Source organism: Luteibacter sp. 9135, from assembly GCF_000745005.1.
Lineage (GTDB): Bacteria > Pseudomonadota > Gammaproteobacteria > Xanthomonadales > Rhodanobacteraceae > Luteibacter.
The window spans coordinates 1335001-1665000 of sequence record NZ_JQNB01000001.1 but is presented as its reverse complement, the minus strand read 5'-3'; the positions used below and the strand labels follow the sequence as shown (position 1 = coordinate 1665000).

281 protein-coding genes, 1 tRNA gene, 2 rRNA genes, 1 other RNA gene, 4 pseudogenes and 1 riboswitch (2 of these 290 cut by a window edge) are annotated in these 330000 nt (G+C 66.7%); of the genes and pseudogenes, 155 read left to right on the top strand and 134 right to left on the bottom strand.

Annotation, left to right across the window (positions count from 1 at the left end; genetic code table 11):
- On the top strand, positions 1–71 hold the 3' portion of the coding sequence (locus tag FA89_RS07110; RefSeq protein ID WP_036139588.1) for a DUF192 domain-containing protein. It extends 376 nt beyond the left edge of the window; the window shows 71 of its 447 coding nt (coding positions 377–447); its start codon lies off the left edge, out of view; the stop codon is at positions 69–71.
- A gap of 251 nt (positions 72–322) precedes the next feature.
- On the opposite strand, the gene FA89_RS07105 is transcribed toward FA89_RS07110, so the two are convergent.
- Positions 323–511 (bottom strand): rubredoxin, encoded by a 189-nt coding sequence (locus tag FA89_RS07105; RefSeq protein ID WP_036139585.1) that lies wholly within the window; start codon positions 509–511, stop codon positions 323–325.
- 95 nt (positions 512–606) lie between these two features.
- Here FA89_RS07105 and thiE point away from each other — a divergent pair, with 95 nt between their 5' ends.
- Positions 607–1254 (top strand): thiamine phosphate synthase, encoded by a 648-nt coding sequence (thiE, locus tag FA89_RS07100; protein ID WP_036139584.1) that lies wholly within the window; start codon positions 607–609, stop codon positions 1252–1254.
- Positions 1251–2528, top strand: coding sequence for a glutamate-1-semialdehyde 2,1-aminomutase (gene hemL / locus FA89_RS07095; RefSeq protein ID WP_036139582.1), 1278 nt, complete (start codon positions 1251–1253; stop codon positions 2526–2528). The genes thiE and hemL overlap by 4 nt, the downstream gene beginning before the upstream one ends.
- 22 nt (positions 2529–2550) lie before the next feature.
- On the opposite strand, the gene FA89_RS07090 is transcribed toward hemL, so the two are convergent.
- The 5 genes from FA89_RS07090 to FA89_RS07070 all read right to left on the bottom strand — a co-directional run bounded on the left by FA89_RS07090 (position 2551) and on the right by FA89_RS07070 (position 7405).
- Positions 2551–3798, bottom strand: a complete 1248-nt coding sequence (locus FA89_RS07090; protein ID WP_036139579.1) for an acetylornithine/succinylornithine family transaminase — start codon at positions 3796–3798, stop codon at positions 2551–2553.
- Positions 3799–3975: 177 nt separating this feature from the next.
- Positions 3976–4791: an SDR family oxidoreductase gene (locus FA89_RS07085; RefSeq protein ID WP_036139576.1), complete on the bottom strand. Its 816-nt coding sequence runs from the start codon at positions 4789–4791 to the stop codon at positions 3976–3978.
- A gap of 11 nt (positions 4792–4802) precedes the next feature.
- Positions 4803–5405 (bottom strand): LON peptidase substrate-binding domain-containing protein, encoded by a 603-nt coding sequence (locus FA89_RS07080; protein ID WP_036139574.1) that lies wholly within the window; start codon positions 5403–5405, stop codon positions 4803–4805.
- 10 nt (positions 5406–5415) lie between these two features.
- Positions 5416–6774: a UDP-N-acetylmuramate:L-alanyl-gamma-D-glutamyl-meso-diaminopimelate ligase gene (mpl, locus tag FA89_RS07075; RefSeq protein ID WP_036139571.1), complete on the bottom strand. Its 1359-nt coding sequence runs from the start codon at positions 6772–6774 to the stop codon at positions 5416–5418.
- Between the two features lie 46 nt (positions 6775–6820).
- Positions 6821–7405 carry an adenylate kinase gene (locus tag FA89_RS07070; protein ID WP_036139569.1) on the bottom strand — a complete coding sequence of 195 codons (585 nt, stop codon included), beginning with the start codon at positions 7403–7405 and terminating at the stop codon, positions 6821–6823.
- 203 nt (positions 7406–7608) lie between these two features.
- On the opposite strand from FA89_RS07070, the gene FA89_RS07065 reads away from it, so the two are divergent.
- Positions 7609–8865 carry a 6-phosphofructokinase gene (locus FA89_RS07065; RefSeq protein ID WP_036139566.1) on the top strand — a complete coding sequence of 419 codons (1257 nt, stop codon included), beginning with the start codon at positions 7609–7611 and terminating at the stop codon, positions 8863–8865.
- Between the two features lie 179 nt (positions 8866–9044).
- On the opposite strand, the gene FA89_RS07060 is transcribed toward FA89_RS07065, so the two are convergent.
- Together FA89_RS07060 and FA89_RS07055 are read right to left on the bottom strand one after the other, a co-directional pair.
- Positions 9045–10463, bottom strand: a complete 1419-nt coding sequence (locus FA89_RS07060) for a UdgX family uracil-DNA binding protein (RefSeq protein WP_036139564.1) — start codon at positions 10461–10463, stop codon at positions 9045–9047.
- 2 nt (positions 10464–10465) lie between these two features.
- Positions 10466–11680 carry a putative DNA modification/repair radical SAM protein gene (locus FA89_RS07055; protein WP_036139561.1) on the bottom strand — a complete coding sequence of 405 codons (1215 nt, stop codon included), beginning with the start codon at positions 11678–11680 and terminating at the stop codon, positions 10466–10468.
- Positions 11681–11766: 86 nt separating this feature from the next.
- On the opposite strand from FA89_RS07055, the gene FA89_RS07050 reads away from it, so the two are divergent.
- Positions 11767–13053, top strand: a complete 1287-nt coding sequence (locus FA89_RS07050; protein ID WP_036143836.1) for an amidohydrolase family protein — start codon at positions 11767–11769, stop codon at positions 13051–13053.
- A 149-nt stretch (positions 13054–13202) separates the two neighbouring features.
- Positions 13203–13490, top strand: coding sequence for a hypothetical protein (locus tag FA89_RS07045; protein WP_185754266.1), 288 nt, complete (start codon positions 13203–13205; stop codon positions 13488–13490).
- Positions 13491–13781: 291 nt separating this feature from the next.
- Here the strand turns inward: FA89_RS07045 and FA89_RS07040 are convergent, their stop codons facing one another.
- The gene (locus FA89_RS07040) at positions 13782–14132 is read right to left on the bottom strand and encodes a hypothetical protein (protein ID WP_185754265.1); all 351 of its coding nucleotides are present in this window, start codon (positions 14130–14132) and stop codon (positions 13782–13784) included.
- 377 nt (positions 14133–14509) lie between these two features.
- Between FA89_RS07040 and FA89_RS20460 the strand changes: the two genes are divergently transcribed.
- Positions 14510–14743 carry a hypothetical protein gene (locus FA89_RS20460; protein WP_221174284.1) on the top strand — a complete coding sequence of 78 codons (234 nt, stop codon included), beginning with the start codon at positions 14510–14512 and terminating at the stop codon, positions 14741–14743.
- Positions 14744–14779: 36 nt separating this feature from the next.
- On the opposite strand, the gene FA89_RS07030 is transcribed toward FA89_RS20460, so the two are convergent.
- The 4 genes from FA89_RS07030 to FA89_RS07020 all read right to left on the bottom strand — a co-directional run bounded on the left by FA89_RS07030 (position 14780) and on the right by FA89_RS07020 (position 21966).
- Positions 14780–15079 (bottom strand): hypothetical protein, encoded by a 300-nt coding sequence (locus FA89_RS07030; protein ID WP_185754264.1) that lies wholly within the window; start codon positions 15077–15079, stop codon positions 14780–14782.
- A gap of 181 nt (positions 15080–15260) precedes the next feature.
- Entirely contained in the window at positions 15261–15482 is a 222-nt protein-coding gene (locus FA89_RS07025) for a hypothetical protein (protein ID WP_036139551.1), read from the bottom strand.
- 2 nt (positions 15483–15484) lie between these two features.
- On the bottom strand, positions 15485–16519 hold the full coding sequence (locus FA89_RS19570; protein ID WP_185754263.1) for an RHS repeat-associated core domain-containing protein: 1035 nt from the start codon (positions 16517–16519) through the stop codon (positions 15485–15487).
- Between the two features lie 38 nt (positions 16520–16557).
- Positions 16558–21966, bottom strand: coding sequence for a hypothetical protein (locus tag FA89_RS07020; protein ID WP_036139550.1), 5409 nt, complete (start codon positions 21964–21966; stop codon positions 16558–16560).
- Positions 21967–22383: 417 nt separating this feature from the next.
- Between FA89_RS07020 and FA89_RS07015 the strand changes: the two genes are divergently transcribed.
- The 3 genes from FA89_RS07015 (at position 22384) to ppa (ending at position 27294) form a co-directional block, all read left to right on the top strand.
- Positions 22384–24432, top strand: coding sequence for a sodium-translocating pyrophosphatase (locus FA89_RS07015; protein ID WP_036139549.1), 2049 nt, complete (start codon positions 22384–22386; stop codon positions 24430–24432).
- A 106-nt stretch (positions 24433–24538) separates the two neighbouring features.
- Positions 24539–26665, top strand: coding sequence for a prolyl oligopeptidase family serine peptidase (locus FA89_RS07010; protein WP_036139546.1), 2127 nt, complete (start codon positions 24539–24541; stop codon positions 26663–26665).
- 95 nt (positions 26666–26760) lie between these two features.
- Complete coding sequence (gene ppa, locus FA89_RS07005; protein ID WP_036139543.1) at positions 26761–27294, top strand: inorganic diphosphatase; 534 nt, start codon at positions 26761–26763, stop codon at positions 27292–27294.
- Positions 27295–27491: 197 nt separating this feature from the next.
- On the opposite strand, the gene FA89_RS07000 is transcribed toward ppa, so the two are convergent.
- The 3 genes from FA89_RS07000 to FA89_RS06990 form a co-directional block, all read right to left on the bottom strand.
- Positions 27492–28511, bottom strand: a complete 1020-nt coding sequence (locus FA89_RS07000) for a DUF2333 family protein (RefSeq protein ID WP_036139541.1) — start codon at positions 28509–28511, stop codon at positions 27492–27494.
- 66 nt (positions 28512–28577) lie between these two features.
- Positions 28578–29168, bottom strand: a complete 591-nt coding sequence (locus tag FA89_RS06995) for a ferritin-like domain-containing protein (protein WP_036139540.1) — start codon at positions 29166–29168, stop codon at positions 28578–28580.
- A 130-nt stretch (positions 29169–29298) separates the two neighbouring features.
- Positions 29299–29964, bottom strand: a complete 666-nt coding sequence (locus FA89_RS06990) for a TetR/AcrR family transcriptional regulator (RefSeq protein ID WP_036139537.1) — start codon at positions 29962–29964, stop codon at positions 29299–29301.
- Between the two features lie 363 nt (positions 29965–30327).
- Between FA89_RS06990 and FA89_RS06985 the strand changes: the two genes are divergently transcribed.
- The 5 genes from FA89_RS06985 to FA89_RS06965 all read left to right on the top strand — a co-directional run bounded on the left by FA89_RS06985 (position 30328) and on the right by FA89_RS06965 (position 34216).
- Entirely contained in the window at positions 30328–30987 is a 660-nt protein-coding gene (locus FA89_RS06985) for a protein-L-isoaspartate O-methyltransferase family protein (protein ID WP_036139534.1), read from the top strand.
- Positions 30988–31021: 34 nt separating this feature from the next.
- On the top strand, positions 31022–32380 hold the full coding sequence (locus tag FA89_RS06980; RefSeq protein ID WP_036139532.1) for a TolC family outer membrane protein: 1359 nt from the start codon (positions 31022–31024) through the stop codon (positions 32378–32380).
- 126 nt (positions 32381–32506) lie between these two features.
- The gene (locus FA89_RS06975; protein ID WP_036139530.1) at positions 32507–32800 is read left to right on the top strand and encodes a hypothetical protein; all 294 of its coding nucleotides are present in this window, start codon (positions 32507–32509) and stop codon (positions 32798–32800) included.
- A 511-nt stretch (positions 32801–33311) separates the two neighbouring features.
- Positions 33312–33914: a hypothetical protein gene (locus FA89_RS06970; protein ID WP_036139528.1), complete on the top strand. Its 603-nt coding sequence runs from the start codon at positions 33312–33314 to the stop codon at positions 33912–33914.
- 26 nt (positions 33915–33940) lie between these two features.
- Positions 33941–34216, top strand: a complete 276-nt coding sequence (locus tag FA89_RS06965; RefSeq protein WP_036139526.1) for a hypothetical protein — start codon at positions 33941–33943, stop codon at positions 34214–34216.
- A gap of 73 nt (positions 34217–34289) precedes the next feature.
- Here the strand turns inward: FA89_RS06965 and waaA are convergent, their stop codons facing one another.
- Positions 34290–35555 (bottom strand): lipid IV(A) 3-deoxy-D-manno-octulosonic acid transferase, encoded by a 1266-nt coding sequence (gene waaA / locus FA89_RS06960; protein WP_036143834.1) that lies wholly within the window; start codon positions 35553–35555, stop codon positions 34290–34292.
- Positions 35556–35634: 79 nt separating this feature from the next.
- Between waaA and lpxL the strand changes: the two genes are divergently transcribed.
- Positions 35635–36552, top strand: a complete 918-nt coding sequence (gene lpxL, locus FA89_RS06955; protein ID WP_081916379.1) for an LpxL/LpxP family Kdo(2)-lipid IV(A) lauroyl/palmitoleoyl acyltransferase — start codon at positions 35635–35637, stop codon at positions 36550–36552.
- A gap of 131 nt (positions 36553–36683) precedes the next feature.
- On the top strand, positions 36684–37601 hold the full coding sequence (locus FA89_RS06950) for a VirK/YbjX family protein (RefSeq protein ID WP_036139520.1): 918 nt from the start codon (positions 36684–36686) through the stop codon (positions 37599–37601).
- Here FA89_RS06950 and FA89_RS06945 read toward each other — a convergent pair.
- The 6 genes from FA89_RS06945 to FA89_RS06920 all read right to left on the bottom strand — a co-directional run bounded on the left by FA89_RS06945 (position 37545) and on the right by FA89_RS06920 (position 42389).
- The gene (locus FA89_RS06945) at positions 37545–38342 is read right to left on the bottom strand and encodes a glycosyltransferase family 2 protein (RefSeq protein ID WP_051938594.1); all 798 of its coding nucleotides are present in this window, start codon (positions 38340–38342) and stop codon (positions 37545–37547) included. The two genes, FA89_RS06950 and FA89_RS06945, sit on opposite strands and share 57 nt — an antisense overlap.
- The gene (locus FA89_RS06940) at positions 38332–39621 is read right to left on the bottom strand and encodes an O-antigen ligase family protein (RefSeq protein WP_051938593.1); all 1290 of its coding nucleotides are present in this window, start codon (positions 39619–39621) and stop codon (positions 38332–38334) included. Before FA89_RS06940 ends, FA89_RS06945 begins: the two co-directional genes overlap by 11 nt.
- The gene (locus FA89_RS06935) at positions 39618–40757 is read right to left on the bottom strand and encodes a glycosyltransferase (RefSeq protein WP_036139518.1); all 1140 of its coding nucleotides are present in this window, start codon (positions 40755–40757) and stop codon (positions 39618–39620) included. Before FA89_RS06935 ends, FA89_RS06940 begins: the two co-directional genes overlap by 4 nt.
- A 61-nt stretch (positions 40758–40818) precedes the next feature.
- A complete protein-coding gene (locus tag FA89_RS06930) occupies positions 40819–41025 on the bottom strand; it encodes a zinc-finger domain-containing protein (RefSeq protein WP_036139517.1) in 207 nt (68 codons plus the stop codon).
- 109 nt (positions 41026–41134) lie between these two features.
- On the bottom strand, positions 41135–41725 hold the full coding sequence (locus tag FA89_RS06925; RefSeq protein ID WP_036139514.1) for a YceI family protein: 591 nt from the start codon (positions 41723–41725) through the stop codon (positions 41135–41137).
- A 70-nt stretch (positions 41726–41795) separates the two neighbouring features.
- Positions 41796–42389 carry a malonic semialdehyde reductase gene (locus tag FA89_RS06920; RefSeq protein ID WP_036139511.1) on the bottom strand — a complete coding sequence of 198 codons (594 nt, stop codon included), beginning with the start codon at positions 42387–42389 and terminating at the stop codon, positions 41796–41798.
- Positions 42390–42485: 96 nt separating this feature from the next.
- Here FA89_RS06920 and FA89_RS06915 point away from each other — a divergent pair, with 96 nt between their 5' ends.
- Positions 42486–43475: a mitochondrial fission ELM1 family protein gene (locus FA89_RS06915; protein ID WP_240003863.1), complete on the top strand. Its 990-nt coding sequence runs from the start codon at positions 42486–42488 to the stop codon at positions 43473–43475.
- Here FA89_RS06915 and FA89_RS06910 read toward each other — a convergent pair.
- The 5 genes from FA89_RS06910 to rpoZ all read right to left on the bottom strand — a co-directional run bounded on the left by FA89_RS06910 (position 43472) and on the right by rpoZ (position 51451).
- Positions 43472–46066 (bottom strand): glycoside hydrolase family 31 protein, encoded by a 2595-nt coding sequence (locus FA89_RS06910; protein ID WP_051938592.1) that lies wholly within the window; start codon positions 46064–46066, stop codon positions 43472–43474. The two genes, FA89_RS06915 and FA89_RS06910, sit on opposite strands and share 4 nt — an antisense overlap.
- A 44-nt stretch (positions 46067–46110) precedes the next feature.
- Positions 46111–48231: an ATP-dependent DNA helicase RecG gene (recG, locus tag FA89_RS06905; protein ID WP_036139509.1), complete on the bottom strand. Its 2121-nt coding sequence runs from the start codon at positions 48229–48231 to the stop codon at positions 46111–46113.
- Between the two features lie 16 nt (positions 48232–48247).
- On the bottom strand, positions 48248–48631 hold the full coding sequence (locus FA89_RS06900) for a RidA family protein (RefSeq protein WP_036139507.1): 384 nt from the start codon (positions 48629–48631) through the stop codon (positions 48248–48250).
- A gap of 231 nt (positions 48632–48862) precedes the next feature.
- Positions 48863–51049, bottom strand: coding sequence for a RelA/SpoT family protein (locus FA89_RS06895; protein WP_051938591.1), 2187 nt, complete (start codon positions 51047–51049; stop codon positions 48863–48865).
- A gap of 111 nt (positions 51050–51160) precedes the next feature.
- Positions 51161–51451: a DNA-directed RNA polymerase subunit omega gene (gene rpoZ / locus FA89_RS06890; RefSeq protein ID WP_036139505.1), complete on the bottom strand. Its 291-nt coding sequence runs from the start codon at positions 51449–51451 to the stop codon at positions 51161–51163.
- Between the two features lie 184 nt (positions 51452–51635).
- On the opposite strand from rpoZ, the gene FA89_RS06885 reads away from it, so the two are divergent.
- Complete coding sequence (locus FA89_RS06885; protein WP_036143821.1) at positions 51636–52457, top strand: MlaA family lipoprotein; 822 nt, start codon at positions 51636–51638, stop codon at positions 52455–52457.
- Positions 52458–52793: 336 nt separating this feature from the next.
- Here the strand turns inward: FA89_RS06885 and FA89_RS06880 are convergent, their stop codons facing one another.
- From FA89_RS06880 to FA89_RS06845, 8 genes are all read right to left on the bottom strand, one after another.
- On the bottom strand, positions 52794–53090 hold the full coding sequence (locus FA89_RS06880) for an STAS domain-containing protein (RefSeq protein WP_036139502.1): 297 nt from the start codon (positions 53088–53090) through the stop codon (positions 52794–52796).
- The gene (locus FA89_RS06875) at positions 53087–53764 is read right to left on the bottom strand and encodes an MlaC/ttg2D family ABC transporter substrate-binding protein (protein WP_036139500.1); all 678 of its coding nucleotides are present in this window, start codon (positions 53762–53764) and stop codon (positions 53087–53089) included. Before FA89_RS06875 ends, FA89_RS06880 begins: the two co-directional genes overlap by 4 nt.
- 20 nt (positions 53765–53784) lie before the next feature.
- The gene (gene mlaD / locus FA89_RS06870) at positions 53785–54660 is read right to left on the bottom strand and encodes an outer membrane lipid asymmetry maintenance protein MlaD (RefSeq protein ID WP_036139498.1); all 876 of its coding nucleotides are present in this window, start codon (positions 54658–54660) and stop codon (positions 53785–53787) included.
- Positions 54661–54718: 58 nt separating this feature from the next.
- Entirely contained in the window at positions 54719–55486 is a 768-nt protein-coding gene (gene mlaE, locus FA89_RS06865; protein WP_036139495.1) for a lipid asymmetry maintenance ABC transporter permease subunit MlaE, read from the bottom strand.
- Positions 55483–56295, bottom strand: a complete 813-nt coding sequence (locus FA89_RS06860; RefSeq protein WP_036139493.1) for an ABC transporter ATP-binding protein — start codon at positions 56293–56295, stop codon at positions 55483–55485. Before FA89_RS06860 ends, mlaE begins: the two co-directional genes overlap by 4 nt.
- Positions 56292–56909 (bottom strand): guanylate kinase, encoded by a 618-nt coding sequence (gene gmk / locus FA89_RS06855; RefSeq protein WP_036139490.1) that lies wholly within the window; start codon positions 56907–56909, stop codon positions 56292–56294. The genes FA89_RS06860 and gmk overlap by 4 nt, the downstream gene beginning before the upstream one ends.
- A gap of 229 nt (positions 56910–57138) precedes the next feature.
- Positions 57139–58059, bottom strand: a complete 921-nt coding sequence (locus tag FA89_RS06850; protein WP_036139488.1) for a M14 family metallopeptidase — start codon at positions 58057–58059, stop codon at positions 57139–57141.
- A 95-nt stretch (positions 58060–58154) separates the two neighbouring features.
- The gene (locus tag FA89_RS06845; protein WP_185754262.1) at positions 58155–58850 is read right to left on the bottom strand and encodes a 4'-phosphopantetheinyl transferase family protein; all 696 of its coding nucleotides are present in this window, start codon (positions 58848–58850) and stop codon (positions 58155–58157) included.
- A 47-nt stretch (positions 58851–58897) separates the two neighbouring features.
- On the opposite strand from FA89_RS06845, the gene FA89_RS06840 reads away from it, so the two are divergent.
- Entirely contained in the window at positions 58898–60724 is a 1827-nt protein-coding gene (locus FA89_RS06840) for an aminodeoxychorismate synthase component I (RefSeq protein WP_036139486.1), read from the top strand.
- 30 nt (positions 60725–60754) lie between these two features.
- Here the strand turns inward: FA89_RS06840 and FA89_RS06835 are convergent.
- Both FA89_RS06835 and FA89_RS06830 read right to left on the bottom strand, forming a co-directional pair.
- Positions 60755–61033 (bottom strand): annotated as a pseudogene (locus tag FA89_RS06835) (metalloregulator ArsR/SmtB family transcription factor); the annotation flags it as partial.
- Between the two features lie 23 nt (positions 61034–61056).
- The gene (locus tag FA89_RS06830; RefSeq protein ID WP_036139483.1) at positions 61057–61701 is read right to left on the bottom strand and encodes a peroxiredoxin; all 645 of its coding nucleotides are present in this window, start codon (positions 61699–61701) and stop codon (positions 61057–61059) included.
- Positions 61702–61826: 125 nt separating this feature from the next.
- Between FA89_RS06830 and FA89_RS06825 the strand changes: the two genes are divergently transcribed.
- From FA89_RS06825 to FA89_RS19120, 5 genes are all read left to right on the top strand, one after another.
- On the top strand, positions 61827–62768 hold the full coding sequence (locus FA89_RS06825) for an MBL fold metallo-hydrolase (protein ID WP_036139481.1): 942 nt from the start codon (positions 61827–61829) through the stop codon (positions 62766–62768).
- 20 nt (positions 62769–62788) lie between these two features.
- Entirely contained in the window at positions 62789–63211 is a 423-nt protein-coding gene (locus FA89_RS06820) for a YeeE/YedE family protein (protein ID WP_036143820.1), read from the top strand.
- Positions 63208–63624, top strand: coding sequence for a DUF6691 family protein (locus FA89_RS06815; protein ID WP_036139479.1), 417 nt, complete (start codon positions 63208–63210; stop codon positions 63622–63624). The genes FA89_RS06820 and FA89_RS06815 overlap by 4 nt, the downstream gene beginning before the upstream one ends.
- 168 nt (positions 63625–63792) lie before the next feature.
- On the top strand, positions 63793–65517 hold the full coding sequence (locus FA89_RS06810; RefSeq protein ID WP_036139476.1) for a S8 family serine peptidase: 1725 nt from the start codon (positions 63793–63795) through the stop codon (positions 65515–65517).
- 2 nt (positions 65518–65519) lie between these two features.
- Complete coding sequence (locus tag FA89_RS19120; RefSeq protein ID WP_051938588.1) at positions 65520–66149, top strand: hypothetical protein; 630 nt, start codon at positions 65520–65522, stop codon at positions 66147–66149.
- Positions 66150–66258: 109 nt separating this feature from the next.
- Here FA89_RS19120 and FA89_RS06800 read toward each other — a convergent pair whose 3' ends face one another.
- Positions 66259–67122 (bottom strand): YicC/YloC family endoribonuclease, encoded by an 864-nt coding sequence (locus FA89_RS06800; RefSeq protein WP_036139473.1) that lies wholly within the window; start codon positions 67120–67122, stop codon positions 66259–66261.
- A 75-nt stretch (positions 67123–67197) separates the two neighbouring features.
- On the opposite strand from FA89_RS06800, the gene rph reads away from it, so the two are divergent.
- From rph to pepQ, 8 genes are all read left to right on the top strand, one after another.
- On the top strand, positions 67198–67929 hold the full coding sequence (gene rph, locus FA89_RS06795; RefSeq protein ID WP_036139471.1) for a ribonuclease PH: 732 nt from the start codon (positions 67198–67200) through the stop codon (positions 67927–67929).
- Complete coding sequence (locus tag FA89_RS06790) at positions 67926–68438, top strand: GNAT family N-acetyltransferase (RefSeq protein WP_036139468.1); 513 nt, start codon at positions 67926–67928, stop codon at positions 68436–68438. The genes rph and FA89_RS06790 overlap by 4 nt, the downstream gene beginning before the upstream one ends.
- A 3-nt stretch (positions 68439–68441) precedes the next feature.
- A complete protein-coding gene (gene rdgB / locus FA89_RS06785) occupies positions 68442–69035 on the top strand; it encodes an RdgB/HAM1 family non-canonical purine NTP pyrophosphatase (protein WP_036139466.1) in 594 nt (197 codons plus the stop codon).
- The gene (gene hemW, locus FA89_RS06780; RefSeq protein ID WP_036139463.1) at positions 69032–70189 is read left to right on the top strand and encodes a radical SAM family heme chaperone HemW; all 1158 of its coding nucleotides are present in this window, start codon (positions 69032–69034) and stop codon (positions 70187–70189) included. The genes rdgB and hemW overlap by 4 nt, the downstream gene beginning before the upstream one ends.
- A 132-nt stretch (positions 70190–70321) precedes the next feature.
- Positions 70322–72547, top strand: a complete 2226-nt coding sequence (locus tag FA89_RS06775) for a DUF1631 family protein (RefSeq protein ID WP_051938587.1) — start codon at positions 70322–70324, stop codon at positions 72545–72547.
- On the top strand, positions 72544–72891 hold the full coding sequence (locus tag FA89_RS06770) for a PilZ domain-containing protein (RefSeq protein WP_036139460.1): 348 nt from the start codon (positions 72544–72546) through the stop codon (positions 72889–72891). Before FA89_RS06775 ends, FA89_RS06770 begins: the two co-directional genes overlap by 4 nt.
- A gap of 58 nt (positions 72892–72949) precedes the next feature.
- Entirely contained in the window at positions 72950–73564 is a 615-nt protein-coding gene (locus tag FA89_RS06765; RefSeq protein ID WP_185754261.1) for a hypothetical protein, read from the top strand.
- 38 nt (positions 73565–73602) lie between these two features.
- On the top strand, positions 73603–74922 hold the full coding sequence (gene pepQ / locus FA89_RS06760; RefSeq protein ID WP_036139456.1) for a Xaa-Pro dipeptidase: 1320 nt from the start codon (positions 73603–73605) through the stop codon (positions 74920–74922).
- Positions 74923–74925: 3 nt separating this feature from the next.
- Here the strand turns inward: pepQ and FA89_RS06755 are convergent, their stop codons facing one another.
- On the bottom strand, positions 74926–75996 hold the full coding sequence (locus FA89_RS06755; RefSeq protein WP_081916375.1) for an acyltransferase family protein: 1071 nt from the start codon (positions 75994–75996) through the stop codon (positions 74926–74928).
- A gap of 133 nt (positions 75997–76129) precedes the next feature.
- On the opposite strand from FA89_RS06755, the gene cydP reads away from it, so the two are divergent.
- Genes cydP through cydX form a run of 4 tightly spaced genes read left to right on the top strand, consistent with a single transcriptional unit; the run spans position 76130 to position 79210 of the window.
- Positions 76130–76348 (top strand): cytochrome oxidase putative small subunit CydP, encoded by a 219-nt coding sequence (gene cydP, locus FA89_RS06750; protein ID WP_036139451.1) that lies wholly within the window; start codon positions 76130–76132, stop codon positions 76346–76348.
- Positions 76348–77916, top strand: a complete 1569-nt coding sequence (locus tag FA89_RS06745) for a cytochrome ubiquinol oxidase subunit I (RefSeq protein WP_221174361.1) — start codon at positions 76348–76350, stop codon at positions 77914–77916. The genes cydP and FA89_RS06745 overlap by 1 nt, the downstream gene beginning before the upstream one ends.
- Positions 77917–77926: 10 nt before the next feature.
- Positions 77927–79057 carry a cytochrome d ubiquinol oxidase subunit II gene (gene cydB / locus FA89_RS06740; RefSeq protein WP_036139446.1) on the top strand — a complete coding sequence of 377 codons (1131 nt, stop codon included), beginning with the start codon at positions 77927–77929 and terminating at the stop codon, positions 79055–79057.
- A gap of 15 nt (positions 79058–79072) precedes the next feature.
- Positions 79073–79210: a cytochrome bd-I oxidase subunit CydX gene (cydX, locus tag FA89_RS19115; protein WP_051938586.1), complete on the top strand. Its 138-nt coding sequence runs from the start codon at positions 79073–79075 to the stop codon at positions 79208–79210.
- Positions 79211–79229: 19 nt separating this feature from the next.
- On the opposite strand, the gene FA89_RS06735 is transcribed toward cydX, so the two are convergent.
- Positions 79230–80522, bottom strand: coding sequence for an aminopeptidase P N-terminal domain-containing protein (locus tag FA89_RS06735; RefSeq protein WP_036139444.1), 1293 nt, complete (start codon positions 80520–80522; stop codon positions 79230–79232).
- Positions 80519–81085 (bottom strand): UPF0149 family protein, encoded by a 567-nt coding sequence (locus tag FA89_RS06730; protein WP_036139441.1) that lies wholly within the window; start codon positions 81083–81085, stop codon positions 80519–80521. The genes FA89_RS06735 and FA89_RS06730 overlap by 4 nt, the downstream gene beginning before the upstream one ends.
- Positions 81086–81201: 116 nt before the next feature.
- On the opposite strand from FA89_RS06730, the gene FA89_RS06725 reads away from it, so the two are divergent.
- The 11 genes from FA89_RS06725 to FA89_RS06680 all read left to right on the top strand — a co-directional run bounded on the left by FA89_RS06725 (position 81202) and on the right by FA89_RS06680 (position 90726).
- Positions 81202–81426: a TIGR02449 family protein gene (locus FA89_RS06725; RefSeq protein ID WP_036116258.1), complete on the top strand. Its 225-nt coding sequence runs from the start codon at positions 81202–81204 to the stop codon at positions 81424–81426.
- Positions 81427–81436: 10 nt separating this feature from the next.
- Complete coding sequence (locus FA89_RS06720; RefSeq protein ID WP_036139439.1) at positions 81437–81745, top strand: cell division protein ZapA; 309 nt, start codon at positions 81437–81439, stop codon at positions 81743–81745.
- A 7-nt stretch (positions 81746–81752) separates the two neighbouring features.
- Positions 81753–81936, top strand: a non-coding RNA gene (gene ssrS / locus FA89_RS19565) — 6S RNA.
- A 109-nt stretch (positions 81937–82045) separates the two neighbouring features.
- On the top strand, positions 82046–82657 hold the full coding sequence (locus FA89_RS06715; RefSeq protein WP_036139436.1) for a 5-formyltetrahydrofolate cyclo-ligase: 612 nt from the start codon (positions 82046–82048) through the stop codon (positions 82655–82657).
- Positions 82654–83112 carry an EVE domain-containing protein gene (locus tag FA89_RS06710; RefSeq protein ID WP_036139434.1) on the top strand — a complete coding sequence of 153 codons (459 nt, stop codon included), beginning with the start codon at positions 82654–82656 and terminating at the stop codon, positions 83110–83112. Before FA89_RS06715 ends, FA89_RS06710 begins: the two co-directional genes overlap by 4 nt.
- The gene (gene rpiA / locus FA89_RS06705) at positions 83109–83765 is read left to right on the top strand and encodes a ribose-5-phosphate isomerase RpiA (protein WP_036139431.1); all 657 of its coding nucleotides are present in this window, start codon (positions 83109–83111) and stop codon (positions 83763–83765) included. Before FA89_RS06710 ends, rpiA begins: the two co-directional genes overlap by 4 nt.
- Before the next feature lie 56 nt (positions 83766–83821).
- The gene (locus FA89_RS06700) at positions 83822–85276 is read left to right on the top strand and encodes a DNA recombination protein RmuC (protein ID WP_036139430.1); all 1455 of its coding nucleotides are present in this window, start codon (positions 83822–83824) and stop codon (positions 85274–85276) included.
- A 58-nt stretch (positions 85277–85334) separates the two neighbouring features.
- A complete protein-coding gene (gene folE, locus FA89_RS06695; protein WP_036139429.1) occupies positions 85335–85931 on the top strand; it encodes a GTP cyclohydrolase I FolE in 597 nt (198 codons plus the stop codon).
- A gap of 2 nt (positions 85932–85933) precedes the next feature.
- Positions 85934–87244: a hypothetical protein gene (locus FA89_RS06690; protein ID WP_051938585.1), complete on the top strand. Its 1311-nt coding sequence runs from the start codon at positions 85934–85936 to the stop codon at positions 87242–87244.
- Positions 87237–87941, top strand: a complete 705-nt coding sequence (locus tag FA89_RS06685) for a hypothetical protein (protein WP_036139428.1) — start codon at positions 87237–87239, stop codon at positions 87939–87941. The genes FA89_RS06690 and FA89_RS06685 overlap by 8 nt, the downstream gene beginning before the upstream one ends.
- Positions 87934–90726, top strand: coding sequence for an AAA family ATPase (locus FA89_RS06680; RefSeq protein WP_036139425.1), 2793 nt, complete (start codon positions 87934–87936; stop codon positions 90724–90726). Before FA89_RS06685 ends, FA89_RS06680 begins: the two co-directional genes overlap by 8 nt.
- Before the next feature lie 382 nt (positions 90727–91108).
- Here FA89_RS06680 and FA89_RS06675 read toward each other — a convergent pair whose 3' ends face one another.
- Together FA89_RS06675 and cysK are read right to left on the bottom strand one after the other, a co-directional pair.
- Positions 91109–91492, bottom strand: a complete 384-nt coding sequence (locus FA89_RS06675) for a hypothetical protein (RefSeq protein WP_036139421.1) — start codon at positions 91490–91492, stop codon at positions 91109–91111.
- 95 nt (positions 91493–91587) lie between these two features.
- Positions 91588–92544 carry a cysteine synthase A gene (gene cysK, locus FA89_RS06670; RefSeq protein ID WP_036139420.1) on the bottom strand — a complete coding sequence of 319 codons (957 nt, stop codon included), beginning with the start codon at positions 92542–92544 and terminating at the stop codon, positions 91588–91590.
- 91 nt (positions 92545–92635) lie between these two features.
- Between cysK and FA89_RS06665 the strand changes: the two genes are divergently transcribed.
- The 3 genes from FA89_RS06665 (at position 92636) to FA89_RS06655 (ending at position 95694) form a co-directional block, all read left to right on the top strand.
- Entirely contained in the window at positions 92636–92980 is a 345-nt protein-coding gene (locus FA89_RS06665; RefSeq protein WP_036139418.1) for a hypothetical protein, read from the top strand.
- Between the two features lie 60 nt (positions 92981–93040).
- On the top strand, positions 93041–94270 hold the full coding sequence (locus FA89_RS06660) for a cation:proton antiporter (RefSeq protein ID WP_051938584.1): 1230 nt from the start codon (positions 93041–93043) through the stop codon (positions 94268–94270).
- 65 nt (positions 94271–94335) lie between these two features.
- On the top strand, positions 94336–95694 hold the full coding sequence (locus tag FA89_RS06655) for a GGDEF domain-containing protein (RefSeq protein ID WP_036139415.1): 1359 nt from the start codon (positions 94336–94338) through the stop codon (positions 95692–95694).
- Here FA89_RS06655 and FA89_RS06650 read toward each other — a convergent pair.
- From FA89_RS06650 to FA89_RS06635, 4 genes are read right to left on the bottom strand one after another with little or no spacing between them, the layout of a single operon-like run.
- Positions 95684–96382 carry a VIT1/CCC1 transporter family protein gene (locus FA89_RS06650; RefSeq protein ID WP_185754260.1) on the bottom strand — a complete coding sequence of 233 codons (699 nt, stop codon included), beginning with the start codon at positions 96380–96382 and terminating at the stop codon, positions 95684–95686. The genes FA89_RS06655 and FA89_RS06650 overlap by 11 nt on opposite strands.
- Positions 96360–96974 carry an FUSC family protein gene (locus tag FA89_RS06645; RefSeq protein ID WP_051938583.1) on the bottom strand — a complete coding sequence of 205 codons (615 nt, stop codon included), beginning with the start codon at positions 96972–96974 and terminating at the stop codon, positions 96360–96362. Before FA89_RS06645 ends, FA89_RS06650 begins: the two co-directional genes overlap by 23 nt.
- A gap of 48 nt (positions 96975–97022) precedes the next feature.
- Complete coding sequence (locus FA89_RS06640) at positions 97023–97784, bottom strand: ABC transporter permease (RefSeq protein ID WP_036139409.1); 762 nt, start codon at positions 97782–97784, stop codon at positions 97023–97025.
- On the bottom strand, positions 97781–98728 hold the full coding sequence (locus FA89_RS06635) for an ABC transporter ATP-binding protein (RefSeq protein ID WP_036139408.1): 948 nt from the start codon (positions 98726–98728) through the stop codon (positions 97781–97783). Before FA89_RS06635 ends, FA89_RS06640 begins: the two co-directional genes overlap by 4 nt.
- Before the next feature lie 121 nt (positions 98729–98849).
- Here FA89_RS06635 and FA89_RS06630 point away from each other — a divergent pair, with 121 nt between their 5' ends.
- The 8 genes from FA89_RS06630 to FA89_RS06595 all read left to right on the top strand — a co-directional run bounded on the left by FA89_RS06630 (position 98850) and on the right by FA89_RS06595 (position 104337).
- Positions 98850–99347, top strand: coding sequence for a DUF1993 domain-containing protein (locus FA89_RS06630; RefSeq protein ID WP_036139406.1), 498 nt, complete (start codon positions 98850–98852; stop codon positions 99345–99347).
- Positions 99344–99895 (top strand): DNA-3-methyladenine glycosylase I, encoded by a 552-nt coding sequence (locus tag FA89_RS06625; RefSeq protein WP_036139402.1) that lies wholly within the window; start codon positions 99344–99346, stop codon positions 99893–99895. Before FA89_RS06630 ends, FA89_RS06625 begins: the two co-directional genes overlap by 4 nt.
- 89 nt (positions 99896–99984) lie before the next feature.
- Positions 99985–100266, top strand: coding sequence for a DUF2188 domain-containing protein (locus FA89_RS06620; protein WP_036139400.1), 282 nt, complete (start codon positions 99985–99987; stop codon positions 100264–100266).
- 67 nt (positions 100267–100333) lie between these two features.
- The gene (gene dinG / locus FA89_RS06615; RefSeq protein WP_051938582.1) at positions 100334–102430 is read left to right on the top strand and encodes an ATP-dependent DNA helicase DinG; all 2097 of its coding nucleotides are present in this window, start codon (positions 100334–100336) and stop codon (positions 102428–102430) included.
- Positions 102427–102975 carry a HutD/Ves family protein gene (locus tag FA89_RS06610; protein ID WP_240003860.1) on the top strand — a complete coding sequence of 183 codons (549 nt, stop codon included), beginning with the start codon at positions 102427–102429 and terminating at the stop codon, positions 102973–102975. The genes dinG and FA89_RS06610 overlap by 4 nt, the downstream gene beginning before the upstream one ends.
- An 89-nt stretch (positions 102976–103064) precedes the next feature.
- Positions 103065–103601: a lipocalin family protein gene (locus FA89_RS06605; RefSeq protein ID WP_036139396.1), complete on the top strand. Its 537-nt coding sequence runs from the start codon at positions 103065–103067 to the stop codon at positions 103599–103601.
- Between the two features lie 4 nt (positions 103602–103605).
- Positions 103606–104022, top strand: coding sequence for a YchJ family protein (locus FA89_RS06600; protein WP_036139394.1), 417 nt, complete (start codon positions 103606–103608; stop codon positions 104020–104022).
- A 60-nt stretch (positions 104023–104082) separates the two neighbouring features.
- Positions 104083–104337: a hypothetical protein gene (locus FA89_RS06595; protein WP_051938581.1), complete on the top strand. Its 255-nt coding sequence runs from the start codon at positions 104083–104085 to the stop codon at positions 104335–104337.
- 9 nt (positions 104338–104346) lie between these two features.
- Here the strand turns inward: FA89_RS06595 and FA89_RS06590 are convergent, their stop codons facing one another.
- The 4 genes from FA89_RS06590 to gltB form a co-directional block, all read right to left on the bottom strand.
- Positions 104347–105141, bottom strand: a complete 795-nt coding sequence (locus FA89_RS06590) for an SDR family NAD(P)-dependent oxidoreductase (RefSeq protein ID WP_036139388.1) — start codon at positions 105139–105141, stop codon at positions 104347–104349.
- A gap of 105 nt (positions 105142–105246) precedes the next feature.
- On the bottom strand, positions 105247–106017 hold the full coding sequence (locus FA89_RS06585) for an NRDE family protein (RefSeq protein ID WP_036139385.1): 771 nt from the start codon (positions 106015–106017) through the stop codon (positions 105247–105249).
- A 93-nt stretch (positions 106018–106110) separates the two neighbouring features.
- Positions 106111–107553: a glutamate synthase subunit beta gene (locus FA89_RS06580; protein ID WP_036139383.1), complete on the bottom strand. Its 1443-nt coding sequence runs from the start codon at positions 107551–107553 to the stop codon at positions 106111–106113.
- On the bottom strand, positions 107550–112001 hold the full coding sequence (gene gltB / locus FA89_RS06575; protein ID WP_036139381.1) for a glutamate synthase large subunit: 4452 nt from the start codon (positions 111999–112001) through the stop codon (positions 107550–107552). Before gltB ends, FA89_RS06580 begins: the two co-directional genes overlap by 4 nt.
- Positions 112002–112363: 362 nt before the next feature.
- Here gltB and FA89_RS06570 point away from each other — a divergent pair, with 362 nt between their 5' ends.
- Together FA89_RS06570 and FA89_RS06565 are read left to right on the top strand one after the other, a co-directional pair.
- Complete coding sequence (locus tag FA89_RS06570; RefSeq protein WP_051938580.1) at positions 112364–113536, top strand: murein hydrolase activator EnvC family protein; 1173 nt, start codon at positions 112364–112366, stop codon at positions 113534–113536.
- Between the two features lie 14 nt (positions 113537–113550).
- Positions 113551–114918 (top strand): S41 family peptidase, encoded by a 1368-nt coding sequence (locus FA89_RS06565; RefSeq protein ID WP_036139379.1) that lies wholly within the window; start codon positions 113551–113553, stop codon positions 114916–114918.
- 65 nt (positions 114919–114983) lie between these two features.
- On the opposite strand, the gene tatC is transcribed toward FA89_RS06565, so the two are convergent.
- The 4 genes from tatC to FA89_RS06545 form a co-directional block, all read right to left on the bottom strand.
- Positions 114984–115748, bottom strand: coding sequence for a twin-arginine translocase subunit TatC (gene tatC, locus FA89_RS06560; RefSeq protein ID WP_036139376.1), 765 nt, complete (start codon positions 115746–115748; stop codon positions 114984–114986).
- On the bottom strand, positions 115735–116193 hold the full coding sequence (gene tatB / locus FA89_RS06555; RefSeq protein ID WP_036139374.1) for a Sec-independent protein translocase protein TatB: 459 nt from the start codon (positions 116191–116193) through the stop codon (positions 115735–115737). Before tatB ends, tatC begins: the two co-directional genes overlap by 14 nt.
- A 13-nt stretch (positions 116194–116206) precedes the next feature.
- Positions 116207–116452, bottom strand: a complete 246-nt coding sequence (tatA, locus tag FA89_RS06550; protein ID WP_036139371.1) for a twin-arginine translocase TatA/TatE family subunit — start codon at positions 116450–116452, stop codon at positions 116207–116209.
- Between the two features lie 78 nt (positions 116453–116530).
- Positions 116531–117220, bottom strand: coding sequence for a lipid-binding SYLF domain-containing protein (locus tag FA89_RS06545; RefSeq protein ID WP_036139369.1), 690 nt, complete (start codon positions 117218–117220; stop codon positions 116531–116533).
- 110 nt (positions 117221–117330) lie between these two features.
- Here FA89_RS06545 and hemH point away from each other — a divergent pair, with 110 nt between their 5' ends.
- The 3 genes from hemH to panS are packed head-to-tail and all read left to right on the top strand — an operon-like array spanning position 117331 to position 120219.
- Positions 117331–118452 carry a ferrochelatase gene (gene hemH, locus FA89_RS06540; protein ID WP_036139367.1) on the top strand — a complete coding sequence of 374 codons (1122 nt, stop codon included), beginning with the start codon at positions 117331–117333 and terminating at the stop codon, positions 118450–118452.
- Positions 118445–119281, top strand: a complete 837-nt coding sequence (locus FA89_RS06535) for an alpha/beta fold hydrolase (protein WP_036139365.1) — start codon at positions 118445–118447, stop codon at positions 119279–119281. The genes hemH and FA89_RS06535 overlap by 8 nt, the downstream gene beginning before the upstream one ends.
- On the top strand, positions 119278–120219 hold the full coding sequence (panS, locus tag FA89_RS06530; protein WP_441295034.1) for a ketopantoate/pantoate/pantothenate transporter PanS: 942 nt from the start codon (positions 119278–119280) through the stop codon (positions 120217–120219). Before FA89_RS06535 ends, panS begins: the two co-directional genes overlap by 4 nt.
- 13 nt (positions 120220–120232) lie before the next feature.
- Here the strand turns inward: panS and cyoE are convergent, their stop codons facing one another.
- The 4 genes from cyoE to FA89_RS06510 are packed head-to-tail and all read right to left on the bottom strand — an operon-like array spanning position 120233 to position 123592.
- Positions 120233–121150 carry a heme o synthase gene (gene cyoE, locus FA89_RS06525; RefSeq protein ID WP_036139362.1) on the bottom strand — a complete coding sequence of 306 codons (918 nt, stop codon included), beginning with the start codon at positions 121148–121150 and terminating at the stop codon, positions 120233–120235.
- Positions 121147–122298, bottom strand: a complete 1152-nt coding sequence (locus FA89_RS20455; protein ID WP_036139361.1) for a COX15/CtaA family protein — start codon at positions 122296–122298, stop codon at positions 121147–121149. The genes cyoE and FA89_RS20455 overlap by 4 nt, the downstream gene beginning before the upstream one ends.
- A complete protein-coding gene (locus tag FA89_RS06515) occupies positions 122298–122864 on the bottom strand; it encodes a hypothetical protein (protein ID WP_036139359.1) in 567 nt (188 codons plus the stop codon). Before FA89_RS06515 ends, FA89_RS20455 begins: the two co-directional genes overlap by 1 nt.
- A complete protein-coding gene (locus FA89_RS06510; protein ID WP_036139357.1) occupies positions 122861–123592 on the bottom strand; it encodes an SURF1 family protein in 732 nt (243 codons plus the stop codon). Before FA89_RS06510 ends, FA89_RS06515 begins: the two co-directional genes overlap by 4 nt.
- Positions 123593–123651: 59 nt before the next feature.
- Between FA89_RS06510 and FA89_RS06505 the strand changes: the two genes are divergently transcribed.
- Positions 123652–123870, top strand: coding sequence for a twin transmembrane helix small protein (locus FA89_RS06505; RefSeq protein ID WP_036139356.1), 219 nt, complete (start codon positions 123652–123654; stop codon positions 123868–123870).
- A 54-nt stretch (positions 123871–123924) separates the two neighbouring features.
- On the opposite strand, the gene FA89_RS06500 is transcribed toward FA89_RS06505, so the two are convergent.
- Positions 123925–124209, bottom strand: coding sequence for a helix-turn-helix domain-containing protein (locus tag FA89_RS06500; protein ID WP_036139352.1), 285 nt, complete (start codon positions 124207–124209; stop codon positions 123925–123927).
- A 277-nt stretch (positions 124210–124486) separates the two neighbouring features.
- On the opposite strand from FA89_RS06500, the gene ilvA reads away from it, so the two are divergent.
- Positions 124487–126067 carry a threonine ammonia-lyase, biosynthetic gene (gene ilvA / locus FA89_RS06495; RefSeq protein ID WP_051939034.1) on the top strand — a complete coding sequence of 527 codons (1581 nt, stop codon included), beginning with the start codon at positions 124487–124489 and terminating at the stop codon, positions 126065–126067.
- Between the two features lie 9 nt (positions 126068–126076).
- On the opposite strand, the gene FA89_RS06490 is transcribed toward ilvA, so the two are convergent.
- The 6 genes from FA89_RS06490 to FA89_RS06470 all read right to left on the bottom strand — a co-directional run bounded on the left by FA89_RS06490 (position 126077) and on the right by FA89_RS06470 (position 131779).
- Positions 126077–127561 (bottom strand): trypsin-like serine peptidase, encoded by a 1485-nt coding sequence (locus FA89_RS06490; RefSeq protein WP_036139350.1) that lies wholly within the window; start codon positions 127559–127561, stop codon positions 126077–126079.
- Between the two features lie 113 nt (positions 127562–127674).
- A complete protein-coding gene (locus tag FA89_RS06485) occupies positions 127675–128568 on the bottom strand; it encodes a cytochrome c oxidase subunit 3 (protein WP_036139347.1) in 894 nt (297 codons plus the stop codon).
- A gap of 33 nt (positions 128569–128601) precedes the next feature.
- Positions 128602–128727, bottom strand: coding sequence for a hypothetical protein (locus FA89_RS20790; protein WP_255349634.1), 126 nt, complete (start codon positions 128725–128727; stop codon positions 128602–128604).
- Between the two features lie 3 nt (positions 128728–128730).
- Positions 128731–130344, bottom strand: coding sequence for a cytochrome c oxidase subunit I (ctaD, locus tag FA89_RS06480; RefSeq protein ID WP_036139344.1), 1614 nt, complete (start codon positions 130342–130344; stop codon positions 128731–128733).
- A gap of 32 nt (positions 130345–130376) precedes the next feature.
- Entirely contained in the window at positions 130377–131276 is a 900-nt protein-coding gene (gene coxB, locus FA89_RS06475) for a cytochrome c oxidase subunit II (protein ID WP_036139341.1), read from the bottom strand.
- A gap of 20 nt (positions 131277–131296) precedes the next feature.
- Entirely contained in the window at positions 131297–131779 is a 483-nt protein-coding gene (locus tag FA89_RS06470) for a DUF2244 domain-containing protein (protein ID WP_185754257.1), read from the bottom strand.
- A gap of 186 nt (positions 131780–131965) precedes the next feature.
- Between FA89_RS06470 and putA the strand changes: the two genes are divergently transcribed.
- From putA to FA89_RS06455, 3 genes and pseudogenes are all read left to right on the top strand, one after another.
- The gene (gene putA / locus FA89_RS06465; protein ID WP_036143809.1) at positions 131966–135106 is read left to right on the top strand and encodes a bifunctional proline dehydrogenase/L-glutamate gamma-semialdehyde dehydrogenase PutA; all 3141 of its coding nucleotides are present in this window, start codon (positions 131966–131968) and stop codon (positions 135104–135106) included.
- A 199-nt stretch (positions 135107–135305) separates the two neighbouring features.
- Positions 135306–135887 carry a hypothetical protein gene (locus tag FA89_RS06460; protein WP_036139338.1) on the top strand — a complete coding sequence of 194 codons (582 nt, stop codon included), beginning with the start codon at positions 135306–135308 and terminating at the stop codon, positions 135885–135887.
- A gap of 111 nt (positions 135888–135998) precedes the next feature.
- Positions 135999–136262 (top strand): annotated as a pseudogene (locus FA89_RS06455) (DUF2599 domain-containing protein); the annotation flags it as partial.
- 74 nt (positions 136263–136336) lie between these two features.
- Here the strand turns inward: FA89_RS06455 and dcp are convergent.
- The 3 genes from dcp to bioD form a co-directional block, all read right to left on the bottom strand.
- Positions 136337–138535, bottom strand: a complete 2199-nt coding sequence (dcp, locus tag FA89_RS06450) for a peptidyl-dipeptidase Dcp (protein WP_036139334.1) — start codon at positions 138533–138535, stop codon at positions 136337–136339.
- A gap of 84 nt (positions 138536–138619) precedes the next feature.
- The gene (locus FA89_RS06445) at positions 138620–138955 is read right to left on the bottom strand and encodes a hypothetical protein (protein ID WP_036139332.1); all 336 of its coding nucleotides are present in this window, start codon (positions 138953–138955) and stop codon (positions 138620–138622) included.
- Positions 138956–138990: 35 nt separating this feature from the next.
- The gene (bioD, locus tag FA89_RS06440) at positions 138991–139662 is read right to left on the bottom strand and encodes a dethiobiotin synthase (protein ID WP_036139329.1); all 672 of its coding nucleotides are present in this window, start codon (positions 139660–139662) and stop codon (positions 138991–138993) included.
- Between the two features lie 74 nt (positions 139663–139736).
- Here bioD and FA89_RS06435 point away from each other — a divergent pair, with 74 nt between their 5' ends.
- Complete coding sequence (locus FA89_RS06435) at positions 139737–140225, top strand: GAF domain-containing protein (RefSeq protein ID WP_036139327.1); 489 nt, start codon at positions 139737–139739, stop codon at positions 140223–140225.
- A gap of 19 nt (positions 140226–140244) precedes the next feature.
- Here the strand turns inward: FA89_RS06435 and yihA are convergent, their stop codons facing one another.
- Positions 140245–140892 carry a ribosome biogenesis GTP-binding protein YihA/YsxC gene (gene yihA / locus FA89_RS06430; protein WP_036139326.1) on the bottom strand — a complete coding sequence of 216 codons (648 nt, stop codon included), beginning with the start codon at positions 140890–140892 and terminating at the stop codon, positions 140245–140247.
- A gap of 169 nt (positions 140893–141061) precedes the next feature.
- On the opposite strand from yihA, the gene FA89_RS06425 reads away from it, so the two are divergent.
- The 5 genes from FA89_RS06425 (at position 141062) to FA89_RS06405 (ending at position 144806) form a co-directional block, all read left to right on the top strand.
- Positions 141062–141865: a c-type cytochrome gene (locus FA89_RS06425; protein ID WP_240003859.1), complete on the top strand. Its 804-nt coding sequence runs from the start codon at positions 141062–141064 to the stop codon at positions 141863–141865.
- Positions 141866–141946: 81 nt separating this feature from the next.
- Positions 141947–142825 (top strand): thiol:disulfide interchange protein DsbA/DsbL, encoded by an 879-nt coding sequence (locus tag FA89_RS06420; protein ID WP_240003858.1) that lies wholly within the window; start codon positions 141947–141949, stop codon positions 142823–142825.
- Positions 142826–142855: 30 nt separating this feature from the next.
- Complete coding sequence (locus FA89_RS06415; RefSeq protein WP_036139321.1) at positions 142856–143509, top strand: thiol:disulfide interchange protein DsbA/DsbL; 654 nt, start codon at positions 142856–142858, stop codon at positions 143507–143509.
- Positions 143510–143596: 87 nt separating this feature from the next.
- Complete coding sequence (locus FA89_RS06410; RefSeq protein WP_036139319.1) at positions 143597–144409, top strand: endonuclease/exonuclease/phosphatase family protein; 813 nt, start codon at positions 143597–143599, stop codon at positions 144407–144409.
- A gap of 7 nt (positions 144410–144416) precedes the next feature.
- The gene (locus FA89_RS06405) at positions 144417–144806 is read left to right on the top strand and encodes a hypothetical protein (protein WP_036139316.1); all 390 of its coding nucleotides are present in this window, start codon (positions 144417–144419) and stop codon (positions 144804–144806) included.
- Positions 144807–144879: 73 nt separating this feature from the next.
- Here FA89_RS06405 and FA89_RS06400 read toward each other — a convergent pair whose 3' ends face one another.
- The gene (locus FA89_RS06400) at positions 144880–146532 is read right to left on the bottom strand and encodes a glycoside hydrolase family 17 protein (RefSeq protein ID WP_036139313.1); all 1653 of its coding nucleotides are present in this window, start codon (positions 146530–146532) and stop codon (positions 144880–144882) included.
- 152 nt (positions 146533–146684) lie between these two features.
- On the opposite strand from FA89_RS06400, the gene FA89_RS06395 reads away from it, so the two are divergent.
- From FA89_RS06395 to FA89_RS06385, 3 genes are read left to right on the top strand one after another with little or no spacing between them, the layout of a single operon-like run.
- Entirely contained in the window at positions 146685–148790 is a 2106-nt protein-coding gene (locus FA89_RS06395) for a transglycosylase SLT domain-containing protein (protein WP_036139311.1), read from the top strand.
- A 40-nt stretch (positions 148791–148830) separates the two neighbouring features.
- Entirely contained in the window at positions 148831–149772 is a 942-nt protein-coding gene (locus tag FA89_RS06390) for a complex I NDUFA9 subunit family protein (RefSeq protein ID WP_036139309.1), read from the top strand.
- Positions 149773–149779: 7 nt separating this feature from the next.
- The gene (locus tag FA89_RS06385; RefSeq protein WP_036139307.1) at positions 149780–151009 is read left to right on the top strand and encodes a multifunctional CCA addition/repair protein; all 1230 of its coding nucleotides are present in this window, start codon (positions 149780–149782) and stop codon (positions 151007–151009) included.
- Positions 151010–151027: 18 nt separating this feature from the next.
- On the opposite strand, the gene FA89_RS06380 is transcribed toward FA89_RS06385, so the two are convergent.
- Together FA89_RS06380 and FA89_RS06375 are read right to left on the bottom strand one after the other, a co-directional pair.
- The gene (locus FA89_RS06380) at positions 151028–152221 is read right to left on the bottom strand and encodes a class I SAM-dependent methyltransferase (protein ID WP_036139304.1); all 1194 of its coding nucleotides are present in this window, start codon (positions 152219–152221) and stop codon (positions 151028–151030) included.
- 51 nt (positions 152222–152272) lie between these two features.
- Positions 152273–154381, bottom strand: coding sequence for a TonB-dependent receptor (locus FA89_RS06375; RefSeq protein ID WP_036139302.1), 2109 nt, complete (start codon positions 154379–154381; stop codon positions 152273–152275).
- A gap of 203 nt (positions 154382–154584) precedes the next feature.
- Between FA89_RS06375 and FA89_RS06370 the strand changes: the two genes are divergently transcribed.
- Both FA89_RS06370 and FA89_RS06365 read left to right on the top strand, forming a co-directional pair.
- Positions 154585–155250 (top strand): hypothetical protein, encoded by a 666-nt coding sequence (locus FA89_RS06370; RefSeq protein WP_051938579.1) that lies wholly within the window; start codon positions 154585–154587, stop codon positions 155248–155250.
- Positions 155251–155302: 52 nt separating this feature from the next.
- Complete coding sequence (locus FA89_RS06365; protein ID WP_036139299.1) at positions 155303–156040, top strand: pteridine reductase; 738 nt, start codon at positions 155303–155305, stop codon at positions 156038–156040.
- A gap of 82 nt (positions 156041–156122) precedes the next feature.
- Here FA89_RS06365 and FA89_RS06360 read toward each other — a convergent pair whose 3' ends face one another.
- From FA89_RS06360 to tsaD, 6 genes are all read right to left on the bottom strand, one after another.
- Complete coding sequence (locus FA89_RS06360; RefSeq protein WP_036139296.1) at positions 156123–156656, bottom strand: hypothetical protein; 534 nt, start codon at positions 156654–156656, stop codon at positions 156123–156125.
- Positions 156657–156842: 186 nt separating this feature from the next.
- Positions 156843–157697, bottom strand: a complete 855-nt coding sequence (locus FA89_RS06355; protein WP_036139294.1) for a DUF6159 family protein — start codon at positions 157695–157697, stop codon at positions 156843–156845.
- Positions 157698–157768: 71 nt separating this feature from the next.
- Entirely contained in the window at positions 157769–158293 is a 525-nt protein-coding gene (gene folK, locus FA89_RS06350) for a 2-amino-4-hydroxy-6-hydroxymethyldihydropteridine diphosphokinase (RefSeq protein WP_051938578.1), read from the bottom strand.
- The gene (locus tag FA89_RS06345; protein WP_185754254.1) at positions 158293–159546 is read right to left on the bottom strand and encodes a mechanosensitive ion channel family protein; all 1254 of its coding nucleotides are present in this window, start codon (positions 159544–159546) and stop codon (positions 158293–158295) included. Before FA89_RS06345 ends, folK begins: the two co-directional genes overlap by 1 nt.
- Before the next feature lie 26 nt (positions 159547–159572).
- A complete protein-coding gene (gene folB, locus FA89_RS06340) occupies positions 159573–159932 on the bottom strand; it encodes a dihydroneopterin aldolase (protein WP_036139290.1) in 360 nt (119 codons plus the stop codon).
- 75 nt (positions 159933–160007) lie between these two features.
- Positions 160008–161030: a tRNA (adenosine(37)-N6)-threonylcarbamoyltransferase complex transferase subunit TsaD gene (gene tsaD / locus FA89_RS06335; RefSeq protein ID WP_036143802.1), complete on the bottom strand. Its 1023-nt coding sequence runs from the start codon at positions 161028–161030 to the stop codon at positions 160008–160010.
- An 83-nt stretch (positions 161031–161113) separates the two neighbouring features.
- On the opposite strand from tsaD, the gene rpsU reads away from it, so the two are divergent.
- The 8 genes from rpsU to FA89_RS06295 all read left to right on the top strand — a co-directional run bounded on the left by rpsU (position 161114) and on the right by FA89_RS06295 (position 167444).
- Positions 161114–161329: a 30S ribosomal protein S21 gene (rpsU, locus tag FA89_RS06330; RefSeq protein WP_029213735.1), complete on the top strand. Its 216-nt coding sequence runs from the start codon at positions 161114–161116 to the stop codon at positions 161327–161329.
- 134 nt (positions 161330–161463) lie between these two features.
- On the top strand, positions 161464–161907 hold the full coding sequence (locus FA89_RS06325; RefSeq protein ID WP_036139289.1) for a GatB/YqeY domain-containing protein: 444 nt from the start codon (positions 161464–161466) through the stop codon (positions 161905–161907).
- A gap of 266 nt (positions 161908–162173) precedes the next feature.
- Entirely contained in the window at positions 162174–162347 is a 174-nt protein-coding gene (locus FA89_RS19560; protein ID WP_036139288.1) for a DUF1328 domain-containing protein, read from the top strand.
- Between the two features lie 61 nt (positions 162348–162408).
- On the top strand, positions 162409–164151 hold the full coding sequence (gene dnaG / locus FA89_RS06315; RefSeq protein WP_036139285.1) for a DNA primase: 1743 nt from the start codon (positions 162409–162411) through the stop codon (positions 164149–164151).
- A gap of 91 nt (positions 164152–164242) precedes the next feature.
- Positions 164243–164857 carry a DedA family protein gene (locus FA89_RS06310; RefSeq protein WP_036139282.1) on the top strand — a complete coding sequence of 205 codons (615 nt, stop codon included), beginning with the start codon at positions 164243–164245 and terminating at the stop codon, positions 164855–164857.
- 52 nt (positions 164858–164909) lie between these two features.
- A complete protein-coding gene (locus tag FA89_RS06305) occupies positions 164910–165908 on the top strand; it encodes a 2-dehydro-3-deoxygalactonokinase (RefSeq protein WP_036139280.1) in 999 nt (332 codons plus the stop codon).
- A gap of 34 nt (positions 165909–165942) precedes the next feature.
- Positions 165943–166836: an SMP-30/gluconolactonase/LRE family protein gene (locus FA89_RS06300; RefSeq protein WP_036139277.1), complete on the top strand. Its 894-nt coding sequence runs from the start codon at positions 165943–165945 to the stop codon at positions 166834–166836.
- Positions 166833–167444: a 2-dehydro-3-deoxy-6-phosphogalactonate aldolase gene (locus FA89_RS06295; protein ID WP_036139274.1), complete on the top strand. Its 612-nt coding sequence runs from the start codon at positions 166833–166835 to the stop codon at positions 167442–167444. The genes FA89_RS06300 and FA89_RS06295 overlap by 4 nt, the downstream gene beginning before the upstream one ends.
- On the opposite strand, the gene FA89_RS06290 is transcribed toward FA89_RS06295, so the two are convergent.
- Together FA89_RS06290 and FA89_RS06285 are read right to left on the bottom strand one after the other, a co-directional pair.
- Positions 167429–167983: a pseudouridine synthase gene (locus tag FA89_RS06290; protein WP_036139272.1), complete on the bottom strand. Its 555-nt coding sequence runs from the start codon at positions 167981–167983 to the stop codon at positions 167429–167431. The genes FA89_RS06295 and FA89_RS06290 overlap by 16 nt on opposite strands.
- Before the next feature lies 1 nt (position 167984).
- Complete coding sequence (locus FA89_RS06285) at positions 167985–168833, bottom strand: class I SAM-dependent methyltransferase (protein WP_081916371.1); 849 nt, start codon at positions 168831–168833, stop codon at positions 167985–167987.
- 118 nt (positions 168834–168951) lie between these two features.
- Here FA89_RS06285 and FA89_RS06280 point away from each other — a divergent pair, with 118 nt between their 5' ends.
- A complete protein-coding gene (locus FA89_RS06280; RefSeq protein ID WP_051938577.1) occupies positions 168952–171063 on the top strand; it encodes a TonB-dependent receptor family protein in 2112 nt (703 codons plus the stop codon).
- On the opposite strand, the gene FA89_RS06275 is transcribed toward FA89_RS06280, so the two are convergent.
- From FA89_RS06275 to FA89_RS20785, 6 genes are read right to left on the bottom strand one after another with little or no spacing between them, the layout of a single operon-like run.
- Positions 171060–172235 (bottom strand): ABC transporter permease, encoded by a 1176-nt coding sequence (locus FA89_RS06275; protein WP_036139271.1) that lies wholly within the window; start codon positions 172233–172235, stop codon positions 171060–171062. The genes FA89_RS06280 and FA89_RS06275 overlap by 4 nt on opposite strands.
- A complete protein-coding gene (locus FA89_RS06270; protein WP_036139268.1) occupies positions 172232–172966 on the bottom strand; it encodes an ABC transporter ATP-binding protein in 735 nt (244 codons plus the stop codon). Before FA89_RS06270 ends, FA89_RS06275 begins: the two co-directional genes overlap by 4 nt.
- Positions 172963–174546: an alpha/beta hydrolase gene (locus FA89_RS06265; protein WP_036139265.1), complete on the bottom strand. Its 1584-nt coding sequence runs from the start codon at positions 174544–174546 to the stop codon at positions 172963–172965. Before FA89_RS06265 ends, FA89_RS06270 begins: the two co-directional genes overlap by 4 nt.
- A 4-nt stretch (positions 174547–174550) precedes the next feature.
- Positions 174551–174745: a helix-turn-helix transcriptional regulator gene (locus FA89_RS06260; protein ID WP_036139264.1), complete on the bottom strand. Its 195-nt coding sequence runs from the start codon at positions 174743–174745 to the stop codon at positions 174551–174553.
- Positions 174738–175142: a hypothetical protein gene (locus FA89_RS06255; RefSeq protein ID WP_081916834.1), complete on the bottom strand. Its 405-nt coding sequence runs from the start codon at positions 175140–175142 to the stop codon at positions 174738–174740. The genes FA89_RS06260 and FA89_RS06255 overlap by 8 nt, the downstream gene beginning before the upstream one ends.
- Before the next feature lie 19 nt (positions 175143–175161).
- Positions 175162–175290, bottom strand: a complete 129-nt coding sequence (locus FA89_RS20785; protein ID WP_255349633.1) for a hypothetical protein — start codon at positions 175288–175290, stop codon at positions 175162–175164.
- A gap of 246 nt (positions 175291–175536) precedes the next feature.
- On the opposite strand from FA89_RS20785, the gene FA89_RS06245 reads away from it, so the two are divergent.
- From FA89_RS06245 to FA89_RS06230, 4 genes are read left to right on the top strand one after another with little or no spacing between them, the layout of a single operon-like run.
- Positions 175537–176043, top strand: coding sequence for a Csu type fimbrial protein (locus tag FA89_RS06245; protein ID WP_036139257.1), 507 nt, complete (start codon positions 175537–175539; stop codon positions 176041–176043).
- Between the two features lie 2 nt (positions 176044–176045).
- Positions 176046–176774: a fimbrial biogenesis chaperone gene (locus FA89_RS06240; protein WP_221174283.1), complete on the top strand. Its 729-nt coding sequence runs from the start codon at positions 176046–176048 to the stop codon at positions 176772–176774.
- A 1-nt stretch (position 176775) separates the two neighbouring features.
- On the top strand, positions 176776–179088 hold the full coding sequence (locus tag FA89_RS06235; protein ID WP_036139255.1) for a fimbria/pilus outer membrane usher protein: 2313 nt from the start codon (positions 176776–176778) through the stop codon (positions 179086–179088).
- A complete protein-coding gene (locus FA89_RS06230; RefSeq protein WP_051938576.1) occupies positions 179085–180101 on the top strand; it encodes a Csu type fimbrial protein in 1017 nt (338 codons plus the stop codon). Before FA89_RS06235 ends, FA89_RS06230 begins: the two co-directional genes overlap by 4 nt.
- 18 nt (positions 180102–180119) lie before the next feature.
- Here FA89_RS06230 and FA89_RS06225 read toward each other — a convergent pair whose 3' ends face one another.
- Together FA89_RS06225 and rsgA are read right to left on the bottom strand one after the other, a co-directional pair.
- Positions 180120–182567: an autotransporter outer membrane beta-barrel domain-containing protein gene (locus FA89_RS06225; protein WP_036139252.1), complete on the bottom strand. Its 2448-nt coding sequence runs from the start codon at positions 182565–182567 to the stop codon at positions 180120–180122.
- An 89-nt stretch (positions 182568–182656) separates the two neighbouring features.
- A complete protein-coding gene (gene rsgA / locus FA89_RS06220; protein ID WP_036139250.1) occupies positions 182657–183712 on the bottom strand; it encodes a ribosome small subunit-dependent GTPase A in 1056 nt (351 codons plus the stop codon).
- Between the two features lie 117 nt (positions 183713–183829).
- Between rsgA and FA89_RS06215 the strand changes: the two genes are divergently transcribed.
- The 6 genes from FA89_RS06215 to FA89_RS06190 all read left to right on the top strand — a co-directional run bounded on the left by FA89_RS06215 (position 183830) and on the right by FA89_RS06190 (position 190787).
- On the top strand, positions 183830–185080 hold the full coding sequence (locus FA89_RS06215; RefSeq protein ID WP_036139248.1) for an aminotransferase class I/II-fold pyridoxal phosphate-dependent enzyme: 1251 nt from the start codon (positions 183830–183832) through the stop codon (positions 185078–185080).
- Positions 185081–185083: 3 nt separating this feature from the next.
- Positions 185084–185707 carry an SGNH/GDSL hydrolase family protein gene (locus tag FA89_RS06210; protein ID WP_036139245.1) on the top strand — a complete coding sequence of 208 codons (624 nt, stop codon included), beginning with the start codon at positions 185084–185086 and terminating at the stop codon, positions 185705–185707.
- 112 nt (positions 185708–185819) lie between these two features.
- Entirely contained in the window at positions 185820–186689 is an 870-nt protein-coding gene (locus tag FA89_RS06205) for a UDP-2,3-diacylglucosamine diphosphatase (protein ID WP_036139243.1), read from the top strand.
- A gap of 72 nt (positions 186690–186761) precedes the next feature.
- Positions 186762–187685 carry a Grx4 family monothiol glutaredoxin gene (grxD, locus tag FA89_RS06200; protein ID WP_036139242.1) on the top strand — a complete coding sequence of 308 codons (924 nt, stop codon included), beginning with the start codon at positions 186762–186764 and terminating at the stop codon, positions 187683–187685.
- A 333-nt stretch (positions 187686–188018) separates the two neighbouring features.
- Positions 188019–189386 carry an FRG domain-containing protein gene (locus FA89_RS06195; protein WP_221174281.1) on the top strand — a complete coding sequence of 456 codons (1368 nt, stop codon included), beginning with the start codon at positions 188019–188021 and terminating at the stop codon, positions 189384–189386.
- Between the two features lie 375 nt (positions 189387–189761).
- Positions 189762–190787, top strand: a complete 1026-nt coding sequence (locus FA89_RS06190) for an MBL fold metallo-hydrolase (protein WP_081916370.1) — start codon at positions 189762–189764, stop codon at positions 190785–190787.
- Here FA89_RS06190 and FA89_RS06185 read toward each other — a convergent pair.
- From FA89_RS06185 to FA89_RS06170, 5 genes are all read right to left on the bottom strand, one after another.
- The gene (locus FA89_RS06185) at positions 190752–191876 is read right to left on the bottom strand and encodes an acyltransferase family protein (protein ID WP_051938575.1); all 1125 of its coding nucleotides are present in this window, start codon (positions 191874–191876) and stop codon (positions 190752–190754) included. The genes FA89_RS06190 and FA89_RS06185 overlap by 36 nt on opposite strands.
- Positions 191877–192043: 167 nt before the next feature.
- Positions 192044–192523: a hypothetical protein gene (locus FA89_RS06180; protein ID WP_036139236.1), complete on the bottom strand. Its 480-nt coding sequence runs from the start codon at positions 192521–192523 to the stop codon at positions 192044–192046.
- Positions 192524–192665: 142 nt separating this feature from the next.
- Positions 192666–195290: a magnesium-translocating P-type ATPase gene (mgtA, locus tag FA89_RS06175; protein ID WP_036139234.1), complete on the bottom strand. Its 2625-nt coding sequence runs from the start codon at positions 195288–195290 to the stop codon at positions 192666–192668.
- A 159-nt stretch (positions 195291–195449) separates the two neighbouring features.
- Positions 195450–195623 carry a hypothetical protein gene (locus FA89_RS20100; RefSeq protein ID WP_185754253.1) on the bottom strand — a complete coding sequence of 58 codons (174 nt, stop codon included), beginning with the start codon at positions 195621–195623 and terminating at the stop codon, positions 195450–195452.
- 257 nt (positions 195624–195880) lie between these two features.
- Positions 195881–196789, bottom strand: a complete 909-nt coding sequence (locus FA89_RS06170) for a LysR substrate-binding domain-containing protein (protein WP_036139231.1) — start codon at positions 196787–196789, stop codon at positions 195881–195883.
- Between the two features lie 268 nt (positions 196790–197057).
- Between FA89_RS06170 and FA89_RS06160 the strand changes: the two genes are divergently transcribed.
- Positions 197058–198005: an aldo/keto reductase gene (locus FA89_RS06160; protein ID WP_036139227.1), complete on the top strand. Its 948-nt coding sequence runs from the start codon at positions 197058–197060 to the stop codon at positions 198003–198005.
- A gap of 185 nt (positions 198006–198190) precedes the next feature.
- Positions 198191–199396 (top strand): SGNH/GDSL hydrolase family protein, encoded by a 1206-nt coding sequence (locus FA89_RS06155; protein WP_051938574.1) that lies wholly within the window; start codon positions 198191–198193, stop codon positions 199394–199396.
- A 148-nt stretch (positions 199397–199544) separates the two neighbouring features.
- On the opposite strand, the gene FA89_RS06150 is transcribed toward FA89_RS06155, so the two are convergent.
- The 4 genes from FA89_RS06150 to FA89_RS06135 form a co-directional block, all read right to left on the bottom strand.
- Positions 199545–201782 (bottom strand): NADP-dependent isocitrate dehydrogenase, encoded by a 2238-nt coding sequence (locus FA89_RS06150; RefSeq protein WP_036139224.1) that lies wholly within the window; start codon positions 201780–201782, stop codon positions 199545–199547.
- Positions 201783–202030: 248 nt separating this feature from the next.
- Positions 202031–205156 (bottom strand): efflux RND transporter permease subunit, encoded by a 3126-nt coding sequence (locus tag FA89_RS06145; protein ID WP_036139221.1) that lies wholly within the window; start codon positions 205154–205156, stop codon positions 202031–202033.
- 133 nt (positions 205157–205289) lie between these two features.
- Positions 205290–208538, bottom strand: a complete 3249-nt coding sequence (locus FA89_RS06140) for an efflux RND transporter permease subunit (protein WP_036139220.1) — start codon at positions 208536–208538, stop codon at positions 205290–205292.
- Between the two features lie 69 nt (positions 208539–208607).
- Positions 208608–209864, bottom strand: a complete 1257-nt coding sequence (locus FA89_RS06135; RefSeq protein WP_036139217.1) for an efflux RND transporter periplasmic adaptor subunit — start codon at positions 209862–209864, stop codon at positions 208608–208610.
- Positions 209865–210211: 347 nt separating this feature from the next.
- Here FA89_RS06135 and FA89_RS06130 point away from each other — a divergent pair, with 347 nt between their 5' ends.
- Positions 210212–210709 carry a c-type cytochrome gene (locus FA89_RS06130; RefSeq protein ID WP_036143787.1) on the top strand — a complete coding sequence of 166 codons (498 nt, stop codon included), beginning with the start codon at positions 210212–210214 and terminating at the stop codon, positions 210707–210709.
- Here FA89_RS06130 and FA89_RS06125 read toward each other — a convergent pair.
- Positions 210681–211319, bottom strand: a complete 639-nt coding sequence (locus tag FA89_RS06125) for an acyl carrier protein phosphodiesterase (protein WP_051938573.1) — start codon at positions 211317–211319, stop codon at positions 210681–210683. The genes FA89_RS06130 and FA89_RS06125 overlap by 29 nt on opposite strands.
- Before the next feature lie 48 nt (positions 211320–211367).
- On the opposite strand from FA89_RS06125, the gene FA89_RS06120 reads away from it, so the two are divergent.
- From FA89_RS06120 to FA89_RS06105, 4 genes are all read left to right on the top strand, one after another.
- The gene (locus FA89_RS06120) at positions 211368–212066 is read left to right on the top strand and encodes an alpha/beta hydrolase (protein WP_036139216.1); all 699 of its coding nucleotides are present in this window, start codon (positions 211368–211370) and stop codon (positions 212064–212066) included.
- Positions 212063–213178 (top strand): cell division protein ZapE, encoded by a 1116-nt coding sequence (zapE, locus tag FA89_RS06115; protein WP_036139214.1) that lies wholly within the window; start codon positions 212063–212065, stop codon positions 213176–213178. The genes FA89_RS06120 and zapE overlap by 4 nt, the downstream gene beginning before the upstream one ends.
- A gap of 90 nt (positions 213179–213268) precedes the next feature.
- On the top strand, positions 213269–213709 hold the full coding sequence (locus FA89_RS06110; protein WP_036139212.1) for a hypothetical protein: 441 nt from the start codon (positions 213269–213271) through the stop codon (positions 213707–213709).
- Positions 213706–214485, top strand: a complete 780-nt coding sequence (locus tag FA89_RS06105; RefSeq protein ID WP_036139210.1) for an N-acetylmuramoyl-L-alanine amidase — start codon at positions 213706–213708, stop codon at positions 214483–214485. Before FA89_RS06110 ends, FA89_RS06105 begins: the two co-directional genes overlap by 4 nt.
- Here the strand turns inward: FA89_RS06105 and ltaE are convergent.
- Positions 214479–215492 (bottom strand): low-specificity L-threonine aldolase, encoded by a 1014-nt coding sequence (ltaE, locus tag FA89_RS06100; protein ID WP_036139207.1) that lies wholly within the window; start codon positions 215490–215492, stop codon positions 214479–214481. The genes FA89_RS06105 and ltaE overlap by 7 nt on opposite strands.
- An 87-nt stretch (positions 215493–215579) precedes the next feature.
- Here ltaE and FA89_RS06095 point away from each other — a divergent pair, with 87 nt between their 5' ends.
- Positions 215580–216095, top strand: a complete 516-nt coding sequence (locus FA89_RS06095) for a gluconokinase (RefSeq protein ID WP_036139204.1) — start codon at positions 215580–215582, stop codon at positions 216093–216095.
- Between the two features lie 13 nt (positions 216096–216108).
- On the opposite strand, the gene FA89_RS06090 is transcribed toward FA89_RS06095, so the two are convergent.
- Positions 216109–216897, bottom strand: coding sequence for an AraC family transcriptional regulator (locus FA89_RS06090; protein ID WP_051938572.1), 789 nt, complete (start codon positions 216895–216897; stop codon positions 216109–216111).
- Between the two features lie 70 nt (positions 216898–216967).
- Between FA89_RS06090 and FA89_RS06085 the strand changes: the two genes are divergently transcribed.
- Positions 216968–218188 (top strand): MFS transporter, encoded by a 1221-nt coding sequence (locus tag FA89_RS06085; RefSeq protein ID WP_036139203.1) that lies wholly within the window; start codon positions 216968–216970, stop codon positions 218186–218188.
- 53 nt (positions 218189–218241) lie between these two features.
- Here FA89_RS06085 and FA89_RS06080 read toward each other — a convergent pair whose 3' ends face one another.
- The 3 genes from FA89_RS06080 to FA89_RS06070 form a co-directional block, all read right to left on the bottom strand.
- The gene (locus tag FA89_RS06080) at positions 218242–220701 is read right to left on the bottom strand and encodes a membrane-bound PQQ-dependent dehydrogenase, glucose/quinate/shikimate family (protein WP_036139201.1); all 2460 of its coding nucleotides are present in this window, start codon (positions 220699–220701) and stop codon (positions 218242–218244) included.
- A gap of 92 nt (positions 220702–220793) precedes the next feature.
- Complete coding sequence (locus FA89_RS06075) at positions 220794–222476, bottom strand: AMP-binding protein (RefSeq protein WP_036139198.1); 1683 nt, start codon at positions 222474–222476, stop codon at positions 220794–220796.
- A 75-nt stretch (positions 222477–222551) separates the two neighbouring features.
- Complete coding sequence (locus tag FA89_RS06070) at positions 222552–225182, bottom strand: alpha-L-rhamnosidase (RefSeq protein ID WP_081916369.1); 2631 nt, start codon at positions 225180–225182, stop codon at positions 222552–222554.
- A 53-nt stretch (positions 225183–225235) separates the two neighbouring features.
- Between FA89_RS06070 and FA89_RS06065 the strand changes: the two genes are divergently transcribed.
- Positions 225236–226141 (top strand): SDR family oxidoreductase, encoded by a 906-nt coding sequence (locus FA89_RS06065; RefSeq protein WP_036139196.1) that lies wholly within the window; start codon positions 225236–225238, stop codon positions 226139–226141.
- Positions 226142–226210: 69 nt separating this feature from the next.
- On the opposite strand, the gene FA89_RS06060 is transcribed toward FA89_RS06065, so the two are convergent.
- A complete protein-coding gene (locus tag FA89_RS06060; RefSeq protein ID WP_051938570.1) occupies positions 226211–229054 on the bottom strand; it encodes a response regulator in 2844 nt (947 codons plus the stop codon).
- A gap of 195 nt (positions 229055–229249) precedes the next feature.
- Positions 229250–229467: riboswitch (cobalamin riboswitch) on the top strand.
- A gap of 159 nt (positions 229468–229626) precedes the next feature.
- Between FA89_RS06060 and FA89_RS06055 the strand changes: the two genes are divergently transcribed.
- The 3 genes from FA89_RS06055 to FA89_RS06045 all read left to right on the top strand — a co-directional run bounded on the left by FA89_RS06055 (position 229627) and on the right by FA89_RS06045 (position 234101).
- Positions 229627–232146 carry a ribonucleoside-diphosphate reductase subunit alpha gene (locus tag FA89_RS06055; protein WP_036139194.1) on the top strand — a complete coding sequence of 840 codons (2520 nt, stop codon included), beginning with the start codon at positions 229627–229629 and terminating at the stop codon, positions 232144–232146.
- Between the two features lie 197 nt (positions 232147–232343).
- Entirely contained in the window at positions 232344–233372 is a 1029-nt protein-coding gene (locus FA89_RS06050) for a ribonucleotide-diphosphate reductase subunit beta (protein WP_036139192.1), read from the top strand.
- Positions 233373–233696: 324 nt separating this feature from the next.
- Entirely contained in the window at positions 233697–234101 is a 405-nt protein-coding gene (locus FA89_RS06045) for an acyl-CoA thioesterase (RefSeq protein WP_036139190.1), read from the top strand.
- Between the two features lie 173 nt (positions 234102–234274).
- On the opposite strand, the gene FA89_RS06040 is transcribed toward FA89_RS06045, so the two are convergent.
- Positions 234275–237250 carry a TonB-dependent receptor plug domain-containing protein gene (locus tag FA89_RS06040; RefSeq protein WP_081916367.1) on the bottom strand — a complete coding sequence of 992 codons (2976 nt, stop codon included), beginning with the start codon at positions 237248–237250 and terminating at the stop codon, positions 234275–234277.
- 229 nt (positions 237251–237479) lie between these two features.
- Between FA89_RS06040 and FA89_RS06035 the strand changes: the two genes are divergently transcribed.
- The 6 genes from FA89_RS06035 (at position 237480) to FA89_RS06010 (ending at position 241523) form a co-directional block, all read left to right on the top strand.
- Positions 237480–237905: a MerR family transcriptional regulator gene (locus tag FA89_RS06035; protein WP_036139188.1), complete on the top strand. Its 426-nt coding sequence runs from the start codon at positions 237480–237482 to the stop codon at positions 237903–237905.
- Entirely contained in the window at positions 237902–238894 is a 993-nt protein-coding gene (locus FA89_RS06030) for an aldo/keto reductase (protein ID WP_036139187.1), read from the top strand. The genes FA89_RS06035 and FA89_RS06030 overlap by 4 nt, the downstream gene beginning before the upstream one ends.
- 85 nt (positions 238895–238979) lie before the next feature.
- Positions 238980–239810, top strand: coding sequence for an NADPH-dependent 7-cyano-7-deazaguanine reductase QueF (queF, locus tag FA89_RS06025; protein ID WP_036139185.1), 831 nt, complete (start codon positions 238980–238982; stop codon positions 239808–239810).
- 131 nt (positions 239811–239941) lie between these two features.
- Positions 239942–240532, top strand: coding sequence for a hypothetical protein (locus FA89_RS06020; RefSeq protein WP_036139182.1), 591 nt, complete (start codon positions 239942–239944; stop codon positions 240530–240532).
- Between the two features lie 211 nt (positions 240533–240743).
- Positions 240744–240917, top strand: a complete 174-nt coding sequence (locus FA89_RS19555; protein ID WP_036139180.1) for a DUF1328 domain-containing protein — start codon at positions 240744–240746, stop codon at positions 240915–240917.
- A gap of 108 nt (positions 240918–241025) precedes the next feature.
- Entirely contained in the window at positions 241026–241523 is a 498-nt protein-coding gene (locus tag FA89_RS06010) for a DUF4142 domain-containing protein (RefSeq protein ID WP_036139178.1), read from the top strand.
- A gap of 7 nt (positions 241524–241530) precedes the next feature.
- Here the strand turns inward: FA89_RS06010 and FA89_RS06005 are convergent.
- Positions 241531–241607 (bottom strand) — tRNA-Arg (locus tag FA89_RS06005).
- A 43-nt stretch (positions 241608–241650) separates the two neighbouring features.
- Positions 241651–242568, bottom strand: a complete 918-nt coding sequence (locus tag FA89_RS06000; RefSeq protein WP_240003857.1) for a LytTR family DNA-binding domain-containing protein — start codon at positions 242566–242568, stop codon at positions 241651–241653.
- A 167-nt stretch (positions 242569–242735) separates the two neighbouring features.
- On the opposite strand from FA89_RS06000, the gene FA89_RS05995 reads away from it, so the two are divergent.
- A complete protein-coding gene (locus tag FA89_RS05995; RefSeq protein WP_036139172.1) occupies positions 242736–243983 on the top strand; it encodes an acyltransferase family protein in 1248 nt (415 codons plus the stop codon).
- Here FA89_RS05995 and FA89_RS20095 read toward each other — a convergent pair.
- The 4 genes from FA89_RS20095 to FA89_RS05970 all read right to left on the bottom strand — a co-directional run bounded on the left by FA89_RS20095 (position 243971) and on the right by FA89_RS05970 (position 251151).
- Entirely contained in the window at positions 243971–244864 is an 894-nt protein-coding gene (locus FA89_RS20095; RefSeq protein WP_185754251.1) for a hypothetical protein, read from the bottom strand. The two genes, FA89_RS05995 and FA89_RS20095, sit on opposite strands and share 13 nt — an antisense overlap.
- Before the next feature lie 180 nt (positions 244865–245044).
- Positions 245045–246940, bottom strand: coding sequence for a M61 family metallopeptidase (locus FA89_RS05980; protein WP_036139165.1), 1896 nt, complete (start codon positions 246938–246940; stop codon positions 245045–245047).
- 124 nt (positions 246941–247064) lie between these two features.
- Positions 247065–247772 (bottom strand): glutathione S-transferase N-terminal domain-containing protein, encoded by a 708-nt coding sequence (locus FA89_RS05975; RefSeq protein WP_036139163.1) that lies wholly within the window; start codon positions 247770–247772, stop codon positions 247065–247067.
- A gap of 82 nt (positions 247773–247854) precedes the next feature.
- Positions 247855–251151 carry a TonB-dependent receptor gene (locus tag FA89_RS05970; protein ID WP_036139162.1) on the bottom strand — a complete coding sequence of 1099 codons (3297 nt, stop codon included), beginning with the start codon at positions 251149–251151 and terminating at the stop codon, positions 247855–247857.
- 498 nt (positions 251152–251649) lie between these two features.
- Between FA89_RS05970 and FA89_RS05965 the strand changes: the two genes are divergently transcribed.
- The gene (locus FA89_RS05965) at positions 251650–254700 is read left to right on the top strand and encodes a TonB-dependent receptor (RefSeq protein WP_036139159.1); all 3051 of its coding nucleotides are present in this window, start codon (positions 251650–251652) and stop codon (positions 254698–254700) included.
- Between the two features lie 24 nt (positions 254701–254724).
- Here FA89_RS05965 and FA89_RS05960 read toward each other — a convergent pair whose 3' ends face one another.
- The 4 genes from FA89_RS05960 to FA89_RS05945 form a co-directional block, all read right to left on the bottom strand.
- Entirely contained in the window at positions 254725–255237 is a 513-nt protein-coding gene (locus FA89_RS05960) for a hypothetical protein (RefSeq protein ID WP_036139158.1), read from the bottom strand.
- Positions 255238–255500: 263 nt separating this feature from the next.
- A complete protein-coding gene (locus FA89_RS05955; RefSeq protein ID WP_036139156.1) occupies positions 255501–257006 on the bottom strand; it encodes an amino acid permease in 1506 nt (501 codons plus the stop codon).
- A gap of 74 nt (positions 257007–257080) precedes the next feature.
- Complete coding sequence (locus tag FA89_RS05950) at positions 257081–258196, bottom strand: glycerophosphodiester phosphodiesterase (protein ID WP_081916366.1); 1116 nt, start codon at positions 258194–258196, stop codon at positions 257081–257083.
- Entirely contained in the window at positions 258196–260487 is a 2292-nt protein-coding gene (locus tag FA89_RS05945) for a TonB-dependent receptor domain-containing protein (protein WP_036139153.1), read from the bottom strand. The genes FA89_RS05950 and FA89_RS05945 overlap by 1 nt, the downstream gene beginning before the upstream one ends.
- Before the next feature lie 179 nt (positions 260488–260666).
- Between FA89_RS05945 and FA89_RS05940 the strand changes: the two genes are divergently transcribed.
- From FA89_RS05940 to thrC, 5 genes are all read left to right on the top strand, one after another.
- Positions 260667–262592 (top strand): alkaline phosphatase family protein, encoded by a 1926-nt coding sequence (locus FA89_RS05940; protein WP_051938569.1) that lies wholly within the window; start codon positions 260667–260669, stop codon positions 262590–262592.
- A gap of 58 nt (positions 262593–262650) precedes the next feature.
- Positions 262651–264648, top strand: a complete 1998-nt coding sequence (locus tag FA89_RS05935; protein WP_036139150.1) for a bifunctional 2',3'-cyclic-nucleotide 2'-phosphodiesterase/3'-nucleotidase — start codon at positions 262651–262653, stop codon at positions 264646–264648.
- A gap of 342 nt (positions 264649–264990) precedes the next feature.
- Positions 264991–266139, top strand: coding sequence for a homoserine dehydrogenase (locus tag FA89_RS05930; RefSeq protein ID WP_240003856.1), 1149 nt, complete (start codon positions 264991–264993; stop codon positions 266137–266139).
- A complete protein-coding gene (locus FA89_RS05925) occupies positions 266133–267083 on the top strand; it encodes a homoserine kinase (protein WP_036143769.1) in 951 nt (316 codons plus the stop codon). Before FA89_RS05930 ends, FA89_RS05925 begins: the two co-directional genes overlap by 7 nt.
- A 2-nt stretch (positions 267084–267085) precedes the next feature.
- A complete protein-coding gene (thrC, locus tag FA89_RS05920) occupies positions 267086–268372 on the top strand; it encodes a threonine synthase (RefSeq protein ID WP_036139148.1) in 1287 nt (428 codons plus the stop codon).
- A gap of 310 nt (positions 268373–268682) precedes the next feature.
- Here thrC and FA89_RS05915 read toward each other — a convergent pair whose 3' ends face one another.
- On the bottom strand, positions 268683–269555 hold the full coding sequence (locus FA89_RS05915; RefSeq protein WP_036139147.1) for a hypothetical protein: 873 nt from the start codon (positions 269553–269555) through the stop codon (positions 268683–268685).
- 524 nt (positions 269556–270079) lie between these two features.
- On the opposite strand from FA89_RS05915, the pseudogene FA89_RS05905 reads away from it, so the two are divergent.
- From FA89_RS05905 to ilvN, 9 genes and pseudogenes are all read left to right on the top strand, one after another.
- Positions 270080–271255 (top strand): annotated as a pseudogene (locus FA89_RS05905) (2-isopropylmalate synthase); the annotation flags it as partial.
- Between the two features lie 69 nt (positions 271256–271324).
- The gene (locus FA89_RS05900) at positions 271325–272272 is read left to right on the top strand and encodes a branched-chain amino acid transaminase (RefSeq protein WP_036139141.1); all 948 of its coding nucleotides are present in this window, start codon (positions 271325–271327) and stop codon (positions 272270–272272) included.
- The gene (leuC, locus tag FA89_RS05895) at positions 272269–273684 is read left to right on the top strand and encodes a 3-isopropylmalate dehydratase large subunit (RefSeq protein ID WP_036139139.1); all 1416 of its coding nucleotides are present in this window, start codon (positions 272269–272271) and stop codon (positions 273682–273684) included. The genes FA89_RS05900 and leuC overlap by 4 nt, the downstream gene beginning before the upstream one ends.
- Positions 273681–274277, top strand: a complete 597-nt coding sequence (gene leuD / locus FA89_RS05890; protein ID WP_036139137.1) for a 3-isopropylmalate dehydratase small subunit — start codon at positions 273681–273683, stop codon at positions 274275–274277. The genes leuC and leuD overlap by 4 nt, the downstream gene beginning before the upstream one ends.
- Positions 274274–275338, top strand: coding sequence for a 3-isopropylmalate dehydrogenase (gene leuB / locus FA89_RS05885; RefSeq protein ID WP_036139134.1), 1065 nt, complete (start codon positions 274274–274276; stop codon positions 275336–275338). Before leuD ends, leuB begins: the two co-directional genes overlap by 4 nt.
- Positions 275339–275364: 26 nt before the next feature.
- A complete protein-coding gene (gene ilvD, locus FA89_RS05880) occupies positions 275365–277098 on the top strand; it encodes a dihydroxy-acid dehydratase (protein ID WP_051939027.1) in 1734 nt (577 codons plus the stop codon).
- Positions 277099–277131: 33 nt separating this feature from the next.
- Positions 277132–278154 (top strand): annotated as a pseudogene (ilvC, locus tag FA89_RS05875) (ketol-acid reductoisomerase); the annotation flags it as partial.
- A gap of 368 nt (positions 278155–278522) precedes the next feature.
- Positions 278523–280316 (top strand): biosynthetic-type acetolactate synthase large subunit, encoded by a 1794-nt coding sequence (gene ilvB, locus FA89_RS05870; protein WP_081916832.1) that lies wholly within the window; start codon positions 278523–278525, stop codon positions 280314–280316.
- 2 nt (positions 280317–280318) lie between these two features.
- Positions 280319–280798, top strand: coding sequence for an acetolactate synthase small subunit (gene ilvN / locus FA89_RS05865; RefSeq protein WP_036139132.1), 480 nt, complete (start codon positions 280319–280321; stop codon positions 280796–280798).
- A gap of 13 nt (positions 280799–280811) precedes the next feature.
- Here ilvN and FA89_RS05860 read toward each other — a convergent pair whose 3' ends face one another.
- Entirely contained in the window at positions 280812–281411 is a 600-nt protein-coding gene (locus FA89_RS05860) for a short chain dehydrogenase (protein WP_036139129.1), read from the bottom strand.
- Positions 281412–281458: 47 nt separating this feature from the next.
- Between FA89_RS05860 and FA89_RS05855 the strand changes: the two genes are divergently transcribed.
- From FA89_RS05855 to ubiA, 8 genes are all read left to right on the top strand, one after another.
- Complete coding sequence (locus FA89_RS05855) at positions 281459–282385, top strand: helix-turn-helix domain-containing protein (protein WP_051938568.1); 927 nt, start codon at positions 281459–281461, stop codon at positions 282383–282385.
- Between the two features lie 282 nt (positions 282386–282667).
- Positions 282668–284026, top strand: coding sequence for an ABC transporter substrate-binding protein (locus FA89_RS05850; RefSeq protein ID WP_036139127.1), 1359 nt, complete (start codon positions 282668–282670; stop codon positions 284024–284026).
- Positions 284026–284904 (top strand): carbohydrate ABC transporter permease, encoded by an 879-nt coding sequence (locus FA89_RS05845; RefSeq protein WP_036139125.1) that lies wholly within the window; start codon positions 284026–284028, stop codon positions 284902–284904. Before FA89_RS05850 ends, FA89_RS05845 begins: the two co-directional genes overlap by 1 nt.
- Positions 284905–284914: 10 nt before the next feature.
- Positions 284915–285745, top strand: a complete 831-nt coding sequence (locus FA89_RS05840; RefSeq protein WP_036139122.1) for a carbohydrate ABC transporter permease — start codon at positions 284915–284917, stop codon at positions 285743–285745.
- Positions 285746–285754: 9 nt separating this feature from the next.
- The gene (locus tag FA89_RS05835) at positions 285755–286831 is read left to right on the top strand and encodes an ABC transporter ATP-binding protein (RefSeq protein ID WP_036139120.1); all 1077 of its coding nucleotides are present in this window, start codon (positions 285755–285757) and stop codon (positions 286829–286831) included.
- Between the two features lie 2 nt (positions 286832–286833).
- On the top strand, positions 286834–288318 hold the full coding sequence (locus FA89_RS05830; protein WP_036139116.1) for a mannitol dehydrogenase family protein: 1485 nt from the start codon (positions 286834–286836) through the stop codon (positions 288316–288318).
- A gap of 30 nt (positions 288319–288348) precedes the next feature.
- A complete protein-coding gene (locus FA89_RS20090) occupies positions 288349–288558 on the top strand; it encodes a hypothetical protein (RefSeq protein WP_185754248.1) in 210 nt (69 codons plus the stop codon).
- Between the two features lie 281 nt (positions 288559–288839).
- Positions 288840–289808 carry a 4-hydroxybenzoate octaprenyltransferase gene (gene ubiA / locus FA89_RS05825; RefSeq protein ID WP_051938567.1) on the top strand — a complete coding sequence of 323 codons (969 nt, stop codon included), beginning with the start codon at positions 288840–288842 and terminating at the stop codon, positions 289806–289808.
- Here ubiA and FA89_RS05820 read toward each other — a convergent pair.
- Together FA89_RS05820 and FA89_RS05815 are read right to left on the bottom strand one after the other, a co-directional pair.
- Positions 289797–290510 carry a ComF family protein gene (locus FA89_RS05820; RefSeq protein WP_036139112.1) on the bottom strand — a complete coding sequence of 238 codons (714 nt, stop codon included), beginning with the start codon at positions 290508–290510 and terminating at the stop codon, positions 289797–289799. The genes ubiA and FA89_RS05820 overlap by 12 nt on opposite strands.
- A gap of 15 nt (positions 290511–290525) precedes the next feature.
- Entirely contained in the window at positions 290526–290732 is a 207-nt protein-coding gene (locus FA89_RS05815; protein WP_036139110.1) for a hypothetical protein, read from the bottom strand.
- 183 nt (positions 290733–290915) lie between these two features.
- Here FA89_RS05815 and bioB point away from each other — a divergent pair, with 183 nt between their 5' ends.
- The 5 genes from bioB to bioC are packed head-to-tail and all read left to right on the top strand — an operon-like array spanning position 290916 to position 295561.
- Complete coding sequence (bioB, locus tag FA89_RS05810; RefSeq protein ID WP_036139107.1) at positions 290916–291923, top strand: biotin synthase BioB; 1008 nt, start codon at positions 290916–290918, stop codon at positions 291921–291923.
- Positions 291920–293140, top strand: coding sequence for an aminotransferase class I/II-fold pyridoxal phosphate-dependent enzyme (locus FA89_RS05805; RefSeq protein WP_036139105.1), 1221 nt, complete (start codon positions 291920–291922; stop codon positions 293138–293140). The genes bioB and FA89_RS05805 overlap by 4 nt, the downstream gene beginning before the upstream one ends.
- 29 nt (positions 293141–293169) lie before the next feature.
- Positions 293170–293907: a sulfurtransferase gene (locus FA89_RS05800; RefSeq protein ID WP_036143761.1), complete on the top strand. Its 738-nt coding sequence runs from the start codon at positions 293170–293172 to the stop codon at positions 293905–293907.
- Entirely contained in the window at positions 293904–294677 is a 774-nt protein-coding gene (gene bioH, locus FA89_RS05795; protein ID WP_036139103.1) for a pimeloyl-ACP methyl ester esterase BioH, read from the top strand. Before FA89_RS05800 ends, bioH begins: the two co-directional genes overlap by 4 nt.
- On the top strand, positions 294674–295561 hold the full coding sequence (gene bioC, locus FA89_RS05790) for a malonyl-ACP O-methyltransferase BioC (protein ID WP_036139102.1): 888 nt from the start codon (positions 294674–294676) through the stop codon (positions 295559–295561). The genes bioH and bioC overlap by 4 nt, the downstream gene beginning before the upstream one ends.
- 11 nt (positions 295562–295572) lie before the next feature.
- Here bioC and FA89_RS05785 read toward each other — a convergent pair whose 3' ends face one another.
- From FA89_RS05785 to FA89_RS20600, 4 genes are all read right to left on the bottom strand, one after another.
- Positions 295573–296436, bottom strand: coding sequence for a DUF72 domain-containing protein (locus FA89_RS05785; RefSeq protein ID WP_036139101.1), 864 nt, complete (start codon positions 296434–296436; stop codon positions 295573–295575).
- A gap of 46 nt (positions 296437–296482) precedes the next feature.
- Complete coding sequence (locus tag FA89_RS05780) at positions 296483–297031, bottom strand: DNA-3-methyladenine glycosylase I (RefSeq protein ID WP_036139100.1); 549 nt, start codon at positions 297029–297031, stop codon at positions 296483–296485.
- Between the two features lie 178 nt (positions 297032–297209).
- Positions 297210–298154, bottom strand: a complete 945-nt coding sequence (locus FA89_RS05775; protein ID WP_036139098.1) for a threonine ammonia-lyase — start codon at positions 298152–298154, stop codon at positions 297210–297212.
- Positions 298151–299155: an aldose 1-epimerase gene (locus FA89_RS20600; protein ID WP_036139095.1), complete on the bottom strand. Its 1005-nt coding sequence runs from the start codon at positions 299153–299155 to the stop codon at positions 298151–298153. Before FA89_RS20600 ends, FA89_RS05775 begins: the two co-directional genes overlap by 4 nt.
- A gap of 73 nt (positions 299156–299228) precedes the next feature.
- Between FA89_RS20600 and pepN the strand changes: the two genes are divergently transcribed.
- The 5 genes from pepN (at position 299229) to FA89_RS05745 (ending at position 309469) form a co-directional block, all read left to right on the top strand.
- On the top strand, positions 299229–301877 hold the full coding sequence (gene pepN, locus FA89_RS05765) for an aminopeptidase N (protein WP_036139093.1): 2649 nt from the start codon (positions 299229–299231) through the stop codon (positions 301875–301877).
- A 496-nt stretch (positions 301878–302373) separates the two neighbouring features.
- The gene (gene mnmG / locus FA89_RS05760; protein WP_036139090.1) at positions 302374–304248 is read left to right on the top strand and encodes a tRNA uridine-5-carboxymethylaminomethyl(34) synthesis enzyme MnmG; all 1875 of its coding nucleotides are present in this window, start codon (positions 302374–302376) and stop codon (positions 304246–304248) included.
- Positions 304249–304307: 59 nt separating this feature from the next.
- Positions 304308–305063: an RDD family protein gene (locus FA89_RS05755; protein ID WP_051938566.1), complete on the top strand. Its 756-nt coding sequence runs from the start codon at positions 304308–304310 to the stop codon at positions 305061–305063.
- A gap of 104 nt (positions 305064–305167) precedes the next feature.
- Complete coding sequence (locus tag FA89_RS05750; RefSeq protein ID WP_036139088.1) at positions 305168–307507, top strand: Tex family protein; 2340 nt, start codon at positions 305168–305170, stop codon at positions 307505–307507.
- Between the two features lie 144 nt (positions 307508–307651).
- The gene (locus tag FA89_RS05745; RefSeq protein WP_036139086.1) at positions 307652–309469 is read left to right on the top strand and encodes an autotransporter domain-containing protein; all 1818 of its coding nucleotides are present in this window, start codon (positions 307652–307654) and stop codon (positions 309467–309469) included.
- A gap of 113 nt (positions 309470–309582) precedes the next feature.
- Here the strand turns inward: FA89_RS05745 and FA89_RS05740 are convergent, their stop codons facing one another.
- The 3 genes from FA89_RS05740 to FA89_RS05730 all read right to left on the bottom strand — a co-directional run bounded on the left by FA89_RS05740 (position 309583) and on the right by FA89_RS05730 (position 317332).
- On the bottom strand, positions 309583–310431 hold the full coding sequence (locus tag FA89_RS05740) for a DUF1481 domain-containing protein (RefSeq protein ID WP_036139083.1): 849 nt from the start codon (positions 310429–310431) through the stop codon (positions 309583–309585).
- A 323-nt stretch (positions 310432–310754) separates the two neighbouring features.
- Entirely contained in the window at positions 310755–313793 is a 3039-nt protein-coding gene (locus tag FA89_RS05735) for a TonB-dependent receptor (RefSeq protein WP_036139080.1), read from the bottom strand.
- A gap of 491 nt (positions 313794–314284) precedes the next feature.
- On the bottom strand, positions 314285–317332 hold the full coding sequence (locus FA89_RS05730; protein ID WP_036139078.1) for a TonB-dependent receptor: 3048 nt from the start codon (positions 317330–317332) through the stop codon (positions 314285–314287).
- Positions 317333–318055: 723 nt separating this feature from the next.
- On the opposite strand from FA89_RS05730, the gene FA89_RS05725 reads away from it, so the two are divergent.
- The gene (locus tag FA89_RS05725) at positions 318056–318658 is read left to right on the top strand and encodes a helix-turn-helix domain-containing protein (RefSeq protein WP_240003855.1); all 603 of its coding nucleotides are present in this window, start codon (positions 318056–318058) and stop codon (positions 318656–318658) included.
- Positions 318659–318726: 68 nt separating this feature from the next.
- Here the strand turns inward: FA89_RS05725 and glyS are convergent, their stop codons facing one another.
- Both glyS and glyQ read right to left on the bottom strand, forming a co-directional pair.
- Positions 318727–320871 (bottom strand): glycine--tRNA ligase subunit beta, encoded by a 2145-nt coding sequence (gene glyS / locus FA89_RS05720; protein ID WP_036139076.1) that lies wholly within the window; start codon positions 320869–320871, stop codon positions 318727–318729.
- Entirely contained in the window at positions 320861–321778 is a 918-nt protein-coding gene (gene glyQ / locus FA89_RS05715) for a glycine--tRNA ligase subunit alpha (RefSeq protein ID WP_036139073.1), read from the bottom strand. The genes glyS and glyQ overlap by 11 nt, the downstream gene beginning before the upstream one ends.
- 66 nt (positions 321779–321844) lie before the next feature.
- Here glyQ and FA89_RS05710 point away from each other — a divergent pair, with 66 nt between their 5' ends.
- Positions 321845–323662: a GspE/PulE family protein gene (locus FA89_RS05710; RefSeq protein ID WP_036143754.1), complete on the top strand. Its 1818-nt coding sequence runs from the start codon at positions 321845–321847 to the stop codon at positions 323660–323662.
- Positions 323659–324405 carry a glutamine amidotransferase gene (locus FA89_RS05705; protein WP_036139069.1) on the top strand — a complete coding sequence of 249 codons (747 nt, stop codon included), beginning with the start codon at positions 323659–323661 and terminating at the stop codon, positions 324403–324405. Before FA89_RS05710 ends, FA89_RS05705 begins: the two co-directional genes overlap by 4 nt.
- Here the strand turns inward: FA89_RS05705 and FA89_RS05700 are convergent.
- From FA89_RS05700 to FA89_RS05685, 4 genes are all read right to left on the bottom strand, one after another.
- Entirely contained in the window at positions 324394–325077 is a 684-nt protein-coding gene (locus FA89_RS05700; RefSeq protein WP_036139067.1) for a rhomboid family intramembrane serine protease, read from the bottom strand. The genes FA89_RS05705 and FA89_RS05700 overlap by 12 nt on opposite strands.
- A 2-nt stretch (positions 325078–325079) precedes the next feature.
- The gene (locus FA89_RS05695; RefSeq protein WP_036139064.1) at positions 325080–326672 is read right to left on the bottom strand and encodes an ExeA family protein; all 1593 of its coding nucleotides are present in this window, start codon (positions 326670–326672) and stop codon (positions 325080–325082) included.
- Between the two features lie 220 nt (positions 326673–326892).
- A 5S ribosomal RNA gene (gene rrf / locus FA89_RS05690) occupies positions 326893–327007 on the bottom strand.
- Positions 327008–327131: 124 nt separating this feature from the next.
- Positions 327132–330000 (bottom strand): 23S ribosomal RNA (locus tag FA89_RS05685); it runs 16 nt beyond the window's last position.

The following is a 330000-nucleotide window of genomic DNA, read 5'->3' as shown; positions in this document are numbered from 1 at the left end:
CCGCGGGCAAGCTGGGGCTGACGCTGGGCGATACGCTGGCCATCGACGGTGACCCGGGTACGGTGCGCTGAGCGCTGGACAGCAGGCGCTCGCAGGGCACGTCGACGCGATAGGGCATCAGGCGGGACGGATCCAGCGACGCCAGTTCGTCCCACTGGTCTTCGAAGGGTATGAAACGCTGCATGGTGTGTCCTCCACGGGGAGCACGCGTTGCGCGTGCCGTGGAGCCAATAAAGCAGGTGGTCCTGCCTTATTGCCGACGGGTTTGGGGCATAACGATGTCAGCCCCTACTCGCCCTCTGGCAAGAGTCCGCCGTACGGCTCAGACCTCGACCATCTCGAAGTCGTCCTTGGTGACGCCGCAGTCCGGGCACGTCCAGGTATCGGGGATATCATCCCAGGACGTGCCCGGCTCGATGCCCTCGTCCGGCAGGCCCACGGCCTCGTCGTAGATGAAACCGCAAACGACACACATCCATTTGCGCGTGTTGATGGGGCTGTTCTGGCTCATGGCGTGCGTCGTGTCGTCTTACGGAGAAGTCGTCCATTCTGTCATTCCCCGCGCGATGACGGTAGCGTGACCCGCCCCTCCCAAGGAAATGCCCCATGACCACCCTGATCCGACGCCGCCCTGACGGCAAAGGCGTGTACGCCATCACCGACGGCCCGCGGGACGACCTGTTCGCCGCCGTGGAAGCGGCTCTGGCCGGCGGGGTCCGCATGCTCCAGTACCGCGACAAGACCACGGACGCCGACCGGCGCCGGATCGAGGCGGACGAGATCTCGCGCCTCTGCGCGCACCACGACGTGCCTTTCATCGTCAACGACGACGTGCCGCTGGCCCTGGCCACGGGCGGTGGCGTGCACCTGGGCCGCGAGGACGTGTCGATCGCCGAGGCACGCGCCGTGCTGGGTCCCGACGCGATCATCGGCGTGTCCTGCTACGGCTCGCTCGAACGGGCGCAGCAGCTGGCGGCAGAGGGCGCGGACTACCTCGCCTTCGGCGCGATGTATCCCTCGACGACCAAACCACACGCCCCTGTGGCCTCCCACGACGTGTTGACGCAGGTGGCCCGCCTGGGCCTTCCGGTCGTGGCGGTCGGCGGCATCACCCCCGACAATGGCAGGGTGCTGCTCGAGGCCGGTGCCGATTACATCGCCGTGGTTTCCGCCATCTTCGCAGCCGACGACATCCAGACAGCCGCGCGGCAGTTCGCCGGGCTGTTCGACCCCCACCCCGGAATCCTTCGATGACCAGCAACCAGGAACTCTTCGCCCGCGCCCGCGCCCTGCTGCCCGGTGGCGTGAACTCGCCGGTGCGTGCCTTCAAGTCGGTCGGCGGCGAGCCGTTCTTCACCGCGCGGGCGGATGGCCCCTTCCTGTGGGACGTGGAGGGCAAGCGCTACATCGACTACGTCGGCTCCTGGGGCCCGATGGTGGTCGGTCATAACCACCCCGCCGTACGCGAGGCGGTCGAGCGGGCGGTGAAGAACGGGCTGTCGTTCGGCACGCCCTGCCCCGCCGAGGTCACGATGGCGGAAACCATCGTCTCGCTGGTGCCGTCGATCGACATGGTGCGGATGGTCAACTCGGGCACCGAAGCCACGATGTCGGCGATTCGCCTCGCCCGCGGCGCCACCGGCCGCTCCAAGATCGTGAAGTTCGAAGGCTGCTACCACGGCCACGGCGACAGCTTCCTGGTGAAGGCCGGCTCCGGCGCACTGACCTTCGGCGTACCCACCTCGCCCGGCGTGCCCAAGGCCGCCGCCGACCTAACGCTTACCCTGCCCTATAACGACATCGACGCCGCACGCCTGTTGTTCACCCAGGAAGGCAAGGAGATCGCCGGCCTGATCATCGAGCCCGTGGCCGGCAACATGAACTGCATCCCGCCGAAGGAGGGCTACCTGCAGGCCCTGCGCGACCTGTGCACCGAGCACGGCGTGCTGCTGATCTTCGACGAGGTGATGACCGGGTTCCGCGTGGCGCTGGGCGGCGCGCAGGCCCATTACGGGATCACCCCGGACCTGACGTGCTTCGGCAAGATCATCGGGGGTGGCATGCCCGTGGGTGCCTACGGTGGCCGCCGCGACCTGATGGAGCAGATCGCGCCCGCCGGCCCGATCTACCAGGCGGGCACGCTATCGGGCAATCCCGTGGCCATGGCCGCCGGCCTGGCGATGCTGGAACTGATCCAGGCGCCGGGGTTCCACGAGGCATTGGCCGACCGCACGGTGAAGCTCACCGACGGCATCCTCGCCGCCGCCGGACGCGCCGGCGTGCCGTTCAGCGTCAATCGCGTGGGCGGCATGTTCGGGCTGTTCTTCACCGGCGAAACGGTGGAGAGCTATACCCAGGCCACCACGGCGGATGTGGACGCCTTCAACCGGTTCTTCCACGGCATGCTGGAGCGTGGCGTGTACCTGGCGCCCTCGGCCTTCGAAGCCGGCTTCATATCGAGCGCACACGACGACGATGTGATCGCCGCCACCGTGGCCGCGGCGGGCGAGGTGTTCGCCTCGCTGTAACGCCGCCGCGGCGCTTTATGGATCAGGCCACCTGCGACATCGTCGCGAAGGCCCGCAGTGCCTCGCCGAGGCGCTGCAGGCCTTCGGCGGTTTCCTCGTCGGTAAGGGTCAGCGGCGGCACGATGCGCAGCACGTCCGGCCCGGCCTGCAGGATCAGCAGGCCATGAGCGGCCGCCAGGTCGAGGATCTCGCCGGCCCGGCCCTTGTAGGCCTCGGCCAGCACCGCACCCAGCATCAGCCCGCGCCCGCGGATCTCCGCGAACAGCTGAAGATCGTGGTTGAGCTTGTTCAGCCCCGCGCGGATGTCGTTGCCCTGGCGTTCCACGTTCAGCAGCACGGCGGGCGAGGCCAGCTTGCGCAGGGCCACGCGCGCCACGGCCGCGGCCATGGGGTTGCCGCCGAACGTAGTGCCGTGCGCACCGAACTGCATGATGTCGGCGACCTTCGGCCCGGCCAGCATGGCGCCGATCGGGAAGCCGGCACCCAGGGCCTTGGCCAGCGTGACGATGTCCGGGGTGACGTGGTCGTGCGCGTGGGCGAACAACGTGCCCGTGCGGCCCATGCCCGACTGGATTTCATCCAGCACCAGCAAGGCGTCGTGCTTGTCGCAGAGTTCGCGCACGGCCTTAAGGAAGCCCGGCTCGGCCGGCATCACACCGCCCTCGCCCTGCACCGGCTCCAGCATGACCGCCGACACGCCACCCTGGGCGAACGCTTCTTCCAGCGCGGGCACGTCGTTGAAGGCGACATAACGGAAGCCGCCGGGCAGTGGCTCGTAGCCTTCCTGGTACTTCGGCTGGGCCGTGGCCGTCACCGAGGCCAGGGTGCGCCCGTGGAACGAGCCCTTGAAGGTGACGATGACACGCTCTTCCGGCGGCCGCCCCTTGGAGGTGGCCCACTTGCGTACCAGCTTGATCGCGGCCTCGTTGGCCTCGGTGCCCGAATTGCACAGGAACACGCGCTCGGCGAAGGGTGCGTGGGCGATCAGTTCCTCGGCGAGGCGTAGCGGCGGCTCGGTCCAGAACACGTTGCTCGCATGCCACAGCTTGCCGGCCTGGGTGGTCAGCGCGGCGACGAGATCGGGGTCCTGGTGACCGAGGGCGTTGACGGCGATGCCGGCGCCGAAGTCGAGGTAATCACGGCCTTCCGTATCCCAGACGCGAGCACCCTTGCCGTGGTCGAGCACCACGTCGCGGGGACGGTAGACGGACAGCCAGTAACGCTTGCCGAGGCCGATGAGATCGGAGGAATCGACAGGATGCGACGACATGAAACGAACTCCCGGACCCGGCCGCAGCGCCGGAACCCATACTGGAACGGATGGAATCGCACGGTACGCTCTGCGGTCCGACATCGATCCGTGGAACATGCATCCTAGCGAGACTGGCAGGGCCGGTCTACGCCGCTGCGCAGGCCTGTGCTTCGCAGGAAACCGCGCGCCGGCCGCCTAGAGGAACAGGTCCGGCAACAGCGGCTGGCCCGGCGACACGGCGTAACACTCGAAATCGGTAACCCCCTGCTCGCGCAGGATGTCCTCGTCGATGGCGAAATGCCCGGTGTAGTCGCGCGCGGGGCGGGTAAGGATGGCGTGCGCGGCATCCGCGACGATGGCCGGGGTGCGGCAGTGTTCCGTGCGCACGCCCTCGATCATGGCGATGGCGGCGGTAGCGATCACCGTCCGCGGCCACAGCGCGTTCACCGCGATGCCCAGCGGCGCGAACTCCGGCGCCATGCCCAGCACGCACAGGCTCATGCCCATCTTGGCGATGGTGTAGGCGGTATGCGGCGTGTACCAGGCGGGATCGAGGGTGGGCGGCGGCGACAGCATCAGCACGTGCGGATTGGCGGCGTCCTTGAGGTACGGCAGGCAGGCCTGCGTCACCAGGAAGGTGCCGCGCGTGTTGACCTGGTGCATCAGGTCGAAGCGCTTCATCGGCGTGTCCGGCACGCCCTTCAGCCAGATGGCGCTGGCATTGTTGACTACGATGTCGATGCCGCCGAAGCGTTCGGCCGCCGTAGCCGCCGCCATGCGCACTTCCGCTTCCTCGCGGATATCCACCTTCAGCGGCAAGGCCACGCCGCCCTCGGCCTCGATCGCGGCAGCCGCCGTATGGATGGTGCCGGGCAGCTTCGGGTTGGCTACGCCGCTCTTGGCCGCGATGACGATGTTGGCGCCGTCACGCGCGGCGCGGAGGGCGATCGCCAAGCCGATGCCGCGCGAGGCACCGGTGATGAACAAGGTCTTGCCCTTGAGCGATGTCATGGCCACAGCCCTCAGGCGCGCTGGAAGCGCGGCAGGATGTCACGCAACTCGGCAAGGCGCTGTAGCGGATCGTCCAGTTCGAGCATGTGCTGACACTCGTTGGCATCCAGCGGCAGCAACTCGGACAGCCGGAAGCCGACCCAGCTGGCGTCGTCGCCCCGCGTGCCAATCTCGTGCCGCCACGGTGGCTGCATCTGTTCGGCCAGGCGTTCCAGAATGGTGCCGAGCAGGCCGAACTCCGCCGGCAGCGGCAGCAACGGTTCGTCTGCCCAGGGCGCGAGGTCGCCGCGCATCTGGCCATCCGCCCGCACGCGCGTACGGGTGACCCGGAAACGCTGCCCACCTTCCGCGACGATGCCGAGCAGGCCGTCCTCGCGGGAGTGGAAATCGGTGATGGTGGCCAGGGTGCCGACCGCGGCGGGCACGGCGGGCTGCCCCGCCTCGCGGCCGTCGAGGATCAGGCAGACGCCGAAGGCGCGGCCGGTACGCGCGCATTCGCGCACCAGGTCGACATAGCGCGGTTCGAAGATGCGCAGCTGCAGCTGGCCGCCCGGGAACAGGACGTTCGACAGGGGGAACAGCGGGAGGTCCATTGCGGGCGTGGTGGCGGCCATGCCGTCGAGTCTACCCTGCGTCCAGCGCGTTGAAGAAGCGCCGGGGCGCACCCTCGAAGCCGCCGTTGGACATGAAGATCACCTGGTCGCCGGGCCGCGCGTCCGCCACCAGGGCATCGATCAGCGCATCCACGCCCGGCACCGTGGCGCCGCGACCGTCGAGCGCATCGACCACCTTGCCCGCGTCCCACGGGAGCTCGGGCCGGTGCAGGAACACCACGCGGTCGGCATCGGCCAGTGACGGCGCCAGCGCATCGGCGTGTGCACCCAGCCGCATCGAGTTGGAACGCGGCTCCAGCGCGACCACGATGCGCGCCGTGCCGACGCTGGCCCGCAGTCCCGCCAGCGTGGTGGCGATGGCCGTGGGATGGTGGGCGAAATCGTCGTAGACGGTGATGTCGCGTGCCTGGCCGATCCGCTCCATGCGACGCCGGGCGCTGGCGAAACCGGCGAACGCCGGCAGCAGCGCCACGGGATCGGCTCCGGCCGCGCTGGCGGCCGCCAGGGCCGCCAGCGCATTCATGACGTTGTGTCGTCCCAGCGAGCCCCAGCGCACCTCGCCCAGTACGTCGTCGCCACGGCGCACGCGGAAGTGCGACCCATCCGCCGACAGCAGCTCGGCACGCCAGTGGCCCGCGTCGATGCCGAAGGTCTCCACCGGGGTCCATGCGCCCATCGCCAGCACTTCCGCCAGGTAGGCGTCCTCGGCGTTGACGATCAGGCGACCGTTGGACGGCACGGTACGGACCAGATGGTGGAACTGCCGCTGGATGGCGGCCACGTCGGGGAAGATGTCCGCGTGGTCGTATTCCAGGTTGTTGAGGATGGCGATGCGCGGCCGGTAGTGGACGAACTTGGAGCGCTTGTCGAAGAAGGCCGAATCGTATTCGTCGGCTTCGATGACGAAGGGCTTACCGGTGCCGCGGCGGGCGGACACGTCGAAATTGCCCGGCACGCCGCCGATCAGGAAGCCTGGCGACTGGCCGGCGACTTCCAGCAGGTGGGCCAGCAGGCTGGTGGTGGTGGTCTTGCCGTGCGTCCCGGCCACCGCCAGCACCTCGCGGCCGCCGAGCAGGGTCTCGCCCAGCCACTGGGGGCCCGAGATGTAACGCAGGCCCGCGTCCAGCATGTATTCCACCGCCGGATTGCCGCGGGTCATGGCGTTGCCGACCACGACCAGGTCGGGCGCGGGCTGCAGGTGCGCCGCCTGGTAACCCTGCATCAGGCCGATGCCGAGCGCTTCCAGCTGCGTGCTCATCGGCGGGTAGACATTGGCGTCGGATCCCTCGACGGTCAGGCCGAGCTCACGCGCGAGCGCGGCGACGCCGCCCATGAAGGTGCCGCAGATACCGAGGATATGGACGCGCATAGGGGGCTCGTCGGAAGGCCCGCCAGGAGGGCGGGCCTGGAGTGGATCAGGCGCTGGCGGCCTTGACGCCACCGGGCAGGACGTCCAGCACGCGCTGGGTGACTTCGTCGAGCTCGCCCACGCCGTCGACCACCTTCAGCTTGCCTCGCTGCTTGTAGAAGTCGGCCACGGGAGCCGTCTGGTCGGCGTAGATGCCCAAGCGCTTCTTCACCGTGTCCGGGTTGTCGTCCGGGCGGCCTTCCTTCTCGAAGCGGACCTCGCAGCGATCGACGATGGCGGCGTCGGGCACCTCCAGCTTGACCACCACGTCCAGCGGCTGGCCGATGCGGGCCAGCACGGTATCCAGCGCGTCGGCCTGGGCCAGGTTGCGCGGGTAGCCGTCGAGGATGAAGCCTGGCCGGGCATCCGGCTCGCCCAGGCGGTGCTCGATGATGCCGAGCATGATGTCGTCGGGCAGCAGGTGTCCGGCGTCCATCAGGCCCTTGGCTTTCAATCCGAGTTCCGTGCCGGCCTTGATCTCGCCACGCAGCAGGTCGCCGGTGGAGATGTGGGGAACGCCGAGGCGTTCCTTGAGGCGGGTGGCCTGGGTACCTTTCCCGGAACCGGGGGCGCCGAATAGCACGAGTCGCATTGATGCTCCGTTCGTCGGCGCGCGGGTAACCCCGCCACCGGACACAAGAAAATGGGTCTCAAGGTAACGGCAGGGGCGCCGCGCCGTCAAACGGACGACATGCCGCAGGTGTAGGGCAGCCCGGGCAGACCTGGCGCCTTCAAGCGGGGACGACGTCCATCGCGCTACCCTCGGCGCTCCGTTCACGCCCAAGGAACTGCAGCATGGCCGCCGGCAAAATCCTCTACGCCCAGTCGGGCGGCGTCTCCGCCGTCATCAACGCCACCGCCGCCGGCGTCATCGAGACCGCCCGGGACAAGGGCATCCCCGTCTACGCGGCGCGCAACGGCATCCTGGGCGCGCTGCGCGAGGAACTGATCGATACCACCCGCGAGGCCAAGGCCAACATCGCCGGGCTGAAGCACACCCCGGGCGGCGCGTTTGGCTCCTGTCGGTACAAGCTGAAGTCGCTGGAAGAGAATCGTGCCGAATACGAGCGCCTGATCGAGGTGTTCAAGGCGCACGACATCCGCACCTTCCTCTATAACGGCGGCAACGATTCGGCCGACACGGCGAACAAGGTCTCGAAGATCGGCCAGGCGCTGGGCTACGAGGTCAACTGCATCGGCGTGCCGAAAACCATCGACAACGACCTGGTGGTGACCGACACCTGCCCGGGCTTCGGCTCCGTGGCCAAGTACACCGCCATCGCGGTGCGCGAGGCCAGCCTGGATGTAGCCTCCATGGCCGACACGTCGACCAAGGTGTTCATCATCGAGGTGATGGGCCGGCACGCCGGCTGGATCGCCGCGGCCGCCGGCCTGGCCGGGTCCGGTCCCAACGACGCGCCGCACGTCATCCTGTTCCCGGAAAACGTGTTCGACCCGGAAACCTTCCTGGCCAAGGTGCAGGCCACCGTGGAAAAGGTGGGCTACTGCACGGTGGTGGTTTCGGAGGGGGTAAAGAACAAGGAAGGCACCTTCCTGGCCGAGTCCGGCGCGCGCGACGCCTTCGGCCACGCGCAACTGGGCGGCGCCGCGCCGGTGCTGGCGGCGCTGGTGCGCGAGAAGCTGGGCTACAAGTACCACTGGGCCCTGCCCGATTACCTGCAGCGGTCAGCCCGGCATATCGCGTCGAAGACCGACGTGGAGCAGGCCTACGCGGTAGGCAAGAAGGCCGTGGAATACGCAGCTGAAGGCCTCAACGCCGTCATGCCGGTGATCGTGCGGGTGTCCGACGAGCCGTACAAGTGGAAGATCGAGGCGGCGCCGCTGGACAAGATCGCCAACCACGAGAAGAAGATGCCGCGGAATTTCATGTCGAAGGATGGCTTCGGCATCACCGCCGCGGCGCGCCGTTATCTGGCGCCGTTGATCCAGGGCGAGGTGCCGCCGCCGTATGGCGAGGATGGCCTGCCGATGTACGTGACGCTGCGGAACACGTCGGTGCCGAAGAAGCTGCGGAAGTTCAGGATGGAATGAGGGGTTGGGAGTGCCGATGAGGGAGCGGGATCGGCGATGAGGGGCCGGGATCGCCGACATCGTCGGCTCCTACAACAGCCGGTAACCACGTGCCCGGTGTAGGAGCCGACGATGTCGGCGATCCATCCGCGACCACCCGCCCCATGTAGGAGCCGACGATGTCGGCGATCAGCCTCGCCTCACCCCAACACCTCCCTCATCAACCCCAGATCCCGCACGAAATCCGCATACCCCGCCTCCCGCGCCTCCGCATCCGGCAGGCGTAGCAGGTACGACGGATGCACGGTCGCCATGGCCTTCCGCCCGTCAGGCAGGTCGATCCACTCCCCACGTTGCGCCATCAGGCGGAACGATGCGCCAAACACCGACTGCGCAGCCATCGCGCCCAGGCACACCAGCGCATCCGGCTGGATACGGTCGATCTCCGCCGCCAGCCAGGGTCGACACGCCGCCTGTTGCTCCGCGTTGGCACGCTTGTGCAGGCGCACCTTGCCGCGCGGCTCGAACCTGAAATGCTTCACCGTGTTAGTAACGTAGAGCAGATCGCGCTCGACGCCGGCCTCGCCTAGCGCACGGTCGAACAGCTTCCCCGCCGGGCCGACGAACGGCTTGCCCGCCAGATCCTCCTGGTCGCCCGGCTGCTCGCCGATCACCACGATGCGCGCATGCGCCGGGCCTTCGCCGAACACCGTCTGCGTGGCCGGCTTCCACAGGTCGCAGGCGCGGCACTCGCGAGCCTGCGCGCGTAACGCCGTGAGGCTTCCCTCGGGCGCGGCCGCGGTCGCCTTCTGCAAGGGGGTGATCTTTTTCTTCGGGATCGTCGGCTGCTTGTCCACCATGGCCTGCATCCTCGGCAACGCGTCGCGTACCAGTTCAGGGATGAGCCGCGCTTCCGGCAGGTTTTTCCAGTACTTCACCGGCATCTCGCGACGCATCGCGTCCACTTTCAGCCGGGCGGGATTGAAGATGCTGGCGTAATACGTGCGCCAGAGGTCTTCGAGGGCATCGTCGGACGGTGCGTCCGACCGGTTGGCGCCCGGGCCGAACGAGAGCGTCTCGCCATTCCAGTGGGCGGTGCGTGACGGCGTCAGCAGCGACCAGTGCATGCCGGTGAACCGACGCACGAAGAACGGCGCCACGCGCGTCACGATGTCGAACGACGGCTCGAACCAGGCCACGTACACGGTGTCGTCGCCATGACGCACCTCGCGGAACCGCACAAAGGCCTTCATCTTGTGCATATCTCGACTGACCTGCTTCACGCAGGCATGTGCCCAGGCTACGTCCTCGTCGGTGGCGATGCGCAGCAACGCCTTCTCCCCGTGTGCCAGCCGCCAGAGCATGCGATACAGCGTGGCGTGGCGGCGCGCATCGGTATGCGCGAGCACCGCATGGGCCAGGTTGAGGAAATCGCGCGGCACCGCGGGCACGCCGGTGCGCACCGGCGGCGGCAGGCGATCGTCACCGCCGAACAGACCACCGGTCGCGCCCACCTGCCAGTCCACGGCCGAGGGATCCACGTCGGCCAGCAGCAACGCGCGCGCCTTCGCCCGCCACGCGTCGAAATCCGACGGGTCGTCCAGCGTCACGGACCACATGGTCAGCCGAACAGGTCCGGTTGCGACGGCTCGCGCAAGTCGCGTCGCAGCACGCCGCTTTCGTGATCACCGCGCGGACGGTGATCCACCGTCTCGACGAAGGGGGCCACCTTCTTCACCGGCACGCGCAGGCGGATCAGGTCGTCGTAGCGGATGCGCCGATGCCCGCGCATCGCGATCATCTTGTCCACCGTCTTGACGCCCAGGCCCGGCACGCGCAGCAGCGTCTCGCGGGGCGCGCGGTTGACGTCCACGGGGAAGGTCTCGCGATGGCGCAGCGCCCAGGCGAGCTTCGGGTCGACGTCCAGCGAGAGCATGCCGTCGTCGCCCGGCGGAGCAATCTCGTCCGCGCCGAAGCCGTAGAAACGCATCAGCCAGTCGGCCTGGTAGAGGCGATGCTCGCGCACCAGCGGCGGCGGCTTCAGCGGCAGGATCTTCGACGCATCCGGGATGGGGCTGAATGCCGAGTAGTAAACGCGGCGCAGCCGGTAATTCGTGTACAGGTTGGTGCTGGCCGAGAGCACGTCGCGATCGCTCGCGTCGTCGGCGCCCACGATCATCTGCGTGCTCTGACCCGCCGGCGCGAATCGCGGCGCCTTCTTCTCGGCCTTGGCCTCGTCGATGGACAGACGCAGGCGGCCCATCGCGCTGCGGATGTCGCCCAGGTGCTTCTCCGGCGCCAAGGCTTTAAGGCCACCCTCGGTCGGCATCTCCACGTTGATGCTGAGGCGATCGGCCCAGCGGCCAGCCGCGTCAATCAGCTCCGGCGACGCGTCGGGGATGGTCTTCAGATGGATGTAGCCGCCGAACTTGTGTTCGCTGCGCAGCGTACGCGCGACGCGCACCAGCTGCTCCATCGTGTAATCGGGCGACTGGATGATGCCCGAGGAGAGGAACAGCCCCTCGATGTAGTTGCGCCGGTAGAACTCCAGGGTGAGGTTGACCACCTCCTCCACCGTGAAACGCGCGCGTTGCACGTTGCTGCTGCGCCGGTTGACGCAGTACACGCAGTCGTACACGCAGAAGTTGGTCATCAGTATCTTCAACAACGAGATACAGCGGCCGTCCGGCGCATACGCGTGGCAGATACCCATGCCTTCCGTCGAACCGATCCCGCCGCTTTTCAGCGAGTTGCGGCCCTTGCCGCCGCTGGACGAGCACGAAGCGTCGTACTTCGCGGCGTCGGCGAGGATGGCGAGTTTGTCGGAGATCTTCATGGGGAGGGTTATCGTGCCAAAAGGCCCGTGCAGCCGTGTGAAGGCCCTCGCCCGTTATGATGACCGCCATCGCCACGGAGCCACCCATGGACCTGATCATCCGCCACGCCACGCTGCCCGACGGCCGCCGGGATGTCGATATCGGCATCGACGGCGGCCGCTTCGTGGCCATCGAGCCCGGCCTGGCCGCCAGCGGCCGTGAGGAAATCGACGCCGGCGGGCGCCTGGCCAGCCCGCCCTTCATCGACGCGCATTTCCACATGGATGCCACGCTGTCACTGGGCCTGCCGCGACTTAACGCCTCAGGCACGCTGCTCGAAGGAATCGCGCTGTGGGGCGAGCTCAAGCCCGACCTGACCCAGCAGGCGCTGGTGGACCGCGCCATGGCCTACTGCGACATGGCGGTGGCGCAGGGCCTGCTGGCCATCCGCAGCCATGTGGATATCTGCGACGACCGCCTGCTCGCCACCGATGCGTTGCTGGAAGTGAAGCGGCGCGTGGCGCCCTGGCTGCATCTGGAACTGGTGGCCTTCCCGCAGGACGGCCTGCTGCGCTCCCCGACCGCGAAGCAGAACCTGGTACGCGCGCTGGACAAGGGCGTGGAGGTGGTGGGCGGCATTCCCCATTTCGAACGGACCATGGCCGACGGCGCGGCGTCCATCCGCTGGCTGTGCGAACTGGCCGCCGAGCGCGGCCTGCGCGTGGACATGCATTGCGACGAGTCAGACGATCCGCTGTCGCGGCATATCGAGAACCTGGCGGCGGAAACGATCCGCACCGGACTGCAGGGGCGCGTCACCGGCTCGCACCTCACCTCGATGCATTCGATGGACAACTATTACGTGTCCAAGCTGCTGCCCCTGATCGCCGAGGCCGGCGTGCACGCCATCGCCAACCCGCTGATCAACATCACGCTGCAGGGCCGCCACGACACCTACCCCCGGCGGCGCGGCATGACGCGCGTGCCGGAGTTGCTGGACGCCGGCGTCAATGTCGCCTTCGGCCACGACTGCGTGATGGACCCCTGGTACGGCATGGGCTCGGGCGACATGCTGGAGGTGGCGCACATGGGACTGCACGTCGCGCAGATGACCTCGACGCGCGGCGTGGCGCAGTGCTTCGACGCGGTGACGACCAACGCGGCGAAGGTGATCGGGTGGGACGGCTACGGTATCGCCGTGGGCCATCGTGCCGACATGGTGCTGCTGCAGGCGGGCGACTCCTACGAGGCGATCCGGCTCAAGGCGGCCCGACTGCTGGTCGTCCGCGGCGGCAAGGTGCTCGCCCGCGCACCTGAACGACGTACGGGGCTGTTCCTGCCGGAACGCCCGTCAGAGCTGACGTTGGAGTTCCGGCCGGGGTCGATTTCCTGAACCGGCGGGTTCATTAGCTGTCGCGTCAATGAACGCTTTCGCCAACCTTTCCAAGCGTAGGACTTTGCGTTCAGCGTCGTTTTCCTAGCATCCCAATCGTCGATCGGCCGCGGTGACCCGCGGTGTGACGATCGTCCTGGAGACCGGCTATGAAAACGATGATCCGCAGTGCCCTTGTCGCCCTCGCTCTGTTGTCCACGTCGGCAGTGTTCGCTCGCGATCACTACGACGACCATGGTCGCGGACGCCATGGCGAGTACCGTAACAACCACGGCTGGCATGATCGCCGCTACGACGATCATCGCTATGGGTATCGCGACCATGGCTGGCGTGGGCATCGTCCGCCGCCGCCTCCGTATCGCCATCATTACTATGCGCATCCGGCGTACTACCACCGGCCGCCTCCGCCGCCGCATCGTGGGTACTGGCATCGTTGAGGGTTGGGTGTTGGGTGTTGGTGGAGACGTAGCGGTGTTTTGAGCTTCGTTGAGACGCAGCACCGACTCGTCCGCCTACCGACGCACTCCGTCCGCTGGGGCGTTCAACTCCCTCGTCAGGAGAGAGTTGAACTTGAAGCAGGAGCCGTTCAACCTTGAGGGGCGCGTCGGCCACAGGCTTCCGATTGCCTCAACTGTGCTTAAGCCCGCGCTGAGTATTGCGTGCGCTGCGATATCAATAGCAAATCCATTTGCCAAACAATACGTCAAAGCCATTGCACCAACCGGTATTCAGCCACCAGGCCACAAGCTCGCCTCTAAAAACGAGCCTAAGATAGCGCCAGTCATCACCACTAAGCCTCCCACTACGTGCCTTTTAATCGTACGCCGCCTGACCATCAGTAAGTGCTCTTTCGCATGGCATATTCCAGCTTCGTCGTCGGGCTTGATAAAGGTCCCAGGACGGAACAGAAAATCACTCTTCATGGACGACGCGGAGTAATTGAAGTCCAAGAAACTACCGTTTTCCTTAGCAAGTTTCTCAGCCTCCTCAATTCTTCGCCTAAGAGCAAGCATGTTGCGAAAGACCAGAGTCAAACCGGGAATGGCCCCAACAAGAAAACCAATTTCACCTGAACTCATGACGTCACTCTCCCGCAGGCTTATCATTTTGCCTTTGTTCTGGCGCTGGTGTTGGTGTTGGTGTTGGTGTTGGTGTTGCGACAGGAATCACTGGTCCTACCGTCACTACGGGTGCTACGGGTGCTGCTGGCTTCGTACCAATCCACGTACTCCCACTTGAAACTCCAACCGACGCATGCACTTCAAATGGAAGCGGCGATAGCTTCGCTGAGACGTAGCACTATCTCGCTCGCCTGACGACGCGCTTCGACCGCGTGGAGGTTCAACTCCCTCTCGGAGAGGGAGTTGAACCTCAAGCAGGTTGCCATTCAAGTTTTTGGCGCAAGTGGGCCTATAGGCTTCAGGACACGTTACCGGTCCATCGCTCCGACGAAAAATTGATCGATGAGATCTTCCAGGACCCCACCTTCCTCATTCAGCTCGTACTCGTCATCGAACCCGACCTCCACCAGTCTGTCGTTGAACGCTTCCCTAAATTCTTCCGCCAAATCGTCTGGGATGCTAAAAGAGAGCCCGCCGCCTCTACGGGACGTCGCTCCTTCCAGTATTGCACGCTGAGTGGAAGTCAAAAACCGGGCGTCGAGCAAATTAGCGAGCGCGTTTGGCATTGAGAACGATGTCTCGGAGAACGATGTCTCGCATGGCAATCAACCCGCATAGCCAAGCATGATGCTGGCAGAAATGAGAAGAAATAAAAGCAAGCCGACGCCTTCAGACCACCGCGCTAGCTTTAGCAACATCCGATGACGACCTGCAAAATCGGGGCCGAGATGTCGCCCCAGGAAGACGACCCCAAGGAGCTTCATCTGCGCATTTACACCATCGATGCCGATGCCCTCGATGCGCGCCTCCGTGCGCAGTAGTGAGGCGAGGCGTGCCCTGCTGACCAGATAGCAGACAACAAAAATAAAGGATGCTGCACTCAGTACCATCGTTGCTTCCTTCATCAATCTCCTTTCTAGGGCTAGCGGCGAACATTTTTTTACGACCTGCGCATTCATCTCGACTGCATTTTGGTAAATACTCGCGAATCGTTATCTATGTACGCTAAGTTGTCGAAGTGAGCCACGACAAATGTCGACTAAGCGAAATTCCAATTTACCGATTTTTTCGATAGAAAGGCCTCGCCTAGCTTACGTCGCCCAACCACTGACTTACGATTACTACCCAAATGCCATCGCGCAGCGTGACTCGACCGATGGCCGCCACTTCATCATCTGTGATATAAGCTTCCATTCCTTCACTCATCGGTACAATCGTGCCGTCAATCGCTCGGCGCTCGTTGCGCCAAGCCAGCCTCACCGCGTCATCTTCGTCGCGGGCGTTGAAATCGACTTGAAATCTCAGCATTTCTATTGCCTTGGATTGGGATTTTTTTCGATCATCATCAAAGGACTCGCCTGCGATCCAGTCAGGCCCGTGAGCGTCACGTGATTGCCAGTGCCCGGAGTCGCGATTACATCGCCTCCAGCAGACCGAATTGCTCCTACCGTTGTAACACCCATTTGTTTGTTAGGGATATATGCCCCTAAGCTGGCAAGGTTCTTACCGCCGTCGCATTGGCAAGAGAATCCCGTAACTCCGGGAGTTCTACTCGGACCTATCGCCGCGTTAATTTTTTCCGCAGCTTGATTGGCTGCAGCGCCTCCTCTAGCAACGAGTGCTTCATCCGAAAATCCGGAAGGTGCGCCATTTGCACCAGCCACTCCATCGGCGACTATTGCGCCACTTGTGACTACAGCTTCCGTATTGAGCGTCAATCCAGCAGCGAGACTTCCCGTTGCAATGGAGTCAACAGCAACAGCTGTTGCCGTCGTTGCTACATAGGCAGCCGCAGGGTAAGCCGCAACCGCGACCCCCACTGCACCCACAATGGCAAGACCTTTTTCCGATGCGCCAGTATTTGTCTGCGCCTGATGCTCGACGCTATCGCCGTAATACAAGCACTGTGCGCACTGCCTACCATCGGGATCGGTATTGGATATGGGATTATTATGCACATATAAGAAGCGGTTGAAGCTGAAGGGGTCTCCGGCTGTAATCCCCGCAGGGTCGGTCGCCAAGAACCGCCCCGTCACCGGATCGTAGTAGCGGGCCTGCATGTAGACCAAGCCCGAATCCACATCGTTCACATGCCCCGTGTACCCCGGCCCCTGCTCCGGCGTACCCAGCACCTGCGTGCCGTAAGGCCGATAATCTGCATTGCTAAGAATGTTTCCCGATGCATCGGCCTTCGCCAGCACCGTCCCCTGTGGGCTGGTGTAGTAATAGGTGATCGTCTCTGCCGCATGAGCAACGCCCATGCTCGCGCAAACCATCGCCATCAAAAGCAACAAGGCTGTCAGCCACGCCGACCCCGGCCGCAGGCATCGACGTACGATCGACATCGTGGAAGTCTCCATCATCACGTTCCTATGCCGGGCCATCACGGGCTCACACTGTTGGACGGGCTGTAGGCGGAGCAGCCCACGGCGTTACACGCGCGCACTTTGTAAGTCAGCGTGACGCCGGGTTGCTGCAGCGAGCTGTAGGACAGCCCCGAGTCGTTGTAGACCAGGGTGTTGTTCTCCATGAGCTCGTAACGCGTAGCGGATGCCTGCGCCGTCCACTTGACCAGCACCGTGGGCTTGGTCGGGCCGTGGTATGTCGTTGTGAAGGTCGGTGCCGCCGGTGCAGATGGCACCAGGGACACAGTCACCGTCGTGGTCGAGCTGTAAGGCCCGCAAGAAAGCGGATTGCAGCCCTGCACCTCATAGGTATACGTCCCAGTGCCGCGTCCCGAGGTCGACCAGCTCGTTGCCCCATTGAACTGCACCTGCTGGAAGCCACCACCGTTAACCGACTCCAGAAGACTGTATCCGATGGCATCGCCGACGGATGACCAGCTAATGGTGTAGGTGCCCGTATTGTTGTTGCCGCCACCCGTGATGGTCGGTGCATCGCTTGGCGTCCGCATCACATTGACCGGGCCGCTGTTGGCGTAGCCGCCGCAGCCGTTCGCGTTGCAGGCGTGCACACGATACGACCAGTTGCCCGAGGAACTCTCGTTTATCGTGGTGGACGTATCCGTGCCAGACCACACATTGGCCCAGTTGCCGTCAGTACTGTGTTCCACCTGGTAGGAGGTGGCGTACGTCGCAGCGGCCCAACTCAACGGCACTGATCCGGTCGAACTGCCCGGTGCATTGATGCTGGCCGGGACTGACGGAACATGCGCGATGGTAACCGTGTTGGAAACAGTGGGCGTGCTACATCCGTTCGCATTGCATGCCGAAGTGCGGAACTGGTAGCTCGCATCGCCTGGCCCATTGTAGGACGCGCTGGTTCCCGCTCCCGTGTAAAGCGTGGCCCAGGGGCTCCCATTGGTGGAGCATTCCGTCTTGTAGCTCGTCGTGTTGCTTGTCGCCGACCAGTTGACCGCGATGCTCGACAGGTCGCCAGCCGCCGTGGCGGTCGTCGACGCGGGTGAGGAAGGGGCCAGCACGGAGGGCGGCACAACGAAGTTGCCCGAGTTGGTCAGAAGATTGTTGTCTGCTCCAACAGGAGAGATTCCGTGGACGTAGATCGCCTGGCCAGCGTATTTCACGCGTTGCTCTTCCGTCAGCGTGATGGTGTAGCGATGTTTGGTGCCGCTCGAGTGGCATAGCTCCTGCACGGCGGACCCGGTGTCCTGATTGGCCTTCGCTATGGCTATGCCCGTTCCCGTGCCATACGGGCCGCCCACATACAAATGCACATCGATGGACGCCGCCAACCCACTTGCACAGGCCCAGCCCGAGACGACGGCGTCGGCGCCGCTGGTCACGCCATCGACATAGCCCATCACCGTCGACGTCGTGGCCTTCCGGCTGGCGACCAGCTTTTTACCCAGGTAAATGTAGCTGGTGCCGTTGGTCGAGCCGTTGTCGTACTCCCACATCAGCTGACCGCTACTGCTGTAGGCGTAATACGTCGTACCCGCCGACGTGACCGCCTTTACACGATGCCCCGTGGCGTCATAGAGGTAATCGCCCTTGCCGTTGACCGAGAGCAGGCGGTTGGCCAAGTCGAAGGTCATCGCCTGGCTGTCCTTGGCCGTCGTGTTGCCCTGAGCGTCATAGGTGAAGCTATGCACCGTGGCACCGTTATTGCTGATGCTCGAGAGCAGGTTGTTCGCGTCGTAGTTGTAGGTCTTCGTGCCGCTACTGTCGGTCACGCTGCGCAGGTTGTTCAGTGTGTCGTAGGTGTAGCTTTCCGTGCCCCACAGATTCTCGGCATGAGATGACAGCAAGCGGCTCAGTCCGTCATAGGTCATCGACCGCGTGCGCTGCTTCGATCCCGTCTGGTCGTCAATCGACAGGATGTTGCCCACGGCGTCATAGCTCAGCCCTTCGCTGACGGCAATCTGGGCGCCTGTCCCGAAACTGAAACTGGACAGCAACAGGCGCGTGTTCTCGGCGGCCGAATAGGCGGCGCCATTGCCCAACGCGAAGCCCTCCAGCACGCCATCGGGATAATACGTCGCACTACTGGCGAACGAGCCGGCTGCAGTCGGTTGACCCAAAGCGTTGGACGTCATCGCCACCGTCTGGCCGTCGGGATACTGCACGCTGGCCAGGCGGCCATTGGCGTCATACCCGTAGCCGAGCGTCCACGACCAGCCATCCACCGATAGCACCTCCGTGGTGAGCAGGCCGAGCTTGTTGCGACCGTAGGACCAGCCTACGGTACCGGTGCTGTTGGCATTGCTGGACGAGGTGGCCGACGTCGACGTCGCGGGCCGGCCCAGCGCGTCGTAGGTGAAGCTCGTGGCCAGCGTGCCGTTCGGATAAGCCACGGAGGTAACGCGGTTCATCGCATCGTAGGCATTGGTCGTGCGGGCCGCCGTGGCAACCTGATCGTAGCCGCACCCGGTACCGTTGAACGGCTGGCCGGCCGCGCTCCAGACCACGTTGTCGGCGCCATCGTAGGCCGCCATGGTGCTGCCCGTTTCCGGCTCCCACGAACGACACAGCCGATGCTGGTCGTCGTAGGTCATCGTGCGGGTCAAGTCACCCTGGGTCATCGAGAGCACGTTGCCGTAGAGGTCGCGGCTGATCGTCTGCGTCACGCCTTCAGGCGCTTCCACTTTGACCACGTTGTCGAACCCGGGTGTATCGAACACCTGAAAATGAGTGAACGTCGCGTTGCCCTTGGCATCCGTCACCTGACGTGCCCCGCCGGTCAGGTACAAGGTGGTGGTGACGAGGTTACCGTCCTGGTCGTACTGGGTGCTGGAGGTCGGGCGCCCCAAGGCGTCATAAGCCGTGGTCGTGCCTTGGGTGATGCTATCGCGGTCGGGCGTACCTGCGACCGGATAGGACACAAAGCTCTTGCGTCCCGCATTGTCGTAGCCGGTGCGCGTGGAGACGGCGAGTGCGCCGCTGTTGGCGTCCGACTGGGTCGAGATGACCGGGCGCAGCAGGACGTCAAAATCCGTCCGCTGATTCAGGTTGCCCTGTGTAGTGGTCCGCACCCAGTGGTTGCCACCCATGCCGCGCGCATCGGGGGAGAAGACGTAGCTATAGGTCTTGGGCGCCCACGCCGTACTGTCGCCGGTGGGGTAGTCGATGCGTGCGATGCGACCGATGGCGTCGTAGCCGTAGCTCGTGGTCGCGCCCGCCTGATCGGCGATCGCCGCGATCTGACCCAGGCCATCGACCGTCACCGCCTGGCTCGTTCCGTCCGGGTAGCCGATGCTGGTGGGAATGCCGCGGGTGTAGTTACCCAGTGTGGTGGTCTTGCCGTTACCGTCGGTGAAGCTGGCCAGTTGGCCTTGTGCGCTGAAGGTATAACCCATCACCTTCACCCCGAACCGGTCGCGCTCGGTCGGCGTGGCGGTGCCGCTGTCGTAGAGCATCTGGCTGACCGTCTCGCCCGTGCTCAGATTGATCGACTGCGCCGGTAGGCCGATCACCCACAGCCCGGCGTTATCGGTGTAGGTGGAGCGATCGCTGACGCTGTAGCCGAAGTTATTGGAGCGGGTGACGTCCTGGGGACGCGCGAACGCGTCGAACGCGGTGGCGTTCCAGGTATACACGTCCGGCGTGGTGCTGGCCGCGGGGTCCATCGTGATCTGCTGCGTGGCCTTGGGCAGCTGCTCCTGCAGCTGCGCCGTATTGATGCGTTCCTGCGGTGCATACCCCCACGGATGGGCATAGGCGCCGGAACGCGCGTCCTGAGCCGGCGTCGGATTGACGTAGGCGTAGGCGGTCGAGCGGCGTATCGCGGACGAGGTGCCACTGTCGTAGACGTCTTCCTTCAGCAGCTGGCTCTCCGTCCAGTCGTAGCGGTTGGAGAACGTGCTCCGCTCCAGGTGGCCATCCGGGTAGCTGACGTCGGTAGAGACCTGGGTGGCGCAGGCGGTCGTCGTGCAGTCCTGGGACCAGCTTTCATTCGCGGGCGAGTAGCTGTAGGTCCAGGAGAGGCCATTAGCAGGCAGACCGGTGCCCGAGAGCGTGCGCTGGGTGATCGCCATCCCGTAGGACGCGTTCGGTATCGCTGCCCAGGTGCTGACGCCATTGGGAATGGCGGGCAAGTTGGGGCCCGCCATGCACTCCTGGGGCACATAGGAGCGACCACGCTTGAGCGGCATGACGGTGTAGGACGCCATCAGTCCCGAAGGGTGGGTGACCGTCGCGGTATACGGTGTGTCCGCATTACCGGGTTCGGCGATGGCCGCACAGGTACCCCCGCGTCCACGCGAATCCGGCCACGCACCATTGAACGAATCGAGGTTGTAGCCCCAGCTGCTGCCATCCGGCTGCGTCACGGAGGTCAGCGTGTAGACCAGGTTCGTGGCGGACTTCACATAGCTGTACGTCCATGTCCGATTGCCTGCGTCGCCACCCTGCTCGGTAATCGTGCTCACCCGATGGCTGCTGGCACCCGTGCTGGCATCTGTCTCGTAGGTCAGGGTGACATGACGACCGTCGGACGCCGCAATGTCCGTGACGTCGTCGCCGCTATAGGTATAGCTCACCGAGTTGCCGAACCGGTCTTCGATGCGGGTGACCAGCATCCGGCCTTCGCGACGCTTGATGAAATCTTCTGCCGAGGCAAACACATGAAACCCCGATCGCGCGGCGAACGAACTCGATCCCAGCGGCCGGGTCAACGACGGCATGTAGCGATAAGCGATGTGATCAAGCCAGTACTTGGTGCCGTCGGGCGACACCGCGAGGAATCCCTCGATGGTGGTGTCATTGGCGGCATGCGCCAGGCAGCCCACCGCCCAGTTGCCACGGGTCACGATGGGATACGTCAGGCCCGCCACGCCCGGCGTCGTCGTGTTGGCGGTGGAACGGCCCAGCAGGTCCTGGCTTCCCTGGCCGGGGATGCGCAACTGGTAGCCCTGCCACCAGGTCGCCGGTTCCCAATCCGAGCGCTTGGAGTCACCGGTCGGCGCGGCCACGCTGGGCGGCGGACCAAAGCTCGAACAGATCGCGCCCGGGCTGCCCGCTGCAACCTGCCAGCCCGTGACGTTGTTCTGCTGGGCTGTGACGGTGGATATCTGCGGCAGGTCGATGTCCCAGTCGCCGAAGGCACGCTCCTGAAGATCGGGCCGATCCTGGACACCGTGGAAGGTAAACGTGCGGCCGAGGGTCAGCGCTGGCCCTGTGCCGCTCAGCGATACATCGGTCTGGGCGAAGGACAGGGAGCCGTCGTAGAGGCTGATCTTCTCGCCGAAGGGCGTGTCGCTCAACGGCTGGATGTCCTCGTTGACCTTGATGAGCTTCTTGTACTCATCTTCAGGCTTGGCCGAGGTCTGTGCGCCTGCCGCGAAGGGCAGCGCCAGCGCGAGAACCATCGACATCCCGAACGCCCTACGCGCCCACGAGCACGCGACAGGTGCCCTCCCCTGGTTGGACCCTGTCATCGTTCTTCCCTTGGCCTTGAGCCATTACTCAGGGTGGGGACTGTAAGCGTCCGATTTTGTAGAGGTCAACACGACCTGGAGCCGTTACTGTCGCTATATACACACCATGGCGCCACAGCGCCCCTGTGTTTGCCAACGCCTGTGAGCATAGCTGGGCATTGGTTGTAGTCCTTCCCCTACACAACGTGGCGGCATAGGCCTACACGTGGGCTGCGTTTTTCAGATCAACGCGTTCCCCGTGGCAAAGCCAAAAAAGCGCATACCCCTCCTTGCGCAGCGCACAACACCTTCCACCGCCTCCGATGCCTATACTCGGGCCGGGCCCTGCCGGGCTCCCACCATGGGGAGGCTACGATGCTGCAGCAGTACGCTTTGTGGATCGCGCTGGCATGCGCGCTCGTTGCGATTGTGTATGGCGCATTCTCGGTCAGATGGGTATTGGCCCAATCGCCCGGCAACGCTCGCATGCAGGAGATCGCCGCGGCGATCCAGGAAGGCGCCCGCGCCTACCTCAATCGCCAGTACGCCACCATCGGTGCCGTCGGCATCGTCCTCTTCCTTCTTATCGGCCTCTTCCTCGACTGGGGCACCGCGGTAGGTTTCGCACTCGGTGCCGTGCTCTCGGGAGCGACCGGCTACATCGGCATGAACGTGTCGGTTCGCGCCAACGTACGCACCGCCGAGGCCGCCCGTAGCGGTCTTTCTTCTGCCCTGGCGGTGGCCTTCCGTGGTGGCGCGGTCACCGGCATGCTGGTGGTCGGCCTGGGCCTGCTCGGCGTGGCCGGCTATTACGGCGTGCTGTTGCATATGGGTTACGAGCGTACGCATGCACTGCATGCACTGGTCGGCTTTGCCTTCGGCTCCTCGCTGATCTCCATCTTCGCGCGGCTGGGCGGCGGCATCTTCACCAAGGGTGCCGACGTGGGTGCGGACCTGGTCGGCAAGGTGGAAGCCGGCATTCCCGAGGACGACCCGCGCAACCCGGCGGTGATCGCGGATAACGTGGGCGACAACGTCGGCGACTGCGCGGGCATGGCGGCGGATCTCTTCGAGACCTATGCGGTGACGCTGATCGCCACGATGCTGCTGGGCGGTGTGATGGCCACCGAGGTCGGGCCGTCCGGCGTGCTCTATCCGCTGGTGCTGGGCGGTGCGTCGATCGTGGCGTCGGTGATCGGCACGTTCTTCGTCAAGAACCGCGGCGGCAAGATCATGAATGCGCTGTATGCCGGCGTGTTCGTCTCGGCGCTGCTCGCAGCGATCGCGTTCTGGCCGATCACGCAGTCGATGATGGCGGATTCGTCGTTCGGGCCGACCCGGCTGTTCGGCTGCACGATCATCGGGCTGGTGCTCACCGGCGCCATCGTGGTCATCACCGAGTACTACACCGCCACCGAGTACGGACCCGTGCGACATGTCGCGCAATCGTCCACCACCGGTCACGCGACCAACATCATCGCGGGGCTGGGCGTGTCGATGAAGTCCACCGCGCTGCCCGTACTGGCAGTGTGCGCGGCGATCTGGGGCGCACACACCCTGGCCGGCCTCTACGGCATCGCCATCGCGGCTACCGCCATGCTCAGCATGACCGGCATGGTGGTGGCGCTGGATGCGTACGGCCCCATCACCGACAACGCCGGCGGCATCGCCGAGATGGCCGAACTGCCGGCCGAGGTGCGCGGCGTCACCGACCCGCTGGACGCCGTGGGCAACACCACCAAGGCGGTGACCAAGGGCTATGCGATCGGTTCCGCCGGCCTGGCCGCCCTGGTGCTGTTCGCCGACTACACGCACAACCTCAACCTGCATTTCGGCGGCACGGAGGTGCGCTTCGACCTGTCCAATCACTACGTGATCATTGGCCTGCTGATCGGCGGCCTGATCCCGTATCTTTTTGCGGCCATGGCGATGGAAGCGGTGGGCCGCGCGGCCGGTGCCGTGGTGGAGGAAGTGCGCCGGCAGTTCCGCGAGATCGCCGGGATCATGGAGGGCACCACGCGCCCGGATTACTCGCGGGCCGTGGACATGCTGACCCGCTCGGCGATCCGCGAGATGCTGGTGCCCTCGCTGCTGCCGGTGCTGGTACCGGTGGTGGTGATCTTCGGCTTCAAGTGGCTGGGCGGACCGGAGGCCGGGGCCCAGGCGCTGGGTGGCGTGCTGATCGGCACCATCGTCACCGGCCTGTTCGTGGCGATCTCCATGACCACCGGCGGCGGCGCCTGGGACAACGCCAAGAAGTACATCGAGGACGGCCACTTCGGCGGCAAGGGCTCCGAGGCCCATAAGGCGGCGGTCACCGGGGACACGGTGGGCGACCCTTACAAGGACACGGCGGGCCCGGCAGTCAACCCGCTGATCAAGATCATCAATATCGTGGCCTTGCTGCTGATTCCGTTGCTGTGATCGTAGGGCGGGGGCCGCCCAGGCCCTCTAGCCCGGAAGTCATGGGTCGCGGGCCCCTCGCCGTGCGCTAAGGTCGGGGCCCGTTCTGCCTCACGGATACGATCCCATGCAACGACGCTGGATTGCGCTGGCCATCGCCCTTACCTTCATGGGCATGACCCAAGCCCATGATGCCCCCAAGACCCCTTCCGGCCAGGCCGCCACGGCCGCCGGCGACGACGAAAACCTCTGGCTCGACGACATCGACGGCGCCAAGCCGCTCGCATGGGTCAAGGAGCGCAACGCGGAGACCGTGGCGAAATACGCCAAGAGCGAGGCCTTCACCTCGCTGGACGCGCGCCTGCTCGAAGTGCTCGACTCCGAAGCCCGCATTCCCATGGTCTCCAAGATCGGCGACCACTTCTACAACTTCTGGCGCGACAAGGCCCACCCCAAGGGGCTGTGGCGGCGCACCACGCTGGCGGAATACCGCAAGGACAACCCGGCCTGGGAAACCGTGATCGACCTGGACGCGCTGTCCGCGTCCGAAAAGGAAAACTGGGTGTGGCACGGCGCGCAATGCCTGCGGCCGTCCAACCGCCGCTGCCTGGTCTCGCTCTCGCGCGCCGGCGCCGATGCCGACGTGATCCGCGAGTTCGACCTCACCACGCGCACCTTCATCAAGGATGGCTTCACCCTGCCCGAGGCCAAGACCCAGGTCGCCTGGATCGACGACGACCACCTGTTCGTCGCCACCGACTTCGGCCCGGGCTCACTGACCGAGTCCAGCTACCCGCGCATCGTGAAGGAATGGAAGCGCGGTACGCCGCTGTCGTCCGCCACCACGGTGTACGAAGGCACCGCCAAGGACATGTCGATCTCGGCCTATCGTGACCTCACGCCCGGTTTCCAGCGCGATTTCGTGCAGCGGGCGCTGGAGTTCTACAACACCGAGACCTTCCTGCGCGGCAAAGACGGCAAGCTGGTCAAGATCGACGTACCCAACGACGCCGAGACGGATGTGGAGCGCGAATGGCTGCTGGTCGAGCCACGCACGGCGTGGACCGTAGGCGGCACCACCTACCCGTCCGGTTCGCTGGTGGCCACGAAGTTCGACGACTTCATGGCCGGCAAGCGCGAGTTCACCGTGTTGTTCACGCCGGACGAGCACAGCTCGCTGTCGGGCCACTCGTGGACGCGCCATCACCTGATCCTCAACGTGATGCGCGACGTGGTCAGCCAGATCCAGATCTTGACCCCGAGTGCGAAAGGCCCCTGGACGAGCGAATCGCTGGGTGGCGCGCCGCCGCTGAGCACGATGGAAGCTGGCGGGATCGATGCCGATGACTCGGACGAGTACTTCCTCACGGTATCCGGCTTCCTCCAGCCCACCACGCTGTACTACGGCGTGCTCGGCCAGGGCGAACGCTCGGCCATCAAGCACAGCCCGGCGTTCTTCGACGCGTCGAAGTTCGCGGTCAGCCAGCATTTCGCCACCTCCAAGGACGGCACCAAGGTGCCCTACTTCGAGATCGCCCCGAAAGACCTGAAAGCCGACGGTAATAACCCGACCCTGGTCTACGGCTACGGCGGTTTCGAGATCCCGCTGCAACCGGCCTATTCCGGCGGCGTCGGCCGCGCCTGGCTGGAGAAGGGCGGCGTGTATGTCATCGCCAACATCCGTGGCGGCGGCGAGTACGGCCCGCGCTGGCACCAGGCGGCCCTCAAGGCCAACCGTCCGCGCGCCTACGAGGATTTCGCGGCGGTGTCGCAGGACCTGATCGACCGCAAGATCACCAGCCCGAAGCACATGGGCATGATGGGCGGCAGCAACGGCGGCCTGCTGGCCGGCAACATGCTGACCCGCTACCCGCAGCTCTACGGTGCGGTGGTCAGCCAGGTCGCCCTGCTCGACATGAAGCGCTACACCCATATGTCGGCAGGCGCCTCGTGGATGGCCGAATTCGGCGATCCGGACAAGCCGGAAGAGTGGAAGTACATCCAGACCTTCTCGCCGTACCACAACCTGCACAAGGGCACCCACTATCCGGCCGTGCTGTTCACCACCTCCACGCGCGACGACCGCGTGGGCCCGGTGCACGCGCGCAAGATGGCCGCCCGCATGCAGGCCATGGGCCTGGACGCCTCGCTGTATGAAAACCTCGAGGGCGGCCATGGCGCGGCGGCGGACAACAAGCAGTCGGCCTTAATGAATGCACTGGCCTATACCTATCTCTGGGACCACCTGAAGTAGCCGCCGGGGCCGCCTGGCGCCGCTTTTGCGGCGCGGGCGGCTAGGCCGTATCCTATTCGGCCGCTTCCCTCCCCTATTACTCGTCAAGGAATCCCATGGGTCTGCATCTCGTTCCCGCCGGCAAGAACGTACCGGACGAAATCAACGTCATCATCGAAATCCCCAAGGATGCCGAGCCGGTCAAGTACGAAGTGGACAAGGAAAGCGGCGCGATCTTCGTCGACCGCATCCTCTCCACGCCCATGCGCTACCCCTGCAACTACGGCTACGTGCCGGGCACGCTCGGTGGCGACGGCGATCCGCTGGACGCGCTGGTGATCCTGCCGCTGTCGCTGGTTCCCGGCTCGGTGATCCGCTGCCATCCGGTCGGCATGCTCAAGATGAGCGACGAGGCAGGCGCCGATGAGAAGCTGGTGGTGGTTCCGGTGGAAAAGGTGTTCGCCGGCTACTCGCACATCAAGGATATCGACAAGGTGTCCGGCCATTGGCTGGAGCGCATCGGCCACTTCTTCGAGCACTACAAGGACCTGGAGAAGGGCAAGTGGGTCAAGGTTGAAGGCTGGGTCGGCGCGGATGAGGCCAAGGCGGAAATCGTGGCTGGCATGGCTCGGTATAAGGCGGACCATTAAGCTCGCCTAGGCGGCTATGGCGCACAGTGCGCTTTTGCATGTACGTTTATCGCCCACATCGTGGGCTCCTACAGCGCGCGTGTAGGAGCCCACGATGTGGGCGATAAACGTTTCGTGGCCCGACGTTGTCGCTTGATCTACGTCGACGCACGTCGTTTTTCGCGCACATCGTGCGCTCCTACACGGCGTTGTTCGGGTTAGCCGCGGCCTAGCAGCGTGCGCAGGTCGATGATGGCGGCGTTGGCGCGGGAGATGTAATTGGCCATCACCAGCGAGTGGTTGGCGAAGAAGCCGAACGGCGCGCCGTTGAGCACCACGGGGCTGCCCAGGTCTTTCTGCGATTCTTCCAGCTCGCGGATCACCTGCTCCAGACTGGCGTCGGCGTTCTTGCTGCGCAGGATGGGGGCGAAATCGTGGCGGATCGCCTTGAGCTGCTCCAGTAGTGCCCAGGTATAGCCACGCGCCTCGTAGAAGTTGTCGTCGATCTTGTTCCAGGGCGTCTTGACGTACACCGCCTTGGCAGGACCGGCCGTGCCACCGACGTCGGCGTTGGGCGCCGCATCCACTTTCAGCTGGCCTGCAGCGGCGGACAACCGCTGCGACAGTGAGCCGAGACGACCCGAGACCGTCTGCAGGTAGTCGGCCAGGTTATCGGCGCGAGCATAGAAATGCGCGTTCGCATCCTCGGCGTCGCTCAGGCGGCCCAGGTAGTTTTCCAGGTCGTCCACGGCCTTACCGTACTGCGATTCCGAACTGGGCAGCAGCCAGCGATCGTTCGGGCTATTGAGCAGCGGATCGGCCTCGCCCAGGGCCTTGTCTTCCGTGGATTGCGTCTGCGAGCGGCTCAGGTCGTTGCGCAGCGCACGCGAGAGATCGCGCGACGCCGTCAGCGAGCCGAATTCCCAGTTGGGCACGTTGTCCATGAACACGCCGGGCGGCATCTTGTCGTTGCTGAGGTAGCCGCCACGCTTGGTCATCAGCGTGTCGACCGACCGGATCAGCGTGTATGTGGTGACCGCGCCGGTGGCCATGGGCCGGCCAATGTCCTTCATATGCGCGGTGGTGACCGCGACCGGATCGAACTGTTCCGGCTCCTTGTCCCACCACCACATGAAGAACAGCATGACCAGCAGCAGGATCGCCACCAGGGTGGCGACCAGCAGGCCGATCGGGTTTTGCTTTCGCCGGGACGGCGCGGGAGTGGCGGTCGCATTCATGATGTCTTTCCTTATCGTCGCGAACGTGAGCGCCTAGCTTACCTAATCGATGCCGGGAGGACCGGATCAGTGCGAGGACGACTGGGACGGCTCCCAGGCCTGCACCGGCTCTCCCTTCGCACCCAGGTTCTCCAGCAGGGTCGCCATATCCTCGGCGTGCTCTTCTTCCTGGGCCAGGATGTCTTCCATGATGCGGCGCGTGGTCGGGTCGTCGTCACCGATGTACTGGACGATCTCGCGGTAGCTGTCGATGGCGATGCGCTCGGCCACCAGGTCTTCCTTGATCATCTCCACCAGCGTGGTGCCTTCCACGTAATCCGCGTGGCTGCGTGAGAGCAAGCCTTCCGGATTAAAATTGGGCGTGCCGTCCAGCTGGGTAATGCGCTCGGCGATGCGGTCGGCGTGCTCCTGCTCCTCGCGCGCATGCTCCAGGAATTCCGACTTCACGCTCTGGGAATGGATGCCCGGCGCCATGTAGTAGTGATACTTGTAGCGCAGCACGCAGACGATCTCGGTGGCGAGCGCTTCGTTCAACAGCTTGATCACCGTTTCGCGATCGGCGCGGTAGCCCGCCGTCACGGCACCATCGTCGATGTGCTCGCGGGCGCGCTTGCGGATGTTCTCGATATCGCTGATGAACGGCTTCGTCGTGGCCATGGCCTGGTCTCCTGGGAGAGTGGGTAGGGCCACGACGGTAGGGACGTTACTGGGAAAGCCGGGTGAAGAATGAGCGGGGTGAGAATCGTCCGCATTACGCGGACTTAGCTGCGGAATGCGCCGTCCCGCGTCACACCTTCGCCGTGCGCGGCTGGTAAGCGTTGAGGAACATTTCCACGGCCGCCAATGCATTGGCATTGACCTCCTCGGCAAACTGCACCGCGCAGTCCTCGCAACCGAACAGGCGACGGATCAGCAGGTCGCCCTTAAGGAGCGCGAGGAACTGCGTGCTGGCCCGCGACACATCGGGAATCTCCAGCTGGCCGCGCGCCACGGCGCCTTCGAACAACCGCTGCACCAGCTTGTGCATGCGGGCCGGGCCTTCTTCCCAGACCAGGCGACCGAATCGCGGATTGCCGCCCGACTGGCAATCCGAGAGGATCGCCCGGAACGTGCCGACAGTCTCCGTGTTGGTTTCCATCGCCGCGTGCCGGCTGGCAATGTTGGTCAACGTGACACGGATATCGGCGCCCTGGCTGAAATCGAACAGGTCGTCCGGGAGGCGCTCCTGCACGTGTGCACGGATCACTTCACGGAACAGGTTGTCCTTGTCGCCGAAGTGGCTGTACACGGTCAACTTGGACACACCCGCTGCTGCAGCCACGGCATCCATGCTCGTGCCGGCGAAGCCACCCTGTGTGAACAGTGCCTTGGCCGCCTCGAGAATGGCCGCGCGCTTTTCCATGTCCTTGGGACGACCAGGGCCCTGCGGCTTCATTTTCGGGCTGGCGTTCATGGCTGCACCTTCACAAACTGAAAATATGACTTTATTATACGCAGCGGTTCAGTTATTTCCACTTTTCCTGCGGCGCATGCCGACAAGGGTGGAGACGACCGAAAGGCTGTCCTTCGTGGCTCGGAATGAAATGGGGTCGCCCTCGGGCGAAACCCAAGGCGTTCAGGGGCTTGCGGTCGCGGCTGTTCAGGCAGGAGCGAGCGAAAGCGCCCATGGGGGTGACTTCCGTCAGCCCCATCCGGTGACTTCCGGCACTTAGTCGGGACACCACCGTAGCCGCAGCCTTTGATCCATTGGGAAAACGGGCGCTAAGCGCTTATCCTTTCGAACCTTTTTCAGCTTTTTTGTACGGAACCCGACACCATGGCGATGAATTTCGAACAGGCACGGCAGAACATGGTCGAGAACCAGGTCCGCCCCTGGGAAGTGCTCGACGCCGACGTCCTGGAGACGCTCAAGGGCGTTCGCCGCGAGGATTTCGTCGCGCCGGCCCACCGTAACGTGGCCTTTGCCGACCTCACCCTGGCCCTGGGCCATGGCGAGGTCATGATGAAACCCGTCGTGGAAGGCCGCGTGCTGCAAGCCCTGGAACTGAAGAAGACCGACGAGGTGCTGGAAATCGGCACCGGCTCCGGCTTCCTCACCGCCTGCCTGGCCCGTCTTGCCGGCAAGGTCACCAGCATCGACATGCATGCCGACTTCGTGGACGCGGCGCGCGAGCGCCTGGCCGCTGCGGCGGTCACCAATGTCACGGTCGAAACGGCCGAAGCGGTCAACGGCTACACCCCGGCGGGCGTTTTCGATGCCGTCGTGATCACCGCCGCGGTGCATTCGGTGCCCGAGAAATTCGTGCGCTGGCTGAAGCCGGGCGGGCGCATGTTCGTCGTACGCGGCGACTCCCCCGCGCAGACGGCGGTGCTCCTTACCCATGAGGGCGAGGGCCGCTTCCGTGAAGAGTCGCTGTTCGAAACGGACCTTCCCTACCTGGCGCATGCCGCGCCGGTGAAGCGCTTCGTGCTCTGACCCCCAGATTTTCCATTACCCACGAGGCGAAACCATGCGCTTGAAGCTGCTCACCGTCGCGCTGGCACTGGCCGCGATGCCTTTCGCGAGCCACGCCGAAGACCTGCTCGACGCCTACCGCCAGGCCCGGGCCAACGATCCGGTGCTGTCGCAGGCCGATTCCAACCGGCTCGCCACGGGCGAGACCGTCGTGCAGAGCCGTGCGCTGCTGCTGCCGCAGGTCAGCGCACAGTTGCAGCTGAGCCAGTCGGAGCCGAACGGGAGAGAACCCCTCGTCCTGAACGACGGCACTGTGGTCAGTAACGACATCGGTCATACCCGCACGCGCAGCTCCAGCCTTTCGGTCTCCCAGAGCGTGGTCGATTTCAGCCGCTACGCGGACCTGAAGGCCTCGAAGTCGTCTTCCGAAGCGCAGGACGCCACCTACGAAGCTGCCCTCCAGCAGCTGTCGACACGCGTGGCCACCGCCTACTTCCAGGTGCTGACCAACGACGACGCGCTGACCTTCGCCAAGGCCAACGAGCAGGCGCTCGCCCGCCAGTTGGAGCAGGCGCAGCAGCGTTTCGATGTCGGCCTGTCCGCCATCACCGACGTGCAGGATGCCAAGGCGCAGCACGATACCGCCGTGGCCTCGGTGATCACCGCCGAGAACACGCTGGCCGATTCGCGCGAGGCCCTGACCCAGATCACCGGCAAGCCGTCGGACAACCTGAAGAAGCTGCGTGAGCAGCTGCCGATGGATCCGCCCACGCCCAACGATCCAAAGGCCTGGGTGGCCGAGGCGGTCAAGAGCAATCCGACCATCCTCGCTTCGCAGTACAACGTCGAGTCCGCGGAACACAGCATTTCCTCGGCCCGCGCCGCGCATCTACCCACACTGGATGCCACCGCCGGCTACAGCAAGAGCACCGCCTGGACCCAGAATGCGGGGACGCTTTCGTCCAGCAACACCAGCAGCAACGGCCGTGGCGGCACCACCGTCGGCCTGACCTTGAGCGTGCCTATCTTCTCCGGCGGCGCCACCCAGTCGCGCGTGCGCCAGTCGATCTACCAGCGCGATTCCGCACAGGATTCCCTGGAAAGCTCACGCCGCCAGGTGGTTCGCGACACGCTCAACTACTACCGATCCGTGGTCGCTGGCATCAGCAAGGTCGAGGCCACCAAGGCGGCCGTCGAGTCGTCGGAAAGCGCGCGTGACGCCACGCAGGCCGGCTTCGAGGTCGGTACCCGCACCATCGTCGACGTGCTGATCGCCCAGCAGAACCTGACCTCTGCGCTCAGCGACTACTCGCAGGCCCGCCACCAGTTCATCCTCGACAAGCTGCTGCTGAAGCAGACCGCCGGCACGGTGGACGTCAAGGACCTCGAAGCGATCAACGCGCTACTGCAGTAACGCATCGCAGAAGGGCCCGAAGCGACGGGACGACATACAAAGTCGCCCGGGCCCTACATCGATGCGGCGCGTGGGAAAGCCATACTTTGCATGCCCATCCGGGCATGACTCAGTAAAGGACTACCCATGAAAATGCATGCAGCAGGTCTGGCCGCCTTGATGGCCTTCGTTCCCACCATCGCGCTGGCCACCGGCACGGCCACTACGTCGCACACCGACCATGTCATCTCGGTGGAAAAAGGCAACGCCGTCGAGCGCGTGGCCCGCGACATGGCACACGCCGAACTGGAGCAGGCCTGCGCCAGCAAGGGTGGCTCCATCGTTCAGGTGACTTACAAGAGCACGCCGATCTGGGGCGGTTCCCACCCAGTCACGCGCGTGCAGGCCACGGCGGTATGCCGGGTAAGCGGCGCAGAGTGATTCGGTCATGGGCGGGCGGATTGCCCGCCCATCTTTATACGCGCGACGATGATCTGCCCCCACATCCATCCATGGACGAACATGGACCGTCTCCTCTTTAGCAAGGTCGAGGCCACCAAGGCCGCGGTCGAGTCGTCCGCCACCAGTTCATCCTCGACAAGTTGCTGCTGAAGCAGACCGCCGGCACGGTGGACGTCAAGGACCTCGAAGCGATCAACGCGCTACTGCAGTAGCAGCGCACGCACGTGCGCGACATGTGTTGAGGCCGAACCTTGGAGCTGCCGCGCCAGCTCAGGGGTCATCGAGAAACGATTCGCGCACGTGCGTGCGCTCCTACGGGTCGGTCTCAACCCAGGTCGCGTACACAGAAGAACGGGCCCTCGCGGGCCCGTTTTTTTTGTGTACCAGAGCGCCGCCTACACTCACACGCGCAATGGGCTTACAGCCGGCCGCGGGCGAGCCATAGATCATGGGCAGGCCCAACCGGGCCAAGCCACGACCAAGGACGATCATGATCCGAACCAGCCTGTTCTCCGCCGCCGCGATACTCGCGGCATCCTCCGTTTTTGCAGAGGCGACATCGCCCTCGCCAGGCCGCGAGCCGAAAATCGTCGAGCAGGAAAGTGCCGTCGCGTTCGAATACGACGTCCGCAACAAGGGCGTGCTCGGTTCGTTCAGGCCGACCTATGAAGCCCTGTGGGCGGCCACGATGAAGAACTGCGACGCGCGGGGTGGTTATCTCGCCGAGTACCACGACGGCTTCAAGCGTAAGTATGTGGATACACGGGAAGGCGGCGTGCGCAGCAATGCCTACGCCACCTGCCGCATCGACGTGCCGGAAGAGCCGGCGCTCACCGGCAGCGAACCCACGCCCTTGGCCACCATCGCCCTGGGCACGGGCCTCGACGGGACGAAGGGACTCGTCGAAGCCTCGGGCAACAAGCGCCTGGCCTATCTCGCCGTTCGCGAAAAGGTCTTCCAGACCTGTCTCGACAACGATCGCCGCGTGCGCTTCATGAGCGTGGCGACCACGCCGAAACCAAACGGCGATACGACCGTGGAAGCCCGCTTCGCCTGCAACTCCGCCATGAACGCGTCGCCGCAGCGCGATTGAATCCCCCGTCTGAAAAGGATTTCCCCATGAAAGCACTCATCATTACCGGCCTGCTGATGGCCGGCAACGCCACCGCAGCCACCGCCGCGCCGCAGCCGTCGAACGTCACCCGCGAGTCGGTCGAGATTCTCCGCGGCCAGCTCGACGGCTTCGATCGTGTGGCGACCCAGAGACAGCTGCTCGACGCGATCGAGCGCGAGTGCGCGTCGATCGGCGGCACGGTGACGGACTACCACGTGATCGCTACCCCATCGAGCCTGGGCTTCAAGTTCGATGCCGAGGTGACCTGCCGTATCCGCTGACACGTCACCGCCCCTGATCAGGATGATCTGGCTCCGCTATGCGGAGATGCCCTGAGCGGACGCGGAGCCGCGCTTACTCCTGAAGCAGCGTATCGACCAGATCCATCACCTTGCCCACCGAGCCGCGCTCGCTGTCGAAGACATAGCGCGCGCGGTCTCCCATGTGCTCGCGCCGCTCGCGGTCACGCAACAGCGCCAGCACCTGCCCGCCCAGCGCGTCGCCGTCCTTCACCCGCTGGCCGCCGCCTTCGTCGAGCAGCGCCTGGGTGATCTCCTCGAAATTGAAGGTGTACGGCCCGACCAGCACGGGCTTGTTCAACGCCGCCGGTTCCAGCACGTTGTGCCCGCCGATGGATACCAGGCTGCCGCCGACGAAGGCCACGTCGGACGCGGCGAAAAAGCGCAGCAACTCACCCATCGAGTCGATGACGAAGCACTGCGTGGCATGCCCGGGAACGCCGTCGCCGCTGCGCGTGCCGACCTGGAAACCGAGGCTGCGCACCGAGGACTCCACGGCCTTGAACCGCTCCGGATGGCGGGGCGCGATCAGCAGCAGGGCATCCGGCAGGCGGCGCATCACGGCCAGGTGAGCCTCGAGCACGCACATTTCCTCGCCCTCGTGCGTGCTGGCGGCGATCCACACCGGGCGTCCCGTGCCCCATGCTTCACGCATGGCCAGTCCGGCCTGCAGGGCAGAATCCGGCACCGGCATGTCGAACTTGAGATTGCCGCACACGGTGAGCTGGCTGGGCTCCGCGCCCAGCAGCCGGTAACGCGCGGCATCCGTGCGCGACTGCGCGGCAATGTGGCTGACGCAACGCAGCGCCCGGCGCACCAGCGAACTCATGCGCGCGTAACCGCGCAGCGAGCGCTCGGACAGCCGGGCATTGGCGATCAGCAGCGGGATGCCGTGCTTGCGGCAGGCGAAATACAGGTTGGGCCAGATCTCCGTCTCGACGATGACGGCCAGCCTCGGCCGCGTGCTGCGCAGGAAGCGCCTCACCGCGAAGGGCAGGTCGTACGGCAGGTAGACGCTGTGCACGGTGTCGCCGAACAACTGCCGTACGCGCTCGGAGCCCGTGGGGGTGACCGTGGTGACCAGCATGGGGGCGTGCGGATAGGACGCCATCAACGCCTTGACCAGGGGCTCGGCCGCGTTCACCTCGCCTACCGATACCGCGTGCACCCAGAGGCAGCCCGCCAGCCGGGGTTCGGGGAAGCGACCGAAGCGCTCGCGCCAGCGCACGTGGTAGTCGCCATAGCGCATGCCCCGCGCCATCAGGCGCAGCATCACGAGCGGGGTGAACAGGTACATCGCGAAGTTGTAGAGCACACGCAGCAGCACGCGAATCCCTGTTTGGTACGTGGCCCGTCAGTATAGCCGCGCCCATTCGTTACAATGGGCGGACATGCCTGGTATGCCCCGCCCCACCCTCACGCGTCACCTGCTCTCGCCCCGTCAATGGCCGGCGTGGGCCGGGGTGGGCTTCATCTGGCTGATCGCCCACCTGCCCTTCCGCTGGCTGATGCGGCTGGGGCGCCTGGCCGGCCGGCTCGCGCTGCACCTGAATCCGGAACGCCGGCGCATCGCCGCGACCAACATCGCCCTGTGCTTCCCCGAGCTGGACGCCGACGCGCAAAAGGCCCTGGTCCGCGCCAATCTGTGTGACGTAGGCATGATGCTGGCCGAATTCGCCCTGGGCTGGATGGGCTCGGACCGGGCCATCGCGCGCGTACCGGTGACCGTCGAGGGCCTGGAGCACCTCGAGGCCGCCCGCGCCGCCGGCCGAGGGGTACTGCTGGTGGGGGGGCACTTCTCGCACCTGGAGCTGAGCGCCCGCCTGGTTTCCTCGCGTATCCGCATCGCCGGCATGTACCGGCGCATGGACTCCGAGGTGTTCGAGTTCGCGGTGCTGCGCGCGCGCCTGCATTACGCGGAAGCCATGTTCGACAAGGACGATATCCGCGGCAGCGTGCGCTACCTCAAGGCGGGCGGCACGCTGTGGTACGCGCCCGACCAGGACATGCGCAGCAAGGACAACGTGTTCGTGCCGTTCTTCGGCGTTCCCGCCGCCACGATCACCGCGACGCATCACCTGGCCCGGCTATCCAACGCGCTGGTCATTCCGTTCTATCACCGCCGCCTGCCGGACGATGCCGGTTACGTCATGCGCCTGGGCGCGCCGCTGGACGACTTCCCCAGTCAGGACGCAGCAAGCGACACGGCGCGCGTCAACGCGCAGATCGAACAGATGGCACGCGAAGCGCCCGAGCAGTATCTCTGGGTGCACAAGCGGTTCAAGACGCGACCGCCGGGTGCCGCAAAAATCTACTGAGACTTTCGCCGGGCTTTCGTAAGGAGTAACGCCTACACGGCCCTCGGATTTCGTCGTAAAGAACGAAAGCCTCGCGAAAAAACACGCGCGTAAAACGTCCGTCGTACCCTTTGGAGACGGACCTTTTAACCATGCAGTCGATCTTTCGCTTCGCGCGCTCCTTACGTGGTCGTGGTGCCTGGCACCGCAAGCGCTCGCACGTCGTGAATGCCGTGATCAACTACCTGGGACGCAGCCTCACGCGCTGGCGCCGGCACGATGCGTGGCTGGCCTTCCTGGAGACGCCGCCCATGGCGGGCGTCTCGTCGGTCGACACAATCCTCACCGAGCGATACCAGCACCGCTACATCCACAAGGCGTGGTCGTGGCAGAAGCGCATGGACGTGTTGCGCGGGCACTACGAGTTCGCGCTGACGCATTTCCCGCGCCCGCTCTTCCACATGCTCTACCGCGAGCGCACGGTGCTGCTGGGCAAGGTCATGCTGCGCAACGGCGAGCCGCTCTCGCTGGTGCTGAAGGCGCCCTACCGCCGCGCGCGGGAAGGCGAGATGACCCTGTCGCTGGTGGACCACCAGGGCATGCAGCTGTCCTATGCCGCCTTCTCGTTCATGGACGACGGCAAGGCCATCGCGATCGGCTGCCTGCAGGGCGCGCCCAACCACGCCGGGCTGGAAGCCGTGCGCGAACTGACCCGCCAGTGCCACGGCCTGCGCCCGAAGAACCTGCTGCTCTCGCTGATCCGCGCGCTGGCCGAGGCATTCGAGGTGGAGCGCGTGCTGGGCATCTCCAACGAGTCGCATGTGTTCGCCGGCATCGCGGATAAGGTCAAGGCCGACTACAACGGCTTCTGGCGCGAGTCCGGCGGTACCGAAACCGCCGACGGCTTCTACGCCATGGCGCCGCACGAGCCGGTGCGTTGCGAGACCGAAGTGGAAAGCAAGCGGCGCAGCGAGTTCCGCCGTCGCGAGGCCCTGCGGCGCGAGGCCTGCGAACTAGTTGTCGCGGCGTTCGGTTTCGAACGCGCCGTGGCCATGCCGCTGGCCGCCTGACATGCGTCGTTCGTATAGCTTGGCGTATTTCAGGAACGCGTAGAACGCGTGCACGCGGGCCGCGACGAAGCCGGCCCAGCCGCCCCGCCAGTGCCCCCGCCAGAGGTAGTACCGCGCGAACGCGATGCTCGGGTACACCACCATGCGCAGGCGCAGGAGCCGTGGCTGACGCGTCAGCCGGTCGCGTACCTGCAACGACGAATACCGGTTGGCCTTGTCCACGCGGCCGCCGATGTCGCGCTCGCCGTAGTGGTCGATGATGGCATCCAGGCGCCGCACCGGCCCGTCGACGCGCACGCTCTCATGTACTTCGTGGCCGCTCATCGCGGCGCGCGTGCGATCGAACAGGCGCACGTAGTGATTCAGGCGTGCGCGGTCGGGTTGCCAGCGCCAGAACACCCATTCGCGGCGAAGCAGTTCGAAGCCGGCCACGTCCGGCGCGACCAAGGCCGCCTGGATGCGCTCGGCGGCCAGCGCCGGCAGGGCTTCGTCGGAGTCGAGCAGGAGCACCCAGCGATGCGCGGCCAGGTCGATGGCCGCCTGCTTCTGCGCGCTGTAGCCCGCGAACGGCTGTACGTGCACGCGCGCGCCATGCGACAGGGCGATGGCGACCGTCGCGTCGGTGGAGCCGGAATCCAGCAGCAGGACGTCGTCGGCGAAACGCACGGACGCCAGGCAGGCGCCGATCGTCTCCGCGTTGTCGAACGTGGTGACCACCACGGATAGCGGCTCACGCGCCACGGCGAGGCACCTCGTCGGTCACGTCGGGCAGGTCGGCGAACAGCGCCGCGCACCACACCGCGAACAGCCACGCGGTGAACAGCCCCCACCACGCCGAATAGAAGGCCATGTGCGTATTGAGCGGAAAGAAGATCGCAAACAGCGCGACGGTAGCGGGGAAGGCTCGTGCACGCGCCACCGGACCCGCGCGCCACCAGGTGCGTACCGCCAGCACGGTGGCGGCCAGCCAGGCCAGCAGGCCGAGGGTGCCGGTTTCCGTCGCGGCTTCCAGCATCACCTGGTGCGGATGGCAGGCGCCCTCGCCTTCCCCACATTTCTCGGTGGTCAGGAAATGGTCGCCGGGCGTGGCGACGGATGGATAGGCCACGCGGAAGCCGCGCACGCCGACGCCGTTGATCGGGTGCGCCACATAGAGGCGCAACGAGGTGGTCCAGATATCCAGGCGACCGGTCAGCGCGGTGTCCACCCCCGCCTCCGTACCGGTCAGGGCCGGCAACGTGTGCGCCATGCGGTCACGGAACCGCGGCGACACCTGCCAAGCCAGCATGCCCACCAGGGCCACGACCACGCCCATGCCGAGGCAGGCCACGGCAAACCGGCGGAAGCTGCCTGCCTCGCGCCAGAGGAAGGCCAGCGCGACCAGCGCGTAACAGACCCAGGAGGCCCGCGATCCGGACAGGAGCACCGGCCCCATCGCCAGCAGGAAGGTCGCCAGCAGGCCACGTCGGCCCCAGCGCTCACGCGCGGCCCACAACAGGAAGGGCGCCAGGGCGGACACCGCGGGGCCGAGTTTCAGGTTGTAGGCACCGAAGATGCCGGACAGCCGTTCCGGATGCGACGCCCCGGCCAGGCCGTAGCCGGTGATCGCCTGCACCCAGGCATCGACCACCCACACCGCCACGACGACCGCTGTAGCGAACCACAGGGCCCGCACCTTGCCCGGCCGGCGCATGGCGAAACAGGTATAGATGCCCAGCGGCACGAAGCGCAGGATGCCGGCCACGGTGCCCCAGGTCTTGCCGGGCGCGACGGCGTCGATCGCCGAGACCAGCGCCGCGCCCGCGTAGGCGGCGAACAGCCAGAGGAAAAGCCGTGCGCCGGGATGGTGCCGCAGGGCCTGCGGTTCGCGCACCAGCAGCAGGATCGTGCCGATCAGGGCGAGGAACACACCCAGCTCCGCGCTGCGGCCGAACGGCAGCAACGCGGGAATCAGCCACACGGGCAGCAGCGGCGACGCCAGTCCCGCTTTCAGCAGGGCGCCGGGCCGTGACGCGCTCACGCGACCGGCGCGCCTTCGACCACTTCCGCGTACAGCGCCAGCGTGGCCGACTGCATGTCGACCAGGCGATAGCTTCGCGGCGGCGGGATGGGCGGGGCGAAGCGCAGGAGTTCCGCGGCACGCTCGACCAGGCGCTCGCGGTCGCCGGGCGGCACGCGACCGGCCGGATAGAGCTCTGCCAGCAACTCGCCCACGCCACCGTGGGCATAGCCCAGGACCGGGCGGCACAGGGCCAGTGCCTCGACCACCGTGCGGCCGAACGACTCAGGGCGTACAGACAGTTGCAGCACCAGATCGGACAGCGCGTAGACGTCGCGCACGTCGGCACGCGCGGGCGAGATGACCACGCGGTCGTCGAGCCCACGCGCATGGATCAGTTGGCGCAGTTCGGCCACGTAGGCTTCGCGCCCTGGCTCGTCGGCGCCCAGCAGGAGCAGGCGCACGTCGATGGCGCGCTGCTGGAGATCGGCCACCAGCTCGATCGCGTCCGCATGGCCTTTCAGGCGCGTACCGCGACCCGGCAGGGTCAGCAGCGGCGCACCGGCCAGTTGGGGGTATTGCTCGTGGAACGCGCGCTGCCAACTGTCGTCGGGGCGGTAGCCGTAAGGGAACGCCTCGGTGTCGATGCCGCGCGGGATGACCGAGATGCGGGCGGTGTCGATATCGTTCGGGTAATGGCGCAGCACGTAGTCGCGCAGGGTCTGCGAGACCACGATGACGCGCTCGCCGCGCAGCAGCACGGCGCTGTAGCGGCTGGGGCTGTTGAGTCCGTGCACCGTGGTGACGAAGTGCGGGCGGGGTTTCACGCCGCGCATCGCCCACCAGCCGATCCAGGCCGGCAGTCGCGACCGTGCATGGACGATGTCGGGCTGGACCCGGCGCAGCACGCGGCGCAAGGCGCCGACGGTGAGCAGGGTGGCCAGGGACTTGCGGCCGATCGGGAGCGTGACGTGCTCGCTACCCTCGGCCTCCAGCTGGGCGACCAGGCGACCGCCGGCCGACACCACCACCGAGCGATGTCCCGCCGCCACCAGGGCACGGGCGATTTCGAGCGTCGAGCGCTCCGCCCCGCCCGAATGGAGCGAGGGGATCAGCTGCACGACGGTCATCGTCCGGAGCGGGGCGACGGTGGCCATGGGTGGGTCCGTTGAGAGTGGTGACGCAGGCGAAGCACGAAACGTGCCCGCAAGGGCGCGTTCAATCCTTCAGGACGTAGTTGGCGCCGCAATACATGCACTTCGAGGTGCCACCCTCGTCCTCGATCGCCAGGTAGACGCGCGGATGCGAGTTCCACAGGTACATGCCGGGCATGGGACAGGACAGCGGCAGGTCGGCGCGCGTCACTTCATAGCGGTTTTCGGCATTCGCCGGGATGAGCGGCGCGGCCGCAGGATTGGGTCGCATGAGGAAACTCCGGGCGAAACGGTGGAACCGGGATCTGCGATGGTAACAAAAAAGAAAACCCGCGCCGTCGCCGGCGCGGGTCTTTCGCGGACCGCGAGGCCCGCGCGGCTTACTTCTTCTCGGCGGAAGCGTCGTGGCCTTCGGTCGTGATGCGGATCTTGATCTCGTCCGACACGTTGGGCACATACGCGCCGACGCCGAAGTCGGAGCGCTTGATGGTGGCGGTGGCGTCGAAGCCGACCGACTGCACCTTCATCATCGGATGCGGGCCGACCTTGTTCAGCGTGACGTCGAGCGTGACCGGCTTGGTTACGCCGTGCGCGGTGAGGTCGCCGGTGACCTTCAGCTTGTCCTTGCCGGCGGACACGACCTTCGTGCTCTTGAAGGTGATGTTCGGGTACTTGGCGGCGTCGAGGAAGTCGGCCGACTTCAGGTGCTCGTCGAGCTTGGGCACGAACGTGTCCAGGCCGGAGAGCGGCAAGGTCACTTCCACGGTGGACTTGGTGGGAGCGGCCTCGTCATACACCAGCGTGCCGTCGACCTGGCCGAGGTTGGCGGTCGGGTTGGAGAAGCCGAAGTGGTTCCAGCTGAACAGGACCATGGTGTGGGTCGGGTCGAGCTTGTAGGTGACCGGGGCGGCGACGGCGGTGCCGGCGGTGGCGAGCAGGCCGGCGAGGGCGACGTAACGGAGCATGCGCATGGGTGGTTCTCCAGCAGTGTGGGTACGACTAGGACGGCGGGAACGAAAGGTCACCGCGGGAAAGGGGGTATCACGCGATCTGCGCGGCTTCCTCGAAGCTGAGCCGCGGCAGGCGGTCGAACAGGTGCTGGCTGGCATCGCCGTAGCCGATGTTCACCAGGAAATTGGACTTGACGGTGGTGCCCGCGAAGAACTCGGCATCCACGCCGGCCTGGTCGAACCCGGACATCGGCCCGCAGTCCAGGCCCAGGGCACGGGCGGCCATGATGAGGTACGCACCCTGCAGCGAGCCGTTTCGCATGCCCGAGGACTGGATCATGTCTTCCTTGCCGACGAACCAGCTGCGGGCATCCGCATGCGGGAACAGCTTGGGCAACTGATCGTAGAACGCGAAATCGGTGGCCACGATGGCGGTGACCGGGGCCTGCATCGATTTCTCGGCGTTCGACTCCGCGAGGTAGGGCTTGAGACGCGCCTTGGCGTCGGCGGACTTGATGAACATGATGCGCATGGGCGATGAGTTGGCCGCGGTGGGACCGAACTTCGCCAGCTCGTACAACCGGTGGAGCTGTTCGTCGGTCACTTCCCTAGGTAGCCACGCGTTGTAGGTGCGGGCGGTGAGGAACAACTGGTCCAGCGATGCATCGGACAGCGGAGCGCTCATGGATATCCTTGTACAGTGACGAGACGCCAAACTCTGGCATTCCGACAGTGTAAGCGCCCCGGCGCCCCGTGTGGCCCGTCGGACAAGGAACGAAGTGTGCAAAAAACGATACCAATCGCCGAGCGCGGCCCGTGCTGGGTGATCACCGACGGGGCGGCGGGCAACCGGCGACAGGCGCTGGCGCTGGCCGAAGCACTCACTCCCTCCATCCGCGAGATCGTCGTCGAACTGCGCGCGCCCTGGTCGTGGGCCGCGCCACGCCTGCTGCCACTCGGCCGGCTGGCGCTCGGTCGCCACGAGCACCACCTGCGGCCGCCGTGGCCCCCGCTCGTCATCGGCTGCGGCCGCGCCGCCGCCTGGGCGACACGGCAAGTCCGCCAGTGGTCGCAGGGGGCCACGCTGGCCGTGCAGGTGCTCGACCCGCGGCTGGACCCGCACCACTGGGACCTGGTGATCGCTCCGGCACACGATGGCCTGGCGGGCGACAACGTGCTTGCGCCGCTAGGGTCGCTGCATCCGATCGACGATGCCTGGCTGGCCGACGGCCGTGACGCCTTTCCCTGGCTGGCCGACATGCCGGGCCCGCGCCTGGGCGTGCTGCTGGGCGGACACCGGCGTGGCGCGCCCTTCGAACGCACCGCCGTGGACGCGTTCCTGGCCGCCGTGCGCGCACGCCACGCGCGGGATGGCGGCAGCGTGCTGGTGGCGGCCTCGCGACGCACGCCCGACGCGCTGCTGCCGATCCTCCGCGAGGCCTTTGCCGACCTGCCCGGGCTGGTCTGGACCGGCGACCACGACGGCGCCAACCCCTACCCCGGCATCCTGGCCTGGGCGGATCGCCTGGTGGTCACGCCGGATTCGGTGAACATGCTCTCGGAAGCCTGCGCCACGGGCGCCCCCGTGCACACGTTCACCTCGGCGCCACTGGACGCGAAGCTGGCCCGGTTCCATTCGGGGTTGCGGCAGGCCGGCCTGTTGCACGACCTGGACGCCGACACACCTGCCCGGCAGGCACCGCTGCGGGAAACCGCCCGGATCGCGGCGGACGTGCGCCTGCACCTGGGCCTGACCGCGTCGGCCGCCTAGCGACCGAGACGGCTGCGGAAGCCGGCGCGCAGGTCGGCCGCTACATGGGCGGCCTCCAGGGTGGCGTCCACTTTCGCCAGCCGCCCGCGGAAGGCCGCCACCTCCGCCGCGAACCGGTCGGGGTGGTAGTCGATCAGCAGGTCGGCCTGCGCCGCGGCGGAGAGCTCATCGGGAAGGCCGCCGAAGTCGACCCAGTGGCCTTTCAGCCAGGCGACGGCCTCGCGCACGTCGCGCATCTGGCCGACCAGCCCATCCACATCCGGCGCGTCCGCGGGCCAGGTCACCTCGACCACCTGCGGCTGTGCCGCCGCATGCTCGGGCAGCACCACGTGCAACGTGAGGTCGCGACCACGAAGCCGCCACGTGCCCGGCGCGCCATCGTCGGCGCGGGTGAGCGTCACGCCGTCGACGGTAACGCGCGAGGGCATGGCCACCGCGACGAAATCGACCGACCAGCGACGCGACGCGGGCATGCCCGGATAGCTGCCGTCACGTGCGGCGATGCGCAGGCGCACGCCGTGGGGTCGCTTCTCCGTCGCCAGCGCCGTCCGAGCGAAGGCGCTGGCGCGATAGGCCTCGTCGTCGCCGGCATCTTCATACAGCTCGGCCGTGGCCTGGCCACCGGGGTAAACGCGCAACGTGCGTGCGCCGGTGTCGTGGGACACGCTCACCGTGGGATCGGCGCTGGTGGGAACGATGGCGCCGGCGCGCGCGAACACCGGTGTTTCGTCCAGGCGGTAGCGTCCCTGCACGGTGCGCTCGCCCCGCAACGAACGGCCCCGCACGGTATCGAACCAGGCACCGCGCGGCAGCCAGGTCTCGCGAACGGCGAAGCCGTCCGCACCGGCCGCCGCCGTGACCGGATCGACCAGCAGATCATCGCCGAACAGGTACTCGCCATCGCTACGATAGGAGCGATCGTCGTCGGGCCACGCGTAGTACAGCGGCCGGACCAGCGAGACACCAGTGTCGTATGCCTTGCGGGCCATGGTGTAGGTGTAGGGCAGCAAGCGGTAGCGCGTCAGCACCGACTCGCGCAGGGCGTCGAACTCGGCCGGCGCGAACCGCCAGGGCTCCTTGCGCAGGTTCGGGTTCTTGGTGGTGTGCGTGCGCATGATCGGGCTGTAGGCACCGAACTGCATCCAGCGCACATAAAGCTCCGGGTCGATCCGACGCGTCGCCGGATCGCTTTCGTCGCGGAAGGTGTGGCCGCCGAGGTCGTGGCTCCAGTAGCCGTACAGCACGTTCGATGCCGTCGCGGTGAACCGGGGCTGGAACGCCAGCGAGGCCCACGAGATGATCGAATCGCCCGAGAAACCCACCTGGTAACGATGATTACCGAGGCCGCCCCAGCGGTGGTAGATCAAGGCGCGCTTGCTGTCGGTCTGCTGCATACGGGTGAAGAACACATGGTTGAGCCACCACGTGTTGCTCAGGCCCGGCATGGCCTTGGATTCGCGCCATTGCTGCCAGTCCAGCCACCAGAAGCTCACGCCCATGCGGTGCAGCGGATCGAGCACGGTGTCGAACAGGGCCGACATGTAGGCGGCATCGGCCGCCTCGAACGGCAGCGGATGAGCGGGGTCGGCCTTCATCCGCGCCATGAAGGCGGCGTAGGCGTCCTCGTGAGGCAACACACCCGAGGCGGGATGCAGGTTCAGGGTGACCTTCAGGCCCTGCTCGCCCAGCCAGTGCAGCAGGCGCTGCGGGTCGGGGAACAGGCTGCGGTTCCACGAGAATCCCGTCCAGCCCGGCGTCTGCCCGGCGATGTCGCGTTGCGTGCCGCTGGACGACAGGCCGGGCGTGGTGTGCCAGTCCATGTCGATGACCAGCACGTCCAGCGGGATGCCGTAGCGCGCGAAGTCGGCGGCAACCTCGCGCACCTCGCTGTCGCTGTAGTTCCAGTAGCGCGACCACCAGTAGCCGAAGGCATAGCGCGGCGGCAGCGGCTCGTGCCCGGCAACCCGCGCGAAATCGCCCAGCGCCGCCACGTAGTCGTGGCCGTAACCGAAGAAGGTCCAGTCGGTGCAGGTGGCGCACTCGCGACGATGCACCCAGGGCAACGCCTCGTTGCCGAAGACGAAGCTGCCGGTGTCGTCGACCAGGTGCCAGCCATCGCGCGACAGCAGGCCGTCGCCAAGATCCAGCGGCGTGTTGTCGGACGCATGACGGTCGCCATCCACCTGGTCCAGCGTGCGTGCCGTGCCGCCGAGGTTGTGCGCTTCCTTCAGCCCCGGATGCCATGCCACGGCAGGCTTCAGCTGCTTCGAGGCGATGCTGAGGTTGTCGGCCGTGAAGGGGCCCGAGCCTTCCTTGTAGCGCAGCGTGAGCAGGGCCGTGCGGATGACCAGCCAGCCGTTGTCGTGGGACACACTGGCGGGCACGTCGGCGCCGTTGCCGCGCGTGGCGAACACCAGCGACGGACGATCCTCGAACTGTGTCGACGGTGCGTATTCCATACGGATGACACGCGGGGTAAGGACCGTGAAGCGGGCCTCGCCACTGACGACCGGAGCAGCGTGCGCGGGGAGCGCCACCATGGCGAGCAGGAGAAGGGCCGTGGACACCACGGCGGCCCGGATCACAGTCATTCGCATGCCCCCATCGAAGGAAGCTACGACTCTAGCACGCTGTTTCAGGCATCCACATAGCGTGCCGCATCGCCCACCCAGCGCGCGATGAGACGCTCGCAGCGCGCGGGGTGCTCGGCCATCATCGCCTCGGCCACACGTTGCACCTCGGGCATGAGATGGCCGTCGCGCGTCAGGTCGGCGATGCGGAACTGCAGCTGGCCGGTCTGCCGCGTGCCCAGCACTTCGCCCGGGCCGCGCAGTTCCAGATCCTTCTCGGCGATGCGGAAGCCGTCGTTGGTCTCGCGCATCACCTGCAGGCGCTCGCGCGCCAGCCGGGACAGCGGCGTCTGGTACAGCAGCACGCAGTTCGAGGCGATCGCGCCGCGCCCGACGCGCCCGCGCAACTGGTGCAGCTGCGCCAGGCCCAGGCGCTCGCTGTTCTCGATCACCATGAGGCTGGCGTTGGGCACGTCCACACCGACTTCAATGACGGTGGTGGCGACCAGCACGGCGAGTTCGCCGGCCTTGAACGCATCCATCACCGCCTGTTTTTCCTTCGGCTTCATGCGCCCGTGGATCAGGCCCACGGCGAGGTCCGGCAGGCCCGTGGTCAGTTCCGCGTGCGCCACCTCGGCGGCCTGCGCGTTGAGCTGTTCGGATTCCTCGATCAGCGTGCACACCCAGTACACCTGCCGCCCCTGCATGCAGGCGGCGTGGATGCGCTCCATGACCTCGTAGCGGCGCTCGTTGGAGATCGCCACGGTCTGCACCGGCGTACGACCGGGGGGCAACTCGTCGATCGAGGACACATCCAGATCGGCGTACGCGCTCATGGCCAGCGTGCGCGGGATGGGCGTGGCGGTGAGCACCAGCTGGTGCGGAATGAGGGCACCATCGGCGCCCTTGTCGCGCAGGGCGAGACGCTGGTGCACACCGAAGCGGTGCTGCTCGTCGACGATGACCAGCCCCAGCTTGTGGAACGCCACGCCCTCCTGCATCAGCGCGTGGGTGCCGACGACGACGTGCGCCTGCCCGTCCGCCGCGCGGGCCAGGGCGCTCTTGCGCGCCTTGCCCTGCACCTTGCCGGCCAGCCATTCCACCTCCAGGCCGAGCGGCTCCAGCCAGGCGCGGAAGTTGCGCAGGTGCTGCTCGGCCAACAGCTCGGTCGGCGCCATCAGGGCGACCTGATAGCCGCTTTCCACGGCGGCGACGGCGGCCAGCGCGGCGACCACGGTCTTGCCGCTGCCCACGTCGCCCTGCACCAGGCGCAGCATCGGATGCGCGCGCGACAGGTCGCGTGCCACTTCCTTCGACACGCGCGTCTGCGCGCCGGTGAGCGCGAACGGCAGCGCGGCCAGCAGGCGATCCTTCAGCGTGCCGGCGCTTTTCAACGCCGGTGCCTTGCGCTCCTTCACCGCGGCGCGCATGCGACGCAGGGTGAGGTGCTGGGTCAGCAGTTCCTCGAACGCCAGGCGCTGCTGCGCAGGATGCCGGCCCGCCTCGAGCTGGCGCAGGTCGACATCCGTCGGTGGCCTGTGCACGTAGGCCAGCGCGTCGCGCAGCGAGGTGAGCCCCGCCGGGCGACCGATGTCCTCGGGGATGAGTTCGAGGCGATCGTCGGTGGGCAGGTGGGCCAGCGCGCGGCCGATGACACTGGCGAGGCGTCGCGGGCCCAGGCCTTCCGTGGTGGGATAGACCGGCGTGAGCCGCTCGTCCATCAATACGGCTTCATCCGCCTCGATGCGCTGGTATTGCGGGTGGACGATTTCCAGGCCCTGCGGGCCCTGTCGCACTTCGCCGAAGCACAGCAGTCGCGCGCCCTTGGGCAACTGGTCCACCTGCGACTTGCGGAAGTGGAAGAAGCGCAGCAGCAGAGGACGTCCGGACTCGTCGCCGATGATCACCTTCAGCTGCGGCCGGAAGCGAAAACCGCGCTCGACGTGCTCGACCACGCCCTCCACCTGTGCACGATCGCCCGGGCGCAGGTCGCCGATGGGCACGACGGTGGTGCGATCCTCGTAGCGCAACGGCAGGTGGAACCAGAGGTCCTGCACCTCGCGAAGACCCAGCTTGCGCAGGGTCTCGGCCAAGGCCGGACCCACGCCACCCAGCGAGGTCAGCGGCGCACGCCCAGGGTCCGCTGCCGGAATGGCAGCGGACGGAGGTGTCGCGCGTCGGGCCACGGGAACGGGGCGGGCCTTACGGCAGGACGAGGATCGCGTCGACCTCGACCTGGGCGGCCTTGGGCAGGCCCGAGACCTCGATGGTGGAACGCGCCGGGTACGGCTGCTGGAAGTATTCGGCCATCACCGCATTCACGGCGGCGAAGTTGCCCAGGTCGGTCACGTAGATGCCCACGCGGACGATATCCGACAGCGTGCCGCCCGCCGCCTCGGCGACCGCGACGAGGTTGTCGAACACGCGCCGCGTCTGCGCGGTGATGTCGCCATCCACAAGGTTGCCCGTGGCGGGATCGAGCGGGATCTGGCCCGAGAAATACACGGTGTTGCCGGCACGAACGGCCTGCGAATACGGGCCAATGGCGGACGGCGCCTTGTCGGTAGCGATGGTGCTGCGGGTCATGGGGAGGGTCCTTGTGGGATCGACCGCCAGTCTATCCATGCCGTGGAATCGCCGCTAGCGAGGTGTGCCCGCACCTCGCGGTAGGAGCGCACGATGTGCGCGAAAAGCCAACAAAGCGGTGAAGAGGCAAGACCCCAAGGGCAACGCAAGCCCCATTCGCGCACATCGTGCGCTCCTACCCACGGCAATGGGGGACCGTGCGGGTGGTTGGGGGTGGCGCGGGCGGGGTGGTCAGAGGGGGTGGCGGTACACGCCGCTGACGACGCCGGTGCGGCGGACGCGGCGCATGACGTCGGCGAGGTGCTTGCGGCCCTTGACCTCGATGGCGAACAGCAGCGTGGCGGCGGTGCTGTCGCGCTCGATGTATTCGACGTTCTCGATGTTGGAACCGGCATCGGCGATGGCGGCGGCCACGGTGGCGAGCACGCCGGGGCGGTTGAGCACTTCGATGCGCAGTTCGGCGCGGTAGTCGCCGGCCACGTCGCGGTCCCACTCGATGGCCACGATGCGCTCGGGCGTCTTGCGGAACTCCGGTACGTTCGGGCATTCCACCCGGTGCACCACGATGCCCTTGCCCGAGGACAGGAAGCCGATGATCTCGTCACCCGGCAACGGGTGACAACAGTTGCCGAAGCTGAGCACCCCGCGCTCGGCACCGCTGATGCGGATCTTTTCCGCGCTGTGCTGCTGCTCGGGCGACGCCTGCGGGCCACCGGCGCCCGGGCCCAGCAGGCCGAGCAGCTGCACGGCGACCTGGTCGGCGAAACGGTTGCCCAGCGCGATCTCGGAAAGCAGTTCTTCCAGACGCTTCAGCTTCGCGTCTTCGAGGAAGCGATCCAGCGTAGCGGCCGGCACGGCATCCAGGCTCATGCCACGGGCGTCGAGCGCACGGTCGAGCATGCGATGGCCGAAGTCCACGGCATCCTCGTGCTGCAGGTGCTTGAGGTACTGACGGATGGCGGTGCGCGCCTTGCCCGTCACCACCGCCTCGAGCCACGCGGGGTTCGGCACGGCCGAGGGGGCGGTGATGATCTCCACCTGCTGGCCCGAGACCAGGCGCGTGCGCAGCGGCACCAGCTTCTTGTCCACGCGGGCCGCGACAGCATGATCGCCCACGTCGGTATGCACGGCATAGGCGAAATCCAGCGCCGTGGCGTTACGCGGCAGCGAGAAGATCTCGCCGCGCGGCGTGAACAGGTAAACCTCGTCCGGGAACAGGTCGATCTTGACGTTTTCGAGGAATTCCGACGCCGACGGCGTGTTGGCCTGGCTATCGGCCAGCGCGGACAACCACTCCCGGGCACGCGCCTGCGCGCTGTTGGACGGGCCGGAGTCGGTCTTGTAGGCCCAGTGCGCGGCCACGCCGCGCTCGGCCACCGACTCCATCTCCGAGGTGCGGATCTGGATCTCGATGGGGGCGCCGAACGGACCCAGCAACACGGTGTGCAGCGACTGGTAGCCGTTGCCCTTGGGGATGGCGATGAAATCCTTGAAGCGGCCGTCCACCGGCTTGTACAAGCCGTGCACGGCGCCGAGCGCCATGTAGCAGTGCATGGCGCTGTCGGTAACGACGCGGAAGCCGTAGACATCCATCAGCTGCGCGAACGATTTATGGTCGCCGCGCATCTTCGAATAGATGCTCCACGCCGACTTGATCCGGCTGACGGCGCGGCCGGGGATCTTCTCGGCGGCCAGGCGGCCTTCGAGCGCCATCTCGATCTTGGCCATGGCCTCGCGGCGATTGCCGATGGCCGCCCGGATACGCTCGCCGATGATGCGGTGGCGGTCCGGATACAGCGCCTTGAAACCGAGATCCTGCAGTTCGGCCTTGAACTTGTTCATGCCCAGGCGCTGCGCGATGGGCGCGTAGATCTCCAGCGTTTCGCGGGCGATGCGGCGACGCGAGGGGGCGTCCTTTGCCCCCAGGGTGCGCATGTTGTGCAGGCGGTCGGAGAGCTTGATCAGGATGACGCGCAGGTCGCGCGCCATCGCCAGGAGCATCTTGCGGAAGCTTTCCGCATCGGCTTCCTGGCGGCTGGAAAACCGCATCTTGTCGAGCTTGGTGACGCCGTCGACCAGCTCGGCCACGGTCTCGCCGAACTCGCCGGCCAGTTCGTCCCGCGCCAGCCGGGTGTCTTCCAGGGTGTCGTGCAGGATGGCCGCGATGATCGTCTCGGCATCCAGGCCCAGTTCGGCCAGCACGTGGGCCACCGCCACAGGGTGCGTGATGTACGGCTCGCCGGATTTACGCGTCTGTCCCTCGTGCGCGGCGGCACCGATGAGGAAGGCGCGCCGGATGCGCAGCACCTGGTCGTGCGGCAGGTAGGTGCCTACCCGTTCCTCGAGGGCCTGGACGTAAGGCGGCACCGGGCCGTCGTCCAGCACGTCGGTCAGTTTCTTGACGGGAATGACTTCCATGGGAGGCCCTGTGCCGTCAGCCGGCACAGCCTCCCGCGCGCGGCGTCAGCGGCCGCGCGTCAGGGCGCGCAACGTTAGGATAAATGCAGGGCCGACAGCGACCCGGCATCATCAGTCATCCCCGCCCTTGGAGAGGTCGTCGTCCACTTCCGTGGCGGCCCACTCGAGGGCTTCGCGCTCGGCACGCTCGCGGGCGGCGCGGTCGATTTCGTCGATCATTTCGTCGTTGACGCGGCGGTCGGCGATTTCGCGCAGGGCGAGCACGGTCGGCTTGTCGTTGTCGGGATCGATGGTGGGCTCGGCACCCTTGGACAGCTGGCGCGCGCGTTTGGTCGCCATGAGCACGAGCTCAAAGCGGTTGTCGACTACCTCAAGGCAGTCTTCGACGGTAATTCGGGCCATTTCAAATCCTTGACAATAAAGATACTTCTGACCGGGCAGTTTAGCGGTCCGGCCCATTGGCTGGCAATGAGGGGACGGGTATCATGTGGGGTTCTGACCAGGAAGGGCGGGTGTAGTGCAAATAATAAAACCAGGCGGTACACTATCCTATCGCCCCGCCCCCGAAGCCACTCCGATGCGCCCCATGCCCTTTTTCCGGATCGTCCGTCGTGCCGTCGGCCTCGCGTCGCTGGCGTTGCTTGCCGCGTGCCATATCGCGCCGCCTCGCACCGACGACCCGAACGAAAACTTCAACCGGAAGGTCTACGCCTTCAACGACAAGCTGGACAAGGCGATCATCCGCCCTGTCGCGGTAGGTTACCGGAAGATCACCAACCCGCCCGTCCGTACGGCGGTCAGTGACTTCTACACCAATATCCGCCTGCCGATCACCATCGGCAACCAGCTGCTCCAGTTCCGTCCCGGCCAGGCGGCCGTGACCACGGGGCGCTTCGTGGTGAATCTGACCATCGGCGTCCTCGGCTTCAAGGACCCGGCCAGCATGCTCGGCATGCCGCTGTACGACAGCGACTTCGGCGTCACCCTGGCCCGCTGGGGCGTGCCCGAGGGCAGCTACCTGGTCATGCCGCTGATCGGCCCGACCACGGTGCGCGACGTCTGGCGTCTGCCGGTAGACAGCTACTTCTTCGACCCGCTGAGCTACCTGAGCCGCAACCACGACTTCCACAGCGGCCAGTACTACGCCCCGTCGGTCCTGTACCTCATCACGGTCCGCGCCCGCGCGATCGATGCCGAGAGCTTCCTCGCCTCGGCCTACGATCCGTACGTGTTCCTGCGCGACGCCTATCGCCAGCAGCGCCTCTACCAGATCTACGACGGCAACCCGCCGGCCGAAGCGATCGAGCAGATGCAGGGCCTGAGCGACAGCAACAAGGATTTCGACCCGGAGCAGCTCCTGGACGAACAACACAAGTGGGAACGGTCGAACGGGCAAAAGCCCAACTGATCAAGGAAGGGCCCTTCGGGGCCCTTTTTTTGGTCCTGGTTTGGGCCGTTTTCGGGGGTCGGTGCGTTGGGGACTCGGGGGCTTGGGGACTCGGGGGCTCGGGGGCTCGGGGGCTCGGGGGTAGGAGCGCACGCACGTGCGCGACATGTGTTGAGGCCGTGCCTTCAACCTTGCGCGTTAGCCCTGTGCGTGGACGCGATGCCTTTCGCGCACGAGCGTGCGCTCCTACACGCCTATCGGGAACCTCAGCGCTCGGAGGCGTGACCGGCGCGCCAAATCGCGCTCATGAAAAAGGCCCCGCAGGGCCTGGATCAAACCGATCATCGACGAACAAAGCTAGAGCAACGCGTCGACGCCCGACACCCGCGCCAGCGCATGCAGGCCCTGCGGCGCACGGGCAACCGAGATCGCCCTGCCCTTCGTCCTGCCATGGGCCAGCAAGGCCAGCACCGTGGCGAGGCCGGCACTGTCGGCGTGCGACACGCCACCCAGGTCAAGCACGGTCTGGTTGCCGCGATCCAGCTCGGCGCGTGCGCCGTCGAGGGCCGCGGCCGCCGTGGCGAACGTGAGATCGCCGGACACCGCAAGGGTGTCCGGCGAAGGCGTCGCCAGCGAGAACGACGCCTGGCTCACTTGCCGGCGCCGCCCGTGTCTTTCTTCATATCGTCGATGGCGCCCGCACCCTTGGTCTCGAGGTCGGTGGTCAACTTGTCGAGGCCTTCCTTCTTGATCTCGGCATCCACCTGGTTGCGGTAGTTGGTGATGTACGAGATGCCTTCGATGATCACGTCGTAGGCCTTCCAGTCACCCGACTTCGACTTGCGGAACGCGTAGTCGACCGAGACCGACTTGCCGTCGTCGAGCATGACCTGGGTGCGGACCACGGTGCGCTTGTTGTTGAGGTCGCCGGAGGACGGCAGCACCTTGACCTTGCCGCGCGTGTAGTTCAGCAGGCCTTCGGCGTAACGATGGGTGATCGAGTTGTAGAACGCCTTGGCGAAGCGCTCGCGCTGCTCGGGGGTGGCCTTCGAGGCGTTCTGGCCCAGCACCAGGATCGACGCGTAGTCGATATCGAAGTGCGGCAGGAACGTATCGTCGATCACCGCGATCAGTTTCTCGTGATCGTTCTTGAGCTCGGCCTGGTGGCCTTCGATGGCCTTGCCCAGATCGTCGGAGATGGTCTGGACGATCTGCTCCGGGCCCTGCTGCTGGCCGGCGGAGGCCGGCGCGGCGTCCTGGGCGAGCACGGGTGCTGCCATGACGCTGCCGAGGGCAAGGGCGATGGCGAGGGAAATCTGACGCAGCATGCGATGTCTCCTGGACCGGCTTACTTCTTGCCGGCGTTATCGGGGTTGGCGCCACCCTGCGGGGCACCGTTCTTGTTGTCGCTCGGCGAGCCGTTCACGAGGAACTTGCCGATCAGGTCTTCCAGCTGCAGCGCGGATTGCGTGAGCACCAGCTCGTCGCCGTCCGCGAGGTATTCCGGCGAGCCGCCCGGCTGGATCGCAACATACTGGCTACCGATCAAACCGCTTGTGAACACCGCCGCGGCCGAGTCATCCGGTATCTGGGAGTAACGCTTGTCGATCGCAAGGGTCACGGTGGCTTCCGTGGCACCCGGCTTGACCAGCACCGAAGACACGCTGCCGATCGGCACACCGGCCAGCTTGACCGCCGCGCCCGGCTGCAGGCCACCGATGTTGGTGAAGTTACCGGTGACGTGGAAGGTGCCGCCCAGGCGATCCGGGGCGCTGCCGCCACCGAAGAACTTGCCGAGCATTTCTTCCAGCTGCTGGGCCGGACGGGTGAAGGCGAGCTCGCCGCCGGCTTTCAGCGGGGTCTTCGACTGGCCGTACTGCAGGCCCACGTACTGGTCGCCCAGGAGGCCGCTGGTATAGATCGTCGCAACGGAATCGTCCGGGATGTCCTTCCGATTGTCGTCGATGGCCAGGGTGACCTTGGCTTCTTCCTTACCCGGGACCAGGTCGATCGACTCGACCGAGCCAACCCGGACACCGGCGACCTTGACTGGCGCGCGCGCCTTCAGCTGGCCGATGTTGGAAAAGCGGGTGGAGACCTCGTAGCTGGAACCGCGGTGCGAGTTGGCTACCGAGGTGGTCTGCGTGGCCAGGTAGGCCAGCGCGGCAAAACCGAGCACGATGAACAGGCCGGTGCCGACGGCATAGGAACGTCTTTGGGTCACGGCACGATCCTCGAAGGGGAAAGAAGGGAGGGGAAAGTCATGGCGGGTCTCCGGTGCCTCAGATCAGGAACGAGGTGAGGACGAAGTCCAGCGCCAGGATGGCGATGGACGAAGCGACCACCGTGCGGGTCGTCGCATAGGCGACGCCCTCGCTGGTGGGCGGGGTGGTGTAGCCCTGGAACACGGCGATCAGCGAGACCACGATGCCGAAGGCGAAGGACTTAAGCAGGACACCGTTGATGATGTCCTTGTGGACGTCGACGGAGGCGGTCATGTTCGACCAGAACGTGCCGTTGTCGATGCCCAGCCAGGTGACGCCGACCAGGTGGCCGCCGAACACGCCCATGGCGCAGAACACCACACCGAGTAGTGGCAGCGCGATCACGCCGGCGAGGAAGCGCGGCGCCACCACGTAGGCGATGGGATCGACCGCCATCATTTCCATGGCGTCGAGCTGGTCGGTGGCGCGCATCAGGCCGATTTCCGCCGTCACCGATGTGCCCGCGCGGCCGGCGAACAGCAGCGCGGTGACCACCGGGCCAAGCTCGCGATAGATGGCGATGGCGACCACGGTGCCCGTGGCCGACGTGCCGCCGAAGATCGAGAGCACGTCGTACAGCTGCAGGCCGAGCACCATGCCGACGAACAGTCCGCACGTCATCACGATGGTGAGGCTCATCGCGCCGACGAACCATATCTGGCGGAGCGTCTCGCGGAAGTAGCGGAAGCTGCGCGGGATGGCCGCCAGCACGGTGAGCAGGAACAGGCCACTCGCACCGATCTGGGCGAGGCTGCGGATGACGACGTTGTCGTCCCGGGTAGTCATGCCTTGCCTCCGGGGAAACCCAGCGCGGTGGCGTAATCGCCCGCGGGATACTGGAAGGGAACCGGACCATCGATCTGCCCGCCGAAGAACTGCGCCGTCCACGGCGAGCCGTCGGTGGCCAGGGTGGCCGGGGCGCCCTGCGCCACGACCTTGCCGTTGGCGATGAGATAGACGTGGTCGGCCACCTTCTGCACCGCGGCCAGTTCGTGCGCCACCAGCACGCTGGTGATGCCGAGGGTCTCGTTGAGCGTGCGGATCAGCAGCAGCACCTGGTTGAGCGCGATGGGATCCAGGCCGACGAAGGGTTCGTCGTACAGGATCAGGGCCGGGTCGAAGACGATGGCGCGGGCCAGCGCCACGCGCCGGGCCATACCGCCGGAGAGCTCGGTCGGCTCCAGCTTCGCCGCACCGCGCAGGCCGACTGCCTCGAGCTTGTTCAGCACGATGTTGCGGATCAGTTCCTCCGGCAGGTCGGTGTGCTGACGCAGCGGAAAAGCGACGTTCTCGAACACGTCGTAATCCGTAAGCAGGGCGGAATTCTGGAAGAGGTAGCCGATCCGCTCGCGCAGGCCGAACAACTTCTCGCGCGACAGCGCGGGGACGTTCTGGCCGTCGACCTCCACCGTGCCGGCGTCGCCGCGCATCTGCCCGGTGATGTGCTTGAGCAGGGTGGTCTTGCCGGTGCCGCTGGGCCCCATGATCGCGGTGACCTTGCCGCGCGGAATGTCCAGGTCGAGCGCGTCGAAAATGGTCTTGCCGTTGAGCACTGTGGTCAGTCCGCGGATGCGGACGATGGCGTCGTCGGTCATGGGGCCAGCAACTCCTGGATCAGCGTTTCATGGCGGCGCGCCGCCACGGGCGCGCGCTGGCGTACGGCGCGGACGATCGACTGGAGGTCCGCCAGGGCGTCCTCGAAACGGTCGTTGACGATGATGTAGTCGAACTCGTGCGCGTGGGCGATTTCCTCGCGCGAGTTGAACAGGCGGCGCTCGATCACTTCCGGCGCGTCCGAACCGCGGCCGCGCAGGCGGCGTTCCAGTTCCACCCGCGAGGGCGGCAGGATGAACACGCTGACGCAATCCGGCTTGCCCTGGCGAACCTGCCGCGCGCCCTGCCAGTCGATCTCGAGCAGGACATCGGCGCCGTCGGCGAGTTTTTCCTCCACGACGATGCGGGAGGTGCCGTACAGGTTGCCGTGGACTTCCGCGTGTTCGAGGAAGATGCCGTCGGCGATCTCGCGCTCGAAGTCCGCGCGCTCGACGAAGAAGTAGTGACGGCCGTATTGCTCACCCACGCGCGGGGGGCGCGTGGTGTGCGAGATCGACAGGGAGATGTCCGGCTCGCGCGCCAGCAGGGCGTTGACCAGCGTCGACTTGCCTGCGCCCGAGGGAGCGGCCACCACGAACAGGGTGCCTTCGATCATCCGCGGGTGTCTCGTGGGGGGTTCATGGCCTCTCCGTGAGCCGGCAACAGGCGCTGGCCGGCATGGACCGGGGCGCGTGCCGTGGGGCAAAACGCGATTGTAGCGAAATTATGGCGTGTCCCGGCTTTCGCGAGGGCTTCAGCCGGACGAGGCCGGCTTCCCGGCGCGCGTCCGGACTCTCCTACAGCCGCTGGCCAGGCCGGTCGCGGACCCGGCCAGCGGGGCGCCGTCACCCCTGGGCCAGCGCGTAATCGAAGCCGGCCCGCACCGCCGCCACCTGCGCGTCGTTGCACTGCTGCGGCGTAGCCCGCGGGCTGTCCGGGTAGACCTCGGTGGTGGTGACATAGCGGGCATCGGTGATGCCGGCACAGAGTCCGAGCGCCTTCACGTCGTATTCGATGACGCCCGGCGCGACGACGGGCGAGCCGATGATCTCGCCCCGCTCATCCGCCGGGGCGATATGGGTGACCTTCGCCACCGCGTCGATCATCGCCTTCTGGAAGGCCGGCTGCGGGTTGGTCGCGCTGTCGACCAGGTAGAACCCGTCGGGAATCTCACCGGGCTCGTAAGCGGTGCCGTCGCGCGCCGTCAGGGCGGGACGAAACTCCGATTCGTCCGAATCGGTGGTCTCATGCAGGTCGATATGGACCAATACCGTGTCCGCCAGCGGCGCCAGCAACCGGACCAGCGCCGCCGACTCCGCCGCCGGGCTGTCCAGGCGGAAGTTGCGGTTGGGGTCGATCGCGTCGGGATTCCAGCGCAGGATGCGCTCGTAGGCCCAGGGGCTGACGCAGGGAACGACCAGCAGGTTGGCCCGGCCGGTGTAGTCGGCGCCGTGGTCGCGCACGAATTGCAGGGCGCCTTCGACACCGCTGGTCTCATAGCCGTGCACGCCGCCGGTCACCAGCAGCACGGGCAAGGCGTCGTTCCAGTCACGGCTGCGGATCGCCAGCAGCGGGTAATGGCCTTCTGCATAGTCGAGCGCACCGTACTCGCCGACCTCGAAACGCTGGCGCAGCGGCTCGATCGCCCCCAGGACATCGTCGGCATAGCTGCGCTTCCTCACCTGGCGGGCGCGCCAGGTGGCGACGTCCGCCGCGGTCCAGGGCTGGCCGGGCGTACCGACGGGATAGAAGGGGGTAACGTTCATCGTGCGCGACCTTGCGGGTTCGGGTAGCCGCCGAGTGTCCCTGTCCCCGGCCGGCAGCTCAACCCCTGCCCCGCCCGTCGTCAGTGAAGGAGGCGCTACGGCCGCCACGCGCAGGTGGTCACGACCGAACGATGGTCGAGCACACTGAAGCCGAGCCGGACCGACGTGCCGCGCGGCAACGACGGTGCGAGGTCTTCGGCCACATCCGCCTCGATGATGCCCTCGTCATGCGAGGCGCGCCGCAGTGTCAGTGCCGAGAAGTCGAATATCCGTCCCACCGTCGCCGCGGTGGCCTTGAAGAAGCTCTCTTTGGCCGAAAAGGCGGCCGTCAGCGCCGTCGCCCGATCGGTATGCACGACCAGGTCGACCAGCGCGGTCACCTCGGCCTCGGTGACCACCGAGACGAGGATCGCTTCGATGGCGCTGTCGGACACCACGTCTTCCAGGTCCAGCCCCACGCCGCGAAGTGGCCCCACCGGGAGGGCCACCGCAGCCGCCATGCGGGACGCATGCGTGATGCTGCCGATGAAACCCTCCGGCCAGCATGGCGCCCGCGACGCGGACGTGCCCAGGTCGCCCACGTGGACTCCCGCCGCGGCCAGGGCGGCCAGGGCGACGCGCCGGCCGGCCAAGTATTCCGCGCGCCGCTTGGGCACACTGCGTTCGATGGTGGGCGGACAGGCGATGCCGTAGGCCGCGAACAGCGCCAGATCGGACTCGGCCGGATCGAACGGCACGACGAACGCGTCCGGCAGCCCGCCGGGGTGTCGCGACAGGGATAACCTGGCCATGTCGTGCATCGATCGGTCTTCCATGTGATGGGGCAGCGGGAAACAGTATGCTGCCCGATGTGAACGATAGCCGTGGCCAGGTGATACTCGACAACGCGCGCGACGGATGGGCGGAAGTCTTCTCGCGCCCGTCGCGCACCTTCGTGGCACGGCAGCCCGCCGACGTGCCCGGCACCCTCGCAGCCATGCAGCGAGCGCTGGCCGCGGGCCAACACCTGGCCGGTTATTTCAGCTACGAACTGGGCTACGTCCTGGAGCCGCATCTCGGCGACCGGCTGCCCGCCGAGCGGCAGGTGCCGCTGATCTGGTTTGGCCAATACGACGAGCCGCCGACGATCCTCCAGGGCGATGCCATCGAAGCGCTCTGGCCGCGGGATCGCGTCTACGCCTCGCCGTTGACGTTCGAATGGGACAGGAATGCTTACCGGAACCGTTTTGACGCGGTCATGGAGGCGATCCGCCGGGGCGACGCCTATCAGGTGAACCTGAGCATGCGCGCGCATTTTTGCGTGACCGGCGATCCACGCGCGCTCTACGGACAGCTTCGCCATACGTCCGGCGGCGCGCACGGCGCGTTCATCGACGACGGCGAGCGTCAGTTGCTGGGTTTCTCCCCGGAACTGTTCTTCGCCCTCGACGCCGAAGGCACCATGACGACACGCCCCATGAAGGGCACCGTGCCGCGAGGCGCGGACGACGTCAACGATCGCGCCCAGCGCGAGGCATTGCGGAACAGCCTGAAGAACCGCACCGAAAACCTCATGATCGTCGACCTGATCCGTAACGACCTAGGGCGACTGGCGGTGCCCGGCACGGTGACGGTGCCCGAACTATTCACTGTGGAAACCTACCCCACCGTCCACCAGATGACCTCCACCGTGCAGGCGACACTGCCGTCCGGCAGTCCTATCGCAAGCATGCTGGCCGCGCTGTTTCCGTGCGGCTCGATCACCGGTGCGCCGAAGATCCGCGCGATGCAGATCATCCGTGACCTGGAGGCGTCGGCGCGCGGCGCGTATTGCGGTGCCATCGGCCATTTTGCGCCCGATGGCGCGGCCCGCTTCAGCGTGGCGATCCGCACGCTGACCGTTACCGACGGCGTGGGCGAGCTGGGCGTGGGCGGCGCGGTGGTCAGCGATTCGGACGCCGACCAGGAATACGACGAATGCGTCTTGAAGGCACGTTTCTACGAGGCCGGACGCCGCCCGATCACGCTACTGGAAACGCTGCCCTACCAGGCCGGAAGGTGGCCGCGACTGCACGGACACCTGCGACGGATGCGCGACGGAGCGCGGGCACTGGGGCTTACCTTCGACCTGTCAGCCGCGACGACTGCACTGCGCAAGGCGACCGCCGACGCCGGTGCGACGACCCGCAAGGTGCGGCTGGTCCTGCACGACGACGGCAGCATGACCGCCGAAAGCACCGCCCTGCCACCGACGCCCGAGGTCATGCGCTTCGTCATCGCCACCCGGCGCCTGTGCAGCGACGATCCCCTGCGCATTTACAAAACGGGTTGGCGCGAAACCTACGATGAGGCGCTTGCCGAGGCGAAAGCCCATGGCGCGGACGAGGCCATCCTGCTCAACGAGCGCAACGAGGTGTGCGAGGGCTCGTATACCAACCTCTTCATCGATGACGGGCATGAGCTGCTGACGCCGCCGCTGCACACCGGTGCCCTGCCCGGCCGGCTGCGTGCGACGCTGATCGCGGCCGGGCGATGCCGGGAGGCCGTGCTCACCGTCGACGATCTGGAAAGGGCCGGCACGATCTACCTGGGCAATTCGCTCCGCGGCCTCGTAAAAGCGGCTCCGCTATCAGCGCAGCATGCGAGCGAAGCGCACACGCTCGCCGGCAGCTGGCGCGTCGGCTAGTCGGGACGGCGCCGCGGCAGCGGGAAGCCCGTCGCCGCAGAAAATGGCATGCAGTGCTTCCAACAGGGCGCGCACCCGTTCGTCGGCCACCGAGTAGTAAATGGATCTCGATTGCCTGCGGGTGACGACGAGCTGGTTCTGGCGGAGTTCGGCCAGCTGCTGTGACAACCCTGGTTGACGAATGCCCAGGTCGCGTTCGATCTGGCCCACCGCACATTCGCCCTGGGCAATGTGACACAGCAGCAGCAAGCGCGTGGGCGTACCGAGCAATCGCAGCAGGTCCGCCACCTCGGGCACGGCAGCCTTCATGGCCTCCAGGTTTGCCTCGGGCATCACGGGCAGGGCCTGAAGCGGAAGTACCACGCCTCGCCCTCGCCCGGCGCGATGGCCGCAGCGCTCACCGCATCGGTCGGGACACGCTGGAGCACCGGCGCCCCGGGCTGCCAACCCTCGGGCGTGGCGACCTGGTGATGGCTGGCCATCTGCAGCGACTCGACCAGGCGAAGCAGTTCGGCCACGGACCGCCCCACCTCCATGGGATACCAGCTCATGGCCCGGACGATCCCGTCGGGATCGATTACATAGGTCATGCGCGCCGTCGCGCTGTCGGCGGCGTCCGCGGACAACATGCCGTAACCCAGGGCGACCGCCATCGAGGGATCTTCGATGATCGGGAAGTTGATGGTCACGCCCCAGCGTTCCCGGATGTCGCGAATCCAGGCCAGGTGGGAGTAAAGGCCATCGATCGACAACGCCAGCAGCGCGCAGTCGAGGCGCTCGAAAGCCGGCTCCGCTTCGGCGAAGGCCATGAACTCGCTGGTGCAAACCGGCGTGAAGTCGGCCGGATGCGAGAACAGGACCAGCCAGCGCCCGCGATAGTCCGACAGCGTCACCTCCCCATGGGTGGTGCGGGCACGGAAATCGGGCGCTTGCGTGTGCAGGCGCACAGGGTGAGCGGTCGGCGATGCGGTATCCAAGCGAGGTCTCCCGTGGAAGGTGGCGCAACGGCTCGCAGCCGCCGGCGCGATCCAATGCGAAGTTATAATTGCATACTTTATGTATTGATGTAATTATTTATCCGCATTCTGCGAGATACTGCCTCATGACCCCCGAGATGTACGTCGATCCGAACCTGCAGGGCGCTGCGGCGATAGCCACCGCCGCAGCGGACGATCCAGCGCAGCGCCCGCAGGTCACGTCGTTTTTCGACGAGGCCACGTTCACCGTCAGCCATGTCGTCCAGGACCCGACGAGTCGCGCCTGCGCCATCATCGACAGCGTGCTGGATTTCGATGCGCCGAGCGGCCGCACGGCGACGACGCATGCCGAAGCCCTGGTGCGACACGTGGTCGAGCATGACCTGCAGGTGGCTTGGATTCTCGAAACCCACGCGCACGCCGATCACCTGACTGCCGCGCCGTGGCTCCAGCGACAGACCGGTGGGCACCTGGCGATCGGTGCGCAGATCACGGCCGTCCAGCACACCTTCGGAGAGGTGTTCAATGAAGATGAGCGGTTCGCGCGGGACGGCCGCCAGTTCGATCACCTCTTCGACGACGGCGAAACCTTCACGATCGGCGCGCTGCGCGCCATGACGCTGCATGTGCCCGGACATACGCCGGCATGCATGGCATACGTCATCGGCGACGCCGTCTTCGCGGGCGACACGTTGTTCATGCCCGACTACGGCACGGCACGCTGCGATTTTCCGGGCGGAAACGCCCGAACGCTCTACCGATCGATCCGGCGGCTGATGTCGCTCCCCGATGCCACGCGCGTATTCATGTGCCACGACTACAAGGCACCAGGCCGCGATCATTACGCGTGGGAAAGCAGCATCGGCGCCGAGCGCACCGGCAACGTGCATGCCCACGAGGGCGTGGACGAGGATGCGTTCGTGCGCACGCGAGAAGCCAGGGATGCCACACTGGCGATGCCGCGACTCCTGCTGCCGTCGATCCAGGTCAACATGCGGGCGGGCCATTTTCCCGAGCCGGATGCCAACGGCGTGCGTTATCTTCGCACGCCGTTGGATCTGCTGTGACGGCCGCCTCGCTTGCGCCACTGGCGTGGTACTGGCCGGCGCTGGGTGGCGCAGCCATCGGCATAGCCGCCGGCATCGTGCTGCTCGCCCAAGGGCGGGTCATGGGTATCTCCGGCATGCTTGCCGCCATACCGGGCTGGGCGCCAGGCAACGACCGGGTGGCGGCTGCGCTCTTCCTTACCGCCAGCGTGATCGCCGCCGGCCTGACGCATCCCCTCCTGCACCGGCCCGCCCTGGATCTGGCAAGCGGATGGCCGACGCTGATCGTCGGCGGGCTTCTGGTGGGGTATGGCACACGTCTCGGCGCCGGCTGCACGAGTGGGCATGGCGTGTGTGGACTGTCTCGCCTTTCGCCTCGCTCGCTCTGGGCAACATGCGTTTTCATGCTAACGGCGGCCGCCACGGTCTACATGATGCGCCACGGACTGGAGCGACTGCGATGAGCCGGCTCGTCAGCATCCTCGCAGGCCTGCTGTTCGGCGTTGGCCTGACCTTGTCGGATATGGTCAACCCGCAACGCGTGCTGGCCTTCCTTGACGTGGCCGGTGCATGGGACCCGTCGCTCGCCATCGTGATGGCATCCGCCCTGCTGCCCGCGGCGCTCGCCTGGCAGGTTCGGCGTCGACGCGAACGCCCATGGCTGGCCGATCGATTTCATGTGCCGGTGTCGCGAAAGGTCGATCGTTCCCTGCTCGCCGGCGCCGCGCTTTTCGGCGGGGGTTGGGGCCTGATTGGTTTGTGTCCGGGGCCAGCACTGGCCGATCTTGCCATACAGCCCCGGCCTGCGGCGATGTTCGTGGCTGCGCTGCTCGGCGGCATGGGCTTGCATCGTGTCATTCACTCTAGAGCACGTTGATCGTTACCGATGACTCACCGATCTGGACGCCTGAACGTCCAGACATCTTTCCTTCAAAAGGTAGGGTGTTTTTCCCCGCATTGCGTTAACGATTTATGGGGAAGCCGGAACCGTCGAACCATGCCCGGAACAGGGCACATCGGAGCTTGCAACGTGGCAAAAGAAACGATGTACGTATGGATGGCCGCCGCGGCGCTTATCGCCGCGCCGACCGCCACCCTGGCGGCGACCAAGAGCGACCCGCTCTATCGCTACCAGTGGCACCTCTACAATCATGGCCAGAAAGTCTTCGCCGATAGCCTGCCCGTCGCGGGCTACGACCTGGACATCGGCTCACTGCACGATCAGCAGGTACGCGGCAGCGGGATCAACGTGGCGGTAGTGGACGACGGCCTGGAGATTCGTCATCCCGACCTGCTGGCGAACGTCGCTATCGGCGGATCCAAGAATTTCGTGGACGGGTCCAACGACCCGACGCCGACCGATCCCCACAGCGAGCATGGCACCTCCGTGGCCGGCATCATCGCCGCGGTAGGCTGGAACGGCATCGGCGGGCGCGGCGTCGCGCCCGAGGCGAAGCTGCGCGGCTTCAATTTCCTGTCGCAGGACGCGGACGGAATCGAAACCTCGCAAGACCAGAACATTCGGTATGCATGGGGCAACGGCGTCGAGGCGAAGGATGCCGACGTATTCAACAACAGCTGGGGCACGACCACGTCGCAATACGGCGCCTTCACCCGCGCCGAGGCGAAGTCGTGGGAACGCCTGATGAGTTCGACCCGAGCCGGCAAGGGCGGCATCTACCTCAAGGCCGCTGGCAACAATTTCAGCTCGTTCCTGTCGTTCGGCTTCAACTTCTGCGCGGACGACAGTGTTGCGCTCAACGTCGGTTGCTCGTCGGCCAACGTCGACAACCTCAACAACCTGACGACCACGATCGTCGTGGCGGCGGTCAACGCCAAGGGCGTACGCTCGTCCTATTCGAGTGCCGGCTCCTCGGTGTGGGTATCGGGCCTGGGCGGCGAGTTCGGCTTCCAGAAGAAGTTCTATCCGGATACGTCGAACATCGGCTCGTGGGCGAAACCCACGTTCTATGATCCGGCCATCGTCACCACCGATCTCACCGGTTGCGCCGCCGGCAGCAACGCCGATCGCACCGATGGCGAGCGCGACAACGCGCTGGATACCAGCCAGTCCACCGTCGATGCCTCGTGCAACTACTGGGCCGGCATGAACGGCACCTCGGCGGCGACGCCAACGGTGGCCGGCGTCGCCAGCCTGATCCTGGGCGTGAATCCCCGCCTTACCGGGCGTGACGTCAAATACATCCTCGCCGCTACCGCACGGCAGATCGATCCGCTGCAGGCCAAGGCGGTATACCAGGGTGCTGTGCAGGACCCGGGCTGGATCGTCAATGCGGCCGGCCACCCATACAGCAACTGGTACGGCTTTGGCCTGGTCGACGCCACCGCTGCCACGCGTCTGGCGAAATCTTTCCAGACGCTGCCCGCGCAGATCGATACCGGCTGGCTCGCATCGAAGGACCCTGCGACGCCGATCGAAGGTATCGGCAGCGACGCCAGCAAGCTGACCGTCCACGTGGGCAAGCATGAAAAGGTCGAGAGCGTGCAGGTGAGCTTCGACACGACGCACGTCACGCCGCGCAACCTGCGTGCGATCCTTACCTCGCCCTCCGGCACCAGGAGCTACATCCTGCCCGCGTTCACGACACTGGATGCGACGCCAGGTGGCTTCAGCGTCGACCTCACGTCCAGCAATGCCTTCCTCGACGAGCAGGCCAACGGCACATGGACGCTGCAGGTGCTGGACATGGTCGACCCGAATACGGCGACGAAACTCTCGGCATTCAATCTTCGCGTGGTGGGCCACTAACGATGAACAAATACCTGATCGGCATTCCCTTCCTCCTCGCCCTGGCCACGGCCGCGCAGGCCGCCGACACCTACTCGCAGGCCCTGACTGCGGCAGCCACCGGCGCGACGATCGACGTGGCGTCCACGTCGTTCCGTATCGTGCCGGGCGTCGGCATCGCGCATCCCACGACGTCGGGCTCACCGGCACCGGCCATCAGCCGGTTGGCGAGTACGGCCGGCAGCACACCTGCGGAAAGCCTCGGCACCGTCGGCCCGTTCGTGATCGTGCCGAAGTCCGCCGTGTCCGCGACAACCCACGCTGCCCGGTCCTCGGTGGATGCCAGGACGACGTCGGGCACCAAAGGGCAGGAAGACCTCAGCAGCTTCGGCGTCGCGGTAAACATGCGCACCCGTCAACCCGCCGTGGTCGCACCGCGACTCAAGGTGTTCGGCAGCGACGCGAAGACGATCGCGGCCGTGGCGAAGAAGACCCAGGGAACGGTGGTCTACGCGTCCGACATGGATGGCAGCGGCCTCATCCGCTACGGCTCGATCGACCAGGCCCAGGCGGCACTCCCCGCAGTCAAGGCGACCAAGGGCGTGGACGATGCCTTCGTCGACGTGATCGAGAGCTTCAGGCAGAAGCAATGAAGCGCGAATACGAGGTTTAAAAAAAGCTCAGGGAAGCAATGACGCGCCGGCATGGCCGGCGCGTCATCCAGGTTCGCTGCCGAGGCCGCGCATCCGCGGCCCGGGCACCTCACTCGATATTCTGCACCTGCTCACGCATCTGCTCGATCAGCACCTTAAGCTCCACCGCGGCATTGGTCGTACGCGAATCCACCGACTTCGAGCCCAGCGTGTTCGCCTCGCGGTTGAACTCCTGCATCAGGAAATCGAGGCGGCGACCCACCGGCTCCTTCAGCGCCAGCACGCGGCGGGCTTCGCCGATGTGCGTGGTCAGGCGGTCCAGTTCCTCGTCCACGTCCACGCGGGTGATCTGCAGCACCAGCTCCTGCTCGAGGCGGCCCGGCTCTACCGGCTGACGAATGTCGGCCAGGCGGCCTTCCAGGCGGGCGCGCAGCGCGGCCTGGATCTCGGGTAGCCACACGCGCACGTCGGCCACGATCCGCTCGATGCCGTCCAGGCGCTCCTTCAGCATCTCGCCCAGCTTTTCTCCCTCGCGGGCACGGGTGTCGTTGAGCGCCACCAGGGCATGTTCGAGGACATCCAGCAGGGCGACCTGCAATGCGTCGGCATCGGCGTCGGGCTGTTGCAGCACGCCGGGGAAGCGAAGCAGCTCGGTGAACTCGATGGTCATGCGCGGGAAGCGCTGTTCGAAGTCCAGGGCCAGCTCGGACAGGCGCGCCAGCATGGCCCCGTTGACCCGGGGGCCTTCGGCGGCGCCGGGCTCGGCGCGCAGGCGCACGGTGATATCCACCTTGCCGCGGGACAGCCGGGCACCGATCCGCTCGCGCAGGGCGCTTTCGAAGCTGCGCATGTCCTCGGGCAGCCGCGGGCTGATCTCCAGGTAGCGGTGGTTCACGGTACGCAGCTCGCAGGTGAGCGTGCCGGACGGGCCCGCGCGCTCGGCGGAGGCGTAGGCGGTCATGCTGCGGATCATGGGGGGCTCGCTTGCGCGTGGAGGAAAGGCGCAATGGTAAACTGACCCACCGCCCGCGCCCAAATCAGGCTTTCCATGACCCTTTCCCGTCCCAGCGGCCGCGCCGCCGACCAGCTGCGCGCCGTCACCATCGAGCGCCACTACACCCGCCACGCCGAGGGCTCTGTCCTGGTGTCCTTCGGTGACACCAAGGTGCTCTGCACCGCCTCGGTCGAGGAACGCGTGCCACCGTGGCTGCGCGGCAAGGGCGAGGGCTGGGTCACCGCCGAATACGGCATGCTGCCCCGTGCCACCACCGACCGTAACCAGCGCGAAGCCGCACGCGGCGGCCAGGGTGGCCGCACCATGGAGATCCAGCGGCTGATCGGCCGCTCGCTGCGCGCCTGCGTCGATCGCGCCGCCCTCGGCGAGCGCGTCATCACGCTGGACTGCGACGTGATCCAGGCCGACGGCGGCACCCGCACCGCGGCCATCACCGGTGCCTATGTGGCCCTGGTCGATGCCGTATCCACCCTTACCCGGCGCAACGCGATCAAGCGCAACCCGATCCTCGGCGCCATCGCCGCGGTCTCCGTGGGCGTCTACAACGGCGTGCCCGTGCTCGACCTCGATTATGCCGAGGACTCCAACTGCGACACCGACATGAACGTGGTGATGAACGACGGCGGTGGCTTTATCGAGGTGCAGGGCACGGCCGAGGGCCATGCCTTCCGCCGCGACGAGATGAACCTCATGCTCGACCTGGCCGCCAAGGGCATCCAGGACCTGGTGATCGCGCAGCGCGCGGCGCTGGAGTCCACGCCATGACCGAGGTGCGCGCGGCCACCGACGCGGACCTGGATGCCATCGTCGCCATCCACACCGCGGCGTTCGGGCGCGACACGGAGGCGACCCTGGTGCGTCGGCTGGTCGGCGCCGGCCGGGCCACGGTGTCGCTGGTCGCGGTCGATGAGGACGACACGGTGCTGGGCCATGTGCTGCTGTCGCCGGTGACCATCGAGGAAGGGGACGACGGCAAGGCCCTCGGACTTGCGCCGGTGGCCGTGCATCCGGACCACCAGCGCCAGGGCATCGGCCACGCGTTGATCGAGGAAGGCATCGGCGCCTGCTTCGTCCAGGATGCGCGTGCCGTGTTCGTGCTGGGTTCGCCGGCGTATTACACGACATTCGGTTTCGGCAAGGCGTCGGCGCACGGCCTGCACGATACCTACGAGGGCGGCAACGCCTTCCAGGTGCTGCCGCTGACCGTCGACGGCCTGGCGGGCTATCGCGGACGCGTCGACTACGCGCCGGAATTCGCTGAAGGGGGGCTCTGAGCCATGCGCCTCGTGCTTGCCTCCAGCAACGCCGGCAAGGTTGTCGAACTGGAACAACTGCTCGCCGGCAGCGGCGTGGAGCTGGTGCCGCAGACCCGCCTGGGCGTCACCGACGCCGACGAGACCGGCCTGACCTTCGTCGAGAACGCCCTGCTCAAGGCACGGCATGCCGCACGCCTGACCGGCCTGCCCGCGCTGGCCGACGATTCCGGCCTCTGCGTGGATGCCCTGAACGGCGCGCCCGGCCTCTATGCCGCGCGCTATGCAGGCACCCACGGCGACAGCGCGGCCAACAACGCGAAGCTGCTGCGCGAACTGGCCGGCATGCCGGCCGCCCGGCGCACGGCGTATTTCATCGCCGTGCTGGTGGTGCTCCGGCACGCGGACGATCCGGCCCCGCTGATCGCGGAGGGCCGCTGGCACGGGCGCATCCTCGAGGCACCACGTGGCGAGGGCGGCTTTGGCTACGACCCGCTGTTCCTTCCCGACGGCCATGACGTGAGCGCGGCGGAGCTGGACTTCGCGCTGAAGAACCGCCTCAGCCACCGTGGCCAGGCACTGGACGTGCTCAAGGCGCGTTTCGCCGAGCTGGCATGACACTGACTCCCCCGCCGCTGTCGCTGTACGTCCACATGCCGTGGTGCGTGCGCAAGTGCCCATACTGCGATTTCAACTCGCATGGCGTGCGCGGAACGCCGGCCTATGGGGAGTACGTGGACGCACTACTGGCCGACCTCGATGCCGACCTGCGCGACATGGGCGAGGCCCTGCACGGACGCACCGTCGGCACGGTGTTCTTTGGCGGCGGCACGCCAAGCCTGTTCTCGCCCGAACTGGTCGGCCGCTTCCTCGACGGAGCGAAGTCGCGCCTGCCCTTCGCCGCCGAGGCGGAGGTGACGCTGGAGACCAACCCCGGCACGGTGGAGCATGGCCGTTTCGACGGTTACCTCGCCGCCGGCATCAACCGCATCTCCTTCGGTGTGCAGAGCTTCGATAACGCCAAGCTGCACCGGCTGGGCCGCATCCACTCCGCGGGCGAAGCGGTGAAGGCCGTGCGCAGCGCCCAGGACGCCGGGCTGGACAACATCAACATCGACCTGATGTACGCCCTGCCGGACCAGGACCTGGCTGGTGCACTGGACGATGTCGACCAGGCGGTGACGCTGGCACCGACGCATATCTCACATTACCAGCTCACCCTCGAACCGAACACGGCCTTTGCCGCCAACCCACCCCCACTGCCCGACGACGACGCGGCGTGGACGATCCAGGAGGCCTGCGAGGTGCGCCTGGCGGACGCGGGGTTCGGGCAATACGAGGTGTCAGCGTATGCCCGGCCGGGACGTCGCTGCGCGCACAACCTCAACTACTGGCGGTTCGGCGACTACCTGGGCATCGGTGCCGGTGCGCACGGCAAGATCAGCGACGTCGGTGGCGTGCGTCGGCGCTGGAAGACCCGCCTGCCCGCAGCGTACCTCGCTGCCGCTGGCCAGCCGGCGCGCGTCGGTGGCGACAGCTACGTCGATGCGGACGACCTTCCCTTCGAGTACATGCTCAACGCCTTGCGCCTGATCGACGGCGTACCGATGGCGGACTTTACCGAGCGCACGGGGCTCGCCCCCGACGCCATCGCGGGCGGATTGATGCGTGCCCGCGGGCGCGGCTGGCTGGTGGACGATCCGACCGTCCTGCGGACGACCGCACTCGGCCAGCGCTTCCTCAACGACGTGATCGAAGCCTTCATGAGCTGAACGGCCGTCGCGCCCGGCCACGCCAAATCTGCCTAGTTCTTACGCCCTACGCCGAATGCACGCAGCGGTTCCGCTGGCGCCACCTCCTTCGCCAACCTAAACTTGCGCTGAAGGTCGAGGAGGACCTTACCCATGAACGCAGGCACTCCCCCGTCACACGGCAGGACGGGACCGTATCCCGTCGCCCTTTCGCCACGCGCCGAATGCGAAGCGCAGCAGGGGCTTTCGCTGTGCCTGACGTGGCTGGACGTGCCGCTGCGGGAGTCGCTGCGCGAATTCGACCGGCGTCTTTTCGCCGTGGCAGAGAGCAGCCGCAATCACCTTGAGCAGCAGGCCTGCTTCGAAAGCCGCGGCATCGTGGAGCGCGAGGGCGCCGCCTTTCGCAACCGGTTCGCCGCGCACCTGACCGAGGGGTTCCGCGGCTTGGGCCAGGTGACCGACGCCGCACCGACGCGGGGCGAATCGCTGGCCACGGGACTGAGTCTGGTCGATCCGGAAGACCAGGAGATCGACGGTGCGCTGGCCAGCATGGCCTCGCGCGGTGAAGCGCGCAGCGCCAGCAGCCTGTTCGAACTGGGCTACCGGTTGGCCGTCCTGGCCGGCACGCCGCCGCTGGAGGGTGAGGCCCTGCCCGCCGGCCCGCGCGCGCTGGCAGCGGCACTGAAAGCGGCGGTCCGGCCCCTGCCGTTGACCACCGCGCATCGCCTGATCCTGTTCCAGTCGGTGGATGCGCGCGTGCTGGCGCAGAGCGAATCCTTCTACGGCGCCCTCAACGAGCATTACCGCACGCGCGGCATCCTGCCGGGGTTTCGCGTGTATCCCCACGTGCGCGTGTCCGCGCCGCCGGCCGTCGAGCGCCGTTCCCGACCGCGTGAGGCCCCGGCGTCGCTGCCCGGTGCAGGCGTCGGCGGTGAGGCCATGCCCGGGGCATCCGCGGAAGGACACATCGGTGTACTGGACGGCCTGCGCAACCTGCTGACCACCCGCCTGCAGACCGGCCACGTGGCCGGCTTCGCCGCCGGCCGTATCGCCTCGGACGACGAACTGCAGACGGCGCTGATGGCCCTGCAGGGCCACGTCAGCGATGTCACCGGTGCCGCGCAGCGCGAGATCCGCAGCGCACAGGCCCTGCGCGACGAACTGCTGGCCCAGATGGATCGCACCCGGCCGTCGGGTTCGCCGCCAGCCGAACTGTCGTCCGAGCAGGGCGACACGGTGGAACTGACCGCCCTGCTGTTCGAGAACCTGGGCCAGCAGGTGGCTGCGGCCAGCCCGGCCCGCGCCGTGCTGGGTGGCCTGCAGTGGCCCATGCTGCGCGCGGCAGTGAACGACCGCGGCTTCTTCGACCAGCCCGAGCACCCCGCGCGCCGCCTGCTGGATACCGTGGGCGAGGCCGCTCAGCAGTGGCTCGACCCCGCCGACGGCGAACCGGATGCCGCGCTGATCGACCGACTGGAACGGCTGGTCATGCAGGCCAGCCACGCCCAGGTGATCGACCCCGCGTGGCGGGCCGATATCGAGCAGCAGATCGCCCTGCTGGCGCGCAAGGCGCATGTCGCCGAGCGCCGCCAGATCGAGGCGATGGAAGGGCGGGACCGGCTGGAACGGGCACGCCAGCGCGCCACCGACATCATGGACGAGCGCATGGTGAAGGACGCCACGCCACGCGGGGTGCTGCGCATCCTGCTGGAGCGCACCTGGGCCGACGTGATCGCCCTGCATATCCTGCGGGGCGGTGAAAACGGCGAGGCGTTCCTGCACTGCCTGGGGGTCACGGACCAGTTGCTGGGCCGCCGCCCCATCGCGGACGTGCAGAAGCTGCGTGCCGACGTGGAGCGTGGCCTGGAACACCTGGGCATGCATTCGGCCGAAGCCTCGCAGGTGGCCGGCGGGCTGTTCGAACCCGCGGGGCACGACACGGCCGATACCGACCTCGCCCCCACCGATGTCGCCCTGCGCCTCAAGCAGCGCCCGCGCCTGGGCGAAGGCACCGCGCACGGCGATGTCCTCGCGCCGGTGGCGCCGACCGCCCTGGACGAGGCCGCGCAGCAGGTCTACGACGGCTTCGCCACCTTGCGCTTCGGCACCTGGTTCGCGTTCACCCAGCCCGACGGCAGCGAGTCCCGGCGCAAGCTGGCCTGGTTCTCGCCGGCCACCGGACGCTGCCTTTTCGTCACGCCGCGCGGCGGCCGCACCGAAGACATCGACCTCACCCGGCTGGCCCGTCTGATCGCCACGAACCAGGCGCGGGAATGGAAAGAGCAACGTGTGTCCCTCATCGATCGCGCCTGGCACGCCATCGCCCGCAACCTGCGCCGCGACAGCGGCGACACCCGACGCATGGCGGGCAACGCATGAACCGCGATTTCGAACAACGCCGAGCGCCGCGCAAGCATGCCAACTCGCCCATGCCGATCGTGGATGGGATGACCGACCGCGTCCTCGGCCAACTGGTCAACCTGTCGGCTACGGGGCTGATGCTGTTGGGGTCCCATGCGCCGCGCAGCGGGGCGGTGCACCAGGTGACCTTCATGCTGCCGGGCATCCGGCAGGCGGAATACCGCGCGGAGATCGGCATCCAGGAGCAATGGCACGAACCGGCCGCGGTGGCGGGCCAATTCTGGTCCGGTTACCGCATCGTGGCCGCCAGTGACGACGACGTGCGCGCCATCGATGAATGGATCGGCCCTCCGGCGGACTGAACGGAAGCCTTTGTCGATGCTTTACGACGCACCGCGTGGGGGGTCACCATCGCTGCTCATGAGCGATGCCACCACCATCCTGGTCGATACCGAACTCGAACGCGACGACGCCGCGGCGGCCGCCATGGCGCTGTATCGCCGCCTGGTCGGCGACGGCAGCATCGGCGCGCTGCCCACCCAAGGGGCCGACCCGTATTTCCCCGTGCTCGAGGGCAGTTTCCTCTCCGGCAGCGGGGTGCGCGCCATCGGCCTGCATGCCAGCGCGCACCGCTGGCGCGACGACGACACCGGCGGCGCCATGCTGGTGGATGGCGGCCGCGAGAACGGCATCTTCTGCCCCTACGACGGCAGCTTCCGCATCCGCTGCCCGGAATGCGACCAGCCGCTGGCCCCCGGCGACGAGGGCAGCGAAGCCCTCGAGGAAGCCCTGGCCATCTGGTGCGAATCGCCCGATTCGGCTTACGTGGCCTGCCCCGCCTGCGCGAACTGGACCCCACTGACCCAGTGGCGGTCGCCCACCCACGATTTCGCGGTGGGGCACTTCGCCATCACGCTCTACGGTGCCCACCTGCACGCGCTGGCTGGCGGCGGCGACGACCATGCCGCCACGCTGCTTCGCCACCGCCTGGGTGACCTGGCCAGCGACTACGCCGTGGTTTTCGCGCGCGCATGACGGCACCGATTCCCCCATTCCCTTCCCCGGAGATCACGATGAACGACGCGCTGGCCGCCCTGTATCCCCAGCACCTCGCCACCTTGCGCGAGCGCACCGACACCGCGCTGGCACGCGGCGGCTTCGAGCACCTGGTGGTGCCGGCCGGCCGGCCGATCACGAAGTTCCTCGACGACCTGGACTACCCGTTCGTGGTCAATCCGCACTTCAAGCACTGGTTGCCGTTGCTGGACGCGCCGGGCAGCTGGCTGGTGTACACCCCGGGCGAGAAACCCAGGCTGGTGTTCCTGCAGCCGCGCGACTACTGGCATGTAGTGCCCGAGGCGCCGCAGGGCTACTGGGTGGACCATTTCGACATCGTGGTGGTGCGCAAGCCCGCCGATGCGATCGCGGAACTTCCCTCGCCGGCCCGCAGCGCCATCATCGGCGACCGCGACTGCGGGTTCGACCAGGTGTGCGCCAACAATCCGCCGGCGGTCATCGACCACCTGCATTACCACCGCGCATACAAGACGCCCTACGAGCTGGAACTGATGCGCGAGGCGAGCCGCCGCGGCACCCGCGGGCATCGTGCCGCGGAGCATGCCTTCCGTGAGGGCGCCAGCGAGCTCGGCATCCACCAGGCCTACCTGGCGGCGGTGGACCAGCTCGACGCCGAGCTGCCTTATGCCAGCATCGTCGGCCTCAACGAGCACGGCGCCGTGCTGCACTACACGAACTTCGATCGCCACGCGCCGGCCGAGAGCCGCTCGTTCCTGATCGACGCCGGTGCCGGCGCCTCGGGTTACGCCAGCGACATCACGCGCACCTACGCCGGCCGCGATGCCGGTGAATTCCAGGCGCTGATCGATGCCGTGGACGCCGCGCAGCAATCGTTCGTCGCCCGCGTGCGTCCCGGCCAGAGCTACCCCGACCTGCACGTGCACGCGCACCATGCGCTGGCCGGTGTGCTGCGCGATCATGGTTTCATCCGCATGAGCCCCGAGAGCGCCGTCGAGTCCGGCGTGTCGTCCGCGTTCTTTCCGCACGGGCTGGGCCATGGCATCGGCCTGCAGGTGCACGACGTGGGCGGCTTCCAGGCAGCGGAAACCGGCGGCACCATCGCCAAGCCGGAAGGCCACCCCTACCTGCGCCTGACACGCCAACTGGAAGCGGGCATGGTGGTAACCATCGAGCCGGGCATCTACTTCATCGACATGCTGCTGGCCGAGCTGAAGGACAAGCCGTTCGCCGGCGACATCGACTGGGCCCGGGTGGACGCGTTCCGCCAGTACGGCGGCATCCGCATCGAGGACGACGTGGTCTGCCGCGAAGGCGAGCCGGAAAACATGACCCGGGACGCCTTCGCCCTGCTTTAGGCGTCACACCTTCAGGTAGATGCCGCGGCGGTCCATGCCGCGGACGATCAGCCACCACAGTGCGACGAACACGACACCCCATGCCGCCGACGGCACGTAGGGGCCGAACAGCGGCGTCATCCACCCCGTGAAGGCCACGCGGTACAGCGGTGCGGTGACGCCCAGTGCGATCAGCAGGTACACCATGAGGCCGGATCCGGTATAGGCGGCGATGGCGTTCAGGCCGAACGCCCTGCCGGGCACCCGCCAACCGCGCACGTCGACGAGGACGTGCATGAGCGCGAGGATCGCGAACGACCAGCCCGCGCCCCACAGCACGTAGCTCGGCGTCCACAGGTTCTTGTTCCACGGCCACACCCCTTGCAGGGCCCAGCCGGCCAGCGCGCACACCACGGCCGCGCCAAGCAGGTGACGCCACGCGCCCTGGCGCAGCCAGGTACCCGCGCGTACGCCGATCAGGGTGGTGACCAGCGCCGGCAAGGTGGCCAACAGGCCTTCCGGATCGTGCCCGCGGCCGGTAACGGCATCCACGACGTAGACGAACGGCCCGAACACGGCGCTGTCGAGACGGCTCACCCAGTTCGTCCACGGCGCCATGCCGCCGGCAAGCAACACGGCCCCATAAAGCACCAGCAACGCCACGCCGACAAGGTCGCGCGCGGAGCCGCGCACGTGAATGGCCAGCAGCGCGGCCAGGGCGAAACACAGGCCGATACGCTGCAGCACGCCCGGCAGGCGCAGGTGTGCTTCCGGGATGGCGAGCCAGGCGACGACGTTGAGCAACAGGCCCAGGCCGACGATGCGCAGCGCGCGGCGTATCGCCGCACGCCGGATCGGCGGCTTGGCCGCGCCAGCCTCGATCCGCGGCACGATCGCCAGCGCGATCGACACGCCAACAATGAAGAGGAACAGGGGGAAGACGAGGTCGGTCGGCGTGAATCCGTTCCACGCGGCGTGCTCCAGCGGCCACCAGACGTGGCCCCAGTCGCCGGGATCGTTGACCAGCAGCATGGCGGCCACCGTGAGCCCGCGGACGACGTCCACCGAGCCATAGCGCATGGGGGTCTGTGACATACCGGATCGGGGTTCCCGCGGGGCGTGAAGGAAGCATACGCGATCAGTCCGTTGCGACAATCGGCCATCCATCGCGGCGGCCGATGCGGGCATACGATGCCGTCAGTTATCCAAGAATCCAGGAGTCGCAACCGTGGTTGTCGACCGCCCACCCCTCCGTCGTCGCTGGCGCGACCGGCCGCTGAAGCGCCTCGTGCTCGAGCTCGCGGTCATCATCGTCGCCAAGCTGGCCCTGCTGATGCTCATCTGGTACGTGGCCATCCGGCCGCTGCCCCGTGCGGACGTGTCGCCCGCCGGCGTCGGCCGTGCCTTCTCACCCGTCTCCGCCTCCACCCAGGAACCCCACCCATGATCGTCGACCCCGATGTCGTCGGCCTGTCGCGCTTCCAGTTCGCGCTGACAGCGCTTTATCACTTCCTCTTCGTGCCCCTCACGCTCGGGCTCGCCTTCATGCTCGCGATCATGGAGAGCGTGTACGTAATGACGCGCCGCGAGGTATGGAAACGCATGACCCAGTTCTGGGGTGTGCTGTTCGGTATCAATTTCGCCATGGGCGTGGCCACCGGCGTCACCATGGAGTTCCAGTTCGGCACCAACTGGGCCTACTACTCGCATTACGTCGGCGACATCTTCGGCGCGCCGCTGGCGATCGAAGGCATGATGGCGTTCTTCCTGGAGGGCACGCTGGTCGGGCTGTTCTTCTTCGGGTGGGATCGCATCTCGCCGGTCAAGCACATGCTGGTGACCTGGTTCCTGGCCCTGGCGACCAGCCTCTCCGCGCTGTGGATCCTGATCGCCAACGCCTGGATGCAGAACCCTGTGGGCGCCGCCTTCAACGCGCAGACCATGCGCATGGAGGTGACCTCGTTCTCCGAGGTGATCTTCAACCCGGTGGCCCAGGCCAAGTTCGTGCACACGGTAAGCGCGGGCTACACCATGGGCGCGATGTTCGTCCTGTCGATCAGCGCGTGGTACCTGCTGCGCGGACGCAACATCGAGTTCGCCAAACGCTCGATCACGGTGGCGGCCAGCTTCGGCCTCGCCGCATCGCTGTCGGTGGTGGTGCTGGGCGATGAATCCGGCTACACGATCTCCGAAAACCAGAAAATGAAGATGGCCGCCATCGAAGCCATGTGGGAAACCGAACCGGCGCCCGCGTCGTTCACGCTGTTCGGCCTGCCCGACGTGAAGAACCACACCACCCATGCCGCCGTCACGGTGCCCTGGGTGATGGGCCTGATCGGCACCCGCTCCATCGACGAGCCCATCCCCGGCATCCGCAACCTCGTGGAGGATGCCAAGGTCCGCATCGGTGAGGGCATCAAGGCGTACGACGCCATGCTGGTGCTGCGCGAGAACAAGGACGATGCGCAGGCGCGGGCGATCCTGGCGGCGCACGACAAGGACATGGGCTACGCCCTGCTGTTGAAACGCTTCATGGACGATCCGCGCAAGGCCACTCCGGCTGACATCCAGCGCGCCGCCGACAGCACCATTCCGAACGTGCCGGTACTGTTCTGGTCGTTTCGCATCATGGTGGCCTGCGGCCTCTACTTCATCGGGCTGTTCGCCTACGCGTTCTGGCGCGCCAGCAAGCGGCGCCTGGATGGACGCCGGTTCCTGACCGCTGCGCTGTGGAGTCTGCCGCTGCCCTGGGTGGCCGCGGAGCTTGGTTGGGTGGTCGCGGAATACGGCCGGCAGCCCTGGGCGATCGAGGGCGTGCTGCCGACCGCGCTGGGTGCCTCGTCGCTCACCGCGGGCCAGGTGTGGATCTCGATCGGCGGCTTCGCCCTGTTCTACACCGCACTGGCCATCGTCGACGGTTACCTGATGCTGAAGTTCGCACGCAAAGGCCCGGACGGCCTGGGCATGTGGCCGCATCGCGCCGACGCCCTCCCCGCCACCGCGCAAACGGCCTGAGGTCCACACCATGTTCGATTACGACACCCTTCGCGTCATCTGGTGGGCCCTGATCGGCGTGCTGCTGATCGGCTTCGCCATCATGGACGGCTTCGACTTCGGCGTGGCCGCCCTACTCCGCGTACTCGGCCGCGACCCGCACGAACGCAGCGTGCTGCTGGAAACCATCGAGCCCACGTGGGAAGGCAACCAGGTGTGGTTCATCCTCGGCGGCGGCGCGGTGTTCGCCGCGTGGCCGCTGCTGTACGCAGCCTCGTTCTCCGGGCTGTACGTCGCGATGTTCGTGCTGCTGGTGGCCTTCATCATCCGGCCCGTGGGCTTCAACTTCCGCGAGAAGGTGGACGACGCGCGCTGGCAGCTGGTCTGGGACAGCTGCCTGATCGCCTCCGGCGTCATCGTGATGCTGGTCTGCGGCGTCGCCTTCGGCAACCTGTTCCTCGGCCTGCCCTTCCACTACGACGGCGACCTGCGGATGACGTGGGACGGCAGCTTCTTCCAGTTGTTCCGCCCGTTCGCCCTGCTGTCCGGCCTGGTCAGCCTGAGCATGCTGCTGGCCCATGGCGCGTGCTGGGCGGCGATGAAGGCCGACCATGTAATCGCGGCGCGCGCCGCGAAAGTGGCCCGCATCGCATCGCTCGCGTACGTGGTGCTGTTCGCCCTGGCGGGTGTCTGGCTGGCCTATGGCATTCCAGGTTTCGCCATATCGGGGCCCATCCCCGCCAACGGGGTGTCAAACCCGCTGGGCAAGCATGTCGTCATCGGGGGCACGTGGTTTGCCGGTTACGCGACGCACCCCGCGTTCTGGGCGGCACCCGCACTGGCGCTCATCGGCGCGCTGGGCGTACAGGCCTTCGTCGGCCGGCGCGGCTTCGCCGGGTTCTTTTCCAGCTCGCTCGCGGTCGCCGGCACCATCCTGTCGGCCGGTTTCGCGCTGTTCCCGTTCCTCATGCCCTCGGCCACCTTCCCGGTGTCCAGCCTCACCGTGTGGGACGCCTCGTCCAGCCGCGGCACGCTGTGGCTGATGCTCGGCGTCACGATGGTGTTCATCCCGCTGATCCTGCTCTACACGGGCTGGGTCTACCGCGTGATGCGCGGCCGCGTCACCCTCGAACACGTGCGCAAGTCGCACAACATGTACTGAAGGAGCAACGACACCATGTGGTATTTCGCTTGGATACTCGGCCTCGGACTGGCCTGCAGCTTCGCCGTGCTCAACGCGATGTGGTACGAGGTGCACTCGGACGACGATGCGAGCCGGAAGCGCGAGCCGATACCGAAGCACGAGGGGCATTGATCCCGACGCTGCGCTGGACTCAGCGCTCCAGCGCAGCCGGTGACTTCGGCACCATCGCGGTCATCACTTCCGGCGCACCGCGGGTCACCGCCACATCGTCCTCGATGCGGATGCCGATGCCGCGCCAGCGTTCGTCGACCCGTTTGTCGTCCGGCGGGATGTAGATGCCGGGCTCGACGGTGACGACCATGCCTTCCTCGAGGATGCGGGGCTCGCCGTCGATGCGGTAGTCGCCGACGTCGTGTACGTCGAGGCCGAGCCAGTGACCCGTCTTGCTGGGGAAGTAAGTCTTGTAGCTGCCTTCGGCGATAGCACGCGCCGGGTCGCCGGGAAGGATATCGAGGGCGCACAGGCCGTGGGCGATCACGCGTACCGCGGCGTCGTGCGATGCGGCGAACGAACGGCCGGGCCGCACGGCGTCGATGGCGGCCAGCTGCGCCTCATGCACGATGTCGTAAAGCGCCCGCTGCGCCGGCGAGAAACACCCGCCGACAGGGTATGTACGGGTGATGTCGGAGGCGTAGCAGTCCACCTCGGCGCCGGCGTCGATCAACAACAGGTCGCCGTCGCGCAACGTGGCCCGGTTCGCGTGGTAGTGCATCACGCAGGCGTTGGCGCCGCCAGCCACGGTCGGCGGGAACGCGGGAAAGGCGCCCCGTCCGCGGATGGTGCGAAGGATCTCGCCTTCGATCTCGTACTCGGCCACGCCGGGGCGCGCCATGGCCATGGCGGCGACATGCGCCGCGCCGGCCACCTCGGCGGATCGGCGCATCAGGGCCAGTTCGTCGCGCGACTTGAACAGGCGCATGTCGTGCAACAGGTGGCTGAGTGCCACGAGGTCCTTCGGCACCACGCCGCCGCCCCGCGCGGTGCGCAGGCGACGCATCCATGCCAGCAGACGGGCGTCGAAATCCGGCTCCTGGCCGAAGTGGCAGTACACGCGTGCCCGGCCCTCGATCATGCCGGGCAGGATGTCGTCGATATCGTCGATCGGGAACGCATCGTCCAGGCGCAGTTCGCGCGCGGCGCGATCGGTGCCCATGCGCTCGCCGTCCCAGCGCTCGCGCTCGGCATCGCGCTCGCGGCAGAACAGCACGGTTTCGCCGTGCGCGCGGCCCGGCAGCAGGGCCAGCACGGCATCCGGTTCGTCGAAACCGGTCAGGTAATGGAAGTCGGAATCCTGCCGGTAGGGCCAGGGCGCGTCGGCATTGCGCATGCGCTCGGGCGCGGCGGCGAGGATCAGCACGGCGTCCTCGCCGGTCATGCGCATCAGCTCCCGGCGCCGCCGGGCGTACTCGGCCGCGGCGATCAATGCAGGGTGTCGTTCGCCGTCCGGGGGGCTCGGCTGAGTTCAGCGTGCAGCAACATGGCGCCGGCACGGACGAACTCTTCCAGTTCGGTCAGGCTTTCGTCGTTGACATCCTCGTCGGCGTCGAACTCGAAGTCCGTCGTGGCGATGCCGGCCATGTCCTGCAGGACCTCCTTCGCATCGTCACTCATGCCCTTGTTGGCCTCGACCGAGCCACCCAGGCCTAACCCGCCCAGGAAGCCCTGCACCCAGTCGGTCAGGCCCTCCGCCCGCTCCGCGGTAGGCGACTCGTCATCCGGCAACCAGGGCGAGAAGGTCAGGTCCGGATCGGCCAGCCATTCCTCGGTCTGGTGACGCAGCCGGGAGAGCATCGCCTGTTCGTCGGCCGACGGGGCCGGATCGGGCTCGAGCTCGATCGCCGCCAGCACGTCATGGCGGGGAAAGCGGCCGCCGGCGCAGATGTAACCCACGAGGGAGCCATGGAATTCACTGACCGACAGGGTCAGCTTGCAGCGGACGATGAGCTCGGCGATCTTTTCCGGATCGACGGTCTGGTTGGCCGACATGGCGGCTACTCCTGGGGGCGAGAGCGGGCAGTCTAATGCAGCCATCTTCGGCCTGCTCCCGTGGAAGGCCTTCACGGATTGCCGACACGGCGAAAACGTCCTGTTATAGTCCGCGCATGACGAACCCGGATGCCTTCAAGACCGAACTGGAAGCCCTGAGCGCCACGCTCGACCGGCTCGTCGATACCGTTCGCCGTCTCACCGAGGAAAACCGCAGCCTGCGGCACAGCCAGGAGCAGCTGGCGAACGAACGTGCGGGGCTGATGGCGCGCAACGAACAGGCGCGCAGCCGCGTGGAAGCGATGATCCAGCGCCTCAAGGCGCTCGAAAACACCGGCTGAGGCCACCTTTATGAACGCCACCGCCAGCGAACCGGTCTCCCTCCGCCTGCTCGATCGCGAGTTTCACATCGCGTGCGCCCCGGAAGAACGCCCCGGCCTGATCGCCGCCGCACAGTTCCTCGACGGCAAGATGCGCGAGCTGAAAGCCCATGCCAAGGCGCCCGGCTTCGACCGGATCGCCGTGCTGGCGGCCGTCAGTATCGCCCACGAGCTGCTTTCGCTCAGAAAGGAGCACGGCTCGCAGGAACAGGTGCTGACCGACGGCCTGGCCGCACTGCGCAGAAAGCTTGATGGTCTGCTCGACGCGCCGGTAAAATAGCCACGGGCGTTCCCTGCGGTGTTCGCCAGCGCACTTTACATTTGCCTTGTTCCTACATACGACCCCGGGTCGGCTTTTGGTGGCTGTTGTGCATGTCCGCCTTCGTGCGGAAAGCCTTGATGCCGCCTAGCTCTCCCACCTGATCCTTTGGATCAAGGTCGTTTGGTGCGCAGCGGCATCGCGGAGAACGCCTCTCCATTCTCGCCGGTCGGCCCGCAGGGCCGGTCAGCGCCCTTCCCGCGGCACCGGGCGGGGCGGCTCGACGGCAACCTTCCGACCGTGCCGTCCGGCTGAACGTCCATGTCAAAGCTCCCCGAGAGACGCGAACTTCGAGCCGACCTCGTCCAGCGCCGACGCCAGCTGAAGCCGGCCGAGCGCGTGGCCGCGGCGCAGGGCCTGCGCCAGTCGCTGGAACAACTCCCCGAATTCGTCACCGACACGCACGTGGCCGGCTACTGGGCCACCGGTGGCGAGCTGCCCTTGAACCTCGCCATCGCGCCGCTTGCCGAGCGCGGGCAGACGTTCTACCTGCCCATCGTCACCAAGTCGGGCGGCAAGCGCCGGCTCACCTTCGCCCCGTGGGCCACGGGTGAAGACGTCGAATCCAACGAAATGGGCATCCCCGAGCCGAAGGCGTCCGGCAATATCGTCGAGGCGAACAAGCTCGACTTGGTGCTGGTGCCGCTGCTGGGTTTCGACCGCAAGGGCAACCGCCTGGGCTTCGGTGGCGGTTATTACGACCGCAGCTTCGAGTTCCTGCGCGGGCAGCCCCGCCCGGCCAAGCCGTTGCTGGTCGGCGTGGCTTACGACTTCCAGGAACTGGACACCATCGAGACCGCCGAGTGGGATATCCCGCTCGACTACATCGCGACGGACAAGGCCCTGATCGACTGCACGAGCGGCGCCGCATGAAGTATTGGCTCATGAAGTCCGAGCCGGATACGTTCTCCATCGACGATCTCAAGCGCAAGGGCATCGAACCCTGGGACGGCGTACGCAACTACCAGGCGCGCAACTTCATGCGCGACGGCATGAAGGTCGGCGACAAGATCTTCTTCTACCATTCCAACACCGAGGTTCCCGGCATCGTCGGCATCGCTTCGGTGGCATCGCCCGCGTACCCGGACGAGAGCCAGTTCAACGCCAAATCCAAGTACTACGACGAGAAGAGCACGCGGGAAGAACCGCGCTGGATGCTGGTGGACGTCAAGTTCGAGCGCAAACTCGCCCGTACCATCTCGCTGGACGAACTGAAGAAGATCGACGAACTCGCGGACATGCCGCTGGTGCGCAAGGGCAATCGCCTTTCGGTGATGCCGGTGGCCAAGGGCGACTGGGATTTCATCCTCACGCTGGAAAACGCATGAGCCAGGACAACGAAAAGCGTCTCGCCGCCGAAACCGCCGCCTTCCGCTACGTGGGCGAGGGCGGTTTCCGCGGCGGCATCATCGGCGTCGGCACGGGTTCCACCGTCAACTTCTTCATCGACGAACTGGCCCAGTACCGTGACCGCATCAAGGCGGCGGTGTCCAGTTCGGACGCTTCCAGCGCGCGCCTGCGCAAGCTCGGCATCGACGTGCTCGACCTCAACGCCGCCGGGCGACTCGACCTCTATGTCGACGGCGCCGACGAATGCGATCCGCACAAGCGCCTCATCAAGGGCGGTGGCGCCGCGCTCACGCGCGAGAAGATCGTCGCAGCCGCCTCCGACAAGTTCGTCTGCATCATCGACGCGAGCAAGCAGGTGGACGTGCTGGGCACCTTCCCGCTGCCCATCGAAGTGATCCCCATGGCCCGCAGCCATGTGGCGCGCGAGATCGTCGCCCGCGGCGGCCAGCCGGTGTGGCGCGATGGCGTCGTCACCGACAACGGCAACTGGATCCTCGACGTGCACCACTGGCGCATTACCGACCCGGTGGCGCTGGAAGCCGATCTCAACCAGATCGTCGGCGTCGTGGCCGTCGGCCTGTTCGCGAAGCGCCCGGCCGACGTGGTGATCGTCGGCAATCGCGAGATCTGAGAAAGCCCCGCCCTAGCCTGCGCGCGGGATGTCCGCAACACAGGTAACCTCGCGCCATGACCCTCGAAACCGTTCTCCTTGTCGTCCTGCTGGTCGCCGTACTGGCGTGCCTCGCCTTGCTCTTCGTCGTCGTCTCGCGCAGTGGCAGGCAGGACGACGGCAGTGCCGCCCGCCTGGACGGCCTCCGTGACGACACGCGCCGCCTCGAAACCGTGCTGCGCGACGAGCAACGCGCGGGGCGCGGCGAGCTGGGCGAGAGCTTCGGCCAGTTCCGCACCCACGTGCAGGAGCAACTGCAGCACGCCGCCGAGCGCCAGCACGAGCGCATCGAGGCATTCGGCAAGCGGCTGGACCAACTGACCGAGCGCACCGATCTCGGCCTGCAATCGTTGCGCCAGGGCCTGGGCGACGATGCCCGGAAAACGCGCGAGGAATCGGCCGTCACGCTCAAGCACTTCGGCGAACTGCTCGACCAGCGTTTCGGCACGCTCACCGCCGACAACGAGAAACGCCTGACCGATGTCCGCACCACGCTGGAAACCCGGCTGGGTGCCATCCAGCAGGACAACGCGGCCAAGCTGGAACAGATGCGCGCCACGGTGGACGAAAAACTGCAGTCCACGCTGGAGACCCGGCTGGGCCAGTCGTTCCAGCTGGTGTCCGAACGCCTGGAGGCCGTGCAGCGCGGCCTGGGCGAGATGCAGGCGCTGGCCACCGGCGTGGGCGACCTCAAGCGCGTCCTGACCAACGTCAAGACCCGCGGCACTTTCGGCGAGGTGCAACTGGGCGCACTACTGGAGCAGATTCTGGTCGCCGAGCAATACGCCTCCAACGTCGCCACCGTGCCCGGCTCCGCCGAGCGGGTGGAATACGCCATCCGCCTGCCCGGTGGCGACGACGACAGCGGTCCGGTCTGGCTGCCCATCGACGCGAAATACCCCGTGGAGGATTATCAGCGCCTGCTCGATGCGCAGGACGCCGCAGACCTGGAAGGTGCCATGCTGGCCGGCAAGGCCCTGGAAGTGCGCGTGCGCGAGGAAGCCCGGCGGATCCACACCAAATACGTCTCGCCGCCGCACACCACCGACTTCGCCATCCTCTTTCTGCCGACCGAAGGCCTCTACGCCGAGGTGATTCGTCGGCCGGGCCTGTCCGACCAGTTGCAACGCGACCATCGCGTCACCATCGCCGGGCCCACCACGCTCACCGCCCTGCTCAACAGCCTGCAGATGGGTTTCCGCACCCTGGCCATCCAGAAGCGCTCATCGGAGGTCTGGCAGGTACTGGCGGCGGTCAAGAACGAGTTCGGCAAGTTCGCCACCGTGCTGGAACGCACCCAGAAGCAGCTGGACTCGGCCACCAACAGCATCAAGAACGCCGGGGTGCGCACACGCGCCATCGAGCGCAAGCTGCGTGGTGTGGAATCGCTGGGCGGCGACGAATCGCAGAAACTTCTGGACCTCGGCGGCATCGACGAGGTGGACCCGCCGACGGAAGACGCCGGCGACTGAGTCCTGCGGCCCCGAACATCGCTACACTATGTGTTTGCCCCGTCAAGGAACCGCCACGATGAGCGACGACAGCAAGTCCCGCCCGGTCAGCCGTGACCAGGCCGAAGAGGCCGTGCGCACCCTGCTCCTGTGGGCGGGCGAAGACCCGCAGCGCGAAGGCCTGCTCGATACGCCAAAGCGCGTGGTCAAGGCCTATGGCGACTGGTTCAAGGGCTACGACGAAGACCCGGCGGAATACCTGCGCCGCACCTTCGAGGAAGTGGCCGGCTACGACGAGATGATCATCCTGCGTGACATCGAGTTCGAAAGCCATTGCGAGCACCACATGGCCCCGATCATCGGTCGCGCCCATGTGGGCTACGTGCCGACCGACCGCGTCGTGGGCATCAGCAAGCTGGCCCGCGTGGTGGAAGGCTTTGCGCGCCGCTTCCAGGTGCAGGAAAAACTCACCGCGCAGATCGCGCACTGCATCGACGACACGCTGCGTCCCCGTGGCGTCGGTGTGGTGATCGATGCCGCCCATGAGTGCATGACCACGCGCGGCGTCCACAAGCGCGGCGTGTCCATGGTCACCAGCCAGATGCTCGGCAGCTTCCGCGAGGATCCGCGCACCCGCGGCGAGTTCCTCAGCTTCGTCGGCATTCCCCGTCGCTGACCTTGGGCGGGCCGACCGACACACCCCTCCACGATGAGCGCCTGCAGGATCTTTTCCGCGACGGTGTAGTCGTCGAGGACATCCCCACCCTGTTTCCGCTGCTGCGCGGGCGGGGCCTGCTGCGTGCGTTTTCGGCGCTGTTCCACGGTGGCGAGGCGCAGGTGCTGTTGCGCCTGCTGGTCCTGCGCACGCTGGGCGGCCGCACGCACGCCACCGAGTGGACACCGCAGGAGATCCGCGATCACCTGGCGTTCGTCGACGCGGTCAAGCTCGATACGGTGGTGCAGCGCCTGAAGGACCACGAACTGCTGGTCTACGACGGCGAAACCCAGCGTTATCGCGTGGGCCTGCCGGGGCGCAAGGCGCTGGCCGCCCTGGCCGTGATGCTCGAGTTCGAGAACGACGACGACGACGGGCTGGGCTACCTCACCGCGCAGTTGGCCGCCGGCCAGGCCGTGGGTCGCGTCTCGGTCGATGAACTGGGGCACCTGCTCTCGCGCCTGACCGAACTCAAGGACGACTTCGACCGCGCCGTGTTATCCGGCTCCGAGCATCGCATCCGCCATGCCGCCGAACGGCTGGATTCGGTGTGGACGTGGGTGGAGAAAGGCACCGAGGTGGTTGCGGGCATCACCGTCAAGGAAGACCTGGAACCGGCCGCGCACCGGTTGGCCCAGGCCGTGGGCCGCGCACAGAGCGCCCTGCTCAGCCAGGCCGGCACATTCCAGCGCGAGCTCAACAAGATCGACCAGCACCGGGTGCACCTGGGCCGCACGGGCTTGTCCTCCTCCGACCTGGTCGGCTGGCTGCGCGCACAGGACGTCGACGCGCTGGCGTCATTCGAGGATGGCCAGCTGCTGTTGCCTTTGCCTGCGCCCTTCATCCACGACCAGATCGCGCTCGATGTCGCCGAGTTCGAGCTGCTCGAGCGCGAGCGTCTGGCCGCTGAAACCACCGCCCTGCCCGGTGCGGAACAAACGCCGGACACCGCCGATCTGGCGATGGACGAAGAAGACCTGCGTTTCCTCGGCGAATGGCACGCCGAACTGGCCGCGATCGTCACACCGCGCGAGCTGTCCGACACGCTGATCGGCGACGACTACGCCCTCTCCGCCTACCGGTTGTCGCTGCTCGGCCTGCTCGGCGATCCCGAATCGGCCGCGCTGGAAGGCGGCACCGCCGACCTCGCCCGACTGCCGTTGGCGCTGGAGATCGAGCCGCGACTGATCGACACCGACCTGCCCCAGATCGCGCGGGTCAGCGCCGGACGCCTGCGTCCGCGCGACACCGCGAAGGACACCCCCGATGCATGACGATACCGCCACCCTCGTGACCCGGCTGCTCTCCCAGCGCTGGCTGCCGCGCGACGACGTGCAGGCGCGCAAGGCGCTGCTGGACGACGGCTTCCGCGAGGAACTCGACCGTCGCCTGGAGGCCGTCGGCCTGGAACTTCGCGAACACCCCTACGCCGCCTACATCGGGCTGGCCGTGGCCCGCAAGAGCGAACGCGCCGTGTTCGGTGGCAGCGACAGCTGGATCTCCAACACCCTGCAGCTGGACCGCGACGGCGTGGCCCTGCTGGTCGTCCTCTGGGCACTGATCGTGCTGCCCAAGCGGCAGCGCCAGATCGAACGCCAGGCGGTCGATGCCGCGGCGTCACAGGGCCAGATGTTCGCGGAAGGCAAGCCGATACCGCGCGATCCGGCCGTCTCCCCCGTGATCGCCGAACGCACGCTTCTGGCGGACTTCGGCGACAAGCTGGGCGGCAAGACACGCGTCGGCTTCAACCTCGGCACGCTGAACCGGCTGGGCTTCATCATCCGTCGCAAGGGCGATGTGGCGGAAGGTCCGCTGCTGGACCTGGCCTTCGACTACGAACGTACCGCGCGGCGCATCCTCGACGGCGCGCTGGCCGACCTGCTCACCGATGCCGCGAACCGTGCGCCGGCGCCGGACGACGACGACGCCGGCACAGCGACGATCCACCCGGAGGAGCCGTCCGATGTTTGATTTCCGCAGCCTCGAGGTCGTCCACTGGGATTACTGGCAGCGTTTCAGCCTGCCGCTGGATACCAACATCGTCACGGTGGTGGGGCCGAACGGCTCGGGCAAGACCACGCTGCTGGACGCGTTGCGCACGCTGCTGACCATCGACTGCGCCGGCAACCGCGACTACAAGAGCTACCTGCGCCACAACGGCATGCCGTACGCCTGGCTGCGTGCCCGCGTGGGCAATATCCCGGGACCGAGCGGCGAGCGTCCGTTCTTTCCGCTGATGGACCGCGAGGTGACTCTCGCCTGCCGCATCCAGAAGAAAGGCGGCGAGTGGACCCGGCAATACGCCGTGCTCGGTGGCGATGTCGGCATCGAAGAGATCGACGCGCGAAACGATTTCCTCGGGCTGCGCGAATACCGCGTCCGCCTGGAGGGCGCAGGCCTGTCGCAGGCGATCCGCCGGGTGCTCACGCTCGAACAAGGCGCCACCGACAAGCTCTGCCAGCTGCCGCCCAAGGCATTGCTCGAGCTGGTGTTCGACGTGTTCGGCGACAAGGCCGTGCTCGACGACTACCAGCGCGCACGCAACGAGCAGGTGGAAGCCGACCGCGAGCAGCACGGGCTGGAGCACCAGCTGTCCCTCATCGGTGCCAGCCTGCAGGAAACGGAAGCGCGTGCCCGCTCCTACCAGGAATGGACCGCGCTGAAGAACGAGCGTGTCGACCTGGTCGCCAGTGTCCTGCCCCGGGTGGAGCTGGCGGAACTGGCCGGCGGTATCCGGGGGGCGCGTCCGCAGCTGATCGGCGGCAAACGTCGCGTCACCGACCTGGAACGCCGCGATGCGGACCTGACGCACCAGCTCGGCGATTTCGATGTCACCGGCGAGGCCTTGCGCGTGGAACAGAACGAGGCGGACACCGCACGCCAGCAGACGCGCAAGCTGCTGGATGCCGCCCGCGGCGAACTGGCGCAGAACGACCTGCTCATCAAGCAGGAAGCGCGCCTGCGCGAGATGGTCGCCAGCCAGGGCGGCGCCGACCACGAGCGCCTGGCCGACGTGGCACGCGACGCGCGCAGCACCGTCCATACGCTGCAAGCGGAAGAAGGCGTGTTGCGCCAGCGGCTGACAACGCTGACCGGCCAGCTGGCCGCGTGGCGCAGCGGGCGTCGTTACACGCCCGAGTTCGAAGCCTCGTTCCGCCGTGCGCTGGACGAAGCCGGCATACGGCACAGCATGCTCAGCGAGATCGTGGAGATACGCGAGCCACGTTGGCAGCCGGCGGTGGAAGCCGTGCTGGCGGGCTACCGCCACGTGGTGCTGCTGGACGATCCGCGCGATCGCGAAACCGCGTGGAAGCTGGGCGAGCAGCATCGCTACAAGCATTTCGTCGTGGCCGATCGCGCACCCGCCGAACGCGCCCATACGCGATCCTTGCTCGAAGTGGTGGACTTTTCGGCAGGGGCACCGGACTGGTTGCTGCGCAACCTGGACCGCATCCGCCGGGTGGAAGACATCGCCGAAGGCGCGACGTGCGGCAAGGACCAGGACTGGATCACGCCCCAGGGCTACTTCCGCGAGCGTCGCGGCGGCCGCCATCTGGGCGTGGACGACATGTACTTCGGCAGCGGGGCGCGTGAGCGCCAGCTGCGCGATGGCGAAGCGGCGCTGCGCGAGATCGAGACGCGCCTGCGCGACATCGCTGCCGAGCGCAAGGACGCCATGGCGCGCGCCGCCGATGCCGAAGCGATCCTGCGCGGCGCGAGCGCCAGCAGCCAGCTGGCCGACCGCGCCGACGAGTTTGCCGACGCGCGCACCCAGCAGCCGCGCCTGCAGGAAGACGTACAACGCACGGCGGACAGCCACGCGGCCGCGGAGACCCACTACGAGGCCATCCGCGACAAGCGCCAGAAAACATCCAACGCTCGCGACAACGCCGCGCGAGAGCAGCGCGACGTGCAGCGCCAGCTCACCGACGCGGGCAGGCAGCACCACCAGCTGCGCAACGAACAGATCGAACGCCTGCGCGTGTTCCGCGCCAAGCGCATGCATATCCCGCTGGCGCAGCGAAGCCGGGCCACCATGGCGGAACTGCGCGAACGCTACGAATCGGCCCGGGCTGTCGAGCGCGAAGTGATACGTCTCGAACAGCGCCTGGCGGAGGGCCACTGGGAAGAAGATCCCAGCGTGGTCGCGCTGCGCGAAAAACTCTGGGTGGACCACGAGGGCCTGAAGCTCGACCTGGACAAACGCCGTGCCCATCTGGAGCGCGCGTCACGCATCACGCACGAGGCCCGCGGCGCGTACATCCAGGTGCTACGCAACACCGTCCGCCGTTATGCCCGCAACCTCAAGGTGCTGGCCGATCTGGCCGGCATCGGCGTGGACGTGGACCTGCCCGAGCTGAGCAACGACGATTTGGCCCTGGCCTCGGCCGCGCTGCAGGTGCGCTTCGAGTTCGACAAGAAGGGCTGGATCGGCATGGATGACGGCGAAGCGTCGGGTGGCCAGCAGGTCATGAAGTCGCTGTTGTTGCTGGTGGCACTGATGCGCGACGAGGATCGCCCGGGCGGCTTCGTCTTCATCGACGAGCCGTTCGCGCACCTGGACATCTTCAACATCGACAAGGTGGGCGCGTTCCTCAAGTCCACCCGCGCCCAGTACATTCTGACGACGCCGGCCACGCACAACATCAACGTGTTCCAGCCGTCCGAACTGACGTTGGTGACCAGCAAGCGCCGTCCGGGTGCGACTTGGGCGCAACCGCTGGCCGTGCTGAGACGCAGGAGCGAAGTGGCGTAGTGGGGCTACATCCAAAGCCGGAGCCAGAGCCAGAGCCGCCGTTACTTGTATGGCGCGGCGATGAGGCGCTGGGTGGTCACACTCTCGCTCGGGCAGCGGCCGCAAGCGGCCGAACTCGCTCAGAGCGTAACCACCCAGCACCTCTGCGACCACAGAGGCAAGCGGGTGTGGAAAGCAGAGCGGTGGCGACATCGCGCGGCGCCACCCTAGGAATGCTGTTTCGTGCGACGCCGCGAGCGTTGCTTTCCTCGCAATGCACCTCAGTCGTCAGGGAGGCGTCGGGTGGTCATCCTCTGAGCGAGTTCGGCCGCTTGCGGCCGCTGCCCGAGCGCAGAGGGTGACCACCCGGCGCCTCCTCCCCGCAGCCGCAGCAGCTAGCGGGTCAGTAGTACCGCACCTTCCCAGCTTTCGGGCGGTCCTCGTCCGACTCATCCAGCTCGGCGTTGCCGGCGTCTACAGGTACCTGGCGCATCGGATCGTGTTCGTCTTCCTCCGGCCGCACCCGCGCGTGGTGACGGGCGATCAGCCAGGCGGCCGCGATGGCACCCAGGCCGAGGCCGGCGCCGATCACGATGCCCAGCGGGCGGCGACGCACATGGCGACCGGCTTCGGCCAGCGCCTCGGAGGTGAGCGAACCGGCGCGGCCGGCGTACTGGCGGGCGGTGCCCAGCGCCTGGTGCTTGCGGCTGCCGGTGACCGAGCCGATCGCACGCTCGGCCCTGCCGAACATCTCCTCACCGAAACTCTTGCTGCGCAGGAACGTCATGGGGTGTCTCCTTCTATCGAGGCGCACACCATGACGCCAGCGACGTGATGATTTCGCGGTGTCGCCGTGGAGGCGGCGAGCCGCCGGCCATGACATCAGCCCAGGCTTTCCAGCCAGGCGTCGTCGGACCCTTCTTCCACGCCTTCGAACAGGAACGTCGACAGGTAGCGCTCGCCGGTATCCGGCAGCATGGCCAGGATGACGCTGCCCTCCTCGGCGGATTCGGCGTGGGCGAGTGCCGCCGCCACGGTGGCACCCGCCGAGATCCCGACGAAAAGACCTTCTTCCTGCGCGAGGCGACGGGCCGTGTCGCGGGCCTGCACGTCGTCCACCGGGATATTGAGGTCGAAGACGGAACGGTTAAGCACCTCGGGGATGAAGTCCGGGGTCCAGCCCTGGATCTTGTGCGGCGACCAGGGCTTGTCGGCCAGCAGCGGCGCCGCGGCGGGCTCCGTGGTGACGATACGGACCTCCGGGCGTGCCAGCTTGAACATTTCGCCCACGCCGGTCAGCGTGCCGCCGGTGCCCCACCCGGTGACGAACGCATCGAGACGGCGGCCGGCGAAGTCCTGGAGGATTTCCGCCGCCGTGGTGCTGCGGTGATAGGCGGGATTGGCCGGGTTGCGGAACTGCCGTGGCAGGAACCAGCCGTGCTTCGCGGCCAGTTCCTCGGCGCGCCGGACCATGCCGCTGCCGCGTTCGGCGGCAGGGGTCAGGATGACGCGGGCCCCGTAGGCGCGCATCAGCTTGCGTCGCTCGACCGAGAAGCTGTCGGCCATGGTGGCGACGAAGCGGTAACCCCTGGCCGCGCAGACCATGGCCAAGGCGACGCCGGTGTTACCCGACGTGGCCTCGACCACGGTGTCGCCCGGCTTGAGCAGGCCTTTCTGCTCTGCGTCGCGGATCACGGCGATGGCGAGGCGGTCCTTGACCGATCCGCCGGGATTGAACGACTCGACCTTCGCGTAAAGCGATACATGGGACGGCCCGACGCGATGCAGGCGGACGATGGGCGTGCGGCCGATGGTATCGAGGATGCTCTCATGGATCATGGGGAAGTCCTTGGCGGCGATACGGGATCCACGACGTTACTCCCCCCGCCCCGGGGCGACAAACCCGGCCGGATCGCGCAGACTGCCCGTCATGAATCGACGTCCATACGTTTTCTCCGCTGGCCTGTTCCTGGCCCTGGCGGCCTCGGCCCAGGACCTGCCGCGGACACCCGCGGACTACCTGCGCCGCATGGACGCCAACGGTGATGGCCGCATCGACGAGGCGGAATACGTTCGATACATGAGCCAGGGCTTCCTGCGCATGGACATCAACGGCGATGGCGTACTCGACGCCAACGACGGGCCGATGCGTCCGGGTGCGCGTCCCGTCCGGCTGGACGCCTTCCAGCGCGACCTGATCCGGCAGTTCCACAGGCTCGACCGCAGCGGCGACGGTTACCTCGACGCGCGGGAACTGTCGCAACCGCCGCGCTGAGACAGGTCGACACGGCGCGCCCGCCGTGGGTTACCCTCTGGCCCACTTCGGGGAGAGCGGATGACCACCACGGAATTGTTCCTGATCGCCATGACGATCATTCTGGGCGTGCCCTACCTGATCTGGCGCATCTTCCGCACGGATTACTGGGCGCCGCTGGTGGTGGTGCAGATTCTCACCGGCATCCTGCTGGGCCCCGGCTTGCTGGGCCGGATGTTTCCGGACTACTACGCCACGGTATTCGCGCCGCCGGTGATCGCCGCGCTCAACGGCATCGCCTGGTGGGCGGTCATGGTGTTCGTGTGGATCGCCGGCATCGAGCTCGACCTGCGCGAGGTCTGGAAGCAACGCCGCGAATGCGGCACCACGGCGGCGTTCGCGCTCGGTGTACCCCTGATCACCGGCTGCCTGGCGGCGCTGGGCATGCTGGCCTGGCGCGACGGCTGGATGGGCGAGGCCGCCACCGCGTGGCAGTTCGTGCTGGGCATCGGCATGGCCTGCGCCGTGACGGCGCTGCCCATCCTCATCCTGTTGATGGAGAAGATGGGCATCCTGCGCGAACCGCTGGGGCAGCGCGTGCTGCGCTATGCCAGCCTCGATGACCTGGCCATCTGGGCGGTGCTGGCCGTCATCCTGCTGGACTGGCAGCGGGTCGGGCACCAGGCCGCGTTCCTGGGCCTCTTCGCGATCGCCGCCCTGGCCATCCGGCGCCTGATGGCCCGTGTGCCGGAGGCCGATCGCTACATCATCGGCCTGGTCTGGCTGGCCGCGTGCGGCTACGGCGCGGACGCCTGCGGCCTGCATTTCATGGTGGGTGCCTTCCTCGCCGGCGCGGTCATGGAGCGCGAGTGGTTCACCCTCGAAAAACTCGATGGCCTGCGCCATAACGTGCTGCTGGTCATCATGCCGATCTACTTCCTTTCCACCGGGCTGCGCACGAACTGGCAGATGGGCGGCACCGCCGTGTTCGTCGCGGCCGGGGTGCTGCTCGTGGCCTCGATCGCCGGCAAGCTGGCCGGCGTGGGCATCGCAGGCAAGCTGCTGGGCTGGGCCCGGGGCGATGCATGGACGATCGGCTGGCTGCTGCAGACCAAGGCACTGATCATGATCATCTTCGTCAACGTGCTGCTCGACCGGCACATCATCACCAGCGAAACCTTCACCGCCTTGCTGCTGATGGCCGTGGTGAGCACCATGCTGACCACCCCGATCGTCGCGCCCCGGCTGCACCGCCCGATGCACCGCGGCAAGCCCGAGCAGGCCCGCCGCCGCGCCACGGCGGAAACGTGAGCTAATTCGTAGCCCCCGTCGTATGATGGAACGAATTCGGCATAACACGATGGTTGGGGCGTGCGTTGGACAACCAGCTATGGGAAAGCAAATACCACGAGGCTGTCGACCGACTGACCCGTGAGGAGAACCAGTGGCGGACCGCCGAGTCTCTGCTACGTCAGCTCGTGGGTTGCCTGGGCCGTGCCGCGCATGGGGCCCACGATCAGGTCGACCCGCATATCGAACGCGTCGCCACCGCCCTGCACGGCCCGGTGGATGCGATGCTGCTCGAGCCGCTGGTCCACGGGCTGAGCGAGGCGCTGGACCACCTGGGCGACCATCCCCAGGCCACCCTCGAGGAACGCTCGGTCGCCCTGGTCCGCGCACCGCGCAGCGAACACGGTTCGTCCGTGCAGTCGGCGCTGAGCCGCCTGGTCGATCGCATCGTGGTGCTGCCCAAGCTCGCCGATCGCGCCAGCGACCTGCGCCACGACGTGGCCGATGCCGGTGACCTGGTGGCCCTGGCCGTCTGCGGCGACCGCCTGGCCGACCTGGTCAACGAGCAGCGCATCGGCCTGCAACGCGAGATAGAAGCCCTGCAAGCGGTGCTCCGCCATGTCACCGGCCGTCTGGACGAAATGAGCCAGTACATGTCGCGCGAGCTGGCCGACCAGAACACCGGTGAGGCCAACGGCCAGGCACTGGATGCCTCGGTAGCGCACGAGATGCGCCTGCTCGGCGAAGCGGCACTGGAACTGGAAGACATCCACGAGCTGCGCGAGCGGGTGGGCGACAGCCTGGAGACCATCGCCGAGTGTTTCCGCGAGTTCCGCGACCGTGAAGGCGGCCGGCTGACCGCGTACCGCGAGCGCGCGGAAAAGATGCGCCAGCGCATCGAGCAACTGGAAACCGAACGCAACGCCCTGCAGCGCTCCCTCGAGCGCGAGCACGAGCTGGCGCAGACCGACACCATGATCGGGATGCCCAACCGGCTGGCTTACGAAAAACGCATCGAGGTGGCATTCAACGCCTGGCAGACGGCCGGCCGGCCGCTTTGCGTCGCAGCGATCGACATCGACCATTTCAAGAGCATCAACGATACCTACGGCCACACCGCGGGCGACGCCGTGCTGCGCATCATCGGCCAGGCCCTGGTGAAGCACGTGCGCCCGTGCGATTTCGTCGCCCGCTACGGCGGCGAGGAATTCATCGTGCTGTTCGACGGCGCCGACGAGAACGAAGCACTCCAGGTGTGCGAGCGCCTGCGCGGCAAGATCCAGCACCTGGCCTTCCATGCCAGCCGGCAGCCGGTGCGCGTTACCGCTTCCATCGGCCTGGCCCAGTTCCAGGCCGGCGACACGCCGCAGACGGTGTTCGACCGCGCCGACCTCGCGCTCTACACCGCCAAGAACGGCGGCCGTAACCGCTGCGTCATCGGCTGACGCCGAACAGGCTGCCCACCGCCGCGGTCAGCGCCATGGCCGCCGCACCCCAGAACACGATGCGCAGGGTGCCACGGAGCACGCCGGCACCCGCCAGTCGCGCCGACGTAGCACCAAGCCCGGCCAACGCGAACAGGGACACGACCACGACCGCGGCGGTCATGGCCGACCGTGGCGCAAGCGCCGCGGCGGCGATAGGCAGCACGGCGCCCGCGGCGAAGCTTGCCGCGGACGCGGCCGCCGCCTGGAGGGGGCGCGCCGCGGTGGCTTCCGACAGGCCAAGTTCGTCGCGCAGGTGGGCACCCAATGCGTCGTGCGCCATCAGCTGGTCCGCCACGGTGCGCGCCAGCGTGCGATCGAGCCCGCGAGACACGTAGATCTCGGTGAGCTCCCGGTGCTCGCCGACCGGGTCTTCCGCCAGTTCGCGCGATTCCAGCGTGCGCTCCGCATGCTCGCTGTCGGCTTGCGAGCGCACCGAAACGTATTCGCCCGCCGCCATCGACATGGCACCGGCCGCCAGGCCGGCGATGCCCGCCAGCATCACATTGCCGACGCCCGTGGCCGCCGACGCCACGCCCACCAGCAAGCTGGCCGTGGAGAGGATGCCGTCGTTGGCGCCGAGCACGGCCGCACGCAACCAGCCGATCCGGTCCAGCCGGTGGTGTTCATGGTGCCGCTGTCGGTGCATCGTCATCCTCCTTCCGGATCGTGCCTTCGACGCGCTCCTCGATGCGCGAAACCAGCCAGCCGATGGCCAGCGCGCAGGCGCTACCGAGCAACACCTCGCCGAGGCGATAAAGGGCGGTTTCCCACAAGGGGCCCGTGTTGGGCACGAGCAGGAGGATCGCCGAGGTGATGCCGCCCACCCGTGCCGCGGCACCGGCGTTGAATATCCAGCAGGCCACGGTGACGACGGGAAGCGCCACGCAGAAGGACACCAGGTTGCCTGCGCCGCCGATCCACAGCCCGAAGAGGCCGGCCACGCCACCGAACGCGGTGCCCACGATGCGATCGCGCCCGGCCCCACGCGTGTCGCCGAAGCGTGGCTGGACGACCGCCACGGCGCTGATCGCCGCCCAGTACGCCTGGCCGGTATGCAGCGCATGCCCGATGAGATAGGCGACGCTGGCGGCGACCACGGTCTTCAGCGCCATGAATATCCCGGTGCGCACGCGGCCACCCAGCGGCATGGCACGGAACATCCGGTCCAGCATCGCCTGCGCGCGATGCAGGCGGCTGGCATGCGTGGCGGTGTCGGTACGAGCGTCGGCGGGGTTCATCGCCTTATCGTAGCGAGGAACCCTGTCGACGCGCCGCGACAGCGGCGCTTACGACTTGAGTTTCCACCCGGTACGGAAGATCCACCACACCGCCGTGAGGCAGACCAGCAGGAAGCCCACCGTTGCGCCCACGCTCACCAGCACGTTCACGTCGGCCTGGCCGTAGAAGCTCCAGCGGAAGCCGTTGACCAGATAGACCACCGGATTGAACATCGTGATCGTCTGCCACGCGGGCGGCAGCATCGATATGGAGTAGAAGCTGCCGCCGAGGAAGGTGAGCGGCGTGATCACCATCAGCGGCACCACCTGCAGCTTCTGGAAATCGTCGGCCCACAGGCCGATGATGAAACCGAACAGGCTGAAGGTCACTGCGGTCAGCAACAGGAAGGCCACCATCCACACCGGATGCTGGATCTCGTAAGGCACGAACAGCCGTGCGGTCAGAAGGATCAGCAGCCCCAGGATCACCGACTTGGTCGCCGCCGCGCCGACGTAGCCGATGACTACCTCCACGTACGACACCGGGGCCGAAAGCAGCTCATAGATGGTGCCGGCCCACTTGGGCATGTAGATGCCGAACGACGCGTTGGAGATGCTCTCGTTGAGCAGCGACAGCATGATCAGGCCGGGGATGATGAACGCCCCGTAGCTCACGCCGCCGATGGCGCCCATGCGCGAGCCGATGGCCGCGCCGAACACCACGAAATACAGCGAGGTGGACAGCACCGGCGAGGCGATGCTCTGCATCAGCGTGCGGAAGGTACGGGCCATCTCGAAGCGGTAGATGGCGCGGATCGCGTGGAAGTTCATGCGCCACCCCTTACCAGGCTTACGAAGATGTCCTCGAGGGAACTCTCGCTCGAATGCAGGTCCTTGAAGTCGATACCCAGGTCGCTCAGCTTGCGCAGCAGCACCGCGATACCGGTGTCGTCGCCCTGCGTGTCGAAGGTGTAGATCAGCGACGTGCCGTCGGCACCGAGTTCCAGCGGCCACTCACGCAGGCCATCCGGCACCGCGTCCAGCGGGGTCTGCAACGAGAGCGTCAGCTGCTTCTTGCCCATCTTGCGCATCAGCGTCTGTTTCTCCTCGACGATGACGATCTCGCCGCGGTTGATGACGCCGATGCGGTCGGCCATCTCCTGGGCTTCCTCGATGTAGTGCGTGGTGAGGATGATGGTGACGCCGGACTCGCGCAGGCGGCGGACCATCTGCCACATGTCGTGGCGCAACTCGACATCCACGCCCGCCGTGGGCTCGTCCAGGAACAGCACGCGCGGCTCGTGTGCCAGGGCCTTGGCGATGAGCACGCGCCGCTTCATGCCGCCGGACAGCGCCATGATCTTGGAATCGCGTTTGTCCCACAGCGACAGGTCGCGCAGGATGCGCTCCAGGTGCACGGGGTTGGGCGCCTTGCCGAACAGGCCGCGGCTGAACTTGACCGTGGCCCATACCGTCTCGAACGAATCCGTGGAAAGCTCCTGCGGCACCAGCCCGATCAGGCTGCGCGCGGCACGGAAATCCTTGCGGATATCGTGGCCGTCGACGAGCACGCTGCCGCCGGTGCCGTTGACGATGCCGCAGACGATGCTGATCAGGGTGGTCTTGCCGGCGCCGTTCGGGCCCAGCAACGCGAAGATCTCGCCACGCCGGATGTCGAGGTCGACACCGTTGAGCGCGCGATGGCCGCTTTTGTATTCTTTGGTCAGTCCGCGGATCGCGACGATGGCGTCGGGCGCGGCGGTGGGAGCATCCATGGGAACCCGCGATGTGAAGGGGTAAGACGGCCGATGGTAGCCCCTGGCGCCGCGGGCCGCGAGACCTTGTGGAAACGTCCGGCGGCCCCAGATCGACGCAATAACTTCGCCCGGAATGCCCATGTCCATCTCCCTGTACGACGCCACGGTGCCCGTCTTCGCACGTGGCCTTCGCGTGCTCTCCGACCTGCTGGCCAAGGCGGAAGCACATGCCACCGATGCGTCCGCGCTGCTGGAAGCCCGGCTTGCGCCGGATATGCTCACCCTCACCGGGCAGATCCAGCGCGCGAGCGACACCGCGAAGTTCGCGGTGGCCCGGCTGAGCGAGGCCCAGGCACCCTCCTTCGAGGATAACGAGGCCAGCTTCGACGACCTGCGCAAGCGCCTGGACGCCACCGCCGCGTGGATCGGGTCGGTCGATCGCGATGCCATCGAGGCGGGCTCATCGCGCACCATCGCCCGCACATTCCGCGACACCGAGTACACCTTCACCGGCCAGAGCTACGTGCTGACCTTCGCCCTGCCCAACTTCTTTTTCCACGTGACCACGGCGTACGACATTCTCCGCCACCAGGGTCTACCCATCGGCAAGCTGGATTACCTGGGCATCGCCGGATGAGCGAAGGCTTTCGCCGCTGTGCCTGGGGCGATGCCGATGAACTGCTGCGCGATTACCACGATCGCGAATGGGGCGTGCCCGAGCATGACGGGCGCCGCCTCTGGGAAAAACTGGTCCTGGACGGTTTCCAGGCCGGCCTGTCCTGGCGCACCATCCTGGCCCGCCGCGACGGCTTTCGCCGGGCGTTCGAAGGGTTCGTGCCGGAGGTCGTGGCGGCTTACGGCCCGGCCGACATCGAGCGGTTGCTCGCCGATCCCGGGATCATCCGCTCGCGGGCGAAAATCGCCGCGGCGATCGGCAATGCCAGGGCCTACCTGGCCATGCAGCAGGCCGGGGAGGACTTTTCCCGCTTCTGCTGGGATTTCGTGGGCGGCACCCCCCTCGTCTGGGAAGGCGCCGTCCCGCCCAACAGCCCGCTTTCCGCGCAGGTCTCACGGGCGCTGAAGCAGCGCGGCTTCACTTTCGTCGGCCCCACCATCGTGTTCGCCTGGATGGAAGCCACCGGCCTGATCGATAGCCACGCGGCGCACTGCTTCCGCCGCGGTTAACGGCATTTTTAGCCCTGCCGGCGTAGGTTGGCTACGTGGTCGTCACACCGGCCCATCGTCTGGTCCACCCAACCGTCAGTGAGGGTCCCATGGCTTCCAGCTCCGCACAGCTCTTCATTCCTTATTGCACGGCCCCGCAGGGTCCCTGGGTCGTCCGCCGAGCTTCCGCGCCGCTGGCGCGCTACGCCAGCCAGGCGCTGGCCATCGCCGCCGCGGAAGACCTCGCCCCCGCCATGTCCGACAGCCTGGGCCTGCCGGTGGAAATCCACGTGCAGCAAGCGGACGGCACCTGGGAAGAACACACCTTCGTCGTCGCTGGCCTGGTGGCCGGCCTGCCCACACCTCCTGCCGGCATCGTCCGTCACGCCTGAGCGTCATGGGGTGAGACGTCGATGAGGTAACCTTGTCCGGTTGCCTCACCTCTCTTTGTACCCATCGATGCTCACCGACGACACCAAAGCCGCGATCCGCGCCGCCTACACGCGGCTGAAGGACGGTCTTGCGGGCTTCCGGGGGCGCTCGGCCCAGCTGAAGATGATCGCCGAGGTGGCCAAGGCACTGGCCGAGCCCGCTGGCGCCGCCGTGATCGAAGCGCCCACGGGCACCGGCAAGTCCATGGCCTATCTCATCGCCGGCCTGGAAGTGGCGCGCGCCCAGAAGAAGAAGCTGGTGATCGCCACCGCCACCGTGGCGTTGCAGGAACAGCTGGTGCAGCGGGACATCCCGCAATACCTCAGCCTATGCGGCGTGGAAGCGAAGATCGCCCTGGCCAAGGGCCGCGGACGTTACCTGTGCCCGCGCAACCTGCGCATGGCCGGCGCCGAGCCCGCCGCGCAGACCGGCTTCGATTTCGATGCCGACCTGGCCCTGTGGTCACGTCCCCCGGCGGAGCGCGACACCAGGGCGGTCGAGAAACTGGCCGCGGCTTTCGAATCGCGCGAGTGGAGCGGCGACATCGACACCAGCCCCGAGCCGCTGTCCGACCTGGTGCGCGGCATGATCACCACGAGCGCCGGCGGTTGCACGGGGCGCAAGTGCGGCGCCTTCGCCGTGTGCCCGTTCTTCGTCGCCCGGCGAGCCATCGGCGAGGCCGACATCGTCGTGGCCAACCAGGACCTGGTGCTGGCCGACCTGACCATGCCGCGCGACGAGGACACCTTCGGCGGCGTGATCCTGCCCAAGCCCGAAGACACGCTCTACATCTTCGACGAGGCGCACCATGTGCCCGCCAAAGCCATCGATCGTGGCGCAGCGGATGTGCACCTGGCCACCACGGTGCGTCGCATGGGCCGCCTGCAGAACCAGATCCACGGCGCCTATTCGCTCACCGACAAGGAGAGCATCGGCAACCTCACGCTGGAGGCCGGGGACGAGAAGATGCTCGCCATGTCCAACGCCCTGGAGGAGATCGAGCGCGAGATCCGCATGACGTGGACACCGTCGTCGAACGAGACCGAGCCCGTGTTCCGCGCATCGCTGGGCCAGCTTCCGGAAAACTGGAAGATGCACGCGGAGCACCTGCACCTCATCACCCGCGACATCCAGCGCTGGTTGCGTGCGGTGCGTCGCACGGTCGTGGAAATGGAAGCGGGCGGCCCGACCCAGGAAGCCCTGTCGCGCGAGCTGGGCGTGGCCCTGGAGCGACTCGAGCGGCAGGTGAAGACCTGGTACGCGTGGTCCACCGACGACAGCGAAACCGGTCCGCCACTGGCACGCTGGGTCAGCATGACGCCGGAACAGCAACTGGTCTGCCACGCCTCCGCCGTATCGGCCGGCGGCCTGCTGCGCAACGTGCTGTGGGACAACGCATCCGCGGTGGTGATGACGTCCGCGACGCTCAGCGCCGGCGGTAATTTCCGCGGCTTCGCGGATGCGGTTGGCCTGCCCAACGACGCCGTGACGCTCAGCCTGCCCTCGCCGTTCGACCTCGAACGCCAGGCCACCCTGAGCGTACCCAGCATGAAGACCCTGCCCGACGATCGCGAAGGGCACGCCCGCGAGATCTCCGCGTGGCTGGCGCAACACCTCGACTGGGACGCCGGCAACCTCGTGCTGTTCACCTCGCGGGCCAAGCTCGACCGCGTGCTGCAGACACTGCCGATCGAGTTCGTCCGCAAGGTGCGCGCGCAGGGGTCGCTGTCCAAGCAGCAGTTGATCACCGAGCACCGCGAGGACATCGAGGCCGGCAAGGGCAGCACGCTGTTCGGCCTGGCCTCGTTCGGCGAAGGCCTGGACCTGCCCGGCAAGCTGTGCGAAACGGTGGTGGTGACGCAGCTACCGTTCGCGGTGCCTACCGATCCGGTCGGCGCCACCTATGCGGAGTGGCTGGAATCGCGCGGGCGCAACCCGTTCATCGAGGTGAGCGTGCCGGATGCCACCCGCATCCTCACGCAGTATTGCGGCCGGTTGATCCGCACGGAAACCGACACCGGTCGCATCGTGCTGCTGGATCGCCGCGTGGTCACCAAGCGCTACGGCACCGGCATGCTGCGGGCCCTGCCCCCGTTCGCGCGCGATATCGAGCGCGTCGCGTGAGCGTGATCGGTTTTGCCGGGCTGCGTGCCGTGCCGTGGAAGAACGGGCTGGGCGTTACGCGCGAGATCCGGGTCGAACCCGCCGGCGCGACGATGGACGATTTCCTCTGGCGCGCCAGCATCGCGGAGGTCGACACGGCCTCGCCGTTCTCGGTGTTTCCCGGCATCGACCGGACCATCGTGCTGCTGGACGGCAACGGCTTCACCATGACCCTCGACGAAAACCGCGTGCACGCGCTGACCACACCCTGCGTACCGTTCGCTTTTGCGGGCGAGTCGCGTGTCGAGGTCGCCCTGGCCGGTGGTGCCACCCGCGATTTCAACCTGATGGTCCGGCGCAGTCATGCACGGGGCCATGTCGATGTCGAACGGGGCCCAGCCATGCTCGAACATCAGGACGTGGCATTGCTGCACCTGGCACGGGGCCATGCCGAGGTGGACGGCGTGGCGTGTGTCCCGGGGGACAGCGCCATCGGGCCACGCACGGTGCGGCTCGCTGCCGACGCGGTGGCCCTCTGCGTGCGGGTGGTCCTGCTGACGCGGTGAAAGGCCAGGGTTGGGGTGTCGTCCGCAAGTTCAAACGGGGTTCAAGCCCCGGTGCGCATCGTAGGGGATCGTTCCCCCGGATCTACACCATGCGCATCGCCCTCACGGCCCTCCTCCTCTCCATGGCCACCACCGGCACCCTCGCCAGCACCCCAGTCACGGCCGTTTCCCACCTCGACCTGGATCGGTACGCTGGTACCTGGCACGAGATCGCACGGCTGCCCATGTGGTTCCAGCGCAAGTGCGAGAAGGATGTCACCGCGCATTACACGCCCCGGCCCGACGGCACGGTCTCCGTACACAACGCCTGCGTGACCGCCGAGGGTAAGACCATCGCCAGCGATGGCGTAGCACGACGGCCCGAGCCGTTCGCGCTGGGCAAGCTGCAGGTGCGGTTCGCGCCGGCGTGGCTGTCGTGGGTGCCGCTGGTCTGGGCCGATTATTGGGTGATCGCGCTGGACGACGACTACCGCTGGGCGATGATCGGCCAACCGGGCCGCAAGTACCTCTGGATACTGTCCCGCGAGCCCTCGCTGGACCGGAAGACCTTCGAGGAACTCAAGGCGCGCGCGGTGTCGATGGGCTACGACCTCGGCCCGCTGATCGTCTCGGGCAAGGTCGACTGACGCCATGGCTGCCGGCGACTCATCGGCTGGTTCGGGCAAGCCCGGCCGCTGCCCATGCGGCAGCGGCCAGGCCTACGCCACCTGCTGCGGCCGCTGGCACGCCGGTGAGGCCGCCCCGACGGCCGAAGCGCTGATGCGCTCGCGCTACAGCGCCTATGTCCTGGACCTGGAGGCCTACCTGCTGGACACATGGCATGTGTCCACGCGTCCACCGGCGCTCGGACTGGCCACGCAGTCGCCTCGACCTACCTGGCTGGGGCTGTCCGTGAAACGCCACGAAAACCCCTCGGCCGACACGGCCATCGTCGCGTTCGTGGCGCGCCTGCGCATGAGCGGCGGCCGTGCGGAGCGCATGCAGGAGACCAGCCGTTTCGTGCGTGAAGACGGGCGCTGGTTCTATGTCGACGGCGACGTGGGCTGACGCAACGTCATGCGCGCGCAGGACGATACGCTTATCTGCGAGGCAATCCGAGAGCGGCGCATGCTTGTCATCGAATACGGTGGGTCGCGCCGGCTGGTACAGCCGCACGTCTACGGCGACGACCACGCCGGCGACCGCCTGCTCAGTGCCTACCAGGTCAGCGGTGGCAGCACGTCGGGCGCGTCCCATGGCTGGAAGTCGTTCCGCATGGATAGGGTGGGCTCGGTGGCCTCGACCACCGAGCGGTTCCATGGGGCACGGCCGGACTACCAACGCGACGACGGCACCTTCGCCCGGGTGCTGTGCCAGTTGTAGCCCGCGCGGTCAGACGATCGAGCGTGTCACGCCGCCATCGACACGGATCGCGGCGCCGGTGGTGCCGGAGGCCTGTTCGGAGGCGAGGTACACCGAGGCGTTGGCGACCTCTTCCACGCTGAGCAGGCGCTTGATCAGCGACGTGGGACGATGGGTCTGGATGAAGTCCTTCTCCACCGCTTCCATCGCGATGCCCTGTTCTTTCGCGATCTTGCCGAAGAACTCGCTGACACCTTCCGACAGGGTCGGCCCGGGAAGGATCGCATTGACGGTAACGCCGGTACCGGCCAGCACCTCGGCCAGGCCGCGCGACACACCGAGCTGGGCCGTCTTCGTCACGCCGTAGTGGACCATCTCGGCCGGCACCTGCACACCCGATTCGCTCGAGATGAACTGCACGCGGCCCCAGCCACGTTCGGCCATGCCCTTGGCGTAATGACGCGACAGGCGAACGCCCGAGTTCACGTTCACTTCGAAGAAGCGCGTCCATTCCGCGTCGTCGATGGCGAAGAAATCCTTCGGCTCGAAAATGCCCAGGTTGTTCACCAGGATGTCGGTGTCCGGCACGGCGCGGGTCAGCGTCGCCGCCCCTTCGGCCGTGCCAAGGTCGGCCGCCACACCGGTGACGGTGGCGTTCGGCGCGGCTTTCTTCACGGCAGCGATGGCGTCGTCCACACGGGCCTGGGTGCGCCCGGTCACGACCACGGCAGCCCCCGCGACGGCCAGGCCGGTGGCGATGGCCAGGCCGATGCCGGCAGTGGAGCCGGTGACGATGGCATGGCGCTGGCTGAGATCGATGTGCATGGGGTAGCTCCGGACAGGAAAAGGATCACCTTATCGTCGGGGCGCAGCCGGCGGGGATCAATTGCCGGCCGGGCAAAAGAGCCTTTCCGCTGGGGAAAGGTCGAATCAGCGCGGCACGTCGGCGTGGATGAGGGTCTCGCCCTCGAACACGCCGTGGGGCCCGAAGCGACGCTCGCCGATCATCGTGCGTCCCTCGTTGTCGACGAGGATCACGGTGCTGGCGCGCGTGCCGTAGTGTTCCCCGACGATGAACGCGCTGGAGAGGAAACGCTCGCGTTCGATGCCGATACCCGTGTCCGGCAGCACATCGTCGGGCCAGACGCCGCGATCGGCCAGCAGCGCGAACAGCCTGTCAGGGTCGCCGCTGCCGTCTTGCGCCAGCCAGTCGCCAAGCCGCTGGACCAGCGCGCGCGTCTTCGGCCACGGCGCGTTGAAGTCGGCATTGCTCAGGCCATGCACGCCGGCGGCCACCGGCTGCGCACGAGCCACCGGGTGGTTGCCCAGGTAGTACGCGTCGTCATGATCGAAGGTCAGCAGGTTGAACGGTCGATAGTCCCGCGCGCTGGCCATCAGTTCGATGGCGTGGGTGCGTGCGGGCAACGTGGCGCCGAGATAGTCGGCCACCAGCAGGCCCCGTGACAGGCCACTGTGGTCGGCATGCATGTCGCGCACGTTGGTGATCACACCGACGCGTCCATCCGGGGCGACGCCGGCCCAGGTACCGCCCGCCTCGAGGTCACGACCCGCGAGGATCTGCGGCGCCTCGTCCCACGCGGCCAGCGGCGCCGTCGGCCGCGCATGGAACTCGTCGCGGTTGGCGACCAGCACCAAACGCCACTGCGGGTGGGCGCGCCAGGCAAAAGCGATCAGGCACATGGCAGCGTCGGGGCGTGCAGCGGCATGCGCCCATTGTGCGCCCCCTTGGTCACGATGACCATGACGCGCGCCCATCGCGCACATCGTGCGCTCCTACACGGCCTGGCGGAGGGGGGCCGTGTGTTTTGCGGTGGCGAGCAGGCGGACGATGGAGGCGGCGGCTTCGCGGCCGTCGTAGACGGCACGGACGACCAGATCGGCGCCGCGCACATTGTCGCCACCGGCGAACACCTGCGGATGGCTGGTCTGCAGCGGCAGGCGACCTTCGCCACCCACCGTGATGCGTCCGCTGTGATCGCGTTCGATGCCGAAGGCGTCGCACCAGTCGGGCGGACTCGGCTGGAATCCGAAGGCCTGGATGACGACGTCGGCCGGCAGGTCGGTTTCGCTGCCTTCGATGTTCTGCGGGCGCGGGCGACCGTCGAGGCCCGCCACCAGTTGGGTTTCGACGACGCGAACGGCGGTGATGCGGCCGTCCTCACCCAGCAGGGCCATGGGCTGGCGCTGGAACAGGAAGCGCACGCCCTCCTCGCGCGAATAGCCGACTTCGCGGCGCGAGCCGGGCATGCTCGGCTCGTCGCGACGGTACACGCAGGTGACCGAGGCGGCGCCGAGGCGGATGGCCGTGCGGTTGCAGTCCATGCCGGTATCGCCACCGCCGAGCACCACGACATGCTTGCCGGCGAGGTCGTACTCGGCGGACGGCTCCTCGTCGCGCAGCAGCCGCTCGGTGTTGCCGATGAGGAAGGGCAAGGCATCGTGCACGCCTGCCAGGTCACGACCTTCCAGTTGGCCGTCCACGTAGGTGTACGCACCGGTGCCGACGAACACGGCGTCGTAATCGGCGAGCAGATCCTCGAACGCGATGTCGCGACCGATCTCCACGCCGAGGTGGAAAGTGACGCCCATGCCCTCGAGCACCATGCGCCGCGTGCGCACGATCGCCTTGTCGAGCTTGAACGGCGGGATGCCGAACGTCAGCAAGCCGCCGATCTCGTGCTGCCGGTCGAACACATCGGCAGCGATGCCCGCGCGACGCAGGCGATCCGCGCAGGACAGCCCGGCCGGACCGGCACCGACGATGGCCACCCGCGCACCGGTGTCCTTCACCCGTGACAGGTCGGGGCGCCAGCCCTGGCGGATGGCTTCATCCGTGGCCCAGCGCTCGACGCTGCCGATGGTGACGGCGCCGAAATCGCCCTGCTCCAGCGTGCATGCGCCCTCGCACAGGCGATCCTGCGGGCATACGCGACCACAGATTTCCGGCAGCGGATTGGTCTCGTGCATCAGCGTGGCCGCTTCGAACAGCCGTCCGTCCTGGACCAGCTTCAGCCAGTTCGGGATGTAGTTGTGCACCGGGCAGGCGTGCTCGCAGTAGGGGTTGCCGCAGTCGATGCAGCGCTCGGACTGGGCGGCGGCTTCCGGCGGGGCAAAATCGCCGGAGATTTCGCCGTACCCCAGCACACGCACGGCGACCGGCACCGTGCGCGGTGTCTGCCGGGGGATCTCGAGGAAACGGAAATCCTTGCTGCTCATGCGGCACTCCGCAGTTCTTCCGCCAGCGCATCGAGGCTGGCGGCCTTGGGTTTGACCAGCCAGAACCGCTGCAGCAGGCCACGGAAATCGCCCAGCACCTGGCGGCCCCAGGCGGAGTCGGTGAGCTCGGCATGCCGGGCGATGAGCTGGCGCAGGTGCTGCATGTAGTGTTCCATGCCCTCGTGCGAGATACGCACGATGTCGACGAGTTCGTGGTTGTAGCAATCGACGAAGTTGCGCTCGATGTCGAGCACGTAGGCGAAGCCGCCGGTCATGCCCGCGCCGAAGTTCAGCCCGGTGCGACCCAGCACCGCCACCACGCCGCCGGTCATGTATTCACAGCAGTGATCGCCCGCACCCTCGACGACGGCCAGCGCGCCGGAATTGCGTACGGCGAAGCGTTCACCGGCCTGGCCCGCGGCGTAAAGCTCACCGCCGGTCGCGCCGTAGAGGCAGGTGTTGCCGATGATCGAGGCATCCTGGCTGGCGAAGGGTGAATCCCCCGGCGGACGGATGACCAGGCGACCGCCCGCCATGCCCTTGCCCACGCCGTCATTGGCCTCGCCGGTGAGGTCGATATGCACGCCGGCGGCATTCCATGCACCGAGGCTCTGCCCGGCGGAGCCGAACAGGTGCAGGTTGACCGGCTTGCCGCTCATGCCCATGTCGCCCCAGCGACGCGCCACGTCACCGGAAAGGCGCGCGCCGATGGCGCGGTCGGTGTTGACGATGGGATAGGTGAAGCTGCCGCCCAGCCCATCCGTGACCGCTTCACGGGTTTCCGCGGCGATGCGGCTGGCGAGGGTGGCCGGATCGCGCATGGGGTTGCGTGCGAAGGTGCAGGCGAAGTCCACCTTCGTACCCAGGCCGTCCTCGCTGATGAGCGGGGCCAGGTCCAGGCGCTCCTGCACGATGGTAACGCCCTCGCGCTGTTCCAGGCGGCCGCTCTGGCCGATCAGCTCGGCCAGCGAACGCACGCCCAGTTGCGCGAGGTGGCGACGGACATCCTCCGCAATGAAGCGGAAGTAGTTCATCACCATCTCGGGCAGGCCGATGAAGTGTTTCTGCCGCAGCACGGGATGCTGCGTGGCCACGCCCGTGGCGCAATTATTGAGATGGCAGATGCGCAGGTACTTGCAACCCAGCGCCACCATCGGGCCGGTGCCGAAGCCGAAGCTTTCCGCACCCAGCAGCGCAGCCTTGATGACGTCGAGGCCGGTCTTCAGGCCACCGTCCGTCTGCAGGCGCACGCGACCGCGCAGGTCGTTCAGGCGCAACGTCTGCTGGGTTTCCGCCAGGCCCAGTTCCCACGGCGTGCCCGCGTACTTGATCGAGGTGAGCGGGCTGGCGCCGGTGCCTCCGTCGTGGCCGGACACGGTGATCAGGTCGGCGCCGGCTTTCACCACGCCCGCGGCCACTGTGCCCACGCCGGCGTGCGAGACGAGCTTGACCGAGATCAGCGCCTTGGGATTCACTTCCTTGAGGTCGTGGATCAGCTGGGCCAGGTCTTCGATGGAATAGATGTCGTGGTGCGGCGGCGGCGAGATCAGGCCGATGCCCGGCTTGGCGTAACGCAGTCGCGCGATGGTGGCGTCGACCTTGTGTCCGGGCAACTGGCCGCCCTCGCCCGGCTTGGCGCCCTGGGCGATCTTGATCTGCAACACCTCGGCGTTGACCAGGTAGCTGGGGGTGACGCCGAAACGACCCGAGGCCACCTGCTTGATCTTCGACGCGCGCTCGGTGCCGTAGCGCGAGGGATCCTCACCGCCTTCGCCCGAGTTGCTGCGCGCACCGAGCCGGTTCATCGCGATGGCGAGCGCCTCGTGTGCTTCCGGCGACAGGGCGCCCAGCGACATGCCCGCGGAGTCGAAGCGGCGGAGGATGTCCTCTACGGGCTCGACCTGGTCCAGCGGGATCGGCGTACCGACGCTCGGCACCAGCAGGTCGCGCAGTGCCGAAGGCGGTCGCGTGTCCACATGGTGCGCGTAGGCTTCGTAGTCGGCGTAGTTGCCCGTGCGCACCGCCACCTGCAGCGTGGCGATCACATCGGGGTTGTACATGTGGAATTCGCCACCGTGCACGTACTTGAACAGGCCGCCGGCACGCAGCGCGTGCGCCTCGTCCCAGGCTTCCGCGGCCAGCAGGCGTTGCTCGCGTTCCAGGTCGTCGAAGGTGGAGCCACCGATACGCGATGGCGTACCCGGGAAACAGGCTGCCACCACTTCCGGCGACAGGCCGACGATCTCGAACAGCTGCGCACCGCGATAGCCCGCCACGGTGGAGATGCCCATCTTCGAGAGGATCTTCAACAGGCCCTTGCGGATACCGCGACGGTAGTTGCGGCCGATCTCGCGCGGCGCGCCCTCGCCGTTGCGGATGTGCCCGCTGCGGCCCATGTCGAACAGGCTCTGGTAGGCCAGCCACGGATAGATGGCCGTGGCACCGAAACCGATCAGGCAGGCGAAGTGGTGGGGATCGCGCGGCGTGGCGGTCTCGACCATGATGTTGCACTGGCAGCGCAGGCCCTTGTCGACCAGCCGCGCATGCACGGCGCCGGTGGCCAGCAGCGCGTGGATGGGCAGGAGGTCGCGACGTGGGTAGCGGTCGCTCAGGAACACGATGCGCACGCCCTTGCGCACGGCGGCTTCCGCCTCGTCGCAGAGGCGGGCCAGCGCCTGCTCGAGGGTTTCGTCGGCGCCGTACATGAGGTCGAAACGCGGCGTGTCCGCGTACTCGGGATTGGCCAGGATCTGTCGCAGCTTGCGCTGCGACAGGATCGGCGAATTGAGCAGGATCTGCCGGGCGTTCTCCGGCCCGAGGTCGAAGATGTTGCGCTCCTGGCCGATCTGCGTGACCAACGACATCACCAGCCGCTCGCGCAGCGGATCGATCGGCGGGTTGGTCACCTGGGCAAAGCCCTGGCGGAAGCGATCGAACAGCGGGCGGATCTGCCGCGACAGCACGGCCATGGGCGTGTCGTCGCCCATCGAACCGGTGGCCTCGGCTTCGGTTTCGGCCAGCACCTTCAGTACCGACTCGCACTCCTCCCGCGACAGGCCGAAGAGCTTCTGGTAGCGGCGCAGTTCGTCCGCCGGCAAGGGCTCGGCGGCCAGGCTGGGATCGATCAGGTCGGATTCGAGATAGGTGACGCCTTCGCGCAGCCAGTCGCGGAACGGGGCACGCCCACGGTTGATCGCATCGATGTCGGCATCGCGCAGCAGGCGATGCTCGCGGAAATCGACGGCGATCATCTCGCCCGGCGCCAGGCGACCCTTGGCGACGATGCGCGCCGACGGGACATCCCACAGGCCGGCTTCGGAGGCCACGATCAGGTGGTTGTCGTCCGAGAGCGCCCAGCGCGCCGGACGCAGGCCGTTGCGGTCCAGCGTGCAGGCGGCATAGCGGCCGTCGCAGATGACCAGGCCGGCCGGGCCGTCCCAGGGCTCGCTATGCAGCGCGTAATACTCGTAGAACGCGGCGAGGTCTTCGTCGATGTCCTCGCGCGCGGCGTAGGCCGGCGGCACCAGCACACGCATGGCGGTGAGCAGGTCCATGCCACCCATCAGCAGCACTTCGAGGGCGTTGTCGAGGCTTTCCGAGTCCGAGCCACTCTGGCGCACCAGCGGACCGATGTCCGACAGGTCAACGTGCTCGGAGCGCATGACGGCCGTGCGTGCCTGCATCCAGCGACGATTGGCGCGGATGGTGTTGATCTCGCCGTTGTGCGCCAGCAGGCGGAAAGGCTGGGCCAGTCGCCACTGCGGCGAGGTGTTGGTCGAGAAGCGCTGGTGGAAGACCACCGCGTCCGCCACCAGAGCCGGATGGGCGAGGTCGGGATACACCTGGCGCAGGCGGCCGGGCGCGGCCATGGCCTTGTAACCGATGACCTCACCGGACAGCGAGACCACGTAGAACTGCCTGTCGTCGGCAAGGCGCAGTTCCGTGCGACGACGCGCCCGGAACAGCGCGGCCTCGAACGCCGCGACGGGCATGTCGCCCGGGGCGTCGACGAATACCTGCCGCACGCGCGGCATGGACGACGCAGCCAGCGGGCCGCAGGCCGCGGTATCGACGGCGACATCGCGCCAGCCGGCGACAGAAAGTTTCACCGCCGCCAGCTCGTCCTCGAGCACCCGGGCCGCGGCATCGTCGCCCTGCGGATCGAGGAACACCACGCCCGCGGCGAAGTGCGTGGCCAGCGTGATGCCCGCTTCTCCAGCGAGCGCGCGCAGCCACTCCACCGGACGCCGGATGAGCACGCCGCAGCCGTCGCCGCTGATGCCGTCGGCATTGACGCCACCGCGGTGGGAAAGACGGGCGAGTGCGTCGAACGCCGTGTCGACCAGCGCGGCGCTGGCGTGACCGTCGATCTGCGCGACGAGACCGAAGCCGCAGCTGTCGTGTTCGAACGCCTCGTCATAGAGGCGCGGAATGCCTTGCTTCACCATCCGCCTCCTGGTGGCTTGGTTTTGCTGGGGTGGCGCATGCGTGGCCCCACGGCCTGGAACGGCCGACTCTTCACGCATGCGCAGAGGACGAGCGACCCACTTTAGTCACATTTGCCGCGGCGCGTCAAAGCGTTCGGACGTCCAAACACGAATGCAACGAAATTCTTACGGGCGCGCCCCGCAGACCACTGGTCGCGAATGGCGCCCGTCAACGCCTGCGCGGGCATACCAGCCTTTCGTGGCCCATGGAGGCAGACGGTACGGCCGACGACCGGCGACGGCGGCGGGATGCGACGGAAGCCGTTCGGGGTGCTCTCGGCACGGACAGGCGGCCCGCCCCCGGGATGGGTAATAATCGCCGGATGCGCCCACGTCCCCGCCTCGCCTTCATCCTTGCCCTCGCCGCTGCCTCCCTCTCGCCCACGCCACCCGCCCTGGCGGCACAGGAGGTGAAGGCGCGGACGCAGCAGGACGAAACCCGGCAGAAGCTGGAAGGTGTCCGCAAGGACATCGACAACCTGACGAAGGAACAGCGCGAGACGGCCAACGCCCGCGACAGCGCCAATGCCGCGCTGGCGAAACAGGCCGAGCAGGTCTCGGCTGCGGCGAAGGCCGTGCGCGCCACCGACGGCGACCTGCAGCAGCGCCAGCACGACCTCGAACAGCTGAACGCGCAGCGCGCCAGCATGGAAGCCGGTCTTTCGAAGCAGAAGGATGCCCTGGGCGACCTGCTGCGCGCCACCTACACGCTGGGCCGTGGTTCCGACCTGCAATTGCTGCTGGGCGACGAGGACGTCAACCGGATATCCCGCGCCCTGGCGTATTCACGTTACTTCCAGGACAACCGGGTCGAGAATATCCACGGGCTGCTGGCGGATCTTTCCCGCCTGCAGGAGGTCGAAGCTGCCATCACGGCCGAACAGCAGAAGCTCGAGGCCACCCGGGCGGAGCGCGAGGCACGCGCCGCCGAACTGGAGAAGCAGCGGACCAGCCAGGCGAAACTGGTGGCCGAGGCGGATTCGAAATACAAGGACCAGGCCCAGCGCATCGCCGCCCTCAAACAGAACGAGCAGGACATGAACGCGCTGGTCGCGCGACTGCAGAAAGTGATCGACGAGGCGGCCAAGGCGGCCGAGCCCGCACCGGCGCCCAAGGGCGCGCCCGCCGCCGCACCGGTGGGCAACCTGCGCGGCAGCCTGCCGTGGCCGACCAACGGGCCGGTGCACGCGTTCGGCAGCGGCGTGATCATCGTCGCGCCGCGCGGCAGCGAGGTAAAAGCGGTGGCACGCGGCCGGGTGGTGTTCGCCAACTTCCTGCGCGGCTACGGCATGATGATCATCGTCAACCACGGCAACGGATTCATGAGCATGTACGGCAACAACGAGACGCTGCTGCACGGCGTGGGTGACATGGTGGAGGCCGGCGAAGCCGTCGGCACGGCTGCCGCGCCCGCCGGTGACAACGGCGCGTACTTCGAGCTGCGCCAGGGCGGCAAGCCCATCGATGCGCGCGGCTGGTTGAGCAAGAAGCATTGATCCCGGAGACACGCATGCGCCAGCACCCCCTTCGTCTCGCCCTCGCACTGGCACTTGCCGGCGCGATGGCGGTTCCTGCCGCTGACGCTCAGCAGGCGAAGCCGACGCCCATCCGGCAGCCCGATGCGCCCGCCGCGTCGTCCACGTCGGCCGCCAAGGTGGCCAGCCAGGCGGACGACACGGTCGACCTGGAAGACATTCGCAATTTCACGCGGGTGTATCACATCGTCCAGCAGGCCTATGTCGAGAAGCTGGACAACAAGACGATCATGAAGGCCGCCATCGGCGGCATGCTGCAGAACCTCGATCCGCACAGCGAATACCTCGACAAGGAAGGCCTGGCCGAACTCGACGAAGACACCACGGGCCAGTACGGTGGCCTGGGCATCGAGGTACTGCAGGTGGACGGCATGCTGAAGATCGTCTCGCCGATCGACGACACGCCCGCCTCGCGCGGCGGCATCAAGGCCGGCGACACCATCCTCAAGGTGGACGGCACGGTCGTCGACAGCCAGAACATCGACGACGCCTTCAAGAAATTACGCGGCGATCCCGGCAGCAAGGTCACCCTGACGATCCTGCACGAGAAATCGGACAAGCCGATCGATGTGCCGCTGGTGCGCGAACGCATCGCGGTCACCAGCGTCAAGCTCCGTCAGCTCGATCCGGGGTATGTCTATATCCGCATCAGCCAGTTCCAGGAAGACACCTCGACCGACCTGGACACGAAGCTGGCGGCATGGATCGCGAAGAACGGCGCACCCAAGGGCGCGGTACTGGACCTGCGCTCCAACCCCGGCGGCCTGCTGACCACGGCCGTGGGCGTGGCCGATACCTTCCTCGACGCAGGCACCATCGTCACGACCAAGGGCCGCCTGCAGGACGCCAACCTGCGCTTCGACGCGCACCCGGGCGACCTGCTGAAGGGCGCACCGATGATCATCCTGGCCGACAACGGCACGGCGTCCGCGGCGGAGATCGTCTCCGGTGCGCTCAAGGACAACCATCGCGCGCTGATCATGGGCCGGCGCACGTTCGGCAAGGGCGTGGTGCAGACCGTGCTGCCGCTGGACGCGGAACACGCGGTGAAGATCACCACGGCGCGGTATTACACGCCCAATGGCACCTCCATCCAGGCCGAGGGGATCAAGCCGGATATCGCGCTGGCCGATCTCGCCGTGACCAAGAGCGAGACATCGCCTCAGCTGATCGGCTCCGAGGCCGACCTGCCCAACCACCTGGTCAACGAAAAAGCCTCGGCCGACGAGAAGAGCACCGCCGATGACGACGGCAAGCTGGCCACCCAGGATTACGCGCTGTCGCAGGCACTGAACGTACTGAAGGGCCTGGCACTGGGTCGCGCGGCCACGCACACCCCGTAGCAGGCCGGCGCGCCGCAGGCCGTGACGCGCACGGGCCGCTGCCGCGCGCGATGCGGCCCCTGGGTTCAGGCGACGGGGTCTGCCGGCGCGGGCTTGAGCAGGAACTTCACGGCAAGCAGCCCGAGTTCGTAGAGGATGCACATGGGCACCGCCAGCATCACCATGGACAGCAGGTCGGGCGGCGTGATGAACGCCGCGATGGCGAACGCGCCGACGATGGCGTAGCCCCGGCCCTTGCTGAGTTTTTCCGCATCCACGATGCCGACCGCGGCCAGGATGACCACCGCCACCGGCACTTCGAAGCACAGACCGAAGGCGAAGAACATCAGCATGACGAAATCGAGGTAATGCGTGATGTCGGTCATCATCGCCACGCCGTCGGGCGTGACCGCATTGAGGAATTTGAACGCCGCCGGCAACACGACGAAATAGGCGAACGCGCAGCCTGAGTAGAACAGCACCAGCGACGCCACCAGCAACGGCCGGGCCAGGCGCTTTTCGTGCCGGTACAGCCCGGGGCTGACGAAGGCCCACAGCTGGTAGAGGATCATCGGCATGCTGATGAACAGCGCGCAGAAGAACGCCAGTTTCAACGGGGTGACGAACGGGCTGGCAACCTCCGTGGCGATCAGGTGCGCGCCCTGCGGCATGCGCTCGACCAGCGGCTTGGCCAGTTCGGCGTAGAGGTGGTTGGCCACGGGCACGAGGGCCAGCAACACCACCAGCAGGACCACGATGGCGCGCAGCAGGCGGGAGCGCAGTTCGATCAGGTGGGAGAACAGGCCTTCTTCGACGACGTCGTCGCTGGGGCCGGAATCAACGGGGCTCATGCGATTCGTTCCGGGGCGGCGTGGATTCGCCGTAGGCCAGGGGGAGCATGTCGCGTGCCGGATCGGGCACGCGGCCCTCGGTGTGGGCTACCGGCGCATCGGCGTAAGCGTCGCGGGCCTGCTCGCCGGCCTGCTCGCCGGCCTGCCGTGCCTCGCCCGCCGCCGCGCGGAAATCCTCGCGGACACTGTTGCCGGCGGCACGGATGTCGTCGCGCACGCTGTCGTGGGTGGCACGGGCGTTCTCGGCCGTCTCGCGCAGGGTGCGCTTGATTTCCTCGGCCTGGATCTCCCGCTCGACTTCGGACTTGACGCTGTCCCAGCCGTTGCGCATACGCCGCAGCAGGGCGCCCGCCGTGCGCGCGGCATGGGGGAGGCGCTCGGGGCCGAGCACGATGAGCGCGACTACCGCGAGCAGCAGCAATTTACCGAAGCTGATCTCGATCATGGCGCCGCCGGGATCACGGAGTGCGGTCGCGCGGCTCGACGGTTTCGCTATGGGTCGGCGGCACGGGGGTGACCGGCGGCGGATCGGCGCGCAGTTTGTCTTCGCGCTCGCGGGCCGCCCGTGCTTCTTCGTCGCCGTCCAGGCCCTTCTTGAAGTCGCGCATGGCGCCGCCCAGGTCCGAGCCGATGTTGCGCAGCTTGCGCGTGCCGAAGATGAGCACGACGACGAGCAGCAGGAGGACGATGTGGGTAATGCTCATGGAAAACCTCTCAGGCCCCGCTCTGGGAGCCGGTGGGACGGCCCGCGCGCCACGCGGCGCAACGGGTTGGGACGACGATCAGCGGTTAGTGTACTCCTCCAGCTTATCCCTGAAATCGACTACTTCACTGGGGACGTTCGTCACGCCGCCTTCGAAAATGCGACGCGGCGTGATGCCGGGGCCGTAGATCTGCTCGTTGGTGTCCTCGTCGATGGCGATGCGGCTGCCATCCAGCGCGACACCGGCGAACAGGCCCTTGGCGCGCGAATAGGTGTAGATCTCGGCCTTCATCTGGCCATCGGTGGCCGCCGTCGCAGAGCGACCGACCGGGCCCGCCGCCGCGGAGGCGTTGGCACCCATCGTGAACTTGCCGTTGATGATGCCGTCGATGCCGCGATCGGTGCGGAAGACGAGGATGACATCGGTGGACTGGATACCGGCCTGGAAGCCGACGCCGGCACCACCCACCGAGATGAAGTTGGGGTTGGACCAGGTACCGTCGTGCGTCTTGATCGAGATCAGGCCTTCGCCCTTGGAACCGGAGAACACGAAGCCGCCCTTGACCATGCCCGGGATGATGGCGATGGCGCGCGCATTCCTGAGCAGGTCGGCCGGCAGCGATTTGTCCGGGGCGTCGTCCATCATTTCGGACAGCACCCGCACGGCCTCGCGCGCCTGTTTGCGCGGCGGATCGGCGGCCTGGACAGCCAGCGACGGCAGCAGGGCGAGCAGGCCCAGGGCGAGCAGGCGAAACGGACGAGATGACATCGGGTGGCTCCTTTCATGACGCGGAATGGCAGCGGGTGCGACAGGGACTACAGGCCTCGGCACCCCGGCATATGGCAGACTGCAACGATCCTCGCGAATGCCGGACACCGATGCCTGGTTCACCAAACTATACCGGCCTTGCCGGCTATTCCCACGACACCGTGCCCCAGGCCGGTGTGCTGCTGGTTAATCTCGGTACACCTGAAGCGCCCACCGCGGCCGCCGTGCGCCCCTACCTGGCCGAATTCCTCGGCGATCCGCGGGTGATCGAGTACCCGCGACTGCTGTGGAAGGCGATCCTGCACGGCGTGATCCTGCGGGTGCGTCCCAAGCGCTCCGCCCACGCCTATTCGCGTGTGTGGACCGCCGAAGGCTCGCCCCTGCGCACGGGCAGCGAGGCACTGGCCGCCGCCCTGCAGGCCGAACTGGGCCGCCGTCGCAGCGGGCCCATCCGCGTGGCGCTGGCCATGCGCTATGGTCGTCCCAGCGTGGCCGCCACCATCGCGCAGTTACAGCGCGAGGGCGTGCGTCGGCTGCTGGTTCTGCCGCTGTATCCGCAGTATTCCGCGACCTCCACGGGCAGCGTCTTCGATGCCGTGGCCGATACGGTCAAGGGCCTGCGCTGGCCGCCGGAACTGCGTCAGGTCAACGATTACCACGACGAGCCGGCCTACATCGCCGCCCTGGCTGCCAGCGTGCGCGAACACTGGCAACGCCACGGGCAGGGCGAGCGCCTGCTGATGAGTTTCCACGGCATTCCCGAACGCTACGTGCGCAATGGCGATCCCTACTTCTGTCAGGCCCATGCCACGGCGCGCCTGCTGCGCGAAGCCCTCGGGCTCACGCCCGAGCAGGCGCCGATGAGCTTCCAGTCGCGTGTGGGACGCGAGCGCTGGCTGCACCCGTACACCGACGAGATGGTGAAGTCGCTGGGCGCCCAGGGCGTGAAGCGGATCGACGCGATCAGCCCGGGCTTCGCCGTGGACTGCCTGGAAACGCTGGAGGAAATCGCCATGCAGAATGCCGATTTCTTCCGCGAGGCGGGTGGCGAGACACTCCACTACATCCCCTGCCTCAACGCGCGCCCCGACCATGTGGGTGCCATCGCGGACCTGGTGCTGCGGCACACGCAGGGCTGGCCGGAGTTCGCCGAGGACTACGACGCGGCGGCCGTGGCCGCGCGCCTGGCCGCCTCGCGCGAACGCGCCCGCAAGGCCCACGCCGATGCGTGAGCTGCGTATCGCCCTTCCCGGAATGGAACTGGGCGGCATGAGCTGGGGCGAGCCGGATGCGGCACCGCTGGTCGCCCTCCATGGCTGGCTCGACAACGCGGCCAGCTTCGCGCGGCTTGGGCCGTTACTCGCGGGTCGTTTCCACGTGATCGCCCTGGACCTTCCCGGCCACGGGCATTCGGATCACCTGCCCGAGAGCGCCACCTATACCCATCACGACTACGCACGCGCGGTGCTGCTGGCGGTCGATGCACTGGCCCTGCCCCGCTTCCACCTGCTCGGCCATTCGCTGGGCGCGGGCGTGGCCACCATGGTCGCCATCGCGGCCCCGGAGCGCGTGCGGGCACTGGCGTTGATCGAAGGCCTGGGGCCCCTGGGCGACGACGGCTCGCGCACCCTGGACCGGTTCCGTGAAGCGATGGCGCCGAGACCCGAAGGCAACCGGCCGCTGCGCGTCTTTCCCGCCATCGACGATGCGACCCGCGCCCGCGCGCTCGCGAGCGGCCTCGATGCCGAACTGGCCCGCCCGATCGTCGAGCGCGGTTTGCGCGAGGTCGATGGCGGCTACAGCTGGCGCAGCGATCCGCGCCTGTCACGGCCCACCGCCATCCGCCTCGCCGAGACGCAGGTCATGTCGCTGCTGCTGGGTCTTGCTGCGCCGACCTCGTTGCTGCTCGCGCGTCCGCATCCGCCCTACCTCGAACCCGAGGCCCTGCAGGTGCGCATCGACTGCGTCGACCAGATCGAGGTGACCCACATGGACGGCGGCCATCACCTGCACCTGGAACACCCCGACGCCGTGGCGACCTGGATGCACGGGATGCCATGACCGGCGGCCATCGCTCCCTGCTCGCGTGGGTCACCCGTCTCTTCCCGCTCTGGGCGATCGTCGTCTCACTGGTCGCCTACCTGCACCCCGGGGTGTTCCTGCCGGCGGGCGCATGGATCGTCCCGCTGCTCATGCTGGTGATGTTCGGCATGGGCGTGACCTTGAGCCTCGACGATTTCAGGCGCGTGCTGCTACGCCCGCTGCCGGTGCTCGCCGGCACCTTCCTGCATTACCTGGTGATGCCGCTGGCCGCCTGGGCACTGACCCGCGCGTTCGCCATGCCGCCGGACCTCGCCGCGGGCATGATCCTCGTGGGCAGTGTTGCCAGTGGCACCGCCTCCAACGTCATCATCTACCTTGCCAAGGGCGACGTCGCACTGTCGGTCACGCTGTCGTCGGTATCGGCACTGGTGGGCGTGGTCGCCACGCCGCTGCTCACGCGGCTGTATGTGGATACGCGGGTAGCACCGGACACATGGGCGATGCTGGTGAGCATCGTGCAGATCGTGGCGCTACCGATCGGACTGGGGCTGCTTGTCCACCACACGCTGCGCGGCGTCGTGCGCCGGATCGAACCGGGCCTGCCCCTGTTCTCGATGACTTGCGTACTGATCCTGATCGGGGCCGTGGTCGCCGCCAGCCAGCCGTCCATCGCCACGGTGGGCGCGATCACCGTCGTCGCCGTGATCCTGCACAACGCCATGGGGCTGCTGGGCGGTTACTGGGGCGGCCGGCTGTTCGGCTTCGACGAATCGACGTGCCGCACCCTGGCTATCGAAGTGGGCATGCAGAACTCCGGACTGGCCGCGACGCTCGGCAAGCTCTATTTTTCGCCCCTGGCCGCACTGCCCGGTGCGTTGTTCTCGGTATGGCACAACCTGTCGGGCTCGATGCTGGCGGGATACTGGTCGGGCAAGCCGACGCGTAAGGTCGGGTGAACCGGCCGGCCCGTCAGACGACGGGCTCGAGGCGGAAACCGGGCTGCACGATCGGATCGACCAGCCAGTGGTCGGCCAGCAGAAACGCGAACAACACCATCAGGTACACGATGGAATAGTTGAACATCTTCATGGCGAACAGTTCATCGGGCGGGTTGAACATGCGCGCGGCGTACCAGAGGAAGCCCAGGCCCAGGATCACCGCGCCGAACAGGTAGATCAGGCCGCTCATGCCGGTGAAGAACGGCAGCATGGTCACGACGAACAGCAGGATCGTGTAGAACAGGATGTGCCAGCGCGTGAACACCACGCCGTGGGTCACCGGCAGCATTGGCACCTGCGCGCGTGAGTAATCGTCGACGCGGAAGATCGCCAGCGCCCAGAAGTGCGGCGGCGTCCACACGAAGATGATCAGCAGCAATTGCAGCGCGAAGGGATGCAACGAGCCCGTGACCGCCGTCCAGCCCAGCATCGGCGGCGCGGCGCCGGCCAGCCCGCCGATCACGATGTTCTGCGGCGTCGCGCGCTTGAGGTAGGCGGTGTACACCACCGCATAGCCGATCAGCGAGAAGAACGTCAGCACTGCCGTCAGCATATTCACCAGGAACACCAGCACCAGCATCGATACGATGCCCAGTGTCATGGCGAAGACGAACACCTGCATCGGGGTGAGCTGGCCGGTCGCGAGCGGGCGGTGCGAGGTGCGCGCCATCAGCTTGTCGATGCGCTGGTCGATCAGGTGGTTGAACGCGGCCGCCGATGCGGACGCCAGCCAGATGCCCAGCGTGCCGAACAACGCCGCATGCCACGTCGGCAGCACGCGGCGGCCGTCGGCATCCACGGCCAGGAACATGCCGATGACGGCGCAGAAGACCAGCATCGCGACGACGCGCGGCTTGGTCAGCTCGAAATATTGCGCGGCTTTGCTCACGGGAACTCCGGGGTGACAGGCAGTCGCTGCGTGCTGGCCAGCGCGGTCAGCAGCGTGAACAGCAGCAGTGCGGCCACGCCATTGTGCGCCGTGGCCACCGGCAACGGCAGGCCCAGGTGCACGTTGCCGATGCCCAGCAGCACCTGGGCTACCAGCACCACCGCCACGGCGATGCCGACCTTGCGCAGGCCGCCACGCGCCAACCGGTGCGACAGCCAGCCCAGGTAGAGGAAGGTGACCAGCGCACCGATGCGGTGCGCCATCTGGATTGCACTGCGCGCGGCCATGTCGAGCACGCCACCCTCGTAGTTCACGCCGATGCCGCGCCACAGGACGAACGCCTGCGGGAAGTCGGTCTGCGGCCACCACTGCCCGAGGCACTGCGGGAAGTCCGTGCCGCAGGCCAGCGCCGCGTAGTTGGAACTGGTCCAGCCACCCAGCGCGATCTGGCAGACCAGCACCGCGATACCGACGGCGACCGGCGTGCGCAGCGCGGCGAAGCGATCGTCCGGTGTGCCGACACGCCACCAGCGCAAGGCAGCCCAGGCCAGCAGCGCGAACGTGGCAAGGCCGCCGAGCAGGTGGCCCATCACCACGATCGGCTTGAGCAGCAGGGTAACCGTCCACATGCCCAGCATGGCCTGGAAGATGATGACCGCCAGCGCCGCTACACCGATGCGCCATGCACCGGGACGCCTCAGCGTGGCCGCGGCGACCAGCGGCAACGCGATGGCCAGCGCGGACAGCAACGAGGACACCATGTAGGCCCCGCGCATGTACATGGCCACGCCGGCGGCGGCGAACACCGCCGAGGCCAGCACGGCGACCACCGCCATGCGCCGGCGCCACGCCGACATTACCGCGATGGCCAGCACCATGAAGCCGAGGCTGCCGGCGAGGAAACGATGCACCTGCTCACGCCATGCCTTGTGCGTCTCGTAGGGCCGATCCGGGAAGGCCTCGTTGGCGCGGGCGATGTCCTGGGCGTGGCCGGGCCAGGTGGCCTTGCCGTAGCACGTCGGCCAATCCGGGCAGGACAAGCCAGCGTTGGACAGGCGCACGAAGGCACCGAACATCACGATGCAGAACGCGAACAAGGCCGCCAGCAGGGCCAGCATGCGCAGGGTTTTCAAGGCGCGGGAGGACATCAGCGGATCACCTTCTGCATGTCCTTGCGCAGCCCGCTCGGGTCGAAGCCCGCGGGATACCAGGACAGGGCGGTGGCATTGGATTCGACCAGCACGGCGGCGACCGTGTCCGGCTCGGTGGGGCGGAAGCTGTCGAAGGCCTTCGCGGCATCGGTGCCGATCGCCCAGTCAGACATGACGCCCTCCGCGCCAGGCGCCATGGGTGGCGTGCCGAGGTAGAGCAGGCGCAGGCGATCGGCGTTGCGGTTCAGCACGATACGGGCGTTGCGCATCAGGGCCAGCGTCTGCAGGCATTGCGCCGCGCACCCCGGGCCGGGCAACGCGACCAGCGTGAGGCGCGGCTCGCTGTCGCGCCAGGCCCACGGTCGCCCGGCGACATCGACATGGACATCGGCGACGCTGCGCTGCGGAACGATCGGGCGTCCGTTGCCCTTGCCTTCCGGCTGCCAGCCGCTGAGCGTAAGGAGTCCGGCCGCGGCGATCGGCGCCAGGAACACCAGCATGATCAGCACGAGCTTGAACCGGCCGGTGCCGGGCGTGCGGGGGGATACGTTCGGATCGGTCATGAAGACGGGGGCCGGTTCGGGCGTCGCTTGCGATGCAGGAGGACGAAGATCACCACCGCCGCGAGGGCGAAGGTGAACCACTGGAAGGCATAGGCGCGGTGGCGGGCCGGCGGCATGAACCCCGGGGTCCAGTCGCGGGTGTAGATGCTGGCCGGATCGGCATCCAGCAGAAGGACGCGAGGATACAGCGCGCGCCCCAGGTCATGGCCGATCTCGGCGAGGTCGACATAGACCATGGTCTTTTCGGCGCCGTGCTGCTCCGGCAGGCGGTCGCCCCCGAGCCTTACCCCGACACCGGGCGTCGGCACATAGAGCCCGCGCAGCGTGGTGGGGCCGGCGGGAAGCGGCGGCAGCCGCGGGTTGCCACCCCCCTCCTTCGGCAGGAAGCCGAGATCGACCAGCAGCCACGGCACGCTGCCCTCGGGAGCGAAGGGCGCGTACACATGCACGCCCACCCGGCCCGCATGGGTCTGGTCGTCCAGCAGGTAATAGTGACCGCGCAGGAAGCTGCCGCTCACCGCATACCGGGGATAACGATCCACCGGCGGCTGTGCGGCGGCGGGACCGAAGGCTTCCACGCCCGCCGAGGCGGATGCGGCGTAGCGCCGCAGCAGTTCGTCCTTCTCGTCGGCGCGGTCCAGCTGCCATATGCCCAGCCGCACGAACGCGAGCACACCCACCAGCGTGAGTGCGACAGCGAACCACGTCGGGCGGCGCAGGAAAGTCATGCAAGACGCCCCGTGGCCACCGCTATACTCGAATTGTCGATAGGGCGCGGAGCCTTCACGTGGAAACCATCTACAAATATGCGCTGGTGATCCTGCTGCTCGTGGTGTTGTTCAACCTCGGGCAGGCCCTGTTCTTCATGATGACCGACAAGGGCCAGAGCAAGCGCACCGTATGGGCGCTCACCCGCCGGATCGGACTTTCGTTGCTGCTCATCGCCATGGTGGCGCTGGGCATCTTCATGGGGTGGCTGCACCCCCACGGGGTCGGTCAATTCTAGCGCGCGTGGCCGGGGGGCCAAGGCGCGGTGCGGCAATCGGTGCCGCAAGGACGATCAGGCCAGGGCGGCCAGGACGTTGTGGGGGTCCTTGCCGATGGCGCGCAACAGCGCCCGGGCCGGGCCGGTAGGCGCACGCCGCCCCTGCTCCCAGTTACGCAGCGTACCCACGTCGACATCCAGCAGCAGCGCGAACTTCGCCTGGGACAGACCCGTGGTTTCGCGCAGCTGCCGGATGGAGGCCGGATCGACGTGGAACACGCGCGACGCCTTCCGCTTGCCACGGAGGATGCCGTCCATTTCCTGGACGCTTTCCAGCAAGTCTTCATAGAAGGTGTTCACGGCAAAGCTCCCTGACGCGATGATCGAATCGTGCGTCAATGACGTACATGCGTCAATGACGAATACCCAAGGCTCCCGAGCGTGTTGGTTGACAGGTCGGCAACTGCGCGCGAGGATCGAGCCATGAACCGCGCCGTGGCCCTCATTACGCTGATTAGCATCGCCATCCCCTGATGGTGGGTTGAATCACGCGCGCAAGGTGACCGACAACCCGCCCTACCGAGGCGGGTTTTTCATGACCGCCTCCGGAAAAACGCATCGTCCGGAGATGTACCGCATGTCCCTACTAGCAACACGCCAGGCCAGCCAGGACGAACCGCTTCGCGATGCCTCGGATTACCTCCGCCTGGTCCTCACCGCGCGCGTCTATGACGTGGCTCGGCGGACGGAGCTGCAGCACGCCACGGTGCTGTCCGAGCAACTGGGACACGACATCCTGCTCAAGCGCGAGGACACACAACCGGTGTCGTCGTTCAAGCTGCGTGGCGCCTATAACCGGATCAGCCGGCTCTCTCCCGAGGTGCTGGCCCGCGGCATCATCACCGCGTCCGCGGGCAATCATGCCCAGGGCGTGGCCTGGTCGGCGGCGAAGCTGGGCATTCCTGCTGTCATCGTCGTGCCTGAGACGGCGCCGCAGGTGAAGGTGGCCGCCACGCGCCGCTTTGGCGGCCCCACCGTGCAGGTCATCAAGGCCGGCGACTCTTATAGCGACGCCTACGGCCATGCCGTGCGGCTTCAAAGCGAACGCGGCATGACCTTCATACCCGCGTTCGACGATGCCGATGTCATCGCCGGGCAGGGCACGGTGGCGATGGAAATCCTGAGTGAGCACCAGGGACCCATCGACGCGATCTTCGTGCCGATCGGGGGCGGCAGTCTCGCCGCCGGCATCGCCACCTATGTAAAAGCCCTGCGACCCGACATCCGCGTCGTCGGGGTACAGACGCAGGATTCCTGTGCCATGGCGCGCTCGATCGACGCCGGCCACCGGCTCGAGCTATCCGACGTCGGGCTGTTCTCGGACGGCACGGCCGTGAAACTGGTGGGTGAGGAAACCTTCCGCTTGTGCAAGGCCTACCTGGACGAGGTGATCCTGGTCGACACGGACGAGGTGTGCCGCGCCATCAAGGACATCTACCAGGACACACGGCGTTTCGTGGAACCCGCGGGTGCCCTCGCGGTCGCCGGCGCGCGTCGTTACGCGGCGCGACATGTGGCCGATGCACATCCTGCAAAGCTGACGCTGGTGGCCATCGTGTCCGGGGCCAACCTCAATATCGACCGGATACGATTCATCGCCGAGCGTGCAGCGGTGGGTGAATCGCGCGAGGCGCTGTTCGCGGTGAGCATCCCCGAGGAACGCGGCAGCTTCCTGCACTTCTGCGAACTGGTCGGCAACCGTAACGTCACCGAATTCAACTACCGGATGGACAGCCACGACCGTGCACGGATCTTCGTGGGCGTGGAGATCGATGAGCCCGCCGAAGAAGCGGCGCTGGCCGCGGTGTTCGAAGCGGCAGGATTCGCCGTGGTCGGCCTGGGTAACGATGAACTTTCCACGCAGCATATCCGCCACATGGTGGGTGGCCGATCCGCTGCAGCGCACGACGAACGCCTGTTTCGCTTCGCCTTCCCCGAACGCCCCGGCGCCTTGATGCGTTTTTTGCGCTCCATGTCGCCCAGCTGGAACATCAGCCTTTTCCACTACCGGAACCAGGGCGCCGACTACAGTTCGACCCTGGTCGGCATTCAAGCGGGCGCCGGGGACGATCGGGAACTGACGTGCTTCCTCGATCGCCTCGGCTACCCGTACCGGGAAGAGACGGACAATCCGGCCTACCGTCTCTTCCTGCGTTAGACCACCGGATCAGTCGGCCGCGGGTGGCAGCAGGTGCAGGGTACCCACCGGCGACACGTTGCCCGCTTCGTCGGAGCCCTTCACACAGACACGGAGGGGACCCTTGGACTTGGGCAGGCTGAGGAACAGCGACGGCAGTTCGCGATAGTTGCCTTCGTCGTTACAGTCCGTGGCATGGAGCCGGCCAACCTTGACGATGGGCGGCGACACGTACGGGCTGTGGATCTTGACGATCCAGGCGGCGTCGCTCTCGTTGTGAACGGAGGGCCGTGGCGTGGCGGTCGGCGCGGTGTCGTCGATCACGCGCAACATCACACTCGCGCGCTCCGGCGACTGCCAGTCGTTGTCGATATCGAGCTGGCCCAGGACACACATGGCGTAGACGCCTTCCGCCGGTCCGACCGGAAGCCGGTCCATCGGCTGCTCGCGCGCGAGCGCCGGGGCACTGTACCCGTCGAGGCTGGCGCAGTCCGTGGTGGACGCATCGCCGTGTTTATAGCGAATCCAGCGCGTGTCGTCGCTGACCACGATACCCCAGCGGGCGGGCGAGACCTCGCCTTCTTCCACGACCTCGCTGCGCGTGTACTGGCCGATGGTGCGTTGCAGGGCCACGCCGCTGCCAGTGTCCAGCCACTGCGGGTTCCAGTCGCCGCTGGCAAGCAAGGCATGGCGCAGGGGGGCCACAAGGCTCAGATAGCTGGCTCCCACACGCGAGAACGGCTGCCTGCCGGTCAATTCGCATGGACGGTCGAAACCGCAACCGTCGAAGCGCGGGTCGACCATCGTACCGAGTACACCCACGATCTGCGAGGTGCCACGGCGCAGCACCGGCGAACCGGACGAGCCGCCCGCGACGCCCGTGCAGTCGGTAGCCGATTCACGAAGGAAGAAGCGCTCACCCTCGAACAGCCGTACCGGCTCGCTGGCCTCGCAGGTGGACAGGCGCAGGAACCGTTCGTCGAGCGGTACGTCGTTGGCGGGAATCTGCGGCAGATCCACCGGGAGCGTGCCGATGATGCCGGGCGCGGACGGAACCAGTGGGGTGATGCCCGTGGCGGCCAGGTCGCCATAGGACACCGACAGGCGAAGTACCGCGATATCCATGCCCTTCGTCGTGGCGTACAGGATGCGCTCGACGCCGACGGGCCGGTGCACGGCCTGCGCGTCCTGGAAATATGCAGGGGTGAAGCGGTAACCGGACGGGGCGGCTTCGTCGACCAGCACCTGGTTGGGGACGAGCTCCCGCCCGAGCACGCAGTGACCCGCCGTGAGCAGCAAGGCTGGACGGCTGCCGTAGGGAGACTCGGACCCGGCGACGATGGCGCCGGTGCAGGTGCCGCCGTCGGGCGCATCGATCAGGCCGACGGCGCGAAAACGCGCGTCGCTGGCCGAGGACAGCAGGGGCGCTTCGGCAGCGGCTACGCCCGAAGCCAAGCCGAGCGAAAGCAGGATCAGGGACCAGCGCGACAGGCGCGCGGTGACGTTCCGTGTCATGGGTACTCTCCGTGGGCTGAGGGCGGCCTTCGTCATGAAGGCGCACGGAGAGTTTAGAGCGAGGTTTACGCCAAGGCCGTCAGGGCAGCGCCGACAAACGTGTCAGCGCTTTCTTAGAGCACGTAGACGAAGAGAAAGAGCGCCAGCCAGACCACGTCGACGAAATGCCAGTACCAGGCCACGGCTTCGAAGCCGAAGTGGTCGTCCTTGCTGAAGTGACCCTTGGCGCAGCGCAACCAGATGATCGCCAGCATGATCGTGCCCAGCGTCACGTGCATGCCGTGGAAGCCGGTGAGCATGAAGAACGTGGCGCCGTAGACACCGCTGCCCAGCGTGAGGTTGAAGTGCTCGTACGCTTCCGCGTACTCGTGCGCCTGGAACCACAGGAACAGGCAGCCCAGCAGCACGGTGGCGCCCAGCCCGATCAGCAGCGGCTTGCGATGACCGGCCTTCAGCGCGTGGTGCGCGATGGTGATGGTGACGCCCGATGACAGCAGGATCAGCGTGTTGAGCAGCGGCAGACCCCAGGCGGCGATGGTCTGGAACGAACCACCGATCTTCTGCGGACCGCCACCGCCGTTGGCGCCCCACGATGCCTCGTAACCCTGCCAGACGAACTGGTGGGTGAGCACGCCATGGCCTTCGCCGCCCAGCCAGGGCACCGAGAAGATGCGCGCGTAGAACAGGGCGCCGAAGAACGCGCCGAAGAACATCACTTCGGAGAAGATGAACCACATCATGCCCATGCGGAACGAGCGATCCACCTGGCTGTTGTAGTTGCCTGCCAGCGACTCGCGGATCACCGAGCGGAACCAGCCGAAGAACATGCCCAGGATCATCACGATGCCGATCAAGAACAGCGGCTTGCCGAACGTGCTGCCCTCACCGGGTTGCGCATTCAGCCAGTGCGCGGCACCGAACACCGTCACGAACATGGACACCGCGGCCACGATCGGCCAGTAGCTCTTGCTCGGTACGAAGTAGACGTCTTGTTGCTGGTGACCCATGGTGGTTTCCCGTGGATGTCGCGTGTTAGCCGATCAGACCCGGAGCATCTGTACGATCGAAAGGAGGAAGACCGCGATCGCGAAGCCGCCCGCGATCAGGGCCGTCCTGCGGGCGCGCCGGCGGCGCGCCTCCATGGCGATGTCCGTGACGCCCTGCATCGATCAGTGTTCCGTGTTGCCGTGGGCCAGTTCATCGTCGTGGATGACCGGCGGCACGTCGAAGGTATGGAACGGCGCCGGCGACGGCACGGTCCACTCCAGGCCCCGGGCCCCTTCCCACGAGCGGTCGGCCGCGCGCTTCTTCGAGAAGAACACGCAGTGCACCACGACGCCCAGGAAGATCAGCTGCGAGGCGCCGAACCAGAAGCCGCCGATCGAGCTGATCATGTTGAAGTTGGCGAAGGCCACGTTGTAATCGGGAATGCGGCGCGGCATGCCGGCCAGGCCGAGGAAATGCTGCGGGAAGAACAGCACGTTGACCGAGATGACGCTGGACCAGAAGTGGATCTTGCCCCAGGTCTCGCTGTACATGTTGCCCGACCACTTGGGCATCCAGTAGTACGCGGCGGCCATGATCGAGAACGCGGCGCCGGTCACCAGCACGTAGTGGAAGTGGGCCACGACGAAATAGGTGTCGTGGTACTGGAAGTCCGCCGGCGCCAGGGCCAGCATCAGGCCGGAGAAACCGCCGATGGTGAACAGGATGACGAACGCGATGGCGAACAGCATCGGCGTCTCGAAGGTCATCGAGCCGCCCCACATCGTCGACACCCAGTTGAAGACCTTCACCCCCGTGGGCACCGCGATGAGCATCGTGGCGTACATGAAGAAGATCTCCGCGCCCATCGGCAGGCCCACGGCGAACATGTGGTGCGCCCAGACGATGAACGAGAGGAAGGCGATGGAGGCGATGGCAAACACCATGGCGCGGTAGCCGAAGATCGGCTTTCGGGCGAAGGTGGGGATGATCTCGGAGATGATCCCGAACGCCGGCAGGATCATGATGTAGACCTCGGGATGCCCGAAGAACCAGAAAATGTGCTGGAACAGCACCGGGTCGCCGCCGCCGGCGGCATTGAAGAAGTTGGTATGGAAGTACTTGTCGGTCAGCAGCATGGTGACCGCGCCGGCCAGCACCGGCATCACCGCGATCAGCAGAAACGCCGTGATCAGCCAGCTCCACACGAACACCGGCATCTTCAGCAGGTCCATGCCGGGTGCGCGCATGTTGAGGATGGTGGCGATGATGTTGATCGCACCCATGATCGAGCTGATGCCCATCAGGTGGATGGCGAAGATGGTGTACGCGATGGACTCGCCCTGCAGCGACAGCGGCGGGTACATGGTCCAGCCGCCGGCAGGGCCGCCGCCCGGCATGAACAGGGTGGACAGCAGCAGGATGAACGCGAACGGCATGATCCAGAACGAGAGGTTGTTCATGCGCGGCAGGGCCATGTCCGGCGCGCCCACCATCAGCGGGATCATCCAGTTGGCCAGACCGACGAACGACGGCATGATCGCGCCGAAGATCATCACCAGCGCGTGCATGGTCGTCATTTCATTGAAGAAATACGGCTGCACCAGCTGCATGCCCGGCTTGAACAGCTCCGCGCGGATGACCATCGCGAAGGCGCCGCCGATGAAGAACATCGTCAGCGAGAAGATCAGGTACAGCGTACCGATGTCCTTGTGGTTGGTGGACATCACCCATCGCTGGAAGAACCCCTTCGGGGCCCCGTGGTGATCGTGGTGGTCGTGGGTGGCTGCGTGGGCCATAACCTTGAACCTCTACCGAATGCTTGAGCGGGTTAACCCTGGGGGACCGGGGCGGGGGCGTTCTGGGCGGTCGCGGCGGCCTTGCGGACCCGTGCCTCGTCTTCCTGTGTCGCCAGCCACTGTTCGAATTCCGCCTTGGGCACGGCCTTGACCACGATCGGCATGAAGCCGTGGTCCTGGCCGCACAGTTCGGCGCACTGGCCGCGGTACACACCCGGCTCCTTGATGTTGGTCCAGGCGGCGTTGGCGATGCCCGGAATGGCGTCCATCTTCCAGCCCAGCGCCGGCACCCACCAGGAGTGGATGACGTCGCCGCCGACGATGATGAAGCGGATCTTGGTGTGCACGGGGACCACCAGCGGCTTGTCCACGTCGAGCAGGTAGGTCTGGTAGCCGTCGACCTGGATCTTGCCCGGGTCGAGGTTGGAACGAAGCTGGCGGGTACGGTCCGAGGTTTCTTCCAGCTTGGACATGAAGCCGACCTTGTCCACCCCTTTGCCCTTGTAGTCGACGTAGTCGTAGCGCCACTTCCACTGGTAACCGGTGACCTTGATGGTCATCTCGGCGCCGGTGGTGTCGGCGAACGAGGTCAGGCCCCCCGTGGCCAGGTTGGCCAGGAAGACCAAGATGATGACGGGGATGACCGTCCAGACGATCTCCAGCCGGGTGCTGTGCGACCACTTCTCGGCCACGGCACCGCGCGACTTGCGGAAGCGGAACATCGCCACGAACATCGCGCCGAAGACGATGATGCCGATGACCACGCAGACCCACAGGGCCACCATGTGCATGGCATAGGGCGACCACTCGCTGACCCCCTTGGTCATGTTGAGCTGGTTCGGTTCCGGGTTGGCCCATGCCGCCCCGCCGAACAGGGCGAGGGCACTAGCCACGCACGCCGCCTTCCATCGTCCGATGCCGCCAGATGTCATTTCTTGCACCTTTAGTGAACCTACCTGCGCGTCTGGCCTGAGACTTCGGACAGCAGCACCATGAGTTTCCTGGACACCTCGACCCTTTCCTCTTCCCCCAGGAAGGCGCCGATTTCGAGCTCGTTCCCATGTGACGCGAGCAACAGGCGCTGCCGCCCGTTTCCCGAAGCCAACCCTACCCGTACCCAGTGTGTCTGGAAACGGACGACCCGACGACCCGGCACCGCACGCACTTCGAGCGTGTCGGCCCCCACCACGATGCGCTCGCCCTTGCCGCCGGCCCGCCAGGCTGCGCCAAGCGCGAACCCGACGACGAACGACTCCGCCAGGGCGAACACGGGGGCGAACACATTCCCTTGCCACGCGCCGAGCGACGCCGTTGCCAGCGCCAGGGCCGCCAGGCCCACCACGACCCGCCGAAGACCGCGCCGGTCCAGCGCCCGGTTGGGCCGGAGCCACAACACGCGCGGCCCGCCCACGGCATTCGGTCGAAGCACGATCATGGAAGTCGTCGCGTGCCTTGAACGTTGGGATGATAGGGCGGTAGCCAGTAAGCGGCAAGGTTGGGAAGCGGCGCGATGTCGCAGGGGTGCCACGCCGGCGGGCCCCGCAGCGCAACACACATGGCGCATCGGCCTCCCTTACAATAGGCGTTCCCCCTCGCCCCGATCCCCTCCGTGAACCCACAGATCCTCCGTCCCGAACTCCCCACCGGCGCCGAGCCGGCGCGCGCGCGTATCACGTCCGCCTGGTTGCGCGACGAAACCGAGGCCGTGAACGACCTGCTGGCCCAGGCTACCCTGCCGCCGACCGAGCGCGAGCACGTCATCGACGTGGCCGCCGGCCTGGTGACCCGGGTACGCGCCCGCGCCAAGGACCAGAGCGCCGTCGAATCCTTCATGCGCCAGTACGACCTGTCCTCCGAAGAGGGCGTGCTGCTGATGTGCGTGGCCGAGGCGCTGCTGCGCATCCCCGACAAGGCCACGGCCGACAAGCTCATTCGCGACAAGCTGGGCGACGCGAACTGGAAGAAACACCTGGGCCAGAGCGAATCCGTGTTCGTCAACGCCTCCACCTGGGGCCTGATGCTCACCGGCCACCTGGTCAATCTGGCGGAGGAAACGCGCCACGACTTCACCTCCGCGCTGCGCCGCCTGGTCGGCCGTGCCGGCGAGCCCGTGGTGCGCCTGGCCGTGCGCCAGGCCATGCGGATCATGGGGCACCAGTTCGTGATGGGGCGGACCATCAAGGAAGCCCTGGACCGTTCCGCCGAAAAGGAGCATGCGGTCTACCGTTACTCGTACGACATGCTCGGCGAGTCGGCGCTGACCCAGGCCACGGCGGAGCGCTATCAGCAGGACTACCGTGACGCGATCAACGCGCTCGGTGGCCGCGGCCCGTTCCCGAACAACCTCGAGGCCCCGTCGATCTCGGTCAAGCTGTCGGCGCTGCACCCGCGCTACGAAGTGGCCAACCGGGCACGCGCACGGGTCGAACTGGGCGCCAAACTGCTCGAACTGTCCGAACTGGCGTTCAAGAACGGCATCGCCCTGTCCGTGGACGCGGAAGAAACCGACCGCCTTGAACTGTCGCTGGACATCATCGGCGACGTCTTCGCGCATCCGTCGCTGGAAGGCTGGAACGGCCTGGGCATCGTCATCCAGGCGTACCAGAAGCGTGCCCCGTTTGTGATCGACTGGGTGACCGAGAAGGCCCGTGCCAACGGCCGTCGCTGGTTCGTGCGGCTGGTGAAGGGTGCCTACTGGGACGCCGAGATCAAGCGTTCGCAGGAAAACGGCCTGTCCGGCTACCCGGTGTACACGCGCAAGCCGAACACCGATGTCTCCTACCTGGCCTGCGCGCATCGCCTGTTCGCCGCCGGCGGCGACGCGGTGTACCCGCAGTTCGCCACGCACAACGCGCACACCATCGCCGCCATCCACCACATCGCCAAGGGCCGCCCGTACGAGAACCAGCGCCTGCACGGCATGGGTGCGGACCTGTACGCGGAGGTGATCGGCAAGGACAAGCTCAACGTGCCCTGCCGCGTGTATGCGCCGGTGGGCAGCCATGAGGACCTCCTGCCCTACCTGGTTCGCCGCCTGCTCGAGAACGGCGCCAACACCAGCTTCGTCAACCGCGTGGTGGACGAGAGCGTACCGGTGCGCGACCTGGTCGCCGACCCGTGCGAGACGGTGCGCGCCTTCAGCTCCATTCCCCACCCCCGCATTCCCCTGCCGGTCAACCTGTACGGCGAACTCCGGAAAAATTCCATGGGCATGAATTTCGCCAACGACAACGAGCTGAACGAGCTCGCCGACGCCGTCAACCGCCACAGCGGCCCCTGGGCCGCGGCCCCGCTGGTCGCCGGTGGCGCCGCCGCCGGCACGAAGACCGAGGTCACCGACCCGTCCGACCGTCGTCGCATCATCGGTACGGTGGAAAACACCGACCCGGCGCTGGTCGACAAGGCGCTGGCCGCGGGCGTGAAGGCGCAGCCGGGCTGGGATCGCCTGCCGGCCGCCAGCCGCGCCGCCATTCTCGAGCATGCCGCCGAGCAACTGGAGCACAACCGCGCCGAGTTCATCGCGCTGTGCGTGCGCGAAGCGGGAAAGAGCCTGCCGGATGCGATTGCCGAGATCCGCGAGGCCGCCGACTTCCTGCGCTACTACGCGACCATGGCCCGCCGCCTGTTCGGCCAGCCCGAGCAGTTGCCGGGCCCCACCGGCGAAAGCAACCAGCTGTTCCTCAACGGCCGCGGCGTGTTCGTCTGCATCAGCCCATGGAACTTCCCGCTGGCGATCTTCCTGGGCCAGGTGGCCGCCGCGCTGGCGGCAGGCAACGCCGTGATCGCCAAGCCGGCCGAGCAGACCTCGCTGATCGGCCACGCCGCGGTCAAGCTGCTGCACGCCGCCGGCGTGCCGACCGACATCCTGCAGTACCTGCCGGGCGATGGCGCCACGGTCGGTGCCGCGCTCACCCGCGACCCCCGCGTGGCCGGCGTGGCCTTCACCGGCTCCACCGACACCGCCTGGGCGATCAACCGCGCGCTCGCCGCACGCAATGCGCCCATCGCCGCGCTGGTCGCCGAGACCGGCGGCCAGAACGCGATGATCGCCGACTCGTCCGCCCTGCCCGAGCAGATCGTCAAGGACGTGATCGCCTCGGCGTTCCAGTCCGCCGGCCAGCGTTGCTCCGCGGCGCGCGTGCTGTTCGTGCAGGAAGACATCGCCGACAAGGTCATCGCGATGCTGGCAGGCGCCATGGCCGAACTGAAGGTCGGCGACCCCGGCCTGCTCTCGACCGACGTCGGCCCGGTCATCGACGAGGACGCTCGCACCATCCTGGTCGACCATGCCGCACGCATGGACCGTGAAGCGAAAAAGATCGGCGAAGTGGCACTGCCGGAGTCCACCGCGCACGGCACCTATTTCGCACCGCGTGCCTACGAGATCCCGTCGCTGGACATGCTGACCCGCGAGATCTTCGGGCCGGTGCTGCACGTGATCCGCTGGCACGGCGCCGACCTGGCCAAGGTGGTGGACCAGATCAACGCCACCGGCTTCGGCCTCACGCTCGGCATCCACAGCCGTATCGACGACACCATCGATTACATCTCCAGCCACGCCCGCGTGGGCAACTGCTACGTCAACCGCAACCAGATCGGTGCGGTGGTCGGCGTGCAGCCGTTCGGCGGCGAAGGCCTGTCCGGCACCGGTCCGAAGGCCGGTGGCCCGCACTACCTGCTGCGCTTCGCCGGTGAGCGTACGCTCACGGTCAACACGACGGCAGCCGGCGGCAATGCGTCGCTGCTGACTATCGGGGAGTAACCGCCCGGTCGCCTTTATCGTCACGCGATTTCGGCACGTACCACACCTAGGCCATGTCCGGAGACGGACGTGGCCTTTTTTCGTTATGCGCGCCGAGTGCACGCAGTCGTTAGCATCGGGCTATGCTGGGTGCGGAGGTTACCCCTTCAAATAGCGTCGGCCGGAACCCGACGCCCACCCACACCGGGAGGGCCGCAACATGACGTTGCAGTCAGTGGTTCCGATCATGCCTGCCCTGCAGGTATCCAAAGCCGTCGCCACGTCCGCAAGGAGCGGGCAGGGCCCCTCGATATCCCCGCGCGATCTGGTCGGACCCCGACTTGGCATCCTGGCCGACGAGCCCGTCACGGACGCGCTGGCCAGCGCACAGGAGGGTGTGATCCCGCCGCAGGGACGTCGTGATCTCATGCACCTGGTGATCCTTACCGGCGACGCTGGCGCCATGCTGGAAGCCGATAGCGATCGCATGGTGCTGACCGGCATCCGCGGCGCGCGCAACGATTGCCGGTTGCTGCTTCGCCAGGCGTACGGCACGGTGCGCTGCGAGGTGCAATCCACCGGCGCGGAGGCGCACCTGGGCTTCCTCAGCTGGCGTCACGGTGCCTTCGAGGAGGTGCAGACGATCCATATCCAGCGGCGCCCCGTGCGCGGCTACCAGGGTGGGAACGGCGGCCGGCTGATCACGATCGTGGAGTACCGGGCCGAGCCCCTGCGCGAGGTCCACGGGCTGGTCTGGCGTGGCGGATTGCTGCGCATCGAGAGCCTGTGCCTCACACCCTAGGTTTCCGCGCAAAACAGGACACGGCGACGTAGCACAAGCCGCCGTCCAACACCCTCCCATGATCCGAAGGAACGGACATGCAAATCACGACGGGCATCCCATCATACGAAGTGTGGCCGGGCAATCCAGGCGGATGAGACCCCGAACATGTTCTACGAGATCGTGAAGAAATTCGGCGATCCCGAAACGTTCGGCGGGCCGCCCGATCCGGCGAAGGATCGGTGGAAGAACGTCAAAGGAATGATCGATCAGTTGACCTGCCACCTCACGATCGCGCGGAACAAGCCGACCTGGAACCTTGAGCCCCACCGGCCATGGGTCGGATATGAAGCGACCGTCGCGGCGGAGTGCAACCCCTACATCAAGTCACGCTGACCACGTTTCAGGTCATGCCATCGCGGTGGCGCCCATGTCGTGGGTCGCCACCGCGAACGCTCACTTCAGGCGGCTCACTTCAGGCCGCGATCCTGCAACATCGGTTCGATCGACGGCTCTTTGCCGCGGAAGTCGCGGTAGAGCTTGCCAAGTTCCTCGGTGTTGCCACGCGAGAGGATCTTGTCGCGGAAGATCTGGCCGTTTTCGCGGGTCAGGCCGCCGTGCTCCTTGAACCACTCGAAGGCATCCGAGTCGAGCATCTGCGTCCACAGGTAGGCGTAGTAACCGGCCGCATATCCGTTGCCCCAGATGTGCTGGAAATAGCTGGACCGATAGCGCGGTGGGACCTGCGCCAGGGTGAAGCCGGCCTTCTTCAACGCGGCCGCCTCGAACTGGTCGACGTCCTGCTTCTTGTCGCTGGCCGGCAGCATGTGCCACTGCATGTCGAGCAAGGCGGCCGAGATCAGCTCGCTCATGGCGTAGCCCTGGTTGAAGCTCTTGGCTTTCTTGATCTTCTCGACGAGCTCCGCCGGCATGGCCGCGCCGGTCTGGTAGTGCTTGGCGTAGTTGGCGAACACCTTCGGATCGGAGGCCCACTGCTCGTTGAACTGCGAGGGGAACTCGACGAAGTCGCGCGGGGTGTTGGCGCCCGAGAGTGACGGGTACTGCGAGTTGGCGAACATGCCGTGCAGGGCGTGGCCGAACTCGTGGAACATCGTGGTCACGTCGTCGAACGAAAGCAGCGCCGGCTGGCCCGCCGCCGGCTTGGTGAAGTTGGCCACGTTGTAGACCACGGGCTTGTCGCCGAACAGCCTGGACTGGTCGACGAGGTTGCTCATCCAGGCGCCGCCATTTTTGTTGTCGCGCTTGAAGTAATCGCAGTAGAACAGCGCCATCGAGGTGCCGTCCTTGTCGAACACTTCGAACACACGCATGTCAGGCTGCCAGGTGGGAATGTCCTTGCGTTCCTTGAAGGTGATGCCGTAGAGCTGGTTCGCGGCGTAGAACACGCCGTTCTGCAGCACGTTGTCCAGCTCGAAGTACGGCTTGACCTGCGCTTCGTCCAGGTCGTACTTCGCCTTGCGAACCTTCTCGGCGTAGTGGTCCCAGTCCCACGCCTGCACCTGGAAGTCACCCTTTTCCTTGTCGATCACATCCTGGATGTCCTTCGACTCCAGCCGGGCGCGAGCGACCGCGGCCGGCGCCAGGCGCTCCATGAATTTCTCGGCCGCCGCGGGCGTCTTTGCCATCTGGTCGTCGAGGCGCCAGGCGGCGTAATTGGGGAAGCCCAGCAACCTGGCCTGCTCGGCGCGCACCTGCGCGATGCGCGTGATCGTGTCGCGCGTGTCGTTGGCGTCGCCGTGTTCGGCACGCTCCCACGATGCCTTGAACAGCTTCTCGCGCGTGGCGCGATCGTTCATGCCCTGCAGCGCCGGCTGCTGCGTGGTGTTCTGCAGCGTCACCACGTACTTGCCGTCCAGCTTGCGGTCCTTCGCGGCATCCGCCGCCGCGGCGATGTCACCGTCCGACAGGCCGTCCAGCGACTGCTTATCGTCGACCACGAGCGCACCGGCCTTGTTGGCGGCCAGCAGCATGTTGGTGAATCGCGTGCCGAGGGTGGATTCTTCCTTGTTCAGTGCCTTGAGACGGGTCTTGTCGGTTTCCGACAACTTCGCACCCGCATGCACGAAATCCTTGTAGGTCACCTCGAGCAGGCGCGCCGACTCGGGATCGAGCTTGAGCGATGCGCGCTTGTCGTACAGCAACTGCACACGCTTGAACAGGGTGTCGTTGAGGTAGATGGCATCGGTGTGCGCGGCCAGTTCGGGCGAGAGGTTTTCCTCGGCCTTCTGCAACGTGTCGTTGGTATTGGCACCGGTCAGTGCGTTGAACGCGCTCTGCGCGCGCTTCAGCAACACGCCGGATTTCTCGAACGCCACGATGGTGTTGTCGAACGTAGGCTCTTCGGTCGCATTGGCGATCGCGTTCACCTCGGCCAGTTGCTGCCTCATGCCCTCTTCGATCGCCGGCTGGAAATCGCCGTCGGCGATCTTGTCGAACGGAGGCGCATGGAACGGCAGCGTGCTGGCGACCAGCAGCGGATTCTCGTGGGGTGCGGGTGCGGCGGCTGGAGCGGTCGTCGCCGCGGCGGGGCTCGACGGCGACGTGCCTGCGGGGGCCGGCGTGGCCGCCTTGTCGGCGTCGTTGGACGAGGAACAGGAGGCGGTAAGGGCGATCGAAAGGGCGATCACGAGGCTGCGGACCTTCGGCATGACGGGATGTCCCCTGCGGTGAGCAAAACGCCGACTCTAGCGGTGCAGGGCCGGCGGGGACAACCGCCTTGCAGGGCGAACGACTCAGCGGGTGTCGCGGAGCTCCCAGCTCGAGCCGATCAGCAGGTTGAGCCGGTGCTTCACCAGGCGCATGGGCAGCGAGGTGGTCAGCTGGATATCCGTACGATCGTTCGACAGCTCGCCGGACGCGGAGGCCGCGCCGTCGGCCGCGCCGAGGCTGGGGTCGACCTCGTCGGGCTCGGGCTGCTTGGCGCGCCAGCGCTGGAACAGGTCGTCACCGCGCATGGCCGCGGCGATGTCGGCGGCGAGCTTGTCCGGGCCGATGCCCTGGAACGACAGCTCGGGGTCCGGGCCCTTGGCCCGGCTCATGTCTTTTACCGAAAGGTAGTAGGTGGTCATGCTGCCTTGTTACGTCCGCAGGCGTGAAGCCGCCGTCAGCCCAGCGGCGACAGGTCGAGCAGGTTGGCCGCATCCACCGGGGCGATGCGGTAGGGCAGCACGCCCAGGCACGGCGCTGGAAGGCAGGCGCGCAGCGTATCGATGTTTTCCTCGCGCAACGGCATCGTCGGCTCGATGATGTTGGCGATCCACCCGGCGAGCCGGCAGCCGTCCGCGGCGATGGCCCGGGCGCTGAGCCGGGCATGGTTGATGCAGCCAAGCCGGATACCGACCACCAGCACCACGGGCAGCATCCAGCGACGGGGAAAATCCTCCGCGGAGATGCCCTCGCCGAGCGGCACCAGCCAGCCGCCGACGCCTTCGACCACCACGCGCTCGTAGTCGGTGCACAGTGCCTCGAACGCGGCGTCCAGCGGCGGCCAGGTCACCGGGCGACCGCTGCGGGCCGCGGCGAGGTGCGGGGCCACGGCGTCCTCGAAGGCGAGTGGGTTGACGAGCGCGTACGGCGGCGGTGGCCAGCTGGCGGCTTGCAGGTCCAGGGCATCCTGGTTACGCAGGCCCTCCCGCGTGCGCCCGGATCCGCTGGCCACGGGCTTCATCCCGGCGACCCGTTCGCCGGCCTGGCGGAACGCGTGCACCAGGGTCTGGGCGGCGTGCGTCTTGCCGATGCCGGTATCGGTACCGGCGACGAAGAGATGTCGCGACATGCGTGGGCGGCCTTGCGGGATCGATGGCATGGCACCATACACGGCTTCCTATGACGAAATGAACGGGAACCGCCATGTTCGAAGCCAAGGCCATCGCCACCGGGGACAAGGCCGCGCTTTACGCGGAACTGCTGCAACAGGCCCAGGGCCTGATGCACGGCGAGACGAACGTGATCGCCAACGCCGCCAACTTCGCCGCGCTGGTCTACGACGCCGTGCCGGAACTCAACTGGGCGGGGTTCTACCTCTACGACGGCAGCGAACTGGTGGTCGGGCCTTTCCAGGGCAAACCGGCGTGCATCCGCATCGCGCTGGGACGCGGCGTCTGCGGCACGGCGGCACAGACCCTGCAGACCCAGGTGGTGCGCGACGTCCACGACTTCGACGGCCACATCGCCTGCGATGCCGCCTCCAATTCGGAAATCGTGGTGCCGCTGACGAAGGCCGACGGCAGCCTGTTCGGCGTGTGGGACGTGGACAGCCCCCGCGTGGCCCGTTTCGACGACGAGGACAGGAAGGGCATGGAGGCGCTGTGCCGCGCCTTCATGGCCACACTGGGCTAGCCGGCGGGCGCGGGCGCGCCTAGACCAGTTCGTGCGGGCGCGGCGTCGCCAGCAGTTCCATGACGCGGGCGCGCGCCTCCTCGATACCGGTCTTGGCCGGCGACGAGAACACCTGCGCAGTGCCACGCACGTTGTTGGTCCGGAAATCCTTCCGCAGGGCCTCCAGGGCGGCCGAGGCCTGCCCGCGGGACAGCTTGTCGGCCTTCGTCATCAGCACGTGGCAGGGCAGGTCGGTGGCCGCGCAGAACGCGAGCATGGTGCGGTCGAAATCCTTCAGTTCGTGGCGGATGTCCACGATCAGCACGATGCCGCGCAGGCTGCGGCGCATCTTCAGGTAGGCGTCGATCTCGCCACGCCAGTGCATGCGCATGGCTTCGGGCACCTTGGCGTAGCCGTAGCCGGGCAGATCGATCAGCCGTGCGTCCACCGGCGCCTCGCCCTCGATCTTCAGCGGTGCCAGGTCGAACACCACCATCAGCTGGGTGCGTCCCGGGGTCTTCGAGGTGCGGGCCAGGCCGTTGTGGCCGGTCAGCGCGTTGAGCGCGCTGGACTTGCCGGCGTTGGACCGGCCGGCGAACGCCACCTCGGCACCCTGGTCGTAGGGCAACTGGGTGATTTCGTTGGCGGCCAGCACGAAGCGGGCACTGTTGAGGGGGTTCGAGGACATGTGCGGCTGGCCGGAAGGCGGGGATCGACGGTCGGGCAGTGTATGCGATACCGCGCGCAGCCGCGCGCCGACGCGGTTTGACCGGGCTCTCCCGCGCCCCCCATAATCTTTTGATCGCGGCGCGCTGGGGAGCTCGCCCGACTCGGAAGCATCCCTCCTGGAGAGACGTATGAAGTTTCGGCACGCCGCCGCTGCCATCACCGCGATGCTCGTCATGAATTTCGCCACGGCCCAGACGGCCGCGCCCGCGAAGGCGGCGACCGCGCCGGCGCCGGCCAGCACCGCGGCCAAGCCCGGCGCCAATCCCGCCGCCGATCCGGCCACCCCGGGGATGCCCACGACCGAGACCACCACCGCTCCCGTCGGCGGCACCACCGCCGCGGTCAAGCCCGGCGATGCCGCCACCGGCCAGGGCAAGGCCGCCGCCTGCGGCGCCTGCCACGGGCTGGACGGCAACTCCAGCGATCCGCAATACCCGCGCCTCGCCGGGCAGAGCGAGCAATACATCGCCGCGCAGCTGGCCGATTTCAAATCCGGCAAGCGCATGAACCCGATCATGATGGGCTTCGCCCAGCCGCTCAGCGAGCAGGACATGCATGACATCGGTGCCTACTTCGCTACCAAGGCATCCCTGCCGGGCGTAGCAGATCAGGCCTATGTGGATCAGGGCGAGACGCTATACCGCCAGGGCGATGTCGCCCGCGGCATCCCGGCGTGCATGGCCTGCCACGGTCCGGATGGCGGCGGCAATCCCGGCGCCCGCTACCCACAGCTGACCAGCCAGCACGCGAAGTACATCGAGTCGCGGCTGAAGGCCTGGCACGACGGCAACGCGCAGAGCGACGACCCCCACGCACGCATCATGATCACCATCGCCCAGAAGCTGGACGAGAAGGATATCGCCGCCGTGGCCAGCTACATCGAGGGCCTGCATACGAACGAACCGACACAGGCCGCACCCGCGACGCCCTGATGGCGTTAAAGTTGGACGATCGAACGGGCCCCTTCGGGCCCGTTCTCGTTCTCGAAGGTAAGAAAAGGAACCCCGATGCGTATGCGCCTTCCCCTCCTCTGCGTGGCACTGCTGGGCCTTGCCGCCTGCGGCTCCGGTAACCACGACGCGGCTTCCACGCCGTCGCCCACCCCCGCGGCCACCGCGGCGCCGGCCGCCACCACGGCACCGGTGGCCACGCCGGCCGGCGCCACCTCGACCGCGGCGAGCACGCCCGCCGCCGCGGGCAGCACCGCTTCGGCAGCCCCCGCCTCCGCCGCCGAAGCGGACGACAAGCGCCCTGCGCCCAAGCCCTTCGTCGACGACGGCAAGTGGGTGGAGGGCAAGCAGTACTTCCGCATCGACCCGGCACAGCCGACCAGCACGCCCGGCAAGATCGAGGTCACCGAGGTGTTTTCGTACGGTTGCCCGGCCTGCTTCCAGTTCCACGGCATCGTCGACCAGATGGTCAAGGACCTGCCCCGCGGTACGGTCATGACGTACACGCCGGCATCGTTCCGCCCGGACGAGAACTGGCCGTTGCTGCAGCGCGCCTATCTCACCGCGCAGGCGTTCGGCGTGGACAAGCAGAGCCACGACGCGATGTTCGACGCCGTATTCAAGAGCGGCGAGCTCGGCATCATGGACCAGCAGACCAACAAGCCCAAGGCGCAGTCGGCCTGGCCGACCATCGACGACGTGGCGAAGTTTTACGCGAAGTACGGCGTGAAGCCGGAGGAATTCGTCGCCACGGCCAATTCCTTCACCATCAACACGAAGATGAAGCGCGCCGATGAACTGATCCGCGCCTATGAGGTCGATAGCACGCCGACCATCGTGGTGAACGGAAAATACCGCTTCACGGCCGCGACGGCCGGTGGCTATCCCCAGTCGATCGAGTTGGTGCAGTGGCTCATCAGCAAGGAAGCCGCGGGCAAGTAACCGCGTTCCCGACCCTTTACGGAGATCTTCATGTTCAAGCGTCTATCGCTCCTTTTCGTGGGCCTGGCCCTCACCGCGGCGTGCAGCGCCAAGCCGGCCGACCCCGCTGCCGCGGCCAGCTACACCGACGGCACGCAGTACGTCACCATCGCCAAGCCGCAACGCCTGGATCCGAAGGACGGCAAGGTGGAAGTCGTCGAGGTGTTCTCATACGGGTGCGTGCATTGCGCGCATTACGAGTCGTACGCGGAAGCCCTGCAGAAGCAGCTGCCCAAGGGCGTGGTGTTCCGTGTCATCCCGGCGGCGTTCAACGACGCCTGGTTGCCTTATGCGCAGGCCTACTATGCGGCCAAGCAGCTCGGCGTGGCCGAGAAGGCCCATGCCGCCTTGTTCAAGGCGATCCATGAGGACCATTACCCGATCCGCACCATCGATGAGCTGGCCGGCTGGTACGCACAGAACTACGGCGTGGACAAGGCGAAATTCATCCAGCTGGCCACGAACGACGAAGCCATCCGCAAGCGCATCCTCGACGACGGGAAGCTGATCCAGGCGTGGGGCATCGACGGCACACCCACCGTCGTCGTGGACGGCAAGTACCGCAGCGCACAGATCAAGGACTTCGACGAGCTCAACGGCGTCACCAAGTACCTGGTCGACAAGGAACTCAAGGGCGGCAAGTAAGCCCTGAGGCTATCCGATGCCCCCTGTTCACGCGGCGGGGGGCATCCTCTGGCGCTATCGCCGGACGAGACCCAAAAGCACCCACACATGACCCGCTTCACGTCCCCCCCCGTCATCGCTCCGGAACGCACCCTGCGCCTGTTGAGCTGCAACATCCTCGCCGGCGCCAGCGTCCAGCGTTACAGCGATTACGTCACGCGCAGCGTCAACGCGGTGCTGCCCGCGCGCTCCAAGCTCGACAACCTCGATTCGCTCGCCCAGCTCCTGCACGAATTCGACGTGGTCGGCCTGCAGGAGGCCGATGCAGGAAGCCTGCGTTCCGGCTTCCTCAACCAGACCCGTTACATCGCCGAAGCCGCCGGGATGCCTTACTGGAGTCACCAGCCCAACCGGCCGATGGCGCGCGTGGCGCATTCGGCCAATGGCCTGCTGAGTCGGATCGAGCCCAGCGAAGTCATCGACTACCCCCTGCCTGGTCGCATCAAGGGCCGCGGTGCGCTGTTCGTGCGTTTCGGCACCGGCACCGACGCGCTGGTGGTGGTCATCGCCCATCTGTCGCTGGGCGCGGCGGCGCGCATGGGCCAACTGGGCTTCATCGCCGAATTACTGGCCCCGTTTCCCCACGCGGTGCTCATGGGCGACCTCAACACCGAGCCCACTTCGCCCGAGATGCGCCGCCTGTTCGAGAAGACGGCGTTGCAGCCACCGACGGTCAGCACGCCCACCTTCCCCAGCTGGAAACCGCGCCGCGCGCTGGACCACATCCTGACCTCCGCGGACATCGCGCTGGACCGGACATGGACATTGCCCCGTGCCTTCTCCGATCATCTGCCGCTTGCCGCCGAAATCCGCCTGCCGCTCGCGCTGGCAGAAGCCGCCGGCGCCCTCCCCACGAGATAAGCCCGTCATGAAGTCCAGCCTGCGCGCCGCCCTGCCCTGGGTCGTCATCGTCCTCGTCGCGCTCGCCGCCACCGTGTTGCGTTACGGCTTCATCGAACCCGCCGACGCGGCACACGCGTGCGACGGTGCCGACGGCCCCTGGTGGTGCACCACGCGCAACCTCATCGTGCAGGGCTTCCTGACCTACACCTACGGCTACGCCGCCGTGCTGATGGCCCTGGTCGCCCTGTTCTGGCGCAGCACGGTATCCGCCGTGCTCGCCGCGTCGCTGGGCGTCATCGCCCTGCAGCTGTACTGCTACGAAGGCGGCGCCCTGGCGTTGCTGATCGGCGCCCTGCGCCTGGTCCGCGTGCAATACGACCAGACCCGCCCCGCCCTGCCGAATAGGGCCATGTAGGAGCGCACGATGTGCGCGATAGGGGGCTTGCCTCTTCGCCGCTTCGTTGGCTTTTCGCGCACATCGTGCGCTCCTACACGGCGGTATCGGGCGCCGGCAGGCGCGCGCGGCGCCAAGCGCTCAGCACCGGTAGCGCCATTGCCAGGTTGAGCACCAGCCAGCCCCACGACACGGCATTCGCGCCCTGCTCCTGGACCACGACGGCCACCGCCAGCAGCGGCAACCACACGGCCAGCAGGCGTTCCTCCACCAGGGGCATCGGCGTGTCGTTGCGCGTGCGCAGCACGCCGAGCACGAGGAACCCGATGCACGGCAGCGCGAACAGGCCGATAGGAAAGTCGCGGTAGCGTCCGTTGAACACCAGCAGGATGCCGTAGAGCGTGAGGACGAACATCCAGAAGAAACGCTGCGGCGTGAACACGTCGGACCAGGCGATGCCGAGGCGCCGCCGCTCCACGGGACGCGGCGCCACCGCGGCAGGATCGACCGGCGAGGCCAATCGCGCCGCGATGGTACGCGACAGCGACACGGTGGTGACCAGCGCCAGCAACCCGATGACGATGCCGACCGTCCATTCCACGTCGTTGCGCGCGGCGAACGACAGCAGCCGCAGGTGCGCCGCCAGTGCGGTGCCCGTGGCGAAGCCGGCGAGCGCGAGCGCCACCCAGCCCGATGCACCCCGCCAGCGGCGACGCACCGCGCCCGCGGCGAGGAAGACCAGCGCCATCAGGCCGCCCGCCGCGATCGCCCACGTCCAGCGCGGCTCTTCGATGATGGGACCCTGCATGGCGAACTTGGGTTCGGCATCCACGTCGAAAATGCCCCAGTAGCCGCCGACCGTGCCTTCCAGGTCGCGCTTCCACGGCTGGTCGAAGGCCTCGATGACGTTGTACGGCATGTCCACCGTCGCCGCGTAGTTCAGGAATTCGCGCATGTAGCGCGCTTCGTTGACCAGGCTGGCGCTGGCGTCGCGACGCGTGCGGCCCTGGCTGGGCCAGCCGGTCTCGCCGATCATGATGGCCTTGCCCGGAAACTCGCGCTTCATCTTCTGGTACACGTCCGCGACATGGCGCACCGCGTCTTCGGGCGCCACCGGCTGGTCTTCCCAGTACGGCAGGATGTGGATGGTGAGGTAATCCGTCGCCTTGGCCAGCGCGGGATGCTTCTGCCAGAACTCCCACACATCGGCGTAGGTCACCGGAACGTCCGTGGCCTTGTTCACCCGCGAGATGTAGCCAGCCAGTTCCTTCTCCGACAGTTCGCCGCGTAGCAGCACCTCGTTACCCACCACGATGCCGCGCAGGCTGTCGTGATCGCGCCGCGCCGCCGCCAGGCCCAGTTGGATCTCTCGCTCGTTGGCGGCCGGATCGCGGCCCAGCCAGATGCCCATCAGCACCTTCATGCCGTAGCGGCCGGCAAGATCGGGAACGGCCCCCAGGCCCTGGCCCATCGAATACGTACGTACGCAGTCGAAACGCGTGGACAGCGCCTTGAGGTCGGCGTCGATGCGCTCGGGGGGAATGAACGCATGGATGTCGAACGGCGTTTCGCCCTTCAGGCGAAATGGCGCGTAGGACACGCAGGCGATCTTGGCCGTCGGCGAGTCCGGCAAGGTGATCGGCCGGCCGAGGACGAACCAGTACCCCGCGCCGAAGACGGCGGCCAGGGCAAGGATGAGCCAGGCGAGGGGTCGCGCCAGGCGCGCATGGGAGAGATGGGGCGGCATGCCGTTCCAGTTGCCAGAGCGTAAAGGAGGAAACCGCCCAAGCTTAGCGGACCCGCGCGCGCGGGCGCGATGCCTCCCGCGCGGGGCGTTCATCAAGCCTGCGCACCGGCTTCGCTTACAATCACCGGGTAAGCACCCGTGAAGGAATCCCGATGGTCTTCGCCCCGAAGGCACTGCGACGCAGCGTCCGCTCGTTTCGCCTCATGGCCGGTCTCGCCCTTGCCACCTGCGGCCTCGCCGTCACGCTGGGCGCCTCGGCCGAGGGTACCGACGCCGAGCGCGCGCGTTTTCGCCAGGCCTATGCCGTCGCCCAGCAGGGCGGCGACGCGTGGCGTGCCCAGGCCGGGGGCCTCGAACACTACGCATTGTTCCCCTACCTCGAGGCAGCCGCGCTCGAGCACGACCTGCGCACCCTCGATCGCGCACGCGTCGAGGCTTACCTCAATGCCAATCGTGGGCTGATCCCCGCAAGCGACCTTCGCCGCGACTTCCTCGCCGAACTCGCCCGCCGCAAGGACTGGCCCACCTTCACCGCGATGTACCAGCCGGGACTCGGCGACGCGCTGAGTTGCTTCGCCCTCCAGGCCAAGCTGTCCCGTGGCGAGCCGCTGGTGTTCGCGACCGACCTGGCTGACCTATGGAAGAAGGCCAGCCTGCCCGACGCCTGCGACCCGGTGCTGGGCGCGGCGCACGACCAGGGCCTGCTGACGCCGGATCGCCTGTGGACACGCATCCAGACCGCAGCCGAAGCAGGCAAGGGCGGCACCATCGCCGCGCTGGCAGGCTGGCTGCCGGCCGACGATGCCGCGGCGGCACAACGCATCGCCAAGGCCCTGAACGATCCCAACGGCGCACTACGCGATGCGGCCACGTGGCCGGATACACCGCGCGGCCGTCAGGCCGTGACGCTCGCCCTGCAGCGCATGGCCCGCAAGCAGTCCACCGTGGCCGACAGCGCCTGGACCACCCTGGCACCGCGCTTCGCCCTCAGCGAACAACAGAAGGGCGCCGTCCTCAACGCCCTCGCGCTGTTCCACGCCACCGACTTCGACGAGTCCGCGCTGGATCGGCTGGCCGCGCTGCCGGCGGGTGCCCAGACCGACGCGACACGGGAATGGCGGGTGCGCGTCGCCCTGGCCAGGCAGGACTGGCCGGCGGCACTGACCGCCCTCGATGCCCTGTCGCCCACGCAGAAAGACGACGGCGAGTGGCGTTATTTCCGCGCACTGGTGCTGGGCCGGTTGAACCGGCAGACGGAAGCGCGGGCGATCTACCAGAACGTGGCACAGGAAGCCACGTACTTCGGCTTCCTCGCCGCCGACCGGCTCGACGCGTCCTATGCGATCTGCCCCGCCTCCATGGCCACCGACGAGCGCCGCGAGGCTTCGCTGCTGGCGGAGCCGGGCATGGACCGCGCGTTCGAACTCTACGCCGTGGGTCTGCAGAAGTACGCCCGGCGCGAGTGGACGGCCGCGCTGGCCGGACGCGACGCCGATACCCAGCGGCTTGCCGTGGACCTGGCCTTCCGCAAGGGCTGGTACGACCGCGCGGTGTTCGCGCTGTCGTCCGGCGATGCCCTGCGCCTTTACGAGCAGCGCTTTCCGTTGGCACGCCAGGACGGCGTGGTCGAACAGGCCAGCCAGGCGGGCATCGAGGCGCCGTGGGCTTACGCGATCATCCGCGCCGAGAGCGCATGGATGACCGACGCACGCTCGGGCGCCGACGCACGCGGGCTCATGCAGCTGCTGCCCGGCACGGCCTCGCTGGTGGCCAAGCGCAACGGACTGGCCTGGAACGGCGGTGACAGCCTCTACGAGCCCACCACCAACATCATTCTCGGCACGCGCTACCTCGCCCAGATGGCCGCGCGCTACAACGGCGCCCCGTGGCTGGCCAGCGCCGCGTACAACGCCGGACCCAACAAGGTCGACCAGTGGGTGAGCGCCCGCGGCACCCTGGACCCCGACCTGTTCGTCGCCAGCATCCCTTACAAGGAAACCCGCGAATACGTCGCTCGCGTCATGGCTTTCGCCGTGATCTACGACTGGCGCCTGACCGGCAACGCCCTGCCCATCGGCTCGCGCATGACCCGCTTCGGCAGCACGTATGCGCTTCCGTCGGCGGGCGCCGTCCGCAAGCCGGTGGCCTGTCCGGCACCCGCGGTGACACACCCGACGCCACCGACAGCCCCGGCCGTCTCACAGCCGGCACCCGCCGAGGCGACATCCGCCCCGGCCCCTCAGGAACCCCAGAGCTGATCCGCTTGGCGTCGAGCGCCAGGCGGCCTAGGCTGAACTCATGAACGCTCAACGCATCGTCATCCTCGGTGGCACCGGCTTCGTCGGCGGCACGCTGATTCCCCGGCTCGCCGCCGACGGACATTCCCTCCTGCTGCTCTCCCGCAATCGCGAGGCACGCCGTCACAGCGCGGTGGGACGCCAGGTCACCACCGTCACGGCGGATGTCTACGATCCCGCCACCCTGCGGCGGCACATCGCCGGCGCGGATGCCGTCATCAACCTCGTCGGTATCCTCAGCGAGAGTGGCCGGCACACGTTCGAACGCGCGCACGTGGGGCTGACGCGGCTCGTCATCGAGGCCTGCCAGGCCACCGGCGTCCATCGCCTGCACCAGATGAGTTCGCTCAAGGCCGGCCAGGGACTATCGAAATACCTCCGCTCCCGCGGCGAGGCCGAAGCCCTGGTCAAGGCCTCCACGCTGGACTGGACGCTTTACCAGCCAAGCACCATCTTCGGGCCGGGCGACGGCCTGGTCAGCCGGTTCGATGCGCTCCTGCGCCTGGCGCCGGTCATTCCGCTGCCGCGGCCGCAGGCGAAAATGGCGCCGGTCTACGTCGGCGATGTCGCCGAGGCGATCGCCCGCTCGGTCGCCACGCCAGCCGCCAGCCTGCTGCGCACGTTCGAGCTGTACGGGCCGGAGACCTGGACCCTGATCGACATCGTCCGCGCCATCCGCGATGCGCGAGGCCGGCATCGCGTGGTCCTTCCCATGCCCGACAGCCTGGGTCGCCTGCAGGCGCAGTTCGCGCAGTTCGTTCCCGGCAAGCCGTTCACCCCGGACAATTTCCTCTCGCTGCGCACGGATTCCGTCGGCAAGGTCGACGGCCTGGCCCAGCTCGGCATCGCACCCCAGTCGTTCGCCGCCTGGTTGCCGCGGCTGCTGGGCCAACCCGTACGCCAGCGCCGGCTCGACGAAGCGCGCACCAAGCGCCGCCCCTGACACGCCCGTGGAGATCTACCTCGTCGGCGGCGCCGTCCGCGATCAGCTGCTCGGCCGCCCCGTGGTGGATCGCGACTGGGTCGTCGTGGGAGCCACGCCCGACGACATGCTCGCCGCCGGCTTCAAGCCGGTCGGCAAGGATTTCCCCGTCTTCCTGCACGGGCAGACGAAGGAGGAATACGCGCTGGCGCGCACGGAGCGCAAAACGGGCCGCGGTTACCACGGCTTCGCGTTCCATGCCGACCCCAGCGTCACCGTCGAGCAGGACCTCGAGCGCCGCGACCTGACCATCAACGCCATCGCCCAGCGCGACGACGGCAGTCTGGTGGATCCGTTCGGCGGGGTCGACGATATCCGCACGCTTACGCTCAGGCATGTCTCGTCGGCGTTCGCGGAAGATCCGGTCCGGCTTTTGCGTGTCGCGCGCTTCGCGGCGCGATATGCCCCACTGGGTTTCACGGTCGCCGACGACACGATGGCGCTGATGCGGCGCATGGTGGACGACGGCGAGGTGGATCACCTCGTGCCCGAGCGCGTATGGACCGAAACGCGCAAGGCGCTGGCCGAATCCCGTCCGTCGGTATTCGTGCAGGTGCTGCGGGACACCGGCGCGCTGCGCCTGCTGTTTCCCGAGGTGGATGCGCTCTACGGCGTCCCCCAGCGGCCGGAGTACCACCCGGAAGTCGATACGGGCATCCACGTGCAACTGGTGCTGGACGCCGCGGCGGCGCTGGCCCCGGGCGATGCGCTGGTCGGCTGGTGTGCCCTGACGCACGATCTGGGCAAGGCCCTGACGCCGGCGGATGTTCTGCCCCGGCACATCATGCACGAGCAGCGCGGCATCGCGCCCGTTCGCGAACTGTCTGCCCGGCTCAAGGTACCTGCGGAATACGCCTTCATGGCCGAGATGGTCTGCAAGCACCACCTCAACGCGCACATGGCGTTCGAACTGAAGCCGACCACCGTACTCCGCCTGCTGGATGCCCTGGGCGCGCTGCGCCGACCGGAGCGCCTGGAGACCTTCCTGCTCGCCTGCATGGCCGACAAACGTGGACGCGCCGGCAGTGCCGATGCGCCCTATCCGCAGGCCGACTTCCTGCGCAGCTGCCGCACCGCGGCCGCGGCCGTCACCTCACAGCCCTTCGTCGAACGGGGCTTGCAGGGCCCCGCCATCGGCGAGGCGATGAAGAAAGCCCAGGCCGCGGCCATCGCCGCCGTGCCCCGCCCTACCGCCTGACGCTCGGTCCGGCGAGACCTACAGACGGGAGCCCTGGTCCGCCGCCATCACCTCGGCCGGCAGCACGCCCGGGTCGATGTCCCTGGCGAACATCATCACCTGGAAGCGCTCGCCCATCTGGTCGGGCAAGGTCAGCTTCTTCACTTCCTGCGACAACCGGAAGCGCGCCGCTTCATCGGTCAGGCCCAGGTAGTCGTCCTCGAAAACGTCCTGCAAGCCGGCGGCGATCAGGAACCGCGCCTGTGACAGGTAGGCGGCCACGCCGAAACCCGCGTTGTTGCCCGCCTCCGCCAGCGCCGTGAAGTCCACCGATGCGGTCAGGTCCTGCAGGCCCGGCAGGTGGAAGACGTCGTTGTGGGCTCGGTGGCGGTAGAACGCGCGCAGCGTGCCGTCGGTGCGCTCGGGCAGGTAGAACTCCCCGCGGGTGTAGCCGTAATCGACGAAGACCATCGCGCCGCGACGCAGTGTGCCGGCCACCGCCTGCATCCAGTACGGCAGCTGCGGCAGGATCTCGGTGCGATAGCCATCGGCGAAGTCGCGACCCAGGTCGCGTTCCACATGGCGCACGGCCCCGCGGACGAGGGCATCGGCCGGACGGTCGCTGCGCGTGAACCGACCTTCGCCATCGAGCACCACGTGCTCTTCGTAGATTTCGCCCTCGCGGGCCGTGATCCGTGTGGTCGGCAGGGCATCGATCACTTCGTTGGCGAAGATCACGCCCTCCCACTCCGTTTCCAGCGGGCCGTCGAGCCAGCTCACGCGCGCGGCCAGGCCGGCAGGAAGGTTGGCGTGCAGGCGTTCGCGCTGGCGCTCGCGCAGATCCGCGCTGGGCTCCAGGATCATGAAACGACGCGGTGCGTGGCCGGCGGCATCCAGCGCGCGCAGTGCCGCTTCGGCGAAGGCACCGCTGCCGCCGCCGATCTCGAGGACATCGGCATCGGGCCCCAGGGAAGCCAGCACCGGTTGGACGGCACGGACGACACAGCGGGCGAACAGCGTACCCAGTTCCGGTGCCGTGACGAAATCGCCATCCGCGCCGAACTTGGTCTTGCCTGCGCTGTAGTAGCCCAGCCCCGGCGCATAGAGGCACCGCTCCATGAACCGTGAGAAGGGCATGGGGCCATGGCTCGCGATCTCCTCGCGGAGCAGGGCGGACAGATGGTCGGAATGGGCGCGCTCGTCGGCGCCGGGATCGGGAAGCTTGGCGGTCATGCCTTCAGGATAATGGAAGGCACGACCGCATGGTCACCTCGATGCGAGGACTCAGAAGTCCTGCTGCAGCGAGAGGAACACACCACGGCGCGGCCCGAACTGCGGTGCACCCACGCCGATGCCCGAGCCGTCACGCAGCTGGTAGGTGCGATCCAGCGCGTTGACCAGGGCGAACTGCGCGTGTGTCGCGCCCACGCTGGTCAGGTTGAAGTCGTGCGCCACGCTCAGGTTGAGCTGGAAGTACGCCGGCATGGTGTCGCCGTTGGGGACGATGCCGTCGCGACGCAGGCCCGAGCCGAACAGGTAGTTCGCACCGATGCGCGTGCTGTCCGGGAACGCGTAGCTGATGCCGCCCGACGAGGTGTACTTCTGGTCGTGGTCGAGGTGGATGAAGTGGTCCTGGATGTAGGCCAGGTCGTCCGGAGCGAAGTTGTACTGGCCGGTGATGATGCGCTTGCCGACAGAGCGGTTGTACGAGAAATTGAAGTAGGCGGTCAGCGCGCCACCGTCGTAGTTGACGGTCAGCTCGTCGCCCTTGACCTTGCCCTGGTCGTAGTTGAAGGTCGAATAGACGACAGCGGCACCGAACTGGCCTTCATCCTGGATGCGCGACACGTTGCGCCGGTAGCTGTCCAGGCCCACGGTCCACTGCGTGCCCAGCTTCTGCGAGATACCCACGTCGTAGTAGCTGCTGCGCTCGGCCAGCGGCGTGTCGTTGCCGTTGTCCGGCAGCGCGTTGGTCGTGCCGACGAACTTGGCGATCGACGTGGGACTGATCGATTCGCTGGCCGGCGGCGTGAAGTAACGCGAGTAGCCGGCGTGGATCGTGGTGCCGTCCACCGGCTGGTAGACCACGCCCAGGCGCGGGCTGAGCTGGCTTTCCGGCTTGAACGCGTTGTACTTGTCGGCGCGCACGCCGTAGTTCACCGTCCACTTGTCGCCGATGCTCCACTCGTCCTGCAGGTAGAGCGCGTACGTACGGGCGAGGATGCGGCTGCTGTCGAGGATGTTCAGCGGCGTGGTGGAGGTCTGGTTGCCGTCACCGTCGGCCGGGAACACGAGGGCGTTGTTGGTCGACGTGGCGCGCTCGAACTCGCCGTAAACACCGTAGCGGAGGGTATGGCTGTCACCCAGCGGCGTGGCGAAATCCGCCTGTAGCGTGGTGGCGCGGTTCGCGCGGCGCACGTCGGAAGCGACGCCGTTGAACATCAGGTCACCGATGTCGTCGGGCGTGAAGTCCAGGCTGCTGTAACGCTCACCGGCCGAGACCTGATAAGCGGTGTCGCCCATCTTGCCCTGCAGGCTGAGCACGCCGAACCGGGTCTTTTCCTGCTGGCGCTCATCGAGCTGCGCGGAGTCGAAGTTGGTGACATCCAGGTAACCGAACTGCGCCGTCTGCCCCGGGTTGTTGGGGATCTCGAAGCGGTTGTTGGTCGCACCGAACATGAAGCTGATGCGCGTGTCGTTGTTGATCAGGTACGACACGTCGCCGAACGCCTTCACTTGGTTGGTGTGGTCGTGGATGGCGGTGCGGCTGGCGGTCGGGTTCTCGATGCCCACGTCGTTCTTGAGGTAGTTGGCCGTCAGGAAGAAGCTCCAGTCGTCCTTCTTGCCGAACAGCGTGGCATTGGGGTTCACCGTACCGAACTGGCCACCGGTGATGCCGACGCTGCCGCCAACCCCATCCTTCGGCGTGCGCGTGGTGATGTCCACGACCGCCGCGGTGCGATCACCGTACTGCGCGGGCAGCGCGCCGGTGAGCAGCTTGATGTTGTCGATCATGCGGGTGTCCAGCGTCTGGCCGAAACCACCGATGCTCTCGGGGATCAGCACGCCGTCGATCCGGTACTGCAGGTTGGCGTGATCGCCGCGCACGTGCAGCTGGCCGTAGGAGTCCTGCACCACGCCCGGCGCCTGGAGCACGACCTGGTTCAGCGGAGTGGAATCGCCCAGCGGCAACGCCTGGATCGTCTGGCGGGTCATCACGTACTGGCTGCTGCCCGTGTCCGGCGACAGGCTGTTACGGGCCTCGTCCAGGCGCGCATTGACATCGACCTCGCCCAGGTTCGTGGCTTTTTGCGGGGGCGCTTCGTCGGTGGCGAAGGCCGGCGCGGCGGAAAGGGCAAGCGCGATGCAGAAGGCGAGGCGAACAGGGGTCATCGGGGACTCTTCTTACGAATGTTATAACGTTACTGACGACAGGCGCAGCAAGGGGGAATTTCGGTGCGGCGACTATGGCGTTTCGACCTTTCAGACCGCTTTCGGCCCTGAGATTTGTCTCAAAGCATACCGCGAACCCGCTTCATGGACGACTCACGCCCCCAAGGCGACCATGGTCCCCTCGATTCCATGGAACCGCCCCGATGGCGAAGCACGACGCCACTTCCACCTCGAAAGAAATCATCGCCGTGGTCGCCGACCGCACCGAAAGCCCGGTTACCCGGGCCATCCTGAGCTTCGTCAGCCATATTCCGGAAAGCGATGTGGCGGCTGCCTCGCCCGCCACGGTTGAAGAGAAGTGCCAGCAGCTCGCCGCCGCCGCGGCCCGCAAGGCCGGCCTGACGGCCGGGTCGCTCGCCCTGCCCCCCGGCCCGGTCGGCTGGCTGACCGTCCTGCCGGAACTGGTCGCCATCTGGCGCATCCAGGGGCAGCTGGTCAGCGATATCGCCGCGGCCTATGGCAAGACGGCCAGCCTGGGCCGGGAACAGATGCTCTGGTGCCTGTTCCGGCATACCGCCGCGCAGGCTTTCCGCGACATCGCCATGCGCGTCGGCGACCGCCTGGTGTTCCGCCGGGCCGCCGGGGGCGTGCTCCAGCGCGTGGCCGGCCGTATCGGCGTCAGCGTGTCCAAACGCGCCGTGGGCAAGGGCATCTCTCGCTGGCTGCCCATCGTCGGCGCCATGGGCGTGGGCGCGTATGCCTACTACGACACCAACCATGTCGCCAAAAGCGCCATGGAGCTGTTCAGCGGCGAGGTGCATGTCGAGGACGCCGAGCCGCCGATGGCACCGGACACCGACGGGAAGTGACGCCGCGCGGCGTTTGCGTCAAGCTCGCCACCGGCCGTACAGGGAGTGTCGTGTGAACCAGCAAAGCGTTGTTCTCGTGACCGGCGGCGCGCGTCGTGTCGGCGCAGCGATCGCGCGGCACCTGCATGCCGCCGGCTGCACCCTGGCGATCCACTACCACCGGTCCGCCGACGATGCCGAGGCGCTGTCCGCGGAATTCAACGGCGTGCGCGCGGACAGCGCCGCGACCTTCGCCGGCGCACTGGAAGACGATGCCACGCCCGAGGCGCTTATCGGCGCCGTGCTTTCCCGCTTCGGCCGGCTCGACGGCCTGGTCAACAATGCCTCGGCGTTCTACCCCACGCCGATCGGCCAGACCACGCCGGCGCATTGGGACGACCTGTTCGCCGCGAACGCGCGCGGACCGTTCTTCCTGGCCCAGGCTGCCACGCCGGCGTTGCGCGAGGCACGCGGGGCGATCGTCAATATCGTCGACATCTACGCGGAGCGCCCCCTGGGAGGACACGCCGTCTACTCGATGGCCAAGGCCGCGCTGGTCATGCTGACGCAGGCGCTGGCGAAGGACCTGGCGCCGGACGTCCGCGTGAACGCCGTGGCGCCGGGTGCCATCCTCTGGCCGATGTCCGGCAAGCCGGATGAGGCGGTCGATGCCTTGCTCGCCAAGACACCGATGGCCCGCAAGGGCGACCCGCGGGATGTCGCGGAAGCCGTGCGCTGGCTGCTGAAAGATGCGCACTACACCACCGGCCAGGTGATCCGGGTCGATGGCGGCAGGGTGTTGACCATCTGAGTGCGGCTACCACCGGCAGGACCGCGACCGTGGCACAGCCAGGGAAACAGCCCCAGGCCGCGCGCCGTGGATGGCATCCGCCCTATAACGTGGCCTCGAAAGTAGCCCAGCACGTCGGATCGCCACTGGCCATGTCGAACGTGAAGCGTACGCCCACGCGTGCGCGCTTCACGTCGAAACCGGGAGCGCTGCTGACCGACTGGTTCAACGTGTGCCACTGCCCGTCCTGGCGCATCGCATCCGCCGAATGGACCAGGTCCGCCGCCTTGCCCTCGCCCGTGCCCGCCGCGTTGTTCCAGACTCGCATGTCGTTATCGACATTGGCCTTGTTGCGGCTGGAGCTCGCACCGGCGATGCGGTATTCGGTCACCGTGGCAGTGACCCGCTGCCCGGATGTGACGACGCGAAGTCGCGCATAGCCCGTGATGGTGTATCCATTGAACACATGGCTGCACGAGGTTTCGCCCGTGGCGTCACCAGCGGGGGCAGCCGCCGACACCGTCGCGGTATCGCGACCCTGCGCCGGTACGTCACCGGCCGATGCTTCATGTCCCATCGTCGACATCAGGATGACGGCACACAGGCCGATCGATGCAGACAGTCCTTTCCTTTCCATGGCGATGCTCCTTTTCACCGAGCGGATCCCCCCGCGCGCAGGGCGGGTTTTTGCCGCCTGCGTCACCGACTATAGGGTGCCGTCGCAGCCTGTCAAATCCGTCCGCACCTACGGCAACGGGTCCTCATGCGCTTCGGCATCCTGCCGAATCGGCGTCGTCCACCCTGAGGTGAATGGCGGGACGACTCACTTCTTGGGGCGGAACGCCGATTCAAGCAGCGCCCGATCGAAGCCCTGCCCCGGATCGCCTTCGGTAGCGAACCGATACAGCGCTGCGGAGTACACCCCGTGCATCGCCGACTGGAACAGCGTGAGCGCGACCAGGGCGATCACGGCGGCGACGCCGACGGCGACCATCAATGCCACCGAGTGCGTGGCGAACGCGCCGAAGAACAGCAGGCCGCTGGCGAACAGCAGGCAGAGGGTGAGCACGCCGCCGGCCACGCCGATGCCGGCGTTGCCGATGAGGTTTTCGCCCCAGGTCAGCTTCAATAGCGAGGTGCTGCGCTTAACCGCATCCACCGGGCCGATGTCCTGTGCGGCCAGCACCGGCACGACGAGGAAGGTGGCGACCGTCCAGCCGAAGCCGAGGATGCCGGCGACGATGCGGCCGACAAAGCCCAGGCGCTCCTGCAAGGCGCGCAGGATCATGCCCACCGTGGCGGCGACGAGTGCGTAACCGATGATGTTGGGCAGCTTGCCGCGCGCCGCGCGAAGGCCATCGCCGAGCGTCGGGTTGCCGCCATCCAGGCGGATCATGGCGGCGGAGGCCAGCGCCACGTTGAAGAAGATGACCACGCTGTACTGCACGAAATAGAACGCGAAGCTGACCAGCATGAACAGCGGCGAGACATGCCGGCGCTGCCCTTCGAAGTCGGCATGGTGGGTGCCGATCATGGCGATGACCGGCCAGGCGAAGGTGGCGATCACCAGCAGCGAGGCGATGCCCGCGAACAGCGGAAACAGCATCAGTTCCTTGTCCTGGCGGAGGATGCGGGCGCTCGCCTTCATCAGCGCCCAACTGCGTGCGAACTTACCCATTGCCGTTCCTTATAGCCCCATAGGTGGAACGCGTTGTATCACCTTGCCCGGCCTGCTGCCACCGCGGGTGGTCAGGGCCCAGCGGATCGGGCACCCGCCTGGACCGCCGCCGTGCAGGCCTCGTCCCGCGCCAGCGGCTCGCGATCGGCCGGGAAGGCTGCCCATAACTCGCCCAGGGTGCGCCCCTCCAGCGGATGACGCACGGCCGGCGCGATATCGGCCAGCGGCTTGAGGACGAAGGCGTGGCGCAATTCGCCCCGCGGCAACTCGAGGTGCCCTTCTCCACGCATCACCCGGTCGTCGTAGAGCACGATGTCGACATCGAGCGTGCGGTCCGCGTAGCGCTTGCCGCCGCGGACGCGGCCGTGGCGATCTTCCAGCGCATGCAGCCAGTCGTTAAGGGCTTCCGGCTCGAGGTCGCTGTCCATCGCCACGGCCAGGTTGAGGAAATCGGGGCCGTCGAAGCCGACGGCGGCGCTGCGGTACACGGGCGAGACGTCCAGCGGACCGAACCGCGCGCGCAGTTCCCTCACCGCCGCGCCCAGCCAGCGGGCGGCGTCGATGTTGGAACCGAGGCTGAGGTAGGCACGGCCCATCAGTCGCCACCCGACGCGATGGCCGCCGCGGAGGATGGCCGCAGCGCTGCGAAGCCCTCCCGCAGGTCGCCACCGGAAGGCTGCTGGAACGGACGCAGCCCGAACTCGGGAAGGATGGCGATGAGGTGATCGAAGATATCCGCCTGGATGCGCTCGTAGTCGAGCCAGACCACCGTATTGGTGAACGCGTAGATTTCCAGCGGGATGCCGAGCGCGCCCGGGTCGCGCATGCGCACCATGCGGGTCATCCTGTCGTGCACGTCCGGATGGGCCGCGAGGTAGGCATCGGCATACGCGCGGAAGGCGCCGATATTGGTCTGCCGGCGGCGATTGACCGGCAGCTTGCCGGGCTCGCCAAGGGCCTCGTTCCAGCGTGCGATGTCCTCTCGCTTGCGTGCGAGGTAACCGGTGAGCAGGTGCATCTTGCCGAAGCGTTCGATTTCCGCGTCCTCGAGAAAGCGCACGCCTGCCGCGTCGATGAACAACTCCCGCTTGATCCGCCGGCCGCCCGATTCGGACATGCCGCGCCAGTTCTGGAACGACTCGGCGATCAGGCGCCAGGTCGGCACGGTCACGATGGTGCGATCGAAATTGCGCACCTTCACCGTGTGCAGGGTGATGTCGATGACGTCGCCATCGACGCCGGCCGAGGTCATGGTGATCCAGTCGCCCACGCGCAGCATGTCGTTGGTGCTGAGCTGGATACCGGCGACGAAGCCGAGGATGGTGTCCTTGAACACCAGCAGCAGCACGGCCGACATGGCACCGATGCCGGACAGCAACAGGCCGATGCTCTGGTGGGTGAGCTTGGTGATGACCAGCACCAGCGCGACGATCCACAAGGCCAGCTGCATCAGCTGCACCACACCCTTGATGGAACGCTTGCCTGCGGGCGTGGCGCTATAGAGCGATTCGAACGCGATCAGGGCACGACCCAGTGCGGCGATCACGCAGACGATCATCCAGCACACGGCCAGGTTGCGGATGAAGGCGCCCATGTCGTCGTCGGCCACCGAGAGAAACAGGGCGATGCCGTAATAGACGACGATGGCGGGAAGCATCCGCGCCAGCCAACGGAACGCGCCGTATTCGTAGAGGGCGTCGTCCCAGCGCCAGGCGGTGTGACGGGTGGCCACGCGCACCACGCGGTGCAGGAACACGCGGCCCAGCAGGCCGACCAGCCAGGCTACGACGAACAGGCCGGCGACGAACGCCACCCGTTTCAGTTCGGGGGATGCGATGAAATCTTCCATGACGTTGAACGGGGTCTCCCTGGATATCATTCCGGTCGGGTGCCGCGTTCGATGCGCACACCCACGGCCCTGGCGCCGCGCACGGCACCGGGCTTGGACAGCTTCAGGCGCACCCAGGCCACGCCGAATTCCTCGCGGACGATCTGCGCGCAGCGTTCCGCCAGAGTCTCGACGAGGCCGAAGCTGGACGCCTCGACATAGGCCTGCAGGCGTTTGGAGACCGACTTGTAGTTGAGCGTCTGCTCGATGTCGTCGGTCGCGGCGGGCTTGCGGTTGTCGAAGGCCATCTCGATGTCGAACGACAGGGTCTGCCGGATACGGCGCTCCCAGTCGTAGATGCCGATGACCGCGTCGATGCGCAGGTCTTCGATGAAGACGATATCCATGCGGGTGTCTGGTGATGCGAAGGGCTTACAGGGTCGGCGACGGATGCCATTTGTGCAACCGTGCGCGACGACGCGTCACGCCGCGGGCAGGGTCTCCAGGCTCCAGCGCGGATGCACCTGGATGGTGGCGTCCTGCTGCTGGCCGGCGGCCAGGCGGATGGCACCGGCCAGGGCGATCATGGCGCCGTTGTCGGTGCAGAAGGCCAGGCGCGGGAAATACACCCGGAAACCGTCCTTCGCCGCGGCGTCCGCCAGCTGCTCGCGCAGGCGCGTGTTGGCGCCGACGCCACCGGCGATCACCAGCCGCCGGGCGCCGCTGGCTTCCAGCGCGCGCCGGCACTTGATCGCCAGCGTATCGACGATGGCCTCCTCGAAGGCCCGTGCGATGTCCGCGCGGGTCTGTGCCGTCTTGTCGGAGGCCTGCCACGCCAGCAGCACCTGGGTCTTCAGGCCGGAGAAGCTGAAGTCCAGCCCCGGCCGGTCGACCATGGGCCGGGAGAAGCGGAATCGGCCAGGCGTACCCTGCTCGGCCAGCTTTGCCAGTGCCGGGCCGCCCGGGTACGGCAGGCCCATCAGCTTGGCGGTCTTGTCGAACGCCTCACCCGCCGCGTCGTCCAAAGTATCGCCCAGGATGGTGTACTCACCGATGGCCTTCACCTCGACCAGCATGGAATGGCCGCCCGACACCAGCAGGGCCACGAAGGGCGGCTCCGGCGGGTCGTCTTCCAGCAGGGGCGCCAGCAGGTGGCCTTCCATGTGATGCACGCCGATGGCCGGAATGCCCAGGGCCCAGGCCATGGCACGGGCGGCCGAGGCACCCACCAGCAAGGCCCCGACGAGGCCGGGGCCGGCGGTGTAGGCCACGCCGCCCAGGTCCGCGGGCGTCAGCCCCGCATCCTTCAAGGCCTGGCGTACCAGGGGCACCAGCTTGCGCACGTGGTCGCGGCTGGCCAGTTCGGGCACCACGCCGCCGTATTCGGCGTGCAGGGCGATCTGGCTGAACAGCGCATGGGAAAGCAGGCCACGGCCCGGCTGTTGCGGGTCCCAGCGGAGCAGGGCCACCCCCGTCTCGTCGCAGGAGGTTTCCACACCCAACACGGGCTTTGAATTTTTCGAATCGATCACGTTATAATCCGCGGCTCACCCGGGTAGACGGGTCAGTTTAAACAAGTGGAGTTTCCATGCCGAGCGTTAAAGTCCGCGAGAACGAGCCGTTTGAGCTTGCCCTTCGCCGCTTCAAGCGTACGTGCGAGAAGGCTGGCGTCCTGGCCGAAACGCGCAAGCGCGAATTTTACGAAAAGCCCACCCAGGAGCGTAAGCGCAAGCGCGCTGCTGCTGTGAAGCGTCACCTGCGCCGTCTGTCCCGCGACACGACGCGCCGGACCCGCATGTACTGATTGCCGGCCCGGCCGTCAGGTCGGGTGCTGGACCCGCGGCTGGCGCGTTCGCCCGCTGCCGCCGCAATCAGGCGGAACCCGAGCCGGCTTCGCCGAAAGGTGAAGCCGGCTTTTCGTCGTCCCGGAGAAAAGACATGAGCCTGAAGGCAAAGATCACCGAAGACATGAAGGCCGCCATGAAGGGTGGCGAAAAAGAACGCCTGGCTGTTATCCGCCTGATGCAGGCCCAGATCAAGCAGCGTGAAGTGGACGAGCGCATCGAACTGGACGACGCCCAGGTGCTGGCGGCGCTGGAGAAGATGCAGAAGCAGCGGCGCGACTCCATCGAGCAGTTCGACAAGGCCGGCCGAACGGACCTCGCCGACATCGAGCGCTACGAGATGGGTATCATCGACGGCTACCTCCCGGCCAAGCTCAGCGAGGTCGAGTTGGACGCCGTGATCGCCGACGCCATCGCCGAGACCGGCGCCACCACCGCCCGCGACATGGGGAAGGTCGTGGCCCTGGTGAAGGAAAAGGCCGCCGGCCGTGCCGACATGGGCGCCGTGGCAGGCAAGGTCAAAGCCCGCCTGGTCTGACCAGCGGCCGGACCGACCGTGTAGGAGCGCGCTCACGCGCGCGATATCTTTTCGCGATCACGCTGAAAAAATGGGGCTTGCCTCGTTTTCGCGCTGTTGGCTTTTCGCGCACATCGTGCGCTCCTACGCACGGTGCCTTCCAGCCGTCAGGGGATGGGTGGGGGGTGACATCGGCGTGACACATTCACGGCAGCCCTACACATTTGTGAGCATTCTCCGCACCGCAGCTGGCGGGACCCTCCTCCGGCGCTCGACGGGAATCCCCAATGCTCAAGTACGCCATTATTTTCGGTCTCATCGCCCTCGTTACCGGCGCGCTCGGCTTCAGCCGCGTGTCGGGCGTTGCCGGCACGATCGCCAAGATCTGCTTCGCCATCTTCCTGATCCTGTTCGTGATCGCGATCCTGGCCGTGATCGGCGTCTTCCACCTGGCGTTCTGATCGCGCCCGTCGGGAATGCGGACGCCATACGGAGCCGGATGCATGGCATCCTAGGCGACTGATGCGCGGCCGTATTCCCGACAGTTTCATCGATGAACTGCTGACCCGCGTCGACATCGTCGACGTGATCGAGCGGCGCGTGCCGCTGAAAAAAGCCGGACGCGAGTGGACGGCCTGCTGCCCGTTCCACAACGAACGCTCACCCTCCTTCTATGTCAGCCCACAGAAGCAGTTCTTCCACTGCTTCGGTTGCGGTGCCCATGGCAGTGCGATCAAGTTCATCATGGACTACGACCGGCTCGAGTTTCCCGACGCCATCGAGGAACTGGCCCAGTCCGCCGGCCTCAAGGTGCCCTACGAGGGCAGCCGCGACGACAAGCCGCGTGAAGACCGCAGCGACCTCTACACCCTGCTCGACGAGACGGCCAGCTTCTACCAGCGCGAGCTGGGCGGCAGCCCGGAGGCGAAGGCCTATGTCGATGGCCGCGGGCTGGACGACGAGATCGTCAAGCGCTTCCGCATCGGCTGGGCGCCGGCGGGGTTCGACGGCGTGCTCAAGGCACTGGGCACCAGCGACCGCCGCCGGCAGCTGCTGAACGAGGCCGGCATGGTCGCCAGCAACGAGCGCGGCAACCGCTACGACCGTTTCCGCGAACGGGTGATGTTCCCCATCCTCGATCGACGCGGGCGGGTCATCGCCTTCGGTGGGCGCGTGCTGTCGTCGGAACAGAGCCCCAAGTACCTCAATTCTCCGGAAACCCCGCTCTTCCACAAGGGCAAGGAGCTGTTCGCCCTGTGGCAGGTGAAGCAGGCGCACCAGCAGCTCACGCGGATCATGGTGGTGGAGGGCTACATGGACGTCATCGCCCTGCACCAGGCCGGACTGCCCATCGCGGTGGCCACGCTGGGCACGGCGACCACGCCCGACCACGCCGAAGTGCTGTTCCGCGCCGCACCCGATGTGTATTTCTGCTTCGACGGCGACCGGGCGGGCCGCGCCGCGGCCTGGCGCGCGCTGGAATCGGTGCTGCCGCGCATGCGCGACGGGCGCCAGGCGCACTTCCTGTTCCTGCCCGACGGCGAGGACCCGGACACGCTGGTGCGCAAGGAAGGCAAGGACGGCTTCGAGAAACGCATGAAAGAATCCATGCCCATGTCGGAATACTTCTTCGAGGAACTGGGCCGCGACGTCGACATCAGCCGCCTCGATGGCCGTGCGCGTCTGGCCGAGCGGGCACGGCCGCTGATCGCCAAGCTGCCCGATGGCGCCTTCCGTGACCTCATGGGCCAGGAACTGGAACGGCGCACCGGCGCCCGTGCCGTGCTCGAACCGGAGCCGCCTTCCCGCCGGCCCGACAACGCGCGTCCGGCCAACGTCCAGCGCAGCCTGGTCCGCAGCGCCATCACGCTACTGCTGGCCCAGCCGGAACTGGCCGCGGAAGTGGAGCCGCCCTACCCCTTCCTGCGCCTGGACCGCCCGGGCGTCGGCTTGCTGTCCGAGCTGCTGGACGTGGCACGGGCGCGCCCCGGCATCCGCCCTGCCGTGCTGGTCGAGCATTTCATGGAGCGCCCCGAATACGCCTCCCTGCAGAAACTGATGGCCGCGGACGTGGTGGGCGAGGCGGACATGCAGCGCGTGGAGTTCCACGACGCCCTCACCCAGATGGAACGCCAGGCCACCATGCAGCGCCGCGAGCAGCTGATCGCCCGCAGCCGCGAGGGCATCCTCGACGACACGGAAAAAGCCGAGCTGCGCGTGTTGCTGGCGGCGCGGGCCGCGCCGGCCCGGGCGGCCGGCGAATGATGCGGCGCACCGTCGCCGTAACACGATCCATGGGATCATCCCCGCCTCGTTCTTCCAAGGGACCGGCCCCAGCCGGCTTCACGCGCCACTGATGGATCTACTCAACGACCTCGTCGACTTCTTCGGTCGCAATGGCTATGCCGCCGTTTTCTTCGCCCTGATGCTCTGCGGGGCGGGCGTGCCCCTGCCCGAGGACATCACCCTCGTCGCCGGCGGCATCATCACGGGCCTGGGCTACGGCGACGTGCACACCATGGTCGGTATCGGCATGGCCGGTGTGCTGGTGGGCGATTCCACCATGTTCCTGCTGGGTCGCCATTTCGGCGCGCGGATCATGAGTTGGCGTGTGGTGTCCCGCCTGCTCACGCCGGAGCGCTACACGAAGGTGCAGGAAAAATTCGAGAAGTACGGCAACCGCATGATGTTCGTGGCGCGCTTCCTGCCCGGCATGCGCACCGCGGTGTTCATCACCGCCGGCGCCACCCACCGCGTGGGCTTCTTCCGCTTCCTGCTGCTGGACGGCCTCGCCGCCGCCATCAGCGTGCCGATCTGGGTCTACCTGGGTTACTTCGGCGCGCACAACCACGCCTGGCTGTCGATGTGGATCCGTCGTGGGCAGACCGGTATCTGGCTGGCCATCGCCGCGGCGCTGATCGCGCTGGCGGTGATCTGGTGGCGCCGGAAGAAATCCGCGGGCGACTGCTGACGCCCAGGCGCAGTCCCTCCGAACAAGACGCATGCCCTCCAGAGGACACGTGATGAATATCCTGACCATCGACACCGGCACGACCAACACCCGCGTCACCGCCTGGCAGGACGGCGAAGCCGTCGCCCTGACCTCGCGTCCGGTGGGGGTGCGCGACACCGCCATCACCGGCAGCACGGGCAAGCTCGAACAGGCGTTGCGCGATGCCATCGCCGGGGTACTTTTCGCCGCCGGTATGACCCAAAGCGACATCGGCCCCGTGCTGGCCTCGGGCATGATCACCTCGAACATGGGCCTGTGCGAGATACCGCACGTGCCCGCGCCGGCCGGCATCGACGAGCTTGCGGCCGCCATGCGCGAGGTGCGCATCGAGGGTGTCTGGCACGCGCCCATCGCCTTCGTGCCGGGCGTGCGCAACGCCGTGGGGCCCATCGACCTGCACAACGTCGAAGCCATGGACATGATGCGCGGTGAAGAAACCGAGGCATTGGCCCTGGTCGAACGCCTTGCATTGACCGAACCGGCGGTCATCGCACTGCCCGGCTCGCACTCCAAGTTCGTCAGCATCGACCAGGAGGGTCGCATCGACGGCTGCGTCACCACCCTGGCCGGCGAGCTGCTGCAGGTGATCTCGCACGACACGATCCTGGCCGGGTCGCTGAAGGACGGTTTCGCCACGCACATCGATGCGGAGATGCTGCGGGCCGGCGCCGCCTCCGCCCACCGGGTCGGCCTGGGACGCACCTGCTTCAGCGTACGCATCCTCGACCAGTTCACGGACCACGACGCCAACGCGCGAGCCAATTTCCTGCTCGGGGCCGTGCTCGCCTCCGATATCCTCACCCTGAAACACTCCAGCGCGATCCGGATGCGCCCGGGTACACGCTTCGTCGTCAGCGGCAAGCCCATACTGCGCGAAGCGATCGCGCGGCTGGTCGAGGACGACGACTTCTTCTCCGGCACGCTGACGGTGGTCGGCGACGACATGCAGTGCGACCTGGCCGGCGCCGGTGCCATCGCCGTGGCCCGTCGCCGCGGGCTGGTCGCGTAATCCTTCAGGCCCAAGAACACAGGCGACACCGCTGATGACCGATTCGTTCAAACCCCTTTCCCCGCAGCGCCAGGCCCATGCCGAAGGCGTGATCTGGGACGACCTGACGGGCCTGGTCCGCTGGACCGATATCGCCACGTCGACGATCCACGACTACGACCCGGCCACCGGCGTGGTGCGCGAGCATGTGCTGCCTGCGCGCGTCGGCTGCTTCGCGCTGACCCACGAGCCCGGCGTCCTGCTGCTGGCGATGGAGAAACAGTTGGGGCGGTTCGATACGCGCGATGGCCGCCTGCATGTCCTGGACGACATCGAGGCCGGCCTTCCCGGCACACGCACCAACGACGGGCGCTGCGACCGCGGCGGCAACTTCATCTTCGGCACGCTGAACGAGCGGGGGCCCGAACAGATCGCCTCGTTCTGGCGCTACACGAAGAACGGCCAGCTGGGCCGCCTGGCCCTGCCCAAGGCCGCGATCACCAACAGCATCTGTTTCAGTCCCGACGGGGAAACGATGTACTTCACCGATTCACCGACGGCTCGCATCATGGCCTGCGACTACGATTCGGACACCGGCGAGGTGGATCGCATCCGCGGTTTTGCCGAGGTGGATGCGGGCCACGAGCCGGACGGTTCCACCATCGATGCCGACGGTTTCCTCTGGAACGCCCAATGGGGCGCGTCGCGCGTGGTCCGCTACGCGCCGGACGGGCGCATCGACACGATCATTCCGCTGCCCGCGCGCCAGCCCAGCTGCGTCAGCTTTGCGGGGACGGACCTGGCGCAGATGGTGATCACCTCCGCGCACAAGGGCATCGACGAGGCCACGGTCCGCGACGAGCCGCTCAACGGCGCAATCTTCATCGGCACGCCGCCGCGAGGGCGTGGCCTGCCCGAGGCACGCTACGGCCACGAGGTGCAGTCATGAGCTGGCCCACCGCTCTGCCGCTCATCGCGATCCTGCGCGGTATCACCCCCGACGAAGTAGTCGGCCATGTCGAGGCGCTGATCGCCGAAGGCTTCGACGCCATCGAGATCCCACTGAATTCGCCCGACTGGCAGCGCAGCATCCCGCTCGCGGTGGAAACGGCCGGTGCACGCGCCCTGGTCGGTGCGGGTACCGTCCTGTCGCCCGAGGCGGCCGCCCAGGTGGCCGACCTGGGCGGCCACCTGATGGTCACGCCCAACACCGATCCGGCCACCATCCGCAAGGCGCGCGAGCGCAACCTCTATACCGCCATCGGCTTCATGACGCCAACGGAAGCGTTTGCGGCACTGGCTGCCGGCGCACAATCGCTCAAGCTGTTTCCGTCGTCGATCCTCGGGCCCTCCTATATCAAGGGCATCCGTGCGGTGCTGCCGCCGGACGTGCCGTTGCTGGCGGTCGGCGGCGTTACCCCGGAAAACCTGGGCCAGTTCCTCGACGCCGGCTGCATCGGGGCCGGGCTGGGCAGTGATCTCTACAAACCCGGTCAGCCCGTGTCACGAACGCGGGAACGCGCCGCCGCCTTCGTCACCGCTTATCGCTCGGTCTGACGCGTCGGGTCGATGATCCGCACGGCCCCCGGGGCCAGGCCGTCGAGTCGGTAATCGCCGACGGCCTCGCGGATCAGGCGCAGCGTGGGCAATCCCACGGCCGCCGTCATGCGCCGCACCTGCCGGTTGCGCCCTTCGCGCAGCACGATGCGCAGCCACGCATCCGGCACCGTCTTGCGAAAGCGCACGGGCGGATCGCGTGGCCACAGCCAGTCGGGTGGGTCGATCGCCGCCACGCCGGCCGGCAGCGTGGGGCCGTCGTTGAGCGTGACGCCGCGGCGTAGCCGGTCGAGGGCGTCTTCCGTCGGCACACCCTCCACCTGCACCACATACGTCTTCGGCTGCTTGTGCTTCGGATCGGCCAGGCGATGCTGCAGCTTGCCGTCGTCGGTGAGCAGCAGCAGGCCTTCGCTGTCGTGGTCCAACCGGCCGGCCGCGTACACGCCCTTGTGCGGCACGACATCGGCCAGCGTGCGCCGGCCGGCGGCGTCGGTGAACTGGCACAGCACCCCGAAGGGCTTGTTCAGCGCGACCAGCACGTTACTTCGCGGCGGCGGGCTTCACGAAGCGCAGGGTCATCCGGTCGGACTCGCCGATGGCCTGCCACTTGGCCTTGTCCGTGTCGCCCATGTCGAACGAGGGCGGCAGGGTCCACACGCCCTTGGGATGATTGTGGTCGTCCTTCGGATTGGCGTTGATCTCGCTTTGCGCGTCCAGCTTGAAACCGGCATCGGTGGCCAGCTTGATCACGTAGTCGGTCGGCAGGTAGCCGGAGTTGACCACGTCGTCGAGCTTCTTGCCGGCATCGGCACGATGGTCTTCCACGCCCAGCACGCCGCCGGGCTTGAGCACCGCGAACATCGCCTTGAACATGGCCTCGGCGCTGCCGTCGGCGGCCCAGTTGTGCACGTTGCGGAAGGTCAGCACGCGATCGGCCGACCCCGGCGCACCCAGCACCGGCGCCTTGTGGTTGAACTCCATGATCTTCGCGTTGCCGTACTGCGCCGGAGCGAAGGAGAACTTCTTCTGCAGGGCCGCCGTGCTCTTGGAGCCCGCTTCCACCGCGCCGATGTAGTGGCCGTTGTCGTGCAGGTAGGGCGCGAGGATCTCGGTGAACCAGCCACCGGACGGCCATATCTCAATGACGGTCATGTCCGGGCGCACGCCGAAGAAGCTCAGCGTCTGCTGCGGGTGGCGATACATGTCGCGCGCCTTGTTCTCCGGCGAGCGCCAGCTCCCGGCGACGGCCTTGTCGAGTTGGGCGGCGCTGGTCGCGTCGATGCCGGTGGACGATGCGGCGCGGGTCGGCTGCTGGGCGCCGGCAGCCAGGGCGGCGTGCGAAAGCGCGAGACCGAGCAGGCCGGCGCAGGCAAAGGCGAGTTTCTTCATGGCGACACCGTTTTGGGGGATGTGGCCCGGAAGGCTAGCACGGGGCATCACCACCGCTACACCGGTTGCAGTGCAGCATGCCAGGCCTCCCCGGGCGCCCGCCCCGCAGGATTTTTGTATGTCGCAGTCCCCCTTCCGTCCGCTCGCCGCGGGCGTGCTTATCGCACTGGCGGGTACCGCCTCCGCCCAGGAAGCCACCCTCACACCGGTGGTGGTGACGGCTACCCGCACCGCCCAGGCACCCTACGATATTCCCGCGGCCATCGACGTGGTGGCCACCCCGCCCGACGGCTCGCTGGACGTCAACCTGTCCGAACGGGTGCAGTCCATTCCCGGCATCGTGGCGCGCGATCGACAGAATTACGCGCAGGACACCCAGGTTTCCATCCGTGGGTTCGGCGCGCGATCCACCTTCGGCATCCGTGGCATCCGCCTGTATACCGACGGCATTCCAGCGACGATGCCGGACGGCCAGGGCCAGGTGTCGCATTTCAACCTGGATTCGGCGGCGCGCGTGGAAGTATTGCGCGGCCCGTTTTCAGCCCTCTACGGCAATGCCTCGGGCGGCGTGGTGCAGGTGTTCACCGCCGACGGCACCGAGCCGCCGGAACTACGATTCGGCGTTGCCGGCGGCAGCAATGGCAACCTGCGCACGTCCGTGAACGCGCGGGGCGTCGACGGCCCCGTGGACTACAACGTCGATTTCAGCCATTTCCGTACCAGCGGCTACCGCGACCACAGCGCCGCGCGGCGGGAATCGGGCAATGCCAAGGTCGGCTGGAAGATCGACGACGACACGAAGCTCACCCTGGTGGTCAACACGGTGGACATACCGGATGCGCAGGATCCGCTCGGGCTGACGAAGGCGCAGTTCAAGGCCGATCCGCGCCAGGTCGCCACCGTGGCCGACACCTACGACACCCGCAAATCGGCGGACCAGCAACAGGCCGGGCTGATCTGGGACCAGCGGCTCGACGCGGCGAACAGCCTGCGCGTCATGGGCTACTACGGGCAGCGTGGCGTGACCCAGTACCTGTCGATACCCAAGGCCACGCAGGTGGCGCAGCCGGGTAACTCGGGCGGTGTGGTGGACCTTGCCAACGAGTACGGTGGCGGCGACGCCCGCTGGACCTGGAGCGACACGCTGGCCGGCCGGCCCTTCGAGATCGCCGCCGGCGTCGCCTACGACAACCAGACACAGCACCGGCAGGGCTACAACAACTTCGTGGGCGGCACGCTCGGCGTGCGCGGTGACAAGCGACGCGACGAGATCGACCGTGTGTTCGACTTCGACCAGTACGCACAGGCCACCTGGCGCGTGGCCGACGACTGGAGCCTGATGGGCGGCCTGCGCCACAGCGAGGTACGTTTCCGTTCCACCGATCGTTACATCGTGGCCGGCAATCCCGACGACAGCGGCAGCACGACGTACAGCGCCACCACGCCGGTGTTCGGCGTACTGTGGCGCGCGACGCCGTGGGCGCACGTCTATGCGAACTGGGGTCGCGGCTTCGAAACCCCGACGTTCTCCGAGTTGGGCTATCGCGCCGACGGCGGCGCTGGCCTGGCCTTCGACCTGCGGCCCTCGCGCTCGCGCAACGGCGAGGTGGGCCTGAAGCTGCAGCCCTCGGACCACACGGAAGCCGGGCTGGCCCTGTTCCGCGCCGACAGCGACGACGAACTGGCCGTGGCGACCAACCTCGGCGGGCGCACCACCTACCAGAACATCGCGCGCTCGCGACGCCAGGGCATCGAGGCCTCGTTCAAGAGCGAGATCGCACCGGACCTGCACGTCGTCGCGGCCTATACGCGCCTGCAGGCGAGTTTCCGCACGCCGTTCCTCACCTGCGCGAGCACCGGCTGCGCCGCGCCCGATACGCCGGTGGCGGCCGGCACACGCATTCCGGGCGTGCCGCGATCCACCGCGTATGCCGCGCTGACGTACGGTGCCGAGCGCGGCTGGCAGGCGGGTCTGGACATGAACGCGATGGGCGCGACCTCGGCGAACGACCTGGGCACGGCCTCGGCGGCGGGCTACGCCCTGTTCGGACTGTCGGCGGGTTATGTCGTGGACGATGGCCCGTGGCGGATCAACACCTTCGCCCGTGTGGACAACCTTGCCGACCGGCACGTGGTCGGCTCGGTGATCGTCAACGACGGTAACGGGCGCTACGACGAACCCGCGCCCGGCCGCACGTTCCTGGTCGGCGTGGACCTGCGCTGGCGTTAGGCCGAAATCGCCAGGCGTTCGGAACGGTAGAGCAGGGCCGCGCCCAGCGTGGCCAGCAACGCGGCGGCAAAACCGCCGGCAAGGCAGGTGCCGATCTGCCAGGCGGGCATGCCATCGCCGCGCAGCAGCTGCACGATGCCCAGGTTCTGGCCCAGCAGCGGCACCGCGTACATCCAGGGTTCCGCGCGCACCGGAACGACCGAGAGCAGCACGCTCGGCACGATGGGGATCATCATCAGGATCGACAGGTAGGTCTGCGCCTCGCGATAGCTCTTGGCCAAGGCCGACACCAGCGACTGCAACGCAGCCAGCAGCAGGATGAGCGGCAGCATCAGCAAGGCCACCTGGGCGCCGAAGCGCAGGCCCAGGTCGAGCGCGATGCCGAGTTTTTCCGTCGGGATGAACCACGGCGCCGTCATGAACGCGGCGATGGTGAGGAACAGGCTGACCAGCGAGAACGTGCAGATCGCCGCCAGCTTGCCGGCGAGGATCTTCCAGCGCGCTACCGGATTGACGAACAGCGGCTCCAGCGACTGGCGCTCGCGCTCACCGGCGGTGAGGTCGATGGCCAGGTACATGCCGCCGAGGAACACGGTGAGCGTGAAGAAGTACGGCAGGAACGAGAACATCAGCGCAGAGCGCGATTGCGATGTGGCCTGGTCGCGATCGGCCACCTGCACGGGCCAGGCCGTGGTGGGCGACAGGCCGCGCGCGATCAGGCGCATCGCCCCCTCGCGGCGGCCGTAGCTTTCCACCACGCTGCGTACGCGCAGCACGGGCGTGGACGCGTCGCGTCGCGAGGAATCGTAGATCAGTTCCACCTGCACGCTCTGGCCCTTGTTCCACGCCTTGGCGTAGTCCGGCGCGATGCGCACCACGACATCGGCGCGCTGTTCGCGCACGGCGTTCTCGGGATCGGCCATGCCGGGATCGGCGTCGATGCCGGCCCCTTTCAGCGCCGCCATCAGGTTGGGCGCCAGTTCCGCGCCGATGACCGGGACATCGATGTTGCGATCGACCTTGGCCAGCTCGCGATTGGTCATGACGTTCATCAGCATGATGAAGATGATCGGACCCAGCAGCGGCCCGGTGACCAGGGCGCTGACCAGCGTGCGCCGGTCACGCAGGTTCTCGCGCACTTCCTTCCAGTACACCGCGGAGAACGCGCTCATGCGGCCAGTCCTTCGTCGGTACCGATGATCGTCACGAAGGCATCCTCGAGCGTGGCCTGGCCCGTCTGCGCCAGCAGCGCGGCGGGCGTTTCATCGGCGACCACACGACCCTGCGCGATCACCACGATGCGATCGCACAGCGCGGCCACCTCCTGCATGATGTGACTGGAAAACAGCACGCAGCGTCCTTCGTCGCGCAACTGCCGCATGAAGCGGCGCATGGCGCGCGTCGCCATCACGTCCAGGCCGTTGGTCGGCTCGTCGAGCAGGACGTTGCGCGGATCGTGGATCAGCGCACGGGCGATAGCCGTCTTGACCCGTTGCCCCTGGGAAAAACCCTCCGTACGGCGATCGGCGATGTCGCGCATCTCCAGCGCGTCGATCAGGACCTCGCGACGTCGCGCCAGCAGGTCGGACGACATGCCGTGCAGCCGGCCGAAATAATCGATGTTCTCCGCGGCAGTCAGCCGTTTATACAGGCCGCGCGCATCGGGAAGCACGCCGAGGCGCCGGCGCACCGCAAGCGCATCCTGGTAGGCATCCATCCCGTCCACCAGCACCTGTCCGGCATCGGGCCGCATCAGCGTGTACAGCATGCGCAGCGTGGTGGTCTTGCCCGCCCCGTTGGGGCCGAGCAGGCCGGTGATCTCGCCGTCGCGCGCGGTGAAGTTCACGCCGTTCACGGCGCGCACCGTGCCGAAGGCCTTGTGCAGGTCCCTTACCTCGATCATGGCGTGGCTCCGTTGAATCCGACGAACACCGGCAGCGGGCGCAGCCGCTCCAGGCACGTCACGTCCAGCGCCTTCGCGTCGGCCGTGTCGATGAAATGGTCGAGCACGCGTGGCATGCAGCCGCGCGAGATCACGTTGTGGCCCTGGCCCCGGAGCACCAGGTGGCGGCCGTTGGGCAGGCCCTTGAGCACGTCGTCGCCGTAGCGCGGTGGCGTGACCGGGTCGAATTCGCCGGACATCAGCAAGGCGGGCACCGCGCTCTTCAGCGGCTGGTGGAAGTCGGCCGGCATCGTGCCATGCGGCCAGACGGAACAGGCCGCGCGAAACGCCTCGATCATGGTGTCGCCCAGGATGGTGTCCTTGTCCTGCGGACGCGATTGCAGGAGGTCGCCGTCTTCGCTGCAGATCACTGAATACTGCATGCCGCCGTCCATGGTGTCGCCCAGGTCGCCCGTGAGCAGCTTCGCCTGGCCCAGCAGGGGCCCGACATCGCCCCGCGCGGCGGCGTCGATGGACAGGGGCAGCAAGGCAGCGGTTTCCGGCGAATAGGCGAACATGCGCACCACCGTGGCCAGGGCGTGCTCGCTCAACACGCGCTTCACCGAGGCATAGTTCTGCGGATCGCGGAAGCTGACCATGTGCGGGTTGGCGCGTAGCGCGTCGCGCAACTGGAACAGGGTCTGGTAGGGATCGCTGAAACGCGCCCGGCAGGCGTCGTCCGCCTCGCAACGAGCGAACTGCGCCTTCAGCGCCGCGTCGAGGTTGACCGCGAAGTCCTCGCCCAGCACCAGCGCGTTGGGGGCGATGCCGTCCAGCACGAGGGTGCGCAAACCGTCGGGGTGACGCATGGCGTACTGCTGTGCCACGCGCGTGCCGTAGGACACGCCGATCAGGTCGAACGTCGGCGAGCCCAGCGCACGGCGGACATCCTCCAGGTCGGCCACGGCATCGGTGGTGGTGTAGAAGCGCACGTCGGCATCCTGCGACAGCTGGTCGAGGCAATGCTGCGTCTCGCGCCGCACCGCGCCGGCATCGAACCCGTGCACCTCCGCCGCGCCTGCCGGTGCGCCCGGCTCGTCGTCGCGGCAGCTCAGCGGATGGGAGGCGCCGGTGCCGCGCTGGTCGAGCAGCAGCAGGTTGCGATGGGCCAGCAGCGGGGCCATGGCCGGCGCGATGCCGGAGTAGCTTTCCGCCGCCGACTGGCCGGGACCGCCCGCGATGAAGGCCAGCATGTCGTCCGCCGGCACCTGGGCGCTGCTGCGCACCACGGCCAGGCGCAGGGTGAGCATGCGACCGTGCGGCTCGGCGCGGTTTTCCGGCACCACGAAGGGCGCACACCACGCGGCGGTCGACAGGCCCGAGTGTGGCTGCGGCAACTCGCACGGCTTCAGCTCGACGGAACCGAGGCGCCAGACGCGCGGCGGCGCGGGATTGGTGGCCGCTGGCACCGCGGTGTGCGTCGCCGCCGGGGTGGAGGCATGGGCATCGGACGCGTCATGCAGGGACATCACCATGTGCCGCCCCGCCATCGCCGTGGTGAGCAGGACGACGATGATGGCGATGCGTGGGGGACGTTTCATGCCGTCATTCCTCGGGGACGAAAATGGATTCGATGGGCAACGCGAACAGGCGCGCGATCTTGAAGGCCAGCGGCAGGCTGGGGTCGTACTTGCCGGTCTCCACCGCGTTCACGGTCTGCCGCGAGACGTCCAGCTTCTCGCCCAGGTCGGCCTGCGACCAGCCCAGCGCGGTGCGCAGTTCACGGACACGGTTATGCATCGCCGCGGTAGTGCCAGCGCACGGCGCATTTGGTGATGCCGAACAGCCCCATCAGCACGGGCAGCACCCAGATGGCGATGGCTTCGGCTGGCGGTGCGGCGATGACGTGCGCATGCAGCAGCATGCCGAACGTAAAGAAGCCGAAGCCGCCGATACCGCCCGCCATCGCGATGGCCTCCAGGTCGATGCGCCGTTCGAATTCGTCCTGGTCGCGGATCACCCGGACCATGGCGCGGATGACGAAGGCGATGGGCAGGGTCGGCAGCAGGGTGACGATCGCCCGGGCCGCCGTGCCTTCCAGTGTCTTCAGCCAGCCGACCGAGACGAACAGGATCACCACATAGGCGACCATCGCCGGGAAGAACTCGCGCAGGTAACGCTTGTGTACGGCACGCATGGCCATCGCCGGTCTCCCGTCAGTGCGCGCGGATGACATCGGCGAGCGCCACGATGGTGTCGCGCCCTACCCGGATGCCGCCGGCCAGGCCCGGGATCAGTACGGCCATAGCGGGCGCTGCAAGGCGAAACGTGACGTGGTGCGACATGACGAACCTCCCGTGAGACATGGAGCGTGTCAAGCACGCTTGACACGCATCCTGGGCCGACACTGCGATCATGTCAAGCAAACTTTACATATCCATGGACGCTTTCGGCATCGTCAGGTCGTTCCGGCACGTGATGGCGTTCTTCACGCCTACGGGAGCTTTGCTTCCCCGATCCTTGCAACCTACGGGAGCACATGCCGGCAAGCGCCGATAAAACGACGCGTCGCACCGCCCCAGGAGAGCACCATGTCCTTCCGCCTTATTGCCACCACCGCCACCCTGCTGGCGCTTTCCGTCGCCGCCGCCTCTGTGCACGCCGCCACGGCGACCACCACGTTCAACGTGCGCGTGACCATCACCGCGGCATGCGACATCAGCACCACGGCGCCGACCGACGTCAACTTCGGTACGCAGCCGTCCACCGCGACCAACACCGACAACCAGGGTGCGCTCAACGTGAACTGCACGCCCAGTGCGCCCTATACCATCGCGCTGGACAACGGCCAGAACGGTACCGACGCCAACACCCGCAAGATGAGCAGCGGCACGGCGCAGGTGCCCTACCAGCTCTACCGCGCGGCCACGCGCACGTCCGCGGATGTCTGGGGCAGCACCACGGGTACCGGCGGCAATACCTACGCCGGCACCGGCAGCGGCACGGTGCAGACCGTGCCCGTGTACGGCCGCGTGCCCAGCAGCAACTTCCCCGCCGGCAGCTACGCCGACGTCATCACCGCCACCATCACCTATTGACGGTGCGCCCTTGGCCATTCCGCGTGGCGATAGCCGGCGCGCTGGCCTCGATGGCGTGCGTTATCCACGCGAGTGGCCTGCAGGTGTCGCCCATCGGACTGCGGCTGGCCACCTCGACACCCGCCGAAGCCCTGTGGCTCACCAACACCGGCACCGAATCGCTGCATGCGCAGGTGCGTGTGTTTCGCTGGACCCAGGCGGACGGCAAGGATGTGCTGACGCCCTCTCGCGACCTGGTCGTGAGCCCGCCGATGGTGACTATCGCCCCCGGCGACCGCCAGCTGGTGCGCGTCATCAGACAGGTCGCCCCGGCGGCGGACGGCAGGGAAACCGCCTACCGCGTGATCGTGGACGAACTGCCGGTGGACGCCAGCGACAAGCCGGGGCTGAAGTTCGTGTTGCGCTACTCCGTGCCGGTGTTCCTGGCACCGGTGGGCGACCCGACAATGAAAGCGGCGCTGCATGCAACGTGGGAGAGCGACGCGGACGGTCCTCACCTGCGCATTCACAACGGCGGCAACGGTCATGCGCAGGTCGCCGACCTGGCGTGGCAAGGCAGGCAGGGCCATCGCACCCCGCTGCTGCCCGGCCTGGCGGGTTACGCACTGCCCGGGGCGACGATGCGCTGGAAGCTCCCACCGGACGCGCGGCACGCGGATGGTCTCCTGCGTGCGAGGATCAACGGTGAGCCGTCCGAGTCGACGCTGGCGGTGGACACGGACGGCCACTAGCATGCTGGTCCTGGCCGCTGGCAGCGCGAACGCGGACGGGCATGCGACCGCGCCCGGTGCCCTGCCGCCGCCCGTGGCGACGCGGGAGAGCGGCGCCGGCGAAGACCTCTACCTGGAAGTGGTGCTCAACGGCACGCGGACCGAGGCGCTGGTGCATTTCATCCGCCGTGGCGAGGCACTCTGCGCCCAGGTCGCCGACCTGCGTGGTCTGGGCTTCGTGCTCCCGCCCGGCAGCGATCAACGCTGCCTGCCGGACATGCCCGACGTACGCTACACCTACGATGTCGCCCAGCAGCGCGTGAACATCGACGTGCCCACCGGGCAGCTGAACCTGCCGATGCAAGTGCTCAACGTGCCCGAGCGCCGTGCGACGCGTGCCTCCAGCGGGACCGGCCTGTTGCTCAACTACGACGTGTATGCCGCGCACGGTGGCGGCGCGAGCAACGTCAGTGGCCTGGCCGAGCTGCGTGCGTTCACGGACGGCCTGGGCGTGCTGAGTACGACCTCGCTGAGTCGTCGCTACCAGACGTCCGGCGTCGGCTGGCAGGGCGATACCGTACGCCTGGATACGCAATGGCGGTTGTCGTTCCCCGACCGGTCGCAGACGCTGACTATCGGCGACACCTTTACCGGCGCCCTGTCCTGGTCGCGTGCCACGCGGATCGGCGGCATCGCCTACGGCACGGACTTCGCCTTGCAGCCCTATCGCGTGACGACGCCGCTGCCGCAGTTCTTCGGCCAGGCCACCGCGCCGTCCTCGGTGGAGCTCTACATAGACGGCATCCGCCAGTACAACGGCAAGGTGCCCGCCGGCCCGTTCCAGCTCACCGCCGTACCCGGCGTGGACCAGGCCGGCCAGGCGCAGGTGGTGCTCACCGACGCGCTGGGCAGGAGCAGCACGGTGACCTTTCCTTTCTACGCCGCGCGTCAGTTGTTGCGTGCCGGCCTGTCGGACTGGTCGGTCGAACTGGGCACGGTGCGCGAGGCCTACGGCATCGATTCGTTCGCCTATGGGAGCGAACCGGTCGCCAGCGCGACCTGGCGGCGCGGCATCACCGACCGGCTGACGCTGGAGTCGCACACCGAGGCGGGCGACGGACGCGGCACGGCAGGCAGCGGCCTCGTCTGGAACCCGACCGGGGCGCTGGTGTTGAATGGCTCCTATGCCCGATCGCGCGGTGGTGGCGCCCAATACGGTGCGGGTCTGTCGTGGAACGGCAGCCATGTGAATGCCTCGATAGACACGCTTCGCGGCAACGCACGTTACGACGACGTCGCCAGCGGCTACGGGTCGCCGCCACCGCGTGCCAGTGACCGTGCCCTTCTCGGCTTCAACATCCACGCATCCAGTTTCGGCGTGAACTATGTCCGCCTGCGCTACGACGGACAGCCGGCCACGCGCTATGCCGGCATGTTCCTGCTGCGCAACATCGGCCGCGGCATCTCGTTGAACGCCAGCTACAACCAGAACCTGGACATCGCAGCCGACCGCAGCTTCTTCATCGGCGCGACCATGGCGCTCGACCAGCGCACGACATGGAGTACCTCGGTGCAGCGCGATCGCGACCGCACCTTCGGCATCGTGGATGCCAGCCGGCCGATCGACGGCGACGGTGGTTTTGGCTGGCATGTGCAGGGCCGCAGCGGATCGACCGGCGGCGGCCTGGCGGAGCTGGGCTGGCTGGGCAACCGTGGCCAGCTGACCGTGGGCGCCAGCAATTTCGGCGCCGCATCCTACGCGTATGCCGACGCCAACGGCGCGCTCGTGTTGATGGGCGGCCACACCTTCGCCGCACGCCGGATCGACGACGCCTTCGCCCTGGTGACGACGGAAGGCACACCGGATATTCCGGTGCTCCTGGAAAACCGGCGCACCGGCGTGACCGACAGCCGGGGACTGCTGCTCGTGTCGCGACTCATGGCCTACCAGGACAACCGGCTGGCGATCGATCCGATCGACCTCCCGGCCGACCAGCGCGTGCAACGCGTGGAAACCATCGTCGCGCCCTCCGATCGCGCCGGCGTCGTGGTGCGTTTTCCCGTGAAGCGGGTGCGCGCGGCGTCGGCGATCCTCGTCGACGAGGCAGGGCAGCCGCTGCCGGTGGGGGCAAGCGTGGCGACAGGCGATGCATCGTCGCCTGCCGTCGTCGGCTACGACGGCCTGGTGTACCTCGACAACCTGCAGGGCGGCGACACACCGCTCGACGTGACCCTTCCCGGCGGTGCGCGTTGCGATGCGACGCTCACCTATCCGGCGCAGGCACACGACCTGCCGCAACTCGGTCCGCTGACCTGCAAGGCGGCCACGCCATGAAGTGGCTTGCCTTTATGCTGCTGGCCTTCGCTGCCCTGCTTGCGTCGCCGCGCGCCGACACGACGACGACGTGCAGCATTACCAGCATCAGCAACCTCGCGTTCGGCCCCGTGGACCCGACCGGCACGTCCGTGACCACCACGGCGACGCTCAACTACAGTTGCACCTATTCCGGCGTGCTCGGATCGTTGTACGGCAGCTACATATCCGCGTGTGTCAGCCTGGGAACGGACGACCTGGCGAATTTTTCGCCCCGTACGATCGTCAACGCCAACAACGATCGCATGCAATACCAGGTATTCAAGGACGCGAGCCTCACATCGATATGGGGGCGGGTAAACCATGCGACCTACACGCCGCAGGCTTTCACGCGGCAGATCGGCATCCTGTCCAACGGCGCGACGCTCACCGGCAGCCTCACGATCTACGGGCAGGTACCGGCGCTGCAAAGCACGTTGTCGCCCGGTAGCTACAGCGGCAACCTGCTCGGCTCGCTCACAGGCAACTCCTTGACCTGGAGCTACAACGAAGCCTTGCTGACCATCGGCACCTACCCCGCCTCGTGCAGCGCTGGCGGCACCGTCGCCGCGCAGACGGTGGCCGCGCCGTCCATGACCACCACGGCGAACGTCGCCGCCCGCTGCACGTTCGGCACCGCCACCGACCTCAACTTCGGCAGTGTGCCCGGGCTGTTGCGCACCGTCACCGACCAGACTTCGCTGCTGCGCGCCACCTGCACCAACCGCGCCGCCTACCAGGTGGGCCTGGACAACGGCAGCAACGCATCGGGCACGACGCGACGCATGACCGACGGCACCCGCTTCGTCACCTACGAACTCTACCGGGACACCGCACGCACGCTGCGCTGGGGCGCATCCCTCAACACCGATACCGCCACGGGCACCGGCACCGGTGCCGAACAGACACTGACCGTGTATGGCCGCCTGCCCGTACAGACGGCGGCGCGGGCAGGTACCTACAGCGATATCGTCACGGTCACCATCACCTATTGACGGCGGACCGGCACGTATTCAGAACGTCATGGCCAGTCCCACGCGAAGTGCCAGGCCGGACTCTCCGGCACCGCCGACCGCGACGCGTCGATCGATATCCACGGAGAGGGTGATGTCGCCGCGTAGTTCCGCCGACATGCCGGCGGCAAGGTCGACCTGGCGGCCACCCCCGCCCGTGGCGAAGCGGATGCCGGAGAGAACGGCCTGTGTACCGGTGTCGCGCGTGGTCGCATAGCCCGCATACACGTGGGCGGACCAGGCCGACAGCCAGTAGCCGTGCGGTACGAAGGCCAGCGCGGCGCGCATGCCGGCACGAAGCGTCAGGCGTTCCGGCGCACCCAGGCGGACGACGATGCCGTCGCGGTCCTGCGCGGAGGTGAAGCGCTGGCGCTGCCACAGCAACGACGCCCCTGGGTCCACGGCCAGATACGACGTGGGCGACCATCGCAACGTGCCGGCCAGCGATGCATCGTTGCCGTTCGCACGCAGCCGGGCGAGGGCCTCGCCCCGCGGGTGGCTACGTACCGCCACGCGATGGTGACTGACCGCGTAGGCCGCATCCACGCGCCAGCCTGCGTCAGCGCGCAGCGCATAGGTGAGGGCCAGAGCGCGGCTCTCCGAACGCGCCGAGCCGACGCCGTCGACCGCGCGCGGCGCGATGCGTGCACGCCCGACACTGGCGACGATACCGGCACGCGTGTGCGATGCATCGGATTCGATGGCGACGAGGTCGCCCGCCACCTGCACACCCGTGTCGCTGCGCTGGCTGTCGACGCCGAAGCGGTCGAAGGGCAACGTACTCCGGTAGCGCGTATGACCACCGAAGCCGCGTACGCGCAGCGCGGCATCGTGCGCGGCGGCGAGATCGTCCGGGTGCGCGGCGTCGAGGGATGCACGCGCATGGCCGAACAAGGCTCCCGCCAGCGCCAGGTAGGCAGGCACCTGCGGCGCAAGGGCGGCGCGCGAGACTGGCAGGTGCGATGCATCGTCCGCCGCGTCGACCGGCAACGACCGCCCGAAGAGGCCGAAGGCGCGGCCATGCCGGTCGATCCGCGTACTCTGCAGGCGAAAATCCCAGTAATCGCTGCCGTTGCCAGCGACACGCCGTTGCGAGGCATCCGCCTCGCCAGGAGCGTACGCGTGCAGGCCATAGCGCCAGGGCCCGACGACGACGTAATCGCCGGCCAGACGGAACGATGCCTCGCTGGCCGCACCGCCCACCTGCGCGACGCTGATGCCGCCACCCGCACCCGGCGCGGTCGCGGCGCCACGGCCACCGGCAGGGACGATGTCCAGTCGCGTGGTGCCGAGGGCATCGCCCTGCACGAGAAGGCGATCGGTGGCCTGGCGTGCCATCGCGCCACCGGCATCCAGCCGTGTACGCAGGCGCACCGTCGCCTCGCCGCCGGTGCTGTCGAGGCGACCGACACGCAGGCTGGCGAAGCCGGTGCCCGCTTGGGCGAAGGCCACGGTGGACGCCCCCGCCAGTGTCAGTTGCCCGACATCGGCCTCCCCGGTGACGGACCAGTCGCTGGCGTCCAGGCGCAGGCGATCCACACCCGTGGCGCGGCCCATCCAGCGCGACCGCGTAAGCCCGGCATCCAGCTCACCCGTGCCGCGGCGGTGCATGTCACCGACCAGTTCGCTGTCCTCCATCCGCAGCAACAGCGCGGCACGGCCACTCTCGACATGCCCCACGGCGCGGGAACCCTCCATCAGGTGCACGCGCAGTGGGTCGGCACCCGGGCCCCGGCTGCCGAAAACCCCGCCGGCGCCCTCCAGCCGGGTGGCATGGAGCCGGACCTCGCCTCCCGTCCCGGTGATCGCCCATGCCTGTTCGCCCTGCGCCGCGATGCGGCTACGCCGGGCGGTGAAGGTCGATCCCATGCCATCCACTACCACGGCACCGACATGGGCCTGCCGCGTGAGCACGTCGCCGTCGCTGATGCCGACGTGAGCGCCGCCACGCACCAGTACGGCGGTGCTGTCCGTCCCCGTCACCTCGATGCGTGTGCCCTGCCCATCGATGTCGGCACCGCCGACGGCCGCGATGCCGAGGCTGCCGTTGCCGGCGGTGGCGATATCGATATCGCGGAACACGGCACGCGAGGCGCCCTGGACCTGCACGGCCACCGCGCGATCGCCGAGCATGGTGATCGCGCCGCCCTGCATGTCCGAGTCGCTGCCGTCGAAGACGAGCAAGCCGTAGGCATAGCCGGCCGGGTTGCCGCTGGTGCGGTTGCTGACGGCGGCACCCGTGGCGTCGAACGAGGCTCGCGAGGCGACCGTGATGGCACGCCCGGTGGCCGTCCCGCTGACCGACACGATGTCGCCCGAGGCGAGAGACAGGGCCGAACCGCTCTGGACAAGGATGCCGTACGGAAAATCCGCCGCCGCTGCGGGTGTGGTCAAAGCGGTGAACAGCGCGGCCGCCAGCGCATGGCGCCGGCCGTGGGAGACGATCATGGACACTTCCTTGCTCGCGATGAGAGGAAGTGAACTTATTCAGTGGGTGGAGCGCTGTATGTCGGTTGGACGCGCTGCGAAAGTCAGCCTTAGTTGTCGCCGCGTCGCCACTCGCCGCGTTTAGGCTTGCCGGCGGGCTTGGGCGCGGCCTTGCGCTTCAGCCGTGCCTCGAGCGTCGCCGCCTGTTCCTCGCGCTCGTCGTGGAGCTTGAGGAAATTGCGCCAGCGCTGCGGCGAAAGCTCACCGGACGCGAGCGCCGCCTGGATCGCGCAACCGGGTTCGTTGCCGTGGCCGCAGTCGGCGAAACGACACTGCGCGGCAAGCGTTTCGATATCGGCGAACAGGTCGAGGTTTTCCTCGCCGGTCAGCTTCAGTTCGCGCATGCCCGGCGTGTCGATCAGGCAGCCGCCGCTGGGCAGGCTGAGCAGGGCGCGATGCGTGGTGGTGTGACGACCGCGACTGTCGTGCGAGCGCACCGCATTGGTGGCCATGCGCTGCTCGCCGAGCAACGTGTTGGTGAGGGTGGACTTGCCCGCGCCGGACGAGCCGACCAGCACGGCACTGGAGCCCGGCCCCAGGTAGGACGCCAGCAGGGGAACCGTGGCCGGGTCTTTGGCGTTGATCGCGTGCACGGAGGCGTCGTCCGGCAGGCGGGCGACGAGCGCCGACACCGCCGCGTCGACGTCCACGCCCGTGTCCGCCTTGCTGAGCAGCACCACTGGCCGGGCGCCGGAGCCTTCCACCAGCGTGAGGTAGCGCTCGATGCGCGACGGGTTGAAGTCGCCGTCCAGGCCGGTCAGTACCAGCACGTAGTCGATGTTGGTGGCGATGATCTGCCGTTCGTAGCGCTCGCCGGCGGCGGCCCGCGTGAGCACGGAGCGGCGAGGCAGCACCTCCTCGATCACCGGGTGCGTGGCGCGGTCGAGGAAGACGAAGTCGCCGACGGCCGGTCGCAATGACGGATCCAGGCCGCGTTTCAGGAAATGCCCCGCCGGCTGCGCGTTGAACGCGGACGAGCCGTCGTGCATCTCGTAGCCGGCACGATGCTGCGCCACCACGCGGGCGAGGCGGCGCCGGTCGGCGGGTAGCGTGGCCTCGCGCCAGCCGATGCGGCGCAGGGAGGTCAGGTCCGGGGTGTCGGTCATGCCGCGATTATGCCCGCTTATGGCCCGAAGTCCGTCTCGCGGCGTCGTGCCGACGCTGTTAGTATCGGGTGACGACGGCGGGAAACGGCCCGCCGCACGCACCGGAAGTCGTCAGCAGTGTCCTCGATCAAGCCCAGCGCGCACCTGGCGGAAGTGCGCTACGAAATCCGCGGCGCCCTCACGCGGCGCGCTCGCGACATGGAAGCGGCCGGCCAGCCGATCATCAAGCTCAATATCGGCAATCCCGGTCGCTATGGCTTCGCCACGCCGCCGCACCTCAGCGAAGCCATCCGCAACCACCTGGGCGACAGCGAGGCCTATGGCCACGAACAGGGCCTGGAGGAAGCACGCGAGGCCATCGTGGCGCAGCAGCGCGCCCGTGGAGCCACCGGCGTCGACATGGAGCGCGTCTTCATCGGCAACGGGGTCAGCGAACTGATCGATATTTCCCTACGCGCCCTGCTACAGCCGGGCGACGAAGTACTCCTGCCCAGCCCGGATTACCCGCTGTGGAGCGCGGCCACCATCCTCAACGACGGCAGCCCGCGCTATTACCGCTGCCTGGCCGAGAACGCCCACCTGCCCGACCCGGAAGAAATCGAGGCACTGATCGGCCCGCGCACGCGCGCCCTTGTCCTGATCAACCCGAACAACCCCACCGGCGCGGTCTATCCCAAGGCCCTGCTCGAGCGCATCGTCGAGGTGGCGCGCCGCCATGGCCTGCTGCTGCTGTGCGACGAGATCTACGACGAGATCCTCTACGACGGCACGCCTTTCCAGCCGCTGGCCGCCATCGCGGGCGATCACCCCTGCGTCAGCTTCGGGGGCTTGTCCAAGGTCCATCGCGCCTGCGGCTACCGCGTGGGCTGGATGAGCCTCTCGGGCGACCCGCAGCGCAGCACCGAGTACCGCGACGCCCTGCAACTGCTGGCAGCGCTGCGCCTGTGCGCCAATGTCACCGCGCAGTGGGCCGTGCGCCCCGCGCTGCTGGACAAACCCACCATCGGCGTCCTCACCGCGCCGGGCGGCCGCCTGCACCAGGCGCGGCAGGTGGTGCTCGACGGTGTGGCGGCCAGCCCGTTCCTCGATGTGGTGGCTCCGGGCGGCGCCATCTACGCGTTCCCGCATATCCGTGCCGATGCCATCGCGCACTTCGACGACACCGCGTTCGCACTGCGGCTGCTCGAAGAGGAAAGCGTACTGGTCGTGCCGGGCACCAGTTTCAACCTGTCCGCCAGCCGGCATCTCCGTCTCACCCTGTTGCCCGAGCCGGCGCAGTTGCAGGAAGTGTTCGTGCGGATCGATCGGGTGCTGCAGCGCATGGCCCGTGAGTCAGTGCCCGCGGCCACCTCCAGCGCCGTCGCCTGAACCATGGGCGAGGCAAGCTTTCTCGCACTGGGTGATTCGTACACCATCGGCGAGGGCGTGGCGGACACCGGGCGCTGGCCGATGCAACTGGCCGCGTGCCTGCGCGAACTCGGCATCGCCGTGGGCACGCCGCAGGTCATCGCTACCACTGGCTGGACGACCGACGAGTTGTCCGCCGCCATGGACACGACCGTCCTGCGCGATGCCTACGACATGGTCACGCTGCTGATCGGCGTGAACGACCAGTACCGCGGTCGCGGCGTGGATGCCTACCGCCAGCCCTTCGTCCACCTGCTCGAACGCGCCATTGCGCTGGCCGGCGATCCCCAGCGGGTGGTAGTGGTGTCGATTCCCGACTGGGGTGTCACGCGCTTTGCCGAGGGCCGCGACCGTGCGGCCATCGGGCACGAGATCGACGCGTTCAATGCCGTCGCGCGTGACGAGGCTGTACGCGTCCATGCACGGTGGGTGGATATCACGCCCGTATCGCGGCAGGCCGGCGAACAGCCCGGCATGCTGGTCGACGACGGCCTGCATCCCTCGGCGACCCACTACGCCCGGTGGGTGGCATGCATCCTGCCCGTCGCCGTCGCCGCCCTTCGCGAACGGATGACCGCGACGGATTGACGGCAACCGCAGCCGGCGATCCACGCGCAACAGCTTTGCAACACCATCGCCATGCGGCGGTTACGCCGCAGGCCGAGACTGGGCAACCGGGACCCTCCCGGAAACCGTTCTCATGGCCAGACTCATCTGCCGCGCCGCCTTCATCTCCGACGTGCATCTGGGCACGCCCGACTGCAAAGCCGGCTATCTGCTGGATTTCCTGAAAAGCCTCGACTGCCGGCAGCTCTACCTCGTCGGCGACATCGTCGACCTGGAAGCGCTGGCCCGTCGCCAGTGGTGGCACCCCGAGCACAGCGCGGTGATCGCCGAGTTGGTGGGCATGGCTGCGCGCGGTGTGGAGGTCATCTACCTGCCCGGCAACCATGACTACCAGATGCGCGGCCTGGCCGGATCCACCATCGCCGGTATCCGCGTCGAGCTGGATGCCGTGCACGAGGGTGCCGACGGTCGTCGCTACCGGGTCAGCCACGGTGACGAATACGATCCCGAGCATATCGGTCGCGCGTGGATCACCTGGCTGGGCGACACGCTGCATCGCTTCATCTGCTGGGCCAACCGCCGGGTGCACGCGGTGCGCAAGCGGCTCGAGCTGCCGTACCTGCCGCTGTCGATCATCCTGAAATCGCACGTCGGGGCCGCCTTGGCCTACATCCGCGATTACGAGCAGCGCGTCGCCAGCGATGCGCGCGAGCGCGGTTTCGACGGCCATATCTGCGGGCATATCCACTTCGGGCACATCCGCAGCGTGGAGGGCGTGCTCTACATGAACGACGGCGATTGGGTGGAGCACTGCACGGCGCTGGTCGAGGACATGGGCGGCGCCATGGAGCTTATCCACTGGACCGAGCAATGCACGCCCCTGGGGCGGGCCAGCCGGGAGACCGTGCTGCCCTCGGCAGAGGCCGTGCTCGGCTTCGCCCCATTGGCCGATTGCCGCGCGGACCTGGGCGAACTCCATGCCGGAACCTCCCTGGCCGGTTGAAAGCGAGCGGCGCGGGGCCCATCTGCGAGGGATGCCGGTAAACTGGCTCCCTCTCCTACCCGCGGTGACCCCATGGCCCTCGAAACACCCACACGCGAGCGCATCGAATCCCTCCTGGCCCAGCACGAGGTCGTGCTGTTCATGAAGGGGACGCGCCAGCAGCCGATGTGCGGTTTTTCCGCCGCGGCCACGAACACGCTCAACGACATCATCCCGGCCTACCACACCGTCAACGTGCTGGAAGACCCGGAGATCCGCGAGGGCATCAAGGAATACGGCCAGTGGCCGACCATTCCGCAGCTGTACGTGAAGGGCGAGCTGGTCGGCGGGTCCGACATCATCCGCCAGATGTACACCAGCGGCGAGCTCTACACGCTGTTCGGCGCCAGCCCGCCGGATCGCACGCCGCCCGAGATCGCCATCACCGACAAGGCCGCCGAGGCCATCCGTGGCGGCATGGCCACGGCCCAGGGCATGGCCTTGCACCTGGAGATCGGCCCGGACCACAGCGCCGGCTTCCAGCTGGCGCCGGCCGGCGATTTCGACATCGTGGTGGTGGCCAACGGCATCGAGGTGCACTTCGATCCGGGCAGCGCCGCGCGCGCCAAGGGCATCACCATCGACTGGGTGAGCACCGTGCAGGGCGAAGGCCTCAGCCTGAAGTTCCCCGGCGCCGTCGACATCGCCTCGATCAGCGTGCACCAGTTGAAGGACAAGCTCGCCGCCGGTGGCCTGACACTGGTCGACGTGCGTCCGGCGCACGGCCGTGCCGCGGCGGCCCCTCTGCCGGGCGCGCGCATTCTCGAGGACGAGGGCTACGAGGCGCTTGCCGCGCTGCCGAAGGACACGCCGATCGCCTTCATCTGCCACCACGGCATCTCCAGCCAGGCCGCCGCGGAGCGCCTGGCCGCCCATGGCTTCACGAATCTGTTCAACGTGGAAGGCGGCATGGATGCCTGGGCACGTGAGGTGGACCCGACGGTGCCGCGTTACTGAGTCCGGCTGTTTCGCGAGGGAAAAAAGCGCCCACCGGAGGGCGCTTTTTTTTGCGTGCTTCACGCATGGCCGGGGCCTGTCCCGAAGCCAGAGCCAGAGCCAGAGCGCGTCGCTCGTATGGCGCGGCGAGGAGGCGCTGGGTGGTCACACTCTGCGCTCGGGCAGCGGCCGCAAGCGGCCGAACTCGCTCAGAGCGTAACCACCCAGCACCTCTGCGACGACAGAGGCAAGCATGTCGGAGAGGCAAAGCGGGGGCAAGCTCAGAGCTTCTCGAGGCGATCAGGGGCATACTTCAGGTTCATAGCCGAACCCGAGCGCCACCGAGGTCCAACCATGACTGCTAGCACAGGGACGAGCCCCCATCAGGAAACACTGTTTAACTTCCTCGTCACGGCGGCCGATGGGGCATGGGAGCGCACTGTCTATGAATTCGGCTCCAATCGGTTCCTCGAATACACCACAGAAAAGCTGGCTAGGAGCTTCACTCCGCTTACGTCGAAGCGAATGGATCTCCTCAAGAGCTTGCCGACCCTCTTCGCTTACGAAGGCGATGATCAGCCGATGCTGATTGGCAAGATCACCCTCATTGAGGAGCGGTCGACCGTCATTCGGATACATTTCGAAATCGACCGCACTATTGCCCCCATTCCGTTCAATGTGGTGAATCGGCTACGGCTCGAACTGGATATCCGGAATTGGGAGTTGAACAGGACTCACTGGGCCGTTAAATCAGCGAACCTTATGGAAGTACTCAGCGCGGCAGGTGCAGTTGGACTTTCCCCGCCAACGCTTCCCGTTGATCTCCCGCCGCCCGACGAGCCAGCTGAAAGCGTCTCATCGGTGGGTGCCTTCACTAGCGCCGTACTGAGACGGGCCCACCCTGAGCGGTGGGAAGTGTTTTACCGCGGGCATGCTGCCCAGACGTTTCGCTTGGAGCCGTCGTTATTTCGACGAGACGTAGAGGGAAACTACAAACACCTCGAAGAGGAGCATCGTCTCTACCGGGAGTTATTGATATCGAACTCCGCAGACTTCGAGCAGGATACCCACACCCTCGATCGCTTAGTACGCATGCAGCATTACTCGCTACCAACGCGTTTGCTGGACATCACGTCGAATCCTCTCATTGCTTTGTTCTTTGCATGCAATGACACAGCCTATGAAAACGACACGGGTGAAATTGTAATTTTTTCCGTAAGGCCGGGCCACGTCCGTTATTTCGACTCAGATACTGCCAGCTGCATTGCCAACTTGGCACGCCTAGACCACGAGGCGAAAGAAGCCGTCGATTTTTCGCTGACTGACATCGACGAGTTCAACCGACAGGAGCAAGTCAGGCGGCTACTCCACTTCATACGCGAAGAAAAAACTTTTTTCGAGCCGAAGATCATTCCGCAAGACCTCAAACGGGTTCTATGCGTTAAGGGTAAGCGCACGAATACACGTATTTCGTTTCAATCGGGAGCGTTTCTTCTATTCGGGCACGACGCGGCTCTTAACGAGTCTGGAACCGATGAAATCACGGTCACCCGTATCGCCATTTCCGAAAAGGCCAAGATCCTACGCGAGCTCGACCAGTTGAACATCAACGAGAGTACGGTCTTTCCAAACATCGAAAACTCAGCTCGCTACATCGCGCGCCGCTACGCTTTCAAGCCTACAAGTACGGCTGCGCCGCTTGACGTGCCCCCCGAGCTGTAAAATTTCTTGGATCATATGATTGAGCGCGTTCGATCCAGCATCAGTAACTTAGGCAAGCGTGGGCGTATAGCAGAGCCTGTGCGACCTCGGGCGGGGACACCCTGGCGATCTCGCGTCGGTCAACGCAGCGGGTGTTGCTCTCCCGGCCCGACACTTCAGTCGTCACGGAGGTGTCGGGTGGTCATCCTCTGAGCGAGTTCGGCCGCTTGCGGCCGCTGCCCGAGCGCAGAGGGTGACCACCCGACGCCTCCTCCCCGCAGAGAAGCCGCGTGCCGATACCGATGCTTCACGGCTGCGACCAACGCCGCAATCGTTCATTAATAAACTCACTGGTATAGTTACGAGGCTACACAACCCCTGTTTCCAGGAAGCTCTGTGACTGCCATCACTCGCCACCCGTCGCACGCCCTTTCGCGTTACGACCAGTCGCCCCAGTTCCGCCAGGGTCGCTTCACGAACCCAAGGCCACGTCCGTCTATGGGCCTGTGGGAAGGGCTGAAGCTCATGTCGCTGTTCCTGCGCGGCAAGCCCGCAGGTACCGTGCCGGACCGGCCGATACCGGTGCACGCGATCGACCGCGCGATGCTGGACGCCGCGCCCGACCGCAGCCTGTATCGCCTGGGCCACTCAACGATGCTGATGAAATTGCGTGGACGGTTCTGGCTGACCGACCCGGTGTTTTCCGAGCGGGCGTCGCCGGTCATGTGGGCCGGGCCGGCACGCTTCCATGCACCCCCGATCGGTATCGACGACCTGCCGCCCATCGCGGGCGTGATCCTCTCGCACAACCACTATGACCACCTGGACCGGGCCGCGGTGTTGAAGCTGGCCGGCAAGACCGCCCGCTTCATCGCACCGCTGGGCGTGGGCGATCAGTTGGTCGCCTGGGGCATCGACGCGTCGAAGGTCGAGCAACTGGACTGGTGGCAGTCCACCGAGGTGGAGGGCCTGCGCCTGACCGCCACGCCCGCGCAGCACTTCTCCGGACGCGGGTTGCGCGACAGCGATCGCAGCCTGTGGGTGTCCTGGGTGATCCAGGATGACGAACTGCGCGTGTTCTTCAGCGGCGACAGCGGCTATTTCAACGGCTTCAAGGCGATCGGCGATACCTATGGCCCGTTCGATCTCACGCTGATGGAAACCGGTGCGTACGACAAACGATGGGCCTTCGTGCACATGCAGCCGGAAGAAACCCTGCAGGCGCACCTGGACCTCCGCGGCCGCTGGCTGCTGCCGATCCACAACGGCACGTTCGACCTGGCCCTGCACCCCTGGGAAGAGCCCTTCGAGCGCATCGTCGCCCTGGCGGCCGCCGCGCAGGTGCCGCTCACGACGCCGATGATGGGCGAACGCGTGGACATGCGCTCACCCAACGGCATGACCCCGTGGTGGCGCGCGTAGGCGATAGCGATCGCGCCAGCGCAGGCACGGGCGTTCCACCATGTCGTGCAACAGCGCACCGCCGAGCAACGTGGCGGCGGCAAAGATCACGAAACGCAGCAGGGGATGCTCGGCCAGGCTGTCGCCCAGCAAACCCTGGGTAAGGTGGGCCATGCCCTTGTGGCTCAGGTAGAGACTGTATGACACCGCCGCCAGCCAGCGTGCGCCGGGCAGGCGCAGGCGCGCCAGGAACGTCGGCCCGCTGAAGGCGACGACGAAGCCGGCCATGGTCAGCGCAAGCAACGGGAACCCGACCACGCACGGCCAGAACTGCATGCGCGCCTCGTCGAACAGGCCAAGGCATACGCACAGCAGCACGAACGACAACACGAGAACCCGGCCCGCGCGCCGGTGCAGCCACGCCATCCAGGCGGGGCGATGCACGGCACAGGCGGCCAGCGCCACGCCCGCCACCAGGCCATCCAGCCGCGACCACGTCGGGTAGTAGAGGTTGTGCAAGTAAACCAGCCCGGGCCGGCTATCCGTGTCCAGCGCCGGCCCCATACGGTCCGACCACAGCCACGCGCGCAGCAGTATCCCGCCCAGCACGAGCGCCACGCCGACGATCGTACCGGCGCGCAGGGACGGCCGCCGCGTCAGCAGCCAGGCCAGCCAGGGAAAGACGAGGTAGAAATGCTCTTCCACGCATAGCGACCACACATGCGAGAAAGCGTAGTTGTCCGGATTGTCGAACAGCAGGTTGAAGGTGAAAGTGGGGAACTGCCATAGCGGCTGCATGCCGGAGGTCTCCCGCCACGCGGGCACGCAGGCGTACAGCGCCAGCACCACGAGGAACGCCGGCAGGATGCGCACGGCACGACGCAGGTAGAAGTCGCGGGCATCCAGCGTGCCCGTGGTCTTCAGCGCCGACAGTACCTGCGTACCGATCAGGTAACCACTGAGGACGAAGAACAGGTCGACACCCATCCATCCCGAGGCCTCGAGTTTGCCGAAGCCGTCGCCCAGTCCACCGACGAGATAACTGTGGAACAGCATCACCCACACGATGGCGATCGCGCGCAGTGTGTCGAGGCCGGGTGTGCGATGCATGCTGGTGGTCCCCCTGGATACCGGGACTGTGCCGGAGCGGGCGGGCCGATGCGCGACCGGGATATGGCAATTCGCGGGCGAGGAGACGGTCCGTCGTGTCGAACGACGAGTCCGCCGCTACCTTGCGGGTAGCGGCGGAGCACGCGACGCTTGTGTGGGTCAGCGGATCAGAGACAACCGACCAGGCCGTCGTACACGGAGTATCGCGAACCCGGCAGCTTCGCGTTGAGCGGGTCGTCACCCTTCATCGCTTCGTAGAAGGCTTCCACCGGGGTGTCCTTCGCCAGCAGCAACTTGCACTTGTACAACTTGCCACCGGTCTGCACGGCGCCGGACTTCGTGTTGACGGCGGCGCGGGTGCCGGCGAAGGTCCACAGGCACTGCTTGATGCTGCTCTTCGTGGTGTCGACCGAACAGGTGAGTTGCGTGGGCCGCAGGTTGTGGTATTCGCCTTCGCAGAAGGTATCGCCGCAGATCTTGTCGAAGCCGGCGTTGAGCGCGGCCTCGGCACCGGCGAAACGGTCGAGGCCGGCTTCGGCGGTCGGCCAGTTGGCGATGTCGACGTAGCGGTCGGTGGCGGGCGGGGTCTGCGCGAACGCCGCCAGCGGCAGGACCAGCAGGGCGGCGACGGAGGTGATTCGAAGCATCGTGGTGACTCCTTGGTTGGGGAGGTCACATGACACCGGTTTCGCCGCGGCGGGTCTGTCCCGTCGCGCCCATGCGGCAACGTAGCCGCCGGGTGCCGTCCGCTGTGGGAGCCCTCTCCCAGGCAGCGGACGGCCATGCCAACTACAGCCAGTGGCCGTAGCGGCGGATGTAGATCGTCTTCACCACCTGGGTCAACACGCAGTAGCACGCCAGCGTCAGCGCCAGCCAGGCGAAGTAGATGCCGGGCAGCGGCTGCATGCCGATGCGCGAACCGATGGCCGAGTACGGCACCAGCATGCCCACCACCATGATCAGGCCCGTCAGCGCCAGCACCGGCGCCGAGGCCACGCTCTGCAGGAACGGGATGCGCCGCGTGCGGATCATGTGCACCACCAGCGTCTGCGACAGCAGGCCCTCGATGAACCAGCCCGACTGGAACAGCGACTGGTGCGCCACGTCATTCGCGCCGAAGTAGTGCCACATCAGCCAGAACGTGGTGATGTCGAACACGGAACTGACCGGGCCGATACAGACCATGAAGCGCCCGATGTCGCCGGCGTCCCACTTGCGCGGCTGGCGCAGGTATTCCTCGTCCATGCGATCGAACGGGATGGACAACTGCGACAGGTCGTACAGCAGGTTCTGCACCAGGATCTGCAACGGCAGCATGGGCAGGAACGGCAGAAACGCACTGGCCACCAGCACGCTGAACACGTTGCCGAAGTTGGAGCTGGCGGTCATCTTGATGTACTTCATGATGTTGCCGAAGGTGACGCGCCCTTCGAGCACGCCCTCTTCCAGCACCATCAGGTTCTTCTCGAGCAGGATGATGTCGGCCGACTCCTTGGCGATATCCGTGGCCGTGTCCACCGAGATACCCACGTCGGCATCGCGCAGCGCCGGCGCATCGTTGATGCCGTCGCCGAGGAAGCCCACGGTGTGACCGCGCCGCTGCAATGCCTTGACCACGCGGGCCTTCTGCACCGGCGACATCTTCGCGAACACCGTGGTGCGCTCGACCATCGCGTCGAGCGTGGCATCGTCCATCTGCTCGATGTCGCGACCGAGCACGGATTCCTGCACGTCCAGGCCGACCTCGGTGCAGATCTTGCGCGTGACCGCCTCGTTGTCACCGGTGATGACCTTCACCGCGACGCCGTGGTGGTTGAGCGCGCGGATGGCGGTGGCGGCGGAATCCTTCGGCGGATCGAGGAAGGCCAGGCAGCCCACGGCGGTCAGGCCGGTTTCATCGGCCACGCCGTACGCGCGATCCCCCGTCGGGTCGCGACGCATCGCCACGATCAGCACGCGCAGGCCGTCCTCGTTGAGGCGGCCGGTCATCGCACGGATTTCGGCGCGCTTCTCCGGCGTGAGGGGCTCCACCACGTCGCCGATGCGCGCCTCGGTGCAGATCGTCAGCATCTCTTCCACGGCGCCCTTGCAGACCAGCAGCTGCTCGCCCTGGCCGTCCGCCACCACCACCGACATACGGCGACGCTGGAAGTCGAAGGGAATCTCGTCGACGACGTGGAAGCGCCGCGCAACCGCCTCCATGTCGCGATGGGCCAGCACGGCCTTGTCCATCAGGTTGCGCAGGCCGGTCTGGAAACGGCTGTTGAGATAGCCGTATTCCAGGGCGTCGTCGGAATCGTCGCCGTTGAGGTCCACATGGCGCTCGAGCACGATCTTGTCGAGCGTCAGCGTGCCGGTCTTGTCCGTGCACAGCACGTCCATGGCGCCGAAGTTCTGGATCGCGTTCAACCGCTTCACCACCACCTTGCGCTTCGACATGGCGATGGCGCCCTTGCCGAGGTTGGCGGTGACGATCAGTGGGAGCATCTCCGGCGTGAGGCCCACGGCCACCGACAGGCCGAACATGAAGGCGCCCAGCCAGTCGTGCTTGTCGAAGCCGTTGATCAGGAACACCACCGGCACCATCACCGCCATGAAGCGGATCAGCAGCCAGCTCACCGAGGAGATGCCTCGATCGAAGCTGGTCTGCACGCGTTCCCCCGAGAGCGTATGCGCCAGCGAGCCGAGGTAAGTGCGTGCGCCGGTGGTCATCACCACGGCCGTCGCGGTGCCCGACACCACGTTGGTGCCCATGTAGCAGATGGTAGGCAGGTCGAGCGGGCCGTTGGCGTCGCCGAGGGTCAGCGTGCCGTTGGGCGCCATTTTCTCCACCGGGAGGGATTCGCCGGTGAGGATCGCCTGGCTGATGAACAGGTCCTTGGTGGCGAGCAGGCGCAGGTCCGCGGGCACCATGTCGCCGGCGCCCAGGTGCACGATGTCACCGACCACCAGCTCTTCCACCGGCACCTCGATGCGCTCGGCGTGTCCGTCCTCGGCACGGCGGGTCACCGTGGACGTATTGCGGACCATCGCCTTGAGACGACCGGCCGCCTGCGACGAACGGAACTCCTGGGTGAACGAAAGCAGCACGCTGATGCCGACCATCACGCCGATGATGATCGGCCCGGTGAAGTCGTCGTCGGTGAACAGCTGCACCACCGCCAGCACCAGCAGCACGATGATGAACGGGTTGCGGAAGGCATGCAGCAGTTGCACGGACCAGTGCGGCGGCTTCTCGTGCCCCACCTCGTTGATGCCGTCGCGATCGAGCCGCTCCGCGATGGCCTCCTCGTCCAGGCCGTCCGCCCGTGTATCGAGGGCGTGCAGCAGTTCGTCGGCCGGACGGAACGCATCCGCGGCCACCTGCTGGAAGGTCTTGGCGGCAACGGCCGCCTGGGAGGTCTGTTTCTTCATGGCTCGCTGCCTTTCCGGACGTGACGTCCGGTAGGGCGCGGGCGGCCCTCAGCTGTCAGCTGAAAGCGTGCGCGCCGGCGCGGAGCCGACGTTCGGTGTTCCGGGTGGACGTAACGGACGGCGGATGCCGCGCCGTAGTGTCTATGTCGCTGTTCATCGTTACGGGAGTTTGACGCCGGCCGGTTTCCCCTGGCTTTCCTGCGCATCCAGCGGACGGGGAACGGTGATGGTGCGCTTGGCGGGAACGGTGGAAACGGCGCGGCGACGGGCGATGGCGAACGCCAGACGGCGGCCGAACATGCGGGGACCGGTCTTTTCGAGCTGCAGATTCATGGCTCAATCCTCGGGTAGCGGAAGCGCACGGCTTCCGGGCCGGGAGAGCCGGACTTTCCCTAGCGGAGGAAAGCGCCGGCCGACCGGGAACGGTCGCCGTAGGCGTTGATGTTTGCCAGCGCCGGGACCCGATGCGTGCGGGAGCCGGCGCGTCGACTAGGGTAGACGTCCATATGCCTGGGTAAGCTAAGAAGGGTGCCAGCCGGACCGGAAGCGGTTCGGTAGCGCGCGGATTGTCGCGCCGCAGCGAGGATCGGTCAAGGGGAAAGCGACGATCCGTCGGCAATGCCGGCTTCGTATTCGCGAGCCTCGCCCAGCAGCCATTCGCGGACGCGACCCACGCCGGCGTGGGTCTCCGAGCGCTTGGGGTAAACCAAGTAATACGCCTCGGCCACCCGCAGGCGTTCCTGGCACAACACGGTAAGCGCTCCGCACTCGATCAGGGAGCGCGCCATGACCAGTCGCCCAAGGGCCACGCCCATGCCTTCGAGCACGGCGCGTTGCAGGTGCTCGGTGTTGTCGAAGCGGGCCACGTAGCGTGAGGGCAAGGGCATGCCGAAGGCCTCGGCCCAGTCGTTCCAGCGGCCGGAAGGATCGCCCAGCAGGGGCCAGCCGGCCAGCGAGGTGTCGGGCAGGCCGCCCATCTTGCGTACCAGCGAGGGACTGGCGATGGGCACGATGTATTCGCCGAACAACCGGTCGGCCTTCGTGCGCGGCCACGACCCGAGGCCGTAGCGGAAGGCGACATCGATGGTCGGCTCGCGATCGAAGTCGACCAGCGAGGCGGACGACGAGAGGCTGAGTTCCAGTTCCGGGTGGGCACCGACCAGCCTGGGCAGTCGCGGCACCAGCCAGCTGGACGCCACCGAGGGAAGGACGCTCAGCGTGACGGTGTCGTGGTGCCGGCAGGCATAGCGGTTCAGGGCGTGCTCGATGCCCTCGAAATGGTGCCCGATCGCATCGAGCAGGTGGGTACCTTCCGCCGTGAGTGTCACGCCACGCGGCCCCCGATCGAACAACGAACGGCCCAGGCGCTCCTCCAGGTTGCGCACCTGGTGGCTGAGCGCGCTCACGGTCAGGTTGAGCTGTTCCGCAGCGCGGGAGAGCTTGCCCGTGCGGGCGACCAGGACAAACCCCTGAAGCTGACCGAGCGGCAGGCGGGACATGTGAATTAACCTCAAGGCGGGCTTGCAAACATATCGCTTTTTAAGCCTTGGCGGAACATACACCCTTTAGCTCACCGACAGTCGCAAGGCTTTGCGACACGCGTTCACAGGAGCACCGCCATGGCATCGATCCTCACCGGCCTCGCCTTCATGCACGGCCATATCGTCGACCGTGAGCTCGTCCTGCGCCTGGGCCGCCTGCCGACCCACACGCCGTCTGGACCTGGCATCGGCCATCCTGCGTGTCTCGCCCTCATCGGAGACACGCATGATGCTTCGTCAACTGGGACGCTCGTCCCTGCAGGTTGCGCCGCTGGCGTTCGGCGGTAACGTTTTCGGCTGGAGCGCGGACGCATCCCGCTCGTTCGCCCTGCTGGATGCCTTCGTCGACCACGGCCTTAACCTCATCGACACGGCCGACGTCTATTCGCGCTGGGTGGAAGGTAACGAGGGCGGCGAGTCCGAGGCCATCATCGGGCGCTGGCTGAAACAGTCCGGCAAACGCGACCGGGTGCTGATCGCCACCAAGGTGGCCAAGTGGGAACGTTACCCGGGTCTGTCGCCGACGAACATCAAGGAGGCCGTGGAGGATTCCCTTCGCCGCCTGCAGACCGACCATATCGATCTCTACCAGGCCCACGAGGACGATCCCAAGGTGCCGCTGGAAGAGACCCTGCGCGCGTTCGACGACCTGGTGCAGGCGGGCAAGGTGCGCGTCATCGGCGCGTCCAATTTCGAGGCCACACGGCTGGACGACGCACTGAAGACCAGCCGGTCCGCCGGCCTCGCGCGTTACGAATCCCTGCAGCCGGAATACAACCTGATGGATCGCGCGGGCTTCGAGAAGGAACTGCAGCCGCTGTGCGTGAGGGAAGACGTGGGCGTGATCAGTTACTACTCGCTGGCCAGCGGCTTCCTCAGCGGCAAGTACCGCAGCGAAGCCGACCTGGCCAAGAGCAAGGCGCGCGGCGGCAAGGTCAAGACGTATCTCACCGACCGCGGCGACCGTGTGCTGGCGGCGCTCGACCAGACGGCGGAGGCACACGGCGCCACGCCGGCCCAGGTGGCCCTGGCGTGGGTGATGGCCCAACCGGCCATCGCCGCGGCCATCGCCAGCGCCACCACGGTGGAACAGTTGAGCGAGCTGGCCAAGGCGGCGACCCTACAGCTGACGACGGACGACCTGAGCCGACTGGATAGCGCCAGCGGCGAGTGACCCACGCCGCGGCTGGCGTCGGTCGCAAGCGTCGTGGGCGCCATGCCTAAGGCGAAGACACATCGTGCAGGACTTACCCTGCACGATGTGTCGGCTCACTCCGGCAGTCGTGTGGGCGCTGGGCAGGAAATATGTGAGGTGTCGGGCAGCCAGCCCGACGTCCTTTCCCCTCACAGGAGTTACCCATGTCCACGACCGGACGCCCGCTCATCCTCGTCTCGCTCGCGGCGCTTGCCGCCACGCTGACCCTGTCCGCACAGGCCGCGCCCTTCGGCGAGAGCACGACCGGACTGCGCTGCCACTACCGCCTGGCTTCCGATCCCCACGGCGCCGCGACCGCCTTCACCAGGGCGGATGTGCCGCTGCGTGGTTACTGGCGCAGCTCCAGTGTCCTGCCCTCGCGAAGCCTGTTCTTTACCGACATAAGCCCGGCCAAGGCCCGACAAGCCTGCGAGTCCAAGATCGCCACGATCAAGGGCGCCCTCGGGCTGGTCGCGGTAGGCGCCGCCGATAGCGATCGCAGCTACAACTACGAGATCTGGTACAACGGCGATCTGGCGCCTGGCAAGCCGATCGAGCGCATCGTGTCGTTCGGCGACAGCCTGAGCGACACGGGCAACATGCACAACGCTTCGCAATGGCAACTGCCGGGCTCGTCGTGGTTCCTGGGCCGTTTCAGCAATGGCCCGACCTGGATCGAGCACCTCGCTTCGCGTACCGGACTGACCCTCAACAACTGGGCGATTGGCGGCGCGCAGACGCGCGACGCGCACCTGGGCCTGATCCATGGCATGGACAAGCAGATCGATGGCTTTTTGAGCTACATGAAACACGCCAAGGGTTACGACCCGTCGCGCACGTTGTTCACCTTCCTGGCCAGCGCCAACGATTTCGTCAACGACACCAAGACGGCGCCGCAGATCGTCGCCCAGCAGGAGGCGTCACTCCGGAAACTCATCGCCAAGGGCGCACGCAAGATCCTCATCGTGAACCTGCCGGACGTCTCGGTGGCCCCCGTGTTCAAGTACCGCGCGGCCGATGTACACACCGTGGTCGGCAAGGTCGAACACTATAACCACCAGGTCAGGCTCATTGCCGAGCGCCTTTCGGCCACGACCGGTGCCGAGATCCGCGTGGTCGACGCACGGGCGGCGTTCGACGAGGTCATCCGCCGGCCGAAGCGCTTCGGCTTCGTCAACACCACCGACTCCTGCCTGCAGATCGACAGCCCCAGTTCGCTGAACTACATGAGAAAGCAGAAGCTGCGTGCCGGCTGCGATCCGTCCGCCTACGTGTTCTGGGACACTCTGCATCCAACCACACGCACGCATGCGTTGATGGCCGGTTGGGCGATCGAGGCGACGCCGGCATCCTGGGGTCTGCGGCGTTGAACGAACCAGATATTCCCGGCAATACCGTCGGGAATCTCACGGTGGGTACGGAACGACACGCCCTACGAAGGGGGGCTTGAGCTAACGGGAAGGGGCCGCGCATGCGGCGCCTTCCTCGTCCACCGTCCGCCTGCCCGTGGCCAGGGGTTCAGCGCGACGCGTTCAGCACGTCCAGCGCCGCATTGAACGTCGGGCTCGGACGCATGGCCGCACTGACCCGCGCCATGTCGGGATGGTAATAGCCACCGATCTCGACGGGCTTGCCCTGCGCGCCGTTCAGCTCGGCGACGATCGTCGCCTCATTGTCCGCCAGCGTCTTCGCCACCACGGCGAATTTCGCCCTCAGATCGGCATCGTCCTGTTGCGCGGCAAGTGCTTCGGCCCAGTACATCGCCAGGTAGAAATGGCTGCCGCGGTTGTCGATCTCGCCGACCTTGCGCGCCGGCGACTTGTTGCTGTCCAGGAAACGGCCGGTAGCCTGGTCCAGCGTTTTCGCCAGCACGCGGGCATGCGCGTTGTCGTAGCGTTCGCCCAGGTGCTCGAGCGATGCGGCCAGCGCGAGGAACTCGCCCAGCGAATCCCAGCGCAGGTAGCCCTCTTCGACGAACTGCTGCACGTGCTTGGGGGCGGAGCCACCGGCACCGGTCTCGAACAGTCCGCCACCGGCCATCAGCGGCACGATGGAGAGCATCTTCGCCGACGTGCCCAGTTCCATGATGGGAAAGAGATCGGTGAGGTAGTCGCGCAGCACGTTGCCGGTGACCGAGATGGTGTCCTTGCCCTGGCGGATGCGCTCCAGCGACAGCCGCGTCGCGGCGACCGGGTCGAGCACACGGATATCCAGGCCGGCGGTGTCGTGGTCCTCGATGTAGCGCTCCACCTTGGCGATCACCTGGGCATCGTGCGCACGCTGGCGATCGAGCCAGAACACCGCCGGGGTATCCGACAGGCGCGCACGCTGCACCGCAAGCTTCACCCAGTCCTGGATCGGCGCATCCTTGGTCTGGCACATGCGCCAGATATCGCCCTGCTCCACCGTGTGTTCGAACACCACGGCACCGTCGTCGGCGACGACACGTACCGTGCCGTCCGCCGGGATCTGGAAGGTCTTGTCGTGCGAGCCGTATTCCTCGGCCTTCTGCGCCATCAGGCCGACGTTCGGCACGCTACCCATGGTGGCCGGATCGAACGCGCCGTGGGCGACGCAATCCTCGATGACAGCCTGGTACACACCGGCGTACGAGCGATCGGGGATGACTGCCTTGGCGTCCTGCAGCTTGCCTTCGGCGTTCCACATGCCACCGGAGTCGCGGATCATCGCCGGCATCGACGCATCGACGATCACGTCGCTGGGCACGTGCAGGTTGGTGATGCCCTTGTCGGAGTTGACCATGGCCAGCGCGGGACGCTGCGCGTATTCGGCGGTAAGGTCGGCCTCGACGGCAGCACGCGTGGCGGCGTCGAGCTTGCCCAGGCGCGCGTAAAGGTCGCCGATGCCGTTGTTGGCGTCGAAACCGATCCGCTTCAGGGCGTCCGCATGCCGGGTGAGCGTGTCCTTGTAGAACTCGCGTACCGCAATGCCGAACATGATCGGGTCGGAGACCTTCATCATGGTGGCCTTGAGGTGCAGCGAGAACAGCACGCCCTGCGCCTTCGCATCGGTCAGCTGGGCGTCGATGAACGTGGCCAGCGCCTTGCGGCTCATGACGGCGGCGTCGACGATCTCGCCGGCCTTCACCGCCACCTTGTCCTTCAGCACGGTCGTGCCACCATCCTTGCCGGTGAACTCGATGCGCAGGCTGCCTGCCGCGGCCATCGTTGCCGAGGCTTCGCTGCCGTAGAAGTCGCCGCCATCCATGTGCGACACGTGCGACTTCGATGCCGCCGACCACTTGCCCATGCGGTGCGGATGCTTGCGTGCGTAGTTCTTCACCGAAAGCGGGGCGCGGCGATCGGAGTTGCCCTCGCGCAGCACCGGATTCACCGCACTGCCCATGGCCTTGGCGTAGCACGCGTTGCTTTCCTTGTCGGCGTCGCTGGCAGGCGCATCCACGTAGTCGGGGATGGCGTAGCCCTGCGCCTGCAACTCGCCGATGGCGGCCTTCATCTGCGGCACGGAGGCGCTGATGTTGGGCAGCTTGATGATGTTGGCTTCCGGCCGGGTGGCCAGCTCGCCCAGTTCGGCCAGGTGGTCGCCGATCTTCTGGGACGCGGTGAGGCGATCCGGGAACTGCGCCAGGATGCGCCCGGCCAGCGAGATGTCGCGGGTCTCCACGGCGACGCCCGCCGTGCCGGCGAAGGCCTCGATGATAGGCAGGAAGGAGGCGGTGGCCAGGAACGGCGCTTCGTCGGTGAGCGTATAGATGATCTTGGGCGTGCTGGACATGATTCGGCGAGCCTTATGCTTGAGTGGGCCAGGTCATGGGGCTGGCCGGCGCAGGCCGCAAGGGGCGCACCGGCGGGCAGAAAACCCGCCCATTGTCGCCCGATTGCCCCCCGAGGGGTAGGAGCGCACGATGTGCGCGAAAAACCGACAGGGCGGCGATGCGGTACCCCCCATCGCGGCAAGCCCGATCGCGCACATCGTGCGCTCCTACACAGCGTCGTTTGCAGTTTGCGCCGTGATGGTCACCGTTACGCGGGTTTGTTCAGGCGGAGTGCGCGTTTTTCGGCACGACGGGCCTTGCGCGTCTTCCAGCGTTCGGACAGGCAGGCGAAGATCACATAGAGCGCCGGCGTGGACAGCAGGGTGAGGCTCTGCGAGATCAGCAGGCCGCCGATCATCGCGATACCCAGGGGGCGGCGCAGCTCGGAACCCTCGCCGAGGCCGATCGCCAGTGGCAGCGCCGCCAGGATGGCCACCATGGTGGTCATCATGATCGGCCGGAAGCGCACCAGGCAGGCCTCTCGGATCGCTTCCTTCGAGGTGAGGTGATGCTCGCGCTCGGCCACCAGCGCGAAGTCGATCATCATGATCGCGTTCTTCTTGACGATACCGATAAGCAGCACCAGCGCGATCATCGCCACTACCGACAACTCGGTATCGGTGATGACCAGCGCCGCCAGCGCGCCCACGCCGGCGGCCGGCAGGGTCGAGATGATGGTCACGGGATGGATCAGGCTCTCGTACAGCATGCCCATCAGCAGGTAGACCACGACGATGGCGGCAAGGATCAATAGCGGCATGTCGCTCTGCGACTGCTGGAAGCGACGGAAGTCGCTGCCCGCATCCAGGCGGATGTCACCGGGCATGCGCATGCCGTCGATGGTCTTCTGGATGATGACCATGGCCTCGCCCATGCTCACGTTGGGAGCGAGGTTGAAGCTGACGCCCATGCTCGTGTACTGGTCTTCGTGCACGATCTGGCTGGGCGCCAGGCCAGGCTCCTGGCGTGCCACCGCGGACATGGGCACCATGGCGCCGCTGTCGGAGCGCACGTAGATCTGGTTGAGCGATTCCGGCGTGGCAGCCATCTGCGGCAGCGCGTTGACGATGACGCGGTACTGGTTGATGTCCGAATAGATGGTGGACACCGCACGCTGACCGAAGGCGTTATACAAGGCGCCGTCGATGTTGCCGATGGACACGCCCAGACGTGCGGCCGTATCACGGTCGATCACCATGTTCTGGCGCAGGCCCTGCGCGTCGATATCGCTGCCGACATCGGTCAGCATCTTGTTCTTCTTCAGCGCGTCCACGAGCTTCGGCAGCCACGTCTGCAGTTCGACGATGTCGTTGCCCTTGAGCGACACCGAATACTGGCCACCCTGCGACGAGCCGCCGCCACCGCCCGTGGGCAGGTCCTGGATGGGACGCAGGCGCAGGTTGAGGTCGGGGTACTTGTTGGCCGCCGCCGAAAGGCGATCCAGCACGTCGAACGTGGTGCCCTTGCGCCCTTCCGCCACCGTCTTCAGTTCGATGTTGAACTGCCCGGTGGAGCCGGTGCGGCTGGTGCCCAGGCGCGAGCCGACAGCCTTCACCGCCGGATCGGCCAGCAGCATGTCGGTGAGCCGGGTCTGGCGCGCCTGCATCTCGTCGAACGACACCGTGGAACTGGACGTGGCGCGCGCGCCGATCAGGCCGGTGTCCTGCGGGGGGAAGAAACCCGCCTTGATCATGCCGAACAGCACGATGGTGATGCCGACCAGCACCAGCGGCGTGAGCGCCATCAACAGGGCATGGCGCAGGGTCCAGTCGAGCGCGCGGCGATAGACGCCGACCATGCGCTCGTGCATGCGCTCGAGCGCGCGACCGAACTTCGATTCCGGTTCGTCGTTGGCGTGCGCGGTGAGGAAATGCGCGCACAACGACGGGGTGAGGGTCAGCGAGATCACCGCCGAGACCAGGATGGCCGCCACGAGGGTGACCGTGAACTCCTTGAAGAACATGCCGATGACGCCCGGTGCAAGCAGCAGCGGGATGAACACCGCCACCAGCGAACCGGTGATCGAGACGATGGTGAAACCGATCTCGCGCGCGCCCAGCAAGGCCGCCTCGAACCGAGGGATACCCTCGTCCATGTGGCGGATCACATTTTCGATCACCACGATCGCGTCATCCACCACGAAGCCGATGGCTATCACCAGCGCCAGCAGCGTCAGGTTGTTCAGGGTGTAACCGAAGGCGTACATGACCGTGAACGCACCGGCCAGCGACAGCGGCACCGTCAGGCCGGCGATCACCGTGGGCGCAAGGCGGCGCAGGAATAGCGCCATCGTCATGATCACCATCGCCAGGCTGATCAGCAGTGTGGCCTGCACCTCGTGCAGCGACGCGCGGATGGTCGGCGTGCCGTCGAAGAACGAATGCAGCTGCACACCGGCCGGCAGCCAGGTCTGCATGGTGGGAATCTGCGCCTTGATCCGGTCCACCGTGTCGATGACGTTGGCATCCGACTTGCGGAACACGTACATCAGGATGCCGGGCTTGCCGTTGAACCAGGCAGCCTGGAAGGCGTCCTGCTGGCCGTCGTACACCTTGGCCACATCGGACAGGCGGATCGGCACGCTGTTGTTCACGCCGATGATCAATTTGGCGAATTCGTCGGCGGTATGCAGCGAATCCGTGGCCGTCACCGCCATGGTCGTCTTGCCGTCGGAGAGGAACCCCTGCGGCGAGGTGACGTTGGCGGCGGTGAGCGCATTACGCAACTGATCCGGAGACAGGCCCATCGCGTTCAGCGCGCGCAGGTTGACGTCGACGCGGATGGCCGGCGTCGCGCTGCCGGCGATGTCCACCGATGCAATGCCCTCCTGCTGGCGCAGCCGCTGCGCGAGGATGGAGTCGGCCACGTTGTACAGCGCCGTGGGCGCCACCGTGTCGGAGGTGAGCGCCAGCACGATCACCGGATCGTCGTTCGGGTTGGCCTTCTCGTAGGACGGGGCGTTGAGCAGGCCACTAGGCAGATCGGGCTGCGCCGCGTTGATCGCCGACTGCACGTCGCGCGCCGCCGCGTCGATATTGGTGCCGTTCTGGAAGAACAGCAGGACGAAGGCGCTGCCCTCCGAGCTGTTCGAGCGCATGGACTCGACGCCGGGCACCTGGCCCAGGTGGCGCTCCAGCGGGGCCGCTACCGTGGAGGCCATGGTGCTGGCGTCCGCGCCGGATTGCTGCGCCTGCACGAAGATGGCCGGGAACTGGATGGCCGGCAACGCCGCCACGCCGAGCAGCGAGTAGCAAATGACGCCGATCACGAAGATGCCGATGGCCAGCAGCGACGTGCCGATCGGACGGCGGATGAACGGACCGGAGATATTCATGTCGGGAAACGCTGCATCGTGCTCGGATCGGCGCGGAATGATTCCGTCCTAACGCACCATCCGGAAAAAGGTTTCGCCGGACGGGGTGCCGTCCGGCGAAAAGGGGTGGTTCCAGGCATGCCTGCGGCTGGCGTCATCGCCCGGTGGGCCGGGGCAGTGCCGCCTCGTGGGCCAGGGCGCGCTGCCGTTTGCGTTCCGCCAGCCAGTCGGAGAACCGCTCCATGTAGAGGTAGATCACCGGCGTGGTGTACAGCGTGACCAGCTGAGACAGCAGCAGGCCGCCCACGATGGAGACGCCCAGCGGCTTGCGCAGCTCCGAACCGATACCGTTGCCCAGCGCGAGCGGCAACGCACCCAGCAAGGCCGCGGCGGTGGTCATCATGATCGGGCGGAAGCGCAGCAGGCATGCGCGGCGGATGGCGTCGTGCGCATTCAGGCCGGTGCGCTTCGCCTCGATGGCGAAGTCGATCATCATGATCGCGTTCTTCTTCACGATGCCGATCAGCAGCACGATGCCCACGATGCCGTCGACCGACAGGGTCATGCCGCACAGGAGCAGCGCAAGCAGGGCGCCCACGCCCGCAGGCGGCAGGGTGGAAATGATCGTCAGCGGATGGATGTAGCTCTCGTAGAGCACGCCCAGCACGATGTAGATCACGATGATGGATGCCAGCAGCAGGAGCACTTCGTCGCCGACCGAGGAGGAGAATTCCGCCGCCTTGCCGATGAACTGGCCGCGCACCTGCGGCGGGAAGTTGAGTTGCTTCTCCACTTCGTGGATCGCTTCCACGGCCGAGGACAGCGACTCGCCCGGCGCGAGGTTGAACGACACGGTGACCGCCGGCAGCTGCTGCAGGTGGGTGACCACCAGCGGCGCCGTGGTGACGACGGCGCTGGCCAGCGCGGCGATGGGAATGTTGCCGCCGCCACCGACCTGGAAGCCGACATTGCCGCTGTTGCCGATGCCGGAGGGCGTGGCCGAGTTGCTCGACGCCAGTTGGCCGAAGCTGGTGGCGTTGGAGCCGGTCAACGCACCGTTGCCGTTGCCGCGCACCGTCAGCTTGTTGAGCAGGTCGGCACTGTTGCGGAACTCCGGCGCCACTTCCAGCACCACGCGGTACTGGTTTAGCTGGGTGAAGATGGTGGAGATCTGCCGCTGCCCGTAGGCGTCGTAGAGGGTGTCGTCGATGGTCTGCACCGGCACGCCGAGACGGCTGGCGCTGTCGCGGTCGATGGTCAGCTTCAGCGCGGTGCCCTGGTCGGCCAGGTTGTTGTCCACATCGGCCAGTTCCTTGCGCTTACGCAAGGCGGACGTCATCTGCTGCGCATAGCCGGCCAGCTCGGTCGAGTTCACGTCGGACAGCGAGTACTGGTATTCGGTGGCGGACACCTGGGTATCCAGCGTCACGTCCTGCACCGGCTTGAGGTACAGCGCCACGCCGGCGATGTTGGCGACGGCCTTCTGCAGCCGCGGCAGCACGGTGTCGAGGTCGTCGCGATCGCCGCGATCCTTCAGCACCAGCGACAGCTGGCCCTGGTTGAGCGTGGGGTTGATCGAGCCGGCGCCGATGAAGGCGGCGACACCGGCCACCGCCGGGTCCTTCGCCAACGCGTCGGCGACGGCCTTGGTGCGGTCTTCCATCTGCGGGAAGGCCACGTTCTGGTCGGCCTGCACCACCGCCGTGATCATGCCGGTGTCCTGCTCGGGCAACAGGCCCTTCGGGATCACGATGTAGAGCACGACCGTGAGCGCCACGGTGAGCGCCGCGACGATCATCGTCAGCGGGCGATGGTCGAGTACCCAGTCCAGGCTGCGACCGTAGCCGTCGACCAGCCGCGACCAGGCCGTGTGCTTGCCGGACGCCGTGGCGTGCTCGTGGGCATCCTCCGCTTCCGGCAGCTGGTCGGCCTTGAGCAGGTACGCGCACATCATCGGCGTGAGCGTCAGCGAGATCAGCATCGAGATGATGACGGCGATGGTCAGCACCCAGGCGAACTCGTGGAACAGGCGTCCGGTGACGCCCGGCATCAGCAGCAGCGGCAGGAACACGGCCACCAGTGAGACGGTCAGCGACAGCACCGTGAAGCCGATTTCCTTCGCGCCCACCTCGGCCGCGGTCTTGGCGTCCTGACCCTGCTCGATGTAGCGGACGATGTTCTCGATCATCACGATGGCATCGTCGACCACGAAGCCGGTGGCCACCGCCAGCGCCATCAGCGAGAGGTTGTCCAGCGACATGCCGGCGAACGCCATGACGCCGAACGTGCCCATCAGCGACAATGGCACCGCGACCGACGGGATCACCGTGGCCCACAGGCGGCGCAGGAAGACGAAGATCACCGCCACCACCAGGCAGATGGTGAGGATCAGCGTGAACTGGACGTCCTCCACCGACGCCCGGATGGTGATGGTGCGGTCGGAGAAGATTTTCAGGTGCACATCCGCCGGCAGCACCTTCTGCAGGTCGGGAATGGTCTGCCGGATCTGCTGTACCGTCTGCACGATGTTCGCGCCGGGCTGGCGACGGATATCCAGCAGCACCGCCGGCTTGCCGTTGGCCCAGGCGGCCAGCTGGTCGTTTTCCACGCCGTCGATCACATTGGCCACGTCGGACAGGCGCACGGGGGCGCCGTTCTTGTAGCTGATGATCGTGCCCTTGTACTCGGCCGCATCGGACAGCTGGTCGTTGGTGCCGATGCTGTAGGACTGGGTCTTGCCGTTGAGCGTGCCCTTGGGCGCGTTGACGTTGGCCTGCGTGAGCGAGCTGCGCACGTCTTCCATGGTCAGGCCGAGGTTGGCCAGCTGCGCGGGATTGACCTGGATGCGCACGGCGGGACGCACGTTGCCGGCGATCGAGACCAGGCCCACACCCTGCACCTGCGCCAGCTTCTGGGCGATGATCGAATCGGCGTAGTTGTTCACGTCACGCAGCGGCAGGCTGTCGGAGGTGAGCATCAGGGTCATGATCGGCGCGTCGGCCGGGTTCACGCGGTTGTAGACGGGCGGATAAGGCAGGTTGTTCGGCAGCGTGCCGCGCGCCTGGTTGATCGCCGCCTGCACGTCCTGCGCGGCGATGTCGATGTCGCGATCCATGTTGAACTGCAGGACGATCGTGGACAGGCCCGCCGAGGAATCCGAACTCATCGAGCCCAGGCCGGAGATCTGGCCGAAGTTTCGCTCCAGGGGCGTGGTGACCAGGGCCGCCATGGTGGATGCGCTGGCACCGGGATACTGCGTGGTGACGACCAGGCTCGGGGCATCGATTTCCGGCAGCGCCGACACCGGCAACTGGCGGTAGCCGAGGATGCCGAGCAACAGCACCGCCACCATCAGCAGCGAGGTAGCGATCGGTCGGCGAATGAAGAGTGTCGAAAAACCCACGGGTAAGTCCTGGTGTCGGGACCTTGCGGTCCGGTGGCGGCGCGCCCGTCATGGGCGCGCCACGCCTTGTCAGCGGCGACCGCCGCCCTGGCGACCCTGCTGACCGGTCTTGGCCTTCTGCAGCTCGTCCGCCGTGGGCGCGGCGGGCACCTGGCCCGGGGCGAGCGGTTGCACCTTGGAGCCGGGCTTGAGGCGGAACTGGCCCTCGGTGACGATCTTGTCGCCCAGCTTCACGCCCTTGCTCAGCAGCACGTGGCTGTCGCCCACCTCGCTGGCGGTTTCCACCGTCTGCATCTTGACCGTGTTGTCGCCCTGCACGAGGTAGACATAGTCGCCGTCCGGCCCGCGCTGCACCGCCTGCGACGGCACCACCAGGCCGTCCTTCACCGTGCGCACCTTCAGCTGCACGTTGACGAACTGGCCCGGCCACAGCTGGGTCTTGTCGTTGTCGAACAGCGAGCGCAGGCGGAAGGTGCCCGTGGTGGTATCGATGGTGTTGTCGATGACGTCCAGATGACCGGTGGCGATGGGGTGGGCATCGACGCGATCCAGCGCGGAGACCTCCAGCTGCGACAGGCCCTCGCCACCGACGGAGCTGCGCACCATGTCGAGGTTTTTCTCGGGCAGGTAGAACATCACGTAGATGGGATGCAGTTCGGTCAGGGTGACGATGGCGTCCGTGGTGGACACGATGTTGCCCGCATCCACCGAGCGGATGCCCGCCAGGCCGTCGATCGGCGCGATGACCTTGGTGAAGCTCAACTGCACCTGGGCGGCACGAATGGCGGCCTGGTCGGCGTTGGCCGTGGCCGCGGCCTGGTCGAGGCTGTTCTTGAGGTTGTCCAGGTCCTGCTTGGACACGTACTGCTGGCCGCCCTTGCTGACCAGGTTCTGCGAACGGTCGAGGTTGTTCTTCGCCGTGGCCGCGAGCGCCTGGTCCTGCTTGAGTCTCGCCACCGCCTGATCGTAGTTCGACTGGATGGTGCGCGGGTCGATCTCGGCGATCACGTCGCCCTTCTTCACTTCCTGGCCTTCCTGGAAGTTCAGCTTCATCAGCTGGCCGCCGACCTGCGGGCGCACGGTCACCGTGTTGCGCGCCTGCACGGTGCCCAGCGCGGTCAGGTAGACCGGGACATCCTGGCTGACCACGGGAACGACCGTGACCGGCACCGGTGGCTGGTCCTTGCCCTGCCCCTCGCCGTTGGCCTGCGCACTGGCGGTGGCCGAGGAATCGGCTCCCTTGGCCCGGTGGTGGCGAGCGACGAAGAAGCCCGCGATCAGCACGACGACGACGACGGCCAGCGCGATTTTCCAGAAACGCGACATGAAACACTCCCAGGTGGATAGCCGGACGACGGGTCGTTGCCGTCCGTTCGCGCGAAGATAAGGTTCGACGACGACAATATAGGGTTACGGGAACGGCATTGAACAATGCCGGTTGACAGGGGTACAGCATGACTGACGGCATGGTTTGCCCCTCGGGGCCGTGGCCGTCGGCCCGCGAAGGGGCATATCCGGGACCGCTGACACGTGCGGAGGTTCCGTTATACTCGCCCGGTTAGCGCCGCAACGCGGCTTGCAGGCACGCCGGAGCCCGGGGAGGGGGACGGCACACCCAAATCCAGTGGAGTGAATGCGTGAGCGGTTCTCCAAGCAAGTCCGACCAGAACTTCATGCGTCAGTTTTCGCTGCTGACGGCCGGCCTGAGCGTCCTGGCCCTCGTCCTGATGGTGGTGGCCTACATCATCTATAGCCACATTCCCAAGGACCAGGACCCGGCGGTCGCCAAGCGCACCGAAGCACGCATCGCGCCCATCGGGGCGGTCTACGCGGGCGACACCGGCCGCGCCGCCATGCAGGCCGCGCAGGATGCCGCCGCCAAGGCCGCCGCGGCCCAGGTGGCCTACGGTGGCAGCACCGACGGCAAGACCATCTACGACAACCTCTGCCACAGCTGCCACACCGCCGGTGTGGCCGGTGCGCCGAAGCTGGGTGACAAGGCCGCCTGGTCGGCCCGCCTGGCCGAAGGCATCGCCACGCTGACCAAGCACGCGATCGAGGGCTACACCGGCCCCGATGGCAACCACATGCCCGCCAAGGGCGGTAATCCGTCGCTGACGGACGAGCAGGTCACCAACACCGTCAAGTGGATGACCGACCAGGCCAAGTAAGGCCATCCACCGCCGGGGTTCCCGCCGCTCGCTCGGCTACCCAGTGCGCCGCAAAAGCTCGCAACTGCGGGAAGAACCTCTCGAAGGTGGCCTTCAGCACCTCGTCCTCGGCCAGCAGCAGCGGCATGGCCTCGGCCAGGGGATTGGCCCGCGACAGCCGCTGCGAGATACCGCGCAGCGCTTTGCCGATGGCCGCGGCATCCCGGTAACCCGCCGGCAGGTCATTGGCGTCCATGTACCCCAGGAAGCGCTTCAGGGCGTCGGGCAGCAGGGGCCCGGCATCGTGGAGTTCCCTGCGCAGCCCCCTGGCGTATCGATCCAGCGGCTGGTCGGACCAGCGGTCGAAATCGCGCGCCAGGCAGTGGTCGAACCACATGTCCAACAGGATGCCGGCATAGCGCCGGAACGGCGGCGGCATGCGCTCACGGGCGGCGCGCACCTCGGCGTGTGAGTCGGTGAAGCTGTCGATGGCCCGGTGCAGGTAGATGCCCTGCCGCACACCCGGCGGCAGGTGGTCGCCCGGCGTGCCGTGCACGAAGTCGCCCATGGCGCCGCCCAGGCGCAACGCGGTGTCGTTACCCGCCAGCAGCGCGTGCGCAAGCACGTTCACGAGCGCAACCCACCGCGTCGTGAACGGCCACCGGTTATCATGGAGGGCATGAGCGTACTTCTACCTACAGCGCCGGAGCATTTTCCGGACGAGACCCTGAGCTTCGCGCTGGCCGGCCCCGCAGGCAAGCTCGAATGCGAAGCCAAGCCTAGCGACGCGGAACATCGTCGCCATGCCGTTGCCGTCATCTGCCACCCGCTGTCCACCGACGGGGGCAGCATGCACAACAAGGTGGTGACCATGATCGAACGGTCGCTGCGCGAGTCGGGCGTGGACACGGTGATCTTCAATTTCCGCAGCGTCGGCGCGTCCGAGGGCCCTTTCGACAACGGCATCGGCGAGAGCGACGACCTCGCGGCGGTCGTTGCCTGGGCGCGTCGGGCCCGCCCGGGCGCCACGCTGTGGCTGGCCGGGTTCTCCTTCGGCAGTTATGTCACCCTGCGCAATGCCGCACGCCTGGACGCCGGTGCGCTTATCAGCATCGCCCCGCCGGCCGCCGGTCGTGGCTGGGATTTCTCCGACCTGGAGCTCCCCTCCTGCCCGTGGCTGGTGGTGATGGGTGACGCCGACGAGATCGTCGAGCCCCAGGCCGTCTACGACTGGATCGACGGCCTTCCCGAAGACCGTCGGCCACATCTGGTGAGGATGGAAGACACCAGTCACTTCTTCCATCGCCGGCTGATGGATCTGCGCGGCGCGATCAAGAACGCGGTGAAAGACTGGCCGCCGAGGCCGGACGCCGCATGAACTGCACGGCGTTGACACCCGGCGAGCGCTACCGGGACGGCATCGCGGGCCATCGCTGGGAATCGGACCCCGCCCAGTTGCCCGTCATCGCCCAGTTCGACCGCCTGCATGCCGCACTGTGCGCGCCGGCGCCCGTCACGGGGGGCGGTCTGTTCGGCCGCCTGCGCAACATGCTGGCCAGCGAACAGCGGCAGGCGGTGTCGGGACTGTACCTGTGGGGCAGCGTGGGCCGTGGCAAGACCTTCCTGATGGACCTGTTCGTCTCCAGCCTCGCGCCCGGCCTGGCGCTTCGCCGCCATTTCCACCGTTTCATGCTGGAAGTGCACGGCATGCTGCGCGACCTGGGCGAGCGCCAGAACCCCCTGGACGAAGTGGCCGAACGGATCGCACTGAAATGCCGCGTGCTCTGCCTCGACGAGTTCCTCGTCTCCGACATCGGCGACGCGATGATCCTCGCCGGCCTGCTCGACGGCCTGTTCGCGCGCGGCGTCGCGCTGGTCACCACCTCCAACACGCCGCCCCCGGGCCTGTACCGCGACGGCCTGCAGCGTGCCCGCTTCCTGCCCGTCATCGCGGCCATCGAGGCACATTGCGTCGTGCACGAGATGGTCTCGCCGCGCGACTGGCGCCTGCGCGCGCTCAGCCAGGCCTCGGTGTACCTGGTGCCCCCGGGCGTCGAGGCCGAGCTTTCCCTGGCGCGGATCTTTTCCACGCAGGCGCAGGGCGACACGGTGGAAGGGGGCGACATCGCCATCAACGGGCGCGACATTCCCGTGCGCAAGCGCGCCGACACCATCGTCTGGTTCGATTTTGCCGCCCTGTGCGAGGGCCCGCGCGCCGTCGCCGATTACATCGAACTGGCGAAGACGTATCCCACGGTCATCCTGTCCGGCGTGCCGCAGTTCACCGTGTTCACCGAGAACGAGGCCAAGCGTTTCGTGCTGCTGGTCGACGAATTCTACGACCGCCACGTCAAGCTGGTGATCTCGGCCGCTGCGCCGATCACCGAGATCTACGATGGCGCGAAACTGCGTGCGGAATTCGGGCGTACCGAGTCGCGGCTGATCGAGATGCAGAGCGAGGACTACCTTGGGCGTGACCATAAGCCCTGATACGCCGTGGACAGCGACGGCTGGAAGGCCGCATGCTTGCAGCTTCATGCTTTACGGGCGGGCATCCCGCGCCACCTGACGAGGAACGCCATGGACCATTGCGAACTGATTCCGGGTCGCGGCATTCGCCGCGGCGACACCGATATTTTCTTCGGCATGCCACGCAAGAAGCTCCGCGAGGCCCTCGGCTGGAAGGCCGGCGGCGAAGCCCTCTGGGACGACGAGGACGAATACACCGATACCGGCGGCACGGAATGGGTCCGCCTGCGTTTCCTCGACGACAAGCTGTGCGACATCGAGGTCATCGGCGGCACGCTCACCCATGAAGGCATCACGCTTTTCCCCTCCGACATGCCCACGCTGCGCGCCGCCCTGAAGGACGCACACATGGACCTGGAGAAGACCGAATGGCTTTCCGAGGGCCACGATTGCGTCGACCTGCACATCGTCGTCGCCTCGAAGAACGACGTGGGCGACGTGGGCGACGAAATCGAGTGGGTCATCACCAGTAGTGATTTCCGCACCGAATGATCCACCGCAACCGCCTCGCCAGGCACGCCCGCACTCTAGCGGGCGTTTCGCTTGCCCTGCTGCTCACCGCCTGTGCCGGTGCACCGGCCGTCGCGCCGCAACGCAGCGCACTTGCCCACTGGACGCCTTCGCCGAACTTCAACGTGCGCAAGGCGCAGCTGATCGTCCTGCACCACACGTCCATCGGTGATGCCGGTGCGGCGTTGCGTGTGTTGCGCACCCGCAACAGCGAGGGTCCGGTCAGCGCCCACTACCTGGTGGAGATGGACGGGCGTATCGACCAGCTCGTCGACGAGAGCCGGCGTGCCTGGCATGCGGGCGCGGCCCGCTGGGGCGACATGACGGACATCAACTCGTCGTCCATCGGCATCGAGATCGACAACGATGGCGTGTCGGCTTTCACGCCCGCCCAGATTCAGGCGTTGATCGCCCTGCTGGGCGACATCACGTCGCGGCTGGGTATCCCGCGGCAAGCCGTGGTCGGCCATGGCGATATCGCGCCCGGTCGCAAGAACGATCCCAGCGCGCTGTTCCCCTGGGCCACGCTGGCGCGCTACGGCTTCGGCCTGTGGCCCGATGCCACCCTCCTGCCGGCGCCCACGGGCTTCGACAGCCTCGCCGCCATCCGGCTCGTGGGCTACGACGTGTCCAATCCCCGCAACGCCATCATCGCCTTCCATCGCCACTACCGCGGCATGGAGTCGCCCGCGCTGGACGCCACCGATGCGGCCATCCTCTATTCGCTGCAACGCAAACTTATGGCGCCGCGTCAGTAGTCGAAGTCCGCGAACGCGGCAATGGTCCGCTCGACGTCTTCGTCGTCGACGTCCAGATGGGTCACCAGGCGGACCGAAGGCAGGTAACCGATGCTCAGCCGTATACCCGCCCTGGCCATGTGCGCGGCGAGACCCTTCAACCGATCTGCCGGAACGTCGACGAACACCATGTTGGTATGGCAGCCCGTGACGACAAGCCCTGCGACGGCACGCAGCCCATCGGCAAGACGGGCTGCGCGCATGTGATCCTCCGCCAGGCGGGCCACGTGGTGGTCGAGCGCGTACATGCACGCGGCGGCCAGCATGCCGGCCTGGCGCCAGCCGCCGCCCGCGACCTTGCGCCAGCGCCTGGCGCGCTCGATCAACGCAGCGTCGCCGAGCAGCACCGAACCCACCGGCGCCCCCAGGCCCTTGGACAGGCAGACGGACACGCTGTCGAAGCCCGTCGTGACCTCACGGGCGGCCCGGCCATAGGCAATGGCAGCGTTGTAGAGGCGTGCACCGTCGAGGTGCAGGCCGAGATGTCGGCGAGTCGCCAGCTCACGCGCCTGCGCCAGGTAATCGAAGGGGAGCGCGCGGCCATGCCAGGTGTTTTCCAGCGCAAGCAGCCGCGAGCGGGCGAAGTGCGGATCGACCGGCTTGATCGCGGCCTCGACCCGATCCAATGGCAGCGTGCCGTCGGCGGCCTGGGGAATGGGCTGCGGCTGGATCGATCCCAGCACGGCCGCGCCGCCACCTTCGAAACGATAAGTGTGGGCGTCGGCGCCGACGATGTACTCGTCGCCGCGCTCGCAGTGGCTCATCAGCGCGAGCAGGTTGCTCTGCGTTCCGGTCGGCACGAACAGCGCGGCCGCAAACCCCAACTCGCCGGCGAGGCGTTCCTGCAGCGCATTCACCGTGGGGTCTTCCCCATAGACGTCGTCGCCGACCGGTGCGCGCCACATGGCCTCACGCATGGCATCGGAGGGCTGGGTAACGGTATCGCTGCGCAGGTCGACGGTTTTCATGAGCAAGGTACGCAAGGAGATATCGGGCTCCCGATGGTACGCGAGCCGTTCACGAATCCGTAGCCGGCACCGCGGCATCATGGCCGTATGATCACCATCGTCATGGGCGTCTCCGGCAGCGGCAAGAGCACGATCGGCGAAGGCCTGGCCATGCGGCTGGGCCAGCCGTTCGTCGATGCCGATGCGCTTCACCCGCAGGCCAATCGCGACAAGATGGCACGCGGCATTCCCCTCGACGATGCCGACCGCAAACCGTGGCTGGAAGCGATCGTCGCCACGATGGACCAGCACCGGGCCAGCGGCGAGTCGATGGTGCTGGCGTGCTCGGCCCTGAAGCATCGCTATCGCGATGTCCTTCGCGGGACGCATGGCGATGTGCGCTTCGTCTACCTGCACGCATCCCGCGCCCTGCTGGCCGAGCGCCTCGGCCACCGCAGTGGCCACTTCTTCGATCCGACCCTGCTGGACAGCCAGCTGGCGACGCTGGAAGAACCCTCGCGGGAAGAAGCCCTGTGGGTCGACGTGGGCCTGCCGCCCGCCGAGGCCATCGAAGGCGTGATCCGGTCGGGATGCGACAGCGGCGCGGGCGCCATCGGCCGATGAGCCGGCCCGGCCTTCAGGCGCGGTAGAAGGTCGGCGGCCTGCCGAGCGCACGGCGGAACATCGTCGAGAAACTCGCCGGACTTTCGTAGCCCAGGTCCAGCGCCACGGCGGTAACGGCCTCGCCTGCGCCGAGCCGGGGCAGCGCGGCCAGCAGGCACGCCTGCTGTCGCCACTGCGCGAAACTCATCCCCGTCTCGCGACGGAACAGCCGGGTGAAGCTGCGCCGATGCATGCCGAGCCCGGCAGCCCAGTGGTCGATGCTCTCCGTCATGCGCGGCTGCTCCAGGAAGTGCGAGCAACGTGAGGCGAGTCGCCGATCGGTCGGCAAGGGCAGCGCCAGCGGGATGGTCGCGGCGCGCGCCACCTCGGCCACCAGCAGTGCCATCAGCATGCCATCCCGACCGTCGAAGTCGTACGCCGGGGGAACGTCCACCGCGGCGACCAGCAGCGCGCGCAACAACGGGGATACGGCAATCACGCGGCACGTATCACCCAGCGGCTCGGCGACCACGCGGTCGACATACACGCTGCGCGTGCTGACCGTACCGATCATCCGGACGGCATGGGGCGTGGTCGCCGGAATCCACACGGCACGCTCCGAGGGGGCCAGCCACGACCCCTGCGGCGTGGTGACAGCCAGCGTGCCCGTGGAGGCATAGAGCAGCTGGCCGCGCCGATGGCGATGCGCCTGCAGTTCGTACGACGACGGGTAGTCGTGGCCCCGGGACAGGACGGGGCGCGATGCCTCGTCGTGGAAGTCCCGATAGGGAATGTGCGGATTGTCCCGATCTCCACTATCCATGACCCATATCCTAGCGCGGGCCACCGGGATGGCGTGTTCTCATGGCGTTTCCCTGTTCCCAGGACCGCCCATGCAAGCGCCTGCCCGTGCCGCGTCGACCTCGCCGCGCACCGATCCGACCGTCTACGGCGTCATCTTCGCCATCAGCTTCTGCCACCTGCTCAACGACATGATGCAGTCGCTGCTGCCCGCCATCTATCCGGGCCTGAAGGCCGGTTTCCACCTGGACTTCGGCCAGATCGGCCTGATCACCCTCACCTACCAGATCACCGCCTCGATCCTGCAGCCGCTGGTGGGCCTCTATGCCGACCGCCGGCCGACACCCATGGCACTGCCCGGCGGCACGCTGTTCTCCCTCGCCGGGCTGCTGGTGTTGTCCGCGGCGCACACGTACCCGATGCTGCTCGTCGGTGCCGGGTTGCTCGGCATGGGTTCATCGGTGTTCCACCCGGAGTCGTCGCGGGTGGCCCGGATGGCCTCGGGCGGACGCCATGGGCTGGCGCAGTCGCTGTTCCAGGTGGGCGGCAACGCGGGACAGGCGCTGGGGCCCCTGGCAGCGGCGATCGTCGTGGTGCGCTGGGGTCAGTCGAGCCTGGCCTTCTTCGCGCTGCTGGCCCTGCTTTCCGGTGTCGTACTGTGGAATGTCGGGCAGTGGTACCGGCACCACGGACTGTCGCGCCTGACGGCCGGCGGGCGCACGCCCACATCGATCGCCGCGAGTAGCGCGGATGCGCGGCGGGGTATCGCCGTGCTGCTGGCACTCATCTTTTCCAAGTACGTTTACCTGGCCAGCCTGACCAGCTACTTCACCTTCTACCTGATCCACCGTTTCAACGTGTCCGTGCAGAACGCGCAGCTGCACCTCTTCGTGTTTCTGGCCGCGGTGGCGGCGGGCACGTTGCTGGGCGGCCCGTTGGGCGATCGCTTCGGGCGCAAGCGGGTCATCTGGTTCTCCATCCTGGGCACCCTGCCCTTCACGCTGCTGCTGCCACACGCCAGCCTGTTCTGGACCGCGCCGCTCACCGTGGCGATCGGGCTGATCCTGGCGTCGGCGTTTCCGGCGATCGTGGTGTTCGCGCAGGAACTGGTACCGGGCAAGGTCGGCATGATCTCCGGCCTGTTCTTCGGCTTTTCGTTCGGGATGGGTGGCCTCGGCGCGGCCGGGCTGGGCGAACTGGCCGACCATATCGGCATCGAGGCGGTCTACAGGATCTGCGCGTTCCTGCCGCTGATCGGCCTGCTGGCGGCCTTCCTGCCGGACCCGCGGAAAGCGAGCGCCACCACGGCGTGAGGCGATGCATCGGTCGCTATCGAACAGATAGCGGCCGATGCATCGACACGGGGTTACTTGGGCAGCGCGTAGGCGATGACCCAATCGCCCTGCTTCGTACCGAGCGAACCGTGACCGCCGGCGACTACCAGCAGGTACTGGCGACCGCTGCTGTCGGCATAGGTCATCGGCGTGGCCTGGCCACCGGCGGGCAGGCGCGACTCCCACAGCTTCTTGCCGGTGCGCACGTCGTAGCCGCGCACGTAGTAGTCCAGCGTGCCACTGAGGAAGGTCACGCCGCCTGCGGTGGTCACCATGCCGCCCAGGCTAGGCACGCCCAGCGGCATGGGGATCGGCAGCGGTGCGCTGTCGACGATCGTGCCGTTCTTGTGGCGCCACATCATCTTGCCACTGCGCAGGTCGACGCCGGCGACATAGCCCCACGGCGGTGCCTGGCACGGAATACCCAACGGCGACAGAAACGCCGAGAGCTCGATGCCGTAGGGAATGCCCTTGGCCTGCTTGACGCCTTCGGTCTCGCTCTTGGCCGGGCCCAGTTCCATCTTGGCCAGTTCTTCCTTGGGAATCAGCTTGGACTGGAAGGCCATGTAGCTGGGATTGATCAACATCAGCTGCCGCGTCGGGTCGACCGACACGCCGCCCCAGTCGAACACGCCGAAGTTGCCCGGGAACACCAGCGAGCCCTGCAGCGACGGCGGCGTGAACATGCCCTCGTAGCGCAGCGAGCGGAAGCGCACGCGGCACCAGAGCTGGTCCAGCGGAGTGGTACCCCACATATCCTGCTCGCGCACCTGCGGTGGGGCGAAGTTGAGGTCGGACAGCGGCTGGGTCGCCGCGGTGTGGTCGCCCGGCACCGCACCCTGCGGACGCGGCACTTCCTGGATCGGCACGATCGGCGTGCCGTCGCGGCGGTCGAGCACGTAGATGCTGCCCTGCTTGGTCGAGGCGACCACGGCCGGCTTCATGCCATCGGCCGTCTGCAGGTCGACCAGGGTCGGCTGGCCGCCCACGTCCATGTCCCACAGATCGTGATGGGTGAACTGGTAGTTCCACTTCACCTTGCCCGTGGCGACGTCGAGGGCGACAAGCCCGGCGCTGTATTTTTCCGACGTGGGGGTGCGACCGCCGCCGAACTGGTCCGGCGTCTGGTTACCCATCGGCAGGTACACGATGCCCAGGCCTTCATCGACGCTGAAGAGCGACCAGACGTTGGGCGAGTTGCGCGTGTAGACGCCATCCGGACCGATCGGCGTGGTGTCGTCGGGCTTGCCCGGGTCCCAGTTCCAGACCAGGTGGCCATCATGCACGTCGAAGGCACGGATCACGCCGGACGGCTCGTTGGTCGATTCGTTGTCGGTGACATGGCCACCGATGATGACCAGGTCCTTGGTGACCGCAGGCGGCGAGGTGGAGTAGTAGCCGCCCGGGGTGAAGGGGCCGACGTTGGCGCGGAGGTTGACCGTGCCACCCTGGCCGAAGTCGCCGCAGGGCTGGCCGTTGTCCGCATTCAGCGCGATAAGGCGGGCATCGGCGGTGGGCAGGAACAGGCGGCGGGGGCAGGTGGCGGTGGCGATGGCCGACGGGGGCAGCGGCGCCGTCGACGCGACCGCGGGAACGCCCGCCGCCGTGGTGGCCGGGGCCGGGATCACGGCCGCCGCATAGCGGGCATCGTCGTGGTACGACACGCCTCGGCAGGTCATGTGTTCCCAGTGCTTGAAGCCGACCGGGCTCTGGATCTTCGGATCGAATTCCCAGCGTTTTTCACCGGTGGCGGCGTTCACCGCGATCACCTTGCTGTGCGGCGTGCACAGGTATACGGTGTCGCCGATCTTCAGCGGGGTGTTCTCGGAGGTGGTCTCGGTCGGATCGTCCGGGCCCGGGCGATCGCCGGTCTGAATCTTCCAGGCGACCTGCAGCTGGCCGACGTTGTCGGGAGTGATCTGGGTCAGCGGCGAATAGCGCTGGCCGTAGGGCGAGCCGCCGTAATCGGTCCAGTCGCCGTCCGGCCGCGCGGCGCGGTCGCCCTGCGGTCCGGACACATCGGCCATGGGCAGTTCGCCAGGCATGTCGTTGGATACATGCATCGCGCCGACGATGCCGACGACGGCCACGATGAGCAGCGATACGAAGAGGAAGCCGCCGCCGGTACCACGCGAACGGCCATCGAAGCGCTCACGGCCGAGCCCGCGACGCGGCCAGGGCAGCAGCAGCCAGAGGCCGAGCGCAAACCAGATATCCAGGCGGGGCAGCAGCTGCCACCAGTCCCAGCGCACTTCCCACACGGCCCAGCCCGCAGTCGCGATCAGCAGCAACGCGTAGATCGGCACGGCGAGGCGCACGCGGAACAGCAGCAGGGCCGCCACGAGCAGGGTGACCGCACCGGATGCGAGGTAATAGACAGAGCCGCCCTCACCGAAGAGTCGGATGCCGCCCAACAGCATGACGGTGCCCCAGAGGGCAAAGACCAGCGCGCTGAACAGCGTCGCCGGGTGGTATCTCCTGACTCGATTCATCCGAACTCACTCAATTGGCGTGGGTCCTCCCCCAACCCTTAGGGTCGTGCAGCGGCCGTGAATCCGAGGTGCAGGTAGCGCCCTGCATGCCCCTACGAAGCCGTGGTCGCCGCGCCCCGTTCAGCCAACATGGCCTCGCGCATGAGGTATTTCTGCACCTTGCCGGTGACCGTCATGGGGAACGCATCGACGAAGCGCACGTAGTGCGGCACCTTGAAGTACGCCAGGTGCTTGCGGCAGTAATCCTGTATCGAGGCAGCCGTCGCCGGCGATCCCCCACGCAGGCGGATCCATGCGCATACCTGCTCGCCCAGCCGCGCATCGGGCACGCCGAACACCTGTACGTCCTGGATGTCAGGGTGGCCGTAGAGGAATTCCTCGATCTCGCGCGGGTAGATGTTCTCGCCGCCGCGGATGATCATATCCTTCAGCCGGCCCACGATGGTGCAATAGCCCTCGTCGTCCAGCGTCGCCAGGTCGCCGGTGTGCATCCAGCGCGCGGCATCCAGCGCCGCCTGGCTGGCCGGCTCGTCACCCCAGTAGCCGCGCATCACCGAGTAACCCCGCGTCAGCAGTTCGCCCGTGGTGCCACGCGGCACTACCCTGCCCTGCTCGTCGACGATCTTGACCTCCACGTGCGGATGCACGCGGCCCACCGTGGCCACCCGCCGGTCCAGCGGATCGTCGGGGATGGTCTGGAAGCTGACGGGGCTGGTCTCGGTCATGCCGTAGGCGATGGTCACCTCGCTCATGTGCATCTCGCGCACCACGCGGCGCATGACCTCGATGGGGCAGGGCGACCCGGCCATGATGCCGGTGCGCAGCGAGCCGAGGTCGAACTCGTGGAACCGTGGATGTTCCAGCTCGGCGATGAACATGGTGGGCACGCCGTGCAGGCCGGTACATCGCTCCTCGGCCACCGTCTGCAGCGTGGCCAGCGCATCGAAGCCCTCGCCCGGAATGACCATGCACGCGCCGTGCGTCACGCAGGCCAGGTTGCCCAGCACCATGCCGAAGCAGTGGTAGAACGGCACCGGGATGCACAGACGATCCTCCTCGGTCAGGCGCATGGCCTCGCCGATGAAGAACCCGTTGTTGACGATGTTGTGATGGGTGAGCGTGGCGCCCTTGGGCGCGCCGGTGGTACCGGAGGTGAACTGGATGTTCACCGGGTCGTCGAAACCGAGCGCCGGCTCGATCGCCGCCAGCCGCGCACGCGCCGCGTCGTCCGCCCGCAGGTCCGCCCAGCGCAGGGCGCCGGGCGCGGCCTCGTCGTCCAGCAGGATCACGTGGCGCAGGTCGGGCAGGGCCGCGGCGCGGAGCCCGCCGGGAATCGCCGTGGCCATCTCCGGCGCCAGCCCCGCCAGGATATCCAGGTAATGGGAGCTACGGAACACCCGGGGCAGGATCAGGGAGCGGCAACCCACCTTGTTGAGCGAGTAGGCCAGCTCGTGCGAGCGGTAGGCCGGGTTGATGTTGACCAGGACCAGGCCCGCCTTGGGCACGGCGAACTGCGCGACGACCCACTCCGCCCGGTTGGGCGCCCAGATGCCGACGCGGTCGCCCGGTTCCAGGCCGAGCGCTAGCAAGCCGGCGGCCACGCGGCTCACCTCGTCATGGAACGCGCGGTAGTCCCAGCGCACGCCTTGCTGGCGAACCACCAGTGCCGGCCGCTCCGGCCAGCGGGCGACGACGCGATCGAGCATCGCGCCGACGGTCTCGCCCAGCAGCGGCGTGGCGCTGGCGCCGTGGACATAGCTGGGGTTGGATGCCATGGGAGTCTCCCGGTGGTGACGTGAGCCAAACCATAACCTACCCGCGCGTCGGCATACCCAGGTGGCACGGGATGATCAAGGCGCGACCATCCGGTGCCGCCCCGAACCGAGCACCACGTCGGGGCGCCCGGGCAAGGTCACCACGGCTTCGGCACCCACGGGCACGCGCACGTCGAGGATCAGCGTTCCGCCTTCCTTGTGCCAGGCCACCGCGGCCTCGCCGTAGGGCGTCATGACCGAGGCCGATGCGTGCGCCAGCCATGCAGTGAGCGCGGGCCGCACTCCGATACGTCGCCAGCCCGGCGCCAGCGGGCGCAGGCCAGCCACGTCACCGAACAGCCAGTCGTCCACGGTGCCGAGGAAATAGTGCCCACGCGATCGCGAGGCCGGCTTCCAGTGTTCCCACAGGCTGGTGGCGCCGCTGGCGCGCCAGAAACCCCAGCTCGGGAAGGTAGTCTGGGTGGCGATACGCCAGGCCTCGTCCGCGTGTCCCGTGGCTGTCAGCACGGGAAGGATCGTTTTGGTCGCGAGCGCTCCGGTGTCGAGATGGTCGCCACGTACCCTGGCATCGTCGGCGATGCCTGCCGCGATGCGATCGCGCAGCTCGTCCGGGACGAGATCGAACCACAGCGCCAGCAGGGCATGGGCCTGGCGATAACCACGATCGCCCATGCCACGATAGCGACCCGCGGCACGATCGAGGAACCGGGCGTTGAACGCCTCGCGCACCCGGGCGGCCCTCGCTTCGAACGCGTCGGCAGCGGCCGGCCGGTCGAGCAGGCGATACATCCGGGCCACGGTGCGCTCCATGCCATACAGGTAGGCGGTGGCGGCGATGCGCTTGTCCTCCGGCGCGTTCTCACCGCCGGGGTCGGTTTCCGGGCTGACCCAGTCGCCCAGCTCCGTGTCGGCCACCCCGCCGGGGGAGCGTGCATCCTCCATGGCTACGTAACGCGCCATGCCGGCCAGGTGCTCCTCGATCGGCCGGCGGTCGCCCGCATGCATCCACAACGACCAGGGCACGAACACATACGCCGCGTGCCAGGTGGGCGCTCGGACATGGCCCCATCCCGGATTGGGCGCGATCAGCCACGGCGCGCCGTCCGCGCCACGAGTGTCGGCAATGTCGCGCACCCATTTGGCCAGTAGGCGGTCGGTATCCAGGTTGCGCAGGAACATGTCCGCCCCGAGCATGCCGTCGCCGGTCCAGCCGTTCTTCTCGTACATCGGGGTATCGGTGGGAATGCCGTGCAGGTTGTTGAGCAGGGTGTCCACCGCCGCGCGATGGATCCAGTCGAGCAAGGCATCGCTGCTGTCGAACCGGCTGGTCTCGGCGACGTCGGTGTGCACGACCTGCGCCGTGACCGCGTCGATCGGCGGCTTCGTACCCGGCCATCCATCCACCTGCACGTAGCGAAAGCCCTTGTACGAGAAACGTGGATGCCAGCGTGTGCGTACGCCTGCCAGCACCAACCGGTCGGTCTGGAAGCCGTTGCGGAAATAGTGGTGCTCGTCGCGAGCGTCCACGGTGCCGTCGGGCATCAGCTTCTCGCCGTAGTGCGCGACGACCGTGGTACCCGCCGGCCCGCTGACGTCGAAGGTGGCCCACCCGGCGATGACGCGCGGAAAGGCGAACACATACGTGCCCGGGCGCGGCTCGGTCACCGCCGTGGCCTTCAGCGTGGCCACCGCGCGGATCGGTTGCTCCGTCTGCGCGACCAGGGTGCCTTTGGGTGCGGGAAGCTCGCTGGCTGCACGCCATGCCGCCGGCGCCGTGGCACGCGCATCGAATGTCTCACCGCCGTAGAGGTCGTCGAGTCGCGTGGGTCCGTCGGCGAGCTGCCAGTCACGGTCGCTGACGATGTCCTGTCGCCGCCCATCGGCGTACCGGATGCGCAGCAGCGCGCGGAGGCGCGGCTGGCCATGCCAGGGCGCTTTTTCCCAGTGCCAGACATTCGGATTGGTCATGCCGTAGAAGCCGCGCCCGAGTTCGGCGCCCAGCACGTGATCGCCCGGCGACAGCGGTACATCGGTGGCCACCACTTCCACCCGCTTGTCGTAATCGGTGAAGCCTGGCGACAGCACGGCATCGCTCACGGGCCGGCCGTCGATGGACATGTCCGCGTAGCCACCCGCGGCAACGTATAACGTGGCACGCGTCGCGTCGGTATCCACATGGAATGCACGGCGCAACAGCGGTGCCGGCAGGCTGTCCGCCTTGGCCTTGCCGATCCAGCGCGCCCCGTGCCATCCGCGCTCGTCCAACGCGGTATCGAAGTGCGACGCGACATGGCCTTCGCCATCCGTGGTGTCGACATCGGCATGCCACTCGTAGCGCTCGCCTGGCAAAAGGGCTGGCCCCGCGTAATCGATATCGAACGAGGCCGGTGAACGCACCGAGCCGCTATCCCACACCACCTTACCCACATGAGTCACCACGAGGTGATAGCCGGTCTGCACGGTGTCCTGCCGATCGCTGTCGATGACCCAGGCGAAGCGGGGTACAGGCGTATCAACGTAGGTCGGCGTGTCGGTGCGCTCGGTCCGGGGTGTGTGCACCACGACCGCGGCATCGGCGATCGGCGCGAAGCAAGCCAGCAGGAGGGCGAGCCGGTGAAGTGCGTGCAAGGGGCAGGCCTCGGTACGACGACGGGTGAGCATATCGCGGAAAGGGAAACCCGAACTGACACCGTGTGGACGGCGCATGGACGTCCGTGACCGTAAACCTTGTGGCTCCCCATCCCGACGAGGACTCCCCCATGGCCGACGCCGTAAACGATCCCTATGCCATGCGCGATCCGCGCACGCAGTACCCGCAGCCGGAGTTTTCCCGGCAACCGCAACCGCAGCCGGGCCTGGCCGCCGAGATGTCGCCGAGGCCTGACCATGGCGAAACCAGCTATCGCGGCAACGGCCGCCTGAAGGGGCGCAAGGCGCTGGTCACCGGCGGCGACTCCGGCATCGGCCGTGCCGCCGCGATCGCCTTCGCCCGTGAAGGCGCCAGTGTGGTGATCAACTATCTGCCTTCCGAACAGAAGGACGCCGACGAAGTGGTCGCCTTGCTCACCGGCGAGGGACACAAGGTGGTTGCCGTACCGGGCGATCTGGCTGACGAGGCGTTCTGCAAGGAGTTGGTCCAGCGAAGCGTGAAGGAGCTGGGCGGCCTGGACATCCTTGCCAACATCGCAGGCCGCCAGCAGTTCAGCGAGTCCATCGACGACCTGGACAGCGCGTCGTTCGAGGCCACTTTCCGCACCAACGTGTTCGCCCTGTTCTGGCTGACCAAGGCCGCCGTGCCGCACATGCCGCCGGGCGCGGCCATCGTCAACACGGCGTCCATCCAGGCCTATCAGCCATCCGACATCCTGCTCGACTATGCGCCGACCAAGGCGGCCATCGTCGCCTTCACCAAGGCGCTGGCGAAGCAACTGGCCGAGAAGGGCATCCGCGTCAACGCCGTGGCGCCCGGCCCCGTGTGGACCCCGCTCCAGCCTAGCGGCGGCCAGCCGCAGGAGAAGGTGGTGGAGTTCGGCAAGAACGTGCCGCTGGGCCGCCCGGGCCAGCCGGTGGAATGCGCGCCACTCTACGTCCTGCTCGCCAGCCAGGAAGCCAGCTTCATCACCGGCGAGACCTACGGCGTGACCGGCGGCAACATGCTGCCGTAACAGACGCATCGAAAAGCACCCGTCGACGCGTCGGCACGCCCCGTGCCCGCGTCGACGGACAAGCGTCTATCAACGACGCGCGATGCGCCCCAGTGCTTCCATCAGGTCGGCCACTCCGTACGGCTTGACGATGATCGCCGTGCGATCGTCGCGGACCACGCCATTGGCGGTGTGGTCGCCTGTGGCGTAGATCACCGGCAATTCCGGCTGGGCCTCGCGCAGCCGCTCGGCCACATCCACGCCGCTCATGCCCGGCAATCCCACGTCGGCCAGCAGCACGTCGATGGCCTCGGCACCGTGGACGCGAAGCGCTTCGTTACCGTCACCGGCCTCGAACGCCACGTGTCCGCGGCTCTCCAGCATCTCGGTGATCGACATACGGATCAAGGCGTCGTCTTCAAGTACCAGTACGCGTAGCGGCACGGCAACGGCCGGGGCCGGGGCCGGCGACTGAGCCTGCGGAGGCGTCGCCACCTCGGCGATCGTCCGGGGCATGCGGGCGCCCAGCACCTGGCGGACCCGACGTGCCAACTGCTCGCGCGTGTACGGCTTGCTGAGCAATTCGACGCCCTCGTCCAGGCGACCGCCATGCACGATGGCGTTCTCGGTATAGCCCGAGGTGAACAACACGGCCAGGCCGGGCTGGCGCTCGACCGCCTTGCGCGCGAGCTCGGGGCTGCGCAGGGGGCCGGGCATCACCACGTCGGTAAACAACAGATCGATGGCGATACCGCTTTCCACGATCGACAGCGCGCTCTCGGCATCGCGTGCCTTCAGGACGCGGTAACCGAGTTCGGCGAGCATGCCGACCACGGTTTCCCGCACGGCCTCATCGTCCTCGGCGACGAGAATGGTTTCGTCACCACCGCGAATGGCTTCCTCTTCGACGACCACGATACGATCCTCGCTCTGCATGGACCGGGGCAGGTAGATCTTTACCGTCGTACCTTCACCCGGCTCGCTGTACACCTTGATGTGACCACCGGATTGCTTGACGAATCCGTAGACCATCGACAGGCCCAGACCCGTGCCGCGGCCCTCGGGCTTGGTCGTGAAGAACGGGTCGAACACCTTGTCCAGGATATCCGCCGGAATACCGCATCCGGTGTCGGTCACCGCAAGCATCACGTACTGGCCGGGACGGAGGTCACCGTGGGTTTTCGCATAGTTCTCGTCCAGCAAGGCGTTGCCTGCCTCCACGGTGAGCCTGCCCTGGCCGCTCATCGCGTCACGTGCGTTGATCGCCAGGTTGAGCAGGGCGTTCTCCACGTTGGACGGATCGACGAGCGTATTCCACAGACCACCGGCGATCACGGTCTCCACCTCGATCGCCTCACCCAGCGCGCGGCGGAGCAGCTCGTCCATGTCACGGACGAAGCGGCCGACGTTGACGACCTTGGGCGCCAGCGGCTGGCGCCGGCCGAAGGCCAGCAGTTGGGCGGCTAGCTTGGACCCGCGAGTGACGCCCGCCATGGCGTTGGCCACGCGACGCTCGGCGCGTTCGTTACCCGAGACATCGATGCCCAGCAGTTGCAGGTTGCCGCTGATCACCTGCAGCAGGTTGTTGAAGTCGTGCGCCACGCCACCGGTGAGGTTGCCGATAGCATCCATCTTCTGCGCCTGGCGCAGTTGCTCCTGGGCCAGGTCCAGTTCCGCGTCGCGCGCGCGTTCGATCGTGACATCGCGGGCCACGGCAAAGATCATGCCTTCGCTGGGCACGGCCCGCCAGGACAGCTGACGGAAGCCCCCATCGGCCGTGCGGTAACGATTCTCGAAGCGCAGCGTGGCCACCCCGTCGGCCAGCTGCCCGGTTTCCTCACCGGTACGATCGGTGTCGTCGGGGTGCACGAAATCCAGGTAGGACCGTCCCAGGGTCTCGCGCTCGCTCCAGCCCAGGATCGCGGTCCACGCCGGATTGACCGAGAGCAGGCGCGTATCCGCATCGGCCACGAGCAGGATGTCGCTGGAGAAGCGCCAGATACGGTCGCGCTCGAAGGTGCGCTCCGCCACCTGTCGCTCCAGGCTCTGGGCGAGTTGCTGCAGCTCGGCTTCGGCGCGGCGCCGCTCCACGGCGACGCGCGTACGATTGGCCACCTCACGGACGAAGGCGATCTCCTCCTCCGGCCACTCGCGGGGCCCCTCGTGGTTGAGGTAGAGCAGCGCCACGACGCCGCCCCTCTCGGTCACCGGCATATTGATGAAGGAGACGGCGCTGATCGCCGCCAGCGCATCGGCGGTGCGTTGGGTGCGCGGATCCTGGTAGGCATCGGTGACGACGGCGGTGCGACCGGCTTTGATATCGTCGATGTACGATCCGTAATCGCGGAAGTTCAGCACGCCGGCCAGCGTCAGGATGCCGGGGGCGTTCCAGTCGCGTTCGACGCTGATGGTCTCCGCCACGGTGTCCACGGTGCCGTAACCGGCCCGGCTGATCCGGAGCGTGCGGCCCAGCACCTCGGCGACGCAGTAGGCGATGTGGGCCGGATCCTCGAGGTCACGGAGCAGGTTGCCCACCTCGATGAGGGCCAGGCGCCGATCTTCCGTGTCGCCGGCCGTGGCGGCGGCATCGCCAACGGGGGGGGATACCGCGACCATGAAGACCGCCTCGCCAGCCACCGGGGCGCGCCACAGCTCGACCGAGACCCGCCAGGCGGTGCCGTCGACCGCCGTGAGCGCAAGCTCACGGACGCCCTCGATCCCGCCGGTCAGGAGCAGGGTGCTCAATCGCGCGCGGCTGTCTTCGGTCCACCAGGTCAGGAAGCCCTGCCCCGCCCCGTCACGAAGCCGTGCGGTCATCCAGGCATTGGCGTAAAGGAGCTCCCCTGTCGCCGACACGGCCGTGAAGCCGAACGGCAGTGCGTCGAACGCATGGGTGACCAGGGCGTGTTCCTGCAACGCGAACGTAGATGGCATCGAGCGAGCGGTCATGGGGCGGATCGCAGATGTTAAAGGTTCGAAGCCCTGCAATTTGTGTAGGCCATCTTCACGAAACGGTCATGTCGCGATGCGCAAATCGGTCCACGGGGGGTTGTAAAAAAATGACTCCCGGCGGATCAAGCACATAGCGCATTTACCCTATATCTTGTGTTGACGGTACCGGGGACCAGCTATATGGTGTGTCCCGTTGGTGTCCGAAGAGGCGCGACTGCCCGTCGGACTTAATAGGGAATCCGGTGCAAATCCGGAACTGCCCCGCAGCGGTAAGTGGAAACGAACCCGTCACACGCACTGGTCCCCCCGTGGGATTGGGAAGCGACGGCTAGGCCGGACCCGAAAGGCGTCCCCGTCCACGAAGTCCGAAGACCTGCCAACAGCTGTCGCCCCGCCAGGCGGCGGTTTTTGTGGTGACGGCTTCCGCGGGGAGGCACGTCGCGGTCCGGAGCCCCCGATGGCGTGCTCCGACGCGATCTTTTTCCGCCGGCCCACCGCTTCGAGCCCCGTCCGAGGGAACGGGAGTTTGAACCGAGCCCTGGGGCACGCCTGACATGACCACGATGGAATCCGCCGCGCGCGAGCGCACCGAAGCAGCCGATACGGCCGTCACCTCCCCCGCCCCGGCGGACAAGGCACCCGCTGCCGGTTACCGCAACGAGCCGCCGCCGGCGTTCGCGCTGACCCCGCCGCACAACCCCGGCCAGATGCGCGTCACCAAGCGCAACGGCGGCCAGGAAGCCGTCGACGTGAACAAGATCGTGCGCGCGGTGACCCGCAGCGCCGATGGCCTGTTCGCGGTCGACCCGATGCGCGTGGCGCTGAAGACCATCGGCGGCCTGTACGACGGCGCCACCACGCAGGAGCTGGACCAGCTGTCGATCCGCACCTCCGCGGCGCTCACCGCCGAGGAACCGGAATACGGCCAGCTGGCCGCGCGCCTGCTGGCCGCTTTCGTCGACAAGGAAGTGTCCGGCCAGGACATCCAGTCGTTCTCGCAGTCGATCAGCACCGGCTTCGAGCTGGGCATCCTCAACGAGCGCCTGCGTGACTTCGTGCTGGTCAACGCGCGCAAGCTCAACGATGCCATCGACACCGCCGGCTCGCGCCGCTTCGAATACTTCGGCCTGCGCACGGTCTACGACCGCTACCTGCTGCGCCACCCGACCCGGCGCTTCGTCATCGAGACGCCGCAGTACTTCTTCATGCGCATCGCCTGCGCCCTCGGCGGCAACGACGTGGCCGAGACGCTCGAGCTGTATCGCATGCTGTCGTCGCTGGAATACCTGGCCAGCTCGCCCACCCTGTTCAACGCCGGCACCGCGCACGAGCAGCTGTCGTCGTGCTTCCTGCTGGATTCGCCTCAGGACGCGCTGGAGTCCATCTACGCCAAGTACGGCGACGTGGCCCAGCTGTCGAAGTTCGCTGGCGGTATCGGCCTGGCCTATTCGCGTATCCGCTCGCGCGGCTCGCTGATCAAGGGCACCAACGGTCATTCCAACGGCCTGGTGCCGTGGCTGAAGACCCTGGATGCGTCGGTGGCCGCGGTGAACCAGGGCGGCAAGCGCAAGGGCGCCGCCTGCGTGTACCTGGAAAGCTGGCATGCGGACATCGAGGAATTCCTCGAGCTGCGTGAGAACACCGGTGACGACGCGCGCCGCACGCACAACCTCAACCTGGCCAACTGGGTGCCGGACCTGTTCATGCGCCGTGTCGAGACCGACGGCGACTGGTCGCTGTTCGACCCGAAGATCGTGCCGCACTTCGTCGACACGTGGGGCGCCGCCTTCGAGACCGCCTACGAGAAGGCCGAGGCCCAGGGACTGGCCGTCAAGTCGATCAAGGCGCGCGAGTTGTACGCCCGCATGCTGCGTTCGCTGGCGCAGACCGGTAACGGCTGGATGACATTCAAGGATCGTTCCAACGCCACCAGCAACCAGACCGCGCGTCCGGAAAACGTCATCCACCTGTCCAACCTGTGCACCGAGATCCTGGAAGTGACCTCGGAAGGCGAGACCGCCGTGTGCAACCTCGGCTCGGTGAACCTGGCACGCCACGTGGTCGACGGCCAGTTCGATTACGACAAGCTCGCCACCACGGTGCGCACCGCCGTTCGCCAGCTGAACCGCGTGATCGACCTCAACTTCTACCCGATCGCCACGGCGAAGACGGCGAACATGAAGTGGCGTCCGGTCGGGCTTGGCGTCATGGGCCTGCAGGACGTCTTCTTCAAGCTCCGCCTGCCCTTCGATTCCGCGGAAGCGCTGAAGCTGTCCTCGCGCATCCAGGAAGAGATCTACTTCCACGCACTCTCGATGTCCAACGAGATCGCTGAGCGTGACGGCGCCCATCCCGGCTTCGAGGAAACCCGCGCCGCCAACGGCGAGCTGCAGTTCGACTACTGGCCGGCCGCCACGCCGACCGACGTCGACGGTCGCTGGGCCGAGCTGCGCGAGAAGATCAAGGCGAAGGGCCTGCGCAACTCGCTGGTCATCGCCATCGCGCCGACCGCCACCATCGCCTCGATCGCCGGCTGCTACGAGTGCATCGAGCCGCAGGTGTCCAACCTGTTCAAGCGCGAGACGCTGTCGGGCGACTTCCTGGTGGTGAACCGTTACCTGGTGGACGAGCTGAAGACGCTGGGCCTGTGGACCGCCGAAGTGCGCGACCAGATCAAGCTCGCCGAAGGCTCCGTCCAGGGCATCACGTCCATCCCGGCCGCACTGCGCGAGGTGTATCGCACCACGTGGGAACTGCCGCAGAAGGCCCTGATCGACCTGGCAGCCTCCCGCGGCGCCTACATCGACCAGAGCCAGTCGCTGAACCTGTTCATGGAAAACCCGAACATCGGCCAGCTGTCGTCCATGTACATGTACGCCTGGAAGTCCGGCATCAAGACGACGTACTACCTGCGCTCGCGTCCCGCCACCCGCATCACCAAGACCACGGTCAGCTCGTCGTCGGCCGCGCTGCCGACGCCCGCCGCGCCGGTCGTCGCCGATGCGCAGGAGCAGGCGGAAGCCGCGGTGTTCTGCTCGCTCGAGAACCCCGAATACTGCGAAGCCTGCCAGTAACCGACCACGCACGACGATCCATGTAGGAGCGCACGCTGTGCGCGAAAACCAACAACGCGACGACGCGGCAACGCTGCGGATCGCGCTGCATCTCCGCTTCGTTGGCTTTTCGCGCACAGCGTGCGCTCCTACACGTGCCACGCTACACGCGCCACGGTGCCGCCGTGCCTGGCGCCATCCTTTCTGAGGTAGCCCCGATGTCCGCTTTGCCCGTCGCCCGCGACACCCATATCCTCGATCCCGGTTTCGAGCTCACCCTGCGGCCGATGAAGTACCCGCAGTTCTATGAGATGTACCGCTCGGCCATCCGCAACACGTGGACGGTGGAGGAAGTGGACTTCTCGCTCGATACCAGTGACCTGAAGTCGAAGATGTCAGACGCCGACCGGCACCTGATCCATCGCCTGGTGGCCTTCTTCGCCACGGGCGACACCATCGTGTCGAACAACCTGGTGCTCAACCTGTACCAGCACGTGAACTCGCCCGAGGCGCGCATGTACCTCTCGCGCCAGCTGTACGAGGAAGCGCTGCACGTGCAGTTCTACCTCACGCTGCTGGACACGTACATTCCGGAGCCGAGCGAGCGCAACAAGGCCTTCGACGCGATCGAGAGCATTCCCTCGATCCGCCAGAAGGGGGAGTTCTGCTTCAAGTGGATCGACTCGATCCAGAACCTCAACCGCCTGGAAACGCGCGAGCACCGCCGCCAGTTCCTGCTCAACCTGATCTGCTTCGCGGCCTGCATCGAGGGCCTGTTCTTCTTCGCCGCCTTCGCCTACGTCTACTACCTGCGTTCGCGCGGCCTGCTGCACGGCCTGGCCTCGGGTACCAACTGGGTGTTCCGCGACGAGTCGGGCCACATGGCCTTCGCCTTCGAGGTGGTGCGCACCGTGCGCGAGCAGGAGCCCGACCTCTTCGACGACCAGATGCGCCAGGAAGTGGAAGCCATGCTGGAAGACGCGATCGCCTGCGAGACCCAGTTCGCGGCGGATGTGCTCTCCGGCGGCGTGGCCGGCCTGTCCGTCACCGACATGCGCCAGTACCTCGAGTATTGCGCCGACCAGCGTCTGGTCCAGCTCGACATGCCGAAGAAATACGGCGCGAAGAACCCGTTCGACTTCATGGACCTGCAGGACGTCCAGGAACTGACCAACTTCTTCGAGCGCCGCGTCTCCTCGTACCAAGTGGGCGTGCAGGGCGAGGTCGCCTTCGACCAGTCGTTCTGAAACAAGAACCCTCGTTCAAAAAACGAGGGTGTAGGAGCGCACGCACGTGCGCGAACCCTCTCCACGGCAAGGGCAACCGATGCCATATCGCACCAGGCGAGCGAGCGTTTCCGTGAGCCTGGTACGCGATACCGGATGAACGGAAACGCTCGCTGGTTTAGGCGGTCGGCTTCTTTCGCCTCAGTTAGAGGCTGAGGGTTCGCGCACGTGCGCGCGCTCCTACCCCCCGCCCCCAAAAAAACGATTCGGTAAGTGCGGCACCCGCGTCCCGTACGTGCGGACGTCCTGTAAGATGCATGCTGCACTGCAACAGGAAGCGTCCCCATGACCGAGATCGACCGTCCCATCGAGGCCCGCGTCCTCGAAATCGTCTTCCCCGACCATACCAATCACCTCGGCACGCTGTTCGGCGGGCAGGCGCTGGCGTGGATGGACAAGGCGGCCTTCCTTGCCGCTTCGCGTTACTCCCGACAGATCGTCGTCACCGCCCGCTCCGAGCAGGTGGATTTCCACGTGCCGGTGCGCAAGGGCCAGATGGTGGAACTGATCGCCACCGTGGTGTCGGTCGGCCGCACCTCGATGAAGATCGACGTGGCGATGTACACCGAGGACCTGATCACGGGCGCCCGTGAGCTGTGCACCCGCGGCACCTTCACCATGATCGCGCTGGACGCGGAGCATAAGCCGACACCGGTCGCGCCGCTGCCGGTCGCCACCGCCGACCACTGACACCACGGAAACCGCACGCGCCGCTGGCGGTTTCCCGAGTAGATGAAAGCAGGCCGGCGCAGCCTCCAGCATCGTTCGCAAGCTGGCCGGCGCAGCTTGCTGTGTCGCTTGCGAGCAGGCCGGCGTGGCTCGCGTCGTCGCTCACCCGCCGCCCCTACCCAACGGACCGCAGCTCAGTCGAGCTTGTAATCGAATGTCAGGAACACTTCCCGTCCGTTGTACTCGGAGGCCGTCTGCCCCGTGGTGACGAACTCGAAGCCGCCGGCGTAGTAGGGAATCGCGCCGACCTTGTTGAAGATGTTCGATACCGTGAGCTTCAGGCGCGTGTCGGGATTGATCTGCACGGCGGCGGAGCCGTTCCAGGTGATCCAGACGGGGGTGTGGCCCTTGTAGGTCGTATCGGCCACGGTGACCTGGTTGCCGTCCTGGGTGACCTGGCACACACCGGTGGCCAGCTGCTGCCCGCCGTTGGGCACGGTGACCATGCCCGGCTGGATGCCGTTCGGCAGCGTGTCGCAACCGTCGTAGTTCGGCGCGCGCATGCTGCCGGCGCGCGTGCCGGAGATCGACACGTTCCATGCGCCCCTGTTCCATTCACCGATCCACGTGACCCGGCTGGCGACGTTCTGGTAACGGGTGTTCTGCAACTCGTCGGAGGCCAGCACGCGCTGCTTGTACGACAGGTTGTCGGTGTAATTGATGCCCGCGCGGAAATCGCCGTAGCCGTCCGTATGGAACTTGTAATCCAGCGACGCGTCGATGCCGCCGACGTAGAGCGAGGCCTCGTTGATCGGGCCGGACTGCACGGTAAGGATCTGCCCGGTGGCATCGCGCTTCACCATCTGCGTGACCATCTGGCAGTAGGCCGAACCCGCTACGTGTGCCGTATAGGGCGACAGACCGGACGTGCCGTTGGGCTTGGTGCCGGTCAGGCAGCCGGCTTCGTCATTGAGCACGGTGCCCTGGTCGAGGTACTGGATGGCGTTGTCCACGCCCATGTGCCAGTAGTCCGCCGACACGGACAAGCCCTGCACGCCCGGTACCTGCCACACGAAACCGTAGGTCCACGAGTGGCCGGTCTGCGGCAGCAGCAGGCGGCTGCCGTTGGTGAACAGCGTGTAGTACTGCGAGGTGGGCCGCTGGACCTGATTGCACCATGTGCTGTTGTTCTGGCCCGCCTTGATCGCACTTACGCACTGCAGCGGGTCGATGTAGTCGCCCACCGGCGAGGTGGAGCCGGTCAGGTAGATGGCCTGCATGTCCGGCGCCTTGAAATTGGTGCCGTAACTGCCACGCAGCAGGAGCCCGTCGTACGGGCGCCATTCGATACCTGAGCCCCAGGTGCGGGCGACGTCGGCACTGCTGGCGTCGTTGTACTTGTCCAGGCGGCCGGAGAGCGTCCAGGTCACCGAATCCAGCAGCGGCACGCGGAACTCCGTGCCCAGCGAATACCGCTGGCGGGTGCCGCCACCGGTGAGGTACGCACCGAACGGGTTCTGGAACGTGGCCGGGTCCTGCGCGCGTGCATCGGGCGAAAGCTTGAAGGTGTTGTGCGCCGCTTCCAGCACCGCCGCCCAACCCACCGCCTCGTCCACCCACGGAAACTTGAACAGGTCGCCATTGAGGCGCAGTTGCGCCTGGTCGAGCGACGACGACGAGGTGTTCTCGCCGTTCACCGCGAACTGGCTGTACTGCTGCGGCGTGATGGGATTCCAGAACTGCTGCCAGTTCATCGCGTAGATGGGCAGCCCGTCGGCCGTGGTGCCCTGCTGCTGGCCGAGGAAGAAGCGGCTCATGGCCTGCGCGTTGTAGCCGGTGAAGTCTTCGCGCACGATGTACTTCTGGCTATTGAGATTCAGGTCCCAGTTGAACCTGCCGTCGAAGACGGTGCCCCGCACGCCGGTCTGCAGGTTCCAGTTCTGCTCGCGGTCGTGCGTGTTGGCCGAGGTGCCGATTTCCTGCGCGGTCAGCTGGCGGATGGCCTGGTGGATGACCTGTCCGGTCGTCTGGTCGTAGAACGGCCCGGAGCCGAACACGTTCAACTGGGTGTTGGAGATACCGACGGTGCGGTACAGGGCCGCCGAGCCGTACAGCTGCATGCCGTTGCTGAAATCGTATTCGCCCGACACGTAGCCGTTGTTGCTGCGGCTGCCCGGCGTCAGTACCCAGTTCTGGAACAGGGCGGGCTGCGCGCAGTACGAACCGTTGTCCGTCACGCCGGTGATCTGCGTGCCGTTCGTAGACACGGTATGCGACTGGGCCAGGCGCGAGTTGCTGAACTTCTCGCACGTGCCCGCAGGCGGCGCGATGTACTGGCCGTTGCCGTTCATGACGGACAGGGCGATGGATCCCGCGGCGTCGTACTGGTAGCCGAACATGCGCGATGCCGGGCTCCATGAGCCGTAGCCCGCATCGGCCACGGAATCCTGGTAAGGCCGGTCCATGCCCCACAGGGCCGTGCGGTTCGACTTCTCCAGGTTGTAGACGACGCGCCAGTTTTCGCCCGACCGGCCGCCGAAGAAATTGATGTCGCCGTAGGCGCGTCCGCCCCGCGTGGCGCCACCGCCGGTCACCTGAAGCTCGTCACCCTTGTAGTTCTTCTTCAGGATCACGTTGACCACGCCCGCCACCGCGTCCGAGCCGTAGATGGACGAGGCGCCGGAGGCGAGTACCTCGACATGGTCGATCATGCCGGTGGGCAGGTTGTTGTAGTTCTGGAAGTTGCTCTGCTTGTTCAGCGGCTGCGGGTAGTCGACGATACGGTGGCCGTCGATCAGCAGCAGGCTGAAGCCCGGGCCGAGGCCACGAAGATTCACCGAGCGCGCATTCACCGAGCTGGAACCCCAGGCTGCGGAGTCGGATATCTGCTGGCCAACCTGCGGCAACGAGTCGAGGAATTCCCACAGCGTGGTGTAGCCCTGCTGCTTGATCTGCTCGCCCGTGATGGTGACCACCGGCGCGGGCCCTTCCACCTCCACGCGGGGAATCATCGAGCCGGTCACCGTCACGGCCTTCAGTTCGACGGCCTTGTCGGGCTTATCGGTGGTGCCGGTCGGCGGCGTGGCCGACTGCGCAAAAACGGCTGGCGCCCAAAGCGCGAGCGCGATGGAACTGGCGACGATGCTGCGCCGCAAACCGACTGTGTTCATCCCTTGTTTTCCCCGTGCGAGCGTTTGGTCAGGTGGATACCGACCGGCGCCAACCCCCATTGGCGCAGGACGGTTTATATACGCATCAACGATTCATATATGCCCGAATAGCCTTATAAGCCGAAATTCCCTCGATGCAAGTTGCGGCGCAGCAAGCCAGCGCATCGGCTTTTGTCTTGTCTGCCGGGACGCTTGACCTCGAGTGCACTCGAAGGCGTAGGCTTTCGGCATGACCACGACCCTGACCATCGCCGAGGCAGCCCTCGCCACCGGCCTGACCGTGCACACGCTGCGCTACTACGAGCAGATCGGCCTGATCGATCCCGTACCGCGGCGCAGCGGCCAGCGGATCTACGGCGAGAACGAACTCGCCATGCTGCGTTTCGTCGTCCACATGCGCGCCACCGGCATGTCGATGCGGACGCTGCAGGAGTATTCCGAACTGCGCCGCGAAGGCGAGACCCCGGAAAGCATCCGCCGCCGCGGCGACCTGCTGGCCCGCCACGCCGCGTTCCTGCGCGGTGAACTGGTCACCCTGACCGAGACGATCGCGCGGCTGGACACGAAGATCGCCATGTATCGCTCGGCCTATGGTGAGTCCGGCGCCGCGTTCCCCGACGACATCCCCTCCCCCTCCGCAAGGAAACACGCATGAAGACACGCAAGCTTGGCAAACACGGTCCCGACGTTTCGGCCCAGGGCCTGGGCTGCATGGGCATGAGCGAGTTCTACGGCCAGGGCGACGAGAAGGAATCCGTGGCCACCCTGGAGCGTGCGCTGGACCTGGGCATCACCTTCTGGGATACCTCCGACGCCTATGGCCCGCACACCAACGAGGAACTGATCGGCCGCGTGCTCACGGGGCGCCGCGATGCCGTATTCCTGGCGACCAAGTTCGGCATCGTGCGCGACCCGAACGACCCCGCCAAGCGTGGCATCAGCGGCCGGCCGGAGTACGTGCGCGAGTCGGTGGAAGGCAGCCTGCGCCGCCTGAACACCGATCACATCGACCTCTACTACCAGCACCGCGTGGACACGAGCGTCCCCATCGAGGAGACGGTCGGCGCCATGGCGCGGCTGGTCGAGGAAGGCAAGGTGCGTTACCTGGGCCTGTCGGAGGCCTCGGCCGAGTCGATCCGCAAGGCCGCCGCCGTGCACTCGATCGCCGCGTTGCAGAGCGAATACTCGCTGTGGACGCGTGACCCGGAAACCACCGGCACCCTGGCCGCCTGCCGTGAGCACGGCATCGCACTGGTCGCCTACAGCCCGCTGGGCCGGGGCTTCCTCACCGGAGTGATTACCCGCCCCGACGACTTCGCCCAGGACGACTACCGGCGCCAGAGTCCGCGGTTCATGGGCGAGAACTTCGACAAGAACCTCGCCATCGTCGAGAAGGTGCGCCGTTTCGCCGCCGACAAGGGCTGCACGCCCGGTCAGCTGGCCCTGGCGTGGGTGCTGGCCAAGGGCGAGGACATCGTGCCGATCCCCGGCACCAAGCGTGTGAAGTACCTCGAGGAAAACGCCGCCGCCGACGCGGTGGTCCTGTCTGCGGACGAGGTGGCCGAGATCGATGCGGTATTCCCGGCCGACGCAGCGGTGGGCGACCGCTACCAGACCAGCATGATGGCCTTCGTCAACGCCTGAATGGCGGGACAGCCGCGCCGCGGGCCGGCACGGGCCGGGGGCGGCTGTCCTTTATAATGGCGACCTGTTTCCTGCCGTGGTCGCCATGTCGTCCCCCGAACACTCGCCCCTGGGCAAGTCCACCGTGTACGCAGACCGCTACGACGCGGGCCTGCTCTTTCCCATTCCCCGCCAGGGCAAGCGCGACGAGATCGGCATCGCCGCTGGCGCGTTGCCCTTCCACGGAGTGGATGTATGGAACGGCTACGAGCTGTCCTGGCTGGATACGCGGGGCAAGCCGGTCGTGGCCATCGCGGAATTCCGCTTCCCGGCAAGCACGCCCCACATCGTCGAGTCCAAGTCGTTCAAGCTGTACCTCAACAGCTTCGCCCAAGAACGCCTGGCTGACGCAGACGCCGTACAGGCCATCCTGCAGCGCGACCTGTCGGCGGCGTCCGGTGGCATGGCCGACGTGATCCTGCGCGCGCCCGGCGACCTGGACGGCACCGCGCTGGCCGAGCCGGAAGGCACCCTGCTGGATAGCCTGGACATCGCCATCGACTGCTATGGGCCGCCGCGTGCGGATTTCCTCGCCACCACCGGCGAGGGCACCGTGGACGACGTGCTCGTCTCCCACCTGCTGCGTTCCAATTGCCCGGTCACGGGCCAGCCGGACTGGGGCAGCGTGCAGATCGCCTACCGCGGCCCTCGCATCGACCAGGCCGGCCTGCTGCGCTACCTCGTGTCGTTCCGCAATCACACGGAATTCCACGAGCAATGCGTCGAGCGCATCTTCATGGACATGACGGCGCGTTGCGCCCCGGAAGCCTTGTCCGTGTACGCGCGATACACCCGCCGCGGCGGCCTGGACATCAACCCCTTCCGCAGCACCGATCGAAACGCCGTGCCCGGCAATCCGCGCGGCGCGCGACAATAATGAATGCAGCATTCATGCATTCTTCATTGGTCTTGCCTTTAGTTGTGTAGCCTGTACTCTGCGGCGGCCATGGGGATCGGCCCCGACGCCGCCTCCGTTCGAACCTGACTCGTCATTCTCGGAATCCATACATGAAGCTTTCCTTCCGTTCGTCCGCCCTCTGCACGGCTACCGTTGCCGGCCTGCTGATCCTCACCGCCTGCGGCAAGAAGGAAGACCAGCAGAACGCACCTGCCGCTGCAGCCACCGCCCCGGCCCCGGCCGCCACCGCGCCGGCAACGGCTCCGGCCGCCTCGGGCACCGCCGCTGCCGCTCCGGCCGCCGCACCCGCCGCCCAGCCGGCCGCCACCCCGGCCGCTCCCGTCGCCGCCAGCGAATCGCTGAAGGTCGGCACGGTCACCCTGGGTAGCGCCGTCGGCGCCGACAAGAAGGTCGCCAAGGCGAAGACGGCCTTCGCGCCGAACGACAAGACGATCTACGCCTCGGTTGCCACCGAAGGCACCACCGCCGGCGCCACGCTGAACGCCAAGTGGACCTTCCAGGACGGCGAGACCGCCACCACCGTGAGCGACATCAGCCAGTCGATCAGCACCGATGGTCCGGCCGTCACCACGTTCAAGATCCAGAATCCGAACGAGTGGCCGGAAGGCAAGTACAAGGTCACCATCTCGCTCAACGGTCAGGCCGTGGGCAACGAGGCGTTCGAGGTCAAGAAGAAGTAATTCTTCCCCTCCCTACACCCGTCAAAAAAAGAGAGCCGCGCAAGCGGCTCTCTTTTTTTGCGTGTACGCCATGCATAGACGCGGTGAGCCGTCGACTCACCTGTCGAAGACATCGGTTTCAGGAACGCGGTGGTCGAATACAACCCGACTCGACGCGGCGATGGACGCCCGGCGGGGCGCCTTATAGAAACCCGCACCCCGGAGAATCATCATGCTGCATTGGGCCGTCATCTTCTTCGTCGTCGCGATCATCGCCGCGATCTTCGGTTTCACCGGTATCGCCGCGGGCGCTGCAAGCATCGCGAAGATCCTGTTCGTGGTTTTCCTGATCCTGTTCATCCTGTCGCTGCTGTTCGGCGGCCTGCGTCGCGGGCCGCGCATATAAGCCGCGACATATCCAGGTAAGAGGAACGACGCCCCGGCCCCAAACCGGGGCGTCGTTCTTTGTCTCGTCGACAAAAGCATCCGTCTTTCCCTCAGAGGCAACCCGCTCATGACCCGAATCCTTACGGCACTGCTGTCGCTGGTCCTTGCGGGCACGGCGGCGGCACAGGCGGTCAAGACCACGACTGCGGACACCGATTTCGTGCGACGCGCCAGCAGCGCCAGCCTGACGCAGATCGCGCTCGGCAAGCTCGCGGCGGAGCAGGCATCGTCCAAGGACGTGAAAACCTATGCGGCGAGCATGGTCGCCGACCACACCCAGGCCAACGACGCGCTGGCCAGGCTTGCCGGGAGCAAGGGCGTGCAGATCGCCATCGCCCCGGAACCGGCGCAGCAGCAGGAGATCGACCGGATCAAGGCGCTGGACGGCGCCGCGTTCGACCGTGCGTACTCGGATGCGGTGGTGCGCGACCACAAACAGACCACCGGGCTTTACCAACTGGAAGCCGAAAAGGGCGATGACGTGGAGATCCGCGACTATGCGCGCGCGCAGCTTCCGCTGCTGAAGGAACACGAGAAATCAGCGGGAAGCTTGCCGCCGTTCTGAGGGAAGATGGTGCGCCTGGAGGGATTCGAACCCCCGACCAATGGCTTCGGAAGCCACTACTCTATCCGGCTGAGCTACAGGCGCTGATGCTGCGGTCGGGCATTGTAGCGGGAATCGCCGGAGTGGCCTAGCCTTGCGATGCAGCCCGCGCCGCCAGCGGTTCGGTGCCGCCGGCGGCGGCCCGCACACCTTCCCGGTAACGACGGCTGCACGGCAGCACGGTGCCGTCGGCCATGTGCAACCGGGCCTCACCGGCCTCCAGCGGCTCGATCGAGGTCACCTGCCGCAGTTGCACGACGTAACTGCGGTGCACGCGTATGAACACAGTCGGATCCAGCTTCGCCTCCAGGGCCGCCAGCGTGGAACGCAGCGGGTAGTCGCGACCGCGCACGCGCAGGTTGACGTAATTGCCCGACGCCTGCGCCCATTCGATATCCGCCGTGGCAACCAGGAAGTCGCGGCCCAGCTTGCGGACGAGGAAACGCTCCGGCCGGTCGACCGGCTCGACTGCTGCCCCTTCGTCGGGGGCATCCAGCAGGCTGGCCTCGCCCTTGAGGTGCCGGCCGAACCACTCCACCAAGTGACATACCGCCACGATCAGGAAGAACGTGCGCACATCCTTGAGGTATTCGTAGATCGCCTGCGTCCACAACGAGCCCGGGCTGTAGTCCGCCCCGCCCAGGGCATACCCGAGCCAGCGCAGCAGGTCCATGCCGGTGATGTGCCCGGCGCACCACATGAAGCTTCCCGCCACATACAGCGGCAGGTAACGGCGCCAGGTGTCGGCGTGCAGGGGCCAGCGATCGCAAGCGCGCAGCAGCAGGGGCAGCATGGCCAGCGAGACGAGCATGCTGCTGAACTCGTTGACCGCGATCTGCCAGGTCGCGACAGGGACGCCATAGCGCTCCGCGTCGATCCGGCCGGTCAGGAGATTGCCAACGGCGCCGCTGCCGAACGCCAGCAACCAGAAGGCGGTCATGAAGACGCGCCGGCGGCGGTGGGCGAGGTCGAGTGCCTGGCCGGGCGGTGTGGGTCCTGTATCCATCGGACGGATGATAGCGTCCGCGCAGGCCCGAGGAGCTCGACAGGGACGGTCGTTCGTCCCACAGGGCCCACCGTTCGTCCCTCATCGCCCCTGCTACGACCCATCATGCTGGCCCCGCGGTGCCCCCGCGACCCAATCTGGCTGTACATCGCCACGGACGCCATGCCATGACCACCCGCCGCCACGACATCGACGCCCTGCGCGTCATCGCCTTCGGGCTGCTGATCCTCTACCACACCGGCATGGCCTACGTGGCCGACTGGGGTTTCCACATCAAGAGCGCCCACACCGCCGAGTGGCTGCAGTGGCCCATGCTGTTCATGAACCGCTGGCGGATGTGCCTGCTCTTCATGATCTCGGGCATCGCGATCGCCCTGGCCGCCCCCGAGGGTCGGCTGTTGCGCTTCGCAGGTCAGCGAACCTGGCGGCTGATGCTGCCGCTGATCTTCGGCATGTTCGTGGTCGTGCCGATCCAGCCGTACTGCGAAGGCGTGTCCAGCGGGCACGTCGTGCCGGGGTTCGGCGATTTCCTGCTGCGGTACTGGCAGGTGCGCCCGTGGCCGCCGCACAGCTTCACCGGCTGGGAGCATGGCATCACGTGGAACCATCTCTGGTACCTGCCCTACCTGTGGGCATACACGCTGATCCTTGTTGCATCGATGCCACTGCTTTCGCTGCCATGGGTGCGCGGTGCGTTGGCGACCTTCTGCCGGGCGCCCGCCATCCTGTTCATCGGCGCGCCCACGGCCTTGCTTACCGGCTTCCTGTTACGCCTGCATCCGCTCTACCCGGACAGCGGGGCGTTCTTTGGGGACTGGTACCAGCATGCCAAGTACGGCTTCGTCTTCCTCGCCGGCTACCTGCTGGCCCGTGACGACGCTTTCTGGGATCGCGTGGTGTCGATGCGGAAAGGCATGTTGGCCACGGCGATGATCGCGGTAACCGTGTGGCTAGGCTTGCGCCTCGCGGGTCAGCTGTTGCCGCCGGACGCCATCGCGTATCGCATTCCGGACAGCTTCTGGCACCCCTTCGCCGCTTCCGTGGAGACGCTCTACCTGTGGACCATGCTGCTGGCGATCCTGGGCTGGGGCAAGGTGTTCCTCGACCGTCCGTTCCGCTGGCTGCCCTACGCCACCGAAGCGGTGTACCCGTGGTACATGCTGCACCAGAGCCTGATCGTCCTGCTGGTGTTCGTGCTGAAACCGATGGGCCTGGGTGCCTGGCTGGAACCCACGCTGGTTATTGGCGGCACGGTGGCGGGGTGTGCGCTGCTGCATGAGCTGGTGATTCGGCGCGTCGCCTTCATACGGCCGCTGTTCGGACTCAAAGCCCGGCAGCGCGCCAACCACGAGGGACACGGTGCCCCGTCCCTCGCGGCGTCATCCACGATGCCCGCGCTGCATCATTCGCGATAGCGCGCAGGCTGCATTTCGTAGCCGGCTTTGTCGTCGTATTGATCGGTCTCGTGAATACCGAACCCAACCTGCTGCACGGGACCAAGTACGGTCATCACCGTCTTCATCGTGGAAACCTTGAATGCGACACGTACCCAGCAGAAGCCTTCTCGCACCATCCCTTCGCCATCGACATAGGTGCAATCAAACAGGCCATCGATCGGTTGGGTATTCGTTTCCGAACCTGCTTGCGACCATGCTTCCATCTCGGCGTCCAGGTTCTTTTGCCATGCGCGGGACGCATTGCCAGGAAAAACATCGAAACGCCATAACTGCTGCCATTGAAACGTGGCGAATTCGCCGAAGTGCCATTTGCCGTCGCGCAGTGCGCTTTGCATGGCATTTAACAGAATCCCCTTGGATGTACTTCGGGCGTTCGCACGAAACAAGGGGTGGCCCACATACCCCATGGTCTCTGCCTGATCATGGGCACGCGCTCGCGCGAACCGTCGTTCCCAGTCGCATTCCACGCGATGAGCCTCGACGCGCTCTCCCACGAATTCAAGCAATGCCTGCGGATTACTGAAGGGGGAGCTGCAACGCAAGCCCCCGTAGGATTGTTCGCGATCGAGATAGCTAGCCAACGCAGCAAACGCAGCGAACGCGTTATCGAACATGACACCCAACGCTTCTGGCGTTTCGTCCTTCCGTGACGGAATGCGAGCGCATGCCACAACGGCCTTCGGGAGGTCTTCATCCGAAAGGTCCTCGTCCGGGAGGTCTTCGCCATGCGTCAATTCACCATATAACCTTGCCGCTCTCAGGCAATCGCTACGAAGATCGTCGTACGCTTTCTCTCGCTCACTCACTTGCTCCGCTAGGTGCTTCGTCGACACATCCATGATCGTCTCTCCTTTTGGCTGGAAAGTCGATATAGCACGTGAAGCAACCGAAGCCAGGACTGAAGGCATAGCCACGGGATCTTTTGCAAAGCATGATCGGCAAGCGGATGACAACGTCTTGAAAATCAAGAAAAGATAACGAGAAAAGGAGAAGGGCCCCTTGCGGGGCCCTTCGGTGGTTCACTTGGTCTTGTAGAGTTCGCCCAGCCAGTCGGGCTTGCTCTTGTCGCGCTCCAGGTGGGGATACATCAGGCCACCGTGGTAGTCGATCTTGATCGTCTTGTACGTGTCGAAGTTCTTCACCAGCAGTTCGATCGGGGCGGACGTGCCCTTGGCGGCGGTGACAGCATCCTTCAGCGCATCGCCGTCGAATTCCTTGCCGTTGACGGCGACGATGTGCATGCCCGGCGAGAGGCCGGCGTTGAAGGCGGGACCGTCCCAGCGCACGTCGGAGATATCGCCCTTGGCCGACACGGCAAAGCCGGCCGAGTAGGTCAGGTCGGTGAAGTGGCGGCGCGACTCGTAGGCCTTGACCGCTTCGGAGGGCTTGTCGTTGTAGACCAGCTTCCAGCCGCCGCGCTCGATGCCTTCCAGGTCGTTGCGGTTGCCGTCGATGCGCTCGTGCAGGTAGGTGGCCCAGTCCATCGGCGCGATGCCGTTGAGGGTGGAGACCACGTCCTCGAAGGTGTACGGGTTGACCTTCCAGTCACCGTCCTTCATGCCGAAGAACGCCTTGGCGAAATCATCCAGGTTGCGCTTGTTCTTCGTCAGCTCACGCAGCTTGGTGTCCACGTCCAGCCACACCATCTGGCCGCCCGAGTAATAGTCTTCGCTCATCTGGTAGTTGCGGTACGAGAGCGGGCGACGCTGCGCGATGGTCGGATCGTTGGTGGTGTCGCCGATGCTGCGCCACGACAGGCCCGGACGGTTCTTGTCGTAGGTGGCCGCGACCATGGCCAGCAGGTCGCGCGCCTGGTCCTGCGAGACCAGGCCGGAACGGGCGGCCACGACATTGCCCCAGAATTGGGTCTGTCCTTCATAGACCCACAGCAGGCTGTCCCCCATGGGCACGTTGAAACTCGCGGTGGACAGGTCGGCACCGCGACGGTACTTGCCGTCCCACGAATGGTTGTATTCGTGCGAGAGCAGGTCGCGACCGAGCCAGCTCTTGTCCCACTCGGTGAAGTAGTTGGGATCTGCGCTGTTCTCGGAGGAGCGGTGATGCTCCAGGCCGATGCCGCCCAGCTTGTCGCTCAGCGCCAGGAGGAAGTCGTAGTGGTTGTAGTGGCGCGCGCCGTAAAGCTTGTCCATCTGCTGGACGAGCTTGCGGTGCGCCTCGAGCCCCTGGGGCGTGATTTCCAACGCCTTGGCGCTGTCGGCCACGATATTCAGGTGCACGGGCGAGCGACCATTGGGATCCAGGTCCACACGCTTGAAGTAGCGGCCGGCGAACACCGGCGAATCGACCAGATCGTCGTAGTCGATCGTCTTGAAGGTGACCGTGTCGCCGCTCTTGCTCGCCTGCTCCAGCGCGGAGCCGTACTGGAAGCCGGCGGGGAACTTGACCGAGGCATCGACCTGGATGCGATCCGCGCGGTAGCCCGCCGGATACAGGGACACCTGGTTCCACTGCACATTGACGATGTCGGGCGTCATGACGATCCGACCCTGGCGTGTGTCCTGCGGGGTGAGCGTCTGGAACTCGACGTCCACCGAGGAAGCGCCGGCCGGCACGTCCACATGGAACGCATAGACGTTGAACTCGTCGCGTTTCCAGGCCAGGCGCTTGCCGCCAGCGGTGACGACGAGGCCGGCGAACTGGTCGATCGGACCGGTGGGCGAGTGGTGGCCCGGGATCCATTCGGGGAACAGCAGGGTCAGCGGACCGGCCTTGGCCGGAATCGATTCCTTGACCCGGAAGATACGGTGGTCGGTGTCGGTGGCGTCGACGACAAGCTTGAGCGTGCCGTCGAACGCGACGTCGGCCGGCGGCGGCACATCGTCTGCGCGGGCGGCGGTGGCGCCGACGCTGGCCAGGGCGGCCAGCAGCGCGGAGGCGAGGATCGTGGATTTCAATGCATTCTCCCGTGGAGCGTGTGGGTCGCCCTGCCATCCCTGCGAGCGGGTCGGCGCGGACCCCTGGGGTCCGCGCAAGCCCTCGATGCTAAACGGCATCCCCGGGAGCGCCCTATGCCAGAGGTCACGGTTGCCGGGCGGGAATCTTCAGCCCACGCTCCACGCCGGGACGGGACATGCCCCGTTCCAGCCAGTCGGCGACATTGGCGAAGTCGTCGAAACCGACCAGCTCACGGGCGCCGTAGAAGGTCAGCAGGGTGTTCACCCAGCCAAGCGTCGCAATATCGGCGATGGTGTATTCGTCACCGACGATCCATGCCTTGCCGTCGAGCTGGCGATCGAGCACGCCGAGCAGGCGCTTCGCTTCGGCGACATAGCGCTCCAGCGGGCGCTTGTCCTCGTACTCGCGGCCGGCGAACTTATGGAAGAAGCCCACCTGGCCGAACATCGGGCCGATGCCGCCCATCTGGAAGAACAACCACTGGATCGTCTCCCAGCGCTTCGCAGGATCCTGCGGCAGGAAGCGGCCGGTCTTCTCGGCCAGGTAAAGCAGCATGGCACCGGATTCGGACAGGGCCAGCGGAATGCCGCCGGGGCCGTCCGGGTCGATCATGGCGGGGATCTTGCCGTTCGGGTTGAGCGACTCGAACTCGGGCAGCTTACTCTCGTTCTTCATGATGTCGACGAGATGCACTTCGTACGGCAGGCCTAGCTCCTCCAGCATGATCGACACCTTGACGCCGTTGGGCGTGGGCAGCGAATACAGCTGGATGCGGTCGGGATGCTGCGCCGGCCACCGGGTAGTGATCGGAAACGCGGACAGATCGGGCATGGGGCTTCCTCCAGGCGGGATGCCCTGAAGGTAGGGGGTGGCGACGGCCGATTTCAATGCCGGACGCGCCACCCCCTGTCGATCAGAACGTGTAGCGGGCCGTCAGTTGCAGCGACCAGCGCGACTGCGCGCGATCGTCCTCGCGGACGAAGGCGCCGGGGTTGTAATTACCCCTGGCATCGACCGGCAGCGCGTAGACGTACTTGCCGCTCACCGGATCGACACCCGCGAAGTTGGCCAGGCTGCGGTTGTACGGGTAGGCGATGTCACGCACCTGGCCCCACCGCTTGTTGATCATGTTGGTGAGGTTGAACACGTCCAGCCGCAGCTCGCCCTTGTTGCCCTTGAACAGGCCCGGGATCTCCTGCCGGATGGCCAGGTCCACCTCGTTGACCCACGGCGAATGCGCGCCGTTGCGCTCGGCCACGCTGCCCTCGCGCCCCTTCAGGTAGCTGTTGTTGCCCATGTACGCGTAGAACTGGTCGATCGTGGCCTGACGGGTGCCGGCCTGGAACAGCACGTCGCCGGGCTTGGGAATGTAGGCCAGGCCCAGCGGCGCCGACGTGCCCGTGGAAGCGATACCGCTGACATCGTTGCCGAACACCCAGCTGTACGGCTGGCCGGTGTGTCCGTCGTAGAACGCCGAGACCGAGGTGGTGTAATCGCCGAAGAAGCGATGCTGCCAGCTCAGCGACGCGATGATGCGGCGGCTGACCTCGAAGTTGCTGTGGCCCGTGGCGTCGGCATTGGGGTTGAACACGGCGTCGTTGGCCCAGGTGCTGGCCGCCACCTTCTCGTTACCCGAGCTGACGTCCTTCGAGCTGCCGAAGACGAAGCCCACCGAACCCGACCAGTCGGAGTCGGCGGTGAACGGCTTGGACAACTGCAGTGTGCCGTAGCTGGCCTGGCCCTTGCTGGTGTTGCTGAGGTAGATGACGTTGCCGAAGCGCGGATCGCGGTTGGCGCGCGGCGCCGCACACACGCCGTTGGCGGTGGCACAGATGTTCTGGCCGCTCGCCGTCTTGCCGACGCTGCGGAACGCACGCGGGTCGGTGGTGGTCCAGTAGCTGGCGCGCCCATCCGGAAGCTGGCCGGTCACGGCACCGAGGTTCAGGTCCTGGAAGCGCACCGCATCCTTGGTTTCCAGGTGCTCGACCTCAGCCGTCAAGACCAGGCTGGACCAGGGCAACTGGTGGTCGAAGCCCAGGCTGGCCTTCCACACCGTGGGCATCCTGAAGCCGCCATCGGTGACATCCACCTCCGGTGAGCCGCCACGGCGCGCACCAGCGGGAATCAGCGGGTTGTTGGGGTCGGCGGTGAAGCCCGTACCGTTGGACGCCGAGTAGCTGGTGAGCGAGCGGCCGTTGTTGGTGTACGGATTGGACAGCCACACGCCCGGGGGTGCGCCTTCCGAGAGGCCGATGCCGCCGCGCAGCTGCGTGGCCCGCTCGGTATCGAAGGCGTAGTTGAACGACGCGCGCGGTTCGAGCACCCCATTACCGTCGATGGTCGCGTTGTTGGGATAACCCGGGTACGCCGCGTTGAACGTGGGATTGGCCAGCGGTGCACTGCTGACCTTCGGCAGGTCGTAACGCAGGCCGTACTGCAGCGACAGGTTGCCGAGCTGCCAGGTGTCCTGGGCGAAGAAACCCCACTGGGTGAGATCCCATTTCGCGGCGATGCTGTCGAGGTTGCCGTCGGTGGGGCGGTAGACCGAGTAGCTGAAGTAGTTGCGGTTGGCGAACGCGTCGATGCTGGGGAACACGTAAGCACCGAACTCGGTACGACCGAACAGGTTGTAGAACTCGTCGCGCTGGTAATCTACGCCAGCCTTCACCGAATGATCGCCGACGTTCCACGTGCCGGCAAAGAAGCCGTTATAGGAGCGGATACCGAGGATGTTGTAGTGGCGGAATTCCTCTTCGCCCAGGTTGACAAAAGTTCCGGTGATCGTGCTACCGGTGACCACGCCGTTGGTGTACACCTTCACCTGCGGCTGCTGCGTCTGCACCGAGGGCGTGGCGTCGTACTTGGAATACGAGAACGATGCCTCGGTGGAGAACGAGTCGGTCCAGTCGTCGTACCCGTTGAGCACCCACTGCGAGTTCTCGCGGTGCTTGTCGAACCAGTAGCTCGACAGGCTGAGGCTGGGCGAGGTGGACGACGTGCTGTAGCCGTTGAGGTTGGGCTGTTCGCTCTTGGTCTTGTCGTAGCGCAGGCTGACGCGGTGGCCGTCGGCGATGTTCCAGTCCAGCTTGAACAGGCCGCGCTTCTCCTGCTGGTCGGCGCCGGCGGCGGTGGTACTGCCGGGGGTCATACCCAGGCCCGACGCGATGCTGGTGATGCGATCGAGGTCGGTCTGGCTGATCGGGATGATGTTGCCCTTGCCCGAGCCGATGGCACCGAAGTCGGGGGCCGGTGCCACGGTCTTCGATTTTTCCAGGCTGACGAAGAAGAACAGCTTGTCCTTGACGATCGAGCCGCTGAAGGTCGCCCCGCCCGTCCACTGACGCGTGTAACCCTTGAACGCGTTGCCGGCGCGATCGTCGCCCACCATGTCCGAAGCATTGCGATAGACGTAGTACGTGGAACCGTGGAAGTCGTTGGTGCCGCTCTTGGTCACGATGTTGATATTGGCGCCGACCGCGCGCTTGTTGGCCACATCGTAGTTGGCGGTCGAAATGTTGTACGCCTCGATGGCATCCAGCGACACCGGCTGGTTCAGCGCGGGCAGGCCGTTGTCTTCCAGGCCGAACGAGTCGTTGGTGGGCACGGAGTCGATCGTGATGTTGTTGTAGCGGCTGTTCTGGCCCAGCGCCGATATCTCGCCCTTGCTCTTGTTGGTGATGGTGATCGCGGGATTGAGGCGGGCGATGTCCTGGATGGACCGATTCGGCACCGGCAGCATCTTCAGCTGCTGCTGCGACACCTGCGTGCCCATACCCTTGTTGTCCGGCTGGAATATCTGCGCCATGGCCACGTCGGAGGCGTTGGCATGCACCTGCACGCCTTCCATCTGCGTGGCGGCGGCACCGGACGATGCGGCCACCGCCAGGTCCAGGCTGGTGTCCTGCGCCAGCTGCAGGAACACGCCATCGCGCTCCGCCGTACCGACGGCCGTGGTGGCGGTGACGTCGAACGGACCGCCGACGCGTAGGCCCTGCGCCTTGTAACGGCCGTCCGCATCGGTGGTAACCACGCGCGTGGTACCCGAGGGCACGTGCACGATCTGCACCGTGACGCCCGCGGCGGGTGCGCCGTCGGCGGTCAGTACCCTGCCACTCATGGACGACGACGTGTTCTGCGCGTGCGCCGTGCTGGCCGCGAGCAGCGAAGCGATGGCAGCGCACAGCCAGCGCCGTGCGATAGGTCCCTGCATGTCTTTCCCCTTGATCTGGCATCAATGCCGTGTTCCGGTCCCGGAACGGACTGCGCACCTTAGCGAGCGAGGATGACGAAAAAACGACAAGGGAACTGTGCGCTGGCGAGCAGTCCGGGCCGCCCATACAGCGTTCGCTGATGCCGCCACCCGACGACCTCGGCGACGCCGGGTTCCGCAGACGCCCGGGAACGAGGCGCGATTCCTAGGAATCGGCCTCGCAAATAAATAGCAATGCGGACGTCTAAACCTCTATACATCGCTTTTCGTTTTCCGTATAACCGATAGCAAGTGCTGCGCCGCAGCACCCTGTTCGACAGAACGGAAGCACCGCGCCCGCGCGTGTACCAAGCGGAGCGCCATGTCCCCCGGCACCTGCAGATGCCGGCCGGCAGGGCGTTATCCAGGGGTTTTGCCTTCATCACCGAATCCAGGTTTCGCCACCGCGAAGCCCGTGCATGCCTGTGGCGCGAACCACGGCCAAGGAGACGTTCCATCATGCCCAGCACCAAGCCGTTGACCCGAACCGCCCTTGCGCTTGCCCTCGGCCTTGCCGTGTGCCCCGCCGCGTTCGCCCAGTCGACCACCGGCGGCGTCTTCGGCCAGGCACCGGCCACGCCCGGCCAGTCCGTGGTGATCACCAGCGACACCGGCCTCAGCCGCGAGGTACCCGTGGACGAGCGGGGTCGTTACTCCGCCGGGCAGCTGCCGCTGGGCACCTACACGGTGACGCTCAAGGCCAACGGACAGGCCGTGGACACCCGCCAGAACGTCGTGCTCAAGGTGGGCGCAGGCACCGAGGTGTCATTCGCAGCGGCGGCGGGCACGGCCACGGCCGCCCAGGACATGAGCGGGGTGTCCGTCTCCGCGTCGGCGCTGGCAAAGATCGACGTATCCACCATTGACTCCCGCACGGTGGTGACCTCCGAGCAACTGGCCCGCCTTCCGCTGGGCCGCAACGCCGAAGCCATCGCGCTGCTGGCCCCCGGCGTGGTGAACAACGGCGGCAGCTTCAAGGGCCCCACCGGCAAGTCGTTGGTGAGCTTCGGCGGTTCGGCGGCCAGCGAGAATGCCTACTACGTCAACGGATTCTCCACCACGGATGCCCTGCTCGGCTTCGGCGGATTGTCGCTGCCGTACGGCGCGATCGATCAGCAGGAGGTCTATACCGGCGGTTACAGCGCTCAGTACGGGCGTTCCGACGGCGGCGTCATCAACGTCGTGGGCAAGCGCGGCACCAACGAATGGCACTTCGGCACGCAGGTGCTGTGGGAGCCGGCGTTCGCCCGGGCCAACCAGCGCAACCGTTACTACGAGAGCGGCCTGCCGTCGTCGCCGCGTGCCGGCAACCTCTACGCGCCGGACGGGCAGAACGGCACCGACAGCACCACGGTCAGCGCGTATGCCGGCGGCCCGCTGATCAAGGACAAGCTGTTCATCTTCATCGCCGGTGAATACCAGCGGCAGCAGGGCAACACGGTCAACCCGGTCAGCGGCTACACCAGCACCAAGCCTTACGTGGATTACACCTATAACTCGCCGCGCTGGTACGGCAAGGTGGATTGGAACATCACCGATAACCACATCCTCGAGCTGACCGGTGCCTCGGACAAGTACGAGACATCGGGCAGCATCTACAACTACGACTACGTGGGACGCACACGCCAGGCGCGCATCGGCCAGGACGACGACATCAAGACCGGCGGCGACCTCTGGTCGGCCAAGTACACCGGCTATATCACCGATAACCTGACCATCAGCGCCCTGTACGGCAAGCAGCACACCACGGCCTACGACGCCCCGGGCGGCTACGATCCGACGCTGACCTACGTCAACAACCAGGTGAACCAGAACCCCGCCCTCAACGGCGGCACCGCACGCGGCAACAGCCAGACCGTGGCCAGCCTGACACCCGCCGGCCGCGGCGGTCGCACCACGAATACGCGTTTCGACATCACCTACAAGATCGGCGACCACACGATCACCGCCGGCATCGACAACCAGACCGGCACGGCGATCGATCAGGGCAACGTCACCTCCGGGCCGGGGTATTCGTGGGAATACGGCGTGGCCGACCCGAACACACCGATCTCCACCGGCCTGGGCGTGCCCGCCACGGCGGGTTTCCCCAATGGCGCCGGCGGCTACTACGTGATCCGCAACATCAACAGCAGCCTGGCCACCGTGCGCTCCGCGCAGCGCGCTCAGTACATCGAGGACAAATGGCAGATCAACGACCAGTGGCTGCTGTCGGCGGGTATCCGCAACGACCAGTTCCAGAATTTCAATGCCAACGGCGATGCCTTCATCACCCAGCACAAGCCGCAGTGGGCCCCTCGGCTGGGTGCCAGCTGGGACGTATTCGGAGACGCGACGTTCAAGGTCTACGCGAACGCGGGACGCTACTACCTCGGCCTGCCGCTGAACCCCGCACTGAACGCAGCCGGCGGGGCGCTGACCACATCGCAATACTTCACCTACGGCGGCATTGCGGCTGACGGCACGCCCACGGCGCTCACCGCCATCTCGCCTCCCGTGGCCGCCAACAACACCTTTGGCCAGTTGCCCGATCCGAAGACGGTGACCACCCAGGGCCTCAAGTCCGAATACCAGGACGAGTTCATCCTCGGCTTCACCAAGACGCTGGGCACGGACTGGGTCTACGGCGCCAAGGCCACCCAACGCGTCCTGCGCAACGCGATCGACGATTACTGCGACATCGACGTGGTGCTGGCCAAGGCCACCTCGCTGGGCTACGACGTGACCGACCAGAGCAACCCGGTCAGCTGCTGGTTGTTCAACCCCGGCAAGGCCAACACGTTCAACCTGGTGGACACCAGCGGCAACTATGTGAAGGTGCCGCTTTCCAATGCAGAATTCGGCTTCGATCGCCTGAAGCGTCGCTACTACGCCCTGGAAACCTTCCTGGAGCATCCGTTCGCCGATGGCTGGTACGGCAAGGTCAGTTACACGTTCTCACGCAGCTACGGCAACACCGAAGGCCAGCTTCGTTCCGATCTCTACCGGGAATCCCGCGGTACCGGCCAGACGGCGGTGTCGACCACGCAGGACTGGGACAACGCGTACATCATGGTCAACACCAACGGCGTGCAGAACAACGACCACAAGCACCAGCTAAAGCTGTTCGGGTATTACCAGTTCAGTCCCGAGTGGCTGGTCAGCGGCAACCTGAGCATGATCTCCGGCGCGCCCAAGCCGTGCCTCGGCTACTTCGGCCCGGATCGCACCGACCCGGCGGGCTACGGCAACAGCTACCACTTCTGCAACGGGCTGCCGTCGCCTCCGGGAAGCCACGGCCGCCTGCCGTGGGTGCGCCAGGTGGACCTGGGCGTGACCTACCGCCCGGCCTTCGCCGATGCGAAGCTGGCGTTCAACGCGAACGTGTTCAACGTGCTGAACGAACAGCGCACGATCGGCATTTTCCCGAACTCGGAGCAGAGCCCTAACCTGGCCAACCCGCTGTACGGCACGCCGACGTCGGTGCAGCAGCCGCGGTATGTGCGGCTGAGCGTCAACTACGACTACTGAGACCATCGACGCCGGCGTGCAGACTCAGGAAGTCCAGTCGACAAGCAGAATGCCATGCATCTGCAGGTTGCCGCCAGACCACGTGAAGCCGAATACATACTCATTCATGTTGAAAAACATCCAGTCGTATCCCTCCGGCACGTCTTCGGACAGACCTAGAGGCTTGCCGTTACGGCCCAGCAACTGGAGGGTTGGCACGGGCGTGCCAGGTGTGCGATGGACAAGAAATCCGATCGTCGTACCCTGCCTCGCTCCGCGCACATTGCCCAGGACGTTAAGATCGTCAGGCTTGTTCGCCGTGATATATCGCTCACCCGGCGCGCCCTCGACAAGGAAAGCGGCCCCGTTGTTATCGCTGATCACAAAGTTATCGGTGAGTACACTCGTGCCACCAACGGCCTCTTCGAACGTCTCATCCCAGACCCTGCTACGGGCACGGCCGTCCGGATGTTTCAATCCGGATGCGTCAGCGAGTGCCCGCGCCCCCTTGTAACTGGCGAAGGCGGTTACTTCCGCGCGGTGTTCCGACTTTTTCATGATGTGCTCCCTGCGTGATGTGGAATGTGACGCCACCGGCGCCACTTCCGAGTAGAGCGCATGTGGCGCGCAACGCCATACCACCAGAAGACGTAAGCAGCGAACGAAAGGCTTGCCTACTCGCACACTTGGAACACGCCTGCCGATTCGGCTCGATGCATGAGCCCGTGCACACCCCGGCGCCAAGCCGCGTGCGCAGGGACGTCATGACATCACTGAAAGAACACAGGGTGCGTCGAGACCATCGCCACAACCACCGACACTCAGTCGCGATTGAGCTTGCTGTGCTTTATGCCGTAGGTGAAGTAGACGATCAGGCCCAGGGCCATCCAGATGGCGAAGCGCTCGAAGGTGATGGCCGGCAGGCCCCAGATCAGCGCGAGCGAGAACAGGATGCCCAGCGGCGCGACGAACCACACCGCCGGGGTACGGAACTTGCGCTCCAGCTCCGGCTTGCGCACGCGCAGCACCAGCACCGATGCGCAGATGAGGATGAAGGCGCTGAGCGTGCCGATATTGACCAGCTCGGCGACCTCGCCGATGGGCAGCAGGCCGGCGACCACGGCGGTGAAGATGCCCAGGATCATGGTCGGCCGGGCCGGCGTGCCGTAGCGCGGGTGCACGCGGGCGAACCAGGCCGGCAGCAGGCCATCGCGTGCCAGCGCGAACCAGATGCGCGCGGCACCGAGCATGAAGGCGAACAGCACGCTGATCACGCCGATGACGGCCGCTACGGCGATAACGTTGCTGAGCCAGGGCAGGCCAATGGCGTTGAACGCATCGGACACGGAGGCCTCGCCGTCGAGCGTGCCGTAGGGCACGATGCCGGTGAGCACCAGCGATACCGCGATATACAGCACCATGGCCACGGCAAGCGACAACAGCACCGCGCGCGGCAGGTCGCGCTGCGGATCACGCGCCTCCTCGGCCGCGGTGGTCAGGGTGTCGTAGCCGAACACGGCGAAGAACACCACGCTGGCACCGGTGAGCACGCCCTGCCAGCCGAAGTGGCCGATGCCCTTGGCGTCGACGATGCGCTCGGGGATGAACGGGTGCCAGTTCGCCGTGTTGATGAAAAATGCGCCCACGCCGATGACCAGCGCCACGCCGATGACCTTGATGCCGACAATGAACGTGTTCAGGCGCGCCCCCCACTCGGTCTTGACCGAGAGCAGGACGGCGACGAACAGCGAGATGCCGGCGGCGATGATGTTGAAGCGATGCCCGTCCGTCGGACCCGGCAGGGGCCGGCTGACCGACAGGCCCATGCCCAGCTTCGCCTGCTGCCAGTAGTAGGCCATGGTGTCGGCGCTCATGCTCTTCTGCGCCCACTCCGGCAGGTGCACGCCGGCCGAGGCCAGCAACACCTGCACGTAGCCGGACCAGCCGATGGCGACCACCGCCACCACCAGGGCATATTCCAGCAACAGGTCCCAGCCGATGATCCAGGCCGCGCCCTCGCCGAGCACGGCGTAGCCATAGGTATAGGCGCTGCCGGTGACCGGGATCAGGCCGGCGAACTCCGCGTAGCACAGCGCCGCGCACGCGCTGCCGAAGCCCGCGATGATGAAGCTCAGGGCCACCGCCGGGCCCGCGTTGAGCGCCGCCTGCTGGCCGGCCAGTACGAAAATGCCCACGCCGATGATGCCGCCGATACCGATGGCGGTGAGCTGCCACAACCCCAGCACACGTCTGAAGTCCTTGCGCAGGCCCACTTCGGCCTGCAATTGCTCGACGGACTTGTGCCGGAGGAACCTGGCTAATGACATCGGATAATCCCTTATGACTGGCTGAGCCGGGATCATAGCGGGGCAATCCACCGATGTCTGTCAGGCAAACGGCCTCAGTGAGCGTCCAGTGCCTTGCGCCCCAGCGCCGGATCGTCGGTGAAGAATGCATCGATGCCGGTGGCCAGATAGGCGCGGATTTCCGCCACCGACCCGGCTTCGTTGCGCGCCGCGTCGCCGCCAGCGTCGCGGAAATCGGCCGCCAGGAAGTGGTTTTCCGGCCGGAAGGTGTACGGGTGCACTTCCAGTCCGGCCGCGTGGGCGTCGTGCACCAGCGGCGCCACCGGCGCCAGTCGGCCGTCCTTCGTCAGCGGAATGATGCTACGCGTGGACGGCCCGATGGCATCCGCATACGCGGCCACCGTCTTGAGCCCCGCCGGCGTCATCATGGCGCCGTAGGTCAGCGAGGCATCGTCGGCGGGGTGCTTGTCCGGCGCGTCCATCAGCTGCAGCAGGCGGATGTTCGGATGGCTCTTACCCAGCTTGCCGTGCAGGTAGCGGAGGTTGCCCACCTCGAACGACTGGATTTCCACCGGCGCCGTGCGCGTGTAGGCATGGGCGGCCAGCATCGCCAGCAGCTTGTCCTCCATCGGCAGGCCGATGCCGTGGAAATAGGTGGCGTGCTTGATCTCCGGGATCAGGCCGATCACGCGGTGCCGGGCCGAGGCTTCGGCGGCGACGAACTCGATCATCTCCTCGAAGGTGGGCACGGTGAACTGGCCGTCGTAGGCCGTGTTCGCCTTGCGGATGTCCGCCAGGCGCTCGCGCGCCCGTAGCGTCTTCAGTTCGGCAAGGATGAAATCCTCCGTGAACCAGCCGGTGATCGTCTCGCCGTCCACCACCTTGGTGGTGCGGCGCGCTGCGAATTCCGGATGGGACGCCACGTCGGTGGTGCCGCCGATCTCGTTCTCGTGCCGCACCACCAGCACGCCATCCTTCGTGGAGACCAGGTCGGGCTCGACGAAGTCGGCCCCGTCCGCGATGGCCACGGCATAGGAGGCCAGCGTGTGCTCGGGGCGCAGCGCGCTGGCCCCGCGATGGCCGATGACGAGCACCCTGGCGGCGATCGGCGCGGCCGGGGCGACGGCAGGGACCGGGGCGGCGGGCGTGGACATCGGCAGCGCTCCAAGCAACAGGACCAGGGCGGACGAGGATAGAACAAGCGCCTTCATCAGAAATCCGCCGATAGGGTGACGAAGGTCTGCCGCGGTGCACTGGCGTGGAAGGCGAGCGAGCGGCCTTGCGCGTCGGTCGCCCCGAACGCGGACAGGTTGCTGGCGTAGCGATGGTCGGTGAGGTTGGTGACATTCAATGCCAGGGTCAGCGCCTTCAGGCTGCCCATCGCGCCGAACGCGTAGGCCGCGCCGAAGTCGAACGCCGTGGCGCCGGCCACGCTCTGGTCGTTGGTGTACGTGTAGTAGCGCTTGCCGGTGTACTTGCCACGCAGGCTGGCCGACCACGGGCCATAGGTGTAGCTGACTTCGCTGGCGAACATGCGCTTGGGCGTATCCACCGTGGTCTTGTCCTTCACCGGCACGACCACGCCATTGGCTACGTAGTTGTCGTCGTATTTCGAGGTGTTGAACGAGGCCGAGTTGTACCACTCGAAACCGCGGATCGGTTTCCAGATGAAGGTGAACTCCGCGCCGCGGCTGGACACCGAACCCACGTTAACGAACGCGGTGTTGCAGCCCGGCCGCGTGCCCTGCTCGATGCTTGAGCACGGGTTGAGCGACAGCAGGCGGTTGTCGAACTTCACGTCGTACAGCGCCACGGAAGCCTCGTACGCCTGGCCGACACTGCGGAAGCCGCCGTCGATCGAGCGCGACTGCTCGGGCTTGAGGTCGGACTTCGACCCGTCGAACGCGGCCTGCCCCACCGCCAGCGGACCACCGGCACCGCCGCCCTGGAACGCGGCGATGTTCTTCGCGTACGACAGGAACAGCTCCTGGCCCGGCGCCAGCTGGAAGGCCAGGCCCGCCTGCGGCAGCAGCGCCTTGTCCGCCTTCAGGGTGCCGTTGGCATAGGGACTTTCCACGCCCGGGCCTTCCACCGCCTTCATCGTGGTGTGCGGGCTCTTGACGCCGAAGTCGACGGTCAGCCGATCGTCCATCGCCTTGAAGCTGTCCTGCAGGTAGGCCTGCCGGGTGGTGATCGTATAGTCCTGGGAGAACAGGCGGCGATCCGGATCCGACAGGTAATAGTTGTCGCTGACCGGCCCGTCGATGTAATAGAAGTTGCGCTCGACATGGTGGTCGTTCTTCTCGTACCACACGCCGCCTTCCACGTGGTGGCCACCCAGGTCCCACGCCAGCGACGCAATGGCGCCGTTGCGATTGATCGTGTAGTTGGTGCTGCGGATGGAGATCGGCAGTTCCTCGGCCGTGCCCGGGTTGGAGCGCTGGCCCGGCGACCACCAGTGGCCCTGGCCGGCGTTCTCGTGATGGTATACCTGCGTGTGCAGCGTGGCGCCGTCCGCCACGGCGAAATCGCCGGCCAGGTAGTAAAGATCATCACGGCGCAGGGCGCGGCTCTGGTAGTAGGCATCGTCGATGTTGTCCACGCCACCGGAAAAGCCGCAGCGCGGGTCCTTCACGCCGCCTTTGGTGTAGACCGGTGCGCAGTACGCCGCGGCCAGCGCGCGGTTCCAGTCCGGCGCATACAGGTTCCAGTCCCAGCCCAGGCCACGCTGCAACCCGCTCTTGGACAGGTAGGCGTAATCGGCCTGCGAGGTGCGCGAGGTGTCGGCGAAGCCGGTGATGCGATTGCCGTCGCCGAACTCGTACACGGCCTTGCCGTTGAACTGTTTGGTGTCCGTCTTCGAACCGGGCTGCGCCCACATGTCCGCATCGGCCCTGGCGCCGGACAGGTACATGGAGAAACCCTTGTAGTCACCGGAATCCAGGCGGACATACGTGCGGCGGTTGTGGTCGCTGCCGAAGGTCTGTGCCACCTTGCCGCCGAAAGTCTTCGACGGGTCGGCCGAGAAATACTGGATGGCGCCGCCCAGGTTGCTGGTGGACGCGGTGCCCAGCGCGCCGATGCCCTCGGACAATTCCACCGTGGCCATGTTCTCGGCGATCAGGGCGCGCGAGATGTTCAGGCCGTTGTAGTTGCCGTAGGCGTTGTCGCCCAAGGGCAAGCCGTCCAGCGTGTAGCCCAGGCGCGTGGCGTTGAAACCGCGTAGGGTGATCGTCTGCGACTCCTCGTTGGCACCGAACGCGTCGTTGGACTGCACGGACACGCCGGGAAGGCGATTGAGGATCTTCTGCGGGCTGGTGCCGGGCGGCAGCACCTTCTGGTCGTCGGGCACGATGCGCTGCACCTGGCGCGTCTCGCCCTGGCCGATCACGGATACCGCGTCCAGGTCCTGGGTTTTCGGCGGCGGCGTGTCGTCCGCGTGGGCCTGCATGGCAAAGGCGGAAGCGAGGGCGAGGAACAGGGCACTGCGGCAGGGCTTCATCGATGGTGGCTCGTCGAACGGAGGAAGCCGCCAAGCGTGACCGCGCACTGTGTACATTTTCTTACGAAACCAAGACGGTGCCGCGCACGGTGACGATCGTCACGCGGGGCGGCGCGGTACCGATATTGCAACACGCACGCCTCACCATGGCCCGTTTTACCCTCACGCGGAACTGATCCATGCATCCTCTCGCCCGACTCGTCGCCCTTCCCCTGGCCGTACTGACCATGCAGGCCCACGCGGCGCATCGCGTCATCGTGTTCGTCTGGGACGGCATGCGGCCGGATGCCATCAGCGCGGACGACACGCCGCACCTCGCGGCACTGGCGAAGCAGGGCACGTTCTTCGCGGACAACCACGCCACGTACCCGACCTTCACCATGGTCAACGCGTCCAGCTTCGCCACCGGCTCCTTCCCCGGGACCATCGGCTTCTTCGGCAACCGCTTCTGGGCGCCCGGCGCGAACGGTGCCGATGCCAAGGGCGCGCCGGTGGACTTCAGCGTGCCGATCTTCACCGAGGACTACGCGATCCTGCGCGACCTGGACGACCACTGGCACCACGACCTCCTGCAGGCACCGACCCTGCTGGAACGGGCGCGCAAGGCCGGGCTGAAAACGGCCGTGGTCGGCAAGTCGGGCCCGGCCTTCCTCCAGGACATCCACGAGGGCGGCCTGATCCTCGACGAGAACGTGGCACTGCCGCTCGCCTTCGCGCAGAAGCTGCAGCGCGCCGGGTTCGCGTTGCCCGCCAACACGGTGCATGCGTACGATCCCGACCACTTCCACCTGGAGCCGGACAACGGCACGCCCACCGCGCAGTTGCCGCTGGTCACGCTGAAGGACGGCGTCACCTCGGATGCCTCCGACGGGGCCGGCGCGCCGCCGACGCCCTCCAACGCGTTCCTGATGAAGGCCTTCCTGGAGTACGTGCTGCCGGTCGAAAAACCCGATGTGAGCTTCGTCTGGCTGCGCAACCCGGACGCGACGCAGCATGCCTACGGCGTGGGCTCGCCGAACTTCCACCTGGCGCTGCGTGCGCAGGACGAACTGCTGGGGCAGTTGCAGGATCGGCTGCAAGCGCTCGGCATGGCCGCCGACACCGACCTGGTGATCGTCTCCGATCACGCCCACAGCAACGTCGCCGGCCCGGCGGATCTTTTCCCGCTGCGGCAGATCGCCGACGGACGGGTCGGACGCATCGATCCGGAATGGGGTTTCTCCAGCGCGGGCGCGATTCGCCTGGCTGACGAAATGACGCGTGCCGGGCTGCCCGCCTTCGACGGCATGGGCTGCATCTACGCACCGGTGATGGCCGGCGTGAAGGCCGACGGCACGCCGCTGCGCCCCACCCGCTTCGACGACGACGGTCGCGTCTGCGGCAAGCCTGGCCCATACACCACGCCGTCGTACAAGCTGCCCGCCGACGGCGCGGGGAAGGCGTTCGTCCTCGCACCCAACGGCGGCAGCGAATACCTCTACCTGCCCTCGCACGATCGCAACCGCATCGTGGACGCCGTGCGCTTCCTGCAGAGCCACGAGATGTTCGGTGCGATCTTCGTCGACGCGCGTTACGGGAAGATTCCCGGCACGCTGCCGCTGGCCACCGTACACCTGGAAAACACCCGCTCGCCCGACATCGTGGTCAGCTACGACTTCGATACGGAAGCGACGGTGCAGGGATTCAAGGGCACCGAGTACACCAGCATGTCCAACGAGCGCGGCATGCACGGCAGCTTCAGCCCCATCGACGTGCACAACCTGCTGCTGGCCAGCGGGCCGGATTTCCACAAGGGCCTGCGCAGCGAACTGCCCAGCGGCAATGTCGACCTCGCACCCACGCTGGCCGCCGTGCTGGGCGTGAAGCTGGGCAGTCCGGACGGGCGCGTCCTGCGCGAGGCGCTCGAAGGGCATGAGGCCGGCCGGTTGAGTGTGCGCCCGGTGGATGTCACCACCGACACCGCGCATGGCCTGGACGTACGCCGCGTGGACGGTAGCGCGATGCAGCGCTCGGCCTATCGCTTCGTGCTGAAGACCAAGCAGCTGGACGATAACGGCAAGGTCTACACGTATTTCGACCAGGCCAAGGCCGAGCGCCTGCCCTGACCGCCCGCGTTTCTGCTAGCGTGCCGACCGCACTCCCGATTCCACACGGACCTTTCCGATGCTCAAGTCCCTCGCACTGGCCACGCTCTCGGCCGCCCTGCTCGCCGGCTGCACCACGGCGCAGAAAGCCGATACCGTCACGCCCCGTTCCGGCAGCGTCGCGAACGGTTCGACGCTGGATCTGGCGATCCTCGAAACCACCGATATCCATTCGAACATCCTTTCGTACGACTACTACAAGCAGAAGAACGACCCCAGCTTCGGCTACGAGCGCTTGGCCACGTTGATCCGGCAGGCGCGCAAGGAGTTCCCGAACACCGTGCTGTTCGACAGCGGCGATACCATCCAGGGCTCGGTGCTGGCCGACTACCAGGCGATGGTCAAGCCGGTGGGCTGCGACACGGAGCTGGGCATCTACGCGGCCATGGACGCGATCGGCTACGACGGCGGCACGGCCGGCAACCACGAATTCAACTACGGCCTGCCCTTCCTCGCGCAGGTGACCAACACGCCGATGAACGTGGATGGGGTGAAGCCCGCGGCGTGTGCCGGTCCGAAGTTTCCGCTGGTGCTGTCCAACGTCTACAGCGCTCGCGACAAGCAGCCGATCTTCAAGCCGTGGACGATCGTGAGCAAGACGGTCGAGGTGAAAACCGCCGACGGCAAGACCGTGCCGACCACGTTGCGCATCGGCATCATCGGTTTCACCCCGCCGCCCATCCTCGACTGGGACAAGCGCAACCTGCAGGGCAAGGTCACCGTCGACGGCGTGGTGGAAGCCGCACAGCGGTACATGCCGGAGGTGCTGGCACAGAAGCCCGACCTGGTCGTCGCCATCCTGCATGGCGGCCTCAATACCGCGCCGTACACGCCGCAGATGGAGAACGGCGGCTGGTACCTCGCCGGCGTTCCCGGTATCGATGCGTTGCTGCTCGGCCATTCGCATACCGAATTCCCGGGGCCGCGCTACATGGGCATGAAGGACGTGGACGCGAAGCGCGGCATCGTGCGCGGTGTGCCCGCCGTCATGGGCGGCTTCTTCGGCAAGGACCTGGGCGTCATCAACATGACGCTGGCACGCGATAACGGCCGCTGGGTGGTGCAGAAGGACAAGAGCCATAGCCAGGTCCGGCCGATCTGTCCGAAGAAGAACGAGTGCGTGCCCGTCGATCCCACCATCGCACCCATCGTGATGCCGGCCCACGAGGCCGCGGTGGCTTACGTCAACACGCCGATCGGCGCCACCGACCACGACCTGACCAGCTACTTCGCCGACGAAGGCAACATGAGCGCGCTGGCGGTGGTCAACGCCGCGCAGGCCGACTACGCCCGCGACGAGATCGCCCGCGCGCATCCGGAACTGAAGGACATACCGGTGATCTCGGCGGCCTCCGCCTTCCGCACCGGCTTCGGTGGCCCCGACGACTACACGGACGTGCCTAAGGGCCCGATGACGATCCGCAACGCGGCCGATCTCTACTTCTATCCGAACACGCTGGCGGCGGTGAAGATCGACGGCGCGGCGGTGAAGGCGTGGCTGGAAAAATCGGCCACGCGTTTCAACCGCATCGATCCGACGAAGGAAGATGAGCAGACGCTCACGGGCAAGCTGGTGCCGTACAACTTCGACCAGATGCAGGGTGGCATCACCTACACCATCGACATCACCCAGCCGGAAGGGCAACGCATCGGCGACCTGCGCTACAAAGGCAAGCCGATCCGCGCCGACCAGTCCTTCATCGTCGTGACCAACAGCTATCGCGCCAACGGTGGCGGCGAGTTCCCGGGCATGAACGGCGAGTCCGTGGTGCTGAACGCGCCCGACGGCAACCGCGAGGTGGTGATCCGCTGGATCCAGGCGAAGAAGACGATCACCGGCAAGGACGTCGACCCGCGCTCGTGGCACTTCGTGCGCGTCAAGACGAAGGGTCCGGTGACCTTCACCGCCGCGTCCGGCAAGCAGGACATCGCGGCGGCACAGGGCCTGGCGATCACGCAGGTGCACGACAACGGCGACGGCACGGCCGTGTACGCGCTGGACCTGTCGAAGCGCTGAAGGTGCGTGCCTCGGTTTCCACCCGCCATCATGGCGGGTGGAAACCCGATTCAAACCGCTTGACAGCCGCTATCACGCGGGCATAACGTCGGGCTCATGTCTTCCCTTGCGCCCGCGCTGCATTTCCTTACGGCCTCCACGGCCGGCACGCGTGCGTCCGTGACCACCACCGCGACTACAACGACTACGACCATTACCATGGTCGGAGGATCGGAGTTCGCGCGCGCCTAGTTCTTGTCGCTGCCGGCCCCGACCTCCCGCAGGACGGGACCGGCGCCGGAACTTCCAGCCGACACCCTCCCTCCTGATGTGACCAAGGGCCTCTTACCGGAGGCTTCGATCGTGTCCATCGCTGTCGCGTTACCCCGCTCGCCCTTACGTGCCGCGCCCGTACGCGCCGCCGTCCAGCCCCTCGTCGTGCATGTGGGCGTCGTTGGACCCGGCAAGGTCGGCAGCGCACTGCTGAACCAGCTACGCGGCGCCGCACCGCGCCTGCGTCGCGACTTCAACCTGGAGCTCAGCCTGCGCGGCGTCAGCGACAGCCGCCACATGTGGCTGGATTGCGACGACGACGCCCTCAACGCTCGGCAGCACGGCGCCCAGACCTGGCGCCCGGTGGAACTGGACGAATTCGCGGCCTATGTCGCCGGCGACGGCAGCCATGTGGCCATCCTGGCGGACTGTAGTGCCAGCGACCGGGTAGCGGACCACTACGCCGGCTGGCTGGGTGCCGGCATCCATGTGGTCACGCCCAACAAGCGCGCGGCCAGTGGTCCGCTGGAACGCTGGCGACAGATCGGCGCCGCGGCCGAGGCCAGCGGCGCCCACCTGTATTACGAGGGCACGGTGGGTGCCGGCCTGCCGGTGGTGCAGACGCTGCGCGACATGATCGACACGGGCGACGAGCTGACCGCCGTCGAAGGCATGCTGTCGGGCACGCTGGCCTGGCTGTTCAACCGGTTCGACGGCTCCGTGCCGTTCTCGGCGCTGGTGCGCGAGGCGCATGCCATGGGCTATACGGAGCCCGATCCGCGCGACGATCTGTCCGGCATGGACGTGGCACGCAAGGTCGTCATCCTCGCTCGCGAGGCCGGCCTGGCGCTGTCGCTGGAGGATGTCGCCGTGCGAAGCCTGATTCCCGCGGAGCTGGCCGAGGCCTCCCGCGAGGCCTTCATGGACCAACTCGCCCTGATGGATGCCCCGATGGCCACGCTGCTGGCCGATGCGCGGTCGGCAGGCGGCGTGCTGCGCCATGTCGCCCGGCTGGACGGCGGTCGCGCCAGCGTCGGCGTGCAGGTGGTCGAGGCCGACCACGCCTTCGCCCATTCGAAGCTGACCGACAACGTGCTGCGTTTCGCCACGCGCCGTTACTGCGACAATGCACTGGTCGTCCAGGGGCCGGGTGCCGGCCCCGAAGTCACGGCCGCCGCGGTGTTCACGGACCTGCTGCGCGTGGCCGGCGCCATGGGAGTAAAACGGTGCGCATGCTGAACGAAGATTCCTCGCCTCTGGCCCGCGCGGATGTCGCGGTGGCGGAGGCCTATGCCAGTGTCGGCAATGTCGGCATCGGCTTCGATATCCTGGGCCACAGCGTGGCCGGCGCGGGCGATCGCGCCGAGGTGCGCCGCATCGCCGAGCGTGAGGTGCGCATCGCCGCCATCCATGGCGTGGTCACCGACCTGCCGCTGGCCGCCGCGGACAACACCGCCGGCGCCGCGTTGCTGTCCATGATGCACGCCCTGTCCCTACCCTTCGGTTTCGAGCTCACGCTGCACAAGGGCATTGCGCTGGGTTCGGGCATGGGCGGATCGGCCGCGTCGTGTGTCGCCGCATTGGTCGCCGCGAACGCCCTGCTCGACGAGCCGCTGCCGCGCGAGGCGCTCTATCCGTTCGCGCTGGACGGCGAGGTGGTGGCCAGCGGCAGCCGGCACGGCGACAACCTGGGGCCGATGCTACTGGGCGGCCTGGTGCTGTCCACCGACACACGCCTGGTGCGCATTCCCGTGCCGGCGGCATGGCACTGCGCGCTGGTGCATCCGCATGTGGTGCTGGAAACGCGCCGGGCGCGCGCCGCGTTGGCCGGGCACTACGCCCTGGGCGAGTTCGTCGCGCAGAGCGCCCACCTGGCCCTGGTGCTGGCAGGCTGCTACCGCGGCGATACCGCCCTCGTTCGCGAAGGCCTGTCCGATGTGCTGGTCGAGCCGCGCCGTGCGCCCCTGATCCCCGGCTTTGCGCGGGTCAAGCAGGCCGCCCTGGACCACAGCGCCCTCGGCGCCAGCATCTCCGGCGCGGGACCCAGCGTGTTCGGCTGGTTCGAGGATCGCGCCTCGGCGCAGGCCGCGGCACAGTCCATGCGCGCGGCGTTCGCCGCCACAGGCCACGACAGCGACGTGCTGGTGGCACCGGTGGACGGCCCCGCGGCGAGGGTGTTGTGACCATGCGCTACGTCAGCACGCGCGGCGATGCCGCGCCCGTTCGCCTGAGCGATGCGATCGCCGCAGGCATCGCACCCGACGGCGGCCTGTATGTCCCGGACGCCATGCCCTCGGTATCGCCGCCACCGCGCGGTGGCACGCTGGCCGATACCGCGTCGTGGATGCTGCGGCCCTTTTTCGCGGGCGATCCGCTGGAAGCGGCGCTACCGGCCATTTGCGCCGATGCGTTCGCGTCTCCGGCGCCACGCCGGGCGTTGCCGATCGACGGCGCGCACGTGCTGGAGCTGTTCCACGGGCCGACGGCCGCCTTCAAGGATTTCGGCGCGCGGTTCCTCGCCGCCTGCCTCAGCCGACGGCGTCGCGAAGGCGACCGCCCGCTGACCATCCTGGTCGCCACCTCGGGCGATACCGGCGCAGCCGTGGGCGCGGCATTCCACAACCTGCCGGGCGTGCGCGTCGTCATCCTCTATCCGGACAACCGTGTCTCGCCGCGCCAGGCCCACCAGCTGGGCAGCTTCGGCGGCAACGTGCGCGCGCTGCGCGTCGAGGGCAGTTTCGACGATTGCCAGCGACTGGTGAAAGCCGCGCTGGGCGATCCCGCCCTGCAGGCGGACGTGCCGATGTCTTCCGCCAACAGCATCAGCCTGGGCCGCCTGCTGCCGCAGATGGCGTACTTCGGCCATGCGGCCATCCATGCGGACGAACCGATGAATACCATCGTGCCCACCGGCAACCTCGGCAACGCCGTGGCCGCGTTGTGGGCTCGGCAGATCGGGCTGCCCCTGGGCGAGGTGGTGTTCGCCTGCAACGCCAACGACACCCTGCCGGCCTTCTTCGGCGGCCAGCCGTATCGCCCTCGCGATGCGGTACCCACCATCGCCAATGCCATGGACGTGGGCGCGCCGAGCAACTTCGAGCGCCTGGTCCACCTGTTCGGTGGCGAAGACGCGGCGCGGGTCCACGGCCATGCCGAGGGCGTCGACGATGCCCAGATCCGCGACGTGATCCGCCGGCATGCCGCCAACGACGGCGAGGTGTTCTGCCCGCACACGGCCACCGCCATGCGCGTGTTCGAGCGTCTGCGCCTGGCAGGCGATCGTCGCGCGTGGACCCTGGCCGCCACGGCCCACCCCGCCAAATTCGAGAGCGTGGTCGAACCCCTGATCGGTCGCCTCGTCGCCGTGCCCGAAGCACTGAACGCCATGCTGGCGCGGGAAGCCCACGCCGAACCGCTGGCCGCCGACGGCCGCCTGTTCGCCGACTGGCTGCGCCAATGGGCGCACGGGTAACGCAGGGCACACCCGTAACCCAGGCGCGGCGAGGCACCGCGGCCCCGAGGGTAGGAGCGCACGCACGTGCGCGAACCCTCAGCCTTACACTGAGGCGAATGAAGCCACCCGCCAGACCATGCGAGCGCTTCCGTGCATCCGGCGTGCGCTTTTCGGACGCACGGAAACGCTCGCATGGCTGTGGGGGGACGGCATCGATCGCCTTTGCCGTGGTGAGGGTTCGCGCACGTGCGTGCGCTCCTACGCCCTTATTGTGCGGATCCGTCACCCGGACGGATCCGCACTGTCGATATCCGCCAACCCGTACGTGTCAGGGTGCGGGGTTGTCCAGCAGCGCCCTGATCGATTCGCCGGCACGGGTCACGGCGCCTAGTGCGCCGGTGGACGACGACGCCGGCAGGGTCTGGGTCGCGCGACGAAGAAGCGAATCCAGTCGCCCCTCGGGGTCGTAACGGCCCTGGCGATCGATCGAGGTGCCATCGGCTCCACGCGCCGCCTGGAGCGTGCCGTCCGCGGCGTAGACAAGCGTCACCGCATCGTCGAGTATGACCACCCGGTCGTCGCTGACCAGGAAACTGGACGTACCGAGGGTGGACATCGCCCGCACATGCCGGCCGTCCGCTTCCGGGGTGACGGTCCAACGGACCGTTTGCTCGCCTTCGGTCACCTCGCGCACGGCCAGCTCCCCCTTGTCGAAGGTATCGACGATGGCCAGCCGGGGAGCACGGGCGGACGGATACCCGCCCGCCTGGCAATACACGGGAAATGGACCACCCAGATCGATGCTGCGGTTGGCGTAAGGGCCCAGCGGCATGCCGAACGCGATCTGGTAAAGGGAAAAGCCCGCCGGGCAGGAGTACACGCCGGGGCCACCGTCTTCGAAGCGCATCCACTCGGCGTCGCCCCCGGGACGATCGTGCAGGTACTGGTAGATGTAGTCGTAGCCCGAGTCGGTGGTACGAACCACCAGCAACTGGCATTGCAGGTAGCCGCTGTTGTCGCAGTCCTGCCACATGGCGCGCATCGAGGCTTCGGCCGGGTCGCGGTAATACTGGCCTGCGGCGCGGTACTCGGCGAAAGGCGGCGGTGCGTCGTCCGCCTGGGCCAGAGGAGAGATCGCGAGGAAAGTGCATGCCGTGAGCCGCGCCATGCTGCGCGCTCCGACCGTCCGTTGCTTGGTCATGGAATCATCCTTTTGGGGAGACATCGTAGGAACGTGGCCATTCTGGTAGGCGGAAATCCGCACGGTCAATGCGGCCCATGCGATGCCCGTCACACTCCGAAAAGTTGTCCGTTTTTCTCATTTTCGAGGGCATACCACTTTGTCGCAGGCCGCAGTCCCATGCGCCTGGACGCAACGGACCACAGCCACGGGCGTCTAGCCGTCCAAACATCCGCGCAAGAATGTTTCATCCGAAAGTGTTGACACGACGATCAGAACTGGCATACGTTCGATCGCATGACGCAGCGCACCACCCATGGCCGCTTTGACCTGTCCCGCCTCCCGGCGGTAGACGGCAAGCTGCGTCTCGGTGGCGGCCTCCTTCTCCTTAGCCTTGTACTTATTACCTGCGGAGGTGCGGGCTGAGGGCAAGTGTCCAGGTGAAACAAGCAAAACCTGAAGACTCCTGAAGAACCCCGCACCCGGCAACGGATGCGGGGTTTTTTATTGCCCCCGACCCGCCTCTTCCACGAGCGGAGCCAGACATGAATCCAGCAACCCAGGGCAGCAACGACACCATCGAGAGCGACGTAGGCGACCGCGTGCGTATCTTCGACACCACCTTGCGCGACGGCGAGCAAGCCCCCGGCTTCTCGATGGATCGGCGCGCGAAATTGCGCATGGCGCATGCCCTGGAAGAGCTTGGCGTGGACATCATCGAGGCCGGTTTCCCCCAGGCCTCGCCCGACGATTTCGCCGCTGTGGCCGAGATCGCCCGCGCCTTGAAGGCACCCACCGTGGCCGCGCTGGCGCGGTGCCAGGCAGGTGACATCGACAGCGCGGGCCGCGCCCTGGAAGGGGCCCACCACGCACGCATCCACCTGTTCCTCTCCACCAGCCCGTTGCACCGCGAATACAAGCTGGGCAAGAGCAAGCAGGAAGTGATCGATATCGCCGCCGCGGCGATCCATAGGGCAAAGGCACTCGCCCACGAGGTGGAGTTTTCCGCCGAAGACGCCCTGCGCACCGAGCCGGAGTACCTGGCCGAGATCTTTTCGGTGGCTGCCGAGGCAGGTGCCACCATCCTCAACGCACCGGACACCGTGGGCTACGTGACGCCGGACGAGATCACGCGCATGTTCACCTACCTGCGCCAGAACGTGAGAAACGCAGACAAAGTGGTGTTCTCGACGCACTGCCACGACGACCTCGGCCTGGCCGTCGCCAACTCGCTGGCCGCCGTCGCCGCGGGTGCCCGGCAGGTGGAATGCACCATCAACGGCATCGGCGAGCGTGCGGGCAATGCGGCCATGGAAGAGATCGTCATGGCGCTGCACACGCGCCGGCCGCTGTTCCAGGTCGACACGGGCATCGTCACCCGCCATTTCTATCCCACCTCGCGCCTGTTGGCCGAAGTCACCGGGCAAACCGTGCCGCGCAACAAGGCCATCGTCGGCGACAACGCCTTCGCGCACGAGTCCGGCATCCACCAGCACGGCATGATTCGGCATCGCGGCACCTACGAAATCATGCGGCCACAGGATGTGGGCGCGAAGACCTCGCTGGTGCTGGGCAAGCATTCCGGACGCCACGCGCTGCGCCAGCGCCTGGAAGAGCTGGATTACGACCTGGACGAAGCGACGCTCGATGCCGTCTTCGACCGGTTCAAGGTGCTGGCGGATCGCCAGCGCTCCGTCACCAACGACGACCTCACCACCCTGATGACCACTCCCCCCGCACCCACCCCCACCCAGGCCGCGTGTGTCGCGGTCGAGTCCTGAGGAGGAACCATGGAAGCCCCGAAACATCTCTGGCACAACGGCCGTATCGCATCCTGGCAGGACGCCACGGTGCACGTCGGTGCCCACGCACTGCATTACGGCTCCTCCGTGTTCGAAGGTATCCGTGTGTATGCCACGCCAGAGGGTCCACGCTACTTCCGTCTGGAAGAACATACCGAGCGCCTGTTCCACTCGGCACGCGTGTACGACCTGATCATTCCTTACGATGCCGCCACCATCAATCAGGCCTGTCGCGAGGTGATTACCGCCAACGGGCTGGAATCGGCGTATGTGCGCCCCATCGTGTTCCGCAGCGGCTTCACCTTCAGCCTGGCGCCGTCGCTGGATACCAAGGTGGACGTCTCGATCATCGCGCTGCCCTGGGGCGCCTACCATGGCACCGACGCCCTGGAAAAAGGGGTGGACGTCTGCGTTTCCTCGTGGAACCGCGCTGCGCCGAACACCTACCCCAGCGGCGCCAAGGCCGGTGGCAATTACCTCAACAGCCAGCTGATCGCGCGCGAGGCCATCAACGGCGGCTTCGCCGAAGGCATCGCCCTGGGCACGGACGGCTTGCTGAGCGAAGGCGCCGGGGAAAACCTGTTCATCGTGCGCAAGGGCACGATCTATACTCCACCGGCGGCGTCCTCCATCCTGTGCGGGATCACGCGCGATTCCGTCCTGACGCTGGCCCGCGAGCGCGGATTCGACGTGGTCGAGCAGCCGCTGCCACGCGAGATGCTGTACTTCGCCGACGAAGTGTTCATGACCGGCACCGCCGCGGAAATTACCGCCGTGCGCTCCGTCGATCGCAAACCGGTCGGCAGCGGCCATCCCGGTCCGGTCACCCGCCAGTTGCAGGCCGATTTCTTCGGCCTGTTCGACGGCCGCACCGACGATCGCTGGGGCTGGTTGTCAGCCGTGACCGAAACAGAACACGGGAGGGTCGCCGCATGAGCGCCCGCACCCTGTTCGACAAGCTGTGGGACAGCCATCAGGTAAAGGCCGAGACGGCCAGCACGCCCGGCGTGCTCTACATCGACCTGCACCTGGTGCACGAGGTGACCTCGCCACAGGCCTTCGACGAACTGCGCTCCCGCGGCCTGAAGGTACGTCGCCCGGATCGCACGCTGGCCACGCTGGATCATTCCACGCCGACGCTGCCGGCCGATGCCGATGGCAAACGTCCTTACTACACCAAGGAAGCCGAAGCGCAGGTCGTCAAGCTGGAGTCCAACGTACGCGAGTTCGGTATCGACCTGATGGGTTGGGACAGTCCCCAGCGCGGTATCGTCCACGTGGCTGGGCCGGAGGTGGGAGCGACCCAGCCGGGCATGACCATCGTCTGCGGCGACAGCCACACCGCCACGCACGGTGCCTTCGGCGCGCTGGCCTTCGGCATCGGTACCACCGAGGTGGGCCATGTGCTGGCCACCCAGTGCCTGCTGCAGCGCAAGCCGAAGTCGTTCGCTATCCGTGTGGACGGCGCCCTGCAGCGCGGCGTCACCGCGAAGGACCTGATCCTGCACGTGATCGGCACGATCGGCATCGGCGGCGGCACCGGCTACGTGCTGGAGTACACCGGCGAGGCGATCCGCGCCCTGTCGATGGAAGAGCGCATGACGGTGTGCAACATGTCGATCGAGGCAGGCGCCCGCGCCGGCCTGATCGCCCCTGACGAGACCACGTTCGCCTGGCTGAAGGGCCGCGAGCGCGTGCCGAAGGGCGACGCCTGGGGCCGCGCCGTCGCCGCATGGCGCGACCTTCCCACCGACGAAGGCGCCACCTACGATCGCGAAGTGCGTATCGACGCCTCGGCGATCCAGCCGTCGGTCACTTACGGTACGCACCCGGGCATGGTGGTGCCGATCCACGGCAATGTTCCCGCCGCCGCGGATGCGATGGAACAGCGCGCGCTCGACTACATGCAGGTCACCGCCGGCAAGCCGATGTGGGGCGAGAAGGTCGACGTGGTGTTCGTGGGCAGCTGCACCAACGGTCGCCTGTCCGACCTGCGCGCGGCAGCGGGACTGCTGCGCGGTCGCAAGGTCGCGGAAGGCGTGCGCATGCTGGTGGTGCCCGGTTCCGAGCAGGTACGTCGGGATGCCGAGCGCGAGGGCCTGGACGAGGTGTTCCGTGCCGCCGGCGCCGAGTGGCGCGAATCCGGCTGCTCGATGTGCATCGCCATGAACGGCGACCTCGCCCAGCCGGGCCAGCTCGTCGTCGCCACCAGCAACCGTAACTTCGAGGGACGCCAGGGCAAGGGCGCCCGCACTGTCCTCGCCAGCCCCCTGGTCGCGGCCGCCTCCGCCATCGCCGGCCATGTGGCCGATCCCCGCGATTACATGACCCAGGAAGTTGCCGCATGAGCCAGACCAGCCGACCGCTCGCCTACGTGCATTCGCGCACGGCGGTGTTGCGCAACGAAAACATCGATACGGACCGGATCATTCCGGCGCGCTTCCTCACCACCACCGAACGCACCGGACTGGGCAAGCACTGCTTCCAGGACTGGCGTTACGCCGCCGACGGCAGCGACGACCCGGCGTTCCCCCTGAACCAGCCGGAAGCACGCGGCTGCGCGATCCTGGTCGCCGGCCACAACTTCGGCTGCGGCTCGTCGCGTGAGCACGCCCCCTGGGCGCTGCTGGACTACGGCATCCAGGCGGTGATCTCCAGCGAGATCGCGGACATCTTCCGTGGCAACTCGCTGAAGAACGGCCTGCTGGCCATCGTCGTCGGCACCGCCGAGCACCGCTGGCTGCTCGACAACCCCGGCGTCGAACTGCGGATCGATATCGCCGAGGGCACCATCGCGCTGCCCGAGGGCGGCATCACCCGTTTCGATCTGGACGCCTTCTCGCGTCACTGCCTGCTCAACGGTGTCGACCAGATGGGTTTCCTGCTGCAGCACGAGGCGGATATCGCCACCTTCGAAACCCACCGGGAGAAAGCCGCATGAAGGCGTCCATCGTCGTATTGCCGGGCGACGGCATCGGCCCGGAAGTGGCTGCCGCCGGCGTGGCCGTGCTGACCGCCATCGCCGATCGTTTCGGCCATGCATTCACTTTTACCGAGCATGCCATCGGCGGGGATGCGATCGATCGCTTCGGCGATCCGCTGCCGCCCGCCACGCGCGAGGCGCTGCTCGCCGCCGACGCTATCCTGCTGGGCGCCGTGGGCGGACCGAAGTGGTCGGACCCGAACGCGGCCGTGCGCCCGGAACAGGGCCTTCTGGCCATGCGCAAGCTGCTGGGCGTGTTCGCCAACGTGCGTCCGCTGAAACTGCATCCGCGCACCGCCGCGCTGTCGCCGCTGAAACCCGAGCGCACCAAGGGCGTAGACCTGGTGTTCATCCGCGAGCTCACCGGCGGCATCTATTTCGGTGCGAAGACGCGCAGCGAGACGGACGCCACGGACGAATGCCGCTACAGCGTGGTGGAGATCGAGCGCGTGGTACGTCATGCGTTCGAGCTGGCTCGCACGCGGCGGCGCAAGGTCACCTCGGTGGACAAGGCCAACGTGCTGGAAACCTCGCGCCTGTGGCGTTCGGTGACCACCCGTGTGGCCGCCGAGTATCCCGACGTGGCGCTGGAACACCAGCTGGTGGATTCGATGGCCATGCACCTGCTGACCCGACCCGCCGACTACGACGTGATCGTGACCGAGAACATGTTCGGCGACATCCTGACCGACGAAGCCTCGGTGCTGGCCGGCTCGCTGGGCCTGTCGCCGTCGGCGTCGCTGGGTGGCCCGGGCGCCGGCGTCTACGAGCCCATCCACGGTTCCGCGCCCGACATCGCCGGGCAGTCGCTGGCCAACCCCCTCGGCACCATCCTTTCCACCGCGATGCTGCTGCGCCATTCGCTCGGCTTGGCCGCCGAGGCCGCCGTGGTGGAAGCCGCGGTGGACCACGTGCTCGAGCACGCCAACCTCACCCGCGACCTGGGCGGCAGCGCAAGCACGCATGACGTGACCCGCGCTGTCCTGGACGCCTGTCATACCGAAGCGGAGGCCCTGTGAACACCAAGAAGATCCCCATCCGCACGCTGCGCAGCGACGCGATCAAGACCGGTCCGGACCGGGCCCCGGCACGCGCCATGCTGCGCGCCACCGGCCTGGACGACGAAGCCATCGCGCGGCCGATGGTGGCCATCGTGCACAGCTGGTCCAACGTCTCCCCGTGCAATCTCAACCTGCGCGACCTCGCCGAGGCGGCTGCGGACGGCGTGCGCGCGGCGGGCGGCACGCCGGTGGAGTTCAACACCATCGCGGTCACCGACGGCATCGCCATGGGCACGAGCGGCATGCGTTCGTCGCTGGTCAGCCGCGAGATCATCACCGACTCCATCGAGCTTGCAGTGGACGGCCATTGCCTGGATGCCATGGTGGTGCTGTGCGGCTGCGACAAGACGATCCCCGCCGCGGCCATGGCCCTGGCACGGCTGAACATACCCGGCGTGGCGCTGTATGGCGGCAGCATCGACCACGGCACGCACAACGGCTGCCCGATCACCGTGCAACAGGTGTTCGAGGCGGTGGGCGCGCACGGCGCGGGCAAGATCGACGACGCGGAACTGGATGAGGTGGAACGCCACGCCTGCCCCGGTGCCGGTGCGTGCGGTGGCCAGTACACCGCCAACACGATGGCGATGGTGCTGACCACGCTCGGGCTGTCCCCGGTGGGACTGAACGACATTCCGGCGACACACCCGGCCAAGCGCGACGCCGCTTTCCGTTGCGGCGAACTGGCCATGGCCTGCCTGGAAGCCGACCGCAAGCCGCGCGACATCATGACCCGCGCCGCCTTCGACAACGCCGCACGCATGGTCGCCGGCACGGCGGGCTCCACCAATGCCGTGCTGCACCTGCTGGCCATGGCCAACGAAGCGCGCGTGCCGCTGTCCATCGAGGACTTCGAGCCGGCCTCGGTCCACACCCCGGTGATCGCCGACCTCATGCCCGGCGGCCGGTTCAGCGCCGTGGAACTGACCGCGGCCGGCGGCACCACCATCGTCGCCCGCGAGTTGCGCAAGGGCGGCATGTTGGTCGATACGCCCACTGTCACCGGACGCAGCCTGTTCGCCGAACTGGATGCCGCACCTGCGGCGACCGAAGGACAGCAGGTGGTGCGCCCCGTCGACACGCCGTTCAAGCCGCGCGGCGGCTACAGCATCCTCTACGGCAACCTGTCGCCGGAGGGCTGCATCCTCAAGCTGGCCGGCCACGGCCGCACCAGCCATGCCGGGCCAGCGCGCGTGTTCGAAAGCGAGGAAGACGCCTTCGCCGCGGTCAAGGGCGGCCGTATCCGTGCCGGCGATGTCCTGGTCATCCGCAACGAAGGCCCGGCCGGCGGACCGGGCATGCGCGAGATGCTAGCGGTCACCGCCGCGCTGATCGGTCGCGGTCTGGGCAACGACGTGGCGCTGATCACCGACGGCCGTTTCAGCGGCGCCACCCACGGCTTCATGGTCGGTCACATCGCGCCCGAAGCCGCACGCGGCGGCCCCATCGGCCTGATCCGCGAGGGCGACGCCATCTTCATCGATGCCGCCAGCCGCGAACTGCGCACGGACGCGGACCTGGCCTCCCGCCGCGCCGCGTGGCGACCGGGACCGCCGAAGGTGGCGCGCGGGGTGCTCGCCAAATACGCGCGACTGGTCGGCTCCGCCGCCGAGGGCGCCGTGACGCAGGCCTTCGACGATGCGCCCGCCACCGCCGCCGAATCCACGCGCCGCGAATTCGCCGAAGCGGACTGCACGCAGGAACTGATCGGCAACTGATCCACCTTTTCCCCTTTCTTTCGAACATCCACCTGGAGACACCCCGTGACCGACAAGCAAGCCACCACCGCTCCGCTGCAGAACGCCCGTATCGCCGTGCTCGGCTACGGTAGCCAGGGCCGTGCGCACGCGCTCAACCTGAAGGACTCCGGCCTCGATGTCGTGGTCGGCCTGCGTCCGGGTGGCCCGTCGTGGAACCGTGCGTATACCGATGGCTTTGCCGTCGCCGAACCCGCCGAGGCCGTGCGCGACGCCGACCTGGTCGCCGTGCTCACCCCGGACATGACCCAGCCGGGCATCTACAAGGACGCGATCGAGGCCAACATGAAACCCGGCGCGGCGCTGCTGTTCGCCCACGGCTTCAACATCCACTTCGGCCAGATCACGCCGCGCAAGGATATCGACGTGGTGCTGGTGGCGCCGAAGGGTCCCGGCGCGCTGGTGCGTCGCGAGTACGAGATCGGCCGCGGCGTGCCCTGCCTGTACGCCGTGCACCAGGATGCCACCGGCCACGCCACGGAGCGTGCCACGGCCTACGCCGCCGGTATCGGCGGTGCACGCGCCATGCTGATCGAAACCGACTTCAAGGAAGAGACCGAAACCGACCTGTTCGGCGAGCAGGCGGTGCTGTGCGGCGGCGCCTCCGAACTGGTGCTCAAGGGCTTCGAAACGCTGACCGAGGCGGGCTATCGCCCGGAGATCGCCTACTACGAGGTGATGCACGAACTGAAGCTGATCGTCGACCTGTTCTACGAGGGCGGCATCGCCCGCATGCTCGAATTCGTGTCCGAGACCGCGCAGTACGGCGACTACACCCGCGGCCCGCGCGTGATCGACGACAGCACCAAGGAACGCATGAAGGCGGTGCTGAAGGATATCCAGGACGGCACGTTCGCCCGCGAATGGACGGCCGAATACCAGGCCGGCCTGCCCAACTACAAGGCGTTCAAGCAGCGCGACCTCGACCATCCGATCGAAAAGGTCGGCGCCCAGCTGCGCGCCCGCATGCCCTGGCTGCAAGCCAACCAGCCGCAGCCCGCCAAGGCCGCGGAATGATCCGTATCCCCACATGATCCCTGTCCCAACATGATCCCTTTCCTCCACACGATCCCTTTCCCCCACATGTAGCAGCGCACGATGTGCGCGAACCCTCAGACGGTACTCGGCGAAGGATGCATGGCGCTTGCACCGGGCCGGCTGTCCGGTCTTACGGGGCGGCGGTTGGATGTAGGAGAGTCTAAAACCGCTCCTGACGATGCCGTGCATGGCTTCGTTCGCCGCTGGCCAGCCTGAGGGTTCGCGCACAACGTGCGCTCCTACACAGTCATCTCATTAAAGGAATCTTCGACACCGTGAACGCGCAACTGGACACCGTCGGCGCACCGCGCCGCGTCACCTCGAACCACCCGCTGGCCGGCCAGACCATGACCGGCGCTGATATCGTCGTGCAGGTACTTGCCGACGAGGGTCTCGACGTACTCTTCGGTTACTCCGGCGGCGCCATCCTTCCCGTTTACGACGCCGTGTTCCGCTACAACGCGCTGCATACCCGCGACGACGGCAACGAACCGATGCCGCTGATCGTTCCCGCCAACGAGCAGGGTGCGTGCTTCATGGCCGCCGGCTACGCAAGGGCCTCCGGCCGTGTCGGTGTCGCGCTGGTGACCTCCGGCCCCGGTGCCACCAACGCGGTGACGCCCGTGCGTGACTGCATGGCCGATTCCGTTCCCGTCGTGGTCGTCTGCGGGCAGGTACCCACCGCCGCCATCGGCACCGATGCCTTCCAGGAAGCCCCCATCAGCACCATCATGGGTGCCTGCGCCAAACACGTGTTTCTCGTGACCGATCCCTCCACGCTGGAGGCCACCCTGCGCACGGCGTTCCACATCGCCCGCAGCGGTCGCCCCGGCCCCGTGGTGGTCGATATCCCCAAGGATGTCCAGAACGCACCACTAACATTCGAGGGCAGCCGCGAACTGGCTGTGCGCGGTTACCGGTCGCGTCTGCATGCCGTGGAGTCCGCGACCATCGACGACGCCCACTGCGCCGCCTTCTTCGATCGCCTGGCCCGCGCGAAGCGTCCCTTGATCTACGCCGGTGGCGGTGTCGTCTCCGCCAGCGCCTCGGCGGTGCTCCGCGAGTTCGCGCATGCCTTTGGCATGCCCGTCGTGACCACGCTGATGGGCATTGGCGGTTTCGACACCACCGATCCGCTGGCGCTACACATGCTGGGCATGCACGGCACGGCCTATGCCAACTACGCGATGGACGACAGCGATTTCGTTTTCGCGCTGGGCGCACGCTTCGACGACCGCGTGGTCGGCGTGCCGGCCCGCTTCGCGCCGAGTGCACGCACCATCGCGCAGATCGACATCGATCCGGCGGAGATCGGCAAGGTGAAAGCCGTGGACTGGCACCACGTCGGTACACTGGATGCGTCGCTGCAACGCTTGCTGGATTACGGCAAGTGCATCGGCTTCACGTCGGACCTCACCGATTGGCACGCCCATGTTGCGGCACTGAAGACCACCCACGCCATGGACTTCTGTCGCGACAGCAAGAGCATCCAGCCGTGTGCGGTCATCCAGGCGATCAACCGCATCACCGATGGCCGCGCGATCATCAGCACCGGCGTGGGACAACACCAGATGTGGGCTGCGCAGTATTTCGATTTCCGCGAGCCCCGCCGCTGGCTGACCTCCGGCTCCATGGGCACGATGGGCTTCGGCCTGCCCGCGGCCATCGGCGCCCAGTTCGCACGACGCGACCTCACCGTGATCGACATCGACGGCGATGCCAGCATCCGCATGAATATCGGCGAGATGGAAACCGTCACCACGTATGGCCTGCCGGTGAAGGTGGTGGTACTGAACAACAGCGGCGACGGCATGGTGCGCCAGTGGCAGAAACTGTTCTTCAAGGGGCGGTTCTCCGCGTCGGACAAGAGCCTGCACAAAAAGGACTTCGTACGCGCCGCCCATGCCGACGGTTTCGAATGGGCGCAGCGCCTCGACGATCCCGCCGCCATCGAGACGACGATCGCCGATTTCCTGGCCTTCGACGGCCCGGCGTTCCTCGAGGTGGTGATCGATGCGGAAGCCGGTGTCTACCCGATGGTCGGACCGGGCGCCACCTATGCCGAGATGATCACCGGCGATTGGATCGCCAGCCGTACGGCACCGACGATCACCACTGCCGAACCCACAGGGATGTTCTGACCATGCGCCACCTGATCTCCATGCTGTTGCAGAACGAAGCCGGCGCCCTGGCGCGCGTGGCCGGACTGTTCGCATCGCGCGGTTACAACATCGAGTCGCTCACCGTCGCCGCCACGCACGACGTGGATGCCTCGCGGCTCACCTTGGTAATCTTCGGCGACGACGAGGTGATCGAACAGATCATCAAGCAGTCGGCCAAGCTGATCGACGTGCTCGAGATTGCCGAACTGACCCGACGCGACTATGTGGAACGGGAGCTGCTGGTGGCGCGCGTCGAGGCGGACGACGACGCCACCGACCTCTGCCTGGCCCGATTTGGCGGGCGTCTGTTGCAGCGCGCGGCGGGGCAGTCGGTGGTGGAATACACCGGCCGTGCCGACGAGGTGGACGCGTTCCTCGATGCCCTGCGCCAGGCCGGTGAGATCGTTGACCACGCGCGCAGCGGCATCGCGGCGCTGGAGCGGCCGGTGGCGCTGGCTTGACACGCCATCGGCACTACCAGACCTTGTAAACCCGCCCCGTCTCGCGACCTTCCACCGAACGCGAAAACGCACGTGCGGCACTGGCGGCGCTGACCGGCTCGAAGCCACGGAAGAAGGGGCCGTACGCTTCCATGGCTTCCGTCAGCACGCTCGGGCTCACCGCGTTGATCCGGATACCGCGGGGCAATTCGATCGCCGCGCCGCGCACGTAGCCTTCCACCGCGCCGTTGACCATGCTGGCGCAGGCACCGGCGAGGATCGGTTGCTCGGTCAGGATGCCGGTGATGAGCGTGAACGACCCGCCGTCGCCGAGCGAGGCGACTCCGGAGCGGACCAGGCGCACCTGGCCCAGCAGCTTGTCATTCAAACCTTCGAGGTACTTCGCCTCGGTCAACTCGCCGAGCGGAGCGAAAGGCACCTTTCCGGCCGCGCAGACCACCGCGTCGAGCGGACCGGCCTCGCGGTACATCGCCTCCACGCTCGCGCCGTCACGCAGGTCCACGCGCAGATCGCCGCTGGTGCGGCCGGCCGTCACGATATCGTGGCGGACGCCCAGCTCCGCCGCGACGGCCCGGCCCAGGGTGCCGCCGGCACCGACGATGAGGATCTTCATGGTTTGCTCCTTGGAGGTTGCGGACCGCGCAGGGTACTCTCGGCGCCATGAATCGTCGCGCCGCCCTTTCGCTGCCGCCGCCCATGGCCGATACCTCGGCGCTCGGTCGTGAGCAGGACCTGCTCGGCCTGTCCGACGAGCCGTCCATCCATTACCTGGAACACGGCTCGCGCAGCCGGCTGATCCGCTGGCATTACCACCCCGCATATGAGCTGCACCTCATCGTCTCGACGGAGGGTACGGCCTACGTCGGCGATTACGAGGGCCGCTTCTCGCCCTACACCCTGATGCTCACGGGACCCAACGTGCCGCACAACTGGGTGACCGACGCGCACTGCGAACCCTCGGTCCTGCGCGACCGCGTGATCCTTTTCTCAGAGACCTTCGTGCGCCGGTTCACCGAGTTCTTCCCGTCGGCACGTCACGTGAAGTCGTTGCTCCTGGAAGAAGCGCGCTATGGCATACGTTTCTCGCCCGAGCTGGGACGGCAGCTGGAACCGCTGTTCCGCCGTGTGTCCGATCATCCGGGCCTGCGCCGCGTGGCCAGCTTCTTCGAGATGGTGGAGGCGCTTTCCGAGGATGCCACGCGCTGCCCGCTGAGCAGTCGTCCATTCCAGGCATCGGCGGACCCGGGGCAGTCGATGAAACTGCACCGCGCCGTCGCCTTCATCGACCGTCACTACGCCGGCGATGTATCGCTCAAGGCCGTGGCCGGACGTCTGGACATGTCTGAGTCGGCGTTCTCGCGGTTTTTCCACCAGCACACCGGGTATCGCTTCATCGACTACGTGAACCAGACACGCGTGCAACACGCGTGCGAGAAATTGTCGGGCTCCGCGGTGTCGATCACCGACATCTGCTACGAGGTCGGCTTCAGCAACCTCTCCAATTTCAATCGTCGCTTCCTCGCCCTGACCGGCATGACGCCGCGTGACTATCGCATGCGACATCGTGAGGCGAGCGCCGAGGCGTGATGTGGCGGCGCATCATGAGCACGTCCGCATCAAAGTCGATAGCCTCTCTTTACGTACTTTATTGATGAAGGTACGGCATGCTGCAACGCGTCATTATGGCGCACTTGTCCGGCATTTTCTAACGCCCGCACCGTCTCTACGATCAAGAAAGTACGTATTTTCACCGGAAACCGACACCTGACGTATTGGTGAGCCGCACGGCATAGAACCTATAAACGCACATCCGTTTCGTACGCGCCGCCCTACGACGTCGCGCCGGGACATGCCACCCAGGGAGGCACGATGAGCGATTACCGGAACCGGCTCGGCACCCTCGCCGTCTCGGCGATGTTCGCGGCGACGGCGGCACCTGTCGCCCTCGCGGACACCACGCTGACCATCGGCACCGTCAACAACGCCGACATGGTGCGCATGCAGGCGCTGTCGCCGGAGTACGAGCGCCAGCATCCCGGCGTGCACCTCAACTGGGTGGTGCTGGAAGAGAACACCCTGCGCCAGCGGCTTACCACCGACATCGCTACCCACGGTGGCCAGTTCGACGTGATCACCATCGGCGCGTACGAGGCGCCACTGTGGGGTAAGCAGCAGTGGCTGAAGCCGCTGGACAACCTGCCCGCCGATTACGACGGCAACGATCTGATGAAGAACGTGCGCGAACAGCTGACGGTGGACAACCACCTGTACGCGGTGCCGTTCTACGCCGAGGCCAGCATCACCTACTTCCGCACCGACCTGTTCGCCAAGGCCCACCTGACCATGCCGGCCGAGCCGACCTGGGAGCAGGTGAAGGGCTTTGCGCAGAAGCTGCACGATCCGGCCAACGGCGTATACGGCATCTGTCTGCGCGGCAAGGCAGGCTGGGGCGAGAACATGGCCCTGCTGGGCACCATCGTCAACAGCTACGGCGGACGCTGGTTCGACGAGCAGTGGCACCCGCAGATCGATACGCCGGAATGGCACCAGGCCGTGAACTTCTACGTGGACCTGCTGAAGACATACGGGCCGCCCGGCCCGTCCGACAACGGCTTCAACGAGAACCTGGCCTTGTTCGCCGCGGGCAAGTGCGCCATGTGGGTCGATGCCAGCGTCGGCGGCGGTACCGTTACCGATCCGAAGGAAAGCAAGGTGGTCGGCAAGGTCGGCTTCGCGCGCTCGCCGCACCAGCTTACCGATCGCGGCTCGTCGTGGTTGTGGGTGTGGTCGCTGGCCATCCCGGCCAGCTCGCGCCAGACCGACGCCGCGCGTGACTTCATCCTCTGGGCCACGTCCAGGCCCTACCTGAAGATGGTCGCCGATAAGTACGGCGAGCAGGCCACGCCACCCGGCACGCGTGAATCAACCTACGCCAACGCCGCCTACATCGCGGCCGCGCCCTTCGCGAAAGTGACCTACGACTCGCTCAAGGCCGTCGACCCGGCGCACCCGACGCTCAAGCCCGTGCCCTACAAGGGCATCCAGATCGTATCGATCCCCGAGTTCCAGGCCGTCGCCACGCTGGTCGGCCGGCAGATCGCCGGGGCACTGGCCGGCCGCGGGAACGTGGACGACCTGCTGCACACGGCACAGGACGCGGTGAGCCGCACCATGAAGCGTGCCGGCTATTACGACAACAAGCCCGTCATCCAGAAGGAGTCGCCGTAATGAGCGCGCGTATCCGCAAACGTCCGGAGCGGCTGCTCGCGCAGCCCGCCATCATCATGCTGCTGGCCTGGATGATCGTGCCGCTGGCGATGACGCTGTACTTCTCCACGCAGTACTACAACCTGCTGTACCCGGGAAAGTCAGCCTTCGTGGGCCTGGAGAATTTCGCCTACTTCTTCGCCTATCCCAGCTTCTGGACGTCGATCCTCAACACGATCCTGCTGGTGGGCAGCGTGCTGGTGGTCACCGTGGTCGGCGGGGTGCTGATATCCGTACTGGTGGACGAGACGTTCCCCGGCCAGGGCATCGTGCGCATGCTGCTGATCTCGCCGTTCTTCATCATGCCGACCGTGGCCGCGCTGGTCTGGAAGAACCTGATGATGAACCCGGTGTCCGGCTTCCTCGCCTGGGTGTGGAAGCTGTTCGGTGCCACGCCGGTGAACTGGTTCGCGGACTGGCCGTTGCTGTCGGTCATCATCGTGGTGTCGTGGGAATGGCTGCCGTTCGCCATCCTGATCTTCGTCACCGCGCTGCAATCGCTGGACCGTGAACAGATGGAAGCGGCCCGGATGGACGGCGCACGCGGCCTGGCCATCTTCCGCTACCTCACCCTGCCCCATCTCGCCCGCCCCATCGCCGTGGTCGTGATGGTGGAGGCCATCTTCCTGCTCAACATCTTCGCCGAGATCTTCGTCACCACCAACGGTGGTCCAGGCGATGCGACCACCAACATCCCGTACCTGGTCTACACGCAGGCTTTGCTGGAGTTCGACGTGGGTGCGGCGTCCGCCGGCGGCCTGGTCGCGGTGGTGCTGGCCAACATCATGGCGGTGGTGCTGATCCGCCTGATCGGCAAATCGCTGACCGAGAAGGCATGAGGAGACAGCCATGGCCAAGACCCACCGTAACCCGCTCGCCCGCACGCTGCGCATCGTCGCCTCATGGATCGTCGCCCTCGTCGTGTTCTTCCCCATCCTGTGGATGGTGCTGACCAGCTTCAAATCCGAGCTGGATGCCTTCAGCATGCCGCCGCACTTCCTGTTCGCGCCCACACTGGAAAACTACGAACAGATCCTCGCACGTGCCAACTACCTGCACTACGCGTGGAACTCCATCGTCACCGCCGGCGGTGCCACGATCCTGGGCATGCTGGTGGCCGTCCCGGCCGCCTATGCCTTCGCCTACCACCCGACGGCGAAGACCAAGAGCGTGCTGCTGTGGATGCTCTCGACCAAGATGCTGCCGAGCGTGGGCGTGCTGGTGCCGATCTACCTGATCTGCCGCGACCTGAACATGCTCGATTCCAAGGCCGCGCTGATCGTGATCTTCGCGCTGATCAACCTGCCGATCATGGTCTGGATGATCTACACCTACTTCCGCGACATTCCCTACGACATCCTGGAAGCCGCGCGCATGGACGGCGCCAGCACGACGCAGACGATGTTCCGGGTGCTGATTCCCGTGAGCCGCGGCGGCCTGGCCTCCACGGCGCTGCTGTGCCTGATCCTCTCGTGGAACGAGGCGTTCTGGTCGCTCAACCTCACTACCACCAGCGCCGCGCCACTGACGGCACTGGTGGCCTCGTTCTCCAGTCCCGAGGGGCTGTTCTGGGCGAAGCTTTCCGCCGTGTCCACCCTGGCCTGCGCACCCATCCTGGTGCTGGGCTGGCTGTCGCAGCGCCAGCTCGTCCGCGGTCTCACCTTCGGCGCAGTCAAATAGGAGTCGCCCATGTCCCGTCTGGAAATCCGTCAGCTGCGCAAGTCGTTCGAAGGCGTCGATGTCATCAAGGGTATCGACCTGGTGGTGGAGGATCGCGAGTTCTGCGTGTTCCTCGGGCCGTCCGGTTGCGGCAAGTCCACCACGTTGCGCCTCATCGCCGGACTGGAGGAAGCCGACGACGGGCAGATCCTGCTCGACAGCGACGACATCACCGATAAGCCGGTGGACAAGCGCGACCTCGCCATGGTGTTCCAGAGTTACGCGCTGTATCCGCACATGAGCGTGCGCGAGAACATGTCGTTTGCACTGAAGCTGGCGAAGATGGACCAGCGCGCCATCGACGAGAAAGTGGCAAGGGCGACGAAGATCCTTGCGTTGCAGCCCTATCTCGATCGCAAACCCTCCGCGTTGTCGGGCGGGCAGCGCCAGCGAGTAGCCATCGGCCGGGCGATCACCCGCGAGCCCCGCGTGTTCCTGTTCGACGAGCCGTTGTCCAACCTCGATGCCGCCCTGCGCGCGGCGACACGCCTGGAAATCGCACGCCTGCATACCGAGCTCAACGCAACCATGGTTTATGTCACCCACGACCAGGTGGAGGCGATGACGCTAGCCGATCGCATTGCGATCTTCAACGAAGGCCGCATCGAGCAGATCGGCAAGCCCATGGCGCTCTACCACAAGCCCGTCAACCTCTTTGTCGCCGGCTTCCTCGGCATGCCGCAGATGAATTTCTTCCGTGCCACCGCGCAGGGCGGCACATTCCGCCTGCCCGGCGGCAACGCGCTGGCGGTGCCCGGCGCCGAGGCGACCGGCGAGGTCACCCTCGGCATCCGCCCGGAACACCTGCGCGTGTGCGACGACGACGGCACGGGCCACACCGTGAAAGGCGTCGTGTCGGTGGTCGAAAGGCTGGGCAGTGAGACGTATGCGTATGTCGATGTACCGAACGTCGGTTCGGTCACGGTACGCGCCGAAGGCGATTTCGAGCGCCGGGCGGGACGCGAGATCTGCATCCGGCTCGACCCGACCCACGCGCATGTGTTCGACGCCACCGGCGTCGCCATCCATCATCCGGCAAGAAACTGACCATGGCCGTCTCCCTCCACCCCGCTTCGCTCGACAGCCTTCCCCAGGGTGTCGATGCACCTTCGTTCGATCGCTCGCAGGTCACCGCCGGCATCGCGCACATCGGCGTCGGCGCCTTCCATCGCGCACACCTGGCGATGTACACCCATCACACGCTGTCCGATCCGGCCATGCATGCATGGGGCATCCTCGGCATCAACCTGCTGGAACATGATCGCCCGCTCGCCGAGGCACTCAAGGCGCAACAGGGCCTCTACTCCGTCAGTGAGTTCGATCCACGTGGCAAGCGCCGCACCCACGTGGTCGGCGCCATGGTCGAGTACCTCTACGCGCCGGACGACGGCGCCCGGGTGCTCGAACGCCTGGCCGATCCGGCCATCCGTATCGTCTCGCTGACGATCACCGAAGGCGGTTACCTGATCGACGAGCACGGCACGTTCCGCCTCGACGACGACACGGTTGCCCACGATCTCGCCCATCCGGACACGCCCCGCGGCGTGTTCGGCTTCCTCGTCGGCGCCCTGGAAAAGCGTCGCGCGGCCGGCGTATCCGCCTTCACCGTCATGTCCTGCGACAACCTGCGCCACAACGGTGCACAGGCGAGGAAAGCCGTGCTCGCCTTCGCGCGGGCCCGCTCACCGGAACTGGCGGCGTGGATCGACCGCGAGGTGGATTTTCCCAACGGCATGGTCGATCGCATCACCCCCGCCACCACGCCGTCGGTGCGTGACGAACTCAACGCCGCTACCGGCCTGGACGACCGCGCGCCGGTGGTCTGCGAGGATTTCATCCAGTGGGTGCTGGAAGACCGCTTCCGCCAGGGGCGCCCGGCGTGGGAGAACCACGGGGTGCAGATCGTGGATGACGTGTCTGCGTACGAAGACGCGAAGATCCGCCTGCTCAACGGCTCGCACCAGATGCTGTCGTACCCGGCCTTCCTCTCGGGACATCGACAGGTGGACGTGGCCGTCAGGGACCCGCTGTTCAACGCCTACCTCACCGATTTCCTCGACGAGGACGCCGGCACCTGGCTGACGTCGCTGCCCGGCATGGACCTGGGGCCTTACAAGAAGAAACTACTGGACCGTTTCAGCAACGCGTCCATCGCCGACCAGCTCGACCGTCTGTGCCTGGACGGCGGGTCGAAGATCCCCGGCTTCCTCGGCCCCACGATCACGGCCTGCCTGGAGAACGGCAAGGACGCGCGCCGCCTGGCCTTCGCGCTGGCGGCGTTCGATCGGTATGTTCGGGTCGGCAAGGACGATAACGGCGAGGGCTACCCCCTGCGCGAGCCGAACGCGATGCGCCTGGTGCAACCCATGATCGACAGCGGCTCGAAGGACACTCTGATCGAGAGCGTCGAGCTGGTGGGGCCGCTGCCCGCGCGGGATCAGCGTTTCCGTCGCCAATACGACATCTACGTGGACGCGCTGGAACAGCAAGGGGTGCGCCGTACCCTGAAGCAGCTGGACGCCCTCGTCGACTGAGGGTTCATGGCGCACTCTCGGTGGCTTCACTTGGCCAAACCTACCGTGGATAGCCTTATCCGTCGCGAAGTGGAGTCCACCATGCCCTACACCCCGACCAACCCGCAGCCGCCGTTCGCCGAGCCGGGCAAGAACCGTCCCGAGGACGAGATCCGCCAGCCGGGCAGCTACAAGCCCGAGCGCGATGCGGACCCGGAGCCGCCGGTGAACGACGACCCGATTGAACCGCTGGAACGTTGACGATACGAAGGCGCCGTGAGGCGCCTTTTTTTGGGTCTTCGCGCATGACCCAGGCGCTTGCCGAAGCCGAAACCAGAGCCAGAGCCGCGGTGGCTCGCATGGTGCCGCGATGAGGAGCTGGGTGGTCACACTCTGCGCTCGAGCAGCGGCTTTAAACCCAATTACCACGCCACCCTCCCGCGGTTAGGCGTGAACAGCCTTTTTCCGTTTGTGATCGCTAGACTTCTCTTATGAGCCCTTCCTCCAAGAAACCCACGGCGCGACGTAAGGCATCGCCTGGCATGCGGCCCGCGAGCAGTCCCACACCCGCGCCCGCCGCGCGCCCCGCGGATGCCTCCACCACCGCCGAGCGCGTACTGGCCTTCCTGCTCAAGGGCCTGCCAACGGCACGCCGCGAGAAGGTCCACGCCTACCTCGTACTCACACGCATGGATCGGCCCATCGGCGCCCTGCTGCTGCTGTGGCCGACCTGGTGGGCGCTGTGGCTCGCGGCGCGCGATTTCCCGCCGATCGGCCCACTGGTGATCTTCACGCTGGGCGTGTTCGCCATGCGCTCCGCTGGCTGCGCCATCAACGACTACGCGGATCGCAAGCTCGACCCGCAGGTGGCTCGCACCGCCGGGCGGCCCATCGCGAGCGGACGCGTGACGCCTCGCGAGGCGCTTTACGCGTTCGCCGGGCTGCTCGTGTTCTCGTTCGTGCTGGTGCTGTTCACCAACACGCTGACGATCCTGCTGTCGTTCGGCGGTGCCGCCCTCGCGGCGCTCTATCCCTTCACCAAGCGCTACACCAACCTGCCGCAGGTGGTGCTCGGCGCGGCGTTCGGCTGGTCCATCCCGATGGCGTTCGCCGCCGTGACGCACAGCGTGCCGCCCGTGGCCTGGCTGCTGTTCATCGGCAACATCCTCTGGTCGGTGATCTACGACACCGAGTACGCCATGGTGGACCGCGAGGACGACATCAAGGCGGGGGCCAAGTCCACGGCGATCCTGTTCGCCGACGCGGACCTCGTCATCATCGGCATCCTGATGGGCACGTTCCTGCTGGCCATGCTGCTGGTCGGCACGCGCTCGGAGCTGGGCTGGCCGTACTGGCTGGGTCTGGCGGTGACCGCCGGCCTGTTCGCCTGGCAGCAGTGGACCATGCGCCATCGCGAGCGGCAGGCCTGCCTTACCGCGTTCCGCCAGAACAACTGGGTCGGCCTCGCGCTGTGGGTGGGCATCGTGCTGGCGCTGGCCTTACGCGGGTAAGGGCGTTCGCGCCAGCGCCCAGACATCCACCCGGGCCACACCGGCATCGGTCAATGTGCGCACGCATTCGCCAAGAGTGGCGCCGGTGGTCATGACATCGTCGACCAGGGCGACATGGCGCTGGGACGGCACGCGCCTTACATGGAACGCACCGCGGATGTTCGCCGCACGCGCGGCCGCATCGAGGTCGGTCTGCGGCCGGGTCTTCTTCACCCGTTGCAGGACGTCATGTCGCACGGGTATGGAAAGCCGTCGACCCAGATGACGCGCCAGCTCCATCGCCTGGTTATAGCCGCGCGAGCGCAGGCGTGAACGATGCAGCGGCATGGGCAACAGCAGATCGGGCGTCGTCGGCGGGCATCCGGTGTCGAGCCAGCATTGCGACAGCACGCGTCCGGCGACGAGGCTGCCTGCGAACTTGAAGCGTCGCTCCAGCTCGTCCAGCGGCCAGGTGTAGACGAAGGGCACCCAAAGGTCCGCCCAGGGGCGATCACCCTGCAGGCACGTGGCGCAGGCCGGAACGGCGGTGGGAAGGGGCTGCGCGCAGCGCCCGCAGCAACTGTCGTTGCGCACCAGGCCGGCATGACAGGCCCGGCAGAGCGCGCGTGCGGTCTCGCTGGGCGCCTCGCAGACCAGGCATCGCGGCGCCAGCAGGAAGCGGTTCGCCGCGCTCAGCCAGGGTCGGAAATGGGACGCGTCCATGCGTCGGACGCCATGTCAGTCGCGACGGCGGAACATGGCCGCGTCGACGATGGACCACAGGTGGATGATCCAGCCGAGCCAGATGATCCAGAGCACCGCGGCCAGCACGAACATGATCAACGCCTTGAAGACACGGCCCTGGACGAGCTGGCCCAGGCCAGGAATGAAGAAACTGCAGATAGCGGCAAGGACGTTGCCGCCGCTGCCTTGACCGGTGCTCATGGGAAGGCCTCCTGTAGGAATGACACCATGGTAGGCGGGTTGTGTGAGGATGGGTTGAAGGCGCCGCCCCGCCGTTAAGCTGCGGCTTGGCCCCGATCATCGTCAACTTTACATAAGCCACTCTGGTTGACAGTAGGAGCAGGCCTTTCCACACTGCGCGCCTTCGCCCCTGGAAGCCACGCCATGACCGCAGCCCTTCGCCACGACTGGTCCCGCGACGAGGTCGAGCACCTCTTCGCCCTGCCCTTCAACGACCTGTTGTTCCAGGCCCAGGGCGTACACCGCCAGCACCACGATCCCAACGCGGTGCAGGTGTCCACCCTGCTGTCGATCAAGACCGGCGGCTGTCCGGAGGATTGCGCGTACTGCCCCCAGGCCGCCCGCTACGCCACGGGGGTGAAGGCCGAGAAGCTGATGAGCGTCGAGGCCGTGGTCGCCCGGGCGCAGGCTGCCAAGGATGCCGGCGCCAGCCGCTTCTGCATGGGTGCCGCCTGGCGCTCGCCGAAAGACCGCGATGTGGCCAAGGTGGCCGAGATCGTCGGCGCGGTGAAGGCCCTGGGACTGCAGACCTGCGCCACGCTGGGCATGCTCAGCCAGCCGCAGGCGCAGACGCTGAAGGCCGCCGGGCTGGATTTCTACAACCACAACCTGGATACCTCCCCGGACTATTACGGCGAGATCATCCACACGCGTGAGTACCAGGATCGCCTGGACACCCTGGAGAACGTGCGCCATGCCGGCATGAAGACCTGCTGCGGCGGCATTGTCGGCATGGGCGAATCGCGCGCGCAGCGGGCCGGCCTGCTGATGACGCTGGCCAACCTGCCCGAGCATCCGGAGTCGGTGCCCATCAACCGCCTGGTCCAGGTCCCCGGCACGCCGCTGGCCGGCACCGAGGCGCTGGACCCGTTCGAGTTCGTGCGCAGCATCGCCGTGGCGCGCATCCTCATGCCTGCATCGGTGGTGCGCCTGTCGGCGGGACGCGAGTCGATGGACGACGCGCTGCAGGCCCTGTGCTTCGCCGCCGGCGCCAACTCGATCTTCTATGGCGAAAAACTGCTGACCACGGGCAATCCGGACGTGGAACACGACCGCCGCCTGTTCGAGCGCCTCGGCCTGAAGCCGATGGAGGTGGAGATCGAGCCCGGCACGGTACACGCGGACATCGTCGAACGCGCCGACGCGGCGTGAGCCAGCCGCGACTCCTCGTTCGCCTGGAAGCCGCCCGCGCGGCGCGCGAGCAGGCGGGCCTGTTGCGGCGCACGCGCACCTGCGAGGTGCGCGGCGGCTCGCGGCGGCTCGTCGACGGGCGCGTGCTGGACGACTTCTGCGGCAACGATTACCTCGGCCTGGCCGGTCACCGCGACCTGATCACCGCCATGCACCGCAGCGCCCTCGCCGAGGGCGTCGGCACCGGGGCCGCGCATCTGGTCTCGGGCCATCGGGGCGAGCACGCGGCGCTGGAGGAAGAGCTGGCCGACTGGACCGGCCGCGAGCGCGCCGCCCTGTTTTCCACCGGGGTCATGGCCAACCTGGGCGCGTTACAGGCGCTGCTCGGCGCGGGAGCGATGCCTTCGCCCGGCAAGCCCACCGCCCTCTGCGTGCAGGACCGGCTCAACCACGCCAGCCTCCTGGATGGCGCCCTCCTCGCCGGGGCGGACCTGCGGCGATACGCGCACGGCGATGCCGCCTCCGCTGGACGTCAGCTCGACGCCTGTCCCGGGCTGCCGGCGTTGCTGGCCACCGATGGCGTGTTCAGTATGGATGGCGACGTCGCGCCGCTGGCGGACCTGGCGCAGGCCTGCCGGGAGCGTGGCGCCACGCTGTATGTCGACGACGCGCACGGCCTGGGCGTACTCGGTCCCGAAGGTGCCGGCTCCGTCGCCGCCGCGGGCCTGGACGCCAGCGACGTGCCGGTGCTGATGGGCACGCTGGGCAAGGCCCTGGGCAGCGCCGGAGCGTTCGTGGCCGGCAAGGCCGAGGTCGTCGAGGGCATCGTGCAGTTCGCCCGCTCCTACATCTACACGACGGCCATGCCGGCGGCGCTGGCGGCGTCCACGCGCGCCGCCCTGCGCCTGGTACGGCAGGATCCCGAAGGCCGGCGAGCACGACTGGAAGACAACGTCGCCCGGTTTCGTGAGGGCGCCCGGCAGCTGGGCTTGCCGGTGATGCCGTCCCGCACCGCGATCCAGCCTCTGCTGATCGGCGGCGCCGACGATGCCATGGCCGCCGCGGCCGCGCTGGAAGCCGCGGGCTTCCTGGTCGTGGCGATCCGCCCGCCGACCGTGGCCGCGGGTGCCGCCCGCCTGCGCATCACGCTGTCGGCAACCCATACGCCTTCGCGCATCGACGCCCTGCTGGATGCCCTGGCGGCGCTGCCCCGCGCGCGGGAAGACGTGGCCGTATAATGGACGGCCGCACGTGCCCTGCCATGCCCATGTCGATCCTCAATATCTCCGCCTACAAGTTCGTCGCCCTCGACGATACGGCGGCGTTGCGCGCGCGCTTCGTCGAACGATGCGACGCACTCGCGCTGAAGGGAACGATCCTGCTGGCGCCGGAAGGTATCAACCTGTTCCTGGCCGCACCGCGCGACGCCATCGACCGATTCCTCGCGTGGTTGCGCGAAGACACCCGCTTCGCGGACATCGTGCCGAAGGAAAGCCTTTCCGATGCGCTGCCTTTCAGCCGCATGCGCGTGCGCCTGAAGAAGGAAATCATCACCATGCGCGCGCCGGCCATCCGTCCCGAAGCCGGGCGGGCGCCGCACGTCATGCCCGCCGACCTGCGCCGCTGGCTCGACCAGGGCCATGACGACGATGGACGCGACGTGCTGCTGCTGGACACGCGCAACGACTACGAAGTGGCCGCGGGTACGTTCGAGAACACGATCGACTACGGCATTGCCAGCTTCACCGCCTTCCCCGAAGCCGTGGCCGCGGATCGCGCCCGCTTCGAAGGCAAGACGGTGGTGTCCTTCTGCACCGGCGGCATCCGCTGCGAGAAAGCCGCGATCCACATGGCCGGCATCGGCATCGAGCATGTCTACCAGTTGGAAGGCGGCATCCTGAATTATTTTGAGAAGGTCGGTGGCGCCCACTGGCGTGGCGACTGCTTCGTGTTCGACGACCGCGGCGCGGTGGACCCGACCCTGGCACCGAGCACGCCGGCATGACCGGCCTGCATATCGAGACCCGCGGCAGCGGCCCCACGCCCCTGGTGATGATCCACGGCTGGGCCATGCACGGCGGCATCATGGCGCCCCTCGTCGAGGCACTGGAAGATCGCTTCGCGATGTATATCGTGGACCTGCCGGGCCACGGCTACTCCCGCGACGCCGATATACCGCTACAGCCGCTGGCCTGTGCGCGCGCCATTGCCGGGGCCACGCCGCCGGCCACCTGGCTGGGCTGGTCGCTGGGCGGCCTGATCGCCGTCACCGCGGCCCTGGAGTTGCCGGCACACGTACGCACCGTGGTGCCGATGTGCTCGGCACCGTGTTTCGTGCGCAGCGACGACTGGCCGTACGGCAACGATGCCGGCATGGTCCGGAAACTCGCCACGGATCTGGATGCCGACTACCGCGCGACGGTCGAACGCTTCATCGCCCTGGAAGCCATGGGCAGCCCGGACCCTAAGGCGGAAGCACGGCGTCTCAAGGACGAGGCTTTCTCGCGGGGCGAACCCGACCCACGTGTCCTTGGCGAAGGCCTGCGCGTGCTCGAGGCCACCGACCTGCGAGCACGCTTGCCCGACATGGTGCCGCCCAGCCTGTGGATCGCTGGCCGACGCGATCGCATCGTCCATCCCGATGCGATGCGCTGGTGCGCGGAAGCCGCCGGCGGCCAGTTCATCGAGATCGCCCACGCGGGGCATGCCCCCTTCATTGGTCATGCCGCCGCCGTGGCGGAGGCCCTCACGCACTTCACCGACGCGAATCCATGAGCGACTTCCACTTCGATCGACGCCAGGTACGCCGCAACTTCGGCCGTGCCGCGGGCACCTACGAAAAGCACGATGCCCTGCAGCGCGAAGTGCAGGCCACCCTGGTCGACCGGCTGGAGATGTACGAAGCAACGCCGAACATCGTGCTCGATGTCGGCGCGGGTACCGGCCGCGGCAGCGCCGCCCTGAAGAAGCGCTATCCGAAGGCGCAGGTGATCGCGATCGACCTGGCGCTGCCGATGCTGAAACAGGCGCGCCAGCATACGGGCTGGCTGAAGCCCTTCGGCCGCGTGGTTGCCGACGCGTATACCCTGCCCGTGCCTGACCACAGTGTCGATATCCTGTTTTCCAACCTCTGCTTCCAGTGGTGCGAGGACCTGACGCGACTGTTCGCCGAATGCGCGCGCGTACTGAAGCCCGGCGGCCTGCTCACCTTCTCCACCTTCGGGCCGGACACCCTCGGCGAGTTGCGCGCCGCCTGGGCGGCGGCGGACCAGCATGCCCATGTCGCCCGCTTCCTCGACATGCACGATGTCGGCGATGCGATGCTGGCGCAGGGCCTGAAGGACCCGGTGCTGTTCGCCGAGCGCTACACGCTGACCTACCCGACGCCGCGTGCGGTCCTCGACGAACTCAAGGGCCTGGGCGCGAACAACGCCGACGCCGACCGCGTGCGCGGCCTCACCGGCAAGCAGCATTACCGGCGCATGATCGATGCCTACGAGGGCATGCGTAGCGAGGGTGTCATTCCATCCACCTGGGAAGTGGTGACCGCCCATGCCTGGGGCCCGCCCGCCGGCCAGTCGCGGCGCGAAGGCAGCGGCGAGATCGCTAGCTTCCCCATCGACAACCTTCGCGGCTCCCGCCGCAAAACGCCGTTCTGACACACGGCCTTTCATAGCAGCGCTGCCAGCGCCTTCGCATCCCGTGGCGCCTTGACCTTCGTGTCGTTGTCGAAATAGACATAGACATCGCGCGACGCCGGCTTCCGCGGCGGCTTGTCCGATATCCGCGCCACACCGGAGGGCTGGCTGCCGCGCTCCCATGCGCGCAGGCACCGTGCCCATTCTTCCAACGCGGCCTCGGCGTACCCACTGCTGTACAGCTTTTTGTCGCCATGCAGGCGCACATAGACGAAAGGCGCAGTAACGTCGAAGTAACGCGGAAACCTGCCCGCCGTGTCGGCAACGACGAAGGCCACCCCGTACCTGCGCAGCAGTGCGATAAAAGCCGGATCGACGAAGCTGTCGTGACGTATCTCTACCGCGTGACGCAGGCGGTGATTTCGCCCGGCCTTCAGCCATGCCGGCCGTTTCAGGTGCGCATCGTGTCTGCGACCGAGTTCGACCGCCTGCTTCACGTTGCGCGGCAGCAGGGCCAGGAAGGCTTCGAACACCTCGGCATCGAAACGGAAGTTGGGCGGGAACTGCCAGAGGATGGGACCAAGCTTCTCGCGCAGCGCAAGCACGCCCGATGCAAAGAAGTTGGCCAGCGGTTTCTCGACGTTCCGGAGTCTCAGCGTGTGGGTAATGAACCGCGGCCCCTTGACCGAGAATACGAAGCCACGCGGTGTTGCCGCGTACCAGCCCAGGTAGCTTTCCGGTCGCTGCAGCGCGTAGAACGAACCGTTGATCTCGATGGTGGGAAACGCTCGCGCCGCGAACGGAAGCTCGTCACGCTGGACGAGGCCCTTGGGATAGAACACGCCCCGCCAGGGCGCGTAGCGCCATCCCGATATGCCGATGCGATGCTTGGCCATGGGCGAATGTCAGCGTGCCCGCCGTGGAACAACCGTGAAAACGCTGTCAGCGATAACGGGGACACCCGATCAGGTGATCGTTGACCATGCCTGTGGACTGCATGAGTGCATAGCAGATGGCCGTGCCGGCAAAGCGGAACCCTCGCTCACGCAACACGGTGCTCATGCGATCGGACACCTCGCTACGCACCGGCACGTCATGGGCGTGACGACAGGCATGCATGCACGGAACGCCGCCGACGAAGGCCCACAGATACGCACTCAGGGAACCGACCTCCTCGATGACCCTCATGCTGGCCCGTGCGTTGCCGCGAACCGAGGCCAGCTTGAGGCGGTGCCGGATGACACCGCGATCCGCCACCACGACGGCCATCTCGGCGTCATCCATCGCGGCGACACGCGCGATGTCGAAACCGTGGAAGACGCGCCGGTAGTGCTCACGCTTGCCCAGGACCAGTCGAAGGCCCAGCCCGGCCTGCGCGCCATGCAGAGTCAGCCGCTCGAAGAGGCGACGGTCGTCATACAGCGGAATGCCCCACTCGTTGTTGTGGTACTCGCGCTCGAGGTCGCTTCGTTCGGCCCAGTCGCACCGCATGGCCCCACCTCACGCTTTTCCGGACGAAGCGTCAGCATACGAAGACGAACGGGCCGGCCGATGTCCGCGCCGCCTGTCACCCGCTGTGCGAAATACGGCGGCGTGGCTTCCGTGGGCTGCCTAGGGGGACACGGGGCGTTTCCGTCAGCGTGTCGGCGTCATGGGCGGATTCGCGGGTTTACCAGGGCAATGCATCCAGGTCGACATTGCCGCCACTGAGCACCGAACAGATGTGGCGCCCGGCAAAACGCTCCCGGTGGCGTAGCATCGCGGCGAACACCGTCGCACTGGACACTTCGACCACCAGGCGCAGCTCCGCCCACAGCAGCTTCATCGCAGCCACGGCTTCGGCATCGCTGACGCGCAGCACATTGACCTCGTGGGCGCGCAACACCTCCAGATTGGGCTCACCGACGAGCGTGCGCAGTCCATCACACACGGTGTCCGCCGTGAACCGCTCAGCCCGGCGCCCTGTTTCCAGCGAACGTGCCGTGTCGTCCGCGCCTTCGGGCTCGGCACCGAAGAGCACGATGCGTGGATCGATCGCATGCGCGGCGACGGAACATCCGGCGGCAAGCCCACCGCCACCGACAGGGAAGATCAAGGTATCCACACCCGGCGCCTGCCGAAGCAACTCGGGCACGAGCGTGCCCTGCCCCGCCATGACACGCGTATCGGCATAAGGATGCACGAGGGTTGCGCCGGTCTCCGCTTGCAGGTCGGCCGTCATCCGTTCCCGCGCCGCGGTGCTGGGTGCGCATCGATGGAGGGTGGCGCCGGCCATGCGGATGGCCTCGACCTTTGCCCGCACGGCGCCCTCGGGCACCACGACGTGGGCCGCGATGCCGCGCGTGCGCGCCGCCATGGCCAACGCGTTGCCGTGGTTGCCCGACGAGTGCGTGACCACGCCGCGCGCCGCTTCCTCGTCGCTCAGGGACCACACGGCGTTGGTCGCACCGCGAAACTTGAAGGCACCGCCGCGTTGCAGGTTCTCGCACTTGAAGACCACCGACGCGCCGAGCAAGGCGTCCAGCCGGTCGCTGCGCAGCACGGGGGTGACCAGCGCATGCGGCGCGATGCGTGCGGCCGCGTCGCGCACGTCGGCGAACGATGGCAGTCTCACGCGACGAACTCCACACCGCAGGCGAAGCGGCGTTCTTCGCCCGGCGCCAGCATGATCAGTGGCGTGCAATCGTCGCGGTTGAACGCGTTGGGCATGCACTCCATCGGCTCGAGCGCCACGGACTTGCGCGCGTCGCGTTCGGCCGTATCGGCGGTGAAGACCAACATGACGCCACGCTCCTGCCATACCGCGATGCACGCGCCCGTCGCGGGGTCGCGCAGGCGTGTGCGTGAACGGCCATCGGTATCCCGCTGCAGGTCGGCATACGTGTGGTTCAACTCGGCGTGGCCGATCGGGCGCGCCTGACGGAAATCCAGGCTGCGATCGGCCTTGTCCATCGCCTGCCAGGCTCGTGTCCCCGGAAGGGGGATGAAACCCTCATCGGTGGCGATGATCTGCTCGGCCGGGACGTGCAGCTCCCAGGTCTCGATGGGGTTATCCGACAACCGGAAGTACGGATGCCAGCCGAAGAAGGTGGGTGCGGTGTCGTCGCCGACGTTCCGCGTGTGCGCTTCGACGCCGAGGCCATGCTCGTCGAGCGTGAAGGTGACGGTGAAATCCAGCGAGAACGGATAACCGGGTTGCAGGCCCGGGCGAATGACCTGCGTGCCCAGGGTGACCGAGGCACGGTCGTCGTCGCCACCTTCCCGCTGCACGTCGAACAGCACGCCGCGAAGGAAGCCGTGGCGGGCGGCGCGGTCTGCCCCGGTCACGCCCGGCTGCAGATCGTAGGGCGTGCCTTCGAACGTGTAACGCGAGTCGTCGATGCGGTTGGCGAACGGCGTCATGATCGCGAAGCGCGAGCCCTTGTGTCCGACCAGTTCGGCTTCGTCGCGGAAACCGTCGGCGATGTTGCGGTGTGCGTTGCCGGCACGCGTGTCGATCGAGAGCACGGTCGCACCCCGGCGCGCGATGCGGACCTCGCGATCCGCGTCGGCATCGACCAGCACGATCAGTTCCTGGGCGCCGAGGGCGGAGCGCGTCACGGTGAAACGGGGCATGGCAGGCTTCCTTTTGGGGGATCTGGCCGCATGTTAGCCTGCCTGTCTGACCAGAATATGTGTGTGACCTGCCATGAGCGATCGCCTGGACGCCCCCACCGCCCCTATCCGCCTCGCCGATTACCGGCCCCCTGCCTGGTCGGTCGAACACACCGCACTTTGTTTCGACCTGGGTATCGACCGCAGCGAAGTGACGGCCACCCTCGTGCTGCGCCGCCGCGCCGCCGAGCCCGTGCGGCTGGATGGCGAGGGTGTGGAACTCCTGGAAGTGTCGGTGGACGGCCGTGTACTCCACAAGGGTGAGTACACGCTGGCCCACGGCGTGCTCGAGGTGCCCGTCCAGGCAGACCATTGCACGATCGGCACGCGCGTGGCCGTGCGCCCGGCGCAGAACACGGCGTTCGAAGGGTTGTACCTTTCGGGCAGCCGCGAGAAGGGCTTCCTGCTGACCCAGTGCGAGGCGGAAGGGTTCCGGCATATCACCTTCTTCCCCGATCGTCCCGATGTCCTGTCCACCTTCACGGTGGAATTGCGTGCCGACAAGGCGCGTTTCCCGGTTCTGCTCGCCGGCGGCAACCCCGACGGCTCGGGCGACCTGCCCGACGACCGCCACTGGGCGCGCTTCGTCGACCCGCACCCGAAGCCCAGCTACCTGTTCGCCCTGGTCGCGGGCCACCTGGAACGCATCAGCCACGACTACACCACGGCGGAAGGCCGTGCGGTGGCGCTGCACATCTGGGCGGAGGCCGATGTCATCGATCGCTGCGACTACGCCATGGATTCTTTGATCCGCTGCATGCAGTGGGACGAGCGCACCTACGGGCGCAACTACGACCTTGACGTCTTCCACGTCGTCGCCACGCACGATTTCAACATGGGTGCGATGGAGAACAAGGGACTCAACATCTTCAACGCGAAATACCTGCTGGCCGACGCCGACTCGAGCACGGACGACGAATATCGCCATGTCGAGGCCGTGGTGGCCCACGAGTATTTCCACAACTGGAGCGGCAACCGGGTCACCTGCCGCGACTGGTTCCAGCTCAGCCTCAAGGAAGGCCTGACCGTCTTCCGCGAGCAGGGCTTCTCGGCCGATATGAACTCCGCGCCGCTCAAGCGCATCGAGGACGTATCGTTGCTCCGCCGGGCCCAGTTCCCGGAAGATGCCGGCCCGTTGTCGCACCCGGTGCGGCCCTCGCAGTACAGCGAAATCAACAACTTCTACACCGCCACGGTGTACGAGAAAGGCTCGGAGCTGGTCCGCATGCTGGCCGGCCACCTCGGCGCCGACGGCTTCCGTCGCGGCATGGACCTCTACTTCGACCGCCACGACGGTCAGGCCGCCACGATCGAGGATTTCCTCACGGCGCTGGGCGAAGCCAACCACACGGACCTTTCGCCCTACCTGGCCTGGTACGGCCAGGCGGGCACGCCACGCCTGACCGCCGAAGGGCAGCACGACGCGGCACGGCGGCGCTACCAGTTGACCCTGCGCCAGCGCACACCGGCAGGCCCCGGCCAGCCGACCAAGCAGCCGCTCCCCATACCGGTGCGGCTGTCGCTGTTCGCCCGGGACGGCACGGCGCTGCCGTTGCGCCTCGACGGCGAGCCAGCGGCAGCCGGCATCGAACGCACAATGGTGCTGGATGGTCCGGAACAGGTCTTCGTCTTCGAGGACATCGACGCGCCTCCCGTGCCCTCGCTGCTGCGTGGCTTCTCGGCGCCGGTGATCCTGGAATGCGACTACGCGCCCGACGAGCTGGCGCTGCTGCTGCGCCACGATGCCGACGGCTTCAATCGGTGGGAAGCCGGCCAGCAGCTTGCAGGGCTGGCGTATGACGACGTCCGCGACAGCCGGCCAGGCGCCGCGGCGCTCGACGCCTGGACGGCGGCGCTTGCCGACCTGTTCCACGACGCGTCGGTGGATGACGCCCTGCTCGCCGAACTGCTGACGCCGCCGGGCGAGATCGAACTGGTGGAGCGCCAGCCCGAACGCGATCCCGACCGTATCCGCGCGGTGCGCCAGGCCATGTTGCACGCGCTGGCTACCCGCATCGGGCGCGACGCACTGCACGATCGCTACCGATCGCTGCATGCCGCCACCACGGCGGCGCTGGATGCACCCGCCCAGGCCGGCAGGCAGCTGAAGCGTCGCATGCTCGATCTGTTGGGGCTGGTCGATCCAGCCACCGCCACCGGCCTGGCCCGCGCGCAATACGACGAGGCACCGGGCATGACCGATCGCCTGGCCGCACTGACCACGCTGGCGACGCTCGACCCTGTCGCGGCGGAGCCCGCCCTTGCCCACTTCCGTCAGCGCTACGCGGGCAATGCGCTGGCACTGGACAAGTGGTTCGCGGCGCAGGCCCAGCTGCCGGGGGACGGCGCATTCGCGCGCGTGCAGTCCGTCGAGCACGATGCGGCGTTCACGCTGAAGAACCCGAACCGGGTGCAGTCGCTGATCGGAACGTTTGCGCGGGCCAACCCCTCGGGCTTCCATCGTGCCGACGGCGCGGCCTACCGTTGGCTGGGTGACCGGCTGGTAGCGATCGATGCCCTGAACCCGCAGGTAGCAGCACGGGTGGCCACGGCCTTCAACGGCTGGAAGCGACTGGAGCCGGTGCGGCGGGAGGCCGCCCATGCGGTGATTGCCGACCTGGCGGCGCGCAAGGACCTGTCTAGGGATCTGACGGATATCCTCGCCCGCATTGCGATGGGCTAGCCGACGGCGGAAGCGTGATCTGCGTCACAACCTGCGACAGTGAGGGTACAAGACTGACGCACTGCGTCACTCACTGCCGAATTAGAGCGCAACTTTGACAAAAAAATCACACCCGGGGCATGTTAACGGTGTAGATTCGCCTACAACGAAGAAAGCCGCAGCGGTCAGCTACGGCCTTCGTGCCAGTCATAAGGTTTCTGGCGCCCGGCAGCACGGTCATCCTGGATTCCCCCTGTTCCTGAGACCGCCGGGCGCCAGATCTCATTCGAACCGAATGAGGCATCCTTGCCCACATCCCGCTTCCTTCTACCAGCACGCGACCAAACCCCTGCGTTCGGTCTCGGCGCGCGTCTGATCGCGCAGCGTCTGCCTGGTTGAAGTGCAAAAGTGAGAAAGCACGAGGCGTGCCAAACCCACCGAGCGAAGCTGACGTGCCGGCCGGCGCGGCGGCTCCACTCGGCGTAAAATCACGGCACGTCCCGCCCGAAACCTTACCATGCTGCATTCAGAAACCTATGACGTCATCGTGGTCGGTGGCGGACACGCCGGTACCGAAGCCGCGCTGGCCGCCGCGCGCGCCGGCGCTCGCACGCTCCTGCTCAGCCACTCGATCGAAACCATCGGCCAGATGAGCTGCAACCCGGCGATCGGCGGCATCGGCAAGGGCCATCTGGTCAAGGAGATCGACGCCCTGGGTGGCGCCATGGGCCGCGCCGCGGATCGCGCCGGCATCCAGTGGCGCACCCTCAACGCGTCGAAAGGCCCGGCGGTGCGTGCCACGCGCTGCCAGGCCGATCGCACCCTTTACCGCGCCGCGATCCGCTCGATGGTGGAGACGCAGCCCAACCTGTCGCTGTTCCAGCAGGCGGTGGACGACCTGATTCTCGTCGACGGTCGCGTGGCCGGTGTGCGCACGCAGATGGGGCTGGACTTCCATGCGCCCGCCGTCGTGCTCACGGCAGGCACCTTCCTCGCCGGCAAGATCCACATCGGCAGCGCGCAGTACGCGGGCGGGCGCGCAGGCGATCCGCCGGCCTCCACGCTGGCCGCGAAACTACGCGAACTGCCCGTCGCCGCCGACCGCCTGAAGACCGGCACGCCGCCGCGCATCGACAGCCGAAGCATCGATTTCTCGCTGCTGGCGGAACAGCCGGGCGACCAGCCCATGCCGCACTTCTCCTACATGGGCTCGGCCGCGGAGCATCCGCGGCAGGTCAGCTGCTGGATCACGCACACCACCGAAGCGACACACGAACTGATTCGCGGGTCACTGGATCGCTCGCCGCTGTACAGCGGGCAGATCGAAGGCGTCGGTCCACGCTATTGCCCGTCGATCGAGGACAAGGTGGTTCGCTTCGCCGACAAGACCTCCCACCAGATCTTCGTCGAGCCGGAAGGACTGGATACCTGCGAGATCTATCCCAACGGCATTTCCACCTCGCTGCCGTTCGACGTGCAGTACGCCCTGGTGCGTTCGATCCCCGGCTTCGCCAACGCGCATATCACGCGCCCCGGCTACGCCATCGAATACGACTATTTCGATCCGCGAGGCCTGCATCCCTGGCTGGAAACCAAGGCCATTCCGGGCCTGTGGTTCGCCGGCCAGATCAACGGCACCACCGGTTACGAGGAAGCGGGCGCCCAGGGCCTGATCGCCGGCATGAACGCCGCGCTGATCGTGCGCGGCGAGGCGCCCTGGTACCCGCGTCGCGACGAAGCCTACATGGGCGTGCTGATCGACGACCTGACCACCAACGGCACCATCGAGCCCTATCGCATGTTCACGTCGCGGGCCGAGTACCGCCTGCACCTGCGCGAGGACAACGCCGACCTGCGCCTCACCGCCCACGGTTACGCCAAGGGCTTGGTGCCGGAGGATCGGTTTCGCCGCTTCGAGGCCAAACGCGATGCGGCCGAGCGCGAGACCGCTCGCCTGCGCGGCCTGTGGGCGGCGCCCGCCAACGCGCTCGGTGCCGCCGTGCAGCGTTCGCTGGGCATTGCCGTCAGCCGCGAGACACATGCCCTGGATCTGCTGCGCCGCCCCGAACTGGACTACGCATTGCTGACCGGCGTGCCCGAACTGGGTCCACCCGTGGACGATGCCGAAGTGGCACTGCAAGTCGAAGTGCAGGCGAAATACGCCGGCTACCTGGAGCGCCAGCGTGAGGACATCGAACGCCAGCGCCGGCAGGAATCCACGAGCATCCCCGAGAGCTTCGACTACGATCGCGTCCGGGGCCTGTCGGCCGAGGTGCTGCTCAAGCTGAAGCGTGCGCTTCCCGCCACCATCGGCCAGGCCTCACGCATCAGCGGCGTGACGCCCGCGGCCATTTCGCTGCTGCTGGTTCACCTCAAACGCCGCGCGGCCTGACCTGCCGGGGCATCCATCTGGCATCATCGTCCCGTCAGCAAAGGCGGGATGAGCACAGCATGCAAGTGTGGATCGGACGTAACGGCGAGCGGTTCGGACCTTACACGGACGACGAAGTCCGTCAGTGGCTGAGGGACGGCACCTGCCGCTCCGACGAACTCGGCTGGCACGAAGGCATGACCGACTGGCGCCCCCTCGGCGAACTCTTCCCCGATGAGCGCCCCGCCGTCGCGCCGGGCGCGGTGCCGCCTCCGCCGCCGCCCTTCCTCGGCATCAACGATGCCGCCGTGGAGCCCGAGCACGCCGGTTTCTGGCTGCGGCTGGGCGCGTGGGTGATCGACTACATCGTGCTGATGGTGCCGTTCACCTTCATCAGCATCATGATGGGCATGAGCGACGTCATCACCAGCACGTTCGCCCGGATGGAGCACGACCAGGCGGCGGCCATTACCGCCTATGTCGAAGCCATGCGGCCGATCTCCTACGTGCTGCTGGTGGTGGGTTTCGCCTACTACGTGCTGTTCGAGAGCTCGAAATGGCAGGCCACGCCCGGCAAGCTGGCCTGCGGCATCCACGTCACCGATACCACCGGCCAACGGCTGACCCTGGGCCGCGCCGCCGCGCGCAACGCCGTGCGTTTGTTGAACGCGGTGACCCTGCTGGTGCCGATGGTGTTCTACGTCACAGCGGCCTTTACCCAGCGCAAGCAGGGTGTGCACGACCTGCTCGCCAGCACCTACGTGGTCATGGGCCGCGTGGGCAGGCAGCCGCGCCCGGCCCCGCGCGGCGGTGTCGGCGGCAGCTTCAACGCCTGACCCGGCTGCCCCGCCCGGCCCCACGGCCGGGTGGCTCCCCGTGCTTGCTATCATCGGCGGCCCGGTCCGACGTTCCGGCCGGCTGAGCAAAGCACAGGAAAGCCATGCAGAGCATCGAACAACGTATTGCCCAGGACATCGCCGCCAAGCCCGAACAGGTGCGCGCGGCGGTGGAGCTCCTCGACGGCGGCGCCACGGTGCCGTTCATCGCCCGCTACCGCAAGGAAGTCACCGGCGGGCTCGACGACATCCAGCTGCGCCTCCTCGAAGAGCGCCTGCGCTACCTGCGTGAGCTGGAAGACCGCCGCGCGGCGATCCTGGACAGCATCGTCGAGCAGGGCAAGATGACCGACGCCCTGAAGGCCGACATCCTGGGCGCCGATACCAAGGCGCGCCTGGAAGATCTCTACCTTCCGTACAAGCCCAAGCGACGCACCAAGGCCCAGATCGCACGCGAAGCCGGCCTGGAACCGCTGGCGCTCGGCCTGCGCGACGACCCCACGCAGCAGCCCGAAACCGTCGCCGCCGGCTTCGTCGATGCCGACAAGGGCATCGCCGACGTCAAGGCCGCTCTCGACGGCGCGCGGGCCATCCTGATGGAAAGCATCGCCGAGGACGCCACACTGGTCGGCGAACTCCGCGACTGGCTGTGGGAAAAAGGCCAGATCCGTGCCGTCGTGGTGGCCGGCAAGGAAAACGAGGGCGCCAAGTTCCGCGACTACTTCGACCACACCGAAGCCGTCTCGCGCATTCCGTCGCACCGCCTGCTCGCGCTGATGCGCGCACGCAATGAAGGGGTGCTGGAAATAGACCTCCAGCCGGGAGTGGACGCCGACCAGGGCCATGCCGAGGGCGAAGGCCGCGTGGCGGCACGCGCGGGCATCGTCAACAAGGGCCGCGCCGCCGATGCCTGGCTGCGCGAGACCGTGCGCCTCACCTGGCGCGTGAAGCTGCACCTGCACCTGACGCTGGACCTGTTCGGCCGCGTGCGCGAAGGCGCCGAGGACGAAGCGATCCGCGTGTTCGGCGACAACCTGAAAGACCTGCTGCTTGCGGCGCCGGCCGGCGCGAAGACGGTCATGGGCTTGGACCCGGGCATCCGCACCGGCTGCAAGCTGGCCATCGTGGACGCCACGGGCAAGCTGGTGGCCTACGACACCATCTACCCGCATGAGCCGCGCAACCAGTGGGACCAGTCCATCGCCCGCATCGCGCAGCTGAGCAAGCAGCACGGCGTCAACCTGATCGCCATCGGCAATGGCACCGCCTCGCGCGAGACCGACAAGCTGGCCGCCGAAGTGATGCGCAAGCACGCCGATCTCAACCTGTCCAAGGTGGTGGTCAGCGAAGCGGGGGCCTCGGTGTACTCGGCGTCCGAGCTCGCGTCGAAGGAATTCCCGGACGTGGACGTCTCCATCCGCGGCGCCGTGTCCATCGCGCGCCGCCTGCAGGACCCCCTGGCCGAACTGGTGAAGATCGAGCCCAAGGCCATCGGCGTGGGCCAGTACCAGCACGACGTGAACCAGGTGAAGCTGGCCCGCGCCCTGGACGCGCGCGTGGAGGACTGCGTGAACGCCGTGGGCGTGGACGTGAACACGGCATCCGCGCCGCTGCTGGCACGCGTGGCGGGCCTGTCCGGCAGCGTGGCCGAGAACGTGGTCAAGCACCGCGACGCGAACGGCCCGTTCCCCAGCCGCAAGGACCTGCTCAAGGTGCCGCGCCTGGGCGACAAGGCATTCGAGCAATGTGCCGGCTTCCTGCGTATCAGTGGCGGCAGCAACCCGCTGGATGCCAGCTCGGTGCATCCCGAGGCCTACCCCGTCGTCGAGCGCATCCTCAAGCAGTGCGGCCGCGAGGTGAAGCAGGTCATCGGTGACACGTCGTTCCTGCGCAACCTCAAGGCGGAAGATTTCACCGACGCAACCTTCGGCGTGCCCACGGTGCGCGACATCCTGAAAGAGCTGGAAAAACCCGGTCGCGATCCGCGTCCCGAGTTCGTCGCGCCCAGCTTCGCCGAGGGCGTCGAAGACCTGAAAGACCTGACCGTCGGCATGGTGCTCGAGGGGCGCGTCACCAACGTGGCGGCCTTCGGTGCGTTCGTGGACATCGGCGTGCACCAGGACGGCCTGGTCCACGTGTCCGCCCTGTCGCACACCTTCGTCAAGGACCCGCGCGATGCCGTGAAGGCCGGCGACGTGGTCAAGGTGAAGGTGATGGAAGTAGACCTGCCGCGTAAACGTATCGCGCTGAGCATGCGCCTGGACGACGTACCGGGCGAAGCCCGCGGCGGCCGCCCGGGGTCACGCGACGACACGGCCGGCACCGGCGGCAACCGCCGTGGCGGACAAGGCGGCGGCAACCGCAACGCGGCACCGCCCAAGCCGGCGGCCGCGCCCGCCAACAGCATCTTTGCCGATGCGTTGTCGCGCGCCCTTAAGAAATAACGCAACATACGCGCGCGCCTCTTCGGGGGCGCGCGACTCAGGGACAACCCGTACGCAAGCCCCTACCGCGGCGCAGCATGCGCTCGCGTATGGCTTCGATTACCGTAACGTTTCTCTAACGCCCCACACACGGAGTGATTCCACATGCGTATTCGTCATCTCGCCGGCGCCATCGGCGCTGCCCTCCTCGCCAGTGCCGGGGCACACGCCGACGGTTTTACGCAGGTGGTGTCCTTCGGCGACTCGCTCAGCGACAGCGGTAACGTCTCCACGCTGCTTCGCTCGCCGGTCGCGCTGCGCTTCACCACCAACCCGGGTACCTTGGCCGTGGAGAACATCGCGGCCAACTACGGCCTGACGCTCACGCCGTCGCTCAAGGGCGGCACCGACTACGCCTACGGCAATGCGCGCGCCGCCACCGTGAACCCGGTTACCGGCACGCCGCTGACCGTGCCGCCGACCTCGACGCAGATCCAGACCTACCTCGCCTCCACCGGTGGCAAGGCCGATCCGAACGCGCTCTACACGATGTGGATCGGCGCGAACGACCTGCTCGCCGCCACGGCCAACCCGGCCACGGCCCAGGTCGTCGTCGCCACCGCGGCCACCAACGAAGTCGGCCAGATCAAGGCCCTGCAGGCCGCCGGCGCGAAGACCATCGTCGTCTTCAACCTGCCCGATGTGGGCAAGACCCCGGCTGCCCTCTCCCAGGGTGCCACGGCCGCCGGCCAGATCTCGCAGCTGGCCCAGGTCTACAACGGCGTGCTGTCCGGTGGACTGACCCAGGCCGGTCGCGGCATCGTGCCGGTCAACGCCTACGCGATCCTCAACGAAGTCATCGCCAACCCCAGCGCCTACGGCTTCACCAACGTCACCGTGCCGGCCTGCACCACGGCCTCGTCGCTGACCTGCACGCCCGCCACGCTGCGCGACCCGAATGCGGCGTCCACCTACCTCTTCGCCGACGGCATCCATCCGACCACGGCCGCCCACGCGATCCTCGGCCAGTACGCGGTGTCGATCATCAGCGCGCCGCAGAAGATCTCGCTGCTCGGTGAAGCCGGTCTCGCGTCCAACGCGGCCCATGTCCGCGCCCTGCGTGGCCAGATGATGGCCGACAACTTCGGCGCGGAATCGCGCGTGTTCGCCGCGGTGGATTACGGCCAGCAGAAGTTCAAGTCGACCGACACCTCGCCCAAGACCGACAGCGACAACGTCAACCTGACCGTGGGCGCGGATGCCCGCGTCAACGACAACGTGTCGGTCGGTGTCGCGCTGGGCCTGTCGCAGAACAACGCCGACTTCCAGGGTGGCGGCGGCTACAAGATGCAGGACGTGGCCGGTTCCGGCTATGCGTTCTACCACCAGGGCGGCGGCTACGGCGGCGCGTTCGTCAGCTTCGGCCAGCTCAGCTTTACCGACATCGATCGTCGCATCGACCTCGGCGCCGCACGCCGCACCGAAACCGGCAAGACCGACGGCTCCCACGTGGGCGCAGGCCTGCAGGGCGGCTGGTGGTTCGGCAGCGACACGCTGAAGACCGGTCCGTTCGTGAGCGTGGAATGGGAACAGCTTCGCGTGTTCGGCTACACCGAGCGCAGCGACAGCAGCACAGCGATGACCTTCGGTCGCCAGACCCGCAACGCCCGCATCGAAACCGCCGGCTGGCGCCTGCAGGGTTCCTGGCAGGCCGGTGCTACCCTGCTGCACCCGTTCGCCGAAGTGGGCTACAACCACGACGGCCGCGCCGACGATCGCTTCGTGTCGGCCGGGCTCAACAGCATGGCCGGCCGGTTCGACGTCCAGGGCTTCACCCCGGACAAGACCTGGGTCACCGCCGATCTGGGTGTCAGCGCCGACTTCAGCCAGCGCTGGAGCGGCTGGGCCAGCTACAGCGGTCGCTTTGCTGACGATACGCAGCGTTACAACAGCCTCAATCTTGGGCTGAAGATGGCGTTCTGATCCACGCCGTCATGCGATGAAAAACGCCGACCTCGCGTCGGCGTTTTTTTTGGATACGTTGACGAAAAAACGCCGGCACATGGCCGGCGTTCTTCATGCGCGGAAAGGACGGCTTACTTCTTGCCGCCGGCCTTCGCGTACATCGCCTCGGCCTGCTTCTTCAGGTCGTTGGCAGCGTCGTCGCTGAGCACGTCGACCTTGCCGCCGGCCTCGTTCTGCTTGAGCACCAGCTCGCCGGCATCGTTCCAGCCCGCGCGCTCGGTGGAGGTCGGCTTGCCATCCTTGCTGGGCTTCTTCTCCTGGACGATCACCCAGGGCTTGCCATCCTTGTAGGCATAGTTGGTCGAGGTAAAGCCCTTGTCGCCGTAGTCGACCAGCTCGATGACGAACTGCACGTCGCTGCCCTTCTTGAAGATCTGCCAGCCGCGCGACTCGCCTTCCTTCAACGCGGTGCCCTGGGTCATCTTCAGGCCGCCGATGTTCTTCTTCAGGCTGTTGAAGCCGTTGAGCTCCTTCTCGCCCGGGGTGGCTTCGCCGACCATCTGGATATTGGCGACGTTCTTGGCACCCTTGGTCAGCACCGGGGTCTTCAACGGCGACGAATAGTGACGCTCACCGTCCTGAAGCGACGCTTCGACGATGTAGATGTCGTTCGGGTTGAGATCCGAAGCGTTGAAATCGAGCTGGAACGACTGCGGCAACGTCACCGGCTGCACGGTCTTGGTGGCCAGGGGCTGCGAGCCCTCGGCGCTGACGTCCACCAGCTTGAGATCGAGCTTGGCATCCGGCGACAGTTGAGCACCCGCGTCACGCAGGGTGACGCTACCCGTGACGGCATTGGCGGGAGCGGCACTGTCGCTGCCACCGGCGGCGGCCTGCTGGCCGTTGTTGTCGGAGCCGCCACCGCAGCCGGCAAGCGCCAGGGCAGTCACGGAAGCGAGCGACAAGAAGATCCTGCGCATGGTCGAACCTCATAGGAAACGAAACGGATTTGGGTCGCGGACGATACGCGTGCGCATGGCGCGGCAACACGTCCCGGGGGAACCTTGGAGCATACCGGCAAAATCTCTCCTGTAAAAGTCAAGGGAGGAATTACCTGAGTTTTCGTAAAAGGAGACCCCGTTGGCATGTTTAAAGGCAGGTTTGCCGGAAACGGCCAAGCTGCCAGCATGGCAGCGACCTGGTCACCCTATTCCATGCAAAAAAAACGCCACCCGGATGGGTGGCGTTTTCATTGGCGCCATTCACCCGAAGGAGAATGGCGATGCTGGACAACACTCGACGATTAGAAGTCGTAGGTGATGCCGAAGCGGGCGTAGCGCGGCGTGGTCTGGTAGAGCGCCGTGCGGTAGTTCGGATCGACAGCGCCGGTACGGCCCGCCTGCGGGTACGTCGCCAGACGCTCACGGGTGTTGAGCACGTTGAACACCGTGACGTTGAAGGCCAGCTTCTTGTCAGCCCACATCGGACGGTACTCGGCGGTCAGGTCCACCAGGTACGTCCACGGGTTGTGACCTGCTGCACCCGGAGGCGACGGCTGGCCGTAGCAGTAGTGATAGTAAGACTGGTAGCCCGTCGGATCCGTCTGCCCGGCACCGAAATAGCCGAGGCAAGACTTGGGCGCGCCCGAGGCAGCTGTGAAGTTGCCTGACAGCATCCACTCGTCGGCAATCTGGTACGAGCCGTAAGCCTTCAGGACATGGCGGCGGCTGTTGGACAGTTCACCGTTGGAGTACTGCATCAACTCCGGCAGATCCCAGTCGACCGTCGCGGACACGTCAGACTGACCGATATCCGAGCGCACCTGGCCTTCGGAATTACCGTAGCTCTTCGAGTACAGGTAATCCACCTTTCCGTACCACTTACCATCGAACGGGTGCTCGAGGTACATCTCAAGCCCGTAGTAGTTGCGCTTCAGCTGCGGGAAGCCGAAGTCAGCATTGGAGATGTGCGCGGTGTAGTAGCCGCCGTTGAGGTTGGGAACCTTGAAGTCGGCCGCGCGACCCGGGTTGAACAGGTAGCTGCCCTGGACCGGACCGATGGTCGCCGGATCCACACCCTGGCGGGCCAGCGCGCTGTAGATAGCATCCGCGCCACCGGTATCGTCGATCGCATTCTTCAGCTTACGCACGGTGGCCTTCGCACCGTAGACCCACTTGTCGCCCAGCGTTTTGTCGAAGCCGAGAATGAACTCGTCCTGGTATTCCGACTGGAGGTTCGTGGCAGCCGCCGTCTTCGGGTCACGCGGGAAGCCGTATTCGCGATTGCTCGAGATCGGGCCGCCGGTCGCCGTAGCGATAGGCGTCAGGCCCGACGGGATGCCATTGGCATCGATCGACGTATAGGTGTAGTACTCGCGAGTAAAGAGCGACTGGCCAGCCGAACGCAGCGCCACGCTTGCCGGCATCGCCAGGTAGTAGCGACCTGCGTTCGCATAGATCTTCAGGCTGGAATCGCCATTGACGTCCCAGGTCGCGCCGATACGCGGCGCCCACTGCGGACTGGTCAGACGCAGGTAAGGCTGGCTGACGCCGTTGTAGTTGGTGAACTGGTCGTTGCGGATACCGACCTTGAGCAACCAACGGTCGTTGATCTGCCAGGAGTCTTCGAGGTACTGCGCACGCTGCTTCACGCGCACCGAGGCGCGAGCGTCGTACTTGTATTGATCAACGAAGTAACCCTGGCCACCTGCGGGACCCACGTAGCTATCGCTACCCGGCGAACCGGCGATCGGCGTGACGCCGTCAGTCGCCTTGCCGTATTCCCACGCATAACCCGGACCCGAAGTGCCCAGGCCGTCGTTGCTGTCGCGGACGTCCTGGTTGTCGATACCACCGGTGATCGTGTGATCGCCCACGTGGTAGCTCAGGTCGATACGGAGGTTGGTATTGGTCGACTTGTGCTGCGGATCATAGACGCGCGTGCTGGGATTGTCGTTCGACACGCCGTTCGCGATCGTCGGGTCCTGCTGGTTCGGGGTGATGATGTGCGGCAGCTGGGTCTGCGGCACCTGGCTGTAATACGTGCCGTGCATCTTGCCGTACTGAGCCGTCAGCGTCAGATCATCGGTGATGTAGCTGGTGTACTTGGCTGTGTAGAGATCCGCGCCGGTCTTGTTCAGCGGATTACCCGACGTGTCCTTGCCCACGAGCGAGCCGCGGCTTAGATCGCTGTAGTCGAAGTTATAGACGTTGGCGTCGTAGTTCTGCTTATTGGATGCGCCGGTGACTTCAAGGATATTGCTGTCGTTGATGTTCCAGTCCAGCTTGCCGTAGAACTTCGGGTTCCGGTAGGAACGGTCGTAGTAGTTCGGGGAATCCTGGCTGGTGTAACGATCCTGGTTCACCTTCTCCTGCTCGGCGGCGAGGAAGATGTACAGCTTGTCCTTGATCAGCGGGCCGCCCACGTAGGCCGACTCGACCGTACGCATCTGGGTGTCTTTCTTGTTGTAGTTGTAGATCTCACCCGCGGTGGTGGTCGGACCATTGATCATGTAGTGATCGTTGCCCGGGGTCGAGCGAGTGCCGCGCGGCTCCCACAGTACCTGCGCACCGAAATGCCATTCATTGGTACCGCGCTTGCCGACCTGGCTGATCACGCCACCGGCCGAACGGCCGTAAGCTGCGCCGTAGCCACCGGCCAGCACTTCCTGCTGATCGATCGCGCCATACGGCAGGCTGATGCCGCCGAAACCACTGATGGGATCGGTCGTGTTGAAACCGTTGATGTAGTACGCGTTCTCGGTGACCGAGCCGCCGCCGATCGAGACCAGGGCATTGCCGGTGGGACCCGAGAAATAGCCGCTGCCTGCGACGGCACCCGGAGCCAGAAGCGCGATAGCTTCGGCGGTGCGCGCCAGCGGGAGCTTGGCCAGCTGTTCGGAGGTGATGACGGTGCGCGAGTCGACGGTCGAGACGTCGACCGGCGGCAGGCTGTTCGCCGTGACGGTGACCGAATCGAGCGACTGGGCGCTGGCGGAGGTCGTGGCGGCGTTGAACGACACGTCCGAACCCTTGCCGACCGTCAGGCTGACATTCTTGCGCGAATCGACGACGGCGCCATTGCGCTTGAGGTCGACCTGGTAGCTGCCGACCGGCAGGTTGTTGAACTGGTAGCGGCCAGCCGCGTCGACCGGCACTTCGCGGGTGATACCCGTCGAGCCGCTGATCTGCACGGAGTCGCCCGGCTGGGCGCCCGAACCGAAGATGTTACCGGTGGTGGACTGCGCGAGAACGGCACCAGTGCCGCCCAGGCTGAGCGCCAGCGCAAGCGCCAGCGACGAACGACGCAGGACGGAAGCCTGCCGGATGCTGCGAGAACTCATTGCAAATCTCCCCAGATCGACCCTAACAGGGCCCAAAAAAACGAGCAAAACCGACCAAAGGCCGGAAAAAATGGCCTTGTCCGTCGCTCGGATCCGAGGGGTGGATACCAGCGTCCTACTCCTCCCAGAGAGAACGCCAACCCCTGACCAGCTTCTGACAAGCCCTGACGAAGAACCCACCCTTCGCCTTTCGCGGTTCACGAAAGGGTCAGTCAGGTATCGCCGATGCCGAACATAGGCGTGACCCGACTGCCGTGTCAACAAATTATTTACACGGGCTAGGTGTTTTTCCTAGTGCGGAACTCGTTCAGGTATGGCTGCCAACTCGCGGAAATCAGGGGATTTTTGCTTGAGAAATAAACAGTTCCGAAAAAAAAGCCCTCATCCGGGAGGCGGAAGAAGGCGATCTGGGGAGCACGTTTCCTTACCGTCGGGGGGCAAAGCCTTGCCCCCCGCGGTCTTTTTCTTGTTGTGCGATACGCGGCGCGCTATCAGAAGTCGTAGCTGATGCCGAAGCGAGCGTAACGCGGCGTGGTCTGGTAGATGGGAACGCCGTACCGCGGGTTCAGCTGCTGCGTGGTGCCGTGCAGCGGGTAAACCTGCGTTTCCTTGCGCTGGTTCAGCAGGTTGAACACCGTGACGTTGAAGGCCAGCTTCTTGTCGGCCCATTCCGGACGGTATTCCAGACTGCCCGTGACGATGTAGGTCCAGGGATTGTGGCCCGCTTCACCCGGGGGCGACGGCTGACCGTCGCACCAGTGGTAGTAGGAGCCGTAGCCGAGGTTCGGGTTCGTCTGGTTCGGGCCGTAGAAGCCGAGGCAGCTCTTCGGTGCGCCCGAGGCGATGTTGATGTTCGCGGCAACCAGCCATTCCGGCGCCAGCTGGTACGAACCGTAGGCCTTGAACTGGTGCTTGCGGCTGTTGGCCAGTTCGCCGTTGGCGTACTGCATGACTTCGGCGTAATCCCAATCGACCGTCGCCGAGACCGTGTCCTGACGGATGTCCGAACGGACCTGGCCTTCCGAGTTGCCGTAGCTCTTCGAGTAGACGTAGTCGAAGCGGACCTGGTACTTGCCGTCCCAGGCATGGTCCAGGTACATCTCGAGACCGTAGTAGCTGCGCTTGTTGTGCGGGAAGCCGAAGTCCTGGTTGTTCATGTCGACGCTGTAGAAGCCGCCGTTGGTGTTCGGCACCAGGAAGGTGTTGGCACGGCCCGGGTTGAACAGGTAGCTGCCCTGGATGGCGCCGATGGTGTTCGGATCGATACCCGAACGGATCATCTTGGCCTCGATCGCACTGCTGTCGCCGACATCGTCGATCGAGTTACGCAGCTTGCGCACGGTGGCCTTGGCACCGTAGGTCCACTTGTCCGTCAGCGCGGCGTCGAAGCCGAGGATGAACTCGTCCTGGTACTGCGACTTGATGTTGGTGGCGGCGGCGGTGGCCGGATCGCGCGGGATGCCGTACTCGCGGTTGGCCGAGATCGGGCCGCCCGTGCTGCTGGCGATCGGCGTCAGGCCCGACGGAATACCGTTGGCGTCGATGCCCGTGTAGTTGAAGTACTCGCGGGTGTAGAGCGAGGCACCGGCGGAACGCAGCGCGACGGTCGCCGGCAACGCGAGGTAGTAGCGACCCGCGTTGGCGTAGATCTTCAGGCTGGAGTCGCCGTTGACGTCCCAGGTGGCGCCCAGACGCGGGGCCCACTGCGGCGTGGTCAGGCGCAGGTACGGCTGGCCGTCCTGGTTGTAGTTGGTGAACTGATCGTTCCGCAGGCCCAGCTTCAACATCCAGCGATCGTTGACCTGCCAGGTGTCCTCGATGTACTGCGCACGCTGCGTGGTGCGAACCGACGCGGCGGTGCTGTAGACGTAACGCGCGACGTAGTAACCACGACCACCCGGGGGAGCGACATAGGCGTCGTCGGTCGGCAGCGTGCCGATGATGGGCGTGCCCGCGTCGGTGTTCAGGTACTCCCAGGCGTAACCCGGACCCGTCGTGCTCTGGCCGTCATCGTTATCGGCCACTTTCTGGTTATCCAGACCGGCCACGATGGTGTGGTCGCCGATGTGATAGCTCAGGTCGACACGGAAGTTCGTGTTGGTCGAGGTATGGTTCGGATTGTTGGTCTGCGCCGCCGGGTTGGCGTTGCTGATCGCGGCACCGCCGGTGATCAGCGGATCCTGGTTGGTCGCCGTGATGATCGACGGCAGGGACTGATCGCCACCCTCGGCGGTGTAGTACGTGCCCTTCATCTTGCCGTACAGCGCGGTCAGGGTAAGGTCATCGGTGATGTAGCTGGTGAACTTGGCGGTGTACAGATTCGCACCCGACTTGTTCAGCGGCGCGCCGGCGGTGTCCTTGCCGGTGTATGCACCCTTCTGCTGGGTCGCGTAGCTGTAGCTGTAGATCGACGCGTCGTAATCCTGCTTGTTGGACGCACCGGTCACTTCGAGGATGTTGCTGTCGTTGATGTTCCAGTCGACCTTGCCGTAGATCTTCGGGTTACGGTAGGACTGCTGGTACACGAACGGCGACGCGATGCTGGTCGTCTGGTTGCCCTCGCGGCGCTCCTGCTCGGCGGCAAGGAAGATGTACAGCTTGTCCTTGATCAGCGGGCCACCGGCGTACGCGGAGTACGTCGTGCGCCAGTTCTTGTCGTTGCGGTTGTCGTCGTACAGCGCGCCGGCCTGCGCACCGACCTGGCGGTAGTAGTTGATCGGGTCGGCCTTGGTGCCCTTCGGCTCCCAGAGCACCTGGCCACCGAAGTGCCATTCGTTGGTGCCGCGCTTGCCGACCTGGCTGATCACGCCGCCGGACGAACGACCATACGCCGCGCCGTAACCGCCGGCGAGAATTTCCTGCTGGTCGATGGCGCCGTACGGCAGGGTGATACCACCGAAGCCGCTGAGCGGGTCGGTGGTGTTGAAACCGTTGATGTAGTACGCGTTCTCGGTGACGGCGCTGCCGGCGATCGAGACGAGGGCGTTACCGGTCGGGCCGACGAAGAACGAGCTGCCGCTCACGGCGCCCGGCGCCAGCAGCGCGATGGCTTCGGCGGTACGCGCCAGCGGCAGCTTGTTCAGCTGCTCGGAGGTAATGACGGTGCGCGAGTCGACCGCGCTGACGTCGATCGACGGCAGGGCGTTGGCCGAGACAGTCACGCCTTCCAGGCTGGTCGAAGCCGAGGTGCCGGAAGCGGCGGCGGCGTCGAAGGCCACTTCGGTACCGGCGCCGACGCGCAGGGAGACGTTGGAACGCGAATCGACGGCGGCACCGTCCTTGTTCAGCGTCACCTTGTAGCTACCCAGCGGCAGCGACGTGATGGTGTAGCGACCAGCGGCATCCACGGCGACGGTGCGGGTTACACCCGTCTCGTTGGTGGCGGTCACGGTCTGGCCCGCACCTGCCGGCACCTGGCCGAAGATGGAACCCGTGGTGGACTGTGCGAAGGCGGCACCGGACACGGTACCCAGGCCGATGGCGAGGGCCAGTGCGGTGCGACGTCCCATCATGGCGGCGCGGTTGTGGCGCGAATTCATCTTGCATCTCCCCGATTAAAAATTCCGTCAGCGCGATAAGTCGCGTCGAGCGGCAAGCCGACCCCGGCCCGGCTCGCGCCAGGCTTCTGAGAGATCGGAGGCTGAAAAAAATCCCCTTTCAACAGCAGAGCCCCCTACTAAGGACCCTGCACCCCGAAGCGCCACTGTCGTGGCTTGGCATTAGGTATATCCAAAGCTGTCATCGCTACGCAATACGAAAATCTCACGGAAAATTTACGTAGCTAGACAGCTATTCCCATAGCAAGTGATGGGCAACGCAAAAAACTGCGCCGTTACAATCAGTTACATATGTGACCTTTGGGCCTTGCAAGAAAACCCTTCCTTTTTCCTAGGAATCATTCCTAGAGAAAAGTCCGGATTTGCCGGGTGTGCGCGTAGGGTTTTGCGCATTCGACCACCCCGCGACGGGTCCGACTGAGCCGATTCGCCCTATAACGCATGAAATACCGATTGCAACGTTCCGGGGATCGACGCGCACTCACCCGTGCCCTCGTACCGGCAGGCAACATCCCAAGAAAGAACAGACGGTTAGGCGCCGCCGCGATCGCACTGGCGAGTCCAGGGGCAGCGGATGGCGTTACCTAAGAAACTTCTCAGCAGAAAGGCTTTCGAAGGGAAGTTGCTGTACACCGAATACACGGTCCGCGCGTTGGATCGCGGAAGGCCGGGGGCCGATCCACTCAGACACGAGGTTCCAAGCGCATGAATTACAACTCAAGGGGCTCCGTCATGGCCGATGCGGCCGGCGAAAACGTAGAGTCCGCACGTATCGACGTCACGCCGGTCACGTCGTCGTTCGCCACCCGCGTGCGGGCAGTGATCAAGATGTCCGGCAGCGTCAGCGAGATAGCCCGACGCTGCGGCTTTTCCGAAGGCGTCGTGCGCAGCTGGCGCGACGGCAACACCGATCCATCGCGCGGGCGCTGCGTCACGATGGCCAAGACACTGGGCCTTTCCCTCGTCTGGCTCGCCGCCGGCGAAGGCCCGATGATGCTGGACGGCTCGGGCGACGATCCGCTCGCCCGTACCGACACCACGGAAAACGTGCGCGGCCGTGAAGGGCGCGAAGCGTCGGGCCCGGTGCCGTCCACGCTGGATGCCTCCCGCCTCGCGGCTGCGATGAAGCTCCTGCAGTCCGATATCGAGATGACCGGCAGCCGGTTTTCCCCCGTGCGCCATGCCGATCTGGTCGCCGAGATGTATTCCATCCTCGGTCGGTCGGGCGAAGTGGACTATGCGGATCGCATGATTGCCTTCCGTCATACGCTGATGTCGCGTGTGGCGGACGATCAGGCCACCGCCTGATCGGCGGTGAGCGATAAGTAGGCCCCCCGCCGCCAGTGGCGACGGGGGCTTGTGCGGGCTGGTATGGCTTACAGCCGCGAGATGTCCGCGATAGCGCCGAACGTAGCCTTGAGCTGGGCCAGCAGGGCGAGGCGGTTGCCACGCACCGCGGCGTTGTCGGCGTTGACCAGCACGTCGTCGAAGAACGTATCCACCGGCCCCTGCAACGCCGCCAGGCGTGCCAGCGTGCCTGTGTAATCGCCCGATGTCAGCATGCCCTTCGTCTCGGCGCGCGCCGCGTCCAGCGCGGCGTGCAGTGCGCGCTCGGCGTCGAGCTCGAAATGCGCCGGGTCCACCGTAGCGGGCACAGGCGAGGCACCGGCCTCTTCCGCCTGCTTGCGCAGGATGTTGGCCACGCGCTTGTTGGCCGCCGCCAGACTGGCCGCTTCGGGACGTCGCGCGAACTCGCCCACCGCGCGCAAGCGGCGATCGAAGTCCGGCAACGTGGCCGGGGACACCGCGATCACCGCTTCGAACTGGTCGGCCGAGAAGCCCTGGTCGGCGTAATAGCCACGCAGGCGCTCCAGCACGAAGGCCTGCACCTCGTCGCCCAGCTCGCGACGTCGGGCACCGATGTCGACAGCCGGCGGCTTGCCGTCCTTGCCGGGCTTCACGCCGGCCACCAGGGCCGCTTCGGGAACCAACTCGAAGGCTTCGCTGAGGGCGGCGCGCAGATCGATGTCGAGGCCGGCCTCGATCAGCGTGCGTGCGAGCCCGAGCGCCGCGCGGCGCAGGGCGAACGGGTCCTTGTTGCCGCTGGGCTTCAGGCCGACGGCGAAGATGCCCGCGAGAGTATCCAGGCGTTCGGCCACGGCCAGCACCTGGCCGACCTTGCCGGCAGCGATGGCATCGCCGCCGAACCGCGGCTGGTAGAAGCTGTCCAGCGCATCGGCGACATCCGCGGGCAGGCCCTGGCGCGTCGCGTAATAGCGGCCCATCACGCCCTGCAATTCGGGGAACTCGCCGACCATGCGGGTCAGCAGGTCGCACTTGGCCAGCGCGGCCGCCTGCGTGGCCTGCCCCGCGTCGACGCCGACGCGGTTGGCGATCACGCGGGCCAGTTCAGCCACGCGCACCGTCTTGTCCCACAGGCTACCCAGCGACTGCTGGTAGGTGACCGACTTGAGGCCTTCCTGGTGGTCGGCCAGCGGGGTTTTGAGATCGGCGTCCCAGAAGAACTTGGCGTCGGCGAAGCGCGGGCGGATGACGCGTTCGAAACCCTTGCGGATCTCCGCGGGATCGCGGCTTTCGATATTGGCGACACCGATGAAATGCTCGGTGAGGCGGCCGTCCTCGGCAAACACCGGCACGAACTTCTGGTTGGTCTCCATGGTGGTGACCAGCGCCTCGGGCGGCACGTCCAGGAACTCACGCTCGAACGTGCAGGCGATCGCCACCGGCCATTCGGTGAGGTTGGCGATCTCGGCCAGCAGGCCCTCGGCAAGTCGCGGCACGCCGCCGGTGGCCACCCGGGCCACCTCGTCGACCACGCGCTGGCGGCGCTCGGCCGGATCGGCGATCACGTGCGCCTGGCGCAACGTATCCAGCCAGCTGTCGGCATCGGCCACCGACACGGGCTCGGGATGGTGGAAGCGATGACCACTGCTCAGCCGCCCGCTGGACAGTCCGAGGACCTGGCCATCCACCACATCGGCGCCGTGCAGCATCAGCAAGGTGTGGACCGGGCGGACGAAGCTGTCCTCGCGGTTACCCCAGCGCATGGCCTTGGGAATCGGCAGCGCCTTGAGCGATTCGGCGACCACCTCCGGCAGCAGCGCGGCGGTGGGCTGGCCCGGCTTCACCGCACGGAAGACGAACCAGGCGCCCTTGTCGGTCTCCAGTTTTTCCAGTGCCGCCACGTCCACACCGCAGGACTGCGCGAAACCGACCAGCGCCTTGCTCGGCGCACCGTCCGCACCGAGGCTGGCGGACACGGCCGGCCCACGGCGTTCCACGGTCTGCTCCGGCTGGGCAATGGCCACATCGGGAAGATGGACGGCAAGGCGACGCGGCGAAGCGTAGGTTTTCGCGGCCTCGTAGGCGGCGGCCACGCCGCGCTTGCGCAGGCCCTCGACGATGCCCTGCGCGAAGGCACCGGCAAGGTCGTCGAGGGCCTTGGGTGGCAGCTCTTCGGTGCCCAGTTCGATCAGGAGGGGCAGGCGCTTATCGGCCATGGACGGCCTCCTTGTCGTTCTTCTTCAAGCCGGGAAACCCGAGTTTTTCGCGCTGGGCGACGTAGGCCTCGGCCACACTGCGGGCCAGCGTACGCACGCGCAGGATGTAGCGCTGGCGTTCCGTGACACTGATGGCCCGGCGTGCGTCGAGGAGGTTGAAGGCGTGGCTGGCCTTGCAGACCTGCTCGTAGGCCGGCAAAGGCAGGCCGGCCTCGATCAGCTTGGCGGCCTCGCCCTCGCACACGTCGAACCAATGGAACAGCTCGGCCACATTGGCGTGCTCGAAGTTGTAGGTGCTCTGCTCCACTTCGTTCTGGTGGAACACGTCGCCGTAGGTGACCACGCCATGCGGGGCGTTTGCCCAGACGATGTCGTAGATGCTGTCGACATTCTGCAGGTACATCACCAGGCGCTCGAGGCCGTAGGTGATCTCACCCGTGACCGGCCGGCATTCCAGGCCGCCGGCCTGCTGGAAGTAGGTGAACTGGGTGACTTCCATGCCGTTGAGCCAGACCTCCCAGCCGAGCCCCCAGGCACCCAGCGTCGGCGACTCCCAGTTGTCCTCGACAAAGCGCAGGTCGTGCACCAGCGGATCGATGCCCAGCGCCTTCAGCGAGCCGATGTACAGGTCGAGGATGTTGTCGGGGTTCGGCTTCAGCATTACCTGGTACTGGTAGTAATGCTGCAGGCGATTCGGGTTGTCGCCGTAGCGACCGTCCGTGGGCCGTCGACACGGCTGCACGTAGGCGGCCGCCCAGGGCTCTGGTCCGAGCGAGCGAAGGAAGGTCATCGGGTGGAAGGTGCCCGCGCCCACTTCGGTGTCGAGCGGCTGCACCAGCACACAGCCCTGGTCCGCCCAATAGCGGTTGAGGGTCTGGATCACGTCTTGGAAAGTGGGCGCGGACATGGTTCCCGAGTCCTTGAGAAAGCGGGCTAGTATAGCGGCGTAGTATTGAACACGGGGTTGGACCTGATGGCAGTCAATCCGCAGCACGCCGCCCTCCTGGGCCGCCGTGGCCGGCTGGAGCTCGACGAGGTGCTCGCCGCGCTCATGGTGGACGGCTATGTCAGTGCCGACGACGCCAAGCGCGTGCGCACCGGCTCCCGCAGCGGCAGATCGGCTATCGAACTGCATCCCCTGGTCGTGGTTTCCAGCGCGAAGCTGGACAACGGCCGCGACCCCGGTCGGCCGCTGAGCCTTGAGGCCCTGGTCGAGTGGCTGGCCGGCAAGGCGGACCTGCCCTACCTGAAGATCGACCCGATGAAGGTCAACGTGGCGCAGGTCACGCAGGTGGTCAGCAACGCCTACGCACAGCGCCACCGGATCCTGCCGGTCGCGGCCACCGCCAATGAAGTGACCTTCGCCACCGCGGAGCCCTTCGACACCAGCTGGGCCGACGATCTCGGCCAGATGCTCCGGCGCGACATCCGCCGCGTGGTCGCCAACCCGATCGACATCAACCGCTACCTGCTCGAGTTCTACGGCGTGCAACGCTCGATCCAGCTGGCGGTCGACGCGAAGGGCCAGGACTCTACCTCGAAGATCATCAACTTCGAGCAGCTGGTGGAACTGGGCAAGGGCGGCGAGCTGGGTGCGGACGATCGCCATGTCGTGCATATCGTCGACTGGCTGTTGCAATACGCCTTCGAGCAACGCGCCTCGGACATCCACCTCGAGCCACGCCGCGATGCCGGCCAGATGCGCTTCCGCATCGACGGCGTGATGCAGAAGGTGTTCGAGTTGCCGCCCCCGGTCATGACGGCGGTCACCGCACGCGTCAAGATCCTCTCGCGCATGGACGTCGCCGAGAAGCGCCGGCCCCAGGACGGCCGCATCAAGACGCGTTCGGCCGGCGGCCGCGAGGTGGAACTGCGTATCTCGACCATGCCGACGGCCTTCGGCGAAAAGGTGGTGATGCGCATCTTCGATCCCGACCTGGTCATGAAGGACTTCTCGCAACTGGGCTTTTCGGCCGAGGAAGACCGGGTTTGGCGCGGCATGGTGGAGCGCCCGCACGGCATCGTGCTGGTCACCGGTCCCACCGGCTCGGGCAAGACCACCACGCTCTACTCCACGCTGAAACATCTGGCCAAGCCGGAGCTCAACGTCTGCACGGTGGAAGACCCCATCGAAATGGTCTCGCCCGACCTCAACCAGATGCAGGTGCAGGCCTCGATCGACCTGGACTTCGCGGCGGGCGTGCGTACGCTGCTGCGCCAGGACCCGGACATCATCATGGTGGGCGAAATCCGCGACCTGGAAACCGCACAGATGGCCGTCCAGGCCTCGTTGACGGGCCACCTCGTGCTGTCCACGCTGCACACCAACGACTCGCCCAGCGCGGTCACCCGCCTGCTCGACCTGGGCGTGCCGCACTACCTGATCCAGTCCACGCTCAGCGGCGTGGTCGCACAGCGCCTGGTCCGTACCCTGTGCCCACACTGCAAGCAGCCGGCCGCCCAGGACCCGGACGAATGGCGCGTCGTCACGCGTGGTTGGGACATCCCGCTGCCGGAGCGCGTGTTCGCGCCCGTGGGTTGCCTGGAATGCCGCAAGACCGGGTTCCTGGGCCGCACCGGCGTCTACGAGATGATGCCGATGACCGGACGCCTGCGCAGCCTGATTTCCGCGGAACTCGACCTGGGCCGTTTCGGCGCGGCCGCCCTGCGCGAGGGCATGAAGCCCCTGCGGATTTCCGCCGCGGCACAGGTCGCCGCCGGCATCACCACCGTGCGCGAAGTGCTCAACGTCCTCCCCCCCAGCGACATCGAAGATACGTCCAACTCATGAAGCCCTTGATCATCGTCCGCACCGGCCGCGCGCCCGACGTCATCAGCGCGCGCCATGGTGATTTCCCCCGCTGGTTCCAGCTCGGCCTGCGCCTGCGCCCGTCCCATATCCGCGTCGTTGATGCGGAAAAGGGCGAGGCCTTGCCGGACCCTCGCGACATCGCGGGTGCGGTGCTGACCGGTTCCGCATCGATGGTGACGGAGAAGCTGCCATGGAGCGAGCGCGCGGCCGGCTGGATTCGCAACGCCATGGACGTGGAATTGCCGCTGCTGGGTGTCTGTTACGGGCACCAGCTGATGTCGCATGCGCTGGGTGGGCGCGTCGACTACCTCCCCGGCGGCCGCGAGATGGGCACGATTCCCCTTACCTTGCGCGGCGAGGTGCAAGGCGACCCGCTCGCCGCGGCGCTGCCCAAGACCTTCGCGGCCCATGCTACGCACGAACAGAGCGTGCTGGAGCTACCGCGCGGCGCCGTCTCGCTAGCGGGATCCCAACGCGATCCGCACCATCTCGTCCGCTATGGCAGGCACGCCGCCAGCATGCAGTTCCACCCTGAGTTTTCGACCGAGGTCATGCGCGCCTATATCCGCCGACGCCACGATGTCCTCGACCAGGAAGGCCTCGCGCCGGCGCAGATGCTGGCGGCCGTGGTGCCCACGCCGCATGCGACGCGATTGCTGCGCGGCTTCGTACGCGAACACCTGCACGCATCGCGAGCGGAAGAGGAAACCTCAGTTACGTAAGCGACGAACGATGGCACCACGCGAGACGAACGCAAACACGATGCCGAAAAGGAAGCCGCCGATGTGGGTCCACCAGACCACCGCACCGTAGCTGGCGCCGGCATAGCTGAAAAGCAGCTGCACCAGCGCCCAGATGCCGATCAGCAGAAACGCGGGTACGCGGACGAACTCGAGGAACAGACCCAGCGGCAGCACGAGCCCTAGCTTGGCGCGAGGGAACAGCGTGACGTAGGCGCCGACCACGGCCGACACCGCACCGCTGCAGCCGATGATCGCCACGCGTGCGCCGGTGAGCGAGATGGCGCCGATCAGGTTCGCGACCACACCGCCGAGCAGGAACAACAGCAGGAAGCGCGGCGAACCGAGGCTGCGCTCGGCGGGTAGGCTGAAGATCACCAGGAACAGCAGGTTGCTGACTAGGTGCAGCCAGCCGCCGTGGATGAATGTCGCCGTCAGCAGCCGCAGCAGGGCGGGATCGCTGATCTGCTGCCACAGCGGCAAGCCTGTACCGAACAGGTGTGCCGGGACCGTCCCCCAGTGCCGCATGATCAACGTACGTTCGTCCCGGCCGGCCAGTGCCAGGCCCACGAAGCTGACGACGCAGACCACGACGATCAGTATCGTCGCCCAGCACAGGCGCGACCGCCGACGTGTGTCCACGTGGACGAACATGGTCAAGGAATGCCGCGGGCGAGATGCGGACCTTCGGTTTCGAGCGACGACAGGGCGAACATGGTCTCCGGGCCGACGACACCGTCGGCGGCGATACCAAAGCGCTGCTGCACCGCGAGCACGCGTGCCTGCACGCCGCGATCGAACGTGGTGGGTGCCGCCGTACCCTCCGGCGGCAGGTGGGTCAACAGCCAACCTACGCCCGCGCCCGTGTCACCCCGGGAAAGCTTCGCAGGCATGGACGGGTCGGTGCGGAAGACCGCATAGAAACGACCGTTCCACACGCGTTCGAAGACATCTCGCGTCAGTTCGACGTATTTGCCTCCGAGATACAGGCGTACATCCTCATCGCCTGCGCCTACGAGAAGGACTTCCTGGCGCCCATGCGCTTCGTCGAGCTCGAGCAGCAGCGGGCGATCGAAACGGCGGAGTTGATCCAGTGAGCCGCGTCCACTGACGCAGGCAAAACCGGGGAAGATCACGGCGTCGCAGGCCATGGCGGTAGTGACCGAGGTCTCTTTCGAGGTGACCTGCCAGCGCGCCAGTAGCTCGCTCCATACACGCAGTTTGCCCACATCGGGCGCGGGCAAGGCGTCACGGAATTTCTCCAGGGCCTGCTCGGGCGTGGCCGTCACCAGGTTCTTTGGGCGAGACGGGCTGCGGCCCGACAGGAACCAGGTAGTGAGACCGCCCACGAACAGGACGGCGAGGATCGCACCGGCCACGAGGATGGCTTTCCGGTAACGGCGCAGCCAGTAACGCGCGTGCTGTGGAAGGACCTCTCGCGAGACGAAACCGAGCGCTCGCTCGCCGATCGAACGTTCGCCACGCTCGGCAGCCCGCTCCAGGGCACGCTGAGCCAGGGCACTGAGCCGCCGGGGATTGCCTTTCCCGTCGTCGCGCAAGCTGCGCAGGCCCAGCCGGCTGAACGGCATGTTGGAAGCACCCGCTACGTGCAGACGATGACGTACATACCGCTCGCTTTCCTCGGCCGTCAACGGCACCAGCGTCAGGCGGCTGGTCACCCGCGCCATGAGGGCGGCAACCTGCGGACCGGCACGCCGTTCGTCGGCGCCGGGCAGGCCAACCAGCACCAGGTGGAAGGGTGTGCCAGCCTGTTCGCAGGCGGCATGCAGGTGCTCTACCGCGGCGAGCATGCCGTCCGGCATGCGATGGATGTCGTCCAGGATCAGCAGGAAGCGCCGGCTGACATGTTGCAGCAAGCGACCCAGGCCAGCGGCCAGTCCGTCGACAAGATGAGCTTCGGTGTTGGCCTCGGCGCTGAGTGGAAGCGGCAGACCGAATCCCGCGTACATGGAGCGAAGCCAGGCGATCGTGCCCAGCGCGTAGTCGTCGGCACCATGGCGAACGGCTTTCACGCCGTGGTTGGGCGCATCGGCTTCGATGAGCACGCAAAGAAGGCTCTTGCCGACGCCGGCGTCCCCGGTAATGAGGGTAATGCTGGTGTCCGTGGAAACCAGCTGGTATTCGACATGCGCGAGGGCATCGCGTTCGCGCGCAAACAGACATGCGAAACGCGCATCCGGTGCATCGCCGAACGGAGGCTCACGCAGCCCGAAGGTTTGTAGATACATGGTGCCTAATGTAGCTGATCGCCCGGCATGGGTGATCGGGTCATCAGACATGATTTCAAAGGAAATTAAGCAAGAAAAAACCCGCCACGATTGCTCGTAGCGGGTTTTTAGGGATAAAGCCCGTGGCGTTGACCTGTTGCGGGTCGTGCCCTATGGGCACGCCAGCGAAGGTTCGACAAAGACGAAGGCCTCCCCAATGGGGAGGCCTTCTAGATAAAGCCCCTGGCGGTGACCTACTCTTGCATGGCTTGAGCCACACTACCATCGGCGCATGCGCGTTTCACTTCTGAGTTCGGGAAGGGATCAGGTGGTACCACGCCGCTATGGCCGCCAGGGAAGGGGTGGGAGCAGCGCTTTTCGAGCGCCGGCTCCACAGAGGGTGTAAACGAGTGACAAGCGTCCGGGTTTTAATCGAACAGCGAGTTAAGAGATTAAGACGGTGAAGCGTCTTGGGGTTATATGGTCAAGCCTCACGGCTCATTAGTACACGTAAGCTCAATGCATTGCTGCACTTCCACACCGTGCCTATCAACCACCTAGTCTTGATGGTGCCTTAAGGAGAGTCTAGCTCTCGGGAGATCTCATCTTGGGGCGTGCTTCCCGCTTAGATGCTTTCAGCGGTTATCACTTCCGTTCGTAGCTACCGGGCAATGCCATGGGCATGACAACCCGAACACCAGCGGAACGTCCACTCCGGTCCTCTCGTACTAGGAGCAGCCCCCCTCAAATCTCCAACGCCCACGACAGATAGGGACCGAACTGTCTCACGACGTTCTGAACCCAGCTCGCGTACCACTTTAAATGGCGAACAGCCATACCCTTGGGACCGGCTACAGCCCCAGGATGTGATGAGCCGACATCGAGGTGCCAAACACCGCCGTCGATATGAACTCTTGGGCGGTATCAGCCTGTTATCCCCGGAGTACCTTTTATCCGTTGAGCGATGGCCCTTCCATACAGAACCACCGGATCACTAAGACCTACTTTCGTACCTGCTTGATCCGTCGATCTCGCAGTCAAGCACGCTTATGCCTTTGCACACAGTGCGCGATGTCCGACCGCGCTGAGCGTACCTTCGTGCTCCTCCGTTACTCTTTGGGAGGAGACCGCCCCAGTCAAACTACCCACCATACATGGTCCCCGATCCGGATTACGGACCTAGGTTAGAACGTCAAGCACTTCAGGGTGGTATTTCAAGGATGGCTCCACCGAAACTAGCGTCTCGGTTTCATAGCCTCCCACCTATCCTACACAGAAGAACTCAACGTTCAATGTAAAGCTATAGTAAAGGTTCACGGGGTCTTTCCGTCTTGCCGCGGGAACGCTGCATCTTCACAGCGATTTCAATTTCACTGAGTCTCGGGTGGAGACAGCGCCGCTGTCGTTACGCCATTCGTGCAGGTCGGAACTTACCCGACAAGGAATTTCGCTACCTTAGGACCGTTATAGTTACGGCCGCCGTTTACTGGGGCTTCGATCAAGAGCTTCGCCTTGCGGCTGACCCCATCAATTAACCTTCCAGCACCGGGCAGGCGTCACACCCTATACGTCCACTTTCGTGTTTGCAGAGTGCTGTGTTTTTGATAAACAGTCGCAGCGGCCAGGTTACTGCGACCCCTCGATGCTCAGTCACGCACGTGACCACACCAAGGGGCGCACCTTCTCCCGAAGTTACGGTGCCATTTTGCCTAGTTCCTTCACCCGAGTTCTCTCAAGCGCCTTGGGATTCTCACCCTGCCTACCTGTGTCGGTTTGCGGTACGGTTTTTCTACAGCTGAAGCTTAGTGGCTTTTCCTGGAAGCGTGGTGTCAGTCACTTCGTCCTCATAGGACTCGTCTCGGTGCTCGGCATAAAGATTCCCGGATTTGCCTAAGAATCATGCCTACCGCCTTTCCCCAGGACAACCAACGCCTGGTAGACCTAACCTTCTCCGTCCCCACATCGCACTGTAGAAAAGTGCAGGAATATTAACCTGCTTCCCATCGACTACGCATTTCTGCCTCGCCTTAGGGGCCGACTCACCCTGCGCCGATGAACGTTGCGCGAGGAAACCTTGGGCTTTCGGCGGGGAGGCTTTTCACCCCCCTTATCGTTACTCATGTCAGCATTCGCACTTCCGATACCTCCAGCAAGCCTTACGACTCACCTTCACAGGCCTACGGAACGCTCCTCTACCGCGTACAGATCAAAATCTGTACACCCCGAGCTTCGGTGCATAGCTTAGCCCCGTTAAATCTTCCGCGCAGACCGACTCGACCAGTGAGCTATTACGCTTTCTTTAAAGGATGGCTGCTTCTAAGCCAACCTCCTGGCTGTCTATGCCTTTCCACATCGTTTTCCACTTAGCTATGACTTTGGGACCTTAGCTGCGGGTCTGGGTTGTTTCCCTTTTCACGACGGACGTTAGCACCCGCCGTGTGTCTCCCGTGTATCACGTGTTGGTATTCGGAGTTTGCCATGGTTTGGTAAGTCTCAATGACCCCCTAGCCATAACAGTGCTCTACCCCCAACAGTGTTCGCACGAGGCGCTACCTAAATAGCTTTCGAGGAGAACCAGCTATCTCCGAGTTTGTTTAGCCTTTCACTCCGATCCTCAACTCATCCCCATCTATTGCAACAGATGTGGGTTCGGTCCTCCAGTGCGTGTTACCGCACCTTCAACCTGGTCAAGGATAGATCACTCGGTTTCGGGTCTACTGCCAGAGACTATTCGCCCTATTCAGACTCGGTTTCCCTTCGCCTCCCCTATACGGTTAAGCTTGCCACTGACAGTAAGTCGCTGACCCATTATACAAAAGGTACGCAGTCACCCTTGCGGGCTTCCACTGCTTGTACGTATACGGTTTCAGGGTCTATTTCACTCCCCTCTCCGGGGTTCTTTTCGCCTTTCCCTCACGGTACTAGTTCGCTATCGGTCAGTCAGGAGTATTTAGCCTTGGAGGATGGTCCCCCCATGTTCAGACAGGGTTTCACGTGCCCCGCCTTACTCAATTTCATGCCATGCACCCTTTCGTCTACCGGGCTATCACCGTCTACGGCCAGCTTTTCCACGCTGTTCGACTAGAATGTACGACACTTTTGGGCTAGTCCGCGTTCGCTCGTCGCTACTGACGGAATCTCGGTTGATTTCTTTTCCTCCGGGTACTTAGATATTTCAGTTCCCCGGGTTCGCTTCGTACAGCTATGTATTCACTGCACGATACCGCCTAAGCGGTGGGTTTCCCCATTCGGACATTGCCGGATCAAAGCTTGTTGCCAGCTCCCCGACACTTTTCGCAGGCTGCCACGTCCTTCATCGCCTCTGACTGCCAAGGCATCCACCGTATAC

Excerpts from the sequence above, each read along its gene's own strand:
- FA89_RS07105 (WP_036139585.1), bottom strand. The coding sequence starts at position 511 with ATGAGCCAGAACAGCCCCATCAACACGCGCAAATGGATGTGTGTCGTT.
- thiE (WP_036139584.1), top strand. The coding sequence starts at position 607 with ATGACCACCCTGATCCGACGCCGCCCTGACGGCAAAGGCGTGTACGCC.
- hemL (WP_036139582.1), top strand. The coding sequence starts at position 1,251 with ATGACCAGCAACCAGGAACTCTTCGCCCGCGCCCGCGCCCTGCTGCCC.
- FA89_RS07090 (WP_036139579.1), bottom strand. The coding sequence starts at position 3,798 with ATGTCGTCGCATCCTGTCGATTCCTCCGATCTCATCGGCCTCGGCAAG.
- FA89_RS07085 (WP_036139576.1), bottom strand. The coding sequence starts at position 4,791 with ATGACATCGCTCAAGGGCAAGACCTTGTTCATCACCGGTGCCTCGCGC.
- FA89_RS07080 (WP_036139574.1), bottom strand. The coding sequence starts at position 5,405 with ATGGCCGCCACCACGCCCGCAATGGACCTCCCGCTGTTCCCCCTGTCG.
- mpl (WP_036139571.1), bottom strand. The coding sequence starts at position 6,774 with ATGCGCGTCCATATCCTCGGTATCTGCGGCACCTTCATGGGCGGCGTC.
- FA89_RS07070 (WP_036139569.1), bottom strand. The coding sequence starts at position 7,405 with ATGCGACTCGTGCTATTCGGCGCCCCCGGTTCCGGGAAAGGTACCCAG.
- FA89_RS07065 (WP_036139566.1), top strand. The coding sequence starts at position 7,609 with ATGGCCGCCGGCAAAATCCTCTACGCCCAGTCGGGCGGCGTCTCCGCC.
- FA89_RS07060 (WP_036139564.1), bottom strand. The coding sequence starts at position 10,463 with ATGTGGTCCGTGACGCTGGACGACCCGTCGGATTTCGACGCGTGGCGG.
- FA89_RS07055 (WP_036139561.1), bottom strand. The coding sequence starts at position 11,680 with ATGAAGATCTCCGACAAACTCGCCATCCTCGCCGACGCCGCGAAGTAC.
- FA89_RS07050 (WP_036143836.1), top strand. The coding sequence starts at position 11,767 with ATGGACCTGATCATCCGCCACGCCACGCTGCCCGACGGCCGCCGGGAT.
- FA89_RS07045 (WP_185754266.1), top strand. The coding sequence starts at position 13,203 with ATGAAAACGATGATCCGCAGTGCCCTTGTCGCCCTCGCTCTGTTGTCC.
- FA89_RS07040 (WP_185754265.1), bottom strand. The coding sequence starts at position 14,132 with ATGAGTTCAGGTGAAATTGGTTTTCTTGTTGGGGCCATTCCCGGTTTG.
- FA89_RS07030 (WP_185754264.1), bottom strand. The coding sequence starts at position 15,079 with ATGAAGGAAGCAACGATGGTACTGAGTGCAGCATCCTTTATTTTTGTT.
- FA89_RS07025 (WP_036139551.1), bottom strand. The coding sequence starts at position 15,482 with ATGCTGAGATTTCAAGTCGATTTCAACGCCCGCGACGAAGATGACGCG.
- FA89_RS19570 (WP_185754263.1), bottom strand. The coding sequence starts at position 16,519 with ATGTCGATCGTACGTCGATGCCTGCGGCCGGGGTCGGCGTGGCTGACA.
- FA89_RS07020 (WP_036139550.1), bottom strand. The coding sequence starts at position 21,966 with ATGTCGATGGTTCTCGCGCTGGCGCTGCCCTTCGCGGCAGGCGCACAG.
- FA89_RS07015 (WP_036139549.1), top strand. The coding sequence starts at position 22,384 with ATGCTGCAGCAGTACGCTTTGTGGATCGCGCTGGCATGCGCGCTCGTT.
- FA89_RS07010 (WP_036139546.1), top strand. The coding sequence starts at position 24,539 with ATGCAACGACGCTGGATTGCGCTGGCCATCGCCCTTACCTTCATGGGC.
- ppa (WP_036139543.1), top strand. The coding sequence starts at position 26,761 with ATGGGTCTGCATCTCGTTCCCGCCGGCAAGAACGTACCGGACGAAATC.
- FA89_RS07000 (WP_036139541.1), bottom strand. The coding sequence starts at position 28,511 with ATGAATGCGACCGCCACTCCCGCGCCGTCCCGGCGAAAGCAAAACCCG.
- FA89_RS06995 (WP_036139540.1), bottom strand. The coding sequence starts at position 29,168 with ATGGCCACGACGAAGCCGTTCATCAGCGATATCGAGAACATCCGCAAG.
- FA89_RS06990 (WP_036139537.1), bottom strand. The coding sequence starts at position 29,964 with ATGAACGCCAGCCCGAAAATGAAGCCGCAGGGCCCTGGTCGTCCCAAG.
- FA89_RS06985 (WP_036139534.1), top strand. The coding sequence starts at position 30,328 with ATGGCGATGAATTTCGAACAGGCACGGCAGAACATGGTCGAGAACCAG.
- FA89_RS06980 (WP_036139532.1), top strand. The coding sequence starts at position 31,022 with ATGCGCTTGAAGCTGCTCACCGTCGCGCTGGCACTGGCCGCGATGCCT.
- FA89_RS06975 (WP_036139530.1), top strand. The coding sequence starts at position 32,507 with ATGAAAATGCATGCAGCAGGTCTGGCCGCCTTGATGGCCTTCGTTCCC.
- FA89_RS06970 (WP_036139528.1), top strand. The coding sequence starts at position 33,312 with ATGATCCGAACCAGCCTGTTCTCCGCCGCCGCGATACTCGCGGCATCC.
- FA89_RS06965 (WP_036139526.1), top strand. The coding sequence starts at position 33,941 with ATGAAAGCACTCATCATTACCGGCCTGCTGATGGCCGGCAACGCCACC.
- lpxL (WP_081916379.1), top strand. The coding sequence starts at position 35,635 with ATGCCCCGCCCCACCCTCACGCGTCACCTGCTCTCGCCCCGTCAATGG.
- FA89_RS06950 (WP_036139520.1), top strand. The coding sequence starts at position 36,684 with ATGCAGTCGATCTTTCGCTTCGCGCGCTCCTTACGTGGTCGTGGTGCC.
- FA89_RS06935 (WP_036139518.1), bottom strand. The coding sequence starts at position 40,757 with ATGGCCACCGTCGCCCCGCTCCGGACGATGACCGTCGTGCAGCTGATC.
- FA89_RS06930 (WP_036139517.1), bottom strand. The coding sequence starts at position 41,025 with ATGCGACCCAATCCTGCGGCCGCGCCGCTCATCCCGGCGAATGCCGAA.
- FA89_RS06925 (WP_036139514.1), bottom strand. The coding sequence starts at position 41,725 with ATGCGCATGCTCCGTTACGTCGCCCTCGCCGGCCTGCTCGCCACCGCC.
- FA89_RS06920 (WP_036139511.1), bottom strand. The coding sequence starts at position 42,389 with ATGAGCGCTCCGCTGTCCGATGCATCGCTGGACCAGTTGTTCCTCACC.
- FA89_RS06910 (WP_051938592.1), bottom strand. The coding sequence starts at position 46,066 with ATGACTGTGATCCGGGCCGCCGTGGTGTCCACGGCCCTTCTCCTGCTC.
- FA89_RS06900 (WP_036139507.1), bottom strand. The coding sequence starts at position 48,631 with ATGACCCGCAGCACCATCGCTACCGACAAGGCGCCGTCCGCCATTGGC.
- FA89_RS06895 (WP_051938591.1), bottom strand. The coding sequence starts at position 51,049 with ATGGAAGTCATTCCCGTCAAGAAACTGACCGACGTGCTGGACGACGGC.
- rpoZ (WP_036139505.1), bottom strand. The coding sequence starts at position 51,451 with ATGGCCCGAATTACCGTCGAAGACTGCCTTGAGGTAGTCGACAACCGC.
- FA89_RS06885 (WP_036143821.1), top strand. The coding sequence starts at position 51,636 with ATGCCCTTTTTCCGGATCGTCCGTCGTGCCGTCGGCCTCGCGTCGCTG.
- FA89_RS06875 (WP_036139500.1), bottom strand. The coding sequence starts at position 53,764 with ATGCTGCGTCAGATTTCCCTCGCCATCGCCCTTGCCCTCGGCAGCGTC.
- mlaE (WP_036139495.1), bottom strand. The coding sequence starts at position 55,486 with ATGACTACCCGGGACGACAACGTCGTCATCCGCAGCCTCGCCCAGATC.
- FA89_RS06860 (WP_036139493.1), bottom strand. The coding sequence starts at position 56,295 with ATGACCGACGACGCCATCGTCCGCATCCGCGGACTGACCACAGTGCTC.
- gmk (WP_036139490.1), bottom strand. The coding sequence starts at position 56,909 with ATGATCGAAGGCACCCTGTTCGTGGTGGCCGCTCCCTCGGGCGCAGGC.
- FA89_RS06850 (WP_036139488.1), bottom strand. The coding sequence starts at position 58,059 with ATGAACGTTACCCCCTTCTATCCCGTCGGTACGCCCGGCCAGCCCTGG.
- FA89_RS06845 (WP_185754262.1), bottom strand. The coding sequence starts at position 58,850 with ATGGCCAGGTTATCCCTGTCGCGACACCCCGGCGGGCTGCCGGACGCG.
- FA89_RS06840 (WP_036139486.1), top strand. The coding sequence starts at position 58,898 with ATGCTGCCCGATGTGAACGATAGCCGTGGCCAGGTGATACTCGACAAC.
- FA89_RS06825 (WP_036139481.1), top strand. The coding sequence starts at position 61,827 with ATGACCCCCGAGATGTACGTCGATCCGAACCTGCAGGGCGCTGCGGCG.
- FA89_RS06815 (WP_036139479.1), top strand. The coding sequence starts at position 63,208 with ATGAGCCGGCTCGTCAGCATCCTCGCAGGCCTGCTGTTCGGCGTTGGC.
- FA89_RS06810 (WP_036139476.1), top strand. The coding sequence starts at position 63,793 with ATGTACGTATGGATGGCCGCCGCGGCGCTTATCGCCGCGCCGACCGCC.
- FA89_RS19120 (WP_051938588.1), top strand. The coding sequence starts at position 65,520 with ATGAACAAATACCTGATCGGCATTCCCTTCCTCCTCGCCCTGGCCACG.
- FA89_RS06800 (WP_036139473.1), bottom strand. The coding sequence starts at position 67,122 with ATGATCCGCAGCATGACCGCCTACGCCTCCGCCGAGCGCGCGGGCCCG.
- rph (WP_036139471.1), top strand. The coding sequence starts at position 67,198 with ATGACCCTTTCCCGTCCCAGCGGCCGCGCCGCCGACCAGCTGCGCGCC.
- FA89_RS06790 (WP_036139468.1), top strand. The coding sequence starts at position 67,926 with ATGACCGAGGTGCGCGCGGCCACCGACGCGGACCTGGATGCCATCGTC.
- rdgB (WP_036139466.1), top strand. The coding sequence starts at position 68,442 with ATGCGCCTCGTGCTTGCCTCCAGCAACGCCGGCAAGGTTGTCGAACTG.
- hemW (WP_036139463.1), top strand. The coding sequence starts at position 69,032 with ATGACACTGACTCCCCCGCCGCTGTCGCTGTACGTCCACATGCCGTGG.
- FA89_RS06775 (WP_051938587.1), top strand. The coding sequence starts at position 70,322 with ATGAACGCAGGCACTCCCCCGTCACACGGCAGGACGGGACCGTATCCC.
- FA89_RS06770 (WP_036139460.1), top strand. The coding sequence starts at position 72,544 with ATGAACCGCGATTTCGAACAACGCCGAGCGCCGCGCAAGCATGCCAAC.
- FA89_RS06765 (WP_185754261.1), top strand. The coding sequence starts at position 72,950 with ATGAGCGATGCCACCACCATCCTGGTCGATACCGAACTCGAACGCGAC.
- pepQ (WP_036139456.1), top strand. The coding sequence starts at position 73,603 with ATGAACGACGCGCTGGCCGCCCTGTATCCCCAGCACCTCGCCACCTTG.
- FA89_RS06755 (WP_081916375.1), bottom strand. The coding sequence starts at position 75,996 with ATGTCACAGACCCCCATGCGCTATGGCTCGGTGGACGTCGTCCGCGGG.
- cydB (WP_036139446.1), top strand. The coding sequence starts at position 77,927 with ATGTTCGATTACGACACCCTTCGCGTCATCTGGTGGGCCCTGATCGGC.
- cydX (WP_051938586.1), top strand. The coding sequence starts at position 79,073 with ATGTGGTATTTCGCTTGGATACTCGGCCTCGGACTGGCCTGCAGCTTC.
- FA89_RS06730 (WP_036139441.1), bottom strand. The coding sequence starts at position 81,085 with ATGTCGGCCAACCAGACCGTCGATCCGGAAAAGATCGCCGAGCTCATC.
- FA89_RS06725 (WP_036116258.1), top strand. The coding sequence starts at position 81,202 with ATGACGAACCCGGATGCCTTCAAGACCGAACTGGAAGCCCTGAGCGCC.
- FA89_RS06720 (WP_036139439.1), top strand. The coding sequence starts at position 81,437 with ATGAACGCCACCGCCAGCGAACCGGTCTCCCTCCGCCTGCTCGATCGC.
- FA89_RS06715 (WP_036139436.1), top strand. The coding sequence starts at position 82,046 with ATGTCAAAGCTCCCCGAGAGACGCGAACTTCGAGCCGACCTCGTCCAG.
- FA89_RS06710 (WP_036139434.1), top strand. The coding sequence starts at position 82,654 with ATGAAGTATTGGCTCATGAAGTCCGAGCCGGATACGTTCTCCATCGAC.
- rpiA (WP_036139431.1), top strand. The coding sequence starts at position 83,109 with ATGAGCCAGGACAACGAAAAGCGTCTCGCCGCCGAAACCGCCGCCTTC.
- FA89_RS06700 (WP_036139430.1), top strand. The coding sequence starts at position 83,822 with ATGACCCTCGAAACCGTTCTCCTTGTCGTCCTGCTGGTCGCCGTACTG.
- folE (WP_036139429.1), top strand. The coding sequence starts at position 85,335 with ATGAGCGACGACAGCAAGTCCCGCCCGGTCAGCCGTGACCAGGCCGAA.
- FA89_RS06685 (WP_036139428.1), top strand. The coding sequence starts at position 87,237 with ATGCATGACGATACCGCCACCCTCGTGACCCGGCTGCTCTCCCAGCGC.
- FA89_RS06680 (WP_036139425.1), top strand. The coding sequence starts at position 87,934 with ATGTTTGATTTCCGCAGCCTCGAGGTCGTCCACTGGGATTACTGGCAG.
- FA89_RS06675 (WP_036139421.1), bottom strand. The coding sequence starts at position 91,492 with ATGACGTTCCTGCGCAGCAAGAGTTTCGGTGAGGAGATGTTCGGCAGG.
- cysK (WP_036139420.1), bottom strand. The coding sequence starts at position 92,544 with ATGATCCATGAGAGCATCCTCGATACCATCGGCCGCACGCCCATCGTC.
- FA89_RS06665 (WP_036139418.1), top strand. The coding sequence starts at position 92,636 with ATGAATCGACGTCCATACGTTTTCTCCGCTGGCCTGTTCCTGGCCCTG.
- FA89_RS06660 (WP_051938584.1), top strand. The coding sequence starts at position 93,041 with ATGACCACCACGGAATTGTTCCTGATCGCCATGACGATCATTCTGGGC.
- FA89_RS06650 (WP_185754260.1), bottom strand. The coding sequence starts at position 96,382 with ATGCACCGACAGCGGCACCATGAACACCACCGGCTGGACCGGATCGGC.
- FA89_RS06645 (WP_051938583.1), bottom strand. The coding sequence starts at position 96,974 with ATGAACCCCGCCGACGCTCGTACCGACACCGCCACGCATGCCAGCCGC.
- FA89_RS06640 (WP_036139409.1), bottom strand. The coding sequence starts at position 97,784 with ATGAACTTCCACGCGATCCGCGCCATCTACCGCTTCGAGATGGCCCGT.
- FA89_RS06635 (WP_036139408.1), bottom strand. The coding sequence starts at position 98,728 with ATGGATGCTCCCACCGCCGCGCCCGACGCCATCGTCGCGATCCGCGGA.
- FA89_RS06630 (WP_036139406.1), top strand. The coding sequence starts at position 98,850 with ATGTCCATCTCCCTGTACGACGCCACGGTGCCCGTCTTCGCACGTGGC.
- FA89_RS06625 (WP_036139402.1), top strand. The coding sequence starts at position 99,344 with ATGAGCGAAGGCTTTCGCCGCTGTGCCTGGGGCGATGCCGATGAACTG.
- FA89_RS06620 (WP_036139400.1), top strand. The coding sequence starts at position 99,985 with ATGGCTTCCAGCTCCGCACAGCTCTTCATTCCTTATTGCACGGCCCCG.
- dinG (WP_051938582.1), top strand. The coding sequence starts at position 100,334 with ATGCTCACCGACGACACCAAAGCCGCGATCCGCGCCGCCTACACGCGG.
- FA89_RS06605 (WP_036139396.1), top strand. The coding sequence starts at position 103,065 with ATGCGCATCGCCCTCACGGCCCTCCTCCTCTCCATGGCCACCACCGGC.
- FA89_RS06600 (WP_036139394.1), top strand. The coding sequence starts at position 103,606 with ATGGCTGCCGGCGACTCATCGGCTGGTTCGGGCAAGCCCGGCCGCTGC.
- FA89_RS06595 (WP_051938581.1), top strand. The coding sequence starts at position 104,083 with ATGCTTGTCATCGAATACGGTGGGTCGCGCCGGCTGGTACAGCCGCAC.
- FA89_RS06590 (WP_036139388.1), bottom strand. The coding sequence starts at position 105,141 with ATGCACATCGATCTCAGCCAGCGCCATGCCATCGTCACCGGCTCCACT.
- FA89_RS06585 (WP_036139385.1), bottom strand. The coding sequence starts at position 106,017 with ATGTGCCTGATCGCTTTTGCCTGGCGCGCCCACCCGCAGTGGCGTTTG.
- FA89_RS06580 (WP_036139383.1), bottom strand. The coding sequence starts at position 107,553 with ATGAGCAGCAAGGATTTCCGTTTCCTCGAGATCCCCCGGCAGACACCG.
- gltB (WP_036139381.1), bottom strand. The coding sequence starts at position 112,001 with ATGGTGAAGCAAGGCATTCCGCGCCTCTATGACGAGGCGTTCGAACAC.
- FA89_RS06570 (WP_051938580.1), top strand. The coding sequence starts at position 112,364 with ATGCGCCCACGTCCCCGCCTCGCCTTCATCCTTGCCCTCGCCGCTGCC.
- FA89_RS06565 (WP_036139379.1), top strand. The coding sequence starts at position 113,551 with ATGCGCCAGCACCCCCTTCGTCTCGCCCTCGCACTGGCACTTGCCGGC.
- tatC (WP_036139376.1), bottom strand. The coding sequence starts at position 115,748 with ATGAGCCCCGTTGATTCCGGCCCCAGCGACGACGTCGTCGAAGAAGGC.
- tatB (WP_036139374.1), bottom strand. The coding sequence starts at position 116,193 with ATGATCGAGATCAGCTTCGGTAAATTGCTGCTGCTCGCGGTAGTCGCG.
- tatA (WP_036139371.1), bottom strand. The coding sequence starts at position 116,452 with ATGAGCATTACCCACATCGTCCTCCTGCTGCTCGTCGTCGTGCTCATC.
- FA89_RS06545 (WP_036139369.1), bottom strand. The coding sequence starts at position 117,220 with ATGTCATCTCGTCCGTTTCGCCTGCTCGCCCTGGGCCTGCTCGCCCTG.
- hemH (WP_036139367.1), top strand. The coding sequence starts at position 117,331 with ATGCCTGGTTCACCAAACTATACCGGCCTTGCCGGCTATTCCCACGAC.
- FA89_RS06535 (WP_036139365.1), top strand. The coding sequence starts at position 118,445 with ATGCGTGAGCTGCGTATCGCCCTTCCCGGAATGGAACTGGGCGGCATG.
- panS (WP_441295034.1), top strand. The coding sequence starts at position 119,278 with ATGACCGGCGGCCATCGCTCCCTGCTCGCGTGGGTCACCCGTCTCTTC.
- FA89_RS20455 (WP_036139361.1), bottom strand. The coding sequence starts at position 122,298 with ATGTCCTCCCGCGCCTTGAAAACCCTGCGCATGCTGGCCCTGCTGGCG.
- FA89_RS06515 (WP_036139359.1), bottom strand. The coding sequence starts at position 122,864 with ATGACCGATCCGAACGTATCCCCCCGCACGCCCGGCACCGGCCGGTTC.
- FA89_RS06510 (WP_036139357.1), bottom strand. The coding sequence starts at position 123,592 with ATGACTTTCCTGCGCCGCCCGACGTGGTTCGCTGTCGCACTCACGCTG.
- ilvA (WP_051939034.1), top strand. The coding sequence starts at position 124,487 with ATGTCCCTACTAGCAACACGCCAGGCCAGCCAGGACGAACCGCTTCGC.
- FA89_RS06490 (WP_036139350.1), bottom strand. The coding sequence starts at position 127,561 with ATGACACGGAACGTCACCGCGCGCCTGTCGCGCTGGTCCCTGATCCTG.
- FA89_RS06485 (WP_036139347.1), bottom strand. The coding sequence starts at position 128,568 with ATGGGTCACCAGCAACAAGACGTCTACTTCGTACCGAGCAAGAGCTAC.
- FA89_RS20790 (WP_255349634.1), bottom strand. The coding sequence starts at position 128,727 with ATGCAGGGCGTCACGGACATCGCCATGGAGGCGCGCCGCCGGCGCGCC.
- ctaD (WP_036139344.1), bottom strand. The coding sequence starts at position 130,344 with ATGGCCCACGCAGCCACCCACGACCACCACGATCACCACGGGGCCCCG.
- coxB (WP_036139341.1), bottom strand. The coding sequence starts at position 131,276 with ATGACATCTGGCGGCATCGGACGATGGAAGGCGGCGTGCGTGGCTAGT.
- FA89_RS06470 (WP_185754257.1), bottom strand. The coding sequence starts at position 131,779 with ATGATCGTGCTTCGACCGAATGCCGTGGGCGGGCCGCGCGTGTTGTGG.
- FA89_RS06460 (WP_036139338.1), top strand. The coding sequence starts at position 135,306 with ATGACGTTGCAGTCAGTGGTTCCGATCATGCCTGCCCTGCAGGTATCC.
- dcp (WP_036139334.1), bottom strand. The coding sequence starts at position 138,535 with ATGCCGAAGGTCCGCAGCCTCGTGATCGCCCTTTCGATCGCCCTTACC.
- FA89_RS06445 (WP_036139332.1), bottom strand. The coding sequence starts at position 138,955 with ATGACCACCTACTACCTTTCGGTAAAAGACATGAGCCGGGCCAAGGGC.
- bioD (WP_036139329.1), bottom strand. The coding sequence starts at position 139,662 with ATGTCGCGACATCTCTTCGTCGCCGGTACCGATACCGGCATCGGCAAG.
- FA89_RS06435 (WP_036139327.1), top strand. The coding sequence starts at position 139,737 with ATGTTCGAAGCCAAGGCCATCGCCACCGGGGACAAGGCCGCGCTTTAC.
- yihA (WP_036139326.1), bottom strand. The coding sequence starts at position 140,892 with ATGTCCTCGAACCCCCTCAACAGTGCCCGCTTCGTGCTGGCCGCCAAC.
- FA89_RS06425 (WP_240003859.1), top strand. The coding sequence starts at position 141,062 with ATGAAGTTTCGGCACGCCGCCGCTGCCATCACCGCGATGCTCGTCATG.
- FA89_RS06420 (WP_240003858.1), top strand. The coding sequence starts at position 141,947 with ATGCGCCTTCCCCTCCTCTGCGTGGCACTGCTGGGCCTTGCCGCCTGC.
- FA89_RS06415 (WP_036139321.1), top strand. The coding sequence starts at position 142,856 with ATGTTCAAGCGTCTATCGCTCCTTTTCGTGGGCCTGGCCCTCACCGCG.
- FA89_RS06410 (WP_036139319.1), top strand. The coding sequence starts at position 143,597 with ATGACCCGCTTCACGTCCCCCCCCGTCATCGCTCCGGAACGCACCCTG.
- FA89_RS06405 (WP_036139316.1), top strand. The coding sequence starts at position 144,417 with ATGAAGTCCAGCCTGCGCGCCGCCCTGCCCTGGGTCGTCATCGTCCTC.
- FA89_RS06400 (WP_036139313.1), bottom strand. The coding sequence starts at position 146,532 with ATGCCGCCCCATCTCTCCCATGCGCGCCTGGCGCGACCCCTCGCCTGG.
- FA89_RS06395 (WP_036139311.1), top strand. The coding sequence starts at position 146,685 with ATGGTCTTCGCCCCGAAGGCACTGCGACGCAGCGTCCGCTCGTTTCGC.
- FA89_RS06390 (WP_036139309.1), top strand. The coding sequence starts at position 148,831 with ATGAACGCTCAACGCATCGTCATCCTCGGTGGCACCGGCTTCGTCGGC.
- FA89_RS06380 (WP_036139304.1), bottom strand. The coding sequence starts at position 152,221 with ATGACCGCCAAGCTTCCCGATCCCGGCGCCGACGAGCGCGCCCATTCC.
- FA89_RS06375 (WP_036139302.1), bottom strand. The coding sequence starts at position 154,381 with ATGACCCCTGTTCGCCTCGCCTTCTGCATCGCGCTTGCCCTTTCCGCC.
- FA89_RS06370 (WP_051938579.1), top strand. The coding sequence starts at position 154,585 with ATGGCGAAGCACGACGCCACTTCCACCTCGAAAGAAATCATCGCCGTG.
- FA89_RS06360 (WP_036139296.1), bottom strand. The coding sequence starts at position 156,656 with ATGGAAAGGAAAGGACTGTCTGCATCGATCGGCCTGTGTGCCGTCATC.
- FA89_RS06355 (WP_036139294.1), bottom strand. The coding sequence starts at position 157,697 with ATGGGTAAGTTCGCACGCAGTTGGGCGCTGATGAAGGCGAGCGCCCGC.
- folK (WP_051938578.1), bottom strand. The coding sequence starts at position 158,293 with ATGGGCCGTGCCTACCTCAGCCTCGGTTCCAACATCGACGCCGCCCGC.
- FA89_RS06345 (WP_185754254.1), bottom strand. The coding sequence starts at position 159,546 with ATGGAAGATTTCATCGCATCCCCCGAACTGAAACGGGTGGCGTTCGTC.
- folB (WP_036139290.1), bottom strand. The coding sequence starts at position 159,932 with ATGGATATCGTCTTCATCGAAGACCTGCGCATCGACGCGGTCATCGGC.
- rpsU (WP_029213735.1), top strand. The coding sequence starts at position 161,114 with ATGCCGAGCGTTAAAGTCCGCGAGAACGAGCCGTTTGAGCTTGCCCTT.
- FA89_RS06325 (WP_036139289.1), top strand. The coding sequence starts at position 161,464 with ATGAGCCTGAAGGCAAAGATCACCGAAGACATGAAGGCCGCCATGAAG.
- FA89_RS19560 (WP_036139288.1), top strand. The coding sequence starts at position 162,174 with ATGCTCAAGTACGCCATTATTTTCGGTCTCATCGCCCTCGTTACCGGC.
- dnaG (WP_036139285.1), top strand. The coding sequence starts at position 162,409 with ATGCGCGGCCGTATTCCCGACAGTTTCATCGATGAACTGCTGACCCGC.
- FA89_RS06310 (WP_036139282.1), top strand. The coding sequence starts at position 164,243 with ATGGATCTACTCAACGACCTCGTCGACTTCTTCGGTCGCAATGGCTAT.
- FA89_RS06305 (WP_036139280.1), top strand. The coding sequence starts at position 164,910 with ATGAATATCCTGACCATCGACACCGGCACGACCAACACCCGCGTCACC.
- FA89_RS06300 (WP_036139277.1), top strand. The coding sequence starts at position 165,943 with ATGACCGATTCGTTCAAACCCCTTTCCCCGCAGCGCCAGGCCCATGCC.
- FA89_RS06295 (WP_036139274.1), top strand. The coding sequence starts at position 166,833 with ATGAGCTGGCCCACCGCTCTGCCGCTCATCGCGATCCTGCGCGGTATC.
- FA89_RS06285 (WP_081916371.1), bottom strand. The coding sequence starts at position 168,833 with ATGAAGAAACTCGCCTTTGCCTGCGCCGGCCTGCTCGGTCTCGCGCTT.
- FA89_RS06280 (WP_051938577.1), top strand. The coding sequence starts at position 168,952 with ATGTCGCAGTCCCCCTTCCGTCCGCTCGCCGCGGGCGTGCTTATCGCA.
- FA89_RS06275 (WP_036139271.1), bottom strand. The coding sequence starts at position 172,235 with ATGAGCGCGTTCTCCGCGGTGTACTGGAAGGAAGTGCGCGAGAACCTG.
- FA89_RS06270 (WP_036139268.1), bottom strand. The coding sequence starts at position 172,966 with ATGATCGAGGTAAGGGACCTGCACAAGGCCTTCGGCACGGTGCGCGCC.
- FA89_RS06265 (WP_036139265.1), bottom strand. The coding sequence starts at position 174,546 with ATGAAACGTCCCCCACGCATCGCCATCATCGTCGTCCTGCTCACCACG.
- FA89_RS06260 (WP_036139264.1), bottom strand. The coding sequence starts at position 174,745 with ATGCATAACCGTGTCCGTGAACTGCGCACCGCGCTGGGCTGGTCGCAG.
- FA89_RS06255 (WP_081916834.1), bottom strand. The coding sequence starts at position 175,142 with ATGCGTGCCGTACACAAGCGTTACCTGCGCGAGTTCTTCCCGGCGATG.
- FA89_RS20785 (WP_255349633.1), bottom strand. The coding sequence starts at position 175,290 with ATGTCGCACCACGTCACGTTTCGCCTTGCAGCGCCCGCTATGGCCGTA.
- FA89_RS06245 (WP_036139257.1), top strand. The coding sequence starts at position 175,537 with ATGTCCTTCCGCCTTATTGCCACCACCGCCACCCTGCTGGCGCTTTCC.
- FA89_RS06235 (WP_036139255.1), top strand. The coding sequence starts at position 176,776 with ATGCTGGTCCTGGCCGCTGGCAGCGCGAACGCGGACGGGCATGCGACC.
- FA89_RS06230 (WP_051938576.1), top strand. The coding sequence starts at position 179,085 with ATGAAGTGGCTTGCCTTTATGCTGCTGGCCTTCGCTGCCCTGCTTGCG.
- FA89_RS06225 (WP_036139252.1), bottom strand. The coding sequence starts at position 182,567 with ATGATCGTCTCCCACGGCCGGCGCCATGCGCTGGCGGCCGCGCTGTTC.
- rsgA (WP_036139250.1), bottom strand. The coding sequence starts at position 183,712 with ATGACCGACACCCCGGACCTGACCTCCCTGCGCCGCATCGGCTGGCGC.
- FA89_RS06210 (WP_036139245.1), top strand. The coding sequence starts at position 185,084 with ATGGGCGAGGCAAGCTTTCTCGCACTGGGTGATTCGTACACCATCGGC.
- FA89_RS06205 (WP_036139243.1), top strand. The coding sequence starts at position 185,820 with ATGGCCAGACTCATCTGCCGCGCCGCCTTCATCTCCGACGTGCATCTG.
- grxD (WP_036139242.1), top strand. The coding sequence starts at position 186,762 with ATGGCCCTCGAAACACCCACACGCGAGCGCATCGAATCCCTCCTGGCC.
- FA89_RS06195 (WP_221174281.1), top strand. The coding sequence starts at position 188,019 with ATGACTGCTAGCACAGGGACGAGCCCCCATCAGGAAACACTGTTTAAC.
- FA89_RS06185 (WP_051938575.1), bottom strand. The coding sequence starts at position 191,876 with ATGCATCGCACACCCGGCCTCGACACACTGCGCGCGATCGCCATCGTG.
- FA89_RS06180 (WP_036139236.1), bottom strand. The coding sequence starts at position 192,523 with ATGCTTCGAATCACCTCCGTCGCCGCCCTGCTGGTCCTGCCGCTGGCG.
- mgtA (WP_036139234.1), bottom strand. The coding sequence starts at position 195,290 with ATGAAGAAACAGACCTCCCAGGCGGCCGTTGCCGCCAAGACCTTCCAG.
- FA89_RS20100 (WP_185754253.1), bottom strand. The coding sequence starts at position 195,623 with ATGAATCTGCAGCTCGAAAAGACCGGTCCCCGCATGTTCGGCCGCCGT.
- FA89_RS06170 (WP_036139231.1), bottom strand. The coding sequence starts at position 196,789 with ATGTCCCGCCTGCCGCTCGGTCAGCTTCAGGGGTTTGTCCTGGTCGCC.
- FA89_RS06160 (WP_036139227.1), top strand. The coding sequence starts at position 197,058 with ATGATGCTTCGTCAACTGGGACGCTCGTCCCTGCAGGTTGCGCCGCTG.
- FA89_RS06155 (WP_051938574.1), top strand. The coding sequence starts at position 198,191 with ATGTCCACGACCGGACGCCCGCTCATCCTCGTCTCGCTCGCGGCGCTT.
- FA89_RS06150 (WP_036139224.1), bottom strand. The coding sequence starts at position 201,782 with ATGTCCAGCACGCCCAAGATCATCTATACGCTCACCGACGAAGCGCCG.
- FA89_RS06145 (WP_036139221.1), bottom strand. The coding sequence starts at position 205,156 with ATGAATATCTCCGGTCCGTTCATCCGCCGTCCGATCGGCACGTCGCTG.
- FA89_RS06135 (WP_036139217.1), bottom strand. The coding sequence starts at position 209,864 with ATGTCGCGTTTCTGGAAAATCGCGCTGGCCGTCGTCGTCGTCGTGCTG.
- FA89_RS06130 (WP_036143787.1), top strand. The coding sequence starts at position 210,212 with ATGCGTCAGTTTTCGCTGCTGACGGCCGGCCTGAGCGTCCTGGCCCTC.
- FA89_RS06120 (WP_036139216.1), top strand. The coding sequence starts at position 211,368 with ATGAGCGTACTTCTACCTACAGCGCCGGAGCATTTTCCGGACGAGACC.
- zapE (WP_036139214.1), top strand. The coding sequence starts at position 212,063 with ATGAACTGCACGGCGTTGACACCCGGCGAGCGCTACCGGGACGGCATC.
- FA89_RS06110 (WP_036139212.1), top strand. The coding sequence starts at position 213,269 with ATGGACCATTGCGAACTGATTCCGGGTCGCGGCATTCGCCGCGGCGAC.
- FA89_RS06105 (WP_036139210.1), top strand. The coding sequence starts at position 213,706 with ATGATCCACCGCAACCGCCTCGCCAGGCACGCCCGCACTCTAGCGGGC.
- ltaE (WP_036139207.1), bottom strand. The coding sequence starts at position 215,492 with ATGAAAACCGTCGACCTGCGCAGCGATACCGTTACCCAGCCCTCCGAT.
- FA89_RS06095 (WP_036139204.1), top strand. The coding sequence starts at position 215,580 with ATGATCACCATCGTCATGGGCGTCTCCGGCAGCGGCAAGAGCACGATC.
- FA89_RS06090 (WP_051938572.1), bottom strand. The coding sequence starts at position 216,897 with ATGGATAGTGGAGATCGGGACAATCCGCACATTCCCTATCGGGACTTC.
- FA89_RS06085 (WP_036139203.1), top strand. The coding sequence starts at position 216,968 with ATGCAAGCGCCTGCCCGTGCCGCGTCGACCTCGCCGCGCACCGATCCG.
- FA89_RS06080 (WP_036139201.1), bottom strand. The coding sequence starts at position 220,701 with ATGAATCGAGTCAGGAGATACCACCCGGCGACGCTGTTCAGCGCGCTG.
- FA89_RS06075 (WP_036139198.1), bottom strand. The coding sequence starts at position 222,476 with ATGGCATCCAACCCCAGCTATGTCCACGGCGCCAGCGCCACGCCGCTG.
- FA89_RS06070 (WP_081916369.1), bottom strand. The coding sequence starts at position 225,182 with ATGCGCCGTCCACACGGTGTCAGTTCGGGTTTCCCTTTCCGCGATATG.
- FA89_RS06065 (WP_036139196.1), top strand. The coding sequence starts at position 225,236 with ATGGCCGACGCCGTAAACGATCCCTATGCCATGCGCGATCCGCGCACG.
- FA89_RS06060 (WP_051938570.1), bottom strand. The coding sequence starts at position 229,054 with ATGCCATCTACGTTCGCGTTGCAGGAACACGCCCTGGTCACCCATGCG.
- FA89_RS06055 (WP_036139194.1), top strand. The coding sequence starts at position 229,627 with ATGACCACGATGGAATCCGCCGCGCGCGAGCGCACCGAAGCAGCCGAT.
- FA89_RS06050 (WP_036139192.1), top strand. The coding sequence starts at position 232,344 with ATGTCCGCTTTGCCCGTCGCCCGCGACACCCATATCCTCGATCCCGGT.
- FA89_RS06045 (WP_036139190.1), top strand. The coding sequence starts at position 233,697 with ATGACCGAGATCGACCGTCCCATCGAGGCCCGCGTCCTCGAAATCGTC.
- FA89_RS06040 (WP_081916367.1), bottom strand. The coding sequence starts at position 237,250 with ATGAACACAGTCGGTTTGCGGCGCAGCATCGTCGCCAGTTCCATCGCG.
- FA89_RS06035 (WP_036139188.1), top strand. The coding sequence starts at position 237,480 with ATGACCACGACCCTGACCATCGCCGAGGCAGCCCTCGCCACCGGCCTG.
- FA89_RS06030 (WP_036139187.1), top strand. The coding sequence starts at position 237,902 with ATGAAGACACGCAAGCTTGGCAAACACGGTCCCGACGTTTCGGCCCAG.
- queF (WP_036139185.1), top strand. The coding sequence starts at position 238,980 with ATGTCGTCCCCCGAACACTCGCCCCTGGGCAAGTCCACCGTGTACGCA.
- FA89_RS06020 (WP_036139182.1), top strand. The coding sequence starts at position 239,942 with ATGAAGCTTTCCTTCCGTTCGTCCGCCCTCTGCACGGCTACCGTTGCC.
- FA89_RS19555 (WP_036139180.1), top strand. The coding sequence starts at position 240,744 with ATGCTGCATTGGGCCGTCATCTTCTTCGTCGTCGCGATCATCGCCGCG.
- FA89_RS06010 (WP_036139178.1), top strand. The coding sequence starts at position 241,026 with ATGACCCGAATCCTTACGGCACTGCTGTCGCTGGTCCTTGCGGGCACG.
- FA89_RS06000 (WP_240003857.1), bottom strand. The coding sequence starts at position 242,568 with ATGGATACAGGACCCACACCGCCCGGCCAGGCACTCGACCTCGCCCAC.
- FA89_RS05995 (WP_036139172.1), top strand. The coding sequence starts at position 242,736 with ATGACCACCCGCCGCCACGACATCGACGCCCTGCGCGTCATCGCCTTC.
- FA89_RS20095 (WP_185754251.1), bottom strand. The coding sequence starts at position 244,864 with ATGGATGTGTCGACGAAGCACCTAGCGGAGCAAGTGAGTGAGCGAGAG.
- FA89_RS05975 (WP_036139163.1), bottom strand. The coding sequence starts at position 247,772 with ATGCCCGATCTGTCCGCGTTTCCGATCACTACCCGGTGGCCGGCGCAG.
- FA89_RS05970 (WP_036139162.1), bottom strand. The coding sequence starts at position 251,151 with ATGCAGGGACCTATCGCACGGCGCTGGCTGTGCGCTGCCATCGCTTCG.
- FA89_RS05965 (WP_036139159.1), top strand. The coding sequence starts at position 251,650 with ATGCCCAGCACCAAGCCGTTGACCCGAACCGCCCTTGCGCTTGCCCTC.
- FA89_RS05960 (WP_036139158.1), bottom strand. The coding sequence starts at position 255,237 with ATGAAAAAGTCGGAACACCGCGCGGAAGTAACCGCCTTCGCCAGTTAC.
- FA89_RS05955 (WP_036139156.1), bottom strand. The coding sequence starts at position 257,006 with ATGTCATTAGCCAGGTTCCTCCGGCACAAGTCCGTCGAGCAATTGCAG.
- FA89_RS05950 (WP_081916366.1), bottom strand. The coding sequence starts at position 258,196 with ATGAAGGCGCTTGTTCTATCCTCGTCCGCCCTGGTCCTGTTGCTTGGA.
- FA89_RS05945 (WP_036139153.1), bottom strand. The coding sequence starts at position 260,487 with ATGAAGCCCTGCCGCAGTGCCCTGTTCCTCGCCCTCGCTTCCGCCTTT.
- FA89_RS05940 (WP_051938569.1), top strand. The coding sequence starts at position 260,667 with ATGCATCCTCTCGCCCGACTCGTCGCCCTTCCCCTGGCCGTACTGACC.
- FA89_RS05935 (WP_036139150.1), top strand. The coding sequence starts at position 262,651 with ATGCTCAAGTCCCTCGCACTGGCCACGCTCTCGGCCGCCCTGCTCGCC.
- FA89_RS05925 (WP_036143769.1), top strand. The coding sequence starts at position 266,133 with ATGCTGAACGAAGATTCCTCGCCTCTGGCCCGCGCGGATGTCGCGGTG.
- thrC (WP_036139148.1), top strand. The coding sequence starts at position 267,086 with ATGCGCTACGTCAGCACGCGCGGCGATGCCGCGCCCGTTCGCCTGAGC.
- FA89_RS05915 (WP_036139147.1), bottom strand. The coding sequence starts at position 269,555 with ATGACCAAGCAACGGACGGTCGGAGCGCGCAGCATGGCGCGGCTCACG.
- FA89_RS05900 (WP_036139141.1), top strand. The coding sequence starts at position 271,325 with ATGGAAGCCCCGAAACATCTCTGGCACAACGGCCGTATCGCATCCTGG.
- leuC (WP_036139139.1), top strand. The coding sequence starts at position 272,269 with ATGAGCGCCCGCACCCTGTTCGACAAGCTGTGGGACAGCCATCAGGTA.
- leuD (WP_036139137.1), top strand. The coding sequence starts at position 273,681 with ATGAGCCAGACCAGCCGACCGCTCGCCTACGTGCATTCGCGCACGGCG.
- leuB (WP_036139134.1), top strand. The coding sequence starts at position 274,274 with ATGAAGGCGTCCATCGTCGTATTGCCGGGCGACGGCATCGGCCCGGAA.
- ilvB (WP_081916832.1), top strand. The coding sequence starts at position 278,523 with ATGACCGGCGCTGATATCGTCGTGCAGGTACTTGCCGACGAGGGTCTC.
- ilvN (WP_036139132.1), top strand. The coding sequence starts at position 280,319 with ATGCGCCACCTGATCTCCATGCTGTTGCAGAACGAAGCCGGCGCCCTG.
- FA89_RS05860 (WP_036139129.1), bottom strand. The coding sequence starts at position 281,411 with ATGAAGATCCTCATCGTCGGTGCCGGCGGCACCCTGGGCCGGGCCGTC.
- FA89_RS05855 (WP_051938568.1), top strand. The coding sequence starts at position 281,459 with ATGAATCGTCGCGCCGCCCTTTCGCTGCCGCCGCCCATGGCCGATACC.
- FA89_RS05850 (WP_036139127.1), top strand. The coding sequence starts at position 282,668 with ATGAGCGATTACCGGAACCGGCTCGGCACCCTCGCCGTCTCGGCGATG.
- FA89_RS05845 (WP_036139125.1), top strand. The coding sequence starts at position 284,026 with ATGAGCGCGCGTATCCGCAAACGTCCGGAGCGGCTGCTCGCGCAGCCC.
- FA89_RS05840 (WP_036139122.1), top strand. The coding sequence starts at position 284,915 with ATGGCCAAGACCCACCGTAACCCGCTCGCCCGCACGCTGCGCATCGTC.
- FA89_RS05835 (WP_036139120.1), top strand. The coding sequence starts at position 285,755 with ATGTCCCGTCTGGAAATCCGTCAGCTGCGCAAGTCGTTCGAAGGCGTC.
- FA89_RS05830 (WP_036139116.1), top strand. The coding sequence starts at position 286,834 with ATGGCCGTCTCCCTCCACCCCGCTTCGCTCGACAGCCTTCCCCAGGGT.
- ubiA (WP_051938567.1), top strand. The coding sequence starts at position 288,840 with ATGCGGCCCGCGAGCAGTCCCACACCCGCGCCCGCCGCGCGCCCCGCG.
- FA89_RS05820 (WP_036139112.1), bottom strand. The coding sequence starts at position 290,510 with ATGGACGCGTCCCATTTCCGACCCTGGCTGAGCGCGGCGAACCGCTTC.
- FA89_RS05815 (WP_036139110.1), bottom strand. The coding sequence starts at position 290,732 with ATGAGCACCGGTCAAGGCAGCGGCGGCAACGTCCTTGCCGCTATCTGC.
- bioB (WP_036139107.1), top strand. The coding sequence starts at position 290,916 with ATGACCGCAGCCCTTCGCCACGACTGGTCCCGCGACGAGGTCGAGCAC.
- FA89_RS05800 (WP_036143761.1), top strand. The coding sequence starts at position 293,170 with ATGTCGATCCTCAATATCTCCGCCTACAAGTTCGTCGCCCTCGACGAT.
- bioH (WP_036139103.1), top strand. The coding sequence starts at position 293,904 with ATGACCGGCCTGCATATCGAGACCCGCGGCAGCGGCCCCACGCCCCTG.
- bioC (WP_036139102.1), top strand. The coding sequence starts at position 294,674 with ATGAGCGACTTCCACTTCGATCGACGCCAGGTACGCCGCAACTTCGGC.
- FA89_RS05785 (WP_036139101.1), bottom strand. The coding sequence starts at position 296,436 with ATGGCCAAGCATCGCATCGGCATATCGGGATGGCGCTACGCGCCCTGG.
- FA89_RS05780 (WP_036139100.1), bottom strand. The coding sequence starts at position 297,031 with ATGCGGTGCGACTGGGCCGAACGAAGCGACCTCGAGCGCGAGTACCAC.
- FA89_RS20600 (WP_036139095.1), bottom strand. The coding sequence starts at position 299,155 with ATGCCCCGTTTCACCGTGACGCGCTCCGCCCTCGGCGCCCAGGAACTG.
- pepN (WP_036139093.1), top strand. The coding sequence starts at position 299,229 with ATGAGCGATCGCCTGGACGCCCCCACCGCCCCTATCCGCCTCGCCGAT.
- mnmG (WP_036139090.1), top strand. The coding sequence starts at position 302,374 with ATGCTGCATTCAGAAACCTATGACGTCATCGTGGTCGGTGGCGGACAC.
- FA89_RS05755 (WP_051938566.1), top strand. The coding sequence starts at position 304,308 with ATGCAAGTGTGGATCGGACGTAACGGCGAGCGGTTCGGACCTTACACG.
- FA89_RS05750 (WP_036139088.1), top strand. The coding sequence starts at position 305,168 with ATGCAGAGCATCGAACAACGTATTGCCCAGGACATCGCCGCCAAGCCC.
- FA89_RS05745 (WP_036139086.1), top strand. The coding sequence starts at position 307,652 with ATGCGTATTCGTCATCTCGCCGGCGCCATCGGCGCTGCCCTCCTCGCC.
- FA89_RS05740 (WP_036139083.1), bottom strand. The coding sequence starts at position 310,431 with ATGCGCAGGATCTTCTTGTCGCTCGCTTCCGTGACTGCCCTGGCGCTT.
- FA89_RS05735 (WP_036139080.1), bottom strand. The coding sequence starts at position 313,793 with ATGAGTTCTCGCAGCATCCGGCAGGCTTCCGTCCTGCGTCGTTCGTCG.
- FA89_RS05730 (WP_036139078.1), bottom strand. The coding sequence starts at position 317,332 with ATGAATTCGCGCCACAACCGCGCCGCCATGATGGGACGTCGCACCGCA.
- FA89_RS05725 (WP_240003855.1), top strand. The coding sequence starts at position 318,056 with ATGAATTACAACTCAAGGGGCTCCGTCATGGCCGATGCGGCCGGCGAA.
- glyS (WP_036139076.1), bottom strand. The coding sequence starts at position 320,871 with ATGGCCGATAAGCGCCTGCCCCTCCTGATCGAACTGGGCACCGAAGAG.
- glyQ (WP_036139073.1), bottom strand. The coding sequence starts at position 321,778 with ATGTCCGCGCCCACTTTCCAAGACGTGATCCAGACCCTCAACCGCTAT.
- FA89_RS05710 (WP_036143754.1), top strand. The coding sequence starts at position 321,845 with ATGGCAGTCAATCCGCAGCACGCCGCCCTCCTGGGCCGCCGTGGCCGG.
- FA89_RS05705 (WP_036139069.1), top strand. The coding sequence starts at position 323,659 with ATGAAGCCCTTGATCATCGTCCGCACCGGCCGCGCGCCCGACGTCATC.
- FA89_RS05700 (WP_036139067.1), bottom strand. The coding sequence starts at position 325,077 with ATGTTCGTCCACGTGGACACACGTCGGCGGTCGCGCCTGTGCTGGGCG.
- FA89_RS05695 (WP_036139064.1), bottom strand. The coding sequence starts at position 326,672 with ATGTATCTACAAACCTTCGGGCTGCGTGAGCCTCCGTTCGGCGATGCA.